Annotated in this window: 378 protein-coding genes, 4 tRNA genes, 2 other RNA genes, 2 pseudogenes and 1 riboswitch (2 of these 387 only partly in view); of the genes and pseudogenes, 171 read left to right on the top strand and 215 right to left on the bottom strand. The window is 56.7% G+C overall.

Annotated features, from left to right (window positions below; translation table 11 throughout):
* Window positions 1-261, bottom strand: partial view of a phosphatidate cytidylyltransferase gene (locus RBB76_RS02620; protein WP_429632923.1) — the 5' end (the start) only. It extends 603 nt beyond the left edge of the window; only the first 261 of its 864 coding nucleotides appear in the window; the start codon lies at window positions 259-261; its stop codon lies beyond the left edge, outside the window.
* Window positions 262-363: 102 nt separating this feature from the next.
* Between RBB76_RS02620 and RBB76_RS02615 the strand changes: the two genes are divergently transcribed.
* Genes RBB76_RS02615 through RBB76_RS02605 form a run of 3 tightly spaced genes read left to right on the top strand, consistent with a single transcriptional unit; the run spans window position 364 to window position 1,269 of the window.
* Window positions 364-531 (top strand): hypothetical protein, encoded by a 168-nt coding sequence (locus RBB76_RS02615; RefSeq protein WP_429632925.1) that lies wholly within the window; start codon window positions 364-366, stop codon window positions 529-531.
* A complete protein-coding gene (locus RBB76_RS02610) occupies window positions 495-944 on the top strand; it encodes a PadR family transcriptional regulator (RefSeq protein ID WP_429632927.1) in 450 nt (149 codons plus the stop codon). The genes RBB76_RS02615 and RBB76_RS02610 overlap by 37 nt, the downstream gene beginning before the upstream one ends.
* A gap of 1 nt (window position 945) precedes the next feature.
* The gene (locus RBB76_RS02605) at window positions 946-1,269 is read left to right on the top strand and encodes a DUF3861 domain-containing protein (RefSeq protein WP_429632929.1); all 324 of its coding nucleotides are present in this window, start codon (window positions 946-948) and stop codon (window positions 1,267-1,269) included.
* A gap of 1 nt (window position 1,270) precedes the next feature.
* On the opposite strand, the gene RBB76_RS02600 is transcribed toward RBB76_RS02605, so the two are convergent.
* Window positions 1,271-2,257, bottom strand: coding sequence for an isoprenyl transferase (locus tag RBB76_RS02600; RefSeq protein WP_429632931.1), 987 nt, complete (start codon window positions 2,255-2,257; stop codon window positions 1,271-1,273).
* Between the two features lie 349 nt (window positions 2,258-2,606).
* Window positions 2,607-3,140, bottom strand: a complete 534-nt coding sequence (locus RBB76_RS02595) for a helix-turn-helix domain-containing protein (RefSeq protein WP_183978822.1) — start codon at window positions 3,138-3,140, stop codon at window positions 2,607-2,609.
* Window positions 3,141-3,365: 225 nt separating this feature from the next.
* Here RBB76_RS02595 and RBB76_RS02590 point away from each other — a divergent pair, with 225 nt between their 5' ends.
* Window positions 3,366-3,989 carry an HAD family hydrolase gene (locus RBB76_RS02590; RefSeq protein WP_429632933.1) on the top strand — a complete coding sequence of 208 codons (624 nt, stop codon included), beginning with the start codon at window positions 3,366-3,368 and terminating at the stop codon, window positions 3,987-3,989.
* Here RBB76_RS02590 and pncA read toward each other — a convergent pair whose 3' ends face one another.
* Window positions 3,990-4,625, bottom strand: a complete 636-nt coding sequence (gene pncA, locus RBB76_RS02585; protein WP_429632935.1) for a bifunctional nicotinamidase/pyrazinamidase — start codon at window positions 4,623-4,625, stop codon at window positions 3,990-3,992. It lies immediately after the preceding gene.
* Window positions 4,626-4,646: 21 nt separating this feature from the next.
* Window positions 4,647-5,120, bottom strand: coding sequence for a hypothetical protein (locus RBB76_RS02580; protein ID WP_429632937.1), 474 nt, complete (start codon window positions 5,118-5,120; stop codon window positions 4,647-4,649).
* Window positions 5,121-5,231: 111 nt separating this feature from the next.
* Here RBB76_RS02580 and RBB76_RS02575 point away from each other — a divergent pair, with 111 nt between their 5' ends.
* From RBB76_RS02575 to RBB76_RS02555, 5 genes are read left to right on the top strand one after another with little or no spacing between them, the layout of a single operon-like run.
* Window positions 5,232-6,956, top strand: coding sequence for an acyl-CoA carboxylase subunit beta (locus RBB76_RS02575; RefSeq protein ID WP_429632939.1), 1,725 nt, complete (start codon window positions 5,232-5,234; stop codon window positions 6,954-6,956).
* Between the two features lie 41 nt (window positions 6,957-6,997).
* The gene (locus RBB76_RS02570; RefSeq protein WP_429632941.1) at window positions 6,998-7,906 is read left to right on the top strand and encodes a hydroxymethylglutaryl-CoA lyase; all 909 of its coding nucleotides are present in this window, start codon (window positions 6,998-7,000) and stop codon (window positions 7,904-7,906) included.
* A 35-nt stretch (window positions 7,907-7,941) separates the two neighbouring features.
* The gene (locus RBB76_RS02565) at window positions 7,942-8,730 is read left to right on the top strand and encodes an enoyl-CoA hydratase/isomerase family protein (RefSeq protein ID WP_429632943.1); all 789 of its coding nucleotides are present in this window, start codon (window positions 7,942-7,944) and stop codon (window positions 8,728-8,730) included.
* Window positions 8,731-8,784: 54 nt separating this feature from the next.
* Entirely contained in the window at window positions 8,785-9,258 is a 474-nt protein-coding gene (locus RBB76_RS02560) for an acyl-CoA thioesterase (RefSeq protein ID WP_429632945.1), read from the top strand.
* Window positions 9,259-9,272: 14 nt separating this feature from the next.
* Window positions 9,273-10,010 (top strand): SDR family oxidoreductase, encoded by a 738-nt coding sequence (locus RBB76_RS02555; RefSeq protein WP_429632947.1) that lies wholly within the window; start codon window positions 9,273-9,275, stop codon window positions 10,008-10,010.
* Between the two features lie 7 nt (window positions 10,011-10,017).
* Here the strand turns inward: RBB76_RS02555 and RBB76_RS02550 are convergent, their stop codons facing one another.
* Window positions 10,018-10,437, bottom strand: coding sequence for a cobalamin B12-binding domain-containing protein (locus RBB76_RS02550; RefSeq protein WP_429632949.1), 420 nt, complete (start codon window positions 10,435-10,437; stop codon window positions 10,018-10,020).
* A 405-nt stretch (window positions 10,438-10,842) separates the two neighbouring features.
* Here RBB76_RS02550 and RBB76_RS02545 point away from each other — a divergent pair, with 405 nt between their 5' ends.
* A complete protein-coding gene (locus RBB76_RS02545) occupies window positions 10,843-12,048 on the top strand; it encodes an acyltransferase family protein (RefSeq protein WP_429632951.1) in 1,206 nt (401 codons plus the stop codon).
* Between the two features lie 43 nt (window positions 12,049-12,091).
* On the top strand, window positions 12,092-13,453 hold the full coding sequence (locus RBB76_RS02540; RefSeq protein WP_429632952.1) for a serine hydrolase: 1,362 nt from the start codon (window positions 12,092-12,094) through the stop codon (window positions 13,451-13,453).
* 12 nt (window positions 13,454-13,465) lie between these two features.
* On the opposite strand, the gene RBB76_RS02535 is transcribed toward RBB76_RS02540, so the two are convergent.
* The 7 genes from RBB76_RS02535 to RBB76_RS02505 form a co-directional block, all read right to left on the bottom strand.
* On the bottom strand, window positions 13,466-15,022 hold the full coding sequence (locus RBB76_RS02535) for a hypothetical protein (protein WP_429632954.1): 1,557 nt from the start codon (window positions 15,020-15,022) through the stop codon (window positions 13,466-13,468).
* A gap of 75 nt (window positions 15,023-15,097) precedes the next feature.
* Window positions 15,098-17,593, bottom strand: coding sequence for a zinc-dependent metalloprotease (locus RBB76_RS02530; RefSeq protein ID WP_429632956.1), 2,496 nt, complete (start codon window positions 17,591-17,593; stop codon window positions 15,098-15,100).
* Between the two features lie 232 nt (window positions 17,594-17,825).
* Window positions 17,826-18,611: a glycosyltransferase family 2 protein gene (locus RBB76_RS02525; protein ID WP_429632958.1), complete on the bottom strand. Its 786-nt coding sequence runs from the start codon at window positions 18,609-18,611 to the stop codon at window positions 17,826-17,828.
* Between the two features lie 330 nt (window positions 18,612-18,941).
* A complete protein-coding gene (gene cyaY / locus RBB76_RS02520; protein WP_353063222.1) occupies window positions 18,942-19,280 on the bottom strand; it encodes an iron donor protein CyaY in 339 nt (112 codons plus the stop codon).
* 9 nt (window positions 19,281-19,289) lie between these two features.
* Window positions 19,290-19,712 carry a fluoride efflux transporter CrcB gene (gene crcB / locus RBB76_RS02515; protein WP_429632961.1) on the bottom strand — a complete coding sequence of 141 codons (423 nt, stop codon included), beginning with the start codon at window positions 19,710-19,712 and terminating at the stop codon, window positions 19,290-19,292.
* 34 nt (window positions 19,713-19,746) lie between these two features.
* Window positions 19,747-19,812, bottom strand: a riboswitch (Fluoride riboswitch).
* A 94-nt stretch (window positions 19,813-19,906) separates the two neighbouring features.
* Entirely contained in the window at window positions 19,907-21,766 is a 1,860-nt protein-coding gene (locus RBB76_RS02510; protein WP_429632962.1) for a TIGR03118 family protein, read from the bottom strand.
* A gap of 644 nt (window positions 21,767-22,410) precedes the next feature.
* Window positions 22,411-22,875 (bottom strand): single-stranded DNA-binding protein, encoded by a 465-nt coding sequence (locus tag RBB76_RS02505; protein ID WP_429632964.1) that lies wholly within the window; start codon window positions 22,873-22,875, stop codon window positions 22,411-22,413.
* Between the two features lie 568 nt (window positions 22,876-23,443).
* Here RBB76_RS02505 and RBB76_RS02500 point away from each other — a divergent pair.
* Entirely contained in the window at window positions 23,444-24,436 is a 993-nt protein-coding gene (locus RBB76_RS02500; protein ID WP_429632965.1) for a hypothetical protein, read from the top strand.
* Window positions 24,437-24,443: 7 nt separating this feature from the next.
* On the top strand, window positions 24,444-27,572 hold the full coding sequence (locus RBB76_RS02495) for a sensor histidine kinase (protein ID WP_429632967.1): 3,129 nt from the start codon (window positions 24,444-24,446) through the stop codon (window positions 27,570-27,572).
* 24 nt (window positions 27,573-27,596) lie between these two features.
* Here the strand turns inward: RBB76_RS02495 and RBB76_RS02490 are convergent, their stop codons facing one another.
* The gene (locus RBB76_RS02490; protein ID WP_429632969.1) at window positions 27,597-28,910 is read right to left on the bottom strand and encodes an NCS2 family permease; all 1,314 of its coding nucleotides are present in this window, start codon (window positions 28,908-28,910) and stop codon (window positions 27,597-27,599) included.
* Between the two features lie 70 nt (window positions 28,911-28,980).
* Between RBB76_RS02490 and RBB76_RS02485 the strand changes: the two genes are divergently transcribed.
* Entirely contained in the window at window positions 28,981-29,493 is a 513-nt protein-coding gene (locus tag RBB76_RS02485; protein ID WP_429632971.1) for a cupin domain-containing protein, read from the top strand.
* A 115-nt stretch (window positions 29,494-29,608) separates the two neighbouring features.
* The gene (locus RBB76_RS02480) at window positions 29,609-30,664 is read left to right on the top strand and encodes a HoxN/HupN/NixA family nickel/cobalt transporter (RefSeq protein WP_429632973.1); all 1,056 of its coding nucleotides are present in this window, start codon (window positions 29,609-29,611) and stop codon (window positions 30,662-30,664) included.
* Window positions 30,665-30,791: 127 nt separating this feature from the next.
* Here RBB76_RS02480 and RBB76_RS02475 read toward each other — a convergent pair whose 3' ends face one another.
* The 3 genes from RBB76_RS02475 to RBB76_RS02465 all read right to left on the bottom strand — a co-directional run bounded on the left by RBB76_RS02475 (window position 30,792) and on the right by RBB76_RS02465 (window position 35,220).
* Window positions 30,792-32,645 (bottom strand): coagulation factor 5/8 type domain-containing protein, encoded by a 1,854-nt coding sequence (locus RBB76_RS02475; protein WP_429632975.1) that lies wholly within the window; start codon window positions 32,643-32,645, stop codon window positions 30,792-30,794.
* Between the two features lie 248 nt (window positions 32,646-32,893).
* Complete coding sequence (locus RBB76_RS02470) at window positions 32,894-34,240, bottom strand: Gfo/Idh/MocA family protein (protein ID WP_429632977.1); 1,347 nt, start codon at window positions 34,238-34,240, stop codon at window positions 32,894-32,896.
* A gap of 80 nt (window positions 34,241-34,320) precedes the next feature.
* Entirely contained in the window at window positions 34,321-35,220 is a 900-nt protein-coding gene (locus tag RBB76_RS02465) for an NAD(P)-dependent oxidoreductase (protein ID WP_429632978.1), read from the bottom strand.
* 180 nt (window positions 35,221-35,400) lie between these two features.
* On the opposite strand from RBB76_RS02465, the gene RBB76_RS02460 reads away from it, so the two are divergent.
* From RBB76_RS02460 to RBB76_RS02445, 4 genes are all read left to right on the top strand, one after another.
* Complete coding sequence (locus RBB76_RS02460) at window positions 35,401-36,792, top strand: glycerate kinase type-2 family protein (protein ID WP_429632980.1); 1,392 nt, start codon at window positions 35,401-35,403, stop codon at window positions 36,790-36,792.
* 156 nt (window positions 36,793-36,948) lie between these two features.
* Window positions 36,949-37,500, top strand: a complete 552-nt coding sequence (locus RBB76_RS02455) for a dihydrofolate reductase family protein (protein ID WP_429632982.1) — start codon at window positions 36,949-36,951, stop codon at window positions 37,498-37,500.
* Window positions 37,501-37,605: 105 nt separating this feature from the next.
* Window positions 37,606-40,200 (top strand): glycoside hydrolase family 3 protein, encoded by a 2,595-nt coding sequence (locus RBB76_RS02450; RefSeq protein WP_429632984.1) that lies wholly within the window; start codon window positions 37,606-37,608, stop codon window positions 40,198-40,200.
* Window positions 40,201-40,350: 150 nt separating this feature from the next.
* Entirely contained in the window at window positions 40,351-42,021 is a 1,671-nt protein-coding gene (locus RBB76_RS02445; protein WP_429632986.1) for a hypothetical protein, read from the top strand.
* Window positions 42,022-42,142: 121 nt separating this feature from the next.
* Here the strand turns inward: RBB76_RS02445 and RBB76_RS02440 are convergent, their stop codons facing one another.
* The 3 genes from RBB76_RS02440 to RBB76_RS02430 form a co-directional block, all read right to left on the bottom strand.
* Window positions 42,143-43,666: a hypothetical protein gene (locus tag RBB76_RS02440; protein WP_429632987.1), complete on the bottom strand. Its 1,524-nt coding sequence runs from the start codon at window positions 43,664-43,666 to the stop codon at window positions 42,143-42,145.
* Window positions 43,667-43,676: 10 nt separating this feature from the next.
* On the bottom strand, window positions 43,677-45,491 hold the full coding sequence (locus tag RBB76_RS02435; RefSeq protein ID WP_433963507.1) for an ABC transporter ATP-binding protein: 1,815 nt from the start codon (window positions 45,489-45,491) through the stop codon (window positions 43,677-43,679).
* Window positions 45,492-45,656: 165 nt separating this feature from the next.
* Complete coding sequence (locus tag RBB76_RS02430; RefSeq protein ID WP_429632991.1) at window positions 45,657-46,583, bottom strand: cupin-like domain-containing protein; 927 nt, start codon at window positions 46,581-46,583, stop codon at window positions 45,657-45,659.
* A 222-nt stretch (window positions 46,584-46,805) separates the two neighbouring features.
* On the opposite strand from RBB76_RS02430, the gene RBB76_RS02425 reads away from it, so the two are divergent.
* Window positions 46,806-47,762: a hypothetical protein gene (locus RBB76_RS02425; RefSeq protein ID WP_429632993.1), complete on the top strand. Its 957-nt coding sequence runs from the start codon at window positions 46,806-46,808 to the stop codon at window positions 47,760-47,762.
* Between the two features lie 192 nt (window positions 47,763-47,954).
* Here the strand turns inward: RBB76_RS02425 and RBB76_RS02420 are convergent.
* Window positions 47,955-48,029 (bottom strand) — tRNA-Cys (locus tag RBB76_RS02420).
* A 67-nt stretch (window positions 48,030-48,096) separates the two neighbouring features.
* Window positions 48,097-48,171: transfer RNA gene (locus RBB76_RS02415), tRNA-Gly, on the bottom strand.
* A 164-nt stretch (window positions 48,172-48,335) separates the two neighbouring features.
* Between RBB76_RS02415 and RBB76_RS02410 the strand changes: the two genes are divergently transcribed.
* Complete coding sequence (locus tag RBB76_RS02410) at window positions 48,336-49,790, top strand: PAS domain-containing sensor histidine kinase (protein WP_429632995.1); 1,455 nt, start codon at window positions 48,336-48,338, stop codon at window positions 49,788-49,790.
* Here the strand turns inward: RBB76_RS02410 and RBB76_RS02405 are convergent.
* The 6 genes from RBB76_RS02405 to smc all read right to left on the bottom strand — a co-directional run bounded on the left by RBB76_RS02405 (window position 49,765) and on the right by smc (window position 58,237).
* Window positions 49,765-51,675: a hypothetical protein gene (locus tag RBB76_RS02405; protein WP_429632997.1), complete on the bottom strand. Its 1,911-nt coding sequence runs from the start codon at window positions 51,673-51,675 to the stop codon at window positions 49,765-49,767. The two genes, RBB76_RS02410 and RBB76_RS02405, sit on opposite strands and share 26 nt — an antisense overlap.
* 28 nt (window positions 51,676-51,703) lie before the next feature.
* Window positions 51,704-51,982 carry a helix-turn-helix domain-containing protein gene (locus RBB76_RS02400; RefSeq protein ID WP_353063105.1) on the bottom strand — a complete coding sequence of 93 codons (279 nt, stop codon included), beginning with the start codon at window positions 51,980-51,982 and terminating at the stop codon, window positions 51,704-51,706.
* Between the two features lie 51 nt (window positions 51,983-52,033).
* Window positions 52,034-52,570, bottom strand: a complete 537-nt coding sequence (locus RBB76_RS02395; RefSeq protein ID WP_429633001.1) for a CvpA family protein — start codon at window positions 52,568-52,570, stop codon at window positions 52,034-52,036.
* Window positions 52,571-52,575: 5 nt separating this feature from the next.
* A complete protein-coding gene (locus RBB76_RS02390) occupies window positions 52,576-53,487 on the bottom strand; it encodes a phosphoribosylaminoimidazolesuccinocarboxamide synthase (protein WP_429633002.1) in 912 nt (303 codons plus the stop codon).
* Window positions 53,488-53,546: 59 nt separating this feature from the next.
* Complete coding sequence (locus tag RBB76_RS02385) at window positions 53,547-54,179, bottom strand: hypothetical protein (RefSeq protein WP_429633004.1); 633 nt, start codon at window positions 54,177-54,179, stop codon at window positions 53,547-53,549.
* Window positions 54,180-54,352: 173 nt separating this feature from the next.
* Window positions 54,353-58,237, bottom strand: a complete 3,885-nt coding sequence (smc, locus tag RBB76_RS02380) for a chromosome segregation protein SMC (RefSeq protein ID WP_429633006.1) — start codon at window positions 58,235-58,237, stop codon at window positions 54,353-54,355.
* 332 nt (window positions 58,238-58,569) lie between these two features.
* On the opposite strand from smc, the gene RBB76_RS02375 reads away from it, so the two are divergent.
* Both RBB76_RS02375 and RBB76_RS02370 read left to right on the top strand, forming a co-directional pair.
* Window positions 58,570-58,764 (top strand): hypothetical protein, encoded by a 195-nt coding sequence (locus RBB76_RS02375; RefSeq protein ID WP_429633008.1) that lies wholly within the window; start codon window positions 58,570-58,572, stop codon window positions 58,762-58,764.
* A 344-nt stretch (window positions 58,765-59,108) separates the two neighbouring features.
* Window positions 59,109-60,419: a hypothetical protein gene (locus RBB76_RS02370; protein WP_429633010.1), complete on the top strand. Its 1,311-nt coding sequence runs from the start codon at window positions 59,109-59,111 to the stop codon at window positions 60,417-60,419.
* Window positions 60,420-60,573: 154 nt separating this feature from the next.
* Here RBB76_RS02370 and RBB76_RS02365 read toward each other — a convergent pair whose 3' ends face one another.
* Window positions 60,574-61,707, bottom strand: a complete 1,134-nt coding sequence (locus RBB76_RS02365) for a citrate synthase (RefSeq protein WP_429633012.1) — start codon at window positions 61,705-61,707, stop codon at window positions 60,574-60,576.
* Window positions 61,708-61,823: 116 nt separating this feature from the next.
* On the bottom strand, window positions 61,824-62,906 hold the full coding sequence (locus RBB76_RS02360) for an NAD(P)/FAD-dependent oxidoreductase (RefSeq protein WP_429633014.1): 1,083 nt from the start codon (window positions 62,904-62,906) through the stop codon (window positions 61,824-61,826).
* Between the two features lie 124 nt (window positions 62,907-63,030).
* Here RBB76_RS02360 and RBB76_RS02355 point away from each other — a divergent pair, with 124 nt between their 5' ends.
* The 4 genes from RBB76_RS02355 to RBB76_RS02340 all read left to right on the top strand — a co-directional run bounded on the left by RBB76_RS02355 (window position 63,031) and on the right by RBB76_RS02340 (window position 67,249).
* On the top strand, window positions 63,031-63,861 hold the full coding sequence (locus RBB76_RS02355; RefSeq protein ID WP_429633016.1) for a hypothetical protein: 831 nt from the start codon (window positions 63,031-63,033) through the stop codon (window positions 63,859-63,861).
* Between the two features lie 711 nt (window positions 63,862-64,572).
* Window positions 64,573-65,751 carry an acetyl-CoA C-acetyltransferase gene (locus RBB76_RS02350; protein WP_429633216.1) on the top strand — a complete coding sequence of 393 codons (1,179 nt, stop codon included), beginning with the start codon at window positions 64,573-64,575 and terminating at the stop codon, window positions 65,749-65,751.
* A 41-nt stretch (window positions 65,752-65,792) separates the two neighbouring features.
* Window positions 65,793-66,557, top strand: a complete 765-nt coding sequence (locus RBB76_RS02345) for a class I SAM-dependent methyltransferase (protein ID WP_429633018.1) — start codon at window positions 65,793-65,795, stop codon at window positions 66,555-66,557.
* Window positions 66,558-66,619: 62 nt separating this feature from the next.
* Entirely contained in the window at window positions 66,620-67,249 is a 630-nt protein-coding gene (locus RBB76_RS02340) for a hypothetical protein (RefSeq protein ID WP_429633020.1), read from the top strand.
* A gap of 30 nt (window positions 67,250-67,279) precedes the next feature.
* Here the strand turns inward: RBB76_RS02340 and RBB76_RS02335 are convergent, their stop codons facing one another.
* Entirely contained in the window at window positions 67,280-68,737 is a 1,458-nt protein-coding gene (locus RBB76_RS02335) for an L-serine ammonia-lyase (RefSeq protein WP_429633022.1), read from the bottom strand.
* A 228-nt stretch (window positions 68,738-68,965) separates the two neighbouring features.
* On the opposite strand from RBB76_RS02335, the gene RBB76_RS02330 reads away from it, so the two are divergent.
* The 3 genes from RBB76_RS02330 (at window position 68,966) to rho (ending at window position 72,719) form a co-directional block, all read left to right on the top strand.
* Entirely contained in the window at window positions 68,966-70,558 is a 1,593-nt protein-coding gene (locus RBB76_RS02330; protein WP_429633024.1) for a YifB family Mg chelatase-like AAA ATPase, read from the top strand.
* Between the two features lie 514 nt (window positions 70,559-71,072).
* Complete coding sequence (locus RBB76_RS02325; RefSeq protein ID WP_179582507.1) at window positions 71,073-71,294, top strand: DNA-directed RNA polymerase subunit omega; 222 nt, start codon at window positions 71,073-71,075, stop codon at window positions 71,292-71,294.
* Between the two features lie 174 nt (window positions 71,295-71,468).
* Window positions 71,469-72,719 carry a transcription termination factor Rho gene (gene rho / locus RBB76_RS02320; protein ID WP_174336882.1) on the top strand — a complete coding sequence of 417 codons (1,251 nt, stop codon included), beginning with the start codon at window positions 71,469-71,471 and terminating at the stop codon, window positions 72,717-72,719.
* Window positions 72,720-72,792: 73 nt separating this feature from the next.
* On the opposite strand, the gene RBB76_RS02315 is transcribed toward rho, so the two are convergent.
* Both RBB76_RS02315 and ribD read right to left on the bottom strand, forming a co-directional pair.
* Complete coding sequence (locus tag RBB76_RS02315; RefSeq protein ID WP_429633027.1) at window positions 72,793-73,452, bottom strand: riboflavin synthase; 660 nt, start codon at window positions 73,450-73,452, stop codon at window positions 72,793-72,795.
* A gap of 4 nt (window positions 73,453-73,456) precedes the next feature.
* The gene (ribD, locus tag RBB76_RS02310) at window positions 73,457-74,695 is read right to left on the bottom strand and encodes a bifunctional diaminohydroxyphosphoribosylaminopyrimidine deaminase/5-amino-6-(5-phosphoribosylamino)uracil reductase RibD (protein WP_429633029.1); all 1,239 of its coding nucleotides are present in this window, start codon (window positions 74,693-74,695) and stop codon (window positions 73,457-73,459) included.
* A gap of 512 nt (window positions 74,696-75,207) precedes the next feature.
* On the opposite strand from ribD, the gene RBB76_RS02305 reads away from it, so the two are divergent.
* Entirely contained in the window at window positions 75,208-77,994 is a 2,787-nt protein-coding gene (locus tag RBB76_RS02305; protein WP_429633031.1) for a beta-glucosidase, read from the top strand.
* A 105-nt stretch (window positions 77,995-78,099) separates the two neighbouring features.
* Here RBB76_RS02305 and ftsY read toward each other — a convergent pair whose 3' ends face one another.
* From ftsY to RBB76_RS02250, 11 genes are all read right to left on the bottom strand, one after another.
* Window positions 78,100-79,104 (bottom strand): signal recognition particle-docking protein FtsY, encoded by a 1,005-nt coding sequence (gene ftsY / locus RBB76_RS02300; RefSeq protein ID WP_429633033.1) that lies wholly within the window; start codon window positions 79,102-79,104, stop codon window positions 78,100-78,102.
* A gap of 159 nt (window positions 79,105-79,263) precedes the next feature.
* Complete coding sequence (locus RBB76_RS02295) at window positions 79,264-80,193, bottom strand: ketopantoate reductase family protein (protein ID WP_429633035.1); 930 nt, start codon at window positions 80,191-80,193, stop codon at window positions 79,264-79,266.
* Window positions 80,194-80,369: 176 nt separating this feature from the next.
* Window positions 80,370-80,585, bottom strand: a complete 216-nt coding sequence (locus RBB76_RS02290; RefSeq protein ID WP_429633036.1) for a hypothetical protein — start codon at window positions 80,583-80,585, stop codon at window positions 80,370-80,372.
* Between the two features lie 60 nt (window positions 80,586-80,645).
* Complete coding sequence (locus tag RBB76_RS02285; RefSeq protein ID WP_429633038.1) at window positions 80,646-81,638, bottom strand: NAD(P)H-dependent glycerol-3-phosphate dehydrogenase; 993 nt, start codon at window positions 81,636-81,638, stop codon at window positions 80,646-80,648.
* Window positions 81,635-82,246, bottom strand: a complete 612-nt coding sequence (plsY, locus tag RBB76_RS02280) for a glycerol-3-phosphate 1-O-acyltransferase PlsY (protein ID WP_429633040.1) — start codon at window positions 82,244-82,246, stop codon at window positions 81,635-81,637. Before plsY ends, RBB76_RS02285 begins: the two co-directional genes overlap by 4 nt.
* 56 nt (window positions 82,247-82,302) lie before the next feature.
* A complete protein-coding gene (locus RBB76_RS02275) occupies window positions 82,303-83,574 on the bottom strand; it encodes a competence/damage-inducible protein A (RefSeq protein WP_429633042.1) in 1,272 nt (423 codons plus the stop codon).
* Between the two features lie 103 nt (window positions 83,575-83,677).
* Window positions 83,678-84,109: a cupin domain-containing protein gene (locus RBB76_RS02270; protein WP_429633044.1), complete on the bottom strand. Its 432-nt coding sequence runs from the start codon at window positions 84,107-84,109 to the stop codon at window positions 83,678-83,680.
* Window positions 84,110-84,159: 50 nt separating this feature from the next.
* A complete protein-coding gene (locus RBB76_RS02265) occupies window positions 84,160-85,971 on the bottom strand; it encodes an ATP-binding protein (protein WP_429633046.1) in 1,812 nt (603 codons plus the stop codon).
* Window positions 85,972-86,163: 192 nt separating this feature from the next.
* Complete coding sequence (locus RBB76_RS02260; RefSeq protein WP_433963506.1) at window positions 86,164-87,237, bottom strand: gluconolaconase; 1,074 nt, start codon at window positions 87,235-87,237, stop codon at window positions 86,164-86,166.
* A 62-nt stretch (window positions 87,238-87,299) separates the two neighbouring features.
* Window positions 87,300-87,809 carry a phosphatidylglycerophosphatase A family protein gene (locus RBB76_RS02255; RefSeq protein ID WP_429633053.1) on the bottom strand — a complete coding sequence of 170 codons (510 nt, stop codon included), beginning with the start codon at window positions 87,807-87,809 and terminating at the stop codon, window positions 87,300-87,302.
* Window positions 87,809-88,048, bottom strand: coding sequence for a DNA gyrase inhibitor YacG (locus RBB76_RS02250; protein WP_429633055.1), 240 nt, complete (start codon window positions 88,046-88,048; stop codon window positions 87,809-87,811). Before RBB76_RS02250 ends, RBB76_RS02255 begins: the two co-directional genes overlap by 1 nt.
* A 70-nt stretch (window positions 88,049-88,118) precedes the next feature.
* Between RBB76_RS02250 and RBB76_RS02245 the strand changes: the two genes are divergently transcribed.
* Window positions 88,119-88,949 carry a hypothetical protein gene (locus tag RBB76_RS02245; RefSeq protein ID WP_429633057.1) on the top strand — a complete coding sequence of 277 codons (831 nt, stop codon included), beginning with the start codon at window positions 88,119-88,121 and terminating at the stop codon, window positions 88,947-88,949.
* 81 nt (window positions 88,950-89,030) lie between these two features.
* Here the strand turns inward: RBB76_RS02245 and RBB76_RS02240 are convergent, their stop codons facing one another.
* The 5 genes from RBB76_RS02240 to RBB76_RS02220 all read right to left on the bottom strand — a co-directional run bounded on the left by RBB76_RS02240 (window position 89,031) and on the right by RBB76_RS02220 (window position 95,342).
* On the bottom strand, window positions 89,031-89,306 hold the full coding sequence (locus RBB76_RS02240) for a hypothetical protein (protein ID WP_429633059.1): 276 nt from the start codon (window positions 89,304-89,306) through the stop codon (window positions 89,031-89,033).
* A 255-nt stretch (window positions 89,307-89,561) separates the two neighbouring features.
* On the bottom strand, window positions 89,562-91,346 hold the full coding sequence (gene rimO / locus RBB76_RS02235) for a 30S ribosomal protein S12 methylthiotransferase RimO (RefSeq protein ID WP_429633061.1): 1,785 nt from the start codon (window positions 91,344-91,346) through the stop codon (window positions 89,562-89,564).
* A 100-nt stretch (window positions 91,347-91,446) separates the two neighbouring features.
* Entirely contained in the window at window positions 91,447-92,238 is a 792-nt protein-coding gene (locus RBB76_RS02230; RefSeq protein ID WP_429633064.1) for a hypothetical protein, read from the bottom strand.
* Window positions 92,239-92,371: 133 nt separating this feature from the next.
* On the bottom strand, window positions 92,372-93,718 hold the full coding sequence (locus RBB76_RS02225; RefSeq protein WP_429633066.1) for an APC family permease: 1,347 nt from the start codon (window positions 93,716-93,718) through the stop codon (window positions 92,372-92,374).
* Between the two features lie 163 nt (window positions 93,719-93,881).
* On the bottom strand, window positions 93,882-95,342 hold the full coding sequence (locus RBB76_RS02220) for a GH1 family beta-glucosidase (protein WP_429633068.1): 1,461 nt from the start codon (window positions 95,340-95,342) through the stop codon (window positions 93,882-93,884).
* A gap of 164 nt (window positions 95,343-95,506) precedes the next feature.
* On the opposite strand from RBB76_RS02220, the gene ffs reads away from it, so the two are divergent.
* The 4 genes from ffs (at window position 95,507) to RBB76_RS02200 (ending at window position 98,216) form a co-directional block, all read left to right on the top strand.
* An RNA gene (gene ffs / locus RBB76_RS02215) (signal recognition particle sRNA small type) lies at window positions 95,507-95,604 on the top strand.
* A 202-nt stretch (window positions 95,605-95,806) separates the two neighbouring features.
* Complete coding sequence (locus RBB76_RS02210; protein WP_429633070.1) at window positions 95,807-96,823, top strand: beta-ketoacyl-ACP synthase III; 1,017 nt, start codon at window positions 95,807-95,809, stop codon at window positions 96,821-96,823.
* A gap of 134 nt (window positions 96,824-96,957) precedes the next feature.
* Window positions 96,958-97,530, top strand: a complete 573-nt coding sequence (locus RBB76_RS02205; protein WP_429633072.1) for a PadR family transcriptional regulator — start codon at window positions 96,958-96,960, stop codon at window positions 97,528-97,530.
* A complete protein-coding gene (locus RBB76_RS02200) occupies window positions 97,530-98,216 on the top strand; it encodes a hypothetical protein (RefSeq protein WP_429633074.1) in 687 nt (228 codons plus the stop codon). Before RBB76_RS02205 ends, RBB76_RS02200 begins: the two co-directional genes overlap by 1 nt.
* A gap of 1 nt (window position 98,217) precedes the next feature.
* Here RBB76_RS02200 and RBB76_RS02195 read toward each other — a convergent pair whose 3' ends face one another.
* Together RBB76_RS02195 and RBB76_RS02190 are read right to left on the bottom strand one after the other, a co-directional pair.
* The gene (locus tag RBB76_RS02195) at window positions 98,218-98,934 is read right to left on the bottom strand and encodes a YqaA family protein (protein ID WP_429633076.1); all 717 of its coding nucleotides are present in this window, start codon (window positions 98,932-98,934) and stop codon (window positions 98,218-98,220) included.
* Window positions 98,935-99,018: 84 nt separating this feature from the next.
* Window positions 99,019-99,885 (bottom strand): menaquinone biosynthetic enzyme MqnA/MqnD family protein, encoded by an 867-nt coding sequence (locus RBB76_RS02190; protein ID WP_429633077.1) that lies wholly within the window; start codon window positions 99,883-99,885, stop codon window positions 99,019-99,021.
* Window positions 99,886-99,921: 36 nt separating this feature from the next.
* On the opposite strand from RBB76_RS02190, the gene RBB76_RS02185 reads away from it, so the two are divergent.
* From RBB76_RS02185 to RBB76_RS02160, 6 genes are all read left to right on the top strand, one after another.
* Window positions 99,922-100,125, top strand: coding sequence for a DUF3565 domain-containing protein (locus RBB76_RS02185; protein WP_429633079.1), 204 nt, complete (start codon window positions 99,922-99,924; stop codon window positions 100,123-100,125).
* 47 nt (window positions 100,126-100,172) lie between these two features.
* Entirely contained in the window at window positions 100,173-100,946 is a 774-nt protein-coding gene (locus RBB76_RS02180) for a hypothetical protein (RefSeq protein WP_429633081.1), read from the top strand.
* Between the two features lie 95 nt (window positions 100,947-101,041).
* The gene (dprA, locus tag RBB76_RS02175) at window positions 101,042-102,226 is read left to right on the top strand and encodes a DNA-processing protein DprA (protein WP_429633083.1); all 1,185 of its coding nucleotides are present in this window, start codon (window positions 101,042-101,044) and stop codon (window positions 102,224-102,226) included.
* Window positions 102,227-102,498: 272 nt separating this feature from the next.
* Window positions 102,499-105,405 carry a type I DNA topoisomerase gene (topA, locus tag RBB76_RS02170; protein WP_429633085.1) on the top strand — a complete coding sequence of 969 codons (2,907 nt, stop codon included), beginning with the start codon at window positions 102,499-102,501 and terminating at the stop codon, window positions 105,403-105,405.
* An 18-nt stretch (window positions 105,406-105,423) separates the two neighbouring features.
* The gene (locus tag RBB76_RS02165) at window positions 105,424-105,849 is read left to right on the top strand and encodes a DUF4760 domain-containing protein (protein ID WP_429633087.1); all 426 of its coding nucleotides are present in this window, start codon (window positions 105,424-105,426) and stop codon (window positions 105,847-105,849) included.
* A gap of 147 nt (window positions 105,850-105,996) precedes the next feature.
* Window positions 105,997-106,281, top strand: coding sequence for a DUF427 domain-containing protein (locus RBB76_RS02160; RefSeq protein WP_183974706.1), 285 nt, complete (start codon window positions 105,997-105,999; stop codon window positions 106,279-106,281).
* A gap of 50 nt (window positions 106,282-106,331) precedes the next feature.
* Here RBB76_RS02160 and RBB76_RS02155 read toward each other — a convergent pair whose 3' ends face one another.
* The 13 genes from RBB76_RS02155 to RBB76_RS02095 form a co-directional block, all read right to left on the bottom strand.
* Window positions 106,332-107,831: an ATP-binding protein gene (locus RBB76_RS02155; protein ID WP_429633089.1), complete on the bottom strand. Its 1,500-nt coding sequence runs from the start codon at window positions 107,829-107,831 to the stop codon at window positions 106,332-106,334.
* A 244-nt stretch (window positions 107,832-108,075) separates the two neighbouring features.
* Complete coding sequence (gene ilvC, locus RBB76_RS02150; RefSeq protein WP_429633091.1) at window positions 108,076-109,101, bottom strand: ketol-acid reductoisomerase; 1,026 nt, start codon at window positions 109,099-109,101, stop codon at window positions 108,076-108,078.
* Window positions 109,102-109,139: 38 nt separating this feature from the next.
* The gene (locus RBB76_RS02145) at window positions 109,140-110,159 is read right to left on the bottom strand and encodes an SRPBCC family protein (protein ID WP_429633093.1); all 1,020 of its coding nucleotides are present in this window, start codon (window positions 110,157-110,159) and stop codon (window positions 109,140-109,142) included.
* A 3-nt stretch (window positions 110,160-110,162) separates the two neighbouring features.
* The gene (gene ilvN, locus RBB76_RS02140; RefSeq protein WP_429633095.1) at window positions 110,163-110,768 is read right to left on the bottom strand and encodes an acetolactate synthase small subunit; all 606 of its coding nucleotides are present in this window, start codon (window positions 110,766-110,768) and stop codon (window positions 110,163-110,165) included.
* A gap of 25 nt (window positions 110,769-110,793) precedes the next feature.
* On the bottom strand, window positions 110,794-111,300 hold the full coding sequence (locus tag RBB76_RS02135; protein ID WP_429633097.1) for a hypothetical protein: 507 nt from the start codon (window positions 111,298-111,300) through the stop codon (window positions 110,794-110,796).
* A gap of 243 nt (window positions 111,301-111,543) precedes the next feature.
* A complete protein-coding gene (ilvB, locus tag RBB76_RS02130) occupies window positions 111,544-113,295 on the bottom strand; it encodes a biosynthetic-type acetolactate synthase large subunit (protein WP_429633099.1) in 1,752 nt (583 codons plus the stop codon).
* A 52-nt stretch (window positions 113,296-113,347) separates the two neighbouring features.
* Entirely contained in the window at window positions 113,348-115,045 is a 1,698-nt protein-coding gene (ilvD, locus tag RBB76_RS02125; protein ID WP_429633101.1) for a dihydroxy-acid dehydratase, read from the bottom strand.
* 48 nt (window positions 115,046-115,093) lie between these two features.
* The gene (gene leuD / locus RBB76_RS02120) at window positions 115,094-115,729 is read right to left on the bottom strand and encodes a 3-isopropylmalate dehydratase small subunit (RefSeq protein WP_429633103.1); all 636 of its coding nucleotides are present in this window, start codon (window positions 115,727-115,729) and stop codon (window positions 115,094-115,096) included.
* Window positions 115,729-117,186, bottom strand: coding sequence for a 3-isopropylmalate dehydratase large subunit (gene leuC, locus RBB76_RS02115; protein ID WP_429633105.1), 1,458 nt, complete (start codon window positions 117,184-117,186; stop codon window positions 115,729-115,731). The genes leuD and leuC overlap by 1 nt, the downstream gene beginning before the upstream one ends.
* Entirely contained in the window at window positions 117,183-117,890 is a 708-nt protein-coding gene (locus RBB76_RS02110; RefSeq protein WP_429633107.1) for a hypothetical protein, read from the bottom strand. Before RBB76_RS02110 ends, leuC begins: the two co-directional genes overlap by 4 nt.
* On the bottom strand, window positions 117,890-118,066 hold the full coding sequence (locus tag RBB76_RS02105; RefSeq protein ID WP_429633109.1) for a hypothetical protein: 177 nt from the start codon (window positions 118,064-118,066) through the stop codon (window positions 117,890-117,892). Before RBB76_RS02105 ends, RBB76_RS02110 begins: the two co-directional genes overlap by 1 nt.
* Window positions 118,067-118,074: 8 nt before the next feature.
* The gene (gene leuB, locus RBB76_RS02100) at window positions 118,075-119,184 is read right to left on the bottom strand and encodes a 3-isopropylmalate dehydrogenase (protein ID WP_429633111.1); all 1,110 of its coding nucleotides are present in this window, start codon (window positions 119,182-119,184) and stop codon (window positions 118,075-118,077) included.
* A 24-nt stretch (window positions 119,185-119,208) separates the two neighbouring features.
* Window positions 119,209-120,384 (bottom strand): 2-isopropylmalate synthase, encoded by a 1,176-nt coding sequence (locus RBB76_RS02095; protein WP_429633113.1) that lies wholly within the window; start codon window positions 120,382-120,384, stop codon window positions 119,209-119,211.
* A gap of 121 nt (window positions 120,385-120,505) precedes the next feature.
* Here RBB76_RS02095 and RBB76_RS02090 point away from each other — a divergent pair, with 121 nt between their 5' ends.
* The 3 genes from RBB76_RS02090 to RBB76_RS02080 all read left to right on the top strand — a co-directional run bounded on the left by RBB76_RS02090 (window position 120,506) and on the right by RBB76_RS02080 (window position 122,814).
* Window positions 120,506-121,429 carry a LysR family transcriptional regulator gene (locus RBB76_RS02090; RefSeq protein WP_429633114.1) on the top strand — a complete coding sequence of 308 codons (924 nt, stop codon included), beginning with the start codon at window positions 120,506-120,508 and terminating at the stop codon, window positions 121,427-121,429.
* Window positions 121,430-121,544: 115 nt separating this feature from the next.
* Window positions 121,545-122,012: a Spy/CpxP family protein refolding chaperone gene (locus RBB76_RS02085; protein WP_429633116.1), complete on the top strand. Its 468-nt coding sequence runs from the start codon at window positions 121,545-121,547 to the stop codon at window positions 122,010-122,012.
* 196 nt (window positions 122,013-122,208) lie between these two features.
* Window positions 122,209-122,814: an acyloxyacyl hydrolase gene (locus RBB76_RS02080; RefSeq protein ID WP_353063047.1), complete on the top strand. Its 606-nt coding sequence runs from the start codon at window positions 122,209-122,211 to the stop codon at window positions 122,812-122,814.
* An 81-nt stretch (window positions 122,815-122,895) separates the two neighbouring features.
* Here RBB76_RS02080 and RBB76_RS02075 read toward each other — a convergent pair whose 3' ends face one another.
* The 4 genes from RBB76_RS02075 to RBB76_RS02060 form a co-directional block, all read right to left on the bottom strand.
* Complete coding sequence (locus RBB76_RS02075) at window positions 122,896-123,423, bottom strand: outer membrane beta-barrel protein (RefSeq protein ID WP_429633118.1); 528 nt, start codon at window positions 123,421-123,423, stop codon at window positions 122,896-122,898.
* A gap of 101 nt (window positions 123,424-123,524) precedes the next feature.
* Window positions 123,525-124,067: an outer membrane beta-barrel protein gene (locus RBB76_RS02070; RefSeq protein WP_429633120.1), complete on the bottom strand. Its 543-nt coding sequence runs from the start codon at window positions 124,065-124,067 to the stop codon at window positions 123,525-123,527.
* Window positions 124,068-124,181: 114 nt separating this feature from the next.
* The gene (locus RBB76_RS02065) at window positions 124,182-126,053 is read right to left on the bottom strand and encodes a hypothetical protein (protein WP_429633122.1); all 1,872 of its coding nucleotides are present in this window, start codon (window positions 126,051-126,053) and stop codon (window positions 124,182-124,184) included.
* 90 nt (window positions 126,054-126,143) lie between these two features.
* Window positions 126,144-127,241 carry a TonB family protein gene (locus RBB76_RS02060; RefSeq protein ID WP_429633124.1) on the bottom strand — a complete coding sequence of 366 codons (1,098 nt, stop codon included), beginning with the start codon at window positions 127,239-127,241 and terminating at the stop codon, window positions 126,144-126,146.
* 370 nt (window positions 127,242-127,611) lie between these two features.
* Here RBB76_RS02060 and galE point away from each other — a divergent pair, with 370 nt between their 5' ends.
* Together galE and RBB76_RS02050 are read left to right on the top strand one after the other, a co-directional pair.
* The gene (gene galE / locus RBB76_RS02055) at window positions 127,612-128,583 is read left to right on the top strand and encodes a UDP-glucose 4-epimerase GalE (RefSeq protein WP_429633126.1); all 972 of its coding nucleotides are present in this window, start codon (window positions 127,612-127,614) and stop codon (window positions 128,581-128,583) included.
* A gap of 78 nt (window positions 128,584-128,661) precedes the next feature.
* Window positions 128,662-129,249 carry a DUF421 domain-containing protein gene (locus RBB76_RS02050; RefSeq protein ID WP_429633128.1) on the top strand — a complete coding sequence of 196 codons (588 nt, stop codon included), beginning with the start codon at window positions 128,662-128,664 and terminating at the stop codon, window positions 129,247-129,249.
* Between the two features lie 333 nt (window positions 129,250-129,582).
* On the opposite strand, the gene RBB76_RS02045 is transcribed toward RBB76_RS02050, so the two are convergent.
* Together RBB76_RS02045 and RBB76_RS02040 are read right to left on the bottom strand one after the other, a co-directional pair.
* Window positions 129,583-129,741 (bottom strand): MFS transporter small subunit, encoded by a 159-nt coding sequence (locus RBB76_RS02045; RefSeq protein ID WP_429633131.1) that lies wholly within the window; start codon window positions 129,739-129,741, stop codon window positions 129,583-129,585.
* A 53-nt stretch (window positions 129,742-129,794) separates the two neighbouring features.
* Entirely contained in the window at window positions 129,795-131,171 is a 1,377-nt protein-coding gene (locus RBB76_RS02040; protein WP_429633133.1) for an L-lactate MFS transporter, read from the bottom strand.
* 207 nt (window positions 131,172-131,378) lie between these two features.
* Between RBB76_RS02040 and acs the strand changes: the two genes are divergently transcribed.
* Complete coding sequence (gene acs, locus RBB76_RS02035; protein WP_429633135.1) at window positions 131,379-133,334, top strand: acetate--CoA ligase; 1,956 nt, start codon at window positions 131,379-131,381, stop codon at window positions 133,332-133,334.
* Window positions 133,335-133,340: 6 nt separating this feature from the next.
* Here the strand turns inward: acs and RBB76_RS02030 are convergent, their stop codons facing one another.
* Together RBB76_RS02030 and RBB76_RS02025 are read right to left on the bottom strand one after the other, a co-directional pair.
* The gene (locus tag RBB76_RS02030; protein ID WP_429633137.1) at window positions 133,341-135,737 is read right to left on the bottom strand and encodes a PAS domain S-box protein; all 2,397 of its coding nucleotides are present in this window, start codon (window positions 135,735-135,737) and stop codon (window positions 133,341-133,343) included.
* A 66-nt stretch (window positions 135,738-135,803) separates the two neighbouring features.
* Window positions 135,804-136,382, bottom strand: a complete 579-nt coding sequence (locus RBB76_RS02025; protein WP_429633139.1) for a YybH family protein — start codon at window positions 136,380-136,382, stop codon at window positions 135,804-135,806.
* Window positions 136,383-136,460: 78 nt separating this feature from the next.
* Here RBB76_RS02025 and RBB76_RS02020 point away from each other — a divergent pair, with 78 nt between their 5' ends.
* Window positions 136,461-137,852 (top strand): dicarboxylate/amino acid:cation symporter, encoded by a 1,392-nt coding sequence (locus tag RBB76_RS02020; protein WP_429633141.1) that lies wholly within the window; start codon window positions 136,461-136,463, stop codon window positions 137,850-137,852.
* Between the two features lie 71 nt (window positions 137,853-137,923).
* Here RBB76_RS02020 and RBB76_RS02015 read toward each other — a convergent pair whose 3' ends face one another.
* Both RBB76_RS02015 and sppA read right to left on the bottom strand, forming a co-directional pair.
* Entirely contained in the window at window positions 137,924-138,277 is a 354-nt protein-coding gene (locus RBB76_RS02015) for an HU family DNA-binding protein (protein ID WP_429633143.1), read from the bottom strand.
* A 250-nt stretch (window positions 138,278-138,527) separates the two neighbouring features.
* Complete coding sequence (gene sppA, locus RBB76_RS02010; RefSeq protein WP_429633145.1) at window positions 138,528-139,442, bottom strand: signal peptide peptidase SppA; 915 nt, start codon at window positions 139,440-139,442, stop codon at window positions 138,528-138,530.
* Window positions 139,443-139,749: 307 nt separating this feature from the next.
* On the opposite strand from sppA, the gene RBB76_RS02005 reads away from it, so the two are divergent.
* From RBB76_RS02005 to RBB76_RS01995, 3 genes are all read left to right on the top strand, one after another.
* Complete coding sequence (locus tag RBB76_RS02005; protein ID WP_429633147.1) at window positions 139,750-140,565, top strand: dolichyl-phosphate beta-glucosyltransferase; 816 nt, start codon at window positions 139,750-139,752, stop codon at window positions 140,563-140,565.
* Between the two features lie 105 nt (window positions 140,566-140,670).
* The gene (locus RBB76_RS02000; RefSeq protein WP_429633149.1) at window positions 140,671-141,150 is read left to right on the top strand and encodes an NUDIX domain-containing protein; all 480 of its coding nucleotides are present in this window, start codon (window positions 140,671-140,673) and stop codon (window positions 141,148-141,150) included.
* A gap of 207 nt (window positions 141,151-141,357) precedes the next feature.
* Entirely contained in the window at window positions 141,358-142,971 is a 1,614-nt protein-coding gene (locus RBB76_RS01995) for an FAD-dependent monooxygenase (RefSeq protein WP_429633151.1), read from the top strand.
* A gap of 224 nt (window positions 142,972-143,195) precedes the next feature.
* Here the strand turns inward: RBB76_RS01995 and RBB76_RS01990 are convergent, their stop codons facing one another.
* From RBB76_RS01990 to RBB76_RS01975, 4 genes are all read right to left on the bottom strand, one after another.
* A complete protein-coding gene (locus RBB76_RS01990; protein WP_433963553.1) occupies window positions 143,196-143,534 on the bottom strand; it encodes a substrate-binding domain-containing protein in 339 nt (112 codons plus the stop codon).
* A 47-nt stretch (window positions 143,535-143,581) separates the two neighbouring features.
* The gene (locus tag RBB76_RS01985; protein WP_429633153.1) at window positions 143,582-143,839 is read right to left on the bottom strand and encodes a hypothetical protein; all 258 of its coding nucleotides are present in this window, start codon (window positions 143,837-143,839) and stop codon (window positions 143,582-143,584) included.
* A 2-nt stretch (window positions 143,840-143,841) separates the two neighbouring features.
* The gene (locus RBB76_RS01980) at window positions 143,842-144,126 is read right to left on the bottom strand and encodes a LacI family DNA-binding transcriptional regulator (protein ID WP_429633155.1); all 285 of its coding nucleotides are present in this window, start codon (window positions 144,124-144,126) and stop codon (window positions 143,842-143,844) included.
* Between the two features lie 176 nt (window positions 144,127-144,302).
* Entirely contained in the window at window positions 144,303-144,878 is a 576-nt protein-coding gene (locus tag RBB76_RS01975; protein ID WP_429633157.1) for a TetR/AcrR family transcriptional regulator, read from the bottom strand.
* A 122-nt stretch (window positions 144,879-145,000) separates the two neighbouring features.
* Between RBB76_RS01975 and RBB76_RS01970 the strand changes: the two genes are divergently transcribed.
* Both RBB76_RS01970 and RBB76_RS01965 read left to right on the top strand, forming a co-directional pair.
* Window positions 145,001-145,153: an SDR family NAD(P)-dependent oxidoreductase gene (locus tag RBB76_RS01970; RefSeq protein WP_429633159.1), complete on the top strand. Its 153-nt coding sequence runs from the start codon at window positions 145,001-145,003 to the stop codon at window positions 145,151-145,153.
* 22 nt (window positions 145,154-145,175) lie between these two features.
* Window positions 145,176-145,328, top strand: coding sequence for an SDR family oxidoreductase (locus tag RBB76_RS01965; protein WP_429633161.1), 153 nt, complete (start codon window positions 145,176-145,178; stop codon window positions 145,326-145,328).
* Between the two features lie 12 nt (window positions 145,329-145,340).
* On the opposite strand, the gene RBB76_RS01960 is transcribed toward RBB76_RS01965, so the two are convergent.
* The 4 genes from RBB76_RS01960 to RBB76_RS01945 all read right to left on the bottom strand — a co-directional run bounded on the left by RBB76_RS01960 (window position 145,341) and on the right by RBB76_RS01945 (window position 152,425).
* Window positions 145,341-146,582: a DUF5009 domain-containing protein gene (locus tag RBB76_RS01960; RefSeq protein ID WP_429633163.1), complete on the bottom strand. Its 1,242-nt coding sequence runs from the start codon at window positions 146,580-146,582 to the stop codon at window positions 145,341-145,343.
* Window positions 146,579-147,763, bottom strand: a complete 1,185-nt coding sequence (locus RBB76_RS01955) for a glycoside hydrolase family 18 protein (RefSeq protein ID WP_429633165.1) — start codon at window positions 147,761-147,763, stop codon at window positions 146,579-146,581. Before RBB76_RS01955 ends, RBB76_RS01960 begins: the two co-directional genes overlap by 4 nt.
* A 143-nt stretch (window positions 147,764-147,906) precedes the next feature.
* Window positions 147,907-151,164 carry a carboxypeptidase regulatory-like domain-containing protein gene (locus RBB76_RS01950; protein ID WP_429633167.1) on the bottom strand — a complete coding sequence of 1,086 codons (3,258 nt, stop codon included), beginning with the start codon at window positions 151,162-151,164 and terminating at the stop codon, window positions 147,907-147,909.
* Between the two features lie 484 nt (window positions 151,165-151,648).
* Entirely contained in the window at window positions 151,649-152,425 is a 777-nt protein-coding gene (locus tag RBB76_RS01945; protein ID WP_429633169.1) for a GntR family transcriptional regulator, read from the bottom strand.
* A gap of 279 nt (window positions 152,426-152,704) precedes the next feature.
* On the opposite strand from RBB76_RS01945, the gene RBB76_RS01940 reads away from it, so the two are divergent.
* A complete protein-coding gene (locus RBB76_RS01940; protein ID WP_429633171.1) occupies window positions 152,705-154,525 on the top strand; it encodes a glycoside hydrolase family 9 protein in 1,821 nt (606 codons plus the stop codon).
* 26 nt (window positions 154,526-154,551) lie between these two features.
* Here RBB76_RS01940 and RBB76_RS01935 read toward each other — a convergent pair whose 3' ends face one another.
* From RBB76_RS01935 to RBB76_RS01910, 6 genes are all read right to left on the bottom strand, one after another.
* Window positions 154,552-156,624: an FUSC family protein gene (locus RBB76_RS01935; RefSeq protein ID WP_429633173.1), complete on the bottom strand. Its 2,073-nt coding sequence runs from the start codon at window positions 156,622-156,624 to the stop codon at window positions 154,552-154,554.
* A 3-nt stretch (window positions 156,625-156,627) separates the two neighbouring features.
* The gene (locus RBB76_RS01930; RefSeq protein ID WP_429633175.1) at window positions 156,628-157,827 is read right to left on the bottom strand and encodes a biotin/lipoyl-binding protein; all 1,200 of its coding nucleotides are present in this window, start codon (window positions 157,825-157,827) and stop codon (window positions 156,628-156,630) included.
* An 8-nt stretch (window positions 157,828-157,835) separates the two neighbouring features.
* Window positions 157,836-158,102 (bottom strand): YtcA family lipoprotein, encoded by a 267-nt coding sequence (locus RBB76_RS01925; RefSeq protein ID WP_429633220.1) that lies wholly within the window; start codon window positions 158,100-158,102, stop codon window positions 157,836-157,838.
* Window positions 158,102-159,592 carry a TolC family protein gene (locus RBB76_RS01920; RefSeq protein WP_429633177.1) on the bottom strand — a complete coding sequence of 497 codons (1,491 nt, stop codon included), beginning with the start codon at window positions 159,590-159,592 and terminating at the stop codon, window positions 158,102-158,104. Before RBB76_RS01920 ends, RBB76_RS01925 begins: the two co-directional genes overlap by 1 nt.
* A 102-nt stretch (window positions 159,593-159,694) precedes the next feature.
* Window positions 159,695-160,267, bottom strand: coding sequence for an RNA polymerase sigma factor (locus RBB76_RS01915; protein ID WP_429633179.1), 573 nt, complete (start codon window positions 160,265-160,267; stop codon window positions 159,695-159,697).
* 370 nt (window positions 160,268-160,637) lie between these two features.
* Complete coding sequence (locus tag RBB76_RS01910; RefSeq protein WP_429633181.1) at window positions 160,638-161,006, bottom strand: hypothetical protein; 369 nt, start codon at window positions 161,004-161,006, stop codon at window positions 160,638-160,640.
* A gap of 279 nt (window positions 161,007-161,285) precedes the next feature.
* Here RBB76_RS01910 and RBB76_RS01905 point away from each other — a divergent pair, with 279 nt between their 5' ends.
* From RBB76_RS01905 to RBB76_RS01890, 4 genes are all read left to right on the top strand, one after another.
* Window positions 161,286-161,915 carry a response regulator gene (locus RBB76_RS01905; protein ID WP_183976477.1) on the top strand — a complete coding sequence of 210 codons (630 nt, stop codon included), beginning with the start codon at window positions 161,286-161,288 and terminating at the stop codon, window positions 161,913-161,915.
* Window positions 161,916-162,285: 370 nt separating this feature from the next.
* The gene (locus tag RBB76_RS01900; RefSeq protein WP_429633184.1) at window positions 162,286-163,434 is read left to right on the top strand and encodes an efflux RND transporter periplasmic adaptor subunit; all 1,149 of its coding nucleotides are present in this window, start codon (window positions 162,286-162,288) and stop codon (window positions 163,432-163,434) included.
* A complete protein-coding gene (locus tag RBB76_RS01895) occupies window positions 163,434-166,670 on the top strand; it encodes an efflux RND transporter permease subunit (protein ID WP_429633186.1) in 3,237 nt (1,078 codons plus the stop codon). Before RBB76_RS01900 ends, RBB76_RS01895 begins: the two co-directional genes overlap by 1 nt.
* A gap of 62 nt (window positions 166,671-166,732) precedes the next feature.
* Complete coding sequence (locus RBB76_RS01890) at window positions 166,733-168,064, top strand: TolC family protein (protein WP_429633188.1); 1,332 nt, start codon at window positions 166,733-166,735, stop codon at window positions 168,062-168,064.
* Window positions 168,065-168,324: 260 nt separating this feature from the next.
* Here the strand turns inward: RBB76_RS01890 and RBB76_RS01885 are convergent, their stop codons facing one another.
* A complete protein-coding gene (locus tag RBB76_RS01885; RefSeq protein ID WP_429633190.1) occupies window positions 168,325-168,786 on the bottom strand; it encodes a cupin domain-containing protein in 462 nt (153 codons plus the stop codon).
* On the opposite strand from RBB76_RS01885, the gene RBB76_RS01880 reads away from it, so the two are divergent.
* On the top strand, window positions 168,776-169,114 hold the full coding sequence (locus RBB76_RS01880; protein WP_429633192.1) for a hypothetical protein: 339 nt from the start codon (window positions 168,776-168,778) through the stop codon (window positions 169,112-169,114). The genes RBB76_RS01885 and RBB76_RS01880 overlap by 11 nt on opposite strands.
* 62 nt (window positions 169,115-169,176) lie before the next feature.
* Here the strand turns inward: RBB76_RS01880 and RBB76_RS01875 are convergent, their stop codons facing one another.
* A complete protein-coding gene (locus tag RBB76_RS01875) occupies window positions 169,177-169,974 on the bottom strand; it encodes an HD domain-containing protein (RefSeq protein ID WP_429633194.1) in 798 nt (265 codons plus the stop codon).
* Window positions 169,975-170,081: 107 nt separating this feature from the next.
* A complete protein-coding gene (locus tag RBB76_RS01870) occupies window positions 170,082-171,167 on the bottom strand; it encodes a GlxA family transcriptional regulator (RefSeq protein WP_429633196.1) in 1,086 nt (361 codons plus the stop codon).
* A 79-nt stretch (window positions 171,168-171,246) separates the two neighbouring features.
* On the opposite strand from RBB76_RS01870, the gene RBB76_RS01865 reads away from it, so the two are divergent.
* From RBB76_RS01865 to RBB76_RS01855, 3 genes are read left to right on the top strand one after another with little or no spacing between them, the layout of a single operon-like run.
* Window positions 171,247-171,492: a DUF1427 family protein gene (locus RBB76_RS01865; RefSeq protein WP_429633198.1), complete on the top strand. Its 246-nt coding sequence runs from the start codon at window positions 171,247-171,249 to the stop codon at window positions 171,490-171,492.
* The gene (locus tag RBB76_RS01860) at window positions 171,461-171,877 is read left to right on the top strand and encodes an alcohol dehydrogenase catalytic domain-containing protein (protein ID WP_429633200.1); all 417 of its coding nucleotides are present in this window, start codon (window positions 171,461-171,463) and stop codon (window positions 171,875-171,877) included. The genes RBB76_RS01865 and RBB76_RS01860 overlap by 32 nt, the downstream gene beginning before the upstream one ends.
* A complete protein-coding gene (locus tag RBB76_RS01855; protein WP_429633202.1) occupies window positions 171,861-172,127 on the top strand; it encodes a hypothetical protein in 267 nt (88 codons plus the stop codon). The genes RBB76_RS01860 and RBB76_RS01855 overlap by 17 nt, the downstream gene beginning before the upstream one ends.
* Before the next feature lie 568 nt (window positions 172,128-172,695).
* On the opposite strand, the gene RBB76_RS01850 is transcribed toward RBB76_RS01855, so the two are convergent.
* Together RBB76_RS01850 and RBB76_RS01845 are read right to left on the bottom strand one after the other, a co-directional pair.
* The gene (locus RBB76_RS01850) at window positions 172,696-172,893 is read right to left on the bottom strand and encodes a hypothetical protein (protein WP_429633204.1); all 198 of its coding nucleotides are present in this window, start codon (window positions 172,891-172,893) and stop codon (window positions 172,696-172,698) included.
* Window positions 172,894-173,109: 216 nt separating this feature from the next.
* Window positions 173,110-173,352, bottom strand: a complete 243-nt coding sequence (locus RBB76_RS01845; protein ID WP_429633226.1) for a hypothetical protein — start codon at window positions 173,350-173,352, stop codon at window positions 173,110-173,112.
* Between RBB76_RS01845 and RBB76_RS01840 the strand changes: the two genes are divergently transcribed.
* The gene (locus RBB76_RS01840; RefSeq protein WP_433963505.1) at window positions 173,267-173,512 is read left to right on the top strand and encodes a helix-turn-helix domain-containing protein; all 246 of its coding nucleotides are present in this window, start codon (window positions 173,267-173,269) and stop codon (window positions 173,510-173,512) included. The two genes, RBB76_RS01845 and RBB76_RS01840, sit on opposite strands and share 86 nt — an antisense overlap.
* A 160-nt stretch (window positions 173,513-173,672) precedes the next feature.
* Here the strand turns inward: RBB76_RS01840 and RBB76_RS01835 are convergent, their stop codons facing one another.
* The 5 genes from RBB76_RS01835 to RBB76_RS01815 all read right to left on the bottom strand — a co-directional run bounded on the left by RBB76_RS01835 (window position 173,673) and on the right by RBB76_RS01815 (window position 177,401).
* Window positions 173,673-174,023 (bottom strand): tyrosine-type recombinase/integrase, encoded by a 351-nt coding sequence (locus RBB76_RS01835; protein WP_429633224.1) that lies wholly within the window; start codon window positions 174,021-174,023, stop codon window positions 173,673-173,675.
* Window positions 174,024-174,825: 802 nt separating this feature from the next.
* Window positions 174,826-175,179: a transfer-messenger RNA gene (gene ssrA / locus RBB76_RS01830) on the bottom strand.
* 80 nt (window positions 175,180-175,259) lie between these two features.
* Window positions 175,260-175,679, bottom strand: a complete 420-nt coding sequence (locus RBB76_RS01825; RefSeq protein WP_429633206.1) for an EamA family transporter — start codon at window positions 175,677-175,679, stop codon at window positions 175,260-175,262.
* A 51-nt stretch (window positions 175,680-175,730) separates the two neighbouring features.
* Window positions 175,731-176,168, bottom strand: a complete 438-nt coding sequence (locus tag RBB76_RS01820; RefSeq protein WP_429633208.1) for a CYCXC family (seleno)protein — start codon at window positions 176,166-176,168, stop codon at window positions 175,731-175,733.
* A 942-nt stretch (window positions 176,169-177,110) separates the two neighbouring features.
* Window positions 177,111-177,401 carry a 4a-hydroxytetrahydrobiopterin dehydratase gene (locus RBB76_RS01815; protein WP_429633210.1) on the bottom strand — a complete coding sequence of 97 codons (291 nt, stop codon included), beginning with the start codon at window positions 177,399-177,401 and terminating at the stop codon, window positions 177,111-177,113.
* A gap of 233 nt (window positions 177,402-177,634) precedes the next feature.
* Here RBB76_RS01815 and RBB76_RS01810 point away from each other — a divergent pair, with 233 nt between their 5' ends.
* The gene (locus RBB76_RS01810) at window positions 177,635-178,666 is read left to right on the top strand and encodes an IS110 family transposase (RefSeq protein WP_433963504.1); all 1,032 of its coding nucleotides are present in this window, start codon (window positions 177,635-177,637) and stop codon (window positions 178,664-178,666) included.
* A gap of 419 nt (window positions 178,667-179,085) precedes the next feature.
* Window positions 179,086-180,741 (top strand): hypothetical protein, encoded by a 1,656-nt coding sequence (locus tag RBB76_RS01805; RefSeq protein ID WP_433963503.1) that lies wholly within the window; start codon window positions 179,086-179,088, stop codon window positions 180,739-180,741.
* Window positions 180,742-180,873: 132 nt separating this feature from the next.
* On the opposite strand, the gene RBB76_RS01800 is transcribed toward RBB76_RS01805, so the two are convergent.
* Entirely contained in the window at window positions 180,874-181,977 is a 1,104-nt protein-coding gene (locus RBB76_RS01800; RefSeq protein ID WP_429634525.1) for an HD domain-containing phosphohydrolase, read from the bottom strand.
* 393 nt (window positions 181,978-182,370) lie between these two features.
* Here RBB76_RS01800 and RBB76_RS01795 point away from each other — a divergent pair, with 393 nt between their 5' ends.
* Window positions 182,371-182,895 (top strand): DinB family protein, encoded by a 525-nt coding sequence (locus RBB76_RS01795; RefSeq protein WP_429634526.1) that lies wholly within the window; start codon window positions 182,371-182,373, stop codon window positions 182,893-182,895.
* 18 nt (window positions 182,896-182,913) lie between these two features.
* Here RBB76_RS01795 and RBB76_RS01790 read toward each other — a convergent pair whose 3' ends face one another.
* The 6 genes from RBB76_RS01790 to RBB76_RS01765 all read right to left on the bottom strand — a co-directional run bounded on the left by RBB76_RS01790 (window position 182,914) and on the right by RBB76_RS01765 (window position 191,847).
* Window positions 182,914-183,435, bottom strand: coding sequence for a GNAT family N-acetyltransferase (locus RBB76_RS01790; RefSeq protein WP_429634527.1), 522 nt, complete (start codon window positions 183,433-183,435; stop codon window positions 182,914-182,916).
* Window positions 183,436-183,507: 72 nt separating this feature from the next.
* Window positions 183,508-184,923: a bifunctional UDP-N-acetylglucosamine diphosphorylase/glucosamine-1-phosphate N-acetyltransferase GlmU gene (gene glmU / locus RBB76_RS01785; protein ID WP_429634528.1), complete on the bottom strand. Its 1,416-nt coding sequence runs from the start codon at window positions 184,921-184,923 to the stop codon at window positions 183,508-183,510.
* 259 nt (window positions 184,924-185,182) lie between these two features.
* The gene (locus RBB76_RS01780; RefSeq protein WP_429634592.1) at window positions 185,183-187,237 is read right to left on the bottom strand and encodes a glutaminase domain-containing protein; all 2,055 of its coding nucleotides are present in this window, start codon (window positions 187,235-187,237) and stop codon (window positions 185,183-185,185) included.
* A 171-nt stretch (window positions 187,238-187,408) separates the two neighbouring features.
* Window positions 187,409-189,502 (bottom strand): insulinase family protein, encoded by a 2,094-nt coding sequence (locus RBB76_RS01775; protein ID WP_429634529.1) that lies wholly within the window; start codon window positions 189,500-189,502, stop codon window positions 187,409-187,411.
* Window positions 189,499-191,109, bottom strand: a complete 1,611-nt coding sequence (locus RBB76_RS01770) for a M16 family metallopeptidase (RefSeq protein ID WP_429634530.1) — start codon at window positions 191,107-191,109, stop codon at window positions 189,499-189,501. The genes RBB76_RS01775 and RBB76_RS01770 overlap by 4 nt, the downstream gene beginning before the upstream one ends.
* Window positions 191,110-191,169: 60 nt before the next feature.
* Window positions 191,170-191,847 (bottom strand): hypothetical protein, encoded by a 678-nt coding sequence (locus tag RBB76_RS01765; RefSeq protein ID WP_429634531.1) that lies wholly within the window; start codon window positions 191,845-191,847, stop codon window positions 191,170-191,172.
* A 384-nt stretch (window positions 191,848-192,231) separates the two neighbouring features.
* On the opposite strand from RBB76_RS01765, the gene RBB76_RS01760 reads away from it, so the two are divergent.
* The 8 genes from RBB76_RS01760 (at window position 192,232) to RBB76_RS01725 (ending at window position 208,638) form a co-directional block, all read left to right on the top strand.
* On the top strand, window positions 192,232-193,395 hold the full coding sequence (locus RBB76_RS01760) for an ROK family transcriptional regulator (protein ID WP_429634532.1): 1,164 nt from the start codon (window positions 192,232-192,234) through the stop codon (window positions 193,393-193,395).
* 5 nt (window positions 193,396-193,400) lie between these two features.
* Complete coding sequence (locus RBB76_RS01755; RefSeq protein WP_429634533.1) at window positions 193,401-194,633, top strand: glycoside hydrolase family 88/105 protein; 1,233 nt, start codon at window positions 193,401-193,403, stop codon at window positions 194,631-194,633.
* A 137-nt stretch (window positions 194,634-194,770) separates the two neighbouring features.
* Window positions 194,771-197,290: a 3-hydroxyacyl-CoA dehydrogenase NAD-binding domain-containing protein gene (locus tag RBB76_RS01750; RefSeq protein WP_429634534.1), complete on the top strand. Its 2,520-nt coding sequence runs from the start codon at window positions 194,771-194,773 to the stop codon at window positions 197,288-197,290.
* Between the two features lie 97 nt (window positions 197,291-197,387).
* Window positions 197,388-198,566 (top strand): acetyl-CoA C-acyltransferase, encoded by a 1,179-nt coding sequence (locus RBB76_RS01745; protein WP_429634535.1) that lies wholly within the window; start codon window positions 197,388-197,390, stop codon window positions 198,564-198,566.
* A 45-nt stretch (window positions 198,567-198,611) separates the two neighbouring features.
* Complete coding sequence (locus RBB76_RS01740) at window positions 198,612-199,013, top strand: hypothetical protein (protein WP_429634536.1); 402 nt, start codon at window positions 198,612-198,614, stop codon at window positions 199,011-199,013.
* Between the two features lie 44 nt (window positions 199,014-199,057).
* A complete protein-coding gene (locus tag RBB76_RS01735; protein ID WP_429634537.1) occupies window positions 199,058-200,878 on the top strand; it encodes an acyl-CoA dehydrogenase family protein in 1,821 nt (606 codons plus the stop codon).
* 317 nt (window positions 200,879-201,195) lie between these two features.
* Window positions 201,196-204,150, top strand: a complete 2,955-nt coding sequence (locus tag RBB76_RS01730) for a protease pro-enzyme activation domain-containing protein (RefSeq protein WP_429634538.1) — start codon at window positions 201,196-201,198, stop codon at window positions 204,148-204,150.
* A gap of 198 nt (window positions 204,151-204,348) precedes the next feature.
* Window positions 204,349-208,638: an Ig-like domain repeat protein gene (locus RBB76_RS01725; RefSeq protein WP_429634539.1), complete on the top strand. Its 4,290-nt coding sequence runs from the start codon at window positions 204,349-204,351 to the stop codon at window positions 208,636-208,638.
* A gap of 28 nt (window positions 208,639-208,666) precedes the next feature.
* Here the strand turns inward: RBB76_RS01725 and ppk1 are convergent, their stop codons facing one another.
* Window positions 208,667-210,847: a polyphosphate kinase 1 gene (gene ppk1 / locus RBB76_RS01720; protein ID WP_429634540.1), complete on the bottom strand. Its 2,181-nt coding sequence runs from the start codon at window positions 210,845-210,847 to the stop codon at window positions 208,667-208,669.
* 161 nt (window positions 210,848-211,008) lie between these two features.
* On the opposite strand from ppk1, the gene RBB76_RS01715 reads away from it, so the two are divergent.
* From RBB76_RS01715 to RBB76_RS01705, 3 genes are read left to right on the top strand one after another with little or no spacing between them, the layout of a single operon-like run.
* The gene (locus RBB76_RS01715; protein WP_429634541.1) at window positions 211,009-211,584 is read left to right on the top strand and encodes an RNA polymerase sigma factor; all 576 of its coding nucleotides are present in this window, start codon (window positions 211,009-211,011) and stop codon (window positions 211,582-211,584) included.
* A gap of 10 nt (window positions 211,585-211,594) precedes the next feature.
* Complete coding sequence (locus RBB76_RS01710) at window positions 211,595-211,933, top strand: hypothetical protein (RefSeq protein ID WP_429634542.1); 339 nt, start codon at window positions 211,595-211,597, stop codon at window positions 211,931-211,933.
* Complete coding sequence (locus RBB76_RS01705) at window positions 211,930-212,133, top strand: hypothetical protein (protein WP_429634543.1); 204 nt, start codon at window positions 211,930-211,932, stop codon at window positions 212,131-212,133. The genes RBB76_RS01710 and RBB76_RS01705 overlap by 4 nt, the downstream gene beginning before the upstream one ends.
* Window positions 212,134-212,138: 5 nt before the next feature.
* On the opposite strand, the gene RBB76_RS01700 is transcribed toward RBB76_RS01705, so the two are convergent.
* On the bottom strand, window positions 212,139-213,551 hold the full coding sequence (locus RBB76_RS01700) for an L-fucose/L-arabinose isomerase family protein (RefSeq protein ID WP_429634544.1): 1,413 nt from the start codon (window positions 213,549-213,551) through the stop codon (window positions 212,139-212,141).
* A gap of 139 nt (window positions 213,552-213,690) precedes the next feature.
* On the opposite strand from RBB76_RS01700, the gene RBB76_RS01695 reads away from it, so the two are divergent.
* Window positions 213,691-214,083 (top strand): hypothetical protein, encoded by a 393-nt coding sequence (locus tag RBB76_RS01695; RefSeq protein ID WP_429634545.1) that lies wholly within the window; start codon window positions 213,691-213,693, stop codon window positions 214,081-214,083.
* A 59-nt stretch (window positions 214,084-214,142) separates the two neighbouring features.
* Here the strand turns inward: RBB76_RS01695 and RBB76_RS01690 are convergent, their stop codons facing one another.
* From RBB76_RS01690 to RBB76_RS01670, 5 genes are all read right to left on the bottom strand, one after another.
* Window positions 214,143-215,123 carry a COX15/CtaA family protein gene (locus tag RBB76_RS01690; RefSeq protein ID WP_429634546.1) on the bottom strand — a complete coding sequence of 327 codons (981 nt, stop codon included), beginning with the start codon at window positions 215,121-215,123 and terminating at the stop codon, window positions 214,143-214,145.
* A gap of 41 nt (window positions 215,124-215,164) precedes the next feature.
* Entirely contained in the window at window positions 215,165-216,016 is an 852-nt protein-coding gene (proC, locus tag RBB76_RS01685; RefSeq protein WP_429634547.1) for a pyrroline-5-carboxylate reductase, read from the bottom strand.
* A gap of 37 nt (window positions 216,017-216,053) precedes the next feature.
* Window positions 216,054-217,859, bottom strand: coding sequence for a DUF885 domain-containing protein (locus RBB76_RS01680; protein ID WP_429634548.1), 1,806 nt, complete (start codon window positions 217,857-217,859; stop codon window positions 216,054-216,056).
* A 103-nt stretch (window positions 217,860-217,962) separates the two neighbouring features.
* Window positions 217,963-218,964 carry a sigma 54-interacting transcriptional regulator gene (locus RBB76_RS01675; RefSeq protein WP_429634549.1) on the bottom strand — a complete coding sequence of 334 codons (1,002 nt, stop codon included), beginning with the start codon at window positions 218,962-218,964 and terminating at the stop codon, window positions 217,963-217,965.
* 115 nt (window positions 218,965-219,079) lie between these two features.
* Entirely contained in the window at window positions 219,080-219,505 is a 426-nt protein-coding gene (locus RBB76_RS01670; RefSeq protein WP_429634550.1) for a BrxA/BrxB family bacilliredoxin, read from the bottom strand.
* A gap of 127 nt (window positions 219,506-219,632) precedes the next feature.
* Here RBB76_RS01670 and RBB76_RS01665 point away from each other — a divergent pair, with 127 nt between their 5' ends.
* Window positions 219,633-220,718: a UDP-N-acetylmuramate dehydrogenase gene (locus tag RBB76_RS01665; RefSeq protein ID WP_429634551.1), complete on the top strand. Its 1,086-nt coding sequence runs from the start codon at window positions 219,633-219,635 to the stop codon at window positions 220,716-220,718.
* An 8-nt stretch (window positions 220,719-220,726) separates the two neighbouring features.
* On the opposite strand, the gene RBB76_RS01660 is transcribed toward RBB76_RS01665, so the two are convergent.
* The 3 genes from RBB76_RS01660 to modA are packed head-to-tail and all read right to left on the bottom strand — an operon-like array spanning window position 220,727 to window position 222,961.
* Window positions 220,727-221,482, bottom strand: coding sequence for an ATP-binding cassette domain-containing protein (locus RBB76_RS01660; RefSeq protein WP_429634552.1), 756 nt, complete (start codon window positions 221,480-221,482; stop codon window positions 220,727-220,729).
* Window positions 221,472-222,158: a molybdate ABC transporter permease subunit gene (modB, locus tag RBB76_RS01655; protein ID WP_429634553.1), complete on the bottom strand. Its 687-nt coding sequence runs from the start codon at window positions 222,156-222,158 to the stop codon at window positions 221,472-221,474. The genes RBB76_RS01660 and modB overlap by 11 nt, the downstream gene beginning before the upstream one ends.
* Window positions 222,159-222,211: 53 nt before the next feature.
* Window positions 222,212-222,961 carry a molybdate ABC transporter substrate-binding protein gene (modA, locus tag RBB76_RS01650; RefSeq protein ID WP_433963588.1) on the bottom strand — a complete coding sequence of 250 codons (750 nt, stop codon included), beginning with the start codon at window positions 222,959-222,961 and terminating at the stop codon, window positions 222,212-222,214.
* 47 nt (window positions 222,962-223,008) lie between these two features.
* On the opposite strand from modA, the gene thrC reads away from it, so the two are divergent.
* The 6 genes from thrC to RBB76_RS01620 all read left to right on the top strand — a co-directional run bounded on the left by thrC (window position 223,009) and on the right by RBB76_RS01620 (window position 229,216).
* Window positions 223,009-224,397: a threonine synthase gene (gene thrC, locus RBB76_RS01645; RefSeq protein ID WP_429634555.1), complete on the top strand. Its 1,389-nt coding sequence runs from the start codon at window positions 223,009-223,011 to the stop codon at window positions 224,395-224,397.
* A complete protein-coding gene (thrB, locus tag RBB76_RS01640) occupies window positions 224,394-225,317 on the top strand; it encodes a homoserine kinase (RefSeq protein WP_429634556.1) in 924 nt (307 codons plus the stop codon). The genes thrC and thrB overlap by 4 nt, the downstream gene beginning before the upstream one ends.
* 290 nt (window positions 225,318-225,607) lie before the next feature.
* Window positions 225,608-225,940 carry a thioredoxin gene (gene trxA / locus RBB76_RS01635; protein WP_353067041.1) on the top strand — a complete coding sequence of 111 codons (333 nt, stop codon included), beginning with the start codon at window positions 225,608-225,610 and terminating at the stop codon, window positions 225,938-225,940.
* A gap of 227 nt (window positions 225,941-226,167) precedes the next feature.
* Window positions 226,168-227,565, top strand: coding sequence for a hemolysin family protein (locus RBB76_RS01630; RefSeq protein WP_429634557.1), 1,398 nt, complete (start codon window positions 226,168-226,170; stop codon window positions 227,563-227,565).
* Window positions 227,562-228,521 (top strand): ABC transporter permease, encoded by a 960-nt coding sequence (locus tag RBB76_RS01625; RefSeq protein ID WP_429634558.1) that lies wholly within the window; start codon window positions 227,562-227,564, stop codon window positions 228,519-228,521. The genes RBB76_RS01630 and RBB76_RS01625 overlap by 4 nt, the downstream gene beginning before the upstream one ends.
* Window positions 228,522-228,541: 20 nt before the next feature.
* On the top strand, window positions 228,542-229,216 hold the full coding sequence (locus RBB76_RS01620; RefSeq protein ID WP_429634559.1) for a hypothetical protein: 675 nt from the start codon (window positions 228,542-228,544) through the stop codon (window positions 229,214-229,216).
* A 25-nt stretch (window positions 229,217-229,241) separates the two neighbouring features.
* On the opposite strand, the gene RBB76_RS01615 is transcribed toward RBB76_RS01620, so the two are convergent.
* Window positions 229,242-230,435, bottom strand: coding sequence for an amidohydrolase family protein (locus RBB76_RS01615; RefSeq protein WP_429634560.1), 1,194 nt, complete (start codon window positions 230,433-230,435; stop codon window positions 229,242-229,244).
* A gap of 129 nt (window positions 230,436-230,564) precedes the next feature.
* Here RBB76_RS01615 and RBB76_RS01610 point away from each other — a divergent pair, with 129 nt between their 5' ends.
* Window positions 230,565-231,650 (top strand): aldo/keto reductase, encoded by a 1,086-nt coding sequence (locus RBB76_RS01610; RefSeq protein WP_429634561.1) that lies wholly within the window; start codon window positions 230,565-230,567, stop codon window positions 231,648-231,650.
* Window positions 231,651-231,690: 40 nt separating this feature from the next.
* Window positions 231,691-232,458, top strand: a complete 768-nt coding sequence (locus RBB76_RS01605; protein WP_429634562.1) for a glucose 1-dehydrogenase — start codon at window positions 231,691-231,693, stop codon at window positions 232,456-232,458.
* A 48-nt stretch (window positions 232,459-232,506) separates the two neighbouring features.
* Here the strand turns inward: RBB76_RS01605 and RBB76_RS01600 are convergent, their stop codons facing one another.
* From RBB76_RS01600 to RBB76_RS01580, 5 genes are all read right to left on the bottom strand, one after another.
* Window positions 232,507-233,271 (bottom strand): hypothetical protein, encoded by a 765-nt coding sequence (locus tag RBB76_RS01600; RefSeq protein ID WP_429634563.1) that lies wholly within the window; start codon window positions 233,269-233,271, stop codon window positions 232,507-232,509.
* Window positions 233,272-233,349: 78 nt separating this feature from the next.
* Complete coding sequence (locus tag RBB76_RS01595; protein ID WP_429634564.1) at window positions 233,350-233,808, bottom strand: metallophosphoesterase family protein; 459 nt, start codon at window positions 233,806-233,808, stop codon at window positions 233,350-233,352.
* Between the two features lie 46 nt (window positions 233,809-233,854).
* A complete protein-coding gene (locus RBB76_RS01590; protein ID WP_429634565.1) occupies window positions 233,855-234,334 on the bottom strand; it encodes a hypothetical protein in 480 nt (159 codons plus the stop codon).
* 54 nt (window positions 234,335-234,388) lie between these two features.
* Entirely contained in the window at window positions 234,389-235,225 is an 837-nt protein-coding gene (locus tag RBB76_RS01585) for an ABC transporter permease (RefSeq protein ID WP_429634593.1), read from the bottom strand.
* Between the two features lie 110 nt (window positions 235,226-235,335).
* Window positions 235,336-235,671 (bottom strand): STAS domain-containing protein, encoded by a 336-nt coding sequence (locus tag RBB76_RS01580; RefSeq protein WP_429634566.1) that lies wholly within the window; start codon window positions 235,669-235,671, stop codon window positions 235,336-235,338.
* Between the two features lie 218 nt (window positions 235,672-235,889).
* Here RBB76_RS01580 and RBB76_RS01575 point away from each other — a divergent pair, with 218 nt between their 5' ends.
* Window positions 235,890-237,710 (top strand): mechanosensitive ion channel domain-containing protein, encoded by a 1,821-nt coding sequence (locus RBB76_RS01575; RefSeq protein WP_429634567.1) that lies wholly within the window; start codon window positions 235,890-235,892, stop codon window positions 237,708-237,710.
* Here RBB76_RS01575 and RBB76_RS01570 read toward each other — a convergent pair whose 3' ends face one another.
* On the bottom strand, window positions 237,711-238,598 hold the full coding sequence (locus RBB76_RS01570) for a transporter substrate-binding domain-containing protein (RefSeq protein WP_429634568.1): 888 nt from the start codon (window positions 238,596-238,598) through the stop codon (window positions 237,711-237,713).
* A 46-nt stretch (window positions 238,599-238,644) separates the two neighbouring features.
* Window positions 238,645-239,190, bottom strand: coding sequence for a DUF3011 domain-containing protein (locus RBB76_RS01565; protein ID WP_429634569.1), 546 nt, complete (start codon window positions 239,188-239,190; stop codon window positions 238,645-238,647).
* Between the two features lie 289 nt (window positions 239,191-239,479).
* On the opposite strand from RBB76_RS01565, the gene RBB76_RS01560 reads away from it, so the two are divergent.
* Complete coding sequence (locus RBB76_RS01560; RefSeq protein ID WP_429634570.1) at window positions 239,480-240,484, top strand: NAD-dependent epimerase/dehydratase family protein; 1,005 nt, start codon at window positions 239,480-239,482, stop codon at window positions 240,482-240,484.
* Between the two features lie 127 nt (window positions 240,485-240,611).
* On the opposite strand, the gene RBB76_RS01555 is transcribed toward RBB76_RS01560, so the two are convergent.
* Genes RBB76_RS01555 through RBB76_RS01540 form a run of 4 tightly spaced genes read right to left on the bottom strand, consistent with a single transcriptional unit; the run spans window position 240,612 to window position 242,038 of the window.
* Window positions 240,612-241,031, bottom strand: coding sequence for a DUF1801 domain-containing protein (locus RBB76_RS01555; RefSeq protein ID WP_429634571.1), 420 nt, complete (start codon window positions 241,029-241,031; stop codon window positions 240,612-240,614).
* A gap of 39 nt (window positions 241,032-241,070) precedes the next feature.
* Entirely contained in the window at window positions 241,071-241,271 is a 201-nt protein-coding gene (locus RBB76_RS01550; protein WP_429634572.1) for a hypothetical protein, read from the bottom strand.
* Window positions 241,272-241,301: 30 nt separating this feature from the next.
* Window positions 241,302-241,718, bottom strand: coding sequence for an SRPBCC family protein (locus tag RBB76_RS01545; RefSeq protein WP_429634573.1), 417 nt, complete (start codon window positions 241,716-241,718; stop codon window positions 241,302-241,304).
* On the bottom strand, window positions 241,715-242,038 hold the full coding sequence (locus RBB76_RS01540; protein WP_429634574.1) for an ArsR/SmtB family transcription factor: 324 nt from the start codon (window positions 242,036-242,038) through the stop codon (window positions 241,715-241,717). Before RBB76_RS01540 ends, RBB76_RS01545 begins: the two co-directional genes overlap by 4 nt.
* 247 nt (window positions 242,039-242,285) lie before the next feature.
* Here RBB76_RS01540 and RBB76_RS01535 point away from each other — a divergent pair, with 247 nt between their 5' ends.
* The 6 genes from RBB76_RS01535 (at window position 242,286) to RBB76_RS01510 (ending at window position 249,933) form a co-directional block, all read left to right on the top strand.
* On the top strand, window positions 242,286-244,007 hold the full coding sequence (locus tag RBB76_RS01535; RefSeq protein ID WP_429634575.1) for a tetratricopeptide repeat protein: 1,722 nt from the start codon (window positions 242,286-242,288) through the stop codon (window positions 244,005-244,007).
* 76 nt (window positions 244,008-244,083) lie between these two features.
* Window positions 244,084-245,169 (top strand): Dyp-type peroxidase, encoded by a 1,086-nt coding sequence (locus RBB76_RS01530; RefSeq protein ID WP_429634576.1) that lies wholly within the window; start codon window positions 244,084-244,086, stop codon window positions 245,167-245,169.
* Window positions 245,162-245,974: a family 1 encapsulin nanocompartment shell protein gene (locus RBB76_RS01525; protein WP_429634577.1), complete on the top strand. Its 813-nt coding sequence runs from the start codon at window positions 245,162-245,164 to the stop codon at window positions 245,972-245,974. Before RBB76_RS01530 ends, RBB76_RS01525 begins: the two co-directional genes overlap by 8 nt.
* Before the next feature lie 314 nt (window positions 245,975-246,288).
* Entirely contained in the window at window positions 246,289-246,777 is a 489-nt protein-coding gene (locus RBB76_RS01520; RefSeq protein ID WP_429634578.1) for a tetratricopeptide repeat protein, read from the top strand.
* Entirely contained in the window at window positions 246,774-248,372 is a 1,599-nt protein-coding gene (locus tag RBB76_RS01515) for a tetratricopeptide repeat protein (RefSeq protein ID WP_429634579.1), read from the top strand. Before RBB76_RS01520 ends, RBB76_RS01515 begins: the two co-directional genes overlap by 4 nt.
* 136 nt (window positions 248,373-248,508) lie before the next feature.
* The gene (locus tag RBB76_RS01510) at window positions 248,509-249,933 is read left to right on the top strand and encodes a tetratricopeptide repeat protein (RefSeq protein WP_429634580.1); all 1,425 of its coding nucleotides are present in this window, start codon (window positions 248,509-248,511) and stop codon (window positions 249,931-249,933) included.
* A gap of 331 nt (window positions 249,934-250,264) precedes the next feature.
* Here RBB76_RS01510 and RBB76_RS01505 read toward each other — a convergent pair whose 3' ends face one another.
* On the bottom strand, window positions 250,265-251,134 hold the full coding sequence (locus RBB76_RS01505; RefSeq protein ID WP_429634581.1) for an FkbM family methyltransferase: 870 nt from the start codon (window positions 251,132-251,134) through the stop codon (window positions 250,265-250,267).
* 30 nt (window positions 251,135-251,164) lie between these two features.
* The gene (locus RBB76_RS01500; protein WP_429634582.1) at window positions 251,165-251,902 is read right to left on the bottom strand and encodes a class I SAM-dependent methyltransferase; all 738 of its coding nucleotides are present in this window, start codon (window positions 251,900-251,902) and stop codon (window positions 251,165-251,167) included.
* 228 nt (window positions 251,903-252,130) lie between these two features.
* On the opposite strand from RBB76_RS01500, the gene RBB76_RS01495 reads away from it, so the two are divergent.
* A complete protein-coding gene (locus RBB76_RS01495) occupies window positions 252,131-255,703 on the top strand; it encodes a beta strand repeat-containing protein (protein WP_429634583.1) in 3,573 nt (1,190 codons plus the stop codon).
* Between the two features lie 93 nt (window positions 255,704-255,796).
* Here RBB76_RS01495 and RBB76_RS01490 read toward each other — a convergent pair whose 3' ends face one another.
* From RBB76_RS01490 to RBB76_RS01480, 3 genes are all read right to left on the bottom strand, one after another.
* Entirely contained in the window at window positions 255,797-257,815 is a 2,019-nt protein-coding gene (locus RBB76_RS01490) for an LVIVD repeat-containing protein (protein WP_429634584.1), read from the bottom strand.
* Entirely contained in the window at window positions 257,812-258,552 is a 741-nt protein-coding gene (locus RBB76_RS01485; RefSeq protein ID WP_429634585.1) for a DUF305 domain-containing protein, read from the bottom strand. Before RBB76_RS01485 ends, RBB76_RS01490 begins: the two co-directional genes overlap by 4 nt.
* 167 nt (window positions 258,553-258,719) lie before the next feature.
* The gene (locus tag RBB76_RS01480) at window positions 258,720-259,427 is read right to left on the bottom strand and encodes a TetR/AcrR family transcriptional regulator (RefSeq protein ID WP_429634586.1); all 708 of its coding nucleotides are present in this window, start codon (window positions 259,425-259,427) and stop codon (window positions 258,720-258,722) included.
* Between RBB76_RS01480 and RBB76_RS01475 the strand changes: the two genes are divergently transcribed.
* From RBB76_RS01475 to RBB76_RS01460, 4 genes are all read left to right on the top strand, one after another.
* Entirely contained in the window at window positions 259,426-260,664 is a 1,239-nt protein-coding gene (locus RBB76_RS01475; protein ID WP_429634587.1) for an FAD-dependent oxidoreductase, read from the top strand. The genes RBB76_RS01480 and RBB76_RS01475 overlap by 2 nt on opposite strands.
* Window positions 260,665-260,853: 189 nt before the next feature.
* Entirely contained in the window at window positions 260,854-261,612 is a 759-nt protein-coding gene (locus RBB76_RS01470) for a WecB/TagA/CpsF family glycosyltransferase (RefSeq protein WP_429634588.1), read from the top strand.
* Window positions 261,613-262,034: 422 nt separating this feature from the next.
* Window positions 262,035-262,814 carry a CAP domain-containing protein gene (locus RBB76_RS01465; protein WP_429634589.1) on the top strand — a complete coding sequence of 260 codons (780 nt, stop codon included), beginning with the start codon at window positions 262,035-262,037 and terminating at the stop codon, window positions 262,812-262,814.
* Window positions 262,815-262,923: 109 nt separating this feature from the next.
* A tRNA-Asn gene (locus tag RBB76_RS01460) sits at window positions 262,924-262,998 on the top strand.
* Between the two features lie 666 nt (window positions 262,999-263,664).
* Here the strand turns inward: RBB76_RS01460 and RBB76_RS01455 are convergent.
* Entirely contained in the window at window positions 263,665-263,931 is a 267-nt protein-coding gene (locus RBB76_RS01455) for a hypothetical protein (RefSeq protein WP_429634590.1), read from the bottom strand.
* 214 nt (window positions 263,932-264,145) lie between these two features.
* Window positions 264,146-266,383, bottom strand: coding sequence for a malectin domain-containing carbohydrate-binding protein (locus RBB76_RS01450; RefSeq protein WP_429634591.1), 2,238 nt, complete (start codon window positions 266,381-266,383; stop codon window positions 264,146-264,148).
* Window positions 266,384-267,028: 645 nt separating this feature from the next.
* Here RBB76_RS01450 and RBB76_RS01445 point away from each other — a divergent pair.
* Complete coding sequence (locus tag RBB76_RS01445) at window positions 267,029-268,156, top strand: IS110 family transposase (RefSeq protein ID WP_433963502.1); 1,128 nt, start codon at window positions 267,029-267,031, stop codon at window positions 268,154-268,156.
* A gap of 541 nt (window positions 268,157-268,697) precedes the next feature.
* On the opposite strand, the gene RBB76_RS01440 is transcribed toward RBB76_RS01445, so the two are convergent.
* Together RBB76_RS01440 and RBB76_RS01435 are read right to left on the bottom strand one after the other, a co-directional pair.
* Window positions 268,698-270,218 (bottom strand): protein adenylyltransferase SelO, encoded by a 1,521-nt coding sequence (locus RBB76_RS01440; protein ID WP_433963587.1) that lies wholly within the window; start codon window positions 270,216-270,218, stop codon window positions 268,698-268,700.
* 227 nt (window positions 270,219-270,445) lie between these two features.
* On the bottom strand, window positions 270,446-271,549 hold the full coding sequence (locus RBB76_RS01435; RefSeq protein ID WP_429634878.1) for a hypothetical protein: 1,104 nt from the start codon (window positions 271,547-271,549) through the stop codon (window positions 270,446-270,448).
* 63 nt (window positions 271,550-271,612) lie between these two features.
* Here RBB76_RS01435 and RBB76_RS01430 point away from each other — a divergent pair, with 63 nt between their 5' ends.
* On the top strand, window positions 271,613-272,053 hold the full coding sequence (locus RBB76_RS01430; RefSeq protein ID WP_429634879.1) for a MarR family winged helix-turn-helix transcriptional regulator: 441 nt from the start codon (window positions 271,613-271,615) through the stop codon (window positions 272,051-272,053).
* A gap of 74 nt (window positions 272,054-272,127) precedes the next feature.
* Here RBB76_RS01430 and RBB76_RS01425 read toward each other — a convergent pair whose 3' ends face one another.
* The 5 genes from RBB76_RS01425 to RBB76_RS01405 all read right to left on the bottom strand — a co-directional run bounded on the left by RBB76_RS01425 (window position 272,128) and on the right by RBB76_RS01405 (window position 275,909).
* Window positions 272,128-272,298, bottom strand: coding sequence for a hypothetical protein (locus RBB76_RS01425; RefSeq protein WP_429634880.1), 171 nt, complete (start codon window positions 272,296-272,298; stop codon window positions 272,128-272,130).
* A 116-nt stretch (window positions 272,299-272,414) separates the two neighbouring features.
* A complete protein-coding gene (locus RBB76_RS01420; RefSeq protein ID WP_433963586.1) occupies window positions 272,415-272,975 on the bottom strand; it encodes a tyrosine-type recombinase/integrase in 561 nt (186 codons plus the stop codon).
* 532 nt (window positions 272,976-273,507) lie between these two features.
* Complete coding sequence (locus RBB76_RS01415; protein WP_429634882.1) at window positions 273,508-274,167, bottom strand: FtsX-like permease family protein; 660 nt, start codon at window positions 274,165-274,167, stop codon at window positions 273,508-273,510.
* Window positions 274,168-274,504: 337 nt separating this feature from the next.
* Window positions 274,505-274,864, bottom strand: a complete 360-nt coding sequence (locus RBB76_RS01410; protein WP_429634883.1) for an FtsX-like permease family protein — start codon at window positions 274,862-274,864, stop codon at window positions 274,505-274,507.
* Window positions 274,865-275,009: 145 nt separating this feature from the next.
* A complete protein-coding gene (locus tag RBB76_RS01405; RefSeq protein WP_429634884.1) occupies window positions 275,010-275,909 on the bottom strand; it encodes a GGDEF domain-containing protein in 900 nt (299 codons plus the stop codon).
* A gap of 741 nt (window positions 275,910-276,650) precedes the next feature.
* Here RBB76_RS01405 and RBB76_RS01400 point away from each other — a divergent pair.
* Window positions 276,651-278,795 carry a glycoside hydrolase family 97 protein gene (locus RBB76_RS01400; protein ID WP_429634885.1) on the top strand — a complete coding sequence of 715 codons (2,145 nt, stop codon included), beginning with the start codon at window positions 276,651-276,653 and terminating at the stop codon, window positions 278,793-278,795.
* A gap of 117 nt (window positions 278,796-278,912) precedes the next feature.
* On the opposite strand, the gene RBB76_RS01395 is transcribed toward RBB76_RS01400, so the two are convergent.
* Complete coding sequence (locus RBB76_RS01395; RefSeq protein WP_433963585.1) at window positions 278,913-279,809, bottom strand: glycoside hydrolase family 3 C-terminal domain-containing protein; 897 nt, start codon at window positions 279,807-279,809, stop codon at window positions 278,913-278,915.
* Entirely contained in the window at window positions 279,758-281,266 is a 1,509-nt protein-coding gene (locus RBB76_RS01390; protein WP_429634886.1) for a glycoside hydrolase family 3 N-terminal domain-containing protein, read from the bottom strand. The genes RBB76_RS01395 and RBB76_RS01390 overlap by 52 nt, the downstream gene beginning before the upstream one ends.
* A gap of 883 nt (window positions 281,267-282,149) precedes the next feature.
* Between RBB76_RS01390 and RBB76_RS01385 the strand changes: the two genes are divergently transcribed.
* Window positions 282,150-284,204 carry a phospholipid carrier-dependent glycosyltransferase gene (locus RBB76_RS01385; RefSeq protein WP_429634887.1) on the top strand — a complete coding sequence of 685 codons (2,055 nt, stop codon included), beginning with the start codon at window positions 282,150-282,152 and terminating at the stop codon, window positions 284,202-284,204.
* Window positions 284,205-284,256: 52 nt separating this feature from the next.
* Window positions 284,257-285,342 (top strand): IS110 family transposase, encoded by a 1,086-nt coding sequence (locus tag RBB76_RS01380; protein WP_433963501.1) that lies wholly within the window; start codon window positions 284,257-284,259, stop codon window positions 285,340-285,342.
* 367 nt (window positions 285,343-285,709) lie between these two features.
* On the opposite strand, the gene RBB76_RS01375 is transcribed toward RBB76_RS01380, so the two are convergent.
* The 5 genes and pseudogenes from RBB76_RS01375 to RBB76_RS01355 form a co-directional block, all read right to left on the bottom strand.
* Window positions 285,710-286,144, bottom strand: coding sequence for a hypothetical protein (locus RBB76_RS01375; RefSeq protein ID WP_429634938.1), 435 nt, complete (start codon window positions 286,142-286,144; stop codon window positions 285,710-285,712).
* A gap of 36 nt (window positions 286,145-286,180) precedes the next feature.
* Window positions 286,181-286,573: pseudogene (locus RBB76_RS01370) on the bottom strand (polysaccharide deacetylase family protein); the annotation flags it as partial.
* A 444-nt stretch (window positions 286,574-287,017) separates the two neighbouring features.
* On the bottom strand, window positions 287,018-287,635 hold the full coding sequence (locus RBB76_RS01365; RefSeq protein WP_429634937.1) for an SRPBCC family protein: 618 nt from the start codon (window positions 287,633-287,635) through the stop codon (window positions 287,018-287,020).
* A gap of 67 nt (window positions 287,636-287,702) precedes the next feature.
* A complete protein-coding gene (locus RBB76_RS01360) occupies window positions 287,703-288,476 on the bottom strand; it encodes an SDR family NAD(P)-dependent oxidoreductase (RefSeq protein ID WP_429634935.1) in 774 nt (257 codons plus the stop codon).
* Between the two features lie 39 nt (window positions 288,477-288,515).
* Entirely contained in the window at window positions 288,516-289,382 is an 867-nt protein-coding gene (locus RBB76_RS01355) for an NmrA family NAD(P)-binding protein (RefSeq protein ID WP_429634934.1), read from the bottom strand.
* A gap of 107 nt (window positions 289,383-289,489) precedes the next feature.
* Here RBB76_RS01355 and RBB76_RS01350 point away from each other — a divergent pair, with 107 nt between their 5' ends.
* The 8 genes and pseudogenes from RBB76_RS01350 to RBB76_RS01315 all read left to right on the top strand — a co-directional run bounded on the left by RBB76_RS01350 (window position 289,490) and on the right by RBB76_RS01315 (window position 303,729).
* Complete coding sequence (locus tag RBB76_RS01350; protein ID WP_429634933.1) at window positions 289,490-290,410, top strand: LysR family transcriptional regulator; 921 nt, start codon at window positions 289,490-289,492, stop codon at window positions 290,408-290,410.
* Between the two features lie 450 nt (window positions 290,411-290,860).
* A complete protein-coding gene (locus RBB76_RS01345; protein ID WP_433963500.1) occupies window positions 290,861-292,015 on the top strand; it encodes an acyltransferase family protein in 1,155 nt (384 codons plus the stop codon).
* 284 nt (window positions 292,016-292,299) lie between these two features.
* Window positions 292,300-293,034 carry a DUF3050 domain-containing protein gene (locus RBB76_RS01340; protein WP_429633228.1) on the top strand — a complete coding sequence of 245 codons (735 nt, stop codon included), beginning with the start codon at window positions 292,300-292,302 and terminating at the stop codon, window positions 293,032-293,034.
* Window positions 293,035-293,468: 434 nt separating this feature from the next.
* Entirely contained in the window at window positions 293,469-296,405 is a 2,937-nt protein-coding gene (locus RBB76_RS01335) for a two-component regulator propeller domain-containing protein (RefSeq protein WP_429633230.1), read from the top strand.
* 19 nt (window positions 296,406-296,424) lie between these two features.
* The gene (locus RBB76_RS01330; protein ID WP_429633232.1) at window positions 296,425-297,027 is read left to right on the top strand and encodes a response regulator; all 603 of its coding nucleotides are present in this window, start codon (window positions 296,425-296,427) and stop codon (window positions 297,025-297,027) included.
* A gap of 225 nt (window positions 297,028-297,252) precedes the next feature.
* On the top strand, window positions 297,253-299,484 hold the full coding sequence (locus tag RBB76_RS01325) for a S53 family peptidase (RefSeq protein WP_429633234.1): 2,232 nt from the start codon (window positions 297,253-297,255) through the stop codon (window positions 299,482-299,484).
* Between the two features lie 1,718 nt (window positions 299,485-301,202).
* Window positions 301,203-302,183 (top strand): rhodanese-like domain-containing protein, encoded by a 981-nt coding sequence (locus RBB76_RS01320; RefSeq protein ID WP_429633236.1) that lies wholly within the window; start codon window positions 301,203-301,205, stop codon window positions 302,181-302,183.
* 395 nt (window positions 302,184-302,578) lie between these two features.
* Window positions 302,579-303,729 (top strand): annotated as a pseudogene (locus RBB76_RS01315) (IS3 family transposase).
* Window positions 303,730-303,936: 207 nt separating this feature from the next.
* Here the strand turns inward: RBB76_RS01315 and RBB76_RS01310 are convergent.
* Window positions 303,937-304,518, bottom strand: a complete 582-nt coding sequence (locus tag RBB76_RS01310; RefSeq protein ID WP_429633238.1) for a TetR/AcrR family transcriptional regulator — start codon at window positions 304,516-304,518, stop codon at window positions 303,937-303,939.
* A gap of 2,661 nt (window positions 304,519-307,179) precedes the next feature.
* Between RBB76_RS01310 and RBB76_RS01305 the strand changes: the two genes are divergently transcribed.
* Window positions 307,180-310,761: a carboxypeptidase regulatory-like domain-containing protein gene (locus RBB76_RS01305; RefSeq protein WP_429633240.1), complete on the top strand. Its 3,582-nt coding sequence runs from the start codon at window positions 307,180-307,182 to the stop codon at window positions 310,759-310,761.
* Between the two features lie 333 nt (window positions 310,762-311,094).
* Here RBB76_RS01305 and RBB76_RS01300 read toward each other — a convergent pair whose 3' ends face one another.
* Window positions 311,095-312,141 (bottom strand): hypothetical protein, encoded by a 1,047-nt coding sequence (locus RBB76_RS01300; protein ID WP_429633242.1) that lies wholly within the window; start codon window positions 312,139-312,141, stop codon window positions 311,095-311,097.
* Window positions 312,075-314,369 carry a DUF3857 domain-containing transglutaminase family protein gene (locus RBB76_RS01295; RefSeq protein ID WP_429633244.1) on the bottom strand — a complete coding sequence of 765 codons (2,295 nt, stop codon included), beginning with the start codon at window positions 314,367-314,369 and terminating at the stop codon, window positions 312,075-312,077. Before RBB76_RS01295 ends, RBB76_RS01300 begins: the two co-directional genes overlap by 67 nt.
* Before the next feature lie 524 nt (window positions 314,370-314,893).
* Between RBB76_RS01295 and RBB76_RS01290 the strand changes: the two genes are divergently transcribed.
* The gene (locus tag RBB76_RS01290; protein WP_429633246.1) at window positions 314,894-320,143 is read left to right on the top strand and encodes a choice-of-anchor D domain-containing protein; all 5,250 of its coding nucleotides are present in this window, start codon (window positions 314,894-314,896) and stop codon (window positions 320,141-320,143) included.
* Between the two features lie 667 nt (window positions 320,144-320,810).
* Here the strand turns inward: RBB76_RS01290 and RBB76_RS01285 are convergent.
* The 3 genes from RBB76_RS01285 to RBB76_RS01275 all read right to left on the bottom strand — a co-directional run bounded on the left by RBB76_RS01285 (window position 320,811) and on the right by RBB76_RS01275 (window position 325,187).
* Window positions 320,811-322,040 carry an aminotransferase class I/II-fold pyridoxal phosphate-dependent enzyme gene (locus RBB76_RS01285; RefSeq protein WP_429633248.1) on the bottom strand — a complete coding sequence of 410 codons (1,230 nt, stop codon included), beginning with the start codon at window positions 322,038-322,040 and terminating at the stop codon, window positions 320,811-320,813.
* A 279-nt stretch (window positions 322,041-322,319) separates the two neighbouring features.
* The gene (gene katG / locus RBB76_RS01280) at window positions 322,320-324,563 is read right to left on the bottom strand and encodes a catalase/peroxidase HPI (protein ID WP_429633250.1); all 2,244 of its coding nucleotides are present in this window, start codon (window positions 324,561-324,563) and stop codon (window positions 322,320-322,322) included.
* Between the two features lie 177 nt (window positions 324,564-324,740).
* A complete protein-coding gene (locus RBB76_RS01275) occupies window positions 324,741-325,187 on the bottom strand; it encodes a Fur family transcriptional regulator (RefSeq protein ID WP_429633252.1) in 447 nt (148 codons plus the stop codon).
* A 1,232-nt stretch (window positions 325,188-326,419) separates the two neighbouring features.
* Here RBB76_RS01275 and RBB76_RS01270 point away from each other — a divergent pair.
* Complete coding sequence (locus RBB76_RS01270) at window positions 326,420-335,662, top strand: fibronectin type III domain-containing protein (protein ID WP_429633254.1); 9,243 nt, start codon at window positions 326,420-326,422, stop codon at window positions 335,660-335,662.
* 66 nt (window positions 335,663-335,728) lie between these two features.
* On the opposite strand, the gene RBB76_RS01265 is transcribed toward RBB76_RS01270, so the two are convergent.
* The 3 genes from RBB76_RS01265 to RBB76_RS01255 all read right to left on the bottom strand — a co-directional run bounded on the left by RBB76_RS01265 (window position 335,729) and on the right by RBB76_RS01255 (window position 337,452).
* Window positions 335,729-336,457 (bottom strand): DUF899 domain-containing protein, encoded by a 729-nt coding sequence (locus tag RBB76_RS01265; protein ID WP_429633256.1) that lies wholly within the window; start codon window positions 336,455-336,457, stop codon window positions 335,729-335,731.
* Window positions 336,458-336,628: 171 nt separating this feature from the next.
* Complete coding sequence (locus RBB76_RS01260; protein ID WP_429633258.1) at window positions 336,629-337,084, bottom strand: SRPBCC family protein; 456 nt, start codon at window positions 337,082-337,084, stop codon at window positions 336,629-336,631.
* Window positions 337,084-337,452 (bottom strand): ArsR/SmtB family transcription factor, encoded by a 369-nt coding sequence (locus tag RBB76_RS01255; RefSeq protein WP_429633260.1) that lies wholly within the window; start codon window positions 337,450-337,452, stop codon window positions 337,084-337,086. Before RBB76_RS01255 ends, RBB76_RS01260 begins: the two co-directional genes overlap by 1 nt.
* Before the next feature lie 305 nt (window positions 337,453-337,757).
* Between RBB76_RS01255 and RBB76_RS01250 the strand changes: the two genes are divergently transcribed.
* The 5 genes from RBB76_RS01250 (at window position 337,758) to RBB76_RS01230 (ending at window position 342,930) form a co-directional block, all read left to right on the top strand.
* Window positions 337,758-338,480 (top strand): SDR family NAD(P)-dependent oxidoreductase, encoded by a 723-nt coding sequence (locus tag RBB76_RS01250; RefSeq protein WP_429633262.1) that lies wholly within the window; start codon window positions 337,758-337,760, stop codon window positions 338,478-338,480.
* A complete protein-coding gene (locus RBB76_RS01245; RefSeq protein ID WP_429633264.1) occupies window positions 338,474-338,962 on the top strand; it encodes a RidA family protein in 489 nt (162 codons plus the stop codon). Before RBB76_RS01250 ends, RBB76_RS01245 begins: the two co-directional genes overlap by 7 nt.
* A gap of 55 nt (window positions 338,963-339,017) precedes the next feature.
* Complete coding sequence (locus RBB76_RS01240) at window positions 339,018-340,151, top strand: NAD(P)H-dependent flavin oxidoreductase (RefSeq protein ID WP_429633266.1); 1,134 nt, start codon at window positions 339,018-339,020, stop codon at window positions 340,149-340,151.
* 425 nt (window positions 340,152-340,576) lie between these two features.
* Window positions 340,577-341,701: an alkene reductase gene (locus RBB76_RS01235; protein ID WP_429633268.1), complete on the top strand. Its 1,125-nt coding sequence runs from the start codon at window positions 340,577-340,579 to the stop codon at window positions 341,699-341,701.
* A 128-nt stretch (window positions 341,702-341,829) separates the two neighbouring features.
* Complete coding sequence (locus RBB76_RS01230) at window positions 341,830-342,930, top strand: radical SAM protein (protein ID WP_429633270.1); 1,101 nt, start codon at window positions 341,830-341,832, stop codon at window positions 342,928-342,930.
* Window positions 342,931-342,989: 59 nt separating this feature from the next.
* Here the strand turns inward: RBB76_RS01230 and RBB76_RS01225 are convergent, their stop codons facing one another.
* The 3 genes from RBB76_RS01225 to RBB76_RS01215 form a co-directional block, all read right to left on the bottom strand.
* On the bottom strand, window positions 342,990-344,075 hold the full coding sequence (locus RBB76_RS01225) for a YncE family protein (RefSeq protein WP_429633272.1): 1,086 nt from the start codon (window positions 344,073-344,075) through the stop codon (window positions 342,990-342,992).
* Window positions 344,076-344,167: 92 nt separating this feature from the next.
* Window positions 344,168-346,111: an alkaline phosphatase family protein gene (locus RBB76_RS01220; RefSeq protein ID WP_429633274.1), complete on the bottom strand. Its 1,944-nt coding sequence runs from the start codon at window positions 346,109-346,111 to the stop codon at window positions 344,168-344,170.
* A 231-nt stretch (window positions 346,112-346,342) separates the two neighbouring features.
* Window positions 346,343-348,058, bottom strand: coding sequence for a multicopper oxidase family protein (locus RBB76_RS01215; RefSeq protein ID WP_429633276.1), 1,716 nt, complete (start codon window positions 348,056-348,058; stop codon window positions 346,343-346,345).
* A 162-nt stretch (window positions 348,059-348,220) separates the two neighbouring features.
* On the opposite strand from RBB76_RS01215, the gene RBB76_RS01210 reads away from it, so the two are divergent.
* Window positions 348,221-349,024 carry a glycosyltransferase family 2 protein gene (locus tag RBB76_RS01210; protein ID WP_429633278.1) on the top strand — a complete coding sequence of 268 codons (804 nt, stop codon included), beginning with the start codon at window positions 348,221-348,223 and terminating at the stop codon, window positions 349,022-349,024.
* A gap of 2 nt (window positions 349,025-349,026) precedes the next feature.
* Here RBB76_RS01210 and RBB76_RS01205 read toward each other — a convergent pair whose 3' ends face one another.
* On the bottom strand, window positions 349,027-350,370 hold the full coding sequence (locus RBB76_RS01205) for an ArnT family glycosyltransferase (protein ID WP_429633280.1): 1,344 nt from the start codon (window positions 350,368-350,370) through the stop codon (window positions 349,027-349,029).
* A 15-nt stretch (window positions 350,371-350,385) separates the two neighbouring features.
* On the bottom strand, window positions 350,386-351,027 hold the full coding sequence (locus RBB76_RS01200; RefSeq protein WP_429633282.1) for an O-methyltransferase: 642 nt from the start codon (window positions 351,025-351,027) through the stop codon (window positions 350,386-350,388).
* A gap of 243 nt (window positions 351,028-351,270) precedes the next feature.
* Here RBB76_RS01200 and RBB76_RS01195 point away from each other — a divergent pair, with 243 nt between their 5' ends.
* The 4 genes from RBB76_RS01195 to RBB76_RS01180 all read left to right on the top strand — a co-directional run bounded on the left by RBB76_RS01195 (window position 351,271) and on the right by RBB76_RS01180 (window position 355,666).
* Window positions 351,271-352,080, top strand: coding sequence for an MIP/aquaporin family protein (locus RBB76_RS01195; protein WP_429633284.1), 810 nt, complete (start codon window positions 351,271-351,273; stop codon window positions 352,078-352,080).
* 50 nt (window positions 352,081-352,130) lie between these two features.
* A complete protein-coding gene (gene glpK, locus RBB76_RS01190; protein ID WP_429633286.1) occupies window positions 352,131-353,627 on the top strand; it encodes a glycerol kinase GlpK in 1,497 nt (498 codons plus the stop codon).
* Window positions 353,624-355,231, top strand: coding sequence for a glycerol-3-phosphate dehydrogenase/oxidase (locus tag RBB76_RS01185; RefSeq protein ID WP_429633289.1), 1,608 nt, complete (start codon window positions 353,624-353,626; stop codon window positions 355,229-355,231). The genes glpK and RBB76_RS01185 overlap by 4 nt, the downstream gene beginning before the upstream one ends.
* A gap of 126 nt (window positions 355,232-355,357) precedes the next feature.
* Entirely contained in the window at window positions 355,358-355,666 is a 309-nt protein-coding gene (locus RBB76_RS01180; protein ID WP_429633291.1) for a hypothetical protein, read from the top strand.
* Between the two features lie 6 nt (window positions 355,667-355,672).
* Here RBB76_RS01180 and RBB76_RS01175 read toward each other — a convergent pair whose 3' ends face one another.
* A complete protein-coding gene (locus tag RBB76_RS01175) occupies window positions 355,673-356,824 on the bottom strand; it encodes a SpoIIE family protein phosphatase (protein WP_429633293.1) in 1,152 nt (383 codons plus the stop codon).
* Complete coding sequence (locus RBB76_RS01170; RefSeq protein WP_429633295.1) at window positions 356,821-360,405, bottom strand: response regulator; 3,585 nt, start codon at window positions 360,403-360,405, stop codon at window positions 356,821-356,823. Before RBB76_RS01170 ends, RBB76_RS01175 begins: the two co-directional genes overlap by 4 nt.
* A gap of 257 nt (window positions 360,406-360,662) precedes the next feature.
* Between RBB76_RS01170 and RBB76_RS01165 the strand changes: the two genes are divergently transcribed.
* Complete coding sequence (locus RBB76_RS01165) at window positions 360,663-361,418, top strand: hypothetical protein (RefSeq protein WP_429633297.1); 756 nt, start codon at window positions 360,663-360,665, stop codon at window positions 361,416-361,418.
* A gap of 128 nt (window positions 361,419-361,546) precedes the next feature.
* On the opposite strand, the gene RBB76_RS01160 is transcribed toward RBB76_RS01165, so the two are convergent.
* From RBB76_RS01160 to RBB76_RS01120, 9 genes are all read right to left on the bottom strand, one after another.
* Window positions 361,547-362,485, bottom strand: coding sequence for a DUF2950 domain-containing protein (locus RBB76_RS01160; RefSeq protein ID WP_429633299.1), 939 nt, complete (start codon window positions 362,483-362,485; stop codon window positions 361,547-361,549).
* A gap of 41 nt (window positions 362,486-362,526) precedes the next feature.
* Window positions 362,527-363,933, bottom strand: coding sequence for a DUF3300 domain-containing protein (locus RBB76_RS01155; protein WP_429633301.1), 1,407 nt, complete (start codon window positions 363,931-363,933; stop codon window positions 362,527-362,529).
* Between the two features lie 397 nt (window positions 363,934-364,330).
* The gene (locus RBB76_RS01150; protein ID WP_429633303.1) at window positions 364,331-366,544 is read right to left on the bottom strand and encodes a patatin-like phospholipase family protein; all 2,214 of its coding nucleotides are present in this window, start codon (window positions 366,542-366,544) and stop codon (window positions 364,331-364,333) included.
* 42 nt (window positions 366,545-366,586) lie between these two features.
* Window positions 366,587-367,291: a hypothetical protein gene (locus RBB76_RS01145; protein WP_429633305.1), complete on the bottom strand. Its 705-nt coding sequence runs from the start codon at window positions 367,289-367,291 to the stop codon at window positions 366,587-366,589.
* Window positions 367,292-367,335: 44 nt separating this feature from the next.
* Window positions 367,336-367,848: a DUF4136 domain-containing protein gene (locus RBB76_RS01140; protein ID WP_429633307.1), complete on the bottom strand. Its 513-nt coding sequence runs from the start codon at window positions 367,846-367,848 to the stop codon at window positions 367,336-367,338.
* Between the two features lie 125 nt (window positions 367,849-367,973).
* Entirely contained in the window at window positions 367,974-369,626 is a 1,653-nt protein-coding gene (locus RBB76_RS01135) for an arylsulfatase (protein WP_429633309.1), read from the bottom strand.
* Window positions 369,627-369,687: 61 nt separating this feature from the next.
* Window positions 369,688-369,996 (bottom strand): hypothetical protein, encoded by a 309-nt coding sequence (locus RBB76_RS01130; RefSeq protein ID WP_433963584.1) that lies wholly within the window; start codon window positions 369,994-369,996, stop codon window positions 369,688-369,690.
* Window positions 369,997-370,273: 277 nt separating this feature from the next.
* A complete protein-coding gene (locus RBB76_RS01125; RefSeq protein ID WP_429633313.1) occupies window positions 370,274-370,969 on the bottom strand; it encodes a DUF2490 domain-containing protein in 696 nt (231 codons plus the stop codon).
* Window positions 370,970-371,076: 107 nt separating this feature from the next.
* Window positions 371,077-371,928, bottom strand: a complete 852-nt coding sequence (locus RBB76_RS01120) for a hypothetical protein (protein ID WP_429633315.1) — start codon at window positions 371,926-371,928, stop codon at window positions 371,077-371,079.
* A gap of 468 nt (window positions 371,929-372,396) precedes the next feature.
* On the opposite strand from RBB76_RS01120, the gene RBB76_RS01115 reads away from it, so the two are divergent.
* Window positions 372,397-374,031 (top strand): sigma-54-dependent Fis family transcriptional regulator, encoded by a 1,635-nt coding sequence (locus tag RBB76_RS01115; protein WP_433963499.1) that lies wholly within the window; start codon window positions 372,397-372,399, stop codon window positions 374,029-374,031.
* A 246-nt stretch (window positions 374,032-374,277) separates the two neighbouring features.
* On the opposite strand, the gene RBB76_RS01110 is transcribed toward RBB76_RS01115, so the two are convergent.
* Window positions 374,278-374,369: transfer RNA gene (locus tag RBB76_RS01110), tRNA-Ser, on the bottom strand.
* Window positions 374,370-374,735: 366 nt separating this feature from the next.
* On the opposite strand from RBB76_RS01110, the gene queG reads away from it, so the two are divergent.
* The 3 genes from queG to RBB76_RS01095 are packed head-to-tail and all read left to right on the top strand — an operon-like array spanning window position 374,736 to window position 379,211.
* Window positions 374,736-375,956 (top strand): tRNA epoxyqueuosine(34) reductase QueG, encoded by a 1,221-nt coding sequence (gene queG, locus RBB76_RS01105; RefSeq protein ID WP_429633319.1) that lies wholly within the window; start codon window positions 374,736-374,738, stop codon window positions 375,954-375,956.
* A gap of 53 nt (window positions 375,957-376,009) precedes the next feature.
* On the top strand, window positions 376,010-376,975 hold the full coding sequence (locus RBB76_RS01100) for a YihY/virulence factor BrkB family protein (RefSeq protein ID WP_429633321.1): 966 nt from the start codon (window positions 376,010-376,012) through the stop codon (window positions 376,973-376,975).
* Window positions 376,959-379,211 (top strand): PP2C family protein-serine/threonine phosphatase, encoded by a 2,253-nt coding sequence (locus tag RBB76_RS01095; RefSeq protein WP_429633323.1) that lies wholly within the window; start codon window positions 376,959-376,961, stop codon window positions 379,209-379,211. The genes RBB76_RS01100 and RBB76_RS01095 overlap by 17 nt, the downstream gene beginning before the upstream one ends.
* Window positions 379,212-379,546: 335 nt before the next feature.
* On the opposite strand, the gene RBB76_RS01090 is transcribed toward RBB76_RS01095, so the two are convergent.
* The 6 genes from RBB76_RS01090 to RBB76_RS01065 form a co-directional block, all read right to left on the bottom strand.
* Window positions 379,547-380,767, bottom strand: a complete 1,221-nt coding sequence (locus RBB76_RS01090; protein WP_429633325.1) for a beta-propeller fold lactonase family protein — start codon at window positions 380,765-380,767, stop codon at window positions 379,547-379,549.
* Window positions 380,768-381,099: 332 nt separating this feature from the next.
* The gene (ccsA, locus tag RBB76_RS01085; RefSeq protein WP_429633327.1) at window positions 381,100-381,837 is read right to left on the bottom strand and encodes a cytochrome c biogenesis protein CcsA; all 738 of its coding nucleotides are present in this window, start codon (window positions 381,835-381,837) and stop codon (window positions 381,100-381,102) included.
* 24 nt (window positions 381,838-381,861) lie between these two features.
* Complete coding sequence (locus RBB76_RS01080; protein WP_429633329.1) at window positions 381,862-382,551, bottom strand: heme exporter protein CcmB; 690 nt, start codon at window positions 382,549-382,551, stop codon at window positions 381,862-381,864.
* Window positions 382,548-383,048 (bottom strand): Cys-tRNA(Pro) deacylase, encoded by a 501-nt coding sequence (gene ybaK / locus RBB76_RS01075; RefSeq protein WP_429633331.1) that lies wholly within the window; start codon window positions 383,046-383,048, stop codon window positions 382,548-382,550. Before ybaK ends, RBB76_RS01080 begins: the two co-directional genes overlap by 4 nt.
* Window positions 383,045-383,785: an ABC transporter ATP-binding protein gene (locus RBB76_RS01070; RefSeq protein ID WP_429633333.1), complete on the bottom strand. Its 741-nt coding sequence runs from the start codon at window positions 383,783-383,785 to the stop codon at window positions 383,045-383,047. The genes ybaK and RBB76_RS01070 overlap by 4 nt, the downstream gene beginning before the upstream one ends.
* A gap of 15 nt (window positions 383,786-383,800) precedes the next feature.
* Window positions 383,801-384,256 (bottom strand): cytochrome c maturation protein CcmE, encoded by a 456-nt coding sequence (locus RBB76_RS01065; RefSeq protein WP_429633335.1) that lies wholly within the window; start codon window positions 384,254-384,256, stop codon window positions 383,801-383,803.
* A 397-nt stretch (window positions 384,257-384,653) separates the two neighbouring features.
* On the opposite strand from RBB76_RS01065, the gene RBB76_RS01060 reads away from it, so the two are divergent.
* Window positions 384,654-385,289: a hypothetical protein gene (locus RBB76_RS01060; RefSeq protein WP_429633337.1), complete on the top strand. Its 636-nt coding sequence runs from the start codon at window positions 384,654-384,656 to the stop codon at window positions 385,287-385,289.
* Window positions 385,290-385,364: 75 nt separating this feature from the next.
* On the opposite strand, the gene RBB76_RS01055 is transcribed toward RBB76_RS01060, so the two are convergent.
* Window positions 385,365-386,138: an alpha/beta fold hydrolase gene (locus RBB76_RS01055; protein WP_429633339.1), complete on the bottom strand. Its 774-nt coding sequence runs from the start codon at window positions 386,136-386,138 to the stop codon at window positions 385,365-385,367.
* Window positions 386,139-386,245: 107 nt separating this feature from the next.
* Window positions 386,246-386,824, bottom strand: a complete 579-nt coding sequence (locus RBB76_RS01050; RefSeq protein WP_429633341.1) for a TetR/AcrR family transcriptional regulator — start codon at window positions 386,822-386,824, stop codon at window positions 386,246-386,248.
* A 142-nt stretch (window positions 386,825-386,966) separates the two neighbouring features.
* On the opposite strand from RBB76_RS01050, the gene RBB76_RS01045 reads away from it, so the two are divergent.
* Together RBB76_RS01045 and RBB76_RS01040 are read left to right on the top strand one after the other, a co-directional pair.
* Window positions 386,967-387,689 carry a hypothetical protein gene (locus RBB76_RS01045; protein ID WP_429633343.1) on the top strand — a complete coding sequence of 241 codons (723 nt, stop codon included), beginning with the start codon at window positions 386,967-386,969 and terminating at the stop codon, window positions 387,687-387,689.
* 16 nt (window positions 387,690-387,705) lie between these two features.
* Window positions 387,706-388,668: a hypothetical protein gene (locus RBB76_RS01040; RefSeq protein WP_433963498.1), complete on the top strand. Its 963-nt coding sequence runs from the start codon at window positions 387,706-387,708 to the stop codon at window positions 388,666-388,668.
* Between the two features lie 60 nt (window positions 388,669-388,728).
* Here RBB76_RS01040 and RBB76_RS01035 read toward each other — a convergent pair whose 3' ends face one another.
* Window positions 388,729-389,262, bottom strand: coding sequence for a ferritin-like domain-containing protein (locus tag RBB76_RS01035; RefSeq protein WP_429633347.1), 534 nt, complete (start codon window positions 389,260-389,262; stop codon window positions 388,729-388,731).
* Between the two features lie 383 nt (window positions 389,263-389,645).
* Here RBB76_RS01035 and thiC point away from each other — a divergent pair, with 383 nt between their 5' ends.
* Complete coding sequence (gene thiC / locus RBB76_RS01030) at window positions 389,646-391,142, top strand: phosphomethylpyrimidine synthase ThiC (RefSeq protein WP_429633349.1); 1,497 nt, start codon at window positions 389,646-389,648, stop codon at window positions 391,140-391,142.
* Window positions 391,143-391,767: 625 nt separating this feature from the next.
* Here thiC and RBB76_RS01025 read toward each other — a convergent pair.
* The 4 genes from RBB76_RS01025 to RBB76_RS01010 all read right to left on the bottom strand — a co-directional run bounded on the left by RBB76_RS01025 (window position 391,768) and on the right by RBB76_RS01010 (window position 398,121).
* Entirely contained in the window at window positions 391,768-393,927 is a 2,160-nt protein-coding gene (locus RBB76_RS01025; protein WP_429633351.1) for a M28 family metallopeptidase, read from the bottom strand.
* A gap of 191 nt (window positions 393,928-394,118) precedes the next feature.
* On the bottom strand, window positions 394,119-395,906 hold the full coding sequence (locus tag RBB76_RS01020; protein WP_429633353.1) for an amidase: 1,788 nt from the start codon (window positions 395,904-395,906) through the stop codon (window positions 394,119-394,121).
* 190 nt (window positions 395,907-396,096) lie between these two features.
* Window positions 396,097-396,660 carry a hypothetical protein gene (locus tag RBB76_RS01015; protein ID WP_429633355.1) on the bottom strand — a complete coding sequence of 188 codons (564 nt, stop codon included), beginning with the start codon at window positions 396,658-396,660 and terminating at the stop codon, window positions 396,097-396,099.
* A gap of 105 nt (window positions 396,661-396,765) precedes the next feature.
* Entirely contained in the window at window positions 396,766-398,121 is a 1,356-nt protein-coding gene (locus tag RBB76_RS01010; protein ID WP_429633357.1) for a zinc dependent phospholipase C family protein, read from the bottom strand.
* Window positions 398,122-398,231: 110 nt separating this feature from the next.
* On the opposite strand from RBB76_RS01010, the gene RBB76_RS01005 reads away from it, so the two are divergent.
* From RBB76_RS01005 to RBB76_RS00995, 3 genes are all read left to right on the top strand, one after another.
* Complete coding sequence (locus tag RBB76_RS01005) at window positions 398,232-399,011, top strand: alpha/beta fold hydrolase (protein WP_429633361.1); 780 nt, start codon at window positions 398,232-398,234, stop codon at window positions 399,009-399,011.
* Window positions 399,012-399,163: 152 nt separating this feature from the next.
* The gene (locus RBB76_RS01000) at window positions 399,164-399,688 is read left to right on the top strand and encodes a TlpA family protein disulfide reductase (RefSeq protein ID WP_429633595.1); all 525 of its coding nucleotides are present in this window, start codon (window positions 399,164-399,166) and stop codon (window positions 399,686-399,688) included.
* Between the two features lie 123 nt (window positions 399,689-399,811).
* Window positions 399,812-400,561 carry a cysteine hydrolase gene (locus tag RBB76_RS00995; RefSeq protein ID WP_429633363.1) on the top strand — a complete coding sequence of 250 codons (750 nt, stop codon included), beginning with the start codon at window positions 399,812-399,814 and terminating at the stop codon, window positions 400,559-400,561.
* A 49-nt stretch (window positions 400,562-400,610) separates the two neighbouring features.
* Here the strand turns inward: RBB76_RS00995 and RBB76_RS00990 are convergent, their stop codons facing one another.
* A complete protein-coding gene (locus tag RBB76_RS00990) occupies window positions 400,611-401,081 on the bottom strand; it encodes an SRPBCC family protein (protein ID WP_429633365.1) in 471 nt (156 codons plus the stop codon).
* On the opposite strand from RBB76_RS00990, the gene RBB76_RS00985 reads away from it, so the two are divergent.
* Window positions 401,080-401,457 (top strand): ArsR/SmtB family transcription factor, encoded by a 378-nt coding sequence (locus tag RBB76_RS00985; protein WP_429633367.1) that lies wholly within the window; start codon window positions 401,080-401,082, stop codon window positions 401,455-401,457. The two genes, RBB76_RS00990 and RBB76_RS00985, sit on opposite strands and share 2 nt — an antisense overlap.
* Window positions 401,458-401,460: 3 nt before the next feature.
* Here the strand turns inward: RBB76_RS00985 and RBB76_RS00980 are convergent, their stop codons facing one another.
* Window positions 401,461-402,072 carry a D-sedoheptulose 7-phosphate isomerase gene (locus tag RBB76_RS00980; RefSeq protein ID WP_429633369.1) on the bottom strand — a complete coding sequence of 204 codons (612 nt, stop codon included), beginning with the start codon at window positions 402,070-402,072 and terminating at the stop codon, window positions 401,461-401,463.
* Between the two features lie 145 nt (window positions 402,073-402,217).
* Between RBB76_RS00980 and RBB76_RS00975 the strand changes: the two genes are divergently transcribed.
* Complete coding sequence (locus tag RBB76_RS00975; protein WP_429633371.1) at window positions 402,218-402,493, top strand: hypothetical protein; 276 nt, start codon at window positions 402,218-402,220, stop codon at window positions 402,491-402,493.
* An 83-nt stretch (window positions 402,494-402,576) separates the two neighbouring features.
* Here the strand turns inward: RBB76_RS00975 and RBB76_RS00970 are convergent, their stop codons facing one another.
* Window positions 402,577-402,936: a cupin domain-containing protein gene (locus RBB76_RS00970; protein ID WP_429633373.1), complete on the bottom strand. Its 360-nt coding sequence runs from the start codon at window positions 402,934-402,936 to the stop codon at window positions 402,577-402,579.
* Window positions 402,937-403,160: 224 nt separating this feature from the next.
* Here RBB76_RS00970 and RBB76_RS00965 point away from each other — a divergent pair, with 224 nt between their 5' ends.
* The 8 genes from RBB76_RS00965 to RBB76_RS00930 all read left to right on the top strand — a co-directional run bounded on the left by RBB76_RS00965 (window position 403,161) and on the right by RBB76_RS00930 (window position 414,823).
* Entirely contained in the window at window positions 403,161-404,603 is a 1,443-nt protein-coding gene (locus RBB76_RS00965) for an ammonium transporter (RefSeq protein ID WP_429633376.1), read from the top strand.
* 41 nt (window positions 404,604-404,644) lie between these two features.
* A complete protein-coding gene (locus tag RBB76_RS00960; protein ID WP_183811189.1) occupies window positions 404,645-404,983 on the top strand; it encodes a P-II family nitrogen regulator in 339 nt (112 codons plus the stop codon).
* Between the two features lie 187 nt (window positions 404,984-405,170).
* Window positions 405,171-407,807 carry a [protein-PII] uridylyltransferase gene (gene glnD, locus RBB76_RS00955; RefSeq protein WP_429633378.1) on the top strand — a complete coding sequence of 879 codons (2,637 nt, stop codon included), beginning with the start codon at window positions 405,171-405,173 and terminating at the stop codon, window positions 407,805-407,807.
* A gap of 56 nt (window positions 407,808-407,863) precedes the next feature.
* A complete protein-coding gene (locus RBB76_RS00950) occupies window positions 407,864-408,481 on the top strand; it encodes an NADH-quinone oxidoreductase subunit B (protein ID WP_183981140.1) in 618 nt (205 codons plus the stop codon).
* A gap of 223 nt (window positions 408,482-408,704) precedes the next feature.
* Window positions 408,705-410,330 carry an OmpA family protein gene (locus RBB76_RS00945; protein ID WP_429633380.1) on the top strand — a complete coding sequence of 542 codons (1,626 nt, stop codon included), beginning with the start codon at window positions 408,705-408,707 and terminating at the stop codon, window positions 410,328-410,330.
* 115 nt (window positions 410,331-410,445) lie between these two features.
* Window positions 410,446-412,473 (top strand): WD40/YVTN/BNR-like repeat-containing protein, encoded by a 2,028-nt coding sequence (locus RBB76_RS00940; RefSeq protein ID WP_429633382.1) that lies wholly within the window; start codon window positions 410,446-410,448, stop codon window positions 412,471-412,473.
* Between the two features lie 38 nt (window positions 412,474-412,511).
* Window positions 412,512-413,663 (top strand): aminofutalosine synthase MqnE, encoded by a 1,152-nt coding sequence (gene mqnE / locus RBB76_RS00935; protein WP_429633384.1) that lies wholly within the window; start codon window positions 412,512-412,514, stop codon window positions 413,661-413,663.
* Between the two features lie 527 nt (window positions 413,664-414,190).
* Entirely contained in the window at window positions 414,191-414,823 is a 633-nt protein-coding gene (locus tag RBB76_RS00930) for a PEP-CTERM sorting domain-containing protein (RefSeq protein ID WP_429633386.1), read from the top strand.
* A 366-nt stretch (window positions 414,824-415,189) separates the two neighbouring features.
* Here RBB76_RS00930 and RBB76_RS00925 read toward each other — a convergent pair whose 3' ends face one another.
* Entirely contained in the window at window positions 415,190-416,404 is a 1,215-nt protein-coding gene (locus tag RBB76_RS00925) for an MFS transporter (protein WP_429633388.1), read from the bottom strand.
* A gap of 10 nt (window positions 416,405-416,414) precedes the next feature.
* Entirely contained in the window at window positions 416,415-417,494 is a 1,080-nt protein-coding gene (locus RBB76_RS00920) for a LacI family DNA-binding transcriptional regulator (RefSeq protein WP_429633390.1), read from the bottom strand.
* A gap of 204 nt (window positions 417,495-417,698) precedes the next feature.
* Between RBB76_RS00920 and RBB76_RS00915 the strand changes: the two genes are divergently transcribed.
* Complete coding sequence (locus tag RBB76_RS00915; protein ID WP_433963497.1) at window positions 417,699-418,178, top strand: GNAT family N-acetyltransferase; 480 nt, start codon at window positions 417,699-417,701, stop codon at window positions 418,176-418,178.
* 9 nt (window positions 418,179-418,187) lie between these two features.
* Here RBB76_RS00915 and murA read toward each other — a convergent pair whose 3' ends face one another.
* Window positions 418,188-419,468 carry a UDP-N-acetylglucosamine 1-carboxyvinyltransferase gene (murA, locus tag RBB76_RS00910; protein ID WP_429633394.1) on the bottom strand — a complete coding sequence of 427 codons (1,281 nt, stop codon included), beginning with the start codon at window positions 419,466-419,468 and terminating at the stop codon, window positions 418,188-418,190.
* Window positions 419,469-419,920: 452 nt separating this feature from the next.
* Between murA and RBB76_RS00905 the strand changes: the two genes are divergently transcribed.
* Genes RBB76_RS00905 through RBB76_RS00895 form a run of 3 tightly spaced genes read left to right on the top strand, consistent with a single transcriptional unit; the run spans window position 419,921 to window position 422,743 of the window.
* The gene (locus RBB76_RS00905; protein WP_429633396.1) at window positions 419,921-420,661 is read left to right on the top strand and encodes a hypothetical protein; all 741 of its coding nucleotides are present in this window, start codon (window positions 419,921-419,923) and stop codon (window positions 420,659-420,661) included.
* A gap of 3 nt (window positions 420,662-420,664) precedes the next feature.
* Window positions 420,665-421,249: a class D sortase gene (locus tag RBB76_RS00900; protein ID WP_429633398.1), complete on the top strand. Its 585-nt coding sequence runs from the start codon at window positions 420,665-420,667 to the stop codon at window positions 421,247-421,249.
* A gap of 21 nt (window positions 421,250-421,270) precedes the next feature.
* The gene (locus RBB76_RS00895) at window positions 421,271-422,743 is read left to right on the top strand and encodes a hypothetical protein (protein WP_429633400.1); all 1,473 of its coding nucleotides are present in this window, start codon (window positions 421,271-421,273) and stop codon (window positions 422,741-422,743) included.
* A 70-nt stretch (window positions 422,744-422,813) separates the two neighbouring features.
* On the opposite strand, the gene murQ is transcribed toward RBB76_RS00895, so the two are convergent.
* Window positions 422,814-423,782 carry an N-acetylmuramic acid 6-phosphate etherase gene (gene murQ / locus RBB76_RS00890; protein WP_353067273.1) on the bottom strand — a complete coding sequence of 323 codons (969 nt, stop codon included), beginning with the start codon at window positions 423,780-423,782 and terminating at the stop codon, window positions 422,814-422,816.
* A 433-nt stretch (window positions 423,783-424,215) separates the two neighbouring features.
* Between murQ and lepB the strand changes: the two genes are divergently transcribed.
* A complete protein-coding gene (gene lepB / locus RBB76_RS00885) occupies window positions 424,216-424,716 on the top strand; it encodes a signal peptidase I (RefSeq protein ID WP_429633597.1) in 501 nt (166 codons plus the stop codon).
* Between the two features lie 46 nt (window positions 424,717-424,762).
* Here lepB and tpiA read toward each other — a convergent pair whose 3' ends face one another.
* The 8 genes from tpiA to RBB76_RS00845 all read right to left on the bottom strand — a co-directional run bounded on the left by tpiA (window position 424,763) and on the right by RBB76_RS00845 (window position 430,715).
* Entirely contained in the window at window positions 424,763-425,524 is a 762-nt protein-coding gene (gene tpiA, locus RBB76_RS00880; RefSeq protein WP_429633402.1) for a triose-phosphate isomerase, read from the bottom strand.
* Between the two features lie 109 nt (window positions 425,525-425,633).
* A complete protein-coding gene (locus tag RBB76_RS00875; protein ID WP_429633404.1) occupies window positions 425,634-426,284 on the bottom strand; it encodes a DUF4919 domain-containing protein in 651 nt (216 codons plus the stop codon).
* A gap of 7 nt (window positions 426,285-426,291) precedes the next feature.
* Complete coding sequence (locus RBB76_RS00870; protein ID WP_429633406.1) at window positions 426,292-427,512, bottom strand: phosphoglycerate kinase; 1,221 nt, start codon at window positions 427,510-427,512, stop codon at window positions 426,292-426,294.
* 1 nt (window position 427,513) lies between these two features.
* Window positions 427,514-428,002: a hypothetical protein gene (locus tag RBB76_RS00865; RefSeq protein WP_429633408.1), complete on the bottom strand. Its 489-nt coding sequence runs from the start codon at window positions 428,000-428,002 to the stop codon at window positions 427,514-427,516.
* 39 nt (window positions 428,003-428,041) lie between these two features.
* A complete protein-coding gene (locus RBB76_RS00860) occupies window positions 428,042-428,416 on the bottom strand; it encodes a RidA family protein (RefSeq protein WP_429633410.1) in 375 nt (124 codons plus the stop codon).
* Between the two features lie 82 nt (window positions 428,417-428,498).
* Window positions 428,499-429,152, bottom strand: a complete 654-nt coding sequence (locus RBB76_RS00855; protein WP_429633412.1) for a pyridoxamine 5'-phosphate oxidase family protein — start codon at window positions 429,150-429,152, stop codon at window positions 428,499-428,501.
* Between the two features lie 128 nt (window positions 429,153-429,280).
* Complete coding sequence (gap, locus tag RBB76_RS00850) at window positions 429,281-430,291, bottom strand: type I glyceraldehyde-3-phosphate dehydrogenase (protein WP_183981159.1); 1,011 nt, start codon at window positions 430,289-430,291, stop codon at window positions 429,281-429,283.
* 190 nt (window positions 430,292-430,481) lie between these two features.
* Entirely contained in the window at window positions 430,482-430,715 is a 234-nt protein-coding gene (locus tag RBB76_RS00845) for a hypothetical protein (protein ID WP_429633414.1), read from the bottom strand.
* A gap of 206 nt (window positions 430,716-430,921) precedes the next feature.
* On the opposite strand from RBB76_RS00845, the gene RBB76_RS00840 reads away from it, so the two are divergent.
* From RBB76_RS00840 to RBB76_RS00810, 7 genes are all read left to right on the top strand, one after another.
* Complete coding sequence (locus RBB76_RS00840; protein ID WP_429633416.1) at window positions 430,922-431,725, top strand: AAA family ATPase; 804 nt, start codon at window positions 430,922-430,924, stop codon at window positions 431,723-431,725.
* 36 nt (window positions 431,726-431,761) lie between these two features.
* The gene (locus RBB76_RS00835) at window positions 431,762-432,511 is read left to right on the top strand and encodes an ATP-binding cassette domain-containing protein (protein ID WP_429633418.1); all 750 of its coding nucleotides are present in this window, start codon (window positions 431,762-431,764) and stop codon (window positions 432,509-432,511) included.
* Window positions 432,508-433,140, top strand: a complete 633-nt coding sequence (locus tag RBB76_RS00830; protein WP_429633420.1) for an ABC transporter permease — start codon at window positions 432,508-432,510, stop codon at window positions 433,138-433,140. The genes RBB76_RS00835 and RBB76_RS00830 overlap by 4 nt, the downstream gene beginning before the upstream one ends.
* Window positions 433,140-434,060 carry a glycine betaine ABC transporter substrate-binding protein gene (locus RBB76_RS00825; RefSeq protein ID WP_429633421.1) on the top strand — a complete coding sequence of 307 codons (921 nt, stop codon included), beginning with the start codon at window positions 433,140-433,142 and terminating at the stop codon, window positions 434,058-434,060. The genes RBB76_RS00830 and RBB76_RS00825 overlap by 1 nt, the downstream gene beginning before the upstream one ends.
* Before the next feature lie 100 nt (window positions 434,061-434,160).
* A complete protein-coding gene (locus RBB76_RS00820) occupies window positions 434,161-434,637 on the top strand; it encodes a DUF1203 domain-containing protein (RefSeq protein ID WP_429633422.1) in 477 nt (158 codons plus the stop codon).
* Window positions 434,637-435,137 carry a DinB family protein gene (locus RBB76_RS00815; RefSeq protein WP_429633424.1) on the top strand — a complete coding sequence of 167 codons (501 nt, stop codon included), beginning with the start codon at window positions 434,637-434,639 and terminating at the stop codon, window positions 435,135-435,137. The genes RBB76_RS00820 and RBB76_RS00815 overlap by 1 nt, the downstream gene beginning before the upstream one ends.
* 115 nt (window positions 435,138-435,252) lie before the next feature.
* Window positions 435,253-436,479, top strand: a complete 1,227-nt coding sequence (locus RBB76_RS00810; protein ID WP_429633426.1) for a DUF3179 domain-containing (seleno)protein — start codon at window positions 435,253-435,255, stop codon at window positions 436,477-436,479.
* A gap of 1 nt (window position 436,480) precedes the next feature.
* On the opposite strand, the gene ribA is transcribed toward RBB76_RS00810, so the two are convergent.
* A complete protein-coding gene (gene ribA / locus RBB76_RS00805) occupies window positions 436,481-437,119 on the bottom strand; it encodes a GTP cyclohydrolase II (protein WP_429633428.1) in 639 nt (212 codons plus the stop codon).
* Between the two features lie 91 nt (window positions 437,120-437,210).
* Between ribA and RBB76_RS00800 the strand changes: the two genes are divergently transcribed.
* Window positions 437,211-438,614 (top strand): sensor histidine kinase, encoded by a 1,404-nt coding sequence (locus RBB76_RS00800; RefSeq protein WP_429633430.1) that lies wholly within the window; start codon window positions 437,211-437,213, stop codon window positions 438,612-438,614.
* Here RBB76_RS00800 and bshA read toward each other — a convergent pair.
* From bshA to RBB76_RS00765, 7 genes are all read right to left on the bottom strand, one after another.
* Complete coding sequence (gene bshA, locus RBB76_RS00795; protein ID WP_429633432.1) at window positions 438,572-439,723, bottom strand: N-acetyl-alpha-D-glucosaminyl L-malate synthase BshA; 1,152 nt, start codon at window positions 439,721-439,723, stop codon at window positions 438,572-438,574. The genes RBB76_RS00800 and bshA overlap by 43 nt on opposite strands.
* Window positions 439,724-439,828: 105 nt before the next feature.
* Window positions 439,829-440,698, bottom strand: a complete 870-nt coding sequence (locus RBB76_RS00790; RefSeq protein ID WP_429633434.1) for a ChbG/HpnK family deacetylase — start codon at window positions 440,696-440,698, stop codon at window positions 439,829-439,831.
* Between the two features lie 70 nt (window positions 440,699-440,768).
* A complete protein-coding gene (locus RBB76_RS00785; protein WP_429633436.1) occupies window positions 440,769-442,997 on the bottom strand; it encodes a beta-glucosidase in 2,229 nt (742 codons plus the stop codon).
* Between the two features lie 170 nt (window positions 442,998-443,167).
* Window positions 443,168-443,590: a VOC family protein gene (locus RBB76_RS00780; RefSeq protein WP_429633438.1), complete on the bottom strand. Its 423-nt coding sequence runs from the start codon at window positions 443,588-443,590 to the stop codon at window positions 443,168-443,170.
* 51 nt (window positions 443,591-443,641) lie between these two features.
* Window positions 443,642-443,986, bottom strand: coding sequence for a hypothetical protein (locus RBB76_RS00775; RefSeq protein WP_429633440.1), 345 nt, complete (start codon window positions 443,984-443,986; stop codon window positions 443,642-443,644).
* A 114-nt stretch (window positions 443,987-444,100) separates the two neighbouring features.
* Window positions 444,101-445,564 (bottom strand): ATP-binding protein, encoded by a 1,464-nt coding sequence (locus tag RBB76_RS00770; RefSeq protein ID WP_429633442.1) that lies wholly within the window; start codon window positions 445,562-445,564, stop codon window positions 444,101-444,103.
* Between the two features lie 23 nt (window positions 445,565-445,587).
* Entirely contained in the window at window positions 445,588-447,234 is a 1,647-nt protein-coding gene (locus tag RBB76_RS00765; protein WP_429633444.1) for an FAD-dependent oxidoreductase, read from the bottom strand.
* Between the two features lie 237 nt (window positions 447,235-447,471).
* Between RBB76_RS00765 and RBB76_RS00760 the strand changes: the two genes are divergently transcribed.
* Window positions 447,472-448,128 (top strand): response regulator transcription factor, encoded by a 657-nt coding sequence (locus RBB76_RS00760; RefSeq protein WP_429633446.1) that lies wholly within the window; start codon window positions 447,472-447,474, stop codon window positions 448,126-448,128.
* Between the two features lie 193 nt (window positions 448,129-448,321).
* On the opposite strand, the gene pruA is transcribed toward RBB76_RS00760, so the two are convergent.
* Window positions 448,322-449,962: an L-glutamate gamma-semialdehyde dehydrogenase gene (gene pruA, locus RBB76_RS00755; RefSeq protein WP_429633448.1), complete on the bottom strand. Its 1,641-nt coding sequence runs from the start codon at window positions 449,960-449,962 to the stop codon at window positions 448,322-448,324.
* Window positions 449,963-450,078: 116 nt separating this feature from the next.
* Window positions 450,079-453,645: a polysaccharide deacetylase family protein gene (locus tag RBB76_RS00750; RefSeq protein WP_429633450.1), complete on the bottom strand. Its 3,567-nt coding sequence runs from the start codon at window positions 453,643-453,645 to the stop codon at window positions 450,079-450,081.
* A 9-nt stretch (window positions 453,646-453,654) separates the two neighbouring features.
* On the opposite strand from RBB76_RS00750, the gene RBB76_RS00745 reads away from it, so the two are divergent.
* From RBB76_RS00745 to RBB76_RS00725, 5 genes are all read left to right on the top strand, one after another.
* Window positions 453,655-455,178, top strand: a complete 1,524-nt coding sequence (locus RBB76_RS00745; RefSeq protein ID WP_429633452.1) for a glycosyltransferase family 39 protein — start codon at window positions 453,655-453,657, stop codon at window positions 455,176-455,178.
* Window positions 455,179-455,232: 54 nt separating this feature from the next.
* A complete protein-coding gene (locus RBB76_RS00740; RefSeq protein ID WP_429633454.1) occupies window positions 455,233-456,447 on the top strand; it encodes a hypothetical protein in 1,215 nt (404 codons plus the stop codon).
* Window positions 456,448-456,569: 122 nt separating this feature from the next.
* Complete coding sequence (locus RBB76_RS00735) at window positions 456,570-456,896, top strand: PilZ domain-containing protein (protein ID WP_429633456.1); 327 nt, start codon at window positions 456,570-456,572, stop codon at window positions 456,894-456,896.
* Window positions 456,897-456,899: 3 nt separating this feature from the next.
* Entirely contained in the window at window positions 456,900-457,688 is a 789-nt protein-coding gene (locus RBB76_RS00730; RefSeq protein ID WP_429633457.1) for a LuxR C-terminal-related transcriptional regulator, read from the top strand.
* 48 nt (window positions 457,689-457,736) lie between these two features.
* Window positions 457,737-458,126: a hypothetical protein gene (locus tag RBB76_RS00725; RefSeq protein ID WP_429633459.1), complete on the top strand. Its 390-nt coding sequence runs from the start codon at window positions 457,737-457,739 to the stop codon at window positions 458,124-458,126.
* A gap of 5 nt (window positions 458,127-458,131) precedes the next feature.
* Here RBB76_RS00725 and RBB76_RS00720 read toward each other — a convergent pair whose 3' ends face one another.
* Together RBB76_RS00720 and RBB76_RS00715 are read right to left on the bottom strand one after the other, a co-directional pair.
* Window positions 458,132-458,674: a VOC family protein gene (locus RBB76_RS00720; RefSeq protein ID WP_429633461.1), complete on the bottom strand. Its 543-nt coding sequence runs from the start codon at window positions 458,672-458,674 to the stop codon at window positions 458,132-458,134.
* A 78-nt stretch (window positions 458,675-458,752) separates the two neighbouring features.
* Window positions 458,753-459,343 (bottom strand): TetR/AcrR family transcriptional regulator, encoded by a 591-nt coding sequence (locus RBB76_RS00715; RefSeq protein WP_429633463.1) that lies wholly within the window; start codon window positions 459,341-459,343, stop codon window positions 458,753-458,755.
* A gap of 89 nt (window positions 459,344-459,432) precedes the next feature.
* Here RBB76_RS00715 and RBB76_RS00710 point away from each other — a divergent pair, with 89 nt between their 5' ends.
* Window positions 459,433-459,813 carry a DUF4267 domain-containing protein gene (locus tag RBB76_RS00710; protein WP_429633465.1) on the top strand — a complete coding sequence of 127 codons (381 nt, stop codon included), beginning with the start codon at window positions 459,433-459,435 and terminating at the stop codon, window positions 459,811-459,813.
* Window positions 459,814-459,853: 40 nt separating this feature from the next.
* On the opposite strand, the gene RBB76_RS00705 is transcribed toward RBB76_RS00710, so the two are convergent.
* Window positions 459,854-460,390, bottom strand: a complete 537-nt coding sequence (locus tag RBB76_RS00705; protein ID WP_429633467.1) for a DinB family protein — start codon at window positions 460,388-460,390, stop codon at window positions 459,854-459,856.
* 291 nt (window positions 460,391-460,681) lie between these two features.
* Between RBB76_RS00705 and RBB76_RS00700 the strand changes: the two genes are divergently transcribed.
* Window positions 460,682-461,083 carry a YciI family protein gene (locus RBB76_RS00700; RefSeq protein WP_429633469.1) on the top strand — a complete coding sequence of 134 codons (402 nt, stop codon included), beginning with the start codon at window positions 460,682-460,684 and terminating at the stop codon, window positions 461,081-461,083.
* A 46-nt stretch (window positions 461,084-461,129) separates the two neighbouring features.
* Window positions 461,130-461,373, top strand: the beginning of a protein-coding gene (locus RBB76_RS00695) for a dihydrofolate reductase family protein (protein WP_429633471.1). 287 nt of this gene lie beyond the right edge of the window; only the first 244 of its 531 coding nucleotides appear in the window; its start codon is at window positions 461,130-461,132; the stop codon falls past the right edge of the window.

The raw sequence follows: 461,373 nt of genomic DNA, 5'->3' as shown, positions 1-461,373 counted from the left end.
TAGAACCGGGAGCTGGTCTTCGACGGGGAAGTTGGGCAGGGTGACGATGAAGGCGAGGGCGGTGCCGAGGGCCATCCACCAGATGGGGATGCGGAGTTTTGCCCCGTGAGCCTCGGCGCCGACTGCGGCCAGCTTGAGGTACTCATAGGCGGCCAGTTCGGCGACGATGGCGGCAAATAGCGTGATCATCCAGAGCTGGCCGAAGAAGATCAAGGCAAAGACAGCGAGGATGAGGACTACGGCGGTCAGAATGCGTTTCATGAAGTCTTGAACAGAATATATCGAGGCTTGAATAGACTGCTTTATTTAATATCTTGACTTATCAAGATATATCTTTGTACTATTTCGTTATGAGAAAACTATTTGAACACTACAACAGAGGTTGCTGCGGCAGAGAAGATGGCCGTGGTGAGAGGCACAGGGACGATCAACGAGGTGGATTTGGTGATTTTGGTGGAGGGCGACATGGCTTTCGCGGTGGACGCGGAGGGCCGATGCGATTCTTCGGTGCGGGCGATCTTCGCTACGTGATCTTGCAGCAGATTGCGGAGAAGCCAAGCCATGGGTACGAGATCATCAAGTCGATCCAGGAACGACTGGGTGGTATGTATGCTCCGAGCCCGGGCGTGGTGTATCCGATGCTGACAATGCTTGAGGAGATGGGCCATGCGACCGTGGTGTCCGACGGGGCACGGAAGCTTTATACGATCACCGAAGAGGGATCGAAGTCGCTGGCAGAAAACAAGACAGCCGTGGAAGCAATCTTCGCACGGATGGACCGGGCTCGCAGCGAGCAGGGGAGTGATCGTTCGCCTCAGATCGAACGCGCGGTGGAGAACTTTCGTATGGCGCTGCGGATGAAGAAAGGTCCACTAACGACAGGTCAGATTCACGCGATCACCGACATCATCGACGCGGCGGCGAAACAGATTGAGAGGGCTTGATATGAACTCTTATCGTTTCAAGATCACGGTTGAGGCGCTGACTGGAGCGAAGGGCGAGCCGGTGGAAGGACGGACGCTCTCGTTCGAGGCGGCGAATCATGACGATATTCTGGGGATTGTCGAGCGGATGCAGACTCGGTTGCCATTTGATAATGACACGGTTGCTTCGTTGGGAGTTGGGCTGAAGCTGTTCTCCGAGGTGGCTCTGATGCAGCGGAACGACCCGATGTTTGCGGCGATTCGTCCGGCGCTCGGGGAGTTTGTGCGTGGATTGAAACAGCGGCCCGAGACCGTTGATTCTGACGGTCCGGGCGGGCTGCTTTAGGCTAGCGGCGGGTGAGGACGACGTCGGGCTTTGCTTCTGATTTGCTCTCGGCTTTGGCGTCCGATTTGGGGATGAGGTGGTCCTTGATCTCTGCGGCTACTTCTTCGGCGGGCTCGAGGTTATTGAGGTCTTCGTCGGTGAAGCTTTCGCCCAGACCACCAAAGCGGCGCTCGCGATGCTGGTAGGCGTTGATGGCTTCGAGCAGATGCAGCCCGTTGAAGTCGGGCCAGAGGCGGTCGGTGACGAAGATCTCGGAGTAGGCTATTTGCCAGAGAAGGAAGTTGGAGATGCGCTGCTCGCCGGAGGTGCGAATGACGAGGTCGGGGTCGGGCATGTGCGCGGTGTAGAGAGCGCGGGCGATGCTGGACTCGTCGAGGGACTCGAGGGCGCCGGCGCCGAGGAGGTCATCGACGGAGCAGCCACGGGTGTGGGCTTCGGTGGTGAGGTCGGTGAGGAGCGAGCGGACGGCGTCGACGATCTCGGAACGGGCTCCGTAGTTGAGGGCCAGGGTGAGAGTGGTGCCAGTGTTTTTTGCGGTGGCTTCTGAGGCCCACTGCATGGTGTCCTGCACTTCCTGAGGCAAGTCGTGAGTTCTACCGATGTAAGCCATGCGGACGTTGTTGTCGTTCATCCGCTTGACGTTGCCGACGAGGTAGCTCTTGAGGAGCTTCATGAGGAAGCTGACTTCGGACTTGGGGCGGCGCAAGTTGTTTTCAAGCGAGAAGGCGTAGAGAGTCAGCCACGGCAGGTTGATACGGGAGGCGGTTTCTACGACGAACTGGACTGACTCGGCACCTTTTTGGTGGCCGAGAAAGCGTTTGAGGGCTCGTTTGCCGGCCCAGCGCCCATTGCCGTCCATAATGATGGCCACGTGCTGAGGAATTTTCGCCGGATCTAGCTGTCGGTAGATGCTCAGCTCGTCGGCAGAGAGTTCATGGCTGCGGTTTGGGACGCGGCTGGAGTCCGATGGGGGAGTTGATGCGCGCAAAGCGACCTCGCAGATATTGACGCTAGCACACCGTTGATGGGCGCGCAATCAACCGCCCCGGTTTTGGGGAAGCCGGAAAAACAAAGCCGGTTATGGTAATCCCTAGTCGAAGTCTTCCGCGAGTTTGCGAACCAGTGCATCTACCGATTGCAGAGGGTTTAGCGGCCTTCTGAATTGGGAACGGAATTGAACGGCTGCAAGGCGAGGGCAGGATTCGTTCTGACGCCTGGATAAAAGCGATGCCGACGCAGACCAGTCACAGACTGATTGAAAAAGAGGATAGAGCGGAGAGGAGAGCATCACCATGGCAGTGGTGCTCTCCCAGGAGGTTATTACGAGCTAACCGGAATTAGGCCGTACGACGACGTCCGGCGGCTAGTTCGCGAACGTGGTTGAGGAAGATGGAACGTTGTAGATCGTCAAGCTGCGAGGTGTACATCGCGATCTCGGCGAGGAAGGGATCAGTCATGAGGACTGCCGTCTCGTCGCGATGGCGAGTGTTGGAGTCGCGCAGCAGGGCGGAGATGTCGACCTGGAGGGCACGTGCGAGACGATCCAGAGACGACAGAGTCGGCATGGCCTTGCCATTTTCAATTTTGGAGATATAGGTGCGTGGCACTCCCATGCGAGCTGCGAGTTGGCGCTGCGAGAGATTGCGCACGTGGCGCAGGTCGCGAACAGCGTGGGCTACTTGCAGGCCGCCTTCTTGGGTTGTGGGTGGGGGAACCAGCGCCAATGGTGCCGGAGCCGGTTCGGGCTCTTCGACCTCTAAGCATTTGTGGCAGCGGCGGCACAGCGCATTTGCTGTCCGAAACTGCACCAAACTACAGTGGTCGCAACGCAGTACCTCACGCTGTTCGACAGGTGCCATCATGGTTGCCATAAGTTTTGTTGTTGCGAAGGGACCCAGAGCAAGGACCCAGCACATGTCCGATAACGGAACATATGATGTGCCTAGATTGACACTGGGACTCGGGTGAGTCAACAAAAAAACCGCAGACAAATCCACAAAAACCTAAAAAAACCGGAAAGGAACCAAATTGGTAACTTGCCTCGTTGTCCGGAAGCGGATAGGCGTCGGCGTTAGATTGGAACGAGGAGTTTCCGAATGAGCGATGGCTTTGGAAGGATGAACGCGCTGGCGCTGCTAGAAGAATGGACCAAGGGCGAGAGCCTGCGGAAGCATGGGCAGGCGGTGTCGATATGTACCGAGGCGTACGGCATGATGGAGGCCTCACGGCTAGGCCTAACGGGTGAGGACGCGTCTGCGTTTGTAGAAAGATATGCGAGTGTGGGACTGCTGCACGACATGGACTATGAACGGCATCCGACTTTGGAGGAGCATCCGTTTGTTGGTGTGAACCATTTGCGTGAGTTGGGATGGTCTGAGGATGTGCTGCATGCGATTCTGGCGCATGCGGATTACTCAGGGACGCCGCGGGAGTCGCATCTCGATAAGGCTTTATTTGCCTGCGATGAGCTTGCGGGTTTTCTGACGGCCTGTGCACTGGTGAAGCCTTCGAAGTCGATTCACGACGTTGAAGTTGCTGGAGTGAAGAAGAAGATGAAAGATAAGGCGTTTGCGCGGGCAGTGCTGCGAGAGGACATCATAGGTGGGGCAGAGCTGCTGGGGCTAAGCGTGGACGAACATGTGGGAAATTGTCTGAAGGCGATGCAGGCGCGGGCCGAGGAGTTGGGACTTCAAGGGATTTCAAGGGATCAAGCCAGCTAATTAGCGGAGCCGTAGCTCTGTGGATTGGATGCGAAGGATATTCGCGTCTGCAAAGGCCGCGTTTGTTGCGCTTACCGAGCCAGGTAAATCGACGGAGCGAGTGGCGTCTTCGATCACGATCGTTTCGAAGCCTAGTGATTTGCCATCAAGGGCGGAGTATCGGACACAAAAGTCGTAAGCAAGGCCGCAAAGGAACAGGCGGGAGAGTTCTCGTTCGCGAAGATATCCGGCGAGGCCTGTTGGCGTAGTGTGGTCGTTTTCGAGGAATGCTGAGTAGCTGTCGATGTGGGGGCGGAAGCCTTTGCGGAGGATGAGTTCGGCGTGGGGAATGTGGAGGGCTGGGTGGAAGGCTGCTCCTTCGGTGTGTTGCAGGACGTGTTCTGGCCAGAGAGTCTGATAGCCGTAGGCGACGTTGATGGTCTCGTAGGGCTGCTTGTCGTGGGTTGTAGCGAAGGAGATGTGTTGGTGTGGGTGCCAGTCCTGGGTGAGGATGACGTGGTCAAACTTCTTTGCGAGGGCGTTGATGGTGGGGACTACGGCGTCGCCGTCTGTGACGGGTAATGTGCCGCCCGGCATGAAATCGTTCTGGACGTCGATGACCAGGAGTGCATCTTGAGGGCCTGGAGTGATGGGCATGTTCTTTTTTAGCAGGTGCCGCTATGGTTTGAGGTTTTTCGTGTCCTGGATGGTGCCGATTTTTATGTCGGAGTTTTTGCAGTTTTTGTCGAGGCAGAAGCTCGTGATCCAAACCTCGCCGTCACCGAGCATGACTCCCTGAGAGTTCACGAAGAGAGCTTCGTATTTCTGCTTGAGGATTACGTCGGAGATGTCGTGTGTGATGATGCTGTCGTAGTCCTTGATGAAAGCCTTTGGGGTCTTAATGGTGATCGGGTGTTTGCCGGGGTTGACCTTGATGGGGTAGTGGACGAGGGCAGCGACGGCGGCGGTGTTGTGTTTCGCAACGGATGCCTGAAGGTCGGTGAGGAGACGTTCGACCTTGACGTGACTTCCGACGGAGAGATCGATGGATTTGTCCAAGTCGGTCAGGGTGTTTTGCGCGGCGCCGTGGACAGTTGAGACGAGTGAGCTGGAGATCAGGATCAGAGATGCGAGTCGAGTGAGGATGGTCATTCCGTCTCTCCATGGAAAAGGTCAGGATTCAGTTCGAAGATAGCCTACATGGGTTTGGGCGAGACGGTGAACGTAATGTGTGACTAAGATGCTATGCAGACAAGTTTGTGAATGGCGGAGGATTTGAAGTTGGAGAGTGCGTTGGTGTCGAAGTTGGATGTGAAGGCGCCTCGGTTTGGTGCGAATCGGGCGGCACTAAAGGTGCTGATGGCAGCGTTGCGGACGGAAGAGGATGAGATTCGGCTGGGCGGCGGAGCGAAGGCTGCTGAGGCTCAGAAGGCCAAGGGGCGGCTGACGGTGCGGGAGCGATTGGCGTTGCTGTTGGATGAGGGCAGTGCGTTTCTCGAGTTGGGGCTGTGGGCGGCGCATGGGATGTATGGCGAGTATGGAGGTGCGCCGGCAGCGGGGGTGGTGACGGGCCTAGGGCGGGTGAGTGGGCGGCTGTGCATGATCGTAGCGAACGACGCGACAGTGAAGGCAGGCGCGTTCTTTCCCATGACGGCGAAGAAAGTGCTGCGAGCACAGACGATTGCGCTGGAGAACCGAATCCCGACGCTGTATCTGGTGGATTCGGCAGGTGTGTTTTTGCCGCTGCAGGAGGATGTGTTTCCGGATACGGACGATTTTGGCAGAGTGTTTCGTAACAACGCGGTGATGAGCTCGCTGGGAGTGCCGCAGATTACGGCGATCATGGGGATGTGCGTCGCGGGGGGCGCGTATCTGCCGGTGATGACCGATACGGTGTTGATGACTGAGGGTAGCGGGTTGTTTCTGGCTGGGCCTTCGCTGGTGCAGGCAGCGATTGGTCAGAAGACAGAGGCCGAGGAGCTGGGTGGGGCTTCGATGCATGCGGAGATCTCGGGAACTGTGGACTTTAAGGAGCCGAACGATCATCTGTGTCTTGCGAGGTTACGCTCTTTGGTGGGGAAGATCGGTTTGCCCGCAAAGGCCCCTTTCAGCGTGGTCGATTACGATTCTGCGAAGGATGCTCCGAAGTATGCCGTGGAGGATCTGTATGGATTGATCGATCCCGATCCTGCGAAGGCTGCCAGCAATGTTTACGATATGCGGGAGGTGATCGCGCGGATTGTGGACCGCAGCGAGTTCGATGAATACAAGGCGGAGTTTGGGCGAACGGTGTTGTGTGGGTATGCCCGGATTGGGGGCCGGGCGGTGGGAATCGTGGCGAACCAGAAGATGCATCAGTCGCAGACGGTGGCTGTGGGACCTCAGGCAGGGGAGAAGCGGACGGAGTTTGGCGGGGTGATTTATACAGAAAGTGCACAGAAAGCGGCGCGGTTCATTATGGATTGCAACCAGAGTTTGATTCCGCTGATTTTTTTGCATGATGTGAACGGATTCATGGTGGGGAAGGACGCGGAGTGGAGTGGAATTATTCGTGCGGGAGCAAAGATGGTCTCGGCCGTGTCGACATCCGTGGTGCCTAAGATTACGGTGATTGTTGGGGGGAGTTTTGGGGCAGGGCACTACGCGATGTGCGGAAAGGCTTACGATCCGCGGTTTCTGTTTGCATGGCCAACGGCGCGATACGCGGTGATGAGTGGGGCTTCGGCCGCGAATACGCTGGCGGAGGTTAGGGCGAAGCAGATGGAGCGTGGAGGGAAAGTGCTCTCGGAGGCGGACAAGAAGGCGTTGTATGACGAGATTAAATCTTCGTATGATGCGCAGGCCGATCCGAGGTATGGGGCGGCAAGACTTTGGATCGATGCGATTATTGATCCGGAGAAGACAAGGGAAGTGCTTATAACGGCGCTGGAAGCGGCAAGTCTGAATGCTGAGGTGCCACGGTTTAATCCTGGTGTCTTGCAAACGTAACAAGGCCTCTTCGCTTCCCTTAGAATAGCGACGCAAAACTAATGGCAGTGGCTTTGTCGGTTCAGGAGTTGAGAGTGGCGACGAATGTGGTGAAGATTGTCGAGTGTCCGCGGGATGCTTGGCAGGGTCTGCCGAAAAACATGCCGGCGGAGGCGAAGGCGGACTATCTGCGGGTGTTGATCGCGGCGGGGTTCAAGCATATCGATGCGGTGAGCTTTGTTTCACGGTCTGCGGTGCCGCAGATGGCGGATTCGGAGTTGGTCCTGGAGTATCTGGATCCACCAGACGATGTGGAGATTATCGGCATCGTCGTGAATGCGAAAGGTGCCGAACGAGCGGTGAAGACTGGAAGTGTGCAGACCCTGGGGTTTCCTTATTCGGTATCGCCGACGTTCTTGCAGCGCAATCAGAACCAGACGCCGGAGGAGTCGCTCGAGGAGTTGGAGAAGGTCGGTACGTTGGGGTACAAGGCGGGGTTGGATGTTGTGGCTTATATCTCGATGGCCTTTGGAAATCCTTATGGCGAAGCCTGGGACGTTGAGGAAGTTGTCGCGGCGTGCGACCTACTGGCGGACAACGGGGTGACGCAGATCTCGCTATCCGATACGGTGGGGCTGGCGACGCCGAAACAGGTGAGCGATGTCATTGCCGATGTTCTGGCTGTGCATGATGGGATCGAGATTGGGGCGCATCTGCATGCGAGACCAGACCAGGCGGCTGCGAAGATTCGTGCGGCCTATGAAGCGGGTTGCCGGCGATTCGATGCGGCGATTGGGGGTTTGGGTGGATGTCCATTCGCACAGGATGCGCTAGTGGGTAATGTTGCGACGGAGCTATTACTGGCGGAGTTGAAGGGTTTCGGGGCGGAGTTGGGGCCATTGAGGCCGCTCGATGGGCTGCTTGCCGCCAGCGGGGAGATTTCTCGGAAGTACGGGGAGAGGGTGCAGTAAACTAGCGATTCTTAAAGTCTGGGTTTGGAGGATCTGTGGATTATGTAACTATTTTAGTTACGGATGTAGACAAAGTTCGTATGATCACGTTGAATCGTCCGGAACGGCGAAATGCGATGACGCCTGAGATGCAGCAGGAGTTGATTGTCGCGATGGAAGAGGCTGCTGCGAGCGATTGTAGTGTGGTTGTATTTGCAGGCGCGGGCGAGGCGTTTTGTGCTGGGTTGGATTTGAGCTCGCTCCAGGGGATGAATGACAAGTCTGCTGCGGAATTTACCGCGGATGCTGAACGAATTGCAAAGCTGTTTCGAACACTCTACGAACTCCCGAAGCCCACGATTGCGGCAGTGCATGGGGCCGCGGTAGCGGGGGGGACAGGGCTGGCGACCATGTGCGACTTTACGTTGGCGGTGCCGGGGGCAAAGTTCGGGTATACAGAGGTGAAGATCGGGTTCGTGCCTGCAGTCGTCTCGGCGTTTCTCGTGTTGCAGATCGGGGAAAAGGCGGCACGCGATCTGTTGCTGACTGGGCGACTCTTTACAAGCGAAGAGGCTGAGCGCCTGGGGCTTGTGAACGAAGTTGTGCCGCCGGAGCAGCTGGCGGCGCGGACGCTGGAGTTGGTGGCGTTGTTGAAGGCGAACAGTCCTGAAGCATTGGCGGCCACAAAACGACTGCTTAGGAAGCAGAACAAGGTGTGGCTGGATACCGCGATTGCGGAAGCGCTGTCGGCCAACGCAGAAGCACGGGAGACTCATGACTTTCGCGAAGGGGTGGCCGCATTTCTTGAGAAGAGGAAACCGGTTTGGGGAACGGGACGACGATAATTTGTCGGTGTGGATATCGATCTGAATCAACGTCTGATTCGATAGACTGGTGTGATGATTGAAGTTGTCGAGGAAAAGCGTGTAGGGGTGGCGGGGGTGCGGGTGCGGTACGCCGAGACCGACCAGATGGGCGTGGTGTATCACTCGAACTACCTGATCTGGTTTGAGGTGGGGCGGGTGGAGTTGATCCGCAGCATGGGGTTGGACTACAAGCGGATGGAAGCGGATGAGGGATGTGGGATCGCGGTGGTGGATGTGCATGTGCGGTACCGTGCGCCGGCTCGCTATGACGATGAGTTGGTCGTCGAGACGAGGCTGTTGGCTGCACGTGGTGCGGTGATCAAGTTTGGCTATAAGGTGCTGCGGGTGGAAGACGGGATGTTGCTGTGCGAGGGTGAGACTGTTCATGTCGTGGTGGGCAAGGATATGAAGAAGCAGTCGCTGCCACCGAAATATGCGGCACGTTTTGCGGCGTATTTGAGTCCTCGGTCATCTGATGGTGTAGATAGCTTGCAGTCAGATCGGTGATGAGGTGAGGTTGGATGAGTACTGATAAGAAGGTTGCGCTGATTACGGGCGGTAATAAAGGGATAGGCCTCGAGACAGCCCGACAGCTCGGAAAGCTTGGAATCACGGTGTTGATTGGCGTTCGCGATGAGGCTAAGGGCGAAACTGCTGTTGCCGAGCTGAAGAAGGATGGCGTCGAGGCGCGAGCCGTGAAGTTGGATGTGGATAATCCGGCGGACTATGCGGCTGTGGCAAAGCTGATTGAGAAGGATTACGGCGTGCTCGATATTCTGGTCAATAATGCTGGAATCTTTCTGGATGGGCGGAAGGCAAATGAGACGTCGACGACCTCAAAGGATGTTTTGCAGAAGACGTTCAATACGAACTTTTTTGCGGTGGTGGGGCTGACGCAGGCTCTGCTTCCTCTGTTGAAGAAGAGCCTGGGGGGGCGGATTGTGAACCTGTCGAGCATTCTGGGTTCGAATACTCTTCACGCTACGCCGGGGTCTTTCATCTACGATGCGAAGACGTTTGCGTATGACGCTTCGAAGGCGGCTCTCAACTCCTTCACAATTCATCTTGCGCATGAGTTGAAGGATACGAAGATCAAGGTGAACTCGGCCCATCCGGGGTGGGTGAAGACGGATATGGGCGGAGAGGGCGCGCAGTTGGATATCGTGACCGGTGCGAAGACCTCGGTGGAGCTGGCGACGTTGCAGGATAGCGGGCCGAATGGTGCCTTTCTTCACCTTGGTAAGCCGCTGCCCTGGTAAGGATGCGTTAGCTGATGAGAAGGCCGCGAGGTTTGACGTTCTCGCGGATGAAGGTGATGGTGGTTTCAAGCGGCGTTCCCGGTCCGAAGATGGCCGAGACGCCGTTTTCTTTTAATTTTGGCTGATCTTCGTCGGGGATGGTGCCCCCCAGGACGAGGAGGATGTCTTCGGCCCTCTGTTCGCGGAGGAGGGCGGCGATGCGGGGGACGATGACGTTGTGGGCTCCGGAGAGGATGGAGAGGCCGATGCAGTCGACGTCCTCCTGGATGGCGGCGGAGACGATCATCTCGGGGGTTTGACGGAGGCCGGTGTAGATGACCTCCATTCCTGCGTCGCGGAGGGCTCGGGCGATGATTTTGGCGCCGCGGTCGTGGCCGTCGAGGCCGGGCTTTGCGACCAGGACGCGGATTGGAGGCTTGTTAGTCATCGAGGAGCGAGTATATCTGGCGCGTGCGTTGATCGGGTACCCCCCTCCCCCTTTGGGGTATCTTGCAGAAAAGTACTTTGGTTTGTGCTAGTTGCGGCGGGTTTGTGTCTGTAAAATATTCATTCCAAATAGGTTACGCCTAAAATACTTGGAATCAACGATTTACCTGCACTCAGCTTATAAGGAAGGAAGAATACACTCGGCTCCTACCTTCAATTATAGAGAGTTGGGCAGGGTAAATACGCCACGCGAATCTCCTGTGTTGACGCGGGTTTTCGCGAGGATGGGGCTTGACAAGACATTTGGAGCTTTACCCTTGGGGTAGCTGGCGCTCAGGTGGAACAAGCGTTGTTGTCTACGCGTAGCTTCGGACTACAGAGATCAGTTGTGAGATGAGGTGGATCTATGGGCTTTCCGGCGGTTCTGGGTACCGGTCAGGGAGGCATTCGAGAGGCGGCGCCTCAGCGTGATCTTTCCATCGATTATCTGCGGACTACGTTGACGCTGATGGTGCTGGCGCATCATAGCTGCCTTGCTTATACGAGCTGGGCACACTTCGATCCGCAACAGGCTTTTTGGGCTTCGACAGCTCCTGTAGTCGATGTAACGCGGTGGGCGTTTTTCGACTATGCGGAGAACTTCAACGATGTGTTTTTTATGTCGTTGATGTTTTTTGTCTCGGGTCTGTTTGTCTATCCCGCTCTTCGCAGGCATGGCACGGTGGGCTTTATTCGCGACCGGTTGCGGCGGCTGGGTCTGCCGTTTCTTTTCGCGCTGGTGGTCCTGATGCCGATTGCCTGCTATGCGTCGTGGCAGCTGTCGGCTAACAATCATGGGTTTCTGGATTTCTACAGGATGCTGGCGAAGAGGGGATTTTATGCGGGGCCACCGTGGTTTATCTGGGTTCTGCTTTGGTTCGATGTTGTAGCAGCGTTGGCGGTGATTCCATTGCAGCGGTGGATGCCGCGAGCCGAACGCTTCGTGTTGCGGTTGAAGGGCAAACCCTACGCGAGCTTTGTGGGTTGCTTTTTCTTGTCGGCGATTGTGTTTCTGCCTTTGCTGGCACGTTTCGGACCCTCGGCCTGGTGGGGATTTCCTTTGGAGGTCCAACTTTCGCGGGTTGGGCTGTATGCGCTGTGGTTTGGATTGGGGTTTCTGATTGGCGCGCCTGGTTTTTCTGAAGGGCTTTTAGCGCGTGACGGCGGATTGGCGCGGAGTTGGCCACTGTGGATCGCAAGATGTGCGTTGGCGTATAACGCGCTCGTGCTAGTTCCGCAGCTGACGGTGGTGCACCGGCTTTCAGCCTTAGGACAGGGAGGTGTGTGGGCGTTGTTGTGGGTGCTGAGCTGCGTGGCGAGTTGCTTTGGTTTTCTGGCTTTGTTTCGCGGGGTTGAGATGAAGCCGCGGTGGTGGATGAACTCGATGAGCCGGTGCGCCTACGGGATGTACCTGGTGCACTATGTGTTTGTGTTGTGGTTGCAGCGGCTGGTTTTGAATCGGCCTGTCGCGGCTGGCTTCAAGTTTCTGTTTGTGTTTTTGGGTACGGTTTTGTTGAGTTGGGTGACGGTGCAGGCGGCGCTGCGGATGCCGAAGGTGAATACGATCCTTTGACTCGATTTATGTATTCTGGTCTGGCTCTCTGGGAGGGAGTCCAATGGTGCGTTTGATTGTGGCGGCGGGGATGGTGGTGGGTTGTGGTTTTTTGCTGGCGCAGGGTGGTGATTTGGTGGTGAAGAAGAACCGAATGGACGTGGTGGCAAAGTCTTATACGCCCGAGAATGCGTTTATGGGGACGGTGTTGGTGGTGGATGGCGATACGGTCCTGCTGGATAAGGGGTATGGGATGGCGAGCCTGGAGTGGAGCATTCCGAATGCGCCTGATGTGAAGTTTCGGCTGGGTTCGCTGACGAAGCAGTTTACTGCGACGCTGGTGCTGCTGCTGCAGCAGGACGGCAAGTTGAAGATTGAAGATCCGGTGAGCAAGTACCTGCCTGACTCGCCGAAGACGTGGGAGAAGATTACGCTGGCGAATCTGCTGGGGCACACGTCGGGTATTCCGAACTTTACAGACCTGAAGGAGTTTGGGGTGTGGCGGATGAGTCCGCATACGTTGACGGAGGAGCTGGCGTTCTTTCGCGATAAGCCATTGGACTTCGAGCCGGGTAGCAAGTTTGCCTACAGCAACTCGAACTACGAGGTGCTTGGAGCGGTGATCGAGAAGGTGAGCGGCAAGAGCTATGGCGAGTTGCTGCAGGAGAGGATCTTTGAGCCGTTAGGGATGCGGGATTCGGGGCTGGATGCGGATGAGCTGGTTTTGGCGAAGCGGGCCGAGGGGTATCGGCCGGGGAAGAAGGGGTTGGAGGTAGCGCGGTCGGAGTCGATGACGGTGCCCTGGGCGGCTGGGTCGATTTATTCGACGACGGGAGATCTGTTGAAGTGGGAGCGTGGACTGTTCGGTGGGAAGGTGCTGTCGGAGGCCTCGTTGAAGGCGATGACGACGGCGGGGAAGGGTGGCTATGGGTTAGGGGTGTTTGTGTCGGAGCACGGTGGGCGGAAGGTGGTGCAACATGGGGGCGGGATCGAGGGATTCAATACGCACCTTGCTTATGTGCCGGAGAAGCGTATTGCGGTGGTGGTGTTGAGTAATGTGAACGGCGCGGCTCCTGGGGCAATGGGGGCGCAGTTGCTGGATGTCGCTTTGGGCATTCCGGTGGAGCTGGCGAGTGAGCGAAAGGAGGTGGCGATCTCGAAGGAGGAGCTGGCAAAGTTTGTGGGGCTCTACGAGTTGACGCCGAGCTTTTCGCTGACGATGGCGATGGCGGGAGATAGGCTGACGGTTCAGGGGACGGGACAGGATGCGCTGCCGGTGATCTATCTAGGGGTGAAGGATGGGCATCCCAGATTTTTTCAGACGCAGGTGAATGCCGAGCTTGAGTTTGTGCCTGATGCGAGTGGGGCGATGACGGGCGTGGTGCTGCATCAGGGCGGGCATGATTCGCCTGGGAAGCGGCGGTGAGAGGACGCTTCTCTACTTGTGTCCATTGGGTGCTTCGAACAGGACCAGGTTGTCGCGATAGTCGAGGTGCATGACGAGTTGTTGGAGGGTGGGATAGCCGAGGATGCCGTGAACTCCGTCGAATCGAGCGAGGTCAACCGGGTCCATCGCTGTGGCAGGGAGTCGAAGGCCCGCAAAGTCAATGACGGATGTGCTTCCCTTGGTGTGTTTCATCTGGCCGGCGAAGCTGGTGTCGATGACGGTGGCGGACGCGCCGGTGTCGACGGTGAAGAGTGTGGGCTTCTTGCCGTCGATGACGGTGGGCATGATGATCTCAGGCCCTTCGCGATAGATGCTGGTCCAGGTCTGCATGGTTGGCGCTTTGAAGCGGTCGAAGCTGCTGAGGTCGTTTGCAGGATCGCCACCGAGAGCGTCGAGCGGCGCGGGTGGAGGTGATGGATGTTGCGGCAGGGGTTCAAGCCGGACTTCGTGCTTGCCGTAATCGAGGGTGACGAGATAGCGAGAGAAGATGTCGGGGCCGATGAGTCCGTCACCTTGATCGACACGCTGCCCGGCGTCGGCTTCGCCGCTCGTGATGCTGGTGTTGTCTACGGCAGTGACGTTGCAGTTTTTGAACTCGACGTTTCCGATACGAACTGACGCGGCGGTGAACAGGTCGACGACGGCGGATTCCTGAGTGCCCGGGTCATACATGTGGGAGGAACTTACTTTTTGCAGACCCATGCCGGTGTATGAGTTGTGGGTGAGGAGGAGGCCGCTGGCTCGAGTGTCGATCTGGAGGATGCGCTTGTGTCCGTTGAAGGCGACTTCAAGACCGTAGTGGTCGATACCGACGGTACCGTAGACGGGCGCCATAGGGATTCGGACGGGGCTGGTGGCGGAGGAGAGCTCGCAAGGATTTTTGAGGGCGGAGGTTTCCTGGTTGAGTCTGGTAGTGAGATTGGTGCGGCGCTTGTCATCGAGGGTTTTGGAGTCTTGAATGAATTTGCCGAGTTCGGCCACAGACTGTGCTTGGCTGAGGGAGTTGATCCATGCGAGGCGGATGTCGTCGTTGTTGGGGCTTAGCTGATGAGCAATGTTGAGATGCTTCTGCGCGGTGGCGTGATAGCCGCTGAGTGATTCGTATTCGGCGAGCCCCTCGAAGGCACTGGGGAGACAGGGGTCGGCCTTGAGCGCCTTGAGCATGAGTGCGTAGGACTCGATCCAGTCTCCTTCCGCGTGGCGTAGCTCGCCGGCGGTGACGATGGCGACAGCGTTGGTTGGCTCGGCGAGAGTCCAGGCGTCGGTCTTTTTTCGGGCTCCGTCAAGGTTGCCGAGGCCGATGAGACTGGCGATTTCGAGCTGGCGGCTGCGGCTGCTTTTGGGGTCGGCTTTGTATGCGGCTGCGGCTAGGTCGGCTGCTTTTTTATAGTCCTGGCGGTAGAACGCTAGCTCGGCGTCGGTAGGGGGCGTCTTGTCGATCTTGCAGGTGGCGTTGCTGGCTGGGGGAGATGTTTGTGCGGGACTCTTCGAAGTGAGGAGCGAGGAGAAGAGGAGAGCACACAGGAGGGCGGGAGCTGAGACTTTCATGCTCAGATGAATATATTCAAGAAAAAAGATTTGATCCATCTCTGTGGGTTCAGGATGGGTCGCGTCGCACGGGTGCTAGAAGTCGTCGGCGTTGCCGATGGGCATGCCGGGTGGAGCTTCGATGGGCTTGGCGGGGACGAATTTTTCGGGGTCGCGGTTGAAGGCGTTGATGCGGTCGATGAGGGCGGCGCGGTGGATGGCTTCGGCGGTGTCGGTGAGGGGGGCGGCGGTGGTCCACTGCTTGAGGAGATCGTTGATGTGAGAGCGGGCGATGGCGCGGGCCTGGGTGGAGGCCTGCGGGTTGACGGCGAGGGAGAGCATGGCTTCGAGGGCGCGGAACTCGACGGCGCGTTCTACTTCGGAGGACAGGGTGTGACCGGCTTCGGGGCGCTCGGCGGTGGTGTTGGAGATGGCTTCGAGTACGTCGCGGAGGGCGGGGGCGTCGGCGAGGCGCATGTGGTACTGCACGAGGCGGGAGGCGCGGGCGGGGTCGAGGAGGACGTTGAGGGTGAGGTCGGCGGCGGACTCTGCGGTGGCGATGGGGTCGAAGGTGAGGCCGGTTTCGGAGGGGAAGGATTCGCGGGTGTGGGGGAGGTCTGGTGGGCGGGGTGGGAGGATTTTCAAGAGAGGCTCGGGGAGGGTGAGGGTTTCTGGGGCGAGGGTTTTGAGGACGGCGGTGAGGGCTTTTTTCTGTTCGGCGGCGGGGACGATCTCGGGGTTGGGCTGGGTGTCGCCGCGGAGGTTGTAGCGGTAGTCGAGGCCGCCGATCTCTTTGATGGTGGCTTCGGTTTGATAGCGGTGGAGGAGATAGAGCGGGACAAGGGTGTCTTCAAGCTGTGCCATGGGCGTGCCGGAAGGGATCGCGTTTGCGCCGAAGCGCGCGAGGGCTGCGGTGCGGATTGTGAGGATGCGGTCGAGTTCGGTGGCGGGGTCGGTGCCGTTGTCCCAGAGATGGGCGTGGGGGTGGGCGCCGCCGAGGGGGCGGGCGTCTTCGTCGGTGATGTAGAGGAGGCCGGTTTTTTCGCTGGCTTCGAGGATTGCGTTGAGGGCGGCGGGGTCTTCTATTGGTTTGCCTGCGGCGTCGAATTCGCGGTAGCCGTAGTTGATGGCGACTTTGTCCCAGATGCCGATGTTGACGCCGTAGCTTTCGGCGAGGGTGGGGATGCCTTCTTTGTTGAGGGTGATGTAGGGGTGGGGGTAGTCCATGACGGAGACGGACTCTTCGGGGGTGTGGGGGAAGGAGCTGGCGGCGAAGTTGTGCGCGAGGCCGAGGGTGTGGCCGGTTTCATGCGCGGCCAGCTGGCGGGTGCGGGCGAGGGCCATGGCTAGCATGGGGTCGTTTGCTGGTGGGAGGGACTTGCCGTTTTCGTAGGGGCTTAGGAGGGATTCGGCGATGAGGTAGTCCTGACGGCTGCGGAGGGAGCCGAGGGTGACGTTGCCTTTGATGATTTCTCCGGTGCGCGGGTCTTCGATCGCGGAGCCGTAGCTCCAGCCTCGGGTGTAGCGGTGGACCCACTGGATGATGTTGTAGCGGATGTCCATGGGGTCGGCGTCGGCGGGGAGGATGTCGACGCGGAAGGTGCCTTTGGCCCAGCCTGCGGCCTGGAAGGCCTGATCCCACCAGCGCGCGCCTTCGAGGAGGGCGGTGCGGATGGGCTCGGCGGCACCGCGGTCAACGTAGTACTGGATGGGGGTGACGGCTTCGCAGCTTTGTTTGCAGGAGGGATCTTTTTTGATGAGGCGGTGACGGGTGATGAACTGCTGATCTAAGTTCGCGCCTAACGGCGCTGCGTAGTCGCGGTAGCTGGTGGGGAAGTAGCCGGCGCGTGGGTCGAAGCGGCGCGGGGTGAAGCCGGGGCCGGGGAGTTCGATGAAGGACTGGTGCTCGCGAAGGGTGAGGGCGTGAGGCTCTGGAGTTACGTTGGTGACGAACTCGGCTTTTGAGGGGTCGTCGGTGGTGAAGGTGAGGATGGATTCTACTTCGGTGTTTTTAGGAAAGGCTTTGGTGGCGTCGAGGGCGATGGTGGAGCGCGAGGGCTCGAGTTTGTAGGCACCTTGCTTGGTGGTGGTGAGGGTTTCGGCTACGCCGTGGGCGTCGCGGAGGTAGAACTCGGTTGCGTCGATGAGGACGGCGCCGTTGGGGTCTTCGGCTTCGACCGTGAAGCCGTAGAGGATGGACTCGGGGAAGGACTGGCGGACGGCTAGCTGCTCGAGTGGGTCGGTGGATGTGGAGCGGAAGGATTGGTTGGGTTCGACGAGGAGGACTTTGGGGCCGGTGCGTTCGAAGTGGAGGATTTCGCCTGAGGAGATTTGGCCGCGGTCGAGGCCGAGATCGTTGGAGCCAGTGCCGTAGGGGAGGGAGTGGGTGTAGAGGAGGTCGGGGCTGTGGCCGTTGGAGTCTAGGTGGGGGATCTCGAGGTAGAGCTTGCCGGTCTTGGCGTCCCAGTCGAGTGGGAGGTAACCGTCGAGGTGCTTCATGCCTGCGGTTTTGGTCGCGATGGTTTGTGCGGAGAGTGTGGCGGTGAGGATCGCGGAGAGTGCGTAGAGGGCCAGGGTCGGGCGGGTGGGCATGATTTTGTTTTACACCAGGGAGGAGAAGGCGATGGCAATGTCAGGACAAGGACAACCGCAGATCCCCCTTCGGGGATGACAACAAGAAAGGCAATGCAACTGCAAATGCGAAATGCGGGGGTTTCTCCACTGCGCTGCTCACTGTGAGGCTGTGAGCAGCTTCGGTCGAAATGACGAATATTTTGGTTGGACGAATGGTTGGACGAAGAAGAGAAAAACTGCAAGATGATGGCTAGCGGTTGCGGACCGTTTGCCAGGCTTTGGCGTATTGCCAACTGGTGTAGGTGGAGTGGTAGAGGTGGAGCAGGAGGCCTTCGCGGCCGTCGAGGAAGCCGAAGCGGAGGAGATAGTTTTGGAAGAAGGTGAGGGTGGGGCGGACTAAGACGTTGTGAAGGAGAGCGAGGCGGGAGCTGCTGGTGTGGCCTTTGTCGATGATGGTTTGCGCGCCGAGGGTGCTGTAGCGGTTGAGGCTTTCGATGTAACTCTCGATGGTGGGGTAGGCGTGGTGGACGATGTCGTGCTTGAGGGTTTCGGTGACGCCGTCGAGGGCGATGGTCTCGTGGACGGGGCGGTCGGTGAAGCGGGCGGGAGGAGCGAAGTTGGCGGAGTGGCGGCGAAAGAGGCGGAGATGCGGATCGGGGTAGAAGCCGCCGTGGCGAATCCAGCGGCCGAGGAAGAGGTTGCGGCGGCGGAGGAGGTAGGCATCGGCGGTTGGGCTGCTCGAGAGCACCGCGCTGATTTCGGTTTGGAGTTCGGGGGTGAGAGCTTCGTCGGCATCGAGGGAGAGGATCCAGGTGCCGGTGCATCGTTCGATGGCGAAGTTTTTTTGACGAGCGAAGCCTTGCCAGGGCTCGAGGAAGAGTTTGGCTTTGAAGGAGGCAGCGATTTCGAGGGTTCGGTCGGTGGAGCCGGAGTCGACGACGATGATCTCGTCGGCGAATTGGACGCTGGCGAGGGTGCGGGCCAGATTGGCCTCTTCGTTGAGCGTGATGATGGCTACGGACAGCTTCGGCGTCATGATGGCTATCTCATCCTCCCAGCTATGGGAGCGGAGTCGTAGGAGATTGTGTGTTGTCTACCCCGGAGCAGAAGGGCTGGAGTGGTTGCGCTATTCTAACTTGCTTTGCTCGAAACCACGCTGGATTTGTTTGGGCAGGTGTTAGGGCTTATCGAAATATTATGGCTGCGGCTGCGTGCTGGAAACCTTATAACAGGTCTGCGGTGCGAGCCAAATGCAGGTCCTTCGACTGCGTCTCTCGCGATGAGACTGCCAGAGACTTCGCTCAGGATGACACGCTTTTTGAAATCAATTCGTTCAGAACAGCGATCAAGCTGTCAGTGGCTCGGCTTAGGGGAGGGTGATGGTGGGGTCGTTGAGGTGCTCGCGGAGGAGGCGCTGGGTGAGGGTTTTGAGGTCTTCGCCGGTCTTGGTGAGTGTGAAGGCGTTGGTGGCTTCGGCCCACTCGAGTTTGTAGCTGGTGGATTGCGCGGAGATCCAGACCTGACGGATGGGAGTGTTGGGGGTGATGACGAACTTGCTGGAGCCGTTCTCGAAGATGATGTTCATGACGCCGTTGTTGTCTTCGAATTCGAAGCCTGCGTCGTCGTCCTCGGCGGAGATGAGGGATTGCTTGAGGGACTCGAGGGCTTTGTCGGATACGCGGCGGAAGGTGGCTTCGTCGATCATGTGCTTAGTTTACCCGGTGTATTCCTCTTGAGCTGTTTCGGCGATGGCCTGCGCTGGGGTGGAACGATGGGCGAGGATGTGGCCGGCGGCGACTGCGGCAACACATAAGACGACAGAGAAAACAACGTTTGCCAACGCTCTGGCCCAGGCGCCGGAGCGCATGAGGTCGAAGGTCTGCAGGCTGAAGGAGGAAAAGGTGGTGAAGCCTCCGCAGATGCCGACCATGACGAAGAGACGGAGGTTGTCGGAGGCAGGGAAGCGGCCGTTTTGTAGAGTGAGGGTGCCGAAGTATCCGATGACGAAGGAGCCGAGCACGTTGATAAAGATTGTGCCGAAGGGAAAGCCGATGCTGTAGGTGAGTGTGAGGCGCGTGATGGTGTAACGCAGAAGTCCGCCTAACGCGCTGCCGATTGTGACCCAGAGATATGACATCGTCTGCCTCGTTGTTCCTCAGATTAAGAAGATCGAATTGGCAGAGGTCATCAGCCGGATCATTACGGCGGTTTTGGGAGACCTCATTCCCATCCACTTATCGTACCAGTATTGCTGCGGTGGTTTTATATGCTTCGATACGAAAAAGCGGCCGCCCCATGTTGCGGGCGGCCGTGAGGAAGGACGTCTATTGACTACTGCACGGTGAGTGCAATGGTCGTGTTCTGGGTGAGGCTCCCAGAGGTGGCCGTGATGGTCACCATCTGTAAGCCAGCCGGGGTGCCGGGGGTTGCCGGTGTGGTTGGCGTGGTGGGAGCTGGGGTAGAGGCGACTGGTGCCGGGTTTGAAGAGCCGGAGCAGCCTACTACTACGCCGGTGGAGATGACGAGAAGAGCGAAGAGACTCAGCAACTGCAAGGGGGTTGACTTGCCGATGGCGCGTCTGCGGGTGAAGACAAGGAGAGAACCGAAGGGCAAAAGGAATGCAACAGTGATGACGGCTGGACCTTTTGTCCAGGGAGTGTGCTTTTGGAGGTGTGCCATGCCGGCCGCAGTCTGGATGGTTACGGTGCTGGTGGCTGCGGCTGTGGGTGTGATCGAGAGTGTGCTGGGAGAGAAGGTGCAGGTGACACCGACCGGGCCGCTGCAGGACAAGGCTACGTTGCCGCTGAAGCTGTTGGTGGGTGCGACGCTGATGGTTGCTGTGGTGGAGTTGCCTGCAGTGACTGTGGCAGCGGAGGTTGATGCGCTGAAGCCGAAGGCTGCGGGGGAGGTTGAGGCTGTGGTGTTGGCGATGCCGGCGAAGAGGCCGTGGGCTTCGTTGGTGAGGCCAGCGGCGATGTAGAGGGTGTTGGGATCGCCTGCGCCTGCGGGGGTTGCGTTGCTTTGGCCGAAGACAATCTCCCAGAGAGATGCGAAGGCGAGAGGCTTGCCGGTGGCGTCGGTGAGCTGGCCGAGGAAGGTGAAGGTGGTGGGGTTGTAGACGTTGATGAGGCCGTCGCCGAAGTTGCCGACGAGGAGGTCGCCGCCGAAGATGCCGAAGCCGGTGGGGGCGATGGCTACTCCCCAGGGCGCGTTGAGGTTGCCGCCGGTGATGGCGCGTGAGACGAAGTTGCCGTTGAGATCGAATACGTCGACGATGCCGTTACCGGCGCCTACGGTTTGGACGTAGCTGGTGGCTGCGGCGCGAGGTCCGGAGGCAGAGATGGCGTAGGGTCCGACGATGGGCGACGGGGTGGGCGTAGGTGTTGGTGAGGGGGTTGGTGTTGGGGTTGGAGTAGGAGTAGGTGAGGCGGATGAGGTGGTGTTGGTGGCGCGAAGGGCGTAGGTGACGAAGACCTGGTTGCCGATGACGTGGACCGCGAAGGGTGCGTAGTTGGCGGGAAGGTTGGTGTCGGTGAAGGAGCCAGCTAGTTTTGCGGGCTTGAAGTTGGTGTCGTAGACCTCGATGTCGGTGCCGGCGCCGAAGTTTGCGGCAAGGAGGAAGGTGCCGGTGGAGTTGGTGAGCTGCGCGATGTCGGTGTAGTCAGCGTTGGCGGAGCTGTTGTTGAGGGCGATTTGAGCGATGCTGTTGGTGGTGCCGAGAGCTGCGTTCCAACCGCTGACGGTGCCGTCGAGCGTGGAGAAGAGGAAGGTTGCCGCGGAACCATTGGGCAGCTTGAAGTTCGTTGTGGAGGAGTTGAAGATGGTGCCGGTGGGAGTGCCTGTGCCAGTTCCTGCGGCGGTAGGAATAGTTACCTTGAAGGGGATGGTTCCTGTGGCTGTGGCGACGTAGTCGAGGCCGGTCGCCTGGGTATTGATCCAGAAGGCAGGACCGACGGAGACGCCCCAGGGATTGATGAACTGAGGATCTGTAACGGCGGCGGTTACCGATCCGTCGGAGAGGATGTTGGTTGCCTGGTAGGAGCCGGCAGTCTGAGCAAGGGCCGCAACCGTGAGAGAAGAGGCTGCGAGAAGAAGAGCGAGAAGATTTTTTGCGCTGGATTGAACGCGAAGACCGCGACGCGAGGTGAGTCTATTTGCTGCAGGGGCCGAAGAACAAGAATTGTTTGGCATGATCTCTCTTTTTTTCCTCTGCGAGTGACGCAGATTGGCTTGCCGGATGAAAGGCACAGGTCCGGTCATGTTGAAGAGTAGAGAGAGCAGAGAAGGGATTTGTCAGGAGGGAGTCAGACGCGAGTCATTTGATTGCACTATCTGAAGTCGTTGCACGAGCGTTGTCCTGCTCGAGGTCTCGCTCTAGCAAGAGCCCCTCAGAGTGGGCAAGCACCGAGATACTGCAGTTAGTAAGACTGGGAAGTATGTGACGTTAGTGAGTCATACTTCTGCAAGCGTGCTCTCAAGACCTGATTTTTAATCAGTAGCTCATTGATGAGTTGGCAAAGGCTGTACCACTTCGCATGGGAGAGCATGTCCCCTGTCGACGTATCGTCCTGAAGAATCGAGTATCCGCTGTCCATAGTCCCCTCCTTGCACTGAAAAGTACAGGGAGGCACCGGACTCGTCTACGCCCGATCGAGGCGGATTAAAGACCCCTTTTGAGGGGTGTCTGAGCAAAGGAAGTTGCGAGAGTTCGTTGGGGGTAGAAAGGATAATCCGAGTTTTCGAATTTATCGTGTGGAGGAGGGAACGCTGATTCACCTCCTCCACATTTTGTTTCCTCTCTCGGGGACTTAAGCGACACGGCGGATGAGAGATTTCTAGAAGGGGATGTCGTCGTCAGTGATGCCTACGTCCGCGTAGTCGGGCTGACTGGATGGGGTGCGCTGGTCGTAGCTGGCGGTGTTGGATTTGGAGTAGCCGCCGCTGGATGCGCCTTCGCCAGCCGGCTTTCCGCCGAGGAGGGTGAGTTCGTTGACGAGGATTTCGGTCTTGTACTTCTTTTCGCCGCTGGTCTTGTCGTCCCAGGAGCGGGTCTGGATCTTGCCTTCGACGAGGATCTGCGAGCCCTTTTTGACGTAGTCGCGGACGACCTCGGCGGTGCGCTGGAAGCAGACGATATTGTGCCACTCGGTCTTGTCTGTCCAGTTGCCCTGGGCATCTTTCTGCCGGTCGGCGGTGGCTAGAGAGAAGCTGGCGACGGTCATGCCGCCGGTGGTGGAACGGATCTCGGGGTCTTTGCCGACGTTGCCGAGGAGGAAGACTTTGTTGACGCCCTTTGCCATGTGAAGAACTCCGGTGGTGTTGCTTTACGAAAGTGATGTCGCTGCCCAAGTGGGCTGGTTGGACTGCCTCAGGTTCGAGCCCCTGGAACGTTTGTCCGCGGGGACTTCGGTGCTTAAACTACGCTGCTACAGATCTATGTTGCAAGGATTAGGTTGCAAAGATCCAGCCGCATCTTTGTTGGCGGAAGACCATATCTTACACCATGAAGAGCATGGCTTTTCGATGGCTCGGATTCGTTGCTGCAGGTGGAGTTCGCGCACTGGGAGAGACAGAAGTCTGGAGTTTTTCTTTTGCAGGAAGTGGACTTAACGACGGTCGCACTTGTTGAAGGGAGGTGGGCTGGATGGGCTATGATGACTATCTCAACGTAGAGGACTGCGATAGTTCCCGGGGGTTTCTGTGGTGCGAGATCACGCGACTGCTGCAACGAACGGCTTCCGGCTTCGGCATCGACTGGGGCGTGGATTGCGGTTGATATGGAAAGCTGCCTGGTTGGGTTCGATCGGATTTGCGGTTTGTTTTACCTTATCTCTATTTTTGCTTGTCGGCTGTCACTCGAGGCAGGCGGTGACCGTTCCGGTCGTTGAATTTACGAAGATTCCTCCGGCCGCGCAGGGCGGTCGTGAGCGAGTGGATACGATTTCGGGGCGTGTCACGGGCGCCAAGCCGGGCCAGCGAGTTGTGATCTATGCGATGAGTGGGCCGTGGTGGGTTCAGCCGTGGCCTGACCAGCCGTTCCTTTCCATACAGCCGGACTCGAGTTGGAGTACGACCAGCCACCTCGGATTTAAATACGCCGCTTTGCTGGTTGATCCGGGGTATCAACCGCCGGCGACCATGGATGTGGCACCGGTACCAGGCGGTGCCGTTGCCGCGGTGAAGATTGTCGATGGTGTTGGCAAGCCTCAGATCGCACCTACGGTGCCGATTAAATTCAGTGGATATGATTGGGGTGTTCGTACGATTTCAGGGGATCGCGGGGGACTGAACTCTCCTTATGACGGCGATAATGGATGGACCGATGCGAAGGGGGCGCTCCATCTTCGCATCAAGAAAAAAGGAACTAAATGGTCCTGCACAGAGGTGGAGATGGATCGTAGCCTGGGTTATGGGACCTACATTTTTACGGTGGCTGACACGTCGCATCTGGAGCCGGCGGCGGTTCTGAGTCTGAACACCTTTGACGATTTTGGAGGGGAGCAAAACTACCGCGAGGTGGATGTTGAGCTGAGCAAATGGGGCGATGCAGACAGTAAATACAATGCTCAGTTCGGGATTCAGCCTTTTTATGTTCCTGGAAACGTGGCTCGGTTTACGACGCCGGCGGGCACGATGACTTATTCGTTTCACTGGGAGCCTGGGCGCGCGGAGTTTGTGGCGGTTCGAGGGAACTCCCAGCACGCGGGCGCGCCTGTTGTGTCGCAACACGTCTTCACGTCGGGAGTACCTTCCTCCGGTCACGAGAAGATGCAGTTTCTGTTTTACGTGGTCGCCAGCGATAAGTCTCCTCTACAGAAAGATAGCGAAATCGTCTTAGATAAGTTTGAGTATCTTCCGTGATGGGGCTATGAGGGTAGATCGGCTCGTTCGAAATTTGCTCGCCGTGTTTGTCGCGATCTGCTTTGCTCAAGAGCTGCATGCGGTCGACCCGAATCGGACTATTTCCCAGTACAGGCGGGAGAGTTGGGGTCTTGAAAGAGGTTTTGTGGGCGGGGCTGTGAGCTCGATTGCCCAGACCGCTGATGGGTATCTATGGATCGGGACGGCGAAAGGCTTGATTCGTTTCGATGGAATGGGCTTTCGTATCTATCAGCAGAGTCCAATGTCAATTCCGATTGGTCCGGTGCAGAGTCTGGTTGCGGACTCTCAATCGAATTTGTGGATTCTTCTAGAGAACACGAAGATTCTGCGATATCACGACGGAAAGTTTGATCCGGGTCGCAATGAAGCAGAGGTCGGAATTACCTCACTCGGACGAGCCAGAGATGGCTCTGCGCTTTTCTCCTCGCTGACACTCGGTCCGCTGAGCTATGGTGCGGGAAGCTTTAAGGTTCTCACGACTCCGGAGGCGAGTTCGGACCCTGCCTCGCCATCGGTGACCAATGATGAACTTTCCAGCCGCCTGAGCTGGGCCACCGGTGTGGCTACACATCGCTTAGCCAAACCGAGTACAGCGGTGGTCGCTGTGGCAGAGACGACTGATGGGCTCGTCTGGCTGGGCACAAGTGATAGAGGTCTCTTCTACCTGAAGGGGGGACGGGTTTACCACGTTCCAGAGGGAGTGGACGACGGGAGGATTAACTGTCTTCTTCCGATGGAGAATGGCGAACTGTGGGTTGGCACGGACAAAGGTGTTTTTCGTTGGGCGGGATCGAAGCTCACTCGGGAAGGACTGCCCTCTGAGATCCGGAACACACAGGTACTTTCGGCGATTCGTGACCGGGACGGAAACGTCTGGCTGGGGACCGGTCATGGCCTGCTCCGGTTCAATTCGCATGGTGTTTCTTACGACGGTGTGGCGACGGTTCAGTCGGGACTCGCAGTGAACTCTCTTTTTGAAGATCGAGAGGGAGATATCTGGATTGGAACGACGCAAGGCATTGAACGACTGCGAGACAGCCCCTTTGTGAGCTATGCGATCGCGAAGAGTTCGCCGCAGGGCAGTGGTGGACCTTTGTATGTCGATGGGGAGGGACGCACCTGGTTCGCTCCTCTCGATGGCGGGTTGCACTGGCTGAAGGATGGACGTATCGAAAGCGTGAGTGCTGCTGGACTGGATAAGGATGTGGTCTACTCCATCACGGGAAGCGGCGATGAGGTGTGGGTCGGGCGACAAAGAGGCGGGCTCACGCAGTTGCGCATTCGCAGTGGTGGCCTGGAGGCCAAAACCTACACTCAAGCGGAGGGACTGCCCCAGGACAGTGTGTACGCAGTTCATCGGAATCGGGACGGATCGGTCTGGGCTGGAACACTGAGCGGCGGCGTAAGTGAGTTGAGGGGTGGTAAATTCACTTCATATACGACAGCGAATGGGCTGCCGTCGAATAATGTGACCTCGATGGCGGAAGGTTCTGACGAGACCATGTGGTTTGCAACGCCGGTCGGTCTGACTTCCTTGTCCGGTGGGCGATGGCGAAACTATACCGAGACCGAAGGGTTGCCGTCACGCGATATAAATTGTCTGTTTGAAGACTCAAGCCACGTGCTGTGGATCGGAACGACGGCTGGGCTTGCGTATCTCGCCTCAAATGCCGTGCATGTTCCACGTGACGCGCCGCAATCGCTACAGGAGCAGGTCTTCGGCATTGCTGAGGATAGAATTGGCTGGCTTTGGGTTGCAACGTCCAATCATGTCCTGCGAGTGAAGCGCGACAGCGTGCTGAGCGGCAAGATCCAGGAGGAGGATGTACGAGAGTATGGGCTAGCCGATGGGTTGGATGGTGTCGAGGGCATCAAGAGGCAGCCTTCCGTTATTGCGGATTCATCTGGGCGCATCTGGTTTTCCATGAATCACGGAATATCGGTTGTAGATCCGACTCGAGCTGCTAAGGGCGGAGCGCTGGTTCTTGCGAAGATCGATGCCGTCTCTGTAGATGGTGTTCCGATCGACGTAGCCGAGTCTATTCGTATTCCGTCTGTTCGTCAGCGAGTTACATTCAACTTTTCCGGTGTGAGTCTTTCCATGCCTGAGCGGGTGCTTTATCGATATCACCTTGATGGTTTCGATCGAGGCTGGAGTGCACCGGTTGCGGCGCGGGAAGCAGTTTATACAAATCTCGATCCTGGGTCTTATACGTTCCGCGTGATTGCAAGTAATAGCGAAGGAGTTTGGAATCGGGACGGACCCAGCTTGAACCTGACAATCGTTCCCGCGTTCTACCAGACGAACTGGTTTCTTTTGCTATGCGCGGCGGTGGTGGCGACTGTTGCGTGGGCTGTTTATCAGTGGCACGTCGGACAGGTTACGGCGCGCATGGATATTCAGTTTATCGAGCGTCTCTCGGAACGAACGCGGATCGCTCGGGAGCTACACGACACGCTGTTGCAGAGCTTCCAAGGATTGATTCTTCATTTTCAGACGGCCCGGGATATGCTTCCCAAAGATCCTTCGGGGGCTGGGAAGAGTCTTGACATCGCTTTGGAGAGCGCGGATCAGGCGATGGTTGAAGGACGCAACGCGATCTATGACATACGAGGGTCTACGCTGGTCGATGACGATCTTGCTCATACGATCACCTCTCTTGGGGATGAACTTGGGGCAGCCCGGGTAGGAGGGGTTGCGCCGAAGTTTTCGGTTGTTGAGGAAGGCACAGCGAAGCCGCTTGATCCGATCTTTCGAGATGATGTTTATCACATTGTTCGAGAGGCGCTGCGAAATTCCTTCAAGCATAGTGAAGCGCAGAATATCGAAGCGGAGATTACGTATGGGAAGAGGCTGCTTCGTGTGCGAATTCGGGATGATGGTAAGGGCATTGATCGAAAGGTTCTTGAGGAAGGAGAGCGTGCCGGGCATTGGGGACTGCCTGGGATGCGGGAGCGCGCCAAACGGATTAGCGGACAACTGGCGGTGTGGAGCGAGCCCGGAGTGGGAACCGAGGTGGAGTTGAATCTTCCTGGGTCGCTTGTTTACGAATCGGCCTCTTCTCAACTTCTGCTTCGATTCTTCCGCAGGAACGGAACCAGAGATAAGGGCTAATGATGGATTGGCGCGGCTGCGAGGCTATTTGCGAATAAGAAAGATGAAGCGAAGAAGGAAGAGGGCAGCGAGGAGATAGAGCATCCAATCGCGGCGGCGAGCGCGGCCTGTGAGGAGTTGAAGGAGAGCATAACTGGTGAGGCCGAAGCTGAGGCCGTCAGCGATGGACCAGGTGAGGGGGATCGTTGCGACGGTGAGGAAGGCGGGGATGCCAATCTGCGGGTCGTCCCAATCGATTTCGCCGAGGCCGGTGAGCATGAGGCCACCGACGAGGATGAGAGCGGGTGCGGTGGCGAAGGTGGGGATTGCTCCGATGAAGGGCGCGATGAAGAGAGAGAGGAAGAAGAGGATTCCGGTGACGATGGCGGTGACGCCTGTGCGGCCTCCTGCAGCGACTCCGGCGGAGGATTCGACGTAGCTTGTGACGGTGCTGGTGCCTGCGAGAGATCCGAGGATGGTGGAGGAGGCGTCGGCGAAAAAGATGCGGTTGAGACGTGGGATCGTGTGGTCGGGCGCGATGAGGCCGGCGCGCTGGGTGACTGCGACGAGCGTGCCGATGTTGTCGAAGAGGTCGACGAAGAGAAAGACGAAGATGATCTCGAAGGCACCGACGTGGAGCGCGCCGAGGATGTCGAGGTGGAAGGCTGTTGCGCGGATTGCAGTGAGATCGTAAGTGGCGGGTTGCCAATGGACCTGGTGGCAGAGTACGCCTACGAACATGGTGGTGAGGACGCCGATGAGCATGGAGGCTCTGACGCGAAGGACCTGCAGGAGAGCGATGAGTAAGAGGCCGAAGATGGCGAGTGCAGTTTGCGGCGCGCGGACGTTGCCGAGAGTGAGGGTGGTGGCGGCGCTGGGAACGATGATGCCTGCGTTACGGAAGCCGATGAAGGCGATGAAGAGGCCGATGCCTCCGCCGACTGCGGCGTGGAGTTGATGAGGGATGGCCGCGACGAGGCGCTGACGAATGCCGGTGAAGGTGAGGGCGAGAAAGATGACTCCAGAGAGAAAGACGGCGCCGAGTGCCGTTTGCCAAGGAACGCCCATTCCGAGGACGACGGTGTAGGTGAAGTAGGCGTTGAGGCCCATGCCCGGCGCGAGGGCGAGGGGGTAGTTGGCGAGCGCTCCCATGAGAATGCTGCCGAAGGCCGCGCAGAGACAGGTGGCGGTGGTGATGGCGGCGAGGGGCATCCCGGTTTTGCTGAGGAGTGAAGGGTTCACGAAGATGATGTAGGCCATCGTGATGAAGGTCGTGAGGCCTGCGAGGATTTCTGTGCGCCAATTCGTAGCGTGGGCGGAGAAGCCGAAGTAGTGCTCCAGGCGGGTGCGGATGGGCATCAGGTCAGGCTCCTGTGAGGCGAGAAACTAGAATGGGTGGAGTAATTCAGAATAGCTTGAGAGGGCGTCGATGACGGCAGAGGATGTCAAAAAAATACTCGGGTTGCAGCCGCATCCGCGAGAGGGCGGTTGGTATGTAAGGACGTATGAGGCCGCCGAGAAGTTGGGGAGTGAGGCTTTTGAGGATAAGAGATATGAAGGGGAACGGCGGACTGGAACTGCGATTTATTACCTGTTGGAGCCAGATACGTTCAGTGAAATGCACCGTCTGAAGTCGGATGAGGTGTTTCATTTTTATGCGGGGGACGCGGTGGAGATGCTGCAATTGACCGAGACGGGGATGGGCGCGATGGTGGTGATTGGGAATGATCTCTTGCGTGGGGAACGGCCGCAGGTGATCGTTGAGAGAGGTGTGTGGCAGGGGTCGCGTCTGGTGGAGGGAGGACGCTGGGCACTGTTGGGATGTACGGTTAGTCCGGGGTTTGAGTTTGAGGACTATGAGGCTGGTGTGCGAGAGGACCTATGTGAGGCATGGCCTGAGTTTGTGACGGAGATTACGGTTTTGACGAAGGAGAATTCGTAAAACGTTGGAAGCTGAGTATTGAAGGATACTGTGACCGCCGAACTATCAACGTCGCTCGCTAGAATGTTGTACTGTGATTCAGAACTGGATACGTACAGGTTACGTTAAAGACTAGATGAAACATCTGTTTAGCAGTGCGCTTGACCATGTCGCGGCCAATACGAGGCGCAGGGTTGTGGCTATTTATGTGGTTTTGCTGATGATGAATGTGTCCGCCTGGGTGTGGGCACTTATTGCATTTCGACATTATCCGGTTTTACTTGGTACCGCATTTCTGGCTTATAGTTTTGGTCTTCGGCATGCGGTAGATGCCGATCACATCGCAGCTATCGATAATGTGACGCGAAAATTGATGCAGGAAGGGAAGCGTCCGGTTGCAGTGGGATTCATGTTCTCGCTTGGGCACTCGACGATCGTGGTGTTAGGGTCTATTGCTCTTTCTGCTACAGCACTGTCGCTGCAACATCGGCTGAATGCGGCGAAACATATCGGCGGGATGGTGGGAACCTTAGTCTCGACGCTGTTTCTTTTCGGAATTGCCATTGTCAACATGACGGTTTTGCGATCGGTGTATCTTGCGTTCCGGCGAGTTCGGCGCGGGGAGCGTTACGTTGAGGAAGACTTCGACCTGTTGTTGGGAAGTCGAGGATTTCTCTCTCGTCTGTTTCGTCCGATGTTCGCGTTGATCCGTCAAAGTTGGCATATGTATCCGCTTGGGATTCTGTTTGGGCTGGGATTTGATACAGCAACGGAGATTGGGGTGCTGGGTCTTTCGGCGTCAGAGGCTGCGCGGGGATTGTCGCTTTGGTCGGTACTGGTTTTTCCAGCGCTGTTCGCGGCGGGAATGTCTTTGGTCGATACCACGGACAATGTTTTGATGCTCGGTGCGTATGGGTGGGCCTTTGTGAAACCGATTCGCAAGATTTACTACAACATGACAATTACTCTGATATCGGTGGTTGTCGCGGTGATGGTCGGTGGGATTGAAGCGCTTGGACTCATCGCAGATCAGTTCCATTTTCATGGAACGTTTTGGGATTTGATTGGGACTCTCAACGAGAACTTTGGGACATTGGGCTACGCCATCATTGGACTCTTTGCCTTGAGCTGGATCGCCTCGATCTGGTTTTATAAGTGGCGCCGCTTTGACGAATTGGAAGTGAGAATGTGATCGAAGAATGGTTGGTGGCCGGAGTTGTGATTCGTCTTCCGATTCTCGAGAATGGGGTAAGGCAAAACTAAGAGGGCAGCTTGAAGTTCGCTGCCCTCTTAGTTTTTTGTTGGTTGAAGATGCAGGTTTATGGGTAGAGCACAACGGGATTCAATGAACCGTCGTTAGCGATGCTTGCTGTTGTACCTTGCCCGTTGATGACGTGGGTGATCTGACCGCTGCCATTGAGGAAGACCGTGCCAACGTCGTTGATTTGGATTCCCTTGGTGGTGGGAACGGTCATCGCGTTGTCTTCGATGATGTTGATCCCCTGGTTGAAGAAGGAGTAGATACCCAAGCCATAGGCCTGATGGCCGGACGCGGAGTTAGACACTACGTAGGATGGATAGCCGTTCGCTTTTCCGTCGGTCCAGGCGCCCTGACTGGGGGGATCGTAGGGCAGCTCGCTCTGATAGAAGATGGTCTCGCCGCCGTTGCCGTTCCACAGCACCTGCTCCTTCTGGTAGTGCTCGACGAAGAGACCGAGCGCGGTGACATTGTCGCCGTTGACGACGAGGCCGTGGTCCGCGGTATTTACGATCCATCCGACTCCGGCGCCATGGTCGGCGCGCCACGCCCAGATGTCGTCGAGCAGGACGTCGTTGCTGTTGATTTCAATGCTGGTGGTGGCGCTTCCTGCAGTGGCACCGCCGATGCGGAAGAAGACGTCGCTAAGGGAGGACGGATTTGAGGAGTGATCGCAGAAGAGGTTAATCCCGAAGCGATCAGCTAAGCTTCTTAGCCTCGAGTTGCCGAGCTGAACCAGCGTCGAGGAATTGACCGGGCCTGCATCGACGATGAGGCCGGTGATCTGCACTCCATCTACATCCGTGACTGTGAGCGCGGGCTTGCCGGTTTGCGGGACGAGCGTCGCGAAGCCGAGGCCCATCACGATGGTGTTGGGGTAGAGAACGCGTATAGAGTCTTTGAGTTGGTAGACGCCTGGGGTGAGGATGAGGCTCTTGCCCAGGAGCAATGCGAGGTTGATCGCTTCCACATTGGTTGTGGGTTTCGCGATGAAGAAGTCGCTGATTGATTTGGAACGACCGGGAGTATTGCCACTGGACCAGCTGACGCCCGAGGAGTTTTTCTGCAGTGCGGGGACAAATACGCTGTAGTTGCCGTTGGCGTCGCTATAGAGGAATGGCCTCTCGCGACTGACCGGCGTGGTGGGGAGGGTGGTGTAGGTTGGATTCGGATAGCTCTGTGCAGGCGCTCCGGTGACGCCGCTGAAGACCTGATTCCAGACTCCGTTAGACCATCCGCCGACGCTGCTGTTGCGCACGTAAAACTGCTGCTGCGACCCGTTGATGACGAAACCGGTTTGGGAATCGGCGATGAAACCTCCGCTTGCGTACTGCGGACCGGCGCTGCAATAGTCCTGGAGCGAGAGGTTGGCGCCAGTGATGTTTACTCGCCGCATAGGTGCTGCTTGCGAGACAGCCCAGAAGTCGGCTGAAGACTGACAACCGGATAGGCCCATGACGTTGATCGTCAGATTCGACAGCGAGCGCCAGAAGTTATCGAGCGCGATGCAGTTGTCGGCGGCGAAGCACTGGTTGTAGACATCGACGTGCCCATTGATGGTGACATCGGCTGGCGACGCGCCCAGGCCGGCCACTTCCGTGTAATAGCCTACCTGGAAGTCGAGTGGGGTGGCCGCACTGCCGTAGGTACCAGGTTTGAAGAGCAGAGCGTAACGCTGTGTTCCGAACTGGTTGCTTAGTTGCTGGTTGGCGATGGAATCGACGGTTGCCTGGATTTGGCTAGTCGACATGCTGGGATCGAAGATGTAAACGTTAGGGCCAAGTTGCGAGGCAAGATCGGCAGGGCTCTGAGCGATGGCTGAAGCGCTCAGAGCGGCTATAGCTAAGAGAAGTGTTCCGACGAGGCGCGCGAAGGCTGGTCTCGCAGAGAGAGATTTGCTGGTTTTATTTTTCACGTTTTGCAACTCCGGTACGCGTGGGGTGGATTGCGCCGGAAACGATAAGCTGCGTTCTATTGGCTTGTCAAACAGGGAATGCTTTTAACTTTCGGTTCACGAACGAACGTTGTTCTCGTCTGTTTTTTATAAATATTTCGTTGTGTCCGGATTGACTTTACCTTGAACGTGGTTGACGAAATGTGCATCGACACTGGTGTTAAACGGATGTGGTTCTCCATGTTTGCGACTGCAGAGAACATCTTGCTTCACACTAGTTTCATTGAATCCGGATCCCACTTCACTACTTCGCCGCGTTCCATGCTTAGGTTGCTCAACAGGGCAGCTCCGGCCGCGCGGAAACCGAACACTGCATCTTCTACGACGGGCTTCCGCGTGCGAACAGAGGAAAAGAAGTTAGTGAAGTGGTCGTAGCTGTCGCTATAGCCGGCGGGGGCCACATATTTTTCGTACCCAGGCGATGGGGTTCCTGAGGGATGTGAGACTGGATACTTCTCTCGGTAGGTTTCAATAATGCGTTTTTGCATTGCTTCAGGAAATGTCCCGACGGTGTAGCCGGGCTCTTTCTGGAGCGGTGTGCGGCTTACGCTGACTGCGTTGCCGCCAATCTCCATGGTGCCTTCCGATCCGGTAAAGATGAGGCCTTCGCTTTCTTCACCACCGTCGACGAAGTTCACGCGCAGGCTGAGATTGAATCCTTCCCGGTAGTCGAAGAGGCCCAGCATGACGTCGGGAACGTCGCGCCCATCCTTCCAGAAGCGGAGGCCTCCAGTTGCCATCGCGCGGGTCGGGCCATTTGTTCCGGTAATGAAGTGAGTGCCGCTGAAGAGGTGCACGAAGAGATCTCCGGCTACGCCGCTGCCATAAGCCTTCCACTTGCGCCATTGAAAGAAGTGGTCTGCGTCGAAGGGAATTTTAGGGGCGGATCCCTGGAATCGCGGCCAGTCGCAGGTTTCCGTGGACGCGTCCAGTGGGACGGTGTAGTTCCATGCGCCTAGCGACGAGTTGCGATCCCAACGCGCTGTCACCATGTTGAGTTTGCCGATGGCGCCGGATGCGAGGAGTTCCTTTGCCTTCGCGTAGATCATCGAGCTTACGCGCTGGCTTCCGACCTGGATGATACGATTTGTCGCGTGGGCTGTTTCGATGATTTCAGGGCCATCGGAGTAGAGATGGATCATCGGCTTTTCGCAATAAACGTCCTTGCCGGCGTTCATTGCGTCGACGGCGGCCTGCTTGTGCCAATGGTCCGGTGTGGCAATGAGGACAGCGTCGATATCCTTGCGAGCGAGGATCTCTTTATAGTCGCGCGTGGTGAAGATGTCGTTACCCCACAGCTCTTTGCTGCGCTCAAGCCGGCCATCGTAGCAGTCTGCTACCGCCACCAGCTTCACGCCTGGAACCTGGACGGCAACCTTTGTGTCGGCTTGGCCCTGAATGCCGGCTCCAATGAGTGCGAACTGTATATGATCGTTTGTCGCAATGGGCTGGGCAGGAGCCGTCTGCAACGCTGTGAGCGCATAGATCTTTGGCGCTAGCAATGTCTCCGCCGTTGCTGTTCCAGCTACTTTTAAGAAATTTCTACGATTTAACACGTGCGCAGATCCTCGTCTCGTGGATTAATTCGCTGTTTCAACTATATTCTCTGCTGGCGGTGTTGTCTTGTTTCGAGTTGCTAAGACGTTGGTTTGCTGGCGACGGTGCAGCCAACGATTTCTTCCAAGACACGAATGGAGCCGCAGATATCTTCTTCGCCGTAGCCTTTTGCGATGGCTGCGCGAAAGAGCTGTCGCGAAAGTGCTGTGAGCGGTGCGGGGACGTTCAGCTCTGCTGCGGATTCCAGCATCAGCTCCATGTCTTTTTCAAGCCACTTTACTGAGAAGTTCGTAGTAAAGTCTCGGGCGAAAACCAGAGGCGCTTTGATGGAGATCAAACCTGATTTGGCGGCGCTGTTATTGAGGATGTCGAGCATCATCTCGGGATCCACTCCGGCTTTGGTGCTGAGGATCAAGCTCTCGTTGAAGGCCTGGAGGAGATTGCCGAGGATCAGATTCTGAGAGAGTTTGGCGTGAAGTCCCATGCCAGAACCTCCGCAATAATAGAGTTGCTTGCCCATAGCCTCGAAGTACGGGCGCATCTTTTCGAAGATGTCTTTTGGTCCTCCGACCATGAAGGTGAGGGTGCCTGCTTCTGCTCCGCCTTTTGATCCGGTGCAGGGAGCGTCGAGGAATGCGATGCCTTTCTCGGCGAGTTCAGCGGCGATGGCGCGGCTGGCGGACGGCAGAACGGTGCTGCAGTCCACGATGATGGACCCTTTGGCGGCGGTTTCCGCGAGACCATCTTTGCCAAGGATTACCTTGCGCGACATCTCCGTGTTGCCGACACAGAGGAAGATGAAGTCACTTTGCCGCGCTACTTCTGCGGGTGTGGCGCACGCGATACCGCCTTTGGCTGCGAGGGTCTCGACTTTCGCTTTGGTGAACGACCATAGAGCGACCTGATGTCCCGCTTCCATAAGATGAAGGGCCATTGGGCCACCCATAATTCCTAAACCAAGAAATCCAAGTTTTGCCATCGGTTTTGATCCTCTTGAACATGGAGAAGTTTTGACGATAGTGTGACCTCTGACTAGTATCGTCTACATCGCGAGCCTTGCTCCACCATGCCGACAATTTTGTGAGACGCAGCTCGTGTTTTCGCGGGGAATCAGTTCGAATGCTGTTCTGCTACGGTCGAGGTGCTGGAGTGTCGCTGCATGACAACGACTGAGTCGGGGTTACGAGAGGTTGCTTGTCGTCTCTTTCTGCAGTCTCTCGGGGATTGCAGCGTCGAGCAGGCATTTCCTCATTGGGTGAAACGTGAGACAAGAGCGGGGAAGACATTTCTAACTGTTGGCGACGATGCGATCGACCTTGACTGTGTTCGCCGTATTGGAGTGGTGGTCGTGGGTAAAGCCGCGTCTGCGATGCTCAAAGCATTGCTGCCATTACTACAGGGGCTGACTCAGTGCGACCTGTCTGGAGTTGTGATTTCCATTGATGAGCCGCCGGATCTGCCTCCGGGCTTTCAGTTTTTTGCTGGAGGACATCCGACACCGAATCAAGCATCGTTCGATGGAGCGGAGGCGGCGGTGGCGCTGGTACGGTCGCTGCGATCAAAAGCTGCGAGGACAGACGACTCGCTGTGTCTATTTCTTATAAGCGGCGGCGCCTCTGCGATGATGGAGTTGCCTTTGGATGCCGGGATCTCGCTTGAAGATACGGTGAAGTTCCATCGAGAGCTGGTGCATTGCGGTGGTTCGATTGCTGAGATAAATTGCGTGCGCAAACATTTTTCTGCAGTAAAAGGAGGCCGGCTGGCCCTCGAGGCCAAGGGGATTTTGAGTTACTCCCTGCTTATCTCAGATGTGCCGTTGGGTCATCTGGACGCCTTAGGATCTGGGCCTACGCTGCCTGATACTTCTACCGTTGATCAATGCAAAGAGATTCTGGCGCACTATCAGTTGATGGAGAGATTTCCGGCCTCGGTGAAGCGATTTTTTTCATCGGCCCAACTCGTAGAAACTCCTAAACCTGGATATCTCACCTCAAAGGCGGTGACGCTCCTATCGCCCGATGCACTGGCAGCGATCGTGAGACAACGTGCCGAAGATCTTGGATTTTATGCGGTCGTGGACAATGCTTGTGACGATTGGAACTACAAGGATGCTGCCGAATATCTACTTGGGCGCCTTCAGGAACTAAGGCGGCAGCACAGTCGCGTCTGCCTTATCTCGTCGGGAGAGGTGACGGTTGAACTGCCCAGGACATCTGATTTTCCTTGCGCAGAAGGGGCCGAGAAGTTAGGAATCGGCGGCCGCAATCAGCAGTTCGCACTTTATGCGGCGACTTTGTTGAGGCCGTCGGATGCGTCCGTTGCCGTCCTCTCCGCAGGCACAGACGGCATCGATGGGAACAGCTTCGCTGCAGGTGCAGTTGTCGACGAGAGGACTCTTTTTGGTGAGGAAAGACGGTTGTCACAGGCTCGGGATGCTTTGCAACGATTCGACTCTGGTACTTTTCTCGAGAAAGCTGGGTTGTGCATCGTCACAGGCGTAACTGGAAACAATCTGCGTGATCTGCGCATTTTGTTGTCGGTCGACTGTTGACTATTGAAGAAATGACGGAAGTCTTTGTCAGGGGCTCACTTGATGCTTGCTATAGACAGACTGTAGCGGTGCCTGAACCACGGAGTGACGAAGCGCCGTGTTGACCGAGTCAAATTCGGATAACTAGACTCGTCTATCTGAATCGGGAGGTGCGGCGTGAAGATCTCGGTATTCTGCGGAGTGAGCGTAGATGGCTTTCTGGCTCGGCCTGACCACTCGCTCGATTTTTTGGATACTGGGGGGCAGGAGCCGCACGGTTTTGAAGAGTTCTACGACTCCGTCGATATCATTGTTATCGGCCGCAAAACCTTCGAAGTGGTGCTGACATTTGGCGGATGGCCTTACGGGAAAAAGCCGGTAGTCGTGCTGAGTAGCGGTGTGCTCAATTTCTCATCCGTCAAGGGCGGAGTAGTCGAACAGATGTCCGGTGAACCCTCCGAAATCGTGGCGAAGCTGAAAGATCGCGGCTTCAAACACGCTTATGTAGATGGCGGCATCACTATTCAGAGGTTTCTAGCGGCTGGTCTGGTCGACCGAATGGTGATTACACGGGTGCCACTATTGATTGGGGCAGGTATTCCGTTGTTCGGTCCGGTACCGCGCGACATCAGTCTCCGCCACGTGGCTACGCGCTGCTATAAGGGTGACCTGGTGCAGAGTGAATACGAGATGGATCGCGATCTGCGCAACACGGATGGGGCGGTTTAGAGGCAGGACAGTTCACGTTACAAAGGGCGTGAAACATCCGATTGCGCGCATGCTGGTGCACGTATTGCATTTACAATTTGGCAACAACGAGGAAACACCCTTTTTATGAACTCAAAGCGCGTCGGCCAGTTTCGTTCTTCTCTACTCCTGAGGCTTACTCTGAGTGCGACTCTTCTGGTCGCCTACCGTCCGGGATTCGCGCAGGCTCCCCATACGCTCGATGCGGCCGAAGAACAGAAGGTGGACTCTTTGGTGAAGCAGATGACGCTTCAGCAAAAGCTCGACTACATCGGTGGGACGGGTTTTGGAGTGCGAGGTGTTCCGTCGCTTGGAATTCCGCCGCTGGAGATGTCAGATGGCCCATACGGAACGCGTTCAAACTCGGGGTTTCCATCGACTACGTACGCGGCTGGAATCAACATGGCGGCTTCATGGGACCCAGCGCTGGCGGCACGGATAGGAGCGGGAATTGGACGGGATGCGCGTGCCCGTGGTGTTCATTTCATGCTTGGGCCCGGGATTAACATCTATCGTTCTCCGCACAACGGACGCAACTTCGAATACTTCGGCGAAGACCCGTTTCTTGCAGGGAAGATTGCTGTGGGCTACATCACCGGAATGCAGGAGCAGGGTGTTAGCGCGACTGTGAAGCACTATCTGGGAAATAACAGCGAGTTTTTACGGCATGACTCAGACTCGGAGATCGACGAACGGACGCTGCGTGAGATCTATCTGCCCGGATTTGAGGCGGCGGTAAAAGAAGGGCACGTGAGTGCTGTGATGGATTCTTACAACCTTATCAATGGGCTGCATGCTACACAGAACGGATACTTCAATACCGAGATCATGCGCAAGGAGTGGGGATTTAAGGGTGTGATGATGTCGGACTGGGACGCCACCTACGACGCGATTGGAGCAGCAAATGGTGGGCTCGATATCGAGGAGCCGACTGGGAAGTTCATGAACAACGCAAACCTTGGTCCGGCGATTCAAGCAGGGAAGGTGCCCGAGGCAACGATCGACGAGAAGGTGCGACATATTCTCGAGACGGCGGCCTCCTATGGATGGCTGACTCGCGATCAGCGCGATACGTCCATCTCGTTTGTTGACGCGAAGAATAATACGGTTGCGCTTGATGCGGCTCGCGAGGGAGCAGTGCTGCTGAAGAACTCGGGCAACCTGCTGCCACTGGACAAGTCAGCGGTGAAGACGATTTTGATTGTTGGGCCAAATGGTTATCCGGGCGTTCCTGTAGGCGGAGGAAGCGCGGGTGTGGTGCCATTTCACCAAGTGAGCGCGCTTGAGGGTATCTCCAATGAGCTTGGCGCGTCGGCGACTGTGCTGTACGACAGCGGTGTTCCTATGTTGTCCTCTTTGGCGAGCGCCACAGAGTTTACGACGGAGGCAAAGGGTAGTAAGGCTGGGCTCACGCTTGAAAGTTTCAATAATCTTGACCTGTCCGGAACCCCTGCTTCGACGACAGTTACGCGACATGCGGTGTTAGTCGGGCTCACCATCAAACAGGCCATTGCGGATATTGATGCTGTGATGGAGATGCTGTTCAACTCGCCACCATCACAGATCTCGCATCGCCTCACTGGTTTTTATAACGCTGCTACTGCGACTAAATACATCTTTGCTCTGGAGGATTCTGGCGAGGGGTCCGGCAATCGTGTGTATGTGGATGACAAACTGGTGATCGACAACTGGAAGATCGTGCGGGCATTTCAGCCGCATGTGACGTTGGACCTTCCGGCTGGTCCTCATAAGGTAGTTGTAGAGGAGTGGCAGAAAACTCCTATAGGCGGGCATGTGGCTCTTGCGATCGTACCGGAGAACAAGGTGGTGAATCCGGAAGCTGTGAAACTGGCTGCGAAAGCTGACGTCGTGCTCGTGACAGCTGGGTTTCAGGAGGAGAGTGAGAGCGAAGGCGGCGACAGGACATTTTCGCTTCCGTACGGACAGAGTGAACTGATTCGTGAAGTGGCCGCAGCGAACCCAAAGGTGGTGGTCGCGATTACGTCGGGCGGGAATGTGGATTTTACGAAGTGGATTGATCACGTGCCCGCAGTGTTGGAGACCTGGTATGCAGGGCAGGCGGGTGGACAGGCATTGGCAGAGATTTTGTTCGGTGATGTTAACCCCTCCGGACATCTGCCAGCGACGTTTGAGCGAAAAGAAGCGGATAATCCGGCGTTTGCCAATTACTACCCTGAAGGCGACTCCAAGCGCGTTGATTATAAGGAAGGCATCTTCGTCGGATATCGCGGTTATGAGAAGAACAAGATCAAGCCGTTGTTTCCTTTTGGATTTGGTCTCTCTTATACGACGTTCAAATTTGCAAACCTGACGTTCGATCGGAAAGATGAAGGCGGCGAGATTCACGCGGTTGCGAGCTTCGACGTGACCAATACGGGCGCACGTAAAGGGGCCGAGGTCGCTCAACTGTATCTAACCGAGGAGCATCCTAAGGTGCCGCGGCCAGAGCATGAACTGAAGGGCTTTGAGCGGATAGAGCTGTCGCCAGGCGAGACGAAGCGTGTGGAGATTCCGCTGGATGCGCGATCGTTTTCTTATTACGATGTCGCGGCCAAAAGGTGGGCGATAGGATCGAATCGGTTCACGGTTTCCGTGGGAGATTCGGTGGAGTCGTTGCCGTTGAGGACAGATGTGAATCTAAAAGTCAACGGCAACAGATAGGTTAGTTGAGACAAAATACTATCTTGCAGCTATGAAATAGCAGATAGATGCAACTTCCAACAGTAACTGATGAATTTACAAGCTCCTAATACTCCGGGCATAGAGTCGTGTGGTACTTCGAACGACGTATTTCAACTCACCGGAGACATAATGCGATTTTCCTTTTCAAAGACATGCAACTCACAGTACCTCTTCCTAAAACTATTCGCCACGCTCTCTCTCGGCGCAACCGCGGTTAGCATTCCTGCCGCTGCTCAACAGCCGGAGTTCGAAGCCGGTATTCATTTTTTTCCCGGCAATCTGGTCGTCAGCCGCAGCGTCTACGACGACAACGCTAACAACGTGAAAGTCGGGGCTTTGCTTCCGCCAAACTGCGCCAACACCGTTGGACCCTGCGCCGCCGCAACCAACAACGGAAAGTACCCCTTCGTCTTTAATAACGTCATTCCTGACCCCTCTTTTGGAGTCACCGCGAAGATCTTCCTCGACCAGCTCACCCCGTCCGGATTCGTTCTCGACAGTCTTGAAGTCCCCAACAGCTCCTTGAGAAAGATCCGGACCGAGAGCGACCAGCTCGTCACCAGCTTCAGCTCCAAGTCCGAGATCGCGCTCAACCTGTCTACCGACGGCAAGTTCCTTACCTTCATGGGCTACGTCGCCCCGATCGACACCATCGACGCCTCGAACTCCAACACCCCCGGCGCGATTGATCCCACCAATCCAGTCGGCATCAACTTCTACCGCGCCGTTGCCACCGTCAGCCGCAATGGCAAGTTCGCCTTCACCGAGACCAACGCCTATAGTGGCAACAACGGCCGCGCCGCAATCCTCAACAACAGTAATGGCGAGAATTTCTTTTACACCGCAGGCAACGCAGGCAATGGTTCGAACCCGCAGCCTAACGGCGTCGTTTTGGGCGCGGGGGCGCAGTTCATCGAGCCTTCGGCCGCACCTGAGAGCTTCCAGACGCCCGTAGCTCCTACTCCGCTCGCCAGCTTTTCCGTCACCCAACTCGGCGATAAGGCCGACAAGATCGGCAAGGACGACAACTTCCGTGGCCTGACAATCTTCAACAACGTCGTCTACTTCACCAAGGGAAGCGGCAGCAACGGCGTTGACACCGTCTACTTTGTCGACACCACCGGCACCGCGTGCCCCAAGGGTGTGGGCGTCCCGGCCGTTGGAGCACCCCTTCCAATTTCTCCTCTCGCCGTCAATCTGAGCACGCTGCAAACTGCAGGGTTGCCGAACAACATGTGCATACTCGCAGGTTTCCCAACTGTACTGGCGAAGTCCGCTAACCCGGTTGCAGCTCCCTTCGGCCTCTTTTTCGCCAACGCCGACACCTTGTATGTCGCGGATGAAGGCGATGGTTTCAGTGGCGATACCACCCTCTATACCCACGCCGCCGCACAAACCGCCGCCGGCATTCAGAAGTGGATCTTCAACGCGTCCACGCAGACCTGGAACTTGGCCTACACGCTACAGGCCGGCCTGGAGCTCGGAGTTCCGTACACGGTGAATCGTTACCCCACCGGTAACAACGCAGCTACGAATCTTCCGTGGGCGCCCGCTACCGACGGAATCCGCAACATTACCGGAACCACAGATAGGAACGGAAGGGTGACGATCTATGGAATCACCTCAACCGTCAGCGGTGCTGGAGATCAAGGTGCTGATCCAAACCGCCTTGTCTCGGTCACCGACACACTCAGCAACACCGATCCGACAAAGGCGGCCAAGGAGAAGTTCACCGTCGTGCACAAGGCTGAGTTTGCGGAGGTGCTCCGCGGCGTCTCCTTCGCACCCGGAACCAAGTAGCGAATCGGCCGAGTCGACGTACGAAACGATCGGCTCAATGCTTGCTATCAACTTGCGGCGAGAAGACTCCTTCTCGCCGCGTTTTTTTTCACTAACAACCTTTGGCAGTTCGATATCCTCTTCAATTCCGTTCCAGGATTTGTCCATCAGAGAACATTTCAACCAGATGATAGTTTTGACCCAAGTATTTGAGGAATGGCTCCAGGTTATTTTTCGTGCGGATCGGAGCAGTTAGCGAAGGGTAGAGGTAGATGTAGCGCGTTCGATGATCTGTCATCGAGAGGATCAGTGCGTCAATCTGCTGTGGACGGGTAAATTCGGTTGTTGTAACAAAATCTAAAGGGCCGGGGCTCTGCAGCGATAACGCAAAAGCAATGTTAGTGTCGTTTAGAAAAGTCTCACCTGGATGTGTGTGTTGGGCTAGCCACAGCATTTTGTCGTACTGCTGATCGCTGATAAACGCGACTCGCCCAGTCGGAAGATCGACTATGGCATGTTGATGCAATTGCCGACTCATGGGCAAGTACAAGATGGAAGTAATCGCTGCAGTCCATAGTGCAATGCGTGACCAATAGTGCAGTCTGGAGGGCCCATTGAGATACCAGACGCAGAGAATGACAGCGGGAGGTCCCACTGCACATACACGAAGGAATGTGGGCGCGCTCATAATTGAGACAAAGAGCGCCGAACCTACGAGGGTGATGAGAAGAATTTTTCTCCACTGGAGTGAGTCCATTCCTCGTTTTTCTCGAGCTAGGCGAATTGCACACAGTATGTAGATGAGTGGCACAACGGTATGCATGAAGATGAAGGAAATAAGAAGATGAAGGCCACTCATTCCGTGGAGCCCCGGCGTTCTGAAGAACGCCAGAGGATTGTTTTCTTGTGCGTGAAAAAAAACTAACGGATAGTAGATTGTCCAGTATGTAAGTGTCCGGAATCCGATGATATGAGCATAATATCCAACAACGGGAATCACGACAGAGGCGAACGGTAGACACAGCAGGAGTAGTTCGCGCAACGAATTTGGTTTATGTCGCCCATCGCTGTCGGTTGTCAAGAAAAGATAGAGGGCGATTGCAAGCAGGCTGAGGCAGCCGTACGTCTGCGTAAAAAGCGTGGCAAAGCCACACAGAGATCCTGCTAGAACGATTCTTGCCGACGATCTTCCGCTAAGCAACACGCCTACCGCCACCATCACGAGAAGAACGCTCCACCAGTGGTGTGTCGCATCGAGGGCACTATTGACGTCAAATACGAGAAATAGGAGGCTCGCCAGAATTACGGAAGAGGCACGCAGCACCTTTTGGGCGTCCCACATTACGACGAAAATAAGAAGGAGGCCTAAAAAAAATAATAGGCCTTGCACTACCCATTGATGAACTCCAAAAAGCCGGAAGATCCCAACATAAAGTAGATCGGTCCCTGGAGGAACAAATGTGAAGTAGTCTTTGTAGGGCAACTGTCCATGCATCATGCGGAGAGCATGAAGAAAGTAGTGTGACTCATCGCCCACAGTGAGCAAGGGAATAGCAGGGAGCAGAAAGGTTCGTAGGTAAAGAAATACCGCCGAGATAAAAAACAATAGTAAGGCCCATCGTGGTGTGAGAGAGCCTAACGAGAAGGATGGTTTTGGGGTAGTCATGCTGGCATACTCATTGCATGACCTTGTCGCCTTCTCCTGGAGCCAAAAAGAGATTGGCTTCGAGGCCGTGTTGACGAGTGTAGAGATCGAAGTAGCGTCCCTGGCGTCGGTAAAGAGTTTCGTGGTTGCCGCGCTCGACTATGTGTCCTTTCTCCAACACGAGAATCTGGTCGGCACGCCGGATGGTTGAGAGGCGATGAGCGATGACAAAAGTCGTGCGACCTTGCATGAGATAGTTCAGGCCGCTCTGGATAAGAGCTTCAGATTCCGAGTCGAGAGAACTGGTGGCCTCATCCAGAATCAGGATACGAGGGTCGGCGAGGATCGCACGAGCAATGGAGATTCGCTGACGCTGGCCGCCGGATAATCTGATACCTCGCTCACCAACGATAGTTTCGTATCGCTCGGGAAAGCACTCAGCGAATTGGTCGACCCGGGCTATTCGGCAGGCTTGGTACAGTTGCTCGTCGGTCGCGTGCGGGCGGCTAAAGAGAATATTTTCTCGGATGGTGCCATCGAACAAGAAAGTCTCCTGGAGCACAACGCCAAGCTGTTGACGAAGATTGCTAAGTCGGATTGTGCTGAGGTCCACATTGTCGATTGAAACCTGGCCCGAGCCAGCAGAGTGGAAACCGCAGATGAGCGAAATTACAGTTGATTTTCCTGATCCGGATGAGCCCACTAGAGCCGTGACCGTGCCAGGCTCAGAGTCGAACGTGAGGCCGTGCAGCACAGGCTCACCCGGAATATAAGCAAAGATTACGTTTTTGAATGTAATGTGCCCTATGATCGGTTCGAGTACCGCTGTGCGTCCCGACTCTTCGTCTTCTTCAGGCTCGTTGAGGACTTCCAAGGTACGGTCGAATCCGGCGAAAGCCTCCGTCAGTTGAGTTCCGATGCTGACGGACATCGCGATAGGCGCGACCATAAAGGCCAAAAGCATGGTGAATTCTACGTAACCGCCGACGTCGAGGCGATGCGCATTGACCTCCCTTGCTCCGAGAAACATAATGAACGCACCAACAGCCCCTAGAACCATGGTCTTACAAAGGGACAAGAAGGCTTGAGAGGTGATCGAAAGTGTGATGTTTTTGAGGATGCGATTTGCACCTTCGACAAAAATACGAGCCTCGCTGGCTTCGGCGTGATAGCCCTTAACAACTCTTATCCCGTTGAGAGATTCGGTGAGTCGGCCCGTGACCTCTGCACTGATGCGACAGCGTTCACGAAAGAGGGGGCGCGTTACCCCAAGGGCTCTCTTCAAGAACCAACCAAAAGAGATCAAGAGACCGGTTGTGAGTACGGTCATGGGAATGCTGATGTGGATCAGTATGGCTAGAGCGATGACCGCTGTGAGGATTCCCCCGACAAAGTCCAGGAGGCCGGCGCCAACCAAGTTGCGGACGCTCTCAACGTCTGTCATGATGCGAGCGACCAGGGTGCCGGTACGGTTTTTGTCGTAGAAGGAGATAGGCAGGCGACCGACGTGAGCCTGAACCTGTGCCCGCAGCTCTGCGACAAGGCGCTGGCCGGTGACTCCAAGATATCGATCTAAGAAGTAGGTGATGATAGCGCTGATAAATGTGGAGACGACAACGGCCCCGAGGATCAGGGGTAGTCGACTTGTCTGATGCCGATACATGACATCGTTGATCAAGAAACGCGACGAGACAGGTACAAAAAAACTGCAGCATCTTTCCACAATCATTAAGAGCAATGCACCCGCGAGCGGCCACTGGCGCGGTTGGACCAGTGACCATATCTCGGAGATCACTTTGCGTCGGCTCGGCTCGGGGTGCGGAATACTGTGCTCTTGCGTCTTCATTTTTTTGATATCAGGTGGAGAACCGTCAACACCTGGCATCGCTCCAAGGTCAGAAAGTCGGTGAGAAAGTCATCGATTCTGCATCTGTCTTCGAAGGCTAAGCTGCGATGTGAGTTCCCTCAGGTGAATAGGTGATGGAAAGGTGCTGGCTGACAGTTAGGAGAATCAGATCTTAGTTGCACTCTGTTTTGTGGTTTTCAATTTCTTGAATTGACTGTCTATTTTTCGACCAACAGTGACCGCGGAAGCCTTCATGTGATCTATTATTTTCGAAGTTCCCGGCGGCTTCGGCTTTAGGCCTGCTTGTCGTAGATAGTAATTAGCCAAGTAGATGTTTTTGCGTCGATCGTCTTTATATTGATAGTTAATACTTAGCGAGACGGAGATTTCATCTCCGTTCTTGACCCAATGTGGGTTATTCAAGGGGATATGGACACCTGTGCCGGGGCGTAAGGTGAACACCTTTGCACGATCCTCCAACTCCTGCCGATAAGTTACTGCGTAGTCGTTCAACGACCAGTATCGTTCCAACTCTTCTTCGGGCAACACGTCTCGGTCCTTGCGATCGAAGATGTGGATCTGTTTTTCTCCGCTGATTTGCATTAGGAAATTGCAGATAGGGTCGATGTGATACATGGTCACGCGTCTGGGCGAAGTTATGTAGATATCTGCTTCCTGTGTTTTTTTGTCATCGTCGATAGGCCGCCCGCTCAGCTGCTTCAGTTCCCTTAAGCAATCTTCCAGCAGCAAGTTATATTCAGGATCCTCATTCACGCGTAACAGTGCGATCCATGCGCCCGAGTTTTCCACTGCATCAAAGACCTCTTCCACCGGCTTTGTTCGTGCGGGCACAGAATCCCAGCGCTGGTCGACGCGAATGTCGCCAGCGTTGTAATAAACATTGTTCTTTGTTGCGGGATTGGTCAGCAGATGGCGCATACGCTCCCGAGTAAACAGGGGGTGGTCAACATTAAAGACGTGTCTAAAGTCGAATGACTCTTCGTCAAAGTCTTCTCGGAATCGAGGCGTGTCAAAGCCGAACAGTGCGCGTTCCGATTGTAGGTCCGAGGTGATAACACTCTGGGCTGACATAAACTCCTTCTGAAAACGAGACGATGTTATCCCTACCGATAAGGAGACCTCGTCTGCAGTCCACAGTTGTCATTGGCTTGTCATCCGATTGTCAAATGATGTCGAACGGGATCGGAAGCAATGACAGGCAGTGACGCGGAGGTAGATGATTGGTTGTGTACTACCTGTTTGTCTTACGACTAGGTCGCCGTTCGTGCGAGTTAGCTCACGAGAGGATGTCCAATGCCGGTTCAGCAAGAATCTATTGTTAGTTGTGATCGTGACGTTTTTTCGCAGAATTTCAATCGACTTCCCCATGAAGTTCAGCACACGCTGTCCGGGAATCCGCTGTTTGAACTTCGTGCGCTGGCCGAGTTATCCCAGCGAATAGCCACGCGCGAAAATCCGCATCATCCGAAGGGCGACATCCACGTCGAGCGTGGAGCGTCAGCGGGGAATTCCAGACTTGATCTGCACGATTGGGCAAAGACTGATCTCGACAGTCTGGTAGATGAGATTGAGACGGGGCAAACCTGGATCATCCTCAAGCACATTGAGCGCGAACCTGGATATCGTGAAGTCTTCGAAAACTGCATCTGCGAGATCCTGGATCTTGCCGGCAAAGAAATCCTTGAACAGATCAAGTGGTTTGAAGCAATTCTCTTTATTACTTCCCCTAACCGAGTCACCGAATACCATATCGACCGTGAATGCTCATGGTTGTTTCAAATCAAGGGTGACAAGGATATTCACTTTTTCGATCGCGCCGATAAGGACGTGCTCCCGGATGCGGAATTGGAAAAGTATTGGATGGTGAATAATCTTTCGGCGGTATACAAACCAGAGTATGAGCCGCGCGCCATGGTCTACCATCTGCGCCCAGGCATCGGAGTACACAGCCCGGTCAATACGCCGCACTGGCTCCAAAACGGAGACAATGTCTCTATAAGCCTAAATATCAATTTTCAGTTTCATGAACATGTCTGGGAGAATCTTTTCAAAGCTAACTACTACCTGCGTCGGGCCGGAATCACACCCTCTTCTCCCGGCAGGCACCCGGTCGCGGATCGCTTCAAAAGATATGCCTATACGGCTGTGCAAGACATCCGGCGCAAGGTCAAAGATAACCCGGTGATTCCTTCGCACAACGAGGCACGGCGGCAGTATTACCGCATTGCAGAAATTGTGGGCTCGCGCTAAGACGGGCTGGGCAGTTACCTGTCTTCCCTGCAATCTCCGAAGACGGCCCGTAGAGAGACTTCTCATTGAGAGACCGGGACGGTTCTGCGATACGCACAATCGACGCAGGGTCGAACCCCGGTGCATCTGCTGCCGCATCTCCACACTTCCACCCTGGGGGAGTAGTGTTTTTGTCCTAAGTTGCTGAAATTTTGGAGGCGCGGGTCGGGATCGAACCGACGCATAAAGGTTTTGCAGACCTCTCCCTTACCACTTGGGTACCGCGCCTCGGGTGGGCTATGTGATTCTGCCCTGCTGGATTGTAGGAGAAGTGTACCGCAGGCAGGATTCTATTTGGAGCGGGAGACCGGGGTCGAACCGGCGACATCTTCCTTGGCAAGGAAGCACTCTACCACTGAGCTACTCCCGCTCTACAGGTTCAAGTATAGCGGCCAAGTTCAGTATGGTCAACGCGGTGTGGCGTGTTGTCATAACTGCGATTCTCTTCTCTGAGTGACATCCGTGGCGAAAACCTGCATCTCATTTGTTGACTGGCACGGAGTTAGCGAAGGTGCTGGATCGGAATGAGATCAAATGGGGCAGTCATTATTACAAAACGCCGGGCAACTGCAGCATTGGCAAGCGCTGCTTGACTCCGCCGGAGAGGGCATATGGGGGCTTGATCTGGAAGGGAACTGTACGTTCGTTAATCGGATGGCAGTGAGTTGTTTCGGCTATGCCAGCGAGGAGTTGCTGGGCAACAATATGCACGAACTCGTGCACCATCACTATCCGGATGGGCGTCATTTTCCGGGTTCCGAATGCCCCATTTATGACGTGGTGCGGAAAAGTAAAGTTTTGAGGCAGCTAACGGATACGATGTTCCGGAAGGACGGAAGCAGTTTCGTTGCAGAGCTTTCTGCGCAGCCAGTGATTGTAGAAGGATGCGTTGTTGGAGTTGTGGTGACCTTTCGCGAGGTGACCGAGCTGCGACAACAGCAGGAGAAACTCCAGAAAGCCTATGAATTAGCGGAGCAGAAGACGGCCGAGCTGGATGCCGTGATCGAGAGCATGCCGCAGGGGGTCTATATCGCAACGGCTGATGCAAAACTTCGCTGCAATCACGTGGCGAAGATGATGAGCGGTGGGAAGTTTCCGGAGGGGTTGAAGACGCTCGAGACGGCGCTTGCCGGACAATGGTCGACCGAGACGGTTCGGACGTCGGATCGCTGGATTCGCAGTGTTGCTGCGCCAATTTTTCTGAATGGAAAGATACTTGGTGGCGTAGCCGTAAACACGGATGTGACGCAGGCGCGGCTGCAGGACGAGGCGTTGAGGAAGTCGGAGAAGCTGGCAGCGGTGGGACAACTGGCTTCCTCGATAGCCCATGAGATCAACAATCCATTGGAGTCAATCACGAACCTGCTGTATCTGATTCGACAGTCGGAGTCGATGGAAGACATGCAGCGCTACGCGGCGCTGGCTCAGGGGGAGTTGTCCAGAGTCACGGAAATTACCTTGCAGACGCTACGGTTCAACCGGTACCAGAGCAAGCCAACCGAGGTGAACATGGCTGAGCTGTTGCGTACGGTAATGGCTCTCTATACGGGACGGACTTTGGTTCGGAACATTGAGATCGATTTGAAGCTTGCGGAGACCCCACATGTGAAGGTGCTGGAGGGAGAGATTCGCCAGGTCATCAATAACCTGGTGAGGAATGCTCTGGATGCCATGAGTAGCGGAGGGCGGTTGAGGATACGGTTGCATCCGCAGAGGGATTGGCATAGCTCTGTTGAAGGGGTACGCCTGACGGTGGCCGATACGGGCGAAGGAATCAAGCCGGAGATGCAGGAACATCTTTTTGAAGCATTTCAGACGACCAAGGAGCTTACGGGAACAGGACTTGGGTTGTGGGTGAGCAAGGGAATTGTGGAGAAGCACGGCGGCCGAATCCGGGCCAGGACTCGGATTGGTAACGGGCATGGAACCGTGTTTACTGTCTGGCTACCTGTATGCGGTGATATTAGCCCGGCGGCTCAGGTAAGTTAATTGCGATTCTGGGGCCGACAGTGATGTTGGACCGGCGACGGGTGATGTGGGGAGTGACAAGCAGGATGAGGTCGCTCGAGTCAGTTTCTGTCATACGAGTTCCGGTGGCCGTTTGAAAACCTGGCAGCTCACTCAGTACGGGATATCCGCTCAGGCTGGCGGACTCGCTCTTGGTGAGGCTGCTGACCATGAGCGCAGTCTCTCCGTCGTCGACGGTGACATCGGACGCGAACTGCTCGCTATTTAGGACCGGTATGTTGTTTAAAGATGCGCCATTCAACGCCTCAATTTTGAGGTCGAGGTGCATCTTGACCGCGCCTGACTTCTGTACTGTCGGCGTAGCTTTCAGAGTCAGGCCGAGATCTTCATACTGAATCTGCGGGATCGTCGCTGTGCTGCCGACTGCGGAGTTGAGCAGGCTGGCGACCGAGACCCCGTTGATGGTCGTATTGGGGGGGACGGAGGAGGAGCTGACTCCTGAGGAGTAGGTTGCGGTGGTGATGGGGTAGCGTTCACCGATTCGGAAGGTGGCGGTCTGGCGATCGCCGACTCGAATCTGAATGTCGTTGAGGGCGCGGGTATCGCTGGAAGAGAGCGAGAGGTTGAAAGCGGCGAATTGGTTGACGGTAACGCCGGTCGCGGTAAGGCCGCCCCCAAAAAATCCGACGGTATTGGAGAGAAGAGTGCTTTGGACAAGGCCGGAGGCGATGAGCGCAAGAGCGATGGTGATATTGCTTGAGCCCGCGGGGACGAGGCCCTGAGCGATGGCCTGGTTGACGAGATCTTGATTGGAGCTGACGATATTTTGCGCGGCGGAGTTGACGTTGTAGATACCTGCCTGCTGCGGAAGCTGCGCGCCGATGTTGCGCTGTTTTGTGGTGTCGACGGAGTAGAGCTGAAGGTCGATCAGGACCTCGCTGCCGCCGTCGATGAGATCGGCAAGGGTGAGATTGATGTAGGTCAGGGTCTCCTGGGGAGCGCGGATAACGAGGGTGCCGGAGCTCTTTCCGACGGTGACTTCTTTGATATCGAAGATATTTTTGATGAGGGTACCGAAGCTATCCATCTCCTCGTTGGTCATGCCGGGGATGTAGATCGTCTCTTGCAACTGACGCTCGAGACGCTGGCGGTTCTCTGGGGTATCTTTGGCGATGAAAACGCTCTTGGCATCCATCGGCACCGCGAAGAGGTGAGTGACGTTGAGGAGAACGGGGACGGCCTGCTGATAAGACGATTCGTCAAGATTAAAGCGCAAATCGTCTTTCTGGACGGACTCATCGAATGTCGGACGGATGCCGTAGCTGGAGAGTACCTGGCGGATGACATCCTGCTCATCAGAATGCAGGTGGAAGCTCTTCTGGCCGGGATTGGGCTGAAGGGTGACAGGGCCAGTAATGGCTGGATCTTCCCGAATCCACGGCTCGATCTCCGGGTGGAATGCCTTGGGCAGCTCTCCGTTATCGACTCGAGGGCCCACGATGCCATTGTCAGGGTCGAGGAGGCGTGCTTCGGCTAGGAGGGTCTCGGCCTTTTCATGTTGCCCGAGGAGGCGCGCTTTACCGGCTTGCTGGATGAGTTCGGTGACGTGCCGCTCGTGGGTGAGGCTTAGTGCCAGGGCGTAGTCGCGGTTGGAAGAGTTGAGGGCGACGGCTCTGCGAAACTTCAGCTCGGCGCCTGTGAGATCGTTGTGATCCAGGAGACGTGCGCCGGACAGATAGGCGTCTTCGGCGGCCCGGGGATTCTGTTTTGGGGAAGCCTCGGAGGTGGCGCTGGCGTTTGGCCCTGGACTTGTCTGGGCGACAGCGGCAATGGAGACAGCGCCGATGACGAGCGCGACCGTGAATTTTGCAATGGTGAAGGCGCGGGGTTGAAAGACGAGTTTCATCGACTGCTGATTAGACGGAACCAGGAAGCTAACGGGCGCTGGCAATATTCTGAATGTGGGGGCGCTCGCTTCTGGGGGGGCGGCGCATTCCGTTGCGGATCTGCGCGGTGTCCATGTCAAGCTCAGCGAGAGTGCGGCTGAGGGTATTGCGGTGCATGCCGAGCTCGTCGGCTGCCTTGCATTGGTTGCCTTTGTGGTGCGCCAGTACTTCGAGGATGTAGCGCTTCTTGAATTGGCGAACGGCCTCCGAGTAAGGGATGCCGGCGCTGTGCATCTGCATGATCAAGCCGTCCATTTCGCGCTTCAAGGTTATTCCTCGCTGGCGGCTCCTTTGTGGAGCCACTCTCTCATTGTGCCTCTACCGCAGCGGTTTGATCCAATAGGGCGCGTTGTGCTTGAGCTGCTCGGCGCCGTCCAGAATCCTATGCTGAAGGTCGTAAGGTACAACGAAGGATACCGCATGTGCCCCCGCAAGGAAATAGGAAGATAGCTGAGAATTTTCAATCCATGTGGAATGAGGGATGAAGGCGGCGATGGCCATGAGGATGGCTACTCCGAGGAGGCAACCACGGCCGAAGCCGAAGATGGCGCCAAGGATTCGGTCGAAGAAGCCTAGCCCGATAGCGTGAGCGGTGCGGTTGAGGGCTTTGCCGAGTAGCGCGCTGAGCACCATGACTCCGATGACGAGAAGGAGAAAGGAGACGATCTCCGCTACTGCGGGTGTGGCGATGAAATGCTCAAGGTATATGGCGAGGCGGCCATAGTTCCAACTGGCGATCAAGATTCCGGCGATCAGGCCGCCCAGAGAGAAGAGCTCCAAGATGATGCCGCGCATGAAGGCAACGATGGTGGAGTAAGCCAAAATCGCGATCAGGAGGCAGTCGAAGAGGTTCATTCAGCCTAAAGGTTTGTACGGCCAGTGAGCGAGCGATAGGCCTCGAGGTATTTCTCGCTGGTCCGGATTACTACCTCATGCGGTAACGCTGGCGCAGGCGCCTGCTTGTTCCAGTGGATTGATTCAAGATAGTCGCGGACAAATTGTTTGTCGAAAGAAGGTTGCGGGCCGCCAGGGTTGTAGGAATCTGCAGGCCAATAGCGCGATGAGTCCGGAGTCAGTACCTCGTCGGCAAGAACGATCTGATCGTTTCCCGATTCATCGGCGACGAGACCGAATTCGAATTTCGTGTCGGCGAGGATCAATCCTTTGCTGGCTGCATGCTCTGATGCTTTTTCGTAAATTTTGAGTGTGAGGGTGCGTAGAGCATCGGCGTAGCCTTCGCCGATGGTCTTCTCGACTGTTTCGTAGGAGATATTTTCATCGTGTCCGCCGGTATTGATCTTTGCGGCGGGAGTGAAGATGGGCTCAGGCAGGCGGTCTGACTCGCGCAGGCCGGCAGGGAGTTTGATTCCGCAGACCGAACCGGTTTGCTGGTAGTCCTTCCACCCGGATCCGGAGAGGCAGCCACGAACGACGCACTCGACGGGAAACATCCTGGCTCGCTTGACGAGCATGCTGCGGCCTTCGAGTTGGTCGAGGAACGGTTCGAGTTCTGCAGGGAAGTGTGCTGTGTCGGCGGTGATCAGGTGGTTTGGGACGATCGGTTTAAGGAGATCAAACCAGAACAGCGACAGCCGAGTGAGGATCTTTCCTTTGAAAGGAATGCCACTGCCAAGGACATGATCGAACGCAGAGATGCGGTCGCTAGCGACGAAGAGGAGTTGGTCGGCGGAGAGGGCGTAGATGTCGCGGACCTTACCGCGTGCGGTGAGAGGGAGCGATCCAAGATGGGTCTCTAAGACGATTGCTGGCATTTGGTTCGACGGTACCACCTTTTGAGATTTGCGATCAGGCCCGAATCGCCAGTAACAGCCTAGGACAACGGGAAAAGCTTGTCGACAGTTCGTGCGGACTCTGATGACCAACCCGGACAGCGGCCAAGGACTGTTTTGGTTGAAGGAAAGGGGATGGCAATGGCTGCGCTTGAGTTGCACTCGCCGTCGTTGAACGGAATGACTCGGACTTTGTGCCGGAGAAATGGGGCGACGGGTGGCCGATAAGAGACGATAAGATCGGCTCCCGTTCTGCCGCCGCCCGTGTTACCCCAGGGTTTGACTTCATAAAAAAGATTGTCGCCGACGGGCACTGTCTTGTAAGACGAAGGATCGAAGAGCTCGGTAAGCGGAAGAAGGATACTCGATGCAAAGACGGGGACTAGCAGGATTGCAGCGCTGAGAGAGGTAAGCCATTTTGGAGAAAGCCGCGAGAAGAAAAGGACCAGGAACTCATAGGCGGCTACAGCTAACCAGAAAATGAAGACATTCACCCGATCGGAGATGGTTCCCCACTTGGTTGCTGCGAAGAACGCCTGCAGCAGAACCAGTGAAACGGATACCGCAACGAGGACGAATCTGAGCCGACGGGAGCCGCCGTTCCAGAAGATTCGCGACAGAAACATTGCCACTGTAAGCAGAGCAAGGACTGCAGTTGTGAGCGCTATGTGCATGCCATTTTAGATTATCTGCTTTTGCGGACGGGCGGAGAGAGCTTATGGACTACTGTCACTGTGCCGGAACGGATTTGGTTCGACAGGGCAGAAGATTTCACGATGCTCAAAAAAAAATGCTGGAGCGAGTGGTGAACCGCTCCAGCTGCGCAAAGGGTTGGATGACTTCGGTGCTAGGCCACGGCGCGGCGGTTGTCAGTGGAGTCGCGGCGGTTGAGGTTGACGCTGACAATCTTCGAGACCCCAGGCTCCTGCATGGTGACGCCGTAGATGACATCGGCCTGGGACATGGTGCGTTTGCTGTGGGTGATGACGACGAACTGAGTAGTCGCGCTCATGTCGTGGATGAGTTTTGCGAAGCGGCCTACGTTGGTTTCGTCGAGCGGTGCATCGACTTCGTCCAGGATGCAGAAGGGGGCGGGCTGGAACTGGAAGATTCCAACGAGAAGAGAGAGGGCGGTGAGCGCTTTCTCTCCTCCGGAGAGCAGGAGGATATTTTGAAGCTTTTTTCCCGGGGGGGAGGCCACGATGTCGATCCCGCTCTCATTGGAGTTTTCGGCATCGGTGAGCTTCATGAAGGCCTGACCGCCACCGAAGAGCTTGGTGAAGGTGACGGAGAAGTTGTCGTTGATGACCTTGAAGGCCTCGTCGAACTTGAGGCGGGAGACGTCGTCAATTTCCTTGATGGAGGCTTGTGTGTTCTCGATGGAGTCGAGTAGGTCTTTGCGCTGGGTTTCGAGGAAGCTGTGGCGGGTGACTGTTTCGTTGTACTCATCGAGGGCCATCATGTTGACCGGACCCATGGCTTCAAGTTTTTGCTTGAGCGCACGTGATTCCTCCTCCTGGGTGTGGAGGTCGTCGCCTTCGATGCGGGTGATTGTCTGATCTTCGCGTAGCGTGACGGCTTCAGCGCCGAGATCGTTGAGGCAGGTGGCATCGATGTGCTCGATGTCTGAGGCGAGCTTCGCGGCGCGGGCAGTGAGGGCTGCACGCTGCTCGCGAAGGGCTTCGGTCTCATGACGAAGGGTACGGAGCCGAGCGTCAAGGTCGGCCATAGAAGCGCGCAGAGCGTGGGCCTCTTCCGTGAGGCGCGCACCTTGAGCTACGGCGTTGGCGCGAACCTCTGAGAGCTCGGCGTGCTGGACGGTGAGAGCGGCGGTCTCCTCTTCGCGGCGGAGTTTTTCTGTGCCGGCGGATGAGATTTGCTGATCGAGTTGCTGGATACGCTGGTTTTGACCGTTGTAGAGGCGCGTTGTCTGCTCGAAGTTTGCGGCAGCGTTGCGGCGACGCTCTTCTAACCCGGCGAGTGCGGCGGAGGCTGCTGCTGCGCCCTGTTGAAGCTCCTCGCGTCGAGCGCGGAGCTCTTCGAGTTGCTCTTGAAGGGCGACCAGACTGGCTTCCAAGGTGCTGCGCTCGTTTTCGAAGGCGGCTGCCTCTTGCTGGCGACGCGCGATCAGGTCCGCTTTTTGATTTCGGGCTTCTCGGTTGCGTTCGTTGGTGAGAGCCCAGTCCTGCAGGCGACGCTCGATGCGAGCGACCTCCGACTCCATTTGCCGGAGAGCTGCTCCAGAGTTTGCGGACTCGCGCTCAGCGTCGCGGCGTTCGTGGGTTTTGCCTTCAATCGTTGCGTTGAGAGCTGCTATCTGGTGCTGCAATTCGACGGTGCTTCGGTCGGTCTGGGCCAGATCATGTTCGGCCTTTTCCAGCTTCTGCTGCACCTCTGCGAGCTCGCGTTTGAGTGCCAGGGGGCCCTGCGTGCGAGGACGTCCGCTGGTGACTGTGACGTTATGGAAGGTCTCGCCGGTGGGAGACAGGAAGAATGCCTGTGGGTTCGAGAGGGCAAGCGAGCGGGCGGTGTAGGAGTCCGGGGCTACGAAACCCTCGCGGAGCTTGGGCAGAATGACCTCGAGGGATTTGCCGAAGCCGTCGAGAACGCGGACGCACTCTTTGAGAGGGACGACTCCTTCGATCCCCTCGATGTTGGTCTGGGCTACGCTTTGCATGCCTTCGGCAAAGGCGAAGTTGGCCTGGGAGTCGTTGGGATGGACGAGGAAGGTGGCGCGGCCTGTGACGTCGGTCTGCAGGAGATGCATGCCTGCGTTCGCGGCGTCCCAGGATTTGACCACGACGTAGTTGAGCTCGTCGCGGAGGAATTCGTCGACAACGTTTTCGTACTTGCCGTCTACTTCGAGGAAGTCGGCAAGGGTGCCGACGGCTGCCATGCCATCGGCGTTCTGCTTGTAGGCGTCGGTCTTGAAGAGGTTACGAACGGTGTCGGTCGAATAGCTATGTTCGCGGATCAGGGCTTCAAGAGAGGTGCGGCGACCGGTCAAGGTTGCGACTTCGCCTCGGAGCTGGTCACCTCGGCGTTTGGACTGAGACTCCTCGTTGCGATTTGCCTCTACCTGAAGGCGGAGTTCGGCTATCTCAGCTTCAAGACGCTTGAGCCGTTCGGTGACGGACTCGAAGGACATTTTGACCTGGCCGCGCTGGAGTCCGAGAGTCTCGAGTTCCTGTTTGGCAATCTCGGACTCGGAGAGGAGACGCTCGGCTTCGCGGTCGAGACCAGCGAGAGCTGCTGCTGCCTGTGCCTCTTCGTTGCGAGTCTGCGCGATGCGTTGAACGAGCTGCATGGTGGAGCGGCGATTTTGTTCAGCCTGCTGCTCGGCTGCCGCGACGCTGCGGACCGCCTCCTGCGCCTGTGCCTGATGGCTCTGGGCGGCCTCTCGTGATTCGGCCGACTCGGCCGTGGCGCTGTTGAGGAAGCTGCGATGCTCTTCGAGCTCGGCGGAGAGGCTGGCGAGCTGTTCGCGGGCCTGAGCGAGATCGTCGGCGCCGGTTGCGAGGCGGTTAGTGAGTTCGGCGATGCGGTCGGCGTTTGCAGCGGAGCGGGCCGTGATGCGTTCTAGTTCGACAGCGGACTGATTGGCCTGCGCTCCGGCCTCGCGGATCTGCTGGTCGAGGCTGTAGCCGGAGTTGACGCCTTCAGTGTGCTCGGCGTCCATCGCTTCGACGGTCGTGGATTGAGCGTCGATCTGGGTGGCGAGGGCGGTGATCTTCTCGGTGGTGGCGGCTTGCTCGATGTCCAGCTGCGACATACGGCTGGCTAGAACAACACGGAGCCGGGTCCGGAGATCGTCACGAAGGGCACCGTAACGCTCAGCCTTGGCTGCCTGGCGCTTGAGGGTGGTCATCTGACGGGTGACCTCGTCGAAGATGTCGTTCACGCGGGCGAGGTTCTGGCGGGCGGATTCGAGACGCAATTCGGCGAGGCGTTTTTTTGTCTTGAAGCGGGTGATGCCTGCGGCCTCTTCGATGATGGACCGGCGATCGTGCGGCTTGGCGGAGAGGAGCTGGCCGATGCGCTCCTGGCCGATGATGGCGTAGGACTCGCCGCCGAGGCCCGTGCCCATGAAGATGTCCTGAATGTCGCGTAGGCGACAGATCTTGCCGTTGAGGAGGTATTCGCTGTCGCCTGAGCGGAAGAGGCGGCGGGTTATGGTGAGTTCGCCGGCGCGGACGGGAGCGCGGCCAAATTTGCGGCGACGAATCTTGAGGACAACATTGTTAGGGTTGGCGAGTTCTGCCGCATCTGCTTCGGCTGGACTTTGAACGATTTGGGGGCCTTTGGCCTCGCCCTCGACGACGGTGCCGGGTTGGGCTTCGGCGACAGCTTCCTCGGTCTCCTCCGCGCGCTGCTGGCGGAGGGTCGTCTCATCCCAGTCGGTGGGGAAGCTTTCGTCAATGACGATTTCAGGGTCGTCCTGGAGGTTGGCGCTGTCGTACACCTCGGGGTCGACGAGGGTCAGAGACACCTCGGCCATGCCGGTGGGCTTGCGGTCTCGGGTGCCGGCAAAGATGACGTCCTCCATCTTGATACCGCGGAGGCTTTTGGCGGACTGTTCGCCCAGAACCCAGGTGATGGCGTCGGAGATGTTTGATTTGCCGCATCCGTTGGGGCCGACAATGGCGGCGATGCCTTCGCCGGAGAGCTGAACTTCGGTGCGATCACAGAAGGATTTGAAGCCGAGGATCTGGACTTTTTTGAGCTTGAGCAAGTGCACCTCTGCGGGGCGGACCGATATGAGTGTTCGGGAACTCGCCGCTGTCGAATAGGACTGGTTCAACTTTAGCTGCGGTTGGGTACGGAATCAACGGGTACAACACCACCTGTTGTGGATAAGACGGCCAAAACACCATAAATGGGCAGGTTGAGCAGGAGACTTACAACAATGGGGGTAACGAGCCCTCGAATTTCTCCAATTGTAGTGTTGACGGGATGGTAATCGCGAGATTTGCGCGAGATCTTAACGCGGCGTAGATGCAGGCAATAGTTGCAGCGCGTAGGTTCGCGGGTGTAACAAAGCCGACGCTTCAAACAAGAAGATTTATGGCACTCGACGCGCACAAGAAGGCAGCGGAACATCACGAGCACGCGGCAAAGGCTCACTACGCAGCAGCTGAGGACCATGCGAAGGGCGATCATGCGACCGCTCAGGAGCATGCCGGAAAGGCGCATGAGCACTCGACCGAGGCGCATGCTCATTCGACCGCAGCTCATCAGAAGTCAGTCGCACATCAGTAGCTCGTCCTGGTAAAGCAGACACTCTGGCTGACGCGAGTTGATCAGGGTGTCTCTGTTTCCGTTGATGGATAGTTTGTGTGAGGTCCCACGTTGCGGTTGTTCGTGTATAACACTTTTATTGCTCCTAAAGGTTGAAGTCGGCTTGCGTTTCGAACAACGTCGTTTCTATAATCCGCATCATCATCTCGAGATGCCACGAACACGTCAACCGCTTGGCCGAAGGGTTAGGCGCAGCGAGGGTAACGCCGAAGCACAAGAGATCGGTCTGTGCTTCGTTTTATATCCGAGTGACCCCGGAAGCATCGGTGACACATTTGAAAGAAAGTTTTAACGAGGAGTGTGGAATGAAGAAGGTAGTCGTTGCGTCTCTCCTGGCGGTCGCCAGCATGGCAAGTGTCTCTGGACTTCTTGTGGCACAAACCCAGGTCAATCTTGGTTCCAACGCGCAAGCCACGAGCGGCGGCGTCCAGATGTCTCCCGCCGAATACAAAGCTTATAACGATGCAATCAGCCAGACGACTCCGCAGACGAAAGCTCCTGCGCTTGAGCAATATCTGACTGCGTATCCCCAGTCTTCGGTGAAGGCGTCGGTACTAGAGCAGTTGATGCTGGCCTACGCCGGATTCGATCCAGCAAAGACCCTCGATGCGGCGGACCGGCTGTTGCAGGTCGATCCAAATAACCTACGGGCGCTGACCTTCGAGGTTTACTTCAGGAAGCAGCAGGCAGAGCAGACAACTGATGCGACCGCTAAGCAGGCGGCGTTGGATAAGGCTGCTGAGTACGCGCAGAAGGGACTAGCGGTCACCAAGCCGGCGGATATGGCCGATGCAGACTTCGCTAAGGTGAAGGACGCTGCTACCCCGGTATTCGATAGCGCCCTCGGGGAGGCTGCCTTGAACAAGAAGGATACAGGGACCGCGATCAAGGACTATACGGCAGAATTGACCAGTGTTCCGGTTGCGCAGACGCAAACTCCCGGTCCGTTGCTACAGGACACTTTTATTCTGGGCCAGGCTTACTATCAATCAACTCCGCCGGACTATGTGAACTGCACCTGGTACGCCACTCGAGCTGCAGCTTTTGCTCCTGAGCCTTACAAGAGCCAGATGCTGCCATTGGCGAAGTTCTGCTACAAGAAGTATCACGGCGGCGACGACGGCTACGATGCAGTCACTGCTGCGGTACAGACGAATCTTGTTCCACCTGCCGACTTCAAGATCAAACCTGCTCCATCACCGGCAGACATCGTTGCCCAGGTTATCTCGAGCACTCCTGACCTCTCCACTCTGGCGATCAGCGACAAGGAGTTCATCCTTGCTAATGGTAAGCCAGAAGACGCTGCGAAGGTCTGGGACACGATGAAAGGCAAGTCGGTCCAATTTCCGGATTCGACCGTGATTGCTGTCTCCGATACCGCGCTTCAAGTGGCAGTTTCCGATGATGCGGTGCAGTCGAAGACGGCAGACTTTACCTTCCAGTTGGCTGCGCCTTTGAAGACGCCGCCCGCTGTTGGAGCGAAGGTCACCGTGAGTGGTACGTACGCTTCGTTCACGCCTAACCCCATTCAGATCACGATGAGCGATGGAGCCATCGTGGAGCCGAAGAAGACTCCAACGAAAGCGCCTGTGCATCATCCTGCTACCCATCACTAGACTGCTGTAGATTCACAAAAAAAGGCAGCCCACGTGGGCTGCCTTTTTTTGTGTTTGACGAAGATTCAGATTGTCCGGTTCGCGATTCGCGATGCGCTGGGGACCTCTCACCGAAGATACTTCTGTAGTCTTCTCCGCTGTAGCGCCGGGCGGGTTATCGCTTTTCGATGGGTGTGTAAGTCGCAGGGTAGGAGGGCCCGGTATAGTCGGCGCGCGGACGTATGAGCCGGTTGTCGTCGTGTTGCTCGATGACGTGGGCTGCCCATCCGGAGATGCGGCTGATGGCGAAGATAGGGGTGAAGAGATCGATGTCGATACCGAGGGTGGTATAGGTTGAGGCGGAGTAGAAGTCGACGTTGGCGTTGAGTTTCTTTTCCTGTTTCACAAAGAGCTCGATCTTACGGGACAAGTCAAACCATTTCGTGTTTCCTGCGGCCTTGCCCAGTTCTTCGGACATGCGGCGGAGGTGAGTGGCCCGTGGATCTTCGGTGTGGTAGACGCGGTGGCCGAAGCCGGAGATCTTTTTCTTGTCTGCGAACATCTGTTTGACGTACTCGACGGGGTCGGCACCGGCTTTGTCGATGGCATAGAGCAGGCGCATGGTGGCCTCATTGGCTCCCCCGTGAAGGGGACCTTTAAGAGCGCCGATGGCACCGGTGATGGCGGAGTGGATGTCGGCCAGCGTGGCGGCGATGACGCGCGCAGCGAAGGTGCTGGCGTTCAGCTCGTGGTCGGCATGGAGGATGAGCGCAATGTCGAAGGCGCGTGTAGCGGTCTCGGAAGGCTTTTCGCCGTTGAGCATCCAGAGGAAGTTGGCGGCGTGGGAGAGAGACTTGTCGGCGTCGACCATGGATTTGCCCTTGCGGATGCGGTCAAAGACGGCGACGATCATCGGGATCTGGGCGGTGAGGCGATAGGATTTGCGGACGTTTGCGTCGTGGCTGCAGTCGGCCTCGTCGGCGTCGTAGATGCTGAGGAGAGAGACCGCGGTGCGGAGGACCTGCATGGGCGTGGCGTCGGTTGGGACGCTGCGGAGGAGGTCGATGATCTTTGGATTGAGTTCGCGGGCGGCGGAAAGATGCTTGGTGAAGTCAGCAAGCTCGGCGGCAGTGGGGAGCTTGCCGAACCAGAGGAGGTAGGTGCACTCCTCGAAGGTGGATAGCTGTGCGAGTTCATGGATATCGATGCCGCGATAGGAGAGAACGCCGGCGTCGCCGTCGATCCAGCAGATGGAGGACGTGGTGGCGACGATGCCTTCCAGGCCCTTTGGTGCGACAGCGGTAGACATAAGGTGCTTCTCCAGTGGCGAATTCAATGCAGTACCAAACTAAGTACATCTGGTTATAGCGCAGCGGAGAAACGGTTGTCACGGACGATTGGCCGAATATCGGTGCTGTTGTGCGACTACGGTGATGTGAGCTCTGACGAGAAGCGGGTTGGAGAGAAGGAAGACAGCTCGATGGCTGATGCTTCTCCGACGATAAGTTGCGCCATAACTTTAGCTGTGGCAGGCGCCAGAAGGATTCCATTTCGATAGTGGCCGGTGGCAATGAAATGATTCGGCTGAGCCGGGAGAGCACCGAGGACGGGAAGGCCGTCAGGAGTTGCGGGACGAAGGCCGGACCAGGCTTCAAGTTGGCGAGCGCCGGCGAGGATGGGAAGGAGAGTGGTTGCGAGAGAGCGGAGGTGGTCGATGTCGGCTGGGTGGATGATCTTGTCAAAGCCGATGTCTTCGACGGTTGCGCCGATGATGGCGCGGCCGGCGGAGGGTCCGGTGGTGCGAGGGACGATATAGATGTCCGGTGTGCGGACGACGAAGTGCATCGGGAGAATAGGAGGAAGGACAACTGACAACATCTGTCCTTTCTTGGGTGTGATCGAGATTGTGAGCTGGTGCGAGGAGACAGCTGCCCATGCCCCTGCGCAGTTGATGAACTTTGCCGCTTGCATCGAACCGCTGGAGGTTGAGATCTCGACTGCGTCGCCGATGGAGCGAGTCGAGAGGACGGGAGTGTTGGGTTGGAGGTCGATAGTGGTGGCACGGACGGCGGCAAGAAGCGCTGAAGCGAGTTGACGGGGATCGATGCTGTGCTCGTCGAGGAGGATAAATTGGTGTTCTCCCGGTACGAGTGCGGGAAGGAGATGGGAGAGATCTTTGACGGTGAGTTCGGAACCAGTACCAGCGATGTGGGAAGGAACGGACTGCAGGGTGGTGTGGGTCTGGAAGGGGACGCGGATTTCGGAGAGAGCGTGGATGCGGTCGAGGAAGTGGGGGTAGAGCGACAGGCTGAGGCTCGCCAGAGGAAGAAGTTGGGGTGGGTTGTCGGGATCGTGGGCCGCCAGCATGCCGGCGGCCGCAGAGGAAGATTCGGCAAGTGCCTCGCCTTTGTCTAAGACGGTGACTCGGTAGCCGCGGTGATGGAGTTCAAGGGCGAGGGAGAGGCCGATGATGCCGGCTCCAGCGATGCAAAGGTCAGGGTGCTGCATGGAATTAGTTTAGTTGGCTTAAGGGAGAGGTTATAGTTTGGATGTGTCTGTTTTACGCGGCTGATCGGTTTGTGACGTTCGGGCTCGCGATGGGTCAAATGAAGAGAAGCATTAGGAGAGAGTGATGAGCGAAGAGTACGTGGAACAGAGGTCGATCTCGGGAGCACTGCTTGGAGTGGTGGCGGCCGCGTTGCTGGCTGCGCTGGGTGGTCTGGTGTGGTGTTACGGTCTGCAGAATCATCTTGCCGCCGCGGAACAGAAGATCGTGGCAGCTGATCAGAAGAATGCCGAACTGTCGGAGAAGCTGGAAGCAACTAACGCAAGGCTGCGAGCGACCAGCGAGACTCTGGGGCAGAGCGTTGGCGTGGCCCAGAAGCAAATTGAGTTGCGAACACAAAGCATCATTGCCCAGCAAAAGATTGCGACTGCGAAGCTTGAGGAGGAGGCGGCGAAGAACTCCAAGCAGATTGGTGCGGTGTCGACCGATGTTGCCAGCGTGAAGACGGATGTAGGTGGCGTGAAGACCGACGTTGCCACGACGAAGTCTGACCTCGAGGCTACGAAGACCCAGTTGAATCGGGTGGTCGGGGATGCGGGTGTGATGAGCGGGCTGATCGCGACGAACCATGACGAACTGGAGATACTGAAGCACAAGGGGGACCGGAACTATCTGGAGTTCACGCTGCAGAAGGGTGCCAAGCCAACGCTTTTGTCGACGATCAAGCTGCAGTTGAAGAAGGCGGACGAGAAGCATTCGCGCTACACCCTGGAAGTGAGTTCAGACGATCGAACGATTGAGAAGAAGGATAAGGGGCTGGATGAGCCGGTGCAGTTTTATAACGGGAAGGATCCCGTGTTGTATGAGCTGGTGGTCAATGTGATCGAGAAAAACAAGGTGTCGGGATATCTGTCGACGCCGAAGAATGCGACGACGCGGGCGACAGCGACCCAATAACGACGGGCTATTCCTGACGCAGAAAGGGGGACGCTTATCGCGTCCCCCTTTCTGTTGCCTTGGTTGGATTACTTTTTGGTTGCCTTTTTTGCTGCCTTCTTCGCTGGTGCCTTTTTTGCGGCTTTCTTCGTTGCCATGTGCCTATTCTCCCTAGTGATTAGACATTGACTCTACTGCTAGCTGCATTGCAGCTAACGAAGGTATAGATTTACGAAATTTCACTGTCAAGCAAAAAATGCAAGGAAGGCAATTCTTTTTTGCGCGGAGGAAGGTTAGACGATGGCACTCATGCTCGAGGACGTTCGTTTTGGGGTTCAATGCAGTGATGAGTTATCGCAAAAAAAAGAGTTGAGTTTGAAATCGAGTACGACCTTTGTGTGATCAGTCTCGGGGTTGTCGCCAAGGGGATCAAAAAAATGAGAGCGAAACTGATGGGCGTGAGAAGTGAAACAGAGTAGGTGAGTCATCTCATGAATGTCTGGATAGACCAGACGCTTACGGTAAGAGATCAGAACCTCTTGCATTGGATGGTCGATTCGCTTGCACTGCCAAATGACTGTGGTGGCCGCGTTTGTGGCAGTCGAGGGTGAATGTGACGCGTGTCGGATAAGAGATGTCGTTGTGTTGTTGTTGATTCGAGACTTCGATAAGACCTCGGCTAGTGTGAAGCGGAATGAATGGAGTAGAGTTTTGATCGAGGTATTTCGATCGATGAAGGATGTTGTGATTGTTGCGGCGGTGCGAACCCCAGTGGGTAAGTTTCAAGGGGCGTTTGCGGAGATTTCAGCGGTAGAGCTTGGTGCGATCGCGGTCCGCGAGGCCGTGAAGCGGGCTGGCATCGATGCTTCGAGCGTTGATGAGTGTCTGATGGGTTGCGTTCTGCCTGCGGGGTTGGGACAGAATCCGGCGCGGCAAGCGGCGTTGAGAGGTGGACTGCCTGATACGGTTTCGGCGATGACCATCAATATGGTGTGCGGGTCGGGACTGAAGGCGGTGGCGCTCGCAGCACAGGCGATCATGGCAGGTGATGCGGAGATCGTCGTAGCCGGCGGTATGGAATCGATGTCGAACGCACCTTATCTTCTGCCACAAGGCCGGAGAGGGTTTCGGATGGGTGACTCAGTAGTCGTGGACTCAATGGTGAAGGATGGGTTGTGGTGCGCGTGTGAGGACTATCACATGGGGATTACAGGGGAGAACGTCGCAGAAAAGCATTCGATTACTCGCGAAGAGCAGGATGCTTATGCGTTGGCCTCGCACCGTAAGGCAAATGCCGCGTGGAAGGAAGGAAGGTTCGATGCAGAGGTGGTGCCGGTGAATGTTCCGGGGAAGAAGGGCGCGGGCACAGTGGTGTTGCGGGATGAGAGTGTGCGAGACGATGCGTCGATGGAGGCACTCGCCGCTTTGAAGCCCGCGTTCAAGAAGGATGGGACCGTGACTGCGGGAAATGCTCCAGGAGTGAACGATGCGGCGGCGGCGGTGGTGGTGATGTCGGCCGAGCGGGCGAAGGAACTGGGGTTGAAACCGATGGTGAGGATCAAGGCGCAGGCTACGAGTGGCGTGGCGCCGAAGTGGGTAATGCTCGCTCCGGTGACCGGGGTGCAGCTAGTGTTGGAGCGTGCAGGATGGGAAAAAGACGACGTGGACCTGTATGAACTGAATGAGGCGTTCAGCGTGCAGGCGTTAGGGGTGATGAAAGAACTGGGACTCGATGCTTCAAGGGTGAATGTGAATGGTGGTGCGGTGGCGATTGGGCACCCGATCGGGGCTAGTGGGGCTCGCGTGCTGGTGACGCTCATCCACGAAATGATGCGGCAGGATTCGAACAAGGGCGTTGCGGCGCTTTGTTTGGGTGGGGGGAACTCGGTGGCGTTGGCGGTGGAACGGTAGGCACTAGTGTGCGTTTCGGGCTTGCTAGCGTCCAACACTGTATGAGCGAAAATACGGAACGATTTACCGGAAGAGTTGAGGACTACGAACGATATAGGCTGCGCTATCCAAAAGATGTCATCGAAATTCTGGTGGCGCGGTGCGGGCTACGGCTTGATCACTTGGTGGCCGATGTCGGCGCCGGTACTGGGATGCTGGCAGAGTTGTTCCTTGAGTATGGGAATGCGGTGATCGCCATTGAGCCGAATGACGATATGCGTGAAGGTTGTGAAAAGCTGGCGTCAGCGTGGCCGGGCCTGACGGTGAAGAAGGCTACGGCGGAGGCTACCGGGCTCGAAGACGGTTCGGTGGACTTTGTTTCAGTGGGAAGGGCGTTTCATTGGTTCAATGTCGCCCAGACCGCGAAAGAGTTTCGACGGATTCTGCGGCCGGGGGGATGGGCGGTGATCGCGAGCAACAGTAGAGTTCGAGATGATTCTCCGATGTCGATGGCCTATGAGGGTCTGCTGCGGGAGCATGGGACGGACTACGAGGCAAATCACGAAAGATATGAAAGTATCGGTCGAGTGAACGAGTTCTTTGCCGGCGGTGAGTTATTTCGGCAAGAGATATATGGGGAGCAAAGGTTGACCCTTGAGGATTTATTGGGGCAGACGCAGTCGCTGTCGGTTACCCCGGAGCCCGGGCATGCGAAGTATGAGGGGATGCAGGCGGCGCTCAGGGCGTTTTTCGCGAAGTGGCAGATGGATGGAATTGTAGAGATGAAAACCGTTTGCCGGGTGGGCTGCGGACGGTTTGGCGGTTGAGAGTTGTTCTATTTTCATCTACCGATATTGGGGCTGTTCTTAGTCGACCTGGAGGAGGATTGATGCGCGGGTTTCTATTTGCATTGACGTCTGTAAGTGTATGCGTCCTTTGCGTGCCGATAGTTGCGCAGCAGGATAGGCCAAGGGCATTCGATGCGATCCGAAGCAGTGATTCGTATCGGCAGGCGGTGTTAGGTGTGTATCAGGATTATGAGAGGGGTCTTTCAACACACTGCGCGAAGATTGAAATCAATATGAATACGAGTCAGCCGAAGGTGTATGGATCGATTGAAACCGACGCGAACGGCAATATCTTGAATGCGCATTGGAAGGAGATCACCGAAGGAGTCGCTTGTGGCGAGAGGCGATCGTATGTGGCATCGGTGACGATTCAGAACGGGAAGTCGTCGGTATACGGATTGTTTCCCGGTCAGTCGGCGGCTGCTGCCGCGCTGCAGCACGACGCTGTTCAGTATGCGGGCGCTGGCGCGGGAGCCGAAGGAACATGCCAGGTGGATGTTCTTGAGACATCTTTACCGAATGGGGAGCCGAGTAGTCCGAAGACACCGTGGGACGAGAAGTGGACGGTGCGAGCGTGCGGCAAACGATCGGTAGTGACGATGCACTTTGTTCCCGACGCAACTGGGACGACAATCAATGTAACTCCGAAGGAGACGGTGGCGCTGCCCTGAAGTAAGCTGTGTTCTTTGATTGAGATATTGTCAGCATTCGATGATGTTGAGGGCCAGGCCAGCGAGCGAGGTTTCTTTGTAGCGCGATTGCATGTCGAGGCCGGTCTGGTACATGGTGGCGATGACCTGGTCGAGAGAGAGCTTGTGATCGCCGGTTTCGTGCATGGCCATGCGGCAGGCGTTGATGGCTTTGACCGCGCCCATCCCATTGCGTTCGATGCACGGGATCTGGACGAGCCCGCCGATGGGGTCGCAGGTCATGCCGAGGTTGTGCTCCATGGCGATCTCGGCGGCGTGTTCAACCTGCGCGTTGGTGCCGTTGAGGGCAGCGACGAGGCCTCCGGCGGCCATGCTGCAGGCTACGCCGACTTCGCCCTGGCAGCCCACCTCGGCTCCGGAGATGCTGGCGTTTTCCTTGTACAAGATGCCGATGGCAGCAGCAGTAAGGAAGTAGCGAAGGATCCCTTCTTCTTTTTCCGCATCGGTGCCTTCAATGAAGCGTAAGTAATAATTGCCGATGGCGGGGATCACTCCTGCGGCTCCATTGGTTGGGGCAGTCACTACTCTGCCTCCAGCCGCATTTTCTTCGTTGACGGCCATCGCGTAGACGGTGACCCAATCAATCGGCGCGAGAGGGTCTTTAGAGCCGATGGTGTTAAGACGCTCGGCAAGGCGATGGGCGCGACGCCGGACGTTGAGACCTCCGGGCAGGATGCCTTCCGTCGCGATGCCGCGCTCAGTGCATTGCTGCATGGTTCGCCAGAGGGTAAGGATGCTGGCACGGATCGTATGTTCTGCCGAGTGATCCAGCTGCGGCAAAACCGGAGTTGGCTGAGGACGGTTGATGGAGTTCGTCGGGTCGTTTAGCAGAGCGATCTCGTTGGCGAGAAGGAGATCGGCGATCGTGAGGTTGTGCTGTTTCGCGGTGGCGAGAAGGTCTGCTGCACTGCGGAAAGGATACGGAACGATGCGATTGCTCGTGACCGATTCTGCGGTTCGCTCGGCCTCAGAGACGATGAAGCCTCCCCCGACGGAGTAGAAGACCTCGTCAGCCAATGATGCACGGGCGTCGTCGAAGGCTGTGAAGCGCATGCCGTTGGGATGCGAGATCACGTTCGGATCGGGATACATCTGGTTGCGATGGAAGAGGAGGTTTGCCGCTTCGGTGAAGGGAATGGCCTTGGTGCCATTGAGGGGGAGAGAACCAGTGGAGCGGATGGTGGCGATCTTCTTTTCGATGCTTGCGGGATCGACAGTGTCAGGCGCTTCTCCAAGTAGCCCAAGGAGAATAGCTCGATCAGTTCCGTGGCCGACGCCGGTGAGGGCGAGAGAGCCGTAGAGTTCGACGATGACCGATACGGTGTGTGGAAGGAGGCCAGCTGATTCAAGTTGGCGCGAGAATCGAAGAGCTGCTCGCATAGGACCGACGGTGTGAGAGCTGGACGGTCCAATGCCGATTTTGAAGAGTTCGAAGAGGCTGGTGTTCACGAATTAATCACGATTGAATTCCATTGTAAGGGTGAACGAGGCTTGGGTAGGTGTGAGAGATGACGGGACTCGGTGAGGGAGTCTCATTTCTAATTCGAATGCCTGATCTTCTGCCGAATGTCACGGTTGCATTTGTGGTGGCTGCATCCTTCTGTGTAGAAGCCGCTTACCGCCGGAGTGCTATACTCGGCGAAAATACTCTGCGACAAGGATTTACAGGCTCAAAGAATGCTTTTCACGGCTCGCAGTGCTGCAGTGTATGGAATCGACGCGCACATCATCGATGTCGAAGTTGACTTTTCCCAAATCAAATTAGATCAGGAGCAATTCCACACGGTGGGACTTCCCGATGCGGCGGTGCGGGAGAGTCGTGATCGAGTGCGGTCAGCGATCAAGAACTCCGGATTCGAACTTCCTCCGACGCGGATCACAATTAACCTTGCTCCCGCAGACCTGAAGAAAGAAGGGTCGGGATTTGATCTGCCGATCGCGATCGGGATATTAGGTGCTTATGGTTCGCTGCACATCAAGGATCTGAGCGACTATCTGCTTGTGGGGGAATTGGGACTGGATGGCGGCCTGCGCGCGGTGCAAGGGATGCTTCCGATCGCGGTGGCTGCGCGGGAGAAGGGTATTTCTAATCTGATTATTCCGGCGAGTAATGCACGCGAGGCAGCCGTAGTCGAAGGTGTCAATGTTTACCCTGTGAAGTCTCTGCTCGAGGTTAGGGAACTTCTCAATTCAGCCGCGATGGGTGGGATTACGGCGACTCCTCTGAAGGTTGAGACCACCGATTTGCTGAACGAGATGCAGCACTTTCCATTCGACTTCAAAGATGTGCGCGGACAGCAAGTGGCGAAGCGCGCACTCGAGGTTGCCGCCGCAGGTGGACACAATATTCTGATGATTGGACCGCCGGGCTCAGGTAAAACGATGCTCGCTAAGCGGCTGCCGTCGATTCTGGCGCCGCTCAGATTCGAAGAGGCGCTCGAAACGACGAAGATTCATTCGGTCGCGGGCGTTTTGGACTCTGAGCAGGGACTGGTGGCCCATCGACCATTTCGGTCTCCACATCACACGATCTCCGATGCTGGGTTGATTGGCGGCGGGATGATGCCGCGGCCAGGCGAGGTATCACTGGCCCACAATGGGCTGCTGTTTTTGGATGAGTTGCCGGAATTTCCTCGCAATGTGCTGGAAGTGATGCGTCAGCCGCTGGAGGATGGTCATGTCACGATCGCCAGGGCGGCCATGAGCCTGAGCTTCCCGGCCAGATTTATGCTGGCGGCCGCGATGAACCCGTGTCCCTGTGGATATTTCAATGACAAGTCTCGGGAGTGCATGTGTACGCCACCGATGATCCAGCGTTATGTCTCGAAGGTTTCGGGGCCTTTGCTTGATCGAATCGATATCCATATAGAGGTTCCCGCGGTGCAATATAAGGAGTTGCGGGGGGGGGCAGCGGCAGAAGGTTCGGAGCAGATTCGAGCACGGGTTCTGGCCGCCAGGGAGCGACAGCACACGCGATTCGGGCAAGCGGCTGAGCGGACGAAGGGGTCGGCAAAGGCAGCTTCCCGCCAGATTTTTGCAAACTCCCAAATGAACACTCAGCAGATACGCACCAATTGTGAACTGTCGTCTGATGCCGAACGGCTACTGGAGCGGGCGATGCAGCAGCAAGGTCTGAGTGCCCGGGCGCATGATCGTATCTTGAAGGTAGCAAGGACGATAGCTGATCTTGGAGGCGAACAGGACATTGCGGTCAAGCACATTGCAGAGGCGATTCAGTACCGTACTTTAGACCGGAGCTATTGGTCCTAGCACGTAGATATAATGATTGGCGTCGACTATCTTTGAGTCAGAGTAGAGGTATTCCGTTTCTGGAAGATATTTATTCACGGGTTCCCGAAAAAAGTATTGACCTTATACGTCGAACAGTTTACTTTCCTTGAAGTCGCAGTTTGCTGTGGTTCGTCAGAGATTCTGAAGTACGAATCGAGTGATCAGCGGTGAACTCACGGTTTGCCAGGTTCTGGCAGGCTTCTTGTTTCACACCATGGGCGCGGCGAGCGCTGAATCCTACGGAAGAGACAGGTTCGGCTAGGAAGGTTAACTTAGCTAGTTCAGCAGTTTGGGCTAGGAGATGCGATATGTCAGATATCAAGAAACTTGAGATTTCTGACCAATTGCGGAGTCCCCGAAGATACTCTTTGCGTCTAATGTATGAGGCTTAATCACGGCAGCAGTCTTGAAGACTAGTTGCCACATTTGAATGATTTCGGGCGAGTTAGCGCTAATAAGACGCTTCCGCTTCGGAAATTGAAAGGGAGAAACTATGCGCTCAGATCTTATTTTTGGAGCTCTCACGCACGTGAACAACCGCTACGAGCTTTGTCAGCTGGCGTCGAAGGCGACGCGCAAGCTGCACAAGCCGAACACTCGTTTGCAGGACACCACCAACGAAGTTCTCGATCGCTTCAAAGACACCATCCCTATGGATGAATCTGGCGAGGCCGTCGTAGAAAAGGTACAATTGCAAGAGCGCCGCGCAGCTTAACGCGCGGCTGTTTCACTTCGCCATCTTCCGATGCAAAACCTCTAATCCCCTCTTTCACCCATCTGCAGTTCAATCTCATCAAAATTACGTCTGGCCTTCCGCACGACCCCCCGTCAAGCAGATCCCGCCTCAGTTCCAAACAATCCCTCCTAAATTCAAATTTCCAGGTAAAACATGACCATTTCTGAGTTAAAAGAACACAATATCGCGGAGCTGGGTAAACTAGCGCGCGGTCTCGACATTGCCGGAACCAGCGGCCTTCGCAAGCAGGACCTCATCTTCAAGATTTTGCAGGCACAGAGCGAAAAAGAAGGACATATCTTTGCTGAAGGTGTGCTCGAAATTCTGCCTGATGGGTACGGCTTCCTTCGCTCTCCTGACTACAACTACCTGCCTGGTCCCGATGACATTTATGTATCACCTTCGCAGATTCGTAAGTTTGACCTGAAGACCGGCGACACGATCAGTGGCAATGTCCGTCCTCCGCATGAGGGTGAGAAGTATTTTGCGCTGGTGAAGATCGAGGCGATCAACTTCGAATCACCCGAAGAGACGCGGAACAAGATTTTGTTCGACAACCTGACCCCCTTGTATGCGCAGGAGCGGGTGAAGATGGAGACCGTTCGCGAGCATATCTCGGGCCGGGTTATGGACCTGTTGACTCCTGTTGGTAAGGGGCAGCGCGGGTTGATTGTGGCTCCGCCGCGTACCGGGAAGACGATGTTGCTGCAGTCGATTGCGAATAGCATCACCGCGAATCATCCTGAAGTTGTGCTGATCGTTCTGCTGATCGACGAGCGGCCGGAAGAAGTCACCGACATGCAGCGGTCTGTGAAAGGTGAGGTGATTTCGTCGACCTTCGATGAGCCCGCGGCGCGGCACGTGCAGGTTGCTGAAATGGTGATTGAGAAGGCCAAGCGGTTGGTGGAGCACAAGCGCGATGTGGTGATTCTGCTGGACTCGATCACTCGTCTGGCGCGTGCTTACAACACGATCGTTCCGCCTTCGGGCAAGGTGCTCTCAGGCGGTGTAGATTCGAATGCGCTGCAGAGGCCGAAGCGCTTCTTTGGTGCGGCTCGCAATATCGAAGAGGGCGGTTCGCTGACGATTATTGCGACTGCGCTGGTTGATACCGGCTCGCGTATGGATGAAGTCATCTTCGAAGAGTTCAAGGGAACCGGCAACATGGAAGTGATTCTGGATCGCAAGCTGGTGGATAAGCGTGTGTTCCCGGCGATCGACATTCAGCGGTCCGGTACACGTAAGGAAGAGTTGCTGATTCCGAAGGAAGATCTGCAGCGAACCTGGATTCTGCGGAAGGTTCTCAATCCTCTGTCGCCGGTTGAGGCGATGGAGTTGTTGACCGACAAGCTGGCGAAGACGCGGAACAATCAGGAGTTTCTGCACAACATGAGTTCGATTTAGTTTTTTCGAACTTTGAAGACAAAAGCGCAGCTCTAGGGAGCTGCGCTTTTCTTTTTTTGGCTTGCTGCAGGGGTCAGTAGCCGTTGGCTATGAGGTACTCCTCGGTGAGGTGGAATTTTTCTGGTGAGTGCAGGCGTTCGGCGTATTTGCTGAGGACGTCGACCTCGATGTTGAGGGGGGAGCCGGGGGTGAGGGTGTGGAGGCTGGTGGCGGCGTAGGTGTGGGGGATGATGGCGACCTCTATTTCGTTGCCCTCGATCGAAGCTACGGTGAGGCTGATGCCTTCGATGGTGATGGAGCCCTGAGGAACGACGTATCGGGTGAGGGAGTCGGGTAGCTGGATGCGGAGGCGCCAGTCGGTTTCGGGCTGGTCGGGGGTGATGGGGGTGAGCGAGAGCAGTGTTGCGGTACCGTCGACGTGGCCCTGGACGACGTGGCCACCGAGTGGCGAACCTGCTGGGGTGGGGAGCTCGAGGTTCACGGTGGCGTCGGGGCGTAGATGGGTCAGGGTAGTGCGAGCGATGGTCTCAGCAGCGAGGTCGGCGGAGAAGCGTGGCGGAAAGGCGTTGGGCTCGATACTGAGAGCCGTGAGGCAGACGCCGTTAACTGCGACGCTGTCGCCTGTGTTGAGGCGGGCGGTGAGCGTGGGCGAAGCGATGGTGATGCGCGTGGCGCCTGCGGTTGGCGTGATGGCCAGAAGCGTACCGGTGGTCTCGATCAGTCCAGTGAACATGGTTTTAGCTTATCGCTTTCGGCGGTAGTGTGACCTGGGTGCGCCAAGGGTCGTGGAGGTAGCCGGTGACGCAGGCGTCGGGGCCGTAGTTCGCACGGGTGACGCGATGGAGTGACTCCTCGAAGAGGTAAGGAGAGGCGATGCCCTGGGCGAAGGGGATGGCGTGGTCGCCTAGTTCGGTTTCGGCGTAGATGAGGACGGCCTTGTCGACGAGGTTTTGCTGGATGAAGGCACCGTTGAGGTGGGAGCCGCACTCGAGGAGCAGGCTGAGGATGTTGCGCTCGGCGAGGGCCGCGAGAACTGCAGGAAGGCTCAGGTGGCCGGCATTATCAGGGATGATCTCTACCAGCGCGCCGAGGTCATTGAGAGCGTGGATTTTGGCGGTTGGCGCGGTTTTGCTGCACAGGATCAGCAGGTTGGGGTGGCCGGAGTCTCTGTCGTCACCGGCTGAGCGTACCAGTTGCGAGGAGAGAGGGATTCTTAGCTGAGAGTCGAGGATGACGCGGAGGAGTGGACGGCGGCGGGGCAGATTGTTGGGGCCGAGGAGGCCACTGCGGTCGGTCAGTTGAGGGTCGTCAGCGAGGACGGTGCCGATTCCTGTGAGCACAGCGTCGGAATCGTGGCGGAGGAGTTGGACCTCGTAGCGGGCGGCGGGGCCAGTGAGCCAGTGAGGCTGGTTGGGGAAGCGCGAGGCTGGTGGAGGGGCGAGTTTGCCGTCGACCGAGAGCGCGGCTTTGAGGGTGACGAAGGGCGTTCGGTGCTGGATGAAGTGGGCGAAGGCATCGTTCAGATCGCGGGCTCGTTGCTGAAGGACGCCGACGTTGACCTCGATGCCTGCAGCGCGGAGCTTGGCTAAACCCTGACCGCTGACTTGAGGGTTCGGGTCCTGGGTTGCGACGACGCAGCGGCGGATTCCGGCAGCTATGAGGGCGTCGGCGCAAGGGCCGGTGCGACCGTGGTGGCTGCAGGGTTCGAGGGTGACGTAGGCCGTGGCTCCGATGGTGGAGAAGCCGCGTTGCGCGGTCTGTTTGAGGGCGACGATCTCCGCGTGATCTCGGTTGGCGTAGAGGTGCGCGCCCTCGCCGATGATCTTCGGGGTGCCTCCGCTGGGCGGCGTCTGGGTGAGGACGCAGCCTACCTGTGGGTTCGGCGAGGCGAGAGCTGTGGTCTCGGCTGCGAGCTTGAGCGCTCGCGTCATGAACGCCTGATCCTGCTCGGCACGGGTTAGTTGAGATTGTTCCATTGAGTCTTCGACTTTGTTTTGGGCTGAGGCTTTTGCTGACTTGGTGAGGGGTACCCCCCCCCCCTTATTGCCTTCGTGTAAGTGGTTTATTTTGTTGCATTTACAGGAGTCATCCTCGGGTAAAATCATCTATCCAAAGGACTTACGGCTAAATTCTTCTTTCCAAAAGAGTTAGCTCCCTTAATCGAGAAAGGGCTCCGAAAATCGGAACCCTCTGTCATCTATAGAACAAGTATAGCGGATTGGGCATAACTGATACGCCACGCGAATCTCCTTGTCTGGCGCGGGTTTTGATGTGCATGGGGCTTGACACGATTTCGAGCGTCCACGGAATGCTGAAATCTTGAAGCTGCGATGCGCGGGTACTCTCGCGGGCGGCTAAATAGTTGAATGAGTCAGTTTTACGTCGTCTGGGCTACAATCCTCGAACTTGAAAAAAGCGTTTTGCTATGTAGTTGAACATCCTGTTGAGCGAGGACTGTCGGCCTGCGTCGCAGCCGAATGAGAGTTTCGTGAGGGCTCTGATGGAGGGCTCTCTTCTAATCAACGAAGAAAGATCAAAAGACCAGCATTTCTATGCGGAAGAAAAGGGATCGTCGGCTATGTCGTTGAGGAAGAGTAAGTATCTCGCAGTCGTTTTTTGTCTGGGTGCATTGAGCGTTTTCAGTGTGGCGTCGTGGGGACAGGCGGTTCCAGCAGAAAAGGCTGATGAGGCCCGGGTGGACCGGTTGCTGAAGCAGATGACGCTGGAAGAGAAGATGGACTTGATTCGCGGTGGGCTTGAGGATCCTTCTGTTTATCAGGGGCAGGCTGGATATCTGCCGGGAGTTCCGAGGCTGCATGTGCCTTCGCTGCGTATGGCTGATGGGCCGCCGGGATTGTTGACGCGGATTGCGGGGCAGGCCGAGACGGCGACGATGGGTGTTGCCGCGACGTTTAGTACGAAGGATGCGGAGGCGAATGGTGTGGTGATTGGCCGCGAGGCGCGGGCGCTTGGCATTGATGTGGTGTTGCAGCCGTTTGTAAATATCGATCGGGATATTACATTTGCCCGCGCTTACAACACGTTTGGCGAAGACCCGTTTTTGACGGGAGTGATGGGCGCTGCCGAGATTCGTGGGGCGCAGGGTCAAGGTGTGATGGCGCAGACGAAGCACTATGTGGGGTATGACTCGAACTCGTACAACATCTTCATCGATCAGCAGACGCTGCACGAGGTTTATGCTGCACCGTTTGCAGAGGCGATCAAGGCTGGCACCTCCTCGGTGATGTGCTCGTATAACCGCATCAATGGGCCGTTTGCGTGCGGCAACAGCGATACGTTGAAGACGATCCTGAAGGATGAAATGGGGTTCAGAGGGTTTGTGACCTCGGATTGGGGTGGGGTGCACAGCGTCCTGTTCCTCAACGAAGGGCTGGATATGGAGATGCCCGGTGCTGCAGAGGCGGACAGTCCCTTTAAGGCATTCATCAACAACTATTTTGTGACTGCGCCGCCGGAGCCACCTTCGAATAAGGCGCTCGATCCGGAGGAGCTGGCGGGGATTCTGGGTGGTCCGATTCCAGAGGAGCCGAAGGGAAACGGGCTGGACCTCGGTGGTTTCCCGCGCGATAACGATAAGACGACGATGCGGGAGGCGTTGAAGAACGGTACCATCACCGAGGCTACGATTACCGCTGCGGCGCGGCGAGTGTTGTACGAGATCGATCGCTTTGGGTATCTGGATGGCAAGCAGAAGCATGATGTGACGCCGCAGGCTATCGAAGAGAACGCAGCTGTGATTCGGAAGACGGCGGAGGATGCGGCGGTGCTGCTGAAGAATGAGCATGCGCTTCCGTTGAAGAATGATGATCTGCAGTCGCTGGCGTTGATTGGGCCGGGAGCGTTGCAGATTGCGGCGATTGGGACGTTTGGCGAGCGGAGTCCTGGGTTGACCGATAGGCAGATTGGACCGTTAGAGGCGCTGAAGAAGGGCGCTCCTTCGGCCAACATCTCGTTTGCGGTGGATGACGATATGACGGGAGTGCCTGTACCTGCATCGGCGTTTTCGCACGATGGAACGCCGGGACTGCTGCGGACGGAGAGTTCGGGCCGGGAGAAGGTGGATGCGCAGCTGGACTTTACGCATAGCAATGGCAAGTCGCTTCCTGCGAGTGGCACGGTGACGTGGAAGGGAACGCTGACGGTGCCGAGCGAAGGGGAGTACTGGCTCTATCTCCAGGCATTGGGTGCTCGCGCCAGGCTGATGATCGATGGCAAGCGCATCGGGCAGACAGGTGCGGCGAAGGGGACGGTGCATGGCGATATTCAATACGCTACGCAGGACAATGGATTCCCGACGGTCGATGGGCTGGATAATGTGAGACGCGCGGTGCAGTTGACTGCGGGGCCGCACTCGATCACGGTGATGGCAAGCGACGATACGTCGAAGGCTCCGGAGCAGATTCGGTTGAACTGGATGACGCCGGAGCAGCGGGAGAGCAACCACAAGGCGGCCATCGATGCGGCGAAGAAGGCACATACGGCGGTGGTGTTTGTTTGGACGCGAGGCAAGCCGGATTTTGCGTTGCCGGGCGAGCAGGACAAGCTCGTGGAAGAGGTTGCTGCGGTGAACCCGAACACGATTGTGGTGATGAACGTGAGCCAGCCAGTCGCGATGCCGTGGTTGGGTAAGGTGAAGGGCGTGGTGCAGATGTGGTGGACGGGCGATGAAGGCGGATGGGCGACGGCGGATGTTCTGCTGGGCAAGGTCAATCCGGCGGGAAGGCTGCCGTTTACCTGGGCGAAGCAGTTGACCGACTATGCGGCGAATGACCCGGCGCATCCGGAGCGGTCGGCCAAGGGTGTGGATGGGAAGACGACTTACTCGGAAGGCGTGGATGTTGGGTATCGGTGGTTCGATAAAGAGAAGATTGAACCGCTGTTTCCGTTTGGATTTGGGCTCTCGTATACGACGTTTGCGTACTCGGATCTGAAGGTTGCGAAGGCTTCTGATCACGGACTGGATGTTTCGGTGCGGGTGAAGAATACCGGTAGCGTTGCCGGGGATGAGGTGCCACAGGTTTATTTGGACGCTCCGGAGAAGCAGCCGACGGGGGTGCAGTTTGCGCCGAAGACGCTGGCTGCGTTCGATCGCGTGACTCTGGCGCCGGGCGAGAGCAAGGATGTCGTGATGCATGTGGCTCCGCGGGCGCTGGAGTATTGGTCGGTGGCGGAGAAGAAGTGGGTTCGGTCGGATGCGAGGCGGGTGCGGGTGGGCTCGTCGTCGCGTGATCTGAAGCTGACTGCGGAGAAGTAGTCTTCGCGTAACTAGGGGCGTGTTTGTCGGGATGATGCTCTATCCTGCCGGACGGGCCCACTTCGCGTGGGGCGGTCACTTCGTGACTTGTTTACTCTTATCGCTTCAGTCGAGGAGGGAGTCGACGAAGCTGCCGCTGTCGAAGGGGATGATGTCTTCGAGTTTTTCGCCGATGCCGGCGTAGATGACGGGGAGCTTGAGCTCCGTTGCGATGGCCAGGACGATGCCGCCCTTTGCGGTGCCGTCGAGCTTGGTGAGGACGATGCCGGTAACGTGAGCGGCTTCAGTGAAGAGGCGAGCCTGGGTGAGGCCGTTCTGTCCGGTGGTGGCGTCCATGACGAGGAGGGTCTGATGCGGTGCGCCGGGGACTAATTTTTCTGCGGTGCGGCGCATCTTGTCGAGCTCCTTCATGAGGTCTGTTTTCGTGTGGAGGCGGCCGGCGGTGTCGACGATGAGGACCTGGGTGCCGCGGGCCTTGGCGGCGGCGCAGGCGTCGTAGAGCGCGGCTGAGGGGTCGCCGCCTTGCTTGGTCTTGATGATCTGGACGTCGGAGCGTTGTGCCCAGACTTCGAGCTGCTCGATGGCGGCGGCACGGAAGGTGTCGGCGGCGCAGAGGAGAACGGTGCGGCCCTGCGCCGTGAAATGGGCGGCGAGCTTGCCGGTGGTTGTGGTCTTGCCGGTGCCGTTGACCCCGACCATCATGATGACCTCGGGCGGCGTGGAGGGATGGGTGATGGGGCGGGCTACGTTGTCGAGGACCTGCTTGAGCTCGGCTTTGAGTAGCCGCTTGAGGTCGTCGCCGCCCTGAATGCCTACGCGAAGGGCGCGCTGGCGTAGGTTTTCCATGACGAGGGCGGTGGTGGGGGCGCCGAGGTCGGCGGCGAGGAGGATGGGCTCCAGGCCGACGAGGGTCGTCTCGTCGACTTCGCGGGTGAGCGCGATGACGGAGCTGATGGACTCGGAGAAGCTCTCGCGGGTGCGTGTGACCGCCTGCTTCATGCGGTCGAAGAAGCCGCGTTTTGGCTCCTGCGGCTCTACATCGGCCACGATGGTTGGCTGGTCGGGTTGCTGCTCGGGTTTATCGCGTTTGCCGAAGAGGGAGAAAGCCATGCTGTTCTTAGTTTAGCAATCTCGGGCCGATGAGGCGGGGAGGCCAACGTGCAGGCTGTTTTGATGCTTCACGGTGTTGACTTTATGGGGGCGGCTTATCTAGAACGATTATGACGAAGTTGGAGTTTGCAAAGTACGGGCTCTTGATGTTTGTGTCTGTCAGGATTTGTTGGACTTGATTGAGTTTTGATAGACGCGGAGGCGGACGCAGCAGGCTTGCAGCAGAGGAGCTTCGATCTGGTGGGCGTGTCCGTGGTCGAGCAGGTCGCCGAGTATGGTGTCGACTTCGACGGGTGCACCTTTTTGGAGATCACGGTACATCGACGAGGTGAACTTTGAGTCTTTCTCGGAGGCTAGTTTGCGGACAATTTCGAGATGAGGCAGCGGGGTAGGGAAGCCGCACGCCTTCGCGATCGCGGCGCATTCGTCTATGGCCTGGAGGGCGGTTTGTTTGCCGTCGGAGACCGCGTTAATTTCGCCAATGGGACCGCCCAGCAGACAGGTCATGAGACCGAAGGAGGCGATCGTCACCCACTTGTCCCACATGGCCTGGGTGATGTTGGTGGAGAGTTCGGTCTCGAAGCCGGCGTTGCTCAGGGTTTGGTCGAGAGAGCGAATGCGAGGGGTAATCTCTCCGCTGCGTTCGCCGTAGATGACCTTGTCCATGGGTGTGAGTTGAACGATGCGGCCTTGTTCGTCGAGATCGGTGGAGACAAAGGTGACTCCACCGAGGACGGCTTGCTCGCCGAAGCTGTGCACGAGTGTGCCTATGTGACGGATGCCGTTCAGTGCGGTATAGATCATCGTCTCGGGGCCGACGGCGGGGGCCATGTCTTTGATGGCCTGGTCGAGGGCCTGCGCTTTGACGCTGAGGAAGATGATGTCGTAGGGGCCGGTGATCTCGGTGCTCGTGATGGTCTTGGGTTTGAGCGTGAGGTCGCCGTGGGGGCTGATGATGCGGAGACCGTCATGGTTGAGCTGCTGGGCGCGAGCTGGTCTGACGAGAAAGGTGACATCGCGGCCTGCCTGCGCGAGACGCGCTCCGAAGTAACCGCCTACTGCGCCGGCACCAACCACAAGAATCTTCATCTTGCTCCTTCGTGCTGTTTCATTTGGGAAATTGTGACGGGAGAGAAAGAGCAGTTATCGGGTTCGTTCGTCAGGCGTCGATCGCTGTTTGAACAGGCCGGACCGGTCATGTTTCTTTGGATGCAGAGCAGGACGATTGGATTGCGCACCGATTGCAAATCCTGCTGTCGTGCGGGTCAGTTTGCCGGTGCAGGGGCGGGGGTGGATGACGGAGTGGGTTGGGCGGATGATGGCCAGACGGAAGGGCGCACGAGGAGGAGGAGATACAGGAAGAGGATCGCGATGAGGACGAGGCCTCCGATGAAGATATGAGGACGAAATCCCATATACGTCTTGTGTTGCGGGAGGTCCGGCGGAGGAATGTGCCCGTGTTCGTGCTCGTGATTATGCATGCGTACCAGCTTAGGCGTAAAGCGGCCTGATTGCTTGCGCGCGGTGAAAAAACTGCGGACTTATTCGTCGCGTCCGGGGCGGGCCATTAGTTCGCGGATGGCCTCTTTCGGATTTTTGTTGTGGTGGAGGATGGCATCCATCTGCTCGGTGATGGGCATCTCGACGGCGTAGCGTGCGGCGAGGCCGAGTGCAGCGGCGGTGCTGCCGACACCTTCAGCAACCTTGCCATTCAGGCTGGCGATGATCTCGGGGAGCTGACGGCCGCGGCCCAGTTCGATGCCGACGGTGCGGTTGCGCGAGAGAGAGCCGGTGCAGGTGAGGATGAGGTCGCCGGCGCCGGAGAGGCCGCCGAGGGTTTGGCGGCGGCCACCGCAGGCTACGGCGAGGCGGGTCATCTCGGCGATGCCGCGCGTGATGAGAGCGGCGGAGGAGTTGTGGCCGAGGTTGAGGCCATTCGCGACACCGGCGGCGAGAGCGATGACGTTTTTAAGCGAACCGCCGAGTTCGACGCCGGGGACGTCCTCGTTGGTGTAGACGCGAAGGCTGGAGGAGGTGAAGTCACGCTGGATGGTTTGGGCCACTCCCGGAACGGTTGAGGCGACGACGACGGCGGTGGGCATACCCGCGGCAACTTCCTGCGCGAAGGAGGGGCCGCTGAGAACCGCGAAGGGATTGCCGGCGATGGAGGCGACGACCTGCGACATGCGGAGAAAGCTGGTCTCTTCGATGCCTTTACTGGCGCTGAGAATGATCTGGTTTCGCGTGAGCAGCGGGGCGATATGTGTGAGGACGCCGCGCAGATGTTGCGATGGCGTGACGCAGAGGAGGATGTCGGCTTCGAAGATGGCGCGCGGTAGGTCTGAGGTGACGTGGATATCTACGGGCAGGGTGAAGCCGGGTAGGTAGCGGGTATTTTCGCCCGCTTCGTTGAGCCGCTCGGCGAGCGCTTGAGAGTGAGACCAGAGGAGGAGCTCGTGTCCGCCGCGACGGGCGAGGGAGAGAGCGAGGGCAGTGCCCCAGGCGCCGGCGCCCAGGATGGCGATGCGGCTCATGCTTCCGCCTTTTTCTTGCCGAAGCGGCTCTCGGTGCCGGCGACAAGGCGGCGGATGTTTTCGCGGTGCTTGATGATGACCAGAAGGGGAATGAAGAGCAGGCCGTCGATGACGATCGGGGATCGGTGGGGGATGAAGTAGAGCCCGAAGAGGGGGAAGGTTGCTGAGCCGATCATCGACGCGAGGGAGACGTAGCGGGTGAGTAGGACCACGACGAGGAAGATGCCGAAGGTGCAGGCTGCCGCTGCAGGACTGAGCGCGAGGATGACGCCGAGGGCGCTGGCGACGCCTTTGCCGCCACGGAAGCGGAGCCAGACGGGGAAGACGTGTCCGAGGATGGCTGCGACTGCGACGACGACGGCGAGGTCCCAGTCGCCGGGGGCAAGATGCTGGGCGATCTTGACGGCGAGGAAGGACTTGCCGACGTCGAGAAGCAGAGTGGCGATGCCGAGGCCTTTGGCTCCGCTACGGGCTACGTTGGTGGCGCCGATGTTGCCGCTGCCAGTGGCGCGGATGTCTTCGTTGCGAAAGATTTTTACCAGGAGATAGCCGAAAGGGATGGAGCCAAGAAGATAGGCAAGCGGAATGGAGAGGAGCCAGGGGTTCATTGTCGTCCGAATGAGTTTAGCAAGTGCGGCGGGGCGATGGCTTGGGTTGGTTTCTGCTAGAGGATGTGGTGACGTATCAGTTCGAGGGCGTGCTGGCTTGCCCACAGGCGGATCATCTCGCGGTCGCCGCGGAGGGTGAGCTCTTTGACCTGGGTGGTTTGACCGTCAGCGAGCGCGACGTAGACGAGGCCGATGGGTTTCTCAGCATCGGGGCCGGAAGCGCCGGGGCCGGGGCCGGCGATGCATGTGATCGAGATTCCGAGCGAGGCTCCGGTGCGTGTGCGGATGCCTTCGGCAAGAGCGCGTGCTACTTCGGGGGAGACGGGACCCTTGGTTGCGACGAGTTCGGGGGGGACGTCGGCGAAGATGGTTTTGAGGGCGTCGCTATAGACGACGGCACCGCCTAGAAAATAACGCGAGCTGCCGGGGATCGCGGTGAGGCGCTGCGCGAGGAGGCCGCCGGTGCAGCTTTCGGCGGTGGCGAGTGTGAGGTCACGGAGGCCGAGGTTGAGCAGGACGACCTCTTCGAGAGATTCGCCGTGGGAGGAGAAGATGGAGTCCTCCATCTCGGCTTCGATCTTTTCGGTGAGCTCGTCGACGCGTTGTTGGGCTTCGGCGAGGGTGGACTTTGCGCAGAGGAAGTGAAGCTGGATCTCTCCTCCGCCGGCGAGGATGGTGGTCTCGACGTCGGAGTATTGCGAGTAGATGGGGGCGGTTCTCGCGTCGACGTGCGACTCGGGAATAAGGGCCATGCGAAGGAGCCGTTTGGCGAGGTGGCGCGGAGGCAAAGCAGCGGCGAGGCGCGGCTTGACCTCGGCGTCGAAGAGAGGCTTCAGCTCCCTGGGCGGCCCGGGAAGGAGGATGACGATCTTGCGGATGTGCTTGCCGGCGGCGTCGATGATGGTCGTGTCGAGAAGCTGGCCGGGAGCGCTGCCGTTAGTGTTGTTGAGGATGGTGGCGCCGTCGATCACGTCGGCTTGCTTGGCGTTGTTGGGGGGCATGACCATCTGGCGCGCGGCGAAGCGCTTGTAGAGGTCGGCGAGAACGGCAGGGTTGGAGGTGAGCTTGAGGTTGAGCGCAGCGGCGGCGGCTTCGCGGGTGAGATCGTCTTCTGTGGGTCCCAGGCCGCCGGAGAAGATGACGATGTCGGCTCGGGCGATGGCGATGGAGGCGGCACTGGTGAGATGCGCGAAGTTGTCGCCGACGATGGACTTGAAGGCAACTTGTACGCCGAGGTCGTTGAGGCCGTCGGTGAGGTAGAGGGAGTTGGTGTCTTGGCGGAAGGGCGTGAGCATCTCGGAGCCGACAGCGATGATTTCAGCGATCATGGGGGATGGTGAGCTTTCTACGCCGTGTGAATGGCTTTTGTGATGATGATATGCGTTGCGGGACTGTTCGTAGAAGCTCGGTCGCTTAGAAACTGAACAAGGCTCAATAAAGGCGTTTGCTTTGGATGAAGGTATCGGGGGTTCCGTCGGCGGGATTGACGAAGTGAATGTCGGCGGGATCGCGGCGTGGAGTGTCTACGGCGAGGACGACGAAGGGCTCTTCGAGAATCCCGGGAGTGCCGTGGATGGTGCCCTGCTTGAAGAAGATGAGTTGTCCGGGACCAGCTTCGAAGGGCGGAGCTTCGCCGAGGAAAAATGTTGCGCGGCCAGAGAGTACGACGAGATATTCGTCGCAGGTGGCGTGATAGTGCGCCGGAACTGGATGGTAGATACGAAAGACTCGGGAGCTGGCGTGACGTTCGTCGGTCAGGCGCGTGTCGATCAGCATGGTGCTGGCGGTGTCTGGAAAAGACTCGGCGATCTTGTGAAGATTGAAGACGCCGGTGTTGGCGGAGGAAGCATCGTCCTTGAGCATAAGTACCTCTGCCAATTAGATGATGCAGGACCGCCTGAAGCAGCGAGGATTTAACTTGCGGTGAGATTGTTCTGCGTCTGGTGTCCGTTGAGTTTTGCCAGCGTGCCCGCGCCTCCCTGGATGGGCAGGAAGATGGAGAAGACGGTACCGCACTTTGGCAGATTGCGGGAGCGGACGCGGAGCCTGCCGCCGTGCTTTTCGACGAGTTCGCGGGAGACCCATAGGCCTAGGCCGGTGCCAGTATCTTTCTTCGTCGTGAAGAAGGGCTCGAAGATGCTGCCGATATGCTCGGGAGCGATGCCAAAGCCAGTGTCGGCAACGGAGATGCGCACGCCGAGCCGCGTGGGATCGCGTGGATCGGTGGCGGAGTTTGCCTCGAGGCGGATCGTGTCCCCCTTTGAGCAGGCGTCGAGACCGTTGGCGAGGAGATTGGAGAGGACCTGACGAAGCTCTCCTGCGGCACCCAGGACCTCGCGCTCGGTGTTGGTATTGACGAGAAGGGTGACGCCAAGACTTGCGGCACGGCCGGCGTAGAAGTCGCTGACTTCACGGACGACTGCGGCAGGACTGAAGTGCGTGGCGATCGAGGTTTCGCGGTAGAAGCCAAGTGACTGCCGGGTGATATGAGCAATGCGGCTGAGCTCATTTTCAGCCTGGAAAAGAAGATGGCGAATCTCGTCGAGCTCCTCAGATCGGCGGGCGATGTAGACGAGGTTGGTGAGCCCCTCGAGAGGATTGTTGACCTCGTGGGCGACTGAGGCGGCGAGACGACCGGCGGCGGCAAGCTTTTCAGCACGCATGAGCGCACCCTCGGACATGCGGCGTTCGGTGATGTCGCGGAAGACAAGAACGACGCCGATCATTGTGCCTGAGCTGTCGCGGATGGGCGCGCCGCTGTCGTCGATGCAGATTTCAGTGCCGTTCTTGGAGACGAGGAAGGTGTGGTTGGCCAGGCCGACGATGGTGCCGAGGCGTCGCACCTTATCGACGGGATTTTCAACGGGCGCACGCGTGTCTTCGTTGAAGATAGGGAAGACCTCGTGCAGGGAACGAGCGTGTGCCTCGCTTTCCTGCCAGCCGGTGAGCTTCTCGGCGATGAGGTTCATGAAGACGATGTTGCCGTCGGCGTCGCAGGCGATGACGGCGTCTCCGATGCTTCGAATCGTGGTGTTCAACCACTGCTCTCTCGCGTAGGATTCGTCGATGCGTTGCTTGATCTCTCTGATCTGCTGGTTGAATGCGGAGGTGAGGATGCGGAAGATTCTCCGTGTCTCCCATGCGAGTAGACCTGCAATGAGTGCGACGGCGAGGACGAGGATAATTCGTGCGTTCCGGTTGACGAGAATATTTTCGGCAGATCGTTGGGCGCGTCGGCCGGTCACAATATTCTCGAACTCATCCATCTGAGCGCGGAGAAGGTCCATATCCTGCTTGCGCTGGAGAAGATGCTGCTCGAGCGTCGCTGTCTCCTGAGGAAAGGCGTCGATCTCGTGGTAAGCCTCCAGCTCCCATTGCTTGTGGCTTTGCTGAAGGTGACGCAACCGTTCGACCTGATCGGAACGGTGAACAAGTTTGAAGAGGGTATCGAACTCGGGTTCGATTTGTAGATCTGCGGAGTGGAGAGGCTCCAGAAAGACCGGGTTGCGGGTGAGGAGAAATCCTCGCAGGCCGGTCTCTTCATCGAGGATCAATTTGCTGAGCCGGTTTGCGTGAAGAAGAACGACGTCCGCACGGTCGACAGCGCTTGCGCTTTCTTCGACACGTTGCAGACCGTATCCAAGGATCAGAGCGAGGAAGGCAAGTGCTGCAACGGGTAGAGCGAGGAGCCTAAATAAGAGCCTGTTGTAAAGCCGCGATTCCAAAATAATTTCCTCACACGTGAGGCATGCACATCCAGATCAGTTTAAGCGCAATGCGTTCCGGCTGCTTTAGATATTACGTAATGCACTGGCAATCTGGCGACGGAGATCGGGTCCAGATTGCATAGGACTCAACTTGCATAGGACTTGACAATCGAAACAAAATTTTCAGCTTTGGTCGGTTGCACGACATATCTATATGAGGAGTCGGCCTTCGATGTCCAGGGCGACGTGGTAGAGGGCATCGCGGGTGGCGAGTGCTGCGTTGCCGTCTTCAAGGAAGGCGAGGCCTACCAGGTTGCTGCCGGAGACGACGAGCGTCGCCTGATGATGGCGGTCGATGCGGATGATGCCGCGCTGGCCGTGGAGGCTGGCGGCGACGTAGAGGTTGTCGTCGACATCGAAGGCGATGCCCTGCGCACGGCCAAGTCCCTGATAGAAGACCGTCGCATTGCCGTCGCGGTCGATCGCATGAATGACCTGATTGGAAGAGGTGGTGGGGCCGGTGACGAAGAGGGTTCCGGCGTCGTTGAAGGCAAGGTGGTAGGCGGCGATGCTGGGTTCAAGCGTCGCGTAGACGAAGATTTCGCCGCTGGTGCCGTCGACGTTTGCGCGGCTGATCTTGAAGATGGTGCCGGAGCGGTCCCCGACGTAGAGGTTGCCGTCGCGGTCGAAGGCGATGCCGGTGGCGATGCCCATGCCCTCGGCGTAGGTGGAGGCGGCGCCGTCGGGGGAGATGCGGTAGACGGTGCCCTCGGCGCGGGAGCTGGCGTAGAGGTAGCCGTCGGGTCCGAAGGCGAGGCCGGTGACGTTCATCACATCGCGGACAAAAGGACGCATCTGGAAGTCGCGCTGGATTTGGAATACGGAGACCGCCACGGACTGGCCGCGGGCGCCGGAGACGGTGGCATAGACGTTGCCGTCGGCATCGACCGCCGGGTTGGCGACGGGATGAAGATTCTCTGCCATCGGCACCGCGATCCGCACGTTGAGCGGGTTGCTGGACTGCCCGTTGCGATGCAGGATCAGGTCGCCGGAGATGGTGCCTTCAGGAACGCGGACGGTCGCACGGGTTGGGCGGCTGAGGAGCAACGGAGCGGAGATGTCGCCGATGGTTGCTCGGGGAATGAAGGTGCCGCGAGGTTCGAGGTGCGCGCCGTGGACGTCGAACTCCCCGCCGGGCATGGCCGCGAGAGGCGTGACGCGGTCGAGATGCGGCGCTGGTGCGTCGGGTTTGTCGGGCGTGAGAAGCGAGCGGAGTGTGGTCATGGTCCTGAAGCTAGCGTAGACGGCTGCGGTGGGGAGCGCAACTGTCGCCTGCGGGGAAGGCGCTAGAAGCGCAGATGAATCAGTTGCGCGATGGCGAGTGCGTAGATGCCAGCTCCTACGTCATCGAGCATAATGCCGGTGCCGCCGTGGAGGCGTTCGAGTTGGCGGACTGGAGGCGGCTTGAGGATGTCGAAGAACCGGAAGAGCAGGAGTGAAATTGCGGCGTGCTGCCAATCGGCGGGGATGGCGATGAGCGCGATGAGTTGGCCGGCGACCTCATCGATGACGACGTGGCCGGGATCTTCGCGGCCTGACTCGTTGGCGACGATGGTGGCGGCGGGGATGCCGATGAGTGTGGCGAAGATTGCTGCGATCGTGGTGCCGACGGCGAGTGCAAAGGGAGCTGGGTGCAGGATGTGAGCGGTGGCGTACCAGAGGAGGACTGCAGCGATGCTGCCGTAGGTGCCGGGGCCGGGCTTCAGCAGACCCGCTCCGAAGAAGGTACCGATGAGCCACGCCCAAAGCGTCTTTTTTTCTGCAGGGGGATGAATCTGGACGTTGGAGTTCGCCACTAGTTCACGTCGTCGTCGTTCTGGCGATTGTGTTTGTTCGAGCGAGCGAGTTCTTCAAGGAGATCGGGATCCTGGATGGGCGAGGATATCTTGTAATCGCCGCTGGCCCATTTGCCGAGGTCGATACGGCGGCAGCGATCGGAGCAGAAGGGGAAGTCTTCGCCCGTGGCGAGGACGATGTTGCGGCAGGTGGGGCAGCGGAGGGTCTTGATTTTGGAAGGTGCGGATTTGTTCGACATGACAGACTTATTTTAACTCTTTCGTCGCAAGAACGGCGTATCTCATAGAGTAAGGGGCAGGAGAAACCTGATGTCCAGAACGGTCGATCAGCGTGCAGGCTCGTCCTCGAGGTGGACAGGCGTTCTTCTCATTGCCAGTCTGCTCTCTTGTGGAGGGGCTTCGAGTGTCGCTCAGAACGCTCCAGTCACTTCAAACACTGCGAAAGAGGAACAACGAAGCGTTTCTGTGGCGAAACTCGAACCGTTGCCGGCTGGGGTGACTCTGCCGGTGCGTTTGGGACGGACGTTACGTGCTGGGAAAACGCGCTTGGGCCTGACGTTTGTTGTGAAGACGACGCAACGAGTTCCAGTGACAACCACAACTTATCTTAATCGTGGTGCCGAGTTAGAGGGCAAGGTCGTCGCATCGGTTGCGGGAGATGGCACGGCCGCGTCGCCAGCGGTCTTGTCGATCGAGTTCACCACGCTGCGCTATCGCAAGCAGACGGTTGCGGTGGGTACTCGAGCGATTGCCATAGCTAACTTCGTGCAGGTGGGTGAGACGTTTCTACCGGTTCAGGGCGGCGCGGATCGGGGCAATGCGAGCGAGGCGAGTTGGACAACGACGCAGGTGGGCGGCGATCAGGTAGCCCGGTCGGGCTGGGTAGGCGATGTCGTCGGGCGTGGGACGCGCACGGTTGGGCGGGCGGACTACTATGGCGTTTATACCTTGCCAGTAGGAGCTTCGCCGCCGCGTGCCATGGGAGTTTTTTCAACGACGGCAACGGGGCTGTATGGCTTTGAGCGCGATACCTCTTTGAACTCGTCTGGAGGAGTGATCACATTGACCCGAAGCGGCGGCAAGAAGCTTGAGATGCGCGATGGGGACAATCTGCTCCTTGAGGTCGTCGCTCCCCAGTAGGCTTACGATCTCTATTCGAGGATGCGGGCCACTACGTCGTAGTCGTGACCTCGTGATAGATGCTTTGAGGTCATAGGCGATTCATCGCAGGGCTTTTTCCGCGCTTCGTGGTATGCGAGAAGAAGTCTTCTCTAGTTGGATCTCGACGGTCTGGATATCGATTTGGTGATAAAGCTTCGCCTGGATTCGATGTGCCAGCGCTGACTCTGTCTCGACAGTCAAGCGGATGTTTACGCAGTTATCGAGAAGAGCGAGTTCGAGGCAACTGATGACGAGCGATTGTTGCTCGAAGAGTTGAACGATGCGCATAAGAACTCGAGGTTGTGAAGATGCGGTGATCTGATAGGTGACTTCCATCACTAGTTCCTTTGGCTACTGGAGTTGTTGGGAAAAGAGAAAAGCCGCCAGAGCTTTCGCTGTGGCGGCTTCGAGTTTCAGAGAAGAGCTGAAGTTTACGGTGCGCCACTCGCGACGATGAGCGAAGTAATGGTAATGAGCGGCATGATGCAGCACACGAGGCGATGCAGAGGCAGGATGCCTTGCTTTGTCGAGAACCCGAGCTGCAGAGAAGATGTCACTGTTAGGATCTTATGCTTGAACGACGGTCGAGGTCTACTCGATGATGCGGGCGACGACATCGTAGTCGTGGGACTCGGTGATCTCGGCGCGGTAGAAGGTGCCGGGAACGAGAGTTTCGTGCGGACCGAAGTCGTTGATGAAGACCTTGCCGTCGATCTCGGGAGCGTGGAGCGAGGTACGGCCCTCCCAGAGGAGTTCGGTCTCTTCGGATTCGCCTTCGACGAGGAGGTCGATTTCACGGCCTACCCACTCGGCTTTGGCTTTGGTGCTGATCTTCTGCTGAAGCTTCATCAGCTTGCGGCGGCGCGCCTGGATGGTGCGGTTGGGGACCTTGGTGTCGTCGGCGAGGTCGAAGGCTGCGGCACCCTCTTCGTCGGAGTAGGTGAAGACCCCGAGCCAGTCGATCTTTGCGGCAGTGATGAAGGCCTCGAGCTCTTTGTAGTCGGCTTCGGTCTCGCCGGGGAAGCCGACGATGAAGCTGGTGCGTACGACGATGCCGGGGACAATACGGCGCGCCTTGGCGATGAGGTCGAGGAAGATCTGCGCGTTGCCACCGCGCTTCATCGTCTTGAGGACGCTCGCGCTGGCGTGTTGCAGCGGTACGTCGAGATACTTTGCGATGGTGTCATGTTTCGCCATCGTCTCGAGCAGGCGCGTGGTGACCTTGTTTGGGTAGGTGTAGAGGAAGCGCAGCCAGCGCAGGCCGGGAAGCACCGCGAGCGCGTCGAGCAGCGTGGCGAGGCCGTCGGTGAAACCGAGGTCTTCGCCGTAGCAGGTCGTGTCCTGACCTATAAGGGTGATCTCGCGGACGCCTTGCTTGATGAGGTTTTCGGCCTCGGCGATGATCGACGACATGCGGCGTGAGCGGAACTTGCCGCGAAGCTGCGGGATGATGCAGAAGCTGCAGGGGTGGTCGCAGCCTTCGGCGATCTTGATGTAGGCCGACGCGCGCGGCGTGGTGAGGATGCGCGGGGTGGCGTCGTTGTAGAGGTACTCGGGAAGTGCGGCGGTGGCACCGTCCCATGACTCGCGTGAGAAGCGTCCCTGTTGTTGGCGGAGATCGCCTTCGGGGCGGCTGGTGTTCCCGGCATCGATGCCGATGGGGAGGTGTGCGATGTGATCGCCGGTGTGGTTTAGCGGCTCGTCACCGTGGGTTGTGCCGGTTTCGGCGAGCGACTGCACAATGCGAAGCTGCGGGGCGATCTCGCGATCGTGCTCGGGATCGGCGAGTGGGCGCGAGTGCTGGGAGACGGCGCTGGGTGCGCGGTCGATCAGCTGGGAGGCCGATTCGAGGTACGCGACTTCGCCGTCGGTCTGAGCCATTCCGATGGCGTGGGTGTGGATGGTCGCTTCAGGCGTGCCCTGCGGAAGAATGTTGAAGGGCGAGTTGCTCTGCGCGTGACCGCTGGGAGTCAGGCCTGCTGCCGCGAGGATTGCTTCGAGTTCGCCTGTGCCGACGACTGCATCGACTTCCGGGATGTTCTTCTGGATCTCGTCGCGGTAACGCTCGACGAGGCAGCCGGCGACGACGATGCGCTGGGCTTTTCCGCCGTTTTGCTTCTTGTGCTGAACCATCTCGAGGATGGTGTTGACCGACTCCTGTTTGGCCGAGTCGATGAAACTGCAGGTGTTGATGACGATGATCTCTGCGTCTTCTGCCCGCGGCGTCAGCTCGGCTCCGTTGTGGTGGAGCATGCCCATCATGACCTCGGAGTCGACTAGGTTTTTAGGGCAACCGAGCGAAACGAAGCCTACTTTTGGACGAGTCCTGGCAGGTATTTCTACGTTCACATCATCGAGAATGGCGGGTGGAGTCACAGACTTCTATTCTATCAATTTTCTGAGCAAAACTCGGCCCAGCCACGCACAAACCCTTGCAATTCAGGCTTTCTAAGAGATCGGCGTAGTGAATTACGCTTCATCTTTGGGCAGGTGCCGCTTCGGTTGGCTGTTGGGTGTCAGGCAGGTCAGGGGGATTTTCGTCCACGATCTTGTAGTTGGCGGGTATCGCGAAGACAGAGGCAGCGGGCTCGTGGCGTTCGACATTGCTGACGGCGACGAGTTGTTCGCCGGTGCGTGGATCGTTGTGTTTGATGATCATGTAGATGGAGAGATCGGGCGAGTACCAGTACTCATCGACGATGGCGATCTCTTTACCGGTGCTGCTCATGTTCGCGGGGATGATGTGGGTCTTGCGGATGCCTTTGAGGGTAAGGCCGTCAAGAGGTTGGGTGCCGATGTCCTCTTGTTTGAAGTAGGGATTGTTTGGTGGCGTAGGCGCCGGTACTGAGTTAGCGGGAGCCACTGGTGGCTGCGGCACGTTTCTTTCACGAGCAAGACGCTCGAAGGGGTTGTAGAAGATACTGAGGCGGCTCGATGGATCGTAGATGTGTGCGGAGAGAAGCTGAGGCTCGCCTTTGAAGCTGGTAGGAACGAGCTGGCGGCGCTCGTTATAGATGCGTCCCGAGGACGATCGTGCGATATGCGCCGTGGTAGTGCGTGTGTTTACAGAGCCGTCGGGCAGAGTTTCGTGAGAGAGGATATCGATCGTGGCGCTGAATGGCGCGTTCGGAACAGGAGTGACGAAGATGCCGGGAACGATGATCTGGACGCCACGATAGTCGCGGGGCATCTCCTGCTGATTCTGCGAGAGGGCTGGGATCGCGAGAAGAAGACCGATGACAGCGTGGCCGGAACGGAAGCAGCGCATGAGTGACCTCCCGATGACAAAGAGGATAGCGCAAAAGATGAGAATGGGCAGGAGAATTCTGAGTTAACAGAGAGCATGGGGTTTCGAGTGGCCGACTGGCTTCGCATGTCCGAAAATGCCGAAGACTGTGGCGTCAACTTTCCTGCATCACGGGTAAACGTTGTGCACGTCGCGCTCCGCGCCAGTAGAGGTAGGCGCCAAGCCCGTTGGCGACGCAAAGTGTGACTGTAACTTTGGTCGCGAACCAGAGAGGGCTCGCGACTTCTCCGACGGGAACAACCTCAAAGCCCAAACATACGAGGACGACAAAAAACGCTGCCAGCGCTGCCAGGCGAATGGCAATCCCCGGACGCCAGGATGCAGAGCGAAATCCAAACACAACGGCGCCAAACATGAGCAGATACATAAGACAATACGATCCGTAGCCAACCGCATAAAGAACTTGCACAGCCTCTTGGTTGTGAGCGCCGAGCAGGCTGAGAGCGCCCATGAGAATGAGACTGGCGGCGACTGCGGCAATAGCCTTCGAAGGGTTTCTGAAGCGAGGATGCAGTTCGCTCCACCATGCGGGGAGGATTCCATCCCAGCCAGCCACCATCGGCAGGCGTGCGATCATGCCGACGACGACAATAAGAGTGGCTATCAACATGAAACTGAAACTGCCGATGGCGACCATTGTGAGTACGCGCCCAATGCCTGTTGAGCCAAGTCCGATCTGCGCCACCTGCGACACGGGAGCAGCCAGGTCGATGTTGACCGGGGCGATGTAGGTAAGCATGGTGCTTGTGACCAGGATGTACATCAAGGCAATCAATGGTGCAGCAATCAGAACGGAACGCGCGACGTCATTGCCGGGCTTGCGGCACTCCTCTGTGAAGATGGCGCATTGATCGAACCCGCTTAGGGCAAACAGCGCCATCTTCGTAAATACGTTCAGAGTAAGAACGGAGAAACCCGGCAACGCAAGCGAAAACGCTGCGGCAGTCGCCGGTTTTGAAGTAATGAATGCTTTGATCAGGAGGAAAAGCAGTATGAGAAAGACGAGGATGGTAAGCAGGGAACCGGCGGTGCTGAGCCATTTGGTGATGTGGAGGCCTCGCACGTTGAGAAGGAACGCAAGTCCACAGAGGAGAACCATCAGAAGAAGCGCAAACCACCGGCTGGTCCCCATCCATGAGTAAGCTGGTCCGCCGGCGTAGGCAAAGCCGTCTGCGAGTTGTGATCCGTAGGAGCCGAAGAAACAGATGCCGTAGATGGTGAGGCTCCAGCCCGCCATGTAGCCCGCAAAGGGAGAGGCCCCCTGTTTGACCCACTGATAGACGCCTCCCTCCAAGGGGATGGCGCGGCTTAGCTTGATGACGACCGCGGCCAGAGGCAGATAGAAGAGGACCATTGCGAGCAGCCACAGCACGACCTGCGACGGGCCTTGCTTCGCGGCATAGCCGGAAACGTTCAGGCCGACGACGAGAAGCAGTTGCATGAAGACAAGGTCCCGAAGCCTAAGCTCAGGCCTCAGCCCATGACTGGAGGATGGCATAGGACGCCATACTATCGCACACTGTGTGCCGTGGATCGATCAAATTGCAAACGAAAACGCCCGCATCTCAAGGCGAGAGGCGGGCATTTTCGTCTTGTTGCAAACTTCAGGCTAGACCGTTGCGGGTGATGACCTCGTGATAAAAGTGCGCGCTCATCTTCGGCGTGCGCTTCTGCGTTGCGAAGTCAACGTAGTGGATGCCGAAGCGATAGGCGTAACCGTCGGCCCACTCGAAGTTATCCATCAGGCTCCAGAGGAAGTAGCCGCGAACGGGAACGCCCTCGGAGACTGCGCGATGGAGCTGCGTGAGGTAGTTGCGAAGGTACATAACCCGGTCGGAGTCGTAGACGTGGCCGTCCGGTGTGAGTACGTCAGTCGAAGAAGCTCCGTTTTCTGTGATGTAGATCTCCTTGATGTTCCAGATCTGCGCGGCGAGCTTCGGTCCCCAGTAGAGCGCCTCGGGACCAACGTGCAGCCAGGGGCTCATCATGTGCGGATAGGACTCGGGAGCCGGAATGCGAGCGAAGCCGGCGGGTGAGTCGTCGGCGCGGATGTAGGTGGGGGTGTAGATGTTGAGGCCGACGAAGTCGACGGGCGTGCCGATGGCCTTCATGTCGGCGTCGGTGAACTTCGGTGCGTCGGCTCCGGCGTGCTCGAGGTAGGCGTCGGTGTAGCGACCCTCCATGATGACGGTGAGATAGCCTGCGTTGACTTCGCGCATCGCCTTGGCAGTCGCCGCGATGTGCTCCGGCGTTTCGATGATGGGGACGCAGGCGCTCGCGTTTTCGGCAAGGCCTACCTTGGTGCCGGGTTTGGCATGCGCGCGAATGGCCTGCACTCCAAGGCCGTGCGCGAGCACAGCGTGATGCCGAACCTGATTGACGCCGGCAGGTGGAAGCTTCAGGCCAGGAGCGTGGCGGCCGGTGGCATATCCGCTGACGAAAGAGCTCATCTCGTTGAGCGTCATGAAGTGCTTCACACGGTCGGAGAGATGTTCAGCGACGTAGCCTGCGTAGTTGGCAAAGGCAACCGAGGTGTCGCGCGACTGCCAGCCGCCCTTGTCTTCGAGCGCCTGCGGGAGATCCCAGTGGTAGAGCGTGCAGTAGGGCTGAATGCCGTTGGCAAGCAGTTCGTCGACGAGGCGATTGTAGAAGTCGAGGCCCTTTGGATTGGGCGTGCCGGTGCCCACCGGGAAGACGCGCGGCCACGCAACGGAGAAGCGATAGGTCTTGAGGCCGAGTGCCTTCATCATCTGCACGTCTTCTTTGTACCGGTGATAGTGGTCATTGGCGACGTCGCCGGTGTCTCCGTTCTTGACCTTCCCCGGAATGTGCGAGAAGGTGTCCCAGATCGACGGGCCGCGGCCATCTTCGTTCACTGCGCCTTCGACCTGATAGGACGCGGTCGCGGATCCCCAGAGGAAGCCTTGCGGAAAGGTTCGCGCAGTGGGTGTGGAGGGAGTTACTTCGCCGGAGGCTGGTGTTGCGATGGTTGTTAGTGCTGTGGGGGCGAGTGCGGCGGATCCAAGCAGACGAGCGAAAGTGCGGCGACTAAATCGATTGAACAAAGATTACCCCTCGTAAGACAAAAGGAAGTGTAGACGTTTGAACCATCAACTGACAACGACCGGCCATTGAAGGGCGACCTTGCATCTAGGCCTCGCCAAGTTTTGCACGCGCATGAGATAGCGACGCGAGCGCAGGTCCGCTTGAGGTGGTAAACTAGCTCATGTGCCGGGTCCTACGCGACGTAATCCCGCCAACCCCGCCAGGTCCGGAAGGAAGCAACGGTAACGGGTCATTACGGGCGCAGTAGGTCGCCCGGTGCACAAATCCCTCCTCCTTGGATTTCCACTTATTACACTTCGAAAATCTTCCTGTTGTGGGCAAAGTGTGTCTTTTTCGGCACCATGCTCGTCAATGGAAAGGTGACACGCGTACGCTTGTCAGAGAGAATGGTCTCCGACGGATGAACAGCGATTCATTTCGAATCGGTTCTCTTATTAACTGTGACACTAGATGAGGTGAGAGTTTGAGTTTGACGTTGAAACCGCAGACGCGGGTGCGCGCGAAGATCAGTTCGGTAGGGACTTACGTTCCGCCGCGGTTGTTGACCAACGCGGATCTGGAGAAGATGGTCGCAACCAACGACCAGTGGATTACCGAGCGGACCGGAATTCGTGAGCGGCACATTGTGGAGCCGGGCGTTGCAACCAGCGATCTGGCGATCGAGGCGGCGAAGAAGTGTCTCGCAGTGCGCGGCATTGAGGCGAGCGAGATTGAGGTGATCATCGTAGCGACGGTGACGCCCGATATGTTTTTTCCCGCGACGGCTTGCATCGTGCAGGACAAGCTTGGCGCAAAGGGCGCATGGGGGTTCGATCTGTCGGCTGCGTGCTCGGGATTTCCCTATGCTCTGCAGGTGGGAGCGAAGCTGGTCGAGAGTGGAATGCACAAGAAGGTGATGGTGATCGGAGCGGATGTGATGAGCTCGATCATCGACTACACCGACAGGGCGACTTGCGTGATCTTCGGTGATGGCGCTGGTGCGGTGCTGCTCGAACCATGCGAAGAGGGAGAGATTGGGCTCGTCGACTACTGGCACGAGATCGACGGTTCGGGTGCTGCGGCGCTCAACATGCCCGGTGGTGGCAGCCTGCATCCGCCGACCGCTGAGACGGTCGCAGCGAAGATGCACTACGTCCATCAGGACGGGCAGGCCGTGTACAAGTTTGCGGTGCGCAAGATGGCGGAAGCTGCGGAGATCATTCTGTCTCGTAATGGCCTGGTAGGGAAGGATCTTGGCTGCTTTATCCCGCACCAGGCGAACAAACGAATCATTCTGTCGACTGCGGAGCGGTTGGGGATGCCGGAGGAGTCGGTGATCATCAACATCGACCGCTTCGGCAATACCACGGCGGCTACGATTCCGATGGCTATGCAGACGGCGCTCGAAGAGAAGCGATTGAAGAAGGGCGATCTCGTTTTGCTGGCGAGTGTTGGAGCAGGCTTTACGGTGGGAGCTACGCTGTTGCGGTGGGAGTTCTAACTCTGATTCTAAGAAGTTTTCGGAACGGGTGAAGAGGAGGTGCTTCACCCGTTTTGTTTTATGGAGGATATCTCTTCGGGTTTTCGAGAGATTTTTCTTGCGATACGTATCTAAAAGATATATAGCTACTAGCTATGAAGACGAAGGGCGGCACGACACCGAATGCTCTGCTTGGGCTTCTGAGCCTTAGGCCAATGTCCGGCTATGACATTCGACAACTCATCTCGAAATCTATAGGTCACTTCTGGAGTGAGAGTTATGGGCAGATCTATCCGGGGTTGAAGCAGCTTGCGGCAGAGGGTTTGGTCGAGAAGAAGACCGAGCGGAGCAAGGGAAAGCCCGATAGACATCTGTATTCGATCACGCCGGATGGACGCGAGCGGCTGCGGGAGTGGTTGAAGATTCCGGTGTCGGAAGAGGTGGCGAGAAACGAGCTCCTGTTGAAGCTTTTCTTCGGCGCGCATGTTTCTACGAGTGTGAATCGAGAGCATGTGACGGCGAATATGGAGTTTCATCAACGCGCTTTGAAGGTATATGCAGCAATGGCAAAGCAGTTGCGGCTGGATGAGGCGAACGATCCGCAGCTCCCCTACTGGTTGATGACGCTGAACTACGGACGCCACTACAGCGGAGCGGTTTTGAAGTGGTGCAAAGAGACGCTAGCAGAGTTGGACGCGATAGAAAGCAAGGGAAAAAGGAGGCAGTGATGCATGCACTCGATCCGTTGTTGGTAAAGATATTTCTTGTGATTCATATCGCGGCGGGCGCCTCATCATTTTTGCTCGCTCCAGTCGCGCTCGCTACTGCGAAGGGGGGCAAGCAGCATAAACGTTGGGGGATGGTCTATCTGTGGTCGATGGGCGTGGTCGCGGCTACTGCGATACCTCTGGCTTTTTTCTTTCCAGTGCGTTTTCTGGCGCTGGTGGCGGTGTTCAGCTTCTACTTTGCCTTTTCGGCTTATCGCGTGTTGAGGCTGAAGGAGCTGGCGCGTGGCGGAAGCGCACAGCCTATCGACTGGATTGCCGGAATCGTGACCTTTGCGACGAGCGCGCTGCTGGCCTGGCTTTCATGGTTTCGTCCAGCATCGATCGAAGTGCTTCCGGCGGTGGGCGTGGTGTTCGGCCTCATAGGCATGCGCGGGGCTGCGACTCAGATGCTGTCCTTCATTCGCAAACCGAAGGAGAAGATGTTCTGGTGGTACACCCACCTCGGGAACTTTATCGGGAGTTATATCGCGGCGTGGTCAGCCTTCAGTGTTGTGACGTTGACGCGTGTGATCGGCAATCATTGGTACGTATGGCTGTGGCCGACGATGATCGGAGTGCCTGCCATCATCGTGACCACGGCGTACTACCAGCGTAAGTTTGCCCCGAGAGCAAAGGCCGCGATTTAGCTCAGGCGACGGTGTTCGAGGTCTTGGCAAGACCTTGCTTACCGGGATGGACGGTTCGCGAGGTCTTATAGAGCTTCCAGAAGGCGAAGGCGCAGCTTGCGAGGATCGCTGTCCAGATCACGATGAGAACCGGGGTCGCGTACTTCGCCGAAAGACTGTTCCAGAGATGGAGGATGTGCCGGCCGTAGTGAATACCAAGCCAGGCCGCAACAGCGTGACGCAGGCATCGACTGATGATGAAGGTTGTCAGGAACTTTTTGCGCGACATCTTCAATGCGCCGGCTGCGAGAACGAAGGGGCTGAGGGGCATAGGCGGCGGCATAACGGCGGGAAGCGCCACAGAGAGGATCGCGTGATTCTCCATCCACTCGCAGACACGTTTGAAGATACGAGGCGGAACATGCTTTTCGAGAAAGGCCATTCCGCCGGATTGTCCCACCTGGTAGCTGAACCATCCGCCAAGCCCCGAACCTATCGTCGCGAGTAGAACCAGGAGGAACCAGCTCTGATGCTGAGCTGACATCACTATGATCATGATGTCCGTGATCCCTGGCAGAGGTAGCGGAACGAAGGAACTATCGACGATCGAGACCAGGAAGACGCCCAGGAGTCCGAAGCCAAATAGAAAGTGAAGAAACGGGTTACGCGCAGAGTGTGACGAGGCGGCCTTTTGCGCCGCTTGTGCGAGGTTCGCGATAATCGTGGCAGCTGCACGCATGCTCATAGAGATTAAGACGCGACTCGGGGAGGAGAAGTCGCCGAGATTCTTAAGATTGGTGGAGGCGGCGAGTATAGCAGAGGGCTACAGAAACCGAAGCTCCGGGAGCGGCGGAAGAACATCGACCTCAGCGGCGTATTGTCGAAATAGTTTGATCGCACGAACGCAGTCCGTGTTTAGAACATAGTGGATGTTGTGAGAGAGATAGTGGCGGATGACTTTTGGGCCCAGGTCGATGCGGGGAGTCCATTGTTCGACCAGATCTTCAATGTGCAGCAGGCCGTGATTGCGCGAGGCTTCAAGGTCTTCGACGAGTTTGGCGGCAGTAAGGCGAGGCGGCCCAAGTGCCTCAGGCCGCACGGCCCACACCGCGGCCACCCAGGGTAGATTGGTGCGGGTATGCCATTCGTGCGCGAGATCAAACCACTCGCACGCGCCCACTTCTGCTTCGATCTGCTCGCGGCGTTCGAGGGCGAGCAGAGCCGGATCGCCAATCAGAACAGCGGCGTCTGTCTGCTGCAGCATGGCGATGGGGTCGGCTGGTGCGGGCAGGAAGACTGGACGATTGTTGGCGAACTTGCGAAAGAGGATCTCAGCATAGGCCAACGAGCTTCGTGATGCAGTGTCGGCAGAGACCGTCTTCACCGTGCTGAGCGTGTGAGGAGACTTGACGATGAGCTGAATCGAACGCACTTCGTCCAATGACGCAATCGTGCAGCCAGGGACGACCGCAAGCTCCGGAGTGAGCGATGCGATTGGGATAAGCCCCAGGTCTGCGCGGTTGGCGAGGAGTTCCGCCGCGCACTGCGAAGGCTGCGTGTAGTGAAGCGAGTAGTTGGCGGCCAGTTCAGCTGCGAGCGGTGCGTGTTCGAAGTCCCACATCAGCGGTGCAGGGTTCAGAAAGTTGATGGCAGCGACACGAAGCATGGAGTGTGAAGACAAAGTGTTCAAAGGACTAGTTTATTAGATGTGTGGGAGGAGCGCTCGATGCAGAGGCGAGTAGAGGCTTTTTATCAGGATGAGGAGCAGCATTGGGCCGCCCGGCTGGACTGTGGGCATGGACAGCATGTGCGGCACAATCCGCCTTGGATGGTGCGCGAATGGGTGACGACCGAAGAGGGGAGGACGGCGCGAATCGGGAGTCTGATGGAGTGCAAGCTCTGCGATGAGGAGCCGAAAAAGCCGACGTAGTAGGATTCTCACGATACAGCGCAGGCCATTCGGAAGGGACCAAAAGAATGAGCGCATTGTTGAAGGCTGGCCGGTTTTTCTTCGCCATATCAATGTTGTTCTATGGCGTGCAATATTTCATCTACGCGAGTGGGTTGAAAGGCCCCATCCCCGGTCCTCCCTGGCTTCCTGGATCGCAATTGGGAGCGGTGCTGACTGGCGGTGCGTTGATTGCGGTTGCGGTCTGCATCACGACGGAAAAACTCGCGCGGCTGTCGGCGACGCTTTTGGGTTGTGCTCTGTTTTTGTACGTCCTGTTTCTGCAACTCCCCAGGCTCATCGCGCAGCCGCACAGTCCCGATCCCTGGACCAGCGGCTTCGAACTTTTCGCCCTGATGGGTGGCGCCTTCGCGCTCGCTCGGATCGAGACCCCCGACGGACTCAGGCTCGAGCCGGCAAACAATATCCTGTCGCATTTGGCAACCATCGGACGCGTTGTATTCGCCATCGCGCTGGTGGTCTTCGCCGTGCAACATTTCCAGTATGCGAAGTTCGTTGCGACGATTGTTCCCGCATGGATTCCCGCGCGCCTGTTCTGGGCGTACTTCGTCGGAGTCGCATTTATCGCAGCTGCTCTGGCAATCGTCACCACGAAGATGGCACGAACTGCGTCAGTTCTGTTGGGCATCATGTTTTCTATCTGGGTCGTTATTCTTCACGTGCCCCGCGTCGCAGCCAACCCGCGCGACGGAAATGAAGTCACTAGCCTGCTAGTTGCATTGGCTATGAGTGGCGTGTCATTTATCCTCGCGGAGAGTTTTGCATCCGATCTCGCCGCATGAGATGCGGTACAGTGACGATGAGCCTTCTGTCCGACGACGATGTTTCGTGTCATCGACTCAAGGACAGCAAAGCATACCGATGAAGAGGACGATGAATGGCTTTGGCGCAGCAGGATGCAGCAGTTGTACGCGAACAGGCACGGCTGGCATGGGTGGCATTAACACTGACTCCCGGGATGGGTCCCACGCGAATCTGGAAGGCGATGAATCGGCTGGGTGCAGCGGAACAATTACTTGAAGCCTCGCTGACCGAGTTGGAAGGCACCGGCATGCCCGCGCAGTCGGCGCAGTTTGTCTTTGAGGGCAAGGCGAAGGCCGCCGCCGAAGATGAGCTAAAGCGCGTAGCCGAAGCCGGCGGCAGTATCCTGACTCCCGAAGACGAGGCTTACCCCGAACGATTACGCGAGATCTACGATCCTCCGTCGACGCTCTGGATCCGCGGTGATGTCTCGCTGCTGGCTCGTCCGGGAATCGCAGTCGTTGGAACGCGTCAACCGTCGCCGTACGGAGCAGGGATGGCAGAGCTGCTCTCACGCGATCTGGCAAACCGCCGCATGGTGATCCTCAGCGGCATGGCTCGCGGAGTCGACACCGCCGCGCACAAGGGAGCGATCGAAGCAGGCGGCAAGACGGTCGCTGTCTGGGGAACCGGAATCGACGTCATCTATCCCAAGGAGAACAAAAAACTCGCCGAGCAGATCGTCGCGACGGGTGGGGCAATTGTCAGCGAATATCCCCTCGGAACTTTTCCTGCCCCGCAGAACTTTCCCATCCGCAACCGCATTCTCAGCGGCATGAGCGTGGGAGTCCTCGTCATCGAGGCGGCCGAATACAGCGGAACAAGAATTACGGCGCGGTGCGCGATGGAGCAGAATCGCGACGTCTACGCGGTCCCCGGCAACGTGACGAACAAGAACGCCTGGGGCCCCAACACACTGATAAAACAGGGCGCTAAGCTCACCGCCACCTGGGAGGACATATGGGAGGACCTGCCCTCTGAGATCAGGCTCGCTCTCGAAGACGAGCAGGCCGCAGCTGGAGGGGGCGCTGAATCGAAATCAGGAGGGGCTGCATCTCTATTTAACGATACGCCGCTTCCAGAGCACGAACGAATCGTCTTTGAGCAGTTGCGGCACGATGAGTCGATGCAACTGGATCAGCTGATCGAGCAGTTAGAGGCGAAGTTAGGCTCCGCCGAGATATTCACCGCGCTGTTCGAACTGGAGCTCGCGGGGCGTGTACGGCAGCTGCCCGGAAAAAATTATGTGCGGGCTTTCTAGGCCGGAGTGGCAAGGTTGATTCCTGCAACCCGACGGCTCCCGCAAAGATCAACCTAAGCTTAGGGTTTCGTTTGACTTGGCGAGTTATCCACAACGTGGACTCACTCGTTGAATCAAGCCGCTGTGCTATGACCTTCTCAGCCGGGTTTCGTCAGTTGAGGAATCATGATGAGATGACGGGTTTGCGGAAGTCGTGTTAGGTTCGCAAGGGAATAAGGAAGTCTGTGGAACGTTTTGCTTAGGCAGTGCGTTCTGGTGGATGAAGGGAACAAATGGGTAAATCATTAGTTATCGTCGAATCGCCGGCGAAGGCGAAGACGATTGGGAAGTATCTCGGCAGCGACTACGTGGTGGAGGCCTCGATAGGCCACATCATGGACCTGCCGAAGAACGAGATTGGAGTGGAGCTGAAGAAGCGGACCTTTGAGCCGACGCTGATCGTCTCTCCGGGCAAAGAGAAGGTTGTGGAGCGTCTGAAGAAGCTCGCCGCGAAGGCAGATATGGTCTACCTTGCGCCAGACCCTGATCGCGAGGGCGAGGCTATTGCCGCGCACCTTTCCATCCAGTTGCTGCCGATGATGAAGGACAAATCGAAGGTGCGTCGCGTCACCTTTAATGAGATCACGAAGAAGGCCGTGCAGGCTGCGTTTCTGCATGCGCGAGATATAGATGAGGATCTGGTCGATGCGCAGCAGACGCGGCGCGTGCTGGACCGGCTGGTGGGCTATCAGGTCTCGCCGCTGCTGTGGGATAAGGTGCGGCGCGGGTTGTCGGCGGGGCGTGTGCAGACTGTCGCCCTGCGCCTGATCGTCGAACGCGAGCAGGAGATTAACGACTTCAATCCGGTGGAGTACTGGACCATCGATGCGCAGCTTGAACCGACTGCAAACAAGCAGAGCTTCACGGCGCGGTTTATCGGCGTCAATGGCGTTCCTGCGCGTGTCGCCAACGGAAAAGATGAAGAGGGCAAAGATCTCTTCCTCTCGAACGCGCTGCCTGATCAAGAGGCGGTTGATGAAGTTGTCAGCGAGCTGAAGGTTGCGAAGTGGAGTGTCCGCTCGGTCGAAAAGAAAGAGCGGAGAAGCAATCCCAGGGCTCCGTATACGACCAGCAAACTGCAGCAGGATGCGGCTGGCCGGCTTGGCTTCAATGTACGCCGCACCATGGGCGTGGCGCAGCGGCTCTATGAAGGCGTGGAGATTGGCGCAGAGGGAACCGTTGGCCTTATCACCTACATGCGTACCGACTCTACGCGTGTCAGCGCGGATGCGATTGCGGAGGCTCGCGAGTACATCGGCAAGCTTGGACCGAAGTATCTTCCGGCGACTCCAAACGAGTATCTCGGCAAAAAGCAGGTAGAAGCGCAGGATGCGCACGAAGCGATCCGTCCGACCAACGTAAAGTTCACTCCAGACTCGATCCGAAAGTATCTCAGTGACGAGCAGTACCGACTCTACAAACTGATCTGGCAGCGCTTTGTTTCGAGCCAGATGACACCGGCAGTCTTCGATCAGACGACGGTCGATATCGTTGCACAGGCGAAGCTCGCTTATGACTTCCGCGTGACCGGCAGCGTACTGAAGTTCGAAGGCCATCTGAAGTTCGAAGAGGAAGACAAGCGCGCGCGGCAGGCAGCCAAAGACAAAGCCGCGAAAGAAGAGGCGAACGCAAAGCCAGCCCGGGACGCAGATGCAGCCGCACAGGCGGGCACCGAAGAAGAGGACGAAAGCGAAGCCAGATTGCCGGAGCTAAGCAACGGCGAGGCGCTCCGTCTTCAGAAGCTCGATCCTCTACAGAAGTTTACGCAGCCTCCTCCGCGCTTCAACGAAGCAAGCCTCGTGAAAACGCTGGAAGAGAAGGGAATCGGAAGGCCCTCCACGTACGCGTCCATCATTAATACGATCCAGGATCGCGATTACGTGAAGAAGATCCAGTCGAAGTTTGTGCCGACCGAGATTGGTATCGTCGTCACGAAGCTGCTGGTGAAAAACTTCCCCTACATCTTCGATACGGCGTATACGGCGACGCTTGAAGGCGAACTCGATGCCGTCGAAGACGGCAAAGAGCGATGGACTGATCTACTCAACGGCTTCTATGACCACTTCGAGAAAGAGCTGATCGTCGCCAGCGACAACATGGAAGACATCAAGCGGATGGAGGAGAAGACCACCCAGGTCTGCGACAACTGCGGCAGTCCGTTGATTCTGAAGTGGGGTAAGTTTGGCAGCTTCTACTCGTGCAGCAACTTCACCAAGGTCAAGCCGATGACCGTCGCGGCAGGCCCATGGAAGAAGGATTCGAAGACGGTTCTGAAGAAGATCACCAAGGCGCTCAACTACCCGATCATCGTCAAGGCGACGACGGACGACGTCATCGAATACTCCAAGGAGACCGACGACGCGAAGGAACTGACCGCAGCGATCCAAGAGGCCATGGAGCACGGCAAGAAGGTGACTGCGGAGCCGTTTAGCTGCGACTTCACTAAAGAGAACTTTGCAGCCAAGCCTGACCTGAGTGCCCCCGGTGCCGACGAGGTTGCAGAAGAAGAGTTTTGCGACAACTGCGGCCGCGTCATGGTCCTTCGCAATGGACCCTGGGGCCCGTTCATGGCCTGTCCCGGCTACAACGAAGATCCGCCGTGCAAGACCATCCGCAAGCTAAATCAGAAGGTGCAGCAGAAGCCGCCGGTTCAGCTTGAAGAGGCCTGCCCGAAGTGTGGCAAACCGCTTCTGCTTCGCAACGGCCAGTACGGCGAGTTCATCAGCTGCAGCGGCTATCCAAAGTGCAAGTACATCAAGCAGGAGCTGCTCGACGTAAAGTGCCCGAAGGATGGCGGCGACATCGCCGTACGCAAGACCAAGCGCGGCGACCTCTTCTACGGCTGCGTGAACTACCCGAAGTGCGACTTCGCTTCGAACCTGAAGCTGGTAAACCAGACCTGCCCGAAGTGCGACAGCGCCTATGTCATCGAGGTCGTCAACGACAAGGGAACGTACCTTGTCTGCCCGAACAACCGCGAAGCGCTCCCGAAGCGCCGCAAGAAAAAAGGTGCCCCAGAGGAGGAGCCGACAACTCCCCCCTGCACCTATGAGAAGAAGATTGCTGGTCCGGCTCCGGCGCCGGTTCTCGAGCGGCCCGACCCGGACAAGACTCGACCGGTCGTCGAGAGCGTAGCCTAACAGAAGAAAAGGGAGAAGATGGCAACTGCTGCTGATGCGGAACTGATTCTAAAACTCTACGAGATGCGGCGCGAAGAGTCCCTCCGGAAGGGCCGGCGGTTTCTCGTCTTCGAGTTTCAGCCGACGACATTAGAGGAGCTACGTGCGATCTCAAGGGACGCCAAATCGGAGCACAATCCCGCTTGGAGACAGGTTCTAAGCTACTGGGAGATGGCGGCTTCGCTCGTTCTGCGCGGCGCGCTCGATCCGGACCTGTTCCTCGATTCGAACAAAGAGGGGATCCTCCTCTACGCCAAGTTCCACCACTTCCATGCCGAAACCGAGAAGCAGAGCGGCAACCGCTTCATGGCGCACACCGCCGCGATGATCGACGCCTATCCCGCCGCCAAGGCCAGCTACGAGAGTTTTCTGAAGAGTTTTGGAGTGACTAAGGCATCTGCCTAGGCTCGGCCGGACCTGCAGAACTTTCCTTTTTTGCATCATTTCTGTTACAAAGGCATGACGGCTCTGCGGCACCCGACTCTTCTCAACCTGAGAAAGCCGGTGTCGTTCGCGTCCGTAACTCGTTCAAAAGAATGCAGGTAGTGGATTATGGCGAAGGCAGTTTGGAACGGCCAGACACTGGCCGAAAGCGAAACCTATGAGACAGTCGAGGGAAACATCTATTTCCCCGAAGAGTCGGTAAAGCGAGAGTTTTTGAAGCCCAGTTCGACGACCTCCAGCTGCCCTTGGAAGGGCCAGGCGCGCTATTACAACATCGTAGTCGACGGTCAGGATAATCCCGACGCCGCCTGGTACTATCCCGATCCCAAGCCCGCCGCTCGCAATGTAAAGCACCACATTGCCTTCTGGCGCGGTGTCGAAATTACGAAATAGTTCAAGTAAAAACAGTAAGCGGGAGACGTAAGTACCTCTCCCGCTTAATTTTAGTAAGCCTGTAGACGATCGAGCGGCAAGCGAACCTGGAAGCAGGTAGCGCCAGGCTTCGACTCAACCGTGACGAATCCCGAGTGCTTGTTGACGATCCGCTGGACCGTATCCAGTCCAAGCCCAAGCCCACGGCCGGGCGCCTTAGTAGTGAAGAATGGTTCGAAGATCCGCGACCGAATCTCCGGTTCGATCCCCGGACCAGAGTCCCAGATCTCAACCAAAGCCATCTGGCCGCCGCCGCGGGTCAACAATCGCAGCGTACCCATATCGTTCATGGCGTCCAGAGCATTCTCGATCAACGCCGTCCAAACCTGGTTCAGCTCGCTGCCATAAGCGCTCACCGGCTCGAGATCAGGGTCGAACTCCAGCTCAACCTTGACGTTTCGCAGCCGGGAGTTGAACATCACCAGCGTATTTTCAAGCGACTGCGCCAGATCGACATCCTGAATCGGCGCCTGATCCATGTACGAATAGTCCTTGATCGCGCTGATCAGGTCGAAGATCCGCACCGTCGAATCCACCACCGTCTCCGCCATCCGTTCAACACGCAGCGAGCTGGCGACCGTGGCAACCGCGATGGGAAGCACCTCAGGACCCACAATCTCCGCAAGATCATCGAGCAGGTCGAACGCCAGCGTCGTCTCCGAAAGCGAAGGCGCAATCGTCCACGGATTGGGAACGTTGTGCGCGTTCAGCCACTGCACCAGCATCTCCTCACGGTCCGCGTTCGCCAGCGGATTCTGCGAGCCTTTGGGCATGTTCGAGTACGCCGACATCCGCGCCCGCGCATTCTTTATCCACTCGCGGTACCTCTCGGTCGTCTCATCCGGCAAACAAAGCCGACCCATACGATACTTCTGGTCGCCATATTCGCGCAGCTCTCCGAACAGGCTCGCAGCAGAGCGTTGTGCAGCCGATGCAGGATTGTTCAGCTCGTGCGAGAGATTTGCAGCCAGCTTGCCAAGCGCATTCAGCTTCTCCGACTGCTGCTCCATGCGGGTCACTTCGCGCACACGGTCCAGCAGCGCAGACACGCTCCGCTGCCCCATCGACGGAATCGCAACCAACATCTCCGGAAACAACGACTCGTGAATATCGATAGCCCACACCGGACCCACCGAATATCCTTCGCCGCCATAGGTCTTCATCCGCGAGTAGGGAAGTTTGCCCGTCATCGAACCTGCACGGCCAATAAACAGAGCCGCACTCGAATGCCGCCGGCGCACCTGCACCTCTCCGCTCAGGATGAAGTTCATATTGCAGGCAGGCTCGCCCTCACGGAACACAATCGAACGATCGCCACCCATGCGCTCCGTTCCCTTGGTCGCAAGCCAGGTGTACTCCTCCTCGGTAAGACCGTCGAGGGGAGTGATGGTGCGCAGCCCGGCAACGATATCCGCAATGGGAGACGGCTTAGCCGGCGGACCGGCTTCCTGGTCTACTGCAGGATTAGGAAGTGTCGGTAGAAGGCTTTCGTAGTTGTCAACAGTGGCCATTCCTGAAGCTCCTTCTGTCGTCGAGCGTCTGAATCGGTTCGTTAAATCTAAGTATCTCCATTGTTACAGGAGTTCCGCTTAGCAGTCGTCCTTCGCCTGCGAATTTCAAGCAAAGTCCAGTCGGACGACCGTGAAAATTCGATCTTAAGGATGGGTTGAAGTCTAAACAGAGGAGGCGACACCAAATTGGATGCCGCCCCCGTCGTTTCGACTTGCAAAAAAGACATTTCTTAGACGTATGGAACTACGCTTTGTGTACCTGGCCATCTTTTACGACGACCGGATCGAGGAAAGGCATCGATTTACGAAGTTCTGCTCCCACCTTTTCGATCTGGAGCGCAGCCTCCTGCTTGCGGATGCGGGTAAACTCGTGGCGCCCAGTCTCGTTCTCCGCGATAAACTTTTTGGCGAAGCTGCCGTCCTGAATATCGTTCAGCAGGCCCTTCATCGCCTTCTTCACCTCAGGCGTGACGATGCGTGGTCCGGCCACATAGTCGCCCCACTCTGCAGTGTCGGAGATGGAATGGCGCATGTACTCCAGACCGCCGCGGTACATCAGGTCGACGATCAGCTTCAGTTCATGCAGCACCTCGAAGTAAGCAAGCTCGGGCTGATAACCGGCCTCGACCAGCGTCTCGAACCCAGCCTTCACGAGCGCACTGGTGCCGCCGCACAGAACCGCCTGTTCGCCGAAGAGGTCGGTCTCGGTCTCCTCCGTAAACGTGGTCTGCAGCACGCCGGCACGCGTGCAGCCGATACCCTTGGCATAGCTCAAGGCCAGCGCAAGCGCATGTCCGCTCGCGTCCTGCTCCACTGCAACCAGGCCGGGAATTCCGCCGCCTTCGGTAAACACTTCACGAACGCGATGTCCAGGGCCCTTCGGCGCCACCAGCGAAACGTCGGCCCTTGCAGGCGGCGTGATCGTCCGAAAGCGAATGTTGAATCCGTGCGCGAACATCAGCGTGACGTTAGGCTTCATGTTCGGCTCAATCTCAGCGTGGTAAACCTTCGCTGCTGTCTGGTCCGGCGTCAGGTTCATGATCACGTCAGCCCACTTCGAAACCTCGGCGACGGTATCGACCTGTAGCCCCGCCTTGCGCGCACGGTCCGCATTGGGCGAGTCCTTACGCAGACCCACGCGAACGTCAACGCCCGAGTCCTTGAGGTTCAGCGCATGGGCATGACCCTGCGAACCATAGCCGATGATGGCAACTTTCTTTGCCTGGATAAGAGAGAGGTCTGCGTCTGCGTCGTGGTATGCCTTAGCCATTTTCTTTTTCTTCTTCCTTTGAGTGATGTTTTAAAAGTTTACGCGTGCTCGCAGCGATGTTTAATCACCTCGAGAATGCTGTTTTGGAGATTTTGCATGACGGCATCGGTCCAAAGGCCAGCGTAGCCATTGAAGTTGGTGGAGAGCCGCTGATGGCTGACGAGGTGCAGCACTGTGTTGCCGTCTGCGAGGGGTTCCAGAGTGTACTCGCCGTCGAGAACATCGAAGTACCGGCCGCCGATGGTGACGTGCTCATCGAGCGTTGTAGTGGGGATGTGAGCTGAGTCGGCTTTGATGCTGAAAGCAATGCGCCGCTGCGGCTCCCAGGCAGTAATGGTTTCGATGAAGAGCAAGCCGCGCTCGAAGCTGGCATGGCGCACACCGCCAACACCTTCGTAGGAAAGTGTGGCTTCGATGGGGCGGGGGAAGCCGATCCGGCGTGTCCACGTCGTGCTCAGTTCGGATGGTGCGATGGCAGGGACACGCTCGATGTTCCGCCAAATGGTTTGGGGTGTAGCGTGGATGCGGATTTCACTTGCGACGGTGCGAGTGGAGGATGGGGCTGTGAGGCGTGCTTCGACAGGAGCAAGGAGGAAGGGGAGAATGGCGACACAGGTCAGAGTGAGGCCGGAGGGTTTACGGAGACGGCTCCAGGTGCCGGCAATAAGGCCGCCGATGCTGGCGCAAACCAGCGCAATGGGGGAAGCCATAAGGATGCAGATGCCACCTTCGATCAAGAAGAGCCACAGAGTGAGCAGCATGACGAAGACGGAGATCCATGGCAAAAAAATCCACTTCCAGACGCTGACATGCTCGATCGCTTCAGCGCGTCGAACCGTGAGAATGCCAATCACTACCGGGCCCCCGAAGAGAAAGGCGATGGTCATCACGGAAAAGGTTTGAGAGAAGGTTTGAGCCTTCGGGCCGACAAAGTTAGTGTGGTTTAGAAGGCGTAAAAGGATACCGTAGATGGCTCCCAAGGCGACGCCTTCGAGCATCGCACGCCATCTGTCGCGCGCGGAGTGGCTGGCTGGCTGGATGTTTATTGAACTGGGCATCCCTCAGGCTTCATCTTCGGCAAATTCGCTGGGCAGAATCTCGTCCGCGTTAGGCTTCTCAGGAAACGACGTCTCGTCGCTGTGGTCAGGATGAGGCGAGCCAAGCGCCTTCAGCACGCGGCTGGTGTGATGGCCGCGACGCATCGCCATACGTCCGGTACGCGAGACCTCAAGAATCGTATAGCCGCTCTCGGTAAGCACCTGAATCAGCCCTTCAATCTTGCTGGCAGCGCCCGTCATCTCGAGCATCACCGACTCCGGTGCAAGATCGACCACACGCGCCTTGAACACTGTCGCCAGCTCAAAGATCTGCGAGCGCGTCTTCGGCCCAGCCGCAACCTTGATCAGGCACAGCTCGCGAATCACGGCTTCGCTGCGCCCCACTTCATCGACGTCTATTGTGATCTCAAGCTTGTACAGCGAAGCGCGAATACGATGCGCCGCATGGTCGGGAGCCTCGCAGACGATCGTCATGCGCGACACCTCTGGCCGCTCGCTCTCACCCACGGTCAGCGAGACGATGTTGATGTTGAGTCGGCGAAACAGCGAAGCAACTCGTGTAAGTACGCCCGGTTTGTCTGAAACATGAGCTACAAAAGTGTGAAGCATGTGTGCCTTTCAGCGGGTTCGTCGTTCAGTTCGGATGATGTGGCATGGAATCAACAGGCGGTGCAGGATACTGCCGGAGATACGTCTTAGGGATCTCGTACAAAACGATCTCGCCCGGCCTCGGGTTCGGACTCGCACTGCTGCAGAGATTTCCCGTCGTAATTCCACTATCGAGAATCGTCTCAACAGAGTAGTTCGTATAGAGTTCGTCTCGCGGTCTACAGTCTGCATACATATTTGCGAGGATGCGCAGAATGCTGTGCTTCTTCGTATCGACGAGAATGATCCCGTTCTTATCGGTTCCCATCGCAACCGACCCGACCTGATCGTCCCGAAGCGCAACATTCAACCTCTCATTCGTCACGGGCTGATTCGTCTGCGCATTGATCACTCTGATTCGAATCTGACCCGGCTTAAGCGGCGGAGGATCTTGTGCACTCTGTGCCCCACCCATAGCAGGCGCCACCGCGACGAGGAGGGACAACGCTACTGTCGTGACAGCTCCGGATTTGTTCGTTCCCAGATTCAGCATTCTTACTCTCCTGCACAGTGCACGCCCGCACCGAAAAATATTTCCAAAAAAGTGGCGTATTTTTCGAACGCCAAAAACACGCTGCTAACGCGCCACGTTTACCACGCAATCCACCACGTTCTCACCATCAAAAAACCACGTCCAGAACACGGTATTTTCCAAAACACCCCTCAAAAACAAGAGAAAAACGAAGATCTCCGCTCCTCAACCAGCCGCCAATTTTTTCTCAAAATAACTAAAAAATTACTCGTCCTCCGCCGTCTCCAGCAGCGGATCAGCCGCAGGCCGCCGAACCATCTCATGCAGAGCTGCCCCAGGAGCAATCATCGGATAAACCCCATCCTCTTTTTCAACCTGGAAGTTGATAAGAAACGGCTTACCGCTCGTACGCGCTTTCGTAACCGTAGGAATTACATTCTTCCGTTCACTAACGTGCGCCCCATCAATACCATGCGCACCCGCCAGCTTCACAAAATCCGGCGACAGAATCGGCGAAGCAGCATAATTCTTCTCATAAAACGCCTCCTGCCACTGCCGAACCATCCCCAAAAACCCGTTATTAATCACGGCAATATTGAGCGCCAAACCCTCTTGAACAATGGTCGAAAGCTCTGACGCCGTCATCTGAAAACCACCATCTCCTGCGATCACCCAAACATCCTTCTCAGGGCAAGCGACCTTCGCGCCAATCGCAGCAGGCAACGCAAAACCCATGGTTCCAAGGCCTCCGCTGGTGATCAGCGATCGAGGCACATCATGCTTGTAGTACTGCGCCTCCCACATCTGGTGCTGCCCTACATCCGTAACGATGACAGTCTGATCGGCGCGGCCAGCAGCATGAGCCTCGTGCCAGATGTCGTTGATCACATGAGCGGCATAAAGATGGCCGTTATCAGGCAGATTGATGATGTCGCGGACAGCCGCATCGCCCTTCATTGCATTGACTTCGCCGATCCAACTCGTATCAGTTTTCTTCGGCAGCAGTGGCAGGAGAAGGTCCAGAGTTTCACGCAGATCGCCAATCAACGCAACATCCGCCCTAACGTTTTTGTTGATCTCAGATGGATCAATCTCGATATGTATCTTCTTCGCGTTAGGTGCATAGTGCGCGAGGTTGCCGGTCACACGGTCATCGAAACGCATACCAAAGGCGAGCAGAAGATCCGCCTGCTGGATGGCGTTGTTGACCCACGACTCACCATGCATTCCCATCATGCCAAGCGAGAGCGCGTGGTAGGTAGGGAATGCTCCGAGGCCGAGCAGCGTGCTGGCTACCGGAATCTGCTGTCGTTCGGCAAAGGCAAGTACCTGGGCCTCCGCACCGGAGTGAGTAATGCCATGACCGGCAAGGATGATGGGTCGCTTTGCTTGCTGGATCAGCTCGATAGCGTGCTGAATGGCGGAACTTTCTGCTTGCAACATGGGGTGAGGTCGGTAGTGTGCCGGGGCAGCTGCTTCGAAGCTGAACGCTGCGCTATTCTGCTGCGCGTCTTTGGTGATGTCTATCAACACTGGCCCGGGGCGTCCGCTGGTCGCAATCTGAAAGGCTTCGCGCAAAGCTGGCGCAATATCTTCGGCGCGCGTCACGAGGTAGTTGTGCTTGGTGATCGGCAGAGTGATGCCGGTGATGTCGACCTCTTGAAATGCATCGGAGCCGAGAACCTTCGAGCCAACCTGCCCTGTGATGCAGATAATAGGGACAGAGTCGAGCATCGCTGTTGCTATCCCTGTGACGAGATTCGTTGCGCCCGGCCCACTGGTGGCGATGCAGACGCCGACCTTACCTGAGGCTCGGGCGTAGCCGTCAGCCATGTGCGACGCGCCCTGTTCATGGCGAACCAGGACGTGATGGATGGGGAATTTACGTAGAGCATCGTAGGCGGGGAGTATCGCACCGCCAGGATAGCCGAAGACCTTGTCCACGCCTTCACCGACGAGAGTAGCCCAGATGATTTCGGCTCCGGTGAGTTGTGGGTGTTGATTTTTCACGTTCATGTTTTCACCTCGAGTCGTATCCAAAAAGTTGCTGTAAGCATCCAGATGCACGCTAAGTTGTGACGGCTCCCAAGCTGGCGCTGCTTACAGTGTTGGCGTATTTGGCGAAGACTCCGCGTTTGAAGCGAGGTTCGGGGGCCTTCCATGCTGCTAAGCGTTTGGCGATCTCGGCTTCGGAGACGTTGAGGGTTAGTTTGCGGTTGGGGATGTCGAAGGTGATGGTGTCACCTTCACGGACGGCGGCGATGGGGCCTCCCATATAGGCTTCGGGGGCTACGTGGCCGGCCATCAGGCCGCGCGTGGCTCCAGAGAAGCGGCCGTCGGTGAGGAGAGCCACTGTATCCGAGAGTGCCGGGATGCCTTTGATTGCGGCGGTGACGGCGAGCATCTCGCGCATGCCGGGGCCGCCGCGTGGGCCTTCGTAGCGGATGACGAGCACGTCGTTGGGGTTGATCTTTCCGGCTTCGACGGCGGCGTGGCAGTCGTCCTCGGATTCGAAGACTCGCGCTGTGCCTGTGTGGTGGATGCGCTCGTGGCCGGCGACTTTAATTACGGCGCCGTCTGGAGCGAGATTGCCGCGCATGATGACGAGGCCGCCGGTGGGCTTGAGAGCGTTGTCCCAGGTGCGGATGACGGGCTGGCCGGGAGTTTCTACAGCAAGACTGGCCTCTTCGGCGATCGTCTTGCCTGAGACGGTAATGCTGTCACCTTTGAGCAGACCCTTCTCGATGAGGCGCTGTGCGAGAAGGCGGGAGCCGCCTGCCTCCTGATAGTCCTTTGCGGCGTACTTGCCGCCGGGAGAGAGGTCACAGATGAAGGGCGTGTGTTCGGAGATGCGATCGAAGTCTTCCATCGTGAGCGGGATGTCGAACTCGTGTGCGATGGCGATGAGATGGAGGACGGCGTTCGTGCTTCCTCCTGAGGCAGCGACAGCTGCGATCGCATTGTCGATGGACTGGCGGGTGACGATTTTACGCGGAGTGAGGCCAGCGCGGGCGAGGTCCATGACGAGGCGACCAGCCTGTCGGGAGGACTCATGCTTTTCGGGCGACATAGCAGGAACGCCGGTGAGATGCATGGGCGAGATCCCTAGGAACTCGCCGGCCATCGCCATAGTGTTTGCGGTGAATTGTCCGCCGCATGCGCCGGGGCCAGGGCAGGCAGCGGCTTCGAGGTCTTCGAGTTGCTGGTCGGTGATTTTGCCAGCGGCGTGGGAGCCCATGCCCTCGAAGACGCTGAGGATGGTGATCTCCTTGGTGGTGCCGTCGGGTTGCTTGAGCGAGCCGGGGGCGATGCTGCCGCCGTAGAGCATGAGGCCAGGAATGTCGAGACGGGCAAGGGCCATGATGGCGGCAGGCATGTTCTTATCGCAGCCGGCGATGCAGACGATGCCGTCGAACGAGTTGCCGCGGGCGACAAGTTCGATAGAGTCGGCGATTACTTCGCGCGAGATCAGCGAGGCTTTCATGCCCTGCGTGCCCATGGTGATGCCGTCATGGATCGTGACGGTGTTGAACTCCATCGGCGTGCCGCCGGCCTCTCGGACACCTTGCTTGACTGCCTCGGCTACCTGGCGCAGATGGAAGTTGCAAGGGCCGATCTCGGTCCAGGTATTGGCGATTCCGATGATGGGCTTGTGCAGATCTTCTTTGGTGAAGCCGACGCTGCGGAAGTAAGAGCGCGCAGCGGCGCGGGAAGGGCCTTCGGTGAGGACAATAGAATTTTTCTTTGGATTGATTTCGTTGCTCAAAGGGCAGCCTTTCAGAGGAGCTGGTTAGCGAGTCAGCGTCAGTGCGAATTATGCAGCGGTGGGTCGGGGCTTCAGCCAAAACTCAGCGTCATGTTTGTTTTCGAAGTCATCGAGTTCAGATTCGTGACGGAGAGTGAGTCCGATGTCGTCGAGACCGTTCAACAGGCAGTATTTGCGGAATGGGTCGATGTCGAAGTGCGCGCTGAAACCCTTATCGTCGATAACTGTCTGGGCTTCGAGGTTGATGGTGATCTTGTGCGCCGGATTTTTTTCTGAGCGCTCCATTAGTGTTTGCACGTCCGCGTCAGAGAGGCGAACGAGGATCATGCCGTTCTTGCCGGCGTTGGAAAAGAAGATGTCGGCGAAGCTTGGGGCGATGACGGCGAGGAAGCCGAAGTCAGTGAGAGCCCAGGCGGCGTGTTCGCGGGAGCTGCCACAGCCGAAGTTCTTTCCTGCGATGAGGATCTTCGCGCCTTTGTGATGGTGCTTGTTCAGGACGAAGTCCGGGTGAGGTTGGCCTGCGTTGGGGCCTTCCTGGATGCGGCGCCAGTCGTAGAAAAGGAAGTCGCCGTATCCGGTACGCTCGATGCGCTTTAAGAACTGCTTGGGGATGATCTGATCGGTGTCGACGTTGGGGCGGTCCAGAGGCACGGCGTGGCTGGTGAGTATGTTGATGGGATGCATTACTTCGCCTCCTTCTGTGTTGTCTGATCTTTGAACTGCCACGCGCGAATGTCTGTGAAGTGGCCAGTGATTGCGGCAGCGGCAGCCATCTGCGGACTGACCAGGTGGGTGCGGCCTCCGCGGCCCTGGCGGCCTTCGAAGTTTCGATTCGATGTAGAGGCACAGCGTTCGCCTGGAGCGAGGATGTCTGGGTTCATGCCGAGGCACATGCTGCAGCCAGGCTCGCGCCAATCGAAGCCTGCCTCGGTAAAGATTTTGTCGAGGCCCTCTTTTTCGGCTTGCGCTTTGACGGACTGGGAGCCGGGTACGACCATGGCGCGGACCGTAGTGGCGACGTGATAGCCGCGGACAACAGAGGCTGCGGCGCGAAGGTCTTCGATGCGCGCGTTGGTACAGGAACCAAGGAAGACGCGATCGATCTTGATCTCTTCGATGGGTTCGCCGGCGTGAAGGCCCATGTATTCGAGGGCACGCTCGAAGGCTTTTTGATCGGCTTCGCTAGCTGCAGGGTCGGCCAGCGGGACGGTGCTTTTTACGCCGGTGACCATGCCGGGCGAGGTGCCCCAACTGACAGTGGGAGTGATGTCGGCTGCGTTGAGAGTGAGCTCACGGTCGAAGACTGCTCCTTCGTCGGTTACAAGTTGGGACCAGTGGGCTACGGATTCGTCCCATGCAGTCCCGGTTGGAGAGAAGCGGCGGCCTTTCAGGTAGGCGAAGGTTGTGGCATCAGGCGCGATCATGCCGGCGCGAGCTCCAGCTTCAATGCTCATGTTGCAGACGGTCATGCGGCCCTCCATCGAGAGGGCGCGAATTGCCGAGCCGGCGTATTCGACGACGTAGCCGGTAGCTCCTGCGGTACCGATCTCGCCGATGATGTGGAGGACGATGTCTTTGGCAGTGACACCGGGCGACAATGTGCCTTCGACGTTGATGCGGAATGTCTTTGGCTTGTCCTGCGGGAGTGTCTGCGTAGCCATGACGTGTTCGACTTCGCTAGTGCCGATACCGAAGGCTAACGCGCCAAATGCGCCGTGGGTGCTTGTATGCGAGTCTCCGCAGACGATGGTCATACCGGGTTTGGTGAGGCCAAGCTCGGGGCCGATGATGTGGACGATGCCTTGCTCGGGCGCTTGGACGTCAAAGAGTTCGACGCCGAAGTCGGCACAGTTCTTGCGTAGGGCCTCGATCTGTTTCGAGGCGATCTGGTCGACGATGTGAAGACGATCCTCGATGCTGCTGGTGGGAACGTTGTGGTCCACCGTCGCGACGGTGCGATCCGGGCGGCGCAGTTTGCGGCCTGCCATGCGGAGGCCGTCAAAGGCCTGAGGGCTTGTCACCTCATGGACTAGATGCAGATCGATGTAGAGGATGCTGGGTTCGCCTGCCGGTTCAGCGACGATGTGTTGTTGCCAAACTTTTTCAAAGAGTGTCTTGGGTGAATTTTGGGGTGTGCTCATTGTTGTGCTTTCTGGTCATCCTGAGGCTTGACGGTGAATGTGTTGGCACCGATGGTTGCTGGTTGAATTTGATGCGGGGTGCCGTCGGGGTCGACAAGAATTGCGTGTGTGATCTGTTGAATCGCGGTGCTACCGGTGGGTGGCTGTGCGGTCCAGCGGGCGACGCTGTGGATTAGCGCAGGGGGGACGTGATCGGGATCGATGGGGTGATTGGCGAAGACCCAGAGGGTGTATTCGGCTCCGGGTTCGCTGGGAGTTTTGCTGTCCTTGATCCAGTCGATGGCGGCAAAGGCAACGAGGGGGTGGGGCAGTCCTAGGTCGACCCAGAGGAGACCGCGCGCCGGGCAGAAGCGGAAGACGCATCCGGTGATCGAGAGATAGCGGTTGTCGTCGGCGAGAACTTTGTCGGGAACGGAGAGGAAGTCGAGTGCAGTCTCGTTGAGTGTCTTGTAGCCGGTCTTGGGATTGCCCCAGAAGGTTTGTGGAGCAGTGAGATATTGCGCCAGGAATGGTCGAAAGCGGGCATCGAGGACGAGTTGGTTTTCGCGCCCGTCAGCTGGTGGAGGGCCGTATTGCCATAGCCACTCTAAGTTCTCCTTGGGCTGTTTTTTGTCTCTTTTGATTTGAGGCGAAGAGATCTGTGCCGACGTCCACATGGGGGTGAGTGCCAGGGCAAAAACTACGAGTTGGAGAGCGGAGCGCATTAGCGATTTGTTTGTGCGGACTTCTTTTGCGTGAAAATTATGAGGACATTAACGAGGGAGAACATGATGAGCGCCGTGATTGCCAGAACGATCAGAGGCGCGCCTTTCCACCAGCGATAGATGAGAGCGACGGCGACCGCGCAGTTCATCAGGATGAGCTTCGTCCGTACGTTCATCGGCTCACTCATACGGCATGCATGGCCTGACGGCGGTCGATGGACTCGGCCAAGGCCTGATGTACGAGCTTGCCCATCTCCTGCGTGCTGACCGGAGTCTGTCCGGGTTGCTGACCGCGTGCAATGTCTGCAGTGCGGTAGCCGGCGTCAAGCACCTTGTTGACCGCTACTTCGACTGCTTTAGCGTCCTGTTCCAGGTTTGCGGAGTGACGGAGGATCATCGCGGCCGTGAGGATTGCGCCGAGGGGATTGGCTTTACCTGTGCCGGCGATGTCGGGCGCACTGCCGTGAACAGGCTCGTAGAGATTGACCGCACCACCGATGGTCGCGGAGGGCAGCATGCCGAGCGACCCGGTGATGACTCCAGCTTCATCGGACAAGATGTCTCCGAAGAGATTTTCGGTTAGCACGACGTCGAAGTTGCGAGGGATGTTCATGATGTGCATCGCCATCGAGTCGACGAGCTGGTGCTCGAGCGTAACGGAAGGGTAATCCTTTGCGACCTCGGTGACCGTGGCGCGCCAAAGCTGCGATACCTCGAGAACGTTTGCCTTGTCGACAGAGGTGACCTTCTGGCGACGATGGCTGGCGAGTTCGAAGGCGACGCGAGCTACGCGAACGACCTCATCACGGGTGTATCGCATAGTGTTGATGGCCTCGTTGCTGTCGCGATCCCACCAGCGCGGGGCACCGAAGTAGAGCCCGCCAAGGAGTTCGCGTACGAAGAGAATGTCGACGTCTTTTGTGACTTCGGGGCGCAGCGGGGAACTGGCGCTTAGCGCGGTGTAGGCGATGGATGGCCGCAGATTTGCAAATCCTCCAAGAGCCTGTCGGATCTGCAGAAGACCGGCCTCGGGCCGCTTATCGGGGGGGAGCGCGTTGAACTTGTTGTCACCGACGGCTCCGAGGAGGACAGCATCGCACTCGAGTGCGGCGTCGAGCGTGGCCGTTGGTAAGGGCGACCCCGTTTCTGTGATCGCGGTGCCACCTATCAGACCTTCGACGAAGGTGAACTCGTGGCCGCCCATCTCAGCTACAGCGCGAAGGATATTTGTAGCCTGCTTGGTGACTTCGGGGCCGATGCCGTCGCCGGCGAGAACTGCAATTTTGAGGCGCATGACGCTTTTCCTTTTGACGTAGGTTTAATGCGTGATAACTGTGGACTTGTCTGGCTGCAGAAGGCCGAGCAAATCCTGGTCATAGATGGATTTTTTGCGGTCGGCCAACTCCGTGAAGCGATGGTAGACATCGTCGAGCTGAGTGCGGGTCAGCTTGTGTCCTAGCTCTGTGAGGCGTTGCTCAAGGAGGCGACGGCCGCTGTGTTTGCCGAGGACCATGTTCGTTGCGGGAACACCGACTGATTCTGGCGTCATGATCTCGTAGGTGAGGGGGTTGGCCATCATGCCGTGCTGGTGAATGCCGGACTCGTGGGCAAAGGCGTTGGCGCCAACGACGGCTTTATTGGGTGAACAGCCGAAGCTGATGAACTCGGCGAGCATCTGGCTGGTTGGGTAAAGCTGATTGAGTTTGATGTTGTTGGTGTAGGGAAGCTTGTCGCGGCGGACCATTAAGGCAGCGGCGATCTCTTCGAGCGCTGCGTTTCCTGCGCGCTCGCCGATGCCGTTGATGGTGCACTCCGCCTGGCGGGCACCAGCATGAATGCCTGCGAGCGTGTTCGCGACGGCCATGCCGAGGTCGTTGTGGCAATGAGTTGAGAGGATGACGTCGTCGATGCCGGGGACCTTGGCGATGAGCATTCGAAAGGTGGCTGCGTACTCGTCGGGCGTGGTGTAGCCGACCGTGTCGGGAATGTTGATGGTCGTGGCTCCGGCCTGAACGGCGGCCGTCACGATCTCGATGAGAAAGTCAGGATCGGTGCGCGTGGCGTCCTCGGCGGAGAACTCGACGTCGTCGGCGAAGGTGCGGGCGAGACGGACGGACTCTGCTGCCTGATTGAGCGCTTCGGCTCGAGAGATCTTCAACTTGGCTTCAAGGTGGAGGTCTGAGGAGGCGAGGAAGGTGTGGATGCGAGCCTTGTCGGCGGGCTCGATAGAACGGGCTGCGGCTTCGATATCTTCGCGTTTACAGCGGGCGAGGGAGGCGATGCGCGGGCCGCGAACTTCGCGGGCGATCATGCGAATCGAGTCGGAGTCGCCCTGGCTTGCGATTGCAAAACCGGCTTCCAAAACATCGACGCCGAGGTCTGCAAGCTGGTGCGCCATGCGCAACTTTTCGTCATGATGCATGGTGCAGCCCGGAGACTGTTCGCCGTCGCGAAGGGTGGTATCGAAGAAGACGATTTGATTATGCAGAGACATAGAATTTGGCTCTTTCGGTCTAGACGTTATCATAATGCATGCTTATGATGGCTTGCAGCTATATCAGAATTTCTAATTGCAGCATTCGATCTGCAAATTGCGGATCGCGCGGAGGTAAGGATTGGACTTAGTCCAGATGGAGACGTTTCTGGCAGTGGCAGAGGAGCGTAGTTTCTCGCGAGCAGCAGCACGGCTCCATCGTACTCAGCCAGCAGTGAGTCAGGCAATCGCCAAGCTTGAAGGGGAACTGGGTGAGGTGCTGTTTGAGCGTTCCTCAAGGGACGGAACGCTCACGGACGCGGGTGAGGTTTTGCGGGAGTATGCCTCTAAGTTGTTGAATTTGCGCAACGAAGCGGCGGTGGCCCTGACGGAGTTACGGGAGCTTCATAGCGGCAGACTGAACCTGGCGGCGAACGAGTACACCTGTCTTTATCTGTTGCCGCTGCTCGATGAGTTTCGACGGCAAAATCCCAGGATCAAACTCGCGGTGCAGCGAACGTTGGCCAGCAGAATCTCGGACGAGGTGTTGATGCACTCCGTGGAGTTGGGTGTGCTCTCCTTCCGCCCTGACGATACGCAGGTGAAATCGATGGTTGTGTACCGGGATGAGCTGGCTTTTGTGGTGAATCCGCGACATCCATTGGCGGGGGCTGGGAAGGTATCGATTCGGCAACTGGGAGGGCAAAACTTCATCGCGCACAACATTCCTTCGCCGCAGCGGCAGAAGGTCATTCAGGCTTTCAAGCGCCACAAAACACCACTTCAGATGGGCGTGGAACTGCCGTCGCTGGAGGCGATCAAACGATTTGTAGAGATGGGTAATGGGGTGGCTTTGGTCCCCGGGCTGACAGTGCGCACTGAACTCGAGAGCGGGGCGCTGGTGCGGGTCCAGATACCCGAGTTGCAGATAGAGCGCAAGCTCAGGCTTGTTTATCGGAGGCAAGCTAGTCTGTCACACGCGGCGCTGGCTTTTCTCAAGGTGGTGGAGGCTTACGCGGCGGCACATGGAGACCCCTATTGCTTCCAAGCAGATCGGGCTATGTGACCGAGACCGTGAATTTCGCGAAACATCGGAACCTTTGCGAAAAAAGAGCGTCTGTACCAGTAGACCGACCACCGGAGAACTCGTCCGGCGAACGCATTATGAGAGTGAGAATCCGATGACGACGCTATTTCGCAAACCAGTATTGCAGGCAGCACTTTTGGCGCTATGTACAACGGCGCTGAGCGCACTTCCCGTGATGGCACAAGACCCGGCTCCGCAGGCCACGCAAGATCAGGCCGGCCCGCCGAATGGCGGACATCGTGGGCCAGGTCAACGGGAGGAGCATCAGATCGACTTCCTGACAAAAAAACTTAATCTGACTCCAGATCAGGTTACCCAGGTGAAGGCGATTGACGACGATTCGCGAACTCAGATGATGGCTTTGCGTCAGGACACTACGACACCTCAAGCCGATAAGCGGGCGAAGGTGATGGACATCCACAAGGCGTCGCAGGCTAAGATCCGCGCCGTGCTCACCGACGATCAGAAGACCAAGTATGACGCCTTGCAGGCGGAAATGAAGGAGCGTCGGGAGAGTCATGAGGGCGGGCAGGGAGCACCGCCACCACCACCACCGCAATAACGCGTTATCCACAGGAGTGATCATTAAGGCCGGACGGATGCTGATCCTCCGGCCTTCTTGCGTTGGTAGCGCTTCTTCGGGCAGCGGTGCGGTTACAATGAAACTCAGTGATTACGGCGTCCCATAACTCTGCAAACGCGTTGCCTGCGGGACAGCGTAGGAAGTTATGGACGAATTCGAAGGGATCCAGCGAAGAATGAAGAAAACGATGTTGTTGTTGGGTGCGCTGATGTTGTCTGCGGCGGCCGGTTATGCGCAGGAGAGCCGGCAGGACGTAAGCGTAAGCGCCACTGCTGCGTTTGCGCCAGAGATAACGGGGAACAGCGTGCAGAAGAACACAAGCACGACGATGGGTCTCCTTGCCAGCTACCGCTATCTGCTGACGCCGCGAAGCGGGCTCGAAGCGAACTATGGATATCAGCAGAATACCCAGTATTATCAGGTATTCGGGAAGGCTAACGGCGGCATCCATACTCTGCAGCAGGAGGTTAGCCTCGCATATGTGTTCAATCTGAACTTCAAAAACTTCAACCCGTTTCTTGAAGCTGGTCCGGGCGTGATGTTTTTCTCGCCGTTCAAGGACGCCGGGTCGACCAACCTGGACGCAAAGCGAAATACGAACATTGGCGCTCTGTTTGGCGGTGGTGTGGCCTATGAGCTAAGCCCAAGCTTTGACATTCGTGCTGAGTATCGGGCCTTCCTGGTAAAGACACCGACCTTCAGCCTTCCGGGCAACATCTTCAATACTAATCGTTACGAGGTCATCTCGACTCCGTCGATCGGTATTGCGTATCACTTCTAAAGATTGACGGATTCAATATGAAAAGCCCCGGCGTTGACCGGGGCTTTCTGTTTTGGACCACGAACGTCTGGGTAAGAGGGTCTACCGGAAGTGATACGCCGCACCCACCGTGATGATGTTAGGGGTAAGACTGGAGCCTGCGAAGTCGAACCATTGCTGGTACTCCCAATCCGCGCGGAGGTAGAGGTAGGGCTTCAGTTTGTAATCTGTGCCTACGCCGACAGCGACGAGATTGTAGGCTAGATTCGCTCGAAATCCGTCAGGATTGACAGGGAAGTTGAAGACCCCGCGCCCGTAGAGGACTTTGCCGTAAGGAACGAAGCGGCGATACTCACGAAAGTAACGGCCGCCAATCTCGTAAGTCTTCTCGTAAAGATCATTTTGGTCTTTGACGAAATGAAACTCGCCAGTTACACCAATGTGGGGAAGAAAATCGAAGTCAAAGTAAGCTGCGCCGCCATTGAATCGATTCCCATAGTCGGAGTCGGCCGTGGAAAAGCCGCCACCGATCTTGAGAGATCCGGTGCGTGTTGCTGTGGGAGTGGCTTGCGCGCTCAGCATGGATGTAGCCCCCAACAGGCCCAGAAAAAGACCAACCTTTGTCAGCACGCGAACTCCTGTCGAATTGTGTTTTCCCTAGCGCAGACCGGGTAGCGCAGTGACGATCCATTAAGGTAAAGCAACGTCTTAATCATGAACAGATTCTCTAACTAGCGCAGGGTATAAGCAACACCAATTGTGTAAGCAATGGGGGAAAGCCCGTTAGGTTCGAATCCGGGCCACTTCTGAAACTCAACGTCGAAGGCTCTTACGTTGATGTGTCGAGTTGCGCGAACATCCAGACCGCCACCGGGCGCAAATTGGAAGTAGGTGAAGGTTGCTGGTTCTGCAAAGGAGCCGGATTGGAAGCCGAAGCGACCGAGGCCTAACAGCACCTTGGCGTAGGGCTCAAAACGTTTGTAGTGCCATTTATATCGTGGACCGAGGAGATAAGAGTTTTCGCTGATATCGCCGGGAGTGCTGACAGATATGTGAATGTCGCCTTCGACTCCCAAGTGTTGGCCGATATCGTAGTTACCGTAGATAGAAATACCCTTGATGTACTGCTGAGTATAGTCGGGACTGATGAAGGTTACTCCGGCGCCAATCTGCGCCGAGCCACTGCGAGTGGCGGTAGGGACGGCTTGACCGTGTGACCACAGAGTCAGACTGAGGACGCAGGCAAAAAAGCCGATTAGAAAATGCCGCTTCAACAGAGTGCCTCCTTCTTAAACAAGGTTTGATGCGCGGATTGTGTCGAGTGAGCTGACCCGAAACAAAGAGAGCGTGGACGGTCTCTTGACCAGAGTCCATCCACGCTCTTGGGTTTAGTTTTGTTGTGCGTTGGTGGGTGGGGGAGTGGCAGCCGGTGCAGCGGCGGCTGGTGCTGCCGTGTTGTCGGCTGGCGCAGCGGTAGCTGGCGTTGCTGCAGGAGAAGGAACAGGTTCTGCGGGCGCCTTATAGTAGCTCAGTTTCAGGTAGACCGGCTCGACCTCGAAAGGCATCTTGTCGGCCGCGGTGAGTAGAGGCTCAAATGCCGAGTGCAGGACGAATACCTGATCGGTCCACGGGTCGAAGCGCAGGAAGCTGGCCAACGGCATAGCAGCTTGCTGCTTCAGGTCCTTCATATCCAGCTTGGGGCCCTTTGTAGTGATGGCCTGCATCCAGAAGGTCGGATCAGTGTCGCTCTTGATCAAACCATCGCCGATCATGGGTTCGTTAAGAGCCTTGAGACTCTTGACTCGCTGCTGCAGCTGTTGGAGGTAGAGGCTAAAGTACTGCTGGCCGCCTTCCAACTCCTTTGCACTTAGAAGCTCCATGGCTTTCTTCGCTGCTGCCGTGTTGTCTGCGTCAGTGTGATGCATGGGAATGCGGTTGAAGACCGTCGTAGAAGGGAAGAGCAGACGATCGTTGAAGGCGTACTTTGTGTCGAGACGGTGGGCAAGGATGATGTGAGCAATCTGGAAAGCCAGAATCGCATTCAGGTTGCCCATCTGCTGTGCGCCATCCTGGGTAACAACGCCGGTGGTATCAAGCAGGCTCTTCGAGATAACGATGGTGTTGCCGATGGCGAGAGACTCCAGCGGTTCGGTCAGCAAAGTGCGGCAGCGGATCGGCCGTGAAAGTGTGATGTTGTTGTAAGCGAGAATGTTGCCAGCAAGCGCTTCTAGAGTCTTATCGAATTCACTCGGTGCATCCAGCAAGCCTGCCTGGAAGAGACGCTCCACGATGTTGTCTTCTGCCTGCTGGACCCAAGCGCGCTGGGCTCCAAGAGGGCTGACGTCTTGTGCATCGTTGCTGACGTCTGTTGCGCCCACGACATCCATCGAGGTATTTTCGCTCTCCGGTGGAGGAACCTTGAGCACGTAGCCCCAGATGTGGTTAATTGCTTTGAATTTGAGGGTGCGGGAGACGCTCTTGGGATCGCTCTCTTCAACATAAAAAGACGTCGGGAGCCAGAGATCCGGCTGAACATTGGTGCGCCAGCTGTCGAAGTGATAGAACTCCTTCTGGTCCTCCTGGGTTCCGGCGAAGTCACCATTGAAGCGAACCACGTTTCCGCTCCGAGTCTCGATCCAGATTCGACCAAAGAAGCGGCCGTAGGCCTTCTTCCCTTCAATTGGGGTCACATCAAAGACAGCCGTTGGAGTATTGCCGAGGAAGTCGTTGCGTACGTAGCCGAAAGTGTAGTGCTGACGATCGAAGCTGTTGGAGTCCATCAGGAGCATCTGCACGAAACCAGACTCATGGAAGTTCAGATGAAGGCTGTTGCCGAGACCACCGACGAAAGAGACAGAGTGCTTGAAGAATCCAAGCTTGCCGTCGTTGCTGGTGCCCTTGGATGTCTCCTTGTTTACCGCATAAGAGTTATCGCCGATGACGCTCTTGAAGTCGACGCGGCTGAGGAAGTGCTCGTCAGATTCGGGAACCTGGCCTAGAAGCGGATCAGGCTTCATGGTCTGGATGTAGGTCTCGACGAGAGGGGCCCGCTCCTTGACGGTCTTGACGATCACCTTTTCGCGGGCGATCGACTTGTCAATAAGTGCGTTTTGCGCGGCCGTCGGCTTGCGCGTCGTAGAGAGGTCCTCATCCATCTTTTTCTTTTTGCCAGGATGTAGGATGCCTGCTCCCGCGGGGAGAGTGGTTGCGACTAGAAATGCCAGCAGCAGACCGGCGGTAGACTGTTTCCCGAGAATCATGATTTGCGGCTCCTACGGTGACCCCTGGGGTCATCCTGAGTATGGACTAGATGCTATTTCATGCTGCAACTGCGGAACAAAAATTGTTTCTTATCCAGCGAGCTGGAAAGCTACATTGACAACACCTTCCCAATCGATCGGATGACCCGAAGCGTCGGTTGCGGGTTGAAATCGTGTGGCCTGCACGGCGTGGATGGCAGAGTCGCCAAGGCCGTGGCCGAGATCGCTGGTGACGCCGAGAACCTGAACAACACCAGAGGAAGAGACGCGGAGACGAACCGAGACAACGCCTTCGATGTGAAGGTTGCGAGCTTCTGCGGTGTACTCAGGCTTGGGTTTGAAGAGAACCTTGGGTGCAGACTTGGCCACTGCCGCAGATGGGCCGGCTGGTTTCGGCATCGGTGGCGGAGTGTTCTGGCCGAGGTTAACAACACCGGGCGAACGCCCCGGAGCATTCATTGGTCCTGTACCGCCAGTAACTCCAAGCTTGACTCCGACGACGCCGCCAGCCGCGTTGTCTCTGCCTTTCATGTTTTGGCTGCCGGCTGAACCGGAACCAAGATTGACAACAGTGGACTGCGCTCCCATGCCGTTGTTCGAGGCCGGCATACCGGACATTCCTTTGTTGCCGAGATTGATAGCCGTAGTGGACGGGCGATTCGAGGGCGCGATCGGGTTTGTCTGCGAACCCAGTGCGACCGCAGTTGGGTGCGGAGAGTTGTTGACCACTGAAGCGGGCTGAGCCTGGGCGAGACTGACCACCTTAGGAGCGGGCGGAGGCTGAACGAGCTTTGGAGGTGCCGGAAGAACGACCGGCATCGGCTGGGCCATTTTGATCTCAGGTGGCTTGGGGACGTCGGGCAACTTCACGTCTGGCAGCTTGATTTTGGGCGGCTCGACCTTGACCACCGGAGTCGGGGGAAGTTTTGGTGGCTTGATCTTGATCGGCGGCGGCTCATCCGGCTTCTTCATCGGAATTGGCTCGGTCAACTCGGTCAGCTTGTGCCTGGTGTCGATGGTCTTCTTCGCGGCCGCTCCGATGATGATGGCGCAGAGGGCGAGTACGACGTTGAGGGCAATCGAAGTGAAGAGCGAGGACTTGCTCTGGTTGCCGTCGTTCAGGACGCCGAAGTGTGCGAACTGCATATTCTGCGGTGCTGGATCATCACTGCGAAGCGGCTTTGCCATAAAAAAGTCCTTGAAGTGCCTCGTGTCGAGGGCGGGAGAGTTACACCAGTGCTATGGAAACAGAACCGGTGCAAAGGAGGAATAACTCCGAGGTGCTATGCCGGAGAGCCCTAGTGTGATTCGAACCTGTCGTCTTTGACTCACTGCAACTTTTGACATCACCAAGGGGAGGTTGGATCGTTGCGTCGGCCCAACTTAAGAGACGCGAACGATAAAGGAAAAGGTTGTAGCAGGCGCCGTGCTTCAGGGAGGTGTCTCTTTTTACAGGGCCGGGCTCTGCTCTTCTCTTACAGCAAGTATAGTGCCGTAAGCGTAAGTGATTGACACTGGCACTTTTGTGGTATCCAAGAAGGGTACTAGGAGACAATTAATGAAGATTCTGATAGCAGGTGGAGCAGGGTACATCGGAGGGACAGTCGCGCGGATTTTGCTGGCTCAAGGTCATGCAATCACCGTGTTCGATAACCTTTGCCATAGCAAGCGTTCGGCAGTTGCTGAAAACGCCACGTTTATCGAGGGTGATATCGCGAATCGCCCTTTGATCGAAGAGACTCTGCGTGAGGGCCGTTTCGATGGAGTGATGAACTTTGCCGCTTTGATCGAAGCTGGCGAAAGCATGAAGCACCCGGAGATTTATTTCAGAAATAACACGGCGGCAACCTTGACCCTCCTGGAGGCGATGCTGGCAACTGGACACGACCGACTGGTCTTCAGCTCCACGGCCGCATGCTACGGGGAACCCGAAAAGACACCCATTCTCGAAGACGCAAAGTTGCAGCCGACGAATCCGTACGGGGAGAGCAAATTGCTTGTAGAACATATGCTTCGGTGGATGAACTTAATCCATGGGTTTAAGTATGCCAGCTTGCGATACTTCAATGTCGCAGGAGCCATTGAAGGCTATGGGGAGGCTCATGAACCGGAGTCACACCTAATTCCCCTGATCCTGGATGTGGCGCTCGGCAAGCGATCGAACATCAAGATCTTTGGACGGGATTATCCCACCAAAGACGGAACCTGCATCCGCGATTACATCCACGTGCGTGATCTGGCTGAGGCGCACCTTCTGGCTCTCGCAGCGCTCAGCGACACGAGGAGCCGGCTGATCTACAACATTGGCAATGGACAGGGATTTAGCGTCCTCGAAGTCATCGAATCGGTACGTCGCGTGACGGGCAAGCCGATTCCTATTGAGGAATGTGAACGAAGGCCTGGCGACCCGGCGGTCCTCGTGGCGGGTTCGGCAAAGATCAAGGAGGAGCTGGGGTGGACGCCCAGGTTCGCTGAGCTGGACCAGATCGTGGCGAGCGCGTGGGACTGGCACCAGAAACGATACGCATAACACGGTCTTGAGCAGGACGTCGAGTGTCGCGTGCCGACGTCCTGCTTCCGATGTCACACCGAGTAGAAGGAGAATCTCTTGATCGAAAGCATGTTTCACATGCACCTGCCGTTGTTGGAAAAGATTCTCCGACCGATGATTGTCTATCTATGCCTGATCGCCTTTTTGCGGTTATTCGGCAAGCGGGAGTTAGCACAGCTAAACCCGTTCGACCTTGTAGTGCTGCTCAGCCTCTCAAACACCGTGCAGAATGCCATGATCGGTGACGACAACACAGTATCGGGAGGCGTAATCGGTGCGCTGTCACTCTTGACCATTAACTGGCTGCTTTCGCGGCTCCTCTTCAACATGCCAAAGCTGAATACTGCCTTCGAGGGCTCTCCGTCGGTGTTGATTCGTCATGGAGTAGTCGATTGGGCAGAGGCTAAACGTGAAGCGCTAACGGAGCTTGAACTGCGATCCGTGCTTCATAAACAGGGATTCAACGACTTCAGCGAAGTGGAGAAGTGCGTCCTCGAACCGAATGGAAACTTCTATCTCGAAGGGATCAAGTCCATGAGCGACGATGCGCAAAGGGCCGAATTGAGAAGGTCAATCGAAGAACTGCATGTTGAGATCAAGCAGATGCGCATCGACTTGGCGGCGCGAGGAGCATTGCCAAACTGATCAAAAGTACTGCTGAGGCGAGGATTTGCGGGCGCTATGACTTTGCTGAGATCTTATCAAGGGCATTTGTGTAGCGTTCCGGTTGCTTGGGCAGTTGGGAGTCGCGTACGGCGGCGCGATATCCTCCCATGTAAATCGAGTACATCACCGCTAATGCACAACCCACGCCAAAAGCGAAACCGAGAAAGAAGCCGATCAAGGATGGCCAGTAAAAATTCACGATAATGGGAGTCTACAGCGCTGCGCCATGGTCTCGCAGCAGCTTTGGGTCAGCTTGATGACCACAAGAACATTCAGGTTGCGCCCGAAATGCACTCTAAGAGAACTCCGGAGCTACTTCGCAGTAGTTATAGGGGCAGGCGCGGACGTAGCAAAGATCTTTAGTGCGTTCTTGACGGTGTAATCGAGCCCCCATGCTGTGGGAATGATCACAATGATCCACGCTGCAGCGATGAGCAGAGGGGACGACTTCTTGATATTGGAATCTGCCATAAAATAACTCCCGAAATGTAGGAAAGGGCGGAGGCAAGCACACCGCGCTGCGGTTAATGGGCCGGTCCGTCGGCGTAGACCAAGTTCTTGTCCTTCAGCCAGTATTTCTCTGCAACCGGGCGCACCATCAAATCAGCCAGGAAGCCGATGACCAGCAGGCACGACATGATGTGCAGAATAAGCGGGTAGGCGTCCTCTTTGTTCATGTGGTTTTCGACGTAGTGGTCGAGTATGCCGTTAACGATGAGGGGTCCAATAATGCCGGCTGCCGACCACGCGGTGAGCAGGCGGCCGTGGATAGCAGAGACATTGAAACCGCCGAAGAGATCCTTGAGATAGGCAGGAATGGTCGCAAAGCCTCCGCCATACATCGAGATGACCAACGCAGCGATCGCGACGAAGAGGGGAATCGAGTTGATTTTGTCCTGCCGTGAAAAGGGAAGGAAGAAGTAGAGGACGGCACCGAGTACGAAGAAGGTAAAGTAAGTGCCTTTGCGTCCTATGAAGTCAGAGAATGATGCCCAAAGAAACCGCCCGGCCATGTTGAAGATGCTCAGAATGCCTACGAAGCCTACAGCGGCCGCAGGAGAGATCTGGCCCTTAAAGAGATCCTGAATCATGGGTGCTGCTTGTTCCAGAATGCCGATACCGGCCGTGACGTTGACGAATAGCATCACCCAGAGCAGCCAGAACTGAGGTGTCTTCCAGGCCTCTGTCACCGCGACGTTGTGGCTTGAGATGAGCGCGGAATGCTTGACCGACGGCACCCATCCTTCAGGTTTCCAGCCGGTCGGCGGGACGCGTATGGTGAAGACTCCAAACATCATGAAGATGAAATAGAGAATGCCCATCGTGATCATGGTGTAGGGAATTGACGGCTGTCCCGCCGCTTTGAAGTGGGCCATGAGGTTGCTGGCCAGAGGTCCGCCTATCATCGCCCCACCGCCAAACCCCATGATGGCGAGACCCGTGGCCAGACCAGGTCTATCGGGGAACCACTTGATGAGCGTGGATACAGGCGAGATGTACCCCAGTCCAAGGCCAATTCCGCCGATGACGCCGTAGCCAAGGTAGATCAGAGCTAGTTGATGTGTGCTGGCCCCAAACGAGGCGATGATGAAGCCCGCGCCGAAGCAGATTGCGGCGTAAAACATCGCGCGGCGGGGACCCGCCTTCTCAAGCCACGCCCCGAAGAGCGCAGCGGAGATGCCCAGAAAGGCGATCGCAATCGAGAATATGTAGCCGACTTCCTTCAAGTTCCAGGAAGAGCCGTCTGCCGCATGCAAGGCCAGGAGTGGATTCTTGAAGACCGAAAAGGAATAGACCTGGCCGATAGAAAGGTGGATTGCGAGGGCGGCTGGTGGTACCAGCCAGCGGCTATATCCTGCGGGAGCTATAGAGCGGTCACGATCGAGAAAAGCCAGGGCCATTGAGAACCTCGGGAGTTGTTACGTCGTACATTGTCGAACCAGAGACAGTAAAAAGCTCATTCATCCATTCAAGAACTAGATGCGGAAACCACAATACATGATCCAAGTGGCCAGCGTGTCACCTAAATGTAACGGCGGGTTGCTCGGGCAGAGTTGTATAGGGTACCTTCACCTTGCTGGATGAAATTACGGAGGGCTGTGCGGGAGATGTCTGAAGAGAGTACAGATCTGGATTCAAGTCTGCGGGAAAATAGGGTGTTTCCTCCGCCCGCGGAGTTCGCCGCGAAAGCTCACATTAAGAGCCTAGAGCAATACGAGACCTTATACACACAAAGCGTGGAGAATCCGGAGAAGTTCTGGGGTGAGGCCGCTCAGGAACTCGAGTGGTTCTCACCCTGGACAAAGGTGATGGACGGCGAAGCAGCGCACACAAGATGGTTTGTCGGGGGTAAGCTGAACCTCTCACACAACTGTGTCGATCGTCACGCATCGGGAGCACGTAAGGACAAAATCGCCTTGCTGTGGGAAGGTGAACCGGGCGAGGTCCGCAAGCTGACCTTCGGAGAACTGCACGAGCAAGTACAGCGTTTGGCCAACGTACTGAAGTCGCTGGGGATCAGACGCGGCGATCGAGTTGCGATTTACATGGGTATGGCGCCCGAGCTTGCCATTGCACTGCTGGCGTGCGCGAGAATCGGCGCGGTGCACTCTGTCATATTTGGTGGCTTTGCAGCCCAGGCAATCTCCGACCGAGTCAACGACTCCAGTTGTGTCGCGGTCATCACTCAGGACACAAGCTATCGCCGTGGTTCCGAGGTTCAACTGAAAGCGATCGTGGACGAGGCACTCAAGAAGTGCCCAACGGTTAGGAATGTCGTGGTTTTTCGTCGTTCTGGCTCGCCGATTAAGATGGAGCCAGGTCGAGATTTGTGGTGGCACGAGGAGATGGAAAAGGCTGCGCCGGCGTGTGTTGCGGAATGGATGGACGCAGAGGACCCACTGTATCTTCTCTACACTTCCGGGACTACCGGCAAACCCAAAGGTTTATTGCACACGACCGGGGGCTATGCTGTGCAGACCTATCTCACAAGCAAATACATCTTCGATCTTCGCGATGATGATGTGTACTGGTGTACTGCTGACATTGGCTGGGTCACGGGCCATAGCTATGTGGTCTACGGTCCACTCTTGAACGGCGCCACTGTGATGATGTACGAAGGGGCTCCAAACTGGCCGGAGAACGATCGATTTTGGAAGATCGTCGACGACCATAAGGTCACCGTGTTCTACACAGCGCCAACAGCAATCCGCGCCTTCACAAAGTGGGGAAGCGAGTGGGTTGAGAAACACTCTCTTGCTTCATTACGTTTGCTGGGTACTGTCGGTGAGCCGATCAATCCTGAGTCCTGGATGTGGTACCACCGCATGATCGGCAAGGAGCGTTGCCCCATCGTTGACACCTACTGGCAGACCGAGACGGGCGCCATCATGATTGCACCGATCCCGGGTGCTGTGGCGACAAAACCTGGTTCCGCCACGCGTCCCTTCTTTGGAATTGTTCCCGAGGTAGTTACAAAAGAGGGGAATCCTGTCCCTGATGGCCATGGCGGACTCCTTGTCATGCGCAAGCCCTGGCCGTCGATGGCCCGTACTATCTACGGCGACCAGGCCCGTTATGAAGCGACTTATTGGAGTGAGGTTCCGGGCAGCTACTTCACTGGGGATGGCGCGCGTCGCGATGCTGACGGCTACTTCTGGCTGATGGGCCGCGTCGATGACGTGATCAACGTGAGCGGTCATCGACTCGGAACGATGGAGGTAGAGTCGGCGCTGGTTGCCCATCCTAAAGTTGCCGAGGCGGCGGCAGTCGGCAGGCCTCACGAGATGAAGGGACAGGCGATTGCCGTGTTTGTGACGCTCGAAGGAGGTCACGAGCCCAGCGAAGAGCTGCGGCAGGAGCTGCGGCACTGGGTGGCGAAGGAGATCGGTGCGCTGGCGCGCCCCGACGACCTTACCTTCACCCAGGCTTTGCCGAAGACGCGCAGCGGCAAGATCATGCGACGTCTGCTGAGAGAACTCGCGACAACGGGTGAGGTAAAGGGCGATACCACGACGCTTGAAGATTTTACGGTGATTGCCAAACTGCGTGAGGGCGATGAGTGAGGGTTCTTAGAGAAGGTTGGTTCTGGGCTGGGTAGGAAGTGTGAAGTAGAAGATAGTGCCTTGGTCAGGGGCGCTGGTGGCCCAGATGCGGCCGCCATGTTGGTTGACGATGCTGCGACATATTGCGAGTCCCAGACCCGTGCCGCCCATCGCGCGTGAGTCCGAGGCATCGCCTTGCTGGAAGCGGTCAAAGATGTGTTCGAGCTTATCGGCAGGAATGCCTCGGCCCTGATCGCGAACCTCGATCAGCGCTTCGTTCTCGTCGATGTTTCGAGCCGTGAGATGGATCTCGCTGCCCTCTGGAGAAAACTTGATTGCGTTCGAAATGAGATTGTTCAGTGTTTGCAGAATGCGATCGGGATCGGCCCAGACGTTGACGCCGTGGGCAGCAAAAAAGATGCGAATATTCGGTCGGGGGGAGCGTGTCTGTTGAACGCCCGCCGCTCGTCGCAGCAGATCTTCAGCGCTGCACATCGTCGAATGCAATTCCGTCTTGCCGCTGCTGATCCGCTCAAGATCGAGAATATCGTTGACCAGCCGCACAAGCCTGTCTGAGTTGCTAATGGCGATCTCGAGCATCTGCTGCGTCTTCTCGGGGCGATTGGTGAGTGCGCCTCCGGCAAGGAGGCCGAGTGCTCCGCGCAGCGAGGTGAGCGGTGTGCGAAGCTCGTGAGAGACAGTGGAGATGAACTCGTCTTTCATGCGGTCAAGGGCGCGACGCTCGGTTGTATCGGTGAACGCAACGACGACACCGAGCGCCTTCAGGCCGTTCATGTCAGGAGATTGCGCATCGATTTGCGGGCGCGCGACATACTCCACGGGGAAGGACGTGCCGTCTTTGCGCCAGAAGATCTCGTTTGAGATGCGGACGGTGGCAAAGTTGGTGAGACTCTTCCGGATGGGTGAGTCGGCAGCGGCATAGGGCGTTCCGTCCGCGCGAGTGTGGTGAATGAGTTGATGCATATTGCGGCCCAGCATCTCCTCTTGTTTGTACCCGAGCATCTGAGCAGCAGCGGAGTTGACGACCGTGACTTTGCCGTCAAGGTCGATACCGTAGATACCATCGCCGACCGACTCGAGGATGGAGTCCGACTGCCGCGTAAGCGTACGAAGCCGGCCCTCCGCGCGAACCTGCTCGCTGATGTCAACACCGAAGCCAAGAACATAGGGCGCGCGTCCAGGTACGACGATGAGCTTGTTCCGATAGGCAACGACGCGCATCTCTCCATCGCTGTGGGAGAGATGAAGAAGGCCCTGGGCTTCGCCAGTCTCGCCTATTTTTTTGAGGTAGGCAGGCATTGCAGCTTTCTTTTCCGGCACGATGAACTCTTCGAGATTGTGTCCGGTCATCTCCTCTACGCTGCGGCCCAATGTCTCTGCGCCGTGAGTGTTGATCGACAGTAGCGTGCCACGAAGGTCGTGGGTGCAAACCATACCCAGCGAGCCTTCGACCAGCTGACGGTAGCGGGCTTCACTCTCGCGCAAGGTCGCTTCAGCGGCTCGTTGCGTCGTCACATCGATGCCTGTGGCAATGATGAATGCAACCTGGCCCTGTGTATCGGTTAGCGCGGTTGCCGACCAGGCGATGCGGCGTATGCTTCCGTCCCGGTTGAGCCATTGATTCTCGTAGGCGGCGGGGAAGTGACCCGAGCGTAGACGTTCGAAGGTCTCAATCGCTTCGGGAATCTCCTGCCGCGGAATAAGTTTGTCCCACGCATAGCGGCCGACCAGGGTGGGGAAATCGTACCCGGAGGCATTTTCGCACGCGCGGTTGAAACGCACGATGCGACCGGCTGGATCGAACACAGCGACCAGCGCGCCCACGGTGTCCAAAACGGCCGAGACAAAATTGCGCTCCACTGTAAGTGCGGACTCGACGCGTTGTCGTGAACGAGCCGCGCGATCCATCTGTCGAATGCGACCATTGAGTTCCAATCGCGTGATTACCTGACGACTGAGAACACTGAGCGCAGACGACTGCGCCGGAGTCAGCGTGCGAGCATGACGGTCCAAGACGAGCAGTGCGCCGATGCTCACTCCTCCCGGAGTTGTCAGCGGTGCGCCGGCGTAGAAGCGATAAGGAAGGCCTTCGAGAAGTATGCCGTCTGGTGCATAGTCGGGGTCGTTGCGCGCGTCGGAGATCTCGTAGACCGTGTCGCCCAGGATGGTGGTCTCGCAGGGCAGGCTGCCGAGGGAGACGTCGAGTGAGTCAATGCCAAATCGAGAACGCAGCCAAATGCGGTCTGAGCCTATCAGCGAGACCGCAGCGACTGGTGTGTCGCATATCTGTGCAGCCAGACTTGTCAGGTCGTCCAGGATGGGATCGGGCGCAGAGTTGAGGACCTCGTACTGATTGAGGGCCTCGATTCGCAACGCTTCGTCTTTGACCAGGAGAGCATTCATTTCGACAGTTCAATCGTAGGTTATGTGCAAATCGTTGCGCACTCCTACTTTCGTGGCAGCAACGATTTACGGCTTTGGAAGCACGCAACACTCCCCTGTCGCGGCCGGTTCATCCGCACTCGCATCCAGGGCGACCTTCCAACTGCCGTTAGGTAGTTTTTTCCAAACGGTAAAGTAGCGACCCGAGATCACCACGGGCTCTCCATTTTTGTCTTTACTGCGGCCTTCATAGTGGCCCCAGGTGAATCCCATGTCGTTCGATGGACCCATTTGAGCGCCTTGCGGCACCCAGCTTAGCTGATAGGTTTTCGGGTCCCACTGGGCCTGTGCGGCGATAGCGGTTCTACCAAGAATCGCGGGCTTCCCGTTATTGAGTGTAACTCCGTCCTCCGCGAACCAACTGCCGAAGGCTTTGCCTCCACCTTCGGTGACTGCCTGTGAAAAACGTCCCTCAAGCTCCAACAAGACCAGGGCGCCGGGTGTAAGTGTTGGCTGGGATAGGGGATTAGAGATGACTCCGGGGCTCTGTGTGAAGGTGCCGTAACCGACTGCGGCAGTGGGTGCTACTCCAGCATCGCTTTGTGCGATCAGTGGAGAAGAGGCGATGGCGCAGAACATGATGCTGCTGAGGATTACGCGATGCATAGCGGATATGCTATCAGCGCTCGAAAGTGGTCTGTCGGGCATTTGCTTTCTGTTGAAGACTGATATTCTTCGCACCTGATGTTAAAGACGAACTTTCAACACATTCTGTTGCTTTCGGCTGCGATTTTACTGTCTGTCGGAATCTCATTGGGGTTGATCCACGGAACGGGAATGCACCATGCCGGGGTCACTCTGCGGTGTGTCGCGATCGTGCTCCTGGCGCTTTTTGCGCTCCAGCGGCGCTCCCTGACGCCATGGATCCTTGTCGCGATGGTTGCTGGTGCTGAGTTGGGATTCGATGCTCCGATGCTGGCAACCAGCCTCCGCGTCTTCAGCGACATCTTCCTGCGGCTCATCAAGACCATCGTGGCGCCGCTGATTCTCGCGACCCTGGTGACTGGCATTGCCGGCCATGGAGACCTGAAGAGCGTGGGCCGCATGGGCATCAAGAGCCTGATTTACTTCGAAGTCGTCACCACGCTGGCTCTCGTCATTGGCCTTGCGGCAATCAATCTAAGCCGCGCCGGAGTGGGCTTGACCCTTCCGCCAACCACTTCAGGTGAGACGGTCCCCACACCTCCGCCGACTCACTGGCAGGAGTTCCTCCTGCACGTCTTTCCGGAAAATATCGCCAAGTCCGTGGCGGAGGGCCAGATTCTCCAAGTGGCCGTCTTCGCAGTCTTCTTTGGGATCGCTCTTGCGAGTCTGGACGAAAAAAAGCGCACGCCGGTGTTGCACCTGTTCGAGAGTTTCAGCGAGGTAATGTTCAAATTTACCAACGTTGTCATGTACTTCGCCCCCATCGGCGTAGGGGCGGCCATGGCCTTTACCGTCGGCCAGATGGGGCTTGGAGTACTCGTCAATTTAGGCAAGCTGCTCCTCACCTTGTACGGAGCGTTAGTCGGTTTCGGCCTCCTTGTTCTACTACCCGCGGCCCTCCTGTTTCGTGTTCCCGTCCGTCGATTTCTCGCCGCTGTGGCGGAGCCTGCAACGATCGCCTTTGCGACCTCAACCAGTGAGGCAGCTCTCCCGCGTGCTATGGAGTCGATGGAAGCTCTCGGGGTTCCGCGCCGAATCGTGGCGTTCGTCATCCCTGCCGGCTACAGCTTCAACCTCGACGGCTCCACGCTCTATCTCGCCGTCGCCAGCATCTTCGTCGCGCAGGCAGCGGGAGTCCATCTCTCGCTTGGCCAGCAACTTCTGATGATGGTGACTCTCATGCTGACCAGCAAAGGAGTCGCCGGCGTTCCCCGCGCAACCCTGGTCGTTCTGCTTGCGACCGCGGCAACTTTCCACCTGCCGACTGAGCCGATCTTTGTCATCCTCGGTATCGATGCGCTCGCCGATATGGCCCGGACCACCGTCAACGTGGTTGGAAACTGCCTTGCCAGCGTTGTAGTCGCGAAATGGGAAGGAGAGTTTGGTACTGAGCCGATCTCGCCGGTAGTTCTCGAAGGTATGACCGAATGACAAGATCCTGACGCTCAAAGCAAAATAGCAGGCGCCGAAGCACCTGCTACTCACCTAGGCCTTTGAGGTAATTACATTGCAGGTGGATGGTGTGGATCGATGTGTTCTTTATCGACCTTTTTCGCTATAGGCTTGGATTTCACCGCGCCATTCGGGTTTACCGAATCGCGCAGCTCTTTCGACGGCTTGAAGAAGGGAACCCGCTTGGCCGGAACGTCGACCTTGGCACCAGTCTTCGGGTTGCGGCCCGTTCGGGCGTTGCGTTGGCGCGTCCGGAAGCTGCCGAAGCCGCGAATCTCGATCTTGTCTCCGGTCTTCAGCGCCCCGATGACAGCGTCGAAGAGCGTATCGACAATAACCTCCCCATCACGGCGGGTCAGGTCTCCAAGAGCGGTCACTTTATCAACAAGGTCGGCTTTAGTCATGGTGGGTTCCTTTCGTACTGGGGGGAGGGCGATAAGGGCCGTGGTGAAACAATCCGTTGTTGTTGATTGTAGACGGGATGGAGGTTAAAAGGTTGCCAAAGAAATCAAAAGTGTGACGGCTTTCATCGTTGCCCAATAAGATGCAAAATCCGTCCGTTTCGTCAGACGGTCGATAAAAAAGAGCCAGTTTTTCCCGAGAGCTCTTTCGAACTGGCATGTTTCAATCTGGTAAAGCCTGAAGGAGCGTACCTTACTTCCACATGAAGTAAAAACCGGGAGCTTTGTTCAACATCTGTCCAGGGTTTGGAAATAGGTCTTCGCCGTCGTCGGCGAGCAATGCGAACAGCCCTCGCTTATTTTTTGCGGGACGCACCACGTTTGGTTCCCCGGAGATTCCCGCTTCCTTTGCCGTTTCCGTGAGCGCGACCCGATAGCCGCCGACCTTGTCGATCAAACCTAGTGGAAGCGATTGCTGCCCGGTCCACACCTGGCCCGTCGCCAGCGGTCTGATCTTATCGTCAGTGGTGTGACGCCCCGTCGCGACATCATGCACAAATTGCGTATACATGTTGTCGACCAGCGACTGAAAGTAGATCTCCTCTTTGGGCGTCAGATCTCGGCTCGGGTCGCCAGCGTCCTTCAACTCCCCCGCGTGGATCACCACGTTCTTTAACTTGGCCCAGCGCAGCAGGTCGCCGTAGTTGGTCCATTCCATAATCACGCCAATCGATCCGACAACCGAGGCATCGTTCGCGTAAATTCTGTCGCAGGCGCTCGCAATGTAGTACGCCCCTGAGGCGCCGACCGACTCGATCGACGCGACGACCTTTTTGTGACTCTCCTGCCGCACCCTTAGCACCTCGTGATAGATCTCCTGCGAGGCAGCCGCTCCACCGCCGGGTGAATTGATGTGCAGAAGGATGGCCTTCACCGACGAGTCGTCGCCAAACTTGCGTAACTGACTGTCGATGGTCTCAGGAGACAGGATCGCACCGGATATATCGATTACGGCGATGCTGTCAGAACCGAGCCCGAGGCCGGCCGAACTTCCGGTCATCGAACGCATAGTGAACCAGACCATGCCGGTGACAAGAAGAAAGACCGCTGCCAGTGAGCCGGCGATAATGCCGATGTAAAACCAGGCGGATCGACGGCGCGGTGGCATGGAACCGTACGTTTGGGGATAAGGGTATTGCGGGATCCGGGAATAAGGAGGCGCTGGAGGCGGCGGCGGGGGTGTTGAAAAGTCTTCCTGCATGCTGTGGAGTTTAGCAGGGACCTTTGTGTCGGTGCACAGTTTGCGACTGTTGTGGGCCGCAACCGCAACCAACGCGCAGCCCATGAGCGAATACATTTATATATCGGAAAATAGAGCCAAACAGAGGCCTTGGTGCGTCAAATGTTGCAGTATGATAAATCGGAACGTCCACCGCGCAACTCTTTGCAGCTGAAAGAAAGACTGACGATCGCTAATGGCACATCCACAGTTAAGTATCGTAATTCCGGCGTACAACGAGAGCGCTCGCATCGAGCATGCGTTGGATCGAGTCTTGTCGTGTGTCGCGGAGCAGGGCTGGGATGCTGAGTTGCTGGTCGTCGACGACGGCTCAACCGACGACACCGCCGCAATTGTGCAGCGTTGGATGACCAAATATCCGCGTCTTCACCTTGTGGAGAATCCAGGGAATCGCGGCAAAGGTTACTCGGTCCGCAACGGCCTTTTACAGGCCGCGGGCGACATTGTCATGTTCACAGATGCCGACCTCTCGGCTCCGATGGAAGAAGCTGAGCGTCTCATCGCCGCACTCAACGATGGGGCAGATGTGGCAATCGGCTCCCGCTGGATGGACCGGACTCGCCAGACGATCCACCAGCCGCTCTACCGGCAGTTCTTCGGTCGCTGCTTCAATTGGGTCACCCGAACTGTTATGGGCTTGCCATTCAAAGACACTCAGTGCGGATTCAAAGCCTTCAAACGATCTGCGGCTCAAGTGATTTTTCGCCTGCAAACTATCGAGCGCTGGGGCTTCGATCCTGAGATCCTCTTTATCGCCCGAAAGCTAAAGTACGTCATTCGCGAGGTGCCCGTCACCTGGGGCCACGACGAACGCAGCCGTATGAGCTACCTGAGGGACGGCATCAAGATGCTCGAAGACATGGCACGCATTCGTGGCAACTTCATGGCCGGCCGCTACGACAAGGCCATTGCCGCGATGAAGGACACCAGCAGTATGGTCACACCTCAGGTCGAGAAAGTCGTCAAAGTCAGCAGCGTCGAAGCCCGCTAACAGACGCAGTGAGCCCATCGTTTTCTCTTCATCGTTGAAGCGAGTGCCAGGCCGATTCTATGAGTCGCCATCTGGCTTGGAGCGAGTGGGCATATCCGATAGCCAATGACAAAAAAATCGAAACGCAGCGCCGGACTGCTCATGTATCGGAAGCGCAAAGACGAGTTGGAAGTGCTTCTTGTTCATCCTGGCGGCCCTTTCTGGGAGAAGAAGGATCAGGGCGCTTGGACGGTTCCAAAGGGTGAATATGAAGAAGACGAAGATCCGCTAGCAGCCGCGCAGCGAGAGTTTTTCGAGGAAACTGGCTTCCTTGCAAGCGGCGACTTTATCGAGCTAGGGGCAGTGCGACAAAAGAGCGGAAAAGTCGTCATTGCGTGGGCGTTCGAGGGAGACTGCGACCCAGCCCAACTTGTGAGCAACACCTGCGAGATTGAGTGGCCTCCGAAGTCCAAGAAGCGTCTCGAAATCCCTGAGATCGATCGGGGAGGTTGGTTTCCTCTTTCCACTGCCCGACAGTTCATCCGGCTCGAACAAGTGCCGCTCTTAGAAACGTTAGAAAATAGACTTGCGCCTAACAGGCTTTAGCGAACTACTTCCGATTGCTCGCCATCAGGCACCGGAACCCTGCTCACCGGGCGCAGTGACCTAGAACTTATGCCGTGAATCGGGAGCGAATTCTAAGCTTGTACACAGGTCTTCTGAATATCCAGTTCATGGCTTTCCTACCTCCATCGTAAAGGGCCTGCCTCCGCATCGGGCCTTTGAAACGCCTCTTATATACTGTCTCTTGCGATGCGAGGCTTTAAACCAGATGTTCTTGTCGTAGGTGCAGGCCCTGTGGGCCTTACGATGGCCGCCGAACTCGCCCGCCACGGGGTTCTCTGCCGCATCATCGATCAGCTCGCCGCTCCGCTGCCATACTGCCGCGCCATAGGAGTCACCCCACGCACGCTGGAAGTCTGGGACGACATGGGCATCATCACCCTCATGATTGACGCAGGCCTCTGGATCGACCGTACACGCCGCTACCTCAATCACTCACCGGCGCAGGATGAAGTGCGCGACTTCTCCGATCTTCCCTACAGTTCGCTCGGCATCCCTCAGCCTGAGACCGAACGCATCCTCACTGCCCATCTTGCCACCTTCGGCATCGCCGTCGAGCGCCCCGTTACCCTCACCTCCTTCACACAAGACAGCGATGGCGTAAACGTCGAACTCACACGCCCCGACGGCACCATCCAGAAAGCCTCTTTCCAATACATCATCGGCTGCGATGGAGCCCGCAGCGCAGTCCGCCGCATTCTCGACATTCCCTTCGAGGGCGACCACTATCCCGTCGGCTTCATGCTCGGCGACGTAGTCCTCGACCTCGATCTCCCCCGTGGCATGAGCTTATGGGCAATCAACGCCGCCCAGCAGGGCCCGCCGGACTTTTTCATCGCCATTCCGCTTCCCGCGCGAAACCGCTACCGCGTCTCCATGCTCGCCCCACCAGATAGCTCGGATATTTCCGCCCCTGCCCACGGCCTGCAGACCGACCGCCCCGCCCCCACCCTACAAGAACTGCAAGTTGTTGCCGATCGCATCCTCCCCATCAAGGCCACCATTTCTGACCTGCAGTGGTCTTCGAACTTTCGCATCGGAACGCGCCTCGCTGCGAACTATCGCAAAGACAGAAGTTTCCTCGCTGGCGATGCCGCCCACATCCATCCCCCCACTGGCGGCCAAGGCATGAACACCGGCATTCAGGACGCCTACAACCTCGCCTGGAAGATCGCGCTCGTTCTTCGCCACAAAGCCACGCTACAACTCCTCGACACCTACGAAGCCGAGCGCCGTCCCGTAGGCGCCGACGCAGTCGCCCGCACCCGCGCCGCATCCGATCAACTTGGTCGCAAGAACGCGCCACAACAGGACCGCCTCGCCGACACGCAACTCCTCATCCACTACCGCCACAGCACTCTCTCAAAAAACGATTCCACCAAATCACTTGAAGATCTCCCTATCCAAGCCGGTGACCGAGCGCCCGACTGCGACGGCTTCCGCCGTGACCATGTCCGCGCCCCTTTTAGACTCCTCGACATCACTCGAGGCACCGACCACGTCTTGCTCGTCTACGTTGGCCAATCCATAACACCCGATCAGGCTGCACAACTCGAGCATCTCGCGCAAACCCTCAAAACCGTCCCCGGACCAAACTGCCGTCTCACTGCCATTGCCGCGCCTGACTCAGCTCTCCCCACCCTCATCGGCGTCCCCGTAGCCACCGACACCGGCCGCCAATTCGCCGCCACATACAGACCCACCCCTGCTACTGCCTACCTGATCCGCCCCGACGGATACATCGGCTACCACGCTCGTCCCGTCACTCAACAGGGGATCATCGACTACCTCACGTCACTTTAGCGTTCACTTCTTATGAAAAATTCGTGGACCGAAATCAGCTCCTTCGCGATGCGAAGATATATGGCCTCAACGACTGCTTCTCTTCGATTTGGGATTCTGATCTAAATCGGAAAGAGCATTTCTGGGCAGGTCAGTGGTCTGTCGTACTATCAGTCGAGTACTGATCTTGTTTAGAGCTTCCGACTTTATGATGTTTGCTGGGTCTAAACTTGACAAAAGGGCAGCTACTGCATTTTTGCAAGATCTTTGCAGGACATGCGAACGGTTGTGAGCGGTGGAATAGTGTATTCAGCCAAGTGAATGTCGTCGAAACCTATCAGTGAAAAGTCTTCTGGGACTTTGAATCCAGCATCAAAAAGAGCATGCTGCACTCCGATGGCGGTCATATCGTTGGAACACATGATGGCAGTGGGTAAATGCTTCAGCGCGAGAATTCGCTGCATCGCATCCCGCCCTCCGTCTAAAGTTTGATCTCCTTCGACCATCCAAGAAACGTCAGCTTTGATTCCCGCAGACTTCAAACATTTTAGAAATGCAGCTTTTCGACTTCCCGCAGAACGCAGGCGAAGAGGGCCGCTGATGAATCCAATTTTGCGATGGCCAAGAACTGCTAATTTTCCACGCCTTCATTGATCCCTGCAAGGTAATCAACCGCCAGCACACTGCTTAGTGGGCGCGAGGGCGCAGGATCGATAAAAACGACGGGTATGTTGTCGACGGCGAAGCGATCAAGAAGCAATTCCTCAAAGCCAAAGGTCATGATCGCAACACCATCTACCTTCCGCTCAAGCATGCGCCGCGCGCACAGTTCCATCTTCGCGGTCTCATAGTTGGTCGAGCCGATAAGGATCTCATATCCACGTTCCACGGCTACCCGCTCGAACTCCTGGATGAGTTCCGGAAAAACGGGTTGGTGATTTCTGAAACAATCAGGCCAAGGAGTTTGCTTTTACCGGAGACGAGAGCTCGCGCCTGCGTGTTAGGAAAATAACCCAGATCGGCTACAGCTTTCCAGACTCGCTGGGCCAGCCTTGAATCGACAGTGGCTACGTGGTTGATCGTTCGCGATACTGTTGCAATGGAGACGCGCGCTCTAGCAGCGACCCCGTGAATGTCGATCTTCGATGTGGCTTGGTTCTCTACGGAACGTCTCATCGCGGTTTGATCCGAATTAAGCTACTAGCAAAAGGGCGTGATTCAATTGCAAGCGAGAAGGAGGATTCATGCTTGACATCCAAACCCCTACAAAGTTACTGTCCATGCCAGGAAACATTTACTCGATATCAGGCTATCATCACAATTCTAGAATTAGGCGTGAGCCGCATTTGTTGTTACTTGTCGTCCGAGGAACTCAACGCGCCCTCGGTCCACATCTTAAGGCTGAACTTGAGGCTAGTGGACGACTGTGATCCGCTAAGGACCCCGGCCTTGCGCAGTACAGCCAGACCGTGGAGGGTTGCCCACAATGCGAGCGAAGCGTCCCAGGCACGTTTCTCCCCGTAGACACGAGTCACCTGCTCAAGGAAGAATTCCGTATTCCGCGCGCATAGTGGGGTACACTGCGGAATGTTCGAATCGGGACCTGAGGTCTTTAGGTAGATTGCAAACACTCGCGGCTGTTCATGCGCAAAGCGGAGGTATGCTTGGGAGATTGCCCGAATCGACTCCGCAGGGCCGTTGCGGCCAGCAGCCTTCTGCATGACCTCGAGCATCTGCAGCCGTGCCTCTTCGGCCACGGCCTCCTTCAACGCGGCGAGACTTTCGAAGTAGCGGTAGAGCGCGTTCGGTGCCAGACGAAGTGTAGAAGCAACAGATCGGATGGCTAGGCTGTCAATGCCCTCGCTTTCGACTTGCTTCATGGCAGCATGCAGGATGCTGTTTCGGTCGGTCTTCGCCGGATATGCCATGACATACACTGTACATCTTGACGAGTCTAGAAGTATTGTGTACGTTGTACATGATGGTGATGGACGCCGTACACCTAAAGCTGAGATCGTCTGTATGTCGACGCCGTCCCGAGGAGAAATTTATGGAAAAGGTTGTTTTGGTAACGGGAGCAAACAAGGGCATCGGGTTCGAGGTGTCTCGCGCGTTGGGCCGCGGCGGCTTTAGGGTTCTGCTGGGAGCACGCGATAAGGCACGGGGTAAAGAGGAGCCAATAAGCTGCGTGGCGAGGGTTTAACGTTTGTTTCGTTAAAGCGGACTTGAATCAAGCGGTCGAGAGCGGCAGGGCACTGGCCAAGCAGATTGGCGAGCAATTCGGGCATCTGGACGTCCTGGTAAACAACGCGGGCATGGCCGACCGGGAGGATGGGCCCGCCAGCAGCGTCTCAATTGAGACACTAAGGCGCACCTGACCCGCGTGATGCCTAGATCTGCAGTCTTAGCTTCCATCTCGTGAGCAGTGCAGAGAGCGCCAGAATCAGACCTGTGAAGATCAGGCACCTCAGTACGCCGGGGAGACCGTAGTTGGCGTGTTCTGCAAAGTATGTGAAGCCACAAGCGGAGACGATGAAGAAGTAGAAGTCTGGGAGCAGATAGGTGAGGAGTGTGTTCTCGCCCGCGGGGCGTGCGAATACGGCCCAGCGTACCGCTCGCCTGACGTCGCAGATCCAATAAAGAAGAGTGAACAGTAGCACGCTGCAGCCGATGCTGTAGAGACACCAGGTCGGAGTGGCGCGGATCTTCGAGATGCCTAGTGGAGTCAGAAGCCATCCGCAGAAGAACGTGACGACACTGAAGAGGATGGCGACGGTAGACTTCTGCCGAAATGTGTTCCATCGGAGACCGTGGCTGTTCACAAAGATGCTCGAAGTGACGACGCCGGCCAGGGCGATCGAAGCCATAGCACCGTTGCCCCATGGCCAGATGTAGAGGGGAAGATGGCGCGGAAATGGAATCCACTTCGCTGTTGACGCGATACACAGGATCGTCATGGTGGCAAACCACGCCAGCGGCGCCCAGCTCCATCGTCGAGTCGCGATGTACAGGATGGAGACTGCGAGGTAGGTCCACCCGAGCAGGCCTAGAATCTCGGGGTAAGACGAAGAAATCCATGCTGCATGTCCGTCGGGAGTCGTTCGGCGAAAGATGGCAAACATTGCCACCATCAGTGCCAGGCCGGAGAATCGCAGAATTCGGAAGTGTGACGAATAGCGGTCCATGCGTGGGTAGACGTTCCAGAATAAGACGGCACCGCTGAGCGCGAGGATGGTCCACAGCATCGGACCTATCCCCATGAGCGCTCGACTTCCCAGCTCCGCGTTCGCAAGAATAAGTCCGAGGACGACCAAAGCGATGGTGCGGAGGATGATATGTAGCCAGAGAGCTGGAACGGATGAATTTTTGCGGAGTCGATGTTCCAGGGCGATGGGGATCGTCATCCCAAGGATGAATAGAAAGGCTGGGAACACCATATCTACGTAAGTCATCGCATCGACCTTTGCGGGAGCGTGATAGTTCCACCACGGGAGACCCTTGACCTCGGCCAGTTCGTTGACAAAGATCATCAAGGTCATCGTTAGCCCGCGGAATATATCGATGGACGCGACGCGTTGAGCGCGAATCGTGTTGGTTGCATTCGCCTGGAGGAGTTCCATCGTTGGATTCATCGCGTCTCCGTAGTTGTTGTGGTGTCGCGTCGCAGGGACACATCGATCGCACCAAGAAGAGTGTTGGCAGAATCACCCGTGTACTCCCAGAACATGACGCCGGCTAACTTGTGATCAATCACGTACTCGCATTTCTTCTTTAATGATTCAGGGTCGTCATACGATATGAAGGTTTGGGTGTCGTGATTGTAAAGATATGGGGCAGAGGCGTTCGAATCCCAGTAGCGCGTGTAGCCGCTATTCTGCAGGCTGGTCAAAGCACTATATGGCAGATAGGTGTTAGGTGCTTCCTTTCCAGGTTGAAACAGCCCGTGGTTCTGATCCGGAACCTGCGTCCAACTCTTGCCGTAGAAAGGCAGACCAAGCACAAGTTTCTCGGGAGATACGCCGGCGTTTTCATATTCATGCACAGTGCGGTCGGCAGAAATCTTTTTCGGATCGGCTGGGTTGGTGAACAGCGGTGCATGGTGTCCGGTGGTTTTGTCCCAGCTCGGAACGTAGTAGTCGTATGACATCAGGTTGACCGTGTCCACATATCTTTGTACTTTGTCCATCTCGGTATGCTCGAGGAAATCGGTCGAGGCACCGGTCGCGATGGACGTAACCAGATGTCGATGGAGTTTCTTTTGTTCTTTATCGAACCGTGCTCTCAGTTCTTTGAGTAGAAGTGTGTAGTTCTGCTTGTCTTCAGCACGAAATCGATGATTATCGCCGACCATTCCAGGGTATTCCCAATCGATATCAACACCATCGAGCTCGTATTTTTCGACGAATTTAACTGCGCTTTCGATGAAGAGCTTTCTACTCTGCTTCGTTAGAGCCATATCGGAAAAGTCGCCGGACCATGTCCATCCACCAACCGAGACCAGTACGGTTAGAGAAGGGTTGTCTCGTTTTAAAGAGTTGAGCACAGCGAAGTTTTCTGCGTCGTGCGCGAAGCCTTCAACGATCTCACCCTTCTGTAGATTGGCGAAGGCGTAGTTGATTCGCGTCAATTTTGTGGCGGATATTTCCTGCGGAGCGATGATTCTGCCCTTTGGAAAGATGTATGCAATGATCTCCTTCTTCTGTGCGGGAGATGTCGCTGCTCGCAGATGAAGGGGGAAGCACATAGACAGAATAAGGACAGCCAGGCACGAAGAGAGTACGCGAAGTAATAAGGAGTTTGAAATACGCTTCATGGATTCCTGTTCTTGCTGGGGAGTCAATCAACTGATTTTTACCGGCAACGAAAGATCTCGCAGCATCTATTTTCGTTTACTCGTCCGAAAAAAGAAGGACGGCGAAAGACCTTTCGCCGTCCCAAGTTCTCACTGATCGGGGATTAGAAGACAAACTTGAGTGCCAGTTGGATATTGCGAGGTTCGTTGACGGTGTTGCTGATCTGACCGAAGTTGTTTCCAGGACTGGCGTTGTTGCTCGGCGGGGCCAGGCTGACCATGTTGAAGGCGTTCAGAAAGTCGCTGCGGAATTCAATGTGACTTCCTTCGGTGATCGCGAAGTCCTTGGACAGGGCGAGGTCGATCTGCTGGTATCCAGGATCACGTTCCGAACCCACGGACGCGTTGCCGAAGCTTGAAGCGCTTTGCTCTTGGTAGGCACAGGTTCCGTTGTCCGTGTCGCTTGCGCAGGTTCCAGCTGAAGGATCAGTGCCAAAATAGTTGGTTTCTGTACGACCCCTTACATGAAGAGCACGGAGGTGGTTAGCACGAGCTGCTCTTGCGTTCACCGCTGCCGAATAGAACGCATTTGAATTTACGGTAATGGGGAAGCCCGTGTGGAAGCTCATGATGGAACCTACTTTCCAGCCTCCAACCACCTCATCCGCAATGCGATTCATGCCACCTCCGAACTGGCGTCCTCGACCGAAAGGCAACTCGTAGTAGCCAGAGATGGAGACATTGTGCGTAGCATCGAAGTACGTCGGACCATAATCCGCGCCACCGTTATATGCATCCTGCCAGTACGCACTTTGCGAGTCGCCAGCACCGCCGCCTGCTCCGTAGTAGCCAAGGTTGTTGCTGAGTCCTTTGCTGTAAGTCCAGTTAGCCAGGAACTCGAGACCGTGGTCGAGGCGACGCCGTCCGGTTACCTGCAACGAGCTGTAGTTCATGACAGCTTCCGACTCGGTATAGCTGATATTCGCAATCTGACTCAGAGCCGGATTAAGTTTAGAGAGAGTTGTAATAGGAAGATCGCACGTGAGGCAGGCGCGCTGGTTTCCTTCACGCGGATCCACCAGGTGAGTTCCGTTCTGTCCTAGATAGGCGACCGTCACGGAGGTGAAGTTGTCTACTTGATATTCGGTAGTAAGGTTGTACTGCTGAATCAAGGCAGGCTTCAGATTCGGCTGCCATGCACGCACGTTGCCAGCATAAACAGACGGGTCGGACGGACGATAGAAGCCATTTGTGATGCTGAGGAAGGGAGCTCCGTTGGCGCACGGCAAGCTGTTGTTGCAGGAAGCATCGACGAAGAATGGTGGGTTAAGTGTGAGCCGCAGATTGGCCCCCGTTCCCTCCAGGAAGTTGGTAATGCCGTAGCCGCCTCGAAGTACAAACTTATCGTGGAAGGATTCCGGTGACCAGGCGAAACCTAACCTCGGCATGAAACCCGCGTGGTAGGCATTGTAGAGGGCACGCGGTGCACCGTTCACACCTGCGTTGGTAATTACGCCGGTGGTGATGTTTATATTCGCCTGCTTGTTATTGACTTCGATGTAGGGCTGATCGTACTCCCACCGCAGGCCTAGATTGATTGTCAGGTTAGAGCTCAGTTTGATGTCATCCTGCGCGAAGAAAGCGGGACGATACTGGCGTTGTCCCCAGCGACCGGTTAGAGCGCCCTGACCTTCGGAGGTTACGTTGTCGCTCAAGAAATCAGTAACTTTGCCATTGAAGCCGAACCAGCCTAGTGATCCATCGTTGCCCGAGTAGTAGCGGTTCTCCTGGTAGCGAAGCACCTGAGCGCCGAACTTCAGTGTCTGTTTGCCGTGTTGCCAGGTGAGATTATCGCCATAGGTATAGGCATTGACGATGCTGTCGCTATTGATACCGCCGTAGGAGCCATTCCCATCTTGACCAAACGGAGCGCCAATGTCATCGACTGTGCCTGAGTTATCGCCATTGCCTATGACGAGGGTGCTGAAGCCGGGAACAAGTTGGGTGCCAGGTATACCAAGTTTGGCGTTGCCAGTGAGACCCCAATTGCCAGAGACGTCGGTTGGAGTTTGAATGTAACGAGTGCGGCCATATCCGGCGCGCGCTTCGTTGACAATGCTGGGCGAGATTTCGTGGGTCCAGTTGACGATGAAGCCGGTGTAGGGATCGTTGTTATTAGTTGGGATATCGGTAGGGAGAGCAACCTTTGAGTAGCCGTCGTTCTCGCGGCCGATGGAGAAGCGACCAGAGATCGTGTCGCGGTTAGTCGCTCGCCAATCGATCTTGAAATCGCCTTGATTGTTGACGGTGGCCTGGCCCGAAGAGCCGACGTAATTTACGGAGGTGTCCGTCACGGTATTGGGTTCTGGATAAAGCTCTGGGTGGGCGAAGAGATAGATTGCTGCGGGATTCGTGATGCCGGGCAATGTGCGATCTGCTGCAGAGACGACGGTTCGGAGTTCGACGGTGGAGAAGTGCTGGCGAGCTCCCTGGTAATCCACGAAGAAGAAGAGCTTATCTTTGAAGATGGGACCGCCGAGAGTGCCGCCGAAGATGGCGCGGTTGAATGGCGCACGTGGCGCGCCGGTGAGCTTTGCAGCCCATGTATTTGCGTTCAGGTTCTGGTTTTCACCGAAGAAGAAAGCGTTGCCATGGAATTTATTGGTTCCGCTCTTCGTGACCATCACGACCTGACCGCCGTTTGCGTTGCCGTACTCAGCAGTAGAGTTGCCGGTGATGATGCGGACTTCGCCGAGTGCGTCAACGTTGGGGCTGTAGCCGATGTAGTTATCGATCGCCTCATTAATATCCGCTCCATCGAGAGTGTAGTTGTTGCTCTGCTCGCGGTTTCCGTTGACGTTGAAGCCGCCGTTATACTGACCGCGGCCTACGTTATCGAGCGCCTGAGGGTTTGGAGTGATGGCTCCAGCGACTAACAAAGTAAGCGTGGAGAAGTTACGACTCTGCAACGGCAGTTCCGTGGCGGCGGCTGCAGTAATCGTGTCGCCGGTCGTTGCATTTTCAGTGTTAAGAATGGGGGCAGTGTCGGTAACGACGACGTTGCTATTTGTTCCGCCAACCTTCAACGCTACGTTTACTTTCGCTTCTTGATCAACTTCAAGCGAAAAGGGGCTTGTGCTTTGAGGAGCGAAACTACTGGATTCTACGGTGATCTTGTATTGTCCGATCTGCAAAAAATGGAGAGAGTAAATGCCACTGGGATTGGTGACAGTCGGAGTGGCCACACCTGTTTGGACATTGGTAGCGGTTACTTTAGCGCCTGCTACGACTGCCCCGGTGGGGTCGGTCACGGTACCGGTGATGGAGCCGGTGATGGTCTGCGTGAATGCCGGTATACAGGTCACGATAACCAGCATCAGCGCTGAAAGATAACGGAAGCCGAGCTTGAGTCCTTTGTGCATTGCGTTCCTCCAAAGTAAAAAGTGCAGAGCGATTTGCTTTGTCTGTGCGAGTTTCGCGGTTGGCTTCCCTTGGCCCATCCTGCTTACTGCGTAGATCTTGCGTTTGCAATCAAGTTAGAACTTCGACAAGCCTAGCTTCGCGTGTAGTCCGTACCTATGGGACGGACAGGTCCGATCGTTCTTAGTCGTGTAATTTCCTTTAGGAATACGGCAACGGCCACTCCTTGGAAATGCAGAATCCCGTTCTGATTCACGGTCGAAAGAAGGCAGAATTTATTCGTAAATTGAAATGTGCGGATGCCAGATCGTATAGACAACTGTACTGAAGTGCAAGAGAAATTTTCTAAGTCACGCCGGAAAGCGTCCGAGACGCGCTGATCCTCGCCATTCGTCTCTTCTGGAAGGCTGATCGTTTTTGCGGGAGCGCTCCGGTAAAGCTCGGCGGTTCAACCAGATCCAATGACGTGATGGTTTCGATTTCGGTTTACTCGATCGTGGTTGTTGGGACGCGGATCGACGCGCGATATCGGTTGCCATAGTAACGAGAACACGCAACTTCAATTGGTATCTCATCCGTCGTCATGATGATCCGTGAGATGGATAGCATGATTGCGCTCTTAGGGATGGAAAGCAGTTCGGACTCTTCGTTAGTCGCAGGAGAGGCCTCGAGTACTTCATCAGCCCAAGCGGCGCGAACACCGTATTTATCGCGAAGCACTTTGTACAGTGACTCTGACGTGAAGTCGGTTCGTTCAAGTCCGGGATAATGCTTTAAAGGAATATTGGACTCTTCAAGCGCCATCGGAGTGCCATCCGCAATACGCAGCCGACGGAGTTGTAGAACCGGGGAACCTTCTTCAACTCGAAGCTGTTCTGAAAGAACGCCCTTCGCCGACAGTACAGTTTGTGCGAGTAGACGTGAACTTGGCATCATTCCGCGCTGCTTCATGTCCTCCGTGAAACCTCGGAGGTGCATGATGTTCTTCTCTAGCTTAGGTCGCGTGACATAGGTGCCTCGCCCTTTTTGGCTGAGTGCATAACCTCGACTCTTCAGATTATGCAGGGCCTGCCGAGCGGTCATTCGGCTTACCTGATAGGACCGCGCCAATTCATATTCCGAAGGAAGGCAATCGCCTACCAGCAACTTGCCCGTTTGGATCTGTTCTATCAAGGCCTGCTGAATCTGATAGTAAAGCGGGATAAATCCGTCCTTGTCGAGCGACAGCGCGGACAAAGGGGATTGGACGTCGTTGTTTTCCACTCTATCTCCCCGGGGTAGTTCGTTTGCCGTTTCGTTAAACAAGAAATTGGCCGATTCGCAGGCGAAACTTATTAGTTCGTCAAGAGCATTTCAGTGTCACCGGGGAATTCGCGCGGTGAACAGCCGGCTGTCTTTGACTTGTTTGAATATTAGCGAATGAGTATAGTCGTCCAGACAGGTGCAAGCAATGAGATTTCTGAAACGCGGGATGGAGATTTCCTCGAGCGTATTTGTCCGTATCTCATACTGTCTTCGAGGTGCAGAATTAGACATCTAGGAATGAAGGTTTTGGCCAGCTGCTTCATATGGGCATTGACTTCGGTAGCTTTGGGACAGTTGACCGTCGTCGTCGACCAAGTCGGCTACGAGACTCGCTCGCTCAAGCACGCAATCGTAGTTGGGACCGAGCAGGATCGCCCGGATAAATTTTCACTGGTCGATTCCGCAACCGGCAAGATTGTGTTGACAGGAAGCTTGGTTCCGAATGGTCAGGTCGATTCATGGGGTGGCCGCGTCTTCTGGACCGCAGACTTTTCCTCATGGCATACCACTGGCCACTACGCAGTTCAGGTCGAGTCGAACTCAGGAAAGATACGTTCCTGCCCTTTCGATATTGATGACGATCTTCTCGAACGAAGTACGCTTTCGAATGTTGTTTACTACTTCAAGGGACAACGTGCCAGCGGTCTGATGGATCAAGCGGATCGGCATCTGCCCCTTCCGGCCGGTCAGACAGGTTTCGTGGATGTTCATGGCGGATGGTACGACGCGACTGGCGATTACGGCATCCATCTCTCCCATCAAAATCCTACCTCTTACTTCAACCCTCAACAGGTGCCGTTGGTCGCGTGGAGCTTGTTGAAAAGCTATCGAGTTCTCGAAGCACGACATGACGACAACTTCAGCGAATACCTGCGGCGACTGCTGGATGAGGGACTCTTTGGCGCCGACTTTCTCGTTCGGATCAAACGACCGGATGGCTCCTTCTTCGAAAGCATTACTGCACCCGGAAAAGACAAGCTCCCGCAGGATCGTGCCATCGGCAATCCCAACTGGCGAACACAGATCAAGAAGAATGCCTCAGATTCAACGGAACATATACAAAGCGCTGAGGGACCCCATGCTTACGAGGCGAGCTTTCGTGCAGGAGGAGGTATGGCCATCGCGGCTCTTGCCCTCGCTAGCACCATGCCGATTGACGGAGAGCTGCCTCGCACCACCTATCTTCGCGCTGCCGAGGAAGCGTTTCAGTTTCTCGATGGGCACAATCGCGAGTTACTCAATGACGGAAAGGAAAATATTCTCGATGATTACTGCGCGCTGATGGCGGCTACGGAGTTGTACCGAGCAACGAAGCGGGAGTCCTATCGTGTAGCGGCCGATCGAAGAGCTGTGCATCTAATGGAGCGATTATCGACTGCCGAGGGACATCGCAACTTTTGGCGGGCGGATGATGGATCGAGGCCCTACTTCCATCCGTCCGATGCAGGCTTGCCGGTCGTCAGCTTGATTGAGTACGCACAGATCGCAGCTCCCACCTCACAAAAGCAAGTTCGCGACGCAGTGGAACGGTCGCTGCGGTTCGAACTTTCCGTAACCGCCGAAGTTAACAATCCGTTTGGGTATGCGAGACAACTGGTGCGGATGGGCGACGGTAAAGTTCGCAGTGCATTTTTCTTCCCGCACGATACGGAGGCTGCACCATGGTGGCAAGGAGAGGACGCTCGATTAGCCTCGCTGGCGGCCGCTGCGCGCATGGCGGCCCCGCTCTTTGACGACGATCCAGCTTTCCAATCGCAACTCCAGGAGTACGCGTGGAATCAGTTGCACTGGATTCTCGGTCGAAACCCCTTTGACGCAAGCATGCTCATGGGGAGCGGTCATGGGAACGCACCGTATATGTTTTTTCGCTCTTATAAATACACGAGCGCGCCGGGCTCTATCCTCAATGGAATAACCGCGGCAATCGACAATGAAGATGGGATCGCTTTCAACGAGGGATATGCCGTGACGGGCAAAGATGAAGACTGGCGTTGGACAGAGCAGTGGCTGCCACATGCGGCCTGGTATCTCTACGCTGTCAGCCTGCCACACTCTTGAGTCTAAGAACCTTGGATTCAGAAGTACTACGCTTCATGGCTAAGCATTAACGCGAACGATTGAAGCTCTTCGAACCGCGCGATCGTATTGCGAGAATATTCCCCATACCGCGGGTCATCAAGCATCGCGGGAGGCAGGAAAGCAGTCGCGGGAATCGTTGGGGGAACCGTCTTTTTCACGACTCCTTCGGCCATTCCATCAACATACTCCGCAAGTTTTCGGCGCATTTCGATGAGGTCAGGTTCGGTAAGAAAGTCTTTGTCTGCTTCACTGTAAAGAATCGCAAACTGATTCCAAAAGAGCGCTCCTGCAGTGAGAGCCGTTCGAAGAATCATCTCGCTGGTGCGGACATGCTGTTCCCGGTCCACTCCAAATTCGTAGTCCACAGCGTCGTTCATTGATCGAAGCGATACAACAGTCTTGCCGATCTGATCTCGCAGGGCATCGGCTTGCAGAAGCAGATCTTTTGGATCGGGACGAGGTTCGATGAGGCGGAGGAAACTCGCAACCGTCTTGAGAACTCCTGCCAGGCCCTGACGCATGACGGTAACAGTGCGCACTGGCCAGATCTGATCGAAGACAAACCACATGACGAGAAGGGCGACGAGTATGCCGATCAGACGGTCACGAGCGGGGGCGAGTTCCGTGGGAGCACTGAAATCTTCAAAGGCAACAAGGTAAAACGAAAATGCCATCTGTAAACCGACATAGTTGAACCTTGGGCCCGCAGCCGTCCAAGCGGAGATGAAGGCAACAAATCCGACGAGAACGACCAGCGATGTAATCGAATCCATGTGCGGAAAGAGAAGCGAGATCGCTCCAAGACCCAGGATGAGACCGCCGACGATTGAACCTATTAACCGGAAGAAGAGTCTTTGTTTTATTGCGCCGCTACTACTTAACCCGGTGACGATAACGGTAATCACCGCCGTCGAGATCCCAGGCCAGTCAACGGCGTTATAGATGACATAACAGAGGGTTGCGCACAGGCTGATCTTCAGTCCGAATGCAAGTGTGTCGTTTCTGCCCACCGCCCCCGGAATGAAAAATGGCGCCTTTCTTACAGGCATCGCGACTAGCTCTTTGTTGCCCATTTGGGAGGCGTCGGTGGGCATGGTCAGAAGCGAATGAAGAGCTGCTTCGACTCGATCCAACAACGTCACGCAGTTCTCCGGCATAAATCGCAAACTGCTTTCAATTTTTGGAATGGTAACTGGAATCAGTTCGCGACATTGTTCCGCGATAATTGCGCACCGTCGTCTTAGCTCCGGACTGTCTTCCTCTGTATTCTGTAAGCCGAACGCCGCGGCGACATCCATGAGCTGGGCCTGCATCGTGACACGCAAGCGTGTTCCCGGAGGGAGGGTCCCGGCGTCGAGACCTCGCTCCGCAATTTTGTTGTATAGCTCCAGCATTCCGCTTGAACCGGCTATCGCGAGGCGAGAGACGGGGATTGCTGCTGCGGCTCGCTCCTCTGAGGTCCCACCTTGAGCGTATACCGTGAACATCTTCTCCAGAGCCTGATAACGTATTGCGCGGGCCGCTTCCAACTTCTTAGCGGGATCGCGATCGCCGAACAAATACTCCACCAGAACAGCACAGCCAACCGAAACTGAAAGTGTTGCGATAAGCCATAGCGAGCCCTTAACCAACTTGTCCGCAGGTGCATGATTTTCCCAAGACCCGATCACAGTACAGAAAATCAGCCCCCAGGTTGATCCGAGAGTGGGAAAGTTGGTAGAGGCCACGAGCACACCCGCAATGAAGGTAACGATGGCGACGCTAAGTACGCGGGCCATCGGATCGTTGTCGCTGACAATAACAACTCCCAGTTCAACCGCAATCGAAAGTGCTACGGTCAGCAACGAAATCACACCGGTCCGAAAAGAAATGGTGGGGCTGTCGCGTCCGACGAGAAAAATAAAGTACATGCCGATGTAAATAGACGGCATCCGCCAGGTCAACATGAGGATGAGAGCGAGGACGGTCGCAAGTAGGATACGCAGAGAGCTGTTGAGTCGCCCAGGCGTGGGTTGCAGATCGTCCCACAACTTTCGCCTCATCGACGTGATCGTCCCCGATAGAGATGTGTCCTCCATCTGCTATCTCACGATCGTCAGTGCGGTTGCACCGATACGAAACAGATCGGGGTCGGGATCCTGAACTCGAACGCGAACAGGAAATCTTGTGGAGAGATGGACCCAGTTCAAAGTGCGTTCGATATTGGGTAGTCCTCCAGTGACCGCTCCATCTTCCGGAAAGACGCCGTATCCGATGCTCTCAACGATCCCATTGAACCTTCGATCGGGATGCCCCATTAGATACACGTCAACATGGGATCCGATGGCAATGTTCTTCACCTTTGACTCCCGATAGTTGGCGACAACCCACCAGGTCCGGGTGTCAATCAAGGTGAACAGCGGTGTGCCGGGATGCGCATACTCACCGATTGAGATATTCATGTTGTTCACATAGGCATTGAAGGGAGCGACAACGCGGCAGCGTTCAAGATCGAGCCTCGCGCTATCTACCTTGGCGGCTTTTCCTGGCCGTTCGGACATCAGCGTGTCAACTGTATCGATCGTATGGATCGCCTGACCCAGCTTCGCCTGTGACTCAGCAGCCGCCGAATCCGCTTCTTGTTGACGCAGAATCGATTGAGCGAGCTGAGCTTGTGACTGAGCAAGAGCAGCTTGGGCTTCATCGTAGTTTCCTTGAGCCACCCGCACTGCAGTGTTGGCCTGATCGATCTGTTCCACCGTGACATATTGTTTTTGCAGCAGCGGTTCTATGCGGTGCAGATTGTTTGTTGCAAACTTCAGCTGAGCCTCTGCTGCCGCTACCGTCGCTTGGGCTCGAGAGACGGTAGCCTTTGCCACGTCGATGGTGCTCCCTGCGGTTTTGACGCCAGTTCGCGAACTGTGCACGCCCGCGAGAGCAGCTTCGGCTGCGCTGTTTTGAGCCGCGATTCTTCGTTTCGCATCGATGATCTGCTGCTCCAATGCCTCTTGATCAGATAACGCCTGCTGCAGGGCGTACTCATACGGACGAGGATCGATCTCAAACAGGAGATCGCCTTTCTTCACGAAGGCGTTGTCTTTGACCGGTAATTCAACCAGTCTGCCACTTACTTCGGGAGCGATTTCGATGTAATTCGCTCTTACACTAGCATCGTCAGTTCGTGGATGAACGTCAGTTTGAAGGATGACAACTCCTAGTGCGACAATTGCCGCCGCAACAACACCGATAGCGATCCAGCGGCCAATCTGCTTACGGTTGAGAGTTTCGGGAGCCTGTTCCATATTCCTCCTTACCGGAAAAAAATCAGCCAGAGCAGGCTTGTGAAAAGTATGACGACACTGGGGTAAAAGAGCGCGACCGGACCAACCTCAGAATCCAACTTGAATCGAACCAGAAAGTGACGCACAACAAACGCGAGGACTACCGCAATGGCTAAACAGAGCATCCAGACAGGAAAAAAGGAACCAATAATGTCGATGGATGGCGCATGGCTGCACCCAGAGCACAGCAAGCATACTGCGAACAGAGAAGCGGAACAATTTCTTCTAATGATCATCACTTCTGGCCATCCTGTGTATGTAATTTCGTCGCGGCCGATTTAGTTCTCAGCAGATTTCCGGTCACAAACTCTAGATCCACTGCTTCCAGAAGTAGTTGAGAGCGCGCGGAGACGCCAGAGAGCCTGGCCTGTGCTAACTGCCTTTCGGCAGTCACCACATCGACCAGATTTTTCACACCATATTTGTAAGCTTCCAGAGAAGCGGAGTAAGAACTGTTAGCAGAGTCGAGCAAAGATACGGCAGCTTGTTCCTGTCTCAACGCGGTACGAAAAGCAATAAATGCTGTCCAGACTTCACGTGTCGCCCGGTCGTGTTTCTCAGTCATTGCGTCCTGTGCCTCACGTCTTTTCGATTCGGCAATAGCCACACCGTTTTTTCGTGCTCCTCCATCGAAGATTCGCCATTCCACACCCAGCTCGGCGGTCCAGGTGGGTACGCTTGCGTAGCCAAGCCCACCATTGTCCGCCGTTGGCCACACCGTAGTCTGTGCGGCCGAACCCGATAGAACAATCTTCGGGCGATACTCCGCCTTCGCTGCCCGCACCGCATCGTCGGCTGCACGAATGTCCTCAGCCTGTGCCGCCAAGTCGGGGCGGTCAGATAAGGCTCGCTCGATTAACTCATCGATGGAAAGAGTAAGCGATTCGGGCAACGGAGTATCCTTCTCCGAATCAATAGTGATATCCGGAGAAGGTTCCACACCGATTGCTTCTGTAAGCGTGACTCGTGAGATTTTTTCATCGCCGTCCGCAGACTCGAGGTCGAATACAGCCTGCGAGGTCTCTGCACGGGCTTGGAGTACGTCAGGTAAGGTGGAGCGTCCGTTCGCCAGCTGCTGTTCGGCTGCATCCTGGGTAGTCTGCGCAGTCTTCAGCGTCTCCTGCGCGGCCTGCAGTCGTTCCTCCGCGGTGAGCAGCTTGTAGTAGTCACTGGCGACAAGAAAAGCGACCTCTTGGTTCGCTTGGATGAAGTTGGCTCCTGCGGCTAGTTTTTCTGCCTTCGCAGCGTCTACGTTAGCCCCCCGCTTGCCAAAGTCGGTGAGCAAATATTGCATCGTGACTTCAGGCTGGATGATCGGGATTTCGACCGTCGAATATCCGCGCGGTAAGAGTGACTCAGGAAACGGTGTAATTGTTCGCTGATCTCCGAATATCGCGAGCCCAACAAGCACCGGGTAATAGGCGCTTTTCTCGATTCCAAGCTGTTCGGCCCGCTGCCTGGCTTGTTCCCACACAATTCGAGTGCGCGGGTTATTCCGTTCCGCTATATCGATTAGTTCGGCAAGCGCATAGACTCGCTTGGGATCGAGGACTGCAACCTTTCCCGAGGGAATGGAATGAGCCGCGCACTCTGACACCGCGCGGGGCGTTGATGCCGCTCCTGCACACTGCGTCAGCCCTCTTTGCGGCGCCCAAAGACACACAAAGAAAAACAAAAATGTCAGCCGGAGACCGAATCTATAAAGAAGGTGTATCGTGTCCGTCATCTGAGAATGGTCAAGTTTACCAGTTCGTTCCGGACAGAGAAATATCAGGACAAAGATGAATAGACCGCTCTCGTTACTTAGCTAGAGAAAGATTTCTCAACCTCATCCGAGGGAGCGGCGAAGCACCGTTCTGGCACGCAACAAGCGCGATTTCGTGGCGGCTACGGAGATTCCCGCGATTTCGGCGATCTCTTTGATCGAGCTGTCGTGTACTTGTTGAATTTCGACGATGGTGCGGAGCGCTGGCCGCAGCCGATGAATGGCACGCTTCAGATGGTGTTCTCTTTCAGATCTCGCATAGTGCTCTTCCGTGTTGACCCGACGATCGGCCACCTCCCAATGCTGCCACGTCTCGCCCTCGACCCCTCCATCCATCGAGATCTCGGGATGAGCGCGCTTCCGGCGCAAAATCATCAACGCAGAGTTGATGGCAATTCGCGTAAGCCAGGTGGAAAAGGTCGATCGGCCATCAAAGTTCTTCAGGTGAACATAGGCTTTCAAAAAAGCATCTTGAAGCGCATCTTCCGCGTCTTGCCGGTTTCTCGTGATCCGATACATTGTGCTGAAGATTTTCTTTGAGTGGCGATTCCAAAGCTCGGAGAAGGCTAGATGCTCTCCAGTCTTCGCTGCGGCGACCAACATCTCATCATTCGAGGTCTCGAGGATAGCTTGCATGCTGAGGGTACCTGGTGAAAAGTATGAGTCCATTAGAAGACCTTTCCGTGAGAGTTCTAGAGCCAGAGTCGTTGAGGCTGAGAGTGAGAAACAAAAGCCATTTCAATGCAAGACTCGTTGGATAATCTAGGTATTGAGACTGTTCATCGGTGCACTTCGGGATCCAGTTATGAGTTCTGCGTGCATTGAAATCACCTGTTAGCCTGAGGATCGCCAAGCGATGAAAGATCTACCTCAAGCTAAGACGTAAATCAATCGCTCGATAGCCTAAATCGTGCCCCTATGGCGTTACTCTTTCGAGGGGGACTAAAGTTACCCAAAAAATAATGTGGCGTGCTCGCAAGACTGCATGCACTACGGATAGATCTGTTTAGTTACCGCTCATGGTCTTGTCGGAGGATGAAACTACCAGCCGTCTGCCAAACATGCGCGCATCAAGGGAGTATGCTCCAGGGCCTAACAGCCCCAGAGAAGCTGCAACGAGAATCGATGAGATGACAGGGATGAGGTCGAGGTCCTTCGCGTCGAGCATCATCGCAGTCTCAATCAGACAGCATGCGATGGAAGACACGGGAGTAAATAGTCCAAGACAGATTGCGATACCCAGCAGACCCAGGCCGGCAGACTCCCACATGGGAACTGCTGGACCTCCCTGCGGCAATATAATCAGAAGAAGGGTTGCAGCCACAGAGATTCGCAGAAGAATCAACGCAACCCCCGCCGCTCCCGTCGGGAACATCGAAAAGAGTCTCTGCACAGTCGCCGAGGCTAGTCGTGCTGTTGGAACCTGGCAAACCCGAAGAGGGGGTGTGAAAAGCAACACTTTCGGGGGGGACTTGTCTTTTACTACAGGCATCTCGCAGGAGAGCCAAACTGTGCGAATCTCGAAGCTTGATGTCACTCCAGCGCAGGCGCAGAGATAGAATTAGGGACGTCTCCGCCGAATCATATCGGCCAATGGTCAAGCGTTTGCGGATGCGCTGTTCTAGGGACGTTCGGTTGGAGCAGAAGGATCTCAATGAGTGAGATACGTACAATTAGGGTCCTTACCGTCGACGATCATCCCCTCCTCAGGGCTGGAATCTCGGGCGCCATCAACGCGCAGCCCGACATGTCCGTCGTGGCCGAAGCAGCAGATGGTGAGGAAGCGATTGCGTCATTTCGAATTCATCGCCCTGACGTAACCCTGATGGATATCAGGATGCCGAAGACGAATGGCATCGACGCGATCTCGGCCATCCGCAAGGAATTCCCCAATGCTCGCGTTGTCGTCCTGACGACATACGGGGGGGATATTCAGGCTCTGCGGGCTTTCAAGGCGGGCGCCGTCGGTTACCTGTTGAAAAGCATGTTGCGGACAGAGTTAATTGACACCATTCGCCTCGCTCATGCGGGCATGAGGCGGATCCCACCCGAGATAGCTCTGGAACTGGCTGAGCATGCTGGCGACGATACCCTCACTACTCGGGAGATTGAAGTGTTGCGGGACGTAGCGAAGGGTAGCTCTAACAAAGTGATTGCAGCGCGGCTTGCGATCTCCGAGCACACCGTCAAGGGCCATCTTAAGAATATTCTTTCCAAGCTCGACGCGAGTGATCGGACTCACGCGGTTATGATCGCGCTAAAGCGCGGCTTTCTCGACATCTGAGCACAGCCGGGGAGGCCGGATAGGCTCTGAATAAATATATCTCTGTCAACATTTCATTCATGCGATGGCTGCTTGTCTTTGGAGGATCGCAAAGATTGACAGTGCAATCTCACAGAAGGTCTTTCTCTCACATTCGAGGCATCTTATTCCAGAGACGGAGATCAAACCAATTCAGTTTTCGGTCAAAAAATTGACGTGGCAATAGCAACCGAACGATAGACTTTGGGTTAGATAACGCAAAGGCATGTCATGTGATCCCGGAAAAATGCAGCTTTAGCTGATTCAAGCGCGCCCAGATTGCGTGCTTCCGATAATCTCTAAAGATGGAAGATCTGTCGCTTGATTTCACAGGGGATAAAGAATTTACACGATGAGTTCAATCAGTTTCAGGCACCTCGCCACTCTCTTGTTCTGCTTCGGCGCCTGCCTGCTGTCAGGCTGCAACGCCAAGCCGTCCGATCCCAAAAGCGAAGCTCCTCCCACTGCTGTCGTTCAAGCCGACGCCGACCCGAATCTGGTTCACGTCGATCATCCGGATCAATTCACGCTCGTTGCTGCGACGGACTATGCTGCCGCATCCTCCATTCAGGTCACTGGCACAGTCAATCCCGATATCTCCCGCACCATCCCCGTAATCTCCATTGCCTCTGGCCGTGTCGTTGAGGTACACGCGCGCATCGGCGACTATGTAAAAAAAGGCCAGCTTCTCATGGATGTTCAGAGCACCGACGTCTCGGGCGCCTTTAGCTCCTACCTGAAGGCGGTCAACGACGAGCGCCTCGCCAAGGTTCAGTTCGAACGGGCAAAGCTCCTCAACGATAAAGGCGCTATTCCCAACAGTCAGGTTGAGATCGCCCAGAACGCCGAGGATGACGCGAAGGCGGCGCTTACAGCCTCAGAAGAGCAGCTCCGCGTCCTAGGGGTCGACAAAGATCACCCCGCCGCCACGGTCAAAGTGTACGCTCCGGCCTCCGGCTTCATCATCGCTCAAAACGTCACCAACGCAGCCGCTGCCGGAGTAACCTTCGCTGGCTCCTCCAACGCCTTCACCATCGCCGATCTCTCGCACGTATGGATTATCTGCGACGTCTACGAGAACGACCTCCCAACAGTGCATCTTGGACAGAAGGCGGATATCCGCCTCAACGCTTATCCGGACCGTGTCCTCACCGGCGTGATCAGCGACATTGGCGCCGTCCTCGATCCGCAGATCCGCACCGCAAAAGTTCGCATCCAGGTTGAAAATCCCAATACCTTAATGCGCATCGGCATGTTTGCCACGGTCACCATTCACGGGAAGAACTCAGAGACCCACGTGCAAGTACCTGCGACCGCAGTTCTCCATCTGCATGACCGCGACTGGGTCTACACTCCGGTCGGCGATGGTAAGTTCCGCCGGGTACTGGTGCGTGGAGGCTCATCCTTGCCGGACAATATGCAGGAGATTATCTCCGGCCTTAACGCGGGCCAGCAGGTCGTCACCAACGCCCTCGCTCTCCAGAACACGGCGGATCAGTAATGATTCGAGGTCTCGTCGACTTTGCACTGAACAATCGATGGATGGTTCTCGGTCTCACCATCCTGCTCTTCGGTTGGGGAATCGTCTCCTTCCATAACCTGCCCGTCGAGGCCTATCCCGACGTTGCCAACAACTACGTCCAAATCATCACGCAATGGCCCGGGCGCGCCGCGGAAGAAATTGAACAGCAGGTCACGATCCCGCTTGAAATTGGGATGGCCGGCATTCCCCACATGACCCATCTGCGGTCGACCTCTCTTGCCGGCATCTCGAGCCTCACTCTCATCTTCGACGACGAATCCGTCAATGACTGGAATCGTGAAAAGGTTCTCGAAAGGCTCACTCAGGTCACCCTGCCCGCTGGCCTTCAACCTCAGATCGGTACCGACTGGAGTCCCGTCGGCCAGATCTACTGGTACACCCTGCGAAGCACCAACCCCCTCTACGACAACATGGACCTGAAGTCGCTTCAGGACTGGACAATTGAGAAGCAACTCAAAGCTGTCCCCGGTGTCGTCGACGTCTCCAGCTTCGGAGGTATGACACGCGAGTACCAGGTCCGCGTTGATCCCGACAAACTCGTCGCGTACGGACTCAGCATCGGACAGGTTGAGCAACAACTCGCCGCCAACAACACCAACGCAGGCGGCAGCTTCATCGAACAGGGCCAACAGCAAATCAACGTCCGTGAGGTTGGTCTCTACAGAAGCACCCACGATATCGAGGAGACCGTCTTAAAGACGCAATCCGGCACCCCGCTCCGCGTCAAAGATATCGCCACCGTCACCCAGGGGCCCAAGATCCGCCTCGGTCAAATCGGCAAATCATGCAGATTCGGAGGCACGCCATTTCCAGAACCTCCCAACTCCTCTACCGCCAGCGACCCGTGTATCGACCACACTAAAAAGGAGAAGGACGAACACGCGATCAATCGCGAGGATGGCAAGATCATCGATGATCCCGATGTCGTCGAAGGAATCGTAGCTCTCCAGAAGGGCGACGACTCCGAGTTTGCTCTGGCAGGGATTCACAAAAAGGTCGACGAACTCAACACGCGCATCCTCCCTCCGGGCGTAAAGCTTATACCCTTCCTCGACCGCAGCGACCTTCTCCACTACACCACCCACACGGTGCTGCATAACCTCACCGAAGGCATCATCCTCGTCATCATCATCCTCTTCCTCTTTTTAGGAAATGTTCGCGGCGCTCTCATTGTCTCGCTGACCATCCCGTTCTCTCTGCTGTTTGCCTCCATCTGCCTCGACCTCCGTCACATCCCCGCCAACCTGCTCTCTCTCGGTGCACTCGACTTCGGCATGGTCGTCGACGGTGCCGTCGTTATGGTGGAGAACATCGTCCGGCACCTCAGCCACCAGCGCAAAGACACTCTCTCTCCAGCCGAACAGATTCGTGAGGCTGCTCACGAAGTGCAGCGGCCGGTCTTCTATGCGATTGGCATTATCATCACGGCCTACCTGCCTATCTTTACGTTGCAGGCTGTCGAAGGCAGACTCTTCCGTCCCATGGCCTGGACGGTAGCCTTCGCACTCTTAGGTGCGTTGATCTTCTCCATCGTCATCGCGCCCGTCCTGTCGAGTCTTCTGTTCCCGAATGGCGCATCTGAGTGGCAAAATCCGGTCATGGCATGGCTCACCGACCGGTACCGCCATGCCGCGCGTTGGGCCATCGAACATCGCTGGGTCACTCTCAGCGGAGCAGGCTTCGCGCTCGCACTAGCCCTCTTCCTCGGTCTAAGCGGTGTCATCGGTTCAGAGTTCTTACCCCACCTCGACGAAGGTGCCATCTGGGTTCGTGGCACTCTCGCTCCCAGCACTGGCCCCACCGAGAGCCTGCGCATCATGAATCAGGCTCGTATCGTTCTGTCGTCCTTTCCCGAGGTGACAAAAGTTGTCAGCCAGACCGGACGCCCCGATGACGGCACCGACGTCACCGGCTTCTTCAACACCGAATATTTCGTCGACCTGAAACCCAAAGCCGAATGGCGCCATCCCTTCAAACAGAACAAGGATGAGTTGATCGGCGCGATGGACCGCGAACTCGAAAAGATCCCCGGCGTCATCTGGAACTTCTCCCAGCCCATCTCCGACAACGTCGAAGAGGCCGTCAGCGGTGTCAAGGGTGAGCTGGCCGTCAAAATCTATGGAGACGACCTCAAAACCCTCGAACAGCTGGGAGATCAGATCGTCTCCATCATGAGCAAGATCAAGGGCGTCCAGGATCTCGGTCTCTTCCGCGTCATCGGCCAGCCTAACCTGAACTACTCCGTCGATCGCCTCGCCGCCGCTCGATTTGGAATCAACGTTGCGGATATCCAGGACGCTATCCAGACCGCAGTAGGTGGTAACGCGGTGACCCAGGTATTGCAAGGCGAAGCGCGTTACGACCTTGTCGTCCGTTATCCCCAGCAATACCGCGACACTCAGGACGCGATCGACAAGATCCGTCTGCTCTCCCCATCTGGCGAGCGCGTTTCGCTGGCCCAGTTGACCAAAGTAAAGATGGAGGACGGCGCTGAGACCATCAGCCGAGAGGCAGGGCAGCGTTTCGTTGCGATCAAATACAGCGTTCGCGACCGCGACCTTGGCAGCACGGTCGAAGAGGCCATCAGCAAGGTCAACGAGCAGGTCAAACTCCCTCCCGGCTACAAGACCGACTGGGCCGGCGAATACGAGAGCCAGAAGCGCTCATCACGCCGTCTTATGCTGGTGCTCCCCATTACTATCCTGCTCATCTTCATCATTCTTTACTCCATGTTCCACTCCGGCAAATGGGCAGGCCTCATTCTCATCAACGTCTCCATGGCTCCGGTCGGCGGACTACTTGCACTTCTTATCACTCACACCAACTTCAGCGTCTCATCCGGCGTCGGCTTCCTCGCGCTCTTCGGTGTCTCCGTGCAGACCGGCGTCATCATGTTGGAATACATCAACCAGATGCGCGTTCGCGGCCACTCCATCGAAGAGTCCGCCATCGAAGGCGCCGTACTCCGCCTTCGTCCCATCATGATGACCATGCTCGTCGCCACCCTGGGTCTTCTCCCCGCTGCAACCTCGCACGGCATCGGGTCAGATTCGCAGCGACCCTTCGCCATGGTTATCGTTGGCGGACTTATTGGCGCGCTGATGATTAGCGTCTTTCTTCTTCCCACTTTGTACGTCTGGATCGCAAGACCGGACGACGTTCTGCCCACACCCGAGACGGAGTTCGAGAACTAATGCTGTCTAACCGCGCAGGCCGATCTTCAATGACTCTCACCCAAGCCACGGAAGGAGGTTCCATGTTCGCAAAATCGATGTTCGCAAAATCCATGATCGCAAAATCGGATACAAGACACCGGAGCCTCCTCGCCGCTGCCTGCATTCTGTTTCTGCCTTGCGCCGTCTTCGCTCAAACTCCGCAGCCTCCCGCCTCGCCCAACGCGATCACTATGCAGCAGGCTGTCGATCTGGCACGTGCCAAGAATCCGACTCTACTCGCCGCCCAGCAGAACCTGCTCTCTGTCAAAGCTCAGGAGATCCAGGCCGGTGTTCGCGCCAATCCGTACTTCACCGCTTCCGGTGGAAACCTCACCGAGACTGACAGCAACACTAATCCCTATAACTTTACCCTCGGCGTTGGCCGCCTCTTCGAGCGCGGACAAAAACGCCGCTGGCGCCTCGATGTCGCCCGCTCCACCACTGTGCAGACAGACGCCCAACTCCAGCTCACCATCCAGCAGACCATTCTCGCCGTCCACCAGGCGTTCACTAACTTCGTCATCGCCAAAGCCGCTAAAAAACTCGCAGACGACAACCTCGCCGACTATAGGCGGGAACTGCAGATCAGCCACGACCGCTATATGGCCGGCGACATTGCCAAGCTCGACTTCGAGCGCCTCGACCTGCAGCTCGCCCAGTTTGAAACCGATGAATCCAACGCTGTCACAGCCGCCCAGCAGGCCTCCGACCAGCTTCAGGTCCTCCTAGGCTACGACAAGCCGCGTACCGACTTCGACGTGATCGGCGACGTCGTTCCCCCTCCTGTCTCCTTAACCATGGAAGACCTCGAACTGAAAGGCCTGGCTGCACGGCCCGACCTCAAGGCAGCCGTTGCCGCGGTTGCCGTTGCGGACGCCAGTGTCAAGCTTGCTTACGCCAACGGTACCGCTGACCCAACCTTAGAGGCCGACTACAACCACAACGGAGAAAACGGCCTCCCCGACAACACCGCCGCCGACAACTCCGTCGGCTTCGTCTTCAACATTCCGATCCGCATCTTTGACCGCAATCAGGGCAATAAGGAAACCGCCAAGTTCACCTCGCAGGCAAGCCGCTTTTCCGTAACCGCCGCCCACAACCAGGTCATCTCCGACGTCGACCAGGCGTACTCCGGATACTTCAACGCCAGAGTGCTCTCTGATCGCTACAACGGCCACTACCTCGACGAAGCGAAGGACGTTCTCGACATCGCGCAGTTCAGTTACCAACACGGTGGTCTCGCCCTGATCGACTATCTCGACGCCCTGCGCGAATCACGTTCGGTCACGGCGGACGCCCTCAACGCCTACTCCCAGACGTGGATGGCGATCCACCAGCTAAGCTTCGCCACCGCCACCGAACTGATCCCGTAGCCATCCGAGGTCGAACGGGTGGCATCAATTGCGACGCGAATGCCACGCGAAGGGCCAAAAATAAAGTTGAAAAACATGGCGCATTTTTTGCGCCCCAAAAATTGGATGTCAGAAAACCACGTTTACCACGCAATTCACCACACTCACACCACGTTTTCACCACGATTTGTAGCAGGAAATCGTGAAAAACCCCTGCAAAACACCATAAAAGCCACAGCAAAATAAAATCTTCGCCACCAGGGAACTCATTCCATCAAAGTTCAATACTCCGCCTGCTCGCCCTTTGCTGGAACTGAGGTTGGAACTCCTGGAGTACCGGCATAGGTGATGAGCAGCACCGTGGGTTCGTCGCCTGTTTCTCCGCGATGAACATCGTCGATTGACTCCCCAGCAGCTTGTCCCTGATGAACGACCAGTGTCTTGCCGCTTGCCTTGTCGTGCAACGTCAGGGTTCCCGACAGCACATAAACTACATTCGGAAATGGATGAGTGTGCCATGGCAACGCCGTATGCGGCGCAATCGTCAACTTGATCGTTGTGAGTTGCGGTTGGCCTGTGGGATAGTGCGTGTACGGTTTACCATTCCACGATTGGTCAGCCTGTAAAAGGATCTCGCGTTGGCCACTCGCAACGCGCACAGCAGCATCCTGAGCAAGTACCGTCGCGATAGTTGCTCCAACGAGCACAGCTGCCAAGCCCAGCTTACGATATTTGCAAATCATTTTTCTTCCTCCTGACTTGGTTTTATTTGGGATAACCGAATGTTCGCTATTTGCCGGTGTAAGAGACGCGCCATACGCTACGCGAACCGTCGCCCGTCACGTAAAGAACACCCGGCAACTCGCATACCATATTTTCATCGGTCTTTTGCGCGATGCAAATACCATGCTGACGCTTGGTGATCCCTACGGTTGTGCGCCGGGGGGCAAGTTCGACCTGCCCGATATCGAGCCGAACAATCCGGCCAGCGTCGTTCAATTCGAAGCTGAAATATGTTCTGAAGTCACCCCGCCAGGCGCTTTACCGGCCATAACGGGATTTCTGGAATGACTGGTCCCTGGAAAAAGAGAACAGCCATTGGCTCACCACCCCCTTCTATCGGCCCGACTCTGTCAGAGCTGCGAGTTCTGAAAAGGCGAGTTCTGTATCTGCTCGTAGAAGTTGCTCCGCTTGTAATTGCGAATGAAATGCGAGCAGATATCTTCGTTGCAGGTGCCTTCAGCTGTCTGCGTCTTATGTTCAAAGCCACCAAGGAATGCGTTGGCAATATCCTGCTTGAAGTTCACGCGAGGATACTGGGCGACGATTGTCTTCCGCAGATCCTCGGGGAAAGTTTCATAGCCGATGCCAAGGACGTCGAGGCCAACCCCGTTGTAGAGCAGTTCGACTTCGATCGGCTTGTACTGCACTATCCCCGGTGTTGTGTGCAAAGAGATCGCATCCCATGCCACCTGAATGCGCGCTGCCGGCACGTTATGATGCTCAAGGAACTGCCGGACGGCATTCGCACCGTCGACCTCAAACCGATCCTCGGCGCTTGAGAACTTCTTGAGAAGTCCCATGTCGTGAAATGCAGCACAGACGAAGAGCAACTCCTGGTCGTAGTGCTGGCCCGTCTGACGGCCAAGCTCATTCGCCCAGAAGAACACGCGATGAGAATGGTTGAAAAGCAGCTGCGTACTGAATTCATGAAGGAGTCCGGTCGCTTCGCGAGTCAGCTGCGTATCGGGAACTCCCGGCTGAGCATGCTGGAATTTTTCCTGAGGCGTAGGGACGGGCAGAATTACTCTCGGATGTCGAAATGTGGGTCTCGCATCAGCGGTTTCTGACTTTACGATTTTGGCTGGTGAATTGCCGGTCGCAATTGCTTCAGGCACAGCCGAACTATTGGAAACGGATTGCTTGGTCATCGGTTTATCTCCTAAGCGGATGCTCTTACTACAAAAACCAGCTTAAACTTGATACCCGAAGGTCGCCACGACATCCTTCCGACACTTTCGGACATGTCAGACGCTGCTTACTCCTTTGCGCGCTTGAATCGCTCCGTGTATTCGCCCGCGGTAACCCCGATGACGCGTTGGAAAGTTCGGCGCATGGAATCTGCGGAGCCGAATCCACAGGCCTCCGCAATTTCCTTGAGCCCCATCGACGAACTATCAATCATTTGCTGGGCCGCCTCGACCCGTAGACGATCGACGAACTGACCCGGGTTCATCTTCATCTCTCGCAGACATACGCGAGAGAAATGTCTCGGGCTCATTCCAATTCTTTCCGCAAGTGCATCAACCGAGAGATTCGTTTTCAGATTTTCGAGCATATACACCTGCAGTTCACGTAGCGGCTCAGAGGTGGTGACCTGTCGGGAGAGCATGTGGCTGTATTGGGCCTGGCCTCCGGGCCGAACCAGGAACATGACAAGCTGTCTGGCGACGCTCAGAGCGGTTTGGTGGCCGTGATCCTCCTCAACGAGAGCGAGTGATAGATCGATGCCCGCGGTGATTCCCGCTGATGTGTAGATGGATCCATCGCGCAAGAAGATGGGGTTGGGCAAGACGTTCACTTTAGGAAACTCACGAGCCAAACGATCACAGAATTTCCAATGGGTGACAACTCGCTTGCCGTCGAGAAGTCCAGCAGCAGCGAGCAGGAAGGCACCGGTGCAAATGGAAGCGATACGTCGTGATCGCCCAGCGGCGTCGGCGATCCAGCGTACATAATCTAGGTCGTACTCACCGGATTCGGCGCCAGGTCCCCCAGCAATAACAAGAGTGTCAATCGAACTGGACACATTTGTGGGTGAGACTGCACCGGATAGGGTGATTCCTCGATTCGTCCTGAGTTGCCCCGTTCCATCCAAAGAGACGATTTCCACTTGATAGTCAAGAACATTCGAGAACACTTCGAGTGGACCCGTCACGTCGAGGACCTGGACCGGCGGCGGGCCACTGATGACGACCTTGCGCATGAATTCATAGTATTCCCGTGCGGCAATCTCAGATTTATTCGTTTCCGCCAAAGTAACTGCAGGAAAAGGGCGGAATAGTTGACGATAGGTGCCAGTCAACATAACCAGCTTTACGCAAAATGCAACGGTCGTTTGCACTCTTTCGGGCTTCTCCAAGTATCCAGCGAAAGATAATCTCGACTCAGTCGTTGAGAGCAGATCAGTAGGGGGAACAAATATGAAGCTATTGTTCGGATTTCTCGTGGCCTTCGGGATCGGCGCCTTTTGCCGGCTCACACGGATACCGTTGCCGGCCCCACAAGCGATTGTAGGCTCGATCCTTGTCGTCACGATGAGCATCGGCTATGTGGTTACGGGACGGGTGATTGATCGCCTGAAAGCACAAGCCATTGACCCATCGACATCGTCCTCACACTCTCAGGAGAGCAAACATGCGAGCTATCCAGTTCAACCAGTTCGGTGAACCTTCTCAGCTTCATCTAGTGGAGCGGCCAGATCTAACCGCGGACCAATCGACTGCCATCGTGCAGGTTGCGGCCGCGTCCGTGAACCCAAGCGATGTTAAAAACGTTGCCGGAAGGATGGAGCAAACGACTCTTCCACGAATTCCAGGGCGCGACTATTCGGGATTTGTCGTTGACGGTCCGGCGGATTGGGTCGGCAAGGAGGTTTGGGGAACCGGAGGCGATGTCGGCTTCAGACGGGATGGCACGCATGCCGAGTACATCTCGGTTCCGCGAGCCAGTCTGGTGCGCAAGCCACAGAGTTCAGCCATGAACAGGCAGGGAGTGCCGGGCACTCCACCAACAGCCGACGGATGGACTCAACGGAATGATCGTTTTTGCTGATTTGAACGGGATTGTCCTTCCACTCGCGAACATTGACGCGACATATATAGCAGAAGAGAGATATAACCTGACCGCCCGTGTCGGCCAACAAGCAGCGATCGGTGACTGTCACCTCACCGATATACGGGTAGCATCTCAGTTTGCCTACACAAAAGCATTCCATGCTGATTACAAAAGTCGAAACATTATTGCGTTGCCATTGAACAAGGAATTCAGATACCTTCGTCACCAAGCCCCGGAGGCGAAATAATCCATATAGGACCGCCGCAGTAGAAGCGGGGGCTACTGAATACCACATTCGCCTTTAGCTCAGGGTGCGCACGGCGAAACGAATTGTGCCGCAGATCCTTGATCGTTTCAGTGAGTAACCCAAGCCACAAATCATAAACTCCACGTTCATAATACTCGAGAGATTGGCTCGCGACTCCCTAAATTCAACATCACCTTAGTGCAGCCAGCGTGTTGGTTAGAGTGCCGCTCGACTGACGATTAGCTCTAATCTTGAGGGTTAGCAGCTGCGAGGACTCAACAAGCAATAAGGTTTGTTTTTCCCGCAATACTTACATTGCTTCGTCATCTATCTGGATTGATCGGAAGGTGCAACCAGCGTTAAAGAACCATGCCACGATATGGCGAAACAAATGAGTGCGAGCTACTCACCTATTGCTTCTTCTTCGAGACTATGTTGAACAAAGTTTCTGCTGCAAGCATTAGGAGACCGATCTGTTGATCCAGTTGAAAAGTACACGCGGCCTAGCTGAGTGTAAAGAGCCCTAGACAGCTCAGGGCTCTTTGGTACGCGGGCATTCCTCATCTTCCTACTTTGAGAAGATCCCGCCGCTGTTGGAACGAACGCCGCCTACAGTATCTGAATTCTCGAACTTCTTCTCAACTTTCCCTGCCTTGCGCGCCATATCGCCAGCAACATGGTCGATCTTTTCCTGCTTACTGTCGAAATCACCTTCGCTAGAATCTTTGTCGATTTGCGGATTCGTACTTTTCTCGTTCGGATTCATTGTGTAACCTCACTTCTTTTGATGCGTAAGTGGGCGCTTGGTTTGCTTGGAAGATCCGGTCACACTACACAAGAATCAACTCTTCAAAAATGCAGTTCCGCCTAATACATGGCCGGAGGTTGCAAGTCCCAAAGTTCTCGCGGAACGCATCGGGCGACCGAGTTGAAGTTCTTCTGTACCTTCGCGAACTGAGCGACCGCATGTCTATTCTAGAGGTCACCCGCCGACCTTGAATCCGCGGATGATCTCTTTCTCTCCGACGCCGCCGCGATATACCGATACCTCCGCGACCACTTTACTGGAGCACGAATAAGAAAAAGATGTGCCGTCGGTAAACTCAAGCGAAAGTTCTTGGTCTTCATCAGAAGTGCGCATGATCTTTGCGGCAACGAATACTTTCTTCGCCAGCTCGGGAATTTCCGTCGCAATCGTCACCTTGGTTGAGGAAATGAATTTCACGCGAGCAGCTAAGCGCCTTGGCGTCACTCAACCGGGTCTCAGTCGTCGGGTGGCATCGTTGGAGAAAAGATACCGAATTACGCCCTTCGAGCGTGACCTCGCGAAACTGGTCCTAACTGAAGCAGGGCATTCGTGGAACAAGCAAAGCTTTCGCTCATGAATCGAAGGATGGACTCCCCAAATCTAAACTGAACCACTAAGCTAAGCTCTTCACCGCCACGAGGAGCATCGGTGCGAGTAGAAGGAAACACATCGTGGATGAGTGTTCTAATCCGTGTTCATCACCGTCGCCAGACCGCCTGACTAAGCCTTCATCAACATTAGCTTTGTTTTCCCGTGTTTCGGAGTCTTTGGGGGAAGGGAGTCCAGAGAACTCCACGCGTTTTCGAACACTCGCCGCGAGTTGATCTTGGCCTGCTTTGACCCAGGGAAAAGTAATGCTTTTCTGTGATCTTCACGCTTGCATGTCCTATAAGCATTGATACCTGATCGATCCCCTCTCCAGCTACAAGCATTTCGACAGCGAAGGTATCCCTCAGCATGAGGGGGAAACAGCGTCTTGCTGAACCGTCCGGTCTCTCGAGTCCTGTGAGTTTGGAGACTCTTCTAAAGCTACGTTGCCAATCTGCAACAGCACTCGTTGGGAGCCCGTTTCCACTCCAAAAAAGTATCTTGGGTTAGGCTTCGCTCCATCGGGAAGGGTCCGAAGCTCCTCCGCCACCTGAGGTGGTAGGGGGCGTAGACCGCGGTTCCGGTCTTTGCTTGATATAGCACAAGGTTGTCATTGATGAGCCGAGTTCGTTCGAGGGTGACGGCGTCGCGAATCCGCAATCCGCTCCAACGCATAAGCATGATCAGGGTTCTAACTCTTGTGCCGTGATTTCCGGTGATGTTCTCGCTGCGGTTCTCGCGATAGAGGTAGGTTGCATCCAGCAGCTTTTCATATTCATCGCGCGTGAAGTAGTCGGTGGGTGCGATTGTGCTGCCCTAAGATCGAATTCTGTTAGCAGCTCATATCCCTCGGCTTTGCACCAGCTGAGCGTTCCGGGCTTCCTGGACCGACGGTGGACTTGCAGAAAAGAAAGAGGCTTTGCGAAGTTGGATCTCAAGCTTATAAAGAGTGACGTCGGCAAGCTCACACGCTTTCGCATCGTCGAAGGTATTCGTTACAGCCTTTGTAATCGTAATCGGTTCATCATGTGAGGCGGGGTTTGCGGCGGCCGCGTCTTCGATCTGACGACTGAGAACGACAGCGCGTTCCCAACTCTTGGTCTTCAGGCTCTTCCTGGTATATGTGCCCCAACCGCGCCCTCAGCCCACATAGGGCAGTTGCATCGTTTCCAGTACCTGTCAGCAGCCTTCGAACAAGTGGGGTTGTAAAGACGGTGGATAGTCAGCATTCCGCTATCGTACATTTATCGTATAGTCTCAGATAAATTGCTGATAAATCGTTGCAAATAAGGCACTTATTAATGGTGGAGGCGGTGGGAGTCGAACCCACGTCCGAAAAAACTTCCAACAGAGAGCTTTCATGCTTTTTCCAGTTCATCTTTGTCTCGTCATCGGCGCTTAGAACGGACGAAGATGCGACGACGACCAGTCTGATTGATCTCGTCCGACCCGCTCAGACGGAGCAGGGAAGACCAGCCTACTGTGCGACGATCGGTACAGGCCCGTAGGCGAAGCTTGAGCGATCGGCTACTTAATTAATTAAGCAGCAAGAGCGAACTGAGGTTCGGCACTTATAGTTTTGTGAGCGATTACGGGTGTCCACACCCCGGCATGCCTCTCTGCCACAAGCAATCCCGTCGAAGCCGTGACGCCCCCATCTGGAGCTGGCACCAACATTGCATTGGGCGCTACAAAGAACTACGTCGATTATAACTCTTACCTTGTCAGACACCGCGTCACGCGAAGGCCAGGATCACGGCACCGAGGGTGATGAGCGAGGCGCCACCTATCTTCAGCGGCGTGAGGTGTTCGCCGAGGAACAACCACGCGCCCAGGATGACCAGTACCACGCTGAGCTTGTCGACCGGCGCTACGCTTGAAGCGGGTCCTATTTGCAGGGCGCGGAAGTAGCAGAGCCACGACAGGCCGGTGCAGATGCCCGAGAGCACGAGAAAGACCCAGCTGCGGCGGCCGATCTGCGTGAGCCCGTGATGCTTCTCGAAGGCGATGGCGATCGCCCAGGTGAAGATCAGGATTACCGTTGTTCGGATCGCGGTCGCGAGGTTCGAGTCGATTCCGGCGACACCGACCTTGGCCAGCAATGCAGTTGCCGCAGCGAAGACAGCCGATAGAACGGCCCAGAAGACCCAAGTCATGATGCAAGCATACTCGGCTGAAAAAATCGGCGTCAGATGCGTGCGGAGAGGCTACATGGTTGCGTTTACGAGGTCGACTTCCTGCCACTCGCCACGTTCGATGCCGGCGCGAATCTGTGCCGGGGTCTGTCCCTTTTTCGTCTGCTGGTAAGCGTAAACCGCCTCTCTCATGCAGGTGGAGCAGGCAGCGCCGTGGGTGCCTTCGAAGCAGCTATGCAGGCTGTTGTGGCGCATCTCGCGATCACAGTGGCAGTAGCAAGGTTGCTGGTGCAACACCGCAGGGATGGCGGCGGCCATCTTGTAGGCGGTCACTTGGTAAGGATGCGTGAAGTAGACGCCTGTCAGCTGATTCCCGCTAAGCACCGGAGGAAGAGGCTTTGTCGGAGCAGATGCGTTATAGGCCGGGATATCTTCCGCGGGATTCGACCATTGTGCGGAGGCCACCATAGTGACCAGACCTAGCGCGATGCATCCGATGATTCGCTTCATTTCCGTATTCTAGATCAATCCCTTTCGATGGCGAATATAGCGGCGTATCTACTGCTTTTTCTTAACTCAATCTCTCTTTCTTCTGACAACTGAGTGAGTTGAACTAAGTGGGTGGACCGTTTGTCCGACCCCCCTCCCCCCGGGGGGGTATTTTGGGCGTAACTCATTTATTGTCTATATTTTGCGGGCGGGGTGTGTCTGCAAAATATTCTTTCTAAAGGGTTTACGGATAAAATATTCCATCTAAATGATTTACGTAGTGCTTGGCGAAGGTCCGTCCCCGTTCGTGCAAGGAGGTACGGCGTATCAGTGTTAATTATAAAGACTTGGTGGTAACTCATGCGCCAGAGCTATCTCTTTGTCATGATGCGGGTTGCGATGGTTTGGGACTTGACAGAAAAATAGCCACCCCCTCTCTCGAGTTCGATCACAGCCTTGCGCAGCAGGGGAATTGAGAGCCGAAGCTGTCGTTTGGGCGATGGGAGCGGTAGGTCACTGAAGGCAACGCAGTCGCTTGTATTTGAGTTTTTGGTGTGTGGGAGGCGAAGGCAAAAAAAATGCGGCACGAACGGTGTTTTGATCGTGCCGGGAGGCCAGTGACGCAACTTGTGTCAGCCGGACTGCGGACTGAAATATCTCACGAGCGGCAGGTTCACGCTTCGTTGAATTGAAGATACCACAATATGGAGGAAAAGAAATAGAAATATGTCCAACCATAGAAATTTGGTGATTTTCGGCATGTTTTCCAGAGGTCAGGGCTTTCACAAATCGAAATAAATTCAATCTAATGAATGATTTGAAAAAATAGCTCGTCTTCTCACTTATTTTCTATGCAAAAAAGAGGACGTTGGAGAGTTCCTATGAAATTACAGTTTTTCATGGTTTGGAGGATCTTTTTGGGCAATTCGGGGGTCTTCTGCGGCTGGTTCGCCGAATAAAAAGCTATGCCGAGGGGAACTCTTTGCTGAGTTTGCTGGCCATGGAGGCGTCGCGCTGGGTGATTCCACCGGCGTCGTGTGAGACCAGGCCGAGAACTACGTGGTTGTAGCGGATGTCGATATCGGGGTGGTGGCCGGCCGCCTCGGCAAGTGTTGCCACGCGGTTCACAAACGCCATGGCCTGGATGAAGTCCTTGAAAGTCCATTCGCGAATGAGCTTGCCATCCTTGAGATTCCACTCGGGGTTTGCCTTCAGGACGTCATTGATTTCGTTCGCATCCATAGCTTTCTTCATTGAGAGACACCTCGCCCTGCGATGCTAGCTGCGTTTGTTTGTTCTACGCAACTGGGTGGTCAGTTGGATAGTGGGTTAGTTTAAATTCTCCGCATATTTCCGATAAGCTCGTTTATCGGCCAAATGAACAGAGGGCACAGGTAAAGACAAGCCGACTAATGAGATGGTCCGCCGCTGTCACCCCCCGCTGAGGCGGAGGATATTAGCAGCGGTTTCAGAGGAGGATCATCGACATGCAGATTCGTTCGGTAGGCATCGACCTGGGCAAGACGACATTTCACCTTGTTGCGCTGGGAACATCGGGCAAGGTACTGGTGAAGAAGAAGTTCTCACAGAAGCAGCTGCTGGCGTTCACGGCGAACATGCAGACCTCGCTGATCGGATTGGAAGCCTGCTCCGGAGCGCATTTTCTCGGGCGAGCGTTGCGGCAGCAAGGCCATGACGTGCGGCTGATCGCAGCTCAGTTCGTGAAGCCGTTTGTGAAGTCCAACAAGAACGACTACGTCGACGCAGAGGCTATCGCCGAAGCGGTCGAGCGCAAGAACATGCGCTTCGTCCCGATCAAGACGGACGACCAGCTGGACCTGCAAGCGATCCACCGGGTTCGAGACCGGCTCGTCTCGCGGCGCACGGCGGTCATCAACCAGATACGGGCATTCCTGCTGGAACGTGGCATGGTGTTTGCGCAGAAGCCGGCGAAGCTAAAGGCAGCCATGGCAGATGTTCTCGAGAACGCAGAGAACGCGTTGACGCCGATGATGCGCAACCTGATAGGTATGCTGTGGGACGAGTGGAAGACCGTCGAACAGCAGATCGACGAGCTGACCGACAGACTCGAACAGATCGCCGCCAGCGATGCGGGTTGCTGCCGCATCCGCCAGATCCCAGGCATCGGACCTATCGTCGCGACGGCCATCGTTGCCGCCATCGGCAACGGCGCAGCGTTCCGCAAGGGACGAGACTTCGCAGCGTGGCTCGGCCTCGTTCCGCGACAGTACTCTACGGGCGGTAAGGCCAAGCTGCTGGGCATCAGCAAGCGCGGCAACATCTACCTGCGTAAGGTACTGATCCACGGCGCACGAGCCGCGGCCATGCGCATAAAACGAGATCGCTTCACGATTGGAGCCTGGATGAACGCACTGGAAGCCAGAGCGCCGCGCAACGTGCTGGTGGTCGCTATGGCGAATAAGCTCACCCGCATCGCCTGGGCTGTGCTCTCCACCGGCGAAGACTACAGGCCCGCGGCGAGCGCAACAGCGGCATGAGATAGAGCGGAAAAGACGCCTGCGGCTTGGAAGCGCTTCACGCTCCCACTTTCCCGCTCTACGACGACGACTTTCCCACCAAGGTCTGCACAGGAACAGCAAAGACGAAAGAACAGTCACAACGGCGCATCTGCAACCTGATCCCGATAAGGGTCCTCAACGACCGACCGACTTGTAAGGACAGATGCGCAGCGGAACTCATCCTGGCCAGGAGCACGCGGCTCCATCAAAGGCCGAATACATTGCCGCAGACTTGTCTTCTCGACCAAACTAATCCTTGCAGTCACGCGGCGGACCATACATTGTCGTTACCAATCACGGGAGATTGAAAGGCACATGGTCATCCTGTAACTTCACATCCTCGGTCCGATCGGTGTACTAAGACACCTCAGCCATAATTAAAGCTTAGGTGTGTCGAAATGCCATTCCGGAAGAGCGAAGCGTCGACCGAGCTGCTCAATGCAGTCCAGGCCGTCGAAGATAGGGCCGATGAATGTTACAAGCTTTTGCGGTTGCTCCATCGCCCGGCCAATGAAGCACGATGGGCGCTCCTGACCGCAATGGCTCTGAATTTGGAGATCACCCTTCAGAAAGATGGCCCTAATGGCTCTCTCCATCGGATCAGGGTGATCAACTTTGACCACTGTACCTCTGGTTTCAGGTTCATTAACGAACACGGGAGGCCCGCATCTCGATTGGTCCAGAAGTACACCTGGAACGGCTCTCTGATAGCCGACGCTAATCACGCACTGATGGTGACCGATCAGTATATGCATTTCCTCAATACCTTCCCGATGTGGCACAAAGACCATGAGGAGGTCGAGATGCTGCCAGATGGGAAGGTGCGCTTCTACATACCGAGAGACGCACCCCGGCAGCGGCAGGTCATTGCATTTCAGCAAGGCTTCCGTACCAGGGGGAGCGCGCTCTTCATCAATTGGGGTGCTCCCTCTAAGCACGAGTCAAAAGAGGGTAAGCGCATGCTGGATGAACTCTTCCATGCGTCCCGGCAAAGGGGTTTGGCGAGGAAATTCTCCTACGAGCCATCACGGGAGCTGATCGAGGCGTTGCGGCCACAGTATCAAGCCCGATTGGATGACAACTTCCGGCATCGTGACGACTTCCAATTGAACGGTTATTCACTCCGTGAATTTAAGGAGCTCTACGTCGCTCTGCTAATCCTGTGTGCTATCCATGAGTACATTTGCTACCCGTTCGATAGGTTCGGGCATCCGATACCCGTTTCTTCGCTAGTGATGGTCAAGTCTCGGCGTATGTGGGTTAACGAATTGAGCAAAATCTCAAAGATCGACAAAGCGCTTTGTGAAAAGATCCTGGGCGATCTGACGCTGAATCCTTCGACACAGAAAGGAGCCAGCATGTGCATCCATCCCTTTGTCCCACTGGACGATTTCACCCTCGCGGTTGCACCGCAATTTCCGCTTGCCAGTGCAGTCGATGACAACATCCTTCGCATGTTCTCTTACACCTTCGATGCGCTGTTCTCGGCGCAGAACACTGAGAAAGAACGGACGATGATCGAGCGGCTGCGCCCAGCTGTGTCCCGCTTTGAATTCGAACCCTCGATAGAGCTTCCGGACGGCACGACGGAGATCGATGTTGTTTTAGCAGACGAAGTCTCCTCAACCTTGGTTTTGGCGGAGTTGAAGTGGAGCCGCAAGCCGAACAGACCGCTTGAGCGCATCGACAGGGAAAAAGAGATCGAGAAAGGTGTCCAACAGCTTAAGCTGATTCGGTCCTTCTCGCGTAAGGATCCTAACTTTCTTGAGCAACGCAAAAAGCTGCCAAAGAGCATTTCGGATTACACGAACGTGCACTATCTTCTTGTGTCGTGGGACTATTGGCATTGGATCGAGCCGGAGGACGGGATCGCGATCGTGGACTTCACCGCTCTGCTGGCAGCCCTGAACAAGGGCGCCGATCTTGATGCCACAATCAAGAAGCTGTTGACATACGATTGGCTACCTGTCGAGGGTCGAGACTTCAAAGTGAGGCCCGCGATGTCATCAACCAATGGCGCCAGCATCGAAACGATGCTTTTTACTCCTACATAGACGAGATTCGCTCAAGAAATCAGTACCGATAAACGCCGTTCTCGTCACTTTGCCGTGTAGTCGGTCTGTCGGGCATGTGATCTTTTGATTCTGATCAATGTACTTGAGAAGCTGTCCCGGTTCCATGCGGACTCAAACTGAGCCACTACTGTCAGTTGCTGCGAAAAGGAGATGGGGCGGGGGTTTGCAGCTCGGTTGCGGCGCGCAGGTCGGACCAGGTTTCGGGGGGATAGAGAGAAAGACCTCGACGATCTGGGGGTCGAACTGTGTGCCGGCGCAACGGGTGATCTCGTCGCGAGCTTTGGCGAAGCTGGTTCCTTTGCGGTAGGGCCGGTCGGAGGTCATGGCATCGAGTGTGTCTGCGATGGCGAAGATGCGTGCGCCGAGGGGAATCTCTTCGCCACGCAGGCCGCGTGGATAGCCCTTTCCATCGAACTGCTCCTGATGGGCGTAGACGATCTCGGCGGCATCGCGGAGGAAGGAGATCTTGCGGACCATCTCGTAGCCGCGCGCGCAGTGCTCCTTCATGATGGCCATCTCTTCGGCGGTGAGTCTGCCGGGCTTGAGAAGAATGGCGTCGGGTATGGCGATCTTTCCGATGTCGTGGAGGAAGGCTCCACGCGCGATGACTCGCAGCTCTTCGGAGTTGAGCCCCATGGCGTGGGCGAGGGCGTTGGTGTAGGCGGTGACGCGACGGGAGTGGCCCTCGGTCTCCTGGTCGCGGAGGTCGAGCGCATCGCCCATGGCTTCGAGGGTGACGTCGTAGCTGCGCTCGAGGTCCAGCATGGTGGAGCGGAGGCGGCCGGTTCTGGTGTTGACGATGGCTTCGAGGTTATGCCGGTAGGTGGAGTTCTGTTTGCGGAGGCGGCCGTGCTCGATGGCTCTGAGGACGACGCTTTCGAGTTCGGTGCGCTCGAAGGGTTTGAGGAGATAGTCGATGGCGCCGCGGCGGAAGGCGCTGGTGACGACGTAGATGTCGTTGATGGCGGAGAACATGACGACGGGGATGCCGGGGTGGTCGGTGCAGAGATGGTCGAGGAAGGTGAGTCCGTCGGTGCCGGGCATCATGATGTCGGAGAGGACGAGGTCGTAGTCGGGGTCCTGCTGGAGGCGAGTGATGGCGTCTTCGGCGCTTTCAGCGGTGTTGACGGTGTATCCGCTGCTGGCGAGAAGGGCTGCTGCGACTGCTCTCACGGGTTCTTCGTCGTCGACTACCAGGATTCGTTCCTGCGGCATGGATGGATACTTTCGCGGAGTGACGGTGTGATGTAGCTGGCTAAATGCCACTGGCTTATACGTCTTTATCGGCGGTCCAGGCGTAGGAATCAGGTGCTTGTTTGAGAAAAATTTCGTCTATGGATTCAGAGTGTTCTGTTTGCGGTTTTGCTGCACTTTTTAAGAGGGGTCGTGGGAAAATGCGTGGTTTTCTTGTGGTGAGTTGATGGTGAGAACGTGGTGGTTTGTGTGGTGAACATGGTTTTTCGGACGCGCCTTTAAGAACGCAGAAAAATGCGTCATGGATTTCAACTTTATTTTTCTGTTTTTCAAAATGGGATTTTGACAGATGGAGTCGGTGAATGTAGTTTGGCGCCATTGGTCTGAAGTGCTTCAGACGATTCGGAGGGATTGATGAAGACGCTGCTGCTTCTCTTTGTGATGTGTACGACCTCTCTTCACGCACAGATGGAGGGACTGTGGGAGGGGTACGACGGAGAGTGGGCGCATGTATCCAAGCAACTGGTGGAGCTGGCAGAGGCTACGCCGGCGGACAAGTTTGCGTGGCGGCCTGCGCCGGGGGTGAGGTCAGTCAGCGAGGTGTATATGCATATCGCTCAGGCGAATTTTTATCTGCTGAGTGTGACTGGACCTACGATGCCGCCGGAGATGATGTCCGATGATGTCGAGAAGATTGTGACCAAAAAGGCGGATGTGATCGCGTGGTTAAAGCGGTCGCTGGATGCGGTGAGGACGGCGCGTGCTCAGTTGAAGCCGGGGGAGCTTCAGCGGAAGGTGAAGATTGAGGGCAAAGAGGTCACGGTGGATGGGATGTATTTGAGGATTATTGTTCACGATAATGAACACATGGGGCAGGAGATTGCTTATGCGCGGATGATGGGGGTTGTGCCGCCTTGGTCAGAGCCTGCTCATAAGTGAGGTTCGTCGTTGCGTATTTCAGCGGCGATATTGTTCTGGCTTGAGGCGGTAGAACGGATGCATAAGTTCCTGCGCGCCCCAAGGCTCCTCGTGGGAAAAGGTATAGCCGAGCCGCTCCAGGAGATCCTTTGAGTTTATGTTCCTGGGACCGTGGCCTGCGGTTAGCTCCAGGGCGCCCAGCGCTGTAAAGGCGTACTCAATGACAGCGCGTGCCGCCTCTTCTCCATAGCGTCCGCCCCAGAATTTTGGCGCGATGTGTACGCCCAATTCATAGACGTGGTGTTCGTCGTGAAATGGTCTCAGGCCAGCACACCCAGCGTGTTCTCCGCTGACGAGATGGAAGATGGGCCAGTAACTGATGCCGAGAGCAGTCTGCCTTGTGCGTTCCAGATCCAGTCGCGCGTTTGCCTGCTCGGCTGTCATGGGGCCGCCCATGTGAGTCATGACGCCAGGATTCATCCAAAGTGATTTGGCGATCGGCAAGTCAGCGGCGGTCCAATGGCGGAACCCGAGACGTGACGAGGAGAGGAAGTAATCCATGACGAAGGATATCAATCGTCGGAAGGCGGCCACGCGCGTAGTTTGCGCTCGCTGATGCGGCTTGTTGGGTGGTCAGGCTTTTTGTTTGGCGGCTTTGCGTGCGGCGACCCAGCCGGGTTTGTTGGTTTGGCGGCTGCGGCCTAACGCTAATGCGCCGTCGGGAACGTCTTCGGTGATGCTGCTGCCGGCGGCGATGTAGGAGCCGGCTCCGATGTTGATGGGGGCGACGAGGTTGGAGTCGGAGCCGATGAAGGCGCCGTCGCCGATAGTGGTGCGGTGCTTGTGGACGCCGTCGTAGTTGCAGGTGATGGTGCCGGCGCCGATGTTGACGCCGGCGCCGATGATGGCGTCGCCGAGATAGCTGAGGTGGCTGGCCTTCGAACCTTTGCCGATGGTGGTCTTCTTGGTTTCGACGAAGTTGCCGATGTGGGCTCCTTCGCCGATGTGGCTCTCAGGACGGAGGCGGGAGTAGGGGCCGAGGATGGCGTTGTCGGCGATGTCGGAGTCGTCGAAGACGCAGCCGTTGAGGACGGTGACGTTGTTGCCGATGGTGCAGTTTTGGATGACGGAGTAGGAGCGGATGCGGGAGTCGCTGCCGATTTGGGTGGCGCCGAGGAGTTGGACGTAAGGCTCGATAACGGTGTCGGGGCCGATGGTGACGGCGGAGTCGATGACACAGGTTTCGGGGCGGAAGATGGTGACGCCGCTGTCCATGAGGCGGCGTGCGGTGGCGAGGCGCATGGCGGCGTCGAGGTGCATCATCTCGGCGATGGTGTTGGCGCCGAGGACCTCGTCGACGCTGTGTGCTTTGACGGCGACGACGCGCTTGCCTTCGGCGACGAGCATGGCGGCGATATCGGTGAGGTAGAACTCGCCGTGTGCGTTATTAGTGTTGAGGGCGTCGAGTTTGCTGAAGAGGGCCTGGGTTTCGAAGCAGTAGATGCCGGAGTTGATCTCGGGTGCGCTGAGTTGGTCGGGGGTGAGGGATTTTTGTTCGACGATGGCGGTGACTTCGGGTTTTTTGGGGTTGGCGCGGAGGACGCGGCCGTAGCCGGTAGGGTCGGTGGGGACGGCGGTTAGGATGGTCATGGCGGCGCGCTCGCGGAGATGCGTGTCGCGGACGGTGGCGATGGTTTCGGGACGGATGAGGGGGACGTCGCCGGAGAGGACGAGGAGATGCTTGGGGAGGGGAGTACCGGAGCGCTCGAAGTCGGCCTTGAGCATCTGGATGGCGTGGCCGGTGCCGCGCTGCTCGGGCTGGAGGACGAACTGGACTCCGGTTGCGGCTACGGCGACTTTTACGCGTTCGGATTCGTGGCCGATGATGCAGTAGATGTGGTCGGGGGTGACTGCGGTTTCGGCGGCGGCGATGACGTAGAGGAGGAGGGCGCGGCCGCCGATCTCGTGAAGAACTTTGGGGTGCTTGCTTTTGAGGCGGGTGCCTTTTCCTGCGGCCATGATGGCGATGGCGAATTCGTTGGAGACCATAGAAGTCTATGGTCTCATAGCTTCTTGATGGAGGTGGTTCGTGGTGATGGAGTGGGTTTGGGTTCGTTTTTTTTGTTGATTTGCCTGGGCTGTATTCGTTTGGTGTAAGAGGAGCAACCGCAGATCCCTACGGGATGACAACAAAAGGACGGACAACAACAAAAGGACATAACAACAAAAGGACACAACAACAAAAGGACACAACAACAAAAGGACAGACAACAACAAAAGGACATAACAACGGAGCTGGGTCGTTGGATTATTTCGAGGTGGTGGATTTGGCGCGCCACTTTGTGGTGAGTTCTTTGTCGGAGAGGGCTTTGATGAAGACGCCGCCTACTACGCTACGGGCCTGGAAGCCTACTTGTTTACCGGTTTTGGTGTCGTACCAGTCGGTGAGGGGGACGCGGGTGGGGGTTTCGTTGGTCCAGCGATAGATGGGGTCGATGATGGCGTTGAACTGCGTGGGGTTCGAGGCTAGGGTTGCGGTCCAGATGGACCAGTCGAGCTTGGTGTAGTCGGCGCGGCTGTCGAGGGGGAGGCCGTAGAGGTTGAGCTTAGTGAGGTAGAAGGCTACTTCGCTGTCGCGGACGCTGTTGGGGAAGAGGTTGTAGTCGAGGATCTTGTCCCAGACGAGGTTGTACTTCTGGCTCCAGGTGTTGGGGCTGTTGAAGGCGATCTTGTAGTGGTCGCCTTCCTTCGCCATGGTGATCCACTTTGCGGCCATCTCTTTTGCGGTGGCTTGATATTGCTTTGCGACAGTCTCTTGTTTCAGGAGATGGGCGAGGTCGGCGTATGCGGCGAGGGCGTCGATGGCTTTGATGGAGAGGTTGGCGTTGTGGGCTACGTGTCCGGCGAAGTCGTCGGTGGTGAGCTGGGTTTCAGGATCGAGGCCGTGGATGTTGAGGTACTCGGCCCACTTGGTGAGTAGAGGCCAATAGCGCTGGGCTAGTTGTGGCGTGCCTTCGGCGCGGGCTACGGCGTCGACGAGGATGATCATGTTGCCGCTCTCTTCGACGGGCATCTGGTCTTCTTCGGTTTTTTCGCCGCCTCCGTAGACCTGTCCGTTGGCGAGTGGGTATTGGCCGAGGTCGTGGGGGGAGAAGGGGAACTTCCAGCGGGCTAGCGAGGAGTATTCGAGGACGGGGAGGAGCTGGGCTTCGAGGAGTTTTGGGTTGAAGAAGAGGAAGAACGGGGCTGAAGGGTAGAGGACGTCGACGGTGGCGATGCAGCCGTTGGAGAAGTTCTCTTTGGCGAAGAGCATAGGGTCGCCGTTGGCGTCGGCTACTAGCTTGTGCGCGGCGATGGCCTGACGGTAGGAGAGGGTCGCGATGTAGGCGTAGTGTTCGCCGCCGACTTTGATGAGGTCGGCGGTGAGTTCTTTGTCGAATGCATCGCCGCGTGCTTCGAGAGCGGAGTATTGCTGTTCGGCTTGATCGAGCATCTGGTCTACGGGCTGGTTGTTGCGCTGCCAGTAGGAGCGGAGGTTTCGCTGGAGGTACTGGATTGCGTAATTGTCGGTGTAGGAGACGAGGATGTGACGGGTGACGGGCTGTGCGGAGACGGAGCCGAAGTCGATGACGGTAGAGAGTGCGGAGGCGTCGCGGTCGGCGCGCTCGGGCATGTCCATTGTGTCGGTGGTTGAGAGCTGGCCGGTTGATGCGAAGGCTGTGGCTGCGTGGGGTGCCAGGTAGGTTATGTAGTGCGAATCTTTCGGTACGGCTAGATGGAAGTAGCCCCAGTCGATGCGCAGATCGTCGCCGGAGCGGTTGAGGATCTTTTGATCCTGCGAGCCGGTGGAGAGGACGTTGAGCGATGAGGTCTGGTTGCGGAAGGAGTTGATTTGCTGGCTGCGTTCGTTGACGGCGATGATGGGATCGACGTCGAGTAGGACTGAGACTTGATGGGGTGTTGCGTCGGTTGATTCGGCGGTCCACGTTAGGTAGGTGACGGGGCGGGAGAGGAGGTCGAGGTCGCTTAGGAGTGCCGGGGTGAAGAAGACGAAGCGGAGGTTGATGCCGCTCTGACGGAACTCGTAGGTGGTGTGGGTGGGTGTGATGGAGTGCGCTGTCTGCTGCATCGCGGGGATGTCGTCGGGATGGTGGCCCATGAAGCGGAAGGGCTTGCCATCGATGCGGACAATGCCGGTGATGGGTTGTGGGGCGCCGGTCCAGTGGGTGGTGTCGGAGTCGGTGAGGTTGTCGGTGGTGGACCAGACGCTGAAGTAGGGGTCGTGCGTGATGAGTGGCGTGGCGGGAGGACGCTGCTGGGCTGTGAGGGGGAGGACGTTGAGCAGGAGAGAGACGGCTAGCAGAGACGGGAGCGAGTTCTTTATGACGAACCTCCGGGGACGGTGACGCTATCCAAGGATAGCTCCATCGTTCCCCTTAGGTAAGAACTCTTTGAGAACTGCTGCTAGTGTCCTGCCGGACGGGCGCCCTGCGCGGGCCGCGGTCACTTCGTGACTTTTGATTGCTTCGCGGGGTTATTCGGCTGGCTTGCCGCCGGGTGGGGGTGGGATTGTGATGTCCAGATTTTTTACGGCGCCGAGGCCTAGGGTGGCTAGCGATGGCGTGATCTGAGATTCGTTACCTACGACTACGATTGCTAGTTTGTTGATGTCGATGTACTTGTTGGCTACGCGCGAGACGTCGGCTGCGGTGACCTTTTCGATGCCTGCTTTGTACTTCTCGAGAGTGTCGGCGGGATAGCCGTAGAAGGCGAGTGTGACTTGTTCGCCGAGAGTCTTGTCAGGCGAGTCGTAGTGGAAGATGAAGGAGTTGAGGACCTGGTCTTTGGCTTTGCTTAGCTCGGCGGGGGTGGGTGGTTCGGTTTTTAGGCGGTCGATTTCGGCGAGGAGCGCTTTGGTTGCGGCTACGGTGGTTGCGCTCTTTGTTGCGGCCTCGACGACAAAGATGCCTGGGTGATCGTAGGAGGCGCCGTAGTTTCCTTCGACGGTGTAGGCGAGGCCTAGTTTGGTGCGGACGTCTTGTACGACGCGTGAGCCGAAGCCGCCGGAGAAGACCTGATTCATGACGGAGAGGGCGTAGTAGTCGGGGTTGCTGCGCTCGGTGCCGAGGCCGACGATGAGGACGTTGGATTGGTTGACGTCATCTTTGGAGACGAAGTTGACGGAGGGTTTGGGGTCGATGAAGGTGGCTTTGACGGATTGGAAGCGGTCGCCGCGAGGGATTGGCGCGAAGGCTGCCCGGAGTTTGGCTTCCATGGCGGCGGAGTCGAAGTCGCCTGAGAGAGCGATGATGATGTTGCTGCCGACTACTGTTTTTTTGTGCCAGGCGCTGAGATCGTCGAGGGTGACGGCGCCGACGGTGGCGTATTCGAGCTCGCGGGCGTAGGGGTTGTGGGGGCCGTAGGCGATCTGGATGGCTTCGCGGTTGGCAATGCCGCCGGCGTCGTCGTTGCGGCGGGCGATGCCGGTCTCGAGTTGCTGTTTGGCAAGTTGGAGCTTGTCGGCTTTGAAGGTGGGATGAAGAAGGAGGTCGATGGTCTGGGCGAAGACGGTGTCGAAGTCGCCTTTGAGGCTGGACCAGCTCATGGAGGTGGAGGCGGTGCCGCCCGCGGTTTCGATGGAGGCGGCTTTATCTTCGAGGACGTCGTCGAGCTTGTCGCCGCTGATGGTGGCGGTGCCGCTGGTGCGCCAGGTTTCGCCGTAGAGAGAGGTGAGGCCTACCTTGGCGTTGGGTTCGTCGCGGCTGCCTCCGCGGATGAGGATGGTGCCGTTGATGAAGGGGAGTTCGTGGTCTTCCTGAAGGAAGAGGACTACGCCGTTTTCAAGCTCGACGCGGTGTGGCTGCGCGGGTTTGAAGGCTGGGAGTGGGGGGATGGGGATTTGTTTCCATGGCTGGGCTCGTGTGGTGGCTGGTGTTTGGGCGTAGGAGGGCGAGATGAGAAAGGCTGCGGCGGCTGTGGTCGCAAGGAGTTTTAGGATTGGCACTGATCTATGTGATTTCTTTTGCGCGGTGGGATCGGGAGCTGCGTGTGAGAGGGTTGGCGCAGGGACGAAGGCAACAGCAGGTTTCTCCACTTCGCTGCGCTTCGGTCGAAATGACGAAGAAAAGAGGGTTGGTGGAGGGACGAAGGCAACAGCGGGTTTCTCCACTTCGCTGCGCTTCGGTCGAAATGACAAAGAAAAAAAGAGAGAGGGCGATTGAGAGATGAGCGAGGATTCTTTTTGAGCGGTGGGATCGGGAGCTGCGTGTGAGAGGGTTGGTGCAGGGACGAAGGCAACAGCAGGTTTCTCCACTTCGCTGCGCTTCGGTCGAAATGACGAAGAAAAGAGGGTTGGTGGAGGGATGAAGGCAACAGCAGGTTTCTCCACTTCGCTTCGCTTCGGTCGAAATGACGAAGAAAAAAAGAGAGAGGGCGATTGAGAGATGCGCGAGGATTCTTTTTGAGCGATGGGATCGGGAGTTGCGTGTGGGAGGGTTGGTGGAGGGATGAAGGCAACAGCAGGTTTCTCCACTTCGCTGCGCTTCGGTCGAAATGACGAAGAAAAAAAGAGAGAGGGTGATTGAGAGATGCGCGAGGATACCTGAGAGAAGCTTAGATTTTGGTTCATTGTGCACCTCCGGCGGTTTGGGCGGTCGGCGCTGGGGGTGCGGTGAGCATGGCTGTTCCTGGAGTTCCTGTTCCTGCGCCTTCGGAGGCTTGCGGGGCTTTGCGTTGTGGTGGGACGAATTCGATTCGCGCGCTGGTTCGGTTGTTGTCGGTGAAGATTTTGTTGGCTACGCGACGGATGTCGGCTTTGCTGACGGCATCGATTTTTTGTAGCTGGTTGAAGAGTTCGCGCCAATCACCGAAGCGGGTTTGATATTCGGCGAGTTGGTGGGCGAGGCCTTCGTTGTCTGCGAGGCCGCGGAGGAGATCGGCGCGGGAGCGGGTTTTGAAGCGCTCGAGTTCGGCGTCGGTGACGTCTTCGTTTTTGAGGCGATCGAGTTCTTTGTGGATTGCGGCGCGCATCTCGTCGGGGGAGTGGCCGGGGAGAGGCACGGCGTAGACGGCGAAGAGGCCCGGGTACTTGTCGCCGGGGAAGCCGCTGAAACCCTGGGCTTCGGCAGCGATGGACTGGTCGCGAACGAGAGAGCGATAGAGGCGGGCGGTGCGGCCGTTGGAGAATATGTCGCTGATGGCGTCGTAGGCGGAGTCGTCGGGATCAAGGTAGTCGGGGCGGTGGTAGCCCTCGATGTAGAAGGGCTGAGTGGCCTCGCGAATGATGACGGATTTTTCGGCGACCTGCGGTGGCTCGACGGTGGTCATGGGTTCGGGGCGCGGGGCGGCGGGGATGGGAGCGAAGTAGCGCTCGAGGACAGGCATGGTCTCGGAGGCTTTGAGGTCGCCTACGACGGCGATGACGATGTTTGCGGGGACGTAGTATTTTTCGTGGAAGGTGGTGGCTTCGGTGGCGGAGACCTGGCTGATCTCGCTCTCCCAACCTACGCCGGGGCGGCGGTATGGATGGGCGACGTAGGCGGTGGCGAGGAACTGCTCGACCATGCGGCCTACGGGGGAGGAGTCAACGCGCATGCGGCGCTCTTCCTGAACGACGTTGCGCTCTTTGTAGAACTCGCGCTCGACGGGATGGGCGATGCGCTGGCTTTCGAGGTAGGCCCAGAGTTCGAGGCGATTGGAAGGCATGCTCCAAAAATATTGAGTGGAGTCTTCGGTGGTGTTGGCGTTGATGCCGACGGCTCCGTTCTCTTCGGCGATCTCGGAGAACTGGTTGGGGATGACGTATTTCTGCGCTTCGGCTTGCGCGTCCTGGAAGGCTTTGAGGAGTTGAGCCAACTTTTCGGGGCTTTGGCCGACGCGCTTGCGGTACTCGGCGTCGTAGGCTGCGTAGGCGGTTTCGACTTTTGCGAGGGCGATTTTTTCGGCGGCGTAGTCGGTGGTGCCGATCTCGGTGGTGCCTTTGAAGGCCATGTGCTCGAACATATGGGCGATGCCGCTGGCGCCGTCGGGATCGTCGGCGGAGCCTGCATCGACGAGGGTGTAGAAGCTGAAGACGGGGGCTTCGGGTCGCTCGCAGACGATGAGGGTGAGGCCGTTGGGAAGGACTTTTACGGTCGTGCGTTTTTCGAAGCTTGCGAGATCCTGCGCTCTGACGCTGCAGCTGAGCGCGATGGCACACGTGAAGATTGCGGCGATACTACGTTTTACCTTTACCAAAAGCCCTCCGCAGACTTTTTCAAGTCAAGAGTTCACTATATCGAAGCCCGAAGCCGGGCTCTATTGCCGGGGGCCGAATAAGGCGTTCCAGGTTTGACGTATGGCGAGCCAGATTCGCTTCAACAGAGTGTCGGCTTCGGCTTTGATGGTGGTGACGACGGCGGAGAGGAACTGCTCGCGAGTCCACGCGTTACGGGCGGGGCTGGGGCCTCGGCGCATGCAGTGGGCGGCGGCTTCGGCCCATGAGCCGGACTCGACGGCTGCGATGAGGCTGGGGAAGTCTTTGAAGAGGCCTGCGGGGCCGAGGTTGTAGGTCATGTCGAGGAGAGCGAGCTTTACGCCATCGGGGAAGGTGTCGTAGTGCGGGAGGTGGGTGCGGAGGGTGGCCTCGAAGCCTTGAAGGACAGCGGCTAGTTTGGCGTCGATGGTTTGCTGGGGGAGGATGAGGTGGGTGGTGGCGGATTTGTAGAAGGCGGAGGCTCGGCCCTGGGGGAGGGAGTCGACGCGGGCGTATTCGGCGGCTATCTCCTGCGGTGTGGCGGGGCGAGTGTCGAGGAGGAAGGGGAGGGATTCGGCGGCTTTCGCGTCGGGGAGCATGAGGCCCACGCCGACGGTGACTTTGCCGACCGTGTCGCGATACATCCAAGGGATGCAGCCCTCGAACTCTTTCAACTTGGTGAGCGATTGCTCTAGATAAGTCGCCACTGTGAAGTTAAGGCTAGCATGGCGATTTGACACACACCTCTTGAACGAACGACGACGAGATCGAGATGTGAGCAGCTTCGGTCGACGTGACTCAGTTCGCGTTGCAGAAATATAAGCTGTAGACAGTTGCGGTCGAGTTAGACGACGGTGCAGAACGTGAAGTTTCACTTGATGAGAGTGGTGGCTACTCTTATGTTCAAATCGGTGATTTTGCGCGTAGATTATCGTTTTTCGAGACAATAATTCAAAGTATCTACAAAATGCTGGACTCGCAGTGGTATAAAGACTCGTCGCCAAAGACGTCAAGCAAAAGGCGGCTCGAGTTTGGTTCGAACGATGGCCGGACGTGCGAGTTTGCTCAGTACACACGTTTGATATGGTTTGGCTCACTGATTTTATGGACACGAAAGCTAAGCGATGACCAACACCCGGTTCACTTTCACTCGCAGGCAGAGTGCGTCGAACAAAACTCCGCGTCAGATTAACCGGAACCTTGTATTCAATCTGGTGAGAACGCGTCAACCGCTTTCGCGCGCCGACCTTGCCCGCGTCTCCGGCCTGCAGCGGAGCACGGTCTCGTTGATCGTCGAAGATCTGATCAAGGATAAGTGGATTCTGGAGGGGTCGACGGGGAGGCCACCACGCGGACGTAGACCGACCTTTCTTGAACTGAATCATCAGCGGGCGGTGATTGCGCTGGATATTCATCCATCACAGACGACGGTCGCTGTGACCGACCTTGGCGGGAAGATTGTTGCGCAGAATGTGGTCGAGCTGCCGGAGGATCCGAAGAAGGCGATACAGCCGATTATTGCGGCGATTCGCAAGCTGATGGCTTCGCATAGCGATAAGTCGTTTGACGGGATCGGGATCAGTCTGCCGGGCCGCGCCGATCCGCTTCGTGACGAACCGATCTTCGCACCGAATCTGAAGTGGTCGATCTCGAGTATCAAGTCGCGCATTCAGAAGGCTACGGGGTTGCGGGTGGAGATGGACAACGTCGCGAATGCCTGCGCTTTGTCGGAGGTTTGGTTTGGCGATAGCGACGGGTTGCACGACCTCGTGGTGGTGAATGTTTCAGAGGGAATTGGAACGGGGATCTTTGCCAATGGACAACTGCTGCGCGGAGCGAACGGCATGGCGGGAGAGTTTGGCCATGTGCAGATGGAGATGAATGGACCGCGTTGCGGCTGCGGTGGGCGAGGGTGCTGGGAGACTGTGAGCTCGAATCGTGCGGGGTTGCGTTACTACGAGGAGATGAGTGGAGCGGCTGCTCCGCCGAGCTTTGCTGCGCTGGTGAAGATGGCTCAGTCTCATGACGCGAATGCGGTGAAGGCGCTTGAGAAGATGTCTTCTTTTCTTGGGCGGGGGCTGAGGATGGTTGCAAGTGCGCTGGCGCCGAGTGAGATCGTGGTGGTTGGGGACATCACGGCAGCGTGGTATTTGTTTGGGCCGATTGTTGAGGGAGAACTGAACCAAAACGCGCTTTCGAAGCCGCCCAGACTGCGGCCTGCTTTTGAAGGAAATACGGCGCGCTTGCGTAGCGCGGTGGCGCTGGTGATGAATGGGAGCCTGGTTTAAGGTCGATGATGGCGCTTTCCACGATGCGTCGGAATTGGGTTTTGCATCGGGCTTTGTCGGCAAACGGGCTCGCGAGTTTTTTTCTCGGGCTCGCGCTGGGTGCGGCGGCGGTGAGTTCCTCAGTAAGTGTGTTTGCGCAGTCCGCGGGGTTGAGGGTGGTTTCGGCGGAGGGCGATGCTGTTGGCGATGCTCCGGATAATCCCGGGCCGCTTGCGACTGAACTCTCGAGTGAGTTGAAGCCGAAGGCGATTGATGCAGCGATGAAGAAGGTTGCGGACTGGCAGGTGGCTTATGCGGAGACGCACTTCAATCAACAGTGGACATTTGCTGCACTCTATGACGGTTTGATCGCAGCGTCGAAGACTACAGGCGATGCGAAGTACCGCGATGCTGTGCAGCGGTTTGCGGTGCGATCGGACTGGATGCTGCTCGATGCGCGGTTTCCTCATGCGGATGACCAGGCTTTGGGGCAGGCGTATTTGGATCTTTACCGGGAAGATCCGAAGCCTGTGCGGATGGCGGATACGAAAGCGGTTATGGATCGGTTGATCGTGCGGGAGGATGATCCGAACAAGTTGTTGTGGTGGTGGTGCGATGCGTTGTTCATGTCGCCGCCGGTGTTGTTGCGGATGTATGCGATTACCAATGACCGGAAATACCTGGACTACATGGACCACGAATGGTGGCTTACTTCGGGGAGGCTATACAACCAGCAGGAACACCTTTATTTTCGCGACAGCCGCTACTTTCCGCAGAAACAGGCGAACGGTAAACCGATCTTCTGGTCGCGCGGCAATGGCTGGGTGATGGGTGCGCTGGTGAACGTGTTGCGGATAATGCCGTCGGATTATCCTTCGCGACCAAAGTATGTGGCGCAGTTTCGCGAGATGGCGGAGAAGGTCGCTGCGATTCAGAGTGCGGATGGATTGTGGCGGTCTGGGCTGCTCGATCCGGCAGTTTACGATCTGCCGGAGGTGTCGGGGTCGGCGTTTTTTACGTTTGCGATTGCTTATGGGATCAACGAGAAGATTCTTGATCGCAAGACGTATCTTCCTGTGGTGCAGAGGTCATGGAAGGGAATGCTGGGGCACGTCTATGCGGATGGTCGGCTGGGTTCGATTCAGCCGATCGATGGGCAGCCGGGTAAGTTCAAACCTTCGGCGAGCTACGTGTATGGTGTGGGCGGCTTCCTGATGGCGGGGTCGGAGATGCATCGGTTGGCTGCTTCGAAGCATTAGCGATTCAGATCGAGCCTGCCGGGTAGTCTTTTAGAATGAGCGTTTTGAAAAATGAATGGTTATTCACTTGACGGACTGAATGGTCATTCAGTATGCTTCGCATCGTTCGGGTCATACTGCCCGCCGGAGCTTTTGACATGTCTTCCAGCACTCTCGAAGTTGCCACGCCGCAGAGTTCGGCAAAGCCCAGCCAGATCAAGGATCACAGGCAGATCAGCAAGGTAGCGGTTCTTGGGGCCGGAACGATGGGGTCGCGCATTGCGGCTCATATTGCTAATGCCGGGTTGCCGGTGGTTCTGCTGGATATTGTTCCGCCGGGGACCGATGCGAGCGCGCCGAAGCAGGAGCGGAACAAGTTTGTTCTGGCGGCGATGGATGGATTGAAGAAGTCGAAGCCTGCGGCGTTCTATGCGGTGGAGAACGCGCGGCTGATTACGATTGGCAACTTCGATGACGATCTCGCTTTGATTGCGGACTGCGACTGGATTATTGAGGTGGTTGCGGAGAATCTTGAGATCAAGCGGGCGTTGCTCGAGAAGGTTCAGAAGCATCGGCGCAAGGACGCGATCATTACGAGCAATACCAGCGGTCTTCCGATCCATAAGATTGTCGAAGGCATGCCGATGGAGTTGCGGAGACACTGGTTCGGCACGCACTTCTTTAATCCACCACGGTACATGCGGCTGCTCGAGGTGATTCGGACACCGGACACGGACCCGGCGGATATCGCGGCGGTGGAGCACTTCTGCGATCTGCGGTTGGGGAAGGCGATTGTTCATTCGCACGATACTCCGAACTTTATTGCGAATCGCATTGGCACGTTTTCGATGGGAAATGCGATTCGTCTGATGCAGGAGCAGGGGCTGTCGATTGAAGAGGTCGATACGTTGACGGGTTCTGCGCTGGGCTGGCCGAAGACGGGGACGTTTCGACTGGGCGACATGGTCGGTGTGGATGTGCTGGCGCATGTGGCTACGAACTTTTCCGCGCAGGCCGAAAAGATTGGGGATGAGCGTGCCGAGGTGAAGCTGGCGCCTTTCATTGGCACGATGCTTGAGAGGAAGTGGCTCGGCGATAAGACGAAGCAGGGGTTCTATAAGAAGGAAGGCAAGGATGCGGAGGGGCGCGACCTGCGGCATGTTCTGGATTGGCAGACGCTGGACTATAAGCCGAGCATGCGGCCGAAGTTTCCGGCGATCGAGATGGCGAAGAATGTGGAGTCGACCCATGCTCGCATTGCGCAACTGCTGCATGCAGACGTGACAAAGGATAAGGCGGCTGCGTTTTACTGGCCGCTGCTGACGGAGCTGTTTACTTACAGCGCGAATCGTGTGCCGGAGATTGCGGACAATATCGTAGAGATCGATCAGGCGATGAAGACGGGCTTCAATTGGGAGCTTGGTCCGTTTGAGATGTTCGACGCTGCGGGTGTGAAGGCTACCACGGAGAAGATGCGGGCTGCTGGTGTGCCGATCTCTGCGAATGTAGAGAAACTGCTGGCCTATGCGGAAAAGCATGGAGAGGCGAACCCGAGTTGGTATAAGGATGATGCTTCGGTGCCCTCGGGGCGGCTATTCTTTGATCCGGTGAGCAGTGGGTATGAGCCTGTGGTGACCGCAGAGGGCGTGACTTCGCTAGGGGTGATCAAGAAGGCGAATGGAGTTGTGAAGAAGAATCCCGGCGCGTCGGTAATCGATTTGGGGGATGGCGTTGCCGGGATTGAGTTGCATTCGAAGATGAATGCGCTGGGCGATGACATCGTTAATTTGATTACGCAGACGTTGAAGCCAACGAGTGAGATCGTGGGTAACTTTGAGGCGTTTGTCATTACGGGGGATTCGACGAACTTTTCGGTTGGCGCGAATCTGATGCAGCTGCTGCTCGGGGTGCAGGAGGAGGAGTGGGACGAGGTCGAGATGGCGGTGCGTGCATTCCAGAACATGACGCAGGCGATCAAGTTCTGTCCGCGTCCGGTAGTGGTTGCGCCGTATGGGATGTGTTTGGGCGGCGGCGTTGAGATTGCGTTGCATGCGGCGGCGCGGCAGCCTCACTCGGAGCTCTATATGGGTCTGGTAGAGGCTGGGGTTGGGTTGATTCCGGGTGGCGGTGGTTGCAAGGAGATGACGATTCGGTCGGTGGAGGCAGGGTCTAGCATTCGGCCGGATGCTCGTGGCGAGGGTGTGGAGATCTTTGAAGCGCTGAAGAAGAACTTTGAGACGATTGCGATGGCGAAGGTTTCGACCAGTGCGGCGGAGGCTCGGTCGATGGGGTTCTTCAAGGCTTCCGACGGGCTCACGATGAATCGTGAACGGTTGCTGACGGATGCGAAGACGAAGGCTCGCGCGATTGCCGATGCTGGGTATAGTGCGCCTATTGTGCGCACCGATATTCCCGCGCCGGGGGAGAGTGTGCTGGCTACGTTGAAGCTGGCGGTGTGGACGATGCGGGAGGGGCAGTACATCTCCGATCATGACGCGAAGATTGCGAACTGGGTGGCATACGCTTTGTGCGGAGGGAAGGTTACGCCCGGTACTCCGGTGACGGAGCAGTATCTGCTTGATTTGGAGCGTGAGGCTTTCCTTTCGTTGTGCGGGGAGAAGAAGACACAGGAACGGATTGCGTTTACGTTGAAGACGGGGAAACCGCTTAGGAACTAGAGAGTTATTTGCTCGCGAATTTGCGCGAGTAGAGATAGGGTTCATTCACAGCCCTCTGGAAAGCATCTTGAGGGCAGAAGTCAGGAGTTAGTGGGTTATGAAAGAAGTGATCATTGCATCCGCTGTTCGTACTGCTGTTGGCAAGGCACCTCGGGGCACGCTACGTACGACTCGGCCGGATGATCTGGCTGCCTTTGCGATTAGCGGTGCGCTCGAGCGTATTCCTCAACTCGACAAGTCGGAGATAGAGGATGTGATTCTGGGCTGCGCTATGCCGGAGGCGGAGCAGGGAATGAACGTGGCGCGCGTTGCGAGCTTCCGTGCTGGTTTGCCGATTACGGCTGCGGGAATGACGATCAACCGGTACTGCGCGTCGGGGCTGCAGTCGATTGCGCTGGCGGCGGATCGGATTCGTGGCGGGTCTGCGGACTGCATTGTGGCCGGCGGTACGGAGAGCATGTCGTTTGTTCCGTTTGGCGGGAACAAGATCTCGGTGAATCCGTGGCTGGTGGAGAACTATCCGGGGTCTTATATGTCGATGGGGCTGACTGCGGAGCGGGTTGCGAATCACTACGGGATCAGTCGTGAGCAGATGGATCAGTTTTCGTATGAGAGCCACCAGAAGGCGCTGGCCGCGATTGCCGACGGGAAATTCGAAGACGAGATTGTCCCGATCACGGTTACAAGTACTGTACCGAATGGAAAGAAGGCGAAGACGACGGAGGCAACTTTCAAACAAGATGAGGGGCCTCGCGCGGATACTTCTCTTGATGCGCTGGCGAAGCTGAAGCCGGTGTTTCATGCGAAAGGGACGGTGACGGCGGGGAACTCAAGCCAGACATCCGATGGAGCGGCGGCGGCGGTTGTTATGTCGGCGGAGCGTGCGGCTCAGTTAGGGATCAAGCCGATGGGTAAGTTTATTGCGTTCGCTTATGCTGGCTGCGACCCGGAGGAGATGGGGATTGGGCCGATTCATGCCATCCCGAAGGTTTTGAAGATGGCTGGGTTATCGCTTGAAGATATTGATCTGTTTGAGTTGAACGAGGCCTTTGCGGCGCAGTCGCTTGCCGTGTTGAAGGTGCTGGGGATTGATGGCGCGAAGGTGAATGTCAATGGCGGTGCGATTGCGCTGGGACATCCGTTGGGGTGCACTGGAGCTAAGTTGACGGCGACGCTTTTGCGCGAGATGCCACGTCGTAAGGCGAAGTATGGGGTTGTGACGATGTGTGTTGGTGGTGGAATGGGCGCTGCGGGGATCTATGAGGCTATGAATTAGAGAATGCGTCCATACTCCAAGTCGGATCGAAGAGCCTGGAACAGGTTGCGTCCAGCGGGCCGGAGCGACTGGCGTCAGATTCGAGTGGTGATTGGGTGTGTCGCGGTGGTTGCGGTTGTGATTGGGTTCACATTTTTTATCAAACACCTGCATCGAGAGGAAATCAAACAGAACTGGAAGTGTGCGACGGCGACTATTGAAGACGTTCAGCCGAAGATGATTCAGTTCCTGAACAACGCGAAAGGCGGCGGAGTTGCGCTCTATGAGGTTTCGATCCTTACAAAGTACGTCTCCGATGGGGTAGCGCACGAGAGATGGATCACGGTGGAACAACCGCCGGTAACGCTGGCCGAAGCTCAGCTGGAGACGTTTCGCTGGAAGGGCCAGCAGTGTGTTGTTCGATGGAACTCTCTTGAGCCGGGCGAGATGATCGCTGAAGTGAGTTAGGTTTGCATTTTTGAAAGTTCAGAATTCGTAGAAGGAGTAACACCATGGCCACGATGACACCACCTGCCCCGACTACTGCTACCCGCATTGCAGGTGGCAGCTTCCTGATCAGCGATCCGACACCTGCTGACTGTTTTTTTCCGGAAGACTTCACCGACGAGCATAAACAGATCGCGGAGACTACGGCGAACTTCGCCGTCAACGAGATTATGCCGGCATCGGATTCGATTGAGGCGAAGGATTTCTCGGTGACGAAGCGGCTGCTGAAGGAGGCTGCGGAGCTGGGGCTTACGGCAATCGATATTCCAGAAGACTACGGTGGGCTGGAGATGGACAAGGCCACCTCGGCGATTGTTGCGGAGAATATCTCGAAGCAGGCGAGTTTTTCGGTCGCGTTTTCGGCGCATACGGGCATTGGCACGCTGCCGCTGGTCTGGTATGGGAATGCGGAGCAGAAGAAGAAGTATCTGCCGAAGATTGCATCGGGCGAGATCGTGTCGGCGTATGCGCTGTCGGAGTCGACGAGCGGCTCGGATGCGGTGAATGCGAAGACGAAGGCGGTGCTGTCAGCGGATGGAAAGACGTATACGTTGAACGGCGAGAAGATGTGGATCTCGAATGCTGGTTTTGCGGATCTGTTTACCGTGTTTGCGAAGTGTGCGATTCCGGATGGTCCGGATGCAGGGAAGGAGAAGCTGACGGCGTTTTTGATTGAGCGCGGGACGCCTGGTTTCACGCAAGGCAAGGAGGAGCACAAGCTCGGGATTCGGGGCAGCTCGACCTGCCCACTGATTTTGACGGACTGTGTGATCCCGGCAGGGAATCTGCTGGGCGAGGTGGGCAAGGGGCATCATATTGCGTTCAATATTCTGAATGTGGGGCGGTACAAGCTGGGCAATGCTGCGATTGGCGGCGCTCGGATGGCGTTGAATAATGGGATTCGATATGCGATCGATCGTAAGGCGTTCGGGAAGTCGATCTCCGAGTTTGGGTTGATTCAAGAGAAGATTGCAAACTGCGCTGCAGGGATTTTTGTGGGAGGTGCGGTGTGCTATCGCACGGTGGGGCTGATTGATAAGGCTCTGGCCGGCGTAGACAAGAACGACACGAAGGAGATTCAGAAGCGGATTGAGGATTATGCGGTCGAGTGCTCGATTGTGAAGGTGTGGGCGAGCGAGATGCTGGATATGGTGGTGGATGAGACGCTGCAGATCTTCGCCGGTTACGGTTATGTCGAAGAGTTTCCGGCAGAGCGTGCTTACCGCGATGCGCGAATCAATCGGATCTTCGAGGGGACGAATGAGATCAATCGGCTTATTATTACTGGCTGGTTGATGAAGTCGGCGATGAGCGGAAAGCTGGCGCTGATGCCGGCGATCAAGAAGTTGATGGACGAGGTGATGTCGGGGCCTGGCGAGAAGGTGGAACGAGAAGGCCCGCTGGCTGACGAACGCAATCTGCTGGCGAATGCGAAGAAGCTGACGCTGTTTGTTGCCGGTGCTGCGACGCAGAAGTACATGACGCAGATCGCAGATGAGCAGGAGGTGATGGGGGCTATCTCGGATATGATCATCGAGGTCTTCGCGATGGAGAGTGCGATTCTGCGAGCGGAGAAGATTGCGGCGGGGCAGTCCGGGGAGGCGACGGATGTCTATGTTGCAATGGCGCGGATCTATGCAGATAAGGCCATGTCTGTGATTGAGCTGGCGGCGCGGAAGGTCATTGCGGCGGTGGCGGAGGGAGATATGCTGCGGACGCAGCTTACGATTCTTCGGAGGCTTTCGAAACACGATTCGGCGGACACGATCAAGCTTCGTCGGCAGGTGGCTCAGTATGTTCTGAAGGCTGGGAAGTACAGCATTTAGGCGTCGATTGATTCGAGGATCAGGGCCAGTCGGGGAATTTCCCGGCTGGCCTTTTTGCGTCTGCGGTCGAGAACGATCGTCGTAGGGGAAGGCAACCGGTGGGCAGGATGGGTGGGCGCGGTCTCGGCCTATCTTCCTGAAATGGCACAATCAGACAGGCGAAATAATCTCTTTACACTTGTAGGCGCAACATTTCGATTTATCGTCTGTCTAAGCATGTACCTCGGTCTCTGTCTCAGGGCCGCAGGGCCAGTCGAATTTTAGTGTGTGTATCAGCAGGCCACTCCGTAACCCGGTAATAAGGTAGAAGAATATCCATGCGCAGCCGCCGCCTCTCTCATCTGATCGCTCCTATTGCCTTTCTTGCCGCCACGTTTGTTCCCTCTGCTCGTGCCGTTGTTCAGAACCGGATTGCGGGTTCGGCCAACAGCGGGGCTCGGACTCCTTTGACCGGTACGATTGCCGGGCGGGCGAAACGCGCTACCGATCTTGGCGTCGCTCCGGCGGGCAAGAGGCTGGGGATGTCGTTGCGGTTCAGCATGACGGCGGCCCAGGAGGCGGATCTGACTCAGCTGCTGGCCGATCAGCAGAATCCCGCCTCTACGAGCTATCACCAATGGCTGACGCCGGAGCAGTTTGGTGCACGGTTCGGACTCAGCAGCGCCGATCTGGCGAAGGTTTCGGCGTGGCTCACCAGCCAGGGCTTTACGATCACAGGAACTGCGCGCAGCTCCGACTACGTTACCTTTAGCGGAACTGTGGCACAGGTGCAACAGGCCTTCGGCACCTCCATCCATAGTCTTACTGTGGACGGCGAGCAGCATGTTTCGAATATGACGGATCCAACCCTTCCGGCTGCCGTGGCAAATGTTGTGACCGCGATTACTGGTTTGAACGATTTCAGACCGAAGCCGAAGTTGCGCGCACGGAACTCTTCTCCTATCGATCCCTCTCAGCCGTTGTACACGCAGACGATCGGTGGTGTTACCAGCCACTACATCTCTCCGGCTGATCTTTACACGATCTACGACTTCAATCCGCTGTTCACGGCTTCGACGCCGATCAATGGCTCAGGCATAACGATTGCGGTGATGGGGCAGACGTTTATTAACACAAGCGATACACTTCCCGATCCCGATATCGCGCAGTTTCGCTCGGCTGCCGGGTTGCCTGCCATCAAGCTGACGAAGGTGAATGCGAATGTCCCCGAAGCGGCATTTTCAGCGGGTGATGTTGATGAAGCACATCTCGATCTGGAGTGGTCCGGAGCCGCGGCTCCCGATGCGAATCTCGTCTTTGTTTATGGATTCGATGTCTTCAACGATTCTCTGACCTACGCGATCACGAACAAGGTCGCTCCTATTATTACGATCTCCTACGGTGGGTGCGAGAGCGGATTGGGTTCGGCGCTGGTGAATAGCCTGAACATGCTCCTTGCCAAAGCAAACGCTCAGGGCCAGACGGTCATTAGTTCGTCTGGTGATGCTGGAGCGACGGACTGCGACGTGACCGGGCTCGCCACGGAGGGGTTGAACGTCGACTTTCCGAGCAGCTCGCCCTATGCGACGTCCGCTGGTGGAACGATGTTCAGCGGCGACGTGAACACGCCGGCTACTTATTGGAGCAGTTCGAATGGGACGACTGGCGGGTCGGCCCTCTCCTATATTCCTGAGGTGCCATGGAACGAGACCACTGCTTCTGCAGGCCTCACTCCAGGTGGTACCGGAGGCGGTGCGGGGGGCGGCGGCGCCAGTGCCGTCTTCTCTAAGCCCGCCTGGCAGACAGGCACAGGCGTCCCCAACGACTCCTCGCGGGATGTTCCTGATATCTCGATGAATGCTGCGGCTATGCATGATGGCTATCTGGTCTGTAGCGAGGGCGACGGCGCGGGAGAGACGCCCTGCACGAACGGTTTTCTTTCCTCCAACGGTCAGCCGAACGTGTTCGGGGGCACCTCCTTTGTGGCGCCGACGTTTGCGGGGATCCTGGCGCTGGTGGAACAAAAGCTGGGGACAGGTGGGCTCGGCAATATCGGACCTACGCTTTATGGCTTCCTGAACGGTCCGACTTACGGCAGCGTCTTTCACGACATCACCTCTGGCAATAACTCTGTTCCATGCACGCAGGGAACGTCGAACTGCCCAAATGGCGGGTCGATCGGTTATACGGCGGGGACTGGCTACGACCAGGCTTCGGGTCTTGGCAGTTTCGACGTCAATCAACTGGTCACGGGCTGGGCCGGGGTTGTACCGGTTGGAACAGGTGGCGGGGGCGTTGGGGCAAACATAAGCAACACGGCGCTTACTGTAACGTCTGCCACTGGCAGTTCGGTTTGTTCGGTCTCCTCCGGTAGCCTCGCGCTGAGTGTGGCCGTGACAGGCACTTCCTCGGGCCCGACGCCGACCGGATCTGTTCAGTTCTTTGTCGATAATGTGGCGGTGGCAGGCAGTTCGACAACGCTGGCGAATGGCGCTGCGACTTACAATCTTGTTACGTCGTCCCTTTCATCGGGCGGACACGTCATCAGTGCGACCTATTCCGGCGATGGCAATTATGCGGGTTCGAAGGGTACGCTTCTTGCCCCGGTCAGTCTCAGCGCAGTCGTCTACGACGGTACAACTCCGGTCACCGTATATCCGAATGGCGCGATTGCATCGGTTGATGTCGTCTCCAGCAAGACGCCTGACTTCTCCATTTCGGCTCCGACTTGTGGGGCGAATGCGACGGTTGCGGGTGGGGCTACGGCTGCTGGTCAGACGTTTACGATTACGCCGTTCAATGGATTCACAGGGCAGGTTAACCTGACCGTCACCAACGGCGATGGAATGGCCGCTACGACGAGCTTCTCGGTGTCGCCGGTCAATATCACTACCTCGGCCGGTGTTACCACTTCGTTTGTTGTCACGGCTTCTCAGCCAACAGCAGCTGCGAAGTCGATCGCGCCTGGATTCGGGCCAGCTCACCGGGGTGGTTCAGGCAAGATGCCGTGGTATGCCGCCGGCTCAGGTGCTACGCTTGCCGGCTTGTGTCTCCTGATGCTGCCGCGTCGACGTCGTTGGAGCGCGCTACTTGTTGCTCTTCTTTCTATCTCTGCTCTCACTGCGGTTGGGTGTGGAGGAAGCAGTTCGAACTCTGGCGGGAGCGGTGGTGGCGGTGGTGGAGGAACTACTCCGACAACAAACGCTGCTCCGGGCACCTACACATTCACCGTTACAGCCATCAGTGGCACTTTGGTGCATAGCGCGCAGATCTCTTACACCGTACCGCAATAGGAAGACGGGATCTTCGAGGCCGCGCTCTGTGGAGCGCGGCCTTTTTCCTTTAATGGAACTGCTCTCCAAGATATGCAGATCTTCTTGACGATGTTTCTTGACGCTCGATAGGGGTCAGGAAAGAATCGTGCCTGGAAGTCATTGTTTCAATTTATCTGCTAAGAATTTCTGCCTTTTCTAGCAGCAGGAAACGAACGAATGATTCGTATGATCGGAAAGCTGCTGCTTTTCCTTCCGGCGATTGCGTTGCCGTTTGGACCTTCTGGATGGAGTTTCGCGCAGTCCTCGTTTTCTCCAAGGTCGAGGATTGTGCAGGCGGTTGATGACGCCCGTCGCATTACGCTTGTTGGAAATACCCATCCACTGGCGCGTGCCGAGTTTGATCAGGGTGCGATGGCCGATGCTGCGCCTCTTCGCCGCATGGTTCTGGTTCTCGGCCGCGGTCCTGAGGAGGAGGCAGAGTTGCGGCGGTTAATCGACCAGCAGCAGGATAAGAGCTCCTCTACATATCATCAGTGGCTCACCCCTGAGAGCTTCGGCGCTGCGTTTGGCCCGTCGGACCGCGATCTGTCCTGCGTGATCGCGTGGCTCTCGTCACATGGCTTCGACGACGTTCGGGTGAACTCCGGTCGCACGTTGATTGAGTTCACCGGAACTGCGGGAGATGTGCGCTCAGCGTTTCGGACGAATATGCATCGGTACATTGTTCAGGGCGAAGAGCACTTCGCCAATGATTCCGATCCGCAGATTCCGGTCGCACTCGCGCCGGTAGTGGCAGGCGTTGCCTCGCTGAACAACTTTGCCCGGAGACCTGCCAGCCACAGAGCTGGCAGTTTTCGGCACGATGCCGCTACGAATTTGACGACTCGACTTTCGCAAACGACCGCTAGCAAGGTGCAGCCGACCTTCACCATCGATAGCGGAGGCAATACGATCTATGGCGTGACCCCGTATGACTTCGCAACGATCTACAACGTGCTGCCGCTGTGGAACGCGAGCACTCCGATTGACGGCACCGGCCAGACGATTGCCGTTGTCGGCCAGACCGATATCAATCCCGCAGACTTCGTTAACTTTCGTAAGCTCTTCAACCTGCCGGTCGGCAATACTGCTACGCCGACCGGAACCGAATACCTGAACATCATCTATAACGGCCCCAACCCCGGCGTTACAGCGGACGAAGGAGAAGCAGATATCGACACACAATGGTCGGCTGCCGTCGCCAAGGGGGCGACCATCGACTACGTGGTTTCGGAAGGGACTGAGACGACCCAAGGCACCGATCTCTCGGCTATGTATATCGTCGACAACAATCTTGCTCCTGTGATGAGTTATAGCTACGGACAGTGCGAGCTCTTTCTTGGCACGTCTGGTAACGCCTTCTATAAGGCGCTTTGGCAGCAGGCTGCGGCACAAGGTATTTCGGTTCTGGTGGCCAGCGGAGACACTGGGGCAGCAGGTTGCGATATTGCGGATGATACCGGCGCTAGCTATGGACTGGGTGTCAACGGACTTGGCAGCACGCCGTATAACATCTCCGTCGGCGGGACTGACTTTTATACGCCCCAGGGCGGAGCTGCGTTCTGGAACATCGCAAACAGTTCGACGACTCAAGCTTCAGCGAAGGGCTATATCCCGGAGGCTCCGTGGAACGAGAGCTGCACCAATACGGTCTTTGCGACCTCTCGTGTCTACTCCGGACAGACAACGGAACAGATTTGTAACAGCGGCGTCGCTTTTGCGGACGGTCTCCTTTCTGTTGTTGGGGGCGGGGGAGGGGCTAGCTCGTGTATTCAGTCCGACGGGATCTCAACTGCGAGTTGTAAGGGAAGCTACGGCAAGCCTTCCTGGCAGACTGGCGCTGGAGTGCCTTCCGATGGAGTTCGCGATATGCCCGATGTCTCTCTCTTTGCTGGAGCGGGTTTCTTTGGCGTGTTCTACGTCGTCTGTCAGCAGAGCACGAATACGGACGGCAAGCCCTGCAACGATGCTGCTCCGACCTATGACTTTGCGGGCTATGGAGGCACTTCGGTAGCAGCGCCTGCATTTGCCGGCATACTCTCGCTGATTAATCAGAAGATGGGTAGCCGTCAGGGGAACGCTAACTATGTTCTCTACAACCTTGCGAACCAGCAGCAAAAAGCTGGCACGGCTTGTAGCGCAATCTCAGGAGCTCCGGCTGCCGGTTGTGTCTTCAACGACATCACTACTGACACGATTGCTATGCCGTGCCTGACGGGCACTCCCAACTGCGCTGTGAATGGAGCTGCCGACAAATATGGCGTGCTCTCCGGCTACAACAGTGGTGCAGGCTACGATCTCACGACAGGCCTGGGCAGCGTGAATGCCGCGAACCTAGTCAACAACTGGACGAATGCGAATTTTGCGGCGAGTTCGACGACGCTCCGACTGTCGTCCTCGACGATTTCTCATGGCAGCCCTATCACTGCAAGCGTAACGGTAACCTCTGCTGCAGGGAACCCGACCGGCAACGTTTCGATCAACGCTCTCGCGTCGAACGGTTCCGTCCAAACCGGAACTCTTCAGAACGGGAGCTACAACGCACAGCTCAGTAGCTTTCCCGGTGGCTCCTACTCGGTTCAGGCGCATTACAGCGGTGACGGAGTCTATGCGTCGAGCGATTCCAATGCCGTTGCGCTTACCGTAAGTCCTGAGGCGAGCACGACGAGTTTGACGCCTCTCCTCTACAATCCCGCCGACGGCACCGTCGTGCCAGTTGCGTCGGGTTCTACATACCCTTATGGAGGCTTTTTCCTTTTTCGCGCCGATGTCGCGGGGGCTTCTGGACAAGGACTAGCCACCGGCAACATAAGACTTACGGATTCAGGGGTTGCCCTGGATGGAGGCACGTTTCGACTCAACTCCGCCTCGAATACTGAGGATCAGACACGCTCATTGGCCCCGGGTGTGCACTTGCTCACCGCGGCTTACTCTGGCGACGCAAGCTTTAACTCGAGCCAATCGGCCCCGTTCACTTTCACGATCGTAAAAGCGCCGACTAGCAGCGTGCTTCAATCGAGCACAGGCCTGGTGTCGGCAGCAGCAACGGTTACACTCACGGCTCAGATCAACGCACTTGGCTTTGGTGCGAATGGACTTGGAGGTTTCGGCGTTGCAGCTCCTGGGGGCACAGTTACCTTCACGTCAGGCGGGGCTACGCTTGGCAGCGCAGCAGTAACACAGAATGCTTATCCTGCATTCACCACGGACTATGGGCTGGTGAGTTTTACTTTTCCTGCCAGTGAACTCTCGATCGGTAACGACATAATTACTGGCAGTTATTCAGGCGATGCGAACTATCAATCATCCAGCGTCCCGCCGGTTAGTGTATACGTCACCAGTTCAACTCTTGGCGTGAGCGCTACGACTCTGAGCGTATCGAAGGCTAGCGTGGCGGTGGGGGATTCGTATAGCTTCACCGCCGCAGTCTCTCCCAACAACCCGCCAGCTACTGGCACGGTTGTGTTTCTCAGCGACGGTCAAGCTATCAGCAGGCCGATACCGCTCTCTTCGGGGCTGGCAAACGTTACCAGTCAAGTCGTCGTCATCACTCCGGGTTCTCACCTGATCTCGGCGCTTTACTCTGGCGACGCCACGTACCAAGCCTCCGTTTCGGCGCCCGCTCCCTTCACCCTTGGGGCCGCGACCGTGCCGAGCATCGCCACAATCGCGGTCTCGCCCGTTGCTGTCGAAAAGGGAAGTGGCGTGACTGTCACTACTACCATCTCGCCAGCGTCTCCGGTTCCCGGCGGAACGGCGCAGCTGCTGCTTGACGGCAATCTCTACGGCCAGCCCGTTCCCTTGACCGGCGCTTCCACTACGCTTCCTCTGCTGACAAATACGCTTCAGTCTGGGTCACACGCCGTTCAAGTGAATTACTCAGGCGACAGGAATCATTTGGCCGGCGTTTCACAAGTCGCCACGCTTACCATTCTCGATCCAGTCGGCGGCTTTACTCTATCGTCGTCGACGTCGTCGATCACTATGGCGCAGGGGAGCAGCTCGAGCGCCGTCACGCTGACTGTCGCTCCGGCTGGAGGCTTTCACTCGACCATAACGTTTGCCTGCACCGGCGGACTTCCTTCGGGAGCAATGTGTGTCTTCGCTCCGGCTTCGATTACGCCCATCGATTCCACCCTCGGGACCACGGTCCTCACGATCTCGTCCATTGCTTTGGCCGACCGCGCCACGGAGCCGCCAACAACTTCTCACGGCCTCGTGCCGGTTTTAAGGGCGCTCTGCGCGGGGATGATCGCATTCATGCTGCCAGGATGGCAGACACGTCGCTGGCGTGCATTTACTTTGATTGGCGCGCTTTCCGTCCTTGGTGTTTTGAGTGGTTGCGGGAGCGGCGGAGTTGACCCCAACGCTGCGAACCCTCTCTCGGCTGGAAGTTATGCAGTGATCGTGAGAGCGTCCGGGGGGGCGACCATCCAGACTGCGACCATAAACATCACGATTCAATAGCGAATGCGTGCCGGATTTGTTGAAGGATTTAGTGAACGGCAGACTTCTCTTGTTTCACAGCCTCATGGACTTTTTCGTTTGGAACTTTTTCGTCCGCTCCCTCGGCGATTCGCATCAGGTAGTCTTGAGCGCTGAAGTGAGTTCCATTCTTTGATGCCCGCTCATATTCGCCATCCGGCTGTAGTACCCGGGCCTTCGTGTTATCTGCGAGGTAGGCTGCAAGAATCTCTTCGCGCAGCCGCTTGTGGTGATCCGGCTGAGTTACTGGAAACACCACCTCGCATCGCTCAATCAGATTTCGTGGCATCCAGTCGGCGCTTCCGCAGTACACCTCTTCTTTTCCTCCGTTTGCGAAGGAGAAGATACGGCTGTGTTCGAGGAAACGTCCTACGATGCTTCGTACTCGGATTCGTTCGCTGACACCCTTGAGCCCAGGACGCAGGGAACACATCCCGCGGACAATCAGATCGATCTCGACGCCGGCTTTCGAAGCTGCGTATAAGGCTTCTATAGTTCGCCGATCCAGCAATCCGTTCATCTTGGCGATGATCGCTGCCGGACGACCTGCCTTGGCGTGATCTGCCTCTCTTTCGATCAGCGCAACGAGGCTATCAGCGAGCGTCAGCGGGGCGACCAGCAGCGGATTGTAGGATTCTGCTTCGGTTTCGGCAGTCAGGTAGTTGAAGACCTTCTGCACCTCTTCGGTTACTTCCGGCTTCGAGGTCAGGAGGCTGATGTCAGTGTAAAAGCGCGCTGTGACAGGGTTGTAGTTTCCTGTCCCCAGGTGAGCGTACCGTCGCACGACGCCATCCGGATCGCGCCGTACCAACAGCGAAAGTTTGCAATGCGTCTTCAGCCCAAAGATGCCATGAAAGACGCCGACGCCTGCGTCCTCAAGCTCTCGCGCCCAGCGGATGTTTGAGTCTTCATCGAAGCGCGCCATCAGCTCCACTACAACGGTCACCTCTTTACTCTGTCCGGCCTCAGTCAGCGCTGTGAAGATTGGAGAATCTTTGCTCGTGCGATAAAGCGTCTGCTTCATCGAGATTACGTTAGGATCCTTGGCGCCGGCCTCGATAAACTCCTCGACTGCCTTGTACGAGTCGAAGGGATGATGCAACATCACATCTCGTTTCCGTAGCTCGTCGAAGATGTCGGTGGATTTTGCACTTAGCTTGAACTCTTTCGCGACAAAGGCTGGATACTTCAGCTGCGGCCGTTTTACCTCAGAGTAGAGATTCATGAGACGCGATAGATTGACAGGCCCGTCGGTCCTGAAAACCTGTTCGGGCTCGAGTTCGAAGTTGATCCGGAGCCTCTCAACCATCTCTTCGGTTGCAGAGCTTTCAATCTCCATCCGGACGGCGTCGCCCTTGCGCCGATTGTGTAACTCAGCGCGAACACTTTCGAGAACCGAGCGCGACTCTTCTTCCTGCATGTAGAGATTGCTGTTGCGGGTGACGCGGAATGCGGATCGAGACAACACCTCATACCCACGGAACATCCGCTCGACCTGAGATTCGACCAGTTCGTGCAACAGGATGAAGTCGCAGTCGCCGTCTGAGCATTTGAGCGGAACCAGACGCGGCAGCGCGCGAGGTACGGTCACCACGCCCAGGGCAGTGGGCGCCTTTGTGCCCCGCCGTTTATGTCGCAGCATGAGACCGATGCAGAGCGCCTTGTTCAGCACCCGTGGAAACGGGTGGGAGGGGTCGATGGTCACAGGCGTCAGGAGGGGATCGACCTCATTCTCATAAAAATTCAGAGCGTGCTTTCGTGCCACATCGCTAAGCTGACTCCACCGAAGGATACGGATCTTGGCCACCTGCAACGCGGGGAGCAATTGCTCATTCAAGCACTTGTATTGGGCCTCTACAAACTTATGAATCATGACCATCAATCCGTCGAGCCGCTCCTGCGGGGTGAAACCACCTTCGTCGGGCGGTTGCGCGAGATTGTAACCGTCTTCGATTCGCTGCAAGAAACCGGCGACCCGGATCTCTACAAACTCGTCCAGGTTGCTGGCCGTGATTGCCAAAAACTTGACCCGTTCGAGCAGAGGGTTGCTCTCGTCCTGCGCTTCCTCGAGTACCCTCTGGTTGAACCGCATCCAGGACTCGTCGCGGCTGAAAAAAAGAGTCTCGACCGCAGTTTCGGCAGTCTTTTTGGGGCTGGTAGAGTTTCCGGCAGTTCGCTTCGTGGCAGTCATAGAGGTCTAAAAGATTACCTTACCTGCATGAATCTAATGTATGAAGAATCGAGGAATTCAGGAGATTGCCTCGATAACCCTGCCCGGAAGCCTCTAAACAATTTAGACAAATCCCACCTCTTCATAAAATATTTGTCCAGGTCGTCCGTCTACACCTGTAGATGAGCGAAATTCCGAGCAATTGGACTATTACAGAGCAGGATCGACTCATCTCGCAGGCGGTGGAGAGAGACCAGCCCCGGCTGCGCAATTTTATCCGGAAGCACGTTGCTGACACCGGAGAAGCGGAAGACATTCTGCAGGACGTCTTCTACGAACTTCTTGAGGCCTACCGGCTGATGAAGCCCGTCGAGCACGTGACGTCGTGGCTTTTTCGCGTGGCACGCAATCGGATGATCGATCTTTTCCGTAGAAAGAAGCCGACTTCGCTCAACAATCCGGTGTCGGTCGAAGGAGAGGGTGACACGCTCGAAGATCTGCTTCCTTCCGCAGATGCCGGGCCGGAGGCAACCTACGCACGGAGTCTGCTGCTCGACGCGTTGGAGGAAGCTCTGGAGGAGCTGCCTCAGGCCCAGCGTGAAGTCTTTGTTGCCCACGAGTTGATGGGGCAGAGCTTCAAAGAGATGTCTGCCGAGACTGGGCTCAGTGTTAATACGCTGCTTTCACGAAAGCATTATGCCGTCACGCATCTGCGCGAGAGATTGCAGTTGATCTACGAAGATTTTGAGAAGAAATGAGGAGCAATACATGGGTCACCATCCAGTGTTCAAAGCAGTAAAGTTCGCACTCTTCGCTGTAGTCGCCAGCGTTGTGCTGGGCTTCCTCGTCAAGGGTCTCTGGAATGCTCTGATGCCGCCGATCTTTGGGTGGCACATGATCACCTTTTGGCAGGGACTTGGTTTATTTGTGCTCAGCAAAATTCTCTTCGGCGGCTTTCATCGTCATGGCGGAAGAGGCGGCAATCGCTGGCGGCAACGCATGAAAGAACGTTGGGAGCAGATGACACCAGAAGAGCGCGAGAAGTTTCGCAAGGGCATGCGTTGCGGGCGTAGACCGTTCGCGCAGTCCGCGGAGACTCAGATATGAATGACATCAATCCACGGCGTATCGATGGGGGAGAAGAGAGAGAGGCTGGCGCAGCTGGGAGCTCCTCCTCGATTCACGGCAGACAATCTGCTGCAAGTTTCACGGAGCGCCTTAGCGAGCTTGAGATGGAGAACGCTCGTCTTCACCGATTGGTCGCGGAGCTGCTGATCAAGAATCAGCAACTCCGCAAACCACACTGAGTGATCTATCGGTGCCAGTGCATCTTCCATCCAAGGTATTTGTTCGCGGCTTCGTGAACCGACGCTGCAGTCGTTGAGAAGTTGGCGGCGACGTGGTGTTCGAAGCCGTTTTCACAGATGAAGCGCAGCAGCTCCTGCATCTTTGGAATCTCGACGACGCCTGCGCCGCCAAAGGTTTGAAGAGGATCGTTGGTGAAGGCCCCCTCGCCCACGTAGCCGGTGATATGGCCGGCGAAGTCATCGGTAGAGAAGCGGGCGAAGCTCATAGCTCCAGCTTTTACGGTGCCGTCGAGCGTGCCGTGAGTGTTCTCCTTGCCGACGGTTCCGGCGATGATTTGCTGGAAGTCCATCTTCACTCCTTCGTTGAAGAAGTGTTTGGGCAGATTCGAACAATGGAAGCAGACTGCCTTGTCGGGGTTGTCTCCGTAGTTGTTGTTCCAATCGAGTAGGGCGCTGGGAGTTTCACTCGCGAGCGTGAGCGCGTACATGCTCAGGGTCCCGAGAATGTCGACCTCACAGGCCGACGGGATCAGATTTTCGCTCATCATGCTCATCACAGTGCAGGGAACGATGCCGAGGAACTCTTCGAGGGAGGTCCAACACTGCACTGCGCTCACCGTCAGTTCGCTTGCGGACATCCATTGATCGATCACTGCGCCGAGCTTGGCCATCTTCATCAGTGCGGCGTCGGGCGTGTCGCCGACGGGGATGTACTTCTTGATGGCCGCGAGTTTTTGCTGCGCAGCATCATCGGTGTCATTCATGCGGCCGATGCGGCCCATCACTTCGCTCAGATCGAGGGTCTCGACCGTAATGCCTGACCGTTCAAGCAGCTTCTCGGAGTATCGAACGGTATTGAACGCCGTGGGGCGAGCGCCGATTGCGCCGAAGCGAACATTCTTCAGGCCACGAACGATGCGGCATACTGCTGAGAACCATTCGAGGTCTGCGCTGAACTCAGCCGAGTCTGGAGCTTCCGTATGGAGCCGGGTCAACGAGTAGGGAATTCCATACTGTTTAAGGTTGTTGCAGATCGACATCTTGCCGCAGAAGCTGTCGCGACGGAATGCAATCGACATCTTGCCGGCATGGTCGGGTGTTGCTTGAATGAGCACTGGGACCTGCAGGTTTGCCAGGCGCAAGGCATCGGCGAGGCCGCGCTCTTCGCCGAAGTTCGGTAGCGTGATGATGATGCCGTCGATCTCGGGCGCATGTTTTTTGAAGAGGTCCGCACATTTTTTTGCGTCTTCATAGGTCTCTACGGCGCCATGAGCAGTCTCCTCCGGGGTGAGCACGATCGGCTTGATCCCCTTAGCCTCGAGCGCCGCAACCATCTCGAGCCGTCCACTGGTAGCCAGGTGGCTAGGAAAAAATCCACGATTGCCCACAATTACGCCCATCGTCATCTGTTTTGCCATAACGAACCACCTACTTTCTCCTTCAAATTTATCGAAAGTTTCGAGACGAGCCCATCTGTCTTTTGTGAATCGCTTTTCCGGAACCGGTACTCTATCCTGTAGGAGGCTTCATTCAAGCCTTAAAAGGAGACCAATGCACGTGAAGAAACTAGGATTTTTCGTTTTGGCGTCTGCGCTTACTCTATCGACCTCGGCAAACTTTGCTCACGCCCAGAGTACTGTCGGTCAAGACGCGAAGGCCGCCGGAACCGACACGAAAGATGCAACGAAAGATGTGGGCCATGGCGTCGCTACTGGGTCCAAAAAGACCGCCGCCGGCACGAAGAAGGTCTATCACAAGACCGTCAGCGGGACCAAGACCGCTGCTGATAAGACCGCTGATGGCACAAAGACAGTTGCCGACAAGACAGCCGACGGCACTAAGACCGTAGGCAAGGATATCGGTCATGGCACCAAGGTCGCGGCCAAGGACACAGCGCACGGCACCGAAAAGGTCGGCGATAAGATCGCCGGCAAGCCTACTCCGCAGTAGTCCCGTCTGACCACAGCGCTATCCCTTGAGCCTGCGTTGTCGGGCTCAGGGGGAAAGCCTTACCTTGTGGTATGTAATTTCTTCGATATTTGCTGCGGCCACATTACTGCCGTCGCGAGCGATACCAGGGCCACCCAATAGAGATCCGCTCCGAGCAGATGCAGGATTTGCATCCACACTGGTGCGAGTAGAAGAACATCCGCTAGCCCAAGCGCAAATTGGAAGGCTAGCAGAGCGACGACAATCGCCGCTAACTTGCCCTCTCCAGATCGTCTGGCTTGCCCTACCAGCCACAGCACGAACGCTGCTGCGATTAAAGCGCTGAACGGGTGTACGCCGCGTAGCCGCAGCAGCCACGGCGAATTCGCTGCAAAGTCTTGAGCGAACGCCGCTCGCAGCGAGGAAGCAGGGAATAGGGTATCTCCCAATGCCGCAAGGGACCCGCTGACTCCCACCACCAGGGTCGCTCCCAGCCCGAGGAGAGCCCAGACCTTCTTCGTTTTTCTTGCCCTCAGGGCCGCCCATCGCTGTCCCGTGGTCAGCAGCCGGGCGGTCAGGGTCAATGCGGCCAGGAGCAACAACGTATTGCTCAGATGAATGGAGAGCACTACGACTCGTCCTACAGACTGATTGCCCGTCACATACCCCAGCTTCACTAATAACGCGCCGAGAAAAGCCTCATTGAGCAGCAACAGCATGGACGCAACAGCGAACGCTCGCGCTGCGTGGCCCTTCACGGTGCCGCGGAAGGTCCAGATCAGGAGTCCTATGACTAGAAAAGTCGAACCGCCTGTCATGCAGCGATGGGTAAATTCAATGATGGTGTCGATTCGAGGCGAGAGCGGAATCACCTGTCCGTTGCAGAGGGGCCAATGGTTTCCGCATCCGGCGCCAGAGCCTGTGGCCCGCACTAGTGCACCCCAAAGGATGACCAGCACGTTGTAGCCTACGACGGCCCAACCAAAACGCACAAGCGCGCGAGACACTTCAAGTGTCGTCGTCGAACCACCCGGCTCCTTCACTGCTCCAGCCGTAGCCATAGCCTTATTCTACGCAGCTTTGACGAGGCTGTTTCAAGGCCCTACCCGTTCGCTAACTCCTTTGCCCGCTGGGTCGCTCGCTTCACTGCTTTGATCAGAGTTACGCGCAGACCACCCTCTTCGAGTTCGAGTATGCCATCGACGGTGCACCCTGCGGGTGTCGTTACGGCGTCTTTGAGCAGGGCGGGGTGGTAGCCGGTCTCGAGCACCATCCTCGCCGAACCTAACGTCGTCTGCGCGGCGAGCAGTGTTGCTACATCGCGTGGCAGCCCTACATTCACGCCAGCTTCGGCGAGCGCTTCGATGATGATGTAGAGGAACGCCGGCCCCGAACCGGAAAGCCCGGTCACCGCATCCATGTGCTTCTCATCGACAACGACAGTGCGGCCGACCGTCTGGAAGATCTTCTGCGCTACTGCCATCTGTTCCGCAGAGACGAACCGGCCACTGCAAAGGGCCGTGATACCCGCAGCCAGCATTGCCGGAGTGTTGGGCATCGCGCGGATCACCGCGAGTTCGCACCCCGCGCCTTCCTCGATACTGAGTGTCTTCACCGACGCCGCAAACGACAGTACGGTCTTCCTGGGGTTCAGTGCGGGTTTGATCTGCTCGATCAGCGCAGGTACTTGGGTAGGCTTCACTCCCAACAGGATTACATCCGCCTGTTGAGCCGCGGCGAGATTGTCCGTCGTTATCTCCACGCCGAACTGTGCCGACAATGCTTGCGCTCGTTCCGCATGTTGAACAGTGGCAAAGATCTGTTCCGGCGCCAGCAGGTTGTTCTTCAAGAAGGCTTGCAGCAGGATGCCGCCCATCTTTCCTGCGCCCAATACCGCTACTCGCAGCCCCGGCATCACCGGAGTTGGAACCATCACTTCATAGCTTTCGCTCATCCCCAAAGGCTATCAGACAGAGCTTTTTTCACGCAGGCTACTTTTTCTGTGCGGCGATCCAGGCATCGATGCGCTGCTCAAGTACGTCCATCGGAAGCGCGCCGGAGTCGAGCACTTGATCGTGAAACGCCTTGATGTCGAACTTCGGACCAAGCGCCGTTTTGGCGCGTTCACGCAGTTCGAGGATCTTCAGCTGCCCCATCTTGTATCCCAGCGCCTGTGCCGGCCACGCGATGTAGCGGTCCACCTCGGACTGGATGTTGGTCTCGTCGATCGCTGAGTGATCGTGAAAGTAATCGACCATCTGCTGCCGCGTCCAGTGCTGCGAGTGAACGCCAGTATCGACGACTAAACGTATCGCTCGCCAGATATCTCCCTCCAGACGCCCGTAATCGCTGTAAGGGTCTTTGTAGAAGCCGACGTCTTTACCAAGGCGCTCGCTGTAGAGCCCCCAGCCCTCGGTATACGCTGTGTAGTAGGTGTACTTCCGGAACTCCGGAATGCCCGTCAATTCCTGCGCGATTGAGATCTGCAGGTGGTGGCCTGGAATGCCCTCGTGATAGGACACCGCTTCAACCGGGGCCAACGACCGCTCGGCGAAGTTGTACTCGTTGACATACACGCGGCCGGGGCGGCTACGATCGGGCGTACCGTTGTCGTAGTACGCAACCGACTGGTCCTTCTCCATGTATGCCGGCACCGGAACGATCTCCAGCGGAGCCTTCGGCAGACGGCCAAATAACTCGGGCAGCTTCGGCTTCATCCCGGCGATGTACCCCTTGTAGTCGTCGATGAGAGCTTCAGCGGAAACTGGGTGCTCTTTCGGGTTGGACTTCAGCGCAGCGCTGAAGGTTTTGATGTCGGCGAAGCCAAGGCTCTTCACGATTGCCAGCATCTCGGCCTCATCGCGCTTGACCTCATCGAGGCCTATCTGGTGAATCTCTGCTGCCGTCTTGTTCAGCGTCGTGCTCTGCCGGATGCGAAATGCATAGTAGGCCTCGCCGTCGGGCAGAGCTGAAGCGCTGATCTCCTTGCGACACTTCGGGATGTATTCTGCCTTTAAAAATCCGGCAAACCGCTTGTAGGACGGCAGTACGTTGGTCGAGATTGCATCGAGCATCTCGGACGAAATTCGTTTCTGCTCCGCAGCACTCACGGTCTTAGGAAACTTCTTGAGCGGCAGCGCGAAGGGACTTTCCTCCGGCTTCTGATTCGCCAGCGCCTGGGTCTGCACCAACGCTTTCTCCATCAGGTACTGCACCTGTACTCTCCCTTCGTCCGCTCCCAAATCCATGTTCGTCATGATCTGCGAGAAGGCATTGGGGATTTTTTTTAGCCGCGTGATGTAGTCGTCGTAGTCTTTTACGGAGTCGAACTGCAGCCGCTCCGGCAGCTGAGCTAAGTCGGTGTGGAAGCCGTAGAACTGATTGACCGGCATCTCCCACTCTTTGAACTTCGCTCCCTCCTGCTCTTCGATGAGCTGTCGCAGCATCAGATCCGCGGACAGTTTTTCCTGATCGGTAAGGCCAGCGGTGTCGATCTCCGAAAGCTTCTCAATGTAATCGCGACCACGCGCCAACGCAGCGTTCAGCGCCTGAGTCGAGTAGTCCGTAAGCTGATCGTCGTAGCGTTTGTCGCCGATTGATGAAGCAAACTCAGGCGAGCGCTTGAGGCGATCCTCCCATATCTGCGTGAAGAGAGTGGATAGGGCCTTGCTCTGTGCGGCGATCGACGGGGTGGCCGACGCCGTGGTCGGCGACTGTGCCCACGTAACCTTTGGCGCTCCACTCAAACAGCAAGCAACTACCAGCCCACTCGCACAGCCCAACCGCAATCTCGTCATGATTCTCCTCAATCCTGACGTTTAGTCTAACGTGACGAGCCGCGTATCTGCTGTCTCACGGTCATTGCATCTGGGTCGTCGTTTCGCGGGAGGGGAGAGATTTTTACTGCAGAACCGCCGAAGCCGAGGTGTCCAGCATCCGGTAAAGGGTCGAGCGGCTGATTCCCAATACCTCAGCGGCGCGCACCTTGTTGCCTCCGCAGTCCTTCAACACGCGCAGCACATGTTGTTCCACCACATCCTGCAATCGCGCACTCTCCGCGATCCCGTCCTCTGTCGATGACGGAACATCTTCAACGAGCGCAGGCAGATGATGCGATTCAATCACCTCTCCCTCAACTCGCGACAGGCTGCTCCGTACTGCTGCTTTCAGCTCTCGTACATTTCCCGGCCAGCTGTAGTTAAGCATGCGTTCCATCGCTTCGTTGGAGATCGCGGGCACCTTCCTGCAGTAGAGCGGCGCAAGCTGAGACAAAAAATATTTCGTCAGCTCCGGAATGTCGTCTCTTCGCGCGCGCAAAGGCGGCAGCGTGATCTCCACCATTGCGAATCGTTGATAGAGTTCCTGCTGGAATCGTCCGGCTGAGGCTAAGATCTTGAGGTTTTCACTGGTTGCCGCAATCATCCGCAGATCAAGCTTGCAGGGTTCCATTTGATTCTGCATGTGATTCTGCGTCGAATCGTGCCGCCGCAGCAGGCGCAACAGGCGAAGCTGCGTCTGCAAAGGCATCTCGTGGATTCCATGGAGAAAGAGCGTTCCGCGATGAGCCATCTTCGTCAGACAGCCAAGTGCATCCGCATTTTCTTTCAGATGTTCAGCTACGGCCTCTTCAAGCGCCGCTCCGTGGCACATGACAAACGGGCCGTCGGACATTTGGCTCATACCATGCAGCGCACGAGCTACCTGTTCCTTTCCGGTTCCGGCCTCGCCGCTTATTAACACAGTTCTAAAGTGCGGGCCGATCCGCCGGACCTGCAGTCGCAGCCTTTTGATCTCCGCACTGTAGCCTACGATCTCGAAGCCGCTGCCCTCGGGCCAGGTCTCTTTGACAAGTCCGCGAGAAGGTTCAGTGAAGGTCGGAGAATCGGATCGCGTGATCGACATGGCTGTTTCTTACATCGGCAAGATCCAGCTTCCGTTCAGCCATAAAATGCGAAAAACCGGAGACCGCCCAGTGCAGCAGCGGGTCTCCGGCGTTAGATTTCAACAGCTTCCGGGCTTAGGCGGTCGTTGGCGCGCAGTAGGTATCGAATGCGCGCTGAAGCTCCTGGGCAATCGCCGGAGCGGTCGAGGTCTCGATCGCCGAACGCTGCATCAGGTAGACCAGCTGGCCGTCGCGCAGAATGGCAATCGCCGGCGAGGTTGGAGGATGTCCGCCAAAGTAGCTGCGGGCCTTCTCGGTCGCGTCGCGGTCCTGTCCTGCGAACACGGTCACGGCGTGATCGGGCTTTGCGCTATGCTGCATCGCCAGACGAACTCCCGGACGCATCTTGCCGGCGGCACAACCGCAGATGGAGTTGACCACCACCATCGTCGTTCCCGGCTTTGCAATCGCTGCATCGACCTCGGCTGCACTGCGTGCCTCCGTCAAGCCGGCGCGAGTCAGCTCCTCGCGCATCGGAATCACCATAATCTCTGGATACATAACACTCTCCCTTTAACCCTTTTTGCTCGCGGGTAAAAGCCGCGTCTGTCTCGATTGTACGGTCTCGCGCCCTCGCCGCGCCACCTCTGTCTCTGGAACGGGCCGCCGGTGTTGTACTCTCTAACCCGTGCCCTCTCGCGACCTCCAAATTCAGGAGAACATTCCGCTCGCCCCCTACACGACCTTCCGCATCGGCGGCCCTGCTCGCTTTTTCTGCGAAGTCACCACGGGGGAGAAGCTTCTTGAGGCCGTCACCTTCGCGCGGGAACGCAGTCTCCCCATCTTTGTGCTGGGCGGGGGCAGCAACCTGCTGGTGACCGATCGGGGTTTCGATGGCCTGGTCCTCCGCGTCAAAATCGAGGGATGTGTCACTATCGGCGGCGGCTACCGAGAGGATAGGCCCAAGCAAACGAGTCTGACCTACGACGTCCCCGGTGGAATGGATTGGGACGCCTTCGTTCTAAAAGTCGCCGAGGCTGATATCACGGGTATTGAGTGTCTTGCAGGCATCCCAGGTCTCGTTGGGGGTGCTCCCATTCAGAATATTGGAGCCTATGGACAGGAGGTCTCCACCAGCATTCTTTGGGTTCAAGTACTCGATCTTGAAACCCTCAAGTTCGTCACGCTGCCCGCCGAGTTCTGCGGCTTCGGCTATCGCCGCAGCATCTTCAACACCACCCATCGCAATCGGTACATCGTCATCTCGGTAACCTTCCGGTTTGACCTCGATGCAACACCAAATCTCCGCTATGCGGATCTGAAAGAGTACTTTTCGAGTCGAACTTCAGAGCCAAAGCCGATTGAGATCTATCACGCGGTTCGCACTATCCGTCAGGGAAAGGGCATGTTGATCGTTGAAGGCGAGGCGGACTGCCGCAGCGCGGGTTCGTTCTTCAAAAACCCGGTGGTTCCTACGGCCGTTTTGCAAAACATCGCCGCCACTCTGGCCCTTCCAGTCGACAAGATTCCCCACTGGACGGCTGGTGAAGACCTGGTCAAGCTACCCGCCGCCTGGCTCCTCGAACGGGCCGGTTTCGTCAAAGGCTTCCAACTGGGCGAGGCGGGCATCTCCTCCCGCCACACCCTTGCTCTCATTAACCGGGGTCATGCCACATTCGCCGACATCGCTCTTCTCCGCGATACCATTCAGCGCGAGGTCGCTTCTCGTTTCGGCGTTAAGCTTGAACAGGAGCCGGTCCAGGTGGGTCTCTAAGACCGCTCTCAAGACCCACTCTTTAGCTGGCTCATCAATCGCAAACGCTCGTCCTTCAACGCATCGCTTACAGGGCCCTGATGCACGATCCGGCCGTCAGCGATCCTGATCATCTCAGCATCAAGTTGAAAGGCCTCGCCCACGTCGTGTGTCACCGAGAGCACGGGAATCTTCCAATGCGCGAGATAGTTCCGCAGGCCGTCGGCTAGTTCGTCTCGCATCGCGTAATCCAGACCTGAAAACGGTTCGTCAAGTAGCAACAGCGCTGTCCCCGGCCCGTCGTAGGTGACGGCGGAGATAACCGTACGCGCTACGGAGACTCTCTGCTTCTCGCCTCCGCTCAACTCGTGAGGCTTTCGGTCGAAGAGATCCTGCAAGCGGAATAAGTGCATGACCTCGTCGACTACCTTTGCGGCATCGTCAGGCTTTCCACTCCAACCGAGACCGTAAACAGCATTTGACCGCACGGTCATATTCGGAAAGAGCCGAGCAGTTTGGCCCGCGCTCCTCACCGGCCGAAGGTGAGCGGGAACAAATATACCCAACGCACGATCCACCAATACGTGGCTGCCTCGTGCGACCGTACCGTCGTCCGGACGCACAAATCCGGCAATCGCCCGAAGCACAGTTGTCTTGCCACTGCCGGAGGGTCCGAACAGCACGGTCCAAGATTGGGTGAGCGCGAAGCTGACGTCGAGCGAAACTGCCCCCACACGATGCTTCATCCTTACCGTCAGCAGGTCTTCCGACAGACTATCGGACAATGTCAGCCTGCCTTCCATCCACCTTGCGCATCGAGGGCAGAAGATAGATCGCCAGCAGGGCCACCGTTGCAAAACCAACCAGCACCAGCGCCGTTCGGTTCGCCGCCGCGTAGTTTCCGTCCTGTACGAGATCGTAGAGGGAGATCGAAAGGGTTCGCGTTGCTCCCGGAATATTGCCGCCCAGCATGAGCACTACGCCAAACTCTCCTACCGTGTGCGTAAACGTCAGCACCGCGCTTGTAAGCAGGGAAGCGCGGGCCATCGGCAGCACTACCGACACGAACACCTTCGCCGGCGTCGCACCCAACCCGGCAGCGGCTTCGATAAATCCTCGATCCACGGCCTGAAACCCAGCCACCAACGGCTGTACGGCAAACGGTAGGCTGTACAGCACCGATCCGATCAGCAGTCCCTCGAAGCTGAACGCCAACGGATGTCCAAAAATGCGGATCAACAGCCTGCCCGGTGAAGTCAGCGGGCCCATCGCGATCAGCAGATAGAAGCCAAGGACCGTCGGCGGCAGGACCAGCGGCAGCGCCACTACGGCCTGCACCAAAGCGCGCCCTGCTCCGTGTCCTGAGGCGATCCACCATGCCAGCGGCAGCGCCACCACCAGCAGAATTGCCGTCGTCCCCACGGCCAGCCGCAACGTCAACCAAAGCGCCTCGAAATCCATACTGCGCCAGTCTATGACATTCGCTGACGCTCACAGCGCAATACGAAGAGCGGCTACTTCACTGCCGCAAGACCCATCTCACTTAGTTTTGCCTGAACCGCGGGCGACAGCATCCAGTCGAGGAATGAATGCGCGTCCGCTTTACGATCTGACTTCGCCATGATCACGGCACACTGCCGTATCTCTGTGTACTGCGACGTGGGCACGAGCACGTAGGTGCCAATTTCTTTGAAGTGGGGCGTGCTCGCCGCCGTCATCGATATCAAGCCAAGCTGCGCATTTCCCGACTCCACAAACTGCGCCGTCTGCGTGATGTTTTCTCCCACGACAAAGTGCGGAGCCACCTGATCGTAGATCTTCATTCTTCGCAGAGCTTCTGCAGCCGCTCGTCCATACGGAGCATGCAGCTCGTTGGCGATCGCTACCCGCGTCACCTTTGGATCGGTCAGCCGCTCAAGACTCAGCGGCAGCAGGCCTGAGTCCTTCCTTGTCCACAACACCAGCGTGCCCTTGGCATAGGGTACCGGCTCAGTCTCGTCCGCGAGTCCCGCTGCCACGACCTTCTCCGGAAAGAAGAAGTCCGCTCCCAGAAAGATATCCATCGGAGCGCCGTTGAGAATCTGCGTGGCCAGTGTCGACGACGATCCGAAGCTGACAACCAGCTTCACTCCGGTCGCTTTTTCGTATTCCTGTGCCAGTTGGGACATCACTGGCTGCAAATCTGCCGCGGCAGCAACCCTCAACTCTTTTTGTGCCCAAGCACTTCGGCCGCCCAGGATTGCATACAGACAGACAAGGCACACAAGGGCCGCAGACGCACCGCGGCCTTTACGATAGGCTAGTAACAACCATGAAAGTAGCAACACATCACCTCAGATGCACAGAATGCGGGACCGTCATCGGCAAGGATGAGGTTAGCAGCAACTTTCGCTGCCCACTGTGCAATGGCCTCTATGAGGTTGTGTACCCATGGACCAACGCCACAGCCGGCCCCGAAAGCCGCCTGCCCAATCCCAGCGCCCTCCGCTGGCTCTGGCAGGAGCGCCGGTCATCCTCGATGGCCATCGACCAGTCCGGAGTTTGGCGGTTCCGTGATTTGCTTCCGATCGTCGACGACCTTGAAAAAGTCGTGACACTCCGCGAGGGTAATACCCCTTTCTACGACCTTCCCCGCTGCGCCAAAGCTGCCGGCATCGACTGGCTTCTCGCCAAACACCAGGGCATGAACCCTACCGGCTCCTTCAAGGACACGGGTATGACCGCCGCGCTCTCGGTTGCCGCTCAGCGTGGCTTCGAATGGGTAGCCTGCGCCTCGACGGGCAACACCTCTGCCGCCATGGCCGCCTACGCGGCGCGCGCGGGCCTGCGCAGCATCGTCTTTATCCCCGAGGGCAAGATTGCCTGGGGCAAGCTCTCGCAGTCGATGGACTATGGCGCGCTGACCATTCAGCTCAAAACCGACTTCGATGGCTGCGTCAAAATCCTCAATGAACTCGTAAAACAGTTCCCCATCTACCTGCTCAACTCCGTCAACCCCTACCGCCTCGAAGGCCAGAAGACCCCTGCCTTCGAACTTGTCGAGCAGATGGAGTGGCAGGTTCCCGAGCATGTCATCGTTCCCGGTGGCAATCTGGCCAACTCCTCCGCCCTCGCCAAAGGCTTTGCCGAGATGCACGAACTTGGCCTTATACCGCGGGTTCCGAAGATCAGCATCATCCAGGCGGAAGGCGCCAACCCGCTGTACCGAAGCTTGCAGGAGAATGGCGGCGAAAGCCTGACCCCGGTGGTCGCAAACACCCGGGCAACCGCAATCCGCATCGGCAACCCTGCCTCCTGGCGTAAGGCTGTCAACGCGCTCCAGACAACAGGCGGTTGGTGCGAGCAGGTCACCGAGCAGGAGATCGCACTCGCTAAAGCCGAGATCGGCGCCGAAGGCGTAGGGTGCGAGCCTGCCTCTGCTGTCACCCTTGCTGGCCTCAAAAAACTGGTCGCCCAGGGCAAGATCACCGCTGAGGAGCGCGTCGTCCTCATTCTCACCGGCCACACCCTTAAAGACTCAGCTTACACCATCGAGTATCACCGCAACGAATTGTTCTCAGGCGCTGAAAAAGCTGAGCTTAGCGCTTCTGAGCAATCCCGGCATGCTGCGCTGCGCAAGCCGCCCATCGTCCTCGAAGCGGATCCTAGCCTGGTCCTCCGCACACTCGAATCTCACATGAATCAGCCCCAGCCAGCATGAGCGCGACCGTCACAAAGGATTCGAGTAAACCCTACCGCCTGCGCCTGCCCGCTACGTCAGCCAACCTGGGGCCCGGGTTTGATGCTCTCGGTCTTGCGATGGCCCTCTATCTGACCATCGATGCCACCGTCGCGGACAGCTTCCACATAGACGCAACCGGCCGCAACGCTGATCTCTGCGCCAGGGTGGAAGACAATCTCATACTCACGACTTACGTCGATGTTCTTGCGACTGCCGGAGTTCTCGCTCGCCGGCTCCATCTCCAGCTCCACAACGAAATACCCTTAGGAATGGGCTGCGGTTCCAGCGCGTCAGCGCTTCTGGCCGGCGTACTGCTGGCAAATCACTTCGGCAATCTTGGGTGGACGGGTCAGCAGATCCTCAGAGAAGCCTGCTGCCGCGAAGGCCACCCCGACAATGCAGCGGCTTGTTATCTTGGTGGAATGACCGCGTCCTGTATCAGGGGGGATTCAATTTTCACAGCAACTTGTGGGGAAAAGTTAACCTGGGGCTTGACCCTGGCTTTGCCTGCGGAGAGCCTCGCCACACAGAAGGCTCGAGCTCTCCTTCCGGCTCACTATTCCAGGGAAGATGCAGTCGCCAATATTCAGTCCACTGCTCTCCTCGTGGCGGCGTTTGCTCAGGGGCGTGGCGACCTCCTCCGCACTGCCATGCAGGACCGAATCCACCAGCCCTACCGCATGAAGGCTTGCCCGCTACTTCCGCTGCTTCTACCCCTTACCGAAAGTCCCGGGGTTCTCGGCGTCGCTCTAAGTGGTGCGGGCCCCTCGGTACTGATCATCTCCGAAGAGGCGGACTCTGCCTCTCTTCCGGCGATCGTCCGTCAAGCCGCCGGGGATCAACTACTTGAGGTAATTCAGACGAAAATCTCTACGGGAATACTTGAGGCCGCGGGCTGATTTCGCTCAACCTAAAGGGCTTAGGTACTCAGGTAACATCACAGTAATGATCATTTTGTTACCTAAGAGTTCTTTACGAAAGGTAAAAAGCCTCGTACTTTAGCCGAGTGGGCAGTTCTGGGGAGGGCTGCTACGCCGCCCGTTGACCTCTTCATTAGAGGTCCGGGCGTTTCCTCTTTAAGTGGTAGTTCGCTAGCTGAAACTATCAGTTCAAAATTGCATCTATTATTGAGAAGACTGCATTGCACCGGATGGGTGTGAAAAGTGCAGAGCAATCTGGAGGAAGATAAATGGCAGGACAGTTCGTCACCGAAGTAAATGACGCAAACTTTGAAAAAGATGTTCTTCAGTCGGCCGAGCCGGTTATGGTCGATTTCTGGGCGGCATGGTGTGGACCCTGTCGCGCACTTGCCCCGGTCGTCGATGAGGTTGCCACCCACTATCAGGGCAAACTCAAAGTCATGAAGATGGACGTCGACTCCAACACTGCAACCCCGATGCGCTACGGCATCCGCGGTATACCCGCCCTGCTCATCTTCAAGGATGGCAAGGTTGCTGAGCAGATCGTTGGCTTCGTCCCTAAAGACACCATCGACAAGTCCGTGAATAAGGTTTTGGCGTAAGTCTGAAGTTACGCAAAAGTACGGCCCGCTGAGTTCAACTCGCGGGCCGTCTTTGTTTGCGTGCTGGCTGGTGCTCCAAAGGCCCGCTACGCCCGAAGCGATCACTTGGTGACCTGTAACCCCTTCGGTCGGCGATTCCGTTGGTCGCCATCAAATTACTCCACCGACCATCCGGAGGCCCGGGCGAAGCGGTTACGCCCCACGAAGTGGGATAAACTCAAGCCTTAATGCTCGAGTGGATGCTCTTCCGCATAATCATGGTGGCCTTTTTCATCCTGGCCAGCAGCTTCTTCGTCGCTGCCGAGTTCGCCCTGGTCAGCGTCCGCGAGACTCGCATCCAGCAACTGATCGCCCTCGGTCGCCCGGGCGCCCGCACTGCCCTTAAGCTCAAACACTCCATCGACGAGTTCCTTCCAGCCGTCCAGCTTGGAGTCACCGTCGCCGGTCTTGCTCTCGGCTGGATCGGCGAACCGGCGGTCGCTGAGATCATCCTCAATTTTCTCGGTGGGACACTACATCGTCTGCCCCCCCACGCCCTCATTTACGCGCATACTGCAGCGGTCATCTTCGCTTTTTCGCTGATCACCTACTTCGAAGTTCTCCTCGGCGAACTCGTCCCGAAGTCGCTCGCCCTCCAGCGTACCGAACGCATCGCGCTCGCCGTCGCCGGTCCGATGGACGTCTTCATCCGCCTCACTCGTCCTGTCGTGAAGCTGATGAACGCCTCCGCGGCGGTCGTCCTGAGGCTCTTTCGTGCCCCTCTGCGTGGTGAAGGCGCCGTCCACTCGCCCGAAGAGCTGAAGCTGATCGCAACCGCAACCCGCCGCATGGGCCTGCTTCCTGTCTTTCAGGAAGAGATCATCCACCGCGCCATCGAACTCAACCACGTCACGGTGCGCGAGATCATGACCCCGCGCGGCAGTATCTTCTCTCTCTCCGCCGACCTGCCGCTCCAGCAGGCCTCCGCACGCATCGTCGACGAGCAGCACTCCCGCGTCCCTGTCTACGACCCCGCCAGCGGCCCCGAGCACATCATCGGCATCGTCTACTCCAAGGACATCTCCCGCCTCATGCACTTCCGCACCGTCGCTCTCTCGCTTGGCGGCAAAGGCGAGTCCAGCCTCACCCTTCGTCAAGTCATGCGCGAGCTTACGGTCGTCCCCGAGACCAAGCTCGCCATCGAGCTTCTTCAAGAGTTTCAGGAGCGTCGCCGCCACATCGCCATCGTCGTCGACGAGTTCGGCAGCACCGTCGGCCTGGTCACCGCCGAAGACGTCCTCGAGCAGATTGTCGGCGAGCTGGAAGACGAGTTCGACATCAGCAAATCTCCACTCCTCAGCACCACGGGAGCCATGTCTCTCGACGGCAGCACTACGCTGCGCGATCTCGGCAACCAACTCCACTGGACCTTCCCCCGGGAGGCTGGCGTCGAAACCCTCGCTGGCTTTCTCCTCGCGAACCTCGGCCATATCCCCACCGTTGGCGAAAGCGTCGAGTACGAGGGCCGTCGCTTCGAGGTCGCCGAGATGGCTGGCCGTCGCATCAGCCGCGTCATCGTAGAGGACATTGCCCCGCCGCCGAATCAGATCGAAGACGAAATCGACAGCAGGGAAGCCATCCAGTGACCGAGAACCGCACCGCAGCTCTCTGGAGACCCCTCCGGCGCATCCTCGTCACCCTTCCAGTCCTCTGGGTCGTCGTCTCGGTCGTCTTCCTTCTCATCCACCTAGTTCCCGGCGACCCCATCGTCCAGATGCTTGGCGAAGGAGCTACCGCCTCCGACATCGACGCTCTCCGCCACTCCTACGGCCTCGACGCCCCGCTCAGCCAGCAGTACGCCCACTACTGGCACGGCATTCTCCACGCCGACCTCGGCCAGTCCCTCCGTCTCCACGACTCGGTTGTCCACCTCGTCCTCCAGCGCTACCCCTACACGCTCGCCCTCACCGTGGTAGCCCTGCTCATTGGCATCGCGCTCTCCATCCCGGCGGGAATCGCTTCAGCCCTCCATCGCAGCCGCTGGCAGGACCGCACCTTGGGCGTCGTCTCCCTCGTGGGCCTCTCCTTCCCAAACTTCGCGCTCGGCCCGATCCTGATCCTCATCTTCTCCATCCACTTCGGGTGGCTTCCCGTCTCCGGAGCGGGCAACGGCGACGCGACCAGCTTGCTCGTACACCTCGTCCTCCCGGCAATCACGTTAGGTCTCAGCCTCGCCGCAATCCTCACCCGCATGGTCCGCACAGCCATGCTCGAAGAGCTGAATCAGGACTACATTCGCACCGCCCGCGCCAAGGGTCTCACGCAAAACGCCGTCGTCTACCGGCACGCCCTGCGAAACGCTCTCATCCCCGTCCTTACCGTGATCGGGCTCCAGTTTGGCAGCCTTCTTGCGGGGGCAATCGTAACCGAAACAATCTTCAGCTGGCCCGGTATCGGACGGCTGACCCTGTCGGCCATCTCCAACCGCGACTATGCGCTGGTCCAGGGATGCATCCTGGCGGTGGGCCTAACTTATGTTGTAGTGAATCTCCTCACCGACATCGCCTACACTGTAGCCAATCCGCGTATGCGGACCGAATGACCGCGCCCAAAGAAGGAAGCATGAAATCCAGGCTCATTATCAGTTACACCACTGCGGCTCTGCTGACAGTCCTCGCTGCTGGCGCCTCTGCGGCGCAGACCAAATCCTCCGGGCCTGAACCGGTCCCGCCACTGCTGCGTCCCAAGCCTCCGGCCATCGAACCCACCCTGCCGCCCGCACATCCCTTCCACGACTCCCGCTATGGAGTCACCTTCACGGTTCCCGCCGCCTGGGATCTCACGCGCAAAGATGCCGAGGTAAGCACCTTCAACCTCGACGCTCGATCAATCGCCCGCACCACCCAGTTGCGTGCTGTCGCCAGCATCGACTTTAACCCGCATCCCAACTCCACCTTCAGCGGGGCACTCTTTTACTTTAGTGTCACGCCCCACCTCACTCCAGCCGAGTGCAGCGCGCAGGCGACCGTCCGGGAGCCGCGCACCGCGTCCACCGCCCAGATCGGCGGCCTCTCTTTCACTCACGGCTACGACGAGCACGGCGGCATCTGCACCGAATCGCGCGACGAGATCTATACGACCCCCCACAACAACTCCTGCTACCGTTTCGATGCCGTCATCAACACCTTCTGCGGCGGCGACGTCAGCGGCGTGCAGGACATTACTCCGCACGAACTGGATGCCGTCCGTATGCGCATGCAGAAGATCCTCGACTCGGTACACTTCGACACCAACTAAAGGGCATCTCGCAGTAGTAGCGCGATCAAGGCTTGCTTGCGATGACCTTCCCGCCGCGAATCGTGTAGCGAACCTGCGTGAACGCGAGCGAGTCTGTAGCGGGATCATTGGACAACACCGTCAAATCACCAGCCATGCCAATGGCGACCCGACCTTTCTCTTTGCTAACGTGAAATCTTTCCGCCGGCGCTGTCGTCAGCATAGCGAGGACATCGCGAAAAGTAAGACCAGCCAACGCAAGCTGCCGATATTCCTCCGTCACGCTGTAGTCGGTCAGAAAGCCGGTATCTGTCCCGAACATAAGCTGGCCACCAAACTGATGAAACTTGAAGACGACGGACCGTATGCCAGCGATCCCAGAATCCTGGGAAAACAGTTTGAGAGTTGGGATCATTGCCATGTGGCGATCAACCATCTGATGAAGAAGAGTGTCGTCAATCCCTTCAAGCGCCTCCGGGGAATGAGCTAGAACATCGACCCCGCTTTCCATAGCCACGCGAGTTCCCGCAAGATTCGAAGGGTGAGCGAAGACAAGCTGGCCGTGCTCGTGACCAGCCGCCGCAGCCGCCTTAGCAATATCAAGTGGCATCGGGACGATACGATCAGGCGCAACGATAGAACCTGTGAAAAGCTTCACAATATCCGATCCTGCCGCAATGTTCTTCTGAACATCCGCTGCGGCTTCGGCCGGAGTATCGGGCTGCATCAGCTGAGCGAGCACCTCTGGCCGCATATCCTTCACATAGTAGGGAAGCGAGTGGGGCGGAAAAATCCCCACGCCCGCCGTATAGATACGAGGGCCCATCACCTCTCCGGACTCGATACGACGCCGAAGAGCCATGGTTTCGATCGGAATCGAAGCCGTATCGACCACCGTTGTAAATCCGGAAAGCGTGAGCATCTCTCGCAGCTGTCGCGTCAGCTTTTCGGCCGGCTGATGCGCCGCGTCGATCCACTTGTCCTCTGTAAAGTGAACATGGGTGTTCCAGAAACCAGCCAGTACGACACATCCGGTGCAGGGCAACGTAGCGACACCATGCGGAATAGCAACATGCTCCCCAACTGCAGTAATCTTCCCGCCGCGAATCAGGATCGTTGCATGGTTGATGGCCTGCGCCTCTGGCGACGGATAGACCTTCACATCCACGATTGCGAGATCCTGTGCAGTCGCCTTGCAGAGTCCAGGAAGACATAACAGCAAAAGGAGGACAATTCGCATGCGGCATTCTACGAGATCTGCTGAAACAAAGTTCAAAGCTGCATTCCGCATCCGACACAAATCCCGGGACAAAATCTTCGATAGGATTACACTCTTTCTAGAAGCGTCTGACCGTCTCCGAGGACTCGAATGAAGCCAAAGAATCTGCCCACAACGCCCTCCACCTCCGACCGCCGTACCTTCCTGAAGACCGGAGGCGTCGCCGCCGCAGCCCTCTTGACCAAAGGCGCAATCGCCGCAGAAACCTCGCGCACTCTGCCGCCGCTTCCCGACAACACCAAGACGGTCGCCGCCATGCCCACGCGCAATCTCGGCAAGACCGGCTACAAGGTAGGCATCTTCTCGCTTGGCGGCCAGGCCTCTCTCGAGAAACCCGCAAACTTCGACGTCGCCGTCCCCATCATCGAGCGCGCACTCGACCTCGGCGTCAACTACATCGACACCTCCTCTATCTACGGCGGCCCCGAGCGGTGGAGCGAGCAGTACGTTGGCCGCGTCATGAAGACTCGCCGCAACGAAGCCTTCCTCGCCACCAAGACCAAGGAGCGCACCCGCGACGGCTCCCTCCGCATGATCGAGAAGTCCCTCCAGCTCCTCAACACTGACCACGTAGATCTCTGGCAGCTCCACGACGTAGGCCTTCCGGAAGACGTCGATGCTATCTTCGCCAAGGGCGGTGCTATGGAAGCTCTCATCGAGATGCACGACCAAAAGGTCGTTCGCTACCTCGGCGTCACCGGCCACTACCGCCCTGAAGCCCTCATCGACGCCGTCAACCGCCACAACTTCGACACCATCCTGATGGCGATGAACGCCGCCGACACCCACATCCATAGCTTCACCGACAAACTCCTTCCGCTCGTCGTCGAAAAGCAGATGGGCATCATCGGAATGAAGGTCCCCTCACGCGGCCGTCTCCTCGCATCCTGGACGCCGCCGTCGCTCGACGCGCAGCGCCACTCGTGGGAGGGCTCCGCCATCGCCCATCGCCCCGGCGTCATGACCATGAAGGACGCGATGAACTTCACGCTGACGCAGCCGGTCAGCACAGTCATCATCGGCTGCGACAACATCGCCCAGCTTGAAGAAAACGTGCAGATCGCAAGAGACTTCACGCCCCTCTCAAACTCCCAGATGGCCGCCCTCAACGAACTAGCTGCCCCCGTAGCCGAGCAATCCCTCTTCTTCCGCTTCACCGACCGCAGCAAGGGCTAACGATGAACTGCTGAGTGGGCGACGCTGGTGGAGATTGATCATGAAGATATCGTTCGAAAACCAAGTCGCCCTCGTGACAGGCGCAGCATTTGGCCTGGGTCTGGCGGCAGCCAGGGCCTTTGCCGAGGCGGGCGCTTCGGTTGTCTTGGCCGACTGGAATGAGAAGGAAGTACAAGCCGCAGCGAAAGACCTGGCTGATAAAGGCCACAACACACTTGCCTTTCGCTGTGACGTATCGGACTACGCTCAGGTAGAAGCGATGGTGAAGCAGACTGTTGCTACCTTCGGACGGCTCGATGCAGCCTACAACAACGCCGGTGTACAAGGTATCCTCGCTGAAACCGCCGATTCCCCACCTGATGACTACGATCGGGTGATGAATATCAATTTGCGCGGTGTGTGGAGCTGCATGAAGTTCGAGCTGCAGCAGATGCGTGAGCAAGGAAGTGGTGCCATCGTCAATTGCTCGTCGCTTGGAGGCCTCATTGGTGGCAACCAGCGCGGTACCTACCACGCAGCGAAGCACGGAGTGATTGGATTCACCAAGAGTGCTGCTCTCGAATACGCAACCCGTGGCATTCGCGTTAATGACGTGTGTCCGGGAATGATCCAGACACCCATGTTCGATAAGATGATTGCTGAAGGTCAAGGAGAAGAATTGAACGCGATGTTGAAGGCCTACGTTCCGATGGGCCGAATGGGACGTCCCGAAGAGATCGCTGATGCTGTCCTTTGGCTCTGCAGTTCAGCCGCCAGCTACATTACCGGTCAGTCGATCTCGGTAGACGGTGGCTACGTCATGCGCTGATAATCCCTCTTCTTCCGCTTCACCGACCGAAACGAGGCTAAGCGCAGCTCACTTGAGAACGGCAGAAAATGGGGTCGCTCTAAAGGCAGCCTGCGTCGTCTCCCATCTCCAGATCCGCCTCTCTGCTCGAAGGGGGACACCATTTTGTGAAGTGATGCGAGTCTCTTCGATGACGCGGCCTGAGATTTGGAGGAAGGAACTGGTCTCCTCAGTTATGGGAGATCCGTAAGTGGTGGAATCTTGCGAGCGTGAGTCGTAATCTACGGTCGAGAGGACTTCATGCATTCGGCCCTCACGGATGGTATAGACGGTCGCCTTGTCTGTCATTTGTCCGGAACCGTGGCCTACGTGTGCATGCTCGACAAAGACGGCATTCTCGCCCGGAGCTAATGTCAGCAGTCGGTACGTTGGCGTTTCGTGGAAGCAGTCGAGTGCGACGTGGTCGACAGTATGCCAGGCATTCGTGCCAGCCTCTTCGAGAAGGTATAGAAAAGCCTGATTCTGTATGCCGCATGGCAGCGAGACGATGCCGTACAGCTTCGCTTGATTCGCATGAAGCGGTTGGATCTGGATGTCGTGCGAAAAGCGGGGCGAGGTGGCCGCCTCCGCAATGTTCGCATCAATGCCAAGTCGCTTCAAAAGATCCAGCCTCTGGGCAGGATCGGCAATCAACAGTGCATAATCCATCGTCTCCAGCTTGTCGATTGGGATTGTGCCGCTGATTCCTACGCGGTATTGGCCGAATACAGGAAGACCCAACAGGGAAAAAGAGGCTAGGAAGAGAGCACGCTGCAGGAGACGCAAGAACTTCATCGCGCTACTCTGCCAGAGTCTGCGGTCCGCTGCAAATGAATTTTTCTGCAGCGTATTGCATGACGCGAGCCACGTCTTCTACCCAACCACCAACTCCTTCACACTAGCCTCCACCCCATCCTCTACCGTCACGAACCCCACGGTCACCGGCAGCGAAAACCGCCTCGGCCCCGCACTCCCCGGATTGAAGTAAACCACCCCATCCTTCACCTCAACCTTAGCCTTATGCGAGTGCCCGCTCACCACCATCGCCACACCCGCCGCCCTGGGATTGATATCCAGATCGTGCACCGAGTGCACAAGATAAAACAGCTCCCCACCTAACTCCACCACATCGGTAGCAGGCAGCTCCGCACAAGCTCCCGACGTATCCACATTCCCACGAATCGCGGTTACTGGAGCGATCTCGCGCAGCGCATCGAGAATCGCAACTTCCCCCACATCGCCTGCATGCAGAATATGCTCCACCCCACGCAGCGCAGCCAGAGCCTCCGGCCGCAACAACCCATGCGTATCCGAGATCACCCCAATCAACAACGGATAACTCCGGTCAGCATCGAATCACCGTGATCAACATAGCTCGTTAGGCCAGCTTCAAACTCTGCAGCGAAGCATACGCCTGGCTCAGCGTCGGATCGTGGCTTCTATCCGGATCGATTCGCAGCTCAAACGTCGTCACGCCCTTCAGGTCAACCGGGTAGTCTTCGATCTCTTCGGTCGAACCCTGCGGCGAAAACGACCATTGTTGGCGCACGATCTCCTTCAACTCAGTACCCGGCCCCGCGAATACCGCAAACTCCTGCGACCGCTCCGAGGTCCTATCCACAAACTGTAGATGAATCCGCTTGATCGTCTGCGGCTCATCGAAGTGCAACCGGATCAACTGCGGCCCCGTCGTTGCAGCCCGCCATCCCTCCGTCACCTTCTTGCCCAGAGCATTCTCAATCGGAAAGCCCTCATCCTCGGAGCTGATCTCCACTCGCGCAATCCTCTCCAGATCCCGCCATAGATCGCCGATAGGGCTTGCCGTAGTAGGCGAGGGTGAAACGATACTCTTGCGCATTGGTATTACCTTTCAGTTACAGGCCCAAGCATATCTGATAACCCATTCCCCCGTTTACAGGCCCGCCCCAAGCCTCGTCCGCGGATCGAGATAATCCCGCAGCGCGTCGCCGATAAAGTTGAACGAGAGCACGCAAAGCATCACCGCCATCGCAGGAAAGAAGACCAGATGCGGAGAGTCGAACAGATGCGACCTCGCATCATTCAGCATCGAACCCCAGCTAGCCGCCGGCGGCGGAACGCCCAGCCCAAGAAAACTCAGCGTAGCCTCAGCCAACACCGCTCCCGCCATCCCAATCGCCGCCTGCACGATCAGCGGCTGCAGAATATTCGGCAGAATATGCCGCGTCATGATGCGGAGATCGGTTGCTCCTAACGCACGCGCAGCTTCCACAAACTCGCGCTCCTTCACCGCCATCACCTGCGCCCGCACCAGCCGCGCGTACCCCACCCATCCCGAGATCGCCAGTGCAAGAATCACATTCCCCAGCCCCGGCCCCATGAACGCCACGAACGCAATCGCCAACAGAATCCCCGGCAACGCGAGAAATGCATTCGTTACGTAGATGTTCACCACGGTGTCTGTCCACCCGCCATAAAACCCAGCCAGTCCACCCGCGACCAGCCCGACGGCCAGCGAAAGTCCCACGACGCTCACCGCCACTACGAGCGAGATCCTCGCCCCAAACAAAGTTCGCGAAAGGATGTCGCGCCCCAACTCATCCGTGCCGAACCAATGCGCCCACGAAGGCCCCATCAGCCGGCCCGTCAGATCCAACTGCGCAGGATCCTGCGGCGCCAGCCACGGGGCAAACACAGCGCAAATCACAAACAAGACGAGCAGCGCAACGCCCACGGCCGCCAGCGGCTGTCTCTTCGCAATCCCCACCATCGATCGTCCCGGAGCAACACCGGCATTTGCAACAGAATTACCCACGCCCTAAATCCTACATGCTCATTGGCGGGGAAGAGGGAAGCGGATTTTTGTGGCGAACCCTTGACCTAAGTTGAGAACAGCTTCGTGAGGTTCGTGAGCCTCAAAAGCTCCTGCAGGCGCGGCGTCAGGTTCTCCAGTCTCAGCTGGCAGTATCCTTCGTTGATCGCCGAGACCTTCAGCCCCACCAACGTCCCCAGCCCCAGACTGTCCAGAAAAGTCACATCGGCCAGGTCGATCACGATGATTCCGCCCTGCGGTATTAACGGCTTCACGATGTCTTTTACCTGACCAGCAGTCTGGTTGATCAAGCGGCCGTGGCACCTAACGGTCGTTACCTTCACTCCGTTCTCGGTCGAGTTCTCTACACTGCAATTAAAGGCAACTTCCGGTGTCTCGGTCACACGATCTCCTCAATTTTGAGCTACCGAGAAATGTACTCCTGCGCGAATCGAGCCTTTATTAATTTCCGGTTACGCGAAGCGCTACGCCTAACCTCCTGAAAACACTCATCCGAGGTAACCCACGCAGCGACAACAGATGTGCCTCGTACTGAATCAAACCTGAAGAGTGACCCGAATGGGGTTTTGTAGCGAATTCACGAAGCATATAGGGTTGAAGAATGAAGGAACTCCGCCGTCTCGCCATCGCAATTCCCGCAGCTCTCCTCGTCCTCTGCCTCGCGGCAGCCTGGTGGACGCGCGGTGCAATGGCCCACATGCCATTCCTCAAAGCCAACGGTGGCCATGGCAGTTCCAATAGCCTTGTCGATCAGCGCCCCTGGCAGACAATAGAGGCGCTCGCACCCCTTGCGGTCTCCGCCGAGGAGCAATCCTACGCCCACGAGGCCGCCCGGCTCGCTGACCATGAAGTCGACCAGGCCTTCGCCCTCGCCCTGCGCGAGGCGGCTCTCCAAACCCGCACCCTCACCGGCGATGCCCTCGCTGTTCAGCAAAGAGTCACTCAGCTCCAGGCACTCGTCAAAGAAGACCAGTCGAAGGTTGAAGCGGTCACCGCCTCCCTCAAGCAGCCGACCGCCAGCTCCGATGATCTCGACGCCGCCAAGGCCCAACTCCAGCTCGACAGCGACGAACTCGCCGACGCTACCGAGCAGCTCTCCCGCGCCAGCGGCGACAAACGCGGCCAGATCCAGCAAGAGCTCACCGCCCGCCAGGCTGCGATGAAGAAGTACGACGCCTCCCAGGCCAACACAGGCGGCCAGATTGGTGTCCTCTCCGCTCGCCGCTACGGCACCCTTTACGGACGCATCTCTGCCTGGTTCGACCAGCGCAGCCGCATGACTCTCATCCAACAGGCCAAAGCGGAAACCGATTCTGACATTGCCACTCTCTCCGCAAAGCACGCCGACTTCGAAAAGAGAGTTGCCGCGGCTGCTGCCAACATCGACTCGTCCTCCAACGGCCCCAACGCATCAACCGACGCAATAAAAAATCGCGTCGCCCGTCTGAACCAGGCCCACGCCCTCTCGCAGATGCACAGCATCGTCGAGGATCAGCTCCAGACTCAGCAGCAGCTCTCTATCACCTACGGCAAATGGCTCGCACAGGTCCAGGTCCAGCACGCGATCGTCACCCATCTCGCGCTGCAATCCTTCGCACTCATTGCGTTTCTTGTCCTCTGCGGCGTCCTACTCACCACGCTGTGCGGCAAGTTCCTCGACGGCTTGCGCATGGAGCAGCGCCGACTCCACACTCTCCGCACCATCATCATTCTCGGTGTCCAGTTCGTCACGCTCCTGCTGGTCCTCTTAGTCGTCTTCGGCGCGCCCAGCCAGGTTCCTACCATCCTCGGACTCGGCGCCGCCGGCCTCACAGTCGTCTTCCAGGACTTCATCCTCGCCTTCTTCGGCTGGTTCATTCTCATGGGTAAAAACGGCATCCGCGTCGGCGACTGGGTTGAGATCAACGGCGTCGGCGGCGAGGTCGTCGAGATCGGCCTCTTCCGCACCGCTCTGCTCGAAACCGGCAACTGGACCGACAAGGGCCACCCCACCGGTCGCCGCGTCACCTTCATCAACAACTTCGCCATCTCCGGCCAGTACTTCAACTTCTCCACCACCGGCCAGTGGATGTGGGACGAGATCACAGTCAACATTCCACCCAGCATCGACTCCTACAAGACCATCGAAGCGATTCACCATACGGTCCTGGAGCAAACCGAACGCGACGCCAAGCTCGCCGAGCAGGAATGGCAGAGCACCACGCGCCACAACGGCCTCAGTCAGTTCAAAGCCACACCCTCAGTCGATATGCGCCCCGCAGCCTCCGGTGTCGACATCGTCGTCCGCTACGTCATCCGCGCCGGCGACCGCTTCGAGATGCGCAACCGCCTCTATCAGTCTGTCATCAACCTGCTGCACACCCCAGCAGACACAGCACCCAAAGCGAACACCATCGATCAACGCGAGTTGACGAAGGTCTGATCACAGATTGGCGGCCCAATCTGTCGTCTTGAACCAGTACTTCCGACGTGTGCTGATCCATTTGTCAGCTTTGCGGGCTGCGATCCACGAGTTCAAATAATTGACAAAATCCATGTCGCCTCGTCGCACTGCAAACGCCGCTGGAAACGTTCCCAGCGGAGCCACATCCGGCACCGCAATTGCATCGGGATAGAGCTTCCCAAGAATCTCCAGCCGCGGACTGTCTGCAACGGCCGCCGCGAGTTTTCCAGCAACCAGATCGGTGAACAGCGCACTGTCCTCCGTGTAGGTCTGGATCGAAGCCTTCGGAAACTCGAGCGCCGCCAGATCCTCCGACGTCATTCCTTCCACTACCCCAATCGTCACGCCCTTTTTGTTGAAGTCTTCCATAGCCTTCAACTCGCCGCCCATCTTTTTGCTTGTCGCAATCGTCACATCGGTCACGTTGTACGGCTCGCTGAAGTTCACCACCAGCGCCCGCCGTGCCTCAATCGAAAAGCCCGCAATAATAATGTCAAAACGATTCGCCTCAAGATCCGGAATCAAATAGCGGAACTCATCAGGGTGAAACTCCACTTCGACGCCCATGTCACGAGCTAGTTTCCTCGCTACATCCACCTCAAAGCCCACCAGCTTTCCGTCTTTATCGTGCATCGCCCACGGAACAATCTCCGCCACACCCACGCGCAGCTTGCCGCTTTTCTTGATCTCGGCCAGCGTGTCGATAGTGCTCCGATCCGGCACCACAATCTCTTTCGAAGTAGTCGGTAGAACCGGCGGAGGCGGTGCCGCGGGTGTCTCCTGCGCCCCGGCCGCCATCGCACACACCAGCAGCACAACCAAAGCAGCAACCCGTTGCATCGACGCGGAAACTGCAGAATTTTTCATCTCGCGAACTCCTCCTCAGGTTGTTCAAAAATGCACTGCGGCGTGTCTATCGCGGCGGCCTGCGTCCATAGTTGTGGTAGCCGTCGGCGTACCCCGCGGCAAAGTCCCTCTCATACTTCGCCGGATAGCGTTCGCTCCACCACTGGTAAAAGTCACGTCGGCCTTCGTCGGCATCCTGCCGTCCCATCCGGTATCCATCGTTGTAGTAGTTCACTCGCTCGTGGTCGCCGCCGTCATTGTTATCGGATTTCGACGCGGCCACCGCTGCCCCCAGAATCAACGCACCCAGAATGCCACCAGCAATCGCGGCCCCCGTGTTACTGCCGCTGTCGCTCCGTCCGCGTCCATAGGTAAACTGCGCCCTGCACCCGCGATCCACCCAGATGCCGCGCGGATCGTATCCCCAGCTATAGCCCAGCTGGCATCGCGAACCCGAGATCTGACGCGTCAACTGAACCTGATTCTGCGTATCCGCTCGACAGTAGCGATATCCCCCATCGTCGCTCGAGCAGGTAAGCCCCCCGGTCTGGGCCATCGTGAATGTGGAAGTAGAAACAATCAGGAGTGCGGCGACTGCACGAGAAACCCCCATCAGCGTTCCTCCGAGGAGTGCGTAGACGTGACGTCAAATGCCAGACGATGCTACATCAAATTTGTGCCATTTCTGTATCTCTTTTGCGATCAGAAAGATTAATCGCCAGATGAAACGCCGAAAAGTCAATCCCTCCCGTTAGGATTTATTTCTCATAGCACCTCATCACCCCTCCCAGCTATACTTGGCACTTGGAAGCAAAGCGAGAAATGTCATGCTCGAGCACCCGTTGGATAACCTGAACCACTTCAACAGCTTCTAACCTAAGACCCCAAGGAGTCTCTCCCCTATGAAGCTTAAAGGACAAAAAGCAGTCGTCTGCGGTGCCGGTGGATTCATCGGCGGCCACCTCGTTCAGAGCCTGCTGGCAAATGGCGTCGATGTCATCCGCGCCGTCGACATCAAACCCCTCGATGAGTGGTATCAAGTATCCAAAGACGTCGAAAGCCTTTCCCTCGACCTCAAAGACAAGGACAGCTGCCTCACTGCAGCCACAGGCGCAGAAGTCATCTTCCAGCTCGCCGCCGACATGGGCGGCATGGGCTTCATCGAAAACAACAAAGCCCTCTGCATGCTCTCCGTTCTCACCAACACCCACATGCTCATGGCCGCTCGCGAAAAGGGTGTCGAGCGCTTCTTCTACTCCTCCTCCGCCTGCGTCTACAACGGCGAAAAGCAGACCAGCCCCGACGTCGTCGCCCTCAAAGAGGAGGACGCCTACCCTGCACTTCCCGAAGACGGCTACGGTTGGGAGAAGCTCTTCTCCGAGCGCATGTGCCGCCACTTCGAAGAGGACTACGGCCTCCAGGCCCGCGTCGCCCGCTACCACAACGTCTACGGTCCGTTAGGCACCTGGACCGGTGGCCGCGAAAAGGCTCCCGCCGCTGTCTGTCGCAAGGTCATCGAGGCCAAGCACTCCGGCAAGCACGAGATCGAGATCTGGGGCGACGGCAAACAAACCCGCTCCTTCATGTACATCGACGACTGCACCAAGGGCACGCAGATGATCGCCGAGAGCGAGATTCACGAGCCCCTCAACCTCGGCTCCGACGAACTCGTCACCATCAACCAACTCGTCGACATCGCCGAGGATATCGCCGGCATCAAGCTCAAGCGCAACTACAACCTCAGTGCCCCCAAGGGCGTCAACGGCCGCAACAGCGACAACACCCTCATCCAGGAAAAACTCAACTGGGCGCCGTCCATCAAGCTTCGCGACGGCCTCGCCAAAACCTACGCCTGGATCGAAGACGAGATCCTCTCCAGCAAACCCCTCGCAGCCGCTACACGCTAATCAGCCAACGTAGCAAACAAAACCGGACCCTCGAGCCCAGCAACTCCTCTCGAGGGTCTGATTGTTTTCAAGAAGACTCGCAGCAACATCGTAGCGAAAGACCCTCGACATAGACGAAGCGCCGGCCCTATTTCTTCTTCTTGGCTGCCCGTTCAGCGAGCACCGCGGAGTTCTCCGCGACCGCGGAGCGGATGAGTTTCTTGAAGGCAGCTTCGTTGATCCTCTCTCCTTCGCGCACGTCGATCGCACGCCGCACGTTTCCGTCCAGGCTGGAATTGAAGAGCTTCTTCGGATCTTCGATGGAGGCTCCACGAGCGAAGGTGAGCTTCACGACCTGCTTGTATGACTCCCCTGTGCAGACGATGCCGTCGTGAGACCAGACAGGTGTCCCCATCCATTTCCACTCCTCCACTATGTCGGGGTCGGCATCGTGAATGAGCTGACGGAGATGCGCGAGGGTCTCTCCACGCCAGTCGCCAAGCTCTTCAATCCGCTTAGTGATGTTCGCCGAAGCGTCCCCGTCATTCGAACTACTTGTTGGCTTCATATTTCCTCCGCTCCTAGTGTCCCGGTCGCTGCACCCTTGTCATGCCGATCTGTTCGAAATGATTCGCCGAAGGAGATGGCCCTTCCACATCAACAACCCCGTAAGCACCATAAGAGGAAAGAAGACAAACCGAGTAGGGTGGGCGTACTGCGGCAGCTTTTCAAACGGACTGTAGATATATCCGTAGATCGGAACGCTGACGATGATGTGAATCCAGCGAAAGATCAAACGTTGGTTCATGATGTCCACGCCTCCTTTTCGCGTGCGACGTTACTGGAGCGCGGCGACAACTCGCTCCATGTTGCCGATGAACTTATTCCAGCCGTAGGTCGCGCCTTTATATGCGGCATCTTGATCGGAGCCGAAGCCGGACTGCTCCATGCGCAGCAGCGTTCCGCCACTTGTCGGGACCAAGGTCCAAACCACGACGCTCTCCATCCCCATAGTGCCCCACGTATAGGAGAGCTTCTTGTGAGGCTCGACGACCAGGACTTCCGAATTGATGATGCCATCCCAATTGGGCACGGGCGTAGAGCGAAAACTAAACCCGTGGCCCACGACAGGTTGGAAGTCGTTGTCCATCAGCCACTCCTTAATCAGTGGGCCTTCGGTAAGAGCGCGCCAGATCTTTTCCGCCGGGTATGGCATCTCCCTTTCGATCACAAGTGTGCGAGTAGTGGTAGTCATGGGTCCATCCTTTTGAGTAAATCTTCGAGCCGGTCAAACCGGTCGTGCCAGAAGCGCCCATAGGCATTCATCCAATCCACCAGCGGTGCGAGAGCCTCCGGCCTTGCGTGGTAATGGGTCTCTCGCCCTTTGCGCCGATTGCGAACCAGCCTCGCACGCTTCAAAGCGGACAGATGCTTCGAAACCATCGGCTGCGACACACCCGCCCGCTCGGTCAAAGCATGAACGGTCTGGTCGCCCTCCCGGGTCAGCCGCTCGAAGATGGCTCGGCGAGTTGGATCAGCGAGAACCCGGAAGAGATTGTCTGCGTCGCTCGGCATGGCACAAACCATAACCGAATGGTTATGGATTTGTCAACGAAAAATCCTGCATTATCTGGCAAAAACTACCACACTGCCATGCTCATCTGTAAAACTCATTACCTCTTCACTTATCCGCGGTGCCCTCTGATTTACCCTTGCAGAGAGGAGTGGAATTGTGGGGAGCAAGTCGTCTGCAAAAACTCGCCGCCCGAAATCTTCCTCGGCGAACTGGCTTCAAGATCATCCTCAAAGAGCCTTCCTGCTGTTGTCAGGGTTCCTCATCCTGGTCCTCTACTGGCGAAGCTTCACCTCACCATTCGTCTATGACGATCTCGAGCAGATCGTCAACAATCCCAACCTCTCCACTTGGGCCTCCTTCGTACAACGTTTTCTCCTGCACCCGGTCGAGCTCACAACCTCCTTGCTCGGCTATGCCGGGTCCACCTATCGGCCGCTCTTCTGGTTCTCCCTCTTCATCGACCGTGCCCTCTGGGGTCTCGACGCAGGCGGCTATCACGCAACCAACATCGCTCTCCACCTCGCAAATAGTAATCTTGTCTTCGCTCTACTCAGAAGGCTCAAGATGCCTGTCCTTCCCGCTGCAGCCGTGTGTCTGCTGTGGCTCTCGCTGCCCATCAACACCGAGGTAGTGGCATGGATCAGCGGCCGCTCGTACGCTCTGTGCACGCTCTTCGTGTTGGTTTGCTTTCTCTCTGCGCTCAACAGTATTCGCGACGGCGGATGGACGTGGAGGCTGGCATGCTTTTTCGCCGCCGTCTGCGCCGGCCTCTCACACGAACTCGGCATCTTGATAATTCCTCTGCTCCTCCTCCTACTGCTTCTTGTCGAAGAGCAGCGGTCGAAGAATCTCTTCATAACCCTGGCTACCGTGGCTCTCGCCGCCTTCGCAGTCGAAGCCGTGCGCTTCAGCGTCAAGGTAAAGTCCTTCTCCGGACTCGCATCGTTCAAGTGGGCCGGCCTTGCGTTTTCGAAGTATCTTGCTCTCACACTCTTTCCTCTGCGCATGAGTGTTGAACGCTCCACCTTCTTCTCGCCGGGCCAGTCCCATCCATGGTCGCTTGCCGCAGTCGTCTGCTTCGTTATTGCATTTGGCTACGCGGTGTTGCGGCGTCGGAACCATCCCACTCTTCTCGGCGGTCTCACGTGGTTCCTTATCTGCATCGCGCCTTTCGTCGTGCTCACGAACTACCAGGGACTGGCGGAGCGTTTCGCCTACCTCGCCTCCATCGGGATCGTCGTAGCTATCATTGCCGTCTGCTCCATTCCGAACCAACCGCTCCTGCGCAACTTCCTCGCTGGCATCATCGTGCTATGGGCCGTGTGGAATCTCTATAGAACCATCACGAGGGTTGCCGATTGGGCCGACCCAGTGCAGCTCTTCGCCCATTCCCTGCAGGCGACGCCGCAAAGCCCATCCCTCCACTACAACCTTGCCTACTCGCAGAAGGTGAAAGGCGATCTTCATGCAGCGCTCGACGAATACCAGCGCACCATTCAACTCGACAGCAACTATCCCCATGCGTACGCGAGCCTGGGCGATGTATACCTCCAGCTCGGATCGTTCAATGACGCTCAGACAGCCTACAAGCAGGCGCTAGCGCAGGCTCCCGACGACATCCCAACACTCCTGAACAGCGGCACGGTAGACCAGAGTGTCGGCTCGACGAGTGAGGCCGAGGCCAACTACCAGCGGGCCTTGCAACTCGACCCCTCCAGCAGCGCAGCTCATGTAAATCTCGGCGTCCTCTACATGAGGGAGAATCGATCGAACGATGCCGCGCATCAATTTACGATAGCGATCGATCAAAAGACCAAAGACCCAATTCCTTATTTCAACCTTGCGGTGCTTTATCAGCAGTCAGGCCGCCCAGATCAGGCCCTCGCCCTCTACAAGCGAGTTCTCGAGCTGAAGCCGAACGATGAAGACACACTCGCAAACATTAAGCTCCTCGAACAATCGCACTAACGCTCCCGCAACATTACGCGCTGAAAAAAATGCGATACTCAGATAAAGCCAAAGCAGATCGGGAATAAAGAAAACGATGGACGCCCCTGGCGAACTCAACGAAATTGTTCTTCCGCAGACCGTGGTCGGTCCGCTTACGCGGTCGGCGATCTTTCTGGTGCTATGCGCCCAACAGGACGAAGATGCTTACACGCGCCTGCGCGACTTTTGCGCCGGTCTCTCCGGGCTGATTCGCGCAGTGGAGTTTCGCGACGTAGAGGCGGGCCTTACCTGCGTCGCCGGATTCGGGTCGGATGCATGGGACAAGCTCTTCGGAGCGCCTCGTCCCGCCGAGCTTCATTCCTTTCGTAGGATTTGCTCCGGGGGACGCGACGCTGTCTCCACGCCGGGGGACATCTTCTTCCACATTCGCGCCAAACGCATGGATCTTTGCTTCGAGCTGGCGACGCAGATCATGGACAGCATCGGAGACATAGTCTCCGTGGCCGACGAGGTGCACGGCTTCCGCTACTTCGACGACCGCGATGTGATCGGCTTCGTCGATGGAACGGAGAATCCACGGGGTGATGCGGCGCGCGACGCGGCGGTCGTCGGCAGCGAAGATCCGGCCTTTACAGGCGGCAGCTATGTCATCGTGCAGAAGTACCTCCACGACTTGAAGGCGTGGAATTCGCTCCCGGTCGAGATGCAGGAACGCATCATCGGTCGCCGCAAGCTCTCGGACATAGAACTGAGCGACGCCGAAAAGCCCGTATACGCACACAACGCGCTCACCAACATCGAGGAGAACGGACGTCAGCTTCAGATTTTGAGAGACAACATGCCCTTTGGGCGTCCGGGCCACGGCGAATTCGGAACGTATTTTATCGGCTACAGCCGCACGCCGCGCATCACCGAGCTCATGCTGGAAAACATGTTCGTGGGCCGGCCGCCTGGAAACTACGACCGGCTGCTCGACTTCAGCCGCCCCGTGACCGGCAGCCTGTTCTTCGTGCCATCTGCAACATTTCTCGACAACGTCACGCCCGACGCGCCGGTCGCACCGGAAGATGCAAAAGCACCATCCACCGAACCGCCTTCGTCGCCACCTTCACCGGCACCTGCCGACGTGAACGACACATCACTCAAAATAGGATCACTAAAGGGAGAGAAAGATGAATAACCTCCATCGGGAGCTGGCACCAATCTCTGACGCGGCATGGGCGGAGATTGAGGAAGAGACGACAAGAACACTGAAGCGGTATCTGGCCGGGCGACGCGTTGTCGATGTTCCTTCACCGGGAGGAGTCGCTTTTCCTGGAGTCGGGACCGGGCATCTGAAGAACATCTCCGCTCCTGCAGAAGGCATCCTCGCAAGACAGCGTGAGGTGAAGCCGCTAGTGGAGCTGCGGGTTCCGTTCGAACTGTCGCGTCAGACGATCGACGATGTGGACCGCGGCTCCGATGACTCTGACTGGCAGCCTGCAAAGGATGCCGCGAAAAAACTAGCCTTCGCGGAAGATCGCGCTATCTTCAACGGATACCATGATGCGGATATCCAGGGCATCCGCGAAGGCACCAGCAACCCCATCGAGACGCTACCCGCGGATGTGCGGGATTATCCGGATGCAGTGGCGCATGCGCTGAGCCAACTGCGGCTGATGGGCGTCAATGGGCCCTACTCGGTTGTGCTTGGGGCCGAAGAATACACAGCGCTCGCCGAAACCCGCGATCACGGATACCCTGTGCTCGAGCATGTGAAGCGCATCGTGGACGGCAACCTGATCTGGGCGCCTGCGATTGAAGGCGCATATGTCCTCACAACACGCGGCGGCGACTTTGAGCTGAACCTCGGACAGGATGTTTCGATCGGCTACCTCAGCCACACCGATTCCGCCGTGCAACTGTATCTTCAGGAGACCTTCGTCTTCCGAGTGCTCACCAGTGAAGCTTCCGTCGCGCTGTCGCCATCGCAGAAATCTTCTTAGCCACAGAAACGGACCCGCGCAGGAGCAACTCTATCGGCGCGAGCTGATTGAGAGACGCTGCCCATACATAAGGTCGCAAGTAAGCAGTAAGAGATCCACTAAACACGAGCGCACATAGTCTCGACAACTACCGTGAAGCCTTGTATTGCGAAGGCTAGCACGCGTTACCGAGACGCCTGCAACTGGCTGTCAATTGACACCTTCCTCACGTGGTTACCGTTTTGGGAATAAGAGGCGCCCGTGTCATATTCTCAGCAGTACCTAAACGCGCACGGCAAGTATCCTCGAGGTGATTCTGATTTTCGAGGTGATCGGTGCCGAATTCTTCAGAGCTTCTCTCAACAGCCTTGAGTCGCCATAAGGCTGGCGAGTTTTCAGAGGCGGCGTCTCTTTATCGAGAGATTCTGTCCAAGGAGCCCCAACATGCCGATGCGTTGCATCTCCTCGGTGTTTTGTGTAACCAGCTCGGTAGCCCAGATCTTGCCGTCGAGCTAATCACAAAGAGCATCGAGATTAATCCTCGGGTGACCGAATATCACAATAACCTTGGGAATGCACTCAAAGCACGCGGTGACAGGAGCAACGCTGAGAAAAGTTATCGTTGCGCACTAGCAGTCAATCCGCACAATGCTGATGCCCATGCGAACCTCGGCATTCTTTTGGAAGAGCAAGGCAGGCTGGAGGAAGCGAAGAATTGTTATCAGCGGGCTCTCCGTGCTGCTCCGACCATGTTGCTGGTTCAGCTGTCCCTGGGTAACGTTGCGGTGGCACTGGGGATTGCAAGCTTGGCATCAAATACTTGAAATCAGCCATTCGATCCGCACCTAACCACGCTCCTGCCCACAATGCTTTGGGGAACGCTCTTTTTAAGACAGGCAAGAATGATCTTGCGAAGGTCAGCTACTCGCATGCCATCCGATTGGATCCCGCCTCCCCAGATGCTTTCTTCAACCTCGGCAATGTTTACCTTGCCGAAAAAGATTACGCTGCTGCAATCGACAGCTACAAGAGATCAGTGGCTCTGTCGGCACAGGCGGATGTCTATAACAATTTGGGATTGGCATACTCGGAGTGGGAGCAGCATGAAGCAGCTACCGAATCCTTCCTTCGTGCGATTCAGCTTGACGCCTCCCATGCAGACGCACACTTTAATTTTGGTCGCGCCTTGGCCAAACAGAAAGAGCATCGAGCAGCGATCGAAAGCTTTGGCAACGCCACAATGCTTCGACCGGATTATGCCAAAGCGTTTCATAGTCTAGGGGCCTCGCAACAGGCTTTGGGTGACTTGGCGGCAGCGGCAGAGGCTTATCGTAAGGCTCTTGACTTTGAGCCTGAATATACCGACGTGCTGAGTAACTTAGGTTCTTTGCTCGTCCTACAAGGTAGTTACGAAGGAATTGATTATCTGGAGCGACTCGTCGAACAACAACCCGATTCGGCAGAAGCGCACTGGAACCTGGCTATACCGCTTCTGATGCTCGGTGACTACGATCGCGGCTGGCGTGAATATGAGTGGCGATGGCAATGGGAGAAATTTACCTCGCCACGCAGAGGCTTCAAACAGCCACAATGGCAGGGCGAGTCACTTGATGGTGCAACCATCCTCATTCACGCGGAACAAGGGTTTGGAGACACACTTCAATTTGTGCGGTATGCCCCGCTGGTCGCACGACGCGGCGGACGAGTGATCCTGGAGGTCCAACCGAGTATAAAACGCCTTTTGCAACGCGTCCCTGGAGTTGATCAATGCATCGGACAGGGCGAAGCATTGCCGGAGTTTAGCTGTCATTGCCCTCTGATGAGTCTTCCCTATGTCTTTGGGACAACAATCGACACCATTCCTTCTTCTCCTCTTGAATTACTGGACGTGGTATTTAGTGAGCCATCATCTCGCTATGAAACGAAAGATTGCCTGAAGGTCGGGCTGGTTTGGGGAGGAAACCCGATGCACCAAAATGACGCACTGCGTTCCATATCGCTTGCCCACTTCCTACCCCTTTCCAAAATAGATGGTGTATCTTTCGTATCTCTGCAGAAGGGACCCGCATCTGAGCAAATAGTCGATTGGCCTTTCTACTTGCCAGATCCATGCTCAGCGGTTAGAGACTTTAGCGATACGGCCGCAATCATATCCAGTTTGGACTTGGTGATTACTGTTGATACGGCAATGGCCCATCTCGCGGGAGCCATGGAAAAACCAGTGTGGATCTTGAATTCTCATATCCCTGACTGGAGATGGGGACTCCAATCCGAAACTACGCCCTGGTACCCAACGGCCCGCCTTTTTCGCCGGTCTTTTTCGGGCGGATGGGAAGAGTTGATGGAGCGTGTAGCTTTGGAGCTGGCCATGTTCCAAGACGCGCGCTCAAGTAACGCTGCTGTTCAGTGCGCTGTCTAGATTGAAAGAGCCCAACCTGAACTATGCGCCGAGCAATCTTTGCATTTCGCTATTTCCGAATTTCAAACCTTTGGGTTAAGGTCCCCTCAGGGGACTGCCGTCACGATTGGCAAGGATCTTGCATATGGAGCCTTGTATGCATATTCTGCCTTCCAACGCCGAAGAGCATTTCAATATCGGACGCGACCTGATCTTGGCAGGTAACAATGTGTCCGCGGTCCAATCTCTAGCGAAAGCGATCAAACTTCAACCAGATTACTTCGCAGCTTACTACCAGCTCGGAGCCCTCCAGAAGAGTCTTGGTGACCTGAATGCGGCGAAGGCATGGTATCTACTGGCCTTACGGTGCTCGATGGTTAGGAGCACTATCTATGTCGACCTAGGTGTCTTGTGCGCGGAGATGGGACAAGAGGAAGAGGCTGGTCGTTATTTTCTACGTGCGTTGGAGGGAGAACCGCTTGATGGGGCGGGATATCTGAAGGTTGGGGTTGGATTAGCGAGGATGGGGCTGTTGACTCAAGCTATGGAGACACTGGGCCGATCGATTGAATTAGCGCCGAGCGCCAATGCGTGGTGCGAGCTTGGGGTGTGTCATTTTCAACTATGTAACCCGATCGCTGCGGTGGCATCTTACCGAAAGGCTCTGCGATGCGATCCAGAGTATGTCCCCGCGCACGCAAATCTTGGACTGACATTGCTCTTGCAGGGCAACTACGAAGACGGATTTGAGGAGTTCGATTGGAGGTTGAAGGCGAAGAACTTCTACCACATGGAAGGGTTCCAGGCCCCTATGTGGAGAGGAGAACCGCTAGAAGAAAAGACGATTCTAATTCACGCAGAGCAAGGTTTTGGGGATACCTTACAGTTCCTCCGCTATGTGCCGATGGTCGCGGCACGCGGTGCGCGAGTGCTTCTGGCGGTGCAGCCAACGCTTCATCGGCTAGTTAGAGGCTATCCTGGTGTCTCAGAGTGCATAAGCATCGCGGAAAAGCTCCCTGATATTGATTTCCATTGCCCGCTAATGAGTTTGCCACGCGTTTTTGGGACTACGCTCGCAAGCATTCCGGCGGTGGTACCGATTGGACCGAGGCAGGGGCGCAATGATCGTGCAGTGCGGTGCGATCCAGGGGCGGGTGACCGCACGTTGCAGGTTGGATTGGTCTGGGCAGGAAATCCAAAACATCTGACCGACAGCAAACGATCGCTGCAGCTCAAGCATTTTGTCGAACTGGGAGGGTTGGGCGACGCGGTGTCGTTTGTTTCGTTGCAGCATGGTGCTGCAGTAAAACAGTTGACACAAGGAGATGTTCCATTCGCAATACGGGATGCGTGTTCGACTGTCAGGGATTTTGCGGACACGGCGGAGATCGTCGCCGGCCTAGATCTGGTCATTACGGTGGATACAGCTTCGCCCATCTTGCGGGATGTATGGGCAAGCCTGTTTGGGTGCTGCTGGGAGCCGTACCCGAATGGCGCTGGGCACTCGAGGGTGAAACCACCCCCTGGTATCCGACTATGCGGCTGTTCCGGGTGGAAGAACTGGGTGGTTGGGCGGAACTGATGAAAATTGTTGCGGCGGATCTGAGAGAGTTTGGGGTCAGTCGCTGGGACATTTAGTGTTCAGGCCGCAGAATACTCAGCAGGGGGCACGGAAGGAATTGAGTCCCAGACCGCGATCACTCTGGCGTTGGCTTCGATCCACCCTCTTTGCAGCACCGAGTTGGCGAGTTCAGTAGTTCCGAGATGAAGCTCCGTTCCGCAATTGCAGCATGAAGGCGTCTCGATTTTCTGACGTCCAAGACCATTGAGGCGGTAGAAAGGAATTGAGTTGTGCGTCCATGGCAGCACGTTATTGAGCTTAGCAATCCAAGGAGCTTGTCGCGCGCTGCCTGCTATTTTCGTAAATCAGTCAAGGTTTGCGCAAACGGATGGAAGAATGGATCTGCGACTCTCGTCAAGCCTTCAACCAACAGGTTGCTTAGCTTAGGGATACATAGCATGTTGCTCGAATGTATGTTTGGATAGATATTTTCCTCTACCTGTAAGAAGTTGTCGGGGTTATAGAGCGACGGAACGTGCCACCAGAGTTGATAATCGCGATCGAACAACCACTGGATCAGTTGAGGGGACTGACTGACTCTGTCATTTTCTACGTACAACACTGGACGGGAACGCGCGATGATATTGCTGGATCCTTCAAGTACTTGAAGTTCGTAACCTTCCACATCAATTTTTATGAGTCCCACCGTACCGGTCGGGACTAAGTCATCGAGCCGGATGCACGGCACCGCTTCATGGCGTGTTGGCGATGTCGGATGAGCGGACATGCAAGTTCCGCCGAAGTTACCGCGGCTGCGATAGTCGGGAACTTCAAAAGACACTACTCCGCTCTCTTTACCGCAAGCGTACGACAAGGCGTTGACATTCAGCAGACCGTTAATAGCGAGGTTTGCGCAGAGTTGCTGAAAGATGATGGGTTGAGGTTCGAGAGCTAGCATCGAGCGACCTTGTCGCGCCAATTCGATAGCCATTGGGACAGTGTGAACCCCCATGTTGGCACCCACTTCTATCACCATGCCCGGTATCTTGAGTAAGGACAGCAAGAGACGTATTTCGATTTCACAACACTCTCCGTATCGAAGGAAGGCTTGTCCCATATATACGTCGTTGGAGTTGGCCAGCATCGCGCCATGGCGAGTGGGGCAGAGTTGATAGGGTGGTGCGATAGGTACGTTGGTCATTGCGTTTACTTTCTTGTTCATCGATGGTCTATACGTGGTTGGAGCGTTGGGTCACGCAGATAAGAGATGTGTTGCGAATGCCGGCACTTCACGATAGGCAAGATGCAGCCCTTCAGAGAAAGATGACACTCGCATACCGTGCACAGCGAACAATCGTGTCAGAGCCTCTGCTGAGTACAGCGATACGTGCCCATTACGCGGACCGGCGTACCACCAGTTGAGACCGAGCGCTTCAAAGTTGTCCGGTTGCAGCAAAGTCGAGAACAGGATTGCGCCATCGTCATGAAGCAGGGAAGTCATAGACGCAATCGTCTGCGCCGGGAATGGAGCATGCTCTGCAACTTCGAGACAGGTGACCAGGTCGAAACGGCATGACGGCAGCTCGTTGTGGACAGAGAACGGATCATAGGTGGCGGCTGAAAATCCCTGCTCACGCAATAATTCCGCCATGCGACCGTTGCCGCCGCCGTAATCGAGGATGCGTATCTCTGATCGTGAAGCCGCGAATGCGAGCCCGATAGCTTGTGCATTGAGCGAAGGCCGCACTTCGACAAAGTCCGGATCCACCAAGACGTAGTTCTCGTTGTAGATATGCTTGAGAAACGCCTGCTCCGACCATGTATCGAAAGCATCTGTAAAAACAAACCGGCAAGTCGGGCAGCGCCTGTAGTAAATGGGGATGCCGGAGAGCGACAGACGCCTGCCTTGGGCCTCGATGCAACTCTTATGGAAGTCAACGACGCCGAACAAGGGACTCGGGCAACCGCACACCTTACACGCTTTTGCCATCGAACTTTGCAACGTCTCCATGGCATCGATACCAGCAATTGGATTACCGCATCGATTTGAGATTCTATGAATAAAATCTAATAAATGGGTGCAAGATGAAGATGGCCGTCACCTACTCCCTTGGCCAAGTGGGCAACTACTCGCATGGGACTATGAGAATGCGTCGATCAATTCATTTTCTTTATGTCTCGGTTACGTTACATATCGTAGTATGGCCGCATACGTCCCATGACAACGCGACTGGTAGGTTTCTTCATGTATCCTCGAATCCGGATATCTAGCCTCTACTCCCTGTCTCTTTTTTTATTATTTGCCATCCTCGGCGGCTGTTCCGGCGGCTCTGGTAGCTCTGGTGGAGGTGAGTCGCAACCAAAAGCCTCAGCTCCCACAGTTACAGCCATCGCTCCATCAAGTGTTCCAGTCGGTTCGCCGGCTTTCACGCTCTCTGTGACCGGCAGTAATTTTCAGCCCCAGGCCGTGGTGAACTGGAATACAACTGCTCTCGCAACGACGTACACGAGCGCATCCGCGCTGAGCGCCGTTGTTCCGGCTGATCTTGCCGCAACGGGATCCACAGCAAACATTAGTGTCACCAATCCCGACGGGCAGTCGACCACCGGGGGCGCCTCTTCACAGCAGGTCTCGGTTATGAATCCCGCGCCGACACTCTCTGCCGTGGCCCCTCAATTACTTTACGCCGGCTCACCGGACACGGTGTTGACTCTCACAGGCACAAACTTTAACTCATCTTCTGTAGTCATGGCCGGAACAACACGGCTGGCGACGACCTTCGTCAGTGCCACAGAACTCACGGCGTCCGCCCCTGCTGCGCTTCTGGCATCTGCAGGCACTTTGAGCGTGGCTGTCTTGAACCCAGCGCCAGGTGGCGGCAGCTCACAAACAATTCCTGTCACCCTAAGCCAGCCGCCCGCGGTACTCGCATCACTCTCGCCTGCAACTGTAACGGTGGGTTCGTCGATGGTGACCGCTACCCTGACTGGCACCTATTTCACACCTACCTCTGTCGTCTACCTCAGCAACTCCCCTGCCGCAACCACGACTTACATTTCATCAACCTCGATTCAGTTCACAATTCCCGCGCAAAGCCTTGTGAGCACAGGCATTCTCATTGTCACAGTCCACGACTCCGCATGGCCGAACAATATCTCCAATCAGCTTAAGTTACAGGTCGTCAATCCTGTACCTGTCCTCAGCAGTATCGCTCCCGTCTCAATCACGGCCGGTGCGCCAGATTTCTATCTCACACTCTCCGGCACTAACTTCGTCTCATCCTCGACGGTTCTCATCAACGGGACGCCAACGCAGCCGGAATCCTCGTCGGGTACGACCGCCTCGGTTCTCATTCCCGCGAGTGCCGTTTCTACTGTTGGTGCTGTCACAATCGCTGTCTCCAGTCCGGCTCCCGGTGGGGGCACCTCGGCCCCTCAGACGCTTAATGTCATCAGCGCCAACAACCGCATTCGGACCGTGGACATCGAGGCGGCTGATCTTGGCTGGGATCCAGCGCACAGTTTGCTTATCGCGTCGACTCTCTCAGGCTCTTCCAACAACCCGAACAGCATAGTCACTATCGATCCGCTGCAGGGCACAGTCATCACCGCCGCATCTCTTCCCAGCCAACCCTCCGGCATCTCTGTCACTTCGGACGGCACTTACGTCTATGTAACACTCCCCTCCACTGGGCAGATCGAACGCTTCACTCTCCCATCGCTTGCGCCGGACATCACCTTCGGTCTCGGCAGCACGAACGGCAACCCCAACATCACCGATTCCGTAGCCGCCGCTCCCGGAGCGCCTCATACCGTTGCCGTCTCGCTTTCGAACGTGTCCGTTAGCAACAATAGTATGGCTGTCTTCGATGACGGTGTCGCCCGTTCTAACATCGCCACTACCACAGCCTTTGGCGAAAATTACGACACTCCCGTGTGGGGCAAGGACGCTACCACTCTTTATGGCTCAAACGCTGAAATCTCCACTGCGGATGAAGACATTTTCTCCGTCAACAACAGCGGCGTGACACTTGTCAGCGACCAGCACTCAGCGCTCGGCGAATTCGTCAAGCATCTCGCCTTCGACACGAAGACCGGTCATCTGGTCGACGGCTATGGCGATGTCGTCACCGCCGCCAGCGGTCAGAGTGCCGGTCAGTTTGCAGTGCAGAACACCGTCAGCTACGCAGAAAATCCCTTCGCGCTCGACATCACCCAGCGCACCGTCTTCTACTTGAACACCAACGGCTTCTATCCCAACAACCCCCCGAACGGCACCTACATTGAGGCCTTCAGCCTCGATCAGTTCAACTACATCAACTCGATGTTGGTCAACGGTCTCACCGGAGGCTCGGCGATCGTCCGTTGGGGTACCAGCGGTCTCGCCATCAACGGTTCGTCGCAGATCTACCTGATCGATGGCTCATTCGTCGCGCCCACCGGCGTCTCTTCACCTGCCGGCGGCTACATCGCTCCTTCGCCAACGCTGACCTCAGTCACTCCTGTTTCAGTCACTGCCGGGAGCGGTGATGTGAAGGTAACGCTTACGGGTCGCGATTTCACGCAGTCTTCGCAAGTGACATGGAACAACCAGACTTTTCCAATCGACTCAGTCTCCGATACGCAGATCGTTGCCACCATTCCTGCTTCCTCGCTCACCACTCCCATCGCGAGTGGTATTGCAGCCACAAATGGTGTCGGCACGGCCAGCTCCAGCGCGCTTGGCTTCACCGTTCTCCCTGACCTCGGGTCAAGCACGCAGATCAACACCCTGGACATCTCCGGTCAGGATCTCGCGTGGGACAGTACACACAACTTGCTTTATGTCGCTGTTCCCGGAAGCGATCCCGTCTTTCCCAACACGATTGCGGTCGTCGATCCAACCAAGTCCGCGCTCACACAAGCTATTCCAGTAGCCGACAACCCAGGCGTCATCTCACTCTCTGACGACAATCAATACCTCTACTCCGGGTTCTACGGACAGGCCATCATTCAACGCTATGCGCTACCGTCGTTCTCGCTCGATCTCACCATACCGACCGGCGTGGGATACCCAGCCAACACGGTGGGAACGGTCGGCAGCTGTACCTTTGCCGAAGAGATTAAGGTTGCACCGGGCAATCCACAGTCGATCGCTGTAACGACTGGAAACTACAACATAGAGCCCAGGGGATGTGGCAATTTGGCGATCTACGATAAAGCCACCCCGCGGCCCGGCTTCGTGGTGTATGGCTCTGGCGCATTCGATTTCTCAACCCTCGCTTGGGGTGCGGACGCCAACACGCTCTATGGGCAGTCCGATATTGAAGGCGAGCCACAGGGCCTTGCCGGATTTTCGGTGTCATCCACCGGCGTCACGGTAGGGGGCACACTCAACAGCGGAAATCTGGGGCTCCGGGTCCATTACGACACCGGGACAAAGCTGCTCTACAGTGATTCGGGCGTCATTACAAACCCGGTGGGTCCAGCACAAGTCGGCGCGTTTCCTTCTGGAGTGGCCGTCGTGACCGATTCCACACTTAAGCGAGCGTTCGTTCTCACTTCTTCTACCTCGAATATCTCGAACAACCCCGGTCAGGGTGCAACGTCGTACACGCTCAATATCTACGACCTCAACACTCTGGGTCTACTGAATTCAATTGTGATTCCCGATGTCCTTGGATATCCGACACGAATGACTCGCTGGGGCTCGAATGGCCTTGCATTCGTCACGAACAGCCAAGTCTACACGGCGGGTTCAGCCGGAGTCCTTTATATTCTCCAGGGAAGTGGCATCTCGGGTTCGCCATAGGAATTGAGGGGAAGGGCCTAAGACAGTTGCGCCTCGAAGGCGCCATCCCCATTTCCTGAGGTGTAAACCCACATGAACCATCGGGAGTGAAGGCTAGGCTGTCGGGCCCTCCAGGATATGAGCTAACTCATGCAACCGCTGCGCATCCTTCGCATCCTTTGCATCGGACGCGCTCGTTTCAACAGACGCCGCCATGCCACGAAGTTTTGCCAGATCCTTCTTGGCAAGGTGCGACTTCTGCGCCCGCGCGATTGCTTTATTCAAATCAGCAATCCGGTCTGCCGACAGCGCCTGCGAACGCTCTAACTGATCCACATAAGCTCGCGCGACCGTTAGCTGAGAAGGCCACGTAATCCTCTGCTGATTTTGTACGTTCAGCTCATTGACCTGAACAAGTCTCGCCGCATCAATTTCATTCTGAGTCAGAAATTTGCTCGGAACCAGCTTGAACACATCCAGTCCGCGCGCGATCTCCGACCCATAGATGTAGCCGTTATACCAATACGCCGACCAATCGCCGCCCAAAATCAGTGTCTTAGCATCGACAGGCCCACGATCAAAGTAAGCGATCTCGTACGCATGTGCAGGGTCCGTAAAGTCCATCACCGAAATACCGCCCTGGTACCACGCCTGCACCTCGATATCACGCCCAGGCACCGGTATCAATGAGCCATTATGAGCCACACAGTTTTCCGTCTCCGTCTGAGCAGCCGGCATCTTGTAGTAGCTCGCGAACGAAAGCTTGTCGTCCTTCAGATTGAAGATCGCATCCGCTCCCCACTTGTTGGAGTCCGTCGGACGGCAGCGTGGCTGCAACCCTCCTCCCCACTCATCGGTGAACACCACCTTCGTTCCATCGTTCGAGAAAGAAGCCGAGTGCCAATACGAGTAGTTCGGATCGTTCACCGCATCCACGCGCTTCGGATGCACAGGGTCCTTGATATCGAGCAGAATCCCATTACCCGAGCACGCCCCAGCTGCCAGCCCCAAAGCCGAATACACCGTAATGTCGTGGCACTGGTTTGTGTCCTTAGGCGTCTCTGCCTTCTTGTCGTGGCTTCCACCATTGTTCAGGCCATTCAAAGCGCCCGTACGCGGATCGATAAACACTCGCGGGCTCGAAACCACTTTGGCCTGCTGCGGCGCGGCAACCGGCACCTTGATCACATCGATCCGAAACAGCGACGTATTCGGATCCTTCTCCGGCTTCTCCTCGCCCGAGCAGCCTGCCAGCTCTTCTGACTGCCGCACAAACGATGTCCCCGAAACATAGATGTAGACGTTGTCCTTATCGTTCGGGTCCAACACCAGCGTATGTGTGTGCGATCCACGGCAGGTCTGCACGGCCGCCACCTGCTTCGGATTCTTGATATCCGAAATATCGAAGATCCTCACACCGCGAAAGCGATCCGGACTCGCTGTCGGAATCCTATGGTCCTTCTCATGTCCCGGCTCCGGTGGAGGCAGCGGCGGAAAACCCTGCACTCCGCAATCCAACCGTCCGTTCGGCATCTCCACCGACATAAACAGCAGGTTGCCATACACCGACACATCGCCCTGCCCACCCGGGCACACCAGCGAAGTAATCAGTGACACCTTCGCCGGGTTCGAGATGTCATAGAAGTTCACGCCATAGAAGTTGCCTTGTAACAGATGCGTTCCCTGAAACGCAAAGTCCGAATTTGAAAATGCGAGCTGCGCAATCACCAGCTGCATGGGCTTTGGTATCTTGCCCTTGTTGCCAACGCCAAGCAGGTCCAGACTCTTCTGGACCGCAGGATCGTCCGGATTCGTAGACGACAATTGAAACGCCTCGGGCTTCTTCACAAACGCAATGTGCTCCATCCCCATCGCAGCCTCACCGGCATCGTAAAGTCCCGCCTTCAGGCCCACCCGCGGATCGTTCGTCGTAGATCCTGTCATACCCGGCGGCAGCGGCACAGCCGGTTGCGGCACAAACGGATCTTCGTCTTCCTCCGCAGCTGCCTTCGCCGCAGGAGCCGCCGGAGCAGACGGAGCCTGCGCCAGCAAAGTTCCCCAACCGGAAAACACCAAAGCCGTGCCAAAGGCTACACCGGCCAAACGGAAAGCGAGCGACTGCGTACGATTCATCGTTTCTCCTTCAACATTCCCTGCATAATTGCAATCTCTGCCCTTTGGGTATTGTCAGCATCGGTAGCGAAGTCAAACAGCTCCGCATCCTGCCCCGCACCGGGTGTATCGAACAACTGCTTCACCATCACCAACGCGCCATTGTGATGCTGAATCATTCCCGTCAAAAACAGCCTGTCGAACTCCGCGCCCTTAGCCTGCCGCAGCTCATTCATCTGCTTTTGCGTCAGCATGCCCGGCATGGCCGCCATCGGGCTACCGTTTTTATCCATATCCGGCATCCCCGCCATCGCCATAGACACGGACTCCCCACGCGCCCTCAGCCAGCGCTTCATAAACTTCATCTCATCCGCCTGCGAGAGGCCGATCCGCGCCCCCAAAGCGCGAATCTCTGCGTTTTCCGTATGCGACGGAATCAGATCCGTCATCACGACCGCCTGCCCATGATGCATGATCATGCCCTGCATGAACTCAACATCAGCCTGCGACCGTTGCGGCACCGTCCCCGTTGTAGAAGCCGGCAGCCGTTTGCTCGGTGTTCCCGGTGCGCCTGGCTGCACCACCACCGGAGCCGCGTTCGACTGCGTCTGCTGACCATGAGCCGCGCAGGCCGGCAAGCTGCAAAGCACCACAGCCGAGAGCCATCCGCGGAACCCTGCCGCCGTCGTCATCTTGGTTCGTGACTTGCCGCCACGACCGACCGAACCGCACCCAGGTTTTCCCATTGCATCGAGCATTTTTCGTTCTCCCAACGGTATCATGTGGCTCGTGCGCACCGGACAAGGGAAGAAGCGCTCCTCCCTACACATCTCTCGATGAACCCTTCAGATATTGTCAGAAATGCCGACTATATAGGCAAGTGACCACAGGCGATTCTCCCGGGATTAATCGATGTGACTTCAATCTATCCTCGGTGCGCTGCGCCAATACCTCTAAGGATGAGATCGATCCCGCCGAGAAAATCCTTTCGGTCGTTGTGAGTGCGCAACTGTCCCGCCAGGCTGCGTGTGAACGGATACTCCTCCGCATCGAGCTGAGACCAGGCCGTTGACACCGCTTCCAGAAATTCGGATCTGTCGAGGCCTTGCGTTCGAGCCAGCTGCCCGTTGGCCGCATTCCGCCCAGCGACGCCAAGGATATAGTTCAGCAACGCGGACGCGGTAACCCAGTGTTCCTTTTTCGGCACGCCGAGGACCCGGAGCTGCTGGCCGATCTGTTCAACAATGCGCAGCATGGGAGACTGTCCCGGAGAACGTGTGAGCGCCGATCCGACCCACGGATGAGCGTCGATAGCGTCGAACATGGCCAGCGCGAGCAGGCGAATCGTTGCTTGCGGCGTCGCGCCCGTCGTGACTGAAGCGAGGGACGCGGTCATGGTACGAGCGATGATGGTGTCGCATGCGGCGGTCAGCAGATCGCTCTTATTGGTAATATGCCAATAAATAGCACCAGGGCCGGTGGCCAGCCGCTCGGACAGGGTGCGGAATGTGAGACCGCCTTCTCCGCTCTTGTCCAGAAGCTCGATCGACGCTTCTACGATCTGTTCCCGAGAGAGAGATTCTTCCCGCCGTTGGCTGGCACTCGTTTTTTTGGGGCGCGCTTTTTGAACCATGATCAATCTTGACACATATGGAACATCATTCCATAATGATGGAATGATGTTCCATGGTCGCCAGCAAAGTACGGCAACCCTCGAACCACAAAGGATCATTATCAAGACTCCAATCACGATCATCGGTGCTGGGCTCGGCGGACTAACGCTTGCGCGTGTGCTCCACGTTCATGGAATTGCCGCGACGGTCTACGAAGCGGAAGCTTCGGCAGACGCACGTGGACAAGGCGGCCTGCTCGATATCCATGAAGACAACGGGCAGCTCGCACTCAAGGCTGCGGGACTCTTCGACGAATTCCTCGGGCTCATCCAGGCTGAGGCTGAGGCGCAGTGCGTCCTCGATAAGCACGCCAATGTCCTGCTGTATCAGCCCGACAAAGGCAACGGCGGTCGGCCTGAGGTACCCCGGGGAGACCTCCGTCGCATTCTGCTTGACTCCCTTCCTGCTGGTACAGTCCGCTGGGGGCATAAGACCACAAAAGTGTCTCCCCTCGGCGATGGCAGGCACGGAGTGACCTTCGCAAATGGCGCGACAGTGACGACCGACCTCCTCGTGGGCGCGGACGGAGCCTGGTCCAGAGTCCGTCCGCTCCTCTCCGACGCAAAGCCGGCGTATCTCGGCACCTCGTTCATCGAGACCTTCCTCTTCGACAGCGAGGTCCGACACAAGGCAACCGCGGAAGCGGTTGGCAGCGGCACGATGATGGCGCTTGCACCAGGCAAAGGCATCATGGCACACCGCGAGGCCGATGCGACCCTGCACGCATACGTGGCGCTCAACAAACCCGAGGACTGGATCGCCAGCATCGACTTCTCCGACCCCGTATCCACCTTGGCCCGCGTCGCAGCCGAATTCGACGGATGGGCGCCAGAACTGATGACGCTCCTCACCGCCACCGAGACCGACCCCATACTTCGCCCTATCTATGCGCTTCCGATCGAGCAGAGATGGGAACGTGTGGCGGGAGTGACACTGATCGGCGATGCAGCGCACCTGATGTCGCCGTTCGCAGGGGAAGGAGCCAACCTCGCGATGTACGACGGCGCGGAACTCGGGAAGGCCATCGCTACCCATCCCGGTGACGTTGAAGCCGCGCTCATCGCGTATGAACAGGACCTCTTTCCTCGCAGCACGTCCGCCGCCGCGGAGGCCGACCGGAATCTCAAGCTATTCTTCAACGACAACGCGCCTCAGAGCGTGGTTGATTTGTTTACCAATTACCAGCCCGTTAAATAAGCGCCTCGCACGCCGGCAAATCGTACCCCGCGCAAAGCAATGTGGGGGCCTTTCCGGCCACTTGACCGCTTCTCTATTGGGATTGGTCACGCTAAGCCGGCTTGTGGATGGTAATAAGGTGACGCCACGAGAATTGGCGGCTACTCCTCTTTCTCATGTCGAATAAGATAGAGACGAACAGATCTCTTCATGTCGACACCTCCGGCCACTCACCGCATCCTTGGCATCGACTTCTTCGACGGCTCTGCAAAAGAAGCCATCGACATCATGCGCGCCAAAGGCGGTCTCCTCGTAGTCCCCGCAGCTCCAGCCCTCAAGGACCTCGACCGCAGCCCTGACTACCGAGACGCTCTGCTCAACGCGGACCTCGCGATCACCGACTCTGCCTTCATGGTCCTCATCTGGAATCGTCTGCAGCCGATCCCCATCAAGCGCCTCTCCGGCCTCGAGTACCTCCGCGATCTTCTCCTAGAGCCAGACGTTCGCCAACCCGGCAACACGCTCTGGATCATGGCCAGCCCAGTCAGTGCAAAGCGTAATCTCGACTGGCTCGCAGGGCAGGGAATCGTTATCCCCGAAGACAGCATCTACATGGCTCCCATGTACGGCAACGCGCCCATCGACGACCCCACTCTGCTCGAGCGACTCAACCGGCTTCGCCCCCAGCACGTCATCGTCACCATCGGCGGTGGAACCCAGGAGCGTCTGGGCCTCTATCTCAAACGCAATCTTGCCTATCGCCCCGCCATCCACTGCATCGGCGCCGCCATCGCCTTCCTCTCTGGCGACCAGGTCCACATCCCCGTCTGGGCCGACAAGTTCTATCTCGGCTGGCTCTTTCGATCCCTCGCCGAACCGAAGCGTTACGTCCCCCGCTACTGGGACGCCCGCAAACTCCTCGCGATCATGCTCCGGAACCGCAGCCGTCTCCCCGAACTGAGATCTTAGCCAAACCACCCGCTAACTTCTGACTAATCAGATACCTGTCCCAAAAACGGACACATCTGGATCGCGAATCGAAAATAAACTTGAAAAACATGGCGTGTTTTTCGGCGCTCAAAAAACGACATCCAAAACACCACGTTTACCACGCAATCCACCACAAATTCACCACGATTTCACCACCACAAAACAGTCAAAATATCTAAAACCCCCTGAAAAAGTGAGGTTTTCGCCTCTCGATTTTTTTAGTACCAAAGTGCAGAAGTCCAAGCATCGTTTTCTCATCGACGCGGCGTCAGAACCGATAAGCACAGACAGGGACAACCCTCATGCTGACCAGAAAGTTGTATTACCTTCCACGGCACCCCAAACCTAGAATCACCTTCATGTCGGCCCCCTTCGAACCACACGCCAAGTCAATGATTTCATTGTCTAAATCGTATGTTTGGTTCCTCGCGCTCGCCGCGCTGCTGCTCTCTTCCGCGCGCGTTTCATCGGCTCGAGACCTCGAATCCTCAGGTAATCTCACAGTCGCCGAGCAATACCTTCTCGCCGCCGCGAACGAAGACCGCGTCAATCAAGGACTTCAGCCACTTCGCTTCGACCCCGTCCTCGCAGAAGCCTCCGCCGTTCACGCTCGCGAGATGGCCGCCCACGCCGAAATCTCCCATCAATTCAATGGAGAACCTGCGCTCGCGGAACGCGGAGCCAATGTTGGCGCACACTTCAGCCTCATCACGGAAAACGTAGCCGAAGCCCCCACCTCCGTCATCATCCACAATCTCTGGATGCACTCGCCCGGCCACCGTGCCAACCTGCTCGATCCCAACGTAGATTCGATCGGAATCGCTATCGTGACCCGCGATCACCAACTCTACGCAGTCGAAGACTTCGCCAGCACAGTTCAAACGCTCTCGCTCAACCAGCAGGAGCGCACAGTTGCTAGCGTTATCGCGCAATCGGGCATGCTCGTTGCCGCCACCACCGAAGAAGCCCGTCGGACCTGCACAATGTCCTCTGGCTACGCGGGTTCTCGCCAACCCTGGTACATCATGCGGTATACCGCCGGAAGCTTGAACCAAATTCCCGATCAACTCAAAAGCAAACTGGCGTCAGGCAAATATCACCAGGCCGTAGTCGGAGCCTGCTCGACAACGCGGAACAGCCCCTTCACCGCCTACAATATCGCCGTACTCCTCTACCCCTAAGTATCCAAACTGCCGTCCTCTAGACCATTTACGGTAGCCTTTGACCCCTCTATCCCGATTTGTTATAACTGAATAAGCGCGTGAGTTTCCCGCGGGTCCAAAAAGACGTTCCTGAGTAGCTCAATGGCAGAGCATTCGGCTGTTAACCGAAGGGTTGTAGGTTCGAGTCCTACCTCAGGAGCCATATTTGTCAAGCACTTCTAACACCCCCTCCCAAAAACTTCACCGAACTTAACCGAATTGCTTCTGAGGCCTGCGCCCTGAGTGTCCTTAAGGGTTCCGTGTTCCTGCATGTGGGTTCCCAGCGACCGCCGCATCACTTGGAAGGTCACCAGCTGGTCCGGAATCCCCAGCTTCCGCGAGATCGGGCGGATTCGCCACCTAAGAAAGTTCTTAGCGTGACGTGGTACAGCTTCGCCCTTACGCTCCCCGCGTCCGAAGGTCGGAAACATCAGGGCCTCGGGAGAGGCGTCCGGGCACATAGAGCGACGATTTGGGATCACCTGATCACAACACTTCCACATCTGACTCCCACGCTCTTATACAGACAAGAATATCGGTATCCGTATCTGGATAGGGACCTCGTTGATTTTCTTTTGCGCCTCCTCATGAGCAGCTTGTGCAACCTGGACGTCGCCGTTCGCTCATGCGCCGGGCACTAGCCGGGATCGTTCCCTCTGAAATCTCGGAACGCTGGCGCTTGGACGAGCTCGACCCGCTATCGAGAAGCTATTTAGAGATTCGCTCTCCGCCGAACATGGCTTCATCGACCCCACGACGTTTCTGAAGGCTCTTGGCGATGTAATCGACGGCAGAGACTCACGTCCGTCCTTCGCTCTAATGAAAACAATCAGTTTTGAGATTTGGCTGAGATAAATGGAAGGATACTCGATATTCGGTCCATCGGTCGGAAGTTGATGCCGACATCCCAATGAATGCCGGCCGAGAAGACTTCATGCAGGACGTGCGCGCGCGGCTCTTCCAGCATGGAAATTGCAAAAAGAAACGAGGGCAAGACAATGGAATATAGCAAACCCGCAATCACGGCTACCTTACCGGCGGCCGCAACCATCCAAGCAACCACATCCCAAAGGGTGATACCTCGCTGCAGGATCACACCTCAATGGTGTATGCAAGCGATCCGGCTTACGAGGCAGACGAGTAAGCCAGAACTTGTTGGATAAGCAACCCCATCGTTCTACAGTCGAATGTCAATTCGATGCTCGCCCATAGGACGGTGGGGGTCGTCACAACAATCACCGCAGACGAGTTGGGTCTGCGGTGATTGGTTGACGAATTGTTGGTGTTGCCGGCGAGTGGCAGCGTCTGCTTTATTGAATCTCGATGCCGCTCATCTCGGGTTGGTTGACCGCGCCGTTGCTGAGGCTGATGACGATCTGGCCTGAGCTGTTTGCGGTGGTGATGAACTGCTGGACGTTGGCCTTGTATTGACTACCCGCAGTCGCCACGATGTCAAAGTTCGTAAGAACGGGTGTCCCGTTGATGGCGACGTCGAACTCACGTTGACCTGCGGCTGAAAAGTACAGCTCGGCGAAGTGCAGCCGTACCGTGTGCGTGCTGCCTGCGACGAAGCCCGGAACCGTATAGGTGAAGGTTCCTTCGCGAGCATCCTGATACACCGCTACAGGCGCAGGGTTGGTCACTCCTGCCGTCGAGATGGTATGCGATACGGCATACGTCGAGCCGCCAGAGTAGTCGGTATCCGCGACGAATGGCGATACCGCCACGCCGCCCGCGTTGATGTCCACGTTCGACGTGCCAGTCGAGCAGGTGCCATTTCCTGCGTAGGAGGTGAAGTCGTGTGGAGTTCCTGCTGCGGTTGTGGCACCGCCGGTGTTGTTGATGACGTTGCTGATGCCGCCTGAACCGCTCAGCATCACGGTCACCATGTCAGTGAAATTAATGCCGGAGACATTGGGAGCAAGGATTGCATTGCTTTGATAGATCGTTACGCCTGAGACATCAAAGAAAGAGTAAATGCCTAAACCATAGGCGGTATTCGAGCAGGCCTTGGACGTGACCTCGTAGGAGGGGTAGCCGTTGGCGCCATTATAGGTCCATGAGCTTTGGCTTGGGACGTCGTAGGGATCCTCACTTTGATAGAAGATAGTTTCGCCGTTGTTGCCGTTCCACTGCACCTGGCTTTGCTGGTAGTGTTCAACCGCCAATCCAAGCGCGGTCACATTGTCCCCGTCGACGATCAGGCCATGCGAGGCGGCGTTGGTTGTCCAGCCTACGCCGGTGCCGTGATCCGCTCGCCAGGCCCAGATGTTATCCAAGATGACGTTGTCACTATCCAATTCAAGGCTGGTGGTAGCCGAACCGGTCTCCGCACCGCCGATACGGAAGTACACGTCGCTGATCGAGGTTGGGTTGCTGGCATGGCTTACGCGCGTCGCGCCGGCTACTCCAACCTGCATGAGTACGGGTGAGTTGGTCGGCCCGGCGTCGATGAGCAGATCTGCAATCTGCACGCCATCGACATCGGCGACAGTGATTGCAGAGGTGCCGCTTTGCGGAATCAGCGTCGGGTAGCCGAGACCTAAAACGATGGTCTTCGCGTTGGCGATGCTGATAGGCGCTGTGAGTTTGTAGATGCCTGGGGTAAGGATAAGATTCTTGCCGGACGAGAGTGCTGAGTTGATCTGCGCGGCGGTGTTTGAGGGTGTGGCGATATAGAAGGTGCTGATGGCGTCGCTATAGCCAGTTCCTAAACCGCCGTTTGCCGTCCAGTCCACACCGCTCGACGAAGTTTTGACTGTGGGCACGAAGACGTTGTAGTTTCCGCTGCTGTCGATGTAGAGAAAAGGCTTTTCGCGGACTACTGGGGTGGTCGAGAGAATGGTGTTCTTTGGAAAGGTGTTGGATGGTGCGGTACCGGTAAAGGTATCGCCAGAGAAGACGAAATTCCAAACGTTGTCTGTGAATGAGGCCATGGTGCTGTTGCGTGTATACCACTGTTGTTGAGAGCAGGCGTTGACGCCGTTGTCTACGGTCGTATCAGCGATAAATCCGCCGCTCGCCTCGCCACAGCTCTGGTTAGTGAGCTCAAGACCACCGGCGATGTGAACGCGACGGAGCGAAGCTCCCTGGGAGACGCCCCAGGTTTCAGTGTCGCCTGAGGGAACGTTGATACGGAGGTTTTCCATCGAACGCCAGAAGTTCGTCGTCAGGTTACCGTTGCTGTCGGTTACATCGAGATAGAGACCGCCGCCGTTTAGAACCGTTGAGTCAGGAGTCAATCCTAAGCCCGCAATTGAAGTATAGAAGCCCACCTCTTGGCTTACACCCGAGTAGGTACCGGGCTTGAAGAGAACTGCAGCACGACTGCTGCTGAATTGGCCACTGCTTACGTTGGGGTTCGATATCGAGGCGATGTCTGAGTTGATGACAGAGCCGGGTACGGTTGGATCGAAGACGTAAACGTTAGGTCCAAAGACTGTGGAGTTATATTGTGCGAAGGCTGGAAGGGCGAAGCTGCAGATGGCAGCGCATAGGACGAGGAGGAGCTTACTAAGTACAGCGGCGGAAGTTCTAGAGGAATGCATGAATAACCTCGTATTTCAGGATTGAAGTGGTGGGTTTGGCACAGCAGCCGGAAGAGCCGCACCGTTTCTGCAGAACGAGGAAGAAGGAGAGCAGGTCCAAGGGGGAGACCAGGACGTGGCAAACGTTGACGAGATATCCTGTCGATTCTCAGAGATCAAGCAGGGCCAGAATCTTGCGGCGTGAATCGCCCAGACTCTTGAGCGTGCGAATTATCGCATATGCGGTAGCATCTGTCTTTGCCTCATGCGCAAAAAAAGCACAGACTGCTGCGCTCTCTGATTTTGGCTATGTTCTGGATTACATTCAGATGGGCGTGAAGACCCAGACATGCCGTAACGGCATCGAGTCACAGCTCATCATGATCGAAAGGGTCCGCTCTTACAATAGGGAAGTTGATCTGGGTTAGGTCGGCGAACACTTCGAACGAACGATGATGATGACGCTCCGATCTGTTTCGTAGCCAATGGCGAAGCTCACAACTGTCCGGAGCCGTGGCGCGCCTCTCACGGTTTCGAAATGCCGTGGATTTCGATGAGTGCTAACAGTCAGTATGGAGTGACCGGCGCCGATGCGCCGACCGTGGGTTAGGCTGTGAGCGTCCTTACGGACGCACAGTCAGAGCCACAAGCGGAAGGGAGCCGGTCATGAAGGAGAAGGTACGATTTCTAGGTTTGGATGTCCATGCTGAGACGATCGCCGTGGCGGTCTCGGAGCCGGAAGGCGAAGTGCGAAGCCTGGGAACGATTCCGAACCGCGCTGAGTCTATCCGCAAGTTGATCAAGAAGCTTGGTCCTGCAGCCAAGTTGAGAGCATGTTACGAAGCAGGACCGACGGGCTACGTCGTGTACTGGCAGCTCGCGGAGCTGGGCGTCGAGTGCGAGGTTGTGGCACCCACGTTGGTACCAGTCAAGGCTGGCGATCGAGTCAAGACCGATCGGCGGGATGCTGAGAAGCTGGCACGTTGCTATCGATCCGGTGATCTTACTGCGGTGTGGGTTCCGGATGAGGGTTCCGAAGCGTTGCGCGATCTGGTGCGTGCCCGCGAAGCAGCCAAGCAGGATCAGACGCGGGCGCGTCATCGCTTGAGCAAGTTCCTTCTGCGCTCCGGTCAGCGTCCACCATCCGGGGTGAGACCCTGGACACGCCCCTATCTCATCTGGGTCGCGCAGGTACGCTTCCCACAGATCGCCCAGGAGGCTACACGGCAGGATTATCTGCACGAGGTCGAACACATGCGCGAACGGGTGGCGCGTCTGGAGCAAGCCATCACAGAAGCGGTCAAGCTGGCTTCCCCCGCGTTACAACAAGTCATCAACGATCTGCAGGCACTGCGCGGCATCGCAGATATTTCGGCGGTGACCATCGCGGCCGAGCTGGGCCAGCTATCTCGCTTCGAAAGCGCCCGGCAACTGATGGGTTATTGCGGTGCTGTGCCCAGCGAGGACTCCAGTGGCAAGCGGATCAGGCGGGGAGGCATCACGAAAACCGGCAACGCGCACTTGCGGCGAATCGTTGTCGAGGCGGCCTGGAGCTATCGTCGTCCACCAGGAGTCTGGTATGGATTACGCAGAAGACAGGAGAGCATTTCGGAAGAGGTCAAAGAGATTGCGTGGAAAGCGCAACACCGCCTGCACAAGCGCTATATGAAACTGGGTGCAGCCGGCAAGGACCAGAGAAAGATCGTTACAGCAGTCGCTCGTGAGCTGCTGGGCTTCATCTGGGCCATCGGCACTAGGGCAGAAACGCTCGCCAATCAGCAAGCCGCAGCCTAGAAAGAACAAAGCAAAAGCAACAACTTCCCCAATAAGGAAAAAGCAAGAAACTCACGGATGAAATACGCCACCAATCTCGAGCACAGAGCCAGCAGCAGCCGGAGCAAGCACGAAGGAGAATCCTCGCTTGGCCTATGCGACAGGCTCGACCGGACTCGCGATAACAGTCAGAGGCAGCTCCCGACGGATCATGATTATGCGGTCCCGACCCGCGAATATCAGACTGATCAATCGTCGCTCAAATCTGCCCAGGCTGCTGCTCGCTCTGTCTTCGGGAAACAACAAAAGCAACGACAAAAACAACCCCACTGTTGCGCAGAGTTGACAGGGTCACTCCATATCAGGCCAATGCACTCATCGAGAATAACTTGTGCACCCAAAGGGTGATCAGTGATGAAAAAAGAAGACGGAGCTTCTGATTAAAGCAGTCGAGCCCTCAACCCTCATGAACACTGATGTCATCCGTAACGGGTGACGTGAGCTTCGAGATGGATTTTGGAGAGCCCAGCTTTGAATGGTGGACCTATCGTGGCCCGACTGCTCAGGTGCCGCAGAAAGTCTGTCGGACATATTCTTCGGGGCTGGCTGGTGTGACATACCGTCCTAAGCCCGGCCTTTCGTCATAGGGATGTGACAAGATCTTTAGCAAGTCTTCGAATGGCTGGAAGTCCCGGCGCTCGACGGCGGCGTCTAGTGCGGCCTGTACCACGTGGTTCCGCGGGATGTACGCTGGATTTGCCAACCGCATGGCAGAAGCGCGCGCCTCCGCGGATACGGGCTCTTCTTCCAGGCGCCGGCGCCATTCAGAAGCCCATAAGTCGTAAACGCCTGCATCTGCGAACTGATTGCGCACTTCCTCGTCTCCTTGTGATCCGGCCACAGCATCGCACAGCCGGCGGAAGGTGAGGGTGAAGTCGGCGCCGTTTTTGGCCATGCGCTGCATCAGGTCCTCGGCCAGCGCTGCATCACCCTCGCGTTCCCTGAAGAGGCCAAGCTTGCGACGCAAGCCGGCGGCGCGAGCGCTTGCGAACATCGGATCGAAGGCAGCGAGCGCCTCATTGGCCGAGGCTATTGCGACCGATTCGCTACCCCCTTCGGGCTCCAAGATGGGCAGCAGCGTCTCGGCAAGACGTGTCAGGTTCCAGAGTGCGGCGCGTGGTTGGTTGCTATAGGCGTACCGTCCCTGATGATCGATAGAGCTGAACACCTTGTCTGGCTCGTATGCTTCCATGAAGGCACATGGGCCGTAATCGATTGTTTCGCCCGAAATGGAGGTGTTGTCGGTGTTCATCACGCCGTGGATGAACCCGAAGAGCATCCATTGTGCCACCAGGTACGCCTGCCGAGCGATTACGCCATCCAACAATGCCCGATATTGCCGCTTTTTACCTGCAGCCTCAGGATAGTGCCGGGCGATTGCATAGTCGGCTAGGCTCCGTATCCCTTCCGTGTCACCCTGAGCGGCGAAGTATTGGAAAGTGCCCACACGGAGGTGACTCGCCGCGACGCGGGTCAGAACGGCTCCGGGCAAAACCGTTTCGCGAAACACCTGTTCGCCAGTAGTGACCGCGGCCAGGGCACGGGTGGTCGGCACTCCCAGCGCCGCCATTGCTTCACTCACGATGTATTCGCGCAGGACCGGACCGAGTGCGGCTCTACCGTCGCCTCGGCGGGAGAAGGGAGTCGGACCGGAGCCCTTGAGCTGGATGTCGTAACGCACGCCGTCACACGCCATCACCTCCCCTAGTAAGTTGGCACGGCCGTCGCCGAGCTGCGGTACAAAGTATCCGAACTGGTGCCCGGCGTAGGCGAGCGCCAAGGGTTCGGACCCCTCGGCGACTCGGTTGCCTGCCAGGATTTGCACACCTTGTTCACTCGCTAGCGCGTGCGGGTCGAGCTCAAGGCTACGGGCCAGTTCCAGATTCAGCTTCACAAGGCGCGGGGTCGCCACTGGTGTCGGACTTACCCGGGCGTAGAAGCGCTCCGGTAATCTTGCATAGGTGTTATCGAAGCGGAGACGGACGGTCTGGCGGTCGGAGTTGGACGCGCCAGGTAACGCCATTGTGGGAAGATCTGGTGAACTCATGATTGATTGGATGTCGGCATGTTGAATTCGCTCCGGCTCCGGTCCATGACTGCTATTTTCATACAGTGCAGTAGCGGTGGCGCAAGTCGACTCTGAGCGTTGAGAAGTTGATTTTAGAGATGGCGGATCAGACCCCCGCTCCTTTCCCGCCCTCAGGTCGCTGATCCCCTCGACGTGAGGGGGGAACTGCTTTCCCTCTTATTTTACCAATGCCTAGTGGCGGTTTCGATGCCGGTCTGTGTTCGATCACAAAACGTTTGCCAATTCCGCTCCTTTATGCCGGAACTGTCACTTCGGGAAGACCGTGCCCTGAGACGAATCCGCCTCGCACCGAGGAATTCAGCGATTCTCAATGAGTGATTCGGCGAGTGACTCCGCGATAATGTGCTCATTGAGTGTCGAAGACGGTAATGCGCCCCATATCGGGCGGTGCGCTCGCCTTCAGCCATGTCTCGCTCGAAATTGTGAGGGTGCAGGGCCCGAGTGAACAAATTTTGAGTGGTCTGCAGGTACTTTCCATTCGCAGCGCTCAGCACGTCGGTCAATATCGAGCCGTCGAAAGGCGAATACAGATAGAACACGGTGCCGCTGGATAGATCTGCCTCTCGCGCGTCCTGCGGGATAAACTGCAGGCGGCTGAGGCGAAGGCTTTGAGCGCATTCCCGCGCACTGGCGACATAGGCGGCCTGCACCTCAATCCCAACGCTCTGGGCTCCAGTCATCATGGACACCAGAAGCGGCACATGCCCCAATCCCGATCCGAGATCGACAAAGACGTCATCTTCCACAAGCGCGGTGGCTGCTATCAGGTGGAGGATATGACGCACTGGCGTTGGCTGGTAAGGCACCATCTCTGGTGATCGCCGAAGGTTCGGTTCGCTCGGTTCGCGGAGCTGAAGAACTCCGCTCACCAAATCGTCTCGGAAGTCGAATCCGAAGCCTGGCAATGGGCTTCCTGATCCGTTTTGGGTTACTGAGCCCTGGATCCACTTAAGAAATGTATGCAGCTGAGCGCCTCGAGCAATGTCGGCGCGGACGGATTGGTAGAGTTCCGCATTGGCGGCTTCGAGCTGTGTCCGGAGCGCCTTCGCACGCTTATGAATTCGAGAATCGGTTGATCTCGTTGAATCCTCGGAATCTAAGTCTCCAAATCCGGCATCAAGATCGTCCAGCGCGATCAGGCGCTCCCGCAGTTGCTCAGGATGAAGGAGAGAAGGATCGGCCTCCAGGCCGCATAGGAAGGCGTGCAGATCGCGATCGCGTTCGATTCCACTCTCGTGCGAGGCATCGCTGACAATGGTGGACATGTCAACCACCGTAAATGGCAGAAGTTGTCATGTCAACCTTGAATTGATAGGCTTGCGACTGACATGACTATAAAACCGCTATGCCCACAAGAGCTTCGTGTCTGGCATGCCTTCATGGTCATGGGCGAAGACGTGCTGGGTCGCGTTGGGCGGGACATCGCGCAGGCAACCGGACTTTCAGGTCCTGAGTTTGGGGTATTGTCTCGCCTCGCCGCAATTGGCAAAGGTGAGATGCGGCAACAAGCGCTGGCAAGTGTGATGTCTTGGGATAAGAGTCGCCTCTCTCATCAGCTGACGCGCATGGAGGAACGAGCGCTTATTGAGCGCCGTCGTACTGACGGGAAGACTGTGCTCGTTGCGCTTACGAAACTCGGCAGAGAAAAACTGGATTCTGCTCGTCCGATACATGCGGTTTCAGTTCGGCGGAATCTATTGTCGCGACTCACTCAGGAACAGATCGACACCATCGTGCGGGTGAGCAATCTTCTCGGTGAAGAAGACTAGCGCCCTTCCGTTTCGTAATCGACTGGGTCCCCAACTCTTTTTGCACCGGTACTGACAAACTGGCGTCGCACAGCTCAGTTGTTGCTATCAGGCCTTATCGCGAATCCAGACCTCAAGGAATAAGCAGCCAAAGCGGTCGTTGACGGGCTCCTCCAAGTTCTGTTGCAACCGGGGTAACGCTCCGTTGTTAGGACGGAGGCGTGCCCGAGAAGAAATTGTATTTGCTGCAGTTCTCCGCCATTCACATGGCAAAGCCTTGCGCATGTTCGCCTGAGATCATGCGGTGCGAGGTGTCCGAGCTCCAGACGCCACGCGCAGCTCCGGACTACATACTAGACGGCGTTTCGGATATGCCGGATCCTCAGGCGGTTCCGTGCCGACTGACCGCCCTGAAAACTCGTCCCGTCGTGACCGATGCCGCTGTCAGCCACCTGTCCACGGCACTCTTCACCCAGATCGGCATGGGTACGGTCCGGACGTGGTTGCCCTTGCCGACAAGGTCAACAATAGCCCAATCGCCCTGTCGAATTTGTATGTCTTCTTGCGGCAGGGCCGACAGCTCGGCTCGGCGCAAGCCGCAGCCGAGCAGGATCGATATCATAGCGACGTCTCGGATATGGCGTAAGCTTTGCCCATCTGCTTTCTCAAGCAACAACCGAGCTTGATCCTGATTAAGCCAGTTACCCGCTCGACAGCCGAGTTGCTTCACGCCTTTGACTCGCCTAATGCCAGCAGCAAGTTCCGGACTCAGCAGACCCGAGTCCGCCGCTTCGTAGGCTAACCTCCTGACCGCTGCGAGCCTCTGATTGATCGTACCTACAGCCAACCCGAGCGATTCGAGGTGTAGACGAAAGCGGAGAACGACGGTCCGATTCAGGGCCAATCTCGGTTCCGAACAGGACCAATCGATGAATTGCTCCATCGCAAACTTGTAGTTGCGCCGCGAACGCGGGGAACTCAAGCTGTTTAAGATTGAGGTCTTCGCATGATCGAGGTCTGGCAAGCGAAGGACGATCTTCCGGACGACATGCTTTCTGGTCCTGTTGGGCATATGGGCGGCCTCCTCTGCCGCAGACATGCCCAACATTTATGTGCCTGCCCCGGGCTTCCAAGCGACGGGCTAGACGACCGCACAGGCGATTTGGCGTCAGCTGAGGACCATTTACCGCTATCATGCCTTCTCGTTATGGACCGGGATCATCAAAGCTAGTTAGCACCAGATTTTAAGCTGGAACCGTCATTTGTACCGCAGGACTTGGACTAGGTCGGCTCGCGTCGTCGACCGGGCGGGCATCAGGGAGGCCAGCAGCGTCACCATGATTTCCATACACGGCGCAGGATAGAGCAACGGCCCTAGCGATATTCTTTTTCGACATAGAAAATCCTGCCATTCGAAAAGGAACAGCAGGATCTGGGCTGCAATTGCTGGAGCAGGAAACTCCCGTCTGTTTCAGTTAGTCCGCGCGCAGAGCAGTTACCGGTTCTACGCTCGCTGCGCGCTGTGCCGGAATGAAGCTCGCAATCAATGCACTTAGGAGCAGAATGGCTGTTGCCATACCCAGCCCCGCAAGGTCGACTTCTCCCACTTGATAAAGGCTCGAATGCAGCATGCGACCGGCAATAAAGGACAGCGTTAGCCCCAATGCCAGCCCGATTGTCACCTGCGCGAAGGCCGAGGGCAGCACCAGCTGGACCACGTTAACCCGCGTTGCTCCTACGGCCATACGCACACCGATCTCGACTGTGCGCCGTGCGACCGCGTAAGTCATCACGCCATAGAGGCCAATCGACGCCAGCAGGATTGCAAGGCTGCCAAAGAGCGTGCTCAGCTCGGCCACCGTTCGCTGCTGGTCGTAGTGAACATCGATCTGCTGCTGCAGCGGATGCCTATCGGTGATGGCGAAGTTGGGATCGACCTCTGCGAAGACCTGCCGGATTTGCGGTTCCAGCCGGCTCATGTCGCCATCGATCCACAGCTGCGCGCCGTTGATGAAGTGCGCCCACTTCTCGTTTTCCCTGAGCGCGCTATCGGTGTAGTCAATGCTCTGCGAGAGCGCGCCGAAGACCATGGGTTCGGCCGACAGTGCGGGGTCGGCGTATTTTGCATCGCGCACCACACCCACAATCGCAAAACTGTCACTGTAGGCCGGCAGGTTGAAACCGAAGTGGCGACCGATGACATCCAGTGACCGCTCATAGGGCTGTCGAGAGCCACGCTCGCGCTGCGGACTCCGGGTAGAACCTCCAGCCGTACCCTCCGCGCGAAAGCCGAAGTCCTGATTGCGTAGAATCGCGAGATCGTGACCATTTAGCCACCTCTCGCGAAGTACACGGTTGCCGACCTCGACAGGCTTTATCGAGAATTGAAGGTTGCAAAGTAATCGGGTCCAACGCGGTCGTATTGCACACGGTGCGCACTATCGCTCGGTGGCACGCCCTCTCCTGGTTTCACTATGTATCTCCGTTCGGAAAAAAACTGTGCGCGAAGGCCTGGTTCACCACGGCAACATGGCGCGTGTCTTCCATCGGGTCAGTGCGCGAAGCCAGCCACGCCGGCACCATCCCTGCAATCAGGCCAGTGACAATCGATAACGCCAAGCAGAAGCCCAGCACAGGAAGCGACGGCGAAAGATGCACCGGAACGACCAGGGCATGACGAAATTCCAACCGCACAATAAGCCCCGCTCCTACCCATGCGATCGCCACACCGAGGACGCCCCCCATGACTGCGAGCGGTAGGCTTTCAGTAAACGCTTGCTGAAGAATCCGCCCCTTAGACGCTCCCAGCGTTAGGGGCAGCGCCTTACGCATCGGGTCAAAACCGAGATTGCCAGAGGCCCAAAATTTTCGGAGCGTGAGCCCAATCTCCCCAAAAATCGGATTTGCGGCAAGTTCGCTCTAGCAGAAGCTTTGAATCACTTCTTACCCCAAATCCACGTCGATAAGAGCACAGCCCTTACGAAGTAATTGCCTGGTCGACATGCACGCCTTCCTCTGAAACGTCTTCGACAGACGCAAGAAGCACTCTGATACAGTTTCGTCCGGCCCGCTTCGCGTTGTAGAGAGCCATGTCAGCCCGCGCAAGCGTAGACACCGCGGTCTCAGACGGCCTGGCAAAGGTGAGCCCGATGCTCAGCGTAATCGGAAGCGCGAGTCTCGAAACCGCAAGCCCGCTAACCGCATGTCCTATCCGTTCCGCAATTCGCAGCGCGTCTTCGAAGGAAGTCTGCGAAAATACCAACAGGAACTCATCGCCTCCGTAGCGCCCGAAAAAATCATACGAGCGAAGCCGCGAGGAGATAACCTCGACAACCTGCTTCAGCGCAGCATCTCCTGCAGCATGGCCTGCCGTGTCGTTAATCTGTTTGAAGTGGTCGATGTCAATCAGCGCCACAGCAAGCTCATAGCCGTTTCGCTCTGCACGGACCAGCTCGAGTGCAAGCCGCTGATCAATTCCTCGCCTGTTCAGCGCACCCAAGACGTGGTCGTACAAGGACTGCGTCTCAACAATCGCTACCAGTTCACTGCTCAGCATCAGCAGAAAGAACAACCCGATAATGCAGATGAACAGAAGGTTCACCACCAGTGCCGGTGTCTGGAATCGACTGGTCTGCATGAAATCGTACGGAGGGCCATGCAGAAAAGTAGCGACCGCCCGGACCGCACCAAATAAAGCGTAGGCTGCCATAAGCGCGCCGAAGACATTCAGGATCGACCGCTGTTCGGCTTGGCGGAACAACTCCACCGCAATCAGCCCGCGCAAAACCAACAGCACCAACGACACGATGACAATCCGTGCGGCAATCCGGTCCTCCACCGCGCTAAAGTACACGAGCAGAAAAGGGCGACAACGCACATGATCGAAACGAAGCGAGTAGTCCGCGGGCTGCGAAAGAAAAGCAGTAGCCCGCGGTAGAACAGTAAAAATGCCGAGAAGATCAGGAAATGTTCACCAACAACAGCGACGGAATTCGGCACGCCGCCTCGTAAAACAATCAGAATACAGCCCAGAAAGCCCGAAAAAAATCCCAAGGCGAACGACCCGGTGCCAGACAGATGACGATACATTCGCCTCATTCCCAGAAAGGCGACCGAGTAAACCATCGTTAGCAGAATCTGACACGCGAAGAGCGTTCTGTTATCCATCCACGAGAGCCACATAATCTTGTGCAGAATGCAATAACGCGCTGCAGTAGGTTAAACGGACACGATTGAGGTTTGGGTCCAGAAATCCCGCGCTCACATCACTACGAATGAGGCTGGTCCAGCTGGTTGTAACTGCTTATATTGATCCGCAATCCGCAAGAAACCGAGAGAAGGAATTGAGCGGGACACCAGGTCGTCGAGATTGCAGGGCTTGCAGATGTAATTTGTCTGCTCCGCCACCATGATGAATCTTAAGAATTCTTAAAGAAATTGTCTGGCTTGTATCGCGGAGGGTACTATGGCTTTCTGTGAAACTCCACCCCGCTGTCGCAAAATCTTTTTCCGACGCCACATGGATAACATCGACGGGTGTTCCACTTCGCGTAACATCCAGCTTTCGTCTCAGAGCTCCGCAGCAAACGACTAGCGCTTTAAACAGGTGAGAGGCCCTATGAAACAGTTCCCCGTCTCAATCGTCCGCTTTCTCGGCAAAAGCGGCACAACCCTGATGTTCCTGGGACTACTGCTTGCCAGATTCGTTGCGCATGGACAGCAACTCATATCCCCAGACCACAACCTGGCACTCACCTTCAGTCTCACGAGTGAGGGCGCGCCTATGTACGCCCTCACTTACAAGGGCAAAACTGTTCTGAAACCAAGCCTCATGGGCTTCGAGTTGGTGCAGGAAAAACCACTCAACTCAGGGTTCTCGCTTGTGAAAGAAGACGCCCGGAGCTTCGACGAAACCTGGACGCCTGTTTGGGGCGACGTCAGTCACATCCGCAACAACTATAACGAGTTCACCGCCACGTTGCATCAGGCGGACACGGACCGCACGATTCTCATTCGGTTTAAGCTCTTCAACGATGGTCTCGGATTTCGGTACGAGTTTCCGGAGCAGGCGAACCTGAAATACTTCGTCCTCAAGGACGAGGACACACAGTTTGCACTTGCAGGAGATCACAAAGCTTTCTGGTTGCCTGGTGATCTCGACACGGAAGAATACAGCACCGTCACTTCGAATTTATCGGAGGTCCGGGGCAAGATGAAGGAGGCGATCACGCCAAATGCCTCCCAGCATCCGATCGGACCAACAGCTCTTCAGACTCCGCTGATGATGAAGTCCAAAGACGGACTCTACATCAACATCCACGAAGCAGCGCTGATCAACTACGCGGCGATGAGTGTCGTTTTGGACGACTCTAATTTCGTTTTGACCACCTATCTTACTCCGGACGCCCAAGGCAACAAAGGTCATCTGCAGGCGCCGACGCAGACACCGTGGCGCACCGTCATTGTTAGTGACAAGGCTGGAGACATTCTCCTCTCACATACCATTCTCAATCTGAACGATCCCACGAAGTTTCAGGACACAAGCTGGATCAAGCCGACTAAGTTTGTTGGGGTCTGGTGGGAAATGATCACTGGCAAGAGCACCTGGGCCTACTCCGACACCGACAACGTCCAACTCGGCGTGACCGACTACACCAAGCTGAAGCCCAATGGCCGGCATGGTGCAAATACTCAGAATGTTAAAAGATATATCGACTTCGCGGCTGCGAACGGGATTGGTGCCGTCCTGGTCGAAGGCTGGAACGTGGGCTGGGAGGACTGGTTCGGACATGAAAAGGATTATGTCTTTGACTTCCTCACGCCCTATCCGGATTTCGATGTGAAAGGCTTGCATGAGTATGCGGCCTCAAAGGGCGTGAAGCTCATCATGCATCACGAGACCTCCGGCTCCACACGGAACTACGAACGTTTTATGAATCCGGCATATCAGTTCATGGTCGATAACGGCTACGACACGGTGAAGAGCGGCTACGTGGGGAACGTTCTGCCGCGAGGCGAGTTTCACTACGGACAGTGGACGGTGAATCATTTCCTTTATGCCGTGTCTACCGCCGCTAAGTATCACATCATGGTCGATGCGCACGAGTCAGTCCACATGACTGGTCTGTCTCGAACGTTTCCAAACCTGATGGCAGAGGAAGCGGCGCGAGGCACAGAGTACGAGGCCTTCGGAGGAAATAACCCCGACCACACGACAATACTTCCTTTTACGCGCTTGATGGGTGGCCCGATGGACTACACACCCGGCATCTTCGAGATGAAGGTCGAGAAGATAAATCCCAAGAACCACTCTTATGTTCACAGCACACTGGCGAGGCAACTCGCTCTCTACGTGACCATGTACAGCCCGTTGCAGATGGTCGCCGATCTTCCGGAGAACTATGAGAAGCACATGGATGCTTTCCAGTTCATCAAGGATGTTCCGGTGCAGTGGGATGACACGAAGGTCCTTGAAGCAGAGCCCGGTGATTACATCACCTATGCCCGCAAGGCAAAAGGGAGCGACAACTGGTTCGTCGGGAGGACCAACGATGAACTTGCTCGCGAATCGAAGATTTCTTTCGACTTCCTGGACCCAGGGAGGAAGTACATCGCAACCATATATGCAGATGCGCCGGACGCAAACTACGAAACTAACCCTCAAGGGTACGTGATTCGCAAGTGGAGCGTTACAAACACATCAACGTTAACTCAAAAATGCGCACCGGGTGGAGGTTACGCAATCAGCGTTGTCGCACAATAGCCGGTCACCACGCAGCGAATCAGCTGAAGCGAGACTTCGTAGGATTGCGGCTTTCGAATGCTCCAGATCAGACATGTGTGTCCGGTCGCATTATTCTCCGTTTGGAGAGGACTGAAGCTACGGCGTAGTAATGAAGTGGGCAGCATTGGTGGCGGTGGAGCTGCCGCCTATGTAAACCGTATAGTCGGCTGGTTCGACGACCTGCTGAACCTTGGCGTTATAGAAGGACAACTCGTTGAAGCCGAGTGGGAACTTCACAGTCTGAGTCTGGCCTGGATCGAGAGTAATGCGAGCAAAGCCCTTGAGATTGCGTACTGGCTGCTCGGTGCTGGCGCCTCGGATATTGACATAGCACTGGACGATTTCGGTGGCACGGCGTTTGCCTGTATTCGTGACCGTCACGGTTGCGACCATGGGCTGGCTCTTCCGATTGTGCATGAGAGAGGCCGAGCTTATGGATTGCGTCGAAAGCGAAACGCTCGAATAGACAAACGTCGAATATGAAAGACCATGTCCGAAGGGGAAGAGCGCGTCGTTAGGCACGTCGAGATAACGCGAGACGAACTTTTGTTCAATGTAGCCGGGGTGAGCCGGATCGGCACGCTGGATTGGGCGGCCAGTGGGAAGCTGATTGTAGTAGAGCGGCTCCTGCCCTACGGCGCGGGGGAAACTCATCGTGAGCTTACCGCTAGGAACGACATCGCCGAATAGAGTGTCGGCAATTGCGGGGCCGGCTTCGACGCCAGCGTACCAGACTTCCATGATGGCGGAGACATGCTGGGCGGCCCAGTCGAGCACGAGCGGGCGGCCGGAGAAGATCAGCAGGACGACAGGCTTGCCTGTTGAGACGACGGCCTCAAGTAATTGTTGCTGGTTCCCGGGTAGGTCCAGGAAAGCACGTGACGCGGCTTCGCCGCTCATGTCGCTCGACTCGCCGAGAGCGAGAATGGCGACGTCGGAGCTCAGTGCGGCGGCAACAGCCGCGGCGAACCCGGAGTCCGAAGTGCCGGAGATCTCGGTTCCCTTTGCGTGAATGTCGCGCCGCTTTGCTGGGCTCGTTCCGCCATGGTCGCGCGCAAGGTACGCACATCGCCGAAGTTGTTGGCACCGGACCAGGCACCGACCATGTCGTTGGCATCGTCGGCAAGCGGGCCGATAAGGGCGATCTTCTTCGTGGTCTTCGCGAGGGGCAGGAGGGCACCTTCGGGAGCGGGATTGTTCTGCAGCAGGACGAAGGACTCCTCCGCGGCTTGGCGGGCGAGCGGGCGATGCTCGGCGACGGCTCCGGTTACTTCCTTTCCTTCGGTGAAGGGGTGATCGAAGAGGCCGAGAGCGAACTTGACCCGCAGAACCCGGCGCACGGCTTCGTCGACGACAGACATGGGTACTCGACCGGACTTGACCAGCGCCGGGAGCTCCGCGTCGAAGTAGTGCGACATCATGTCGATGTCTACACCGGCAATAAGAGCTTTCTCGCTGGCCGCGGCAGCATCGAGCGCAATGCCGTGATGATTGAGCTCCAGGACGGATGTGTAGTCGGAGACGACGAGACCGTCGAAGCCCCACTCGTCGCGCAGGACTGTTTGCAGCAGGAATGGGTTAGCGCTCGCGGGCACGCCGTTGAGTGAGTTGAAGGCGGACATGACAGTGGCCGCGCCGGCCTCAACAGCCGCGTGGTAGGGCGGCAGGTAGACCTGACGCAACTGCAGCTCGCTCATGTCGGTGGTGTTATATTCACGGCCGGCCTCGGCAGCACCGTAGGCGGCGAAGTGTTTGACGGAGGCGGCGACGGCTCCAGGCGCGGACAGGCTGTCGCCCTGGTAGCCACGAATATACGCACGAGCGATGGCGGAGCCCAGGAAGGGATCCTCACCTGCTCCCTCGGTGCAGCGACCCCATCGAGCGTCACGCGCGATATCAACCATAGGCGAGTAGAACCAACTAACGCCAGCGGTGCGGGCCTCAATGGCGGCCATGTGCGCGAGTTCGGTGACGAGAGCGGGGTCCCAGCTGGATGCGGTGGCGAGTGGCACCGGAAAGATGGTGCGGAAGCCGTGGATGACGTCGGCGCCGAAAAGCAGCGGAATATGCAGTCGTGTGTTGTCAACAGCGGCATGCTGGAAGTGATTGGTAAGACTTTGCCCGACCGTGTTGAGCATGGAGCCGAGCTCACCTTTTTGCGCGAGGGCGTAGCTGTCGATCCCTCCAGGGCTGGGAGGGTTGACATTGAGCGCGGCGGTTGAGTCGCCGGCAGGTTTTTCGGGGTGCGCTTCAGTAGCGCTGTACTGCACCAGTTGGCCTATCTTCTCGCCGAGTGTCATTTGCTTGAGCAGCGCATCGACCTTCCGCTCAATTTCCGGGTTGGAGAGCTGCGCGTTAGACGGTGCGTCGTGTGATGCCTGCCCGCGAGCCAAGGAGAATGCAAACCCGAGAGAGAGACCAACGAGCAAAGTGGATCGACAGTAAGTCATTCAGAATCCTCAAAGGCTACTGTACTGCCGTTCGGACAATTGAGCCAGGTTGCCGCATAGTCGCATTCTTGGGAATCGTACGTTGGCCATCTGATCCACTTGGCCGATTGGTCGGCATGTCTGACATACGGGGCGGATGGAACAACTTTTCCGGATAGCCGTTTTACGTCCACGTGAACTAGAGCACATCAGTAAACAGAAGCTGACTTGTCGGAACCGAACAATCCTAGTGACAGAGAGATTGAAGCAGTGCGAAATGTTTGGCTTCGTGATGAGGACGGGGAATGCCGCGCTTAAAGGCCATCTGCTCAGTGAGGGTGTCGCCATTCTTATAACCAATGTCTGAATCCTCGGCATAGACGGGATCAGCAGTGGCTTGGGAGAGAGGAATAAAGGTGAACCAACCCTAACCTGCCCGCTGTCGAGATCCTGTTGGCTCAGTAAGTCAGTGCTTCTTCGGAGTGACATGAGTCGCAACAACATCAACGGTCGGGGAGCTTCGGACTGATGCTCCTGCTGCCACTTTTGCATAAAGTCGACAACATTGTGCCCAAAAAACGTAAAGATTGTGGGATTGGTAACACGAATAAGGCCACGCAGTCCCTTTCAATTCTCACTTGGCGATAATGGGCCGAGTCGAGTCACTCGCTAAAAGCGGAGTTTTTCGGAACCTCACTCGAAGTTGCCGACAACCTGACTTCACGGGAGTGACAGCCGTTCGTCAACAGAAGCGCGTCTCTCAGGACTGGTCCTTTCCAAAAAGTGCACCGCCTCGATCAATAATCTTCCTAAATGCCGTTATCAGTGTCCGCAACGCTGGTGCGAGAGAGGTCCCCGTCGAGATATGGGGTACCATTGTCCTCCGAACTGGAGGCAGCTGAAATTGACAAGACTAACTACTTATCCGGCTGTTATCTGGCTTCTTGGAGCGGCACTTACGGGTGCCTTTCTTTGGCAAATGCTCGCGGTCACCAACCGGGAAGTCATTACCAACGATGAAGGTTTTCACACCTATGCAGGCTATCGGTACTGGCAATGCGCCGACTTCGGAGTGAATCCAGAGCATCCTCCGCTCGGGAAGATGATTGCCGGTTTGGTGCTTCAGGTCGCGAAGATCCCAGCTCCGAGTGGGCCTTGTCCGGTGGTTTCGACGGCTAAGGGGTCAGGATATGCGGATTCAGCGGAGTGGCTTTACGGCTCCGCTGGTCCGGGTGTGGAAGCGAAAATCGATAGAGTAATTCCACTCGCACGTCGCGGGATGGCGACCTTTGCATTGCTTCTAGCACTAACAGCCTTCTTCTTCACCCGAAGAATGTTCGGTGATCTCAGCGCTCTGGTGAGCCTCGCTCTTATCGCTTTCGAGCCGACCCTCGTAGCACACGGCTCACTCGTCACCACGGACATGGCGCTTTCCGCTACGAGCCTTCTCGCGGTGGCGTCATTTTTCCTGTTTCACCGGCGACGCAACTTTCGCGGACTCCTTCTTGCAGGTCTCTCCTGTGGCTTGGCGCTCTCCGTAAAGCACTCTGGCGTGCTGATCGTGCCGACTGTTCTGCTCTTGGCGCTTGCGGAGCTCGCATTTGATTGGAACCGCGGCGAGCAGTTGCGAACCAACAAAATATTGAAAGAAGCAGCGGCTGTCCTTTTCATTCTTTTTTTAGGGTTCGGGGTTCTTTGGGCAACGTATCACTTTCGCTATGTGGCCAGACCAGATGGGGCTCAGATGACTACGTCACTGAACGACTTCATCGCGGACACACGAGCTAAGGAGAATCACAGCGTCATCCTCAAGACCATCCCGTTTCTTGCGCATTACCATCTATTCCCAGAGGCGTATCTCTACGGCTTCGTTGATGTCCTCAGTATCTCCGATCCTGGCCAGTCTGCATTTCTTTTCGGGCATTTGTATCCCCACGGTGTTCCGCAGTACTTTCCCTCTGTCATCCTGATAAAAACCACGCTTGGAATGATCGGCCTCGCTCTCCTTTCTCTTCTGGCGTTCAGGAAATACAGCTTCGACCTACGGCCCTCCTACTTTTTGGCTCCCAGCTTAGTGTGGCTACTTGCAGGCATGGTCAGCACACTGAACATCGGATATCGCCACATCCTCCCTGCGATCGCACCTGCCTGCTGCCTCATAGGATCGGCAATCGTTCATGTTTGGCGAACAAGCGGGCGGTTCGTTCGCTTCGCTATTGCGGTGTTGTTAGTGGCGCATGTCGCTTCATCGCTTGTCGCATTTCCAAACGAGCTCGCTTACGGCAACGAAGTCTTTGGAGGAGTTTCAAACAGCCACAATCTCCTCACGGACTCAAACAACGATTGGGGGCAGGCTCTCCCGCAGATCGCGACGTGGTTGAAAGATAATCGAGTCTCTGATTGTTCGTTCGCCTACGACGGCTTCGCAAAACCAGACCATTCAGGTATCGGCTGTAATCGTATCGTCGCCAATCTCTTCGAGCTGAACGGGGATAAGGGCGAAGCCCAGTTGTCCAGAATTCAGTCGGGAACCTTCATCATCAGCGGGCTCAGCTGGTCAGGTATCGAGTGGGAACGTCCTGATCTGAATCCATATGAGGTGTTTCAGAAAGCCAAGCCGCGCGCCGTCATCGGTGGGGCGGACATGGTTTACACCGGGACATTTGATATGAGCAGAGTGATCGCCGTCAACCAACTCGCTGAAGCGATGAGTTTGAATGGCGAGAAAAAGTTTTCTCAAGCACTCGGACCAGCCAGAGCCACTGTGCATGAGATGCCCACAAGTGCATTTGCACACCTAGCGCTCGCAAATGCATTGGCTGGAATCGGTCTTAATGATCAGGCCCATCAGGAATACCAGGAGGCCGACACCATCGCGGCTTCCCAACCAGAATGGTATTTCCTTCAGAGAGCAGAAATTCATGCCGGCCTCGCGGCTAGTGCCCGTGCCTCCCGATAAAGAGCGATAAATGGGATGAGCAGGTCTTTCGAAACGGAGAGAGACTATTCCCATGAAGAAGCCAGGGCAGCACCTCATCGCTGAAGTTCCACGCAGGCAAGCCAAGGTTGAGATGACGATCGGCATTGATCTTGGCGATGTCTGGAGCCATTACTGCACCCTCAACCAGGACGGAGGAGTGGTCGACCGTGGCCGCTTCAGGACCACTCCGAAGGCGATCGAGAAGTGGTTCACCGACGTGGCTCCAGCGCGGGTCGCGATGGAGGCTGGGACACACTCGATCTGGATCAGCGCACAGCTGCAGGAACTAGGACACGAAGTCATCGTGGCGAACGTCCGCGAGTTGCGGGCGATCTCGCACAGCGACCGGAAGAGCGATCAGGTCGATGCTGAGAAGCTGGCGCGTTATGCTCGGCTTGATCCGAACATCCTCCGGCCTATCGCCCACCGCACCGTCCAGCAGCAAGAGGCTCTCACTCTGGTTCGTGCGCGAGCTCTGCTGGTGCGACTGCGTACTGCTGCGGTGAACGCCGTTCGTGGTCTGACTAAGTCCTGCGGCTATCGTATGCCGGCCTCCGCCACAACCTGCTTTGCTCAGCGCAGCCTCGCCGTTATGCCGCCTGGACTGGCACAGGCGCTCGGCCCGGTGCTCCAGCAGATCGCGGACATGACGCTGAAGATCAAGCAGTACGATCGGCAGATCCAGCAACTCGGCCAGACCGAGTATCCGGAGACGCAAGCTCTGCTGAAGGTTCACGGCGTCGGCCACCTCACCGCCCTGACCTTCGTGCTGACGCTCGGCAGCAAGGAACGGTTTGGGCGAAGTCGCGATGTCGGTTGCTATCTTGGCCTACGACCTCGTCGAAGTCAGTCCGGAGACCATGATCCTCAACTTGGCATCACCCATGCCTGTAACGCATACCTCCGAAGTCTGCTGATCGAGTGCTCCAACCACATCCTCCGACCGCACGGACGAGATTCTGCGCTTCGACAGTGGGGTCTGCACTTAGCTGCTCGAGGTGGCAAGCAGGCCAAGAGCAAGGCCATCGTTGCCGTCGCGCGCAAGTTGGCCGTGTTGCTTCATCACCTCTGGAGCACCCAAGAGCCGTACATGCCGTTCTACGAACAAGCAGCCTGAGAGATCAACATGTTTACCCGTTGCGACGACACCGTGTTCCGATGACTGCGAGCCGACTTCGGCCTTCGAGGCCGACCGATAAATGGCAGCATCGACTCTCCTCTCGAACCCCAACCTGCACCGAGCTTGCATCAAGACAGCTCATCCAGAGTGCGAATAGAAACACGGTGGAGAGCAACGAAACCAAGAACAATAACAAAAGCAAAAGACCTATGAAGGAAAGAGCAAAGAACGAACCTTGACACCAGTGACCTGCTCATAGAAAGTCGGATTCTCGGAAGTGATGAAAAGTAGAGTCTCTGCGTGATTCCCTGGAAACGGAGTTATCGGAAATAACGAAATCGAACTTGCCGATAACGATGACTTATCAGGACCGATCAGATACTAACGGCAGATAGATTGCAGAAGAGCCATGGGTTTGCTTGGAAAATCCAGGACGGTTCATGCCACGCTTGAAGGATAATTGCTCGGTGAGAGTGTCGCCATTCGTGTATGCAATGTCTGAGTCTTCGGGGTAGACAGGATCGGCAACGGATCGTGGAAGGGTGACAAAGGTAAACCCTCTGACGCGGTGTAGGTTCAGAAGCTCTGGAAGCATGTGAGCGTCAAAAGCACCGACATGCATGAGAAGGACGAGGGGAATATCACGACCGTAGACAGCCTTCGAAATGGCGCGATAATAGGTGATGAATCGGTCGGCGGTAGAGAGGTACGTGTCGTGGAGCTGCTTGAGGGCGGCGGAATCGTTCTTGGCGGTGCATCGGGTGTAAGGATCGTTCCACGCCCGATCCTTGAAATCCATAGTGACTTCAGCGACTTGGTAATGGTTCGCTTTAAGTCAAGTGCGGACTGCCCGGTGTTTCTCCAGCGTGTCGCCTTCGTTCAGATAGGGATAGCGGAGCCAGTGCCAGTCGTCTGAAGGAGCAGGCATGAGAGTGCGGAGGAGTGGCTGGTTCGCTTCGATATTGGCTATGAACTGCGAGGCTGTGGTGTCGTTGAAATCAGGATGCGACCATGTGTGATTGGCGAGAGGCTGACCAGCAGTCCGCCACGCGCGTAGAACATCGAGAGTCTCGGGAGATTCTTCTGTGCGAACGCCATTGATAAAGCCGTAGGCGGGAGGGAGCTTTTTGCGTTGCAAGGTGGCGAGGATGGACTGAATGATCTGCAAGCTTGATATTGTGGGTGGGTGGGGACCGTGAGCGGGCAGATCGTCGAACGTGATTGCGAGCGGCTGTGGGGTAAGAGGACTCTGAGCTTTGGCAGCGAAAGCGCAGAAAGAATGCCATGGTGATTAGGAACTTAGCCTTTGCCATGCGTTAACTTAGCCTTTGCGATGCGTTAAGGATACGCAGCAACAAAGTGTTTCGTGGAGCAACTTTACCAACCGACGCAGAGTTCGTTAGCTTCGCAGCTGCTCTTGAAACGTAGCGCAGCAATCGGGCAGAGCTAGATTATTCTCGCCCTTTCCCGAACGCCGTTCGGTGCCGCGGATGCCGACCGTGAGTTCCAAATTCAGAGCTCGATGAGCGCATTGGCGATTTGTCGTAAATCCTGAATCGTACATGGCGAGATGGGCGTTCTCCACTAGCTCAACTCGGGGATCCAGATGCAATTAACTGCTATCGGTATGTGACGGGCCGAGCCAAGCAGGCTCGACCCCAAGATGTCACCCTTAGTTCTGCTTTTCAGAGCGCTCTTTGATCACTTTTAGCCAAAGATCGTGGCCGTCGTGCATTGCGTTCGGCTGTTCCTGCCGGAATTTGATAGCGCCTTCACCTCTCACGATCTCTTCGGTGATGATGTGGCCGCCCTGGTCAGTTTTAACCAGCAGGAACGTGTGATAAGCCTTCATTCCCGTGCCCAACCCCCACCAGCCAATTCGGCTATTGGGCACGAGCTCGTGAACGGTGCTCTCGATGTGTACACCAAACGTGTCCCAGGAGAACGTGGTCCCTTCGTGCAATTTGTTGTTTGGGCTGTCATGAACGACAACATTGTGGGAGTTGGGATACCAGCTCGGCCACGATTGGGCATCGACGACATTCGCAAATACGGTTTCGCAACTCGCATTCACCATAATCTCGTTGTGGGCATAGAGGTCGGCGTCTTCTGGGTGCTGTCCTTTGGGCCAATGGATATCTGGATTGCGCTGAGCGCCGTCTCCGTTGATGGTCAGTGCCTCATTCATCTTCTTCTCCTTCGCTTGTGCGTTCGACGAAGCGCAGAAGAAGGTGAGACCCACAGCGATCACGCCTCCAAGAATGTACTTCGTAATTTGTTGTGTCTTCACTGTTCTTCTCCTTGTAAAAAGAAAACTCCTGCTGAGAGCGAGCCGGGTCTGTACGTGGATTTCGAGGCTAAGCTGCGATTCGTATGCCAGTAAGCTGTTCACAAGCAGCGACGAAGCGATCTTGGAGACTTCCGTCCAATGCTGCTGCCAGAGGATCTTCGGCTTTCAGGTGATAGAGGTATTTCCCAGAGACCTGGCTGGCAGGGTCGTCGCTTCCCGCGAGCCATGCCTGCGTACGATGTGCCTGGTCAAGATCATCATTGGCGTCGGCGCCGCCCATCTTCGTTTGCACCCAGCCGGGCGTCATCGCATTACAGAGTACGCCGGGCAGCCGGCGGGCCATGGCAAACGCAAGCAGAACGTTGTGGAGCTTCGAGTCTGAGTACGCCTGTTGACCTTGCCAGGGCCGTTCGGTCCAGTTCAGGTCGCTGAGACTCGGATCACCCTGCTTGTGCAGTTCGGAGCTGATGTAGATGAGTCGACGAGGCGGATGGATCAGTGCGGTGAGCACGTAGGGGGCGAGGCCGTTGACGGCGAACACATGGGCAAACCCATCCTCCGTCTCGACCCGCCGCGGTTCGCGGTAGCCGACAGCTGCGTTGTGAATGATGGCGTCAAAGGTTCCAAGTGCGTTGACATTCTCTGCGACCGAACGCATCTGTTGCAGACTGGCGAGGTCGCCCGTAACGATGGCTTCGGCCCCGGGAAGTCTGCGACGCGTTGCTTCAGCGCGTTGGACGTTGCGTGCATGTAAGACGACGGAGTGGCCCTGTTCAACCAACAGTTGTGCAGCCATCAGGCCAAGTCCGTCTGAAGATCCAGTGATGAAGATGTGGCTCATATCGTTATGTTCCTTTCATGCGGTGACGTGAGTGCAGACTTAGCTTTGTTTTTCCGAGACCAACGCCTGAAGAGCAGCCTGCAGCGTGGTGCTGGCTTTTCGTGAAACACGCTGTCCTGATTCAAAATCGATCCATCCTTCATTGAAGCCGTCCACCATGCGTATGCGAGGAAGCGGATTCTTCATTCCTTGCGAACGGAACAGCTCTTCCCACGTGGAGCGAGGAATCATTTCGTTCCGCACAGGGGTGTGGAGCGCGCTCGCAAGCGCAGCAGCCACTTCATTGGCGGAGTAACGCTCTGGCCCTTCCAACTCGACGATGCGAACGCCATTCCATGATTGACCCAACAGTTCGACTGCGGTTTGGGCAATGTCTTCCGTTGCCACCATCGGAATCCGGTGATCGAGTGGTTGCAGGAAGCTGTGCACCACGCCACTCTTTGCGGATTCGATATCCCAGGCGGCATTCTCCATGAACCATGCCGCCCGCAGGAAGGCCACTGGAACCGGCACGGTACGAAGCATTGCCTCGGTCATCCCGGAGTTGTTGAGCAGGTTTAGCTCTGTGACCTGAGCTCCCACTGTCGATAAGAAGACAACCTTTCCCGGGCGGCTTTCTTCGATTGCCGTGCGGATCGCCACAGAGTTCTTTTGGGTATCCGGGAAGCCGGGTTCGGGATCGTAGTTGGGAGGGGTCATCAGGAAGACACCGTCCACGCCCCGGAAGGCCTCTGTCATTGCCGCCGCGTCGTCAACACTTGCGACAAATACCTCGCAGCCAAGGGCTGCCCACTCGTCTCCTTTTGGCTGACTCCTGACGATTGCCCGCACGGTTTGTCCCTGCGCGAGAAGACCGCGCGCAACCCGGCTTCCGACCTTGCCTGTGATTCCAGTGACTGCAACCATATCCCCTCCTCAGTAGCCGAAAACTCGGCACAGGTATAGGACGCGCGGATAGATTGTGGAGGTTCGCGCATAGAATGCATAGTAGTATTGCGCTGAAAGCGATAATCATGAGATTCGATGAACAGACCCTGAGCGATTCAAATGTCTTTGTGGCGGTGGTCCGATGCGGAAGTTTTGCCAACGCGGCCAGGTCTCTGAATCTATCTCAGTCGGTTGCCAGCCGGTCCGTCGCACGGCTCGAGAAGCGCCTCGGTGTCCGCGTTCTTGACCGCACCACGCGGTCAGTTTCGCTCACCGGCGACGGGCGCGGACTGTTTGAACGGCTGGAACCCTTGCTGCAGGCTTTTGAAGATGCCTTCACCTCCACAGCGGAAGAACAGTCCAAGGTGCGCGGAAGGCTGCGGATCAAGATGCACCACACCCTGGCGCATGTGATCGACGGGAAGCAGCTCAAGGCTTTCCTCGAAGACTACCCTGAACTTTCCGTAGAGTTCATCAGCAGTGACAAGCTCGGAGACCTCGTTGGCGAGGGCCTTGATATCGCCCTCTACGTGGGCGAATTGCCTTCATCCAGACTGATTGCAAAGAAGCTTCTGGACACGCGCGTCATTACGGTCGCAGCGCCTGATTACCTCGCAAAGCATAGGAAGGTGGATCATCCCAGCGATCTTCTCAAGGACGGACACACTCTCATCGACTATCGCAACCCGGAGACCGGCAGAACGTTTCCATGGGAATACCATCGTGGCCGGAAGATTGTGAAGATCGCAACGACGGGAAGACTGATCGTGAGCGACATCGTCAATTTCCACGGCATCTGTGTGGCTGGCTGGGGAATCGCGCAAGTCCTTGAAGTCGCCGTCAAACCAATGCTCGAGACGGGAGCACTCGTCGAACTGCTTCCGGAGTGGGGCGATGAGCGCTTTCCGATCTACGCTGTCTATCCATCTCGCAACTACGTCCCGCCCAAAGTGAGAGTCTTCATCGATTTCGTCTCTTCCGCGGTGAGCAAGAGCACACCGTTGTGATCATTGTCGCAACGAAGCATTCAGCAATTCCAACCATTGATAGGTAACGACAAGCGCGCTTCTCGTCTGTCAGGCCCCCGGTGCGCTCACTTGGTGCAAAATCGCCGAGTCACTCAGTGAGTGTGGCTGTAGCCTCAATGAGTGCTTCGGCCTGATGTCGCCAACTGAGATTCGAGGGTGCCTAATAAAGATGGTGCATAAGTAAACGCGTCCTGGATCCGGGGCTTACATCCGCAGGAGTGCGTTCATCGACTCGAATCCGCTCTCCTGAGATGCGACGCTGAATCGCGTTCTCCGCGAGACTCTTATCACCGCTGGACCATCATCCACTGATGCCATTTTGAAAGGGACAGTGCGCCTCCGCTAATCCCAACGCGGTAGCGTGTTCTACTAGAACTTGCTACCTATACCGCCGGTTATCCGGCGTTTCAACAAATCCCGGACGGCCCTATGGAAACTGCTTTCGCTGCAACTTCTACCACCGCAATCGCGCCCACCAAGAACCACTACGTCATACTTGATGGTCTCCGTGGCGTCGCTTCGCTGATGGTCTTGGCGTTCCACCTCTTCGAGCCGTTCTCGAATGAGAATCCGGTCAAGCAGATCATCAACCATGGATACCTCGCGGTTGATTTCTTCTTCATGCTCTCCGGCTTTGTTATCGCCTATGCGTACGACGATCGTTGGACGCGCATGACGCAGTGGGAGTTCTACAAGCGTCGGCTCATCCGCCTGCAACCGATGGTCATCATGGGAAGCCTTATTGGTGCGGCGCTCTTTTATTTCCAGAAGGGTCCAGTTTTTCCCCTGATCGCTGTCACCCCCGTGTGGAAGATGATGCTGGTTATGGTCGTGGGTTGCACCCTGCTTCCTCTCCCCATCTCCATGGACATCCGGGGCTGGCAGGAGATGCATCCGCTCGATGGGCCGGCCTGGTCGCTCTTTTTCGAGTACATCGCCAACATCCTCTACGCGCTTGGCCTGCGCAAGCTCTCAAAGAGGGCCCTTAGCGTATTCGTCTTTTTGGCAGCAATTCTTCTCGTTCAGCTCGCAGTCTTTGGGCATCGCGGAGACCTCATTGGTGGCTGGGCTCTTAATACAAAGGAGCTGCACGTCGGCTTCGCACGGCTTCTGTTCCCGTTTTTCGCAGGGATTCTGCTCTGCCGGCTCGGAGCGCGCATCCAGCTTAAGGGTGCATTTGGCATCTCCAGTCTGCTCCTGGTTGTTGCACTGTCGCTTCCGCGGTTCGGAGGCACGCAGCACCACTGGATGAATGGCCTTTACGAAGCGTTCTGCATCATCGTTATCTTCCCGATCATTGTGGCCATCGGTGCCGGTGAGAAGCGTGTTGACGGTCCATCGATCCGAGTGGCGCGGTTTTTTGGAGACTTGTCCTATCCGCTCTACATCACGCACTATCCTTTGATCTACATCTACACTGCGTGGGTAGTAATCGATAAGCCGACGTTAGCTCAGGGCTTTCTTCCAGAGCTTCTGGTCGCGATCGCGGCCATCGCGATTGCGTATGCAAGCCTGAAACTTTACGACGAGCCTGTACGGAGATGGTTGAGCAAGAGGTTCCTTGCAAAGCAAGGCCGGGTCTAACCGCTGCCGCTCGATTCCCGCAGCAGGATCGAGCTTGGAAAGTCGTATGACGTCCGATTAGCCGTGAAAAACGCGCTTGTGGAAGCAATCGCTGCTCGGCGAATCTCAGTTGTTGCTAAATCGCCAATGCACTCATTGAGCCTGAACAGGGAACCTTGTGGTGTTCCGGATGGTTTTGTCGGCAAACAGGAAGTGAAGCGACCGCTTTCGGGAAACCGCCATCCGGCAGCGATAATAAGAAGGTGAACCTTATCGGAGTAGACAATTCAATTGGAGCCATAGAATTGCGCCTCACGCCGTTGCGCAGGCAGTTGGCTGCGCATCCCCTGTATTCACAGATTCGCACGCTCGGTCACGTCCGCCTTTTCATGGAGTCGCATGTCTTCGCGGTGTGGGACTTTATGAGTCTGCTTAAGGTACTACAGCGGAAGCTGACGTGTGTGGATCTTCCTTGGGTGCCGACACTCTTCCCTGTGAGCCGACGCTTCGTCAACGCGATTGTCTTGGGCGAGGAGAGCGACGAATATCAGGGACGTACGATCAGTCATTTCGAGATTTATCTCGAAGCGATGGAGCAGGTGAAGGCAGATACTCGTGCGATTCGCCGCGTAGTAAGTTGCGCTGCGCTGGGCGTTGACAGGCTGAGTTTCGAAGGAGTCCCGGTAGCGGCCAAAGAGTTTGTCGAGACGACCTTCGGAGTCATTAACAGGGGCTCGTCTGCTGCCCAGGCCGCGGCCTTCGCGTTTGGCCGCGAGGATGCGATTCCGGACATGTTTCGATCGTTAGTATGTCAGTTCAACCAGGAGATGAGTGGCGAACTCGATCAGTTTGTCTGGTATCTGGAAAGGCATATCGAGGTTGACGGTGACGACCATGGACCGCTGTCGCTGAAGATGGTTGCCGACCTATGTGATGACGACCCAGCACTTTGGGAGGAGGCATCCCAGGCTGCCGAGGAGGCGCTTCGTGCGCGGCTGAGGCTGTGGGATGGTGTGCTGACGCAGATAGAAGCGTGCTAGTCGACATCAAGGTAGGAAACTGCAGGCTTTGAACCAGAATAGCCACAGCGAATAGGATTCCCTTCCGGGTTCCGTGGTGACGGCAATCCGGAAGGCCCTCACCGAGCGTTCGAGGATACCATCTGGGGCCTTCAACGCATTGGCGATTTATCACTCACCGACGCAATGCCTGACTTTGTGGCGCCTCTTACCCGAAATGGACGATGCCACCAGAACATCAACTTCGAAGGTGGCTGCCTGGTGCGAAATTCGACATCCTCAATATTTTCGGTCAGCGTGAATGAGACGAGGCCGCCTATACTCAAGGTCTGTACTAAATATTAGAGGCACTCACAAAAGGGAACTTTTTTTAGGGCGAAGATTTGCGGTGGAGACGAAAGATTGACCTTGCAAGTGTCGGCTTGGTGCTCTCATTAGCCTTGAACGCGCAAGACGTGAAGACAACAGATTCAGAACCTCTCTTGCGCAACGAGGTTCTCTCTACCTGGACCACCGAACAGGGTCTGCCGCAGAACTTTGTGACAGCACTTGCGCAGACACCCGATGGCTTTCTGTGGGTTGGAACGCTGAACGGTGTAGCGCGGTTTGATGGTGCACATTTCAGAGGCTTCGAGAAGGACGCGCCGCCGGAGCTGCAGGAAAGAATACTTAAGCTAGTGCGGGACAAAGACGACGGGATCTGGATCGCCAGTACCACGGGGCTGTTTCACTACACCCACAATCGATTTGTCACGATCAGTATTCCTGGCAACTCTCATGCTCTAATCCAGGCGCTTGCGCGTGCCCGTGATGGAGGCGTCTGGATCGTCTCCAACGATAGACTGATGCGAACGCGGGGCGATGCGCTGGAGGCTGTACCTCTGCCGTCCAATACCCATCCAGTGCGTGACCTCTTCGAAAACACAGACGGAACACTCTGGATTACCGATAGCGAACACGTTGTGGCTGTACAGGCTGATCACTCGGTAATTCGATACAACTATCCCGGTATCCAACTTCTCTTCGGAGACGCCTCGGGCAAGATGTATGCAGGCGACGGACATAAGCTGTTTCGGTTTGATGGTGGGGACTTCAAACTGGTGCCGCACCCCGGACTCGACAATTTCGTCGACCTGATGGTCGATCATCGCGGAGCACTGTGGATGGCGAGTGGTGGATTAAATGGACTGAGCCGCAGATACGGCGACCAGACCGAGCTGATGACCGCTGCTGGCGGGCTTGCCAGCGATGACGTACGAGTCCTTCTGGAAGATAGCAATCATGATGTTTGGATCGGGACGATTGCCGGACTCCAGAGGTTTCATCATGGGATCTTTACAAGTTACCGCGTTAGCGATGACCCAGCGGGTGGGCGGAGTCAGACAGACGCAATTTTTGAGCAGCGGGACGGCGGGATCTGGGCTGGAACACTGGAGGGTGGCGTCGCCGAGTTCAAGGACGGGAGGAGAACACTCTATGGACGTGGGCAAGGACTTCCTGCTGGTCAGATTCGCGGGTTTGCCGAACATGGAGCCGCTCCTGCGATCGCAATCTCCGACTATGGCATCTTCGAGCGCAGGGGATCCAAGTTCACCAAAATGCCATCCATGCCGCATGGGTACGTCAATACTCCTGTAGAAACGTCCGATGGAAGTCTCTGGTTCAGCGTTTTGCATCACGGACTTTTCCGTCTGAAGGATCGTAGGCTATCAAGCGTCGACGTAGGGCAGCCGAAAACGGATAGTTCCATCCGGTACCTCGCGACCGATCCACAGGGAGAGCTCTGGGCGGGGACAGACACGCAGCTCGAACGATGGACCGGCGAACGATTTGAGCCAGTGGTCAACACTCCGCATCCTATTCTCAGCGCAGCATGGCCCGGACATGGTTTGGCAGTAGCGACAATGCGTGGTTTGATGCTATGGCCGGATGAGGGTTCTGTACGGAAGAACCTGGGTTCAGGAAAAATTCTCACGCAGGCCGAGGGATTGCCTGGAAGTTTCGTGCTGGACGTTGTGTCAGATGCGGAGGAAAATCTCTGGGTCGTCACGCCACGAAGCATTGCATGCCTGAGCCGCACCCAGTGGATGGCTTTCGCTGAAGGGAAGATTGACCATGTCATCCCTGAGGTATTTGATCGTGCCGACGGTCTCAAAAGCAACGATGTACTTCCTCTCAATCAGGTGACAGCCATCCGATCACGAGACGGGCGTATCTGGTTTGCTACAGTGCACGGAATCGCCGTTGTGAATCCACACCTGCCAGATCCAGTCGTGCAAGCTGTGCTCGACTATATCCAAGTCGATGATCAACATCTTGGCGCGGACATGACTACGATCTCTCCAGGACTCCATCGCATCACTTTTGCCTACACCGCACCTTCCGATACTGCTCCCGAACAAATTCGATTTCGCTATCGACTTGAGGGATGGGATAGGCAGTGGATCGACGCTGGAACAGAACGTGTCGTTTCCTACACTGGCCTGCCGCCCGGCCGTTATACATTTCAGGTCGTTGCCACGAATCGTGAAGGTGTCTCGAACGGAGTGGCTGCTACTGCTGCACTCAAGCTGGAACCGTTCTTCTGGCAGACAGGATGGTTTCGGGCATTGCTGGCTTTTGTGCTCGTGGGCATCGCAGTTGAGGTGACGCGTAGGAGAACGCGCCTCCGGGCAGAGCGCCTCAGCCTTCGCTTTCAAGAACGAGCTGCGGAGCGCGAACGCATTGCTTACCAGATCCATGACACTGTCATTCAGGACATGATCGGGGTGGCGTTTCAGCTCGAGTTGTTAGGTTTTCAACTGAACGATCAACCAGAGACGGCTTCCACGTCTCTCAGCACGCTGGCTGACCGAGTGCGTGGAAGCATAGCGCGTAATCGCAATATGGTTTCGAATCTTCATTCTACTGCGGTGGTGGAGTACAGCCTAGTCGATGTTTTACGACATGCAGAAGCTGAGTTCAGACTCAGCGCGCTTCCTGACTTTGAGTTGACGACCGCGGGGGAGCCTCGGCCAATCGATCCCCTTGTTCGTGACGAGGTGTACCGCATCTGTCGAGAGGCTTTATCCAACGCCTTTCGACACGGCTACGCAAAACACGTCGAGGTGAAGATCATTTTTTCTCCAGACTCTTTCGAGGTTATTGTTGTAGACGATGGCGAAGGCATCGACGAAGCCACACAACGTCAAGGAAGAGAAGGGCACTTTGGTCTTCGGGGCATGCAAGCTCACGCAAAGCGTATTGGCGCAACTCTCACCATTGACAGTACCCTGGGCCAGGGAACAAAGGTCTCGCTACAGGTAAAAACAACGAAGGCACCATGGAGACCTTGGCACCGAAGTCGAAGGTCACAAGAGGAGATCAGTTCTGGAGACAAATCCGCTCGCTGAAGCTGTAAGACCTATCGAGGTGCTGATCGTTGACGACCATCCCATGGTGCGCGAGGGGCTGGCAGGTGTACTTGCACGCCATCAGATGAAGATTGTCGGTCTTGCCGCCAATGGCCGGCAAGCGGTTGAGATGTACTTGGCGCTCCTACCCGACGTAATGCTGCTTGATCTTCGGCTCCCTGACCAGAGCGGTTTTGACGTTGTGCGTACTATTCTGAAGAGCCATCCGGACGGTCGCATTATCATTCTCAGCTCCGCTCAGGGCGATGCTTCAATTTATACGGCGATCAATCTGGGTGTGAGGGGGTATCTGCTCAAGGGCATTGATGGAGCAACACTGGCCGAACAGGTCCGCCATGTAGTCGCCGGCGGACGGTCTCTTTCGCCCGAGACAGCAGAGAAGCTGACCCAGTACATCACATCAGGAAAGTTGAGCGATCGAGAGGTCGAAGTGTTAGGGCTGATCTCGCAGGGAAAGAGCAATAAAGAGATCGCGGAGTTGCTCTTTGTGACCGACAACACGGTAAAGATGCACGTCAAGAAGATTCTGCTCAAGTTGCATGCAAACGATCGAACACAGGCGGTGGTGATCGCGATCCAGCGAGGGCTGCTCGACACGTAGGCCATAATGGCGAACCACCCTTTTGGGTACTTCCAAAATTATCCTTTGCATTTTCCCACTCATTTGAAACTGGCGCTAACCTTTCATCAGATTTTCTCCAACAACCAAACTGTTTTGTGCTGAACCAGGCACAGACCGATTCGTATGTGGCGTTCTTTCCGAACGGGTTCGCCGCTGCAACCTCGTCGCAGGTAAACCTGGATTTGTTCCACCGAGGCCGATCAGATGAAGTGTTGTTTCTTGAAGGGAAAGTTAGCCCGCACTTTTTACTTTCTAGCGGTAGCGGCACTGCCGATACCTTCCGCTCTTGCACAGAGCGCAACCGCGGCGAAGCTGTTGGTAACTTCGCCCGTAGTGGCGACGCAGACGGTAACCCTGGCAGGCAATCTCCGGCCGGAGGCAAACGCACAGAATGATCGTGGTGCGGTGGCGGATGGGTTGAAGCTGAACCACATGCTGCTGCAGCTGAAGCGCCCGGAAGATCGGCAGACGGCGTTGAACGAGCGAATTCAGGCGATGCATGAGCCGAGCAATCCTGCATTTCATCATTGGCTGACGGCTAAGGAGTACGGCGAGGAGTATGGACCGAATCCGGCAGATATCGCGGCTGTGACGAAGTGGCTGAAGGAGAACGGCCTCCAGGTAAACCGTGTGTCGGACAGCGGGATGGTGATCGACTTCTCCGGAACGGCGGCGCAGGTAAACTCTGCGTTTAAGGCACAGATGCACACGCTCGATGTCGCGGGTGTCAAGCACCTGTCCAACATGCAAAACCCGCAGATACCTGCGGCGCTCGCGAATGTGGTGATTGGTATATCTTCGCTGAACGACTTCCGTCCGAAACCGGCGAATAAGGGGATCAGCTCGGCGCGGATTGATGGTGCGTCCAAGGCGGTTGTAGCAAGAACCGTTGCGGCCAATGGTGTGAAGTCTGACTACACTGCGGATAGCGCGACGCAGCTCGTGGTGCCAGATGATCTGCACACTATCTACAACTTCGAACCGGTCTACAAGAACGGGATTACGGGCAAGGGACAGACGGTGGTGGTGATTGAGGACACCGATGTCTATTCGACGGGCGACTGGTACACCTTTCGCGGTGTGTTCGGCCTGGCCAAGTACGCCAAGGGTACGTTCACACAGGTTCATCCGGGCGGCTGCACGGATCCGGGCGATGTGATTGGCAACGATGGCGAGGCGATTCTGGATGCGGAATATGCGAGTGCAGCCGCTCCGAATGCAGCGATTGTGTTGGCTTCGTGTGCGGATAGCGAGACTACGTTTGGAGGATTGATTGCGCTTCAAACATTAATCGATCAGGATCTGCCGCCATCTATCGTCAGCATCAGCTATGGCGAGTGTGAGGCAGGGCTAGGTCAGGCAGGCAACGCGAGTTTCAACGAGGCGTATGAACAGGCAGCGGCAGAGGGCGTGTCGGTGTTTGTCTCCTCTGGAGACGAGGGTGCGGCTAGTTGCGATGCGGGTGGGGACTTTGCCATGACCGGCATTACGACGAGCGGATTTGCAACGACACCCTACAACGTTGCAGTCGGAGGCACGGACTTTAGCGACACATACTCCGGAACTGTGTCTCAGTACTGGAAGAAGAACAACAACGCGACGTTCGGATCTGCGAAGTCTTACATCCCTGAGATTCCATGGAACGACTCATGTGCGAGCACCCTGATCACAAATGTCGAGGGATACAACGTGCCGTATGGGGCGAACGGATTCTGCAATTCGCCGCTGGCAGAAGAGTATTTCGAGACGGTTGTGAGCGGCAGCGGTGGGCCAAGCAACTGTGCCTATGGACATCCTGTGATCTTCCGTCCTCATCCTGAGAACGGCGGGACATGCGAGGGATATGCAAAACCAAACTATCAGGCCGGTGCGTTCGGTAATCCGAAGGACGGCGTGAGAGATATTCCGGATGTATCGCTGTTTGCCGCGAATGGCGTGTGGGGTCATTATTATGCGTTCTGCTACAGCCAGCCTGCGGCCGGAACGGGCGGTACACCATGTACCGGTGACCCGGTGAACTGGTCGGGTGCAGGTGGCACATCGTTTGCGGCGCCTATCGTAGCGGGGATTCAAGCGTTGGTGAACCAGTCGACGGGCACTCCGCAAGGAAATCCGAACTATGTGTACTATGCGCTGGCGAAGCAGGAGTATGGAGGGACGGGCAACAACTCGTGCAACTCGTCGCTGGGGGCAGGAGCGGACAGCTCCTGCACCTTCTACGACGTGACGCAGGGCGACAATGATGTGAACTGCATTTGGTACAACTACGAGTCGTATAACTGCTATAGGCCGTCGGGTAACTTCGGCGCGTTGTCGGTCTCGGGCACGGAGTACGAGAAGGCTTACAACTCGAAGCCGGGATGGGATTTTGCAACAGGCATCGGTACTCTCAATGTGAATAACCTGGTGACGAACTGGAACAAAGCATTCCAGTAAATTTCGAGGTGTTTCGAACTGCACGGGGGCAGGTATTCTTACGCGTGCCTGCCCTCTAACCGCAGAGCCGAGTCAGCAAGATTTTTAGATCTTCTCAAGTTGAGATCACCCTCCAAACGGCAGAAGATCATGAAGATCTGCTCTTCAGGACCATGATAGGGCCGTAGGGCAGCATCGATCATCGCCTTCTTAGCTTGCCTCACGCATCGGCTTCGACACCGTTTTTCGGTCACAAGCGATTGCCTTGCAACCAACAAAGTTTCGAACCGCGAGCTTGCTTCTTCTCGTGCTATTCGGAAGTCGACGAACGCACTGAGACATGATAGTTCCTAGTCAATGCGCAATCGCGAGCGGTCACTACTTCAGCGCCGAAGGCAGTAGCTTCCCCCACGACTTTCGATGAACTCCGCATTGGATAAGTGTCCCATTCCACATGCTTGCTTCTGTCGTTTCAAATTGTCAGGAATGAGCATCTTCAGTTGGGACCTGACGCACTCTCAATATTCACCATGCTGCGGCATATATATCATTCAATGCCTCAAACGCGGGGATGAGCAGCTTGAGGACTTTGTCGCGCAGGCGAAGCTAAGTCACCTGAGAGCGAAAGGTAGAACTCAAACGTAAGCAGTTTCATAAACATTGGGGGACATTGAACACGAAGTCCGTAACGGTCGGGCAAATTGGGGGCCGGTTTAGGTGCCGGTATGACAGCATCTCATGTCGTGTTTCTGATTCACTTAAGGTCCTGGGTGAGGTCGTAGCGAAGGCACGTAGGAAAGTCCGACGAGGTGATTTTCAAAAACCCGCCTATTTCAAGGGTTTCTTGGTGCCGGTTCTCGTGCCGATTGTACCATAATTTGATGCGATTGCGTGCGATTCGATGCGAAGCTTTGAAATCTTCAAGTCAAACAAAAAGAACTGGTTATGCTATGACTAGCTTGTTCCTTGCGCGCCTGTGCAAAACGCGGAAAAATGGACTCAAAATCCGTCGTAAGCAATTCCATGGGGGTTCGATTTCCCCCTCCCGGCACCACTCACGTTGCCAAAGAGTTGCAGCGGTCACATCCATATGATTACTACCGTTGGCCGAAATATCTCTGGGAATGGGTTTCAGCGATCAGGCGCACTTTTCAAGAGGGTTCAACGGTATACCGGCTCGACACCGCTGGAGTACCGTCGCAACTTTCAACTCATACGACGTTAGGACCACCTGGCCCCAAGTTTACTCTAGAGACGGAGCATCACCGTCGCTCATGAAGAATCGATAGCTAACGACAAGTCGAATGTCTCTCATTTGTGTTTCCGGGCATGCGGCTCAGGTTGGATTAGTTCCAAGTCGGGTTATCACCTACTGAGAAGGAATGGCGAAATCAGTGAAGCCAGCCGAAATCTGACCGACAGAGATAAGGCGGCATGTCAGATCAGTTCGGTCGACTCGTCGGCCGCGAATCGCTGGGTTATGTCCACAAGCGTGCGCCTTGGTCGCGCTTAAAGCATTGACCCGATTCTCCCGGCCATGCTAGGGTCACTGTATGTCGTCTCTCCTGCTTCATTGTTGTCGCTGCGACCAGCTCTTCGTTGGGTGAGCAGCGACATCTCAGATATCTCTGAAACGCCTTCTCCAAAGCTCATCCGAATTACTCCCATAATTTTGCCGTGTAACCGTCAACAAGCCGTGCGAGGACTTGTTTGGGATGGTTCAGCTTTGGAGAGATTCCATGCAGGTTGCAACAGAGAAGCGACCTTTGGGGGAGGTGAGCACCAGCACATTGGTAGCAGCGCCGAGCGTGGCCGGCGCAGTCTCGAGAACACCTGCGGAACTCGCCGACATCGTTTCGCAGTTCGCATCGTCTGACGGATGGATGGATCGGGTGCGTCTGCGCGCCGAAGGACGCTGGTATGAGCGGCTGTATCACGGTCCGGACTATGACATGTGGGCGATCAGCTGGATGCCTGGGCAATCCACCGGCTTCCACGACCACGGTGAGTCCTCGGGAGCCTTCGTCGTGGCGACGGGGATTCTTGAGGAGCATCGTCCTGGTAAGCAACCCCTAGTGATACTTCCCGGCCAGTTGCGCGCATTCGGCCACGACTACGCGCACGACGTTCGTAATGTCTCCCTCGCACCGGCGGTGAGCATTCACGCATATTCGCCTCCGCTCAACGAGATGAACGAGTACGAGTTGGATGGGAGTCGACTGGTATCGCGCGAACGCGCGACTGAGCGGACTGAAACGCTTGATCAGGAGTGGCAAGCACAGAGACGAAAGCCCGAAAACGGGGTAGGGGCTCTGAGCATTGAGCAGAAGCTTTCGACGGCACGCTCCCGATTGCAACGGCTATCTCCGGATGAGGCCTATGAGAGGGTGGCAATAACAGAGGCAATACTCGTCGATATTCGTCCCGAAGGCCAGCGCGAGATTGAGGGCAGTGTTCCGGGGGCGCTGATTGTCGAGCGTAACGTGCTCGAGTGGCGGTTCGACCCGGCATCCAGTGCGCGGCTGCCGGTTGCAATTGATCATGACCTCCAGGTGATCGTGTTGTGTTCCGAAGGCTATACCTCAAGTCTCGCGGCCGCATCTCTGCAGGATCTCGGACTCTGGCGTGCGACGGACGTAGTTGGCGGATTTCATGCGTGGAGCGCAGCGGGTCTGCCGATTGTGCTGCCGGGCAAGGTTTCCTTGGACCGGGCCTGTTGAGGAACGGCATGCTCAATTGGGCGACTTTGTTGGCATGGTCGGGTGCACGAATGGCTTGACCAGCGGTAGGACGGGAGTTGACCGAGTCTTCATCGGACGAAGCAGCTCTCCGATTGAATCAAGAGGCGAATGTGTGATGTGCAATATGCGGTTGGCTGTTGCACTCGCCGAGTGCCTAAAGGTAACTGACGTCATAGCGCAAACAAGAGCCACGGAAATCAGCGAGAAAAAGGGAATTGCCTGAGACAATTCCATAGGAGTTTTCGAAGTAGCGCATGTTGGTGGAGTGCCCGACTTGAAATGTGCCAGTGGAGAAGAGAGACACTGGACAAGGAGAGCATATGGGACGAGGCAAGAAGTACCAGCCTGAGCAGGTGGTAAATCTGTTGAGGTAGATTGAGGTAGTGATCGCGAACGGGAAGACGACTGCTCTGGCTTGTAAGGAAGCCGGTATCGTTGAGCAGACGTACTTCCGTTGGCGCAAGGAGTACGGTGGGCTGCAGGTGGACCAGGCGAAGCGGCTGAAGGAGTTGGAGCAGGAGAACTCGAAGCTGAAGCGTCTGGTGGCGAACCTGAGCCTGGATAACCTTGTGTTGAAGGACTTCGCCTCGGGAAACTTCTAAGCCCTGAGCGACGACGCATCGCAGCAGCTCATGCACAAAAGAAGCATGGGGTGACGGAGCGCAGGGCGTGTCGGCTGGCCAACCAGCCTCGCGGCACGCAGCGCTATCGCGCGATACGGCGTGAAGACGAAGATGTCACTCACGCAGGCGATCATCCAGCTTGCCAGCCAGTACGGCCGTTACGGGTATCGCCGGATCACGGCACTGCTGAAGCGAGTCGGCTGGCGGGTTGGGAAGGACCGCGTGGAGCGTATCTGGCGTCGCGAGGGACTGAAGGTACCGCAGAAGCAGAAGCCACGAGGACGACTGTGGCTCAACGACGGCTCGTGTGTACGGCTCAGACCGACACATCGTAACCACGTGTGGAGCTACGACTTCGTCAGCGCGCGGACGCATGATGGTCGCAGCGTACGGCTTCTCAACCTGATCGATGAACATACGCGCGAGAGCCTGCTCGTGCGTGCAGAACGCCGCGGGTCCACCGCAGGGTCATCTCTGCACTGGCTGATGTCATGGTGCTGAAAGGAGTGCCGGAACATCTTCGATCTGACAATGGGCCGGAGTTCGTAGCTAAGGACCTACGAAAATGGCTGGCCAAGACAGAAGCAAAGACGTTGTACATCGAGCCTGGCTCTCCCTGGGAGAACGGCTACTGCGAGAGCTTCAACTCCACGCTGCGGGACGAGTTCCTCAACGGTGAGATCTTCTACTCGATGAAAGAACTGCGCGTGCTGGCCGAACGCTGGCGCGTCCACTACAACACGATCAGGCCACACTCCTCGCTCGGCTACAGGTCGCCGGCACCGGAAGCATGGCTGACTTCCAACACGGGGCATGGAGAAGTGGAAACCGCTACGCGCTTCCCACTTCTCCACACCCCCGACGGCGGCTATCTGAACTCAGAAATAGCTGCGTTACACTAACTCATCCAACGGCACAAAAGATCGGGCACTCCAGGTTTGCTCAGACCGTAGAGAAGAAGCCTCAGGTGGGGGCGCCCGTCTGACCAGCAGTTATCATAGACAGTCTGCAAACCTGAAAAAGGTTGCGCGTTAAAGCAAGCCTGTGGGAACGCTGCCGCGATCGGAAGATACTTAGTGCTCTTCGAACGGCCCTGGCGACTAAATAGGTTAGGAAGCTACTGTATCGAGATAGGAGTTGAGGTGCCTCCCGGCTCCTTTGAGAAAGCCTGATCTCCCATCTATACGGTCTAGGGCCATCGCTCCCTCAAGCAGAGCGATCATAAGGGTAGCCGCTTCTTGAGGGTCAAGTCCCGCCCTTATCTCCCCTCTGTCCTGACCATCTTTGAAGATTTGTTGTAGATACAGGCGCCATTCCTTGAGAGCTTTTCGGGCCATTTTCCTAAGCGCCGGATTGCCGTTATCATTATCGGTAATCGCGTTGAGCAGAGGGCACCCACCGTCAAATGACGGGAGTGACACAACGTTTGCGACATGGACTTTCAGCTTCCCGATCGTATTCGGGATATTATCCATCTTCGCCATTCGCGCGCTGCCGGTTTCGTTCCACGCATATTCGAAGGATGCAACAGCAAGAGCCTCTTTATTGGGAAAATGGCCGTAAAGGCTTCCCTTTTCCAACCCGACCGCCTCCACAATATCCTGCATGGTGCAGCCTTCGTATCCCTTGCGATTGAAAAGCGGGGCAGCCTTGGCAATGATCCTGCTCCGAGTCTCCGTTCCCTTGCTCATATCGATCCCAATCTCTCCTTTTAGTGTGACATGACAACTAGCTTGAGATTTTGATGTCAATGACCTCAGGCGGATGTTACAGACCATCGACAGCTTCCCCAACTTTTGTACCGCGACTGACACTATCATCCAACCGTGCGGAATGGGTGGTGGTATCGGCGCAGAGTAGCGGAGCTATCTTCACATTAATACAGGAATAAATCCTCACCAGAAAATTATCTTTGGTCATGATGTAATCCTCAGCCCCGCTGCGTAATCCCTCCAAGGTACTTGTCAGGTCCGCCGTTGGGAACGTTGTTTGCCTTGCTCACGCAACAAGGCCGGCTTGCAACGCTCACAGGTGCCGCAACCGTCGCGGGCGAAACCTCCTTCGACTTGGTAGTTAACCTTGAAGCCGGTGAGCGCACCTCCCGCCGTTAAGACTAAGACACGGCATGTAGTCTCATGCAACACGCGGTGTCGATATCGGACCATTCAACAAGTACCAGATGAATGTCAGAATGGCGGACGCCTCAGGACAGAACCTCGTTCTTAGTGTCGTCATCCAGAGTGCGCCGCTCGTACTCCAACGGCCGTGCTAAATACCGCCCGTCGACTTACCAGCATAGTGTTACCAAGGCTTCTAGCTCCTGGATCATTCTGCGCCAAGGAATTCAGGGTACTTCCACTGTGCTGAGCCAGCGACGGCTGCGGTTGTCCTCACAAAATACAGTCCCATGGAGTCGTCTTGACGACCCCATCGTGATGACGTCTACGGGACCGAAACTCACCATCGCAATTCCTTACCCGTGGATAAACACTCCCGTTGGAACCATCGGGCCGAGAAATGCCCGGATGAGCTCAATTGACGTTAATATTCGTGGCTTTCAATACATCGGCTACGTGAACCGTCAACTGATCCAGTGCGGCTTTCGACGCATTGTAAGCAAAGGCCTCGTTGGAATGATTCAACTTCCGGACATGGCCTGAAACGTAACGAGCTGAGGATGGTCGAAAAAGATTCATGATGCGGCCTGCTGCGCTTCTTGAGCAGCGGCAAACTCGCGTGTGGTTCAACCACACAAAGCTCCCTTTGCTGCTTGCTATGTCATTGTTTCAATCACAATGGTGATGCTTTTTTGCCCAAGCTGACGAGCTGTCACAAACCCGATTCTGCGGCGTGCTCCCGAGATGAAGGCTATTTTCTTTCGATAGGCACGTTTCTGCCTTCTGAACTATTTGATGGAACTCTTACTTCGCCCGACTCAAAAACGCGACTGGTCGGAATCTTTGTGTGAAACGGAAGGACGCAGAAGACGTTACCGTTCATCGACCAGCCTTGGCCAGGAAACCACGAGATTAGTTATGCGCGTTTGCCGAGCTCGCGGCCATGAGAGAGTATGGGGCTCAGGCCGTACGAATTCCTGGTGGCTCGTGATCGGCATCCAGCCGCCGCTACTTATCAAGGAAATTCTTCTGCTTCAAAACAATGAGACATATCCGTCCTATTCATGGATGAAGCACCGGTTCTTATGCCATATACCGGTTTTGTCTCCATAAGTGTTACTTATGAGACCTGCTTTTGACTCAGATGTGTCGTGTGGACTGAGATCTCTACGTCCGGCGGGATTTCTGGCTCCAAAATTCAGATCGGGATTGCGGATATCGCTTTTCCGCTCCCTTACGATTCGGAGATATGATTTCCGTTGCTAACAAGACTCTAGACGTCTTCAAGTCGGACGACCACCTCAAGAACCACAGCGTTGAACCTGTCTTTTTTGATAGTGCGTTACCCCCTCAGGAGGGGTAGGTTAATGGTCAAGCCGTAGTTTCGGGGAGCCTTACGGGTCCGAGGCCGCGCTTCTCCGGAGCATCAGAAGACTAACGTCACATATGATTCGAAAGAAGGATGGTCCAGCCGAACGGGCAAGAGCTGCCGATTGTCCCTCTAGAGTAACTGTCGCATCCTGCTGCCTGTAGGATCTCGCGATCTCAGCACCTAACTAAGGACGTGCCCTCAGAGCATTGAATACAAAATACCGACCGTTCGATAATTTAATACGAGAAGACAAAAACGTGACAACTAAACGCGGGCCTTCGGCTAATACTATATTCAGTCGGATTTTCCTGAGCACGTGACTTGCTGCTACGCAAATGCGTTCCATCAATCCTGCCTGCGGCATCTGAGGATTCGTTTCCTATAGTTTTGGGCGGGTCACTCTGCTGTACTTCTTGCCCGTTTCCGCGAGCAATTCTTATTCGACTGCATGTGGCTGGCTCTCTTAACAAATCAGGGGATACGTGGATCACGACGGTGATCGGATCTGGTACGGAACGGTCGGTGAGGGCGAGCCAACTGTTCTTTGTTCGTTGAAACTTATCTGAGTTCTGGCCTTTACAAAAGCTCGACTGGTCGGAAACTGGCTGACTCTTGCGCGGCCGCTCGTATTTATTTTTCAGGTGGCCAAAAGTTTCATACGGAGAAGCCAATGTACAGAAAAGCATATTGTTCCAAGCATCAGAATCCGCATTTCGAAAGTTGCCGTGACACATCACATCTGATATATCAGATCTTTACTGTTATTTGAGAATGGCTTCGCAATTGCACACGTGAAATTCAGCACCTTCTCTACCCGGTCATTGAATGCATGAATTCGTATTAACAGTTCGGAGAATAAATAAATGAAAAAAATAATAGTGTACGCAGTCCTCCTCTTCGTTACGGTTGGTATCAGTTGGGGGCAGGCTACGTCGGTAAATGGCGGATCGATCCAAGGAACGATCACGGACTCCTCAGGCGCAGTTGTAGCCGGTGCGATTCTTACCATTGTCGATCCGGATACCGGTCTGAATAAGACGGTAAAGACGGACTCAGCTGGTTTCTACAGCGTCGGTCCACTCAATCCAGGCAACTACACGGTCAATGTGACTGCAGAGGGTTTTAATCGCTTGTCTACTAAGACAGTGATACGTACTGGAACGGCCACGAGCGGCAGCTTTCGGCTGCAGCTTGGCTCGACCACTGAGACGATAGAGGTGAACGCCACGGCTCTTCAGGTGAACACCGACCAAGCTGGGGTTAGTGACGTCATCACCAAAGAACAGATCGATTCGCTACCAGTGAACGGGCGCAACTTTCTAGATCTCGCTCAGATTGAGCCAGGTGTCATTCTTCAGAGCGGCGAGTCGTTTGATCCGACGAAAGCTGGTTATTCTGCTATTTCGACCAGTGGCATTTCGGGTCGTACGACACGCATCCTTCTGGATGGGCAAGATATTACAGACGAAACTGTTGGAACGACGATCTTCAACGTGTCGCAAGGCGCTATTGGAGATTTTCAGCTTAACCGCTCAACGCAAGACGTCTCAGGCGATGTCACTTCCACCGGTCAAGTGCTGGTCTCGACCAATTCCGGAACAAATGCCTTCCATGGCCAAGCTTTCTATCAATTCCAGGACCACGATGCGCTATTTGCGAGAACTCTGGGTGGCCTCGATACCCCATTCCAACGCAATCAATTCGGTGGAAGTGTTGGTGGGCCCATCATCAAGGACAAGCTCTTCTTCTTCGGAAATGCGGAGCGTATTAAGCAGGAGTCTCCACTCGCCGTTCCGCTAGCTTCGACCTTTGCGGCAATCAAGGCTGCTTTCCCTTCGGTTCCGTCTCCTTATAGAGAGACATATTCGACGGTTCGTCTCGACTATAACGGACCTAAAGGGGTGCATTTTTTCGCTCGCGCCAACTACGACGTGAATAGTTCCAGTTCGAACTTCGGCCAGGGCTACGAGATCTACAACAATCGGGATAACACGCCAGGTCTTGCCGGAGGAGCCGACTTCTCCACTGGACATTTCACCCACTCTTTCAGAGGCAGCTATGAGAAGTTTCATAACCTCCTGCTCGACGGAACCCTAGGAAACAATGCCGTCTATAACGGTTTCCCTGGTTTGAACTTCCGGCTGGCAACGGCCAATCTCTTCTCGGGCCCGAACGTCGATGCTCCTCAAAATACTTTCCAGTCGGACAAGCAGGTTCGCTACGACGGTAGCTGGACTAAAGGCTCCCACCTTATTCGCTATGGTTATAGTTTCAATCGCATTCTTGGCGGTGGCTTTGCGAATTTCTTTGCGCTCGCTCCCCGTATTACGCTCCTCACCAGCACACAACTTGCGAATTGTGGGGGGGATCCTAGTCAAGGACCCTGTCCTTCAGATCCTTTGAATGGGTATTCTGCGTCGACAGCACGTTTAGGAAATGGTCAAGGCTTCTCTACAGAGAAACCGGGCTTCAATCTGCCGGGCGGTGGAACTGAAGACTGGCGTCAGGGCGCCTATATATCCGATAACTGGAAGATCCGACCAAGCTTCACGCTGACCGCGGGTCTCCGCTGGAGCGTGGACACAGATCGAGCGAACCAGGATCTGCCGACTCCGCTTTGCTCCGATGTAGCCCCCTCGCTTACCGCTCCTTGTTCCGGAAATGCACCTCTTCTTGACCAGTTCTTCCCCGGCTTTGGCAAGAAAGTGCACCAACCCTACGCGAACTTCGGACCTCAGCTTGGCTTCGCGTTTAGCCCTGGTGACCATAAGACTGTCGTCCGCGGAGCTTTTGGTATCTTCTACGAAAGCGACGTCTTCAACAATACTACTAACGCGCGCGCAAATATGATCAAGACGGGCCTGTTTGAAAACGATCTATCCATCTGTGGCGGCGCCAATACACTGAGTTTGCCTGATGGCACGGTAGTGTCTGAGGATGGTGGAGTTTCTATCGCGACAATTTGCTCAGAGCCTCTTAGCCAATCCGGTCAGCACTTTATTAATTTACAGAACAGATTCCAAGCTGTGACGAAATCGGTGGGGCCTGCCAGTAACGGCAGCTTCGTTGGAAACACCCTCACTGTTAGTAGTTCAGCCTACGCTGCTCCCTATCGAACCCCATATTCTGAACAGTGGAATGGCGGTATTCAACGCGAGCTCTTTAAGGGGGGAATACTGTCGGTCGATTACGTCCACAATTCAACGCTTAAGATCCCACAGCAGATCGATGTGAACCGTGACGGCGCCGCCCGTACACTTAATCCTACGGCGGCTCGAAACGCCATAACCGCCACAACCATCGCCCGGGGCTGCGCCGGAGGAGCAAGTGGCGCGGCGATCAACTGTTCTATTGCCGCCGGAGCTTCGATTATTGACTTTGCCGGAAATGGTCTTGATTCGGGTAACAACTTTCTCAGCGCCAACCCTGCTTCCTTCAAAGGCGAGACTGTTGCAACAGGGGCAGCGTTTCCGGGGATCAATCCGCTTCTGGGCGAAGGCCTGTTTCTCCTTCCTGTCGGTCGTTCAGGGTACGATGCGTTGCAAGTCGTTCTTCGTCAACAGAAGGCACACCCGGCTCCCGGAATCATGTCTTCCAATGTGCAGATCTCATACTCGTTGTCGCGTATCGTTTCCACGGCAAATCCTGCGATCAACAACGGTAATACCGGCATCGGCGATCAGTTCTTCTCGTCTTCATCGTATGACTACGACCATCCCACAGCATTCCAGGGGCGGAATGGATTGGATCATACTCACCAGGTTTCTTTCGGCGGTTCGGCAACTTTGAAGTACGGCCCGCAGATCGGGATCATTGGCCATTTTTATACAGCAGCAGCGTCTGATCTGAACCTCGACAACGGTGGAATTACTGGCGATTCTACGGCTGGCATCTTCATGTCCGATGTGACTGGCGACGGTACCATCGGCGACCTGGTTCCTGGAACGAATCCTGGGGCGTTTATGCATCAGTTCAATGGGAGAAACCTAAATAAGTTGATCTCTCAATACAACGCAACGCAGGCTGGGCAGCTAACGCCGGCGGGTCAGGCTCTGGTCGCCGCAGGGTTGTTCACACAGGGGCAACTCAGCGCTCTTCGGGCCACACAGCAGCCGATCGCACCGTTACAGGAAGCGATCGGACCTCAGAATTCGTTTTATCGGAGTCTTGACTTGAACGCTGCCTACCCAATTCGACTAAGTAGGTTTCGGGAAGGCATGTCTCTGGTACCAGCAATCGCATTCTACAACGTTGGTAACTTCTCAAATTTCACCGACTATAGCAATGGCACCTTGGCAAACACCACAACCGGCAATTCCATTGGCCTGCTAAATGGTCCAAATGGCTTCGATGTTCACGATCAGAATCGCGTCCAGCGCGGTTCAGGTACGTCAGACATCGGAGGTCCCCGTACGACGGAATTCCAACTAAAGTTAAACTTCTGATTGATTATTTATCTATTCCAAAGTGGAGGCTTCGGTCTCCCTTTTTTTTATTACACTGTGCAACGGCGAAGGACGGATAAGACTCCTAAACCAAGGGTGTGAATTGCGGGCAAGATACCTTGAGCAGGCGTTGTTATTTCAGGGGCATTGCAGCGGGATGCCGTGAGTCGAGCGGTGCTGGCCACCTTACTCCTCTTTGTTATTTCGAGACGAAGCCGTGCGTGGCGGGCAATATTCAGCGTGATATTGTCCTTCGTGGCTTTGGCTTTGGCTTTGGCTGGTGGCTTGTTCGTATTGGCAGTGGGGACGGGGCGACGAAACCACGTCGCGAATTTACTCTGACGCGCCTTCCACCGCGATACCAGAGTTGAGCATAAATACCAAATCGCAGGTCGAGCTCTTCTTACCGCAGTACACAACCGCATCGCGCAGAACACGCGCAGAGGATCCGGCTGGCTCCGCGCCGGGCAGACGCAGCGACTTTGCCTCGTCCAGCAGGAGCTTCAGTTTTGCATCACCAGAGACAAGCATGGCTGCCGCGATGCCATCGGCGTTCAACTGGAGACGTAGTGTGCCGCCACCCTCCGCGCCTGCGCCATTCTTCACATGGTAGCTGCGAAAGTCCTGCATCGACGTTGCAAAGTGCTCGCCGCTGGCTGCATTGACCCCGGCCTTCTCAAGGCGCGCAATGGCCGCAGCCACTTCGGCAAAGTCCTGCTTCGCATCAGCCGCATGCTCCGTCTGCCTCGCGAGCCGGTACATCCATAGCGCATCTGCATTGCGGCCCAGAGCCTCGAATGCCTGCGCCAGGTGATTGCCGACGATTACGTTTTGCTGTGAGAACCATGCTGCGCGCAGGTAAGGCTCGGCCTCCTTCGGCTTGCTCTCCAGCAGCAGAATGTAGCCCAGCGTGTCCCACGAGGCTGTGAGGTTCGCTGAGTCGGCAAAGGCCTTCGTATTTGCCTCTTCCAAAACGTGTGACGCGGTCGCCTTTTCCAGCAGATCGACCGAACGGCGCGACTGCGTCTCCGCGAACGGGAGATCGATCTTCGTCTCCGACAGCACGTAGACGTTATTGTTGATGACATCCGGATCATCGCTACCATCCATCGCCTTCTTCGCGGCCATGGCGGCTTCTTCATTGCGATGCAGTTCGTATAGCGTGCTTGCCACTTGTGAGGCCACCGCGCGGTCTTCGGGCTGACGCGCCTGCAGATCGCGCAGAACTCCGAGCGCATGCGTGTAGTCGCCCTGTTTGTCAAGCACAGAGACTCGCATCTGCTGAACCCGATCGCTGCTACCGCCGCACCTGTTCAGCAATCCTTCAGCATCGCTGTAACGCTGCTTGCTGGCGTATTCCTGGGCCAGTCCGAGAACCATCCAGGGGTCGTCATCGGGATGTGCTTCATCTCTGCTTCGACATCGCGGGCACCGGAGTCCAGATCCCCGTCAGTCGCCTTGACGATCCCAAGCATACCCAGGACATAAGGCGCATCCGGCGAACTCTTGCGTAAAGCTTCGAGGCGGCTGCGTGCCCCAACAGTATCTCTTCGCTGCAGCATAGCGGTAATCTCTACCAGCTGCTGTCGCGTATCAGAGGGGTTCGAGGGTTCGGCGGCAGGCGTCGTATCCTTGGCCGGCGTGGTGGATGTGCTCTTCGTACCCCCTTTGATGATCGTGAGATGATCTGGTGGAATGAGCCGCAGGTAGGGCTCCCCATCGTTCAACAGAGTTGCTTTCTGAAAGGCGATGTAGTCCTTCCACCGGTCACGCGGCAGCTTATGCACTTTCACGACCAGCTTGCGATCCGCGATGACCTTCCCGTCGACAAGGCGATATGTCTTGTCGTAGCTAGCGAATTCCCGGGAGACATGAACGGCGTCGGGCAGCTCTGCACGATAGCCCGCGGGAAGGGCCATGGTGCTGTGAGCCTCGACGGTACGCGGTGCGCCAAGGTCGATATCGTGTTCGGGCGCCTTCTCTTCGCTCACAAGAGTGAGTTCAACGGTGGGGAAGAGAGGCAACGATTGATTGTTCTCCCACCCAGCGTACTTCTCGCGGCTGTAATCGTAGGTGATCTTCACCGGCGCAGATGCATCGGTCTGGTGCATGTCCGTGCCGCTCACCTTACCACCAAACCCCATTGCCCCCGATAGGTACTGCATCGCGTCGTCCCATTGCGCAGGTGATAGCCGCTGCATCATGGAGCGCAAATCAAGCTCATTGTCAGATCTCGCGGTCAATACCATGTGGCTCTTCAACAGGCCGTCGCTGTTCAGCGTGCCCTCGGCGACAAAGTCTTCGTAGTAGGCATAGGGCGGGTTCGCCGGGGTCTTCTCAAGTGCGGCCGGAGCCTTATCCGGGATGACAAGGGCCTGCTGATCGCGGATGACAGGCATGAGCACGCGGAAAGGTGCGACCTCAGCGGTGGAATCGAGCCAGACTCGTTCCGGCTTGCCGGCTGCGTCAGGCAGCTCGACTGTCGTGATGGCGTGGTTGAAGACCGAGGGTGATGGCACATCCATCACCGGCGCAATTCCCGCCCCGATCAGTACGGGTGCCGTGGTCATCCCTTTCGCGCGCAGCAGGCTCTCCAACAGAGTGTCTTTATCCTTGCAATCGCCGTAGCCGTGGTCAAGCACCTCGTCGGGTGTATGCGGCTGGAAGCGGCCAACACCGAACGAGAGCGAGATGTAGCGGATCTGCGTCGCAACGAAGCGATAGAGCGCCTCTGCCTGTTCCTGAGGCGTCTCTGCATTTTTGGTCAGCTCTTCGGCTTTAGCTCGCACGCTGGCGGTGGGCTGGAGGCGCTGCTCTGCCAGGCTGCGGTACCAGTCGCCAACCTCGGCCCAGCTATGGAAGGTGGTCCATGCCACGCTGGGCAGCTTGCGTCCGTCGGCGTCCTCGTCCGGATCTTTCACTTCGGCCGCGGTCATCTTGCCGTTTTCGTCGCGCGCGCTGGCCTTGGTCTGCGAGGAGGCCCACGTCCACACCTGCATTCCGTCGCGCGTCACCGGCATCGTCTTGTGGTTTGGGCTCCAAACCTGCACATAGGTCTTTTCCGGCACGGCAAGCGTTAGACTCTGTTCCAGAACCACGCCACCCTGTACCAGGAAATGCTCCGCCCCCCAAAAATGTCCCGGCGCTTGCGCTTTGGTAAGAACGGTGTGGAACTGATATTCGAGCCGGTCGCCCGACGCAAGGCTACGCACGGGGAGGTGTTTCTCTTTCAGGTCCGAGTACATCGGCGCTTCACGGGTTACTTCCGCGGGCATCTCCATGGCGTCGTCGACGGGCGTATTTACCGTGCTGCCGTCCGGCTTATGCACGCGTACGAATTCCATCGCCGCGGTTGAATTTGCTGAAGCGTAAGACAGATTCAACACGCTGAACTGCCGCGCCACACCGTCGGACTGAATGCGAACGATCACATGCTGCACTATGTCTCCGGTGCCGTCGGACTTCATTGTTGTAGTGGTGTCGTACCGCTCAAAGACAAACGGCTCATCGCGGTACGGATCCACGGAGGTCGCCAGAGTTTGTGTATGGGACGGCAGCGGTAGAGTCGCAATTACGGCAGCGGACAAGACAATCAGACGGAGTTTCATGGGTCTATCTGCGTGTATAGCAGATTTCGGGAACCGGGTACATACCCCACATTGCCCCCGACAGGCACTATAGTTAGAACGACTTAGCCCGTTCCTCGTCCAGATGACGATTACTCGACCTAAGCGGACTTGTCGGTGCTAATCGACGCCCGCGATAAGTGAATTCGCGAGCCCTTCGAAATGATCTGCGGAAACTCATTAGGAAGGATATTCAGCCCTAGTAGACGATTCGAACGTTCAGGACCGCGAGATCTGAATTTGACTCGACAATAAAGAATTACTGGGTTAACTTGAACTGATTCTTATCACTTCTCCGCTCGTGGAGTTCCATGCGCCTTCACTTTTGCCTTTTCCTGTCGTTCTTTTTGCTTTCCTCCAACAAGTCGGCATCAGCGCAGGTCATAACTTCCAACACCATGCGCTCCGCAGCCCTCAGCCAAAGCCCGGGCGCTTCGAGTAATAGCCGCGCAGCCGTCTCAGCATCCCGAATTCCTCTGGTCTTTGAACCAAACGAGGGACAAGGTATGGAAGGGACAGATTACCTCGCTCACGCAGGTGCCTTGCAGATCGGTTTCTCCGCAAGTCGTATGAAACTTCATTTGTCTTCGGAGGGTAGGGAGTTCGCGATCGCGCTCGCGGGCAGCAACGTCAAGGCGCATCCTGCCTCTTCAGAAAGGGGCTCCGGGGAGTCGAATTACCTTATAGGCTCTCAGCCGGCTGCTTGGATAACTCACATTCCGCAGTACAAACGAATTGACTACCACGAAGTCTACCCAGGAATAGATCTGACGTTCTATGGAAGCGGCGGGAAGATCGAGCATGACTTCATTGTGCAGCCGGGAGCGGATTACCGTGAAATCAGGATGCGTTACACCGGGGCAGACCGTATCTCACTATCATCAGGCGGTGACCTAGGTGTCACGGTCGGCGACACTGAAGTCTTATTACGAGCCCCGCACATCTATCAGATAAAAAATGGCCGCCGTATCGAAGAGAACGGTCACTTTGTTCTCCTAAGCGAGAATGAGGTGGGCTTTAGCGTGGAAACATTCGATCCGACCTCAGCTCTGGTCATCGATCCGGTTCTGGACTATGCGACTTATTTGGCCAATACGACGGCTACGGTAGCAGCAGTAACGGTTGATGCGGCGGGTAACACGTACGTTGTCGGTCAGACGTTTTCTTCGGGTTATCCTGTCACCTCGGGGGCGGTACAAGGCGCTTGTTCGTCGTGCGCGGCGAATCAACCCGATATCTTTATTACGAAACTGAATGCTGAGGGTACGACGCAGATATTCTCCACTTTCCTCGGCGGCAGCTATTACGAGCAAGCCACGAGCATTGCAGTGGACAGCAACGGGAATGTAGTCGTAGCGGGAACCACACAATCTTCCGACTTTCCTCTTAAGAATCCCATCAGCGCGGGAACAGTTGGTTCTTACAATTCTGATGGATTTGTCACTTCGTTGACTTCTGATGGATCGTCGCTCAATTTCTCGAGTCGCCTTGGTGGAACCGACTCAGCGAACCATAGTGCACCCACTCTCACCGGAGGGCTGGCAATCGATGCATCCGGGAACGTATACGTCAGTGGCACGACAAACTCCGCATATCTTCCCGTCACTTCCGGTGTGCTGAACGCGGGTACGCCCGACTACACCGACTCATACGTGTTCCTGACTAAGCTTCAACCAACCGGCAACCTCGCCTACAGCGCTCTTCTGGGCGCGACCGGCGAAGCATCGGAATGTTGTGCTGTCGCTGGCATGGCGCTCGACTCCGATAACAACATCTATGTTGGTGGTACGGCGGGAACGACAAACTTCAGCTCGGTCACTCCATGGCCAACTACGGACGGAGTATTTCTTCCGGCTTCGGCGACACAGGGTGGGGGCTATATCGCCAAGATCGCTCCTGACGCCAGCAAATTTCTTTACTCAACCTTCGTTCCGTTGGGTGTCATGAGCAGTATGTCTCTTACGAGCGACCAGCAGGTGATCGCGGTCGGCAGCCAAGTGAACGGCGGGTGTACTCCTACTACCGGTGCCTATAGTGCCACTCCTTCGTTGAACTGCATCGTCAAGATAAATACCGATGCTACTCAACTCGTCTACAGCACCTACCTAAATACGCCAGCAGGCGACCCGGAGGGGACCGTCAACGGGGTCGCTGTCGACTCCGCGGGAAATGTCTGGATCGCAGCTAATGACAGCGGGGGCGCAGTCGTTCCCTTGGCAAATCCCCTTGTGTCTCTTCCTCAATGGGTAGGGTCTTATTCGACGGTTGGATATGTGACCGAATTTGACCCATTGCTCCGCACGGTGCTTTTTTCTACGTACTTCAACGGCGCGCTCGGCAACTCGCGGGTGAGCGCCATTGCGATGGACACGCAGGGACGAGCGCATATCGCCGGGACGGGAATGAATGACCTACCCACAACTTCGTCGTCGTATCTAACGGCAGTCCCAGTGCTGCAAGCAACGAACACGAACACCGGTTACGGCTTTGCTGCTCTGATCGATCCAAATACACCAGGCCCCGGCATCTGCTTCTCCAACGCCTACGCAGTAGCCCAGGTCGGAACGTCTAGCGAGGCAGACCTCATCGTTACCAACTGCGGAAACGCCCCGTTAAACATAACGGGCGTTCAGCTTTCAGGTCCGTCTACTTATACCTTGGCTCCTGCAGGAAACTGCGTCGGTGCCATAGCCCCGTCCGCCTCATGTCCGATCGCAGTCAACTTCACTCCTATTGTGGGAGGGAACTCCTCCACCTCTGTCTTGATTGCTTCGAACTCGCCAGTACCTGTTTACGACCTTCCTATCTCGGGTTATGCGACGGCACCTTCCATTTCCGTATATCAGAATCAGTTGGCCTTCCCGCCGCAGGTGCTCGGAGTAAGCGCCAGTGGCTCCAATCTCGCCGTCCTCATCAACAATGTCGGAACCGCCCCCCTCCTGATTAGTTCGTCAGGTACGACGATAACCGGCGACTTCAATATAACCAGTAATGATTGCAGTACCCCAGTCGCCCAACAAAATGCATGCGCCATCTCGATAGCTTTTCAGCCGACTGCACTTGGCAAAAGAACCGGCGCGTTAACGATATCCACCAACGACCCACTTAATCCAATCGTCACTATAACGCTCGCCGGTACGGCAATCGCGGCCTACACGACACCCTCCATCACGCGTCTTGGCGACCCTTCAGTCGCACTGGGAGGTACAGCGGTGACCCTCTCTGTGTATGGAACAAACTTCTTCCCGACATCTTTCGTGATGATCGACGGAGAGCCGCACCCTACGACCTATCAAAGCTCGACGTATTTGTCTGTGACGATCGATGCTTCTCTTCTCACGGTCGTAGGTGAACTACCGGTGATCGTCGTGAACCCATCGCCTGGCGGCCAGAGCCCCAGCTTTCCTCTACCGGTGTATCGCCCTCTACCGGTCTCCGCGGCAGGTCTCGTCTATAACTCGGTGACTCAGATGCTCTATGCGTCGAGTCCAGCGACCGCAGCAGCAAACCCAAACAGAGTCCAGCCTATCAATCCGTTTACCGGAAAGATGGGAACAACGATCGCAGTAGGTAGTGATCCGGCAAAGCTTGCTCTCTCAGATGATGGGACCTATCTCTACGTCGCGCTTAACGGGGATCACACGCTGCAACGAATCAACCTGACGACATCGCAGATCGAGCGCACGTTTCCATTGCCAATTGATGACTTAACCGCGAAGCCCGCGACCATTTCCGACATGAAGGTCGTGCCGGGCTCACCGCAATCGGTTGTCGTCTCCTTGTCACGCAACGCCTCACCTCCTGAGGCAGGCATTGCGCTTTACACTGACTCGGGACTCGCCACCTTTCAAAGCACTTCTCAAAATTTGAGCGATACCATCGACACCATCACCTTTACCTCAGACCCGACAAAGTTTTATTCCTATCCGTTTGGCAGCAGCTTTTTCGGAATTACAGGAGTTACTTCCACGACGTTGACCACGTTGAGCCCGGGAGGAATCCAATGCTGCAATCAGACGACCGGCTCGATGGCCGCCTCCGATGGAAAGCTGCTTTATACCAACTCTGGGCAGGTATGGGACCCCGTCGCCATGAAGCTGCTCGGCACGTTTCCGGGATCACTATTTTACGAGCCTTCAGTTATTGCGGACGCGGCTCTAGGACGTGCTTTCATCTTAGACAACCTCGAATCAGGATCTACGATCATCAGCTACAACTCGTCTACCTTTAACGAGGCTGGACAACTCTCCGTCCCAACTAATAATTGTCCGTTCATTGAGGATCTGGTTCGCTGGGGTACCGATGGCCTAGCCTTTCGATGCTTTGATAGCACAGGTGATACTACAACTAACAACTCGGTTTACATTCTGCGCAGCAGCCTCGCGCAAACGGGGAGTGGAGGCACGCCAACCCTTTCCTCTATCCAACCCGCCAGCACAGCGACCGGCTCTCCAACGTTTGAGCTGACGGTCAACGGAGGGGGCTTCATCCCAGGCTCTCTTGTACTCTGGAATGGCTCTACTCGGCAGACCACCTATGTGAGCGCCACGCAGTTGGTCGCGCTAATTCCATTTTCAGATGTCAGTAAGGCCTCAGACCCGCAGATCGTCGTGATGAATCCGGCTCCAGGCACCAGTTCGCCTGCATTAACATTCAATGTGATCGGGTCGGCATCGAGCACGCCCCAGATGATCAACTTCCCCACACTCACCTCTCCGGTCGCGTTTGGATCGGCTTCGATAGGGCTTAGGGCAACAGCATCCTCTAATCTTCCAGTAACGTTTACCGTCACCGGTCCAGCCAACGTTGCGGGAAATAACTTGAATCTGACAGGCGTCGGAACCGTCGTAGTCGTAGCGAGCCAAGCAGGCAACACAAACTTCGCCGCTGCTCCCAGTGTGTCGCAAACTATTGTCGTTAGCCCGGCGACACCGAATGTCTCACTGACGTCTTCCGCGAACCCCACACTTGCTCAGAGCGCCATTTCCTTATCAGCGACGGTTTCCTCCACAGTAGCAAGCCCAAGTGGAACCATCAGTTTCATGGACGGAACGAACACACTCGGATCCGGGACCCTCGTCAGCGGTCACGCGACCCTTACCACATCGACTCTTTCGGCAGGCGCACACAATTTGACCGCGATCTACTCGGGAGATCCAAACTTCACGCCCTTCTCAAGCCCCGTACTGGCCGAGACTGTGCAGGACTTCAGCTTAGCCGTTCAAAGCAGCTCAAGTTCTTCCACATCTCAAACAATTGCGCCCGGAGGCACTGCAACGTATGCATTAACTTTTACTCCAGCCGGAACGACGACCTTCCCGGCTGCGATCTCGCTGAGCGTCAGTGGACTTCCGGCGGGAGCATCCTACACCCTTACGCCCGCGACTATTTCTATGGGAGCCGGACCGACCAACGTAAGTCTTATGATCCATCTGCCGACAACTGCAGGATCGCTCGAGCCACAGCGTAGGTTGCCAGGCCGAGAGATCATGCCGCTCGTCTTGGGCGCTCTTCTTCTTCCACTTTCGATGCGAAGGAGAAGGTTCAGTGGAAAGTTCGGCCGCTTCCTCGCGACGACGCTTCTTTTTGTCGCGGCTGCCGCAACGGTCAGTTTAATCGGATGCAGTTCAGGCGGCAGCGGCAGCAGCTCCGGTTTACCGCCTACGCAGCCGTTGGACGCAACCTACACCATCACCATCACAGGAACCTCCGGGTCCCTAGTACATGCAACGAATGTGACACTTACGGTCCAGTAACGATCATCGCCACTCTTAACGGCATAGATGTCGGCTACGCTCGATGCTGATCCTATTCATTGGCGTGATAGTAAGATTGATTTGAATAGTTCAATGGTAGAGCGCGTCCCTGAAAAGGATAAAACCGCGACTGCGTTAGACCTGTCGTTGTTGAGCAACTCGTTAGATGAAGGGGAGATACTGAACTCTAATTCGTTGCGCCCCCGTCAGAAGGCGTGACGACCAAGAGTCAGAATTGAGTGAACAGCCCGCGATAGCAGGCTGAGACCGTTTCGGCTCCGTTTTGTACACGACCAGGTATTCAGGGACGGTTCGCCGATTACCTTATCCCAGCTCTATTCTTCGCCGAATTCTTCGCCGAATTGTGCGCCATAGGGGCTCCAAATCGTCCCATGTGCACCTCTCTACTCCATTGATAACATTGGCTCTCCTGGGTTCATGACTGCCTTTGTTAACCGAAGGGTTGTAGGTTCGAGTCCTACCTCAGGAGCCACATTCTAAATCATTTACGAATCACTCCTTCTCCAAACTTCATCAAAATTTGAGAACCAATTTGAATGAAAGGAAGCGCAGCCCGCTGGCGTTCTCGGGGATACATGCCGGCGGGATGGCTCTCGGGAATCCGCTTCATGTTCAAAGCGCAAGACTCGCCTCTGATTCGAACTTCTTACACCATCTCCCCCGCCGCCACCTGAACGCAAACCGCCACTACCTTCGCTGCCTGCTCCACATCCGCCAGCGAGGGAAACGAAGGCGCAATCCGGATTACGCGATCTTCTGGATCGACCCCTAGCGGATGCGTCGACCCCGCTGGTGTCAGCACGACGCCCGCCTCCTTCGCCAGCGCGACTACCGATTTCGCGCATCCTTTCGGCACCTCCAGACTGATGAAGTAACCGCCCTTCGGCTTGGTCCAGCCCACATCTTTCAGCTCCGTAAGCTCCGCCGCAAACACCTTCAGCACCGCCTCAAACTTTGGCGCTAGCAGCGCACGATGCTTCGCCATCAGCGCATGAATCCCCGCTGCATCCTTCAAAAACATCACATGCCGGAGCTGGTTCACCTTGTCCGAACCAATCGTCTGCGGAAACATTTGCTTCAACAACCACGACACGTTCTCCTTCGACGAACCCACCGCCGAAATCCCCGCGCCCGCCAACGTAATCTTCGAGCTCGACGCAAAAACAAACGCGCGATTCGCATTTCCTTTCGCCACAGATAGCTCGATCAGGTTAGCTAGGCCAATGCTCTCCACGGTCAAATGGTGCACACCATACGCGTTGTCCCAGAAGATCCGGAAGTCCTTCGCCGCAGTCTTCATTCCCGCCAGTCGCTCCACATTCTCATCTGAATACACCGCGCCTGTTGGGTTGCTGTACTTCGGCACGCACCACATGCCCTTGATGCTGGCATCGTTCGCAACCAGCTGCTCCACCGCATCCATATTAGGGCCGTCATCCAGCAGTGGCACCGGAATCATCTTGATCCCATGCGCCTCGCAGATAGCAAAATGCCGGTCATACCCAGGCACCGGGCACAGGAACGAAATCTCTTGGCGGCCCCATGGCTTCTCGCTGTCGCACATCCCCTTCAACAGAGCGAACATGATCGTGTCATGCATCAGCGCCAGGCTGGCATTATTGCCCAGCACAATTTGCCCTACGGGCACACCTACCAGCTCGGTAAACAATGCACGAGCTTCGGTCAAACCTTGCAACCCACCGTAGTTCCGCACATCGGTGCCGTCCCCTGCGTTGAAGTTTCCATCGCCTGGCAGCGCCAGCAGTGCATTGCTCAAATCCAGTTGCTCCGGCGAAGGCTTCCCGCGTGTCAAATCCAGCTTCAATCCCGCACTTTGAAGCTCCGTGTACTTCGCGCGCACCTGATCCAATCCCATTGCAACTCCTTTCAATCCAAATTCACCGATAAGCGTCTTTCTATTCTCCCCCAGATGGCAACCTAATCCAAAGCTTGCGACCTAACTTCTAAAATAATCCGACAAGGAGTGCCTAATTGATGCGGCATTTGCCAAACGCTCGTCATCTTGAGGCAGTCCCATGTGACGATTTCTCGGATCAGGTATCGACGGTTGCCTCCCGTCCTGAGGGCCGCAAATAAAGAAGGGCTACCCTGTGGTAGCCCCCCTTCTTTGCGGAGTTAAGGTACAAGCGACGAACTATTCTTTGCGCAGGTCGTAGCGGTCAAGGTTCATGACCTTGTTCCACGCGGCCACGAAGTCCTTCACGAAGATCTCCTTCGAGTCGGCCGATGCGTAGACTTCCGCGATGGCCCGCAGTTGAGAGTTGGAACCGAAGATCAGGTCGACACGAGTGGCTGTCCACTTAATCTCACCTGTCGCGCGATCCAACCCCTCAAACGAGCGTTCCGCAGTAGAAGATGCCTTCCAGTCGGTCGCCATGTCGAGCAGGTTGACGAAGAAATCGTTCGTCAGCGTCTCAGGCTGCGTGGTGAAGACACCATTCTTCGAGCCACGGAAGTTGGCACCAAGGACACGCAGGCCACCAACGAGGACGGCCATCTCAGGAGCGGTTAGAGTCAGCAGCTGTGCCCGGTCGACGAGCAGATCCTCGGCGCGCACGGAATGGCCGAGACGGAGGTAGTTGCGGAAGCCGTCGGCGGTCTGTTCGAGCGGCGCGAAGGAAGCAATATCGGTCTGCTCTTGCGAAGCGTCCGTGCGGCCAGGCGTGAAGGGAACAGTAACATCGTATCCAGCCTTCTTCGCAGCCGCTTCAACCGCAGCGCAACCGCCCAGAACAATCAGGTCGGCGAGTGAGACCTTCTTGCCTGTCGCGTTGAAGTCTTTCTGAACTCCCTCGAGCGTGCTGAGAACCTTCGCGAGCACCAGAGGCTGATTTACCTCCCAGTTCTTCTGCGGCTCTAGCCGAATGCGTGCACCGTTCGCTCCACCCCGCTTGTCAGAGCCGCGGAAGGACGCCGCCGCCGCCCAGGCAGTCGAGACGAGCTGCGAGATCGACAGACCGGATGCGAGGATCTTCTCCTTCAGTGCACGGATCTCCCCTTCGCCGATGAGCTCGTGATTGGCGGCCGGAACGGGGTCCTGCCAGATCAACTGCTCTTTTGGAACCAGAGGACCAAGGTAGCGAACGATGGGACCCATATCGCGATGTGTGAGCTTGAACCACGCACGAGCGAAAGCGTCGGCGAACGCGGCCGGGTCCTTCTGAAAGCGCTTGCCGATCTTTTCGTATTCGGGATCGAACTTGAGTGCGAGGTCCGAGGTGAACATCATGGGCAGGTGCTTCTTATCCTTGACGTGCGCGTCAGGAATGTTAGCTTCCTCGTTCACGGCGTACCACTGCCAGCCGCCGCCGGGGCCTTTCTTCAAAGCCCAATCGTAGTTGTAGAGGTTGTCGAGGTACTCGATGTCCCACTTGATGGGGTTGCTGGTCCAGGCGCCCTCAAGGCCGGAGGAGATGGTGTCTTCCGAGTGCCCCTTGCCCTTGCCATTCTTCCAGCCCAGGCCCTGCTGCTCGATGGGTGCGCCTTCGGGTTCGGGGCCGACGTTCGGACCGGGGTCGTAGGCGCCATGGCCTTTGCCGAAGGTGTGGCCACCGGCGATGAGGGCGAAGGTCTCTTCGTCGTTCATGGCCATGCGACCGAAGGTTTCGCGGATATCGCGTGCGGAGCCGACTGGGTCGGGCTTGCCATCGGGGCCTTCCGGGTTCACGTAGATAAGACCCATCTGCACGGCTGCAAGAGGATTGTCGAGATTTCGCTCACCCTGGTAACGATCACTGCCAAGCCATGTATGTTCCGAACCCCAGAAGATATCTTCCTGTGGAACCCAGACGTCAGCGCGACCGCCGCCGAAGCCGAAGGTTTTGAAACCCATCGAGTCAAGCGCAACGTTGCCGGTAAGGATCATGAGATCGGCCCAGGAGATCTTCTTGCCGTACTTTTGTTTGATGGGCCACAGCAGACGGCGAGCCTTGTCGAGACTGACGTTGTCCGGCCAGCTGTTGAGCGGCGCAAATCGCTGCGTGCCCATGCCTGCGCCGCCGCGGCCATCATGAATGCGGTACGTACCAGCGCTGTGCCATGCCATGCGGATGAAGAACGGACCATAGTGGCCGTAGTCGGCCGGCCACCAGCTCTGCGAGTCGGTCATCAACGCGTGAAGGTCTTTGATGACAGCTTCGAGGTCGAGGGTCTCGAACTCCGCCGCATAATCGAAGTCCTGGCCCATCGGGTCGGCCAGCTTGGTGTTTTGGTGCAGGACGGCGAGGTCGAGGCGGTCAGGCCACCAATGCTCGTTGCGCGTGATCTTGCGCGAGTTGTGCGTGACAGCGCCATGCATCGGCGAGGCAGTCTCTGTGGCGGTGACATTTGTGCTTGGGCCGTTGCCGTGTGGCACGGGGCATTTCGCTTCACTTGACATTTTCACTCCTTCGTTCTCGTTGCTGGGGAACCTATCCCCGATTGGGCCGCGCAGGCCGACGGTTAGCAAGTTCTAGTTGTCACACCTGCTGGAGGGCAGGTGTCGGTTGTCAAATATTGCTTTTGTAGTCTTCGCACATACTGCAACTTATTCCGTTTGGTCAGCGAGTGGATGGTGTTAGCTGCGTTCTGCTTTCTGACACGCGGCACAGATTCCAATGACGTCGATCGCGTAGCGTTCCACCTGAAAGCCTCCAGGCAACCGTTGTAGTGTTGGGAGGACGCCAAGATCCTTTTCCTTGATGTCGGTGATGGCCTTGCAATGTGAGCAGACCATGTGGTGGTGGGGGTCGCTATTCAGCTCTACTCGGAGGGAACCGTGATGCATGCTGACTTCTTTTAGCACGCCCCTTTCGACGAAGAGGTGAATGTTTTTGTAAACCGTCGCGAGGGAGATGGCGGGTATACGCTTTTTGACTCGCGCGTAGACCTCTTCCGGGCTGGGATGGCCAGGCATCGTCTGCATGACCTCGTAGAGAACTTGGCGCTGGTGGGTCGCGGTGAGTCCATAGTCCGCACAAAGTTCGCGGAAGGGACGAGTCTCGACGCTGGGAGAGTGCTGCATCAAGAACTAGTAAACGATAATTATTCTTGTTCGTCAAACGGCGAAGATTTGGGATGGAAAAGAGTTTGCACATCCGGTCATTGACCGCGCCACTATCCGCTTTACTGAGCGATCAAACTCTCGCACTATTCTTCACCACTTAGCAAAGATCAAACTTGCAAGCCGCTGCCATATCCGCAGCTGGAGACTCAGAGGGCGAAACTCGTAACACGATGGATGCGTTGCGCAGCAGACTTTCTAAGATCTACCAACAACAACTGCAACTAGGAGAGACCTTTGAAGCGCAGAAGGGTTAGCTAGTTTTATTAAGAGTTGTTAGTCGAGTAAGAACGAAATGAGAATGGCCATGCCAAAGTAATTCAACGTGGACCTGTGATTTCGCGGAGACTGCTTTTCAGGTTGATCCCGTGCTTATCGAGAAAAAGAAGCTCTCGCAAACGCACTGAGGATACTAACTATGAAACGCAACCTGATGAAATGCATTGGCCAGTGCGGACGCGTAATCACCGCGTTGACCGTCGCGCACTTTCAACTCCCGCTAGTTGCATGCTTCGCTGCTGCCTGTGGTCTCGGACGGTTGAGGACGTATTCGTTAGATGCGTCCGGGACCTCTCTTTGAGGCTACAACTTTCGTATCCTTGACCGTCCCCAAATGTAACCATAGTCTTCGTTTGGTTTAAAGATTTTGTGACCTAATTTTGCCGATGGTGAGGTTTGCTTCGGCTTGCATGGGCTACAAACTTGCGGTTGCGAAAAGCAGTAAAGAAAATCGTTTGAGCTCTCTTTAGAGTCATTCCACGAGTACGGCTTCATCTACCTGGTGAGATCCCACAGTACTTGAGTGCCGCATTCACGCAGTTGCGGCCGTCTCCACCAGTTGATCTCTTGTTAGCATCTCCAAGCCAGGACGATCTTGTCCTACTTGCATGCAGATGCGCGTCCACTGGTTTGTTTACACCCAACAATTAACTGTTGGTTAGAGGCAGAGTCCGGGCAATCGCATCCGGTGAAAGAGGAATTGAATGTTTAGCTTGTACGAAGTTTCGGAAAGCCCCTCCTGTTCCACTGTGATGATTGCAAGTTCAGACTTCAGTTTTCAAACTTGTAAGAACCGACATCTTCCCAGCCGCTTTGAAAGTGCTGCCAGGCCACTCCTCTCTCTGATGATGGTCTTTTTTTTTGTAGCTACGCTTTCCTCACGCAGGTCAGACGCACAGCAGGTGGAGACTACTTTGCCGTTGTCGCAACGGCTTACGATCAATTTGTCGGCTGGAGTTCCGGAGTACATTGGGAACGCTGCGTCGACGTCGAATGCACCACAGAGTCAGTGGTGGTTTGAGAATACGAAGAACTCAGCGACGTATGCGACAACAAGTTTTGTGGAGAGCACGGATTCTGCGTGGCAGCAGGTGGGGCTTCCCTATGACGCGAACATACCGCGAACATTTATTAATCAAGACTCGGGGGGCGGGGCAGGCTCTGATACGGGGCAGGAAAACTGGTACCGGCTGCACTTTAAGGTGGATCCTAAGTATTCGGGGCAGAAGTTTCTGCTGAATCTTGAAGGAGCGCACACAGGAGTTCAGGTCTTTATCAATGGTGTGTTGTTGCCTGGTATCAGCGCGGTGGCTGCTGATTCGCAGGCGACGCACGTGATTGGATTTGTTCCCGTGGTTGTTGATCTGACGCCGTATCTGAAGGCCGACGGCACTACCGACAACGTGATTGCGATTGATGTGTCGAGAGGGGCTTCGTGGTTTGAAACACCACAGTTCTCGAACTCCTTTCGTTTCGGTCAGGATATGGCGGGGTTGTTCCGTAATGTGTTTCTCTACGTGACCAATCCAGTGCACATTCCGTTGAACGTGTACTCCAACACCAAGACCTGGGGGACATATGTTGGCACGGTCTCCGAGGTTCCAGCCGGGGAGGGCACGGCGACTGCGGCGTCGGCGGTTGTCGAGGTGCAGACGAACGTTGTCAATGAGACGGCAACTGTCCAGCAGGTTACGTTGACGACTCAGATTGTGGATGCGATCGGAAACGTGGTGGTGACTGCGCCGCCGGTGACACAATCGGTGGCGCCAATGACTGCGGACACATTTCCGTCGACGCAGACGCCGATGTTCCAACAGTTGATTACGGTTCCGAATCCAACCCTGTGGTATCCGAATAACTCGATCTACGGCAAGCCGTATATGTACAAGGTCTACCACATCGTCAGCGTGAACGGCGTGGTCGTGGATTCGTTTCAGAGCCCGCTGGGGATTCGCACGATTACGTGGGATGCGAACTTTCCTTACTTCAACGGCCATGCGATGTATCTGTGGGGCGGCTCAAGCCGGTACGACTATCCAGCCCTTGGCTCCTCGGTTCCGGACGAGCAGTGGTGGCGTGACATGGCGCAGATTGCGGCACAGGGCGGCAACGTCTGGCGGCCTGGCCACTCGACCAGCAGCGAAGAGATGGTGGAGGCGGCAGATGCGTACGGCATCATGATAGACCAACCCAGCGGTGATGGCGAAGGACATTGGAATGCCTCCTCCAACCCTTCGGCGGATGATCTTCAGTTGAAACAGGAGGTGCATCGCGACATGATTATCTGCGATCGCAGCCATCCATCGATTCTGGACTGGGAGGAAGATAACGGTGGCATGAATCAGCCGCTGGCGAATGAGCTTGCGGCGATAGAGACGTCGTGGGACAACATCAATCCGCGAGTGCAAGCCGATCGCACCTACTCGCCTTCGTACGCGTTTATGGGCGAGTGCGACGGTGCCGGCTGCGAGACGGGAGTCAAGAATCAGAATCCGAATAACCCGTCCTTTGGCGCCGAGTACTGGGACAATATGGGCACAGGGCGCGGGACTCAGACGGGCACCGGAGCCAATACGGTCTACGCTTACGATTATGAGCTGGCGTTTGCGGCGCCGTACCTGGACGATTGGCGCCAGGGCAGAGCTGCGAATGCCTTTGGCATGGCACAGTGGTACTTTGCCGATACTCCAGGCGAAAATAGTCTTTGGGCGGAGTTTCAAAATCAACCCGCGATGCAGCACCTTGTGCGTTCGCTTGGCTACTCGTCAGTCGATCAGAACCGTTTCCCGCGGCTGCTGTACTACATCTACCAGGCAAACTGGGTTCCTTACGCGATCCAGCCAGTGGTTCACTTGGCACATCATTGGAATCGCGCCTACGAGTACACTCCCGGCACTCCGATTCAGGAGAACGCGTTCAGCAACTGTCCCTCGGTTCGCCTGTTGATTAACGGCGTGGCCAAGGATCCAGTGACGGGAGCGCCCCTCATGGATGTGGCTCCCAACGCCTGGAACATCAACTCGCACGGTGATCTGAGTCAGAGCAGTACAGTGATGCCTGGCCAGGTTCACTGGATGGTGAATTGGGCTCCGGGCACAGTGACGGCAGAGTGTCTAGACGCGAACGGCAATGTGGTTCCGGGTGTGACCCACACGGTGACGACGGCAGGAGCTGAGAACAAGATTGTACTGAGCGTTGTTCCAGAGGTAGTCAAGCCGGACGGGACAAGCTTTCAGTGGACCTCAAATGGCTCTGACGCGGCCTTTGTGAAGGCCGAAGTGCAGGACGCAAACGGCAACGTCGTACCGACCGCAGCGGACAATGTCACCTTCACGGTGACCGGGCCAGCCACGTACATGGGTGGCACGCAGCAGCTTGTTGCTGATCCCTCGTGGACCAATTATTACCAGGATGCGTTCTCGACGGCGCACAGTAACGATATCAACGGTGAACCCTATGCCTTCTTTCATTCGCCCGGAGACCCGGAGCTGAACTTTGAAGGAGGATTGCAGAAGATCGCGTTGCGCAGCACCTTCACTCCTGGAACCGTGACCGTGACGGCGACGGCGCCGGGGCTTGTGAGCGGCAGCGTTCAACTGACGTCAGTTACGCCAGCAGCTCCTCCTCAATCGCAACCGCCGGCGATCATTGTGCCTCCGGTCGACACGGCAGTGACGGCTGGTCAACCTGCAACCTTCACTGTTGCGGCCAGCGGGTCCGGAACGCTCAGCTACCAATGGGCAGTGGCGGGAAGTGAGGTCACGGGACAAACGAGCCCGACCTTGACCATACCGGCAACCACTCTTGCCCAAAACGGCGAGAGTGTAACAGTTGCGATTCACAGCAATTTTGGCGATGTTACCTCCACCCCGGTCACGTTGACTGTGGACGCGGCAGCCGGCGTCGCCATCACCACGCAACCAGCCGCGCAGACCGTGGTCGTCGGACAGTCTGCGACCTTCACCGTAGCTGCGACCGGTTCCCCGCAGCTCAACTACCAGTGGTTTCAGAACGGCGTACAGGTCCAAACCGGTCCTCAGTCCAGCTATACCACGCCCATCCTGACGGCCGTCGGCAGCGCCAGCATCTATGTCGTCGTCAGCAATCCCGTTAACCAGCTTCAATCAGCCACGGCGACGCTCACCGTCAATGCTCCGGTGCCGGTAACCATCACTACCTCGCCTGCCAATCAGATCGTTGCGACCAATCAGCCGGTGCAGTTTACCGCCGTGGTCACCGGTTCTGCTCCCTACACGTATCAGTGGCAGTTCACCCCCAAAGGCGGCTCTGCGACCATCCTTCTGAGCAACACACAGAGCTCCAATACCATCACCTACACGATCCCCACTATGAGTACCGCCAATGTCGGCGCATACGCGGTGACGGTCAATAACGCCGCTGCCGCTCCGGTCACGAGTGCAGCAGCGCAGTTAACACTTGCACCTCCAGGCGTCAATTTGGCGTTGAATAAGACAGCAACTTCCAGCTCCTCACAAAACGCATGCACGAATGCAACGACGGCGCCACCTCTCTCCGGAGCGGGCTGCCTCGGAGCAGAGAATGCCGTCGATGGCAGCCTCAACACCCGCTGGGGGTCTGCAACCGCAGGTGCACCTCCAACACCTCCTGTCCCAGGCGTCGATCCGTCCTGGCTACAGGTGGATCTTGGTTCTTTACAGTCCTTCAATACGGTGATCATCAACTGGGAGAATGCCTACGCGGCGCAGTACCAGATTCAGTACACCAACGATGATCCTTCGACCAACCCAACATGGAATGTGGCAACCACCAACAACGCCGGTGTAGGCGGTACCGAGACCCTTACCTTTAATACTGTTCAGGCCCGCTATATCCGGATGTTCGGCACTGTGCGAAGCGGTAACTTCGGCTACTCGATCTTCGAGTTCCAAGTCTACAACGTCGCAAATTGCGGAGGTCCGACCGAGCGCTACACCGTCAGCTCCGCCAATCCGCTACTGGTGATGGACAACGTGCTTGGTCTAACCTGGACCCGCACCATCCAGACAGATAGCACGATTGGCTCGCAGTTCACCGGTGTGAGTGCCGTTGCTTACTGCAAGAGCATAAATATGCGCATTCCCACCGAGACCGAAGCGCTCGGCATCAGCGGCAACAATAACGCGTCCTGCGCCTTCCCGGGTACTTGGAGCACCTGGACCTCCACCGTGGATCCGAACGATGCGACCGAGACCGCGATCGTCAACTTTGACGGCAGTAGCACCTTCAACGTAACCAACAACTTTCCCGGCGCTACCCTCTGCACTGAGGCCACGGGCTCGGGTACGTCAGGAGCTCAGGCCCCCGTCATCGAAACAGATCCGCAATCAACGACCGTAGCCGTAGGAGAAGCAGCCACGTTCACGGTAGTTGCTGCCGGTACGCCGACGCCAAGTTATCAATGGCTCAGGAACGGAAACGCAATTGCCGGCGCAACAGCCGCTACCTACACCACGCCGCCAACCATCGCTACTGATAACGGCACATCTTTCAGGGTGTCGGCTACTAATGGAAGCGGCACGGTAACCAGCAACTCCGCTGTCCTCACGGTGACCAACAACTCAACCGGAGGCGGAGGTACGGGCGGCGGTTGCAGTGCGATTCCAACTACACCAGGAATGCCGGCAGCGATCGCGACCTCTCCGAGCCAGATCTCTCTGACCTGGGGTGGAAGCATGGCTGGATCGGCCTGTCCGGTGGGTTACAACGTGTATCGCAGCACGACCGCCGGGTTCACGCCTGCAGTGAGCAATCAGGTGAACGCGTCCCAGACTGATACCGCGTTCACAGACAGGGGACTGACAGCAGCGACCACCTACTACTACATCGTGGAGGCGGTTGACGCTGCGGGCGCCTCGGCTCCTTCTCTACAGGTCAGCGCGCAAACCCTGGCCCCGACGTCGTGCCCCAGTGTTCCAACAGCACCGACGGGGTTGACGGCGGCTGCGACTTCATCCAGCTCCATTGGACTGAACTGGACGGCAGTTACCGCTCCGACTAACTGCTCGGTCGGCTCTTACAACGTCTACCGCAGCACAGCCGCTGGCTTCACTCCCTCTGCGGCTAATCTTCTTGCTGCCGGAGTTACTGCAACGAGCTACTCCGACAACGGTCTCGCTGCGTCGACGACGTACTACTACGTAGTGGAAGCGGTCGACGGGGACGGCGCATCAACGACCTCTAACCAGACCAGTGCTATGACATCCTCCGGACCTGTGTCTGCTATACCGGACTTCACGCTCGCTCTCTCTACGGCGTCGCTTACGGTGACTGCAGGCAGTAGCGGGACAGAGACGGTCACGTTGGCACCGGAAAACGGGTTTACTTCAACCGCGAAGATTAATTTCACCTGCTCTGGTCTGCCCAGCAACGCTGCGTGCAGTTTTTCTCCGGCCACCATTACGTCAACAGGCAATATGGTCTCAACGCTGACAGTAAACGCCACCACTGCGTCCGCTACTGCCAGCTATAAATCTCGTCCATCGTTCCCAGGGTTGGTGTTGGCGTTTGCGCTGTACTTGTTCGGCCGAAGGAAGCGGCGTGGCCTGCAACTATTTATGTTGGCGGTGAGCGTAGCCAGCCTGACACTGCTTACCGGGTGCGGTGTGCAGCCACCACCACCTCAAATGGCGACTTCAATGATTACTGTTACTGCATCGGCTGGCTCGTTGAATCACGCCACTACCTTTTCACTGATTGTGGAGACACCGAACCTTCCTCCAGCGTCGGCGGAACTACACAACAACCTGGGGCCGCTGTTCCCGGAATCAATGCTGGCGGCAGCGCTGTGCTTTTTTAGCAGGAAGAAGCGGTACTGTGTGCAACTCACGCTGGCGATGTGTGTGTCCGGCATCGCGCTGCTCAGCGGCTGCGGGGGCACCTCTCCCGTCGCACCTCCGACAGGCGGTTCTCAAACCACACCACCAACTCCCCCTACCATTACGATCCCACCTGCTTCGATCACGGTTACCACTGGACAGACGGCGACGTTCAGCGTTACGGCGACTGGCACCGCGCCGCTGGCATACCAGTGGCAGAGCAGTGGCGGTCCCATCGCCGGGGCGACAGCCGCAACTTATACAACTCTGCCTCTGACTACACAGAACAGCGGCAACAGTTTTGCTGTCGTAGTGACAAATGCAGCTGGCTCCACTACCAGTCCAACTGCAACGGTGACCGTGACCCCAGGCGGCAGTACCGGTTGCAGCGCAGTCCCGAGTATTCCCGGCTCCCTCGTGGCAACGGCGAACTCATCCAGCCAGATCAGTGTGAGTTGGAGTGTCGGTGTGGCTGGGTCTTCATGCGCCATAAGTTACAACGTCTACCGCAGCACGACGTCCGGCTTCACGCCCACGTCAAGCAACCAGATCGCATCCGGCCAGGCGGCCACGTCCTTCACTGATAGCGGTCTAACGGCATCCACAACTTATTACTATGTGGTGGAAGCAGTGGACGCTGTTGGCAATTCCTCGGCTTCGGCACACGCGAGTGCGACGACTCTGTCAGCCTCGTCGGCCCCCCCGACTTGCTCTATTGTTCCTGCGCAGCCTGATGGGTTGACGGCGAATGCAGCCTCTGTCAGCAGCATCAGCTTGGCCTGGACAGCGGGCACAGCTCCGGCTGGTTGCACCATCACCTATAACGTCTACGCCGCCACCACAAACGGCTTTGTGCCGTCGCAGACGAACCTGGTGGCCAGCGGAATTACCTCCAGTCTTTACACCAACACTGGCCTGGCTGCTTCCACCACGTACTTCTACGTTATTGAGGCAGTCGATGGGGCGGGGAACTCGGCGCCTTCTGCTCAGGTTCAGGACACGACTACCGCGGCAGCTTTAGCGGAAATTATTGCGATCCACTCAGGAGGTTCGGCTGTAAGTAACGCTAACGGTGGTGATGCGTCCTTTGTAGCCGACGAGTTCTATGACACCGGCGGGACATCGGCCTCAGGTGCAGCCGTTTCAGTCGCTGGAATAACCAACGCCGCTCCAGAAGCGGTGTACCAGACGGAGAGGAATGGCGCATTTAGCTATACAATTCCCGGCCTGCAGCCCGGTGCCTCTTATGCGGTTCTGTTGCACTTTGCAGAAACCTATTTTCCTGCCGCGGGTGACCGCGTCTTCAATGTCGCGATCAACGGAATCACGGTCCTTTCCAGTCTGGATATCTTTCAAGAGGCCGGTGGCCAGAATATCGCTCTGGTCGAACCATTCACGGCAACGGCGAATCCGCAGGGACAGATCGTAATCAAGTACATAAGAGGGTCGGCGGATCAACCTAAATCCAGCGGGGTTGAGATACGCGGAATACCCAGCAGTTGCACGCTTCTACCCGCGGCGGCGCCCACCGGGCTCACCGCGCAAGCAACCTCTCCCAGCATCATTAACCTGAACTGGCAGACGGTCACTCCTCCGCCGAATTGCCCTGTCACGTACAACCTGTACGGCAGCACCACGAGCAGTTTTACTCCTTCCGCATCGAATCTAATTGCGAGCGGCCTTACCGACTTGTCTTATTCGAACACCGGGCTCGCTGCTTCCTCGACCTATTACTACGTCGTAGAAGCGGTCGATACCTATGGCGCATCGCTGCCCTCGACACAGGTAAGTGCTATGACAAACCCGGCGAACTCATGCATCGCTGTACCCTCTGTAGCACCCGCTGGCATCGCGGCAACTGCTGCATCGTCGACAGCCATCGGACTGAGTTGGACCGCCATTACACCGCCGGCAAATTGCACCAACATCAGCTACAACGTTTACAGCAGCACGACGAGCGGGTTTGTTCCCTCTCTGAGCAACGAGATCGCTGTGAGGCTACCAAACCCTGTCTTCTTCAACAACAGCCTTCCGCCATCTTCAACCTATTACTACGTCGTTCAGGCCGTAGACGAGGATGGCGTTTCGTCGGTGTTCTCCACTCAAACGAGTGCCACCACACTCGCACCGCCAACTCAATTGACTGCGACCGCCACCTCCGCCAATGAGATAGACCTCACATTCCCTGCAAGCACAGCACCGGCGCCAGTGAACTACAACATCTACCGGAGCACCACACCGAATTTCATGCCATCCAATGCGAACCTGGTTGGCGGCACGAAGTCCAACTTTTACAACGACGTCGTAGTCGCAGCAGCGACGACCTACTACTACATCGTTCAGGCGAGCAGTCCGCATGGCACAACGACTGTAGGTGGCCCCGTGAGCGCAACCAGCCTGGCTCTCGGAAATGCCACGCCATTCTGGGATGCCAGCAACATGCCGCCAACCAATCCCGGAGAAGTGCTCGTATTGAAGTTCCTAAACCGGACCAACGGGCAGTACGCCGACGATCAAGTGTTCTGGAGCGCGACTGTTGGCGGCGTTACGACGACAAGTTCGATTGCGGCACAATCCACCTTTCAGCTGCCTGTCGCCGCATCCGGTCGAGTCTATTTCTATCTTGGCGCAGCGAATCAGAACACAGACAACTATTGGGATTTCCTGGAGTACACCGTCGGCGTAAACCAGGGAAGCAACCCTACTACCTATTTCATCAATATGAACTCGACCAGAGTCGACGCATTCGGCCTTAAATATGCATTCCGGCTGACCTGCGGCGACGGCACTGATATTGCGATTGGAGAGAATGCGGCAACCTTTGCGGAAGAGCGAGCAAGTACGTTCCAACGCTATCTCAATGCTGTCCCCGCAAACTTCCAAACACTCGCGCAGGTGCAAGGTCCTTACAGGATTGTTTCTCCGGGTGGCGGCGGATTCGATACCGGAGGTCAGTACGAAACGTATTACAACCAGTGGATCGAGCAGCTATGGGCAGTGAATCGAATCACCGCTATTCCACCGGCAATTCCCAATGGGGATGGCCTGGGTGCCTATCCTAATCTTTCAGCGGCAATCTACCGGCATGTGGGAGGGGTTGCCGGAACCTTTAATCCGGACGGTTCATTGGCGAATCAAGGTCTGTGGGGCAACCCGAATGAGTTTTATCAGACCGATCCCTCCAGCTACTATGGAAAATTCCTCCATGCCAATGCTATCAACGGCCAGCAGTACACCTTCCCTTATGATGACGCTGGCGGATACTCAGGCGATGTCGGCTGCACGAGGCCCAATACGCTTCTTATCGGGATTGGTTGGTAACCTGCAACTCCACTTTTTTTCAGGATCGATTTGGGAGCGACGGAGTAAACGTGAGCCTTTAGTCTCCTATTTGTCTAGGTTCAACTCCACGAGTGCCTGGTCTACCACCCTTGCCCACTTCGGATCGGGAGATGCAGCGTATTCGTCGTGCCAGTTCCACCACTTGTACGGCGGGGTCTGCGGGTAGCCCTCCGGGGAGTCCTCCCACTTCTCCTGGCGCCCTAGCGGCGTCGCGTCGAGGTAGCTCCATGTGCTCCCCATGGCCTCGTCGCCACGGTTATTGATGAAGTAGGTGCGGAATATGCGGTCGTCGTGGTGGAAGAACACGTTTGTGCCGTGCCACTCGTCCACGCCGAAGTCGGCGTCGAAGCTGTCGGTGATGGTGTACCACGGCATCGCCCAACCCATTCTCTTCTTCAGCCGCGCGATGTCGGCCTGCGGCGCACGCGAGGCGTAGACGAGCGTGGTGTCGCGGGCGTTGAGATGTGCGAGGTGGCCGACCTGGTCCGCTCCCAAAGAACAGCCGCGGCAGGCATGATCGGGCCAGCCGAAGACTCCCGGCTCGAAGAAAGCGCGATAGACAATTAATTGATGGCGGCCGTCAAACAAATCGAGCAGGCTCTTTTTGCCTTTAGGCCCGTCGAATTCATACTCTTTCTCAACCGCGAGCCACGGCATGCGCCGACGCTCGGCCGCCATCGCGTCACGTGCGTGGGTCAATTCTTTTTCCTTGATAAGCAGTTTCTGACGCGCTGCCTCCCACTCCTGCAGCGAGACGATCGGGGGTATCTTCATGTTCGAGCGAGTTTCCTTGTTCCTGTCCATGTCTCTGCTTCCTCTCGATTCTTGTAGTTGGGTGTTGGTTTTTGGCGCGAAGGTTGTTCACGACTAACGCGGACATGCCGCCAGTCGAGGAGGCCCCCGCTGCGATCCATGCCACTGTCGCGAGACACACAGGGCACATAGCTACCTGCCGTCCCGTTTTGTCTCTGAAGCCGTGCGAATTCGGACCATCAGATATGTCCAGCCGACGTCGACTCCGCTGTCCCCTTCACCAATCCACCCCATTGCTCGATGGACAAACCGGACGTGAGTCAATCCGTTCTCTTCTTTAAGGCGGTACTGGATGTTGGAGACTGCCGGGGTCGACATGAACAGCGGCCCGCATATCTCCAGCAGCGATGGCGGCTTGATCGCCTGTACAAAGCCCCAGAAGTGTCCCGTACTGTCTCCCAGATCGCGATACCAGCGGCCGCCTGGCCACGCCTCGAGCTTCATCGGCATCGGTTTCTCCGGGGTCGAGTTCATGGGCCCCATCTGCTCCAGAATTGCCTCGAACACGATATCGATTGGCGCCGCAATCTGTTCATCTTTCACAATCTCGAAGGCCTGAACTACCTGCTCCTGAATTGTTGCTGCCATTACTCCTCCTCCGATCCGATGGTGTTTGAAATGATCCGCTCCAGAGCCTTTCGCTCCGCACGCTCCTTGATCTGGCCCAATTGGTGCGTCCAGTACCGCTCAAACGTCTTTACCCAGTCGTGCACCGGCTTCAACTCCGCCGCATTTAATCGGTACATCCGATGTTGGCCGCGCTTTATTACCGACACCACGCCAACCTTTCGAAGCACTCCGAGGTGCTTCGAAACGGTCGGCTGCGACATCCGCAATCGAACCACGACCTCATTCACCGCGTACTCTTTGCCGTCTGCCAACACCGCAATGACCTCGCGCCGCCGGGGCTCGGCGATTGCGTTAAAGACGTCTGTTGTTGTCGCTGCGCGTGCCATGTCGTTAACATATGCCTATATAAGAATATGTCAAGTAAATTTATTACAGCCACATTGCGAGTAACCTAGTTTTTTCGACAATCAGGGCTGATGCGAGGGACGGGTGTGTGTTTCGCAGCGGTTCCTCGTAGCCTGCGGGGAATCGACTTTGAGGGCCCCAAGATTTTCACGTCAACTTCAATCTTTGAGGTATCTAAGGATCTGAGTAGAAGTTGAAGAACAGACTCTTGTGTAAAGTTTGGCATGATACTTAACGGTTACAGCCGAATCCACTGAGAGGTAGGCAGAAACATGAGGAACTAACTGTGGGAAAAAACAAGACGGTCATCGTAACAGGTGCATCGCAAGGTATCGGAGCAGCAGTTGTACAGGCTTTTCTGGACCGCGGCTATGACGTAGTCGCAACTTCACGCAGCGTCTCCAAGGGCGGCGCTAAGCCGTCACCGAACCTCGCACTCATCGATGGAGACGTCGGTCAGGGCGCGACGGCAGAGAACGTTGCAAAGACTGCGATAGACAAATTCGGCTCGATCGACCATGTTGTCAACAATGCAGGAATCTTCTCAACAAAGCCCTTCACGGATTTCACGATCGAGGATTTTCGCGACCTTGTTTCCACTAACTTGGAAGGGTTCATCTTCATCACTCAAGCCGCAGTCAAGCAGATGCTGTCGCAGGGCACCGGTGGCAGCGTGACAACCATCACGTCCTCGTTAGTTAAGAACCCCATTTCGGGCGTTTCGGCCTCGATCCCGATGATTACGAAGGGGGGACTTGAGGCGGTCACCCTTAGTCTCGCGAGCGAGTACGCGAGGAACAATATCCGCTTCAACGCAGTCGCACCTGGTGTCGTCGACACCCCACTTCACAATAAGACTCCGAAGGATCTTATGAAATCTCTTTCTCCTATGGGAACGGTCTCTAACTCAAAGGATATAGCAGAAGCTGTTGTATACCTGACCGAAGCTCGTCACGTCACTGGGGAGGTGCTGCACGTGGACGGCGGTGCGCACGCAGGCAAGTGGTAGGGAATAAAGGTTCGCAGCCTGGCGGTGCAGAACGCCGGTTGCAGGACCTTGGTATCCATCTTCCAGCCACACCCACACCGTTAGGCAGTTACGTCCAAACGGTGCAGACCAGCAACCTGCTGTTCTTTAGCGGAATGCTCCCGATTGTCGATCACAAGCCGAAGTTCCTCGGTCGACTTGGGAAAGAACTCGACGTCGAGGCCGGACGGGAAGCCGTCTACACTGCAGCATTGAATGTTCTCGGCGCGGCCAAGGAGCATTTGGGCTCGCTCGATAGAGTGACTCGCGTCATACGGCTCAGTGTCTTCATAGCGACCTCTGGAGACTTCTTTGACCAGCCCAGAGTCGCAGACGCTGCGTCGGATCTGTTTAGAGATGTTTTTGGTATCGAGAAGACATCAGTCCGACAGGTAATCGGCGTTGCCAGCCTCCCGCTCGGTGTGCCAGTAGAGCTTGATGTCATCTTCGAAGTCGCAGACTAGCAAATTCCGTCAGAGGCCAAGGGTCTCCGCCTAAAGGTTGCTTTCAGAGGTAGTTATGAAAGAGCAGTCCACTAACTCGTTACCGCAGTGGAACGTAACTCGTATTTCTTCAAGCCTGGGGATCGAGTACCCAATCATTCAGGGCCCTCTTGGTGGTCTGTCGACGCAGCGATTGACAGCAACGGTCTCAAATTTTGGTGGCCTAGGATCCTTCGGGGCGCATGGGCTGAACCCTTCAGCAATTAAAGATGTGATCGCTGAAATTCGTATGCTCACCTCCAAACCGTTCGCGATCAACTTGTGGGTCTCGATGGAAGATGAGGGTGCACGCACTTCTGGCAGTGAGGAATTTGCGCGAAGCCTGGCGTCTCTCGCTGGACACATCCAAGCTTTGGGAGGGATGCTCCCGACTTTCACACCTTATGTCCCAGTCAAGTTTGAGGACCAGGTGCGGGTCCTGCTCGATGCAAAGGTTCCCGTCTTTAGCTTCATCTACGGAGTGCCCCCGAAGGAGATTCTCGACGAGTGCCGTGCGCAGGGGATCCTTACGATCGGAACTGCGACGACACCGGACGAAGCCGTCGTACTTGAGCAGGCAGGAGTCGATGTCGTCGCCGCTTCAGGTTTTGAATCGGGCGGTCACCGCGGTTCCTTCCTGCGCCCCTCCGAGGAATCACTCACCGGAACGTTCTCGCTCGTACCTCAGGTTGTAGACTCAGTTTCAATTCCTGTTGTTGCCGCCGGAGGTATCGCCGATGCTCGCGGAGTTGTCGCAGCGTTTGCTCTTGGGGCTGAGGGTGTACAGATAGGGACAGCTTTTCTGGCGTGTGAAGAGTCTGGTGCGAGCCCGCTTCATCGCAACGCGATCCTCAGTGGAAACGCTCGCAGAACAGGATTGACCAGGGGATTCACTGGAAGGCTGGCCCGGGGAGTACATAACCAGTTGCTCGAAGAGCTCAATCGTCCAGGAACTGAGATTCTCCCCTATCCCTTGCAGCGGATTCTCGTGAAAAACCTTACCGTCGTCGCCGAAAAAGCTGTGAAGCCGGAGTTCCTTCAGCTTTGGGCCGGGCAGAGTGCAAACCTTTCTCGGCAGAACGACGCTAAGACCTTGCTCCAGACATTGATATCTGGGGTTTCTACCGTTGCGGAATCGGTTCACAAGAACTTCGAGCAGAGCAGCAGATGATTAGCTTGTGGCCGAAGGAACTTACTTAGACAAATATTGGCATATTCAGCACTGGGCTCCGATTCCATTGGACAATCACGCAAGGCTGAACAGACGACGCGTCCGCTGTCCCTCCTCTGCAACTGGATCGCGGGCGTATTTGTCTGGATCTTCTACGCGACCTTAGTGCCTCTTGTGCAGATGTTCTGGCGCGCTGCTCCGCTTCCTCTGAAACCCGTAGCTGCACTTGAACCTTTCCGCATTGCGAACCAATATGGCCTATGAGGGGTAGCTTGAGCCAAAGACCTTGAGAAAGCTTTTGCATCGTTTATGGTTTTGAACCATCTAGTTCATTAACAAATGATCGTTCCGTTGCCCACTACGAGTGAACGCCATTCGGTGGTGGTGCGCGCGGGACGCACCATCCTATTGCTATCGAGGATTCTATGAGCACACCTTCAAAATCTAAGTTGTTTACTTCTGTTCAGGTTGGCCCCTTGACTCTGTCACATCGTGTTGTGATGGCACCTCTCACCCGCCTGCGCTCTGAACAACCCGGCGACATTCCGGGCGATCTGATGGCGAAGATGTATGGGCAACGTGCCTCGGGGCGAGGGCTTATCATCGCTGAAGCGACTACAGTGTCGGTCCTCGGTCGCGGCTATCTCGGTGCACCTGGCATCTATTCGGATGCTCAGGTAAATGGATGGAAGAAAGTTACCGAAGCAGTCCACGAAAAAGGCGGACGCATATTTCTTCAGCTCTGGCACGTTGGGCGTCAGTCGCATACTGACATGACCAACGGAGCTGCGCCTGTGGCGCCATCAGTTGTTCCTTTCGAGCAGGTTGTTGTGACACGCAACGGTTGGGTACCGGTCTCTCCCCACCGCGCTCTCAAAATTGAAGAGATCCCAGGTATCATCGATGAGTTTCGCAGAGGTGCCGAGCGGGCGAAGGCAGCGGGCTTTGACGGCGTCGAAATTCATGGAGCGAATGGTTATCTGCTTGACCAGTTTCTTCAGGATGGTAGCAACAAACGTACCGATGCCTATGGCGGGTCGGTAGAGAATCGAGCTCGTTTGCTACTTGAGGTTACAGAAGCAGTTGTGGCTGTTTGGGGGGCAGGTCGTGTCGGCGTTCGCATAGCGCCGAGCGGAACATGGGCTTCCATGTCGGATAGCAACCCAGAGGCCACCTTCGGTTATGTGGCTGAACAATTGAACCGCTTCGATCTGGCGTATCTGCATGTTGTTGAGCCTCGGATTGTAGGCGCGGAAGCCCCGGTGGAAGGTCAGCCTCCAGTCGCAGCCGCGCAGTTGCGCAAGATCTTCAAAGGAACAATTCTTGCTGCAGGAGGGTTTGAACCTGAGGGGGCTGCGGATATTGTCGAGAACGGTGACGCTGATCTGGTCGCATTCGGTCGTCACTTCGCCGCCAACCCGGATTTGCCCAAACGCATCGAACTGGGACTTCCGCTCAACCCTTATGATCGCAACACCTTCTGGGGCGGAGATCATCGCGGTTATAGTGACTATCCGTTCTATGAGGAGCTAGAAAACACGGCTGCTTGATGGATGCGCGAGCATCCAAACTCGATTTGGCAATTGATTACGTGGTTCATTGTTAGTTGATCGACATAATGACCGATCTTTGGGATGGCGAGTGGTCTGGAGGAGCCTGTGCGCACTACACTAGAAAGATGACCCAGACTACCGTGCCCGTCGGGGTGACGTTTGCCGAAATCTCCGCTAGAGTCGCCGAAGGGGCGCGCATTGGCCGAGACGACGCGCGTTGGCTTTGGCTCAATGCATCTGATAGCGAATTGTCCTCGCTTGCCGCGAGTGTACGCCGGAAGTTTCATGCCCCCGGTTCCTGCACATATATGGTGATGCGGATCATCAACTATACGAACGTTTGCGTTGCGCAGTGTGATTATTGTGCCTTTTACAAGCTACCCAGCCAGGACGGCGGGTATGTGCTAAGCCAGGAGGCTGTATTCGCGAAACTGGACGAGTTACTGACGCTAGGCGGCGATTTGGCAGCTTTCAACGGGGGATTCAATCCGCATCTGCCTCTAAGTTATTACTGCGATTTATTCGCCGCGATCCGTGCGCGATACGGGGACGCGTTGGAGTTTTACGCGCTCACGATTGCTGAGTTCATGTATCTCGCCGACCACGCTAAACTGAGCCATGCCCAGGCCGCGGAGCGGTTGAAGGACGCTGGAGTACGGTGGATTACCGGTGGTGGTTCGGAGATTCTGACAGAGGATTTTCGCGCGCGGCACTCAAAGTTCAAGTACACCGTGGCGCAATACTTCGAGGCACAGCGGGCGATCGTTGACGCTGGCCTGAAGACCACGGCAACGATGGTGATCGGGTTTGACGAGAGCATTGATGAGAGGCTTGAGCACCTCGAACGCACGCGGCAGTTTCAGGATCAAACAGGCGGCCTCGCCAGTTTTCTCTGTTGGACGTTCAAACCCTACTTCACGCAGATTGGCGGCATCGAAATCACAACTGCCGAATACCTGCGCCATCTTGCCCTTTGTCGGATCTATCTCGACAACATTCCGCGGATTCGGACCTCAGTGCTTACTCAAAATCAGCAGGCGCTTGAAGGATTGAACTACGGAGCAGATGACTTCGATCTACCGATCGAAGATGAGGTGACTCAGAAGGCTGGTGCGACCATCAGCCTGGATTTCGATCGGATATTGGGCTATGCGCGAGAACTCGGATACTCACCCGCGTACCGGCATGTGTCCTTGGGGACGCCACCATGGAACATGGGGTCTTAGTTGAGTAAGGCCTTTGGAGAGTGAGCCGTAACCTCGATCGCTGAGGTACGGCTCCTCAATTAGCGTCCCACAATGATGACTGAGAAAGTGCCGGGGATCGGAGTTGGACGGTACTGTAACTCCTCAGAGACCGCGCCGGTATTCTGACCAAATTTAGACGTTACCAGGTAAGCCTTCGCGACCTTATGGTCTACGACCATGGTCCGGGCGCCGGGCTGAGTCTTTACCTGTTGGACCCGAGAGTATTTGAGGAGTGAGTCGCGACGAAAGATGGAAAGTGTTCCAGTGGCGTCGGCAACGAAGAGTAGGTTATGTTGTGCGTCGAAGTCGATGTCGCCGGCATTTTGCGGGGCATCTCCGATGGCGACAACCTCACCTGTGTCTGTGCTGACGCTCACCAGTTTGTGGTCCTCGCAGGCGGTAAAGAGTTGATGGCGGATGCTATCGATGGCCAGTCCATTAGGTCCTGTGCAGGGCGTCAATTGCCAAGTCGCCGAAACCTTCCTGGCCGCAACGTCGATGCGTGCGATCTCGCCGCTGGCAGGGAGCGTCACGAAGATAGCGCCCGCCCCATCGCCAATCGCCGAGCCTGGACGCCCAGCAAGTGGAATAGTGGCTGTAACCTGATTGGTCGCGGCATCGATCATGGTCGCGGTATGACTGTGTGAGTTGAAGGCGAAGATCGACTTTGAAGATGGATCGAAGACGATGGCATTGGGAACCGCACCGGTTGGCACAGATGCGACCACGTTGAAGTTAGAGCGGTCAAAGACGCGCACAAAGCCGGACGATCCGTCCGTGGGGTCGGTAACATAGCCGAACTTGCCGGAGTCGTCGAGTGCGATCTCGCGAATGTTCTTCATCCCCCCGACTTCGCCGAGGAGTTTGCCGGTCCCTGTATCGACGACCATCACGCGATCTGTACGTGGAATGTAGAGACGATTTGCAGGTGTATCGAGCACGAGAAAACCCCATCCGCCTTTGCCGCCGAGGTTCCATTGATCTTGCACATGAAACTGCGGTAACACTTTAGGGCTCGCAGCATGGAGGAGAGAGGAGGAATAGAGGCTCAAGCCGAGCGCTAACACGAGGGAAGAAAGGATCTTTGAAGAGAGCATCGGAGTGTTCTGGAAAGAATTGTTCATTTTATTGATCGGGAGTCGCTCGCTGAAAAAATTAACTTCGACGGCCAGCATGGCTGACCGTCGAAGAGGTTGAAACCGGCTAAAAACGATTGCTAGTTGGAAGAGAAGTGGAAGTCGTCCACTAGATCGCCGATTGCCGGGCTGTTCGTCGGGACGTAGGGGTTGTTGGCTTTCTGCACAGGGTTCGGCAGGTTGTCACGGCTGCGGCCGCTGATCGTCGGCAGGCCCCAGTTCTTTTCGATGAACTTCATCAGCGACACGTGATCGCCATACTCGTGGGAGACGATGCCGCCCGTGGAGTACTTCGAAACGATGATGAGGGGAATGCGGGTACCGTCGCCGAAGAAGTCAACCGGCTGAATGTAGCCCGAGTCATAGTAACCGCCGCCCTCGTCGAAGGTGACGAAGATTGCAGTGTCGGCCCAGAGGGTCGGGTTGGCTTTGACTCCGTCGACAATCTTCTTGGTGAAGCCTTCGAAGAGATCGAGTTTGGAAGACGCCGGGTGACCATCGTTGAAGCCGCTGGGCTTGACGATGGAGACTGGAGGCAGGTTGCCGGTGTCGATATCCTCATAGAGCTCAGTCGTGTCCGCAATGTAGGTCTGGCGAGCAGCCTGAGTCCCCATGAACTGGGTCTGGTACTGGAAGGGATTGCAGATGTTGCAGTATTCATCGAACGAGTTCGACTCGGTGGGATCGGTTACATACAGATCCCAGTTCTCGCCGAAGTATTTGAAAGGAACATTGTGAGCGACGAGGTCGTCACCGATGCTCTTCTGGCTGGTTGGGGGAATGGTGAAAGGCGAGTACTGCGAGGCGAGGGTACCGTCGCCGTTGTAGCCGGGGTTGTAGTTGTTGACGAGGTAGTAGCTGCCTGCCGCGCAATTGGGCTTGACCGGCCGCGAGAGGGACTGCAGATAGTTGGTAACAGCCGGAACGCCTGGCTGGCTGATGTCAGCGCAGTTGACGTAGCTGCCGCCGCTGTAACCGTCCTGATCCCACCAGTTGTTGGTGTCGGGCTGCGGGTTAGGATTCTCAATCTCATTCTTGGGAGGAGCTGCGGCTGCGCCTTTAGCGTTGGTGTAGAAGATGGCGTCGCCGAAGCCGAACATGATGTGGTTTGCACCGGTTCCGCCCATGACGGATTGGTGGAAGTTGTCGCTGATGGTGTAGTCCTCTGCAAGCTGTTTGAAGTAGGGAGCATCACCCTGCGCCATGTTGTAGAAGGCCATGGAGGTGGAACCTTCGCCAGTGGTAGTGTCGGTGAAGTTCTTGGGCTGTGTGGCGCCGTTGCTGCCGGTTCCGATCGTTGTCTCAACCCATGGGAAGAGGTCATTCAAGCAGCCGCTGGGGTTGTCCTGGGTCGCGTAATCGACGTTGCAGTCCGTCTGCTGCCACATCTGGAAGAAGCGGTGCACAGGGCTGTTGGTGTAGGCATCGTAAGACATCTTGGGACCGGTGAGCTGATAGACGCCCTCGCGCAGGGAGGTTGCATTGGCGATGCGGGTGTCGACCTGGCCACCTGTAATGCCAGTGGCACCAGTTACCAGGTACTTGTTATAGGCCGGCGCAAGACCAGTGTCGGCAAGCTCCGCAACCTTAAGAGTGGTAAAGGGAGCGCTCGTTGCGCTGGTTTTTTCCGGACCGCCAGCCAAAGACGGGGGAAGGGTGCTGTAAATGCTCTTTTCCTGAGGGCTGTTAGAGAACTTACCGTTGTCGGCGGTGGTGCTGTCAACGGCGGAGAACTGCGCAGAAAGCGAGTAGTTAGGACCAGGCTTGCCGTTGGCATTGACGATGCCTTTGGAGAGGAGGTTCGAGACGGTCTGACCTGCCTTCGGCTTGTAGGTCGCATAGACGTGATCGAATGTGCGGTTCTCACCGATGATGATGATGACGTGCTTGATAGGGGTCTTTGTTTCGGGGACGGCAGTTTGGGCGTAGGCGGATTGTGGCAGTCCCGCAAACACTTGCAGCGCAATCAACATCATGGCGCCGCACTTCAATGTCCCGTTAGGGGCGTTGACAGTACGTTTCAAAGTGATACCTCCAGAAAACTGAGGGGAGCGGTTTTGAGTCGCTGGGGAGTACAACCTCAGTGGGATAACCGTAGAGGCGACGGTCGTGTCAATGTGTGACGCGCAAATGAAATGACCAATAATTACGCTCACATTACCAGCTGTATTTCGTCGCAACAAATTTCTTTTGGATGTAATGGCTTGTTAGCGTCTATTCATACTTCAACGTCGTTAGATAGCGGTCCGTAAGAGCTACACAACAACTTTGTACGGTCTCATCATCTCGTTGTCTTCGTGCTCGAGGATGTGACAGTGCCAGACGTAGAGAAGTTCGTCGCCGGGTGACACTTGTGCTCCGTGAGGAAGGTCGAAGCGCATAACTACACGAGTGACATAACCGGGATAAGACTTGATGGTGTCCTTATGCGCGGGACGCTCATTGCTCTCGGGCGCCATCGGTTTTCCGGTGAACACCAGCTTGCCCGTCTGCTGATAGGTTTGCACGTCAAAGGTCTGGCGATTCAAAACCTGGAACCTCACAAGGTGAACGTGTAAGGGATGAACATCGCCAGTGATGTTAACGAAGGACCAGATCTCGGTCGAACCTGCCTTCGGATCTTCAGTGATTGGTTCGTGCCAACGCGCATTTCCCAGAAGGCCGGTGATCACGTAGCCATCGGAAGGTCGCTCTTTTTCTGAGACCAGAAGAAGACGCTCACGAGTCGCGTACGTAGGGACGAGCGGCTCGAAGGGAACGAGAGCTTCAGGTACGACGCTGGTATCTTTGCCGGAGAGAGTCTTGATCACTTTGAAGAGCAAGACGTCTTCTGCAAGATATTGACCGCCCATCGTATAGGGCGCAGGGGCGTCGTTAACCAGCGAGAAGGATTTACCTTCGCAACCGGAGAAATCAATGATGACATCGAACCTTTCCCCCGGTCCAATGAGAAGGTATCTGATCTCCAGAGGGGCGGGAAGGAGACCGCCGTCGGTGCCGACCTGCTGGAAGGAGGGAACATCGAAAGAGTCGTTCTGAATCTTGCCGCTTGCGTCGGAGATGAAAAGTCGAAGGTGGTAGAAGCGCGCATTCGCAGCGTTGACGATCCGAAATCGATACTTACGCGGCTCAACCTCCAGAAAAGGGGAGACCTTGCCGTTAACGCAGTTGTAATCTCCATAGAACTCCTGAATCCAAACCGGGTGTTCTTTTGGTCCGTTGACGACCTTAGGGTAGTAGAGCGAGCCGTCACGGTGAAACAGGCGATCCTGCAGCATCAGTGGTATCTCGAACTCGCCTTGCGGTAGATTGAGCGCCTTTTCTGCTTCGTCCCGAATGAGATAGAAGCCTGCCAGACCCGCGTAGACGTTCAATCGGGTGATGCCAAGGCAATGGTCGTGATACCAGAGCGTTGTGGCAGGTTGGCAGTTAGGGTAAGACGACGGTCGCGGATTGAACTTCGGTCCATGAGGACCGTGTTCGCCCTGCGCCGTGAACCAGGCCTCCGGGTATCCATCGTCGTCGGGCATCGCGCAGGCTCCATGGAGGTGGGCAACGTTGCGGACCGCAGGGAGAGACGACTCGGCACCGTGGATCGAATGATCGATAGGAAGCAGATGCGTAGTGGGTAACTTGCTAACCCAGTTAATATTGATAGGCTGCCCGCTCTGAGCTTCGATGGTAGGACCGGGCCACGAATCGTTATATCCCCAGACCGTCGTCGTCGGCAGATCTCGGTGCACCTTCTGTTGAAACTGGCCCATTTCAATGTCAATGGTCTCGCCCGGTTTGCCCGTCGCGCGGATAACGGGTGGGACGGGCAGGGAATCGACGTACGGCGTAAGTCTGACTGCGCTGCGAACCTGCGCGGGCGACGCCATAGCCTGTTGCATCGCCGGTACCGTCTTGCTGAGAGTAAGGCCAGCGGCGGAAGTGAGGCCACGCTGAAGAAGGCGACGTCTGCTTAGCATCGTTTACAGCCGCAACTGGATGGGATCTCTGACAGGGGAGGTTTCATTAACTGTTCAATTTGGATGCTGAAATCTGCTTACTCATGAAAAACACTAGTCTGACCTTGTTACGACACGATGAAGAGGCCGGATTCGGCATCGAGGCAAATAGAATGAAGAGGCATGCCGAGATCGACACTTTCCGTAGCCATCATCACGCTGAATGAAGAAGCGAATCTCGCGCGGACCTTGGCCAGCGTGCAGTTTGCAGATGAACTGCTAGTGGTCGATTCGGGGTCCACCGACCGTACGACGGAGATTGCGAAGTCGTTCGGAGCAAAGGTCTTCACTGAGCCGTGGAAGGGATTTGCGAAGCAGAAGAACTCCGCTATCGAGAAATGCGTAGGGACTTGGATCCTTTCTCTCGACGCGGATGAAGAGCTAACGGTCGATCTCCAAAACGAGATTACCCGGATGCTCGAGGCCGATGCTACGACCTCGCCGCAAATAAATGGCTATTGGCTTCGGTTGAGGCATGTCTTTCTCGGACGCTGGATGCGCTACGGAGGCTACTACCCGGATCTGAAACTCAGACTGTTTCGTCGCCTCACACCCTCTGGCGCCTCCTGCTTTACCGATCGTCCGGTGCACGAGTCTGTTCAGATCGCGGGAAGAGTGGAGACATTGAAAAACGACTTCCTGCATCATGGCTATCCCAACCTGAACATCTATCTGGAGCACATGAACCGCTACAGCAGCCTCGGGGGGCAGATCGTTGCCGCCAAGGGGAAGGTTAGTCGTTCGTGGGTGGCTTTCTGCTGGAACATCGTTCTGGTTCCGATCCTGACATTCGTTTGGAACTTTATCTTTCGTCTGGGCTTTATGGATGGACGCGAAGGGTTGTTGCTTCACCTCTATCATTCGGCTTACATAAGCTGGAAATATGCCAAGGCATGGCAACGTGGAAGCCACGACGTCAGAGCCTAGCTTCAGTTGGCGATTTCACCGCAGATTTTAGATTTGCGATTCGAGCTCGTGGCGGATTGAAAGAGATAGACCGCGAGGATGGTCATCAGAGGTTCTAGCGGATGGCGAAAGCGGGCCTGAACAGTAACAAAGTAATAAGTTAGCGGGAGAAGCGCAAAGGCCCACGCAAAGAGTTTGGCACCTGGTATCCGCTGCTTCAGTGCGAGCGCTAGTCCGAGAAGTGCAGCGAGACTCACGAAGCTGTAGTTGAGAACACGGAAAGCTTCGTTCAGGACCCCTTTTTCAACCGGCTTCGGGACGCTGACCCAGTAGAAGTAGAAGCGTTTCAGGGCAAGCTCGAAGAAACGCAGTTTGTGTGTGCGAATGTGTTCGCGACCCAGCTTGCCTTCACGCAGGACATAGGCATATTCGCCCATACTTTTGTACTCGAGATAATCCGGGCAGACATCGCAGACAGGAACCCGAGTACCAACGGTGAATCCGTTGTAGGAGTCAAGCACGGAGTCGTGCAGCTCCGCGCCCAGGTTACCGCGAATCGGAATGAAAGCGTGAAAGACATTCTCATTGCGCGCCATCCACGGAATGAGACAGGCAAGAAAGACAATTGCCGCGATGAAAGCTTTTGCGATGGCAGGACCGAGACCCGCCTTTTCCTTCCCGGCTCCAAGCAGCATCCAGATACCACAGACCGGAAGAAAGAGAAGAATCGTCGAGTTCAGCAACGCGATCATGCCCCAGAGCAGTCCGAACAGCGACCACCGAAGTACGCTCTGAGGATTAGGCTCTGAATGATCTTCTCCGATGCTACGAACACGCAGTGCGAGAACGATGACCGCTGAGAAAAGAAAGGTGGTGAGGGCCATATCCCACACCCAGTGAACTGCATATTGCATCGCGGCGGGATAGAGAGCCCAAAGCCACGCAGACCAGAGCGCGATCTTCTCCGCTCGCCCAGTGGTCTGAAAGCACCGCGCAGCGATCTCATAAATGAGAAGTGCAGTCGCGGCAGAGAAAATACTGTTGATAGCGAGGATGACCCAAGCCGACTGTGCAGTGTAGACGCCGAAGATCTTGAAGACGCCGGCAAGCAGCAGCGGATAGAGCGGAGGCACCCACGCAGTCGGGCCGGAGTGCCCAGTGAACGGGTCGGCATAGCCGAAGCCGGTGACTAGAGCGCGCGCGATGCGGCCCATCTCCCAGCCAAACTGAAGATGATCTTCCGAAAGACGAATGCGGTAGGTGTGGGCCAGCGTAATGTAAGCGACGCGAAGCAGAAATCCAACCCAAAAGATAGACCATGGTGCGCGAAAAGAAGATTTTTTTTCTGATATCTGAAAACGTGCCATCCGTTGTTCCTGCACTCAACTGCGGCCGGCGCGAGGCTGGGCGACAACAAGTCCGCGGGGTGTAGGGAGAAAGACGACGGAGAGAAGGCCTTCAGATTCCATTGATCTCGCCGCGTCACGTACGACCTTATGGTGCGAACTGGCGTCGTGCATAAGGATGAGGCCGTTGGGATTGATCTGAGGAAGGAAGCGTTTGACCTCCTGTTCGCGAATCGGCATATCGGAGTCAGAGAAAAACAGATCAATCGTGCCATCGATCTTCATCTCTAGGCTGGACTGATTGCGTAACTCAATCCACGGCTTGAGCGAGGATGCTTCGAGACGTTCTTTTGCGCGAGAATAGACAACAGGGTCGAACTCGCAGCTGACGACCTTGCCGAAGCCGTTACGTTCCAGACCCTTTGCGATCCATTCGGTGGAGACGCCGAGAAAGGAGCCGGTTTCCACAACCAGCCGCGGCTTAACAGTCGTCACCAGCGTCGCAAGAAACTCGAGAACCTCGAGTTCGGCAGTCATCGAATCGATCATGCTCCAGTGCTCGGGGTGCGGGCATTCGGGGGTGGCGCGGTGCGACTCGGGTTGTAGGGTACCGGCTGCGCGATCATGCTGGAGCATGATTTTGTGTTCCTGTTTTAACTTCTTGCTGAATAGTCCCATGCAAACTCCCTGATCCTCCATTATGCGGGATATCGATGGGTCAGGGAGTTTGGAAGTCGGATCCCCGCCAGATATCGTGGCCGACACCACCCCGATATGCAAATATATTGCGCGCCGGAGGAAATGCTCCACGGAATAGAAAAAATGTAGATAATGGCGAGCGAGTGTACTGCCGTAATTCCGATCGCTTTGGCCTTCGAACGAGCGAGGGAACCGAAGAAGCAAACCAGGAGAAAGCGCTGCATGAGTAAGACGTTCGTGGGGCAACTGATATCAGAAGCAATGGCGATGTTTCTAGTTATCGCGTTCGGCGACTCGGTCGCGGCAATGTACACGCTCTACAGCCCTAGCCCCTACCAGCAGGCGTATTGGGGAGTCTGCATCGCGTGGGGATTGGCCGTAACGATATCGATCTACACAACGGCGTCGGTGAGTGGATGCCATGGCAATCCGGCAGTCACGCTGGCGCTCGCGGTATACCGTGGATTCTCCTGGCGGAAGGTGCTTCCATATTGCCTCGCACAAATTATCGGAGCCTTTCTGGGCGCAGGGATTGTGTATACGCTGTTCGCGCCTGTCATCGACAACTTCAACTTGACCAACCATCTCACACGAGCCGCCGGCGGCGCTGCGGGAGTCTTCTTCACGCATCCCGGCCTCGCGGTTACGCCGATGCATGCCTTCGGCGACGAGATCATTCTCACCGCATTCCTGATCTTCGGTATCTTCGCGATCACCGAACAGTACAACGAGATGGCCCCTGGCGCCAATGGGGGAGCGTTGATGATTGGTTTCCTGGTTGCACTCATTGGCGCGTCGATGGGTTATCTGGAGGCATGGGCTCTGAATCCTGCACGCGACTTCGGACCAAGACTGTTCTGCTTTTTGACAGGCTGGGGCCCCGCCGCGCTCCCTTCGCCACAGAGCTACTGGTGGATTCCAATCGTTGCGCCGCTGCTAGGCGCACTCGTCGGCGGCGGAGCATATCAGCTTCTTATCCGGCCTTTTTTGCCGGCTCGGGAAAAAGCTCTGCTTGATGCGGCGAAGGCATAGCATTCGACGAAATAAGTCATCCTCAAGTCCTGAGCATCCAAGGAGACAAGATGAAGTACGTACTCTCGCTTGACCAGGGAACGACGAGCTCCCGAGCTATCCTCTTCGACCACGATGGGCAGATCGCAGGGACAGCCTCGCACGAATTTCCGCAGTTCTACCCCAACAGTGGCTGGGTCGAACACGATCCCTTCGACATTCTCACCTCGCAGCTCAGCTCTGCAGTCGAAGTACTGGGCAAAGCAGGAGTCCGCCCAAGAGATGTCGTTGCGCTCGGTATCACCAATCAGCGGGAGACCACGATCGTGTGGGACCGACAGACAGGAAAGCCCGTTTACAACGCTATCGTCTGGCAGGACAGCCGTACTGGTGCCCTGATGAAGAAAATGGCCGACGATGGCGTTGAAGAGAGTGTTCGTCAGAAGACCGGACTTCTGTTGAGCCCGTACTTCTCCGCAAGTAAGGTCGCATGGATTCTCGAGAACGTTGCCGGAGCGCGCGCTCGAGCCGAGGCAGGAAAACTCGCCTTCGGCACGGTCGATAGCTGGCTTGTGTGGAATCTAACCAGCGGAAAGCGGCACATTACGGATCGCACAAACGCCTCGCGTACCCTCCTCTACAACATCGTTGAAGACAGATGGGACGACGACCTGCTGAAGCTCTTCAACATTCCAAAGAGCCTTTTGCCAGAAGTTGTCTGGTCGAACGAAAATGTCGGACAGGTGACGACCTCGCTTGGCCTTGGCGAAGTGGAGATCGCGGGCATCGCGGGAGATCAACAATCGGCGCTGTTCGGACAACTCTGCGTCTCACCCGGCGATGCGAAAAACACCTACGGGACAGGTTGTTTTTTGCTGCAGCATGCAGGCAGCAAGTTCACGCTTTCAAGCCACCGTTTGATCACAACGCTGGCATGCAGCACAGAAAGAAGGTTGACCTACGCCCTCGAAGGCAGCATCTTCATCGGCGGAGCTGTAGTGCAATGGCTTCGGGACAACATGAAGTTTTTCCGCAGGTCGTCCGAGGTCGAGGCAGTCGCTGCCTCCGTGCCTGATTCAGACGGTGTGGTCTTTGTGCCTGCGTTTACAGGTCTTGGCGCTCCCTACTGGGACGCGCAGGCAAGAGGTCTGATCATCGGTCTGCAACGAGGCACACAAATCGCCCACATTGCCAAGGCAGCAATCGAGAGTATTGCCTTTCAGGTTGCAGACGTCCTTCAGGTAATGGATTCCGATACAAAAGATCCGTTTACGGAACTTCGTGTCGACGGAGGAGCCGCCGCCAACGACGATCTAATGCAATTTCAGGCCGACCTGCTAGGTGTACCTGTCTGTCGTCCCGCTGTACTCGAAACCACAGCGCTCGGCGCCGCCTACTTAGCCGGTCTCTCCAGCGGGTTCTGGAGCAGCATCGACGAGTTGAAGCTACATCGCAAGGCCGACACTATCTTCGAACCGAAGGCCGACAAAAAACAGATGCAAAAGCTGCAGGAGAATTGGAGAGAAGCTGTCGAACGTTCTCGCCATTGGAATAAGGAGAGCAAATGAACCGCGATGAGATGGTAGCTCGTGTACGCAATCGAAAAAAGCCTTGGGACATTGTTGTGATCGGCGGAGGAGCGACGGGAGCTGGAGTTGCTGTAGACGCAGCATCACGAGGTTACGATGTACTGCTGTTGGAGCGTGAAGACTTCGGAAAAGGGACCTCCAGCCGAGCCACTAAGTTGGTTCACGGTGGCGTTCGCTATCTTGAACAGGGAAATGTCTCGCTCGTGATGGAGGCTCTGAAAGAGCGGGGTATCCTTCTGCGAAACGCACCGCACATCGTGAAAGATCTGAAATTCATAGTTCCGAATTATTCCTGGTGGGAGGCCCCGTTCTACGGAATCGGGATGAAAGTGTACGACTTTCTTGCAGGCAAATACAGCTTCGGTGCGTCCAAAGTGCTCTCTCTAGAAGAGACGTTGAAGCTTCTGCCAACGATCCGTCAGGACGGCCTGCGCGGCGGTGTGATGTATCACGACGGACAGTTCGATGACACACGCCTCCTGATCAATCTGATGACAACTGCTGCCGAACATGGCGCGACTCTGTTGAACTACGCGGGTGTCGTTGAATTGAAGAAAGATGACGCCGGGTTCATTCAAGGGGTAGCCGCGGTAGATAGCGAAAGTGGTGAGCGCTTTGAAATCGCGGCCCGCTCCGTGGTGAATGCGACGGGCATCTTCACCGACGAAATCCGTCGACTCGCAGAGCCGACAGTCCAACAGATGATGGTTCCCAGCCAGGGGATTCATCTCGTGTTCGACCGCTCTTTCTTAGTCGGCGACACAGCGCTCCTCGTGCCTCAGACCGATGATGGCCGTGTCCTCTTCGCCGTTCCCTGGCACAACCGAACACTAGTCGGCACTACCGACACGCCGATCGAATCGATCTCCTATGAACCGCTCCCCTTCGAAGAAGAAATCGAATTCGTCCTCGAGACCGCCGGTCGCTATCTTAGCCACAAACCCACCCGCGAAGATATTCTCAGCGTATATGTAGGAATCCGGCCGCTGGTCAAGGCCGCCGGAGCCGGCGATGGAAAGACCTCGTCTCTCTCGCGCGACTACACAATTCACATTGACCACTCAGGTCTTCTCACGATCGTCGGAGGCAAGTGGACAACCTATCGGCATATGGCAGAGGACTGCGTCGATCATGCCACCACCCTTGGTCGACTTGATGAGAAACTCTGTGTCACGGCTACCATGCACATTCACGGATACCATCAACACCCTGAACAACTCGGCAGTTTGTCCGTGTATGGCTCAGATGCTGCAGCGATTCGACAATTGGCCAAGGAAAATCCTGAACTCGCCAAACCCCTGCATTCCGACCTGCCTTACATTGCGGCAGAGGTCGTCTGGGCCGCACGCAACGAGATGTCTCGCACCCTGGATGATGCTTTGGCGCGGCGCACTCGAGCTCTCCTGTTGAACGCGCGCGCTGCACTCCAGGTAGCGCCTATGGTCGCGTCTCTGCTCGCCAAAGAACTTGGAAAGGATGCCACGTGGACCGCGGAGCAAGTAAAAACCTTTAGCGCGATGGCCGCTCAATATATACCGCAGGGTACAAAATATCCGGCCACTCCCCCTGTGATCTCAGCGTAGTAATTTTAGGAGCCAGAGCAGTATTTCAACCAGTTACATCATTTCGCCAAGCGGCAATGCACTGATGCTATTTGGCGGCATCACGCTCGTCGTGGGAGCGATCGTTCTTGATGCGATGTCTTAACGGTGCGCGAGACGGAACGGAGATCGCTGAGCACGCGCGGGTTCATCATCTGCCTTGTTGCGGGCCTCTCGATGGGAAGCTTTTATCTTTTGTCTCATGATCCATGTTGGGCGACGGAGCGCCTGCTTCTCGACAAGGTGGATTGGTTCACTCCGAACGAGACGGAGGCCATATTCTTCATCGGGAACGGAGCGGCCGCCGCTGCGGCGCTTTCGGTGACGCGGCCCAGAGCTCAAACCTCTATGCCGCGAATGGTCGAAGTGGAACAGATGCTGGCAGGCGTTAAACCGAACGCTACCTCGCGCATGTGAGAGTCCTTAATGACTGCCAACGTGGATTGCCACAATTGTCATATCGTCATCCAACTCGTCGCCCGGTCCTCGAGCAGACCAACGTGACAACTCCTCAAGCAGTTGATCGGCAAATTGAGCTGCCGAAGTTGCGGGCTCCTCGTTTTCCAAAAATTGCCTAAAGGCATCCGCGCCAAACTCTACTCCCGCCGGACTAGTTGTTTCAGGAATTCCGTCAGTGTAGAGCAAAATGCGATCTCCAGGCATAAGAGTAAGTTCCGTCGAAGTGTATGTTGCAAACGAGAACTTCCCGAGAAACAAACCGTTTTCCTCAATGCTGCGTACACCTCCGAGCCCCCATAAAAACAAAGGTGGATGACCAGCGCCAGCGTATTTCAGTGTTCCATTCTGAATGTCGATAAAAACGTACGCCGCTGTAACGAAATGATGTTCGAACTTTCCGCATAACGCTTCGTTCAGTCCCAACAGCACTCGCGCGGGATCGGCCGCGTGCGGCACCTGGGATGAAAACGCAATTTTTATCATTGACGCGATCAGTGCCGCAGGCATCCCGTGTCCCGAGACATCGGCCACAAGAACGCCGAGACGGTTTTCATCGACAATGATGAAATCGTAGAAATCTCCGGCAACCGAGGTCATGGGGACGTAACGTGTCGCAATGTCTAGACCGTCGATTTTAGGGACAGAGGATGGAAGAATTGATAATTGGATCTGCCGTGCCGTTTCCAATTCCTTCTGGATGGCCAGCAGCTGTTGTGCGAGCTGTTCGCGGATGCCACGAAGCGCAAGGTGGGTTTGAACACGAGCCTTTACAACCGCAGGAGAGAATGGTTTATGAACGTAATCCACTGCGCCGACGTCGAATCCCTTCGTCTCATCTTCGACTTCCGTTTGTCCGGTTAGAAAAATGACTGGTATGTCGCGCGTCTCCGGATCCATTTTCAACCTCTTACACACTTCATATCCGTCCATCTCTGGCATTACGACATCCAGAAGAACGAGGTCAGGTAGCGGTGCGACTTTAACGAGCTCTAATGCTTTTGAACCACTGGTTGCAATGCGAATTTTGTATATATCCTTCAAGATCGAATTCACGATTTGAATGTTGGCGGGAGCATCATCCACCACCAGCACTGTCTTCTGATTAACCTGAGTCATTTGCCGCCCTCATTTCGTGCACAATGTTCGGCGATGTCATCCAGTTTTACTAGCGCCGCCTCGAAATCAAAGTCGCTGATCGACGCGCTGAGACCATCCAGATAAGGCTTCTCGACAACACCTGCCACTGCGTCCTGCAATCTGCGAAAGGACTCTTCGGCGCCGCCGTCACTCGCCTTGAGCAAAATCCTAAGCCGGTCAATCGCAGCAGTCGCCGCCTTTCCATCGAAAGGCGAAATCTGCACCACTTTGGGAGGAGTGCTCGCCGAGTCGCCTAACGCTTTATTGATCGCCTGAATCTGAGTCCCCATCACACTCGCAAATTCAGCTAGAGGTGCCGAGAGACTTTCCTCGCCGTCGCGGAGTGCCTTCTCCAGTCTCTGGGCTACTGACTGGACTTCCACGATTCCTAGATTGCCAGCAACCCCCTTGACGGTGTGAGCAATTCGTTCAGCCAACTTCAGGTCGCCGCTTTCGATAGCAACCGAAACCTGCTCAGAGGCGTCTGCTTGCTTGTCGATAAACTGCCTTAGTAGGTTGCGATAGAGTTGCCGGTTGCCGGCGACACGGTTCAGTCCCTCCATGACTTTGATCCCTGAGATCTCTGGCAGAGCGACTTCATCGAATGCCTTTGTGTCGGGGAGAGCTGCTTGGGGCTTGGCTGCCTGGTTGGGCTTCGGCTTCGCCCATCGCAGCAGGGTCACAAAAAGATTATCGGGGTCAATCGGCTTGGACACATGGTCGTTCATGCCAGCATCGAGGCAACGCTGGCGTTCTTCCACGAGAGCATGCGCCGTCATCGCAATGATCGGAAAGTTTAGCAAGCGCGGATCATTTCTCAGCAGCCTGGTTGCCGTGAACCCATCCATCTCGGGCATCTGCAGGTCCATGAATACTACATCGAACTTCGGGGGCTGGTCTCCAGCAGTTAATATCTTTACTGCCTCACCGCCATGGTTGGCGATGGTTACAATTGCCCCGGCGCTTTCCAGAAGCTCTGTCGCAACTTGCTGATTCATCTCGTTGTCTTCGACAAGAAGGACGCGTATCCCTGTTGCGTCATGGACGGTCGCGCCGTCCTTTCTCTTACGGGAACGGTGGTCATCCGCACCCGCCTCACCAAACAGGTCCACCAGCGTGTCGTAGAGTAACGACTGATTCACTGGCTTCAACAGGTAGCTTTCGACTCCAATCTCTTCCGCTTGCGCCCTGATCTCTTCCCGCCCGAAAGCGGTGACCATCACAATTTTAGGAATATTCTGAAGACGTTTATTGCGCTTGATGATGCGGCTGGCCTCCAGTCCGTCCAGTCCCGGCATATGCCAATCCATCAGTACCAGGCGATAGGGGTCTGCAGAATCTGCGGCAGCTATCTCCCTTACTGCGTCTTCACCTGACGAAACCGATTCGGCGCGAAGTGCAAATGCACGAAGCGCCTCGGTAAGTATCTCGCGAGCCTGCGCGTTGTCGTCGACGACCAGGGCGCGTATCCCCACCAAATCAACTATCAATCGTCTTTGTTTGTCCTCCGATCCGACTCCGAACCACGAAGTGAAATGGAAAGTACTTCCCACGCCCGGCTCACCCTCTGCCCAGATTGAGCCCTCCATCATTTCGACCAGCCGTTTAGAGATTGAGAGCCCAAGCCCGGTACCGCCATATTTTCTCGTCGTTGAAGTATCCGCCTGCGCGAATGCTTGGAATAGCCTCGAGATCTGCTCGGTTGTCATCCCGATCCCGCTGTCGCGGACGGAGAATTTAACCTTGATCCGATCGGCTACTTGCTCCTCCATCGCAACCGTGACCAATACCTCGCCGCGCTCTGTAAACTTGACCGCATTGTTGACCAGGTTGATCAGGATTTGCCCGAGACGAAGAGGATCACCGATCAGATTCGGCGGGATGTCATGCTGCGTCGCGATTAGGAACTCGAGGTTCTTGTCCTGCGCTTTTTGACTGACGATCGTCGATAGATTGTCGAGCACGTCCTCCAGCCGAAAATCTATTTTTTCAATATCGAGTTTGCCTGCCTCGATTTTGGAGAAGTCCAGAATGTCGTTGATGATTCCAAGCAGCGAGTGCGCGGCGAACCTCACTTTGGTCAGATAGTCTGACTGTTTTGGAGAAAGATCTGTCTTCAAGGCCAGGTGAGTCATCCCGATGATCGCGTTCATCGGCGTCCTGATCTCGTGGCTCATATTGGCCAAAAAATCGGACTTGGCTCTTGTAGCGGCTTCCGCCGCCTCTTTTGCCACTTCAAGGTCTGCGGCCTGCACCTGAGTCTGCTCCAACAGCTTCATGGTGACAAGTTTGCTGGAAAGTATTTTTGTATTGAGGGCGACGGTCGGTAGCAGCGCGTCCAACAGTGCCTGCTGTTGCTCCGACACAGGTGCCGAGGGCGCCAGTTCAATAACCGCCAGTACGTCGTCCTGATTTAGCACCGGGATAAACAGGATGCATGCCGGGTTTACTGTACCCGTTCCTGTGTTTACGCCGATAAATTTGTTCGTTTCGGAGACAATCCGAAGAGTCCGGCGCTCGGCCGCGGCTTGGCCCACCAGGCCCTCGCCGATAGCGAACTCTCGCCGCTCTCTCGAGACATCTGTAGCGAACGCTCCGAGCCGAGTGAAAGTTGTGCGAGTGTTGTCAGCCAGGTAAAACGCACCATAAAGCAGATCGAGCGTCTCGGAGATTCGGGACAGAAGAACGCTGGCGAACGCCGGAAAATTCTCCGTCGACTGTAGTCGCTCAGTCGTAGTCGCGACCTCGGTTTTTATCCAGCGCAAAATCTCCCGCTCACGAGCAGCAATCTGCAATGTCTGCAGCGCTCGGCTCATCTCCCCAATCTCATTGGGTCGATTGAGATTTGCTATTGGCAGATCAAGTCGTCCCTCCGCAACGTCAAGAATGCGAGTCCGGAACGAAAAGATAACCCTCACCACTTCAATCTGCACTATCGAGAGGGCAATCGCGAAAGACGCAACTAGTCCGAAAACTATTACGACCCAGGTGATCAGAATTGTGCGGTGAGTTCTGAGCGTGAGTTGATCGGATTGTTGGTCGACATCCGCGTGTACTTCATCAGCTAGGGTAGCTAGCGATTGCCGTCCACTGCGAAACTCTGGATCAAATGTTTCGCGCGACAGCCGGATAGCCTTGTCGTTGTTGCCACTCAAGGCCGCAGCCCGAATCGGTCGGGAGTCGGAAACAGCTTTGTCAAAAAGAGCTGCCGTTGCACCGACCTTCTGAGTCATTCCTGGAGTTTCTGAGCTGATCAGTGCCACGGAAGAGTGAAATTCGGCCTCCGTTGTATCGAGCTCTGCATCGATAATTCGCATTTTATCGGGATCAGGCTCAGCAATCTCCTGATAAACGAGCTGAGCGAATCGATTGCTCAACACGCGCGCGACAGTCAAATTCTGGAGGGCTCTGACATTTTTCGCTATCAGATCGCTATAACCGTCGTCGATTTTTTTCATCTCGATCGACGCGTAGCACGCCGCCACAATGACCATGAAGGCCAGCGGTAGCAGAGCTATTAGTATCTTGGTCCGGATTTTTAAATTCGCTAAAAGACCCATCTGGTGAGTTTTGACCCCCAACGATGAAATCCGACTCCGGAAGATGGACAATTGTAGCTGTTCAGAATGCGCTCGTTGGCGCCGCCATTCGTTTCGGTGTAATCTTTCTGCTCACCGCGTGTAGGACCACTGACTCTCCCATAGTGAAATTCGTAAACAGGATGCTTGAGTGGACCATAGCGTTCTAAACGCGTGCTGCTTCAACGTCGCTCTGGAGCCAGCATACCGCCGGATTTGTCTGGAAGAAGAGGAAAACGATGAATTCGATCCCGCTTAGTGGCATCGTCTTTGCTTGTGTCTTCGCGGCTGCATTGGTTGGTATGGCTATCCGGCGAGTCCTCCCGGAGGAACACCTTTGCACGGACGTAAAGGAGACCGTAAGACTTTCGACGGCTCTGATCTCCACCATGGCTGCGTTAGTTCTCGGAATGCTGGTATCGTCGGCAAAGTCGACGTATGATGCCCGCAAGAACGAGGTCGCAGAAATGTCCTCTGAGATCGTCAGCATCGATCGATCCTTGGAGCGGTATGGCCCGGAGACTGGGAACATTCGCAATGAATTTCGCCTCGTTGTAGCGGAGGGCATCCAACGTATCTGGCCATCACAAACCTCCCTTGCGTCAGAGCTTAGACCGGGTGGCAAAGGCGAAACACTGGCTGATCAGTTGGATCATCTGGAGCCGAAGACTTCCACGCAGGCTGCCGCAAAGTCTCAGATCGCTCTGGAGATCACTACTTTGCGTCGCACTCAATGGCTCATGTACCTCAAGTCCCAACACAATTCGGTGCCCATTCCTCTGCTCGTGGTGCTCACCTCCTGGCTGGTGATCATCTTTGTGGGTTTCGGCCTCTTCTCTCCGCCAAATGCCACGATCTTCGTTACGTTAGGCCTCGCCGGCTTAGCCGTATCGGCGGCAATCTTCATCATCCTTGAGATGTATACCCCCTTCACCGGAGTGATGAGAATCTCCTCAGCGCCCGTCATCGAAGCGCTCTCTCAGATGGAACGATAGGCGTCTTATTCGTGGTGTCCCGCCTCAATCTTCAGTCAGAGTACTATCGACTTTGTCCTGGGCACAATCTGCGGCGATAGTGTGGTGCGCACTATGAAAGAGAGCATGCGTCCGAGGGAGATCCATGGCTACGGCTCTACGATGGTCCAGTCAGAATCGGGGTCAAACTCGGTCATGGAGCTTGCTATCTCCACAGTGCTTTGCCCCAGGTCTTTCTGAAGCAGCACACCATCCTGGTTGATGATGAAGGTCATTACTCCGGAGTTTCCATACTCTGCAGGGTAGGCGACGAATGCGTAACCACCGGTCATCTTTCCGTCGACTGCATATTCCTTCGCTCCGCCGGGCGCCTTATCGGTCTGGCCCTTCAACATATGGAAGTAGTAGCCGTGGAATGCGGTGTGACCAGTTGCGTGGGCGACATAGCCATCCGATGAAGCCGCAGCCGCCAATGGTCCGAGTGGACTCGCCGGCTTTCCATTCACAGGCTTCCAATACAAGCCGTTCTGCTTATCGGGATCGCTGATGAACTTCGACGCATACTGCTTCACCTTCTCACCGTCGTGAAGATGATTGAAGTAGTCCGCCTCGGCTGCAGCGGCCGCTTGACAGGCATTGATGATCGCCAACTCGTTCCTGCCGATACGGCGGTTGAGAACCTCTTCCCTACCTGCATCGGTATCAAAGAACCAGGCACCGTCACTGCCTTTCTTCAATGGAATCGGAAATTGAAAGTTATCAGCTCCGATCAGTAGCATCTGGTCGCCATCGGGCATCGCGCGCCAGCGATGCATAACGCCATACTCTTTGACGAACGAATCTGCTGTGTATTTGTCCTGTACGGGATCTCCAGAGAGAATCAGTTCCTTAGAGTTTGGGCCGAAGATTGTCATCAGCGCATCCACATCTCTGGACTTCGCCGCGGCGAGCAGAGCGCTCCCCGCCTCGTCGGGCGAAGCAAAGACGCGCGAAGGTTTCTGGTAGGCATGGCACGGGACAATCGGAAGGATCAGAAGCAGAATCAGAAGTTTCAACGTAAGTTGAGGTTTGCGATATGTAAGCGACATTTCATCCTCCGGGACTTGCTTTGTTGTCCGCATCGTTGGTGTCACCTTCTACCACCCCAACCGCCGCCACCGCCGCGGCTCGCTGAGCCGCGAGCGCTCTCCTGTCGGGATTGCCATCCACTTCCGCTGCCACTAAAGGCTGAAGATCCGCTGCTCTTTTCCTGTCCTCCATACCCTCGAGCAGCTGCGGAGTTTGCTCCCGAGTAACTAGAGGTGTTGTGACTGGTCCCTTGAGTTTGATTCCATCCGCTACCCGTGTTCTTGTACACATTCCCGTTCGCTGCCGCATACTTGTTGCCGTTTGCGGTTTGTCCCGCTGCTGCATTGTTGCCGTAAGCGCCCGATGCAGCTACGCCTTTTCCACCAGCTGAAGTTTGAACGGATCCTACAGATCCCGCCGACGTAGTTTGATGTTGGGTATACGCGGTATTACCATTCTTCGAAACGACCGAGCTTCCATAGCTCCCATAAGCGTTTGAGGCTTGGTGTGTAGCTGCGTACGCTCCCGTATTCGGGTTGTACGCCTGTCCTACCTTCTGAGTACCATATGCGGTTGTGGTCGATGCACCGCGAGCATACGTACCGGTCGAAGGATTGTACGCATTGCCGGCTTTCGCTACTCCGTTCGGTCCGTAAGCGGTCGCGCTTGAGCCATAGTAGCCGCCATGCCATGCACTGTTTCCGTAGTAACCACTGCTGTGATAAACCACCGTCCCACCGTGCCAGTTGCAGTTCCAGTAGCTGTATCCCCAGCCGTTATTACTCATCGCTGCCCCGATGGCAATGCCGACTCCAAATGCGACTACCGCGGTCGTTACAACTGCCGCTGTACTGTATCCCGGTGTCACGTACGGCGTGCCATAGACGACGGTCGGGTTGTACGCCGGCACGTAAACCACTTGCGGATTAGTTGGTTGAATCACGATCACCTGAGGTGCTTGCTGCACCACTGTAATTTGCGATCCGGATTTCAAATTGCCGGCTGCTTGCGCTTTGGCCCGCAGAAACTGAACGGCAGACATGATGTCGCTCGGCTGGTTATGGTAGGCCTCTCCTAACGCTGAGGTCCAACTGAGATTGCTTGCCAAATTGTTGAGGACGGATGGGAACTGAGTGAGCGCTTTTACACTGGGATCCCATTGTTGAGCATTAACCAGATTTGCAAGAGGCGCGCCGGTGAGATATTGATTTTTAAGCCAGCCGGCCGCAGCAACGATCTGATCCGGAAATGTCGCAGCGCCCAAAATCTGAGCAACTAAGGCGTCCGGATACAGTGCAATGGGGGCGACTAACTGTTGCAAGTCCGCAGCCGACAGAGGTGCACCCTGACCTGGATATGCTGCCGGCGCTACCTCCTGAGCTGCAGCTTCCACCGGCGCACCTTGCAGGACAAGCAGCGAAGAGAGCGCTACAGTCAAAAATTGCTTCGTGATAGCTCTGATCATCATGTTCTCCGTCTGAAAAAGGTTTAAAGCCTAAAGCATTATTAGGTTCACCTTCAGACCTTCACTTTTCAGTGAAGCCGGTGGACCGCTGACGCGTTTCGCGAAGACGTCAACATTGACCGGTCAGTCGAGATGAATGTTAGAGTGACATCCCATTTCTTGAAGTCGCCCGCGAGAGCGACTGAGGATTTTTACAGGGAATCTAACCGAGCTCTGTTGTGGGGTAACTTTGAAGATTGGAACTTGTGACTGAGCTGACAGCGAAGCACTTAGAAAACCGAATATGGATAGAATCTTCATCTTCATAGAAGAATTCCTTTCGGCGAAGTGTGACCTAACTGAATCCGAAACGAGAACGTTCGGTCGTGAAAGAACGCCGCACTAAAAATGTTTTCTTACGCTAAAAAACACGACCAATTCGGAAGTAGAACCGGGCATGACCATAGTCTCCGACTGAGCCAGCTACAAGGACAGGTCCAAAGATTGTGTTGACCAAGAGTCCCGCCGCGGCATCCATGGGAAGATTTGGCGGACTCGGACCATTGGGGAGTTTGTACGTCTTTCCTACCTCCAAGACACCAAGGAAGTCCACTGTGCTACCGAGCAAAGGTGGCAGGTGAGCCAGTTCTCGGATGTAGCCTATCTGTCCGAGGAAATATTGGTTTGTGAGCAGCTCATTAGTGCTCCAGGCCACCAGCCGTTGAGAGCCACCGAGAGAGAAGGCGGGTACGCCGGCCTTGTAGCCGTAGGTACTACCACCATACGCAGCTAAAAATATTGAAGATGGCTTGTTCAAGCGGAAGAAGTCCTGCGCTTGGACTTCGGTTACGGGAAAGGGCCCAGGTGCAGCAGGGTTGACCGTATACCCCTTCGTGTAAGCCAAGAGGCTGACCCCGGAGCGTGGGATGACGGGTTGATCCAACGTGGTGAGCTGATACTGAATCCTGACGTCTCCGGTTGCTCCTGAAGTTGTAGGCAGAGTCGGCACGTTGCCGATCTCCGGATAAATCTTTTGATAACCACCTTCGTATCCAAGTCGAAGTTCGCCAGTTCGCCCGAACGCATAGCCCGTATCGATGCCGCCAAGAAACTCTCGCAGGCGGTAGCTTGCCTGTAGTGTGTTACCCGAGTAGATATTCAATTGCTGACTGTTGAGCCCCGCTCTTGGTGCAATGAACCAATTGCTGGACGGGGTGTACGGGTGGTAGTACTCAGTATCCAGAAGGTACTGAGATCCGACAACAACATCAGTGCGTAACTCGGATCTGTAACTTCCAAAGTCCAGAAATGTTACCCGAGCACCAATACTGAATAAGACATTGTTGTAGTCCGACCCGTCGATCAGGGTGAGGGGCCGTACGATGGGCGGAGCATAGGCCTTCTGTTCGGTCTGAACCTGAAGACCCTGTTGGCCATCCTTCTCGACCATTGAATATGTAGAGGTTGTGAAGCGGCCTTGTCCGATGATGGACATCATGTCCTGATCCAACTTCTGTGTGTCGATTGGTTTCCCCGCCAGCCCGGACAGCTGCTTTTCCATGCCCTGCTTCATTACAGGAGAAGATGTGCCCGTGACTTCAACAAAGGTCGGTATCGGTACACTCTTGCGCCGCGAATTGCGTACTGCGAGATATTCCTCCCATTCGGCCGGGCTTACAGAGTATGCAGCTAAAACCGCTGCTTTCGCTGCTGCGGCGTCATAGCCTACTTTGATAATGGCATCGGCCTTATCGTAATCAAGAGTGGTGTACTTCTGGAGAGGCACTGTCACCAAGATGTCGGCTTGCTCCATCGATCGCAGTTCGTTGGCTGCAATCATGACGGAGATGGATTGTCCCAGCACGCCATAGCTGGGTAGAGTTGCTTTTGGATTTAAGGGCTCAGTCTCAAGGTGAATTCCGAGGACGACATCGGCGCCCATATCTCTGGCAACGTCGATCGGAATATTGTTGAGCAAGCCGCCATCTGCATAAAGATGGTCTCCCGACCGGACCGGCGAAAAGATCCCAGGTAGCGACATGGTCGATCTCATTGCCAGGGATAGAGAACCATCGTGAAAGACATGCGGCTTGCCAGAGACCAGGTCTGTCGCTACGCATGCGAAAGGAATAGGCAGATCGTTGAAGGTAGGGAGCTCTGAGTAAGGGAGCGCAACACGGTCGAGAATCAGGTCCACCTGCTCGCCGGTATTGAAGCCTGCCGGGAATTGCAGACCTTTCCGCAAGCCAAACTCAAGGGAACCGGGAACCTCGTGAGCGTCTTGTTTGCGCCGGAAAGAAAGATCGGTGAATGGAGTTTCGCCACTCAGCACCTGATCCCAATCGATCCCGTTGATAAGTTCTCTGACCTCAGCCGGAGAGCGCCCTGTCGCATAGATTCCGCCGACTAAGCCACCCATGCTGGTTCCAGCGACATAACTCACCGGAACGTGGTGTTCCTCCATCCAGGTGATAACTCCAATATGAGCGAGTCCCAGGGCCCCCCCGCCTTCGAGCACCAAACCTAGCTTGGGTCGCGTCACGCTGGACGGCTTGGGTGGTACTTGTGAATAGCCGTAGCTGCCGATCGCCAAAGCGCCAAGTAGAAACAGTGATCGCATGGCTCTGGAGTGCATGACTGCCTCTCTGAAACGGGTGTTGATCTTCAACGTCTGCGATCAACCGATGGGTTGATAGGAAGAGTTCTGAATCATTACACCCAGCTGTTTGCTGACCCCAGTCACCTGATTCGAAGCGACGTGGTTGGTACCGTCGGGCAGCTTATCGTACTGCACGGCAATTCTCACTGCGTCGCTCGGATCTGTAAGGTAACTGGCAACCTGTACGGACAGAAGTGCCTTCTGCTGCCGATTGAATACGAGAGTGAGGGAATCGCCGGGCTTCAGGTAGTTCTTGATGATCAGGCTGACCGTCCCGGCTGCCCCATTGGGTTGGAGTGAGATATCGCCACGCTGGTAAGCCTGGTCGAGCGCTTGGGGATCAAGCTGCGCGTATTGTTTGCCGAGCTCGGCGATTTGCTGACCATAATCTTTGAACTCTTCCGTCTTCTTAGCCACGATGTGTCGCTTCAATCGTCCTCCGCTCGGTTCGGCGGGTGCCTGGGGATTGAGCTCAACTTTTTGCTGCTGACCGTCAGGGCCGATTCGAACCTGAAACTGTTGTGTCTTTTTAACTTCACCTTTAATGCTGGTCGTCTGCTGTTCGAGCCATGTGTAGCGTGCGAGTGATTGTTTGTTAGCCGCTGCAGACTGTTTGATCTCCATCAACTTTTGCTGCATATCAGGATTTTGAGCCCAAATATGTGGGACAGAGCAAAGAAGAGAGGTCGCGACTAACGCTTTCAGCAATGAATGTCTAAACATAGGTTCTCCCGATTTGTTCCTTCGCAAACTCCGTCAATGAGTGACTAACTCTTTGGCCACTGCTTGAACATCTTCGTCACAGCCTTCTGAACCAACTGCTGGTTCTTGTTGCCATTGTTGTCCAAGGTGTTTTGTGCGATGCCACGCCAGACTAAGCTCTGGCCCTTCGCGTCATAGAGATCTACGATCAACGTTCCGATCACGTTTTGTTGCGGGGTGATACTACCCATACCGCCTCCAAACCCGCGCATTCCCATCGCGGTGTAGGAGGTTTGCTCCTTCATGCCTCCGTTGGCGGTGACGAGCAGGTCAGGCTTCTGAGACTCTTCTACCTTTTGAAGCCCCTTGCTTTGCAAGGCAGCGTCGATATCTTGTATCGCCACCTGCGCCAATATTGAATTCTGGACCTTGTTGGCGTTGTCCGAACCCCAGGCATACGTGTGAAATTGCGAGAAGCTCTGGCTCTGGTTGTAGTTGACCGAGACTGTTTGACCGACAGCAACCGCGACCGCCGAACACAGTATCATCGCGCACAATGCGAATTTGATTTTCATCATCAGGATCCTTCACTCTCTTTATGCATTTACAAGTCGTCGCCGGTAGCTTCGGCGGATAGAACCGTTCTCCACAACTCGTTCGGTGGATGGCTCTCGCGAGCCGTCCACCGCGAAGTCCGTTCCCGCTAATCGCTGGGCCCTTTGGCTGCCGCCTGGGCCTGGGCCATCCTGGTTGCCATCTCTGCCTTTACCGCTTCCAGGTTGAAGCTCGCACCTCGCTGCATCGGTGGGTAGTCGAGGAAGGTTTGGAGTTCTTTACCCATCACCTCCTGCACGAAAACAAAGCGCCAGAACTCATACTTGAACCAGTCAAAATATTGCTGGGCTCCATCCTTGGTCCCGTTGCCGGGCCAGCCGGTGCGCTCAAACGGATCGAGACGCAGATTAGTGATGTACGGCACATCGACATGGGTCTTTTCACCGAGCCATCCTTGTGGCTGGTCGATGAATCGATATTTGTAATCGTCTATGCGGATCGCGCCAACCGTACTTTCGCCGAGATAGAAGATCTCATGACGAACGGACGGGCCCTGTCCCGTAATAGCTGCGAGTTGGTTGTACCCATCCAGATGGTTTTTGTAGGTTCGATCGCCGAACTTCTTGCCAACCAGCAACTCCTGGATGACGTTCGGATCGCCGGCAGCGGCAGCAAAGGTCGGCAACCAGTCCATGCCGGAGAAGATACCGTTCTGCACCGAGTCCGCAGGCGTATGCCCTGGCCAGCGAATGATCGCTGGTACGCGGAAGCCACCCTCGAGAACCGTTCCTTTGGATTGAGCGAACGGAGTTTGTCCGCCATCGGGCCATGTAAAGACCTCGGTGCCGTTGTCGGTGGTGAACACCACAATCGTATTGTCATCCTCGCCGATATCTTTGATCTTCTGCATCACCAATCCGACATCGTCATCCAACTGCGCCATGCCGGCTTCCTCCTCCGACCATCCGTTCTCGGAGTTGCGCATCGCTTCGTACTTTGGTGAAAGATGCGTGACGATGTGCATCCGGGTGGGATTCAGCCAGACGAAGAAGGGCTTGTTGTCCTTCTTCGACTTGTCAATGAAGTTGATGGCCAGGTCGCGAATCTCGTCATCGACCGTCTCCATCCGCTTGGGATAGAGCGGTCCGGCGTCCTCGATCTTCTGCTTGCCTACCTTGCCCCAGCGCGGCATATCGGTAGGGTCGTCCGTCGCGGTTGCCCAGGAATGAACCATGTTGCGTGGACCGACGACGTTCAGCAGATTTTGTGGGTAGTTGGGATGAGCCGGGTCTTCCATCGCGTCCAGGTGGTAGAGGTAGCCGAAGAACTCGTCGAAGCCGTGAACCGTGGGCAGGAACTCATTCCTGTCACCAAGGTGGTTCTTGCCGAACTGACCGGTGGCATAGCCCATGGACTTAAGCACGGTCGCAATGGTGACTGCTTCTGCAGGAAGCCCAGTTGGCGCTCCCGCCTGGCCAACCGTAGTCATTCCTGTCCGGATCGGAAGTTCGCCTGTGATGAAGTTCGCGCGGCCCGCTGTGCAGCTTGCCTCCGCATAATAGTCCGTGAATATCATGCCTTGTTTGGCTAGCTTGTCCAAGTTCGGCGTCTTACCAGCCATCATGCCCCGGTGATAGGCACCGATATTCCACATGCCTATGTCGTCGCCCATGATGACGACGATATTAGGTTGCTTTGTATTTGCGGTCTGCGCCAAGGACACTACGTTCAGATAGATGGACAATATCGAAACCGCAAAAAAGATAGTCGCCAGCTTCTTGCATCGGGTCGTAAGAATCATTCGTCTCTCCGTTGGTTGCTCAAAGATTTTTTAAGAAGGGCCCATCGCGGTTCTGGTTGATTCAGCAATCGGAATAACGGACTGCCTCGACGTAATTGATTCCAAATACGTCCCTGACGGAATGAATCTCAAGTAGGGGTGCCTCGGGAGATGTCTCCATAAGCATCAGCAGATCAGTGAAGCAGGTTGATCGAATGTGCGATTTCAACTCTGGTTCGCTCGACCAGTCCTGCTCAAAGCAGAGTGAGTCTGGATTATCAACTTCCTGGTAGATCCGGCCTTCAATGAATCCTCGATCCATTTTTGAAGCAACTCTGATAGCTCGCAGTGCCTCGACAGCTTCAATGGAACGATTGGGTCGGGCCATCATTCTCAAGCAGATTTGAAACATGTCCGTCTAGGAGCAATCGAGTAACCAACTGTCTTCGTTTGTTCGCAGGGAAGCTTAAGTAACGAAAGGTAGGAGAGTTATAAGTTACGGCGCGGGGATCCTCTTTTGTCGCGCTTCCCTCAAGCCTCCGACCAATCGGAGGAGACTCCGAAGGGTCGGAGTCTAAGAATTCATCTCCAGCTTTAGGAAGAACTTTCTCAGCTCTCCGCATACGCCAGTCGAAAACGCGCTTGATGTACGTAACCCAAACGGCTTCTCATTTTAAGGAAAAGAACATATTCAGCTTGAGTCCAATGCCTTCGAGTTGGCTGTTGGGGCTCTTGCCTGTGTTGTTCTGGTGTTCGTAGTAAAGATCAAATTCGTATCGCTTCTTTATTGGAAACAAGCAACCTGCATAAAGTTCAGTTGTCCCCCACTTTTGATACTGTTCCTGGTAATAAAACTCGGCACTGATGTAGGGAATAGGGTGATAGGAGCGAATGCTCATTGGCCGCTCAACCTGGAGCCTGTTGCGATAACGCCACTTAAAACTTCCGTTCGTCCAGTCCAAGTCGGCACGGTTCCTGTCTGAGAGCAGAAATTCAAGCTTCAGCGGAAAGTGTGCTGTCGTCGCTAACTCCATTCGATTGGTCGGGGGAGATCCCGGCGTTGCGAGATACCGATATCCCATAGCAAAGACCAGGGGACGAGCCTTTGCGTCATCAAGGTCAAACGCTGTCACTTGCTTCAATCGGACGAGAGGCTTCAAATACAGCTCCAGATCCGGACCGATAGTTAACTGTGTGGGATCCCCACCTTCCCTGGTATTCGCAGCCTGCACTCTGAATCGCACGGTTCCATTGAGCTTGAGATATGGATCCAGTTCGGGCAGGGCTTCTGTCTCCTGCGCCATCGCGACAACCGTACACGTCGCCAAAAGCGCCAAGGACAACGTAAGCATCGGAAGGGACATATCAATATCGTCTTACGATCCATCCGCACGTAGTTTGAAGATTGCTTTGCAACGAATACCTCACGTAGTGCGGTGCTTCCCTGCGCGACTATTCAGACATGACGCAACTACTTTAGATTGAAAGTGGCTCCCAGCAATATGCCTTGCTGAGCGGCGTCATACACAAAGTTGGAGGCAGGACGATAGTTGATGTCGAGATAGCGCCAGCCTACTCCAAGCATGACCGTGGGTTTAATCCTGTAACCCAGATAAGCCGCGACCTGATAGTCCAAGTTCGCCTGGCCAGCGCCCGCATCGCCGAGGATCGTTACTGAAGCCTTCGGTGAAAGCGCCATACTGATCTTCGCTCCTGCAACCACGTCCACGAAGTTGGCTGCCTGGGAGTACTTGTCCAAGAGACCGGAAGGCTGGAAGCTCAGATTCTCGCCCAGATGCCAATATCTGAGCCCCACCAGAGCGTCAGCTTTTACCTTTGGATTGTCCAAAAGACGGTAACCGGCCTTAGGCGTGAAGATAGTCTGAGTCGCCTTCGCCTTGATAGAGGTCAAGCCAGGGAACGGACTCTCCGGAATGGCTGTGTCGTCAGAGAGCTTGATCCACATGAAGTCAATCGGCACAACAAAACGTCGCTTCCGAGCTTCTACCGCGCCCATGAGACCAATGTTCAGCTTCGAGAGAACGTCTCCGACGCTTGCGTGAAAGCTGGCGGAGCGGTCGCGTGCGCCAATCGTGCCATGTACCCCCGCAAACCACAGATAGGGGCTAATTGCTATATGCCACCTGTCGTCGGTTGCCGGGTTCATCGTCTGCGCGGCTGGAGCGCTGGCGGTCTGATCTTGAGAAGTCATACTTACAGCCTGCTGCCCAATCGCAGGGATGGTTGCGAATGAGCCAAGCACAGCCGCCAGTACAACAAAACAAGTCGGTTGTCGCCGTTCAAGCAGTGCCGATTGAGCCATAGGATCCTCTTGTAAGGTTGAAGCTGCTTGGATGTGGTCTGCGGATCTATTTACAAACTTAGTCAAGGGGGCGGAGTACGCTGCTTCGCAAGAATGCTATTTCGTCAGATTCGGAAGTCACGAGGTGCGACACCACTAATGCACCCTTAGGGCCAAAGGCTGCGAGCGATGGCTTTCGCTCAGACCGCTGTTATGAAAGGGCTTGATCTCCCTTTGTTACATAGACGAATTGCGCCTTTAGTGAAATTAACTCCGACCGTTCGGAGTTAGCTCCGACTCTTCGGAGTTTGGCTTTCGGATCCAAATTCCTGTACTCGCGAATCTTCAATGTCTGTTAGCCGACAAATAATGTGGGAAAGCTCTGAATCGTGTGATAACTTACGCTTGCCCGCAACAACTGACAATTATTGCTGTGAGCTGATACCGCCAGCATCGGGCCTGTACGTGTACTCACGAGAGAAGGTCGTCATGACCCATTCGGCTCTGCACGTTGCGGAAGAATTGTATGAAGAGAAGGTAGCGATTCCAGGGCCACCGGGTTCCTCAGCCGACCTGCGTTCGGATCTCGACGACAGACTTAGATTCGAAATGTTGATGACGGAGCTTTCAACGCAGTTCGCCGGCGTCACCTCCGCGTCCATCGATAAAGAGATCGTCGATGCTCAAAGGCGAATTGCTGAGACTCTAGGACTTGATCGCAGCACTCTTGTTCAACTGCAAGATAACGAACGTTTCGTGCTAACTCACAGTTGGCAACTCCCTGACCTAAAGCCATTTCCTGGATTCGCAATCAAGGATCTCCCGTGGATGGCAAACGAAATTCTCCGTGGTGAAACGGTATGTTTCGCCTCCATCAACGATCTTCCGGAGGAAGCGTACAGAGAGAAGGAAGTTGCACGTCGGTTCGGGCCACGCTCCAACGCCACCTTCCCACTTCGAGTGGGGGGCAAGGTCATCGGAGCGTTGGCGTTTGGGACTGTGCGCCATGAACGAAAGTGGCCAGAGACGCTCATAACCCGGTTGAAGTTTTTTGTTGAAATGATCGGGAGCGCGCTCGCGCGCACCTGCGCAGAGGATGACACAAGGAAAGCGCTCGAGGAAGTGCAACGCCTTCGCGATCAGCTGCAACGTGAAAATGTCTATTTGCAACAGGAAGTGAAGTCTGCTCGTGGGCACAGAGGCCTGATAGGCAATAGCACTGCGCTCCGGAAGGTCTTGGAACAGGTCGACCAGGTGGCAGGCACCAGTTCCAGCGTTCTCCTATGTGGCGAAACAGGAACAGGGAAGGAACTCATCGCGTCCGCCATCCATGAACTAAGCCTGCGCGGCAAACGGCCCATGGTCAGATTGAACTGCGCAGCGATCCCAGAAACTCTCATCGAGAGTGAACTCTTTGGCCGCGAAAAGGGTGCCTACACAGGGGCGCTTTCGCGGCAGGCCGGACGCTTTGAAGTGGCTCACGGCTCAACGCTCTTCCTGGACGAGATAGGAGAACTACCTCTCGACGTGCAATCCAAGCTGCTGCACGCACTCCAGGAGAAGCAGGTAGAACGCCTGGGTAGTTCCAAAAGCATATCTTTTGATGTCCGAATTGTTGCGGCCACTAATCGTCATCTGGAGACAGAGGTTCAGGAGAAACGATTCAGGAGCGATCTCTACTATCGATTGAACGTGTTCCCGATCCACATGCCAGCTCTGCGTGAACGCATCGAGGATATTCCTTTACTCGTCGAGGCCTTTGTTCACGAGTTTTCAAAATCCTTCGGCAAACCGATCGAATCGATAGACAAAGACTGCATACGGTCGCTGCAAATGTACCAGTGGCCGGGCAACATCCGTGAACTGCGTAATACCGTTGAACGGGCGATGATTCTTGCTAATGGCCCAAGGCTCCGTATCTACCCTCCATCCAGCGTCTCAGGAGACGTCCGGCACAGCATGCTTCTGAGTGACGCCGAGCGTGGACATCTACGCAATGTCCTTGAAATGGCAGGTGGAAGGATACGAGGCAAAGGTGGAGCGGCGGAATTACTCGGTTTGAAACCCACGACTCTAGATTCCATGTTGGTTCGGCACGGCATCACTTCCAAGCTCGAACATTGAGCGATATCGCCGAGCAATCTTTAGGCGTATTTGTGGCCGTCACTTCTAGCAAGCCACTCTTTCACGCATCGGGACAAGTTTAGGGCCGCGTTGTGCGCGCTCCAGATAGTCAGCCACTCCTGCATGAGTTTGATCCGCGGCTCGAGATAAGGGCTTGCATAGACGCCACTGGACGGCAAAAACACATAATTCCAGTCAATACTGGCTTTTCATCTGAAGTCTTTGGTACTTCCTGTAACAGGGAAATGGCGGAGAGTGAGGGATTCGAACCCCCGATAGACTTACGCCTATGTCTGATTTCGAGTCAGGTGCATTCAACCGGGCTCTGCCAACTCTCCGCATTGTTATCAATCACCTGGACCACTCTTCCGCTTGACCGAAGCAGCAGTGCCAGTTGTGGTGTTAATTGCAGTCTGAGGAACTGTAACTAACCTATCGACGGCAGCTGCATTACCAGCAGTCGCAAAATCCGAATGGCGCACATCCGTTCGATAGTGACTTGTGACCGGGCAGTCTTCCGATGATTCGAAAGCCTTCCCAGCTATGACAAGTCTACCGGCAAAGGCGTTCCGGTGCAATGCCATCTACCTCCGCCGACCAGGCCAGTACGAAGCACCTTGATCTCAAGCGAAGCGGTCTCTGCAACGCCCTCCCCGAATTATCCTAGACGCAAGCAGAGAAAAGCCATCCTCGAGGGAACAGGTTTGTTCGCAGAGTCAGCACAAAACGCCGCGGCATGGACCTCCGACCTCAAACTCTGGCTGAGCGAGTTGGCCTCGCGCTCCGGCTTCGACACCACAGGAATAGCAGCCGTTGCCTCACCCAACCCCGAAACCACGCAGCAGCCTCTCGACGGAAGTCGATTCGAAGCCTGGATCGCAGCCGGCAGAGCCGGTGAGATGGACTATCTCAAGCGCCGCAACGAGCAAGGGGTTCTTCTACGCAGCGACGTCCAGATCGCGATGCCCTGGGCAAGATCGGTCATTGTCTGCGCCCTGAACTATAACGTGGCCGCCCCGCTATCCATCGACCAATCCGAACCCACAACCGGATGGATCGCCCGCTATGCCTGGAGCGGACGCACCAGTTCCACAGACACAGACGACCTCCTCCCCACCGACTATCACGACGAACTCCTAAGCCGGCTCAAAAAAATCGAGTCCCACCTTCACGACCGTTTCCCCTGCCAGACACGTTGCTACGTCGATACCGGTCCTCTGGTCGAACGCGCCGCCGCCGCGAAAGCCGGCATAGGCTGGATCGGCAAGAACACCTGCGTCCTCGATCAAAAACTAGGTTCATGGCTTCTCCTCGGTGTCATCGTCACCTCGATCCCCGTGTCATCCGAGCTAGCCTTTGAACTCCCCGCGGACCGCTGCGGAAGCTGCACCCGCTGCATCGATGCCTGCCCCACCAACGCACTGGTGGCGCCGCGAGAGATGGACGCGTCACGCTGCATCGCCTATCTCACAATAGAAAAAAAAGGCGTCATCGCAGAAGAACTCCGCGAACCCATAGGCCGCCAGGTCTTCGGCTGCGATATCTGCCAGGACGTCTGTCCCTGGAACCGCCGCGCTCCAACCTCTCAAAACGAGGGAATGCTCCCACGAAAACAGCTGATCAATCCTCCCTTGGCCTGGCTCGCAGAGATGGACTCCGCAACGTTCAAGCAATGGTTCAAAGGCTCGCCCCTCGAACGAACCCGCCTTAAGCGACTACACCGCAACGTCGCCATCGCAATGGGAAACAGTGGCGAGACGCAGTTCATCCCCCAACTCCAGCAATGGAGCACCGCCGAAGATCCCGTCCTGGCGGAGTCATCCCAGTGGGCCCTGGCGCGTATCCACACCCTTACAACCGCTCCAAAACGACCGGCAACCACAAGCAAAGATTCGCTGCCACCAAAAGCAGACACCCTCTGCTAGCATCGGAGTGCGTCACCAGTAGCCCCTCGCCGGATATTGCATCGAACTCTCCTATGCCATCGATTTTCCCTGGTAAACACGAAGCATCCGCGTCTTCGAAGGACGATCAACACGATCTGCCCCCAACGCCGATGGAAGACGTTGCCCCCGTCGTTCGGGAGTACGGTTTGGCAGCGCAGATCTCCGCCCTGGTCCGCTACATGGCCCGGACGGAGGTCCACACCTACGCGTTTAGCGTCGCGGCGAACGTGATCCTTTCGCTCTTTCCCTTCATCGTGCTCCTCTTGACCATGTGCCGCAGCGTCTTTCACTCACGTTCCATGGAGGCGATCGTCGGTGACATGATGAAGAATCTCCTCCCAGTCGGTCAGGACTTCGTCATGCGAAACATGCAGCTGCTCGCCCACCCTCACAAAGGAACCCAGTTCTTTTCGCTCGTCATGCTGCTCATCACCTCAACCGGAGTCTTCCTGCCTCTGGAGGTAGCGTTAAACCGCGTCTGGGGAGTTCGCCAGAACCGAAACTACCTCCACAACCAGGCAGTATCTCTGGGACTCGCATTCGCAGTTGGCGTTCTGGCAATGGCATCGGTCGCCTCCACCGCAAGTCAGCAGACGATTCTCTCCTGGTTGTTCTTCGGCCACACCGAAAACGTCGTCTATCACTTCGTCTCCTACGGCTTTCTCAAGCTCTGCGCCGGGCTTGCGAGCATACTGCTCTTCTTTCTAATCTATTGGATATTGCCCTACAGAAAGATTCCAGCGCGTGCCGTCCTGCCAACCGCCATCGTCATCGGTCTGTTGTGGCAGGCGGCTAAGTACCTCTATATCAGGGCACTCCCCTGGCTGGACTTCCAGTCCGTCTACGGGCCGTTTTATATTTCGGTAGGGTTGATGATGTGGGCGTTTCTCTCCGGTCTGCTACTGCTGGCAGGGGCACATTTTTCAGCGACGCGTCATACCTTGAAGCTGGCAAGACAGGCGGAACTGGAGGCAGCAAACGATGCAAGACGCGAATAGCCCCACCGGGCCGCGCGTTCTCAACCTGCTCAGAGAACGGATTCCGACGGGACTTGCCGGCGCCGCGGTCTGGCTTGGATTGTGGTTCTGCGTATTGTTTGTTCGCCACCTGTTCTCAGGAGGATTCAGAACCTTTCTAGGGATTCTCCAGTTCTTTGTGGGAATCGCTCTCGTCTCCGTCGCCATTCCACTAGCCTGGCAGCTCATTCGAAAGCATCTCCTTTGGAGCCTTCGCAACAAGCTGATCCTCACCTACCTCCTCATCGGCCTCGCCCCGGTGATTCTGTTTCTCACCCTGGTGGGCGTCCTGGCCTACGTGGCTGCCGGGCAATTCGCCATTCACCTCACAGACTCCCGCCTACAGGCCGAGTTGATCCAGATGCGAAACGAGAGCGGCCGACGCGCCGATCTCACCACTGCGCTCGTCGCCGAACGCCCAAAGGATTCTGCACAACAAATTGGCGGTGCCATCCAGAACATCGAACAGGCCGGAGAGGTCGCGCGACTTGATATGCCCCGCTTGAGGCTGCATCGCGAAATCCGCGTCTTCCTCAATGGCGCTGCGGTCGATATCGGTCCAAAGTACCGTGGCAAAGCTCCCTTCGGACTTCCGCCTTGGGCCACTGAAGTACCGGGAGGAGAGTTCTCAGGCCTCGTCCTCGACGGACGCGACCTATACCTGGTGGCTCTCCATCAGAAAAAGTGGAACGATGGACGCATCTTCACTCTCATGTCGAGCCTGCCGGTTGACAGTGCCGTTCTCAAACTGATCTCGGAGGGCCTCGGACAAGCAAGTCTGCTGCCCCAGCGTGCCGGAAGAACCGCCAATGAAATCAGCACGGAGAACAAAGCTGAGGCCAACGCTGGCACACCCGCGCCATCCCAGAAATCGCGTCAGAAAGTTAGATTTGCGGTAGGAGCCGATGGGATCAACGGCGGATCGTCATGGATCGTTGGGGGGACCGAGCCTCCCGCCGTCAACGTCGCGGACGCCCGCGTAAGCTTTACTTCCACAGAGCCGATCACCGACTGGGACTCAGGAGAGCGGGACAACGTTCTCATCGCGGTCCAATCCCGGCCCTCGCTCCTCTACAACCAGCTATTCGGCTCCTCGCTAGGCGGAATCGTAACGAGCGTTCTGCGCATAGCTATCATCTTGCTCTGCGTCCTCTTTGCACTCATCGAGCTGCTGGCCCTGTGGATGGCCATCGGACTCAGCCGTTCCATCACCTCATCTGTAGCTGATCTCTACAGCGCAACCGAGCATATCGACCGCGGCGACTTTGATTACCGTATCGGCGTTAAAAGTGACGACCAGCTTGCAGAACTAAGCAGCTCTTTCAACACCATGTCTGGATCCCTGCAGCGGCTCCTCGAAGAACAGAAGGAGAAGGAGCGTCTGCAGAACGAGATATCCATCGCCCAGGAGGTTCAGGCTAATCTCTTCCCACTGCACGCGCAGGGACTCGCGACCCTCGATCTGCACGGAATCTGTCGCCCAGCCAGATCCGTAAGCGGCGACTACTACGACTTCCTTGTCTTTCACGAAGAAGCCCATGCCGGCATGGTGCATCGTCGTGAAACTGGCGTCGGTATCGCCATCGGCGACATCAGCGGCAAGGGCATCTCGGCGGCCCTGCTCATGGCAACCCTTCACTCGGCAGTCCGCGCCTACCGCTTCGCGAGTGAGGAGCTTGTCTACAGCGAGTCCAGCGTAGCCGGGCTCACAGCCAGCAGGGAGGGACGTGGCGGGGACTGCGACGAACTCTTCCAGTCCCCGGGACGCATTCTGTCCCTCCTCAACCGCCACCTCTACCGCAGCACGCAGCCTGAAAAGTACGCAACTTTGTTTCTCGCCCACTACGACGTCGCCTCCTCCATGCTGACCTACTCCAACGCAGGACAGCTTCCACCCCTGGTCTTGAGCAGAGACGGACAGGTCCGTCGACTCGACAAGGGAGGCACCGTCGTTGGTCTCATGGACGGCATGCAGTACGAGGAAGACCGCTTCAAGATGCAGACGGGAGATATTCTGGTCGCCTACTCAGACGGTGTCACGGAGCCGGAGAACGACTTCGGAGAGTTCGGCGAAGAACGCATGATGGAGGTGGTCGCCCGTTACCGCGACCAACCCCTGCACGTAATCTCCGGCCAGGTCATGCTTGCCCTCGACGCCTGGATCGGAGCCGACGAGCAACCCGACGACATTACCCTCGTACTAGCCCGCCAGGTCTGACATCAACCTTTCCGAATAGAAAGAGAGTAGTCACATTGAACGCAGTGGTCGTCATCCTGGCCCTGAGCGAAGTCGAATGGGGAAGGATCCCTGTATTTTGTCTTTGTCTGTCCTAGTGCTGGAACCCTGATTCGAAAAATAGTTCAAAAACGTGGCGTATTTTTCGACGACCAAAAACACGCTGTCAGAACACCATCTCAACCACGCATTCCACCACGATCACACCATCAAAACACCACGATCAAACACCCACTTTTCGCAAAACACCCTTCAAAAACCCAGCAAAACAGCAAAACTCCGACGCCCACCACGCCAGAAAAATTTTCCGCAATTTGCTATTTTTCCCGAAGAGCCTTAACCACGATGTCGTCGGGAGAAACTCCGGCTGGAAGAATCGTAAAAAGCGCTGGCCCCTGCTTTCCTTCCGTTCGAATAACCGCAACATCCCCGGAGTGTGTATCTGCAGCCAGCAAAAGATGCTCATCCGCCGAAAAAGCAAGCGCATCCGGCGAAGATCCCGTACGAACGCTGCCAGCCAGCTTCCCATCGTCAATGCTGTAAAGCCCAATCGAATCAGCGCCTGAGTTCGCGACCCACAGCGTGCTGTTGTCACGACTGACGATGCCCCGCACCGGCTTGTTGCCAATCGAGTAAGTTCCCCCAACTTCATTGGTCCAGGTAGCAATCTCAGAGAAGCTGTCGGAATCGAAGTTTGAAACGAAAATTTCACCGCCATCCGGTTTCATCGCAAGATGAACCGGCATCTTCCCAACGTCCAGCAACGCAAGCATGCGGTCCGTTGTAAGCGAAGCATTCTGTTTGGCCGCCCACGATCCAGGCTCTGCCGCCAGCCCCAGCGCCATCACCTGATGCCCCGTGGAGCAGGCCACGAAGGCCTTTGACGAGTCTGGCAAAATTACAGTATCCGCTGCTCCCGGACACCCGGAAAATGTCGAGCGAAGATGTGTAACTGCAGCAGACGCTGGGGAGCCGGCGCGATAGGGAATCACATCGAAGACGGACACGCTGTTGCTCCCATGATTAGTGACTACGAGTGTGCGGCCGTCAGGCGAGATATGCACCTGAATGGGTTGTTCGCCAGCCCCTGCGACGAATACTTCGCGCCGGAGGTCAAGGTCAACGATGCTGACGCTGTTCGAACCATAGTTGGCGACATAAGCACGGTGTCCGCTAGGTTCGACAGTGATGAAGGATGGCCTATGACGAACCGCGATCGTCGCAACAACACGATTTGCGTCGGCGTTGATGACCGAAATCGTGCCCGACTGAGCATTCGCAACGTAAACCTCATTTCGAGTCGGATTGACGGCCATCTTGGTTGGGTTGGTGCCCACCTGGAGCGTGCGGTCCTGACGAAGGTAGACAAGATCAAGTACGGTGACCGTATTCGATCCCGCATTGCTGACGTAGGCGTACTCCCGATAGCCCGCTGGAACGTCAGGAAAACGGTTCCTATGACAGCCGAAGAGGGCTAGGAGGATCGCGAATGCTGCGACGATTTGGAAACGAAATGAAGAGCGGCGGGGCGTTGGCACTGTTCGGAGTCTATCGAGGTGGTGCAAGAGCGGCAAGAGGAAGCGCGATCGCGAGAATTTTTAAATGACGTTTTTCCGAAACTTTTATGCGTCATCCAGTGTTTATGTGGTCGATGCTGATGGTCGATAGCATCACGTGCAATTCCTACTCGGACAACGAAGCTGCGGTCCCCCTGCGGCTTCGTTGATTTTTTAGCGGCCGACTCGCCGAACATGAGCCCAATTCCACGCAGTCCATGCGAAGTACCCACCCTGAATAACCCACACAGCGATGTAAGCGAAGAGCAGATGTCGATGAGGCATTGTGCTCAAGTCAAAAAAAGAACGCCAAGTCATTGCGGAATCTCCAAAGAAGCTTCGATGGCCTGCAGGGCAGCTTCCTGTTCGGCAAACTGGCGGCGGCGTTCGAGGGCGAAACGGAATACGACAATACAAATGCCCCAAACAGTCCAGCCAGCCAAATTCCAATAAAAGGCGGGAAGCATCGAGGGGTCGACGCCGGAGTCCGGGCCGCCACCGAAGACCGGGGCGGGATGCTGGGTGCGCCACCAGCGGATGGACATGTAGACAATGGGGACGTCTACCGCGGCAAAGACGGAGAGTACGGCCGCCAGGGTGTGGGTCTGGCCGACAGAGGAGAACCGACGCAACATCAGATAGCTGACATAGAGGAGCCACAGCAAAAGCATGCTGGTAAGGCGAGGATCCCACGTCCACCAGATTCCCCAAGTTGCCCGCGCCCAGAGCATGCCGGTGAGCAGACAGATGCTCGAGTAGACAACCGTAACTTCCGCAGTAGCGAGAGCCAGGGCGTCCGCAGTAAGGGCCTTGAGTGGTTCTCGACGTCGCCAGTAAAGGTAGAAGAGTGAGGCTCCGAAGTTGATGTAGGGGAAGATCAGACTCAACATCGCGATCGGAACGTGGTAGTAGAAGATGCGTCCGACATTGCCTTGCGCGGCATCCGTGGGGACGAGGAAGATGGCTTGGCGGAAGCCGAAAGCGAGCACGGCGACGCTGATCCCGAACCAGAGCCAGGCGACATTGCGGAGAGTGGGGGTGCGCTGCTCCATAAATTTAGTTTATCTCGAATGTGGTCATTCGGCGTTGAGAACGGTCTCGAAGAGCAGGATGCAGACCGTTGTAAAGATGATGTCGTAGCCGAGGAGCTGCTTGATCCAGGTGCCGATCTGGATTGGGTCCAGGTCGGCGGTCAGGACCCCGGTGGTGGCCTGGACCATGGCCAATAGAGCCGGGAGGGAGATGGGCAAGAGCAGGAGTGGGAGGAGAAGTTCCCGGTTGCGGGCGCGAAGTCCAAGGGCGGCGAAGAAGGTGCCGTTGACCACAAGTGCCCAGGTGCCGAGTGGCAGGATCAGAGCGAGGAGCCATACGTTGCCTAGGGCGTGGAGATTGAAAAATACGATGAAGATGGGAGCCAGCACCGCCTCTACGACGAGGACGAAGAGCATGTTGGCGAGGGCTTTGCCGAGAAAGAGAGCGGAGGCGGGAGAGGGGGCCATCCGCTGGGCCTCGAGGACGTTGTTGCGCTGCTCGCGGGCCCAGGATTGGTTGAGGGCGGTGATGGAGGCGAAGAGGAGAGCCACCCAGAGGATGCCACCGGAGATCTGGCGGGTCATGGTGGGGTAGCTGGTGGGGTCGAAGGCGAGGCCGAAGACCACGACTACCAGCAGGGCGAAGAAGAGCATGCCATTGATGGAGTCGCGGGAGCGCCACTCGAGGCGAAGGTCTTTGCGGAGGTGATCCCATACGTGGTGGAGGTACTTCATGCCTTCGCGGGGTCCTTGGTGAGATCAGCGAGGGTGGCGTCGGCGGCGCGGAGGTAGTCGGAGGGAGCGAGGAGAAGCTGGAGACCACGCTGGCCGGCGGAGACGGAGATATGGTCGAAGAGTTCGATGGTCTCGTCGGCGAAGGCAGGGAATTGCTTCTTCGCTCCCATCACTGTGACTCCGCCTCGGATGTAGCCGGTGAGCGGCTCGACTTCTTTGAGGGAGGCTAGTTCGGTCTTTTTTGCCTTGGCGGCGTGAGCCAGTTTTTTGAGGTCCAGTTCGACGTCACCGGGGATGACGGCGAAGACGTGTTCTCCGGTGTTGGTGTGGGCCAGGAGGGTTTTGAAGACTTGTTCGGGGGGGAGGCCTATCTTGCGGGCAACCGAGATGGCGGTCAGGTCGTCGGGGTCGACTTCGTATGTGCGCAGCTCGTAGGGGATGCCGAGGGTGTCGAGGAGGCGGGCGGCGTTGGTTTTGGTGGCGGCGGGGGGCTTCACCCGGCGGCCTCGGTGCGTGAGTCCACGATCTCTCCGTTGCGCATGGTGAGGGTGCGGGTAGCGAGCGGTTCGGCGAGGGAGGACTGGTGGGTGGTGAGGATGATGGTGCGGGCGCCCATTACTCCGTTGACGGGAGCGACGGGCCAGGTGCGGAAGTCGGCGAGAAGCTCAACCATGTGCCGGGCGGAGCCGGCGTCTAGGTTGGAGAATGGCTCGTCGAGGAGGAGAACCTCGGGGTCGCTCTGGAGCACGCGGGCGAGGGAGGTGCGCTGGCGCATGCCCTGAGAGTATTGGCCTACGGGGCGGTCGAGCTTGGGGTCTAGGCCTACGGCGCGGAGGGCCATTTCGGGGTTGCCGACGCAGGCGCACCCACCATCACGATGGAGCGAGGAGAAGTAGTTGAGGTTCTCCATGGCGGTGAGCTCGTCGTAGAGCATGGGGGAGTGGCTCATGTAGGCTACGCGGCGGCGTTGCTGATGCGGGGCTTCGGAGAAGACGGTGACTCGGCCGCGTGTGGGAGTGATGAGGCCTGCGATCATGCGGAGGAGAGTGGATTTTCCAGCGCCGTTTTCGCCGAGGATGATGGTGCAGGAGCCGGTGCAGAAGCTGGTGGTGATGTTGCGGAGCGCGGCGAAGCGCCCGTAGATCTTTGAGACAGAGTCGAGCGAGATGCAGTCCGTGCTGGGGGCTGATGGAGGAGGAGCGCTACTGCGAGTTGTCTCTGCCGTCTGCGTCATATTTTTCGCTTCGCGTTATTTGGTTGCAGGCAGTGTGGCGGCAGCGGTGGTGGCTGGGGTCGCGGAGGCTGGGGCGGGAGCGTACTTCGAGGCGCATTTGGCCTGGAGTTGAGTGGCGTGGAAGACGCCGTCGCGGCTGTAGGTGCCAACGGCGAGGGCCTGGGCGTCGTCCTTGAAGGTGTCGGGTGGCGGCTCGGAGCCCTGGTAGACGACGGAGAGTTTGCGGCCTTGCTCGAGGAGATCGAAGGTGGCGTTGGTGCCTACGCGGTGGATGCTGCCTGGGGCTACGTTCCCGGCTACGCGAAGATGACGGGTGTAAGCCTTGTTTCCCATGCCCTGCAGCTCGCCGATGGTGACGTAGTAGCTCTTGTTGTCACGTCCCCCGGTAAAGGACAGGTAGGCGATGGTGGCCACGATGATGACCGTAGCTACGATGAATTTGATCGGGCTTTTTTGAGTTGCGTTTGCCATGTTGTTCGTCTTTCAGTCTACGGTTCGGGGTTGGATTTGGGTAGCGACCGTTTGTGGGATACCCCCCTCCCCCCCTTGTGGGTATCTTGCGTGTAAGTTGCTTAGAATGATTAGCTTACAGGTGGGGTGTGTCTGTAAAATATTCTATCCAAAGGACTTGCGTGCAAAATACTTGTTTTGTTGTAGTTACGAGATCAACGCACCGTGTGCGTTTCGCGCGGCGTTAATTTGGTTCCTTCTTCTATTTTAGACGTTTGACGAAGGGAATACGCCACGACAAAAGCCGCTCTGGGCGCGGGTTTTCGCATGGGAGGGGCTTGACAGTATTTTGACAATTAAATTTTCGAGAGGATGAATATCTGACCGTTCAAAGGGGTATTCGCGATATGGTTCGCCCATGAGCAAAAGTGCGATCCTATTTGGCTGCGGGTTGATGTTGTTTTCGGTCTCGTCTCTTTCGGTGGCGCAGGGCGGACCAGAAGCGCAGAACGGCACTCGCTCGGACAGTTCGGCATTCGATCGTTACACCGGCTGCAGGTTCAACGATGGGTTATCGGTCGTGGAGACATCGCCGCTTGCGCCGGGTATTCACGAGCGCACGGTTCCGACCTCGAAGGGGCCGAAGCAGGTGGGGATGGTGGAGGGGCGAAGGGTGATGTTCGCTTATCCAGGGAAGGACTTCTACGCGAACGTGAAGGTGGAAATTCTGCCGGAGAAGGACTATGCGGAGACGCGACAGACTCTGGTCGATAACTTCGACTACATGCTGGCGACGAGTAAAGACAGCACGAGGAACTATGAGTTGAAGCCGAAGCTCAATGGTCTCGATGTTCGTGGGTTGGATAAAGACAAGCTGGAAGGTGGTGTCTTAGGCATCTATGTGCTGTTGAACGATGCCTCGAGGATGGTGAGTACGATTTATTTTTTGAATCAGGAGCCGAGGGACCGGAGCTTTCAGACGATTGAAGAATATCGCGTGGCCAGAGATAGATTTCTTTCGACCTATGTAGCTTGTGTTGGGGCGAAACACTAAGCGTCGAACGAACTCACTTTTTGAAGGGCTGACTCGCGTGAATTGCGAGACAGCCCTGCGGTTGGTGGAGAGGGTTTATTTGGTGGATGCAGCAGCCTTCTCGATGAGGGCGGCGACGGGTGCGGGATGCGACAGCATGGCGACGTGGCTGGAAGGGAGCGTGATGGTCTCCGCATGAATCGCCTTGGCCATGCCGCGCTCGGCGTCGGGTGGGATCATGCGATCGTTTGCCGAGACGACGTACCAGGAGGGCTTTTTATGCCAGGCTGCGGTGGTGATGGTTCCACCCAGCACTTTGGCGTTGGTTGGTCCCTGGGTGGCAGTGATCTCCGCTTTTTCTGCAGGGGTGAGGTCCTGAGCGAAGTCCTCGGAGACACCCTTCGGGGTGAGCGTGAGAAAGCCCTGTGCGTCAGGACGAAGCTCTGCGATGCCGGGAGGTGGTGTTCCGCCCTGGCTTAGCGAATTGATGGATGCCTTGTCACCCGGGGCGAAGGCGGCGACGTAGACCAGACCCGAGACCTTTGGGTCATTGCCTGCTTCGGTGATGACGACGCCACCGTAGGAGTGGCCGACGAGAAGCACCGGTCCATCTTCAAGGGCGATGGCTCGTTGTACGGTGGCGACATCGTCGTCGAGTGAAGTGAGGGGAAGCTCTACGGCGACGACGTGGAGACCCTTGGCCTCGAGGAGAGGGATGACCTTGGACCAGCTCGAGCCGTTTGCCCAGGCACCGTGCACGAGGATCACGTTGTGCGTGGGGGTGGCTGATGGGGTTTGGGCTGGGGTGGGTGTGGCTGCCGCAGAAAAGAGGAGAGCGGCGGTGACAGTGGATAAGAGACGGAACTTCATTGTGGTCCTTTCGAGTTGAGTTGCATTAGAGGTAGGCTACCTTCTAGTTGGTAGATTACGCTAAATGCACAAGAAATTTGTCAGCGCGTGACAATCTTTGCCTGAGTTTAGAGTTGTGCGGCGAGCTTGCGCAGGGCGCCCTGCATGATCGAGGTATAGACTTTGCTCGTTCCGTAGGTGCGGGCGGATACCATGGCGCCGTTGATCAGAGCAATGAATGTGTCGGCCTCGGTCGAGGCTGATTGTTCGAGCCGAATGATGCCTTTGGAGTGGCCTTCTTCCATGGTTTCCTGGACCCATACTTTGAGTTCGCGGAAGTAACGCTTGACTTCAAGCTTCACCTCTTCTGGAAGGGAGGGAAGTTCTGCGCCTAACAGTGCGGCGATGCAGATGGGCTCGGTTTTATCGCGAATGCATTTCTCCCAATAGAGAACGAAGGCCTCGAGGCGCTTGAGCGGGCTGTCGACGCGCTGGGTGAGATCGGTGAGGGCTGCGCCGAGCTTAGTGCGATGTTTTTTGAGGACGGCGGTGACCAGAATCTCTTTGGTCGGAAAGTGGTGGTGAATACTTGGCTTACGAATTTTGACCATCTCTGCGATATCCGCATAACTGAACGCCGAGTAGCCGCGATCGGCGAGGAGGGCGTGAGCGGCTTCGAGGATTCGTTCTGCGGTATCACCTTGCACGGCGGGATACTACCAACTAGTAGGTGCCGATGCAACGAAAGAAAACGGAGGCTATGTCTCCGGCGAAGGACAGCTTGTATCGGGACAAACATTAGGTGGAATTTTTTTATCACGGTGGCGATGGCTGGAGTAAGGTCGGGTTATGAGCGAACTTCTGGATTTGGCTGTGAGAGCGCACGGTGGGATTGAGCGTTGGAACAAGGTGAGGGCGGTGAAGGTTGCGGCTTCGATTGGCGGCGGCCTTTGGTATGTGAAGGGGAAGCTCGACTATCTGAAGAATGTTGTCGTGACGTGCGATGCGAAGGTTGAACGGCTGGTGATGGATTTTCCGGGGCAGGATAAGCGGTCGGTGTTTGAGCCGGACCGGATTGTGATGGAGAAGGCGGACGGGACGTTGATCGAGGCGCGCGATGATCCGGAGAAGGCCTTTGAGGGAGATCAGCGAGAGAAGCCGTGGGACGATATCCATGTTGCTTACTTCAGCGGTGAGGCATTGTGGACTTACTTGACGACTCCTTTTCTTTATACCTATGCGGGTTTTGAGAGCGAAGAGATTGCGTCGATTGAGGTAGAGGGCGAGACGTGGAGGCGGCTGAAGGTTCGCTTTCCGGATTATGTGAAGAGTCATACGCGAGAGCAGATCTCGTGCTTCGGTCCGGATGGGCTGCTGCGGCGGCACGACTATACGGTGGATGTTCTGGGGGGCGCGACGGGACTAAATTATGCGTCGGATTATCGGAATGTTGACGGGATTGTTTTTCCGACAAAACGGCGGGTGTATGCGTATGAAGGGGATTACCAGGTGGTGAAGGAGCCCCTGTTGGTTGCAATTGACATGGGCGAGATCACACTCAGTTTCTCTTGACGTTACAATCGCAGCGATGAGCGGAGGAGACGAAAGCGTGCTGGGGCTGGTCGGATGGCGTGCGTACCGTTGGGCAGGTTCGATTGGTGGTTTGTGCGCTGCGGGTCTACTTGCTTTTTCGATGACGACGGCTGCGCAGGTGGCTCCGAAAGAGGTGCAGACGAAGCAGCCGGACATGGAGAGCGTAGAAGGGCTGGTGGGGGTTTCGTCGGAGGTTGCGCGACTGAAGGAACTTGCAACGAGTCGCGGTTCTGCAGGTGGCCATGTAGATCGGTGGGAGATTCTCTGGCTGCATCAGCACATCTCGGAACGGATTATGGCTGCGTCGCTGCAGGTGGATGCGACGATTGCACAGATTGACAATGAGATTGCTACTGCGGATGAGGTGCACGGTTATCTTTCGGACCGTCGTGATAAAACGGTGAACCGTGCGAATCTGTTTGGCATTCTGCTGGGCGGAGGGCTTAGCGCGACGAGCTCGGTGTTGCAGCTTTCGACGAATCTGGATACGGCTTCGTCTGCGCTCGATATTGCTGGTGGTTCGGCCTCGGTGGGCTTTGCGTTGATGGGGATTCATGCGCAGAAGGGAGGGAGCGCGCCGTTCGATTTCAACTCCAACATGCTTGCGGAGTTTTTTGACCGGCCTATGTTGCCGACGAGTCAGTATCCTGCGACGGTGTGGGCTTTTCTGAATGAGCCTTCACCGACCAGCCCGGAACACCTGACGCGCAAGGCGCAGCTGCTGAAGACGTGGGTGGTGGTGCAGCGGATCGGGTCGTTGTCGAATGCGGATAAGATTGCCCGGGTGACGAGTGAGCCGTCGGAGATGTTAAAGCTGAGCATCGACGATCTGGAGGACCGGGCAGCGATGCTGCAGGATGTGCGTGCGAGGATCTCGTTTTTAAAGAGGGATTTAGGGAATCTGCTGGCCTCGTTGCCTGAGGTGGATGAATCGGCTTTTGAACCTGCAAAAAATTAGGCTGAGATCTCAAAGAAATCTCAGCCGAGTGGAAAGATGATAGCGAGTGAAACACTCTGTTTAGGCATTCGTGGTGACAGCGGTCACCGTGTTCGCGGCGGCGGTGTTGACTCCGTCTGCGATGGAGGTGAGGAGTTCGTCGGCGTTTTTCTCTTCGTCGAGAATGCTGTCGAGAATGTCGGCGGCGTCGTCTTCGCCGAGGAGTTCGGCCCACGTGCGGAGCGTGCCATAGACGGCGATCTCGTGATGCTCAACCTGTTGGGCGCTGGCGATGAGGGTGATGTCGCGGATGGTGGTATCGGCGGCGTCCTTGATGTTGTCTTCAGCTTCGGAGACAAGGGCGGAGATGGCTTTGCAGGTGGAGGTGTCGGCTTGGCCGTTGTTGACGTCGCGGAGAAGGGTCTCGACCTTGGCGAGGTGACCCTGGGTTTCGGTGAGGTGGTTGTTGAAGGCGGAGGCGAGTTGGGGGTCAGTCGCTTTTTCAATCATGGTGGGCAGGGCTTTGGTGATCTTCTGCTCCATGTCGAGCGCCTTCTTGAGGTTGGCGATGTAGAGGGTGCGTAGGTCTTCGATGTTTTCAGAAAAAAACTTCATGGGGAGGTTCTCCTTGGGAAAAATTTGCGCGATGTCCTGCCGGCGTGGATGACGCCGTGTGGGGCTGCGTTGATTGTGGGTGAGAGCTGCGAACGTTCGAGACGAGGCGCTCACGGTCGTTCTGCTTGCTATCGGATTGGATGCGGTGTTGTGGGGATGGTTGGCTGGTCGGGGGATGTGTCGTGGGAGCGGCGCACTGTGGGTATGCCGTGATTCGAAGTTGAGTGGATTGTCGTGAGAGGAAGTGCAATCACAAATTTTCTTGCGGTTTGGTGGATGACTGGAGTCTGGATGGCAAGAATGGTGCACATCAAATCGGTTTCGCGTGCATCGTATACTTACTCGATAACACTGCAAGACGGGCAGGGAGAGCAGGGAGAGATATGAGCGAAAACGGGAACGGCGCAGCTTCAAACGGCAACGGCAATGGGGCGCATTCGCACGGTAATGACTACAAGGTGCCGACGGGACGTGCGGAGTGGATCGTGAAGCGGAAGGCTGAGGCGGCGCGCACTGGCGATACGAACATGAGCCAGATGCACTTTGCGCGGAAGGGCACGATCACCGAAGAGATGGCTTATGTTGCTCAGCGGGAGAAGATTTCTGCGGAGTTGGTGCGGAGCGAGGTGGCGAAGGGGACGATGATCATCCCTGCGAACATCAATCACGTGGAGCTGGAGCCGATGGCGATTGGGGTGGAGTCGCTCTGTAAGATCAATGCGAATATCGGGAACTCGGCTCTGGTGTCGAATGTGGATGAGGAGCTGCGGAAGCTGCATACGGCGGTGCACTTTGGCGCGGATACGGTGATGGACCTGTCCACTGGTGGGGATATCCCGATGATTAGGGAGAAGATTTTGCGGCATTCGCCGGTGCCGATCGGGACGGTGCCGCTATACGAGGCGCTGTCGCGGGTGAAGAGGGTGGAGGATCTGAATATCGATCTGTACCTTGAGGTGATTGAGGAGCAGGCGCAGCAGGGCGTTGATTACTTTACGATTCATGCGGGCGTGCTGATTGAGTATGTGCCGCTGGTGGCGAAGCGGATTACCGGGATTGTGAGCCGGGGCGGGGCGATTCTGGCGCAGTGGATGACCTCCAACCATAAGCAGAACTTTTTGTATGAGAATTTTGACCGGATTACCAAGATCATGGCGAAGTATGACGTGAGCTACTCGCTCGGCGATGGATTGCGGCCGGGTTGTCTGGCGGATGCAAGCGATGAGGCTCAGTTTGCGGAGTTGAAGACGCTGGGCGAGCTGACGCGGCAGGCGTGGAAGAGCGATGTGCAGGTGATGATCGAAGGTCCGGGTCATATTCCGATGGATCAGATCAAGCTGCAGGTGGATAAGGAGGTCGAGCTTTGCGATGGGGCTCCTTTCTACGTGCTGGGGCCGCTGGTGACCGACATTGCTCCGGGCTACGACCACATTACTTCGGCGATTGGTGCGGCAATGATTGGTTGGCATGGTGCTGCGATGCTCTGCTACGTGACTCCAAAGGAGCATCTGGGGCTGCCGAATGAGAAGGATGTGAAGGACGGGATTATCGCTTACAAGATCGCTGCTCATGCGGCGGATGTGGCGCGTCATCGTCCGGGAGCGAGGGATCGGGATGATGCGATCTCGCATGCTCGGTATACCTTCGATTGGGATAAGCAGTTTGCGCTGTCGCTTGATCCCGAGACCGCGCGGGGGATGCACGATGAGACTCTGCCGGATGACTACTACAAGGAAGCGGCGTTCTGCAGCATGTGCGGGCCGAAGTTCTGCAGCATGAACTGGTCGAGCAAGGTGGACGAGTTCAACGCGAAGGAGCATGGGCTGCACAAGCAGGACCTGACGCAGATTGTGACGGAGCAGATGGCGTTGCGAGGGTAGGTTAACTACGCTAAAGAAAGGGCCGCATCTCTGGTTTGGGATGCGGCCTTTATTTTTGCGGGGAGGGTTTCTTGTTGGGTTGGCTCTGAGCGCTGGCTGAGAGTTTGTTGCGGCGGGGGCGAACGAGACTGGGCTGTGGGGCGGCAAGGGGCGGCTCGGGGCTGGGTTCGAAGGACGGCTCGAATTGGTCAGCGCTGAAGTTGAAGGCCAGGCCCGCGATGCGGTGGAGGATGCGGGTTGGAGTGGGCTGGCAACAACGTACCCCGTGGGGCGGCAGCACAGGGGTGAGGCTAGAGAATATCGTTCCCTTCTTTGTTATCGGATCGCATGGCAAGAAGTGCAGGAGCAATAATCATTGCGAGAAATACCAAAGCTAAAACCAGATCATGGACCATTGGGGAGTCTCCTTTTGGCGGCTTTGACCGTCTTGAGAGTAATCATGCGGCAGGTAACTAACTGGGAATATCCCACTTCGGCACTGAAAGATACATCCTTTGGGGGATGTCCCTTTCAGGCTATTCTCGTGTCCTGCCGGACGGGCCTCCTGCGCGGAGGGCGGTCACTTCGTGACTTGTGTACCCCTTCGGGTGGTCCTCCCGTTGGTCGGATTGATGGCTGGTTGTGATTATTTGGCGGCTTCCAGGATGGCGGCGGAACGGTTTAGGGCTGCTGTGAGGGCTGCGAGTTGGGCCTGGGCGCGGGGGGAGTCGGGGGCGTCGATGCCTTCGTTGACGCCGGGGATGACGACAGCGGCGTAGCCGGTAAACTCGCCGGGGGCGTAGATGGTGTGTTTGTACCAGGGGCGCTTGGGGAGGCCTTCGGGGTTGAGGAGAGCTTCTTCGGCGTTGCGAAGGGCCTCGTTGAGCGCGGTGGGGTTGGCGGGAGGTGCGGACTGGACGGCGCGGATGGCGGTGCCGGCGGCGGCGAAGCGGTTCGCGGCGGCGAGGGCGGCGGTGAAGTCGAGGGCGAGGCTCTTGGTAGTGGCTAGTTTTTGCGCGGCCTCGAGGTAGCCCACGATCTCTTTGCCGTAGAGCTGGTAGTCGTAGGGGAGGACGTCGGCGTCGGCCATGTGGAGGATCTCGAGGCCGAAGACGCGGGCTTGCTGCTGCTCGTAGGCGAAGGTGGGGTCGGCGAATTTAGTGAACCAGTTGTAGTTGTCGAAGACAGAGTGATAGACGCCGTAGGGGCCTTCGGAGCCGATGTCGGTGGAGGGGACGCCTAGGTGCTGGATGAAGGGGGTGTAGTCGGAGCCGGAGCCGAGGGTGCCGATGCGGACGTCGCCGTCGGTGGATTCAGAGGAGCGGTTGCGTTTGCGGGTGGGGGAGGGGGCGTTCTGGTCGGCCTTCCACTGGTCATACACGGTGCCGCCCTTGGGGCTGGGGACTTCTTTGGTGACTTCGCGGACGAACTGTTTGAGCGAGGGGACGGCTGCGGCGTCGAAGTTGGGGCCGGCTACGCCGACGTCGGTGTTGAAGTAGGCGACGGCGTGGGCGAGGATTTTTTCGTGCTGCTCAGCCCACTCGGTCGAGCCGATGAGGCCTTCTTCTTCGGCGTCCCAGCTGCCGATGACGATGGTGCGCTTTGGTTTCCAACCTTGCTTGAGGAGTTGACCTAGTCCGTGGACGGTTTCGAGCATGGCGGCGGTGCCGGAGTTGGGATCGACGGCGCCGTAGACCCAGGCGTCGCGATGATTTCCGGCTACGACCCAGTTATCTTTCTGAGACTCGTCGGTGCCATGGATGGTGCCGATGACGTCCCAGATGGTGCGGAGGGCGATGTCCTCATCGAGATGCATGTGGACGGTGACTTTGTTGGCTTCGGTGTGATTGCCGCCAGCGCCGAGGTGGTAGGTGAAGGGGAGTGCGCCCTGCCAGTCGCGGGGAGACTCTTCGCCTCCGAGGGCTTTGAGGATGGGGGCGGCGTCGTGGTAAGAGAGCGGATTGGTGGGGATGCTGGGCTGATTGTTTTGCAGCTTGTCGACAGGGATGCGTTTGGAGTCGGGTAGGTCCGGGGTGGAGGCTATGCCGGGTGTGGTGGGGTCGCCGGGGTAGATGGGGAGGAACTGGACGGAGCCGCGCTGGACGCCGGTTTCGGGGCGGTAGGGGCCCTTGGGGTACATGTCGCCGCGGAAGTAACCGTCGTCGGCGGGGTCGGAGTAGATGAGGACGCCGATGGCTCCGTACTGCTGGGCGATGTAGGTCTTGATGCCGCGGAAGTTTTCGCCGTAGCGGACGAGGACGATCTTTCCTTTGACGCTGATGCCGAGTTTGGCGAGTTGCTGGAAGTCGGCAAGGGTGCCGTAGTTGGCGTAGACGACTTCGGCGGTGACGTCGCCGGAGGGGGAGGAGCCGTTGAAGGCGGGGAGGATCCGGGGATCGTCCTGGAAGGGGTCGCCGCCGAATTTGTTGGGGTCTACGTGTTCGGGGGTTGGTCCGGACATGAGCTTGTTGCCAGTCGCGTCGAAGGCTTCGATTTCGATTTTGACGGGCTTGGTGAGGAGGACTTTGTAGAGGACGATCTCGGTGTCGAGGCCGGCGGCTTTGAACTTGTCGGCGACGTAGACGGCGGTGGCGTAGTCCTCGGGTGAGCTGGCCCAGTGGGGGGCGGCGGTGAGGGTTTTGAGGTGTTGGCCGGCGAGGGCGGGGTCGGGGACGGCCATGAAGGCTTTGTCCAATTTGGCCTGCTGTGCGAAGTCGCGATAGCCGAAGACCTGCGGGGCGGGGGACTGGGCGAGAGTGAGGGCGGCGAGAGGAAGCAGGCAGGCTACGGTGCGGAGACGGGTCAAGTCGCGGGGCCTCGGAGGGTGAGTCGTTGAGATATCAGACAGGGTATCGCAAATTTAGGGAAGCGGTTTTGAGGGTTGCGAAGACGAGGAGCTGCTTGGGGTTTGCCTTGCGCGGGCCGCGGTCACTTCGTGACTTGTATACCGGCTTCGCCCTGGGCCTCTCGATGGTCGGCGGGAGATCTCCATTTGCCTTAGAAGCCCGGTGGGTTTTCGTGGGCTACATTGAAGTGGCGTTCGAGGGCGAGGCCGGCGCTGGCGATGGTGCCTTCGTCGAAGAGGCGGCCGATGAGGGTTACTCCGTGTGGGACTCGGCGGGGTGGGTTGAATTTTGGAAGGGGTTTGGCGGGGTCGGGAGCCCAGTCGCTGCGGGCCTCGGAGACTTCGACGAAGCCGGCGCGGAGGGTGAGGGAAGGATGGCCGGTGAAGTTGGTGATGGTGAGGATCTCGTCGCGGAGGGAGGGGACGAGGAGGAGGTCGACTTCGGACATGATGCGGGCCATCTCGATGGCGACCATGCGGCGGAGGCGGTCGGCCTGGACGTAATCGACTGCGGAGAGGAAGCGGGATTGACGGAAGGTGTTGGGCCAGGCGTCGGGGACCTGGGCTTTGAGCTGGTCGAGCTGGTGGTTGAGGGTGATCTCTTCGAAGGCGGCGGCGGCTTCGGCGAAGAGGATGAGGTCGAGATTGTCGTAGGGCCAGTCGGGGAGAGTGACCGCGACGGGTGTCATGCCGAGGGTAGAGATCGCGGCGAGGGCGGCGCGGTCCACGTCGGTGGCGGGGGCTTCTTTCATCCACTGAGGGAAGTAGCCGACTTTTAGACTTTTTATTGGGGCTTGCGCGTCGAAGTCTAGTTTGCTGGGGACGCAGGCTACGTCGTGGCCGTCGGGGCCGGTGATTGTGTTGAGGACGAGCATGGTGTCTTCGACGCTGCGGGCCATGGGGCCGAGTTTGTCGAGGGACCAGCAGAGGGTCATGGCTCCGGTGCGCGGGACGCGGCCGTAGGTGGGACGAAGGCCGGTGACTCCGCAACGCATGGAGGGGGAGACGATGCTGCCTCCGGTTTCAGAGCCGATGGCGAAGGCTACCAGGCCTGCGGCGGTGGCGGCTCCGGGGCCTGCGCTTGAGCCGGAGGAGCCTTCTTCGAGGAGCCAGGGGTTCATGGTCTGGCCGCCGAACCAGACGTCGTTGAGGGCTAGTGCGCCGAGGGACAGCTTCGCGATGAGGACTGCGCCTGCGGCGTTGAGGCGTTCGGTGACGGTGGCGTCGGCGGTGGGGATGCGGTGTTGGAAGGGCTCGGCGCCGTAGGTGGTGGCGATGTTGGCGGTGTCGAGGAGGTCTTTTGCACCCCAGGGGATGCCATGGAGAGGGCCGCGATAGTGGCCGGCGGCGATCTCGGAGTCGGCGGCTTTGGCTTGGGCGAGAGCGTGGTCGCGGGTGAGGGTGATGATGCAGTTGATCTTCGGGTTTAACTGCTCGATGCGTTTCAGGTAGATGTTTGTGAGGCGTGTGCTGGTGAGTTGGCGGGATTCGATCCAGCGGGAGAGCTGGTGGACGGGAGCGAAGGCGATGGCTTCGTCTGTTGTAGGGAGTGGGGCTTCGGATTTGGTGCGGAGGAATTGGTTTTTTGGCGGGAGGGTGGGCTGGCCGGGGAGGATTGAGTTGATGAGGGAGTACGGTGCGGTGGTGTTGGGGATGGCGACTTTGCGTGGGCCGGTGCGGCGTTCGTAGAGGGGAGCCATGGCGGCGCGCCAGTTGCCTGCGGCCTGGGCGCGGTCCTTTTCTGTGAGAGGAAACTGGACAAGCTTTTCGGCTTCGGCAAAGGTCGCGGGAGAGACCTCGGGGCCGACGGAGGGTGAGGTGCCGAAGGCTGGTGGTGCGCCGGGAGTAGGGGGTGTGACGGGGGTTTGGGCGAGTGCGGAGGCGGAGGCGAGCAGAGTGAGGGTGCTTTGAGTCAGGAATTCCCGGCGTGATTTCGACATTGGTTCCTCTGGTGAGGAATTGTAACGGCAGAGTTGCGTGGAGATGTCATTGGTATCGCATGAGGAAATACGGGTCTCTCCACTGCGCGGCTCACGGTGAGACTGTGAGCCGCTTCGGTCGAGATGACGAATGTTTTAGCCGTAGAGATAAGGGACAAAGGACACGCGCCGCGATGGCGGATGCGATGCGCTAGTCTGGGACCTGCCAGCCTACGGGGCTTTGGGCGAGGGTGATGGTGTCGGTGGCCTGGCTGGTGGTGGCGCGGGCCATCGCTGGGAAGGCGGCCTGGACGTCGTGGCTGTCGGCCCAGACGGGGACTTCCTTCATCGTGTAGCTGTAGGTGACTTTTGTTTCTTTGAAGCCGTTGGTGACTTCGACGGGAGTGAAGCTGTTGATGCCGGTGACTTCGCGGTGGCCGTAGCAGAAGCGTGGAGCGTAGCGGGTTCCGGCGGGTGCGACGGTGTAGCGGCTGACGTGGATGCTGGTCTCGACGGACTTTTCGAGGAGGAGATTTTTTACGAGGGTGTCCATCTGCTTGGTTTTTTCGGCGTCACCAGTTTCGAAGGGGAAGCGCGTGTCGGTGAAGAGGCACTCGGGGTGGTCGAGGTAGTGGTTGTTGATGCCGATGGTGAAGTTGGCGGGAGTGGCGGCAGCTTTGCCAGTATCGTTGCAGCCTGTAAAGACGAGGGAGGCGAAGGTTAGAGCAGCGGCTGCGACGTTAGTAAGGGCTGGCTTGCTTTGAACGATTTTCATCGCTTCTCCTGTCAATCTAAGTACTTGGATGCAGTTGCGCGGGATGAGTGTTTGTATCTGTGGATGTTGCAGTTGTTTTTTTCCCTCGATCGCGAGACAGGAGCGCTATTCGGAGAGGACTTCGTCGGGGACGGGGTCGAGTTCTCCGATGGTCTTCATGGTGGCGAGGGTCTGGAGATTGGTCTGGACCTGCGCCCATTTTTCCGGGTTCTTTTTTGTCTCGATCGGGGATTGTGGGTCGGCGTAGTAGGCGACGAGATCGTGCTTGAGTTGGAAGGGGACGACGTTGGCGGGGTTTTTGGTGATGGTGGCGAGGAGTTTGGCGTAGGTCTCGTCGGTGAGTCGGTATGCGCCCGGCTTGACGACGTCGCCTGTGTCGAGATCGCGGTTGGCGATGTAGTGGTCGATGGTGTCGTAGTTAGTGAGGACCAGGCGCATGGCGCTGATCGAGTGGTTCACGCTCTTGATGTAGAGGTCTTCGGTCTGTTGGGTGGGGCCTTTGATGGCGAGGAGTTTGAGGGTGCCGACCTTGGGCAGGATGTAGATGAAGCCAGCGTAGAGGTGGCTGCGGACGCCGGGCTTTTTGCGGTAGGCCTCCCAGTTGTTGTCTGCGGAGGCCTGGCGGAGATCGGCAGCGAGTGTGTCCAGATCGGGGCTGGGGAGATCGGTGGGGAAGTCCTTTTTGTGGAGGATGGTCTCGGCGCGTGCGATGTTGGGGAGGAAGCGGCGGACGGCGTATCGATAGATGTGGATGGAGGTCTCTTTGCTGCCGATGATGTCGGGGAGGCGGAGGCCATAGGTTTCAAAGAAGGCTTTGCGCAGAAGTGGGGTAGGGACTTCGAGACCGACGAACTTGGTGTAGTCGGAGGGCGCGAAACGGAGCTTGCTGAGCTGGTTGATGTCGAAGGCAAACTCGGTTTGGACGTGGGCGTGCGGGTTTTCGGCGTAGTTGACCGAGGGGCCGTACTTTTTTTCGAGCTTGGGGAACTCGACGGGGACAGATTGGTTGACGGCGTATTTGTGCCCGAAGCTGTCGCCGATGTAGTGAGAGAGGGAGCCGATGGCGAAGGCTAGTTCGTCTGGCGTCTGCGCGTTGTGGAGAAGAGAGAGAACGAAGTCGCCGGAGCGGACGTAGTGGGTGAGTTCGGAGAAGAAGGCGTTGCCGAAGGGATAGTAGCCGAAGTCCTGAATGGCGCTGCCGCCGTAGGCGTAGGCGTGGGCCTCTTGAAGTTGCGCTTCGGTGAGGTTGGGGAATTTCTTGAGCAGGAGGGGGCGGATGGTCCGCTTCCAGGCAAGGTCGATGAGCTCCTGATGAGTCTGGACGGAGTACGGGACGGCGGGGATTGCGGTTAGCAACAGAGTTAGAAGGGCTATGGTTTTAAATAAGACGCTACGGGCGTGGGTGCGAATGATGTCTTCCCTTCTGGCTGCTGTCTTATCTGCACCTTTCACACTGTACATAGCTTGGATGGTGGAGGAAAGAGTCGGTTCCGTTTGGGCGTTAGAGATGCACCTACCTATTTTGCACAAGCATCAAACGTAACGCTGATGAAAATAAAAGAGGAGCCATCATGCAACGCCTTATCGGTAACCTGTCATTGAATGTGGAAGAACGGGGAGCGGGGGATATCTCCCTCGTCTTTCTGCACTATTGGGGAGGCACTCACCGAACCTGGAATAAAGTCATCTCTGGGCTTGAGAAGTCTTTTCACACCGTCGCCTACGATATGCGCGGCTGGGGCCAGTCGGACGCAGCGGAGAGCGGCTACTCGATCTCAGAGTTGGCGGATGATGCTGCTGCACTGATTCGAAAGCTGGAACTCAAGAAGTACTTTTTGATCGGGCATTCGATGGGTGGGAAGGTGGCCCAGCTTCTCGCGTCGCGACATCCAAAGGGCCTCGCTGGACTCGTACTTGTAGCGCCAGCTGCACCGACCCCTACCCGGTTTCCTGAGGAGGCGCTTGAGCAGCAGATTCACGCCTACGACAGTCGCGAGACGGTGCTTCAAACCATTGCGTTCCTGAGCGCTCGTACACCTGAGCCGGAGGTTGTGCAGCAGATTGTTGAAGACAGTCTGAGCGGCGTCCCGGAGGCGAAGCTAGCGTGGCCGACCTCGGCGATTCTGGAGGACATCTCGTCTGAAGTACCGAAGATCGCCGTCCCAACCCTTGTACTTGCCGGAGAGCAGGATCGCCTTGACTCGATCGAACAACACCGACGAGAAATCCTTGGAAGAATTCCTAACAGTCGCCTTGAGATTATTGCCGACAGTGGGCACCTGATCCCAATCGATGAGCCGGTCCAACTCGCTCACGCTATCGGGCAATTTGTAACGGAGTTGCAAGCTTGAACTTCGATGCCTTTTTGCGGTCAATTTCGAGAGAAAGCAAGCCTGGAGACGGGGCGAATGAACAGGAAACTGGCTGTTCGAGAACGCTTCCAGAAAAGCGCTGGAAGCTTGTTTCCAGTCGGCCGTCGAGGTGGATCCGGTACGCGTTGGGAGTGATCGCTTTCGCGGGGGTGAGCTGGGCGTGGTACTCCGTGACGGGGAGGTCGGGTGGGATCACTCCGATGGGGGAGCGGCGGGTGATGCCTGAGTTGGTGATGAGGCAGCTTGATGGCGGCGCGTGGCGAATGGCGGAGCATCGGGGTCAGGTTGTGCTGGTGAACTATTGGGCGAGCTGGTGCGGGCCTTGCTGGGAGGAGACGCCCGGGTTGATTCGGCTGTCGAAGGAGCTGGGACCGCAAGGGCTGGCAGTGGTAGGCGTGGCTGTGGATGAAGGTGGGACGGCGAAGGTGAAGAAGTTTGTGGAGGAGTTTCGTATGCCGTATCCGGTGGCGTTTCCGGAGCCGGGATCGCAGATGGCTTACGGGATGGCGGGTGTGCCTACGACCATTTTGGTAGACCGGATGGGTCGGGTGGCGAAGACTTATGTTGGAGTGGTGCGGCAGAGCGACTTCGAGAAGGACGTGCAGGAGTTATTGGGGGAAGGCGAGAGGAAGGTTGTCTCGTCGATTGGGCGATAGACGGCGATAGTTTTAACTGTCATATGACGCAAGAAGGCGTACTGTGGCATGACTGCCAGAAAAAAGTAAGTCGACCAGGTTGTACTTGAGTAAAAAGAGATCATAGATTTCTTCTTAGGGCCCATGCACAGATTCCCATCCGGTGGACGCCATGACACGATTCGATTCGTGGCTGGCAGTTCGGCGGACATCTCTCATGCAAAGAGGCGAACCAAGAATTTTGACAAGAATGACACCGCGGTAGTTTTTATCGATCCACAGAATGACGTCTTGAGTGAAACGGGACTTAGTTGGCCGCTGCTCCACGAAAGTCTGAAAGAGATCAACACGATTGAGAATATGGAACGTATCTTCAAGGCCGCGAAGGCCTATGGATACGAGGTTTTCATCTCTCCTCACTACTTTTACCCGACCGACAAGGGATGGAAGTTCAATGGCCCTCTCGAAACCGATGAGGTGGTTCATAACGAGTTTGGTCGCAAAGGGGTCTTGACCCTCGAGGGCTTCAAGGGATCGGGTGCAGACTGGCTGGAGCGGTTCAAGCCTTATATCGAGGATGGCAAAACCATTGTCGTTTCCCCGCATCGGGTGTGGGGGCCGGAGAGCAATGACCTTGTTCTACAGCTTCGCAAACGGAGAATCAGCAAGATCATTCTGGGCGGGATGCTGGCTAATATGTGCGTTGAATCTCATCTTAGGGAGTTGGTTGAGCAAGGCTTCGAGGTTGCTGTTGTGAAAGACGCTACGGCTGGGCCGAAGCACCCGGAGTGGGGATATGGGTACACGGCGGCGCTCATCAACTATGCGTTTATTGCACACGCGGTTCCCACGACGGACGAAGCGGTGAAGGCCATGGAGCGCGGTCCGCAGTAGTTCGGAGTGTGCGGAGCGGAAGATCTCTGAGATAGCTAACTGCTGAAGTTCAGTAGGCGCCTTTGCGGAGGTTGATGCCGTACTCGAGAAAGCCTTTCAGGGCACAACTCATCTGGGTCCATCCGTGGCAGTTGCCATAGGAGCCGTCGAGACCTTGCTGGGTTTCGCGCCAGCCGGATTCGGCGATGCGAACGAGGGTGTTTGCCGGACCCAGGGATTCGAAGGTCATCTCGACTGTGGTCTTGTAGTCGTCTGGCAGAGGCAGCTTGTCTTCGGTGGGTGGCTCGTAGGCGGGCCACTCGAAGATGATCTGTTGGTTGGGAGTGACTTTCTTTACAGTGACGGGGCAGTCGCCGGGATAGTCCGCGAAGCGCCATATGACGGTGGTGCCTTCGTCGAGTGCTGCGCTGGCGCCGCCGGTGGTGAAGTAGGAGCGGAGTTTGGTGGGGTTGTAGACGGCGTCGAAGACCTCGCCGATGGGCTTCTGGATTTTGGTCTGGACTTGGAATTTGAGTTGCATGGGTTGGTTCACCTCGTGGTGGATTGGCGATATTTATATGTTATGTTTTTATAACATGTCAAGAAAAGACTCTCAGAGCGCGGTTTTCAAGGCGCTGGCTGATGACCGGAGACGGGAGATTCTGGATCTGCTGAAAGATGGGCCGAAGACGACGGGGGAACTTTGTGCGCACTTCAAGCGGGTCGACCGGTGCACGGTGATGCAGCACCTTGGGGTGCTGGAGGGTGCGGATCTGGTGATCGTGAAGAGGAGTGGGCGTAACCGGTGGAACTATTTGAACGTGGTTCCGGTACAGGAGATCTATGACCGCTGGATCAGCCAGTATGCGCGGCCTTCGGTGGAGTTACTGACGCGGCTGAAGCGGGATCTGGAGTAGAGATTACTCGCTGAGGATTTGGGGTTTCTTGTCGAGGTCGTGGCCGAAGGTGAAGCGTTCGACGAGCATGCAGAAGATGTGTTCGAGCGCCAGGTGCGACTCCTGAATGTTTTGGGTGACGGCAGAGGGGACGACGATGGTGTAGTCGCAGAGGGGGCACATGAGACCGCCGTCGCTGCCGATGAAGCCGATGGTGGCGATGCCCCCCATCTTGGCCTGGCGGAGGGCTTTGACGATGTTCTTCGAGTTGCCGGAGGTGGAGATGGCGAGGAAGACGTCGCCGGGTTGGCCGATGGCTTCGATCTGGCGGGAGAAGAGATGGTCGAAGCCGTAGTCGTTGCCGGCGGCGGTGAGGATGGAGGTGTCGGTGGTGAGGGCGATGGCGCGGAGGGCGGCGCGGTTAACGGTGAGGCGGACGACGAACTCGGCGACGAGGTGCTGGGCGTCGGCCGCGGAGCCACCGTTGCCAGCGACGAGGAGCTTGTGTCCTGATTGCATGGCTTCGGCAGTGAGTTTGGCGATGGAGACGAGCGTGTGGGAGATGGTTTCGTCGGCGAGGACAGCTTGCAGGGTTGCGATGGATTGGGCGAGTTGCTTTTGGACCAGGTCCTTCATGAATGCTCCGATGCGCGTTGAAAGCTGATCAAGCGTACGGGATTGGTGGGAAGATGTCGAAGATGGAGTTCCACGCTGCCGCTGTACTGAAACTTTAAGCTCCTGTGACGTGCAACGGCGATACCATTTTTGTCAGGGGTGTGGGATGACGATCGAAGAGTTTATGGCGGCGGGAGCAGAGAGGTTTGATGGAGCACTTCTGGCGCTGTGGTGGGACGGCAAAGGGAGTTGGGAGAAGGCGCATGAGATTGCTCAGGATGTGTCTGGATCGGATGGTGCGTGGGTGCATGCTTATCTTCACCGCAAAGAGGGAGATGAGGGGAACGCGAGCTATTGGTATCGGCGGGCTGGGCGTACCGTGGCTCACGGTGATTTGAAGGCGGAGTGGGAGGCGATTGTGCGAGAGATGCTGGATCGTTGATCGGTCTCTGTTTCGCGGCTCACGATGAGTCCGTGAGCCGCTTCGCTTGAGGTCGCGATTTCAAATAACAAGTTTGCGGAGCGTTATCGCCGGAGGTAGCTGTCGTCTTTGTCGATCCAGTCCTGGCGTGGCGGGGCGAAGATGTCGAAGTCGATGGTGTCTTCGAGAGCGGTCGCGGAGTGGGGGAGGTTGCCGGGGATGACGAGGATCTCACCTGCTTTGACGGTGTGCGAGGTGCCGTCGTCGTAGTCGAAGCGGAGTGCGCCTTCTGTGATAAAGGTGATCTGCTCGTTCGGATGAGAGTGACGGGGAACGACGCAGCCTTTGGCCAGCACGACGCGCGCGAACATGGCGAGGCTGCCGGTGACGAACTGACGGGTGAGGAGTGGATTGAGTTGCTCGGGTTCTATTTCGCTCCAGCGGTGGAGGGTTGCGGTCGACATGGTGAGTGCCTTTCGAAAGAAGTGACTGGTGCGGATGAATTTCTTGCTTTGTGTTGCGCGCTGCCTTGTGTAGAGTAAAGCGAACCGGAGCGGTGCAGAGGTGCTTCGCTCCTTTTGATGTGTGAAGACTGAGTCGTAGGCTGCCAGCTTGGCGAATTGACGGCGTATCTCTTCTCTCCTGCTTTATTTTTGAAATGACTAACTTTGAAACGGGTGATTGAACCATGCGTCTTCCAGTGGCGAGGGTGTTTCTGTCTTTTCTGTTTGTGCTGATAGTTGGCGGATCAGTATTGGGTGGCGTGCGGGTGATGGCGCAGCAGACGGCTCCTGCTGCGACGTTGAGCCAGGCGGACAGGATTGCGGCGCTCGAGAAGCAGAATGCAGATAATGCCGCGTTGATTGCGGCGGCGCAGACGGCGGGCGATAACGGGTGGATGCTGGTTTCTGCGGCGCTGGTGTTGATGATGAGCGGGCCTGGGCTGGCGCTGTTCTACGGCGGGTTGGTGCGGAAGAAAAATATTCTGGGCACGATGATGCAGACCTTTGCCATGATGGCGGTGATCACGGTGCTGTGGGCGCTGGTGACGTATTCGCTGGCGTTTGGCGAGGGGAATGCGTTTATCGGCGGGCTGCACAATGTGTTTTTGCGGGGAGTGGGGCTGGCGCCGGATGTGAAGTATGCGGCGACGATCCCGCTGCAGACGTTCATGGTGTATCAGCTGATGTTTGCGATTATCACGCCGGCGCTGATTACGGGTGCGTTTGCGGAGCGGATGAAGTTTTCGGCGATGCTATTGTTCATGGTGCTTTGGGCGTTGATTGTGTATAGCCCCATGGCGCATATGGTTTGGGGTAAGGGCGGGTTGCTGAATGCTTCGCTGGGTGGGCGGTTTCCTTGTTTGGACTTTGCGGGTGGGACTGTGGTGCATGTGACGTCAGGGGTTTCGGCACTGGTGACGGCGCTTTATCTGGGTAAGAGGCTGGGATATCCGAAGGTGCCGATGCCGCCGCACTCGGTGGTGCTGAGTTTTATCGGGGCGTGTTTGTTGTGGGTGGGCTGGTTTGGGTTCAACGCGGGTTCTGCGCTGAGCTCTGGGACGCTGGCGACGTCGGCGTTTGTGGCGACGCACTTTGGCGCGGCTGCTGCGGCGATCGGCTGGAGCGTGGCGGAGTGGATGCGGCAGGGCAAGCCTTCGGCGTTGGGTGCGATCTCAGGCGCAGTGGCGGGGCTGGTGGCGATTACTCCTGCTTCGGGATTTGTTACGCCGATGTCGGCGCTTTGGATTGGGCTGATTGCCGGGGTGTTTTGTTACTTCATGGTTGTGAAGGTGAAGGCTGCGTTTGGGTATGACGATTCGCTGGATGCGTTTGGTGTGCATGGTGCGGGCGGGACAATTGGAGCACTCTTGACTGGGGTGTTTGCGAACAGCGTCATTAATCCGATCTTTGGGGCAGGGAAGGCGACTGGGCTGCTTGAGGGGAATGGCCACCAGTTGCTGAACCAGTTGGTTGGCGTGGTGATTGCGTGGAGTCTCTCGATTGTGGGAACGCTGGTGATTCTGTTCATCGTCGATAAACTGATCGGGCTTAGAGTGAGCGAGGAAGATGAGCGCGAGGGACTGGATCTTTCGCAGCACGGCGAAGAAGGATACGATTGGGCGCACTAAATTTGGACGGTAGAACGACGGGTTGAGAGGAAGATACAGATATGCAGAAGATTGAAGCGGTGATTCAGCCGTCGAAGCTGGACGCGGTGAAAGATGCGTTGGTGGAGATTGGCGTTGAAGGGATGACGATCACCGAGGCTCGGGGACACGGGCGGCAGAAGGGTCATACGGAGTTTTACCGTGGGCGGGAGTACTCGGTTGATCTGCTGCCGAAGGTGAAGCTCGAGGTGGTGGTCGCGGACGAGATGTTGGATAAGGCGATTCTGGCGATTACGGGCGCGGCGAGGACTGGGACGATCGGGGATGGGAAGATCTTTATCTCGAAGATCGATGAGGCTATTCGGATTCGTAACGATGAGCGTGGCGAGATTGCGCTTTAGGGTGAAGATGTGTCCTGCCGGACGGGCCCGCTACGCGCGGTGCGGTCACTTCGTGACTTGTGTATCCCTTCGGTTGGCGCTCCCGTTGGTCGCGATGGAAGGTCTTGCCGCCGACCGTCGGGAGGCCCGGGGCGATGTCCTGAAGTGATCTGGCTGTATGCTTAAGGTTCTTTCGAGCAAAATGGCCATGCAGGAGACCGAATCCACAGGACGCGCGGCGTACCAGCGGAAGATGCTGGAGGTTCGTGGTGCGTTTGAAGCGGGGGGCGCTTCGGGGGGGGTGACTGTTGCGGCTCGGGCCGCGGCTTTGGATGAGTTGGTGCGCGGACTGTGGGCGCAGGCGGTCGAACGGGATTCGCGGCTTGGTAGTGGGATTGCGCTGGTCGCGATCGGTGGATACGGACGACGGGAGTCATTTCCTTATTCGGATGTCGATCTGCTCTTTCTGCTGAGCGAGAAGGTGGCGGAGAAAGATGTCAAGGACGCGCTGCGGCGCGTGAACCAGGAGATGTGGGATTGTGGGATTCGCGTCTCGCCGGCGACACGGAGAGTGTCGGAGTGCGAAAAGTTCGATCCCGAGAATGCTGAGTTTGCGTTGTCGTTGATGGATCATCGCTGGGTGACGGGGGATGCGGCGCTGTACGACAAGTTGTCGGAGCAATGTGTGCCGAAGCTGTTGCAGCGGGAGCATAAGGTGATGATGGTTCGGCTGTTGGAGCTGACGCGGTCGCGTTATGCGAAGTACGGAGATACGCTGTTTCACCTGGAGCCGAATATCAAGGATTGTCCAGGTGGGCTGCGGGATGTGCATGTTTGCGGATGGATGACGAAGCTGCGCGGGGTTGCGGCCTTGGCGCAGAAGAAGGGCTCTCCTGTGGCGGATGGAGCACCGCTTGTGGATGAGGGGGAGTTTCGCAAGGCGGTGGATTTTCTTTGGCTGGTGCGGTGTTTTCTGCACTATCGGCATGAGCGGGATGACAACACGCTGGACTGGCAGGCGCAGGACGCCGCAGCGGAGACGATGGTCGGGATGACGGGTCGCAAACCGAAGAAGGCGGACGCGGCTTATTGGATGCGGCTCTACTTTCGGCATGCGCGAAGCGTGGAGCGGCGGGTGGGGCAGATGCTGGAAGAGTTGCCGACTTCTTCTTCCTCCAGGCTGCTTGGATCGAAGCGCGACCGGAAGGTGGAGGTCGAGCAACGCGGGTTTCGCCTTGAACGCGGGCGAGTATTGCTAGAGACTGCGGGCGAGTTTGGTCATGATCCGGCCGAGGATCCGGATGTGGTGCTGCTGGTGTTTGCAGCGATGGCGCGGACGGGCGTGACGTTGGGGAGAGATGCTGAGGAGCGTCTGTCGCAGGGGCTGCCGTTGTTGTCGGCACATCTGGAGGAAGGGCCTGCACTGTGGCATCACCTGCAGGGGATTTTGAAGGGTGCTTATGCAGGGGATGCGCTGCGGTCGATGCATGCGCTGGGCGTACTGGAGCTGCTGATTCCGGAGTTTCATGGCATCGATGCTCTGGTGATTCGGGACGCTTATCACCGTTATACGGTCGATGAACATACGTTCGTGCTGATCGATACTTTGCATGGTCTGGAGAGCGCGCAAACGGGTGGGATGGCGGAGTGGGCGACGCGTTTTGGCGGCGTGCTGCGAGAACTGCCGCATCCGGAGTTGCTGTATCTGGCGGCGCTGTTGCATGACACCGGAAAGGGGCGGAGCTCGGGCGATCATACGCGGGAGAGTGCGCGGATGGCCGAGAGTGTTCTGGAGCGGCTGGAGTTGGATACGTATGAGAGCGGGCTGGTGGTGAATCTGATTGCGAATCACCTGGAGATGTCGGCTGCGCTGCGCAGAGATATCTTCGACGAAGAGACGGTGAGCGCATTCGCGGGAAAGATGCAGACGCCCGAGGCTCTGCGGATGCTGACGTTGTTTACGTATGCGGATATCAATGCGGTGCATCCCGATGCGTTGACGCCGTGGAAGGCGGAGAATCTTTGGCGGCTCTATATTGCGACGGCAAACTATCTGGACCGCAGCGTGGATGATGAGCGGTTGGGAGCGCAGGAGGAGCGCGAGCTGGTGCATCGCGTGGTGGCGCTGCTGCCGGGGCAGAAGGCGGCGGTGCTGGAGTATCTGGAGGGGTTTCCGGAGCGCTATGTGCTGACGCGAACTCCGGAGCAGGTGCGAACGCACTTCAAGATGGCGATGGGATTTGCGGGCGATCCGGTGCAGCTGGATTTTCGTTATGCGCCTGTTGTAAGTGAACTGACGCTGGTGACTCGGGACAGGCCGCAACTGTTTGCGACGATGGCTGGGGTGCTGGCGGCGTGGGGGATGAACATCGTTACTGCGGATGCGTTTTCGAATCGGCAGGGTGTGGTGGTGGACACGTTCCGGTTCACGGACAGCTTTCGGACGTTGGAGATGAACGCTTCAGAACATGAGACGTTTGTGAAGAGCGTGCATGATGTGATGACCGGTGCGGTGTCGGTGGAGAAGCTGCTGAGCGGAAGACGGCGAGGGAGGCGCAAAGCGCCGCTGGTGGTGGTGGAGACGCGGGTGGAGTTCGACGACGAGGCTTCGTCGCACAGTACGCTGATGGAGGTAGTGGCGCAGGATACGACGGGGTTGCTGCGTGCTTTGAGCCTGACGCTGGCGGCGCAGGGCTGCAATATCGAGGTGGCTCTGGTTGACACGGAAGGGGAGACGGCCATCGACGTCTTTTACCTGACGCGAAATGGCGCGAAATTGGAGAAAGGCGAGGAGAACCAGCTGCTCGAGGCCATGCTGCGGGCGATCGAGGAGAATGCGCGTTAGGCGGCCTGAGGTGAAATAAGCTGCGCGGACTGCAGTGAGAGTTTTATATTAGAGACATGAGCACACCAAGCAGCGAGAACACGAGCAACGGCCGTCCGACAGGAACTCCGCAGAGGAACGATCGCTACATCTTTGGGACCCTCGACAGTTCCGCAAAAAACCATGAAAAGGTGACCGAGGTGAGCTGGGGGGAGCAGCAACCGGAGGGCGTAGTGCTGGCTTCGGTGGACGCTGCGATCAACTGGGTGCGAAAGAACTCGATCTGGCCGATGACTTTTGGCCTGGCGTGCTGCGCAATCGAGATGATGTCGATGGGTGGGTCGCGGTACGACATTGCGAGGTTCGGGGCGGAGGTCTTTCGTCCGTCGCCTCGGCAGAGCGATCTGATGATCATTGCTGGGCGCGTCTCGCAGAAGATGGCGCCTGTGATTCGGCGGCTGTATGAGCAGATGCCGGAGCCGAAGTGGGTGATTTCGATGGGTGCGTGCGCGACCTCGGGCGGCGTTTTTAACAACTACGCCCTGCTTCAGGGTGTCAATCAGGTAATTCCGGTCGATGTGTACGTTCCCGGGTGCCCGCCTCGCCCGGAGCAGTTGCTGTACGCCATCACGCTTTTGCAGGAAAAGATCCAGCAAGAGCGCGGCACAATACGAAAAACCCTGAATTTGAGTTAATGCACCAAGAAAAGTGCGGTTTACTGGATGGGTTCCCCCCGCCCAGCGTAGGAACGTTTTGCCTTTCTCGCTGGTAACCTATTGAAAATAGTGTCATCGAGGAGTATTTTTTTTCCGGAAGCATTAGCAACTGAAGTATGCTGTAAGGAATCGAACCAACAAAACGATCCCTGTAGATGACGTGAAGGCTCGTAAACGTAAGACTTTGAGTGGAGGAACTCGTATGGTTTATCGCCCGTTTCGTAACACACGCCGGTTTGTACTGGCTGCATGTGCAGTCGGACTTGGAGCTGCCAGCCTCAGCGCGCAGACTGCCGGTCCAGCCGCCCCGGTGGGGCCGAACCCTTCACGCATTGATGTATTTCTTGGCTATTCGTACTTCGGCGCTCACGGCGCGGTAAAGCCGCAAGACATCAATTATTCGTCAATCGACTTAGGTGCGATTGGCAGCGGCGCGTACTACTTCAACAAGTGGGTTGGCGGCGAGATCATGTTTGCGGCCCATCCGGACGGCAATAACGACGGGTTGTACGCAGCATCCGCGGGTCCGATCTTCCGCGCTCCGATGCAGAACTTCACGCTGTTTGCGCATGCCCACGCGGGCGGCGCTCGGCTGGGCGGCCCCAACTCTGAGGTAGGTGGATATCACAATCCCTACCAGTGGGGACCAACCCTGACGGTCGGCGGCGGTATGGACTACGATCTGCCCTTCTTCGATAACAAGTTTTCTCTGCGGTTGTTCCAGGCAGACTATCGCTACGTGCATGCAGACTACGGTCCGCCGGTATTTCCTCCGACGGGTGGAGCGATTGGTGGACGCACGAACCTGGGTGGAGCTGAGTTGAGCACAGGAATTGTGGCTCACTTCGGTCATATCATTCCTCCTCCGCCGGTGACCTACTCCTGCGCGGTCTCGCCTGCTACCGTTTACCCTGGCGATCCGATCACGGTTACAGGAACGCCTTTGAACCTGAACCCGAAGAAGACGGCGACCTACTCCTGGACAGCTGATGGCGGCACGATCTCGGGAACCTCGACGACAGCCAACATCGACACGAAGTCTGCGACTCCCGGCACCTATACGGTGAAGGGCCACGTCTCGGAAGGTGCAAAGCCTGGCGAGATGGCGGACTGCTCGGCCAGCTACACCGTGAAGCAGTTCGATCCCCCGACGGTAAGCTGCTCGGCGAACCCCTCCACGGTTGCTCCTGGAGATTCTTCGACCATTACAGCAACCGGTATGAGCCCGCAGAATCGTCCTCTGACCTACAGCTACAGCTCGACGGCTGGATCGGTCACTGGAAACACTTCAACCGCCACGTTGACCACGACAGGTGCAGCACCTGGCACGATTACGGTGACTGCGAACGTGGTTGATGACAAGGGTCAGAGTGCCTCGTGCACGACGACGGTTACGGTGAATGCACCGCCGCCGCCGCCAGCGCCGACGACCAGCCAACTCTGCTCGATCAACTTCGATCGCGACAAGAAGCGGCCAGCTCGTGTTGATAACGAAGCCAAGGCCTGCCTGGACGATATCGCTCTCAACCTGCAGCGCACCTCTGATGCGAAGCTGGCTGTGGTTGGCGACAAAGACAGCGCAGAGAAGAAGGGCGATCACCTCGCTGCTGAGCGTGCCGTCAATGCCAAGGCATACCTGGTTACGGAGAAGGGCATCGATGCCAGCCGTATCTCGGTCTACACCGGTACTGACAACGGCAAGACTGTGACGACGACGTTGATCCCAGCCGGCGCAACCCTGAGCAACACTGGCCTCACCCCCGTGGATGAAAGTGCAGTAACCGCCAAGCCACGGACGGCGCCAGCCACTCACCACAAGAAGAAGTAATAACAATCACAGTAGTTCAGCACAAAGGCTGACTGGGAACCTTCCCAGTCAGCCTTTGTGTTATGGACAAGCTTGCGCGTAAGTTCGATAATCCGTACAGAATAGGAACCCTCCCTTGAACAGATCTCTTCGCTTTTCCGTCAGACTCGTCACTTTTGTGGTTTTTCTCTTTTGCCTTCAGTTACATGCGGCAAGCTGGCTGCCGTACGGTCCGGACGGAGGGGACGCGCGGGCTTTCGCGGTCGATCCTCACGATCGCACTCATCTCTATTTGGGCACGGCAACGGGCTGGATGTACGAGTCGAAGAACGGCGGTGCGGACTGGAAGCGGCTGGCATGGATCGGCAAGCGGGATGACCTGGTGCTGGATTCGATTGTGGTCAGCGGCGCTGATTCGAAACGAATCGTGGTGGGCGCCTGGGTGCTGGGCAGTCCTGATGGCGGAATCTTTCTGAGCAAAGACGGTGGAGTGACGTGGGAGGCCGTCGGCGATATGCAGGGTCAGTCCATTCGCGCGCTTACCCCTTCTCCTTCCGATCCGAAGCTTCTGGTGGCCGGTACCCTGAAGGGCGTTTACCAATCCAACGACGGCGGAGAGCGCTGGAAGCTGATTAGTCCTGCAGGAAGCCAGGAGCTGCACGAGGTCGAATCGATCGCGATCGATCCGGTCGATCCGCAGATTATCTATGCTGGCACATGGCATCTGCCCTGGAAGACCGTCGATGGCGGGCAGCACTGGGCCAATATCAAACAGGGCGTCATCGATGACTCGGATGTGTTTTCGATCATCGTGGACCCGAAAGATCCGAAGATCGTTTATGCCAGTGCGTGCTCAGGAATCTATAAGAGCCAGACCGCTGGGCAGGTTTTCCAGAAGATCCAGGGAATTCCCTCTACAGCTCGCCGAACCCGGGTGTTGATGCAGGATCCGACGAATCGGAACATCGTGTTTGCGGGAACCACTGAAGGTCTGTGGCGAACGGTAGACTCTGGAACCACATGGCAGCGAACCACGGGTCCGGAGGTGATTATCAATGATGTGTACGTTGACCCGACTAATTCGAACCGGGTGATGCTCGCAACGGACCGGGGCGGGGTATTGGCCAGCAATGACGGAGGAAATTCATTTGTTCAGTCGAACGCTGGATTTTCGGCGCGGCAGATCACCTCTTACCTTGCCGATGCTTCCAACCCTGCGACGATCTACGTGGGTGTGGTGAACGATAAGGCCCTCGGTGGAGTATTCGCCAGCACGAACGGCGGCTTGAATTGGTCGCAGATGAGTTCGGGACTGAATGGGCACGACGTTTTCAGCCTGGTCCAGGGGCCGGATAACAATTTGCTGGCTGGCACGCGGCACGGAATCTATCGGCTCCAAGGAGCTGTGTGGAGTCGCGTGGACAACGTAACCTTCAATCCGCCACCTGCGCCGCCGGCCAAAGCCGGAAGGAAAACGTCGGGGCGGACCACTGCTACGACGGCCGCGCACAAAGCACCAGAGAGCTCGACGCATAAGACTACTGCGCAACCGGCTCATGCCTTCGAAGCGGCGGTTAACGCATTTGCTCGAGGAGGAGATACGCTCTATGCCGCGACCTCCACGGGTCTCTTCGAGAGTGTTACTTCGGGTCAAAGCTGGAAGGAAGTTCCGGGCTTTGAGCCGAAGAGCTGGAATTTTGTGGCTGCCCGAAATTCGACTGTTCTGGCATCGAGCCTTAACTCTGCGGTGCTTTCTTTAGACGGCGGTCAGCAATGGACAGCCATCAAGCTTCCGGAGACGCTCGATCAGATTTCAGCCATGGCTGTGGACGATGCAGGCGGGCTGTGGGTTGGAGGGCGGCAGGGAATCTTTGTCTCCGATGACAAGGGAGCTTCGTGGCAAACGGTCAAGGACCTGTTTCTTCGCGATGTGAACAGCATCTTTTATGATGTTGCGTCGCAGCGTGTCCTGATTGCCGCGGGAAGCAAGAATACGATCGCATTCGCGGTTCACCTGCCTGATCGGAAGATTCAGTACTGGAATACTGGCTGGAATCTCAGAATGGTTCGTTCGATTGGTGACCACCTTGTTGGAACGACCTGGTTTGATGGTGTGGTGATACAGCCGCGCATGGTTGATTCAAAGGAAATGGCGAGTCACTAAGGTGTGCTGCAACAGCCGATAAAGAATAGAATCGAAGAATGAGTTCTTCCTTATCCGCTCTCGAGACGCGACACTCCTTTCAGACAGACGATGCTGCACTTTTGCCGATAGCGGCAAAGGTGCAGCAGGGTGAGCGCCTCAGCTTTGATGATGGGGTGACGTTGTATCGAAGTGGCGATATTCTCGCCGTGGGTTGGTTGGCGAACCTGGTGCGGGAGCGGATGCATGGGGACATTGCTTACTTCAATGTGAACCGGCATATCAATCCAACGAATGTTTGTATGGCCTCGTGCCGTCTGTGCGCGTTTGGACGTAAGAAGGGCGAGGCGGGCACTTATACCATGGCTCTGGAAGAGGCCTGGGAGACTGCTGCTACGGGGCTCACGGAGGCCGTGACGGAGTTTCACATCGTTGGGGGGCTGCATCCGGATCTTCCATTCGAATACTTCATGGATCTGGTCCGCGGGCTGAAGGTTCGGTTTCCGAAGGTGCACATCAAGGCGTTCACCATGGTCGAGGTGGCGTTTCTAGCCAAGCGCGGCAAGATGACCATCCCCGAGACGCTGGAGCGGATGAAGGCCGCGGGCGTGGATTCGATGCCGGGCGGTGGCGCTGAAATCTTCGCGGATCGGGTGCGGCATATCATTTGCGACCACAAGATCGATGGCAGCGAGTGGCTGGACACCGCTCGAATGGCGCACCAGATCGGCTTGCGATCGAATGCGACCATGTTGTACGGGCACGTGGAGAACGAAGAAGACCGCGTGGACCATCTGCTGAAGCTGCGGGCGGTGCAGGATGAGACGGGGGGATTTCAGACATTCATTCCGCTGTCATTCCATCCGGATAACACGGCCTTAGCTCATATCCCCAAGACGACGGGGATGCTGGATCTTCGTCAGATCGCTGTCGGTCGGCTGATGCTGGACAATTTCGCCCATATAAAGAGCTATTGGCAGATGGTTTCGCCGAAGATGGCGCAGATCTCGCTGCGATTTGGGGCGGACGATATCGATGGCACCGTGATTGAGGAGAAGATTTATCACGATGCTGGAGCGACTACTCCGCAAGGGATGCGGCGGGCAGATCTTGTTCGGTTGATCACTGAAGCGGGGCGCACGCCGTTTGAGCGAGACACCATGTACCGGGCTGTGACCCGCAGCGAAGACAGCTTTACCGTTGCCGTGTGAGATGAGTAGGTAAGCAGAACTCTAGCCTCTTCCCTGAGAAGAGGCTTTTCTTTGCGTGATTGCTTCTGACTTGTACTGGACTCTGCATTGAGCGAGAGAGTCGAGTTGCACAATGCTTGATGAGCCAAGCTTGCCTGATTTGTAACTTCTGGCACTCCAATTGCCCTCCGCTTTGTAGCCATCTCAGCGGGCATACCTTCTATCGCGAAAAACTTTAGACACCTCGCTAAAGATTGCAGACCCAAAGTGGAAAAGATTTTCATTTTGGGACAATCTTTTGGGCGTTGACCCAGGCGAGTTTTGTGCATTTCCGACCTCAGAACGTCGGAAAACCCAGAAAATAAGGAATTTTTCCTGCTTTTCGCAATTGGTTCGCGACTTGCAATAACCCAGAGTGAGGTAAGCAAATCGCAATGAGTTGCCGGTGTAAGCAGACCAAAACGGGAATGGATGCCGGCTCAACCAATCGTGGAAACAGAGTGCAGTCAGTCTCTGACAACAATTTTTTCGGGGAAGGCTTCTTAAAGATGAAATTTGCATCGCTTGTTTCAATCGTCTGTCTGGGTTTTGCTTCTATCGTGGTGAAGGCGGATACGCTCACACTGAACAACGGAACGAACGATCCGCTTGGCGGCAGTGTCCAGATCTATCCGTATTCCTTTCAGCTCAACACCACCTCTGGCACATCGACGGTGAATCTGATGTGCCTCAACTACAACCGTGAGATCACGCCCGGCGAGAGCTGGAGCGTCACCGAAGAGAGCATTCCCACGGGCAACTCCGTGATGGATCGCGAGTATCGCGCGGATGCGATTCTCTACTCCGAGATTCTTCACCCGCCAACAGGGGTGAGTGCCAGCGAAATTCAGTACGCCGAATGGAGCATCTTCGATCCGAGCGATCTGACAGGAAATTCGCTGTTTGACTTTACGGCGCGAATTCTCGCGACTGATGCGCTGTTTGAGGCAAGCAACCAGCAGTTGATCAACTCTGGCTACTTCAACCAATTCACGCTGTACATTCCTTCGAACGACACGACTTCGGGGCCGCAGGAGTTTATCGGAACAGCGACTACTCCAGAGCCTTCGAGCCTGATGTTGTTCGGCTCGGGGCTGATCGGAATGGCGGGGATGCTTCGTCGGAGATTAGTTCGTTCATAAGTTTGAGCTGAAGTCTTTGGTCGTGCAATTGCTTTCATAGAGTCGTCAGCTTCATCGGTAGACAGTAATTGTTCGATCGGTTGATGTGCAGCTTATTAGATCAGTCTTGGTTACATAAACACTCTGGGAAGGAGGCACTATGTATCTCTTGTTCGGACCAGCTATGGCAGCAGTCGTCGTCATCGGTGTTATTCAGCTTCGCGATCACTTTGCAGCTCCTGTCAAATAAGGGTTGCTGAAGGTCGTTCCCTTTTCTCAGAGGTCAGGCTAAGGCCTGGCCTCTTTTCCTGTGGGTTGTATGGGAAGATATGCGTTCAGTGCTAGCGGAGTCCGGAGGGGCCGCCTCTGGAACGCTTGAGAGAAAAATTAGCTTACGAGTCTGTCGAAAGAGGCAGGTGGATTTTTGGCGGTCGTGAAGCCGGAGAGTAGTAGAAGGAGAGCGGCCCCTGCGGCCGGAACAACCAGCCCGGCGCGAAGACCGTGAAGGTAAGTGGAGCACAGGCCGGTTAGCCAGGGCAGCACCGCTCCTCCTAAGGAGGCGCTCGCAAAGAGCGGGCCGAGTCTTTTATGGTTTCCGGTGCGGGCAAGCATGAAGGAAACCAGAAGCGGAAAGACGGGGGCAAGCGTGAATCCGCCGAGGATGGTTAGCGTGATGACACCGGTTGCTGACGGATGCGCTATGGAGCAGATCAGCCCTTCGGTGACAAGAAGCAACGCCAGACAGAGCCGGTACAGAATTTGCTCGCTCAGGACGGTCATTAGTGCAGCCACAAGCAGGCGTCCGACTAGTTCTGCTATCCAGAAGTAGAGAGCGATGGTAGATGCCTGGAGCGATGCACTGGAACGAAGAGCGTAGCTCGGTAGCCAGCCACCGAGCGAGTTCTCGACCCCGACGTAGAGAAACATTGCGGTACAGAAGACGAGCAGAGGCGCCAGCGGCAGAGGCCACGGTGATTTTGTGGGTGGTCTTCGTCCAGCCAAGTCTGATGGTTCTTGGGCTCCCTTTGTGGGGGTTGCACGCGGTATCGCGAAAGAAAGCAGGGACGCTGCGAGGAGGAGTGCTGTCATGACAAGGAAGAAACGACTCATCCCGCCGGCGACAGTCAGAGAGATTAACAGAGGGCAGGCGATGGCGCCGAGACCCCAGGCGACGTTGAGTATGACGAGAAGTTGCGCTCGAGCGGAGGGAAGCGTAGTTCCTGCGAGAATGTTCCCGGCGGTGAGGCCCGTACCGAGGCCGACTCCAATGCAGAAGAGGGCGATGTGCGCCGCCCCGAAGCCAAGCGAGAGCAGAGCGAGGCATCCGGCTGCCGCGAGGATAGATCCATAGACCAGGCTGGCGCGGAGATTGCGCGCGGCGATCCAGGCACCACAGAGTTGTCCCACGAAGTCGGCGGTGAAGAGGGTGCCTGCCTGGGCATCCTGGATGTGCCAATGCTCCATGAGCTGCGGCAGCAAAGGGCCGAGCATGACTGTAGCGGTGCCGGCCACAAGAAAATAGAAGTAGACGGGAGCGAGGGTGCGGATGATGGTTGCGCGATCCGGGCTCAGTTGGGGAGCCTTTGGCTGGATTGTTTGCAAAGCTCTCCTATCAACCTTTGGCTCGTCGTGAGCTGGGCTGCGACGTGTTCTGGATGCTTGCGGTTGATTCTCGCACGACGAGTTCCGGCTCGAACCAGACTTCATGCGGATAGGTGAGGTCCGGGCACTGTATCCGTTTGATGAGCATTTGCGCGGCCGTCCAACCCATCTTGTGGAGAGGCTGGCGTACGGTAGTGAGGCGTGGATTGAAGTACTCTCCCACCATGATGTCGTCGAAGCCGATGACCGAGATGTCGCGGGGACAATTGAGACCGGCGTCTTGAATAGCGCGAATGGCGCCGATGGCGGCCGTATCGTTGAAGCAAAACATCGCAGTGAAGTCGCGTGTATGCGCGAGCAGCTCTCGCACGGGCTGATAGCCGAGCTCGGGCGACCAGAGATTTTTCTCCAGGTAGATGCAAAGTTCAGGGCGAATTGTAATGTCGAGCTCTTTCGCTATGCTGAGAATGGACTCCCAGCGGGCCTCGGAGTCGAGAGAGTAGCGCTGGCCCTTCATGAAGGCTATCTTGCGATGGCCCAATTCGTGGAGGTGGTGAAGAGCCTTTCTTGCAGCAAAGTTGTGATCGAGCAGAATGTTGGAGATGCCGGCCTCATTGCTGTGGGAGGAGACGCCTACGACCGGCAGAGTGACGGGTACGGACAGCTCCGTGTTGACGAGCAGGAAGCCATCGACCCGGCGGTTCATGAGGAGTTCCTGATACTCTTCGCGGAGGTCGGCGCGGCCCAGATGGCTGACTGTGAAATAAAGGAAGCCTTCCTGAAGGAGATATTGCTCGACCCCAAGCATGACGCCGGTAAAGTAGCCCTCGCTGAGCTCTGGAACGATCACGCCGATGGTGTTGGTTAGTCTGGTGCGTAGCATCCGGGCGTGCAGATTCGGCCGGTACTCGAACTTCTTGGCGGCGTCCAAAACTCGTTCCCTGGTTGCAGGGGAGATGGACTTCGCAACGGGCGAGTTGTTAAGAACGATTGAGATCGTAGCCGGGGAGAGGTCGAGATATTCCGCCAGAGTCTTCAGTGTTACGGGTTTTCCGGTATCCGGCTTACTGTCTTTGTTTAGGTCTTTCATCGCTCTCCGGCAGACTTACCTTTTCAAGTATCGCAACAGTTGTACACCTTTGGTCTGAAGACGGGGAACAGGATCGTAGAAATTTGTCGGCTGTACATAGCGACCCGAATCGAGTAGTCTTCCCGGGTTCAAAATCGATCTGGCCGGCAATGTGCAGTTATCTTTAATGGGGTTGGAAAATGGGGTTGGAAGTTCTGGGGTGGCGTGGTGAGTGTGGAAGCTGAACTTCGGGGATATCTCAAAAGGGATTTGGACGCAATATACAGGCTGGATCAACTGTGTTTTTCGAACGAATTCCGGTTTGGCCGTGAGTCGATGCGCGCGTTTGCAGAGGCGGATGATGCTGTCACATTGATCGCGGAGACGGAGGGAGGCGAGATCGCCGGGTTTGTCATTGTCCAGGTAGAGCGACGTGGGGATATCGCTCGTGGGTACGTTGTGACATTGGATGTCGCGGAGAAGTGCAGACGAAGAGGTTTGGCTCAAACGCTGTTACATGAGGCAGAGAACCGCGCAGCCGCTGCTGGTGCGTTATGGATGGAGCTGCATGTGTTCACGGGAAACGAGGGAGCGATCCGCTTCTATGAGCGCTCTGGCTATGCACGAACTGAGCTGAAACGCCGGTTCTATGGCGGGGCCGGACTGGACGCCTTTGTGTATCGCAAGGAACTGGAAGTTTCGTAACGGCGAAAGTTACTTTTTCCCGAAGACGTCTCCCATGCGGCGGATCTGTGCGCCTACTCCGCGAAGCTTCTCCTCGAAGTGCTCGTAGCCACGGTCGAGGTGGTAGACGCGGTCGAGAATGGTTTCGCCGTCGGCTACCAGAGCAGCGAGAACAAGAGAGGCAGAGGCGCGGAGGTCCGAGCACATGACCGCGGCGGACTGCAGCGGTGTCTTGCCGCGGACGGTTGCGGTACGGCCGGAGATGGAGATGTTTGCGCCCATGCGGATCAACTCCTGCACGTGCATGAACCGGTTTTCGAAGATATTTTCGATGACGGTGCTGGTGCCTTCGGCCTGAGTGGCGAGAGCCATGTACTGAGCCTGCATGTCGGTCGGGAAGCCGGGATACTCTTCGGTGGTGACGTCTGCGGCCTTGAGTTCTCCGCCGGAGCGGACGCGAACGTGGTCGGCGCCGACGTCGATCTTGACGCCGCACTGCTCGAGTTTGGTGATGAGAGCACCGAGGTGCTTGGGTTCGCAACAATCGACGTTGAGGTCTCCGCCGGTAATGGCGCCCGCGATGAGAAAGGTTCCGGCTTCGATGCGGTCGGGGTTGATACGATGACGCGCACCGTGGAGTCTGGAGACGCCCTGAATGCGGATGGTTCCGGTGCCTGCGCCTTCGATCTTTGCTCCCATGGCGATGAGCAGGGCAGCGAGATCGGTGACTTCGGGCTCTCGGGCGCAGTTCTCGAAGACAGATTCTCCCTCGGCAAGCGTGGCGGCCATCAGGAGGTCTTCGGTTCCGGTGACGGTGATCTTGTCGAAGACGATGTGTGCGCCCTTTAGCCGGTCAGCGCGGGCTTCGAGATAGCCGTGATCCTGGGTGATGGTGGCGCCCATGGCTTCGAGGCCGTTGATGTGAAGGTCGATGGGGCGGCCACCGATAGCGCAGCCTCCAGGCATGGCGACACGCGCGATGCCGGTGCGTGCAATGAGAGGACCGAGGACCAGAGAGCTTGCGCGCATCGTCTTCACGATCTCGTATTTGGCGACCGGATCAGAGAGGATGGCGCACTTGATGCGAGTGCGATGCTGGGCGCGACCATATCCGAGTTCTACCTCGGCGCCCATGCTGGTGAGCAGTTTGCGCTCGGTTTCAATGTCGTTGACCTGAGGGATGTTTTCGAGGATGACCTCATCTTCGGTAAGGATGGCGGCGGCCATGCACGGGAGAGCGGAGTTTTTTGCTCCGGAGACTTTGATGGTGCCGAGAAGGGGATTTCCGCCGCGTACTACGAACTTTTCCATCTTGCCAGTTTACGGAGATTTCTCGTGGAAATGAGTAACGGCGGTGGTTCTGCTGGTCCAAAGCGAAAGGCATCCCTCGAAATTGCTTCGGATTAGAGATTAAATTCCAGGTCTACTGCCCAATCACCTGATCTAACCTTATAAATCTAAAAGGCATAGCGGACGTTTGAATGACAAAGCTGTCACTCTCAAGAGGGTAGCGATTGACCAGTGGTCGGACGACTTTGCAAAATGCTGCACTTGTCTCCTCAAAATCCGCGACAAGTGAATAAGATTTCACGTTCCATCAACTTAGTAATGCTCATACGATTACTAATCGCATGGTCTATGAGCGTTCTGATTACTTTCCCTGAAAAAGTTGGGTTACCGCACCTTTCTCTCAACCCACTGGCTAACTTTTGGCGTACACCTTGCATATCACGGGACGTACGTTGATCCTGCAAGGAGAAACCATGCGACTCAAAGCTTTTATCCTATGTGCGTCTTTGTGCCTTTTCAACGCGGCCTTGTGGGCTGCTGGTCCGGCAAATCCAGCCGCGGACTTCACGATCTCCAACCCATCACACATCCCAGGGGCTACGCTGGAACCAGGCTCCTATACCATTCACGTCGTCAATCGTCTTTCGGACCGGGTCATCTTAAAAGTGGATTCGACGAAGGGCGATCTTCACTCAACTTTTATCGGCATTCCGAACAGCGAGATACAAAAACCCGCCAGCAGCGGTCCTGTGAAGTGGGCCAATCCCGCTGATGGTTCTCAGTACCTCAAGGGGTGGTACTTTCCGGGAAGCGCATCGGTCGTGGAGTTCGTCTATCCGAAGGCTGAGGCGGTTGCGATTGCGACGGCGAACCCAGCGAAGGTGCCCGCGGTTGATCCGGCCTCTGAAGGCAAGGTCACCGACAACACGCTGTCTCAGGACGACATGCAACTGCTGACGCTCTGGCTTCTTTCGCTTCAGCAGGTGGGACCAAGCGACACCGCTGAGGCCAAGCCAGGTATCAAAGCAGAGCGATATACGCAAGTGGCGAGCGTTCAGAAGCCGGTTATCAAAGCATTGCCCCATACCGCTAGCATGATTCCGGTCGTGTGGCTGGTCGGCTTCTGCTCTCTGATCGCTGCTGCTATGTTGCGTTGGATCGTGTCGCAGGGACGTTTCTCAGCTCTCAATCGAAGACCGTTGATGCGGGAGTAGTGAATGCGAATGCTCGCATACGCTGAACGTCTCCTTTGGACGTGTGGTTTCCTTTGCGTTGGATACTGCCTGGTGCTGGGTGTTCAGGCAAGGGGCACGCAGAGGCTCGCGGAGCGGATCGGCGAGCCTTTGCCAGCGGAAAACGGTGCGTCGGTCGAGCGAGCGACCGAGGATGTGATTGGCAGGATTGAGATTCCGGCTCTCGCATTGTCGGCTCCTATCACCGCCGATTATGATGGGAATAGTCTACGCAGGGGAGTGGGCCATATCCCCGGGACGGCAGTGCCCGGTGGTCTTGGTACTGTGGGGCTGGCAGGGCATCGCGATTCGTTCTTCCGGCCGCTGCGCAGGATTACCGCGAAGATGGAGGTTCTCCTGATCGACAAAACTGGCATCTATCACTATGTGGTGGACTCTACCGAGATTGTGAGTCCAGACAAAGTAGAGGTGCTCAATATTGTTGCAAGACCAGAGCTGACATTGATCACCTGTTTTCCGTTCGACTATGTGGGCGCAGCGCCGGAACGCTTTATTGTTCACGCTCACTTATTGTCCGCTTCCCCCGATGGGGTTTCTGCCATCCACTAGAAGAAGTCAGAAAGGGGTGCCATGAAATTTGAGATCCGCGAAACAGTAAAAAATCCGGATCCGGAAGTGGTCTTACGTGCGTTGGAGATGTGTTCGCGAGAGATTTCGGACGATGTGACGCGGTTTGACGATCGGATTACGGTGAGAGGATTGGGGCCGTCGCCGCGATCGAAGAACAAGAATGACAACACTGTGTTCCGAGTCAATGCGGAGAATGGCGAGACCGTCATTGTGGGAGAGGTGAACTTTCAGGCCTCGGCCCTGCTGGGAGACACGTCGCAAGAGGATGTTGTTCGATCGAAAATCGATGATCTGTTTGAACAGATGAAGGCTCAGATTGACCTGGATGCTCTGCGCGTAGCGACTTATGCGGCGGCAAGGAAGTCCGCGGCAGGAACGGCCGTTGTCGATCGGTCCGAAGAACCGGATCTAGACTCACCGCGAGTGTCGAAACGTTCAGAAGAAACGAGGCGTTCGGAAGAGAAGATGACTTCGTCTGAAGCCCCGGAGACGATGGTTGAGGCCGCAACGGCGGCGCCGGACCTGGTATGGCGCGCTGGCGCGCTGCTAGCTGAGCCGCAGGCCGAGAATATCCCGTCAAATTCGCAGAACGAGTCAGAAAGAGTCGTAGCTTCCAAGAAGACTTTTGGATCGGAGCAATCTAAAGAGGTTGAACAGACTGTTGCTCCGGAACAAAGAACTCAACCGAGGTTTTACGGTGAGCCGGATCTTCCGGAAGCGGATCTTTCGGAAGACGAACCGACATGGCAGGCTCGCGAGGCTCCATACAGACTTCGCATAGAAGATGATCTAACGCCCGGATGGAAGCGATTCGCGCTGTGGACGACGATGCTGCTTGCTCTCTTGGCGGCGGCTGGAGAGGGATATTTTTATTGGTCGCATGGTGAGTTCTATCGGCCACGCGAGATCAATTGGCCGCACCTCGAGCTCGCCAAGTCTCCAGCCCCGGTTGTTGCACCAACGGTCGGGGTCGCGCCGAATCCTGTACCTAAACTTGATAAGCGGCAGGCTGCTGAAGCTATCCCAACAAAGCCAGCTCCTTTGCCGGAGTCTACTCCCGTGTCCGCGACAAGTAGCGCAGAGTTGAAGCTGTGGCTGCAGAACTGGGCAGCCTCAATGCGGACGAGAGATGCGAATGCTCAAGCTGCCTTCTATGCGGATACGCTGGACCGGTATCTTGATCAACGCAACGTGAGCAAAGAGGCGGTCCTGCGGGATCGCGAGGCGACCAACCGGATGCGAAAGGGATTATGGACTGTAAAGATGGAGGACATCGTCATCGAGCGGCAGACCGGATCGGAGGCTGAGGTACGCCTGGTGAAACACTTTATGGATGAGCAGGAGACGTCGGAGATATTAGAGTCGTTTGTGCCGACGCGGCTGACGCTGAAGCGCCTGAACGGAGAGTGGAAGATCACATCGGAGCAGGATCAGCCGTCTCTTCAGGTCTCACCTTGGAAGAACAAAGGGTGATTTCGCTACTAACTAGATGAAAGGGTGAGGACGTGCAGCGCGGCCTAGGCAGGCCGCGCTTTTCTGGCGATCAGAGCTCGAGACGAGAGTCGTCGATGGCGAGGCGAACGTTGCCGTCCGATTTCGTGAGGCGGCGTACAGCCTCCATCTTGTCTACGTTGGCCTTGAGCATGACGACCGCGATGGGAATCGATTTACCTGCGGACTTGATGGTGCGGATGGCGGTGTCGCGGTCGATATCGCAGACCTTCATCAGGACGCGAATGCCGCGCTCAACCAGCTTCGCGTTCTTCATGTGCACGTTGACCATGAGGTTGTCGTAGACGTAGCCGAGACGGGTCATGGCACCGGTGGTGATCATGTTGAGCACCATCTTCTGGGCCGAGGCAGACTTCATGCGCGTGGAGCCCGAGATGACTTCGGGTCCGACCTCGGTGATGACGGTCGTGTCTGCAACATCGGCAAGCGGCGTGTTGAGGTTACAGGTGATGGCGGCGGTCTTTGCTCCGCGGGCGCGAGCGTACTCCACAGCACCGACCACGTAGGGTGTGCGACCGCTGGCGGAGACTCCAATGACGATGTCCTTGCGGGTTGGGCGCCGGCGGGCGATATCGCGCTGGCCAATCTCTGGTGAGTCTTCGTTAACGTCGGAGGCAGAGGCGAGAGCCTTCGGGCCACCAGCCATGATGTACTGGACTTGCGAGGGGGCGGTGGAGTAGGTTGGTGGGCACTCTGAGGCGTCGAGGGAGGCGATGCGACCGCTGGAACCAGCGCCGACGTAGATGAGTCGGCCACCATCGCGCAGGGAGCGGGCGACGGTATCGATGACGATGGCAATCTCGGGCAGCGCTTTTTTGACTGCAGCTGCGATCTTCGCGTCTTCGTGGTTAATAATACGGGCGATCTCGAGAGCGGACTTGGTGTCAAGTCCCTCCGAGGCGGTGTTGGCGGTCTCCGTGGTGAGATCGTTGAAGTCTGCTGCGCCACGGTTGACGGGTTTGGGTGTCGGGGCCTGCTCGAGCATGGTAAGGGTTGCCATAAATATCCTACTGTTCTGCTGGGGCAATTCTAGTCCTAACCTTCTTAAATACGTCAAGAAAGGTTTGCCCTATGCGAGTTATCATAAAGGGTCGGGGTTTAAGCCGAGTAACGATTGGAATGGCGAACTGATTCGACCTGTGATAAGCAGAGAGTTCTGCTTCCAGCGGAGAGTTCTCATATGCTTTACGAGGCGGATGTCTAGCCTCTGCTGAATATATGAGATGCATCTCCGCCTAATTGGTTACCCGCGCTGAGCTGTCACGTGCCAGCTCAGTCGGCGGTCAGACCACGGATTGCAACTCCGAGGGTGGTGCGTCTAAATGAAAGAGGATTCGGAAGATCACGTGGAGACAGACGGAAAGATTCGGCCTGAGTCGGAAGATCAGCAGGTGATTGAGCCGACGGTTCAGATAGATCAACGCAAAGGAGTGATGCACTCCTGGTTGCGCGATCTGGTGATCTCGGTTGTGGTGTCGGCATTCATCATCATTTTTTTGTACCAACCGGTTCGGGTGGAAGGAACCAGCATGCTGCCGATGCTGGAGGACCAGGACAGGCTATTCATCAATAAAGTGGCCTATCGCGTTGGTGATATACACCGTGGGGACGTGGTCGTATTTCTGTACCCGCACGACCATGAGAAGAGTTACATCAAGCGCGTGATCGCGTTGCCTGGCGATACGCTGCGTATCGATCATGGCCAGGTGATCGTGAACGGCGAACGCGTCAGCGAGAGCTATGTGCCGAAGCGATTTGCCGACGATAGATCGCAGCCCGAGATGACGGTACCGGGGCATGAATATTTCGTGATGGGGGATCATCGGTCGATCTCGAGCGACAGCCGCGACTTCGGGCCCGTGGACCGGGATCTGATCTACGGCAAGGCGGCCTTTGTGTACTGGCCGATGGACCAGGCTGGGGTGGTTCGCTAGTCACAGGTGGAACAACCTGCGGGTGACGTCGGCTTCGCAGCTTGAGTCACGCGCCTGTGGCGTTAGAGATAATCTCGTGGAAGGATTTTGCGTGCAGGCTGGCTCCTCCGACCAGCGCGCCGTCGATCTCTGATTGGCTCATCAGGCTGGCGACGTTGTCCGGTTTGACGGAACCACCATAGAGAATGCGCATGCCGCTGGCGCAGGGGGCGCCGAGATGCCGGGCTACTTCGCGGCGAATGATGGCGTGGGCTTCGTTGGCCTGCTCCGGGGTTGCGACGCTGCCGGTGCCGATGGCCCAGACAGGCTCGTAGGCGATGACCACCTGGCCGCAAGAGGTACCCTTGACGCCGTTGAGCGCGCAAGCAACCTGCCAACAGAGAACTGCTTCCGTCAGGCCGGACTGGCGCTTGTCGAGGGTCTCGCCGACGCAGACGATCGGGATAAGGTCATGATCGAGCGCTGCTTTGAGCTTGAGGTTGACCATGTCGTCGGTCTCGTGGGCATAGATGCGGCGCTCGGAGTGGCCAAGCAGCACGCGGGTGCAGCCGATGCTTTCGAGCATGGTCGGCGAGGTCTGGCCGGTATAGGGGCCTTCGTTGAGCCAGTGCATTGTCTGGGCGCCGGCGATCACGTTGGTGCCTTTGGTTGCCTCGATGACATAGCCAAGCGAAGACATGGTGGGAAAGATTGCAATCTCGCTGGAGGTGTGGTCCTTGACCAGAGGAAGGAACTCGCTGAGGAAAGCTAAAGACTCTTTGGGCGTCTTATACATCTTCCAGTTGGCTGCGATCAGTGGCTTTCTCATGTGCGAATCAGTATTCCATCTTCAAGTCGAAGAGGGAAGGGAAGAAAGAAAAACGATTTATGTCGATCGAAAAACAGAGAAAAAATGATCCTCGCTTGTGCAACTTGTTTTAACTTTCCCCAACTCTGCGAGTCAATTCCATGTCCGTATCTGTGTTAAACCAGAGGGTCGTTTCCTTACCGTCTTCTCCTACTACCGTCATCCTGTCCAATGAGTGCTTTCCGTTCTTGACTAGCGCCTGAGACTTCGGTTTCAGTCCCAGAATTCGGATGACGAAATATTCTTCCGAGGTGCTTACGGTAAACCAAGCCGTGTCGGCGGTCTTGCCATCCCCGGAACTCATTATGGACTGCACAATTTGATCGACGATGAGTTTTTCCTTTGCTGCCTCATCCTGTTTTTCAAGATGCTTCAGCGAAACCATCGCAAGAAAATGTCCGTCTCCGTTTGCGATGTTGTGCTGAATGATCTCCTGGCCTTTGCGGAGCGCACCCTCGTAATCACCCGCGTTGAACGCGGCGACGCCGGCTGTGTTCGCTTGATGCCAATCGAATTCGCCGTCGACATCTGCAACGACTGCATCCAGCCGTATCTCCCGCCAATCGATGTTGGTGTCGCCACCCTGCACTTTAGCCTTCAGGGCATCATATTTCGCTTGCGCGACCTTGGCGCTGTCGAGACCAAATGCGTTAGAGACGAATACGCAGCTAAGCAAACAGAAGGTAAGGCACGACAAATCATGGTGGCGAAGTCTCATCATTCCGGCCTTACTTAAATCTCTGGTTCTCCGTCAGTGCGGCGACGCCGGGAAGGGTTTTGCCTTCGAGGAATTCGAGGCTGGCACCGCCGCCGGTGGAGATGTGGGTGATGCGGTCAGCAAAGCCGGACTGCTGGATGGCGGCGACCGAGTCTCCTCCGCCGACGATGGTGGTGGCGTCGTGGTTACGCGCGACGGCTGCGGCGATCTCGTTGGTGCCGCGGGCGAAGGCAGGCATCTCGAAGACGCCCATAGGGCCATTCCAGATGATGGTGCGGGCCTCCGCGATCTCCTCTTCAAAGAGCGCAATCGATTTGGGGCCGATGTCGAGGGCCATGAGGTCTTCAGGGAAGGGGCCGTCGCCGGAAAAGACCTGCGTCTTGGCGTTGGGAGCGAACTTGTCGGCGAGGATGTGGTCGACCGGCAGGAGGAAGCGAACGCCCATGGCCTTGGCCTTTTGGAGCGCGGCTTTGGCGACGTCGATTTTGTCGATTTCGACGAGAGACTTGCCCGTACTCTGCCCCCGCGCGTTGAGGAAGGTGTAAGCCATGCCGCCGCCGATGATGATCGCGTCGGCTTTCTCCAACAGGTTATCGATCACGTCAATCTTGTCCGAGACCTTGGCCCCGCCGATAATCGCGACGAAGGGTTTGTCGGGCTCCGTGAGCGCCTTGCCGAGATAGGTCAGCTCTTTTTCCATGAGCAGGCCCGCGGCGGATTGTTTTACGAAGTGTGTGACTCCTTCGGTGGAGGCGTGAGCGCGGTGAGCGCTGCCAAACGCGTCGTTGACGTAGATGTCGCAGAGCGAGGCGAGTTTTTTTGCGAAGACGGGATCGTTAGCCTCTTCCTCGGGATGGAAGCGAAGGTTCTCAAGCAGAAGCGGCTGGCCGGATTCAAGATTGAGCGCCATCTCGCTGGCAACGACGCCAATACAGTCGGGGGAGAAGGCTACGTTCTCATCGTCGCCGAGGATGTGGTCGAGTCGCGTGCGGAGATGATCCACCAGTGGACGAAGACTCATCGACGCGACGGGCTTGCCCTTGGGACGGCCGAGATGTGAGCAGAGGATGACCTTGGCCTTGTGGCGCAGCGCGTACTCGATGGTGGGAAGAGTCTCGCGGATGCGGGTGTCGTCGGTGATGATGCCGTCTTTGAGAGGCACGTTGAAGTCCACGCGGATGAGGACGCGCTTGTCGGTAAGGTCGAGGTCGCGGATCGATAGCTTGGCCATGTCAGTTAGAGGATACCCGAGAAGACGGCGCGAAGCGGCGATTGGCCAAAGATATGGGCAGTCCGACTAGAAAAACCATGGCGGCGATGCTGTTGAGCTGCACCACGGCTGAGGGGTCGATCCTGGGGTAAAGGTTCGTATACGGAAGTACCAGGTTGTACATGAAGGCGTAGATGAACGCCCCGTAAACGAGGCCGGAGGCGACCGCGTGGCGCTCAAGAAACGGCACGGCACGGGCCGCGAGGACGAAGATCGTCGCCCAGACCAGCGCAATGAAGAGATGAGCTGCTAAGCCGAGTAGAACGCTTGGGACGCCGTCGGAGTAGGCCGCTCGGCCGAGAATGCCGCTCGCAATGGACTGTGGAATCTTGATGGGAGCGACACCCCGCAACCCGTAGAAGATGATCGGATCGAGCAGGTCGAGGAGTGCGGCGACGATCGCACCGACCAGGATCGCCTTCGGGACGGAGCGGTTTGGGTCGCTGGGCATGGGAAATTTTAGAGCATGCCAGACGAAGTCGATTCGTGTTTATTCAGGGATCCACGCATCGGCTTCGATCTCGATGCGCCATGCCGGGTTGAGCAGTGCGGCGACGACCACCATGGTGGCGGCTGGACGAATCTGTCCGAAAAACTCGCCGTGAACATGGCCGACAGCCTCCCAGTCTGCGGCGTGGGTGAGGTACATGCGGGTGCGGTACACGTGCTCCACGGAACTGCCTGCATTCTTGAGGGCCGTGGCTATGAGGTCCAGGCATCGATTGGTCTGCTCCGATACATCCGCCGCATCTGCGCCGACAGGGCCTGTCCCCGAGACGTGAACATGATTGCCGATGCGAACGGCGCGGGAGAAGCCGATGATCGGCTCGAAGGGAGAAGTGCCGGGAATGTTTTTGCGGGTCATATCTTCGCCTGGAATGTCCTTTCGAAGCTAGGCTGGACCTTTTCTGCCGGGGAGACTTCTACGAGCGCTCAGAGAGTCTCCGCTAAGTTGTGCGGGTCGGTTCGATTTGCGACAGACTGCGAAGCTTCTCGCGTAGTTTTGCGTTCTCTTCATCGAGCTTTGCGAGCTTTCGAGTGAGAGGCGCGACTACTTCCTGCAGCTCTTCCACAGTGTAGCGAGGTGTGATGTGCTGTGGACAGTTCCAGTCGGACCCTTCGACGTGAACGAGGATGACCCTTTCGACGACCGAAGATTTGTCCACTGAACGAAAGGATTCGATCAGAGCCGGGGCCTCGGAGTCGTGCTCGTGAACCTCGACGCGTCCGAGAATCTTCAGACGTGTCTGATTGGGATAGTCCATGAAGAAAAGAGCGACCCGGGAGTCGTGATCGAAGTTGCCCAGGCTGATGTACTGTTTGTTTCCGCGCAGATCCGCGAAGCCGATCAAGCTGGGGTTGATGATGCGGACGAAGCCCTTCGGGCCGCCGCGATGTTGCACGTAAGGCCAGCCGGTCTCGCTGACCGAAGCCATGTAAAAGCTGTCACGCAGGCTGATGAAGGCTTGTTCGTCGGGGCCAAGTGTGTTTCCCGGCCCGGAGCGTTCAGCAAGGCGCTCATATTGAGCCCTGCTGCCGTGCTCCTGCTGATGTTGTTTCACGAGTGGCGTGAAAGCCAATTCCTGGAAGCCACGTCCCATAGCGCGCGCTCATTCCGGGCAGGTTGACTCGCTGCCTAGAATAGTAGATTCACCGTTGCATAGACAGGATGCAGCAGAATTGTTGCCGAGGAGCGACCCGACAAGGTCACTCCTCAGGCACAGGTTGTTTACAGGCCTTTTTTGACGAGGAAGAGGATCAGATCCTTCACGCGGTTGGAGTACCCCCACTCGTTGTCGTACCAGCTGATGACCTTGCCGGTGTTCTGGCCTACGACCTTGGTCAGCTTGCTGTCGACAATGCTGCTGAGGGGGTTGCCCTTGAAGTCGGAGGAGACGAGCTCTTCGTCGGTGAAGCCAAGAATCCCCTTGAGTTCGCCATCGGCGGCCTTCTTCAGAGCCTCGTTGATGGACTTGTCGGTGATTGGTTTCTCAGAGACGAACGTGAGGTCAACCACAGAGACGTTCGGGGTCGGGACGCGCATCGAGAACCCGTCAAGTTTCCCGTCCATTGCTGGAACGACGAGCCTCAGGGCTTTGGCGGCGCCGGTGCTCGACGGAATCATCGAGAGAGCGGCAGCGCGGGCGCGGCGCAGGTCTTTGTGCGGGGTATCGAGAATGACCTGATCATTGGTGTAGCTGTGGATCGTGGTCATGATTCCCGACGCGATGCCGAAGGTGTCGTGAAGCACCTTGACCACGGGCGCGAGACAGTTGGTCGTGCAGCTCGCGTTCGAGATGATGTTGTGCTTTGCGGCCTCGTACTTACCGTCGTTGACGCCGAGCACGAGGGTGATGTCTTCGTTGGTGGCGGGGGCGGAGATGATGACCTTCTTGACGGTGCTGCCGAGGTGAGCCTTGGCCTTCTCCGCGTCGGTAAAGAAGCCGGTGGACTCAACGACGATCTGAGCGCCAACCGAGGCCCAGTCGAGCTTGGCGGGATCGCGCTCGGCGAAGACCTTGATCTGCTTGCCGTCGACTGCGATGTAGTCGGCTCCGTGGGTAATCTCCTGCTTCAGGTTGCCGAGAATGGAGTCGTACTTAAGGAGGTGGGCCAGCGTGGCGGGGGTGGTGAGGTCGTTTACGGCTACGAATTCAATGTCGGGGTTCCCTAGAGCGGAGCGGAAGACGTTGCGTCCAATGCGGCCGAAGCCGTTAATGCCTACCTTTACAGCTGCCATGATTTTTGGTTGCTCCTGTCGTATTTGCTGCGTTTGTTGATCCGTCCAACCATTGTAGAGCGCGGCGAACCGCTCCGCACGCCATCAGAGCGGATGCTATCACTGGCGCAACGACGGTGCAAAATCCACAGAACTCCTCCCGTCACGGAATCGCGACGGTTACGTGGCAACAAGCTTTCCGGGCGCGCGGTTAGAAGTTGAAGAACTTCTCGCGGAGGGCACCTTCGTAGTTCTTCTTCGCCTCTTTGGCCTTCTCGCGAAAGTCTTCTTCGCGAAAGTCTGCTGCCTTCCAGGCGTCGATCTCTGCCTCGGAGTGGTCGCCCGAAGCGAGCGCCTCTTCTTCGCGAATGGCCTTGATCCACTGTTCCACGGCTTCTTTATAAGCAGCCTGCATCTGATCCAGATCGGAAACTTCGACAGCCATCGCTCACCTCTTTTACCCGCGACAGTACTGCAGCTATGTGAAAGGACGATGTAAACCGCTGAGAAAAGACGAGATGAAGGCGCGCGAATTCGAGGAATCGGAGAAGTGGCCGGGGTGTCGCAAAAGGTGCGAGCGATTTGCGGGAGGCTTCCGCGCTGTGTTACAAGCGTCGTATGCGCGATTTGCGCGAATGGATAAGCGAAAAGATGAGACGACGCCCTAGACGTGGACCGAATGATTCGGAGTCCACGGGGAAAAGTGGGCAGGAGTTGCCCTCGAACCAACCAGCTCCCCTGAGACCAAACTACCCGGAGGCTGCGCCGGTACGCGCCGCCGCAGGGCAAACGCCAGTCAAGGTCGAGCATGGGACTGAAACCTCTGCCGAAGTTGCCGCGGCCACGCCATTGGCGGAAGGTGCATCGCCGGCAGAGCCGAAGATTGTGGTCGAAACGCAGCCGGAGTCGCTAGGTACACCACCCGCCGAGCTGACGGCGACCAAGTCGCCAAAAGGTTACGTGGTGCTCGCGATTGGTCTTCCTGGGTCTGGCAAGACGACCTGGTACAAACGTCGCGGCGTAACGCCGTTGTCGAGCGATCTGCTGCGAACATTGCTCTTTGACGACATCACCGAGCAGCGCTACCAGGGGCTGGTTTTCTCGACGCTGCGTAGCCTTCTGCGCGCCAGGCTGATCGCCAAGATGCCGTGGAACTACGTCGATGCGACGAACCTGTCTCCACACGAGCGCAGGCAATGGATCAAGATGGCTAAGAGCTTCGGCTACGAGGTACAGGCCGTGTTCTTCGACGTGCCGCTGGCTGTATGCATGGAGCGCAACTCCAAGCGCGACCGCCAGGTGACTGACGAGGTGATGCAGAAGATGGCCGAACGCCTAAAGCCTCCCACCTTCAAAGAGGGCTTCGAAAAGATCACAGTGGTGCGCGTGAAGGGCCAGCCCGGCACGACAGGCGAGCCGGCCCCTGTGGATGCGGTTCCGGACACCGCAGAGTAACGTCGCAAGTCCTCGAAGCAGTTTAGAGTAAGAGACATGCCCACGGTTGGCGTTGAGTTCGCGAAGGTGAACTACACGCTGGCGGATGGGCGTGTCTTGTTGCGTGACATCTCTTTGGAGCTTGAGGCGGGAACGACGACGGCTCTGCTGGGACGGAGCGGATCCGGCAAAACCACGCTGCTGCGCCTGGTGAATCATCTCCTGACGCCTAGTGCGGGCGAAGTGTTGGTCGCAGGAAATCAAACAAAAAGCGGCGATATCGTGGCGCTGCGACGAAGCATCGGGTACGTCATTCAGGAGACAGGGCTGTTTCCCCACATGACCGTGGAACGAAATGCGGGGATGGCGTTGGAACTGGCTGGACGACCTAAGCAGGAGATCGCCGAACGAGTTCGCGAGGTGATGTCGCTCGTCGGACTCGACTACGAAGAGTTTCATCGGCGATATCCATGGCAGCTCTCGGGCGGCCAGCGCCAGCGGGTCGGGCTTGCCCGCGCGCTCGCAACAGACCCTACCGTCCTACTGATGGACGAGCCATTCGGCGCCCTCGATCCTCTCACCCGGGCCGAGATGCAGACCATGTTGCGAGACCTGTTGGAGAGGGTCGGGAAGACCGTTTTGCTGGTCACTCATGATCTCGATGAGGCACTCTATCTGGCCAAGCGGGTGATCTTTCTTGCCGAGGGTGCGGTAGTAGCTAACCTTCCAGCCAGCGACGTCTTACGTTCGGAAAACCCTCATGTAAAAGATTATGTTCACTCTGTACATCGTTCGGAGTCTGCATGATAGGGTTCCTGCGGCAGAACGGGTACGATATTGGACGGCTGACCTTCGAGCACCTATGGCTGACGCTCTCCGCAATGCTGCTGGCCGCCGTCATCGGATTGCCACTGGGGATTTTGCTGACCCGAAGGCAGGCGCTCGCGAAGCCCGTCATCGGAGTTGCGAATGTGCTGCAAACCGTGCCCAGCCTCGCGCTCTTTGGTCTCTTGTTGCCGGTGCCGTGGCTGGGAGAAAACGCCGCGCGCCTCGCAATTCTGGCTCTAACGGGCTACGCTCTGCTGCCAATTTTGCGCAATACCTATGCTGGAATCGGCAGCGTCGACCCCGCACTGGTAGACGTCGCCAATGCGATGGGGATGACCTCCTGGCAGCGGCTGGTAAAGGTTGAGCTTCCAATGGCGGCGAGCGTGATTTTGGCTGGCCTGCGAACTGCGACCGTGACCTGCGTGGGCGTGGCGACTATTGCGGCCGCGATCGGCGCCGGCGGATTGGGTGAGCTGATCTTTCGCGGGGTAGCAAGCGTGGACAACGGACTTGTGCTGGCCGGTGCGATTCCAGCCGCGTTGCTGGCCCTGGTGGCGGATGCTGGCCTGGGGTTGCTCGAGAAGCGATTGGCCGTGAGGCGAATTTGATGCGGGTTACGCGCCGTCTGCATGGGTTGAACTGGATGCTCTCGTCGCTGCTGTTGGTGTGGCTGACGGCGTGCGCGCCCCCGAGGTCTTCGCGAATCACCATCGGTGCGAAGAACTTCACCGAGCAAGTGGTGCTGGGAGAGATGTTCGCGCAAGAGATCGAGGCCGTGACCGGGGAGCCGGTGGATCGGCGCTTCTATTTGGCTGGGAGCTATCTCTGCCAGCAGGCGATGGTCAGCGGGCGCATCGACGGCTACGTAGAGTACACCGGAACCGCTCTGACTGCGATCCTGAAACAACCGCTTCCCCCGATTGGTCAACGCAATGAGGCGATCGTATTTCAGGAGGTGAGCGCTCTATACGCTTCGAAGTACAAGATAAAAGTAGGCCGTGGGCTCGGGTTCGAGGACACCTTTGCCATGGTGGTGCGCGGCGATGATGCGAAGCGTTTGGGCGTGACGACCATCTCGGATGCTGTAAAGACCGCACCAACACCGGAAGGATGGAGATTAGGTGTGGGGTATGAATTTCAATCACGCCCCGACGGGCTGCGAGGACTTGAAGCAACTTACGGACTGAAGTTCGCAGGCGAACCTAGAACGATGGACCTCGGTCTGCTTTATCGTGCGCTGTCGAGCGATCAGGTCGATATGGTTGCGGGCAACTCGACCGACGGGCCAATTCGCGCGCTGGGATTTGTGGTTCTCGAGGATGACAAGCACTACTTCCCGCCGTACGAGGCCGTTCCGCTGGCCCGCGAAGATTCGTTACAGCGGCATCCTGGAATTCAGGTCGCGATGGATAGGCTGGCAGGCAAGGTGAGCGCGGACGAGGTGCGCGCAATGAACTACGCGGTCGACTCCGAGCACAAAGATGTAGCCGACGTGGTGAGGGAGTTTCGCCGATCGAAGGGGCTTTGAGTTTGGGATGCCGAGTTTGACAGACAAAACCGGAGTGTTTTTGCCTAGTCGGTCACAGAAGATGGCTCCAGTGATCAATACAAACCATTGGAGACATCAGATGAGCGAATTGAAGATGATTGCGATTGCAAGCGAGCTGGCGGAGAAGGTGAGAGCGTCGAGAGTGTCACCAGGATACGGGCATCCGGTTACCGCAAAGGTGGCCACAGGACATGGTCCCTGCCGTCACTGCCTGCGGCCGTTTGAGGTCGGACAGGATGTAAGGCTCTTGTTTACGTTGAACCCCTTCGATGGGGTCGCGCAGATCCCCCTGCCGGGACCGGTATTCATTCACGAGGAGCCGTGTGAGCGTTACGTCGAAGAGAAGGGGTATCCCTCCGAGTTGTTGCGGTTCGGCGCGGTGCTAGACGGATATGATCGAGACCAGCTCGTGCGACGACGTGAGACGGTGACCGATGGATCGCAGGAGACAACCATCCAAAAGATGATGCAGGATCCGCTGGTGCGATATGTGATGGTTCGCGATGGCAGTGCCGGCTGCTACGACTTTCGCGTCGAGCGACAGGAGGCGAGTTGATGGTTGAGCCATGGTTGCGAGGGACGCTGACCGAGGTCGACGCTCTGCGGCGACAGGTGTTGCACGCTTTCGAACTGGCGGCCGAGGACGTCGAGCGATGGTGCGCAGGCTTGAGTGATGCAGAGATGAATGCGCGGCCGTTCGGAATTGCTCCGGTAGCGTTTCATCTTCGACATATAGCACGAAGTCTCGATCGCCTGCTCACTTATGCGGAGGCCGGCACGTTGAACGGAGCCCAGATGGACGCGCTCGCCAGCGAGATGGAGAGCGGCGCATTTGCGGAGGTGGTGTTGTCCGAGGTCCGGGCTGGATTGGGCGAAGCGCGACGAAGAGTGTTGATGATTTCGAAGCAGAGCTACGATGAGCCGCGCGGTGTCGGCCGTGCGATGTTGCCGAGTACCGTTGGCGGCCTGCTCGTTCACTGTGCAGAGCATACGCAGCGGCACATCGGGCAGGCTGTCACCACGGCGAAGGTCGTGAGGGGTTCGCGGGCGGAATGAGCCGCACGCTCTCTAAAAGAAAGATCGAGATCATCCCATAGGTGGAAAAACAGCTCGTCCATTTGCATGGTTGACTCGTCCCACCTGGTCGCGTTGAATCGCTGCGAGGAAGAACATGCCAGAGACGCAGGAGATTCAAGCTGTAAGGAGCAAAACCGGATACTTTCTCGCATTGGCGTCAATATTTGCCGCCGTTTCAGCCGCGTGCGTGATGATTCCGATGTTTGTGATTCGCCCGTTCCGCCCGCAGGGTGCGACGGAACTCGAGATCGCTCTGACCGTTCGTCACGCTGGCCCATGGCTTGCGGGCTTGTGCGCCGGAGCAGTTCTGCTGGTGATGTTGAGAGTATGGAAGGCGGCGAAAATCGGAGCTCGAGTCGCGATGGTTGGCCTGTTGCTGCTGGCCTTCGCCGGTGCGATTCTCACGCATGTCAACATCTTCGAGAAGATGTTTCATCCCTATGATTCGCCCTCTTTCGAGAGCGCGGCTGAGGCGCCGGTCGATTCGGATGACAAAGTGCTGGCGGTCAAGGTGGGAGACCAGGCGCGAGCCTATCCGATACGGACCATGGGTTATCACCACATCGTGAACGACATGGTAGGCGGCGTCCCCATTGCCGTGACGTATTGCACGTTGTGTCACACGGGGCTCGTATGGAGTCGCATCGTAGAAGGGAAGATCCTGCACTTTCGCCTGGCCGGAATCAACAATGGGAATGCTCTATTGAGAGATGAGCAGACCAACAGCATCTGGCAGCAAAGTACGGGCGAGGCAATCTTCGGCCCGTTGAAGGGACAGCAACTGAAGTTGGTTCGGAGTGACGAGTTGAGTTTCAGTCTATGGAAGAGCGAGCAGCCAGACGGGCAGGTGTTGAAGTCGGACCCCGTCTATGCGGCTGAGTACGATCCGAAAGACTGGGAAAAACATGTCGCGAGGACGCCAACGGTGGTGGACACGACAAAGTCTGGAATAGGACCGCACGAGCTCATGCTGGGGATCAGTCTCGCGGGAGAGAGCAAAGCGTACCCGATTGAAGCGATCCTCCGAACAAAACTAATTCAGGACCAAGTCGGAGGTCTGCCACTGCTCGTAGTGGTCGGGCCTGACGGAACATCGATCAGGGTCTTCGAAGGAAGACTTGAGAACAATCCCCTGACCTTTGCCAGAGGCGCAGTCGATCAGGCAATGAGCGACGTCGAGACCGGCAGCATCTGGAACTTCCGGGGATGCGCGGTGCAAGGCAAGCTTGCAGGACGTTGCCTAGTGGAGATCGACTCGCATAAAGACTACTGGTTCGACTGGATGAATCACCACCCTGAATCAGCCGTATTCCGGGGTTGAGTTAGTTGACGAGGTGGCCCATCTTCTCGCGCTTGGTCTGCAGGTAGCGCTCGTTGGTCGGTTCGCTTGGCACCTCGGCGGAGATGCGCTCAACCACCTTGATGCCGGCAAGTTCCAGTGCTTCCACCTTCTCCGGATTGTTCGTGATGAGCCGGACCTCCGTAACGCCCATCTGCTTGAGGATCTCCGCAGGCAGTTCGAAGTGGCGGCAGTCGGCTTCGTAACCAAGTTCGAGATTCGCTTCGATGGTGTCCAAACCCTTGTCCTGCAGCTCATACGCACGCAATTTGGCCATCAGCCCAATGCCGCGGCCCTCCTGCTGTTCGTAGAGCATAATGCCTCTGCCTTCGTCGGTGATCAGGGCCATGGCAAGTTCGAACTGTTGTCGGCAGTCGCAGCGCAGCGAGTGGAAGACGTCGCCGGTGAGGCATTGTGAGTGAATTCGCACAATTGGAGGCGCCGAATGAATGTCCCCCATCACCAAAGCCACTGCTCCCTCTACCCGTACAGCTGGCGGCGGAATGTTGTCGTTGCATGCAGCGGGGTTTTCGATGACGCCTTCAAAGCCGAGGATACGGAACTGACCCCAGCGGGTAGGAAAATCGGCGTCGGCTACTTTGGTCACACTTGCGAACGGCATCTCTCGATTATACGTTTCCTGCTTCATGCCGATTAGATTGCCTAACCAGCCTGTTGGATGCGAAGTTGCTGGACCGGCGTAAAGTAATGATGTGACCCAGCCCGATCCCAAGCTGATTCTGATTACGTTGCTGATAGAACTCGGCGTCGCCGCGGCGGTTTCGAGTTCGCTGGCGCGGTCCAGAAGCTTCAAAAATCTTCTCCTGCTGGAGCGCCGAACTCCCCGGCAGACGATGTGGCTGGTCATCATCATCTGCGCTCCCCTCACCTTGGGGGTTTTGGTTCGGACCATGGTGCCGAACTTCCTCGCGGCCGACTTGTCCTTCGAAACCACAATTCTCCTGGGAATTCTGGTCGGACCCCTGGCCGCGATGGCTGGCGGGGCAACGCTGGCGATCCCGGCGGTGCTCCACCATGAGTATTGGGCGCTCCCGGTCAACCTCTCGATTGCCGCGATCTTCGGAACCTTCGGCCGCTTTGCCGACCCGGAAGACGTATGGTCGTTCTCGCCCATGATCGACCTGAGCATCTACCGATGGGTGACGCGAAACCTGCGCCGGCCGCAGCTCGATCGCCAGATTCTCCTCCTGCTTCTGGTGGCTGGCATGCAACTCGCAACCAGCGCTCTGTCGCACTACTTCCCCAGATACTTCTTCGAACTCAACTCGAGAGAGTGGTGGGTGCAGTTGCTGATCTGCGCCACGGCGCCGATTGTCGTCGGAATTCCGCTAAAAATCTGGAACGCAGTTCGAGTCGAGAGAAAACTGGAAGAGCAGGGAAGGCTGTTGCTCGAGGCACGACTGGACGCCCTCCAGCGTCAGATCAATCCACACTTCCTTTTCAACACGCTCAACTCGATCACCTCGCTGGTTCGTTCCCAGCCTGAGCTTGCGCGAGAGATGATCGTCAAACTCGCCAACATCCTGCGTGTGCTCCTAAAGGACCGGGAGGCCTTCCTTCCGCTTCGTGAGGAGCTCCGTTTCACCGACGATTATCTGGATATCGAAGTCGTGCGATTCGGTGACAAACTGAAAGTCGTCAAAGAGATTGCCGACAATACGCTCGACATTGTGGTGCCGGGCATGCTCCTCCAGCCACTGATTGAAAACAGCATCAAGCATGGTCTGGAGCCGCGAATCAGCGGCGGTACGGTCACCCTGCGTAGCCGCATCACCGATCAGGGGCGGCTGCTGGTGGAGGTAGAAGACGACGGTGTAGGCATGGCCCCCGAACGCATCGACGTCTCTTCGGTGAGCGGGCTGGTGCGTTCAGGGAATGGAATCGGGGTAAGGAATGTCCGCGAGCGTATGCAGGTGCTATACGGCAATCTCGCGACGGTGGAGATTAACAGTCGTCCAGGCAGAGGGACGAAAGTCACGCTGGTGATGCCGATTCTCGACGCCGGAGCAGAGACCTGGGGACCCCTCGGCGCCGCAGCCGGTCAGGCAATCAGTCACATGGTTGATGACGCAGTTCGCGCGATGACACGGTCATAATAATCCTCATAAAGTGGAATGACTCGCGAGGCGCAGAAGTGATCCTGCGCGGTTTTACGGCCAGCTCGCGCCATGGCTTCGAGACGTTGCTGATCTCCCAGCAGTGCAATCGCAGCGGTGGACATGGAATCAATGTCGCCTACATTGAAGAGAAGGCCGTTGTGACCATCTTCAATGAGTTCCGGCACGCCGCCAACGCGAGTGCCGATCGTTGGAACACTGCAAGCCATTGCTTCGAGCGCGGCAAGCCCGAACGACTCCATCTCGCTTGGCATCAGCATCAGATCGGCCAGCGGCAGCAGCTCGTTGACATTATCCTGCTTGCCGATGAAATGAATGCGATCCTGCACGTGATGCTCCCGCGCCAAATATTCGGCCACACTACGGTCAGGGCCATCGCCAATCAGCATCAGGCGCGCCGGCATCGCCTTGGCAACGCGTGCAAAGACCTTCACAACGTCCTGGATGCGTTTGACAGGCCGAAAATTAGACAGGTGAACCAGGAGCCGTTCGTCCGGCTCTGCAAAGCGTGGACGCATCTCAGCCACCAGCTCCGGATCGCGGAAGTAAACATCGCAGTTGACGAAGTTGCGAATCACTTCAATCTCTGAGGTAACAGCGAAAGCATCGCGAGTGCGATCGCGGAGGTAGCTCGAGATGCTCGTGACGCCGTCAGACTCTTCGATACCGAACTTCGTAATGGGCAGATACGACCGGTCAAGTCCTACCAGTGTAATGTCCGTGCCATGAAGTGTTGTGATGAAGGGAAGATGAATCCCACGCGTGGCAAGCATCTGGCGGGCCAGCAGAGCGCTGACAGAGTGAGGAATGGCATAGTGAACATGCAGTAGGTTCAGCGAATAAAACTCTGCTACCTCAGCCATGCGAGTCGCCAACGCAAGGTCATACGGCGGATGTTCAAACAGCGGATAGTTTGAAACCGCAACCTCGTGGAAGTGAATGTTCGATTCGCGTCCACTGAGACGGAAGGGCTGCGAATAGGTAATGAAGTGAATCTCGTGGCCGCGGTCAGCAAGCTCGATGCCAAGCTCGGTAGCGACGACGCCGCTGCCGCCGTAGGTGGGATAGCAGGTGATGCCGATCTTCATAGTTTTCCCATGCTTTGGAGTTGAGTGCGTTGCTTCGGGTGTTGGACGAAACAGAGTTCCTGTAAGACTCTTTCGTCTCGTCCTCGTTACCTACACAATTCGCTGCTAAGCGCCAAGGTCCCCATAGTTGATGAGCTGCGGCGCGTTTGGTCGCAAAGACCGTGCAGGAAGTTCGGTGAGCAGCGCGTTCCGTTCGACGTCGCGATGGCTCCGGAGTCGAGTGGTCACGCGGTCCAGATCGCCATCGTTGTAGCCAGGATGACAGCAAAGCTCGAAGGTACCCTCCGCCGGCAGCGCATGGAGAAGTTGGCGCAAAGTGTATGCGTCAAGATGGCCGGTCGCAGAGATCCCAATAGTCCCATCCGTAGTGAGCACCCGCGCATCCCGAATTTGAACCTGGCGTTCGAATCTGTTCTGAAGATTGCCAAGCAGCTTAACCTGAAGACGGCGAAGGCGATTGCCGTGGCCCAAAGCGAGGCTCCAGGATCGCTCGAACGGATTGCGAATCGCCCCTATGGAACAGCGCTCGGCTACACGCAGGAGCGGTCGCGTAACAGCAGGGAAGAGGTGCGTGTGTTTGTGCGTGTCCAGATGAGTAACGTGAATGCCGGCGCGCTGCAACTTCTCGACTTGCGCAAGCGCCTCCCGTTCAATCTCGTCTTCGCTGATCTTGCCACGGACGAGCATCTGCACAAAGGCGCCCAGCGACGGGCGAAAGGATTTGCCATCGGCACTCATCAGAGTCGGAATACTCTGCGGTGACGAAACAGGAGTGCCGTCCGTGAGCGTAACGTGGCACCCGACGCCAAGAGCAGGGTTAGCGTGAGCATGCGCGACAGCGTCGTCGAACGCTGCACCGGTCGCCATCAGCGTCGCGGAAGTAAGGGCTTTGGCCCTGTGAAGCTCCGCGATGGCGCGGTTGACTCCCCTGGTGAGGCCGAAGTCGTCCGCATTGATGATGAGTCGAGCAGGCATAGATCTCAGTAAAGTTTACTCGGATCAAGTTAGCCCCTGAGCTGCGATCAACAGACTCAGGGGCCGATGCCTACTGAACGTGCAGCGTCGCCTTGAGCGGGGTATCGCTGGAAGACGGCCCCGCTGTCACGTTGTACTCGCCGGGAAGCAGCTGCCACCCATTCTGATCTGTGTTGAAGACCGTAAGCGAAAGCGGATGCAGCGGGAGTGTGACTTCTTTCGATTCACCGGGGGCCAGCTTCACACGCTGCCATGCCGCCAGCCGCTTATAGTTTTCTTTTGCGGTTGCGGGCAAAGCGACGTAGACCTGAGCAATCTCGGTGCCTTCCTGCTTGCCGGTGTTGCGAACAGTAAAGTGAACCGTTCGTTTAGCGTCATCCACAGTAAGGCCAGAGTAGGCGTAGGTGGTGTACGACAAGCCAAAGCCAAAAGGAAACAGTGGCTGCTTGTTGGTCGACTCAAACCATTTGTAGCCGACCCTCGCGCCCTCGCTGTTGTAATTCACATCGAACGGACCGACTGTGTGTTCTTTGTTCGGACCAGGCGGTACGCCTTCGAGCCCGGGTACGACCGGGTGCGGTAGCTGTGATTCGTCCTTCGCGAACGTCACCGGCAACTTGCCCGAGGGGTTCACGTCGCCGAAGAGAATGTTTGCGAGTGCCTGCGCACCTCCGATACCCGGATACCACATCTCGACCACGCCCTTCACATGTTCGACCCACGGCATACTCACCGGGCCGCCGTTCTCGATCACGACAATGGTGTTCGGGTTCGCTTTGGCAACTGCTTCGACAAGCGCGTCCTGGTTATCCGGCAGCGACAGGGTCACAGCATCCATCCCCTCCTGCATCGGCTGGTTCACAAAGACGATAGCTACTGTAGAAGACTTGGCAAGCTGTGCGGCCGCGGCCACATCGACACCATCGGCATAGCGAACCGAGGCGTGTGGCGCGTGTGCCTGAATATTCTTAAGCGGTGAAGAAGGGAAGTAGATATGCTCGGTCCAACCGGAGCCACCGGCCTTCGGATCCGCAGCATTGCCTCCTGGTGCATCAACTTGTGCTGATCCGCCGCCGGAGAGTACACCGACATCCGCATGCGACCCGATGATCGCGATCGAGCTCGAAGCAGAGGTCTTCAGCGGAAGGATGTGGTCAGAGTTCTTCAGCAGAACAATGCTCTCTTCAGCAATATGCTGTGCGTCGTCGCGTCCACGGAACGGATCGACCACGGTTCGCACCGGAGGATCGTCGACTACTCCAGCTGCAAACATGCTCCGCAAAATACGATGAACCATATCGTCAAGCCGCGCCGTCGGAACCTGTCCACCTTCGACAGCCTTCTTCAGCGGTGCGTTGAAGTAGTTTTCATCGCCAGGCATCTCCTGATCAAGCCCGTTCAGCGCCGACTTCACCGTGCTGTGAGTCGCCCCCCAGTCCGACACCACCCACCCCTTGAACTTGAAGTCCTTCTTCAAAACTTCGTTAAGCAGGTAGTCGTTTTCACAGGCATGGTCGCCCTCGTAAAGATTGTAGGAGCACATCACAGCCGAAGGTTCCGCAATCGCAATGGACACCTCAAAGGCAAGCATGTCTGACTCCCGCAGCGCCTTTTTGTCGAGCAACGCATTGACGACAGTGCGTCCCGTCTCCTGGTCGTTCAGGGCATAGTGCTTGATGTCGTTCATCACATGCTGCGAGAAGACGCCTTTCTCGAGATTGCCGGTCATCGTACCAGCGAGGATCGGGTCTTCTCCTGCATACTCGAAGTTGCGACCGTTGCGAGGTTCTCGCGTGATATTTACGCCGCCACCGATCGTCATATTCGAGCCCCATGCGCGCAACTCGCGGCCAATCACAGAGCCATAAAGAAATGCTGAGTCCGGGTCCCAGCTCGAGGCCGCGCCAAGCGTCGAAGGCAGCAGCGTCGCATAGCGTGATTGATAGGCTGCCATGCGAGCACCCACAGCCGAATCAGCAAGATCGATCCCAGGAATGCCGAGCCGTTCGATACCTTCCATGTAACCCGCGGCGAAGTTCGATTTAGCAGGAACAGGATCGCCCGCGCGCAGAACCCCCCAGCCCGTTCCGTGAACCATCTGGATCTTTTCATCAAGTGTCATCTGGCCGAGCACCAGGTCGGCGCGCTCATCCGGCGAGAGAGCCTTATTCATCCACGGCATCTTCGAGGTATCCGGTTTGACCTGGGCGTGTGCTGGCAAAGAACTCAGGGACGCCACAGCAAATCCAACCACAATCGACAAGGCGCTGAAACTTCTGAACTGCTGCGAAAATGACATCCATGCTCCTTCAAGCTGACTTCGACTTGCTCCCGAAACAGTAAATCGCCTGCTTACGAGTCACTGGAAGTCTATACGAACTAAAACGATATAGGTAAGGGGTTTTGAGCATTTAAGCAGAAGGCGCAGCAAGTCCCGCTAGCTATATTTGCTGTGCGCTTGCGGGACGATCATTTCGCAAAGAGCTGCCCGATATCGGCGAACGCCTTGAACTCAAGCGCATTCCCCGCAGGGTCGAGGAAGAACATTGTCGCCTGCTCGCCGACCTCGCCCTTGAAGCGGATATAAGGCTCGATCACAAACTCAACGCCGGCACTTCGAAGCCGCTCCGCCAGCGCCTGCCATGCCTCCATTGGAAGCACCACGCCGAAGTGAGGAACAGGAACGTCGTGTCCGTCGACAGCATTATGGTGAGCCTTATCGTTCGAGGAACCGGGTTTCAGGTGCGCCACGATCTGGTGGCCGAAGAGATCAAAGTCGATCCACTCTGATGAGCTGCGGCCCTCCGGGCAACCAAGCGTGGTTCCATAAAAAGTGCGAGCGGCTTCAAGGTCGTCGACTGGAAAGGCAATGTGAAAGGGCGTCAGCGGCACGGTGATCTCCTGCATCGATCATACGACGCAGACGACCACCGCTAAGCGCATCTAGCCGCGACGGAATGCCTGATCGTAGCCGCGCAGATACGCTCTCCTGAACTCGTCACGGTACGGCCCGTACGGCCCTAGAGCCGCGTCGTAGCCGGGTGTGCCGTGAAACTTGCGATCATGCTGTGGATGGTAGCCGAAGCCGTTGTATAAGTCTCGCGCGCCGTCTTCGGTTCCAGCGCGAAATCCTTCATGATCGGCTCTTGCGATCAACGGAGGAACACTGTTGTAGCCAGGCGGTGGTGGGGGCGGCGGCGGAGCATAGTACGCGGTGTGTGACGCACATCCGGCCGTGAAGAGACAAGCCGCGGCAGCAACAGGCAATGCAAGATAAGAGAGCTTCATAGCGTCCTCACTATTCCATTCGCGCCCTCAACATCGGGTGCGATTGAAGGAGTAAACGCTACTCGACGGAAAATGTTGTCGTCGTCGAGAGCCTTGCACCTGGTCGGTTTTTTATTAGCTGTCGCTGGGCAGGCGCACGACAAATTCAGTATTTCCGGGTTCGGAAGTGAACCGGATCACGCCGTTGTACTGGTCAACGATGCGCTGCACGATGCCGAGACCTATCCCAGTACCGACTCCAACGGGCTTGGTCGTATAGAACGGATCGAAGATGTGTTCCTGACTCTCTAGTGGAATGCCCGAACCGTTATCGCTCACGCTAATGCAGAGATCCATATGCGGGTTCTTTGCGTCAGCCTTCGAATTCTCCGCCCAGGTATGCACGCTGATACGTCCGTGTTGCGGCACAGCATCAATCGCGTTATCCAGCAGATTCGTCCAGATCTGGTTCAGCCCAGTGCACTCGCTATGCAGCGGAGGAAGATCCGGCGCAAAGTTCTTTTCAAGCACAATCTCTTTCTCACGCAGTTTGTGCCCGAGAATGACCAGCGTCGCATGAATGCTGTTGTTGATGTCGATCGTCTGCTTCTGCCCTTTGCCCTCGTAGGCGTACGACTTCACCGCATACACCAGATCTGTCACGCGCCCGATGCTCTCCTCAATGGTGCCGACCAGCTGCATACTCGAGGCCATTGCCTCCAGCCAATTCAACGCCTCGCCCAGCGACGCACCTTCGAAATCATTCTTCACGCGTTCAAGCTCCGCTGCGGTCATGCCGATTGAAACCAGCGTCGGAGCCATCTTCCACGCATTTTCGATGTTCGCCGACTCCATCCACTCGGCCAGCGCCTCCTCGGCATCGCTCTGGTCGAGAGAGTTCATCATCAGAGGCTGCTTGGGCGCAAGGGCCTGTTTCTGCATGTCGAACATGCATTGCTTCTGATCTTTGGTGAAGTCACGCTCTTTGAACTTGAGAGAGATCTCATGCAACCGCATAAGATTTTCCCGCAGCTGTGAAGCCGCGCGACGGGCCGCCGCACCGGGATTATTGAGCTCATGCATCAGGCCCGCAGCGAGTGTACCCAGCGAAGCCATCTTCTCCTGCTGCACCGTCGTGCTCTGCAGCTTTTGGAAGCGATATGCCATGTTGCCAAGAATCGCTTTGCGGACCTGGGGGCAACTGGTCATCAAATTCCAGAACTGGTCTTCGTTGAGCTCCAGCAAATGACTCGGCTCCATCGCCTCAACGCTCCCGGAGTTTGGAACGTTGCTCAAGAGCGCCATCTCACCAAAAGCGCTGCCCTTTTCAATCTTGGCAAGAGTGAATTCGTTTTGTTCGGCAGTCCTTTGATGGACCCGAAGCTCGCCGTCAAGCAATATCCAAAAAGAGTGCGCCAGTTCGCCCTGTCGCGTAACAACCTCGCCCCTGTCGACGTGGAAATCCCGCACTCCATCCAGACAATGCAGTTCGTCATCTCGCAACGACGACAGAATGGGAACCTTGCGCAGCAGCGCAAGCAGTTCGTCATTTAAGTTTTCCACGACATGACTTTGGACGATTTGGGTTTGTTCGCTCATCGGGTTATTGGTTAGGTTGCCTTTCAAAGGGTTGCCAGATATTGATGCACAAACTGAATTGCGATCGAACCTTCGCCGACGGCGGAGGCGCATCGTTTGACCGAGTTGAATCGTACATCGCCTGCGACGAAGATGCCGGGAACACTCGTCTCGAGTAGATAGGGATCGCGCTCCAGCTTCCACGACTTGGGCGATTGCGTCTTCAGGTCCGGCCCGGCGAGGATAAATCCCTTGCTGTCGCGGCAAAGCTCCGCCGGCATCCAGTCGGTCTTCGGCGCCGCGCCAATAAAGATGAACAGGGAACTGGCCTGCCGCGCCTCTTCACCACGCGGCGTCTTCAGGGTCAGACACTCCAGGTGAGTATCTCCGCCCATCCCGATAACCTCGGTGCCGGTCTCGACGGTGATGTTCGGTGTCGCCTCAATCTGATCGATCAGATATTTGGACATACTGCTTTCGAGCGACTTCCCGCGCACCAGCATGTGAACATGATCGGCATAACGGGAGAAATGCATAGCCGCCTGGCCCGCCGAGTTCGCCCCGCCGACAATGTAGACAATCTCTTCCTTGCACGACATCGCCTCGGTCAGCGCCGCGCCGTAGTAGACGCCGGCCCCGCTCAGCTTATCGGCTCCCGGCACATCCAGTTTGCAGTAGTCGACCCCCGTAGCCAGCAGGCAAACATGGCACGTAACCTCCTGCCCGTCCGCCATCGTTACAACACGGTACTGATTCTCCGAGCGAATACAGGAGACCGTCTGGGTCAGAAACTCCGCTCCCAGCCGATTGGCCTGGAGGAAAGCCCGTTTTGCCAGCTCCGATCCGCTGAGCCCCTCAGGGAAACCAAGGTAGTTCTCAATCTTCGAGCTCGAGCCAGCCTGCCCACCAGGAGCCGCAGCCTCGATCACCAGCGTCCGCAGCCCCTCAGAGGCCCCGTACACGCCTGCCGCGAGCCCCGCAGGTCCCGCCCCTACCACAACCACGTCGTAGAACTCCTGCTGCGCCTGCGTCCGCAGCCCCACCTTTTTGGCCATCTCGGTCGAAGTGGGCTGCACCAGCGCAGTGCCGTCTCCAAACAGGATGACCGGCAGCTTCGTATCGTCGATACCTTTCTCTTTCAGCAACCCCAGCGCATCCGGGTTTGTCTCCGGGTTCAACCACTGGTAAGGAATACGATTACGCGAAAGAAAGTCTCGAACGGCGTGGTCCATCGCCGACCACCGCACGCCCACCACCCGGATCCCTTCAAATGGAGGCCTGTACCCCTCCTTCCAGCTCTCCAGCAGGTCGTCCAACACCGGATAGAGCTTCTCTTCCGGCGGATCCCACGGCTTATTCAGGTAGTAGTGAATCTTGGCCGAATTGATGGCGCGAATGGCCGCTTCGGTATCCGCATAGGCGGTCAGCAAAACACGCTTGGCATTGGGATAGATGCACAGAGCCTGTTGCAGAAAATCCACCCCGGTCATGCCCGGCATACGCTGGTCCGAGAGGAATAGCGCGACGATATCCTTCCGCTCCTGGAGCTGGCGGCAGATATCCAGGGCAGCACCGCCGGACGCAGCACGGACGATGCGATAGTCCTGGCCGTAGTGCCGGCGCAGGTCCTGGACTACCGCTTCCAGTACGCTTGTGTCGTCGTCGATAGCTAGCAAAATTGGCTTAGGCATATCCCTTTATACTTCGAAGACGAGATTCGAGACACCCCACGTAGAATTGGATTAGCTTAAATGCCCGAAGGTTCAGAAAGTTATGGCCGTCCAGGCTCGATTTCTGCCGCAAAAGTGGCATCGACAGCCAAAAGCTGTCCGAATTGTAGACATTGCCTCGTCTCCGTTGCAGTCCACCGATAAGGGAATAGCCAGGGCGATTCCGACGTTTGCTGCCGGCAGGAGACCACGACACTTATGAACCGAATTATTCTCGCTGATAACCAGGCGATCTTCCGCGCAGGCGCGGCCAGAACACTATCGCTCGAGGAAGACATGCGGATCGTTGCCCAGTGTGAGGACGTGCCGAAGCTCCTCGTCGCCGTCGACGGCCTGCGCGGCTCGGTCGTCCTGCTCTCCTCCAGTCTGCGTCTCGAACTGAAGGATCTCTTCGCCCGCACCCAGGCTGCAGGCAGCCGCACCGTTCTGGTCGCCGAAAACTCCGAACTTGTGCCCGAAGAGGTAGCCGCGCAATTCGACGGAATCCTCCATCGCAACGTCGGCGGAAGCGTATTGATCGATTGCATTCGCCGGGTCGCCCGTGGACAGCGCTTTGTGCAGCGCGCGAACGTCACTACCATGCAAACCTCCGACAGTGTCGGCACCCGCGTCCGCGACCGCTTGACCCCCAAGGAGATGCAGATCGTTGCCCTGATCGTTCAGGGCTGTAAAAACAAGGACATCGCCCAGCAGCTCGGCACCAAGGAGCAGGTCATCAAGAACTACCTCCGCAGCATCTACGACAAGTCGGGCGTGTCCGACCGGCTAGAGCTGGCTCTCTTCACCATCCACCACCGCGTCCTGGCCGAGGCAGCAGCCAAAGCGGGGCATCTCATCCAGATGAAATCAGCTTAAAAGACAGGTCCTGCCGGACGGGCCCGCTGCGCGGGGCGCGGTCACTTAGTGACATGTCTACCTTGAAAAGATTGTCCTCCCGATGGTCGGAAAGAAAATAACGCCGACCAACGGGAGGCTCAGCCGAAGGGGTAAACAAGTCACGAAGTGACCGCCCTCCGCGCAGGAGGCCCGTCCGGCAGGACACTCGCCTCTACATCCCCATCTGATCTGCCTGCTTTTCCTCCACCGGGCTAGCATGTCCAATCTTCTCCGCAATGCTCTTGCCCTGCGTGAACAGCAGCAGATAATCCGGCCCCCCAGCCTTCGAATCAGTTCCGCTCATGTTGAATCCGCCGAACGGGTGAGCCCCCACCATCGCGCCGGTGCACTTCCGATTGAAATACAAATTGCCGACATGGAACTCTTCACGCGCCCGATCCAGCTTCTCCCTCGAACTCGTGTAGATAGCCCCCGTAAGCCCATACTCCGTGTTGTTCGCAATCGCCAGCGCATCGTCGAAGCTCTTCGACTTGATCACTGCCAGCACAGGTCCAAAGATCTCCTCGAGCGCAATCCGCGCCGTCGGAGCCACGTCCGCAATCACGGTCGGGGCAATGTAGTATCCGCCCTCCGGCGTTTCAATCGCATGGCCGCCGTTCAGGACTGTGCCTTCCTTCTTGCCGATCTCGATGTAATCGAGCGTCTTCCGGTATGCCTTCTCGCTGATCACCGGCCCGGTATAAACATTCTCTGCCGGGTCGCCCGTCTTGATCTTCGCCACGCGCTCCTGCAGCCGGTCACAGAAGACATCGTAGATCTCCGCTGCAACAATCGCCCGCGAACAAGCCGAGCACTTCTGCCCATTGAAACCAAACGCACTCGCCACAACGCTATCCACGGCAGCATCCAGATCACAATCCGTCTCAACGATAATCGAGTCCTTCCCACCCATCTCAAGGATCGTCCGCTTGATAAACACCTGCCCCGGCATCGTCTTTGCGGCACGCTCATGTATCTCCAGCCCAACCGCCTTCGACCCCGTAAACGCAATAAACCGAGTCTGCGGATGCGCCACTACCTCACTCCCAAACTCAGGCCCCTCACCGGGACAAAGATTCACAACGCCATCCGGCAGCCCCACCTCTTCGAGCAGCTCAAAAAACTTCGCCGCAATCGTCGGTGCATCGACAGACGGCTTCAAAATCACCGTATTTCCCGTCACGATCGACGCCGCGGTCATCCCAGCCATAATCGCAAAAGGGAAGTTCCACGGCGGAATCACCGCACCCACGCCCAGCGGAATGTATCGCAACTGGTTCCGCTCACCGGGAAACTGGATCGGCGTCTTCGCCTCAGCCAGCCGTAGCGCCTCGCGCCCGTAAAACTCCAGGAAGTCGATGGTCTCGCCCACATCGGCATCCGCCTCGCCCCAGTTCTTGCCCACCTCGAGCGTCAGCCACGCGCAAAACTCAAAGCTGCGCTCACGAATCAACGCCGCTGCACGAAACAGCAGCGCAGCGCGCTCTTCCACCGGCACCTTGCTCCACGTCAGAAACGCGGTCTGCGCGGCCTTCATCGCGCTCGGAACATGTGCAGCAGCTGCTCGCTGATGAACCCCAATCACCTGTGTCGGGCGTGCCGGGTTCTTCGAGACGATCTTGCCCTCAGTCTTAAACCGCGTGCCACCGATGACAATTTCGTACTCGCGGCCGAGTTCGCTCTCAACCCGTGCCAGCGCCTCCTGCATCTTTCGCTTATTCTCAGCCGTCGAAAAATCAACAAACGGCTCATTGGAAAATGGTGTCTTCGGCAACGTTGCCGGGGCAGAGTGCGTGAGATTCATAGTAGCCATAGCGCGTCGATTCTAGCGCGAGTCATACTCCCTCGTCGCTCGTGAAGTAGAGAAATTACAGTGCGTCTTCTATTGGATGCACCGCACACAAAGTTTGATCGAGCCCGCCAAACCGCCTAGGCGCCCTCAGTAAGCTTCTCGGTCGCCTTCGACATCTGCGCGGTTCGTTCCAGCTTGTCCCAGTTGAACGGCTTGCCGTCAATGGCGCGTTTCACCGTCTTGAACAACACAACCGAAAACAGTTGCCGATAGGTAAACCGCTGAATCCAGATATGGAACAGCAGCCACCCGTCGCCCTTGCTCGCCGGATGCTTCCGTTCCAGCGCAAAAGCCAGCGCCGAGGCCGCAAAGTCAACGATCAAAAACGCAGCGAAAAATGCGAGTAACTTGTAAAGACTATCCGCCGAAGCAGTCTCCGGATGAAAGTGCTTATCGATGATGTAGTGAAAGATCCCAAGCACAAACATAAGATCGATCAACGGCGACACCAGCGGCAAAATGATCTGGAAGATCAAAATATTCGGCAGCGCAAACAACCCCATCGCGCGGTGTTTGCTGATCGCGCCCTTGTGCTTGTAGATCGCCTGCAGAATCCCGAACGACCACCGGAACCTCTGCCGAATCAACCCATCCGCATTCACCGGAGCCTCAGTAAAGGCCAGCGCCTGATCCTCGTAGATCACACTGTATCCTTGCTCCAGCAGGTTCATCGTCAGGTCGGCATCCTCGGCCACCGTGTTCGAGTGGTATCCTCCACCAGCCCTCACCGGTGCCGTCCGCCACGCGCCAATCGCGCCGGGAACCACCATGACGACATCAAATAAATCCAGCGCCCGTCGCTCGAAGTTCTGGCTCGTGATGTACTCAAGCGCCTGCCACCGCGTCCACAGATTCACCCGATTGCCGACCTTCGCGTTACCCGCAACCGCGCCGATCCTCGGATTCGCAAAGTGTGGCACCAGTCGCGCAATCGCATCATGCGCAATCACGCCATCCGCATCGATGCCGACGTATATCTCTTCATCGAGCCGCTCCAACGCATAGTTCAGCGCATCCGCCTTGCCACCGTTCGGCTTGCTCATCACCGTCAGCCGACCGGAAGCAATGTCCGCCGGATACGCCTCGCGCGCCACATCAAACGTATTGTCCTTCGACCCGTCATCGATCACGATGATGCGAATGTTTTTATACGTCGACATCATCACCGAGCGAATCGTCCGAACGATAACCTTCTCTTCGTTATAAGCAGGGATGAGCACTGCAACCCTCGGCTGATACTCCGGCGTCGCATAGTTCTTTCTCTTACGGAATCGATCGATGATCGCAAAGATTCCAATAATGATCAGCCGCGCAGTCATCAGAACATCGCCAACGAAGAACACACCCACCACAAAATAGTGGAAGAAGCTGTAGAAGAAGAATGTCAGCGAATCAGCCCGAGCCTGCCACCGTTGATGCGGCGTCAACTCCGGCATCACCTCAGCGCGCGTCTTACCCACCAGCTCCGACACCGGAACAATCTCATAACCCCGCGCCTTCAATGCTTCGATCAGCACCGGCAGCGCCGCAATGGTAGCCGAGCGATCCCCACCACCATCGTGCAGCAGAATCACCGAGCCGCGGTTCCACGGCTTCGTCTTCATATCCTCAATCTGCTGAAAGACGCTGTCGGTAATCTCCTGCGGAGATTTGCGTGGATGTTCATCCCAATCATTGGTATCGATCTTGTTGCCGACGATTACATAACCTAAGCCCTGAATCCTCTCCACCGGAGCAGCCTGGTCGTTTGTATCCGGCTCCTGGTCGATCGAGTAGGGCGGCCGAAAATAAAGCGGCTGGACCCCGAGCTTCGATCCGAACAGCCGTTCAGTGAGATTCAACTCCAGATCCACCTGCCGATTGGAGATTTCGCTGATGTCCGGATGCGACCACGTGTGGTTCCCGATCTCATGGCCTTCGCGAAAGACTCGCTGCATCACACCGACGTAGTCCTCGGCGACTTCGCCGATCATGAAGAACGTTCCCTTCACGTTGTACTGCTTCAGAATGTCCAGAATCTTCGGCGTCCACTCCGGGTCAGGACCGTCGTCGAAGCTCAGCGCCACCTTCTTGTCGTTGTAGCCGTACTGCTCGACCGTATAGGAGAGCGGATACGAGGACATCGACTCCTCTGTCACCATCCGGTACTCCATCGGCACCGAGTCATCATCGTCCAGCGTCACCACACGATCGCCAAACTGCGGCTTACGCGTGACACGCAATATGTCGCCCTGACCTTCCGTATCTACGTCGTATCCCGGCTCAACCTGAGCCAACTCTTTCACCGGATCCGACTGCAACGGATGATCCCAGATCTTCCACATCGAGTTGTCTTCCGACCCCAGACGCCACAACGCGTACGTCTGAATGCCCAGCGTGCGCGCCGCCCTCATCTGATTAAGGATCGTGACCGCGTCGAGAAACCACACCTGATGACGAACCTGCGCATCCTCATCGTCATACGCGAAGTGCACGTTCATCGAGTCATCGTCGAGATCGATCTGAGAATCCGAATCCTCCGCCGCCTGCCACGCATCCTGTGTCGAAAGGTCATGTGCCGCTAGGATCTTCTCTGGACCTGCCGGCTTCTTGGGCCGTACCTTCTTCATTCCAGGCTTGGCCGCTGGCTCTGGCGGAGGCAACGCCGTCGTCCAGTCGTAGCCATAGCTCCCAAGCGCGCAGATGATCTTCTCTTTGGGGACGGTCTTAAGGACATTCTTCAGGTTGTCGACAAACCAGTCCTGCGAGGCGATAGGCCCCGGCCCACTGTCAGTTTGGTGCTCGTCATAGTTCATCAGTAGCAAACCATCCGAGTGGTCTGCCATGAACTTCAGGTCCCAATCATCATCGCCGACGGGCGTATTCACATAGAGCCGCAGATTGCGCGGGCGAAAGTCTTCGTACAGCGCAGCAATCAAAGACCTGAAGCCAGGCTGCGCGTTCGTGGGAATCTCTTCAAAATCCAGCGACAGGCCGCGATAGCTGGGGTTTCCTGCCAGAAAGTTGTGAATCTGCTGAACAAAAGATGCGCGTGCCACGTCGTTGGTTAGAAATCCCCCAACCTCCGGTGCCCAAATCTGTCGCCTCGGGTCGTAGTTGTTTACCAGCGGAAAGATATCCAGGTTCACATGGTTGGCAGCTACTGTTCGCTCAACTTTGCCCTCGCGATCGACCTGGTGTACACCCGCCTTATCCACTACGTCATACGCGCGATTGTCCTGCGTATAAGAAACTACCTCGCCCTTCGTCGAAACGACGTGCAGCCACTCTGGAAACAGCAGGTCTACCTGGGCAATGTGTTGTTTCAGCGAGGAGTAACTCGCCGGGTCGTCTTCCACGTAATAAGCCGCGCGCAGACCTTCGCCCGAGTTCAGGGGAACATCTCCAGGCTTCACATCGGTCTTTCGGTGAGCAGATCGATGCAGCTTCTGCCCCGGCTTCAGCTGCGGAGTCGTCTGGTTCGCAAGTGCCCGGTAGTTTCGTTTCGGCGCCCGCAGAAACAGCTCCGGCAGCGGCTTCATCCGCATCAGGCCAATGACGAAGACAGTCCCTAGCACTAGTCCCAGAAGGGCGAGCACGTCAAAGATTCTGCGCAGCCGCTTCCAGCGCTTACGTTGTGGATCGTAGAAGACCTGTCTATTCATTGAGGAGTAATGGCGACTCTGCGCATGCGGTATGTCTCATCCTATGCAGGCGAAACCCCCGAGTCAACGCGAGCAGCCGATATCTGCGCGCTCCAGCAGTATGATGCAAAAGACATGACCAAGGGAAAGCTGAGGATAGCTCTGTGGGTTGCACTCCCCCTAGCGGCAGGGCTCGCACTGCGCCTCTGGTACGTGGCCCATGCGAGCCGCATCGAAGGCGACACGCTGATCTATGGAGGCATCGCCCGAAACTGGCTGAAATTCGATGTTTACGGCTTCAGCGTCGGACCAAACGGCCCTCGCCCAACCCTGATTCGCCTCCCCGGCTACCCGATGTTTCTCGCGGCCTGCTTTCGTATCTTCGGCTTCGATCGCTACCACCCCATCATTTATCTACAGTCGGCAATCGACCTCTTCACCTGTATATTGCTCTCTGCACTTTCAGGCAGGCTCTTCGGACGACGCGCCGCACTGGCCACGCTATGGCTCTCCGCCTTATGTCCCTTCACCGCGATCTACGCCGCAGCTCCGCTCACCGAGACCCTCACCCTCTTCACCATCGCCCTCACGTTCTATAGCCTCGAACGCTGGCGAAGCGCGGGCGCCGGATACAACCGCTGGCTTTGGATGATCACTGCCGCTATGGCTTACTCCGTTCTACTGCGGCCGGAGCAAGGCCTCCTTCCCGCCACCGTCGTCCCCGCCATGATCTGGATCGTTTGGCATCAATCTGAGCGCACTCTTTCCCTAAGCAAACTCCGCCCAGTCTTCGTCGCCGCAATCTGCATCCTCCTCCCCCTCGTACCCTGGACCATCAGGAACTATCGCACTTTCCACGTCTTCCAGCCGCTGGCTCCACGCAGCGCCACCGACCCCGGCGAAGCCATCCCCAAAGGATTTCAGCACTGGTATCGCACCTGGGCCATCGACTTCGCCGACACCGAGCAGGTCTACTGGAACTACGACAGCACCGACCTCCGCATCAGCGATCTCCCCACGCGAGCGTTCGACTCCGAGGATCAATACGCCGAAACTGCCGCGATACTCTCCGACTACAACCAGAAGGACAACGCCACCCCGGCCTTCGATCAACGCTTCGAAGCCCTCGCCCAGCAGCGCATTCAAGCCAGCTCCCTGCGCTACTATATTGTTCTCCCCGTCGCCCGCCTCGCCAACATGCTCTTCCGCCCGCGCCCCGAGATGATGCAGATCGGCCTCGACTGGTGGAACTGGAACGAATACCGCGCCAAGACTCTCCTCGCCTACGCCTCTGCCGCCCTCAATCTCGCTTATTTCATCCTCGGTGGCATCGGTCTCTGGCTCTGGCGAAGACACGGATGGACCCCAGACGCCGCGCTCGCCGCCGCCATGGTGGGCTTCGTCGTCCTACGCTGCGCGCTCCTGCTCACCCTCGACAACTCAGAACCCCGCTACACCCTCGAAATCTTCCCCCTACTCTTCGTCTGGGGAAGCTTCCTCTTCCATTCCGCCTCCGAAGAGCCAGCAGACGTAAGGCGGAAACCCGCCGCATAACCCACCACGCAATCAACCCGTCCTGCAACCGAAACAGCAGCTACACTAGCTCCCATGCTGCAGCCCTATCGCGATCGGTTCAACGCCAACTTCGCCCAAGCCAAATACGAAGACCTCCTCGCCCGTCTCAGCCGCCGCTGCCGCACCGACATCGAATTCCGCGTCGCCGAAACACCCTGCTTCTTCCCCAAATCCCTCATCGACGACCTCGCACAAACCGGCGCCGCACTCACCCACCAGCTCCTCGACAACCCCGCCTACATGCAGGCCTCCGAGCAATGCGTCCCCGCGCAATACCGCATGCCCAACGACAACCCGCAGCCCAACTTCATGACCGTAGACTTCGGCCTGGTCCGCAACCCCGACGGCACCCTCAGTCCAAAGCTCGTCGAACTCCAGGCCTTCCCCTCCATCTTTGGCTATCAAGACACCCTCGCCCCCCAGTACATCGAAACCTACGATCTCGACCCCAAGCTAACCTGGCACCTCGGCGGCCTCAACGAGCAAACCTACTGGCAGCTCCTCGCCAAGGTCATCCTCAACAACCACGCCCCCGAGAACGTAATCCTCCTTGAGATCGACCCCACCCACCAGAAAACCCTCCCCGACTTCAACATCTACGAAGACAAACTCGGCATCGCCACCGTAGACATCACCAGCCTCATCAAACACGGCAACCGCCTCTTCTACCTCAGCGATGGCCGCGAGGTCCCCATCCACCGCATCTACAACCGCGCCATCGTCGACGAGCTGGAGCGCAAAAAGATCCAGCTCCCCTTCGACTACCGCGACGAGCTCGACGTCGAGTGGGCCGGCCATCCCAACTGGTACTTCCGCATCAGCAAGTTCTCCCTCCCTTACCTCGACCACCCCTCCGTCCCCAAGGCCGTCTTTCTCGACGACTGGTACGCCAACCCCAGCCTCTCCGGCCTCCCCGAAGACCGCGAAAAGCTCCTCCTCAAGCCCCTCTACTCCTTCGCAGGGAAGGGAATTCACTTCGCCCCGACCGACGAGGACCTCAACGCAATCGCACCCGCCGACCGCCACCTCTACCTCCTCCAGCAGCGCGTCTCTTTCGAGCCCGTCATCGACACTCCCCACGGCCTCACCCAGGCCGAAATCCGTATCATGTACCTCTGGCCCGACGGCGAAGCTCTCCAGCCAGCCATCGCCCTGGTCCGCCTCGGACGCGGTTTGATGATGGGTGTCGACCACAACCGCAATCAGCTCTGGGTAGGGAGCTCCGCCGCGCTGTGCCCATTGGAGTAACCAGGCATTCATAAAAAAACTGTCGCAGAGGGAAAGCTGGGGTAAACTCCACTGTGTCAGTCATTGGCAGTTTTTCAGGTGTTTTTATGTCATATCCGCAGTTCACGCACGGAGGAGGACGAGTGGCTCAGTGGCAAATGCCAAATGGGGAGAATCCAGTTCGCACGGCGGTACGTTTTCCAATGAGGCTCCCTATTCGGATTCAAACCGAGCAGGGTGAACTGGAAGCGATGACCGAGAACATCTCCGCCAATGGGCTCCTCTTTGTGAGTGACCAGTTGCCGCGGGTAGACAGCAGAATTGAGTTCACGATAGCGATGCCCGCAGCAGTCATGGGAACCACGAACGATGTCACCATACACTGCATTGGCCGCGTCGTACGCCACTATTTGCAGAATGGAACGAAAAAAGCCGCTGCAGTGATCGACGAATATTCCCTAAAGGCTTGATCTATGACCGTAGTCAATTTTGACCCAATCCGTAGCAACGAAGAAATGCCGGAAGAGGACACCACTCATTCTGCCGGCGTTCGTGTCATCCTCGCGGATTCGCAAGCGATCTATCGCGTCGGCATGAAGAAGGTCTTTGCCCTCGAAGATGACATCCGGGTCGTCGCTCAGGTGGAGACGCTCCAGAATCTCTACGCCGCCCTGCAGCGCTACCCCACCGACGTCGTTCTCCTCGAGGGCCAGCTCATCTCCGGCACCATCGACGCCATCCCCGAGCTCGTTCGCCAGGCCCCCGAAGCCAAGCTCATCGTCCAGGTCACCGAGACCGACGAGGCCAACACCGTCGAGCTCTACCGCCGCGGCGTTCGCGGAGTCGTGCCCCGCTCCATCTCCCCCGACCTGCTCGTCAAATGCGTCCGCAAGATCGCCGAGGGAGAGACCTGGATCGACAACCAGTCCATCAGCTGGGTCATCGAAGCCTACCGCTCCCAGGCCACCAGCCTCACCGACCCCAAGGTCCAGCCCAAGCTCTCTAAAAAAGAACTCGCCATCATCAGCTGCATCACCCGCGGCATGCGAAACAAAGAGATCGCCTACCAGATCGGCACCACCGAACAGGTCATCAAGAACTACCTGCGCAAGGTCTACGACAAGCTCGGCGTCTCCGACCGTCTCGAGCTGGCTCTCTACTGTCTCCACCATGAGCTGCTCAAAAAGTACCTGGTCGACGGCGACCCCGCGATGGGTGCCCCCCACACGGAGCCCTCGCAACCTCTCCGCGCAAAAATGTAGTTGACTCTCGCGACCCGGCTCCTTTATCGCTTCACTAAGGAGACCAAAATGAGCGCGAAAGAAATCACGCCACAATCGCTATTCAAGGAGCTGGACCGGATCTGTGCAGTGATGTGTGTCATCCTGGCAGGCTCCTGGTTCTTCGCGGCATTCTCCTACTATCTGTCGAGGAAGACAGGAAACGACTGGTTCAGTCGCTCGGGTTCAGTGATGTGCCTTGTGGGCACGGCCGCTTGTTTCAGACTTGGCGGGTTCTTGCAGCGAAAGCTCGCGACTGCGCTGAAGCAAGGCCTCGCAACAGTGCAACGAGAGATTGAGCTAGTCCTGGAACCACCCCATTTCTATCAACTTGTGTTGTACTTTGGCTATGCAACCGGCATTTCCGGCACAGCAATCTGGGGCTACGGCGACATGCTGCCTCGACTCCTGGCAAAGTAGCTTAACTATTGATGTGTTGCACCACGTTCGGCAGGCTCCCACAACTCAATCGGATTCTGCTCCGGGTCGTGAATCCTGGCAAACCGGCCATAGGGATATGTTTGCGGGTCAATTGCGACTTCGATGCCCGCCGAGCGAAGCTGGGCCGCCATTTTGTCGAGGTCGCGAACGCGAAAGTTGACCATCCACATCTGGTGTTCATCCCCGAAGTATTTACTCGTCATAGAAAACGGTTGAAAGGTTGTAGGACCCGCTTCCGTGTGCCATGCGGCGGTGGTAGAGTCGCCAGGAACCAATCCCACTCCCAGGTGCTTGCGATACCATTCCGCAAGAGCCTTCGGATCGTGAGCGCGAAAGAACAAACCGCCAATTCCGAGCACTCGCTCCGCAGGCAAGCTCTCGTCTGCAGCCTTTTCACTATGCGAAGGCGCCTGGAAGCCATCCACCATCGATAAGCAGTGCTGCCCTTTACAACAGGCCATCCGCTTGCGCACGCAAGAAAGTAGAGTACCTGCCGTCTCCTCATCTCCATCGATAGCTCCATTCACAAATCTCTTTTGACCACAGGCTAACGGCGTGGATTGTGGATAGCAACCACAAACGCTGCGATTGCGCTCTGCGTCGTCTCACCTTGGAAAGCTAAAGAGCTCGACAAGCGTCCTCACGCGCTCCTTCTGACGGATGGGCGGAAGTCGCTTGGTTCTTGTCAGCTCGGCGATACCATGGAGGCTCGCCCAAAACAATTCCGTTATAACCTCCGACTTCGAGCCCTGCCCCTCGAACAACCCCAGCAGCTGGGAAAACGCGAAACGCAGCTCCGGAGGAGTAGCCGCTTCACCGAATGGCACGCTCAGGCTAAGCGAAAACATCACCTCATACAGTGCAGGGGAAGTGGCGGCGAACTCCAGATATGCCGCCGCTACCGATTCGACCGGATTCCCGCGCTTAGCCCGCTTCCATGCCCTCTCCAAACCCACCCCCATCTCCTGGAAACCCTCGACAGCAACCGCGGCGAGAACTCCTTCGCGGCTTCCAAAATGCGCGTACAAGACAGGTTGGCTGTATGAAATCTCGTCCGATAGCCGCCGAACGGTTACGTTGGGCCACCCTTCAAGCTCCGCGATTCGTCGTGCGGCACTGATAATCTGCGCCCGGCGTGCCTGCTTGTCCCGCAGTTTTCGTTCCGCAATTCGGTTATCTCCCAGTTCTGTTTTCATTGATAGAAATTATAGCGTTGCTAGAAACTTTTTCCAAATGCCGTACATCAAATATAGCGTTGCTAGATTTTCTAAGGAGAAAACATTATATGCATAGCGCTATCCCACTCTCTGTCGCTGCTCTTATCGCCGTCGCGGTGATGACTATCGGCTGTTTCTACCTCGTAGCTCCTCAACGAATCTCAGGCTCGTTTGGTCTCAAGCCGCCTGCATCAGACGCCGACACTCGTGCCTGGCTGCGTCTTAAAGGCATTCGCGACCTCGGAGCCGGGTTGGTCGTGCTGACCATGATGCTGACCACGGACCTGCGGACGGTCGGCATCGCTCTCCTCGTTTTTGCGATCATCCCTCTTGGCGACATGGCGATCGTTCTGGGGTCGGGCGGGTCGAAGTCGAAAGCGTTCTCAATTCACGGCGTAACCTGCGCGGTCATGCTGATCGTCGGCCTCTTATTGATCCATGCAATTTGAGAGAAACGCCTCTGACCGTCTTGTAGACCGCGAGGCGATCTTACTTCTGCCCCTGGTTAGCCTGTTTTTCGCTGCTTGGCGGAACGATGCCTTTCAGCCGTAAATAGGTAACCATGTTTCCATAGTGTTCATCGGCGTGTGCCGTGTTAATGGAGAGGACAGAAAGCTCGGCCACATCGAAGTTCATCATCTTCACCATCTGGCTGCCCTTCGCGTCCGTCATACTGGCAAACGCCTTGTTGCAGTAAGCCACGCCTTCCTTCAGCGCTGCCACAAGGTCTGCCTTCGAGGTCTTGGTTTTCTCAATCGCTTTCACGGGATCCGCTTCGCCGAGCGCCGTCGAGCAAAAAAGGTACTGCGCATCCGCCACGTGTCCGACGAGTTGGCCGAAACTGCGAACATCCGGCGTCGGCTTGAACGAGTAGTTTTCTTCCGGCATCTTCTCGGCAGCAGCAATTACTTCGCCGCTGACCAATCCGTAAAATCCTTTTTCGCTCGCTGTGATCGGATTAGGCGTTGCGGTTGCCGGCGTCTGTGCGAATACACCAACGCAGGTGACCATCAATGCGACGAGCACACAACAGAGTCTCTTATTCATATGACCTCCCTGATTTTGCCAATCCCAACTTTGCAAATCCCGGGTTTTGCAAATCCCCGGTTTTGCAAATCTCAGACCGGCTGAAATGATAACCGCATCCAACCGGAACATCCACCAGGGCAGCCAGTGACTGATTCCGGCTAGCCTGCTGGCGCGCGCGGCTTGAAATTAAAAACCGGCTCTGCTGTCGATTTTCCCTGCGCCCGACGACTATAAGGTGAACAACCCAGCGTGCAAGGTCGCGCTGCTGACCAATAAAGGAGAGCTCCAATGAAATACATCTGTCTGGGATACTACGAGCCGGCAAAACACGCGAGCATGACCGAGGAAGAGCGAAACGCAATGTTCGACGAATGTTTTGAGTACGACGACTATCTGCGCGCCAATGGGCACTTTGTTGGTGGAGAAGCTCTTCAGCCTCAAGAAACTGCCTTGACCTTGCAGTGGAAGGATGGGAAAGCCGCGACGACTGACGGTCCCTATGCCGAAACCAAGGAACAGCTTGGCGGCATTCTCGTGCTTGAGGCACGGGACATGAATCATGCCATTCAACTCATGTCGCGGCATCCCAGTCTGAAGTATGGGTCGTTATTCGAGATACATCCAACCTTCGATATGAGTGACATGATGAAGAAGAGCGAGCAGAGACGGCGAAAGCTCGCCGCGCAATGAGGAAGAATTTGCACCGTGCAGGCCGGCTTCGCGGAGGTTTTGTCCCATGGCAAAGCTCGTTTATGCATTGAACCAGTCCTTGGATGGCTACGTCGACCATCTTGCTTTCAAGCCAGACGCGGCGCTCTCTCGCCACTTCATTGAGGCTATGCCCGACCTGACGGGCAGTGTGTACGGTCGCCGCATGTACGAGGTAATGCGTTATTGGGACGAAGACCTTGCGGACTGGGACGCAGAGGATCACGACTTTGCGGCGATGTGGCGGAGCAAGCCGAAGTGGGTTGTGTCGC

This window comes from Tunturiibacter psychrotolerans, from assembly GCF_051013365.1.
Taxonomy (GTDB): domain Bacteria; phylum Acidobacteriota; class Terriglobia; order Terriglobales; family Acidobacteriaceae; genus Edaphobacter; species Edaphobacter psychrotolerans_A.
This window is presented reverse-complemented; position numbering and strand designations above follow the sequence as displayed.

Bases quoted from the DNA above. Each gene is read 5' to 3' on its own strand.
- RBB76_RS02610 (WP_429632927.1), top strand. From the start codon at position 495: ATGCGATTCTTCGGTGCGGGCGATCTTCGCTACGTGATCTTGCAGCAG.
- RBB76_RS02605 (WP_429632929.1), top strand. From the start codon at position 946: ATGAACTCTTATCGTTTCAAGATCACGGTTGAGGCGCTGACTGGAGCG.
- RBB76_RS02595 (WP_183978822.1), bottom strand. From the start codon at position 3,140: ATGGCAACCATGATGGCACCTGTCGAACAGCGTGAGGTACTGCGTTGC.
- RBB76_RS02590 (WP_429632933.1), top strand. From the start codon at position 3,366: ATGAGCGATGGCTTTGGAAGGATGAACGCGCTGGCGCTGCTAGAAGAA.
- pncA (WP_429632935.1), bottom strand. From the start codon at position 4,625: ATGCCCATCACTCCAGGCCCTCAAGATGCACTCCTGGTCATCGACGTC.
- RBB76_RS02580 (WP_429632937.1), bottom strand. From the start codon at position 5,120: ATGACCATCCTCACTCGACTCGCATCTCTGATCCTGATCTCCAGCTCA.
- RBB76_RS02575 (WP_429632939.1), top strand. From the start codon at position 5,232: ATGGCGGAGGATTTGAAGTTGGAGAGTGCGTTGGTGTCGAAGTTGGAT.
- RBB76_RS02570 (WP_429632941.1), top strand. From the start codon at position 6,998: ATGGCAGTGGCTTTGTCGGTTCAGGAGTTGAGAGTGGCGACGAATGTG.
- RBB76_RS02560 (WP_429632945.1), top strand. From the start codon at position 8,785: ATGATTGAAGTTGTCGAGGAAAAGCGTGTAGGGGTGGCGGGGGTGCGG.
- RBB76_RS02555 (WP_429632947.1), top strand. From the start codon at position 9,273: ATGAGTACTGATAAGAAGGTTGCGCTGATTACGGGCGGTAATAAAGGG.
- RBB76_RS02550 (WP_429632949.1), bottom strand. From the start codon at position 10,437: ATGACTAACAAGCCTCCAATCCGCGTCCTGGTCGCAAAGCCCGGCCTC.
- RBB76_RS02545 (WP_429632951.1), top strand. From the start codon at position 10,843: ATGGGCTTTCCGGCGGTTCTGGGTACCGGTCAGGGAGGCATTCGAGAG.
- RBB76_RS02540 (WP_429632952.1), top strand. From the start codon at position 12,092: ATGGTGCGTTTGATTGTGGCGGCGGGGATGGTGGTGGGTTGTGGTTTT.
- RBB76_RS02535 (WP_429632954.1), bottom strand. From the start codon at position 15,022: ATGAAAGTCTCAGCTCCCGCCCTCCTGTGTGCTCTCCTCTTCTCCTCG.
- RBB76_RS02530 (WP_429632956.1), bottom strand. From the start codon at position 17,593: ATGCCCACCCGCCCGACCCTGGCCCTCTACGCACTCTCCGCGATCCTC.
- RBB76_RS02525 (WP_429632958.1), bottom strand. From the start codon at position 18,611: ATGACGCCGAAGCTGTCCGTAGCCATCATCACGCTCAACGAAGAGGCC.
- cyaY (WP_353063222.1), bottom strand. From the start codon at position 19,280: ATGATCGACGAAGCCACCTTCCGCCGCGTATCCGACAAAGCCCTCGAG.
- crcB (WP_429632961.1), bottom strand. From the start codon at position 19,712: ATGTCATATCTCTGGGTCACAATCGGCAGCGCGTTAGGCGGACTTCTG.
- RBB76_RS02510 (WP_429632962.1), bottom strand. From the start codon at position 21,766: ATGCCAAACAATTCTTGTTCTTCGGCCCCTGCAGCAAATAGACTCACC.
- RBB76_RS02505 (WP_429632964.1), bottom strand. From the start codon at position 22,875: ATGGCAAAGGGCGTCAACAAAGTCTTCCTCCTCGGCAACGTCGGCAAA.
- RBB76_RS02495 (WP_429632967.1), top strand. From the start codon at position 24,444: ATGAGGGTAGATCGGCTCGTTCGAAATTTGCTCGCCGTGTTTGTCGCG.
- RBB76_RS02490 (WP_429632969.1), bottom strand. From the start codon at position 28,910: ATGCCCATCCGCACCCGCCTGGAGCACTACTTCGGCTTCTCCGCCCAC.
- RBB76_RS02485 (WP_429632971.1), top strand. From the start codon at position 28,981: ATGACGGCAGAGGATGTCAAAAAAATACTCGGGTTGCAGCCGCATCCG.
- RBB76_RS02480 (WP_429632973.1), top strand. From the start codon at position 29,609: ATGAAACATCTGTTTAGCAGTGCGCTTGACCATGTCGCGGCCAATACG.
- RBB76_RS02465 (WP_429632978.1), bottom strand. From the start codon at position 35,220: ATGGCAAAACTTGGATTTCTTGGTTTAGGAATTATGGGTGGCCCAATG.
- RBB76_RS02460 (WP_429632980.1), top strand. From the start codon at position 35,401: ATGACAACGACTGAGTCGGGGTTACGAGAGGTTGCTTGTCGTCTCTTT.
- RBB76_RS02450 (WP_429632984.1), top strand. From the start codon at position 37,606: ATGAACTCAAAGCGCGTCGGCCAGTTTCGTTCTTCTCTACTCCTGAGG.
- RBB76_RS02445 (WP_429632986.1), top strand. From the start codon at position 40,351: ATGCGATTTTCCTTTTCAAAGACATGCAACTCACAGTACCTCTTCCTA.
- RBB76_RS02440 (WP_429632987.1), bottom strand. From the start codon at position 43,666: ATGACTACCCCAAAACCATCCTTCTCGTTAGGCTCTCTCACACCACGA.
- RBB76_RS02435 (WP_433963507.1), bottom strand. From the start codon at position 45,491: ATGAAGACGCAAGAGCACAGTATTCCGCACCCCGAGCCGAGCCGACGC.
- RBB76_RS02430 (WP_429632991.1), bottom strand. From the start codon at position 46,583: ATGTCAGCCCAGAGTGTTATCACCTCGGACCTACAATCGGAACGCGCA.
- RBB76_RS02425 (WP_429632993.1), top strand. From the start codon at position 46,806: ATGCCGGTTCAGCAAGAATCTATTGTTAGTTGTGATCGTGACGTTTTT.
- RBB76_RS02410 (WP_429632995.1), top strand. From the start codon at position 48,336: ATGGGGCAGTCATTATTACAAAACGCCGGGCAACTGCAGCATTGGCAA.
- RBB76_RS02405 (WP_429632997.1), bottom strand. From the start codon at position 51,675: ATGAAACTCGTCTTTCAACCCCGCGCCTTCACCATTGCAAAATTCACG.
- RBB76_RS02395 (WP_429633001.1), bottom strand. From the start codon at position 52,570: ATGAACCTCTTCGACTGCCTCCTGATCGCGATTTTGGCTTACTCCACC.
- RBB76_RS02390 (WP_429633002.1), bottom strand. From the start codon at position 53,487: ATGCCAGCAATCGTCTTAGAGACCCATCTTGGATCGCTCCCTCTCACC.
- RBB76_RS02385 (WP_429633004.1), bottom strand. From the start codon at position 54,179: ATGCACATAGCGCTCACAACTGCAGTCCTTGCTCTGCTTACAGTGGCA.
- RBB76_RS02375 (WP_429633008.1), top strand. From the start codon at position 58,570: ATGGCACTCGACGCGCACAAGAAGGCAGCGGAACATCACGAGCACGCG.
- RBB76_RS02370 (WP_429633010.1), top strand. From the start codon at position 59,109: ATGAAGAAGGTAGTCGTTGCGTCTCTCCTGGCGGTCGCCAGCATGGCA.
- RBB76_RS02365 (WP_429633012.1), bottom strand. From the start codon at position 61,707: ATGTCTACCGCTGTCGCACCAAAGGGCCTGGAAGGCATCGTCGCCACC.
- RBB76_RS02360 (WP_429633014.1), bottom strand. From the start codon at position 62,906: ATGCAGCACCCTGACCTTTGCATCGCTGGAGCCGGCATCATCGGCCTC.
- RBB76_RS02355 (WP_429633016.1), top strand. From the start codon at position 63,031: ATGAGCGAAGAGTACGTGGAACAGAGGTCGATCTCGGGAGCACTGCTT.
- RBB76_RS02350 (WP_429633216.1), top strand. From the start codon at position 64,573: ATGAAGGATGTTGTGATTGTTGCGGCGGTGCGAACCCCAGTGGGTAAG.
- RBB76_RS02345 (WP_429633018.1), top strand. From the start codon at position 65,793: ATGAGCGAAAATACGGAACGATTTACCGGAAGAGTTGAGGACTACGAA.
- RBB76_RS02340 (WP_429633020.1), top strand. From the start codon at position 66,620: ATGCGCGGGTTTCTATTTGCATTGACGTCTGTAAGTGTATGCGTCCTT.
- RBB76_RS02330 (WP_429633024.1), top strand. From the start codon at position 68,966: ATGCTTTTCACGGCTCGCAGTGCTGCAGTGTATGGAATCGACGCGCAC.
- RBB76_RS02325 (WP_179582507.1), top strand. From the start codon at position 71,073: ATGCGCTCAGATCTTATTTTTGGAGCTCTCACGCACGTGAACAACCGC.
- rho (WP_174336882.1), top strand. From the start codon at position 71,469: ATGACCATTTCTGAGTTAAAAGAACACAATATCGCGGAGCTGGGTAAA.
- RBB76_RS02315 (WP_429633027.1), bottom strand. From the start codon at position 73,452: ATGTTCACTGGACTGATCGAGACCACCGGTACGCTTCTGGCCATCACG.
- ribD (WP_429633029.1), bottom strand. From the start codon at position 74,695: ATGGAACAATCTCAACTAACCCGTGCCGAGCAGGATCAGGCGTTCATG.
- ftsY (WP_429633033.1), bottom strand. From the start codon at position 79,104: ATGGCTTTCTCCCTCTTCGGCAAACGCGATAAACCCGAGCAGCAACCC.
- RBB76_RS02295 (WP_429633035.1), bottom strand. From the start codon at position 80,193: ATGAAGATTCTTGTGGTTGGTGCCGGCGCAGTAGGCGGTTACTTCGGA.
- RBB76_RS02290 (WP_429633036.1), bottom strand. From the start codon at position 80,585: ATGCATAATCACGAGCACGAACACGGGCACATTCCTCCGCCGGACCTC.
- RBB76_RS02285 (WP_429633038.1), bottom strand. From the start codon at position 81,638: ATGAGCCGCATCGCCATCCTGGGCGCCGGCGCCTGGGGCACTGCCCTC.
- plsY (WP_429633040.1), bottom strand. From the start codon at position 82,246: ATGAACCCCTGGCTCCTCTCCATTCCGCTTGCCTATCTTCTTGGCTCC.
- RBB76_RS02275 (WP_429633042.1), bottom strand. From the start codon at position 83,574: ATGATCGCTGAAATCATCGCTGTCGGCTCCGAGATGCTCACGCCCTTC.
- RBB76_RS02270 (WP_429633044.1), bottom strand. From the start codon at position 84,109: ATGCTCAAGGACGATGCTTCCTCCGCCAACACCGGCGTCTTCAATCTT.
- RBB76_RS02260 (WP_433963506.1), bottom strand. From the start codon at position 87,237: ATGACCACACTCCGCTCGCTTCTCACGCCCGACAAACCCGACGCACCA.
- RBB76_RS02250 (WP_429633055.1), bottom strand. From the start codon at position 88,048: ATGTCGAACAAATCCGCACCTTCCAAAATCAAGACCCTCCGCTGCCCC.
- RBB76_RS02245 (WP_429633057.1), top strand. From the start codon at position 88,119: ATGTCCAGAACGGTCGATCAGCGTGCAGGCTCGTCCTCGAGGTGGACA.
- RBB76_RS02240 (WP_429633059.1), bottom strand. From the start codon at position 89,306: ATGGAAGTCACCTATCAGATCACCGCATCTTCACAACCTCGAGTTCTT.
- RBB76_RS02230 (WP_429633064.1), bottom strand. From the start codon at position 92,238: ATGCGCTGCTTCCGTTCCGGCCACGCTGTCATCGGTCTTCTTCTCGCG.
- RBB76_RS02225 (WP_429633066.1), bottom strand. From the start codon at position 93,718: ATGCAACTGCTTCTCGTCGTCGGCCTGAACGTTTCCGGCTATGCCGCG.
- RBB76_RS02205 (WP_429633072.1), top strand. From the start codon at position 96,958: ATGAAGACGAAGGGCGGCACGACACCGAATGCTCTGCTTGGGCTTCTG.
- RBB76_RS02200 (WP_429633074.1), top strand. From the start codon at position 97,530: ATGCATGCACTCGATCCGTTGTTGGTAAAGATATTTCTTGTGATTCAT.
- RBB76_RS02195 (WP_429633076.1), bottom strand. From the start codon at position 98,934: ATGCGTGCAGCTGCCACGATTATCGCGAACCTCGCACAAGCGGCGCAA.
- RBB76_RS02185 (WP_429633079.1), top strand. From the start codon at position 99,922: ATGCAGAGGCGAGTAGAGGCTTTTTATCAGGATGAGGAGCAGCATTGG.
- RBB76_RS02180 (WP_429633081.1), top strand. From the start codon at position 100,173: ATGAGCGCATTGTTGAAGGCTGGCCGGTTTTTCTTCGCCATATCAATG.
- dprA (WP_429633083.1), top strand. From the start codon at position 101,042: ATGGCTTTGGCGCAGCAGGATGCAGCAGTTGTACGCGAACAGGCACGG.
- topA (WP_429633085.1), top strand. From the start codon at position 102,499: ATGGGTAAATCATTAGTTATCGTCGAATCGCCGGCGAAGGCGAAGACG.
- RBB76_RS02165 (WP_429633087.1), top strand. From the start codon at position 105,424: ATGGCAACTGCTGCTGATGCGGAACTGATTCTAAAACTCTACGAGATG.
- RBB76_RS02160 (WP_183974706.1), top strand. From the start codon at position 105,997: ATGGCGAAGGCAGTTTGGAACGGCCAGACACTGGCCGAAAGCGAAACC.
- RBB76_RS02155 (WP_429633089.1), bottom strand. From the start codon at position 107,831: ATGGCCACTGTTGACAACTACGAAAGCCTTCTACCGACACTTCCTAAT.
- ilvC (WP_429633091.1), bottom strand. From the start codon at position 109,101: ATGGCTAAGGCATACCACGACGCAGACGCAGACCTCTCTCTTATCCAG.
- RBB76_RS02145 (WP_429633093.1), bottom strand. From the start codon at position 110,159: ATGCCCAGTTCAATAAACATCCAGCCAGCCAGCCACTCCGCGCGCGAC.
- ilvN (WP_429633095.1), bottom strand. From the start codon at position 110,768: ATGCTTCACACTTTTGTAGCTCATGTTTCAGACAAACCGGGCGTACTT.
- RBB76_RS02135 (WP_429633097.1), bottom strand. From the start codon at position 111,300: ATGCTGAATCTGGGAACGAACAAATCCGGAGCTGTCACGACAGTAGCG.
- ilvB (WP_429633099.1), bottom strand. From the start codon at position 113,295: ATGAACGTGAAAAATCAACACCCACAACTCACCGGAGCCGAAATCATC.
- leuD (WP_429633103.1), bottom strand. From the start codon at position 115,729: ATGCATCCCATCAACATACTCACCAGCCACGCCGTGCCTCTGGACCGC.
- leuC (WP_429633105.1), bottom strand. From the start codon at position 117,186: ATGAGCACACCCCAAAATTCACCCAAGACACTCTTTGAAAAAGTTTGG.
- RBB76_RS02110 (WP_429633107.1), bottom strand. From the start codon at position 117,890: ATGCGCTCCGCTCTCCAACTCGTAGTTTTTGCCCTGGCACTCACCCCC.
- RBB76_RS02105 (WP_429633109.1), bottom strand. From the start codon at position 118,066: ATGAACGTACGGACGAAGCTCATCCTGATGAACTGCGCGGTCGCCGTC.
- leuB (WP_429633111.1), bottom strand. From the start codon at position 119,184: ATGCGCCTCAAAATTGCAGTTCTCGCCGGCGACGGCATCGGCCCCGAA.
- RBB76_RS02095 (WP_429633113.1), bottom strand. From the start codon at position 120,384: ATGTCTCTGCATAATCAAATCGTCTTCTTCGATACCACCCTTCGCGAC.
- RBB76_RS02085 (WP_429633116.1), top strand. From the start codon at position 121,545: ATGACGACGCTATTTCGCAAACCAGTATTGCAGGCAGCACTTTTGGCG.
- RBB76_RS02080 (WP_353063047.1), top strand. From the start codon at position 122,209: ATGAAGAAAACGATGTTGTTGTTGGGTGCGCTGATGTTGTCTGCGGCG.
- RBB76_RS02065 (WP_429633122.1), bottom strand. From the start codon at position 126,053: ATGATTCTCGGGAAACAGTCTACCGCCGGTCTGCTGCTGGCATTTCTA.
- RBB76_RS02060 (WP_429633124.1), bottom strand. From the start codon at position 127,241: ATGGCAAAGCCGCTTCGCAGTGATGATCCAGCACCGCAGAATATGCAG.
- galE (WP_429633126.1), top strand. From the start codon at position 127,612: ATGAAGATTCTGATAGCAGGTGGAGCAGGGTACATCGGAGGGACAGTC.
- RBB76_RS02045 (WP_429633131.1), bottom strand. From the start codon at position 129,741: ATGGCAGATTCCAATATCAAGAAGTCGTCCCCTCTGCTCATCGCTGCA.
- RBB76_RS02040 (WP_429633133.1), bottom strand. From the start codon at position 131,171: ATGGCCCTGGCTTTTCTCGATCGTGACCGCTCTATAGCTCCCGCAGGA.
- acs (WP_429633135.1), top strand. From the start codon at position 131,379: ATGTCTGAAGAGAGTACAGATCTGGATTCAAGTCTGCGGGAAAATAGG.
- RBB76_RS02030 (WP_429633137.1), bottom strand. From the start codon at position 135,737: ATGAATGCTCTCCTGGTCAAAGACGAAGCGTTGCGAATCGAGGCCCTC.
- RBB76_RS02025 (WP_429633139.1), bottom strand. From the start codon at position 136,382: ATGCATCGCGTAATCCTCAGCAGCATCATGTTCTGCGCCATCGCCTCT.
- RBB76_RS02020 (WP_429633141.1), top strand. From the start codon at position 136,461: ATGTTAAAGACGAACTTTCAACACATTCTGTTGCTTTCGGCTGCGATT.
- RBB76_RS02015 (WP_429633143.1), bottom strand. From the start codon at position 138,277: ATGACTAAAGCCGACCTTGTTGATAAAGTGACCGCTCTTGGAGACCTG.
- sppA (WP_429633145.1), bottom strand. From the start codon at position 139,442: ATGCCACCGCGCCGTCGATCCGCCTGGTTTTACATCGGCATTATCGCC.
- RBB76_RS02005 (WP_429633147.1), top strand. From the start codon at position 139,750: ATGGCACATCCACAGTTAAGTATCGTAATTCCGGCGTACAACGAGAGC.
- RBB76_RS02000 (WP_429633149.1), top strand. From the start codon at position 140,671: ATGACAAAAAAATCGAAACGCAGCGCCGGACTGCTCATGTATCGGAAG.
- RBB76_RS01995 (WP_429633151.1), top strand. From the start codon at position 141,358: ATGCGAGGCTTTAAACCAGATGTTCTTGTCGTAGGTGCAGGCCCTGTG.
- RBB76_RS01980 (WP_429633155.1), bottom strand. From the start codon at position 144,126: ATGAGACGTTCCGTAGAGAACCAAGCCACATCGAAGATCGACATTCAC.
- RBB76_RS01975 (WP_429633157.1), bottom strand. From the start codon at position 144,878: ATGGCATATCCGGCGAAGACCGACCGAAACAGCATCCTGCATGCTGCC.
- RBB76_RS01970 (WP_429633159.1), top strand. From the start codon at position 145,001: ATGGAAAAGGTTGTTTTGGTAACGGGAGCAAACAAGGGCATCGGGTTC.
- RBB76_RS01960 (WP_429633163.1), bottom strand. From the start codon at position 146,582: ATGAATCCAACGATGGAACTCCTCCAGGCGAATGCAACCAACACGATT.
- RBB76_RS01955 (WP_429633165.1), bottom strand. From the start codon at position 147,763: ATGAAGCGTATTTCAAACTCCTTATTACTTCGCGTACTCTCTTCGTGC.
- RBB76_RS01950 (WP_429633167.1), bottom strand. From the start codon at position 151,164: ATGCACAAAGGACTCAAGCTCGGCTTCCGTTATCTTTCAGCGCTGATG.
- RBB76_RS01940 (WP_429633171.1), top strand. From the start codon at position 152,705: ATGAAGGTTTTGGCCAGCTGCTTCATATGGGCATTGACTTCGGTAGCT.
- RBB76_RS01935 (WP_429633173.1), bottom strand. From the start codon at position 156,624: ATGGAGGACACATCTCTATCGGGGACGATCACGTCGATGAGGCGAAAG.
- RBB76_RS01930 (WP_429633175.1), bottom strand. From the start codon at position 157,827: ATGGAACAGGCTCCCGAAACTCTCAACCGTAAGCAGATTGGCCGCTGG.
- RBB76_RS01925 (WP_429633220.1), bottom strand. From the start codon at position 158,102: ATGATCATTAGAAGAAATTGTTCCGCTTCTCTGTTCGCAGTATGCTTG.
- RBB76_RS01920 (WP_429633177.1), bottom strand. From the start codon at position 159,592: ATGACGGACACGATACACCTTCTTTATAGATTCGGTCTCCGGCTGACA.
- RBB76_RS01915 (WP_429633179.1), bottom strand. From the start codon at position 160,267: ATGCAAGCTATCCTCGAGACCTCGAATGATGAGATGTTGGTCGCCGCA.
- RBB76_RS01910 (WP_429633181.1), bottom strand. From the start codon at position 161,006: ATGTTCCCGACGGGAGCGGCGGGGGTTGCGTTGATTCTTCTGCGAATC.
- RBB76_RS01905 (WP_183976477.1), top strand. From the start codon at position 161,286: ATGAGTGAGATACGTACAATTAGGGTCCTTACCGTCGACGATCATCCC.
- RBB76_RS01900 (WP_429633184.1), top strand. From the start codon at position 162,286: ATGAGTTCAATCAGTTTCAGGCACCTCGCCACTCTCTTGTTCTGCTTC.
- RBB76_RS01895 (WP_429633186.1), top strand. From the start codon at position 163,434: ATGATTCGAGGTCTCGTCGACTTTGCACTGAACAATCGATGGATGGTT.
- RBB76_RS01890 (WP_429633188.1), top strand. From the start codon at position 166,733: ATGTTCGCAAAATCGATGTTCGCAAAATCCATGATCGCAAAATCGGAT.
- RBB76_RS01885 (WP_429633190.1), bottom strand. From the start codon at position 168,786: ATGATTTGCAAATATCGTAAGCTGGGCTTGGCAGCTGTGCTCGTTGGA.
- RBB76_RS01875 (WP_429633194.1), bottom strand. From the start codon at position 169,974: ATGACCAAGCAATCCGTTTCCAATAGTTCGGCTGTGCCTGAAGCAATT.
- RBB76_RS01865 (WP_429633198.1), top strand. From the start codon at position 171,247: ATGAAGCTATTGTTCGGATTTCTCGTGGCCTTCGGGATCGGCGCCTTT.
- RBB76_RS01860 (WP_429633200.1), top strand. From the start codon at position 171,461: ATGCGAGCTATCCAGTTCAACCAGTTCGGTGAACCTTCTCAGCTTCAT.
- RBB76_RS01855 (WP_429633202.1), top strand. From the start codon at position 171,861: ATGATCGTTTTTGCTGATTTGAACGGGATTGTCCTTCCACTCGCGAAC.
- RBB76_RS01850 (WP_429633204.1), bottom strand. From the start codon at position 172,893: ATGAATCCGAACGAGAAAAGTACGAATCCGCAAATCGACAAAGATTCT.
- RBB76_RS01840 (WP_433963505.1), top strand. From the start codon at position 173,267: ATGATCTTTGCGGCAACGAATACTTTCTTCGCCAGCTCGGGAATTTCC.
- RBB76_RS01825 (WP_429633206.1), bottom strand. From the start codon at position 175,679: ATGACTTGGGTCTTCTGGGCCGTTCTATCGGCTGTCTTCGCTGCGGCA.
- RBB76_RS01820 (WP_429633208.1), bottom strand. From the start codon at position 176,168: ATGAAGCGAATCATCGGATGCATCGCGCTAGGTCTGGTCACTATGGTG.
- RBB76_RS01815 (WP_429633210.1), bottom strand. From the start codon at position 177,401: ATGAAGAAAGCTATGGATGCGAACGAAATCAATGACGTCCTGAAGGCA.
- RBB76_RS01810 (WP_433963504.1), top strand. From the start codon at position 177,635: ATGCAGATTCGTTCGGTAGGCATCGACCTGGGCAAGACGACATTTCAC.
- RBB76_RS01805 (WP_433963503.1), top strand. From the start codon at position 179,086: ATGCCATTCCGGAAGAGCGAAGCGTCGACCGAGCTGCTCAATGCAGTC.
- RBB76_RS01800 (WP_429634525.1), bottom strand. From the start codon at position 181,977: ATGCCGCAGGAACGAATCCTGGTAGTCGACGACGAAGAACCCGTGAGA.
- RBB76_RS01795 (WP_429634526.1), top strand. From the start codon at position 182,371: ATGAAGACGCTGCTGCTTCTCTTTGTGATGTGTACGACCTCTCTTCAC.
- RBB76_RS01790 (WP_429634527.1), bottom strand. From the start codon at position 183,435: ATGGATTACTTCCTCTCCTCGTCACGTCTCGGGTTCCGCCATTGGACC.
- glmU (WP_429634528.1), bottom strand. From the start codon at position 184,923: ATGGTCTCCAACGAATTCGCCATCGCCATCATGGCCGCAGGAAAAGGC.
- RBB76_RS01775 (WP_429634529.1), bottom strand. From the start codon at position 189,502: ATGAACCAAAATCTAAGCTTCTCTCAGGTATCCTCGCGCATCTCTCAA.
- RBB76_RS01760 (WP_429634532.1), top strand. From the start codon at position 192,232: ATGACCAACACCCGGTTCACTTTCACTCGCAGGCAGAGTGCGTCGAAC.
- RBB76_RS01755 (WP_429634533.1), top strand. From the start codon at position 193,401: ATGATGGCGCTTTCCACGATGCGTCGGAATTGGGTTTTGCATCGGGCT.
- RBB76_RS01750 (WP_429634534.1), top strand. From the start codon at position 194,771: ATGTCTTCCAGCACTCTCGAAGTTGCCACGCCGCAGAGTTCGGCAAAG.
- RBB76_RS01745 (WP_429634535.1), top strand. From the start codon at position 197,388: ATGAAAGAAGTGATCATTGCATCCGCTGTTCGTACTGCTGTTGGCAAG.
- RBB76_RS01735 (WP_429634537.1), top strand. From the start codon at position 199,058: ATGGCCACGATGACACCACCTGCCCCGACTACTGCTACCCGCATTGCA.
- RBB76_RS01730 (WP_429634538.1), top strand. From the start codon at position 201,196: ATGCGCAGCCGCCGCCTCTCTCATCTGATCGCTCCTATTGCCTTTCTT.
- RBB76_RS01725 (WP_429634539.1), top strand. From the start codon at position 204,349: ATGATTCGTATGATCGGAAAGCTGCTGCTTTTCCTTCCGGCGATTGCG.
- ppk1 (WP_429634540.1), bottom strand. From the start codon at position 210,847: ATGACTGCCACGAAGCGAACTGCCGGAAACTCTACCAGCCCCAAAAAG.
- RBB76_RS01715 (WP_429634541.1), top strand. From the start codon at position 211,009: ATGAGCGAAATTCCGAGCAATTGGACTATTACAGAGCAGGATCGACTC.
- RBB76_RS01710 (WP_429634542.1), top strand. From the start codon at position 211,595: ATGGGTCACCATCCAGTGTTCAAAGCAGTAAAGTTCGCACTCTTCGCT.
- RBB76_RS01705 (WP_429634543.1), top strand. From the start codon at position 211,930: ATGAATGACATCAATCCACGGCGTATCGATGGGGGAGAAGAGAGAGAG.
- RBB76_RS01700 (WP_429634544.1), bottom strand. From the start codon at position 213,551: ATGGCAAAACAGATGACGATGGGCGTAATTGTGGGCAATCGTGGATTT.
- RBB76_RS01690 (WP_429634546.1), bottom strand. From the start codon at position 215,123: ATGGCTACGGCTGGAGCAGTGAAGGAGCCGGGTGGTTCGACGACGACA.
- proC (WP_429634547.1), bottom strand. From the start codon at position 216,016: ATGAGCGAAAGCTATGAAGTGATGGTTCCAACTCCGGTGATGCCGGGG.
- RBB76_RS01680 (WP_429634548.1), bottom strand. From the start codon at position 217,859: ATGACGAGATTGCGGTTGGGCTGTGCGAGTGGGCTGGTAGTTGCTTGC.
- RBB76_RS01675 (WP_429634549.1), bottom strand. From the start codon at position 218,964: ATGTCGATCACGCGATCCGATTCTCCGACCTTCACTGAACCTTCTCGC.
- RBB76_RS01670 (WP_429634550.1), bottom strand. From the start codon at position 219,505: ATGTATCCAGAGATTATGGTGATTCCGATGCGCGAGGAGCTGACTCGC.
- modB (WP_429634553.1), bottom strand. From the start codon at position 222,158: ATGGATTTCGAGGCGCTTTGGTTGACGTTGCGGCTGGCCGTGGGGACG.
- thrC (WP_429634555.1), top strand. From the start codon at position 223,009: ATGAAAGTAGCAACACATCACCTCAGATGCACAGAATGCGGGACCGTC.
- thrB (WP_429634556.1), top strand. From the start codon at position 224,394: ATGAGCGCGACCGTCACAAAGGATTCGAGTAAACCCTACCGCCTGCGC.
- trxA (WP_353067041.1), top strand. From the start codon at position 225,608: ATGGCAGGACAGTTCGTCACCGAAGTAAATGACGCAAACTTTGAAAAA.
- RBB76_RS01630 (WP_429634557.1), top strand. From the start codon at position 226,168: ATGCTCGAGTGGATGCTCTTCCGCATAATCATGGTGGCCTTTTTCATC.
- RBB76_RS01620 (WP_429634559.1), top strand. From the start codon at position 228,542: ATGAAATCCAGGCTCATTATCAGTTACACCACTGCGGCTCTGCTGACA.
- RBB76_RS01615 (WP_429634560.1), bottom strand. From the start codon at position 230,435: ATGCGAATTGTCCTCCTTTTGCTGTTATGTCTTCCTGGACTCTGCAAG.
- RBB76_RS01610 (WP_429634561.1), top strand. From the start codon at position 230,565: ATGAAGCCAAAGAATCTGCCCACAACGCCCTCCACCTCCGACCGCCGT.
- RBB76_RS01605 (WP_429634562.1), top strand. From the start codon at position 231,691: ATGAAGATATCGTTCGAAAACCAAGTCGCCCTCGTGACAGGCGCAGCA.
- RBB76_RS01600 (WP_429634563.1), bottom strand. From the start codon at position 233,271: ATGAAGTTCTTGCGTCTCCTGCAGCGTGCTCTCTTCCTAGCCTCTTTT.
- RBB76_RS01590 (WP_429634565.1), bottom strand. From the start codon at position 234,334: ATGCGCAAGAGTATCGTTTCACCCTCGCCTACTACGGCAAGCCCTATC.
- RBB76_RS01585 (WP_429634593.1), bottom strand. From the start codon at position 235,225: ATGGTGGGGATTGCGAAGAGACAGCCGCTGGCGGCCGTGGGCGTTGCG.
- RBB76_RS01575 (WP_429634567.1), top strand. From the start codon at position 235,890: ATGAAGGAACTCCGCCGTCTCGCCATCGCAATTCCCGCAGCTCTCCTC.
- RBB76_RS01570 (WP_429634568.1), bottom strand. From the start codon at position 238,598: ATGAAAAATTCTGCAGTTTCCGCGTCGATGCAACGGGTTGCTGCTTTG.
- RBB76_RS01565 (WP_429634569.1), bottom strand. From the start codon at position 239,190: ATGGGGGTTTCTCGTGCAGTCGCCGCACTCCTGATTGTTTCTACTTCC.
- RBB76_RS01560 (WP_429634570.1), top strand. From the start codon at position 239,480: ATGAAGCTTAAAGGACAAAAAGCAGTCGTCTGCGGTGCCGGTGGATTC.
- RBB76_RS01555 (WP_429634571.1), bottom strand. From the start codon at position 241,031: ATGAAGCCAACAAGTAGTTCGAATGACGGGGACGCTTCGGCGAACATC.
- RBB76_RS01550 (WP_429634572.1), bottom strand. From the start codon at position 241,271: ATGAACCAACGTTTGATCTTTCGCTGGATTCACATCATCGTCAGCGTT.
- RBB76_RS01545 (WP_429634573.1), bottom strand. From the start codon at position 241,718: ATGACTACCACTACTCGCACACTTGTGATCGAAAGGGAGATGCCATAC.
- RBB76_RS01540 (WP_429634574.1), bottom strand. From the start codon at position 242,038: ATGCCGAGCGACGCAGACAATCTCTTCCGGGTTCTCGCTGATCCAACT.
- RBB76_RS01530 (WP_429634576.1), top strand. From the start codon at position 244,084: ATGGACGCCCCTGGCGAACTCAACGAAATTGTTCTTCCGCAGACCGTG.
- RBB76_RS01525 (WP_429634577.1), top strand. From the start codon at position 245,162: ATGAATAACCTCCATCGGGAGCTGGCACCAATCTCTGACGCGGCATGG.
- RBB76_RS01510 (WP_429634580.1), top strand. From the start codon at position 248,509: ATGCATATTCTGCCTTCCAACGCCGAAGAGCATTTCAATATCGGACGC.
- RBB76_RS01505 (WP_429634581.1), bottom strand. From the start codon at position 251,134: ATGAACAAGAAAGTAAACGCAATGACCAACGTACCTATCGCACCACCC.
- RBB76_RS01500 (WP_429634582.1), bottom strand. From the start codon at position 251,902: ATGGCAAAAGCGTGTAAGGTGTGCGGTTGCCCGAGTCCCTTGTTCGGC.
- RBB76_RS01495 (WP_429634583.1), top strand. From the start codon at position 252,131: ATGACAACGCGACTGGTAGGTTTCTTCATGTATCCTCGAATCCGGATA.
- RBB76_RS01490 (WP_429634584.1), bottom strand. From the start codon at position 257,815: ATGAATCGTACGCAGTCGCTCGCTTTCCGTTTGGCCGGTGTAGCCTTT.
- RBB76_RS01485 (WP_429634585.1), bottom strand. From the start codon at position 258,552: ATGCTCGATGCAATGGGAAAACCTGGGTGCGGTTCGGTCGGTCGTGGC.
- RBB76_RS01475 (WP_429634587.1), top strand. From the start codon at position 259,426: ATGATCAATCTTGACACATATGGAACATCATTCCATAATGATGGAATG.
- RBB76_RS01480 (WP_429634586.1), bottom strand. From the start codon at position 259,427: ATGGTTCAAAAAGCGCGCCCCAAAAAAACGAGTGCCAGCCAACGGCGG.
- RBB76_RS01470 (WP_429634588.1), top strand. From the start codon at position 260,854: ATGTCGACACCTCCGGCCACTCACCGCATCCTTGGCATCGACTTCTTC.
- RBB76_RS01450 (WP_429634591.1), bottom strand. From the start codon at position 266,383: ATGCATTCCTCTAGAACTTCCGCCGCTGTACTTAGTAAGCTCCTCCTC.
- RBB76_RS01445 (WP_433963502.1), top strand. From the start codon at position 267,029: ATGAAGGAGAAGGTACGATTTCTAGGTTTGGATGTCCATGCTGAGACG.
- RBB76_RS01440 (WP_433963587.1), bottom strand. From the start codon at position 270,218: ATGGCGTTACCTGGCGCGTCCAACTCCGACCGCCAGACCGTCCGTCTC.
- RBB76_RS01435 (WP_429634878.1), bottom strand. From the start codon at position 271,549: ATGTCCACCATTGTCAGCGATGCCTCGCACGAGAGTGGAATCGAACGC.
- RBB76_RS01430 (WP_429634879.1), top strand. From the start codon at position 271,613: ATGACTATAAAACCGCTATGCCCACAAGAGCTTCGTGTCTGGCATGCC.
- RBB76_RS01420 (WP_433963586.1), bottom strand. From the start codon at position 272,975: ATGGAGCAATTCATCGATTGGTCCTGTTCGGAACCGAGATTGGCCCTG.
- RBB76_RS01410 (WP_429634883.1), bottom strand. From the start codon at position 274,864: ATGCGTAAGGCGCTGCCCCTAACGCTGGGAGCGTCTAAGGGGCGGATT.
- RBB76_RS01400 (WP_429634885.1), top strand. From the start codon at position 276,651: ATGAAACAGTTCCCCGTCTCAATCGTCCGCTTTCTCGGCAAAAGCGGC.
- RBB76_RS01390 (WP_429634886.1), bottom strand. From the start codon at position 281,266: ATGACTTACTGTCGATCCACTTTGCTCGTTGGTCTCTCTCTCGGGTTT.
- RBB76_RS01380 (WP_433963501.1), top strand. From the start codon at position 284,257: ATGAAGAAGCCAGGGCAGCACCTCATCGCTGAAGTTCCACGCAGGCAA.
- RBB76_RS01375 (WP_429634938.1), bottom strand. From the start codon at position 286,144: ATGGATTTCAAGGATCGGGCGTGGAACGATCCTTACACCCGATGCACC.
- RBB76_RS01360 (WP_429634935.1), bottom strand. From the start codon at position 288,476: ATGAGCCACATCTTCATCACTGGATCTTCAGACGGACTTGGCCTGATG.
- RBB76_RS01355 (WP_429634934.1), bottom strand. From the start codon at position 289,382: ATGGTTGCAGTCACTGGAATCACAGGCAAGGTCGGAAGCCGGGTTGCG.
- RBB76_RS01350 (WP_429634933.1), top strand. From the start codon at position 289,490: ATGAGATTCGATGAACAGACCCTGAGCGATTCAAATGTCTTTGTGGCG.
- RBB76_RS01345 (WP_433963500.1), top strand. From the start codon at position 290,861: ATGGAAACTGCTTTCGCTGCAACTTCTACCACCGCAATCGCGCCCACC.
- RBB76_RS01325 (WP_429633234.1), top strand. From the start codon at position 297,253: ATGAAGTGTTGTTTCTTGAAGGGAAAGTTAGCCCGCACTTTTTACTTT.
- RBB76_RS01320 (WP_429633236.1), top strand. From the start codon at position 301,203: ATGCAGGTTGCAACAGAGAAGCGACCTTTGGGGGAGGTGAGCACCAGC.
- RBB76_RS01310 (WP_429633238.1), bottom strand. From the start codon at position 304,518: ATGAGCAAGGGAACGGAGACTCGGAGCAGGATCATTGCCAAGGCTGCC.
- RBB76_RS01305 (WP_429633240.1), top strand. From the start codon at position 307,180: ATGAAAAAAATAATAGTGTACGCAGTCCTCCTCTTCGTTACGGTTGGT.
- RBB76_RS01300 (WP_429633242.1), bottom strand. From the start codon at position 312,141: ATGGTTCTCGGACTGGCCCAGGAATACGCCAGCAAGCAGCGTTACAGC.
- RBB76_RS01295 (WP_429633244.1), bottom strand. From the start codon at position 314,369: ATGAAACTCCGTCTGATTGTCTTGTCCGCTGCCGTAATTGCGACTCTA.
- RBB76_RS01290 (WP_429633246.1), top strand. From the start codon at position 314,894: ATGGAAGGGACAGATTACCTCGCTCACGCAGGTGCCTTGCAGATCGGT.
- RBB76_RS01285 (WP_429633248.1), bottom strand. From the start codon at position 322,040: ATGGGATTGGATCAGGTGCGCGCGAAGTACACGGAGCTTCAAAGTGCG.
- katG (WP_429633250.1), bottom strand. From the start codon at position 324,563: ATGTCAAGTGAAGCGAAATGCCCCGTGCCACACGGCAACGGCCCAAGC.
- RBB76_RS01275 (WP_429633252.1), bottom strand. From the start codon at position 325,187: ATGCAGCACTCTCCCAGCGTCGAGACTCGTCCCTTCCGCGAACTTTGT.
- RBB76_RS01265 (WP_429633256.1), bottom strand. From the start codon at position 336,457: ATGAAGATACCCCCGATCGTCTCGCTGCAGGAGTGGGAGGCAGCGCGT.
- RBB76_RS01260 (WP_429633258.1), bottom strand. From the start codon at position 337,084: ATGGCAGCAACAATTCAGGAGCAGGTAGTTCAGGCCTTCGAGATTGTG.
- RBB76_RS01255 (WP_429633260.1), bottom strand. From the start codon at position 337,452: ATGGCACGCGCAGCGACAACAACAGACGTCTTTAACGCAATCGCCGAG.
- RBB76_RS01240 (WP_429633266.1), top strand. From the start codon at position 339,018: ATGAAAGAGCAGTCCACTAACTCGTTACCGCAGTGGAACGTAACTCGT.
- RBB76_RS01235 (WP_429633268.1), top strand. From the start codon at position 340,577: ATGAGCACACCTTCAAAATCTAAGTTGTTTACTTCTGTTCAGGTTGGC.
- RBB76_RS01230 (WP_429633270.1), top strand. From the start codon at position 341,830: ATGACCCAGACTACCGTGCCCGTCGGGGTGACGTTTGCCGAAATCTCC.
- RBB76_RS01225 (WP_429633272.1), bottom strand. From the start codon at position 344,075: ATGAACAATTCTTTCCAGAACACTCCGATGCTCTCTTCAAAGATCCTT.
- RBB76_RS01215 (WP_429633276.1), bottom strand. From the start codon at position 348,058: ATGCTAAGCAGACGTCGCCTTCTTCAGCGTGGCCTCACTTCCGCCGCT.
- RBB76_RS01210 (WP_429633278.1), top strand. From the start codon at position 348,221: ATGCCGAGATCGACACTTTCCGTAGCCATCATCACGCTGAATGAAGAA.
- RBB76_RS01205 (WP_429633280.1), bottom strand. From the start codon at position 350,370: ATGGCACGTTTTCAGATATCAGAAAAAAAATCTTCTTTTCGCGCACCA.
- RBB76_RS01200 (WP_429633282.1), bottom strand. From the start codon at position 351,027: ATGGGACTATTCAGCAAGAAGTTAAAACAGGAACACAAAATCATGCTC.
- RBB76_RS01195 (WP_429633284.1), top strand. From the start codon at position 351,271: ATGAGTAAGACGTTCGTGGGGCAACTGATATCAGAAGCAATGGCGATG.
- glpK (WP_429633286.1), top strand. From the start codon at position 352,131: ATGAAGTACGTACTCTCGCTTGACCAGGGAACGACGAGCTCCCGAGCT.
- RBB76_RS01185 (WP_429633289.1), top strand. From the start codon at position 353,624: ATGAACCGCGATGAGATGGTAGCTCGTGTACGCAATCGAAAAAAGCCT.
- RBB76_RS01175 (WP_429633293.1), bottom strand. From the start codon at position 356,824: ATGACTCAGGTTAATCAGAAGACAGTGCTGGTGGTGGATGATGCTCCC.
- RBB76_RS01170 (WP_429633295.1), bottom strand. From the start codon at position 360,405: ATGGGTCTTTTAGCGAATTTAAAAATCCGGACCAAGATACTAATAGCT.
- RBB76_RS01165 (WP_429633297.1), top strand. From the start codon at position 360,663: ATGAATTCGATCCCGCTTAGTGGCATCGTCTTTGCTTGTGTCTTCGCG.
- RBB76_RS01160 (WP_429633299.1), bottom strand. From the start codon at position 362,485: ATGTCGCTTACATATCGCAAACCTCAACTTACGTTGAAACTTCTGATT.
- RBB76_RS01155 (WP_429633301.1), bottom strand. From the start codon at position 363,933: ATGATGATCAGAGCTATCACGAAGCAATTTTTGACTGTAGCGCTCTCT.
- RBB76_RS01150 (WP_429633303.1), bottom strand. From the start codon at position 366,544: ATGCACTCCAGAGCCATGCGATCACTGTTTCTACTTGGCGCTTTGGCG.
- RBB76_RS01145 (WP_429633305.1), bottom strand. From the start codon at position 367,291: ATGTTTAGACATTCATTGCTGAAAGCGTTAGTCGCGACCTCTCTTCTT.
- RBB76_RS01140 (WP_429633307.1), bottom strand. From the start codon at position 367,848: ATGATGAAAATCAAATTCGCATTGTGCGCGATGATACTGTGTTCGGCG.
- RBB76_RS01135 (WP_429633309.1), bottom strand. From the start codon at position 369,626: ATGATTCTTACGACCCGATGCAAGAAGCTGGCGACTATCTTTTTTGCG.
- RBB76_RS01130 (WP_433963584.1), bottom strand. From the start codon at position 369,996: ATGATGGCCCGACCCAATCGTTCCATTGAAGCTGTCGAGGCACTGCGA.
- RBB76_RS01125 (WP_429633313.1), bottom strand. From the start codon at position 370,969: ATGTCCCTTCCGATGCTTACGTTGTCCTTGGCGCTTTTGGCGACGTGT.
- RBB76_RS01120 (WP_429633315.1), bottom strand. From the start codon at position 371,928: ATGGCTCAATCGGCACTGCTTGAACGGCGACAACCGACTTGTTTTGTT.
- RBB76_RS01115 (WP_433963499.1), top strand. From the start codon at position 372,397: ATGACCCATTCGGCTCTGCACGTTGCGGAAGAATTGTATGAAGAGAAG.
- RBB76_RS01100 (WP_429633321.1), top strand. From the start codon at position 376,010: ATGCCATCGATTTTCCCTGGTAAACACGAAGCATCCGCGTCTTCGAAG.
- RBB76_RS01095 (WP_429633323.1), top strand. From the start codon at position 376,959: ATGCAAGACGCGAATAGCCCCACCGGGCCGCGCGTTCTCAACCTGCTC.
- ccsA (WP_429633327.1), bottom strand. From the start codon at position 381,837: ATGGAGCAGCGCACCCCCACTCTCCGCAATGTCGCCTGGCTCTGGTTC.
- RBB76_RS01080 (WP_429633329.1), bottom strand. From the start codon at position 382,551: ATGAAGTACCTCCACCACGTATGGGATCACCTCCGCAAAGACCTTCGC.
- RBB76_RS01070 (WP_429633333.1), bottom strand. From the start codon at position 383,785: ATGACGCAGACGGCAGAGACAACTCGCAGTAGCGCTCCTCCTCCATCA.
- RBB76_RS01065 (WP_429633335.1), bottom strand. From the start codon at position 384,256: ATGGCAAACGCAACTCAAAAAAGCCCGATCAAATTCATCGTAGCTACG.
- RBB76_RS01060 (WP_429633337.1), top strand. From the start codon at position 384,654: ATGAGCAAAAGTGCGATCCTATTTGGCTGCGGGTTGATGTTGTTTTCG.
- RBB76_RS01055 (WP_429633339.1), bottom strand. From the start codon at position 386,138: ATGAAGTTCCGTCTCTTATCCACTGTCACCGCCGCTCTCCTCTTTTCT.
- RBB76_RS01045 (WP_429633343.1), top strand. From the start codon at position 386,967: ATGAGCGAACTTCTGGATTTGGCTGTGAGAGCGCACGGTGGGATTGAG.
- RBB76_RS01040 (WP_433963498.1), top strand. From the start codon at position 387,706: ATGAGCGGAGGAGACGAAAGCGTGCTGGGGCTGGTCGGATGGCGTGCG.
- RBB76_RS01035 (WP_429633347.1), bottom strand. From the start codon at position 389,262: ATGAAGTTTTTTTCTGAAAACATCGAAGACCTACGCACCCTCTACATC.
- thiC (WP_429633349.1), top strand. From the start codon at position 389,646: ATGAGCGAAAACGGGAACGGCGCAGCTTCAAACGGCAACGGCAATGGG.
- RBB76_RS01020 (WP_429633353.1), bottom strand. From the start codon at position 395,906: ATGTCGAAATCACGCCGGGAATTCCTGACTCAAAGCACCCTCACTCTG.
- RBB76_RS01015 (WP_429633355.1), bottom strand. From the start codon at position 396,660: ATGAAAATCGTTCAAAGCAAGCCAGCCCTTACTAACGTCGCAGCCGCT.
- RBB76_RS01010 (WP_429633357.1), bottom strand. From the start codon at position 398,121: ATGTACAGTGTGAAAGGTGCAGATAAGACAGCAGCCAGAAGGGAAGAC.
- RBB76_RS01005 (WP_429633361.1), top strand. From the start codon at position 398,232: ATGCAACGCCTTATCGGTAACCTGTCATTGAATGTGGAAGAACGGGGA.
- RBB76_RS00995 (WP_429633363.1), top strand. From the start codon at position 399,812: ATGCACAGATTCCCATCCGGTGGACGCCATGACACGATTCGATTCGTG.
- RBB76_RS00985 (WP_429633367.1), top strand. From the start codon at position 401,080: ATGGGTTGGTTCACCTCGTGGTGGATTGGCGATATTTATATGTTATGT.
- RBB76_RS00990 (WP_429633365.1), bottom strand. From the start codon at position 401,081: ATGCAACTCAAATTCCAAGTCCAGACCAAAATCCAGAAGCCCATCGGC.
- RBB76_RS00980 (WP_429633369.1), bottom strand. From the start codon at position 402,072: ATGAAGGACCTGGTCCAAAAGCAACTCGCCCAATCCATCGCAACCCTG.
- RBB76_RS00975 (WP_429633371.1), top strand. From the start codon at position 402,218: ATGACGATCGAAGAGTTTATGGCGGCGGGAGCAGAGAGGTTTGATGGA.
- RBB76_RS00970 (WP_429633373.1), bottom strand. From the start codon at position 402,936: ATGTCGACCGCAACCCTCCACCGCTGGAGCGAAATAGAACCCGAGCAA.
- RBB76_RS00965 (WP_429633376.1), top strand. From the start codon at position 403,161: ATGCGTCTTCCAGTGGCGAGGGTGTTTCTGTCTTTTCTGTTTGTGCTG.
- RBB76_RS00960 (WP_183811189.1), top strand. From the start codon at position 404,645: ATGCAGAAGATTGAAGCGGTGATTCAGCCGTCGAAGCTGGACGCGGTG.
- glnD (WP_429633378.1), top strand. From the start codon at position 405,171: ATGCAGGAGACCGAATCCACAGGACGCGCGGCGTACCAGCGGAAGATG.
- RBB76_RS00950 (WP_183981140.1), top strand. From the start codon at position 407,864: ATGAGCACACCAAGCAGCGAGAACACGAGCAACGGCCGTCCGACAGGA.
- RBB76_RS00945 (WP_429633380.1), top strand. From the start codon at position 408,705: ATGGTTTATCGCCCGTTTCGTAACACACGCCGGTTTGTACTGGCTGCA.
- mqnE (WP_429633384.1), top strand. From the start codon at position 412,512: ATGAGTTCTTCCTTATCCGCTCTCGAGACGCGACACTCCTTTCAGACA.
- RBB76_RS00930 (WP_429633386.1), top strand. From the start codon at position 414,191: ATGAAATTTGCATCGCTTGTTTCAATCGTCTGTCTGGGTTTTGCTTCT.
- RBB76_RS00920 (WP_429633390.1), bottom strand. From the start codon at position 417,494: ATGAAAGACCTAAACAAAGACAGTAAGCCGGATACCGGAAAACCCGTA.
- murA (WP_429633394.1), bottom strand. From the start codon at position 419,468: ATGGAAAAGTTCGTAGTACGCGGCGGAAATCCCCTTCTCGGCACCATC.
- RBB76_RS00905 (WP_429633396.1), top strand. From the start codon at position 419,921: ATGCGACTCAAAGCTTTTATCCTATGTGCGTCTTTGTGCCTTTTCAAC.
- RBB76_RS00900 (WP_429633398.1), top strand. From the start codon at position 420,665: ATGCGAATGCTCGCATACGCTGAACGTCTCCTTTGGACGTGTGGTTTC.
- RBB76_RS00895 (WP_429633400.1), top strand. From the start codon at position 421,271: ATGAAATTTGAGATCCGCGAAACAGTAAAAAATCCGGATCCGGAAGTG.
- murQ (WP_353067273.1), bottom strand. From the start codon at position 423,782: ATGGCAACCCTTACCATGCTCGAGCAGGCCCCGACACCCAAACCCGTC.
- lepB (WP_429633597.1), top strand. From the start codon at position 424,216: ATGCACTCCTGGTTGCGCGATCTGGTGATCTCGGTTGTGGTGTCGGCA.
- tpiA (WP_429633402.1), bottom strand. From the start codon at position 425,524: ATGAGAAAGCCACTGATCGCAGCCAACTGGAAGATGTATAAGACGCCC.
- RBB76_RS00875 (WP_429633404.1), bottom strand. From the start codon at position 426,284: ATGATGAGACTTCGCCACCATGATTTGTCGTGCCTTACCTTCTGTTTG.
- RBB76_RS00870 (WP_429633406.1), bottom strand. From the start codon at position 427,512: ATGGCCAAGCTATCGATCCGCGACCTCGACCTTACCGACAAGCGCGTC.
- RBB76_RS00865 (WP_429633408.1), bottom strand. From the start codon at position 428,002: ATGCCCAGCGACCCAAACCGCTCCGTCCCGAAGGCGATCCTGGTCGGT.
- RBB76_RS00860 (WP_429633410.1), bottom strand. From the start codon at position 428,416: ATGACCCGCAAAAACATTCCCGGCACTTCTCCCTTCGAGCCGATCATC.
- RBB76_RS00855 (WP_429633412.1), bottom strand. From the start codon at position 429,152: ATGGGACGTGGCTTCCAGGAATTGGCTTTCACGCCACTCGTGAAACAA.
- gap (WP_183981159.1), bottom strand. From the start codon at position 430,291: ATGGCAGCTGTAAAGGTAGGCATTAACGGCTTCGGCCGCATTGGACGC.
- RBB76_RS00845 (WP_429633414.1), bottom strand. From the start codon at position 430,715: ATGGCTGTCGAAGTTTCCGATCTGGATCAGATGCAGGCTGCTTATAAA.
- RBB76_RS00840 (WP_429633416.1), top strand. From the start codon at position 430,922: ATGAGACGACGCCCTAGACGTGGACCGAATGATTCGGAGTCCACGGGG.
- RBB76_RS00835 (WP_429633418.1), top strand. From the start codon at position 431,762: ATGCCCACGGTTGGCGTTGAGTTCGCGAAGGTGAACTACACGCTGGCG.
- RBB76_RS00830 (WP_429633420.1), top strand. From the start codon at position 432,508: ATGATAGGGTTCCTGCGGCAGAACGGGTACGATATTGGACGGCTGACC.
- RBB76_RS00825 (WP_429633421.1), top strand. From the start codon at position 433,140: ATGCGGGTTACGCGCCGTCTGCATGGGTTGAACTGGATGCTCTCGTCG.
- RBB76_RS00820 (WP_429633422.1), top strand. From the start codon at position 434,161: ATGAGCGAATTGAAGATGATTGCGATTGCAAGCGAGCTGGCGGAGAAG.
- RBB76_RS00815 (WP_429633424.1), top strand. From the start codon at position 434,637: ATGGTTGAGCCATGGTTGCGAGGGACGCTGACCGAGGTCGACGCTCTG.
- RBB76_RS00810 (WP_429633426.1), top strand. From the start codon at position 435,253: ATGCCAGAGACGCAGGAGATTCAAGCTGTAAGGAGCAAAACCGGATAC.
- ribA (WP_429633428.1), bottom strand. From the start codon at position 437,119: ATGCCGTTCGCAAGTGTGACCAAAGTAGCCGACGCCGATTTTCCTACC.
- bshA (WP_429633432.1), bottom strand. From the start codon at position 439,723: ATGAAGATCGGCATCACCTGCTATCCCACCTACGGCGGCAGCGGCGTC.
- RBB76_RS00790 (WP_429633434.1), bottom strand. From the start codon at position 440,698: ATGCCTGCTCGACTCATCATCAATGCGGACGACTTCGGCCTCACCAGG.
- RBB76_RS00785 (WP_429633436.1), bottom strand. From the start codon at position 442,997: ATGTCATTTTCGCAGCAGTTCAGAAGTTTCAGCGCCTTGTCGATTGTG.
- RBB76_RS00775 (WP_429633440.1), bottom strand. From the start codon at position 443,986: ATGAAGCTCTCTTATCTTGCATTGCCTGTTGCTGCCGCGGCTTGTCTC.
- RBB76_RS00770 (WP_429633442.1), bottom strand. From the start codon at position 445,564: ATGAGCGAACAAACCCAAATCGTCCAAAGTCATGTCGTGGAAAACTTA.
- RBB76_RS00765 (WP_429633444.1), bottom strand. From the start codon at position 447,234: ATGCCTAAGCCAATTTTGCTAGCTATCGACGACGACACAAGCGTACTG.
- RBB76_RS00760 (WP_429633446.1), top strand. From the start codon at position 447,472: ATGAACCGAATTATTCTCGCTGATAACCAGGCGATCTTCCGCGCAGGC.
- pruA (WP_429633448.1), bottom strand. From the start codon at position 449,962: ATGGCTACTATGAATCTCACGCACTCTGCCCCGGCAACGTTGCCGAAG.
- RBB76_RS00750 (WP_429633450.1), bottom strand. From the start codon at position 453,645: ATGAATAGACAGGTCTTCTACGATCCACAACGTAAGCGCTGGAAGCGG.
- RBB76_RS00745 (WP_429633452.1), top strand. From the start codon at position 453,655: ATGGCGACTCTGCGCATGCGGTATGTCTCATCCTATGCAGGCGAAACC.
- RBB76_RS00740 (WP_429633454.1), top strand. From the start codon at position 455,233: ATGCTGCAGCCCTATCGCGATCGGTTCAACGCCAACTTCGCCCAAGCC.
- RBB76_RS00730 (WP_429633457.1), top strand. From the start codon at position 456,900: ATGACCGTAGTCAATTTTGACCCAATCCGTAGCAACGAAGAAATGCCG.
- RBB76_RS00725 (WP_429633459.1), top strand. From the start codon at position 457,737: ATGAGCGCGAAAGAAATCACGCCACAATCGCTATTCAAGGAGCTGGAC.
- RBB76_RS00715 (WP_429633463.1), bottom strand. From the start codon at position 459,343: ATGAAAACAGAACTGGGAGATAACCGAATTGCGGAACGAAAACTGCGG.
- RBB76_RS00710 (WP_429633465.1), top strand. From the start codon at position 459,433: ATGCATAGCGCTATCCCACTCTCTGTCGCTGCTCTTATCGCCGTCGCG.
- RBB76_RS00700 (WP_429633469.1), top strand. From the start codon at position 460,682: ATGAAATACATCTGTCTGGGATACTACGAGCCGGCAAAACACGCGAGC.